Source organism: Acidovorax sp. BLS4 (assembly GCF_032929295.1).
GTDB lineage: Bacteria > Pseudomonadota > Gammaproteobacteria > Burkholderiales > Burkholderiaceae_C > Paracidovorax.
Genome location: NZ_CP136797.1, coordinates 57672 through 501876 on the forward strand (window position 1 = coordinate 57672; position 444205 = coordinate 501876).

430 protein-coding genes, 5 tRNA genes, 2 pseudogenes and 1 riboswitch (2 of these 438 only partly in view) are annotated in these 444205 nt (G+C 68.4%); of the genes and pseudogenes, 235 read left to right on the forward strand and 202 right to left on the reverse strand.

Features of this window, described 5'->3' with window-relative positions:
- From R1Z03_RS00245 to R1Z03_RS00255, 3 genes are all read left to right on the forward strand, one after another.
- Positions 1–237: the end of a trypsin-like peptidase domain-containing protein gene (locus R1Z03_RS00245; RefSeq protein WP_317356073.1), read on the forward strand. The gene continues 1680 nt to the left of window position 1, outside the view; the window shows 237 of its 1917 coding nt (coding positions 1681–1917); its start codon lies beyond the left edge, outside the window; it ends in the stop codon at positions 235–237.
- Between the two features lie 10 nt (positions 238–247).
- Positions 248–1321 carry a Holliday junction branch migration DNA helicase RuvB gene (gene ruvB / locus R1Z03_RS00250; protein WP_272567148.1) on the forward strand — a complete coding sequence of 358 codons (1074 nt, stop codon included), beginning with the start codon at positions 248–250 and terminating at the stop codon, positions 1319–1321.
- A gap of 235 nt (positions 1322–1556) precedes the next feature.
- Complete coding sequence (locus R1Z03_RS00255) at positions 1557–2189, forward strand: tail fiber protein (protein ID WP_317356074.1); 633 nt, start codon at positions 1557–1559, stop codon at positions 2187–2189.
- Positions 2190–2342: 153 nt separating this feature from the next.
- Here R1Z03_RS00255 and R1Z03_RS00260 read toward each other — a convergent pair whose 3' ends face one another.
- The 6 genes from R1Z03_RS00260 to R1Z03_RS00285 form a co-directional block, all read right to left on the reverse strand.
- Positions 2343–3512: a DSD1 family PLP-dependent enzyme gene (locus R1Z03_RS00260; protein WP_317356075.1), complete on the reverse strand. Its 1170-nt coding sequence runs from the start codon at positions 3510–3512 to the stop codon at positions 2343–2345.
- Positions 3496–4134: a histidine phosphatase family protein gene (locus tag R1Z03_RS00265; RefSeq protein WP_317356076.1), complete on the reverse strand. Its 639-nt coding sequence runs from the start codon at positions 4132–4134 to the stop codon at positions 3496–3498. Before R1Z03_RS00265 ends, R1Z03_RS00260 begins: the two co-directional genes overlap by 17 nt.
- 17 nt (positions 4135–4151) lie before the next feature.
- On the reverse strand, positions 4152–4781 hold the full coding sequence (locus tag R1Z03_RS00270) for a DUF4136 domain-containing protein (protein WP_284405243.1): 630 nt from the start codon (positions 4779–4781) through the stop codon (positions 4152–4154).
- 61 nt (positions 4782–4842) lie between these two features.
- Entirely contained in the window at positions 4843–5829 is a 987-nt protein-coding gene (gene ttcA, locus R1Z03_RS00275) for a tRNA 2-thiocytidine(32) synthetase TtcA (RefSeq protein ID WP_317356077.1), read from the reverse strand.
- Positions 5830–5834: 5 nt separating this feature from the next.
- A complete protein-coding gene (locus R1Z03_RS00280; RefSeq protein ID WP_284392946.1) occupies positions 5835–6206 on the reverse strand; it encodes a dihydroneopterin aldolase in 372 nt (123 codons plus the stop codon).
- Positions 6207–6248: 42 nt separating this feature from the next.
- Positions 6249–7052, reverse strand: a complete 804-nt coding sequence (locus tag R1Z03_RS00285; protein WP_317356078.1) for an SDR family oxidoreductase — start codon at positions 7050–7052, stop codon at positions 6249–6251.
- Positions 7053–7060: 8 nt separating this feature from the next.
- Here R1Z03_RS00285 and R1Z03_RS00290 point away from each other — a divergent pair, with 8 nt between their 5' ends.
- A complete protein-coding gene (locus tag R1Z03_RS00290) occupies positions 7061–8179 on the forward strand; it encodes an SAM-dependent methyltransferase (RefSeq protein ID WP_317360492.1) in 1119 nt (372 codons plus the stop codon).
- Between the two features lie 54 nt (positions 8180–8233).
- Here the strand turns inward: R1Z03_RS00290 and R1Z03_RS00295 are convergent, their stop codons facing one another.
- The 8 genes from R1Z03_RS00295 to R1Z03_RS00330 form a co-directional block, all read right to left on the reverse strand.
- Complete coding sequence (locus R1Z03_RS00295; protein WP_317356079.1) at positions 8234–9307, reverse strand: sn-glycerol-3-phosphate ABC transporter ATP-binding protein UgpC; 1074 nt, start codon at positions 9305–9307, stop codon at positions 8234–8236.
- A 1-nt stretch (position 9308) separates the two neighbouring features.
- Positions 9309–10202, reverse strand: a complete 894-nt coding sequence (locus tag R1Z03_RS00300; protein WP_317356080.1) for a carbohydrate ABC transporter permease — start codon at positions 10200–10202, stop codon at positions 9309–9311.
- A complete protein-coding gene (locus tag R1Z03_RS00305; protein WP_317356081.1) occupies positions 10189–11103 on the reverse strand; it encodes a sugar ABC transporter permease in 915 nt (304 codons plus the stop codon). The genes R1Z03_RS00300 and R1Z03_RS00305 overlap by 14 nt, the downstream gene beginning before the upstream one ends.
- A 7-nt stretch (positions 11104–11110) precedes the next feature.
- A complete protein-coding gene (locus tag R1Z03_RS00310) occupies positions 11111–12442 on the reverse strand; it encodes an extracellular solute-binding protein (protein WP_317356082.1) in 1332 nt (443 codons plus the stop codon).
- A gap of 18 nt (positions 12443–12460) precedes the next feature.
- Positions 12461–13417 (reverse strand): TauD/TfdA family dioxygenase, encoded by a 957-nt coding sequence (locus R1Z03_RS00315; protein WP_317356083.1) that lies wholly within the window; start codon positions 13415–13417, stop codon positions 12461–12463.
- A gap of 150 nt (positions 13418–13567) precedes the next feature.
- Entirely contained in the window at positions 13568–14398 is an 831-nt protein-coding gene (eutC, locus tag R1Z03_RS00320; RefSeq protein WP_317356084.1) for an ethanolamine ammonia-lyase subunit EutC, read from the reverse strand.
- The gene (locus R1Z03_RS00325) at positions 14398–15795 is read right to left on the reverse strand and encodes an ethanolamine ammonia-lyase subunit EutB (protein ID WP_317356085.1); all 1398 of its coding nucleotides are present in this window, start codon (positions 15793–15795) and stop codon (positions 14398–14400) included. Before R1Z03_RS00325 ends, eutC begins: the two co-directional genes overlap by 1 nt.
- 27 nt (positions 15796–15822) lie before the next feature.
- Entirely contained in the window at positions 15823–16599 is a 777-nt protein-coding gene (locus tag R1Z03_RS00330; protein ID WP_284405254.1) for a DeoR/GlpR family DNA-binding transcription regulator, read from the reverse strand.
- 410 nt (positions 16600–17009) lie between these two features.
- On the opposite strand from R1Z03_RS00330, the gene R1Z03_RS00335 reads away from it, so the two are divergent.
- The 10 genes from R1Z03_RS00335 (at position 17010) to R1Z03_RS00380 (ending at position 26147) form a co-directional block, all read left to right on the forward strand.
- Positions 17010–17942 (forward strand): TauD/TfdA family dioxygenase, encoded by a 933-nt coding sequence (locus R1Z03_RS00335; protein ID WP_317356086.1) that lies wholly within the window; start codon positions 17010–17012, stop codon positions 17940–17942.
- A 71-nt stretch (positions 17943–18013) separates the two neighbouring features.
- On the forward strand, positions 18014–19063 hold the full coding sequence (locus R1Z03_RS00340) for an ABC transporter substrate-binding protein (protein WP_372588222.1): 1050 nt from the start codon (positions 18014–18016) through the stop codon (positions 19061–19063).
- Positions 19064–19077: 14 nt separating this feature from the next.
- Entirely contained in the window at positions 19078–20058 is a 981-nt protein-coding gene (locus R1Z03_RS00345; RefSeq protein ID WP_317356088.1) for an ABC transporter ATP-binding protein, read from the forward strand.
- Complete coding sequence (locus R1Z03_RS00350; protein ID WP_317356089.1) at positions 20055–20963, forward strand: ABC transporter permease; 909 nt, start codon at positions 20055–20057, stop codon at positions 20961–20963. Before R1Z03_RS00345 ends, R1Z03_RS00350 begins: the two co-directional genes overlap by 4 nt.
- Positions 20964–21074: 111 nt before the next feature.
- A complete protein-coding gene (locus R1Z03_RS00355; RefSeq protein WP_272549218.1) occupies positions 21075–21269 on the forward strand; it encodes a DUF2905 domain-containing protein in 195 nt (64 codons plus the stop codon).
- Positions 21270–21363: 94 nt separating this feature from the next.
- Positions 21364–22266, forward strand: coding sequence for an amino acid ABC transporter substrate-binding protein (locus tag R1Z03_RS00360; protein WP_284405259.1), 903 nt, complete (start codon positions 21364–21366; stop codon positions 22264–22266).
- A 149-nt stretch (positions 22267–22415) separates the two neighbouring features.
- On the forward strand, positions 22416–23351 hold the full coding sequence (locus R1Z03_RS00365) for an ROK family protein (protein WP_317356090.1): 936 nt from the start codon (positions 22416–22418) through the stop codon (positions 23349–23351).
- 150 nt (positions 23352–23501) lie between these two features.
- Positions 23502–24380 (forward strand): diaminopimelate epimerase, encoded by an 879-nt coding sequence (gene dapF, locus R1Z03_RS00370; RefSeq protein ID WP_317356091.1) that lies wholly within the window; start codon positions 23502–23504, stop codon positions 24378–24380.
- Positions 24377–25072, forward strand: coding sequence for a DUF484 family protein (locus tag R1Z03_RS00375; protein ID WP_317356092.1), 696 nt, complete (start codon positions 24377–24379; stop codon positions 25070–25072). The genes dapF and R1Z03_RS00375 overlap by 4 nt, the downstream gene beginning before the upstream one ends.
- A 67-nt stretch (positions 25073–25139) precedes the next feature.
- Entirely contained in the window at positions 25140–26147 is a 1008-nt protein-coding gene (locus R1Z03_RS00380; RefSeq protein ID WP_284429482.1) for a tyrosine-type recombinase/integrase, read from the forward strand.
- 55 nt (positions 26148–26202) lie between these two features.
- Here the strand turns inward: R1Z03_RS00380 and R1Z03_RS00385 are convergent, their stop codons facing one another.
- Positions 26203–27807, reverse strand: coding sequence for a methyl-accepting chemotaxis protein (locus tag R1Z03_RS00385; protein ID WP_317356093.1), 1605 nt, complete (start codon positions 27805–27807; stop codon positions 26203–26205).
- A gap of 217 nt (positions 27808–28024) precedes the next feature.
- On the opposite strand from R1Z03_RS00385, the gene R1Z03_RS00390 reads away from it, so the two are divergent.
- The gene (locus tag R1Z03_RS00390) at positions 28025–29206 is read left to right on the forward strand and encodes a class I SAM-dependent rRNA methyltransferase (RefSeq protein WP_284429480.1); all 1182 of its coding nucleotides are present in this window, start codon (positions 28025–28027) and stop codon (positions 29204–29206) included.
- Positions 29207–29216: 10 nt separating this feature from the next.
- On the opposite strand, the gene R1Z03_RS00395 is transcribed toward R1Z03_RS00390, so the two are convergent.
- A complete protein-coding gene (locus R1Z03_RS00395; RefSeq protein WP_317356094.1) occupies positions 29217–30521 on the reverse strand; it encodes a diguanylate cyclase domain-containing protein in 1305 nt (434 codons plus the stop codon).
- Between the two features lie 208 nt (positions 30522–30729).
- On the opposite strand from R1Z03_RS00395, the gene R1Z03_RS00400 reads away from it, so the two are divergent.
- The 23 genes from R1Z03_RS00400 to thiC all read left to right on the forward strand — a co-directional run bounded on the left by R1Z03_RS00400 (position 30730) and on the right by thiC (position 58305).
- Positions 30730–31800, forward strand: a complete 1071-nt coding sequence (locus tag R1Z03_RS00400) for a GTP-binding protein (RefSeq protein ID WP_317356095.1) — start codon at positions 30730–30732, stop codon at positions 31798–31800.
- A gap of 175 nt (positions 31801–31975) precedes the next feature.
- Positions 31976–32713, forward strand: a complete 738-nt coding sequence (dksA, locus tag R1Z03_RS00405; protein ID WP_272567197.1) for an RNA polymerase-binding protein DksA — start codon at positions 31976–31978, stop codon at positions 32711–32713.
- Positions 32714–32768: 55 nt separating this feature from the next.
- Entirely contained in the window at positions 32769–34493 is a 1725-nt protein-coding gene (locus tag R1Z03_RS00410) for an STAS domain-containing protein (RefSeq protein WP_317356096.1), read from the forward strand.
- 110 nt (positions 34494–34603) lie between these two features.
- Entirely contained in the window at positions 34604–35149 is a 546-nt protein-coding gene (gene hslV, locus R1Z03_RS00415) for an ATP-dependent protease subunit HslV (protein WP_272567200.1), read from the forward strand.
- 82 nt (positions 35150–35231) lie between these two features.
- Positions 35232–36563, forward strand: coding sequence for an ATP-dependent protease ATPase subunit HslU (gene hslU / locus R1Z03_RS00420; protein ID WP_284429476.1), 1332 nt, complete (start codon positions 35232–35234; stop codon positions 36561–36563).
- Between the two features lie 298 nt (positions 36564–36861).
- Positions 36862–37290: a division/cell wall cluster transcriptional repressor MraZ gene (mraZ, locus tag R1Z03_RS00425; RefSeq protein WP_272569587.1), complete on the forward strand. Its 429-nt coding sequence runs from the start codon at positions 36862–36864 to the stop codon at positions 37288–37290.
- Between the two features lie 7 nt (positions 37291–37297).
- Positions 37298–38227, forward strand: a complete 930-nt coding sequence (gene rsmH / locus R1Z03_RS00430) for a 16S rRNA (cytosine(1402)-N(4))-methyltransferase RsmH (RefSeq protein WP_317360494.1) — start codon at positions 37298–37300, stop codon at positions 38225–38227.
- The gene (gene ftsL, locus R1Z03_RS00435) at positions 38224–38562 is read left to right on the forward strand and encodes a cell division protein FtsL (RefSeq protein ID WP_284393016.1); all 339 of its coding nucleotides are present in this window, start codon (positions 38224–38226) and stop codon (positions 38560–38562) included. Before rsmH ends, ftsL begins: the two co-directional genes overlap by 4 nt.
- Positions 38559–40304, forward strand: a complete 1746-nt coding sequence (locus R1Z03_RS00440; RefSeq protein WP_317356097.1) for a penicillin-binding protein 2 — start codon at positions 38559–38561, stop codon at positions 40302–40304. The genes ftsL and R1Z03_RS00440 overlap by 4 nt, the downstream gene beginning before the upstream one ends.
- Positions 40301–41806 (forward strand): UDP-N-acetylmuramoyl-L-alanyl-D-glutamate--2,6-diaminopimelate ligase, encoded by a 1506-nt coding sequence (locus tag R1Z03_RS00445; RefSeq protein WP_317356098.1) that lies wholly within the window; start codon positions 40301–40303, stop codon positions 41804–41806. The genes R1Z03_RS00440 and R1Z03_RS00445 overlap by 4 nt, the downstream gene beginning before the upstream one ends.
- Positions 41803–43215: a UDP-N-acetylmuramoyl-tripeptide--D-alanyl-D-alanine ligase gene (murF, locus tag R1Z03_RS00450; protein ID WP_317356099.1), complete on the forward strand. Its 1413-nt coding sequence runs from the start codon at positions 41803–41805 to the stop codon at positions 43213–43215. The genes R1Z03_RS00445 and murF overlap by 4 nt, the downstream gene beginning before the upstream one ends.
- Positions 43206–44384 (forward strand): phospho-N-acetylmuramoyl-pentapeptide-transferase, encoded by a 1179-nt coding sequence (gene mraY, locus R1Z03_RS00455; RefSeq protein WP_284393025.1) that lies wholly within the window; start codon positions 43206–43208, stop codon positions 44382–44384. The genes murF and mraY overlap by 10 nt, the downstream gene beginning before the upstream one ends.
- Positions 44381–46432 (forward strand): UDP-N-acetylmuramoyl-L-alanine--D-glutamate ligase, encoded by a 2052-nt coding sequence (murD, locus tag R1Z03_RS00460; RefSeq protein WP_372588223.1) that lies wholly within the window; start codon positions 44381–44383, stop codon positions 46430–46432. Before mraY ends, murD begins: the two co-directional genes overlap by 4 nt.
- A complete protein-coding gene (ftsW, locus tag R1Z03_RS00465; protein ID WP_284393027.1) occupies positions 46429–47715 on the forward strand; it encodes a putative lipid II flippase FtsW in 1287 nt (428 codons plus the stop codon). Before murD ends, ftsW begins: the two co-directional genes overlap by 4 nt.
- Positions 47716–47877: 162 nt before the next feature.
- Positions 47878–48942 carry an undecaprenyldiphospho-muramoylpentapeptide beta-N-acetylglucosaminyltransferase gene (murG, locus tag R1Z03_RS00470; protein ID WP_317356100.1) on the forward strand — a complete coding sequence of 355 codons (1065 nt, stop codon included), beginning with the start codon at positions 47878–47880 and terminating at the stop codon, positions 48940–48942.
- Positions 48939–50372 carry a UDP-N-acetylmuramate--L-alanine ligase gene (gene murC / locus R1Z03_RS00475; RefSeq protein WP_317356101.1) on the forward strand — a complete coding sequence of 478 codons (1434 nt, stop codon included), beginning with the start codon at positions 48939–48941 and terminating at the stop codon, positions 50370–50372. The genes murG and murC overlap by 4 nt, the downstream gene beginning before the upstream one ends.
- Positions 50369–51394 carry a D-alanine--D-alanine ligase gene (locus R1Z03_RS00480; RefSeq protein WP_317356102.1) on the forward strand — a complete coding sequence of 342 codons (1026 nt, stop codon included), beginning with the start codon at positions 50369–50371 and terminating at the stop codon, positions 51392–51394. The genes murC and R1Z03_RS00480 overlap by 4 nt, the downstream gene beginning before the upstream one ends.
- Positions 51391–52245 (forward strand): cell division protein FtsQ/DivIB, encoded by an 855-nt coding sequence (locus R1Z03_RS00485; protein ID WP_284429470.1) that lies wholly within the window; start codon positions 51391–51393, stop codon positions 52243–52245. The genes R1Z03_RS00480 and R1Z03_RS00485 overlap by 4 nt, the downstream gene beginning before the upstream one ends.
- 16 nt (positions 52246–52261) lie before the next feature.
- The gene (ftsA, locus tag R1Z03_RS00490) at positions 52262–53491 is read left to right on the forward strand and encodes a cell division protein FtsA (RefSeq protein WP_092741824.1); all 1230 of its coding nucleotides are present in this window, start codon (positions 52262–52264) and stop codon (positions 53489–53491) included.
- Positions 53492–53662: 171 nt separating this feature from the next.
- Complete coding sequence (gene ftsZ, locus R1Z03_RS00495; protein ID WP_272549194.1) at positions 53663–54889, forward strand: cell division protein FtsZ; 1227 nt, start codon at positions 53663–53665, stop codon at positions 54887–54889.
- A gap of 145 nt (positions 54890–55034) precedes the next feature.
- Positions 55035–55958 (forward strand): UDP-3-O-acyl-N-acetylglucosamine deacetylase, encoded by a 924-nt coding sequence (gene lpxC, locus R1Z03_RS00500; protein WP_272567220.1) that lies wholly within the window; start codon positions 55035–55037, stop codon positions 55956–55958.
- A gap of 22 nt (positions 55959–55980) precedes the next feature.
- Positions 55981–56157: a hypothetical protein gene (locus R1Z03_RS00505; protein WP_317356103.1), complete on the forward strand. Its 177-nt coding sequence runs from the start codon at positions 55981–55983 to the stop codon at positions 56155–56157.
- A gap of 45 nt (positions 56158–56202) precedes the next feature.
- Positions 56203–56326: riboswitch (TPP riboswitch) on the forward strand.
- Positions 56327–56442: 116 nt separating this feature from the next.
- The gene (gene thiC, locus R1Z03_RS00510; protein WP_272567223.1) at positions 56443–58305 is read left to right on the forward strand and encodes a phosphomethylpyrimidine synthase ThiC; all 1863 of its coding nucleotides are present in this window, start codon (positions 56443–56445) and stop codon (positions 58303–58305) included.
- Positions 58306–58365: 60 nt separating this feature from the next.
- Here thiC and R1Z03_RS00515 read toward each other — a convergent pair whose 3' ends face one another.
- Positions 58366–60072 carry a methyl-accepting chemotaxis protein gene (locus R1Z03_RS00515; RefSeq protein WP_317356104.1) on the reverse strand — a complete coding sequence of 569 codons (1707 nt, stop codon included), beginning with the start codon at positions 60070–60072 and terminating at the stop codon, positions 58366–58368.
- 274 nt (positions 60073–60346) lie between these two features.
- On the opposite strand from R1Z03_RS00515, the gene R1Z03_RS00520 reads away from it, so the two are divergent.
- The gene (locus R1Z03_RS00520; RefSeq protein WP_284405279.1) at positions 60347–62002 is read left to right on the forward strand and encodes a methyl-accepting chemotaxis protein; all 1656 of its coding nucleotides are present in this window, start codon (positions 60347–60349) and stop codon (positions 62000–62002) included.
- A gap of 221 nt (positions 62003–62223) precedes the next feature.
- The gene (locus R1Z03_RS00525) at positions 62224–62814 is read left to right on the forward strand and encodes an RcnB family protein (RefSeq protein ID WP_317356105.1); all 591 of its coding nucleotides are present in this window, start codon (positions 62224–62226) and stop codon (positions 62812–62814) included.
- Positions 62815–62859: 45 nt separating this feature from the next.
- On the opposite strand, the gene ruvC is transcribed toward R1Z03_RS00525, so the two are convergent.
- Genes ruvC through R1Z03_RS00540 form a run of 3 tightly spaced genes read right to left on the reverse strand, consistent with a single transcriptional unit; the run spans position 62860 to position 65292 of the window.
- Complete coding sequence (gene ruvC, locus R1Z03_RS00530) at positions 62860–63408, reverse strand: crossover junction endodeoxyribonuclease RuvC (protein WP_272567228.1); 549 nt, start codon at positions 63406–63408, stop codon at positions 62860–62862.
- Between the two features lie 59 nt (positions 63409–63467).
- Positions 63468–64472 (reverse strand): phosphatidate cytidylyltransferase, encoded by a 1005-nt coding sequence (locus R1Z03_RS00535; RefSeq protein ID WP_317356106.1) that lies wholly within the window; start codon positions 64470–64472, stop codon positions 63468–63470.
- Between the two features lies 1 nt (position 64473).
- Positions 64474–65292, reverse strand: coding sequence for a lysophospholipid acyltransferase family protein (locus tag R1Z03_RS00540; protein ID WP_317356107.1), 819 nt, complete (start codon positions 65290–65292; stop codon positions 64474–64476).
- A 211-nt stretch (positions 65293–65503) separates the two neighbouring features.
- Here R1Z03_RS00540 and R1Z03_RS00545 point away from each other — a divergent pair, with 211 nt between their 5' ends.
- From R1Z03_RS00545 to R1Z03_RS00560, 4 genes are all read left to right on the forward strand, one after another.
- The gene (locus tag R1Z03_RS00545; RefSeq protein ID WP_272567231.1) at positions 65504–66487 is read left to right on the forward strand and encodes a tripartite tricarboxylate transporter substrate binding protein; all 984 of its coding nucleotides are present in this window, start codon (positions 65504–65506) and stop codon (positions 66485–66487) included.
- Positions 66484–66843 (forward strand): cupin domain-containing protein, encoded by a 360-nt coding sequence (locus tag R1Z03_RS00550; protein ID WP_284429467.1) that lies wholly within the window; start codon positions 66484–66486, stop codon positions 66841–66843. Before R1Z03_RS00545 ends, R1Z03_RS00550 begins: the two co-directional genes overlap by 4 nt.
- Complete coding sequence (locus tag R1Z03_RS00555) at positions 66840–67634, forward strand: HpcH/HpaI aldolase/citrate lyase family protein (RefSeq protein WP_284405282.1); 795 nt, start codon at positions 66840–66842, stop codon at positions 67632–67634. Before R1Z03_RS00550 ends, R1Z03_RS00555 begins: the two co-directional genes overlap by 4 nt.
- A 73-nt stretch (positions 67635–67707) precedes the next feature.
- Positions 67708–68505: an IclR family transcriptional regulator C-terminal domain-containing protein gene (locus R1Z03_RS00560; RefSeq protein ID WP_272567234.1), complete on the forward strand. Its 798-nt coding sequence runs from the start codon at positions 67708–67710 to the stop codon at positions 68503–68505.
- A gap of 57 nt (positions 68506–68562) precedes the next feature.
- Here R1Z03_RS00560 and mtgA read toward each other — a convergent pair whose 3' ends face one another.
- The 4 genes from mtgA to R1Z03_RS00580 all read right to left on the reverse strand — a co-directional run bounded on the left by mtgA (position 68563) and on the right by R1Z03_RS00580 (position 73190).
- On the reverse strand, positions 68563–69294 hold the full coding sequence (gene mtgA / locus R1Z03_RS00565; RefSeq protein ID WP_284429465.1) for a monofunctional biosynthetic peptidoglycan transglycosylase: 732 nt from the start codon (positions 69292–69294) through the stop codon (positions 68563–68565).
- A gap of 25 nt (positions 69295–69319) precedes the next feature.
- Positions 69320–70171 carry a shikimate dehydrogenase gene (aroE, locus tag R1Z03_RS00570; protein ID WP_317356108.1) on the reverse strand — a complete coding sequence of 284 codons (852 nt, stop codon included), beginning with the start codon at positions 70169–70171 and terminating at the stop codon, positions 69320–69322.
- Positions 70172–70242: 71 nt separating this feature from the next.
- A complete protein-coding gene (locus tag R1Z03_RS00575; protein ID WP_317356109.1) occupies positions 70243–71103 on the reverse strand; it encodes a TonB family protein in 861 nt (286 codons plus the stop codon).
- Positions 71100–73190, reverse strand: a complete 2091-nt coding sequence (locus R1Z03_RS00580; RefSeq protein WP_317356110.1) for an RNB domain-containing ribonuclease — start codon at positions 73188–73190, stop codon at positions 71100–71102. Before R1Z03_RS00580 ends, R1Z03_RS00575 begins: the two co-directional genes overlap by 4 nt.
- Before the next feature lie 83 nt (positions 73191–73273).
- Here R1Z03_RS00580 and R1Z03_RS00585 point away from each other — a divergent pair, with 83 nt between their 5' ends.
- Positions 73274–74824, forward strand: coding sequence for a Wzy polymerase domain-containing protein (locus R1Z03_RS00585; protein ID WP_317356111.1), 1551 nt, complete (start codon positions 73274–73276; stop codon positions 74822–74824).
- Positions 74825–74839: 15 nt separating this feature from the next.
- Here R1Z03_RS00585 and R1Z03_RS00590 read toward each other — a convergent pair whose 3' ends face one another.
- Positions 74840–75424 (reverse strand): YqiA/YcfP family alpha/beta fold hydrolase, encoded by a 585-nt coding sequence (locus R1Z03_RS00590; RefSeq protein WP_317356112.1) that lies wholly within the window; start codon positions 75422–75424, stop codon positions 74840–74842.
- Between the two features lie 110 nt (positions 75425–75534).
- Here R1Z03_RS00590 and rodA point away from each other — a divergent pair, with 110 nt between their 5' ends.
- Positions 75535–76698 (forward strand): rod shape-determining protein RodA, encoded by a 1164-nt coding sequence (rodA, locus tag R1Z03_RS00595; protein ID WP_272567244.1) that lies wholly within the window; start codon positions 75535–75537, stop codon positions 76696–76698.
- Positions 76699–76740: 42 nt separating this feature from the next.
- On the opposite strand, the gene R1Z03_RS00600 is transcribed toward rodA, so the two are convergent.
- The 6 genes from R1Z03_RS00600 to R1Z03_RS00625 all read right to left on the reverse strand — a co-directional run bounded on the left by R1Z03_RS00600 (position 76741) and on the right by R1Z03_RS00625 (position 82635).
- Complete coding sequence (locus R1Z03_RS00600; RefSeq protein ID WP_284405288.1) at positions 76741–78051, reverse strand: MFS transporter; 1311 nt, start codon at positions 78049–78051, stop codon at positions 76741–76743.
- 71 nt (positions 78052–78122) lie between these two features.
- Positions 78123–78803 carry a DUF4286 family protein gene (locus R1Z03_RS00605; RefSeq protein ID WP_317356113.1) on the reverse strand — a complete coding sequence of 227 codons (681 nt, stop codon included), beginning with the start codon at positions 78801–78803 and terminating at the stop codon, positions 78123–78125.
- Between the two features lie 128 nt (positions 78804–78931).
- Entirely contained in the window at positions 78932–79864 is a 933-nt protein-coding gene (locus R1Z03_RS00610) for a LysR family transcriptional regulator (RefSeq protein WP_317356114.1), read from the reverse strand.
- A gap of 26 nt (positions 79865–79890) precedes the next feature.
- Positions 79891–81258: an amidase gene (locus R1Z03_RS00615; RefSeq protein WP_317356115.1), complete on the reverse strand. Its 1368-nt coding sequence runs from the start codon at positions 81256–81258 to the stop codon at positions 79891–79893.
- Positions 81255–81935 carry a DUF2848 domain-containing protein gene (locus R1Z03_RS00620; RefSeq protein WP_284429459.1) on the reverse strand — a complete coding sequence of 227 codons (681 nt, stop codon included), beginning with the start codon at positions 81933–81935 and terminating at the stop codon, positions 81255–81257. The genes R1Z03_RS00615 and R1Z03_RS00620 overlap by 4 nt, the downstream gene beginning before the upstream one ends.
- 25 nt (positions 81936–81960) lie before the next feature.
- The gene (locus R1Z03_RS00625; RefSeq protein WP_284429458.1) at positions 81961–82635 is read right to left on the reverse strand and encodes a GntR family transcriptional regulator; all 675 of its coding nucleotides are present in this window, start codon (positions 82633–82635) and stop codon (positions 81961–81963) included.
- Between the two features lie 160 nt (positions 82636–82795).
- On the opposite strand from R1Z03_RS00625, the gene tldD reads away from it, so the two are divergent.
- The 4 genes from tldD (at position 82796) to R1Z03_RS00645 (ending at position 86641) form a co-directional block, all read left to right on the forward strand.
- Entirely contained in the window at positions 82796–84256 is a 1461-nt protein-coding gene (gene tldD, locus R1Z03_RS00630; protein WP_284405293.1) for a metalloprotease TldD, read from the forward strand.
- 40 nt (positions 84257–84296) lie between these two features.
- On the forward strand, positions 84297–84842 hold the full coding sequence (locus tag R1Z03_RS00635) for a hypothetical protein (RefSeq protein WP_284429457.1): 546 nt from the start codon (positions 84297–84299) through the stop codon (positions 84840–84842).
- Between the two features lie 258 nt (positions 84843–85100).
- Positions 85101–86222 (forward strand): 3-deoxy-7-phosphoheptulonate synthase, encoded by a 1122-nt coding sequence (locus R1Z03_RS00640; RefSeq protein ID WP_272567259.1) that lies wholly within the window; start codon positions 85101–85103, stop codon positions 86220–86222.
- A gap of 107 nt (positions 86223–86329) precedes the next feature.
- Positions 86330–86641, forward strand: a complete 312-nt coding sequence (locus R1Z03_RS00645) for a hypothetical protein (RefSeq protein WP_284393083.1) — start codon at positions 86330–86332, stop codon at positions 86639–86641.
- 97 nt (positions 86642–86738) lie between these two features.
- Here the strand turns inward: R1Z03_RS00645 and mpl are convergent, their stop codons facing one another.
- Positions 86739–88148 carry a UDP-N-acetylmuramate:L-alanyl-gamma-D-glutamyl-meso-diaminopimelate ligase gene (gene mpl / locus R1Z03_RS00650; RefSeq protein ID WP_317356116.1) on the reverse strand — a complete coding sequence of 470 codons (1410 nt, stop codon included), beginning with the start codon at positions 88146–88148 and terminating at the stop codon, positions 86739–86741.
- A gap of 188 nt (positions 88149–88336) precedes the next feature.
- On the opposite strand from mpl, the gene R1Z03_RS00655 reads away from it, so the two are divergent.
- The 8 genes from R1Z03_RS00655 (at position 88337) to R1Z03_RS00690 (ending at position 95194) form a co-directional block, all read left to right on the forward strand.
- The gene (locus tag R1Z03_RS00655; protein ID WP_284429454.1) at positions 88337–88933 is read left to right on the forward strand and encodes a hypothetical protein; all 597 of its coding nucleotides are present in this window, start codon (positions 88337–88339) and stop codon (positions 88931–88933) included.
- Between the two features lie 32 nt (positions 88934–88965).
- Positions 88966–89550, forward strand: coding sequence for a TlpA disulfide reductase family protein (locus R1Z03_RS00660; RefSeq protein ID WP_317356117.1), 585 nt, complete (start codon positions 88966–88968; stop codon positions 89548–89550).
- Between the two features lie 108 nt (positions 89551–89658).
- Positions 89659–90108, forward strand: coding sequence for an acetyl-CoA carboxylase biotin carboxyl carrier protein (gene accB, locus R1Z03_RS00665; RefSeq protein ID WP_272567273.1), 450 nt, complete (start codon positions 89659–89661; stop codon positions 90106–90108).
- A 7-nt stretch (positions 90109–90115) separates the two neighbouring features.
- The gene (locus R1Z03_RS00670; protein ID WP_272567275.1) at positions 90116–90292 is read left to right on the forward strand and encodes a hypothetical protein; all 177 of its coding nucleotides are present in this window, start codon (positions 90116–90118) and stop codon (positions 90290–90292) included.
- The gene (gene accC / locus R1Z03_RS00675) at positions 90285–91634 is read left to right on the forward strand and encodes an acetyl-CoA carboxylase biotin carboxylase subunit (RefSeq protein ID WP_284393093.1); all 1350 of its coding nucleotides are present in this window, start codon (positions 90285–90287) and stop codon (positions 91632–91634) included. The genes R1Z03_RS00670 and accC overlap by 8 nt, the downstream gene beginning before the upstream one ends.
- A gap of 79 nt (positions 91635–91713) precedes the next feature.
- Positions 91714–92616, forward strand: a complete 903-nt coding sequence (prmA, locus tag R1Z03_RS00680; RefSeq protein WP_317356118.1) for a 50S ribosomal protein L11 methyltransferase — start codon at positions 91714–91716, stop codon at positions 92614–92616.
- A 58-nt stretch (positions 92617–92674) separates the two neighbouring features.
- The gene (locus R1Z03_RS00685) at positions 92675–94264 is read left to right on the forward strand and encodes a DUF3426 domain-containing protein (RefSeq protein ID WP_317356119.1); all 1590 of its coding nucleotides are present in this window, start codon (positions 92675–92677) and stop codon (positions 94262–94264) included.
- 33 nt (positions 94265–94297) lie between these two features.
- Positions 94298–95194: a carbohydrate kinase family protein gene (locus R1Z03_RS00690; RefSeq protein ID WP_284405300.1), complete on the forward strand. Its 897-nt coding sequence runs from the start codon at positions 94298–94300 to the stop codon at positions 95192–95194.
- A 101-nt stretch (positions 95195–95295) separates the two neighbouring features.
- Here R1Z03_RS00690 and R1Z03_RS00695 read toward each other — a convergent pair whose 3' ends face one another.
- The 8 genes from R1Z03_RS00695 to R1Z03_RS00730 form a co-directional block, all read right to left on the reverse strand.
- Positions 95296–95904 carry a histone gene (locus R1Z03_RS00695; protein WP_284393101.1) on the reverse strand — a complete coding sequence of 203 codons (609 nt, stop codon included), beginning with the start codon at positions 95902–95904 and terminating at the stop codon, positions 95296–95298.
- 182 nt (positions 95905–96086) lie between these two features.
- Positions 96087–97283 (reverse strand): ribonucleotide-diphosphate reductase subunit beta, encoded by a 1197-nt coding sequence (locus R1Z03_RS00700; protein WP_317356120.1) that lies wholly within the window; start codon positions 97281–97283, stop codon positions 96087–96089.
- A 137-nt stretch (positions 97284–97420) separates the two neighbouring features.
- Positions 97421–100363, reverse strand: a complete 2943-nt coding sequence (locus R1Z03_RS00705) for a ribonucleoside-diphosphate reductase subunit alpha (protein ID WP_317356121.1) — start codon at positions 100361–100363, stop codon at positions 97421–97423.
- Between the two features lie 384 nt (positions 100364–100747).
- A complete protein-coding gene (gene ampD / locus R1Z03_RS00710; RefSeq protein ID WP_317356122.1) occupies positions 100748–101389 on the reverse strand; it encodes a 1,6-anhydro-N-acetylmuramyl-L-alanine amidase AmpD in 642 nt (213 codons plus the stop codon).
- A complete protein-coding gene (locus R1Z03_RS00715) occupies positions 101373–102875 on the reverse strand; it encodes a sigma-54 dependent transcriptional regulator (RefSeq protein WP_317356123.1) in 1503 nt (500 codons plus the stop codon). Before R1Z03_RS00715 ends, ampD begins: the two co-directional genes overlap by 17 nt.
- A gap of 18 nt (positions 102876–102893) precedes the next feature.
- Positions 102894–104600, reverse strand: a complete 1707-nt coding sequence (locus tag R1Z03_RS00720) for an ATP-binding protein (protein ID WP_317356124.1) — start codon at positions 104598–104600, stop codon at positions 102894–102896.
- 13 nt (positions 104601–104613) lie between these two features.
- On the reverse strand, positions 104614–104835 hold the full coding sequence (locus R1Z03_RS00725) for a PP0621 family protein (RefSeq protein ID WP_284425824.1): 222 nt from the start codon (positions 104833–104835) through the stop codon (positions 104614–104616).
- Positions 104832–105629 (reverse strand): inner membrane protein YpjD, encoded by a 798-nt coding sequence (locus tag R1Z03_RS00730; protein WP_284429445.1) that lies wholly within the window; start codon positions 105627–105629, stop codon positions 104832–104834. Before R1Z03_RS00730 ends, R1Z03_RS00725 begins: the two co-directional genes overlap by 4 nt.
- An 89-nt stretch (positions 105630–105718) precedes the next feature.
- Here R1Z03_RS00730 and ffh point away from each other — a divergent pair, with 89 nt between their 5' ends.
- Positions 105719–107098 carry a signal recognition particle protein gene (ffh, locus tag R1Z03_RS00735; protein ID WP_272567296.1) on the forward strand — a complete coding sequence of 460 codons (1380 nt, stop codon included), beginning with the start codon at positions 105719–105721 and terminating at the stop codon, positions 107096–107098.
- A gap of 292 nt (positions 107099–107390) precedes the next feature.
- Here ffh and mdoH read toward each other — a convergent pair whose 3' ends face one another.
- The 6 genes from mdoH to R1Z03_RS00765 all read right to left on the reverse strand — a co-directional run bounded on the left by mdoH (position 107391) and on the right by R1Z03_RS00765 (position 115342).
- Positions 107391–109463: a glucans biosynthesis glucosyltransferase MdoH gene (gene mdoH, locus R1Z03_RS00740; RefSeq protein WP_284429444.1), complete on the reverse strand. Its 2073-nt coding sequence runs from the start codon at positions 109461–109463 to the stop codon at positions 107391–107393.
- 404 nt (positions 109464–109867) lie between these two features.
- The gene (locus R1Z03_RS00745) at positions 109868–111268 is read right to left on the reverse strand and encodes a sigma 54-interacting transcriptional regulator (RefSeq protein WP_317356125.1); all 1401 of its coding nucleotides are present in this window, start codon (positions 111266–111268) and stop codon (positions 109868–109870) included.
- A gap of 19 nt (positions 111269–111287) precedes the next feature.
- Positions 111288–111998 carry a hypothetical protein gene (locus R1Z03_RS00750; protein ID WP_317356126.1) on the reverse strand — a complete coding sequence of 237 codons (711 nt, stop codon included), beginning with the start codon at positions 111996–111998 and terminating at the stop codon, positions 111288–111290.
- Positions 111988–113448, reverse strand: coding sequence for a HAMP domain-containing sensor histidine kinase (locus R1Z03_RS00755; RefSeq protein ID WP_284429596.1), 1461 nt, complete (start codon positions 113446–113448; stop codon positions 111988–111990). The genes R1Z03_RS00750 and R1Z03_RS00755 overlap by 11 nt, the downstream gene beginning before the upstream one ends.
- An 11-nt stretch (positions 113449–113459) precedes the next feature.
- Positions 113460–114803, reverse strand: coding sequence for a tRNA (N6-isopentenyl adenosine(37)-C2)-methylthiotransferase MiaB (miaB, locus tag R1Z03_RS00760; protein WP_284429441.1), 1344 nt, complete (start codon positions 114801–114803; stop codon positions 113460–113462).
- A gap of 116 nt (positions 114804–114919) precedes the next feature.
- Positions 114920–115342 (reverse strand): hypothetical protein, encoded by a 423-nt coding sequence (locus R1Z03_RS00765; RefSeq protein ID WP_317356127.1) that lies wholly within the window; start codon positions 115340–115342, stop codon positions 114920–114922.
- A gap of 125 nt (positions 115343–115467) precedes the next feature.
- Here R1Z03_RS00765 and R1Z03_RS00770 point away from each other — a divergent pair.
- Positions 115468–115544, forward strand: a tRNA-Met gene (locus tag R1Z03_RS00770).
- A 136-nt stretch (positions 115545–115680) separates the two neighbouring features.
- On the opposite strand, the gene R1Z03_RS00775 is transcribed toward R1Z03_RS00770, so the two are convergent.
- On the reverse strand, positions 115681–116169 hold the full coding sequence (locus R1Z03_RS00775; protein ID WP_317356128.1) for a helix-turn-helix domain-containing protein: 489 nt from the start codon (positions 116167–116169) through the stop codon (positions 115681–115683).
- Between the two features lie 79 nt (positions 116170–116248).
- Between R1Z03_RS00775 and R1Z03_RS00780 the strand changes: the two genes are divergently transcribed.
- From R1Z03_RS00780 to R1Z03_RS00825, 10 genes are all read left to right on the forward strand, one after another.
- A complete protein-coding gene (locus R1Z03_RS00780) occupies positions 116249–117124 on the forward strand; it encodes an SDR family oxidoreductase (protein WP_317356129.1) in 876 nt (291 codons plus the stop codon).
- A 146-nt stretch (positions 117125–117270) separates the two neighbouring features.
- The gene (locus R1Z03_RS00785) at positions 117271–118260 is read left to right on the forward strand and encodes a LysR substrate-binding domain-containing protein (protein ID WP_317356130.1); all 990 of its coding nucleotides are present in this window, start codon (positions 117271–117273) and stop codon (positions 118258–118260) included.
- The gene (locus R1Z03_RS00790) at positions 118257–119810 is read left to right on the forward strand and encodes an NAD(P)/FAD-dependent oxidoreductase (protein ID WP_317356131.1); all 1554 of its coding nucleotides are present in this window, start codon (positions 118257–118259) and stop codon (positions 119808–119810) included. Before R1Z03_RS00785 ends, R1Z03_RS00790 begins: the two co-directional genes overlap by 4 nt.
- Positions 119811–119904: 94 nt before the next feature.
- A complete protein-coding gene (locus R1Z03_RS00795) occupies positions 119905–120879 on the forward strand; it encodes an ABC transporter permease (protein ID WP_284426666.1) in 975 nt (324 codons plus the stop codon).
- The gene (locus R1Z03_RS00800; protein ID WP_272567310.1) at positions 120876–121802 is read left to right on the forward strand and encodes an ABC transporter permease; all 927 of its coding nucleotides are present in this window, start codon (positions 120876–120878) and stop codon (positions 121800–121802) included. Before R1Z03_RS00795 ends, R1Z03_RS00800 begins: the two co-directional genes overlap by 4 nt.
- Entirely contained in the window at positions 121799–122842 is a 1044-nt protein-coding gene (locus R1Z03_RS00805) for an ABC transporter ATP-binding protein (RefSeq protein WP_317356132.1), read from the forward strand. The genes R1Z03_RS00800 and R1Z03_RS00805 overlap by 4 nt, the downstream gene beginning before the upstream one ends.
- A complete protein-coding gene (locus R1Z03_RS00810) occupies positions 122839–123903 on the forward strand; it encodes an ABC transporter ATP-binding protein (RefSeq protein ID WP_317356133.1) in 1065 nt (354 codons plus the stop codon). The genes R1Z03_RS00805 and R1Z03_RS00810 overlap by 4 nt, the downstream gene beginning before the upstream one ends.
- Before the next feature lie 65 nt (positions 123904–123968).
- Positions 123969–125558, forward strand: coding sequence for an ABC transporter substrate-binding protein (locus R1Z03_RS00815; RefSeq protein WP_317356134.1), 1590 nt, complete (start codon positions 123969–123971; stop codon positions 125556–125558).
- Between the two features lie 3 nt (positions 125559–125561).
- Positions 125562–126884: an acyl-CoA thioesterase/bile acid-CoA:amino acid N-acyltransferase family protein gene (locus R1Z03_RS00820; RefSeq protein WP_317356135.1), complete on the forward strand. Its 1323-nt coding sequence runs from the start codon at positions 125562–125564 to the stop codon at positions 126882–126884.
- A 48-nt stretch (positions 126885–126932) separates the two neighbouring features.
- A complete protein-coding gene (locus R1Z03_RS00825; RefSeq protein WP_317356136.1) occupies positions 126933–128108 on the forward strand; it encodes a peroxidase-related enzyme in 1176 nt (391 codons plus the stop codon).
- A 31-nt stretch (positions 128109–128139) separates the two neighbouring features.
- On the opposite strand, the gene R1Z03_RS00830 is transcribed toward R1Z03_RS00825, so the two are convergent.
- Together R1Z03_RS00830 and R1Z03_RS00835 are read right to left on the reverse strand one after the other, a co-directional pair.
- Positions 128140–128871 (reverse strand): DsbA family protein, encoded by a 732-nt coding sequence (locus tag R1Z03_RS00830; protein ID WP_317356137.1) that lies wholly within the window; start codon positions 128869–128871, stop codon positions 128140–128142.
- A pseudogene (locus tag R1Z03_RS00835) lies at positions 128865–129761 on the reverse strand (MBL fold metallo-hydrolase); the annotation flags it as partial. The pseudogene R1Z03_RS00835 and the gene R1Z03_RS00830, both read right to left, overlap by 7 nt.
- Before the next feature lie 123 nt (positions 129762–129884).
- Between R1Z03_RS00835 and R1Z03_RS00840 the strand changes: the two are divergent.
- Positions 129885–130835 (forward strand): LysR family transcriptional regulator, encoded by a 951-nt coding sequence (locus tag R1Z03_RS00840; protein ID WP_317356138.1) that lies wholly within the window; start codon positions 129885–129887, stop codon positions 130833–130835.
- 58 nt (positions 130836–130893) lie between these two features.
- On the opposite strand, the gene R1Z03_RS00845 is transcribed toward R1Z03_RS00840, so the two are convergent.
- The 4 genes from R1Z03_RS00845 to R1Z03_RS00860 all read right to left on the reverse strand — a co-directional run bounded on the left by R1Z03_RS00845 (position 130894) and on the right by R1Z03_RS00860 (position 135586).
- Entirely contained in the window at positions 130894–131673 is a 780-nt protein-coding gene (locus R1Z03_RS00845; RefSeq protein ID WP_284393162.1) for an enoyl-CoA hydratase, read from the reverse strand.
- Between the two features lie 73 nt (positions 131674–131746).
- Positions 131747–133537 (reverse strand): peptidase M61, encoded by a 1791-nt coding sequence (locus R1Z03_RS00850; protein WP_317356139.1) that lies wholly within the window; start codon positions 133535–133537, stop codon positions 131747–131749.
- A 111-nt stretch (positions 133538–133648) separates the two neighbouring features.
- Positions 133649–134368, reverse strand: a complete 720-nt coding sequence (locus R1Z03_RS00855) for a DsbC family protein (protein WP_284393166.1) — start codon at positions 134366–134368, stop codon at positions 133649–133651.
- Positions 134369–134455: 87 nt separating this feature from the next.
- Positions 134456–135586, reverse strand: coding sequence for an FAD-dependent monooxygenase (locus tag R1Z03_RS00860; RefSeq protein ID WP_317356140.1), 1131 nt, complete (start codon positions 135584–135586; stop codon positions 134456–134458).
- 96 nt (positions 135587–135682) lie between these two features.
- Here R1Z03_RS00860 and R1Z03_RS00865 point away from each other — a divergent pair, with 96 nt between their 5' ends.
- On the forward strand, positions 135683–136555 hold the full coding sequence (locus tag R1Z03_RS00865; protein ID WP_317356141.1) for an MOSC N-terminal beta barrel domain-containing protein: 873 nt from the start codon (positions 135683–135685) through the stop codon (positions 136553–136555).
- A gap of 101 nt (positions 136556–136656) precedes the next feature.
- The gene (gene ychF / locus R1Z03_RS00870) at positions 136657–137751 is read left to right on the forward strand and encodes a redox-regulated ATPase YchF (RefSeq protein ID WP_272567328.1); all 1095 of its coding nucleotides are present in this window, start codon (positions 136657–136659) and stop codon (positions 137749–137751) included.
- A gap of 420 nt (positions 137752–138171) precedes the next feature.
- Here the strand turns inward: ychF and R1Z03_RS00875 are convergent, their stop codons facing one another.
- Entirely contained in the window at positions 138172–139119 is a 948-nt protein-coding gene (locus tag R1Z03_RS00875) for a GlxA family transcriptional regulator (protein WP_317356142.1), read from the reverse strand.
- A 115-nt stretch (positions 139120–139234) separates the two neighbouring features.
- Here R1Z03_RS00875 and R1Z03_RS00880 point away from each other — a divergent pair, with 115 nt between their 5' ends.
- Genes R1Z03_RS00880 through R1Z03_RS00890 form a run of 3 tightly spaced genes read left to right on the forward strand, consistent with a single transcriptional unit; the run spans position 139235 to position 142184 of the window.
- Complete coding sequence (locus R1Z03_RS00880) at positions 139235–140035, forward strand: SDR family oxidoreductase (RefSeq protein WP_317356143.1); 801 nt, start codon at positions 139235–139237, stop codon at positions 140033–140035.
- Positions 140036–140065: 30 nt separating this feature from the next.
- Entirely contained in the window at positions 140066–140950 is an 885-nt protein-coding gene (locus tag R1Z03_RS00885; RefSeq protein ID WP_317356144.1) for an alpha/beta hydrolase, read from the forward strand.
- 49 nt (positions 140951–140999) lie between these two features.
- The gene (locus R1Z03_RS00890) at positions 141000–142184 is read left to right on the forward strand and encodes an acetyl-CoA C-acyltransferase (protein ID WP_317356145.1); all 1185 of its coding nucleotides are present in this window, start codon (positions 141000–141002) and stop codon (positions 142182–142184) included.
- A gap of 325 nt (positions 142185–142509) precedes the next feature.
- On the opposite strand, the gene R1Z03_RS00895 is transcribed toward R1Z03_RS00890, so the two are convergent.
- Positions 142510–143640 carry a kelch repeat-containing protein gene (locus R1Z03_RS00895; RefSeq protein ID WP_317356146.1) on the reverse strand — a complete coding sequence of 377 codons (1131 nt, stop codon included), beginning with the start codon at positions 143638–143640 and terminating at the stop codon, positions 142510–142512.
- Positions 143641–144014: 374 nt separating this feature from the next.
- Between R1Z03_RS00895 and R1Z03_RS00900 the strand changes: the two genes are divergently transcribed.
- The 6 genes from R1Z03_RS00900 (at position 144015) to R1Z03_RS00925 (ending at position 149479) form a co-directional block, all read left to right on the forward strand.
- Positions 144015–144980, forward strand: coding sequence for a YihY/virulence factor BrkB family protein (locus tag R1Z03_RS00900; RefSeq protein WP_317356147.1), 966 nt, complete (start codon positions 144015–144017; stop codon positions 144978–144980).
- A 339-nt stretch (positions 144981–145319) separates the two neighbouring features.
- Positions 145320–146114: a MipA/OmpV family protein gene (locus R1Z03_RS00905; RefSeq protein WP_317356148.1), complete on the forward strand. Its 795-nt coding sequence runs from the start codon at positions 145320–145322 to the stop codon at positions 146112–146114.
- Positions 146114–146359 (forward strand): hypothetical protein, encoded by a 246-nt coding sequence (locus R1Z03_RS00910; RefSeq protein WP_317356149.1) that lies wholly within the window; start codon positions 146114–146116, stop codon positions 146357–146359. Before R1Z03_RS00905 ends, R1Z03_RS00910 begins: the two co-directional genes overlap by 1 nt.
- Complete coding sequence (locus R1Z03_RS00915) at positions 146356–147327, forward strand: aspartyl/asparaginyl beta-hydroxylase domain-containing protein (protein WP_317356150.1); 972 nt, start codon at positions 146356–146358, stop codon at positions 147325–147327. Before R1Z03_RS00910 ends, R1Z03_RS00915 begins: the two co-directional genes overlap by 4 nt.
- A gap of 77 nt (positions 147328–147404) precedes the next feature.
- Positions 147405–148088, forward strand: coding sequence for a response regulator transcription factor (locus tag R1Z03_RS00920; RefSeq protein ID WP_372588260.1), 684 nt, complete (start codon positions 147405–147407; stop codon positions 148086–148088).
- A complete protein-coding gene (locus R1Z03_RS00925) occupies positions 148085–149479 on the forward strand; it encodes a HAMP domain-containing sensor histidine kinase (RefSeq protein ID WP_284408044.1) in 1395 nt (464 codons plus the stop codon). Before R1Z03_RS00920 ends, R1Z03_RS00925 begins: the two co-directional genes overlap by 4 nt.
- A 228-nt stretch (positions 149480–149707) precedes the next feature.
- Here R1Z03_RS00925 and R1Z03_RS00930 read toward each other — a convergent pair whose 3' ends face one another.
- On the reverse strand, positions 149708–150187 hold the full coding sequence (locus tag R1Z03_RS00930; protein ID WP_372588224.1) for a YqaA family protein: 480 nt from the start codon (positions 150185–150187) through the stop codon (positions 149708–149710).
- A gap of 135 nt (positions 150188–150322) precedes the next feature.
- On the opposite strand from R1Z03_RS00930, the gene R1Z03_RS00935 reads away from it, so the two are divergent.
- The 4 genes from R1Z03_RS00935 to purH all read left to right on the forward strand — a co-directional run bounded on the left by R1Z03_RS00935 (position 150323) and on the right by purH (position 154286).
- The gene (locus R1Z03_RS00935) at positions 150323–151174 is read left to right on the forward strand and encodes a cytochrome c (RefSeq protein ID WP_317356152.1); all 852 of its coding nucleotides are present in this window, start codon (positions 150323–150325) and stop codon (positions 151172–151174) included.
- Positions 151175–151297: 123 nt separating this feature from the next.
- Positions 151298–152347, forward strand: coding sequence for a tRNA dihydrouridine synthase DusB (dusB, locus tag R1Z03_RS00940; protein ID WP_317356153.1), 1050 nt, complete (start codon positions 151298–151300; stop codon positions 152345–152347).
- Positions 152344–152577: a Fis family transcriptional regulator gene (locus tag R1Z03_RS00945; RefSeq protein WP_005799570.1), complete on the forward strand. Its 234-nt coding sequence runs from the start codon at positions 152344–152346 to the stop codon at positions 152575–152577. The genes dusB and R1Z03_RS00945 overlap by 4 nt, the downstream gene beginning before the upstream one ends.
- A gap of 83 nt (positions 152578–152660) precedes the next feature.
- A complete protein-coding gene (gene purH / locus R1Z03_RS00950; RefSeq protein ID WP_317356154.1) occupies positions 152661–154286 on the forward strand; it encodes a bifunctional phosphoribosylaminoimidazolecarboxamide formyltransferase/IMP cyclohydrolase in 1626 nt (541 codons plus the stop codon).
- A gap of 106 nt (positions 154287–154392) precedes the next feature.
- Here the strand turns inward: purH and R1Z03_RS00955 are convergent, their stop codons facing one another.
- The 3 genes from R1Z03_RS00955 to R1Z03_RS00965 form a co-directional block, all read right to left on the reverse strand.
- Positions 154393–155655: a pectate lyase gene (locus tag R1Z03_RS00955; RefSeq protein ID WP_317356155.1), complete on the reverse strand. Its 1263-nt coding sequence runs from the start codon at positions 155653–155655 to the stop codon at positions 154393–154395.
- A gap of 174 nt (positions 155656–155829) precedes the next feature.
- Positions 155830–157143, reverse strand: a complete 1314-nt coding sequence (gene hemL, locus R1Z03_RS00960) for a glutamate-1-semialdehyde 2,1-aminomutase (RefSeq protein ID WP_317356156.1) — start codon at positions 157141–157143, stop codon at positions 155830–155832.
- The gene (locus R1Z03_RS00965; RefSeq protein ID WP_284429416.1) at positions 157127–158080 is read right to left on the reverse strand and encodes a bifunctional hydroxymethylpyrimidine kinase/phosphomethylpyrimidine kinase; all 954 of its coding nucleotides are present in this window, start codon (positions 158078–158080) and stop codon (positions 157127–157129) included. The genes hemL and R1Z03_RS00965 overlap by 17 nt, the downstream gene beginning before the upstream one ends.
- A 95-nt stretch (positions 158081–158175) precedes the next feature.
- Between R1Z03_RS00965 and R1Z03_RS00970 the strand changes: the two genes are divergently transcribed.
- From R1Z03_RS00970 to R1Z03_RS00995, 6 genes are read left to right on the forward strand one after another with little or no spacing between them, the layout of a single operon-like run.
- The gene (locus R1Z03_RS00970; protein WP_272567365.1) at positions 158176–158349 is read left to right on the forward strand and encodes a rubredoxin; all 174 of its coding nucleotides are present in this window, start codon (positions 158176–158178) and stop codon (positions 158347–158349) included.
- Positions 158350–158400: 51 nt separating this feature from the next.
- On the forward strand, positions 158401–158799 hold the full coding sequence (locus R1Z03_RS00975) for a PleD family two-component system response regulator (RefSeq protein ID WP_092741676.1): 399 nt from the start codon (positions 158401–158403) through the stop codon (positions 158797–158799).
- Positions 158799–159164, forward strand: a complete 366-nt coding sequence (locus R1Z03_RS00980) for a PleD family two-component system response regulator (protein ID WP_092741674.1) — start codon at positions 158799–158801, stop codon at positions 159162–159164. Before R1Z03_RS00975 ends, R1Z03_RS00980 begins: the two co-directional genes overlap by 1 nt.
- 17 nt (positions 159165–159181) lie before the next feature.
- Positions 159182–159709, forward strand: coding sequence for a chemotaxis protein CheW (locus R1Z03_RS00985; RefSeq protein ID WP_284429415.1), 528 nt, complete (start codon positions 159182–159184; stop codon positions 159707–159709).
- A gap of 21 nt (positions 159710–159730) precedes the next feature.
- Positions 159731–162010 (forward strand): methyl-accepting chemotaxis protein, encoded by a 2280-nt coding sequence (locus R1Z03_RS00990; RefSeq protein WP_284393221.1) that lies wholly within the window; start codon positions 159731–159733, stop codon positions 162008–162010.
- A 47-nt stretch (positions 162011–162057) separates the two neighbouring features.
- Complete coding sequence (locus tag R1Z03_RS00995; RefSeq protein WP_317356157.1) at positions 162058–168462, forward strand: Hpt domain-containing protein; 6405 nt, start codon at positions 162058–162060, stop codon at positions 168460–168462.
- Between the two features lie 153 nt (positions 168463–168615).
- On the opposite strand, the gene R1Z03_RS01000 is transcribed toward R1Z03_RS00995, so the two are convergent.
- Positions 168616–170088, reverse strand: a complete 1473-nt coding sequence (locus tag R1Z03_RS01000; RefSeq protein ID WP_317356158.1) for a deoxyribodipyrimidine photo-lyase — start codon at positions 170086–170088, stop codon at positions 168616–168618.
- Positions 170089–170109: 21 nt separating this feature from the next.
- Between R1Z03_RS01000 and R1Z03_RS01005 the strand changes: the two genes are divergently transcribed.
- From R1Z03_RS01005 to R1Z03_RS01030, 6 genes are all read left to right on the forward strand, one after another.
- On the forward strand, positions 170110–170709 hold the full coding sequence (locus tag R1Z03_RS01005) for a YqgE/AlgH family protein (RefSeq protein ID WP_272567371.1): 600 nt from the start codon (positions 170110–170112) through the stop codon (positions 170707–170709).
- Positions 170706–171140, forward strand: a complete 435-nt coding sequence (gene ruvX / locus R1Z03_RS01010; protein WP_284405335.1) for a Holliday junction resolvase RuvX — start codon at positions 170706–170708, stop codon at positions 171138–171140. Before R1Z03_RS01005 ends, ruvX begins: the two co-directional genes overlap by 4 nt.
- A complete protein-coding gene (pyrR, locus tag R1Z03_RS01015) occupies positions 171137–171679 on the forward strand; it encodes a bifunctional pyr operon transcriptional regulator/uracil phosphoribosyltransferase PyrR (RefSeq protein WP_272567373.1) in 543 nt (180 codons plus the stop codon). The genes ruvX and pyrR overlap by 4 nt, the downstream gene beginning before the upstream one ends.
- Positions 171583–172644, forward strand: coding sequence for an aspartate carbamoyltransferase catalytic subunit (locus R1Z03_RS01020; protein ID WP_372588261.1), 1062 nt, complete (start codon positions 171583–171585; stop codon positions 172642–172644). Before pyrR ends, R1Z03_RS01020 begins: the two co-directional genes overlap by 97 nt.
- A gap of 71 nt (positions 172645–172715) precedes the next feature.
- A complete protein-coding gene (locus tag R1Z03_RS01025; RefSeq protein WP_317356159.1) occupies positions 172716–174017 on the forward strand; it encodes a dihydroorotase in 1302 nt (433 codons plus the stop codon).
- 31 nt (positions 174018–174048) lie between these two features.
- Complete coding sequence (locus tag R1Z03_RS01030; RefSeq protein ID WP_317356160.1) at positions 174049–174789, forward strand: lysophospholipid acyltransferase family protein; 741 nt, start codon at positions 174049–174051, stop codon at positions 174787–174789.
- Between the two features lie 61 nt (positions 174790–174850).
- Here the strand turns inward: R1Z03_RS01030 and R1Z03_RS01035 are convergent, their stop codons facing one another.
- Entirely contained in the window at positions 174851–175303 is a 453-nt protein-coding gene (locus tag R1Z03_RS01035) for an Lrp/AsnC family transcriptional regulator (RefSeq protein WP_317356161.1), read from the reverse strand.
- 211 nt (positions 175304–175514) lie between these two features.
- Here R1Z03_RS01035 and R1Z03_RS01040 point away from each other — a divergent pair, with 211 nt between their 5' ends.
- Positions 175515–176387: a 2OG-Fe dioxygenase family protein gene (locus R1Z03_RS01040; protein WP_317356162.1), complete on the forward strand. Its 873-nt coding sequence runs from the start codon at positions 175515–175517 to the stop codon at positions 176385–176387.
- 111 nt (positions 176388–176498) lie between these two features.
- The gene (locus R1Z03_RS01045; protein WP_317356164.1) at positions 176499–177305 is read left to right on the forward strand and encodes a lysine exporter LysO family protein; all 807 of its coding nucleotides are present in this window, start codon (positions 176499–176501) and stop codon (positions 177303–177305) included.
- A 68-nt stretch (positions 177306–177373) separates the two neighbouring features.
- On the opposite strand, the gene R1Z03_RS01050 is transcribed toward R1Z03_RS01045, so the two are convergent.
- Positions 177374–178441: an ABC transporter ATP-binding protein gene (locus tag R1Z03_RS01050; RefSeq protein WP_284393251.1), complete on the reverse strand. Its 1068-nt coding sequence runs from the start codon at positions 178439–178441 to the stop codon at positions 177374–177376.
- Between the two features lie 147 nt (positions 178442–178588).
- On the opposite strand from R1Z03_RS01050, the gene R1Z03_RS01055 reads away from it, so the two are divergent.
- Positions 178589–180217: an iron ABC transporter permease gene (locus R1Z03_RS01055; protein ID WP_317356166.1), complete on the forward strand. Its 1629-nt coding sequence runs from the start codon at positions 178589–178591 to the stop codon at positions 180215–180217.
- Positions 180218–180307: 90 nt separating this feature from the next.
- Here the strand turns inward: R1Z03_RS01055 and R1Z03_RS01060 are convergent, their stop codons facing one another.
- Positions 180308–181297, reverse strand: coding sequence for a WYL domain-containing protein (locus R1Z03_RS01060; protein WP_317356168.1), 990 nt, complete (start codon positions 181295–181297; stop codon positions 180308–180310).
- A 134-nt stretch (positions 181298–181431) separates the two neighbouring features.
- Between R1Z03_RS01060 and R1Z03_RS01065 the strand changes: the two genes are divergently transcribed.
- Positions 181432–181929: an NIPSNAP family protein gene (locus R1Z03_RS01065; protein WP_317356169.1), complete on the forward strand. Its 498-nt coding sequence runs from the start codon at positions 181432–181434 to the stop codon at positions 181927–181929.
- Positions 181930–182203: 274 nt separating this feature from the next.
- On the opposite strand, the gene R1Z03_RS01070 is transcribed toward R1Z03_RS01065, so the two are convergent.
- From R1Z03_RS01070 to R1Z03_RS01145, 16 genes are all read right to left on the reverse strand, one after another.
- Entirely contained in the window at positions 182204–182452 is a 249-nt protein-coding gene (locus R1Z03_RS01070; protein WP_317356170.1) for a hypothetical protein, read from the reverse strand.
- Positions 182453–182542: 90 nt separating this feature from the next.
- Positions 182543–183301: a DNA adenine methylase gene (locus R1Z03_RS01075; protein ID WP_317360186.1), complete on the reverse strand. Its 759-nt coding sequence runs from the start codon at positions 183299–183301 to the stop codon at positions 182543–182545.
- A complete protein-coding gene (locus tag R1Z03_RS01080) occupies positions 183192–183518 on the reverse strand; it encodes a Com family DNA-binding transcriptional regulator (protein ID WP_317356172.1) in 327 nt (108 codons plus the stop codon). Before R1Z03_RS01080 ends, R1Z03_RS01075 begins: the two co-directional genes overlap by 110 nt.
- Before the next feature lie 131 nt (positions 183519–183649).
- Positions 183650–184153: a hypothetical protein gene (locus R1Z03_RS01085; protein ID WP_317356173.1), complete on the reverse strand. Its 504-nt coding sequence runs from the start codon at positions 184151–184153 to the stop codon at positions 183650–183652.
- 12 nt (positions 184154–184165) lie between these two features.
- Positions 184166–185545 carry a hypothetical protein gene (locus R1Z03_RS01090; RefSeq protein ID WP_317356174.1) on the reverse strand — a complete coding sequence of 460 codons (1380 nt, stop codon included), beginning with the start codon at positions 185543–185545 and terminating at the stop codon, positions 184166–184168.
- Positions 185542–186468 carry a hypothetical protein gene (locus tag R1Z03_RS01095; RefSeq protein ID WP_317356175.1) on the reverse strand — a complete coding sequence of 309 codons (927 nt, stop codon included), beginning with the start codon at positions 186466–186468 and terminating at the stop codon, positions 185542–185544. Before R1Z03_RS01095 ends, R1Z03_RS01090 begins: the two co-directional genes overlap by 4 nt.
- Complete coding sequence (locus R1Z03_RS01100; protein WP_317356177.1) at positions 186465–192413, reverse strand: hypothetical protein; 5949 nt, start codon at positions 192411–192413, stop codon at positions 186465–186467. The genes R1Z03_RS01095 and R1Z03_RS01100 overlap by 4 nt, the downstream gene beginning before the upstream one ends.
- 112 nt (positions 192414–192525) lie before the next feature.
- On the reverse strand, positions 192526–192840 hold the full coding sequence (locus R1Z03_RS01105) for a DUF1799 domain-containing protein (protein WP_317356178.1): 315 nt from the start codon (positions 192838–192840) through the stop codon (positions 192526–192528).
- A 29-nt stretch (positions 192841–192869) separates the two neighbouring features.
- On the reverse strand, positions 192870–193286 hold the full coding sequence (locus tag R1Z03_RS01110; protein WP_317356179.1) for a hypothetical protein: 417 nt from the start codon (positions 193284–193286) through the stop codon (positions 192870–192872).
- A gap of 68 nt (positions 193287–193354) precedes the next feature.
- On the reverse strand, positions 193355–194281 hold the full coding sequence (locus R1Z03_RS01115; RefSeq protein ID WP_317356180.1) for a hypothetical protein: 927 nt from the start codon (positions 194279–194281) through the stop codon (positions 193355–193357).
- A 34-nt stretch (positions 194282–194315) separates the two neighbouring features.
- Positions 194316–194513 (reverse strand): hypothetical protein, encoded by a 198-nt coding sequence (locus R1Z03_RS01120; protein ID WP_317356181.1) that lies wholly within the window; start codon positions 194511–194513, stop codon positions 194316–194318.
- Positions 194514–194641: 128 nt separating this feature from the next.
- Positions 194642–195124, reverse strand: a complete 483-nt coding sequence (locus tag R1Z03_RS01125; protein WP_317356182.1) for a hypothetical protein — start codon at positions 195122–195124, stop codon at positions 194642–194644.
- Entirely contained in the window at positions 195121–195621 is a 501-nt protein-coding gene (locus R1Z03_RS01130) for a hypothetical protein (RefSeq protein ID WP_317356183.1), read from the reverse strand. The genes R1Z03_RS01125 and R1Z03_RS01130 overlap by 4 nt, the downstream gene beginning before the upstream one ends.
- Entirely contained in the window at positions 195618–196292 is a 675-nt protein-coding gene (locus tag R1Z03_RS01135) for a hypothetical protein (protein ID WP_317356184.1), read from the reverse strand. The genes R1Z03_RS01130 and R1Z03_RS01135 overlap by 4 nt, the downstream gene beginning before the upstream one ends.
- A gap of 122 nt (positions 196293–196414) precedes the next feature.
- The gene (locus R1Z03_RS01140; RefSeq protein ID WP_317356185.1) at positions 196415–198775 is read right to left on the reverse strand and encodes a hypothetical protein; all 2361 of its coding nucleotides are present in this window, start codon (positions 198773–198775) and stop codon (positions 196415–196417) included.
- Positions 198776–198782: 7 nt separating this feature from the next.
- Positions 198783–199034: a hypothetical protein gene (locus R1Z03_RS01145; protein WP_317356187.1), complete on the reverse strand. Its 252-nt coding sequence runs from the start codon at positions 199032–199034 to the stop codon at positions 198783–198785.
- A 234-nt stretch (positions 199035–199268) separates the two neighbouring features.
- Between R1Z03_RS01145 and R1Z03_RS01150 the strand changes: the two genes are divergently transcribed.
- The 4 genes from R1Z03_RS01150 (at position 199269) to R1Z03_RS01165 (ending at position 201027) form a co-directional block, all read left to right on the forward strand.
- The gene (locus R1Z03_RS01150) at positions 199269–199526 is read left to right on the forward strand and encodes a hypothetical protein (RefSeq protein WP_317356188.1); all 258 of its coding nucleotides are present in this window, start codon (positions 199269–199271) and stop codon (positions 199524–199526) included.
- A 151-nt stretch (positions 199527–199677) separates the two neighbouring features.
- Entirely contained in the window at positions 199678–200556 is an 879-nt protein-coding gene (locus R1Z03_RS01155; RefSeq protein ID WP_317356190.1) for a tyrosine-type recombinase/integrase, read from the forward strand.
- Between the two features lie 10 nt (positions 200557–200566).
- A complete protein-coding gene (locus R1Z03_RS01160) occupies positions 200567–200812 on the forward strand; it encodes a hypothetical protein (RefSeq protein WP_317356191.1) in 246 nt (81 codons plus the stop codon).
- The gene (locus R1Z03_RS01165; RefSeq protein WP_317356192.1) at positions 200809–201027 is read left to right on the forward strand and encodes a hypothetical protein; all 219 of its coding nucleotides are present in this window, start codon (positions 200809–200811) and stop codon (positions 201025–201027) included. The genes R1Z03_RS01160 and R1Z03_RS01165 overlap by 4 nt, the downstream gene beginning before the upstream one ends.
- On the opposite strand, the gene R1Z03_RS01170 is transcribed toward R1Z03_RS01165, so the two are convergent.
- The 13 genes from R1Z03_RS01170 to R1Z03_RS01230 form a co-directional block, all read right to left on the reverse strand.
- Positions 201017–201508, reverse strand: coding sequence for a hypothetical protein (locus R1Z03_RS01170; protein ID WP_317356194.1), 492 nt, complete (start codon positions 201506–201508; stop codon positions 201017–201019). The genes R1Z03_RS01165 and R1Z03_RS01170 overlap by 11 nt on opposite strands.
- Before the next feature lie 18 nt (positions 201509–201526).
- Positions 201527–202468: a hypothetical protein gene (locus tag R1Z03_RS01175; protein ID WP_317356196.1), complete on the reverse strand. Its 942-nt coding sequence runs from the start codon at positions 202466–202468 to the stop codon at positions 201527–201529.
- Between the two features lie 199 nt (positions 202469–202667).
- On the reverse strand, positions 202668–203591 hold the full coding sequence (locus tag R1Z03_RS01180; protein WP_317356197.1) for a hypothetical protein: 924 nt from the start codon (positions 203589–203591) through the stop codon (positions 202668–202670).
- Positions 203588–205138 (reverse strand): hypothetical protein, encoded by a 1551-nt coding sequence (locus R1Z03_RS01185; protein WP_317356198.1) that lies wholly within the window; start codon positions 205136–205138, stop codon positions 203588–203590. Before R1Z03_RS01185 ends, R1Z03_RS01180 begins: the two co-directional genes overlap by 4 nt.
- Before the next feature lie 4 nt (positions 205139–205142).
- On the reverse strand, positions 205143–205322 hold the full coding sequence (locus R1Z03_RS01190) for a hypothetical protein (protein ID WP_317356200.1): 180 nt from the start codon (positions 205320–205322) through the stop codon (positions 205143–205145).
- Positions 205319–206968, reverse strand: a complete 1650-nt coding sequence (gene terL, locus R1Z03_RS01195; protein ID WP_317356201.1) for a phage terminase large subunit — start codon at positions 206966–206968, stop codon at positions 205319–205321. The genes R1Z03_RS01190 and terL overlap by 4 nt, the downstream gene beginning before the upstream one ends.
- Positions 206969–207016: 48 nt before the next feature.
- The gene (locus tag R1Z03_RS01200; protein ID WP_317356203.1) at positions 207017–207514 is read right to left on the reverse strand and encodes a DUF1804 family protein; all 498 of its coding nucleotides are present in this window, start codon (positions 207512–207514) and stop codon (positions 207017–207019) included.
- The gene (locus tag R1Z03_RS01205; protein ID WP_317356205.1) at positions 207514–207915 is read right to left on the reverse strand and encodes a hypothetical protein; all 402 of its coding nucleotides are present in this window, start codon (positions 207913–207915) and stop codon (positions 207514–207516) included. The genes R1Z03_RS01200 and R1Z03_RS01205 overlap by 1 nt, the downstream gene beginning before the upstream one ends.
- Positions 207912–208493, reverse strand: coding sequence for a hypothetical protein (locus R1Z03_RS01210; protein ID WP_317356206.1), 582 nt, complete (start codon positions 208491–208493; stop codon positions 207912–207914). Before R1Z03_RS01210 ends, R1Z03_RS01205 begins: the two co-directional genes overlap by 4 nt.
- A 108-nt stretch (positions 208494–208601) precedes the next feature.
- Positions 208602–209222, reverse strand: coding sequence for a glycoside hydrolase family protein (locus R1Z03_RS01215; protein ID WP_317356208.1), 621 nt, complete (start codon positions 209220–209222; stop codon positions 208602–208604).
- Positions 209223–209296: 74 nt separating this feature from the next.
- Positions 209297–209782: a thermonuclease family protein gene (locus R1Z03_RS01220; protein WP_317356210.1), complete on the reverse strand. Its 486-nt coding sequence runs from the start codon at positions 209780–209782 to the stop codon at positions 209297–209299.
- Positions 209779–210276 (reverse strand): hypothetical protein, encoded by a 498-nt coding sequence (locus R1Z03_RS01225; protein WP_317356212.1) that lies wholly within the window; start codon positions 210274–210276, stop codon positions 209779–209781. Before R1Z03_RS01225 ends, R1Z03_RS01220 begins: the two co-directional genes overlap by 4 nt.
- 8 nt (positions 210277–210284) lie before the next feature.
- Entirely contained in the window at positions 210285–210974 is a 690-nt protein-coding gene (locus tag R1Z03_RS01230; protein WP_317356215.1) for a S24 family peptidase, read from the reverse strand.
- Between the two features lie 86 nt (positions 210975–211060).
- On the opposite strand from R1Z03_RS01230, the gene R1Z03_RS01235 reads away from it, so the two are divergent.
- The 23 genes and pseudogenes from R1Z03_RS01235 (at position 211061) to R1Z03_RS01345 (ending at position 222419) form a co-directional block, all read left to right on the forward strand.
- Positions 211061–211294 carry a helix-turn-helix domain-containing protein gene (locus R1Z03_RS01235; RefSeq protein ID WP_317356217.1) on the forward strand — a complete coding sequence of 78 codons (234 nt, stop codon included), beginning with the start codon at positions 211061–211063 and terminating at the stop codon, positions 211292–211294.
- The gene (locus tag R1Z03_RS01240) at positions 211291–211596 is read left to right on the forward strand and encodes a hypothetical protein (RefSeq protein ID WP_317356218.1); all 306 of its coding nucleotides are present in this window, start codon (positions 211291–211293) and stop codon (positions 211594–211596) included. The genes R1Z03_RS01235 and R1Z03_RS01240 overlap by 4 nt, the downstream gene beginning before the upstream one ends.
- Positions 211593–213809 (forward strand): Mu transposase C-terminal domain-containing protein, encoded by a 2217-nt coding sequence (locus R1Z03_RS01245; RefSeq protein WP_317356219.1) that lies wholly within the window; start codon positions 211593–211595, stop codon positions 213807–213809. The genes R1Z03_RS01240 and R1Z03_RS01245 overlap by 4 nt, the downstream gene beginning before the upstream one ends.
- Before the next feature lie 72 nt (positions 213810–213881).
- Positions 213882–214625, forward strand: a complete 744-nt coding sequence (locus tag R1Z03_RS01250; RefSeq protein WP_317356220.1) for an AAA family ATPase — start codon at positions 213882–213884, stop codon at positions 214623–214625.
- Positions 214625–215266 carry a hypothetical protein gene (locus tag R1Z03_RS01255; protein WP_317356221.1) on the forward strand — a complete coding sequence of 214 codons (642 nt, stop codon included), beginning with the start codon at positions 214625–214627 and terminating at the stop codon, positions 215264–215266. Before R1Z03_RS01250 ends, R1Z03_RS01255 begins: the two co-directional genes overlap by 1 nt.
- Positions 215263–215709, forward strand: a complete 447-nt coding sequence (locus R1Z03_RS01260; protein ID WP_317356222.1) for a hypothetical protein — start codon at positions 215263–215265, stop codon at positions 215707–215709. The genes R1Z03_RS01255 and R1Z03_RS01260 overlap by 4 nt, the downstream gene beginning before the upstream one ends.
- A 31-nt stretch (positions 215710–215740) precedes the next feature.
- On the forward strand, positions 215741–215938 hold the full coding sequence (locus tag R1Z03_RS01265; protein WP_317356223.1) for a hypothetical protein: 198 nt from the start codon (positions 215741–215743) through the stop codon (positions 215936–215938).
- Positions 215935–216150: a hypothetical protein gene (locus R1Z03_RS01270; protein WP_317356224.1), complete on the forward strand. Its 216-nt coding sequence runs from the start codon at positions 215935–215937 to the stop codon at positions 216148–216150. Before R1Z03_RS01265 ends, R1Z03_RS01270 begins: the two co-directional genes overlap by 4 nt.
- Positions 216143–216439, forward strand: a complete 297-nt coding sequence (locus R1Z03_RS01275) for a hypothetical protein (RefSeq protein WP_317356225.1) — start codon at positions 216143–216145, stop codon at positions 216437–216439. The genes R1Z03_RS01270 and R1Z03_RS01275 overlap by 8 nt, the downstream gene beginning before the upstream one ends.
- Entirely contained in the window at positions 216429–216860 is a 432-nt protein-coding gene (locus R1Z03_RS01280; protein WP_317356226.1) for a hypothetical protein, read from the forward strand. Before R1Z03_RS01275 ends, R1Z03_RS01280 begins: the two co-directional genes overlap by 11 nt.
- Positions 216857–217099, forward strand: coding sequence for a hypothetical protein (locus tag R1Z03_RS01285; RefSeq protein ID WP_317356227.1), 243 nt, complete (start codon positions 216857–216859; stop codon positions 217097–217099). The genes R1Z03_RS01280 and R1Z03_RS01285 overlap by 4 nt, the downstream gene beginning before the upstream one ends.
- A 13-nt stretch (positions 217100–217112) precedes the next feature.
- On the forward strand, positions 217113–217733 hold the full coding sequence (locus R1Z03_RS01290; protein ID WP_317356228.1) for a DUF3164 family protein: 621 nt from the start codon (positions 217113–217115) through the stop codon (positions 217731–217733).
- Positions 217730–217927 (forward strand): hypothetical protein, encoded by a 198-nt coding sequence (locus tag R1Z03_RS01295; protein ID WP_317356229.1) that lies wholly within the window; start codon positions 217730–217732, stop codon positions 217925–217927. Before R1Z03_RS01290 ends, R1Z03_RS01295 begins: the two co-directional genes overlap by 4 nt.
- Positions 217924–218391 carry a hypothetical protein gene (locus tag R1Z03_RS01300; RefSeq protein ID WP_317356230.1) on the forward strand — a complete coding sequence of 156 codons (468 nt, stop codon included), beginning with the start codon at positions 217924–217926 and terminating at the stop codon, positions 218389–218391. Before R1Z03_RS01295 ends, R1Z03_RS01300 begins: the two co-directional genes overlap by 4 nt.
- On the forward strand, positions 218378–218830 hold the full coding sequence (locus tag R1Z03_RS01305) for a nicotinamide mononucleotide transporter (RefSeq protein ID WP_317356232.1): 453 nt from the start codon (positions 218378–218380) through the stop codon (positions 218828–218830). The genes R1Z03_RS01300 and R1Z03_RS01305 overlap by 14 nt, the downstream gene beginning before the upstream one ends.
- Positions 218824–219027, forward strand: coding sequence for a hypothetical protein (locus R1Z03_RS01310; RefSeq protein ID WP_317356233.1), 204 nt, complete (start codon positions 218824–218826; stop codon positions 219025–219027). The genes R1Z03_RS01305 and R1Z03_RS01310 overlap by 7 nt, the downstream gene beginning before the upstream one ends.
- Positions 219024–219296 carry a hypothetical protein gene (locus R1Z03_RS01315; protein WP_317356234.1) on the forward strand — a complete coding sequence of 91 codons (273 nt, stop codon included), beginning with the start codon at positions 219024–219026 and terminating at the stop codon, positions 219294–219296. Before R1Z03_RS01310 ends, R1Z03_RS01315 begins: the two co-directional genes overlap by 4 nt.
- Positions 219293–220246 carry a phage Gp37/Gp68 family protein gene (locus R1Z03_RS01320; RefSeq protein WP_317356235.1) on the forward strand — a complete coding sequence of 318 codons (954 nt, stop codon included), beginning with the start codon at positions 219293–219295 and terminating at the stop codon, positions 220244–220246. The genes R1Z03_RS01315 and R1Z03_RS01320 overlap by 4 nt, the downstream gene beginning before the upstream one ends.
- Complete coding sequence (locus R1Z03_RS01325; RefSeq protein WP_317356237.1) at positions 220243–220422, forward strand: hypothetical protein; 180 nt, start codon at positions 220243–220245, stop codon at positions 220420–220422. Before R1Z03_RS01320 ends, R1Z03_RS01325 begins: the two co-directional genes overlap by 4 nt.
- A 40-nt stretch (positions 220423–220462) precedes the next feature.
- Positions 220463–220939: pseudogene (locus R1Z03_RS01330) on the forward strand (DNA cytosine methyltransferase); the annotation flags it as partial.
- 49 nt (positions 220940–220988) lie between these two features.
- Complete coding sequence (locus R1Z03_RS01335) at positions 220989–221660, forward strand: hypothetical protein (RefSeq protein ID WP_317360498.1); 672 nt, start codon at positions 220989–220991, stop codon at positions 221658–221660.
- The gene (locus R1Z03_RS01340) at positions 221660–221941 is read left to right on the forward strand and encodes a hypothetical protein (RefSeq protein ID WP_317356239.1); all 282 of its coding nucleotides are present in this window, start codon (positions 221660–221662) and stop codon (positions 221939–221941) included. Before R1Z03_RS01335 ends, R1Z03_RS01340 begins: the two co-directional genes overlap by 1 nt.
- Positions 221942–221945: 4 nt before the next feature.
- Positions 221946–222419 carry a regulatory protein GemA gene (locus tag R1Z03_RS01345; RefSeq protein ID WP_317356240.1) on the forward strand — a complete coding sequence of 158 codons (474 nt, stop codon included), beginning with the start codon at positions 221946–221948 and terminating at the stop codon, positions 222417–222419.
- 17 nt (positions 222420–222436) lie between these two features.
- Here the strand turns inward: R1Z03_RS01345 and R1Z03_RS01350 are convergent, their stop codons facing one another.
- Entirely contained in the window at positions 222437–222706 is a 270-nt protein-coding gene (locus tag R1Z03_RS01350) for a hypothetical protein (RefSeq protein ID WP_317356242.1), read from the reverse strand.
- A 16-nt stretch (positions 222707–222722) separates the two neighbouring features.
- Between R1Z03_RS01350 and R1Z03_RS01355 the strand changes: the two genes are divergently transcribed.
- From R1Z03_RS01355 to R1Z03_RS01385, 7 genes are all read left to right on the forward strand, one after another.
- The gene (locus R1Z03_RS01355) at positions 222723–223142 is read left to right on the forward strand and encodes a Mor transcription activator family protein (protein WP_317356243.1); all 420 of its coding nucleotides are present in this window, start codon (positions 222723–222725) and stop codon (positions 223140–223142) included.
- A 441-nt stretch (positions 223143–223583) separates the two neighbouring features.
- On the forward strand, positions 223584–223853 hold the full coding sequence (locus R1Z03_RS01360) for a hypothetical protein (RefSeq protein WP_317356244.1): 270 nt from the start codon (positions 223584–223586) through the stop codon (positions 223851–223853).
- A complete protein-coding gene (locus tag R1Z03_RS01365; RefSeq protein ID WP_317356245.1) occupies positions 223850–224404 on the forward strand; it encodes a hypothetical protein in 555 nt (184 codons plus the stop codon). Before R1Z03_RS01360 ends, R1Z03_RS01365 begins: the two co-directional genes overlap by 4 nt.
- 88 nt (positions 224405–224492) lie before the next feature.
- A complete protein-coding gene (locus R1Z03_RS01370) occupies positions 224493–226022 on the forward strand; it encodes a DegQ family serine endoprotease (RefSeq protein WP_284429397.1) in 1530 nt (509 codons plus the stop codon).
- A 166-nt stretch (positions 226023–226188) separates the two neighbouring features.
- Positions 226189–226848: a response regulator transcription factor gene (locus R1Z03_RS01375; protein WP_272565085.1), complete on the forward strand. Its 660-nt coding sequence runs from the start codon at positions 226189–226191 to the stop codon at positions 226846–226848.
- Entirely contained in the window at positions 226845–228338 is a 1494-nt protein-coding gene (locus R1Z03_RS01380) for an ATP-binding protein (RefSeq protein ID WP_317356246.1), read from the forward strand. Before R1Z03_RS01375 ends, R1Z03_RS01380 begins: the two co-directional genes overlap by 4 nt.
- Positions 228335–229735, forward strand: a complete 1401-nt coding sequence (locus tag R1Z03_RS01385) for a phospholipase D-like domain-containing protein (protein WP_317356247.1) — start codon at positions 228335–228337, stop codon at positions 229733–229735. The genes R1Z03_RS01380 and R1Z03_RS01385 overlap by 4 nt, the downstream gene beginning before the upstream one ends.
- Before the next feature lie 151 nt (positions 229736–229886).
- Here R1Z03_RS01385 and R1Z03_RS01390 read toward each other — a convergent pair whose 3' ends face one another.
- The 3 genes from R1Z03_RS01390 to R1Z03_RS01400 all read right to left on the reverse strand — a co-directional run bounded on the left by R1Z03_RS01390 (position 229887) and on the right by R1Z03_RS01400 (position 234323).
- Positions 229887–231422 (reverse strand): PepSY domain-containing protein, encoded by a 1536-nt coding sequence (locus tag R1Z03_RS01390; RefSeq protein WP_317356248.1) that lies wholly within the window; start codon positions 231420–231422, stop codon positions 229887–229889.
- A gap of 20 nt (positions 231423–231442) precedes the next feature.
- Positions 231443–233752, reverse strand: a complete 2310-nt coding sequence (locus tag R1Z03_RS01395) for a TonB-dependent siderophore receptor (RefSeq protein ID WP_317356250.1) — start codon at positions 233750–233752, stop codon at positions 231443–231445.
- A gap of 187 nt (positions 233753–233939) precedes the next feature.
- Positions 233940–234323 (reverse strand): DUF2946 family protein, encoded by a 384-nt coding sequence (locus R1Z03_RS01400; protein WP_284429392.1) that lies wholly within the window; start codon positions 234321–234323, stop codon positions 233940–233942.
- A 206-nt stretch (positions 234324–234529) separates the two neighbouring features.
- On the opposite strand from R1Z03_RS01400, the gene R1Z03_RS01405 reads away from it, so the two are divergent.
- From R1Z03_RS01405 to R1Z03_RS01425, 5 genes are all read left to right on the forward strand, one after another.
- Positions 234530–235051 carry a DUF2127 domain-containing protein gene (locus R1Z03_RS01405; protein ID WP_317356252.1) on the forward strand — a complete coding sequence of 174 codons (522 nt, stop codon included), beginning with the start codon at positions 234530–234532 and terminating at the stop codon, positions 235049–235051.
- A gap of 218 nt (positions 235052–235269) precedes the next feature.
- Positions 235270–236784: a lyase family protein gene (locus R1Z03_RS01410; protein ID WP_317356254.1), complete on the forward strand. Its 1515-nt coding sequence runs from the start codon at positions 235270–235272 to the stop codon at positions 236782–236784.
- Between the two features lies 1 nt (position 236785).
- Positions 236786–237289, forward strand: a complete 504-nt coding sequence (locus tag R1Z03_RS01415; protein ID WP_317356255.1) for an META domain-containing protein — start codon at positions 236786–236788, stop codon at positions 237287–237289.
- A 125-nt stretch (positions 237290–237414) separates the two neighbouring features.
- A complete protein-coding gene (locus R1Z03_RS01420) occupies positions 237415–237675 on the forward strand; it encodes a hypothetical protein (RefSeq protein WP_272565077.1) in 261 nt (86 codons plus the stop codon).
- 362 nt (positions 237676–238037) lie between these two features.
- Entirely contained in the window at positions 238038–238766 is a 729-nt protein-coding gene (locus R1Z03_RS01425) for an IPTL-CTERM sorting domain-containing protein (protein ID WP_317356257.1), read from the forward strand.
- Between the two features lie 233 nt (positions 238767–238999).
- On the opposite strand, the gene R1Z03_RS01430 is transcribed toward R1Z03_RS01425, so the two are convergent.
- Positions 239000–239527: a hypothetical protein gene (locus R1Z03_RS01430; RefSeq protein WP_317356259.1), complete on the reverse strand. Its 528-nt coding sequence runs from the start codon at positions 239525–239527 to the stop codon at positions 239000–239002.
- 20 nt (positions 239528–239547) lie between these two features.
- Positions 239548–239622 (reverse strand) — tRNA-Arg (locus tag R1Z03_RS01435).
- 175 nt (positions 239623–239797) lie between these two features.
- On the opposite strand from R1Z03_RS01435, the gene R1Z03_RS01440 reads away from it, so the two are divergent.
- Positions 239798–240292, forward strand: a complete 495-nt coding sequence (locus R1Z03_RS01440) for a guanylate cyclase (protein WP_317356261.1) — start codon at positions 239798–239800, stop codon at positions 240290–240292.
- 9 nt (positions 240293–240301) lie between these two features.
- Here the strand turns inward: R1Z03_RS01440 and R1Z03_RS01445 are convergent, their stop codons facing one another.
- From R1Z03_RS01445 to R1Z03_RS01470, 6 genes are all read right to left on the reverse strand, one after another.
- Positions 240302–244489, reverse strand: coding sequence for a translocation/assembly module TamB domain-containing protein (locus R1Z03_RS01445; RefSeq protein ID WP_317356262.1), 4188 nt, complete (start codon positions 244487–244489; stop codon positions 240302–240304).
- Positions 244490–244507: 18 nt separating this feature from the next.
- Positions 244508–246349 carry a BamA/TamA family outer membrane protein gene (locus R1Z03_RS01450; RefSeq protein WP_317356264.1) on the reverse strand — a complete coding sequence of 614 codons (1842 nt, stop codon included), beginning with the start codon at positions 246347–246349 and terminating at the stop codon, positions 244508–244510.
- Between the two features lie 209 nt (positions 246350–246558).
- Positions 246559–247746, reverse strand: coding sequence for a VWA domain-containing protein (locus R1Z03_RS01455; protein ID WP_284429383.1), 1188 nt, complete (start codon positions 247744–247746; stop codon positions 246559–246561).
- 28 nt (positions 247747–247774) lie between these two features.
- On the reverse strand, positions 247775–248377 hold the full coding sequence (locus tag R1Z03_RS01460; RefSeq protein ID WP_272565070.1) for a GNAT family N-acetyltransferase: 603 nt from the start codon (positions 248375–248377) through the stop codon (positions 247775–247777).
- An 8-nt stretch (positions 248378–248385) separates the two neighbouring features.
- Positions 248386–248616, reverse strand: a complete 231-nt coding sequence (locus R1Z03_RS01465; RefSeq protein ID WP_284393299.1) for a hypothetical protein — start codon at positions 248614–248616, stop codon at positions 248386–248388.
- 10 nt (positions 248617–248626) lie between these two features.
- Positions 248627–249481 (reverse strand): MoxR family ATPase, encoded by an 855-nt coding sequence (locus R1Z03_RS01470; RefSeq protein ID WP_284393300.1) that lies wholly within the window; start codon positions 249479–249481, stop codon positions 248627–248629.
- Positions 249482–249585: 104 nt separating this feature from the next.
- Here R1Z03_RS01470 and R1Z03_RS01475 point away from each other — a divergent pair, with 104 nt between their 5' ends.
- Together R1Z03_RS01475 and R1Z03_RS01480 are read left to right on the forward strand one after the other, a co-directional pair.
- Positions 249586–250251 (forward strand): cytochrome c, encoded by a 666-nt coding sequence (locus R1Z03_RS01475; protein ID WP_272565067.1) that lies wholly within the window; start codon positions 249586–249588, stop codon positions 250249–250251.
- Positions 250252–250461: 210 nt separating this feature from the next.
- Positions 250462–251508, forward strand: a complete 1047-nt coding sequence (locus R1Z03_RS01480; RefSeq protein ID WP_317356266.1) for a hypothetical protein — start codon at positions 250462–250464, stop codon at positions 251506–251508.
- 37 nt (positions 251509–251545) lie between these two features.
- On the opposite strand, the gene R1Z03_RS01485 is transcribed toward R1Z03_RS01480, so the two are convergent.
- The 4 genes from R1Z03_RS01485 to R1Z03_RS01500 form a co-directional block, all read right to left on the reverse strand.
- Positions 251546–254065, reverse strand: a complete 2520-nt coding sequence (locus tag R1Z03_RS01485) for an EAL domain-containing protein (protein WP_317356267.1) — start codon at positions 254063–254065, stop codon at positions 251546–251548.
- A gap of 162 nt (positions 254066–254227) precedes the next feature.
- The gene (locus tag R1Z03_RS01490) at positions 254228–254662 is read right to left on the reverse strand and encodes a DUF1841 family protein (RefSeq protein WP_284393307.1); all 435 of its coding nucleotides are present in this window, start codon (positions 254660–254662) and stop codon (positions 254228–254230) included.
- Between the two features lie 122 nt (positions 254663–254784).
- Positions 254785–256614: a methyl-accepting chemotaxis protein gene (locus tag R1Z03_RS01495; protein WP_317356269.1), complete on the reverse strand. Its 1830-nt coding sequence runs from the start codon at positions 256612–256614 to the stop codon at positions 254785–254787.
- A 159-nt stretch (positions 256615–256773) separates the two neighbouring features.
- Positions 256774–257574 (reverse strand): IclR family transcriptional regulator C-terminal domain-containing protein, encoded by an 801-nt coding sequence (locus tag R1Z03_RS01500; RefSeq protein WP_317356270.1) that lies wholly within the window; start codon positions 257572–257574, stop codon positions 256774–256776.
- 109 nt (positions 257575–257683) lie between these two features.
- Here R1Z03_RS01500 and R1Z03_RS01505 point away from each other — a divergent pair, with 109 nt between their 5' ends.
- The 10 genes from R1Z03_RS01505 to R1Z03_RS01550 all read left to right on the forward strand — a co-directional run bounded on the left by R1Z03_RS01505 (position 257684) and on the right by R1Z03_RS01550 (position 266256).
- Positions 257684–258385: a 3-oxoacid CoA-transferase subunit A gene (locus R1Z03_RS01505; RefSeq protein WP_317356271.1), complete on the forward strand. Its 702-nt coding sequence runs from the start codon at positions 257684–257686 to the stop codon at positions 258383–258385.
- Positions 258386–258414: 29 nt separating this feature from the next.
- A complete protein-coding gene (locus R1Z03_RS01510) occupies positions 258415–259068 on the forward strand; it encodes a 3-oxoacid CoA-transferase subunit B (RefSeq protein WP_317356273.1) in 654 nt (217 codons plus the stop codon).
- 50 nt (positions 259069–259118) lie between these two features.
- On the forward strand, positions 259119–260321 hold the full coding sequence (gene pcaF, locus R1Z03_RS01515; RefSeq protein ID WP_272565059.1) for a 3-oxoadipyl-CoA thiolase: 1203 nt from the start codon (positions 259119–259121) through the stop codon (positions 260319–260321).
- 34 nt (positions 260322–260355) lie between these two features.
- Positions 260356–261150 carry a 3-oxoadipate enol-lactonase gene (gene pcaD, locus R1Z03_RS01520; protein WP_317356275.1) on the forward strand — a complete coding sequence of 265 codons (795 nt, stop codon included), beginning with the start codon at positions 260356–260358 and terminating at the stop codon, positions 261148–261150.
- 33 nt (positions 261151–261183) lie between these two features.
- Positions 261184–262251: a cyclase family protein gene (locus R1Z03_RS01525; protein WP_284405378.1), complete on the forward strand. Its 1068-nt coding sequence runs from the start codon at positions 261184–261186 to the stop codon at positions 262249–262251.
- A gap of 113 nt (positions 262252–262364) precedes the next feature.
- The gene (locus R1Z03_RS01530; protein WP_284393330.1) at positions 262365–262661 is read left to right on the forward strand and encodes a YciI family protein; all 297 of its coding nucleotides are present in this window, start codon (positions 262365–262367) and stop codon (positions 262659–262661) included.
- A 42-nt stretch (positions 262662–262703) separates the two neighbouring features.
- On the forward strand, positions 262704–263429 hold the full coding sequence (locus R1Z03_RS01535; protein ID WP_284393332.1) for an SDR family oxidoreductase: 726 nt from the start codon (positions 262704–262706) through the stop codon (positions 263427–263429).
- Between the two features lie 53 nt (positions 263430–263482).
- Entirely contained in the window at positions 263483–264817 is a 1335-nt protein-coding gene (locus R1Z03_RS01540) for a TIGR00366 family protein (protein ID WP_317356278.1), read from the forward strand.
- A 58-nt stretch (positions 264818–264875) separates the two neighbouring features.
- Positions 264876–265160, forward strand: a complete 285-nt coding sequence (gene catC, locus R1Z03_RS01545; protein WP_272565052.1) for a muconolactone Delta-isomerase — start codon at positions 264876–264878, stop codon at positions 265158–265160.
- A gap of 88 nt (positions 265161–265248) precedes the next feature.
- Positions 265249–266256, forward strand: a complete 1008-nt coding sequence (locus R1Z03_RS01550; protein WP_284429374.1) for a tripartite tricarboxylate transporter substrate binding protein — start codon at positions 265249–265251, stop codon at positions 266254–266256.
- Positions 266257–266356: 100 nt separating this feature from the next.
- Here the strand turns inward: R1Z03_RS01550 and R1Z03_RS01555 are convergent, their stop codons facing one another.
- The 9 genes from R1Z03_RS01555 to kefC form a co-directional block, all read right to left on the reverse strand.
- On the reverse strand, positions 266357–267637 hold the full coding sequence (locus R1Z03_RS01555; protein ID WP_317356281.1) for a type II toxin-antitoxin system HipA family toxin: 1281 nt from the start codon (positions 267635–267637) through the stop codon (positions 266357–266359).
- Positions 267634–268194, reverse strand: coding sequence for a helix-turn-helix transcriptional regulator (locus R1Z03_RS24915; protein ID WP_372588225.1), 561 nt, complete (start codon positions 268192–268194; stop codon positions 267634–267636). The genes R1Z03_RS01555 and R1Z03_RS24915 overlap by 4 nt, the downstream gene beginning before the upstream one ends.
- Positions 268195–268543: 349 nt before the next feature.
- Entirely contained in the window at positions 268544–270574 is a 2031-nt protein-coding gene (locus tag R1Z03_RS01565) for a TonB-dependent siderophore receptor (protein WP_317360187.1), read from the reverse strand.
- Positions 270575–270979: 405 nt separating this feature from the next.
- On the reverse strand, positions 270980–273127 hold the full coding sequence (locus R1Z03_RS01570; protein WP_317356282.1) for an SWIM zinc finger family protein: 2148 nt from the start codon (positions 273125–273127) through the stop codon (positions 270980–270982).
- On the reverse strand, positions 273124–274251 hold the full coding sequence (locus R1Z03_RS01575) for a VWA domain-containing protein (RefSeq protein ID WP_272549053.1): 1128 nt from the start codon (positions 274249–274251) through the stop codon (positions 273124–273126). Before R1Z03_RS01575 ends, R1Z03_RS01570 begins: the two co-directional genes overlap by 4 nt.
- The gene (locus R1Z03_RS01580) at positions 274248–276728 is read right to left on the reverse strand and encodes a DUF5682 family protein (RefSeq protein ID WP_317356283.1); all 2481 of its coding nucleotides are present in this window, start codon (positions 276726–276728) and stop codon (positions 274248–274250) included. The genes R1Z03_RS01575 and R1Z03_RS01580 overlap by 4 nt, the downstream gene beginning before the upstream one ends.
- Positions 276725–277870, reverse strand: a complete 1146-nt coding sequence (locus tag R1Z03_RS01585; protein ID WP_284393350.1) for an AAA family ATPase — start codon at positions 277868–277870, stop codon at positions 276725–276727. Before R1Z03_RS01585 ends, R1Z03_RS01580 begins: the two co-directional genes overlap by 4 nt.
- A gap of 52 nt (positions 277871–277922) precedes the next feature.
- A complete protein-coding gene (locus R1Z03_RS01590) occupies positions 277923–282107 on the reverse strand; it encodes a DUF4132 domain-containing protein (protein WP_317356284.1) in 4185 nt (1394 codons plus the stop codon).
- A gap of 80 nt (positions 282108–282187) precedes the next feature.
- Positions 282188–284083 carry a glutathione-regulated potassium-efflux system protein KefC gene (gene kefC, locus R1Z03_RS01595; RefSeq protein ID WP_317356287.1) on the reverse strand — a complete coding sequence of 632 codons (1896 nt, stop codon included), beginning with the start codon at positions 284081–284083 and terminating at the stop codon, positions 282188–282190.
- Between the two features lie 110 nt (positions 284084–284193).
- Between kefC and R1Z03_RS01600 the strand changes: the two genes are divergently transcribed.
- The 3 genes from R1Z03_RS01600 to R1Z03_RS01610 all read left to right on the forward strand — a co-directional run bounded on the left by R1Z03_RS01600 (position 284194) and on the right by R1Z03_RS01610 (position 286122).
- Positions 284194–284832 (forward strand): LysE family transporter, encoded by a 639-nt coding sequence (locus R1Z03_RS01600; RefSeq protein ID WP_284393355.1) that lies wholly within the window; start codon positions 284194–284196, stop codon positions 284830–284832.
- 142 nt (positions 284833–284974) lie between these two features.
- Positions 284975–285592: a ParA family protein gene (locus R1Z03_RS01605; RefSeq protein ID WP_317356288.1), complete on the forward strand. Its 618-nt coding sequence runs from the start codon at positions 284975–284977 to the stop codon at positions 285590–285592.
- 65 nt (positions 285593–285657) lie between these two features.
- Complete coding sequence (locus tag R1Z03_RS01610; RefSeq protein WP_284393360.1) at positions 285658–286122, forward strand: MaoC family dehydratase; 465 nt, start codon at positions 285658–285660, stop codon at positions 286120–286122.
- A 98-nt stretch (positions 286123–286220) separates the two neighbouring features.
- Here the strand turns inward: R1Z03_RS01610 and R1Z03_RS01615 are convergent, their stop codons facing one another.
- Positions 286221–286550, reverse strand: coding sequence for a DUF4148 domain-containing protein (locus R1Z03_RS01615; RefSeq protein ID WP_317356290.1), 330 nt, complete (start codon positions 286548–286550; stop codon positions 286221–286223).
- 194 nt (positions 286551–286744) lie between these two features.
- On the opposite strand from R1Z03_RS01615, the gene R1Z03_RS01620 reads away from it, so the two are divergent.
- Positions 286745–287710, forward strand: coding sequence for a LysR family transcriptional regulator (locus R1Z03_RS01620; protein ID WP_317356291.1), 966 nt, complete (start codon positions 286745–286747; stop codon positions 287708–287710).
- Between the two features lie 24 nt (positions 287711–287734).
- On the opposite strand, the gene trmL is transcribed toward R1Z03_RS01620, so the two are convergent.
- A complete protein-coding gene (trmL, locus tag R1Z03_RS01625; RefSeq protein WP_272565035.1) occupies positions 287735–288196 on the reverse strand; it encodes a tRNA (uridine(34)/cytosine(34)/5-carboxymethylaminomethyluridine(34)-2'-O)-methyltransferase TrmL in 462 nt (153 codons plus the stop codon).
- Positions 288197–288277: 81 nt separating this feature from the next.
- Positions 288278–289000, reverse strand: a complete 723-nt coding sequence (locus R1Z03_RS01630) for a ComF family protein (RefSeq protein WP_284408096.1) — start codon at positions 288998–289000, stop codon at positions 288278–288280.
- A gap of 37 nt (positions 289001–289037) precedes the next feature.
- On the opposite strand from R1Z03_RS01630, the gene R1Z03_RS01635 reads away from it, so the two are divergent.
- The 7 genes from R1Z03_RS01635 to R1Z03_RS01665 all read left to right on the forward strand — a co-directional run bounded on the left by R1Z03_RS01635 (position 289038) and on the right by R1Z03_RS01665 (position 295193).
- Positions 289038–289943: a methyltransferase domain-containing protein gene (locus R1Z03_RS01635; protein WP_284429363.1), complete on the forward strand. Its 906-nt coding sequence runs from the start codon at positions 289038–289040 to the stop codon at positions 289941–289943.
- A 489-nt stretch (positions 289944–290432) separates the two neighbouring features.
- Positions 290433–291602 carry a cytochrome c oxidase subunit II gene (gene coxB, locus R1Z03_RS01640; protein WP_272565032.1) on the forward strand — a complete coding sequence of 390 codons (1170 nt, stop codon included), beginning with the start codon at positions 290433–290435 and terminating at the stop codon, positions 291600–291602.
- Positions 291603–291635: 33 nt separating this feature from the next.
- Positions 291636–293276 carry a cytochrome c oxidase subunit I gene (gene ctaD, locus R1Z03_RS01645; RefSeq protein WP_272549039.1) on the forward strand — a complete coding sequence of 547 codons (1641 nt, stop codon included), beginning with the start codon at positions 291636–291638 and terminating at the stop codon, positions 293274–293276.
- Between the two features lie 13 nt (positions 293277–293289).
- Positions 293290–293400, forward strand: a complete 111-nt coding sequence (locus tag R1Z03_RS01650) for a cytochrome oxidase small assembly protein (RefSeq protein ID WP_272549038.1) — start codon at positions 293290–293292, stop codon at positions 293398–293400.
- A gap of 21 nt (positions 293401–293421) precedes the next feature.
- On the forward strand, positions 293422–294045 hold the full coding sequence (locus R1Z03_RS01655; RefSeq protein ID WP_372588226.1) for a cytochrome c oxidase assembly protein: 624 nt from the start codon (positions 293422–293424) through the stop codon (positions 294043–294045).
- Positions 294042–294260, forward strand: a complete 219-nt coding sequence (locus R1Z03_RS01660; protein ID WP_284429362.1) for a DUF2970 domain-containing protein — start codon at positions 294042–294044, stop codon at positions 294258–294260. Before R1Z03_RS01655 ends, R1Z03_RS01660 begins: the two co-directional genes overlap by 4 nt.
- Before the next feature lie 51 nt (positions 294261–294311).
- On the forward strand, positions 294312–295193 hold the full coding sequence (locus R1Z03_RS01665; RefSeq protein WP_272565029.1) for a cytochrome c oxidase subunit 3: 882 nt from the start codon (positions 294312–294314) through the stop codon (positions 295191–295193).
- A gap of 111 nt (positions 295194–295304) precedes the next feature.
- On the opposite strand, the gene R1Z03_RS01670 is transcribed toward R1Z03_RS01665, so the two are convergent.
- A complete protein-coding gene (locus R1Z03_RS01670) occupies positions 295305–295526 on the reverse strand; it encodes a twin transmembrane helix small protein (RefSeq protein ID WP_175537684.1) in 222 nt (73 codons plus the stop codon).
- A 15-nt stretch (positions 295527–295541) separates the two neighbouring features.
- Between R1Z03_RS01670 and R1Z03_RS01675 the strand changes: the two genes are divergently transcribed.
- The 5 genes from R1Z03_RS01675 to R1Z03_RS01695 are packed head-to-tail and all read left to right on the forward strand — an operon-like array spanning position 295542 to position 299730.
- Positions 295542–296312, forward strand: a complete 771-nt coding sequence (locus R1Z03_RS01675) for an SURF1 family protein (protein WP_317356293.1) — start codon at positions 295542–295544, stop codon at positions 296310–296312.
- Positions 296254–297003, forward strand: coding sequence for a hypothetical protein (locus R1Z03_RS01680; protein WP_317356294.1), 750 nt, complete (start codon positions 296254–296256; stop codon positions 297001–297003). Before R1Z03_RS01675 ends, R1Z03_RS01680 begins: the two co-directional genes overlap by 59 nt.
- A complete protein-coding gene (locus R1Z03_RS01685) occupies positions 297003–298208 on the forward strand; it encodes a COX15/CtaA family protein (protein ID WP_317360191.1) in 1206 nt (401 codons plus the stop codon). The genes R1Z03_RS01680 and R1Z03_RS01685 overlap by 1 nt, the downstream gene beginning before the upstream one ends.
- Positions 298205–299116, forward strand: a complete 912-nt coding sequence (cyoE, locus tag R1Z03_RS01690) for a heme o synthase (RefSeq protein ID WP_284408102.1) — start codon at positions 298205–298207, stop codon at positions 299114–299116. Before R1Z03_RS01685 ends, cyoE begins: the two co-directional genes overlap by 4 nt.
- A gap of 5 nt (positions 299117–299121) precedes the next feature.
- A complete protein-coding gene (locus R1Z03_RS01695; RefSeq protein WP_317356296.1) occupies positions 299122–299730 on the forward strand; it encodes an SCO family protein in 609 nt (202 codons plus the stop codon).
- Here the strand turns inward: R1Z03_RS01695 and R1Z03_RS01700 are convergent.
- From R1Z03_RS01700 to ftsY, 5 genes are all read right to left on the reverse strand, one after another.
- Positions 299670–300542 (reverse strand): Crp/Fnr family transcriptional regulator, encoded by an 873-nt coding sequence (locus tag R1Z03_RS01700; RefSeq protein ID WP_317356297.1) that lies wholly within the window; start codon positions 300540–300542, stop codon positions 299670–299672. The two genes, R1Z03_RS01695 and R1Z03_RS01700, sit on opposite strands and share 61 nt — an antisense overlap.
- 94 nt (positions 300543–300636) lie before the next feature.
- On the reverse strand, positions 300637–301017 hold the full coding sequence (locus tag R1Z03_RS01705; protein WP_284405410.1) for an oxidoreductase: 381 nt from the start codon (positions 301015–301017) through the stop codon (positions 300637–300639).
- Between the two features lie 109 nt (positions 301018–301126).
- Positions 301127–302143, reverse strand: a complete 1017-nt coding sequence (locus R1Z03_RS01710; protein ID WP_317356299.1) for a tripartite tricarboxylate transporter substrate-binding protein — start codon at positions 302141–302143, stop codon at positions 301127–301129.
- A gap of 132 nt (positions 302144–302275) precedes the next feature.
- The gene (gene rpoH / locus R1Z03_RS01715) at positions 302276–303217 is read right to left on the reverse strand and encodes an RNA polymerase sigma factor RpoH (protein WP_272565019.1); all 942 of its coding nucleotides are present in this window, start codon (positions 303215–303217) and stop codon (positions 302276–302278) included.
- A 282-nt stretch (positions 303218–303499) separates the two neighbouring features.
- Positions 303500–304942, reverse strand: coding sequence for a signal recognition particle-docking protein FtsY (gene ftsY / locus R1Z03_RS01720; protein WP_317356301.1), 1443 nt, complete (start codon positions 304940–304942; stop codon positions 303500–303502).
- Between the two features lie 29 nt (positions 304943–304971).
- On the opposite strand from ftsY, the gene R1Z03_RS01725 reads away from it, so the two are divergent.
- The 4 genes from R1Z03_RS01725 (at position 304972) to coaD (ending at position 309121) form a co-directional block, all read left to right on the forward strand.
- Positions 304972–306426, forward strand: a complete 1455-nt coding sequence (locus tag R1Z03_RS01725; RefSeq protein ID WP_317356303.1) for a pitrilysin family protein — start codon at positions 304972–304974, stop codon at positions 306424–306426.
- Between the two features lie 23 nt (positions 306427–306449).
- A complete protein-coding gene (locus tag R1Z03_RS01730) occupies positions 306450–307802 on the forward strand; it encodes a pitrilysin family protein (protein WP_372588227.1) in 1353 nt (450 codons plus the stop codon).
- Positions 307799–308443 (forward strand): 16S rRNA (guanine(966)-N(2))-methyltransferase RsmD, encoded by a 645-nt coding sequence (rsmD, locus tag R1Z03_RS01735; protein ID WP_317356305.1) that lies wholly within the window; start codon positions 307799–307801, stop codon positions 308441–308443. The genes R1Z03_RS01730 and rsmD overlap by 4 nt, the downstream gene beginning before the upstream one ends.
- Before the next feature lie 180 nt (positions 308444–308623).
- Entirely contained in the window at positions 308624–309121 is a 498-nt protein-coding gene (gene coaD / locus R1Z03_RS01740) for a pantetheine-phosphate adenylyltransferase (protein ID WP_284429351.1), read from the forward strand.
- A gap of 22 nt (positions 309122–309143) precedes the next feature.
- Here coaD and R1Z03_RS01745 read toward each other — a convergent pair whose 3' ends face one another.
- The 6 genes from R1Z03_RS01745 to R1Z03_RS01770 form a co-directional block, all read right to left on the reverse strand.
- Positions 309144–310268, reverse strand: coding sequence for a putative zinc-binding peptidase (locus tag R1Z03_RS01745; RefSeq protein WP_317356308.1), 1125 nt, complete (start codon positions 310266–310268; stop codon positions 309144–309146).
- Between the two features lie 142 nt (positions 310269–310410).
- Positions 310411–310725, reverse strand: a complete 315-nt coding sequence (locus tag R1Z03_RS01750) for a BON domain-containing protein (protein ID WP_092741513.1) — start codon at positions 310723–310725, stop codon at positions 310411–310413.
- Between the two features lie 113 nt (positions 310726–310838).
- On the reverse strand, positions 310839–311411 hold the full coding sequence (locus R1Z03_RS01755; RefSeq protein WP_317356312.1) for a ferritin-like domain-containing protein: 573 nt from the start codon (positions 311409–311411) through the stop codon (positions 310839–310841).
- Between the two features lie 50 nt (positions 311412–311461).
- Entirely contained in the window at positions 311462–311860 is a 399-nt protein-coding gene (locus R1Z03_RS01760; RefSeq protein ID WP_272565011.1) for a hypothetical protein, read from the reverse strand.
- Between the two features lie 60 nt (positions 311861–311920).
- Positions 311921–312085, reverse strand: coding sequence for a DUF1328 domain-containing protein (locus tag R1Z03_RS01765; protein WP_011796896.1), 165 nt, complete (start codon positions 312083–312085; stop codon positions 311921–311923).
- Between the two features lie 230 nt (positions 312086–312315).
- Positions 312316–313659, reverse strand: a complete 1344-nt coding sequence (locus R1Z03_RS01770; RefSeq protein ID WP_317356315.1) for a CHASE3 domain-containing protein — start codon at positions 313657–313659, stop codon at positions 312316–312318.
- A 140-nt stretch (positions 313660–313799) separates the two neighbouring features.
- On the opposite strand from R1Z03_RS01770, the gene R1Z03_RS01775 reads away from it, so the two are divergent.
- Positions 313800–314432 carry a response regulator transcription factor gene (locus tag R1Z03_RS01775; RefSeq protein WP_092741509.1) on the forward strand — a complete coding sequence of 211 codons (633 nt, stop codon included), beginning with the start codon at positions 313800–313802 and terminating at the stop codon, positions 314430–314432.
- Between the two features lie 128 nt (positions 314433–314560).
- Here the strand turns inward: R1Z03_RS01775 and R1Z03_RS01780 are convergent, their stop codons facing one another.
- The 4 genes from R1Z03_RS01780 to gpmA form a co-directional block, all read right to left on the reverse strand.
- Entirely contained in the window at positions 314561–314965 is a 405-nt protein-coding gene (locus tag R1Z03_RS01780) for a response regulator (protein ID WP_272565009.1), read from the reverse strand.
- A gap of 116 nt (positions 314966–315081) precedes the next feature.
- Positions 315082–315837, reverse strand: coding sequence for a molybdopterin-synthase adenylyltransferase MoeB (locus R1Z03_RS01785; RefSeq protein WP_284429347.1), 756 nt, complete (start codon positions 315835–315837; stop codon positions 315082–315084).
- A gap of 87 nt (positions 315838–315924) precedes the next feature.
- Positions 315925–317361 (reverse strand): S41 family peptidase, encoded by a 1437-nt coding sequence (locus R1Z03_RS01790; RefSeq protein WP_284427224.1) that lies wholly within the window; start codon positions 317359–317361, stop codon positions 315925–315927.
- A gap of 106 nt (positions 317362–317467) precedes the next feature.
- Positions 317468–318211, reverse strand: coding sequence for a 2,3-diphosphoglycerate-dependent phosphoglycerate mutase (gpmA, locus tag R1Z03_RS01795; protein ID WP_272565006.1), 744 nt, complete (start codon positions 318209–318211; stop codon positions 317468–317470).
- A 71-nt stretch (positions 318212–318282) separates the two neighbouring features.
- Here gpmA and R1Z03_RS01800 point away from each other — a divergent pair, with 71 nt between their 5' ends.
- From R1Z03_RS01800 to R1Z03_RS01815, 4 genes are all read left to right on the forward strand, one after another.
- Complete coding sequence (locus tag R1Z03_RS01800) at positions 318283–318690, forward strand: rhodanese-like domain-containing protein (RefSeq protein ID WP_284427225.1); 408 nt, start codon at positions 318283–318285, stop codon at positions 318688–318690.
- Positions 318691–318742: 52 nt separating this feature from the next.
- Positions 318743–319015, forward strand: coding sequence for a glutaredoxin 3 (gene grxC / locus R1Z03_RS01805; RefSeq protein ID WP_272565005.1), 273 nt, complete (start codon positions 318743–318745; stop codon positions 319013–319015).
- A 120-nt stretch (positions 319016–319135) separates the two neighbouring features.
- Entirely contained in the window at positions 319136–319597 is a 462-nt protein-coding gene (secB, locus tag R1Z03_RS01810; RefSeq protein ID WP_092741496.1) for a protein-export chaperone SecB, read from the forward strand.
- A 60-nt stretch (positions 319598–319657) separates the two neighbouring features.
- Complete coding sequence (locus tag R1Z03_RS01815) at positions 319658–320674, forward strand: NAD(P)H-dependent glycerol-3-phosphate dehydrogenase (RefSeq protein ID WP_317356321.1); 1017 nt, start codon at positions 319658–319660, stop codon at positions 320672–320674.
- 299 nt (positions 320675–320973) lie between these two features.
- Here the strand turns inward: R1Z03_RS01815 and panC are convergent, their stop codons facing one another.
- Positions 320974–321822, reverse strand: a complete 849-nt coding sequence (gene panC / locus R1Z03_RS01820; RefSeq protein ID WP_317356323.1) for a pantoate--beta-alanine ligase — start codon at positions 321820–321822, stop codon at positions 320974–320976.
- Positions 321823–321901: 79 nt separating this feature from the next.
- Positions 321902–322795, reverse strand: coding sequence for a 3-methyl-2-oxobutanoate hydroxymethyltransferase (panB, locus tag R1Z03_RS01825; protein ID WP_284429343.1), 894 nt, complete (start codon positions 322793–322795; stop codon positions 321902–321904).
- Between the two features lie 64 nt (positions 322796–322859).
- Between panB and nadC the strand changes: the two genes are divergently transcribed.
- The 3 genes from nadC to R1Z03_RS01840 all read left to right on the forward strand — a co-directional run bounded on the left by nadC (position 322860) and on the right by R1Z03_RS01840 (position 326789).
- On the forward strand, positions 322860–323726 hold the full coding sequence (nadC, locus tag R1Z03_RS01830; protein ID WP_317356326.1) for a carboxylating nicotinate-nucleotide diphosphorylase: 867 nt from the start codon (positions 322860–322862) through the stop codon (positions 323724–323726).
- 75 nt (positions 323727–323801) lie between these two features.
- Entirely contained in the window at positions 323802–324920 is a 1119-nt protein-coding gene (gene nadA, locus R1Z03_RS01835; RefSeq protein ID WP_317356328.1) for a quinolinate synthase NadA, read from the forward strand.
- 81 nt (positions 324921–325001) lie between these two features.
- A complete protein-coding gene (locus tag R1Z03_RS01840) occupies positions 325002–326789 on the forward strand; it encodes a chorismate-binding protein (RefSeq protein ID WP_317356330.1) in 1788 nt (595 codons plus the stop codon).
- Positions 326790–326881: 92 nt separating this feature from the next.
- On the opposite strand, the gene R1Z03_RS01845 is transcribed toward R1Z03_RS01840, so the two are convergent.
- The 10 genes from R1Z03_RS01845 to R1Z03_RS01890 form a co-directional block, all read right to left on the reverse strand.
- Positions 326882–327241: a 5-carboxymethyl-2-hydroxymuconate Delta-isomerase gene (locus R1Z03_RS01845; RefSeq protein ID WP_317356332.1), complete on the reverse strand. Its 360-nt coding sequence runs from the start codon at positions 327239–327241 to the stop codon at positions 326882–326884.
- A 51-nt stretch (positions 327242–327292) separates the two neighbouring features.
- Entirely contained in the window at positions 327293–327679 is a 387-nt protein-coding gene (locus R1Z03_RS01850; RefSeq protein WP_317356335.1) for a 6-carboxytetrahydropterin synthase, read from the reverse strand.
- A gap of 50 nt (positions 327680–327729) precedes the next feature.
- Positions 327730–328368, reverse strand: coding sequence for a 7-carboxy-7-deazaguanine synthase (gene queE, locus R1Z03_RS01855; protein ID WP_317356338.1), 639 nt, complete (start codon positions 328366–328368; stop codon positions 327730–327732).
- Entirely contained in the window at positions 328365–329588 is a 1224-nt protein-coding gene (bioF, locus tag R1Z03_RS01860; RefSeq protein ID WP_317356341.1) for an 8-amino-7-oxononanoate synthase, read from the reverse strand. Before bioF ends, queE begins: the two co-directional genes overlap by 4 nt.
- Positions 329585–330277 (reverse strand): dethiobiotin synthase, encoded by a 693-nt coding sequence (bioD, locus tag R1Z03_RS01865; RefSeq protein ID WP_284393457.1) that lies wholly within the window; start codon positions 330275–330277, stop codon positions 329585–329587. Before bioD ends, bioF begins: the two co-directional genes overlap by 4 nt.
- Positions 330274–331599, reverse strand: a complete 1326-nt coding sequence (gene bioA, locus R1Z03_RS01870; protein ID WP_317356346.1) for an adenosylmethionine--8-amino-7-oxononanoate transaminase — start codon at positions 331597–331599, stop codon at positions 330274–330276. The genes bioD and bioA overlap by 4 nt, the downstream gene beginning before the upstream one ends.
- A gap of 13 nt (positions 331600–331612) precedes the next feature.
- Entirely contained in the window at positions 331613–331993 is a 381-nt protein-coding gene (panD, locus tag R1Z03_RS01875) for an aspartate 1-decarboxylase (RefSeq protein ID WP_284393461.1), read from the reverse strand.
- 60 nt (positions 331994–332053) lie between these two features.
- A complete protein-coding gene (nadB, locus tag R1Z03_RS01880; RefSeq protein WP_317356349.1) occupies positions 332054–333643 on the reverse strand; it encodes an L-aspartate oxidase in 1590 nt (529 codons plus the stop codon).
- Positions 333644–333719: 76 nt separating this feature from the next.
- Positions 333720–334580, reverse strand: coding sequence for a ScpA family protein (locus R1Z03_RS01885; RefSeq protein ID WP_317356353.1), 861 nt, complete (start codon positions 334578–334580; stop codon positions 333720–333722).
- A 71-nt stretch (positions 334581–334651) separates the two neighbouring features.
- Complete coding sequence (locus R1Z03_RS01890) at positions 334652–334855, reverse strand: DUF3460 family protein (protein WP_272564986.1); 204 nt, start codon at positions 334853–334855, stop codon at positions 334652–334654.
- Positions 334856–334975: 120 nt separating this feature from the next.
- Between R1Z03_RS01890 and R1Z03_RS01895 the strand changes: the two genes are divergently transcribed.
- From R1Z03_RS01895 to R1Z03_RS01905, 3 genes are all read left to right on the forward strand, one after another.
- Positions 334976–335503, forward strand: a complete 528-nt coding sequence (locus R1Z03_RS01895) for an outer membrane protein assembly factor BamE (RefSeq protein WP_317356357.1) — start codon at positions 334976–334978, stop codon at positions 335501–335503.
- A gap of 92 nt (positions 335504–335595) precedes the next feature.
- On the forward strand, positions 335596–336270 hold the full coding sequence (locus R1Z03_RS01900; protein WP_372588228.1) for a YitT family protein: 675 nt from the start codon (positions 335596–335598) through the stop codon (positions 336268–336270).
- Positions 336271–336419: 149 nt separating this feature from the next.
- Entirely contained in the window at positions 336420–336578 is a 159-nt protein-coding gene (locus tag R1Z03_RS01905; protein ID WP_317356360.1) for a hypothetical protein, read from the forward strand.
- 218 nt (positions 336579–336796) lie between these two features.
- On the opposite strand, the gene metG is transcribed toward R1Z03_RS01905, so the two are convergent.
- From metG to R1Z03_RS01925, 4 genes are all read right to left on the reverse strand, one after another.
- Positions 336797–338866 carry a methionine--tRNA ligase gene (gene metG, locus R1Z03_RS01910; protein ID WP_317356363.1) on the reverse strand — a complete coding sequence of 690 codons (2070 nt, stop codon included), beginning with the start codon at positions 338864–338866 and terminating at the stop codon, positions 336797–336799.
- A gap of 99 nt (positions 338867–338965) precedes the next feature.
- The gene (locus R1Z03_RS01915) at positions 338966–340393 is read right to left on the reverse strand and encodes a hypothetical protein (protein ID WP_317356368.1); all 1428 of its coding nucleotides are present in this window, start codon (positions 340391–340393) and stop codon (positions 338966–338968) included.
- 46 nt (positions 340394–340439) lie between these two features.
- A complete protein-coding gene (locus R1Z03_RS01920) occupies positions 340440–341696 on the reverse strand; it encodes a patatin-like phospholipase family protein (protein ID WP_317356371.1) in 1257 nt (418 codons plus the stop codon).
- A gap of 40 nt (positions 341697–341736) precedes the next feature.
- Positions 341737–342318, reverse strand: coding sequence for a restriction endonuclease (locus tag R1Z03_RS01925; protein ID WP_317360207.1), 582 nt, complete (start codon positions 342316–342318; stop codon positions 341737–341739).
- A gap of 134 nt (positions 342319–342452) precedes the next feature.
- Between R1Z03_RS01925 and apbC the strand changes: the two genes are divergently transcribed.
- The 5 genes from apbC to fdhD all read left to right on the forward strand — a co-directional run bounded on the left by apbC (position 342453) and on the right by fdhD (position 350534).
- Positions 342453–343544 carry an iron-sulfur cluster carrier protein ApbC gene (gene apbC, locus R1Z03_RS01930; protein WP_317356374.1) on the forward strand — a complete coding sequence of 364 codons (1092 nt, stop codon included), beginning with the start codon at positions 342453–342455 and terminating at the stop codon, positions 343542–343544.
- A gap of 193 nt (positions 343545–343737) precedes the next feature.
- The gene (locus tag R1Z03_RS01935; RefSeq protein ID WP_272564975.1) at positions 343738–345378 is read left to right on the forward strand and encodes an OFA family MFS transporter; all 1641 of its coding nucleotides are present in this window, start codon (positions 343738–343740) and stop codon (positions 345376–345378) included.
- Between the two features lie 12 nt (positions 345379–345390).
- Positions 345391–346917 (forward strand): methyl-accepting chemotaxis protein, encoded by a 1527-nt coding sequence (locus R1Z03_RS01940; protein ID WP_317356379.1) that lies wholly within the window; start codon positions 345391–345393, stop codon positions 346915–346917.
- Positions 346918–347025: 108 nt separating this feature from the next.
- Entirely contained in the window at positions 347026–349371 is a 2346-nt protein-coding gene (locus R1Z03_RS01945; protein WP_317356382.1) for an FdhF/YdeP family oxidoreductase, read from the forward strand.
- A 266-nt stretch (positions 349372–349637) separates the two neighbouring features.
- On the forward strand, positions 349638–350534 hold the full coding sequence (fdhD, locus tag R1Z03_RS01950; RefSeq protein ID WP_372588262.1) for a formate dehydrogenase accessory sulfurtransferase FdhD: 897 nt from the start codon (positions 349638–349640) through the stop codon (positions 350532–350534).
- A gap of 12 nt (positions 350535–350546) precedes the next feature.
- Here fdhD and yjjJ read toward each other — a convergent pair whose 3' ends face one another.
- From yjjJ to R1Z03_RS01965, 3 genes are all read right to left on the reverse strand, one after another.
- The gene (gene yjjJ, locus R1Z03_RS01955; RefSeq protein WP_317356388.1) at positions 350547–351635 is read right to left on the reverse strand and encodes a type II toxin-antitoxin system HipA family toxin YjjJ; all 1089 of its coding nucleotides are present in this window, start codon (positions 351633–351635) and stop codon (positions 350547–350549) included.
- Positions 351636–351889: 254 nt separating this feature from the next.
- Entirely contained in the window at positions 351890–352255 is a 366-nt protein-coding gene (locus R1Z03_RS01960; RefSeq protein ID WP_317356392.1) for a hypothetical protein, read from the reverse strand.
- Position 352256: 1 nt separating this feature from the next.
- Positions 352257–353336, reverse strand: coding sequence for a DUF6402 family protein (locus R1Z03_RS01965; protein WP_317356393.1), 1080 nt, complete (start codon positions 353334–353336; stop codon positions 352257–352259).
- Here R1Z03_RS01965 and R1Z03_RS01970 point away from each other — a divergent pair.
- A complete protein-coding gene (locus R1Z03_RS01970) occupies positions 353335–355857 on the forward strand; it encodes an FtsX-like permease family protein (protein ID WP_317356396.1) in 2523 nt (840 codons plus the stop codon). The two genes, R1Z03_RS01965 and R1Z03_RS01970, sit on opposite strands and share 2 nt — an antisense overlap.
- A 37-nt stretch (positions 355858–355894) precedes the next feature.
- Here R1Z03_RS01970 and R1Z03_RS01975 read toward each other — a convergent pair whose 3' ends face one another.
- The 5 genes from R1Z03_RS01975 to R1Z03_RS01995 form a co-directional block, all read right to left on the reverse strand.
- Positions 355895–356638, reverse strand: a complete 744-nt coding sequence (locus R1Z03_RS01975) for an amino acid ABC transporter ATP-binding protein (protein WP_284429319.1) — start codon at positions 356636–356638, stop codon at positions 355895–355897.
- Positions 356635–357348: an amino acid ABC transporter permease gene (locus tag R1Z03_RS01980; RefSeq protein WP_317356401.1), complete on the reverse strand. Its 714-nt coding sequence runs from the start codon at positions 357346–357348 to the stop codon at positions 356635–356637. Before R1Z03_RS01980 ends, R1Z03_RS01975 begins: the two co-directional genes overlap by 4 nt.
- A 175-nt stretch (positions 357349–357523) precedes the next feature.
- Positions 357524–358225, reverse strand: a complete 702-nt coding sequence (locus tag R1Z03_RS01985; protein WP_317356404.1) for an amino acid ABC transporter permease — start codon at positions 358223–358225, stop codon at positions 357524–357526.
- A 153-nt stretch (positions 358226–358378) separates the two neighbouring features.
- Positions 358379–359206: an ABC transporter substrate-binding protein gene (locus R1Z03_RS01990; RefSeq protein WP_284429316.1), complete on the reverse strand. Its 828-nt coding sequence runs from the start codon at positions 359204–359206 to the stop codon at positions 358379–358381.
- A gap of 162 nt (positions 359207–359368) precedes the next feature.
- Positions 359369–360268 carry a LysR family transcriptional regulator gene (locus R1Z03_RS01995; protein WP_284393505.1) on the reverse strand — a complete coding sequence of 300 codons (900 nt, stop codon included), beginning with the start codon at positions 360266–360268 and terminating at the stop codon, positions 359369–359371.
- 169 nt (positions 360269–360437) lie between these two features.
- Here R1Z03_RS01995 and R1Z03_RS02000 point away from each other — a divergent pair, with 169 nt between their 5' ends.
- The 4 genes from R1Z03_RS02000 (at position 360438) to R1Z03_RS02015 (ending at position 365200) form a co-directional block, all read left to right on the forward strand.
- A complete protein-coding gene (locus tag R1Z03_RS02000) occupies positions 360438–361973 on the forward strand; it encodes an MFS transporter (RefSeq protein ID WP_317356410.1) in 1536 nt (511 codons plus the stop codon).
- Positions 361974–361996: 23 nt separating this feature from the next.
- Complete coding sequence (locus tag R1Z03_RS02005) at positions 361997–362413, forward strand: group II truncated hemoglobin (RefSeq protein WP_317356411.1); 417 nt, start codon at positions 361997–361999, stop codon at positions 362411–362413.
- Positions 362414–362532: 119 nt separating this feature from the next.
- Positions 362533–363006: a RidA family protein gene (locus tag R1Z03_RS02010; RefSeq protein WP_317356414.1), complete on the forward strand. Its 474-nt coding sequence runs from the start codon at positions 362533–362535 to the stop codon at positions 363004–363006.
- A gap of 127 nt (positions 363007–363133) precedes the next feature.
- On the forward strand, positions 363134–365200 hold the full coding sequence (locus R1Z03_RS02015) for a bifunctional 2',3'-cyclic-nucleotide 2'-phosphodiesterase/3'-nucleotidase (RefSeq protein ID WP_317356416.1): 2067 nt from the start codon (positions 363134–363136) through the stop codon (positions 365198–365200).
- 113 nt (positions 365201–365313) lie between these two features.
- Here the strand turns inward: R1Z03_RS02015 and R1Z03_RS02020 are convergent, their stop codons facing one another.
- On the reverse strand, positions 365314–365961 hold the full coding sequence (locus tag R1Z03_RS02020) for a PepSY domain-containing protein (protein ID WP_317356418.1): 648 nt from the start codon (positions 365959–365961) through the stop codon (positions 365314–365316).
- A gap of 123 nt (positions 365962–366084) precedes the next feature.
- Between R1Z03_RS02020 and R1Z03_RS02025 the strand changes: the two genes are divergently transcribed.
- The 3 genes from R1Z03_RS02025 to R1Z03_RS02035 are packed head-to-tail and all read left to right on the forward strand — an operon-like array spanning position 366085 to position 369019.
- Complete coding sequence (locus R1Z03_RS02025; RefSeq protein ID WP_317356421.1) at positions 366085–366816, forward strand: PepSY domain-containing protein; 732 nt, start codon at positions 366085–366087, stop codon at positions 366814–366816.
- On the forward strand, positions 366816–367490 hold the full coding sequence (locus R1Z03_RS02030) for a response regulator transcription factor (protein ID WP_317356424.1): 675 nt from the start codon (positions 366816–366818) through the stop codon (positions 367488–367490). The genes R1Z03_RS02025 and R1Z03_RS02030 overlap by 1 nt, the downstream gene beginning before the upstream one ends.
- Positions 367490–369019 (forward strand): sensor histidine kinase, encoded by a 1530-nt coding sequence (locus R1Z03_RS02035; RefSeq protein WP_317356427.1) that lies wholly within the window; start codon positions 367490–367492, stop codon positions 369017–369019. Before R1Z03_RS02030 ends, R1Z03_RS02035 begins: the two co-directional genes overlap by 1 nt.
- A 52-nt stretch (positions 369020–369071) precedes the next feature.
- Here R1Z03_RS02035 and R1Z03_RS02040 read toward each other — a convergent pair whose 3' ends face one another.
- From R1Z03_RS02040 to R1Z03_RS02055, 4 genes are all read right to left on the reverse strand, one after another.
- Positions 369072–369719, reverse strand: coding sequence for a Smr/MutS family protein (locus tag R1Z03_RS02040; RefSeq protein ID WP_284393529.1), 648 nt, complete (start codon positions 369717–369719; stop codon positions 369072–369074).
- A 99-nt stretch (positions 369720–369818) separates the two neighbouring features.
- Complete coding sequence (locus R1Z03_RS02045) at positions 369819–370220, reverse strand: cupin domain-containing protein (RefSeq protein ID WP_317356434.1); 402 nt, start codon at positions 370218–370220, stop codon at positions 369819–369821.
- Between the two features lie 43 nt (positions 370221–370263).
- The gene (locus R1Z03_RS02050; RefSeq protein WP_317356437.1) at positions 370264–371124 is read right to left on the reverse strand and encodes an AraC family transcriptional regulator; all 861 of its coding nucleotides are present in this window, start codon (positions 371122–371124) and stop codon (positions 370264–370266) included.
- Entirely contained in the window at positions 371121–372341 is a 1221-nt protein-coding gene (locus R1Z03_RS02055; protein ID WP_317356440.1) for an esterase-like activity of phytase family protein, read from the reverse strand. Before R1Z03_RS02055 ends, R1Z03_RS02050 begins: the two co-directional genes overlap by 4 nt.
- A gap of 190 nt (positions 372342–372531) precedes the next feature.
- Here R1Z03_RS02055 and R1Z03_RS02060 point away from each other — a divergent pair, with 190 nt between their 5' ends.
- A complete protein-coding gene (locus tag R1Z03_RS02060) occupies positions 372532–373038 on the forward strand; it encodes a hypothetical protein (RefSeq protein ID WP_317356442.1) in 507 nt (168 codons plus the stop codon).
- Between the two features lie 41 nt (positions 373039–373079).
- On the opposite strand, the gene R1Z03_RS02065 is transcribed toward R1Z03_RS02060, so the two are convergent.
- The 5 genes from R1Z03_RS02065 to radC all read right to left on the reverse strand — a co-directional run bounded on the left by R1Z03_RS02065 (position 373080) and on the right by radC (position 376711).
- Positions 373080–373640, reverse strand: a complete 561-nt coding sequence (locus tag R1Z03_RS02065; protein WP_317356444.1) for a hypothetical protein — start codon at positions 373638–373640, stop codon at positions 373080–373082.
- Positions 373641–373723: 83 nt separating this feature from the next.
- Positions 373724–374221: a hypothetical protein gene (locus R1Z03_RS02070; protein WP_317356446.1), complete on the reverse strand. Its 498-nt coding sequence runs from the start codon at positions 374219–374221 to the stop codon at positions 373724–373726.
- Positions 374222–374351: 130 nt separating this feature from the next.
- On the reverse strand, positions 374352–374849 hold the full coding sequence (locus tag R1Z03_RS02075; RefSeq protein ID WP_317356449.1) for a hypothetical protein: 498 nt from the start codon (positions 374847–374849) through the stop codon (positions 374352–374354).
- A gap of 28 nt (positions 374850–374877) precedes the next feature.
- On the reverse strand, positions 374878–375816 hold the full coding sequence (locus R1Z03_RS02080; protein WP_317356452.1) for a hypothetical protein: 939 nt from the start codon (positions 375814–375816) through the stop codon (positions 374878–374880).
- Between the two features lie 181 nt (positions 375817–375997).
- On the reverse strand, positions 375998–376711 hold the full coding sequence (gene radC, locus R1Z03_RS02085) for a DNA repair protein RadC (protein ID WP_317356454.1): 714 nt from the start codon (positions 376709–376711) through the stop codon (positions 375998–376000).
- Between the two features lie 93 nt (positions 376712–376804).
- On the opposite strand from radC, the gene R1Z03_RS02090 reads away from it, so the two are divergent.
- The 3 genes from R1Z03_RS02090 (at position 376805) to R1Z03_RS02100 (ending at position 379863) form a co-directional block, all read left to right on the forward strand.
- Positions 376805–377293: a peptidylprolyl isomerase gene (locus R1Z03_RS02090; protein WP_284408153.1), complete on the forward strand. Its 489-nt coding sequence runs from the start codon at positions 376805–376807 to the stop codon at positions 377291–377293.
- 4 nt (positions 377294–377297) lie between these two features.
- Complete coding sequence (ispH, locus tag R1Z03_RS02095; protein ID WP_284427615.1) at positions 377298–378293, forward strand: 4-hydroxy-3-methylbut-2-enyl diphosphate reductase; 996 nt, start codon at positions 377298–377300, stop codon at positions 378291–378293.
- 247 nt (positions 378294–378540) lie between these two features.
- The gene (locus R1Z03_RS02100) at positions 378541–379863 is read left to right on the forward strand and encodes a hemolysin family protein (protein WP_272567714.1); all 1323 of its coding nucleotides are present in this window, start codon (positions 378541–378543) and stop codon (positions 379861–379863) included.
- A gap of 156 nt (positions 379864–380019) precedes the next feature.
- Here the strand turns inward: R1Z03_RS02100 and R1Z03_RS02105 are convergent, their stop codons facing one another.
- Positions 380020–380694: an HPP family protein gene (locus R1Z03_RS02105; RefSeq protein WP_284429591.1), complete on the reverse strand. Its 675-nt coding sequence runs from the start codon at positions 380692–380694 to the stop codon at positions 380020–380022.
- Between the two features lie 286 nt (positions 380695–380980).
- On the opposite strand from R1Z03_RS02105, the gene R1Z03_RS02110 reads away from it, so the two are divergent.
- Complete coding sequence (locus tag R1Z03_RS02110) at positions 380981–381925, forward strand: threonine/serine dehydratase (RefSeq protein WP_317356461.1); 945 nt, start codon at positions 380981–380983, stop codon at positions 381923–381925.
- 30 nt (positions 381926–381955) lie between these two features.
- Here the strand turns inward: R1Z03_RS02110 and R1Z03_RS02115 are convergent, their stop codons facing one another.
- The gene (locus R1Z03_RS02115; RefSeq protein WP_284405457.1) at positions 381956–382384 is read right to left on the reverse strand and encodes a VOC family protein; all 429 of its coding nucleotides are present in this window, start codon (positions 382382–382384) and stop codon (positions 381956–381958) included.
- 88 nt (positions 382385–382472) lie between these two features.
- Between R1Z03_RS02115 and serS the strand changes: the two genes are divergently transcribed.
- The 5 genes from serS (at position 382473) to R1Z03_RS02140 (ending at position 386248) form a co-directional block, all read left to right on the forward strand.
- Complete coding sequence (gene serS, locus R1Z03_RS02120; RefSeq protein ID WP_317356466.1) at positions 382473–383783, forward strand: serine--tRNA ligase; 1311 nt, start codon at positions 382473–382475, stop codon at positions 383781–383783.
- A 57-nt stretch (positions 383784–383840) separates the two neighbouring features.
- Positions 383841–384401, forward strand: a complete 561-nt coding sequence (locus R1Z03_RS02125) for a methyltransferase domain-containing protein (RefSeq protein ID WP_317356468.1) — start codon at positions 383841–383843, stop codon at positions 384399–384401.
- Between the two features lie 122 nt (positions 384402–384523).
- A complete protein-coding gene (locus R1Z03_RS02130; RefSeq protein WP_317356471.1) occupies positions 384524–385036 on the forward strand; it encodes a DUF1993 domain-containing protein in 513 nt (170 codons plus the stop codon).
- A 50-nt stretch (positions 385037–385086) separates the two neighbouring features.
- A tRNA-Ser gene (locus R1Z03_RS02135) sits at positions 385087–385176 on the forward strand.
- Positions 385177–385534: 358 nt separating this feature from the next.
- Positions 385535–386248, forward strand: a complete 714-nt coding sequence (locus R1Z03_RS02140) for a DUF5343 domain-containing protein (RefSeq protein WP_317356474.1) — start codon at positions 385535–385537, stop codon at positions 386246–386248.
- A gap of 616 nt (positions 386249–386864) precedes the next feature.
- Here the strand turns inward: R1Z03_RS02140 and R1Z03_RS02145 are convergent.
- The 3 genes from R1Z03_RS02145 to R1Z03_RS02155 form a co-directional block, all read right to left on the reverse strand.
- Positions 386865–387410 carry an RNA 2'-phosphotransferase gene (locus R1Z03_RS02145; protein ID WP_317356477.1) on the reverse strand — a complete coding sequence of 182 codons (546 nt, stop codon included), beginning with the start codon at positions 387408–387410 and terminating at the stop codon, positions 386865–386867.
- 38 nt (positions 387411–387448) lie between these two features.
- The gene (locus R1Z03_RS02150; RefSeq protein ID WP_317356479.1) at positions 387449–388753 is read right to left on the reverse strand and encodes a tryptophan--tRNA ligase; all 1305 of its coding nucleotides are present in this window, start codon (positions 388751–388753) and stop codon (positions 387449–387451) included.
- 85 nt (positions 388754–388838) lie between these two features.
- Positions 388839–389507: a site-2 protease family protein gene (locus R1Z03_RS02155; RefSeq protein ID WP_272565547.1), complete on the reverse strand. Its 669-nt coding sequence runs from the start codon at positions 389505–389507 to the stop codon at positions 388839–388841.
- Between the two features lie 184 nt (positions 389508–389691).
- Between R1Z03_RS02155 and R1Z03_RS02160 the strand changes: the two genes are divergently transcribed.
- Both R1Z03_RS02160 and R1Z03_RS02165 read left to right on the forward strand, forming a co-directional pair.
- On the forward strand, positions 389692–390891 hold the full coding sequence (locus tag R1Z03_RS02160; protein WP_317356481.1) for a methyl-accepting chemotaxis protein: 1200 nt from the start codon (positions 389692–389694) through the stop codon (positions 390889–390891).
- A gap of 193 nt (positions 390892–391084) precedes the next feature.
- Positions 391085–392107 carry an N-acetylmuramoyl-L-alanine amidase gene (locus tag R1Z03_RS02165; RefSeq protein ID WP_372588229.1) on the forward strand — a complete coding sequence of 341 codons (1023 nt, stop codon included), beginning with the start codon at positions 391085–391087 and terminating at the stop codon, positions 392105–392107.
- A 22-nt stretch (positions 392108–392129) separates the two neighbouring features.
- Here the strand turns inward: R1Z03_RS02165 and R1Z03_RS02170 are convergent, their stop codons facing one another.
- Positions 392130–392765 carry an L-threonylcarbamoyladenylate synthase gene (locus R1Z03_RS02170; protein ID WP_317356483.1) on the reverse strand — a complete coding sequence of 212 codons (636 nt, stop codon included), beginning with the start codon at positions 392763–392765 and terminating at the stop codon, positions 392130–392132.
- Between the two features lie 11 nt (positions 392766–392776).
- Entirely contained in the window at positions 392777–393640 is an 864-nt protein-coding gene (locus R1Z03_RS02175; RefSeq protein WP_317356486.1) for a 3',5'-nucleoside bisphosphate phosphatase, read from the reverse strand.
- A 184-nt stretch (positions 393641–393824) separates the two neighbouring features.
- Here R1Z03_RS02175 and R1Z03_RS02180 point away from each other — a divergent pair, with 184 nt between their 5' ends.
- Complete coding sequence (locus tag R1Z03_RS02180) at positions 393825–395687, forward strand: methyl-accepting chemotaxis protein (protein ID WP_317356488.1); 1863 nt, start codon at positions 393825–393827, stop codon at positions 395685–395687.
- Between the two features lie 202 nt (positions 395688–395889).
- Here R1Z03_RS02180 and recJ read toward each other — a convergent pair whose 3' ends face one another.
- On the reverse strand, positions 395890–397605 hold the full coding sequence (gene recJ, locus R1Z03_RS02185; RefSeq protein ID WP_317356490.1) for a single-stranded-DNA-specific exonuclease RecJ: 1716 nt from the start codon (positions 397603–397605) through the stop codon (positions 395890–395892).
- Positions 397602–398573, reverse strand: coding sequence for a phosphoglycerate mutase (locus tag R1Z03_RS02190; RefSeq protein ID WP_317356493.1), 972 nt, complete (start codon positions 398571–398573; stop codon positions 397602–397604). Before R1Z03_RS02190 ends, recJ begins: the two co-directional genes overlap by 4 nt.
- Before the next feature lie 82 nt (positions 398574–398655).
- Between R1Z03_RS02190 and R1Z03_RS02195 the strand changes: the two genes are divergently transcribed.
- From R1Z03_RS02195 to pdxA, 3 genes are all read left to right on the forward strand, one after another.
- Positions 398656–399909: a lipoprotein-releasing ABC transporter permease subunit gene (locus R1Z03_RS02195; RefSeq protein ID WP_317356495.1), complete on the forward strand. Its 1254-nt coding sequence runs from the start codon at positions 398656–398658 to the stop codon at positions 399907–399909.
- Positions 399902–400630 (forward strand): lipoprotein-releasing ABC transporter ATP-binding protein LolD, encoded by a 729-nt coding sequence (lolD, locus tag R1Z03_RS02200; RefSeq protein ID WP_317356497.1) that lies wholly within the window; start codon positions 399902–399904, stop codon positions 400628–400630. Before R1Z03_RS02195 ends, lolD begins: the two co-directional genes overlap by 8 nt.
- An 81-nt stretch (positions 400631–400711) precedes the next feature.
- Positions 400712–401773, forward strand: a complete 1062-nt coding sequence (gene pdxA, locus R1Z03_RS02205; RefSeq protein ID WP_317356499.1) for a 4-hydroxythreonine-4-phosphate dehydrogenase PdxA — start codon at positions 400712–400714, stop codon at positions 401771–401773.
- A 46-nt stretch (positions 401774–401819) separates the two neighbouring features.
- Here the strand turns inward: pdxA and mscL are convergent, their stop codons facing one another.
- On the reverse strand, positions 401820–402248 hold the full coding sequence (mscL, locus tag R1Z03_RS02210) for a large conductance mechanosensitive channel protein MscL (protein WP_284393702.1): 429 nt from the start codon (positions 402246–402248) through the stop codon (positions 401820–401822).
- Positions 402249–402384: 136 nt separating this feature from the next.
- Here mscL and petA point away from each other — a divergent pair, with 136 nt between their 5' ends.
- The 6 genes from petA (at position 402385) to R1Z03_RS02240 (ending at position 406590) form a co-directional block, all read left to right on the forward strand.
- Positions 402385–402984 carry a ubiquinol-cytochrome c reductase iron-sulfur subunit gene (gene petA / locus R1Z03_RS02215; protein WP_272565535.1) on the forward strand — a complete coding sequence of 200 codons (600 nt, stop codon included), beginning with the start codon at positions 402385–402387 and terminating at the stop codon, positions 402982–402984.
- 11 nt (positions 402985–402995) lie between these two features.
- Entirely contained in the window at positions 402996–404411 is a 1416-nt protein-coding gene (locus tag R1Z03_RS02220; protein ID WP_284405471.1) for a cytochrome bc complex cytochrome b subunit, read from the forward strand.
- Between the two features lie 20 nt (positions 404412–404431).
- A complete protein-coding gene (locus R1Z03_RS02225) occupies positions 404432–405187 on the forward strand; it encodes a cytochrome c1 (protein WP_272565533.1) in 756 nt (251 codons plus the stop codon).
- Between the two features lie 99 nt (positions 405188–405286).
- Positions 405287–405898, forward strand: coding sequence for a glutathione S-transferase N-terminal domain-containing protein (locus R1Z03_RS02230; protein ID WP_272565532.1), 612 nt, complete (start codon positions 405287–405289; stop codon positions 405896–405898).
- A gap of 33 nt (positions 405899–405931) precedes the next feature.
- The gene (locus R1Z03_RS02235) at positions 405932–406465 is read left to right on the forward strand and encodes a ClpXP protease specificity-enhancing factor (protein ID WP_284409383.1); all 534 of its coding nucleotides are present in this window, start codon (positions 405932–405934) and stop codon (positions 406463–406465) included.
- A gap of 49 nt (positions 406466–406514) precedes the next feature.
- Positions 406515–406590: transfer RNA gene (locus R1Z03_RS02240), tRNA-Thr, on the forward strand.
- A gap of 49 nt (positions 406591–406639) precedes the next feature.
- On the opposite strand, the gene R1Z03_RS02245 is transcribed toward R1Z03_RS02240, so the two are convergent.
- Positions 406640–406939: a hypothetical protein gene (locus tag R1Z03_RS02245; RefSeq protein ID WP_272565530.1), complete on the reverse strand. Its 300-nt coding sequence runs from the start codon at positions 406937–406939 to the stop codon at positions 406640–406642.
- Positions 406940–406943: 4 nt separating this feature from the next.
- Between R1Z03_RS02245 and R1Z03_RS02250 the strand changes: the two genes are divergently transcribed.
- The 7 genes from R1Z03_RS02250 (at position 406944) to R1Z03_RS02280 (ending at position 416712) form a co-directional block, all read left to right on the forward strand.
- Positions 406944–407951 carry a M23 family metallopeptidase gene (locus R1Z03_RS02250; RefSeq protein ID WP_284405549.1) on the forward strand — a complete coding sequence of 336 codons (1008 nt, stop codon included), beginning with the start codon at positions 406944–406946 and terminating at the stop codon, positions 407949–407951.
- A 135-nt stretch (positions 407952–408086) separates the two neighbouring features.
- A complete protein-coding gene (gene secA, locus R1Z03_RS02255) occupies positions 408087–410843 on the forward strand; it encodes a preprotein translocase subunit SecA (protein ID WP_317356504.1) in 2757 nt (918 codons plus the stop codon).
- A 149-nt stretch (positions 410844–410992) separates the two neighbouring features.
- Entirely contained in the window at positions 410993–412720 is a 1728-nt protein-coding gene (locus R1Z03_RS02260; protein WP_317356507.1) for an ABC transporter permease subunit, read from the forward strand.
- A gap of 17 nt (positions 412721–412737) precedes the next feature.
- Entirely contained in the window at positions 412738–414075 is a 1338-nt protein-coding gene (locus R1Z03_RS02265) for a nitrate/sulfonate/bicarbonate ABC transporter ATP-binding protein (protein ID WP_317356509.1), read from the forward strand.
- Positions 414076–414139: 64 nt separating this feature from the next.
- Positions 414140–415369 carry a bifunctional glutamate N-acetyltransferase/amino-acid acetyltransferase ArgJ gene (gene argJ / locus R1Z03_RS02270; protein ID WP_317356511.1) on the forward strand — a complete coding sequence of 410 codons (1230 nt, stop codon included), beginning with the start codon at positions 414140–414142 and terminating at the stop codon, positions 415367–415369.
- Positions 415370–415391: 22 nt separating this feature from the next.
- Positions 415392–416264 carry an ATP-binding protein gene (locus R1Z03_RS02275; RefSeq protein WP_284408205.1) on the forward strand — a complete coding sequence of 291 codons (873 nt, stop codon included), beginning with the start codon at positions 415392–415394 and terminating at the stop codon, positions 416262–416264.
- Entirely contained in the window at positions 416257–416712 is a 456-nt protein-coding gene (locus tag R1Z03_RS02280; protein WP_317356515.1) for an NUDIX domain-containing protein, read from the forward strand. The genes R1Z03_RS02275 and R1Z03_RS02280 overlap by 8 nt, the downstream gene beginning before the upstream one ends.
- A gap of 40 nt (positions 416713–416752) precedes the next feature.
- Here R1Z03_RS02280 and R1Z03_RS02285 read toward each other — a convergent pair whose 3' ends face one another.
- The 8 genes from R1Z03_RS02285 to R1Z03_RS02320 form a co-directional block, all read right to left on the reverse strand.
- Positions 416753–417001 (reverse strand): DNA gyrase inhibitor YacG, encoded by a 249-nt coding sequence (locus tag R1Z03_RS02285; protein WP_317356518.1) that lies wholly within the window; start codon positions 416999–417001, stop codon positions 416753–416755.
- A 13-nt stretch (positions 417002–417014) separates the two neighbouring features.
- The gene (gene zapD, locus R1Z03_RS02290; RefSeq protein WP_272565520.1) at positions 417015–417770 is read right to left on the reverse strand and encodes a cell division protein ZapD; all 756 of its coding nucleotides are present in this window, start codon (positions 417768–417770) and stop codon (positions 417015–417017) included.
- 64 nt (positions 417771–417834) lie between these two features.
- Complete coding sequence (gene coaE, locus R1Z03_RS02295) at positions 417835–418455, reverse strand: dephospho-CoA kinase (RefSeq protein WP_317356523.1); 621 nt, start codon at positions 418453–418455, stop codon at positions 417835–417837.
- A 4-nt stretch (positions 418456–418459) separates the two neighbouring features.
- On the reverse strand, positions 418460–419344 hold the full coding sequence (locus R1Z03_RS02300; RefSeq protein WP_317356525.1) for an A24 family peptidase: 885 nt from the start codon (positions 419342–419344) through the stop codon (positions 418460–418462).
- Entirely contained in the window at positions 419344–420561 is a 1218-nt protein-coding gene (locus R1Z03_RS02305; protein WP_272565514.1) for a type II secretion system F family protein, read from the reverse strand. The genes R1Z03_RS02300 and R1Z03_RS02305 overlap by 1 nt, the downstream gene beginning before the upstream one ends.
- Before the next feature lie 20 nt (positions 420562–420581).
- Positions 420582–422312 carry a type IV-A pilus assembly ATPase PilB gene (pilB, locus tag R1Z03_RS02310; RefSeq protein ID WP_284405479.1) on the reverse strand — a complete coding sequence of 577 codons (1731 nt, stop codon included), beginning with the start codon at positions 422310–422312 and terminating at the stop codon, positions 420582–420584.
- 113 nt (positions 422313–422425) lie between these two features.
- Positions 422426–422502: transfer RNA gene (locus R1Z03_RS02315), tRNA-Pro, on the reverse strand.
- 20 nt (positions 422503–422522) lie between these two features.
- A complete protein-coding gene (locus R1Z03_RS02320) occupies positions 422523–423452 on the reverse strand; it encodes a polyprenyl synthetase family protein (protein WP_317360211.1) in 930 nt (309 codons plus the stop codon).
- A 256-nt stretch (positions 423453–423708) separates the two neighbouring features.
- Here R1Z03_RS02320 and rplU point away from each other — a divergent pair, with 256 nt between their 5' ends.
- From rplU to proB, 4 genes are all read left to right on the forward strand, one after another.
- Positions 423709–424020 carry a 50S ribosomal protein L21 gene (rplU, locus tag R1Z03_RS02325; RefSeq protein ID WP_317356529.1) on the forward strand — a complete coding sequence of 104 codons (312 nt, stop codon included), beginning with the start codon at positions 423709–423711 and terminating at the stop codon, positions 424018–424020.
- Between the two features lie 14 nt (positions 424021–424034).
- Positions 424035–424292 (forward strand): 50S ribosomal protein L27, encoded by a 258-nt coding sequence (gene rpmA / locus R1Z03_RS02330; protein WP_272548923.1) that lies wholly within the window; start codon positions 424035–424037, stop codon positions 424290–424292.
- Between the two features lie 123 nt (positions 424293–424415).
- Positions 424416–425486: an Obg family GTPase CgtA gene (cgtA, locus tag R1Z03_RS02335; protein ID WP_317356534.1), complete on the forward strand. Its 1071-nt coding sequence runs from the start codon at positions 424416–424418 to the stop codon at positions 425484–425486.
- A gap of 81 nt (positions 425487–425567) precedes the next feature.
- On the forward strand, positions 425568–426707 hold the full coding sequence (gene proB / locus R1Z03_RS02340) for a glutamate 5-kinase (RefSeq protein ID WP_284429253.1): 1140 nt from the start codon (positions 425568–425570) through the stop codon (positions 426705–426707).
- Between the two features lie 55 nt (positions 426708–426762).
- On the opposite strand, the gene R1Z03_RS02345 is transcribed toward proB, so the two are convergent.
- On the reverse strand, positions 426763–427470 hold the full coding sequence (locus tag R1Z03_RS02345; protein ID WP_272565507.1) for an RNA pyrophosphohydrolase: 708 nt from the start codon (positions 427468–427470) through the stop codon (positions 426763–426765).
- Positions 427471–427561: 91 nt separating this feature from the next.
- On the opposite strand from R1Z03_RS02345, the gene R1Z03_RS02350 reads away from it, so the two are divergent.
- On the forward strand, positions 427562–429304 hold the full coding sequence (locus R1Z03_RS02350) for a proline--tRNA ligase (RefSeq protein WP_317356539.1): 1743 nt from the start codon (positions 427562–427564) through the stop codon (positions 429302–429304).
- Positions 429301–429990, forward strand: coding sequence for a lytic transglycosylase domain-containing protein (locus R1Z03_RS02355; RefSeq protein ID WP_284408212.1), 690 nt, complete (start codon positions 429301–429303; stop codon positions 429988–429990). The genes R1Z03_RS02350 and R1Z03_RS02355 overlap by 4 nt, the downstream gene beginning before the upstream one ends.
- A gap of 33 nt (positions 429991–430023) precedes the next feature.
- Here the strand turns inward: R1Z03_RS02355 and R1Z03_RS02360 are convergent, their stop codons facing one another.
- The 6 genes from R1Z03_RS02360 to hemA all read right to left on the reverse strand — a co-directional run bounded on the left by R1Z03_RS02360 (position 430024) and on the right by hemA (position 436536).
- A complete protein-coding gene (locus R1Z03_RS02360; RefSeq protein ID WP_272565502.1) occupies positions 430024–431352 on the reverse strand; it encodes a hemolysin family protein in 1329 nt (442 codons plus the stop codon).
- A gap of 125 nt (positions 431353–431477) precedes the next feature.
- Positions 431478–432485, reverse strand: coding sequence for an AAA family ATPase (locus R1Z03_RS02365; protein ID WP_284429251.1), 1008 nt, complete (start codon positions 432483–432485; stop codon positions 431478–431480).
- Between the two features lie 157 nt (positions 432486–432642).
- Complete coding sequence (gene grxD / locus R1Z03_RS02370; protein ID WP_272565499.1) at positions 432643–432969, reverse strand: Grx4 family monothiol glutaredoxin; 327 nt, start codon at positions 432967–432969, stop codon at positions 432643–432645.
- 172 nt (positions 432970–433141) lie between these two features.
- Positions 433142–433990: a peptide chain release factor N(5)-glutamine methyltransferase gene (prmC, locus tag R1Z03_RS02375; RefSeq protein WP_317360214.1), complete on the reverse strand. Its 849-nt coding sequence runs from the start codon at positions 433988–433990 to the stop codon at positions 433142–433144.
- 62 nt (positions 433991–434052) lie between these two features.
- On the reverse strand, positions 434053–435135 hold the full coding sequence (gene prfA, locus R1Z03_RS02380) for a peptide chain release factor 1 (protein ID WP_284408214.1): 1083 nt from the start codon (positions 435133–435135) through the stop codon (positions 434053–434055).
- Between the two features lie 102 nt (positions 435136–435237).
- Positions 435238–436536, reverse strand: coding sequence for a glutamyl-tRNA reductase (gene hemA / locus R1Z03_RS02385; protein ID WP_272565496.1), 1299 nt, complete (start codon positions 436534–436536; stop codon positions 435238–435240).
- Between the two features lie 73 nt (positions 436537–436609).
- Here hemA and R1Z03_RS02390 point away from each other — a divergent pair, with 73 nt between their 5' ends.
- On the forward strand, positions 436610–436885 hold the full coding sequence (locus R1Z03_RS02390; protein WP_317356547.1) for a hypothetical protein: 276 nt from the start codon (positions 436610–436612) through the stop codon (positions 436883–436885).
- Between the two features lie 28 nt (positions 436886–436913).
- Here the strand turns inward: R1Z03_RS02390 and R1Z03_RS02395 are convergent, their stop codons facing one another.
- The gene (locus R1Z03_RS02395) at positions 436914–437552 is read right to left on the reverse strand and encodes a LysE family translocator (RefSeq protein ID WP_272565494.1); all 639 of its coding nucleotides are present in this window, start codon (positions 437550–437552) and stop codon (positions 436914–436916) included.
- A 158-nt stretch (positions 437553–437710) separates the two neighbouring features.
- Between R1Z03_RS02395 and R1Z03_RS02400 the strand changes: the two genes are divergently transcribed.
- Positions 437711–438676: a tripartite tricarboxylate transporter substrate binding protein gene (locus R1Z03_RS02400; RefSeq protein ID WP_272565493.1), complete on the forward strand. Its 966-nt coding sequence runs from the start codon at positions 437711–437713 to the stop codon at positions 438674–438676.
- A gap of 98 nt (positions 438677–438774) precedes the next feature.
- Here R1Z03_RS02400 and R1Z03_RS02405 read toward each other — a convergent pair whose 3' ends face one another.
- From R1Z03_RS02405 to ugpE, 5 genes are all read right to left on the reverse strand, one after another.
- Positions 438775–441219 (reverse strand): DUF3772 domain-containing protein, encoded by a 2445-nt coding sequence (locus tag R1Z03_RS02405; protein ID WP_317360216.1) that lies wholly within the window; start codon positions 441217–441219, stop codon positions 438775–438777.
- Positions 441220–441296: 77 nt separating this feature from the next.
- Positions 441297–442079, reverse strand: coding sequence for a glycerophosphodiester phosphodiesterase (ugpQ, locus tag R1Z03_RS02410; RefSeq protein ID WP_317356551.1), 783 nt, complete (start codon positions 442077–442079; stop codon positions 441297–441299).
- A gap of 117 nt (positions 442080–442196) precedes the next feature.
- The gene (locus R1Z03_RS02415; protein ID WP_317356554.1) at positions 442197–442559 is read right to left on the reverse strand and encodes a VOC family protein; all 363 of its coding nucleotides are present in this window, start codon (positions 442557–442559) and stop codon (positions 442197–442199) included.
- 8 nt (positions 442560–442567) lie between these two features.
- Positions 442568–443572 (reverse strand): sn-glycerol-3-phosphate import ATP-binding protein UgpC, encoded by a 1005-nt coding sequence (locus R1Z03_RS02420; protein ID WP_317356557.1) that lies wholly within the window; start codon positions 443570–443572, stop codon positions 442568–442570.
- A 42-nt stretch (positions 443573–443614) separates the two neighbouring features.
- Positions 443615–444205 carry the 3' portion of a sn-glycerol-3-phosphate ABC transporter permease UgpE gene (gene ugpE / locus R1Z03_RS02425; protein WP_284393761.1) on the reverse strand. It continues 261 nt past the right edge of the window, so the window shows 591 of its 852 coding nt (coding positions 262–852); the start codon falls outside the window, past its right edge; it ends in the stop codon at positions 443615–443617.

The following is a 444205-nucleotide window of genomic DNA, read 5'->3' on the forward strand; positions in this document are numbered from 1 at the left end:
GATGCGGGCGAACGGGACTTCGTGCGCGCCACCTACCCGTCGTTCGAGTACGAAGGCCCGATCTGGTATGCCCAGACCGGCGCCGGCAACGGCTCGACCGCGATGTACCGTTTCTTCAACAAGGGCAACGGCACGCACTTCTACACCATCAGCCAGGGAGAGCGCGACTTCGTTCAGGCCACCTATCCGGTGTACCAGTACGAAGGCCCCGTGTACTACGCCTGGACTTCCAACTGATCCGCAACGCATGAGCATCCAGACCGACGACTTCGCCCCCGCACCCGCCAAACGCGTGATCTCCGCCGCGCCGGCCTCCCCGCAGGAGGAAGCGCTGGAGCGGGCGCTGCGCCCCAAGCTGCTGCAGGAGTACGTCGGTCAGGCCAAGGCGCGCGAGCAGCTGGAGATCTTCATCGGTGCGGCGCGCAAGCGCGGCGAGGCGCTGGACCACGTGCTGCTGTTCGGGCCCCCGGGCCTGGGCAAGACCACGCTCAGCCACATCATTGCCGCCGAGCTGGGCGTGAACCTGCGCCAGACCTCCGGGCCCGTGCTGGAAAAGCCCAAGGACCTGGCCGCGCTGCTGACCAACCTGGAGCGCAACGACGTCCTGTTCATCGACGAGATCCACCGGCTCTCGCCCGTGGTGGAGGAAATCCTCTATCCCGCGCTGGAGGACTACCAGATCGACATCATGATCGGCGAGGGGCCCGCGGCGCGCAGCATCAAGCTGGACCTGCAGCCTTTCACCCTGGTGGGGGCGACCACCCGCGCCGGCATGCTCACCAACCCGCTGCGCGACCGCTTCGGCATCGTCGCGCGGCTGGAGTTCTACACCCCCGAGGAACTCTCGCGCATCGTCATGCGCAGCGCCGGGCTGCTCAACACGCCGATCCAGCCGGACGGGGGCTTCGAGATCGCGCGGCGATCGCGCGGCACGCCGCGCATCGCCAACCGGCTGCTGCGCCGGGTGCGCGACTACGCCGACGTGAAGGGCACGGGCCAGATCACGCTCGATATCGCCCAGCGCGCGCTCACCATGCTCGACGTGGACCCCCAGGGCTTCGACGTGATGGACCGCAAGCTGCTCGAGGCCGTGATCCACCGTTTCGACGGCGGTCCCGTGGGGCTGGACAACATCGCTGCGAGCATCGGCGAGGAGTCCGGCACCATCGAGGACGTGATCGAGCCCTACCTGATCCAGCAGGGCTACCTGCAGCGCACGCCGCGCGGGCGCGTGGCCACGCTGGCGGCCTATCGCCACCTGGGCGTGGCGCCGTCGCGCAACCCTGCCGACCTGTTCGGCGGGCCGCCTTCGGCGGCTTGACCCATCGCTTCCGGACCCCTTGTCCAACGCTCCTGCGGCTTCGTGGCAGCAGCCAGATTCGCGCAGGGGGATCGGCGCGCGTTGCATTCTCGACGCCCCGTGAATTCTCGCTTGTCGACCTTCGATTTCTGGTGTTTACTCCCTCTATCCGCCTTCGCTGCGAGATCGTCAAAAAGCATCGCTGCCAGGTGCGGATATTGATCGACAAACCTTTTTTTGGGAGAGGGATACTCACATGGATCCGATTCTGGGCCAGATCATTCTTTGGGCCGTGCCATGGGTTCCGCAGGGCTGGGCTCTGTGCGACGGCACACTGCTGTCAATCAATCAGAACCAGGCGCTCTACTCGCTGCTGGGCACCCGCTACGGTGGCGATGGCGTCAACACCTTCGGCTTGCCCGATCTGCGCAACCGGGTTCCGCTCGGTTCCCAGAACATGGTGACCATCGGCGGTACGAGCGGTGCCGCCACCGCGTCCACCAACGCCATCGGCGCTGCGATCCTGTCGCTCGCCAACCTGCCGGCCCACACCCATGGCGTGACGGTGGCCGCGGGCGGAACGGCCGCAGTGTCCATTCCCGCCGACGACACCACGGGCGACAACAACGTTCCAAGCAATACGTTGGTGATGGGCAAGGGCGCTGCTGGCACCACGCCCGCCAAGGTGTACAGCTCCAAGTCCGCCACCACGACGCTCAAGCCCTTCGATGCCCCCTTGACCCTGCCCGCCATCACCACGCAAGCAGCCGGCAGCGCCACGCCCACGCCGGTGCAGATGAACGTGCCCGTCACGGTCAGCACGCTGCAACCCGGCCTCACGCTGAACTTCATCATCGCCGTGAACGGCATCTATCCGTCGCGCCCCTGACCGCGGATGGGCATGCAGGCAGTGGCCTGCCTGCCGCCATGGCCACCTGGGCGCGACAAGCGCTTCGGTGGCGATGGCCGACGAGGCCGGGGCAACCCGGCCTTTTTCTTTCTTGTTGCAGACCGTCGCGCAGGCGCCTGCCAGTGCTTCAGGTCAGGTCAGCGCGCCCCGGGCATCCACCCGGATGATCCGCTCCACCACGCCGTGCGCCAGCCCGCCGCGCACACCGATCAGGAAGTCGTACAGATTCACCGTCGGGTCGCAATGGCCGGGAATGAGCCACAGCATGCGGCCCAGCGAGGGCAGCCGGGCCTTGTTGCCGTCGGCGTAGAGAATGCCGTGCTCGTCGCCGCCGTTGGCATAGCGCAGCGCCCGCTCGGGCGGCAGCATCGCCACGATCGGCAGGCCGGAGTCGATGGCATGGCTCTTGTGGCCGGCATCGCACACCGCATGCGTTTCCTGGCTGGAGATGACCTGGGTCTTGACGAACAGCGCATGCTCGAAGGCCGGCTGGGCCGGCTCGCGTTCGTTGCTGGCATAGTCCGCGTCCATGAACAGGAACGAGCCCGCCTGCAGTTCGCCGTAGACGCCGCTGGCGGCCTCATGCACCAGCGTGCCGGTGCCCGCGCCGGTCACCAGCGGCACCGGAAGGCCGGCGGCGGTGATGAGGTCGCGCGTGTGGCGCGCGGCCTCCACCACGGCGGCGATGGCCTCCCGCCGGGCCTGGGCGCCGCGCAGGTGCTGCGCGCGGCCATGGTAGGCATGCAGGCCCGCGAAACGCAGCCGGGCATGGCGCGCCACGGCCCGCGCCAGGGCCACGGCCGGCTCGCCGGGTGGCACGCCGCAGCGCCGCTGGCCCACGTCGATTTCCACGAACACATCGATGCCCGCATCGCTGGCGGTGACGGCCATGGCCTCGGCCAGGCGCTCGATGCCTTCCTCGCTGTCCACCGCCAGGGCCAGGCGCCCGCCGCGCAGGCCGAGCTGGTGCGCCAGGCGCGCCACGCGCAGCAGCTTGGCGGCGGCGATGACCTGGTTGCTGATGTACAGGTCGTTCACGCCGGCGGCGGCCAGCGCCTCGGCCTCGCTCACCTTCTGCACGCAGGCGCCCGTGGCACCGGCCTGCTGCAACAGCAGGGCGAGCTCGGCGCTCTTGTGCATCTTGGCATGGGGCCGCCAGCGCACCTGGTGCTTGCGCGCGAAGTCGGCCATGCGCTGGATGTTGCGCTCCATGGCGTCGAGATCGACGACGAGTGCGGGGGTGTCGATCAGGTCGACGCGCAGGCCGATGCTGGCGCGCAGGGATTCAGGAATGGGCTTCATCGCGCGTGGCGTCGTCCAGGTGCTGTGTGTCGGCCCAGCCGACCAGGGTGAGGCCGTCGCCGGTCCAGAGCAGGCGGTTGATGGCCGCGTTGGTGAGTTGCCAGGTGCGTGGGGCCTGCAGTTCCTGGCCGGTGGCGGCGCGGTACAGCACGTCCATCACGCCGCCGTGGGCGACCAGCACCACGAGTTCGCCGGGGTGGCGCTGCGCCAGCTGGTGGGTGGTGCCAAGGATGCGCTCGCGGAACACGATCAGCGACTCGCCCCCGTCGGGCACGAAGTGCGGATCGCGCTGGCGCCAGCGGCGGGCCTCCTCGGGCATTTCGGTCTCGATCTCGGCGAAGGTGCGGCCCTGCAGCTGGCCGAAGCTGCGCTCGCGCAGGCCGGGCTCGGCGACCAGCGGTGCGCCCGTGGTGTCGGCCACCGCCTGCGCGGTGGCATGGGCGCGCTGCAGGTCGCTGGCATAGATGGCGGCCACGGGCTCGCCGGACAGGGCCTCGCCCACGCGGCGTGCCTGCCACAGGCCGGTGTGGTTGAGCGGAATGTCCAGATGGCCCTGGATGCGCGTGTCCACGTTCCAGGCGGTTTCTCCGTGGCGGATGGCGATGATGCGGGTGGCGTGCATGGCGGCGAGTTCGTCGATCAGGGGGCGGGCGGCGCCAGGGTGGTGCGCACCTGTCGCGGGCCCGCGGGGGGCTGCGGGAAACCGGTCAGGGCGGCGTCGAACAGGATGCCGAAGATGGCCGGGTCGCTGGTCCAGACGTCCTCGTGCACGGCGGAGGTCTCGTACACGATCTGCTGCGTGGCGGCGTCGCGCAGCACCAGGCTGGCCTCGCGGCGGTAGAGCGTGGGGGGGCGGTCCATCATCCAGCTGCCGCCCATGCCCCAGCCCCAGCGGCCGCCATGGCCCCCGTAGCCGAGGCCCAGGCCCCAGCGGGGGTAGAACGGGTCGCCATAGTAGGGCCAGTAGGCCGGCGTGGCATAGCTTGCCTGCGCGCCGACCTGCAGCACGAGCCGGGCATTGGCGTCGTCGCGCTGCAGCCCCACGCGCGCCAGCGACTGCTGGGCCATGGCTTCGATGGGGGCGAACGATGCAGCCTGGGCCTGCTGCGAGGGCAGGCGCTCCAGTCGGTAGGTGGGCGGTGAGGGCAGGGCCGCCAGCGTCGAGTAGCTGTGCACCGCGCTGTCCACGGTGCGGGTGACGGCGCAGCCGCCGAGCATCAGGGCGGCCGTGGCCAGGGTGATGGAGAAAGCGCAGCGCAGGGTCTTCATGGGTGTCTCCGGAAAGGGGCCGTCATGGTGCGGTCAGCGCTGGGGCGAGGCGATGGGGCGTTCAGGACAGCTGGACCACCTGCACGCCGGGCAATCCGGGGGCGGCAGGGAAATCCTCGCGGTCGAACGCCTTGTCTCCGTCTTCGCTGGCGATGCCCGTCGCCTTCAGACCCTTGAAGTCGTGCAGTGTTCCATCGAGCAGGTGCGACGGCACGACGTTCTGCAGCGCGTTGAACATGTTTTCCACACGGCCGGGGAATTTCCGGTCCCATTCGCGCAGCATCTCGCCCACCTGCTTGCGCTGCATGTTCTCCTGGCTGCCGCACAGGTTGCAGGGAATGATGGGGAAGTCGCGGTGCGCGGCCCAGCGCGCGGTGTCCTTCTCGGCCACGTAGGCCAGCGGGCGGATCACCACGTGTTTGCCGTCGTCGCTCACCAGCTTCGGGGGCATGGACTTGAGCTTGCCGCCGAAGAACATGTTGAGCAGCAGCGTCTGCAAAATGTCATCGCGGTGGTGGCCCAGGGCGATCTTGGTGCAGCCCAGTTCGTCGGCCACGCGGTACAGGATGCCGCGGCGCAGCCGGCTGCACAGGCTGCAGGTGGTCTTGCCTTCGGGGATGAGGCGCTTGACGATGCTGTAGGTGTCTTCGTTCTCGATGTGGAACGGCACGCCCTGCGAGGCCAGGTACTCGGGCAGCACGTGCTCGGGAAACCCCGGCTGCTTCTGGTCGAGGTTCACCGCCACGAGGTCGAAGTGGATGGGCGCGCGCGCCTTGAGCTTGAGCAGGATGTCCAGCAGGGCGTAGCTGTCCTTGCCGCCGGACATGCACACCATGACCTTGTCGCCCTCCTCGATCATCTGGTAGTCCACGATGGCCTTGCCCACCTCGCGGCACAGGCGCTTTTCCAGCTTGTGGGTTTCGCGCTCGATCTTCAGGCGGGCCGGCGCCGCAGCGGCCTCGGCGCTTGCCGCTGCATCGGGCGTGCCGAGGGGCTCGGGGGCGTCGGCGGTCCAGCCGGGCGTGGGGTCGTTGAGGATGGCATTCATGGGGTTCACCACTGTCCTGTCTCGCTGCGGATGGCCACTTCGCAGTCGTCAAAAATTTCCAATTTGGCGATCTTCACGCGCACGCCCAGCACGCCGGGCAGCAGCATGAGCCGGGCGCTGAGCTTGCCGATCAGCGTCTCCAGCAGGTTCACGTGCTCGGCCGTGCACTCGTCGATGATGATCTGGCGCACCTTGCGGTAGTCCAGCACGTGCAGGATGTCGTCGTCGCTCGGGTGCAGGGGTTGCGTGCCCAGGTGCAGCTCGGCATCGACCTGGATGGGCTGCGGCGTGGTCATCTCGTGCGCGAGGATGCCCAGGTTGGCGTCGAAGCGCAAACCGGTGAGCGTGAGGATCTGGGTGCCTGCGGCGTTGTACATGGGGTATGGGAAGGAAAGGGGGAGGGCGGAGCCGGGCTGCGCTCACATCATCGAAAAGTCGCGCTCGAACCGCATCAGGTGCTGGCCGCCATCCACCAGCAGCGTGGTGCCGGTGATGGAGCGGTTTTCCAGCGCGAACTTCACGGTGGCGGCCACGTCGGCGGGCGTGGAAGACCGGCCCAGCGGGCTCAGCGCGTGCAGCTGGCGGAATTTCTCGCCTTCCAGCAGGTGGCTGGTGAGGGTGAGGCCCGGCGCCACCCCCACCACCCGCACCCGGGGCGCGAGGGCCAGCGACAGCATGGTGCCGGCCGCCTCCAGCGCCGCCTTGGAGAGGGTGTAGCTCAGAAAGTCGGGGTTCTGGTTCCAGAGCTTCTGGTCGAGCAGGTTGACCACGGCGCCGTGGATTTCGCCCTGGTCGCCCTCCTCGCCCGCAGCGGCTGCGGCCCGCTGTTCCAGATGCGCATGCAGGCCCTGGGCAAGCAGCACGGGCGCCGCGGTGTTGCTGCGCAGGTGCTGCTCCAGCGTGGTAAACCCGAAGCTCGCGGCATCGTCGTGCTCGAAAAGCGAGGCACTGTTGACCACCGCATCCACCGCGCCGAAATGCTGCACCACGCGGGGCAGCAGGCCGCGCACGGCGGCCTCGTCCTGGAAATCGGCATCGAAATGGGCGCTGGCACAAGAAAATCGCCGGCATTCTGCTACTGTTTCGATAGCATCCTGCTCGGAATGCCGATAGTGAACGGCCACCTGCCAGCCGCCGGCGGCCAGCGCGAGCGCGATGTCGCGGCCCAGGCGCTTGGCGGCGCCGGTCACCAGCACGGTGCGAGGACGGGAGGGGGAGGGCATCGGGGACAATCGGGACCGTGACGACGACAGAACCCCCAAGTTTAACGACCGCCCTGGCGGCCCACATTGGCCAGGCCATTGCGCAGGCTGGCGGCTGGATCGGTTTCGACCGCTTCATGGCCCTGGCCCTGTACACGCCCGGCCTGGGCTACTACGCCAACGACTCCACCAAGTTCGGCCTGTTGCCCGGATCGGGCAGCGACTTCGTGACCGCGCCCGAGCTGAGCCCCCTGTTCGGCCAGACCCTGGCCGTGCAGGTGGGCGAGGCCCTCGCACGGACCGGAACGCACGAGCTGTGGGAGTTCGGCGCGGGCTCCGGCGCCCTGGCGTTGCAGCTGCTCGATGCCCTGGGCGAACGGGTGCAGCGCTACACCATCGTCGATCTGTCCGGCAGCCTGCGCGTGCGCCAGCAGGCGCTGCTGTCCCCGCATGCGCACAAGGTGCGGTGGGTGGATGCGCTGCCCGACCGCTTTGCGGGCGTGGTGGTGGGCAACGAGGTGCTGGACGCCATGCCGGTGAAGCTGCTGGCCCGCCACGGCGGGCAGGCGGGCGGCGTGTGGCATGAACGCGGCGTGGTGCTGCAGGGCGATGCCTTCGCCTGGGCCGACCGGCCCACCGATCTGCGCCCGCCCGTCGAGGTGGAAGGCCCCCACGACTACCTGACCGAGATCCACCCGCAGGGCGAGGGCTTCATCCGCACCCTGGCCGACCGGCTGGAGCGCGGCGCAGCCTTCCTGCTGGACTATGGGTTCGGCGAGGCGGAGTACTACCACCCCCAGCGCCACATGGGCACGGCGATGTGCCACCAGGGGCACCTGGCCGACAGCGATCCGCTGGTGGCGGTGGGCCGCAAGGACATCACCGCGCACGTCAACTTCACGGCCATGGCATTGGCCGCGCAGGACGCCGGCCTGCAGGTGCTGGGCTACACCACGCAGGCGCACTTTCTCATCAACTGCGGATTGGCCCAGCGCATGGTGGAGCTGCCCCTGCTCGAACGCGCCACGGCCGCCAAGCTGGTCATGGAGCACGAGATGGGCGAGCTGTTCAAGGTGCTGGCCCTGGGCGCGGGCGAACCGTGGGAGCCCGTGGGCTTTTCGCAAGGGGACCGATCCCACCGGCTGTGATGCGCTGTGCCGCCCTGAGCCCTTCGGGTGGGCGCCACCGATGACAGGGTGGTGTCAATTCAGCCGCAGGCCGCTGGCCGCATCGAACAGGTGCGCCTGCGCCGCCACGGGCCGCAACTGAAGCGCGTCGCCCGGCCGCACGTCGATGCGGTCGCGGAACGCCGCCAGGATGTCGTGCCGGCCATCGAGCCGCAGCGCCACCTGGGTTTCCGAGCCCGTGGGCTCCACCACGACGACCTGGGCCGGCAGGCCCGCGCCGCTGGTGTCCAGCGCGAAGTGCTCGGGCCGGGCCCCGTACAGCACGCAGTCGCCATGGCGCCCGCGGGGCGGGCGGGCCAGGGGCAGGCGCAAGCCGTCGTCGGTGACCACGCTGGCGTCGCCGTCCAGATGCAACCGGCCGGGAATGAAATTCATGGCCGGCGAGCCGATGAACCCCGCCACGAAAGCATTGGCCGGCCGGTCGTACAGATCGAGGGGCGCACCCACCTGCTCGATCACCCCGTCCTTGAGCACCACGATGCGGTCGGCCAGGGTCATGGCCTCCACCTGGTCGTGCGTGACGTACACCGTGGTGGTGCCCAGGCGCTGGTGCAGCGCCTTGATTTCGGTGCGCACCTGCACGCGCAGCTTGGCATCGAGGTTGGACAGCGGCTCGTCGAACAGGAAGGCATCGGGCTGGCGCACGATGGCGCGGCCCATGGCCACGCGCTGGCGCTGGCCGCCCGAGAGCTGGCGCGGCGTGCGGTCCAGCAAGGCTTCCAGGCCCAGGACGGCGGCCACCTCGTCCACCCGGCGCCGGATGGCGGCCTGGCTCTCGCCCTGCAGCTTCAGCGAGAAGCCCAGGTTCTGCGCCACCGTCATGTGGGGGTAGAGCGCGTAGTTCTGGAACACCATGGCGATGTTGCGGTCCTTGGGCGCCACGTCGTTGATCACGCGCCCGCCCAGCCGGATCTCGCCGCTGGTGATGGTTTCGAGCCCCGCGATGGCGCGCAGCAGCGTGGACTTGCCGCAGCCCGAGGGCCCGACGAGCGCGACGAACTCGCCGTCGCGGATGTGGATGTCCACCCCGTGGATCACGGGTGTGCCGCCGTAGTGCTTGACGATCTGGTGAAGGGACAGTTCGGCCATGTCAGTCCTTGACGCCGCCGGCCGTGAGCCCGCGCACGAGGTAGGTGCGCACGAGCACCGTGAAGATCACCACCGGGAACATCACCAGCGTGCCGCTGGCGGCGATCTTGGTCCACTCCCAGCCTTCGTACTGCAGGAAGTTGACGATGGCCACCGGGGCGGTGACGGCATTCGTGCGCGTGAGGATCAGTGCGTAGAAGAAGTCGTTCCACGAGAAGATGAAGCACAGCACAGCGGTGGCCGCCAGCCCAGGCGCCGCCAGCGGCAGCGTGATGCGCCAGAAGGCCTGCCAGACGCCGCAGCCGTCGATGTAGGCCGCCTCTTCGAGCGCGGTGGGCACCACTTCGAAGAAGGTCTGCATCAGCCAGATCACGATCGCCAGATTGAAGGTGAGATAGACGATGGCCAGGCCCACGATGGTGTCCTGCAGGCCGAGCCAGCGGTAGGCCAGGAAGAACGGGATGGTGAAGGCGATGGGCGGCGCCATGCGCGTCACCAGGATCCACAGGGCCACCTGGCGCCGCCACCGGAACTGCCAGCGCGTGAGTGCATAGGCGGCCGGCACGCCGATCAGCAGCGACAGGCCGGTGGACAGGGTGCTGACCGCCAGGCTGTTCCAGAACGACTTGAGGAAGTTGCCCTGCAGCAGGCTGCGAAAGCCTTCCAGCGTGGGCGTGAAGAGCAGGCGGTCCTCGAAGATATCCGCGCCGGGCCGGAAGGCCAGCTGCACCAGCCACAGGAAGGGGAACATCACCACCAGCAGCAGAGCGACGGCCACGAGGCCGCGCGCGTGGCGGCGCAGCCATCCGGCACGCCGCGCATCTGGCAAGGGCAGCGCGGCAGGGGGCGGCGTGAAAGTGGAGGGCAGGGGCAGGGCGGCTTCAGCGTTTGTCATGGTCGTTCCATCCGAGTCGGCCCACCAGCCAGCTGAGCGCGAACACGCCCGCGAGAATCACCATCGCGATGGCGCTGGCATAGCCCCAGTAGGAGAAATTGAAGGCCTGGATGAAGCCGTAGTAGTTGGTCACCTCGGTCACCGTGCCCGGGCCGCCATCGGTCAGCACGTAGATCAGCGGAAAGGCCTTGAAGCTGTCGATCAGCCGGAACAGGCCGCACACCACCAGCACCGGCCGCAGGTAGGGCAGCACGATGTACCGGAACAGTTGCCAGCGGTTGGCGCCGTCCAGGCTCGCGGCCTCCAGCGGGTCGTCCGGCACCATCTGCAGCGTGGCCAGCACCATCAGCAGGGTGAACGGAAACCACTGCCAGGTGTCGGCGATGGAGATGGCCCACAGGGCCGTGTCGGGGTTGGCGATCAGCGAGCGCACCGGCAGGCCCACCGCCTCCAGCGCGCGGTGCAGCGGGCTCACGTCGGGCGTGTACAGGATCTTCCAGATCAGCGCCACCACGATGGGCGGCAGCACCATGGGAATCAGGAACGCCGTGCGCGTGGCGCCCAGCAGCTTGGAGCGCCCGTTGAGCAGCAGGGCCAGGCCCAGCCCCACGCCCAGTTGCAGCGCCACGCTGGAGACAGACAGCTGCAGCTGCGTGGCGATGGAGCGCAGAAAGCGCGCGTCCTCCAGCAGGTGGCGGTAGTTCACCAGCGGATCGTCGAAGCGGAAGGTGCCGGCCGCGTCGGTGAGGCTCAGGGGCGTGAAGCTCGTCACCAGCAGTGCCGTGGCCGGCGCCAGCGTGATGACCAGCAGCACGGCCAGCGAGGGCAGCAGGCCCCACAGGAAGGCGCGGCGGCGCGCCGCTTCCCAGCCGAGGCCGGGGCGCAGAGTCAAGTTGCTCACTGCCGGCTCACAGCTTCAGCCCGGCGCGCTGGAGCTCGGTGATCGACTGGGCCTGCGCCTGCTGCAGCGCCTGCCGGGCGCTGGCCTGGCCGGAAGCGATCAGCGCGATCGCCTTGTTGAGCTGCTGGTCCACCTGCGGGTAGACCGACACCGTGCGGTACTTCATGTGCCCGGTCTTGGAGGCCAGCTCGATCGAGTCCAGTGCCAGTTGCGCCAGGTCGTTGCCGTTGATGACCTGCCTGGCGCGGAACTCCCGGGAGTCGATGTCCGAACGGCGCGCCGGCGAGCCGTACCCGGCCAGCACCGCTTTGCGCGTGGTCTGCTTGGACAGCGCCCACTGGATGAAGGCCCACGCGGCGTCCTTGTTCTTCGACCCCGTCGGAATGCCCAGGCCATGCACGGCCGTGCCCGGAAAGCGCCCTGCAGGCCCCTTGGGCACCTGGCCGAACTGCAGTGTCTTCAAGGTCTTGCTGGAGGCCGGGTCTCCCAGTTGCGCGAGATGCAACTGCCCCGCATCGGTGAAATTGACGCGGCCGAGCTTGAGCGCCTGGGTCACCTGGTCGGGCGTGTAGGTGATGGCACCGTCGGGCCCGAACTCTCGCAGCAGGCTGGCGTAGTACTCGGCCGCTGCGATGGCTTCGGGCGTGTCCAGCGTGGGGTACAGGTCGTCCGGTGCCTTGCGGAACACGTCGCCACCGAAGGCATGCAGATAAGGCACGAAGGTCCAGCCATAGTGGCTGTCGGACACGAAGCCCGCCACGCGCTCCTTCTTGTTCACGGCGCGCAGCACCTTCACCAGGTCGTCCGTGGTGTCGGGGTAGGCCAGGCCGGCCTGCTGCACCAGATCGAAGCGCGAGGAGGCGGACAGCAGCGCCTCGGCCGTCCAGGGAATGCCGTAGAGCTTGCCGTCCTTGCCGGTCTCGGGTGCGCGCGCGCCGGGCAAAAAGTCGTTCACATCCCAGTCGGCGGGCGTGAGGTTGGGGTTCCTGATGAAATCGTCGAGCGGCGCGAGCCAGCCCGAGTGGATCCATCGGCTCGAGTAGATGAAGGTCACGTTGACCACGTCGTAGGCCGAGCCTTTGGTGGACAGCTCCAGGTCGGCACGCTGGTTGTAGACCGGAAACGAAGGCGTGTCGAAGTTCACCCTGGCGCCCGTGAGCGACTCGAACTCGGGCAGGTACTGCTGCAGCAGCTTGGGGTAGGCCGCGCTGAAGGTCGAGACATTCAGGGTCACGCCCTGGAACTTCTTCGCACCGCTCTGCGCCTTCGCAAAGCCGGGCAGCAGGGCGGTGGCGCCCAGGGCTGATGCGGCCTGGAGCCACTGGCGTCGTTGGGTCATGTCGATGGCTCCGTGGCGTCAGGCGGTCGCGGTAATGACGCTGTCGATCTGCGCGTCGTTGGTGGCTTCGGGCCGCACGCGGGTGCGGCTGCGGCGCCCGTCCACCGCCACGGCGGGCTCGCCGTGTACCGTGACGCGGCGCACCACGCGGGCCTGGGTGCCGTAGTCGTTGATCGCGAAGTGCTGCGTCGCCCGGTTGTCCCAGATCGCCACGTCGTCCTGCTCCCACTGCCAGCGCACGGTGTTCTCCAGGCGGACCACGCGGTTTTGCAGGATCTCGAAGAGGCGTGCCGATTCGGTGCTGGAAAAGCCCGCGATCTTCTTGACGAAGTGGCCCAGCAGCAGCGCGCGCTCGCCCGACACGGGGTGCACGTGCACCACGGGGTGCTCGGCTTCGAACACGGAGGACACGAACACCCTGCGGTGGTGGTTCAGCCGTTCCTCCTCGACCACCACGCGCTCGGCACCGTAGTCGTAGTCGTTGCTGTGCACGGCCCACAGGCCGTCCGCCAGGCGCTGGAGGTCTTCGGGCAGGCGGGCGTAGGCCGCCGCCGTGTTGGCCCACACCGTGTCGCCGCCGTAGGCCGGAATGGTCACGCCGCGCAGGATGCCGTACTTGGGGAACGCGTCGATGAAGGTCACGTCGGTGTGCCACGAATCGGCACGGCCACCGCCCTTGGAGGCGTCGAGTTCGAAGATGCGCGTGCCCGTGGGCGAGGGCACCGTGGGATGGGCCACGGTCTTGCCCAGGCGCGCGCCGAATGCCTGGTGCGCGGCATCGTCCAGGTGCGCCTGGCCGCGGAAGAACAGCACCTTGTGGCGCACCAGCGCGGCGGTGAGGTCGGCGATGGTCGCGTCGTCCAGCTCGCCCGACAGTTGAAGGCCGAGCACTTCACCGCCCAGGCTGCCCGCCACGCGGCGGATGCGCAGGTTTCCAAAGGACGTATCGAACCGGGATGGGGATGTTTCGCTCACGGGCAACTCCAGCGGGGAAGGGGTGATGGCCCGATTCTGGAGACCGCCATGGCGGACGCGAAGCGACCAAATCGGATATGCAAGCGACCCGAACATCGGGCCATATCCATAGGCCGAAAAGATGGAAGGGCGCTGCCGGCCCGTTACCCGTTACCCGTCGGTCAGCGTGCCCTTGGCCGGTGCGGCGTCCAGGGTGGCCGCATCGCTGCGGTCCTTGAGCCCGATGCCGGTGAGCTCCAGGCGCCGGGCCTCCTGGCACAGCCACCACAGGCGCGCTGCCGCCGCGGCCGGTGCCAGCCCTTCGTGCCGCACGTTGGAGATGCAGTTGCGCTGCGCATCGCTGCGGCCCACCTGCGGATGCCAGGTGAGGTAGATGCCCAGGCTGTCGGGCGAACTCAGGCCCGGGCGTTCGCCGATCAGCACCGCCACCAGGCGTGCGCCCAGCAGTGTGCCCATCTCGTCGCCCAGCGCCACGCGCGCCTGCGTGGCAATGACCAAAGGGCCGATGCGCCAGCCCTGCGGTGCCGTGCCCAGAATGGCTTGCACCAGCGGCGCGGCATGGCGTTCCACGGCCAGGGACGAGAGGCCATCGGCCACCACCAGCAGCAGGTCGCATCCCGCCTCCGGGGTGCCGCCATCGCCCTGGCGGCCCAGGCCTCGCAGGCGCTCGGCATCGGCATCGCCCAGGCGGCGGCCGAGGTCCGGGCGCAGCAGGTAGGTGGCACGGTCGGTGGCGGCGCTGGCCACCTGCAGCGGGGTGCCGCCTGCCGGGGCGAGCTGCGTGGCCAGGCCTTCGGCATCGAGTGGCCGGTGCACGGCATCGCGTGCCTGGGCGTGGGCCATGCCGAAGTCCAGCAGTTCGCGCGTGGGGATGGCGGTGCCTGCGCGCCCCAGCGCCAGCCGCGCCGCCGTGTGGGCGCGCAGGTCGTCCCAGGGATCGCGCGGGGGGCCGGCGTCCGGGGTGGCGGGCGTGTCGGTCATCAACCGGCCCCTCCGATGCGCCGCAACTGCGCCAGCGCGGGCCGCTGCTGCGCGGCGGGCAGCAGGCGGCCGGCCCCGTCGGTCAGCTGCATGCGCTGCAGCCAGGCCTCGAACTCGGGTGCGCGCCGCAGGCCCAGCACTTCGCGCAGGTACAGCGCGTCGTGGAACGAGGTGCTTTGGTAGTTGAGCATGATGTCGTCCGCACCCGGAACGCCCATGATGAAGGTCAGGCCCGCCACGCCCAGCAGCGTCATCAGCGTGTCCATGTCGTCCGAATCGGCCTCGGCATGGTTGGTGTAGCAGACATCGCAGCCCAGCGGCACGCCCAGCAGCTTGCCGCAGAAGTGGTCTTCCAGGCCCGCGCGGATGATCTGCTTGCCGTCGTACAGGTATTCCGGCCCGATGAAGCCGACCACGGTGTTGGTGAGCAGGGGCGAGAACGCGCGCGCCACGCCGTAGGCCCGTGCCTCGCAGGTCTGCTGGTCCACGCCGTGGTGGGCGTCGGCCGACAGGGCACTGCCCTGGCCGGTCTCGAAATACATGACGTTGTCGCCCAGCGTGCCGCGCCGGAGCGACAGGGCCGCCTCGCGCGCCTCATGCAGCAGGGCCAGGTTCACGCCGAAACCGGCGTTGGCCTTTTCGGTGCCGGCGATGGACTGGAACACCAGGTCCACCGGCGCGCCCTGCTCGATCATCTGGATGGTGTGGGTCACGTGCGTGAGCACGCAGGACTGCGTGGGGATCCGCAGCGTGGCAATCACCTCGTCAAGCCGGTGCACCAGGCCTGTCAGGGCCGCGATGCTGTCCGTGGCCGGGTTGATGCCGATCACCGCGTCGCCCGCGCCGTAGAGCAGGCCGTCGATCATCGAGGCGGCGATGCCACGCAGGTCGTCCGTGGGGTGATTGGGCTGCAGCCGCACGGCCAGGTGCCCGGGCAGGCCGAGGGTGTTGCGAAAGCGCGTGGTCACCCGGCACCGGCGCGCGACGGCCACCAGGTCCTGGTTGCGCATGAGCTTGCTCACGGCCGCCGCCATCTCGGGCGTGAGGCCCGGGGCTACCGCGGTCAGCAGGGCGCTGTCCGCGGCCAGCAGCCAGTCGCGCAGCCCCCCGACGGTGAGGTGGGCGATGGGCTCGAAGGCCGCGGCATCGTGCGTGTCGATGATGAGGCGGGTGACCTCGTCGTCCTCGTAGGGCACCAGCGCTTCGCTCAGGAAGCGGTCGAGCGGCACATCGGCCAGGCACATGCGCGCGGCCATGCGTTCCACCGCCGTGCCCGCCGCGATGCCCGCCAGCACGTCGCCCGACCGGGCCGGCGTGGCCTTGGCCATCACGTCGCCCAGGTCGCGGAACTGCCAGCGCTGTCCGCCGGCGGTGTGGTGGTAGGGGCTGGCGGGCATGGGGCGTCGGGGGCCTTTCGTGGACGGTCAGGCGACGATGACGTGGCTGCCGGCCGCCTGCAGCGCCGACAGGCCGGGCAGCGCGCGCGAGCCCGCATCGGTCACGATGGTATCGATCTCGGGCAGGCCTGCATACACCACGCGGCTGGCCTGGCCGATCTTGCTGTGGTCGGCCAGCACGATGAGCCGCTGCGCCTGCGCCGCCATGGCGCGGGCGATGGCCGCCTCGTGGTGGTCGAAGCTGGTGGCCCCGTGCAGGCAGTGGATGCCCACGGGCGAAAGCAGCGCCACGTCGGCGCGGTAGCGGTGGATCTCGGCCACCGTGATGTCGCCGTGCGTGGCCCGCACCCCGGGGTCGGTGCGGCCGCCCAGCAGGATGACGTCGTTGCGCGCCGGGCGGCCGGCGTCGGCCCCGGCCAGCTGGAGCGCGGCGTTCAGGCTGTTGGTCACCACCGTCATCCCCGACAGGGACGACAGCTCCGCCGCCAGGAGGGTGGTGGTGCTGCCGGCATCGAGGAACAGCGTCTGCCCGGGCTGCAGCTGCCGCAGCGCGGCGCGGGCGATGGCGCGCTTTTCGCGCTCGCGCACCGCCTGGCGCACGGCCAGCGGGGGTTCGGGCGCCGGGCCGGGCGCGACCACGCCGCCGTGCACACGGCGCAGCACGCCCTGCGCCTCCAGCTCGACGAGGTCGCGCCGCACGGTCTCGCGCGAAACGTCGAGGTCCTTCACGATGCGCTCGGTGCTCACGCGGGTGAGCGTGGCCAGCAGCGTGCGGATGCGGATGAATCGTTCTTCCTGCAGCATGTCCTGTGATCCTGTCGTGTCGGTTCGTTCGCGGGTGGGGATAGCGCAGGGGCCGTGCCCGCGGTCCGGTGGTGCCGGGTGGCTCCGTTCACCCGCAGGCGCCGGTGTCCTTGGAGCATCGCGAAAGAACGGGGGAGGGGGTGTGCGTGTTCCGTGCGGCCCCGGTCGATGCGATGGGGTGCATGGGTGCCCAGTGTTATCTTTTGCATGAAAGGGCACAAGCACCCAATATGCCAAGGTCAGGCGTCCGTTTCGTGACGGGTGCCAGTGCCGGGCAAGCAGTGGGGGCGCCGTGTCGATAGATGATTTTGTAGTTAGCAATGCATAAATCATTCGTTCCGGTTTGGAGGTGTGCTGAATAAAGTGGCAACCCAGAGGGCCCCGCCGGGCCCGTTCAAAGGTGGTTCACCATGTCGGCAATTCTGTCCCACGCCCCGGTTTCCGCGACGGCCATCGCCCTGGACGATGATGCCGCGCCGCAGCCCTTCGATATCCGCCCGGTGGCCGGCGCCGCAGGCCCGCTGGGCGCCGAGGTGGTGGGCCTCGATCTGTCGCGGCCCCTCGGCGCGCAGGACTTCGACCGCATCCACCGTGCCCACCTGGCGCACCACGTGTTGGTGTTCCGCGACCAGCGCATCACCCCGCGCCAGCACATTGATTTCAGCCGCCGCTTCGGCCCGCTGCAGATCCATGTGCTGAAGAACTTCCAGCTGGCCGATCACCCAGAGATCCTGATCGTCTCCAACATCAAGGACGCCGGCGGCCAGCCCATCGGGCTGGGCGATGCGGGCCATTACTGGCATTCCGACCTGTCGTACAAGGAAAAGCCCAGCCTGGGCTCGCTGCTGCACGCGCAGGAGTTGCCCTCAGAGGGTGGCGATACGCTGTTTGCCGACCAGCACGCGGCCTACGATGCCTTGCCCCAGGCGCTCAAGAACGCCATCGCCCCGCTGCAGGCCGAGCACAGCTACCTGGCCAAGTACGAGGAGCTGCGCGCCCGCAGCCCCTGGCGCCCGAAGCTCACGCAGGCACAGATCGACGAGGTGGCGCCCGCCGTGCACCCGGTGGTGCGCACCCACCCCGAAACCGGCCGCAAGGCGCTCTTCGTGAGCGAGCACTTCACCACGCGCCTCGTCGGCCTGCCCGACGATGAAAGCCGCGCGCTGCTGGACGAACTGTTCGCCGCCAGCGTGCGGCCCGAGTTCCTGTACCGGCACCGCTGGCTGCCGCACGACCTCGTGTTCTGGGACAACCGCTCGGTCATGCACCTGGCGGCCGGCACGCCCGACAGCGAGCGCCGCAAGCTCTATCGCACCACGGTCGAGGGTGACCTACCGTTCTGAACGGCCGCCGCCTTCGCCCCTGCGTTTCTCCCTTCCCCTTCTTCGTTGCTTCTCGCTTCTCGCGCCAGGAAATGCCCACCATGCACCAGCCTTCACGCCGCGGCGTCGCCCGCCGCACCCTTGCCGCCCTGGCCGCTGCCGGCCTCATCGCCTGCGGGGTGGGGCTGCCCGCCGCTTCACACGCGGCTGAAGGCCAGTTGCGCATCGCGCAGCAGTTCGGCGTGGTGTATCTGCTGTTGAATGTGGCGCAGGACCAGAAGCTCATCGAAAAGCACGGCAAGGCGGCGGGCATCGACATCCAGGTCGATTACCTCCAGCTGTCCGGCGGCTCTGCGGTCAACGATGCCCTGCTGTCGGGCAACATCGACATCGCAGGCGCTGGCGTGGGCCCGCTGTTCACGCTGTGGGACCGCACCAAGGGCCGCCAGAACGTGAAGGGCGTGGCCTCGCTGGGCAACTTTCCGTACTACCTGGTGAGCAACAACCCCAAGGTGAAGACGCTGGCCGACTTCACCGAGCAGGACCGCATCGCGCTGCCCGCCGTCGGCGTGTCGGTACAGTCGCGCGTGCTGCAGATGGCCTCGGCCAAGCTCTGGGGCGACAAGGAGTTCAACCGCCTGGACAAGATCCAGGTGGCCCTGCCGCACCCCGACGCCGCCGCCGCGATCATCAAGGGCGGCACCGAGATCACGGGCCACTTCGGCAACCCGCCGTTCCAGGAGCAGGAACTGGCCGGCAACCCGGCCGCGCGCATCGTGCTCAACTCCTACGACGTGCTGGGCGGGCCTTCGTCGGCCACGGTGCTGTACGCGACCGAGAAATTCCGCCGCGATAGCCCCAAGACCTACAAGGCGTTCCTGGATGGCCTGGACGAGGCCGCCAAGTTCATCACCGCCCACCCCGAGAAGGCGGCGGACATCTACCTGCGTGTGACCGGCGCCAAGACCGACCGGGACCTGCTGCTCAAGATCATCAAGAACCCGGAAGTCCAGTTCAAGGTGAAACCCGAGAACACGCTGGGCATGGGCCAGTTCCTGCACCGCGTGGGCGCCATCAAGAACGCGCCGACCACGCTCCAGGACTATTTCTTCGAAGACGCCCACACCGCGGGCGGCAACTGACGCGCGCCATGCGGATGGGACCCCTTTCCCCCGCGCTGATGGAGCGCCTGGAGCCCGAGACCGGCGGCGCCGGCGGTGGCGTGGCCCCGGCGGCCGGGCCGCTGCCCACCCGTGCGGTGGACCCATCGGCGCTGCTGCACGTGGAGGGCGTGAGCATCGACTACCGCACGCGCGACACCGTGGTGCGGGCCACGCACCGGGTGGATTTCCAGGTGCATGCGGCCGACCGCTTCGTGCTGCTGGGCGCTTCGGGCTGCGGCAAATCGACGCTGCTCAAGGCCATTGCAGGCTTCATCCCGCCGAGCGAAGGCCGCATCGTGCTCGGCGGCCAGCCCGTCACGCGGCCCGGGCCCGACCGCGTGGTGGTGTTCCAGGAGTTCGACCAGCTGCCGCCCTGGAAGACCGTGCGCGAGAACGTCATGTTCCCGCTGCTGGCCGCACGCCGCGCCAACCGCGCCGAAGCTGCGGAGCGCGCGGCGCTCTACCTCGACAAGGTGGGGCTGTCGCGGTTCGCCGATGCGCACCCGCACCAGCTGTCGGGCGGCATGAAGCAGCGCGTGGCCATCGCCCGCGCCCTGGCCATGCAGCCGAGGGTGCTGCTGATGGACGAACCCTTCGCCGCGCTCGATGCGCTCACGCGCCGCCGCATGCAGGAGGAACTGCTGGGGCTGTGGGACGAGTTCCGCTTCACGCTGATCTTCGTCACCCATTCCATCGAAGAAGCGCTGGTGGTGGGCAACCGCATCGCCATCCTGTCGCCGCACCCGGGGCGGCTGCGCGCCGAGGTCAACTGCCACCAGTTCGGGCTGCACAGCCTGGGCGGCACGGCGTTCCAGGCCACGGCCCAGCGCATCCACCGGCTGCTGTTCGACGAGCCGGCGCCCGGAGGCGGCGCGGCCGGGCCGGTGCAGGCCGAGGTGCAGGCGCACGAGCGGGCCGTGCCTTCCGCCGCGGCGCGGCCGATCGGCGCCCTGCCTTTCCAGATTTCCGTATGACCGCTGCCCTCACCCCTTCCGTGGACGCCGCGCCCCGTGCGCGGCCCGAGCCGCCCGTGCGGCCGGAGTTCGAAGGCCCGCTCGCGCCGCTCGAAGGCATTGCGCCCCAGCAGCCGCTGCCGCTGTTCGCCCGCGTTTGGCAGCAGCAGGCCGTGCGGCGGCTCGCCATCCTGGCGGTGCTGGCCGTGCTGTGGGAGCTGCTGGCGCGCTGGCAGGACAACGATCTGCTGCTGCCCACCTTCGTGCAGACCGCCCGGGCCCTGGCCGAAGGCCTGGCGTCGGGCGAGCTGCTGGCCAAGGCCGCGATCTCGCTGTCGGTGCTGCTCAAGGGCTACCTCGCCGGCATCGCGGGGGCCTTCGTGCTGACCACGCTGGCGGTCTCGACCCAGTTCGGGCGCGATCTGCTGTCCACGCTGACCGCCATGTTCAACCCGCTGCCCGCGATCGCGCTGCTGCCGCTGGCGCTGCTGTGGTTCGGCCTGGGGCAGGGCAGCCTGGTCTTCGTGCTGGTGCACTCGGTGCTGTGGCCGCTGTCGCTGGCCACCTACGCGGGCTTTCAGGGCGTGCCCGAGACCCTGCGCATGGCCGGGCGCAACTACGGCCTCACCGGCATCCGCTACGTGCTGCAGATCCTGGTGCCGGCGGCGCTGCCGTCCATCCTGTCGGGCCTGAAGATCGGCTGGGCCTTTGCCTGGCGCACGCTGATCGCCGCCGAGCTGGTCTTCGGCGCTTCGTCGGGCAAGGGGGGCCTGGGCTGGTACATCTTCCAGAACCGCAACGAGCTCTACACCGACAAGGTGTTTGCCGGTCTGGCGCTCGTGATCCTCATCGGGCTGCTGGTGGAGACGCTGGGCTTTCACACGCTGGAGCGACTGACGGTGCGCCGCTGGGGCGTGCAGCGCTGACTGAACGGCCCGCTGCACTGGGCGCGCGGGCCGGGGCCATGCCCCTGGGCTTTCAGGGCCCGGGCCGGCCGATCCGGGGCCGAAAAGCCGCAAGCCCTACACTTGCAGCCCATGTTTCGCTGGCTGATCGTCGTTTTTCTCGCGCTGGTGCTCATCAACGGCCTCACGCCGCTGCTGCAGCGCCTGGGGATGGGGCGTCTGCCGGGGGACTTCCGGTTCCGTCTGTTCGGCCGCGAGTGGTTCATTCCACTCACCAGCACGCTGCTGCTCAGCGCCTTGGCGAGCCTGATCGCCAAGTGGGTGTGAGGCCCGCGCGTCGCCTGTCACGGATTTTCCATCTGCCCTTGTCACACTGGGCGCGCCCGCTGTCCCGGCCGCCCCTTTGAAAGTCGTTTTTCCCATGTTCCGCTCCATTGCCCGGCTGCTGCCGCTGCTCGCCTGCGCCATCGCGCCGTTTTCCGCCATGGCCCAGGGCCCGGCCAACACCTTGCAACGCATCCAGGAAACCCATTCCATCACCCTGGGCGTGCGCGAAGCGGCCTGGCCGTTTTCGTTCCTGGACGACAAGAAGGCCCCCGCGGGCTACTCCGTGGACCTGTGCCTGGCCGCGGTCGATGAGATCAAGCGCACGCTCAAGCTCAAGGAGCTGGACGTGAAATACAAGGTGGTGAGCGGTACGGAGCGTATCCCCAAGCTGGAAGCCGGCGAGATCGATCTCGAATGCGGCTCCACCACCAACACCAAGGCGCGCCAGGATCGCGTGGCGTTCAGCAACACCGTCTTCGTGGCGGGCATCCGCGTTCTGGTGCCCAAGGGGGTCAAGATGGATGTGCTGCAGGACCTGGCCGGACTGCCGGTGGCAGTGAGCAAGGGCACGACGTCCGAAAAGCTCCTGACCCAGCTCGCCGTCAACGAGGTGAAGATGCAGCTCAAGGTGTTCGCCTCCGACACCGAGGCCTACAAGGCCTTGCAGGACGGCACCGTGCGCGCCTATGCCAACGACGATTCGCTGCTGCTCGGCATGGCCGCCAAGAACAAGGCCGCGGACAAGGTGGAGCTGAGCAAGTTCGTGCTGTCGGTGGAGCCCTACGCCATCATGATGCGCAAGGGCGATACCGAGCTGGGCGCCGTGGTGGACCGCACGCTGAACCGCCTGTTCTCGAGCCGCGACATCGACCCGCTGTACAAGAAATGGTTTGCCACCGAGCAATTCAACCTGCCCATGGCGCGCCTGAGCCGCGAGAGCTTCAGCCGCCCGAACAAGGAGCCGGGCGTGGCGATGGTCCTGGGCTACTCCATCTGAGGCCCCTGCCAGGCGCGCCGGCGGTCGGCCCTGGCCTACATGCCGCCGCCGCCGTCCCGCCGATACTGGCGGGCAACGCCTGCGTCCGTTGACCGCCGCCGCCCTTGCGGGCCGGCCGGGCCCAGGCCCTGCACGAACGCGAGGTGGTAATGAGAGCATGCATCGACATCGGCGGCACGAAGATCGCCGTCGCCCTGGCGCCCGCGGGCACCGGCCTGGCCAAACTGGTGGCGCGCCGCACCGAGCCCACCGCCAAGACCGGCGCACCCGACGCCCTGGCCCGGCAGGCCCTGCGCATGGTGGACGAGGCCTGCGCCGAAACGGGCATCACCCGCGCGCAATTGCAGGCCACCGGCGTCTCGGCCTGCGGCCCCTTCGCGCTGCGCGACGGCCAGGTGGAACTGGCCACCCCCAACATCTGCGGTGGCCTGGCCGGCCCCGGGCGCGACGCGCCGAACGACTGGATGCAGATCCCCCTGCAGGCGCCGCTGGCGGCCGCGCTGGGCACGGTCCATGCGCAGAACGATGCCGTCGCCGCGCTGCTCGCCGAGCGCCGCTGGGGCGCGCTGCAGGGCCTGGACCACTGCGCCTACGTGACCTGGAGCACCGGCGTGGGCGTGGGCCTGTGCGTGGACGGCCGGGTGCTGCGCGGCAAGAACGGCAACGCGGGCCATGCGGGCCACAGTTTTTCCAGCGACGGGCCGGGCGATGCCCTGTGCGGCTGCGGCAACGTGGGCGACGTGGAGTCGCTCGTGGCCGGCAGCTCGATGCCGCGCCGCTTCGGCCACGACGCCGAACAGCTGGTCGATGCGGCCAAGCGGGGCGATGCCGCCGCACACGCCGCGGTCGCGGGCATGTGCCGCGTGCTCGGCCGCATGCTCTACAACCTGGTGGCCACGCTGGACCTGCAGCGCATCAGCCTCGGGGGCAGCGTGTTCCTGCACCACCAGGACTACCTGCTGCCGCCGCTGCAGGCCGAGGTGTCGGCGCACCTGCCGGCGCTCACGGCCGGGGTGCGGCTGGTGCCGGCCGGCCTGGGCCTGCAGGTGGGCGACTATGCGGCGCTGGCGGTAGCAAGCGGCTGAGATGGATCGGCCTTCAACCGCCTCGCTCCGTTGGATCGCCTGGCCGTGCTCCCGCACTGTCCGCGGCTTCCCGCCGGGTGGTCCGGCGGAAGGCCAAACCGCATGAACCGTTACATGGCGGCCCGGTCGGGGGGACGATAATCCGGCCCCATGCACATCCGCTTCACCAAGATGCAGGGCGCGGGCAACGATTTCGTCGTGATCGATGAAACCCAGGGCCGCCTCGGCCTCACCGCCGCGCAGTACCGCTTCCTGGGCGACCGCCACTTCGGCGTGGGCGCCGACCAGATCCTCACCGTCCGTCCCTCGCCCGCCGAGGGCATCGACTTCGAATACGTCATCCACAACGCCGACGGCGGCGAGGTGGAGCAGTGCGGCAACGGCGCGCGCTGCTTCGCCCGCTTCGTGCGCGACAAGGGCCTGACCACCCGCGACCGCATCCGCGTGCGCACCCGCGCTGGCGACATTGCCCCCGAACTCACCCCCGACGGCCGCGTGACGGTGGACATGGGTCGCCCGGTGCTCGATCCCGCGCGCGTGCCGTTCGACACCACGGGCCTCACCCCCATCATGCAGGGTTTGGGGCAAAAATGGCCTCTGGCGCATGATTCACTAGGGCATGATGCTATTGTTTTTGTAGCAGTTGTTTCCATGGGCAATCCGCACGCGGTGCAGCTCGTGGACGACGTGGACACCGCGCCCGTCGCGCAGACCGGCCCGCTCATCGAGCGCCATGCGCGCTTTCCGCAGCGTGTGAACGCGGGCTACCTCCAGGTCGTGGACCGCACCCGGGTGCGCCTGCGCGTGTACGAGCGCGGCGCCGGCGAGACGCTGGCCTGCGGCACGGGCGCCTGCGCCGCCGTGGTGGCGGGCATCCGCCTGGGGCTGCTCGATGCGCGCGTGGACGTGCAGACGCGTGGCGGCCTCCTCACCATCGCCTGGAACGGCGGCGACACGGACCCGGTCTTCATGACCGGTCCCGCCACCACCGTCTTCGAAGGCCAGATCGACATTCCCGACACACCATGACCATTCCCCACAGCACCCAGGTTCCCCCCATCACCGAAGACGACATCGCCGAGTTCCTGGCGCAGACGCCGGGCTTTTTCGAGCGCCACGCCGAGGTGCTGGCCAGCGTGCAGATCACCAGCCCCCACGGCCAGCGGGCCGTGAGCCTGCAGGAGCGCCAGGCCGAGATGCTGCGCGAGAAGATCAAGGGCCTGGAGCAGCGCATCATGGAAATGGTGCGCCACAGCAACGAGAACGCCGCCATCGCCCACAAGATCCACCGCTGGACGCGCGAGCTGGCCGAGGCCCGCAACCCTTCCAGCCTGCCGCACGTGGTGGAGGAGGGCATCCGCCGCCTGTTCGACGTGCCCCAGGCCGCGCTGCGCCTGTGGGACGTGGCCCCCACCTATGCCGGTGCGGCCTATGCCCAGGGCGCGAGCGAGGATGCACGGGCCTTCGCTTCGTCGCTGACCATGCCGTTCTGCGGGCCCAACCTGGGGTTCGAGCCCACGGCGTGGCTGCCCGATGCATCGCAGGTGCAGTCGCTGGCCCTGCTGCCGCTGCGCGAAGGCGCGATCGACAGCACCGAGCCGGCCTTCGGTCTGCTGGTGCTGGGCTCGGCCGATCCGCACCGCTTCGATGCCGCCATGGGCACGGATTTTCTCGCCCGCATGGCGGAGCTGGCGAGCGGCGCGCTCTCGCGCCTGCGCTGAGCGGCGGCGCCGGCCCCTTGCCCGCCGGCGCCTTCTGCCCTTCATTTCCCCTGCATCGCCGCCTGCCATGACCGAACCGGTGCCCACCACCGATGCCGAGCCGGCACCGGCCGCCACCGCGCCCACCGATCCGGCGGTGCTGCGCTACCTGGAGCACGTGCGCGTGGAAAAGCGCCTGGCCGCCCGCACCCTGGCCCTGTACACGCTGGACCTGCAAAAGCTCGCCCGCTTCGCCGAAGGCGCGGGCGTGCCGCTGCTCGGGTTGACCACCGCGCACATCCGCCGCTTCGTCGCGCAGATGCACGGCGGCGGGCGCAGCGGGCGCGGCATCGCGCTCATCCTCTCGGGATGGCGCGGGTTCTTCACCTGGGCCGGGCAGCAGGGCCTGGTGCCGCACAACCCCGTGCAGGGCGTGCGGGCGCCGCGCGCGCCCAAGCCGCTGCCCAAGGCCCTGCCCGTGGACGACGCGGTGCGCCTGGCCGAGTTCGAGCACGCGGGCGGAGACCCCTGGCTGGAGGCGCGCGACGCCGCCATGGTGGAGCTGCTCTACGGCTGCGGACTGCGGGTGGGCGAGCTGGTGGGGCTGGATGCCGTGCCCGGCCCCGACACCCAGCGCCAGGGCCGCGGCTGGATCGACCTGGAGGCCGGCGAGGCGCATGTGTTCGGCAAGGGCTCCAAGCGCCGCAGCGTGCCGGTGGGTACGGCCGCCTTGGCCGCGCTGCAGGCCTGGCTGGCGCAGCGCCCGCAGCCCTTCGGCGGCGCGGCGTCGGCGCGGCTGGATGCAGCGCTGTTCGTGGGCCAGCGCGGCCAACGGCTCACGGCGCAGTCGATCTGGCTGCGCCTGCGCCAGCGCAGCCAGCAGGCGGGGCTGACCACGCCCGTGCATCCGCACATGCTGCGCCACTCGTTCGCCAGCCACCTGCTGCAGTCGAGCGGCGACCTGCGCGCGGTGCAGGAGCTGCTCGGCCACGCCAACATCACCACCACGCAGGTCTACACGCGGCTCGATTTCCAGCACCTGGCCAAGGTGTACGACGCGGCCCATCCACGGGCCCGAAAAAAGTCCAGCGACTGAGGGGCCGGCCGCTGGTGCCGGGCCTGGAGGCCGGCGGCCGGCCGCCAAGGCCGGATCAGCCGCGCACCAGGCGCCGCGGGATGCGCGGGGCCGCCAGGACCGGGCGCTGGGGCAGCTTGAAGGCCGCCACCGAGGCCAGAAGTTCGCGGGCCCGGCTGCTCAGGGCGGCGGCGGCCGCGGCCATTTCCTCGACCATGGCGGCGTTGTGCTGGGTGGTCTGGTCCATCTGCGTCACGGCGCCGTTGATCTGGTCCACGCCCTCGCTCTGCTCGCGGCTGGCGGCGGTGATCTCGCCGACCAGCCCGGTCAGGCCGCCGATGCTGCTCACCACGCTGCCCATGGTGTGGCCCGCGCGGTCCACCAGGGCCGTGCCCGCGTTCACACGCTCCACGCTGGCGGTGATGAGGCCCTTGATCTCACCGGCCGCCTGCGCCGCGCGCTGGGCCAGGTGCCGCACCTCGCCCGCCACCACGGCGAAGCCCCGGCCCTGATTGCCGGCGCGGGCCGCTTCCACGGCGGCGTTCAGCGCCAGGATGTTGGTCTGGAAGGCGATGGCATCGATCACACCGATGATGTCCGCGATCTGGCGGCTGCTGTCGTTGATGCCGCGCATGGTCTGGATCACGTCCGACACCACCGCGCCGCCCTCGCGGGCCACGGCGGACGCGGTCTGCGCCAGCTGGTCGGCCTGCCGCGCGCTGTCGGCGTTGTGGCGCACCGTGGCGCTCAGCTGCTCCATGGACGCCGCCGTCTGCTGCAGCGCGCCGGCCTGGCCCTCGGTGCGCGCCGACAGGTCGCCGTTGCCCTGGGCGATCTGCGCGGCAGCGGCCGAGACGCTCTCGGCGCCCTCGTGGATGGCGGTCACCACGGTGGCCAGGTGGTCGCGCATGTGGCGCAGCTGCGCCATCAGGCTGGTGTCGTCGCCGGGGGCGAGGGCGATGGCCACGGTGAGGTCGCCCTGGGCCACGCTGCGCGCCAGGGCGGCGGCGGTGGCGGGCTCGGCGCCCAGTTCGCGCAGGATGCTGCGCGCCACGAGGTAGCCGAAGCCGAGCGCGGCCAGCACGCCCGCCGCCACGGCCACCACGATCCCCAGGCGGGTGTCGGCAAAGGCCACCTCGGCGGCTTCGTAGTCGGCCTGCGCCGTGTCCAGCTGCACCTGCGTGAGGGACGACAGCACCGTCTGCAGCGGGTCGAGCGCCGGGTACATCTCGCGGGCGGCGAAGGCGGTCAGCCCCGGGATGTCGCCGGCGTGCAGCAGGCCTTCGAGCCGCGCCACCGCCGCATCGGCGGCCAGTTGCAGCGGGCGAAATTGCGCGACCAGCCGGCGCTCCTCGCCGATCAGCGGGGCGGACAGGTAGGCCGACCACTGGGCGTCGATGTCCTTGCGTGCGCTGGCGATCGAGTCGAGGCCCTGCCGGGGCGTCATGGCGCCGTCGCGCACTTTGTGCGCCGTGTCCACGACGTTCACGGCATAGGCGTCCGCCACGATCTTGATCTGCTTGAGCGGCACGACACGGTCGTGATAGACCGACACGAGTGCGGCATTGGAGCCCGCCATGCCCAGCAGGCCGGCGGCGCCGACGCCGGCGGCGAGCAGGCACAGGAGGGCCAGGAGCAGGGCCAGGCGGGTGGCGACTTTCAAAGGACCGAAGTGCAGCATGTGGTGTTTTCTCCCTGAAATTGTTGGAATGCTTGGTGTTTGGATGTGCGTCTCCTGCCAGGGGGCTGGAGATGGGGTGGATGGTAGGAATCTGTGAGCGGATGTTTCTCAACAATGCTCAAATGTTGCTTTGCATCCTCCCGGCGCGGCCTCGCGCCACCGGGCCCGCGCCATGGCTTTCGCCGGGGCGGCGCACGGGCATCGCACAATCGCGGGCATGAAAACCCTACGCCTTCGACCCGGCAAAGAGCGCTCCCTGCTGCGCCGCCATCCCTGGATCTTCGAATCGGCCATCGCCAAGGGCGGCGGCGACAGCGGCGAGACCGTGCGCGTGGAGTCGCACGAGGGCCAGTTCCTCGCCTGGGCCGCGTTCAGCCCGACCTCGCGCATCCGCGCACGCGTGTGGAGCTTCGACGAAGCCCAGCGCATCGACGCTTCTTTTTTCATAGCAGCATGCCGGCGTTCCATATGCGCCAGAGGCCGATTCGGCATTGAAAGCGATGGGGTGCGCCTGGTGCATGGCGAGTCCGACGGGCTGCCCGGCCTGATCGTGGACCGCTATGGCGACACCCTGGTGGCGCAGTTCACCAGCGCCGGCACCGAGCGCTGGAAGGCCGTGATCGCCGACGCGCTGCTGCAGGAAACCGGGCTTGCGCGCCTCTACGAACGCTCCGATGCCAGCGTGCGCGGGCTGGAAGGGCTGGAGCCCGCCACCGGCTGGCTGCGCGGCGAGGGCGAGACGGGCCTGTCGATCCGCGAGCACGGCTGGCGCCTGACGCTGGACATCGCCGAAGGCCACAAGACCGGCTTCTATCTGGACCAGCGCGACAGCCGCAAGCGCTTCGCCGACGCCACGCAGCGCCTGGGCTTTCAGCGCGTGCTCAACTGCTATTGCTACACGGGCGGTTTCACCGTCGCGGCGCTCTCGGGCGGGGCGGGGCACGTGACCTCGATCGATTCGTCCGGCCCGGCGCTGGAGCGCGCCCGGGCGCACGTGGCCCTGAACGGCTTCGAGGCCGGGCGTGCGGATTTCCTCGATGCCGACGTGAACGCCTCGCTGCGGCAGTTCCTCAAGGAGGGGCGCACCTTCGACGCCATCGTGCTGGACCCGCCGAAGTTCGCGCCCACCGCCGCGCACGCCGACCGGGCCGCGCGCGCCTACAAAGATATCAACCGCCTGGCGCTGCAGCTGCTGGAGCCGGGCGGCATGCTGTACACCTTCTCGTGCTCGGGCGGCATCAGCGCCGACCTGTTCCACAAAATCGTCGCCTCGGCCGGGGCCGATGCGGGGGTGGACGGCTTCATCCTGGAGCGCCTGGGCGGCGCGCCCGACCACCCCATGACGCTGGAGTTTCCCGAGGGCGAATACCTCAAGGGCCTGGCGGTGATGCGCAAATAGCCGGCCGCGCTCAGCCGCCCGCGCCGAACACCTCGACGCGCCCGCGGCCGTTGTGCTTGGCCCGGTAGCAGGCCACGTCGGCATCGTGCAGCACCACGTCGGGGCTGTCGCTGTGGCTGGAGAAGACGCGCACCCCCACGCTGGCGCCCACGCGGAAGCGGGCGCCTTCGGCAGCGAAGTCCTGCTGGTGGATGGCCTGGACGATCTTCGCCCCCACGGCCTGCGCCTGCTGCGTCTCGCAGGCCTGCAGCACCACGACGAACTCGTCGCCGCCGATGCGCACCAGCGTGTCGGCCATGCGCACCGACTGGCGCAGCAGCACCGCCACCTGACACAGCACCTGGTCGCCCGCGCCGTGGCCCGCCGCATCGTTCACTGCCTTGAAACCGTCCAGGTCGATGTACAGCAGGGCATGCGGCCCGGGCTGGCCGGACAGCGTCTGCACGATCGAGTGCAGCCCGCGCCGGTTCTGCAGGCCCGTGAGTGCATCGTGCAGGCTTTCCTCGCGCAACTGGTCCGTCAGCGCGCGCAGTTCGTCCTGGCGCCGCTTGTCGGTGCTGATGTCGGTGTGGAAGGCGCAGGTCTGCCCGTCGGCCATGCGGTTCATGGCCACCCGCACCCAGCGGCCGCCGGGGAGCGGCACCTCGAACGGCACCCCGGCGAAGTTCAGGCTGTCGTGCAGGGCGGCGACGATGTCTTCGGCGCGCGCCGCGTATTCGTCCGGGGCGCAGGCCGATGCCCAATGCTGGCGCACCACCTCGGCGTAGCTGCGCCCGAGCGCCGCCACCTTCGAGGGCAGGCCATACATGGCAAGGAAGTGGTCGCTCGCAAACACGATGCGCCCGTCGCCGCTTTGCACCGAGGCGCCGTCGCCCGCGTGTTCGAGCATCTGCAGCGCATCGCCGGCCGGCCGGTCGGCGGGAGGCGGTGCGGGCGCCTGGGTGGGCATGCGAAGGTTGGCCTCGGCCAGTTCCAGCCAGATGCGCACGCGGTGCCCGTCGCCCATGGAGGACGCCGCCACCCGCAGCCAGCGGCCCCGGTGCTGGAAGACGTAGGGGCGTGTCTGCTGCACGTGCCGCGCGATGCCGTCGGCCACATGGCGCTCCAGGTAGCGCAGGTCGTCCGGGGCCAGGCGCTGGCGGTAGAAGCGGCGCAGGTTGTCCGCGTACGGCTCGCCAGCGTGGACGTGACCGTCGTGCTCTGGAAAGAAGCGCAGGAAGCTCTGGTTCCACAGCACGGTGCGGTGCTGGTCGTCGAAGACGCACAGGGCGATGCCCAGTGAATCGAGCAGCGTGGCGGTCAGGCGGTAGTCCATGGCCAAAACGTATCAAAAAGCTTCTTCGATAGTCACTGTATAGCAGGCCGATGACGGTGTTGCGCTCAATGGGGGTGCTTGACAGCGCCGCTACACTGGATGATGGTCCTGCAGCCGCCTTCGCGGCCGCGCTGCAGAGGCCGGCGCGCCGTGCTTTTTCTTTCTTTCCGCGTTGCGGCACCCGCTGTTTCACCCAAGGCTTTTCTCCATGTCCCTCATTCCCGCCACCATCCTGACCGGCTTCCTGGGCTCGGGCAAGACCACGCTGCTCAAGCGCCTGCTGTCCGAGGCCCACGGCCAGAAGATCGCCGTGATCGAAAACGAATTCGGCGAAGAGAACATCGACAACGACATCCTGGTTACCGAGTCCAAGGAGCAGATCGTGCAGATGAGCAACGGCTGCATTTGCTGCACCATCCGCGAGGACCTGCGCGAGACGCTGCAGCTGCTGGCCGCCAAGAAGCGCAAGGGCCTGCTCGAGTTCGACCGCATCGTGATCGAGACCACGGGCCTGGCCGACCCCGGCCCCGTGGCCCAGACCTTCTTCATGGACGAGGAGATCGCCGAGACCTACCTCATCGACTCCATCATCACCCTGGTGGACGCCAAGCACGCGCCCCAGCAGCTCAACGACCGCCAGGAAGCGCGCCGCCAAGTGGGCTTCGCCGACCAGATCTTCCTGTCCAAGACCGACCTCGTGGGCAAGGAAGAGGCCGACGCCCTGATCCACCGCCTCAAGCACATGAACCCGCGCGCGCCGATCAAGGCGGTGCATTTCGGCGAGGTGCCGCTGGCCGAGGTGCTGGACCTGCGCGGCTTCAACCTGAACGCCAAGCTCGACATCGACCCGGATTTCCTCAAGGAAGACGACCACGACCACGGGCACGACCACCACGATCACGACCACGCGCATGGCGAGCATTGCGACCACCCCTCGCATCAGCACGGCCAGGGACATGGCCACCACCATCACCACGACGATGACGTCAAGAGCTTCGTCTACCGCGCCGAGCGCCCGTTCGACCCCGCCAAGCTGGAGGACTTCCTGGGCGCCATCGTCAACATCTACGGCCCGCGCATGCTGCGCTACAAGGGCGTGCTGAACATGAAGGGCACCGAGCGCAAGGTGATCTTCCAGGGCGTGCACCAGTTGATGGGCAGCGATCTGGGCCCGCAGTGGGCTGAGGGCGAGCAGCGCCTGAGCAAGATGGTCTTCATCGGCATCGACCTGCCCAAGGACATCTTTCTCCAAGGCCTGGGACAGTGCCTGGCCGAGTAGGACAGGACCCCGTTTGGGGCTTGCCGCACCGGCTTGTGTGATATCTGCCACTTTCCAGTTCGCGCCGGGCCTGGATCGATACAATCGCGCCCCGGTAAAACGCCGGAAGGCCTGCTACTGCCCCTGGAGCCGCGTCGCGTGCTCAGGGCCCGCCCCTACTGCGAGGAGACAGGAAGTGAAAGCCGAACCCAGCAAACCCGAGGCGGATGCCAAGGCACCCTCCAGCGGCACCGTCCGCGCGGCCGCCAAGGCGCCCGCCAAGTCCAAAGCCGCCGTGCCGGTGCCTGCCTCCGCGGGGCCGTCGAGCGAACCCGCGCGCAGTCCCCGGCCTTCTTCCCGTTTGGCCCAATTGACCGTACCATCCATGGCACCCGCGGTGGCCTCCACCGCCGCCAAAGCCAGCTATACACACACCATGCCTACGACCCTGCAACCGCAAAATTCCGTCGCGGCCGCCAAGAAAGATCCCAAGCTGGCCGGCAACTGGAAAACCAAGTCCGCCGAAGAGCTGAGCGACGCCGAAGTGCTCGCCATGCCGGACAGCGAGTACATGAACGAAAAGCAGCTGGCGTTCTTCCGCCACAAGCTGGTGCAGCTCAAGCAGGACATGCACAACAACGCCGGTGAAACCACCGAGCACCTGCGCGAAGACACCGTGGTCGTGCCCGATCCCGCCGACCGCGCCACCATCGAAGAAGAGCACGCCCTCGAACTGCGCACGCGCGACCGCGAACGCAAGCTGCTCAAGAAGATCGAGCAATCCATCGGCCGCATCGATGCGGGCGACTACGGCTACTGCGACGAGACGGGCGAGCCCATCGGCGTCGGCCGGCTGCTCGCGCGCCCCACGGCCACGCTGTCGCTGGAAGCGCAGCAGCGCCGCGAACTCAAGCAAAAGATGTTCGGGGACTGACCGGCCGATCCTGTCTCCCCTTTTTTTGCGCGGCGAGCGACCTGAACCACCATCCATGAGCAAGGAAGAGTCTTCCCCCGGCCTGTTGTCCAAGATGGTTCGGTTCGTCCGCAACCCCACGGTCAACTGGACCGATCTCGACTCCATCGACGCCGACCGCGAAAGCCAGTACAGCAAGCAGATGCTCAAGGAGATGATCGAGCGCAAGCGCCGCAACGATTTCGTGCGGCGCCGGGAGTTCGACCAGTTGCGCAAGCTGCGCAAGCGCGAGGCCCTGCAGGGCCAGCGCACCGAAGACCCGACCGCGCGGCCTTCGTTCTTCCAGAGCAGCATGGCATCACCCGATGACCGGGCCGTCACGCTCAAGAAGATCGACGAGATCGAAGCGCAGATGTCCCAGCAGTGGTGGAAGAGCAAGAACACCCCCACGCCCAGCGAACTGGGCGACACCGCCCTCACCGATTCCACCATTGCCGCGGCCCACGACCGGGCCTTCGCGCCCACGGCGCCCGCCAGCCTGCCTGGCGTGCTGTCGGCCCCGACCGCCGTGCAGCCGCTGTTTTCGGGTGAGAGCCTGCTGCCCTCCGGCGCCCCCGAGGGGGCCGGCGCGGCGCCATCGCCTTCGCAGGCGGTGCCGGCAGCCGCCGCACAGGCCCCGCCACCGGCGCCCGACGTGGCGCCCGCAGAACCGGAGGAATTCGTGCACGAACCCGACCTCGAGGAAGCCGCCATCCGTTTTGCCAATGGCGACCATGCCGGCGCGGAGTCCGGCCTGCTCGAAGTGCTGGCGCAGCACGAGCAGGACGATCCCCAGCAGCAGCTGGAGATCTGGATGACGCTGTTCGACCTGTACCGCGCCATCGGGGAGCACGAGCGCTTCGATGCGCTGGCGATCGACTATGCGGCCCGGTTCAGCCGCTCGGCGCCGCTGTGGTTTTCCATGCCCGAACTGCTGGGCCTGCAGGCGCAGCCCGCGCCGGCCGCCACGGGCTTCCCGCAGCGCGAGTTCAGCTGGAACTCGCCGATCACGCTGGCCGCGCAATCGGTGGTGGCGCTGCAGGCGTCGCTTGCCCGCGCCGCCCCGCCCTGGACGCTGACCTGGTCGCGCCTGGCCGCCATCGACGAGGCCGCCGTGCCGCTGCTGGCCAACCTGTTCACGCAGTGGGCGGAGCAGGAGGTGCAGCTGACGTTCTTCGGCGTGGAGGCGCTCAACACGGTGCTGGAAGCCCGCACCCAGTCTGGAGACCGGGACACGTCGCCCGAGTGGTGGCGCTTGCGCATGGCGGCGCTGCGCCTCATGGGCCGCCCCGACGAGTTCGAACTCGTGGCGCTCGACTACTGCGTGACCTACGAGGTCTCGCCGCCATCGTGGATCTCGCCGCGGTGCAGTTATTCCAGCGACGACAGCGGCGCCCCGGTGCCCGCAGATGCCACGCCCTCCGATTTGCATGCCTCGGGCTACGGCGAACCCTCGTCCATGCCGGCGGGCCTGGAGAGTGCCGAGCCTTCGGCCTCGCTGTCCGGCCACATCGAAGGCGACGCGGTGCCGTTGCTGGCGCCGTTCGAGGAGCAGGTGAAGCCCGGTGCGCCGCTGATCATCGCGTGCGACCGCCTGGTGCGGGTGGACTTCGCGGCGGCCGGCTCGGTGCTCAACTGGGCGGCCGAGCAGCAGGCCCAGGGCCACGCGGTCCACTTCGTCAACCTGCAGCGGCTGGTGGCGGTGTTCTTCAACGTGATCGGCGTGAACGAACACGCCTGGGTCGTTCCGCGCAAGAACTGACCCTCGGGCACAGGGCGCCGGCAGGGCGCGCTGGCCGCTCTTCATGCCCCGTGCAACGCCGTTCGCGGGGGGCGTTGCAAACCGTGCGGGCATCCCCACATGCCAACGCTATGGAACAGTTTCACGGCACCACCATCCTCAGCGTCCGCCGCCAGACGGCGGACGGCATCCAGGTCGCCATTGGCGGCGACGGCCAGGTCACCCTGGGCAACATCGTGGTCAAGGGCACCGCGCGCAAGGTGCGCAAGCTCTACCACGGCAAGGTCCTGGCGGGCTTCGCCGGGGCCACGGCCGATGCGTTCACGCTCTTCGAACGGTTCGAGGCCAAGCTGGAAAAGCACCAGGGCCACCTGACGCGCGCGGCCATCGAACTCACCAAGGACTGGCGCACCGACCGCGTCCTGCGCCGCCTGGAGGCCATGCTGGCGGTGGCCGACACCAGCGCCTCGCTCATCATCACTGGCAACGGCGACGTGCTGGAGCCCGAGCAGGGCATCGTGGCCATCGGATCGGGCGGCGCCTATGCGCACTCGGCGGCCAAGGCGCTACTGAACCACACCGAGCTCAGCGCGCAGGAAGTGGTCAAGAAGTCGCTGGAGATCGCCGGCGAACTGTGCATCTACACCAACATGAACCACACCATCGAGACGCTCTGAGCGCCCCGGTGGTTACTATTATTTTGATAGCTGTCTGCCCTAGAAAAATATGCGCTGACGGCTGATTTGATTGCAGGTCCCCATGTCGTCCATGACCCCCCAGGAAATCGTCTCCGAACTCGACCACCACATCGTCGGCCAGGCCAGCGCCAAGCGCGCCGTTGCCATCGCGCTGCGCAACCGCTGGCGCCGCCAGCAGGTGGAAGGCAGCCTGCGCCACGAGATCACCCCCAAGAACATCCTCATGATCGGCCCCACCGGCGTGGGCAAGACCGAGATCGCGCGCCGCCTGGCCCGGCTGGCCGATGCGCCCTTCATCAAGGTCGAGGCCACCAAGTTCACCGAGGTGGGCTATGTGGGCAAGGACGTGGACTCCATCGTCCGCGACCTGGTCGAGATGGCCGTCAAGCAGGCGCGCGAGAGCGACATGAAAAAGGGCCGCGCCCGCGCCGAAGACGCGGCCGAGGACCGCATCCTCGACGTGCTGGTGCCGCCCGCGCGGGGCCATGCGGCGGCCGAGGCTGCGCCGCCGGCCGACAGCACCGCCCGGCAGGTGTTCCGCAAGAAGCTGCGCGAGGGCCAGCTGGACGACAAGGAAATCGAGATCGACGTGGCCGACGCCCGGCCGCAGCTGGAGATCATGGGCCCGCAGGGCATGGAAGAGATGGCCGAGCAGCTGCGCGGCATGTTCAGCCAGATGGGCCAGGAAAAGCGCCGCACGCGCAAGCTCAAGATCGCCGAGGCGCTCAAGCTGCTCACCGACGAGGAGGCCGCCAAGCTCGTGAACGAGGACGAGGTGAAGACCCGCGCCGTGCAGAACGCCGAGCAGAACGGCATCGTCTTCATCGACGAGATCGACAAGGTGGCCACCCGCCAGGAATCGAGCGGCTCGGACATCTCGCGCCAGGGCGTGCAGCGCGACCTGCTGCCGCTGGTGGAGGGCACCACCGTGTCCACCAAGTACGGCATGGTCAAGACGGACCACATCCTGTTCATCGCCTCGGGCGCTTTCCACCTGAGCAAGCCGAGCGACCTGATCCCCGAGCTGCAGGGGCGCTTTCCGATCCGCGTCGAACTCGAATCGCTGTCCGTGCAGGATTTCGAAGCCATCCTCACGCAGACGCATGCCTCGCTGGTCAAGCAGTACCAGGCCCTGCTGGCCACCGAAGGCGTTACGCTCGAATTCGCGCCCGAGGGCATCACGCGCCTGGCGCACATCGCCTTCGAGGTGAACGAGCGCACCGAGAACATCGGCGCGCGCCGGCTGTCCACGGTGATGGAGCGGCTGCTGGACGAAGTGAGCTTCGATGCCGCCCGTTTGTCCGGCCAGACGGTGGTGGTGGATGCCGCGTACGTGAACGCGCGGCTCGAGTCCTTGAGCCAGGACGAGGATTTGTCGCGCTATATCTTGTAAAAGATTCCGGCGCGTTGCGGGCCCCTGGATTCTTGCCCGGATTCCAGGTTGCCCGATAGCCTTCAGGTATCACTTGCATAGCCTGGGCTAAGTGCTTATTCAGTAAAGCATTTTGGGCGTTCTCCACTGGCACTGTCGGTGCTAAGTCGTTGATTTCATTGCAAAACTTTGTTGCACCTGGCGGGGCTCGGTATTTTTTTCCTGCTACAGTGCAAAAAAGTGCAATTAAGTGGTGAAAAGTGCCCTCGTGCGTCCATTCCGGATGCGCAGGCGCGACAACGAGCTGGGGTTCGATTCCGTGTTTCAAGGGGCGTCATCGCTGAGTCTGGATGCGAAGGGAAGGCTTTCCGTGCCTACCCGGCATCGTGACGTCCTCGCGGCGACCGCCAACAGCCAGCTCACCATCACCAAGCATCCGCACGGCTGCCTCATGGTGTTTCCCCGCCCCGAATGGGAAAAATTCCGCGAACGCATTGCCGAGCTGCCCATGTCCGCCCAGTGGTGGAAGCGCATCTTCCTGGGCAACGCGATGGACGTGGACATGGATGGCACCGGCCGCGTGCTGGTCTCGCCCGAACTGCGGCAGGCCGCCGGCATCACCAAGGACACGATGCTGCTCGGCATGGGCAACCACTTCGAGCTGTGGGACAAGGCCACCTACGAGGCGCAGGAGGCTGTTGCCATGCAGGCCGAGATGCCGGCCGCTTTCCAGGATTTTTCTTTCTGAGGCCATGGTGAACGCACCGCTGCAACACACCACGGTCTTGCTGGGCGAGGCGGTCGACGCCTTGCTGGGCGCCGCCGGCCCCGCGCCCGCCGGCGTGTGGATCGATGCCACCTTCGGCCGTGGCGGGCACTCCCGCAAGATACTGGACCGGCTGGGGCCGGGCGGGGGCCTCGTGGCGTTCGACAAGGACCCCGAGGCCATCGCAGAAGCAGCGCGCATCACCGATGCGCGCTTTTCCATTCGGCATGAAGGATTCCGCCATCTGGCCGAACTGCCCGAGCGCAGCGCCGCGGGCATCCTCATGGACCTGGGCGTGAGCTCACCCCAGATCGACAGCCCCGGCCGGGGCTTCAGCTTTCGTTTCGACGGCCCGCTGGACATGCGCATGGACACCACGCGCGGCGAGAGCGTGGCCGATTGGCTGGCCACGGCCGAGGTCGGGCAGATTGCGGAGGTGATACGTGACTACGGCGAAGAACGGTTTGCTGGCCCCATTGCAAAGGCGATTGTTGCTCGTCGCGAGGAGCGGGGCCCTCTTGCCACCACCGCTGAACTGGCCCAACTCGTGGCTGGCTCGGTCAAGACCCGCGAAGCAGGCCAGAACCCTGCAACGCGCACATTTCAGGCTCTTCGGATTTTCATCAACGCCGAGCTTGAAGAGCTGCAACAGGCGCTAGAGGCCAGCCTGCGGGTGCTCGCACCCGGTGGCCGGCTGGTGGTGATCAGCTTCCATTCGCTGGAAGACCGCATCGTCAAGCAGTTCATCGCCCAGCATTCCAAGGAGGTCTTCGACCGCCGCGCGCCATTTGCGCAGCCGCAGCCCATGCGGCTCAAGGCGCTGGACCGCATCAAGCCCACCGCAGCCGAGATCGAGGCCAATCCCCGCTCCCGCAGCGCGGTGATGCGCGTGGCCGAGCGCACGGAGGTGCAGCCATGACGCGCCTGAGCCTGGTGCTGCTGCTGGGGGTGATGGTGAGCGCGCTGTACCTCGTGCACATGCAGTACGAGTCGCGGCGCCTGTTCACCGAGCTGGACCGCGCGGTGGCCGAGTCGCGCCGGCTGGAGACCGAACACCAGCGCCTGCAGGTCGAAAAGCGCGCCCAGGCGACGCCGCTGCGGGTGGAAAAGCTCGCCCGCGACCGCCTGCAGATGCGCACGGCCACGCCGGCCATCACGCAGTACGTCGCCGACGACGGCACGCCGGTGGTCACGGCCGCCACGGCAGCGCCCGTGCCGGCCACGCCGGGTGGCGGGGGGAGCGTGCGCCGATGAGCCGCAGCGTCAACTACACCTCCAGCCCGCTGCTGGCCAGCAAGACGCCGGTCTGGCGCAGCAAGTTCATCGTCGCCATGGTGGCGCTGGGCTTCGTGGGCCTGGGCGCCCGCGCGGCCTACGTGCAGGTGTTCGGCAATGCGTTCTTCCAGCGGCAGGGCGAGGTGCGCTTCGCCCGCACGCTGGAGCTGCCCGCCAACCGGGGCCGCATCCTGGATCGCAACGGGCTGATCCTGGCCTCCAGCGTGCCGGCGGCCAGCATCTGGGCGATTCCGGAAGACGTGGAGCAGGACAAGCCCGAGGTGCGCGAAAAGCTCCAGCAACTGGCCAAGCTGCTGGAGATGCCGCTGCCCGCGCTCAAGACCAAGCTCGCGGACGAGGACAAGACCTTCGTCTGGATCAAGCGCCAGCTCGACTGGGAGGTCGGCCAGCAGATCGCCGCCCTCGACATCAAGGGCATCTACCAGCGCAAGGAATACAAGCGCCAGTACCCCGAAGGCGAATCGGCCGCGCACGTGGTGGGCTTCACCAATGTGGAAGACCATGGCCAGGAAGGCATGGAGCTGGCCTTCGACCAGCAGCTGGCCGGCAAGGCCGGCTCGCGCCGCGTCATCAAGGACCGCCTGGGCCGCGTGGTGGAGGGTGTGGGCGCCGAGGTGCCGCCGGTGGACGGGCAGGACATGCAGCTGTCCATCGACAGCAAGGTGCAGTTCTTCGCCTACCAGAAGCTGCGCGACCAGGTGGCGCTGCACAAGGCCAAGGCTGGCAGCGTGGTGGTGATCGACGCGCACACGGGCGAACTGCTGGCGCTGGCCAACTACCCGAGCTACGTGCCCGACAAGCGCCAGAACCTCACCGGCGAGCAGCTGCGCAACCGCGCGCTCACCGACGTGTTCGAGCCCGGCTCCACCATGAAGCCGTTCACCATCGGCCTGGCGCTGGAGACCGGCCGCGTGCGCCCGGAAACCATCGTGGACACCAACCCCGGCCGCGTCACCATCACGGGCTCGACCATCTCCGACACGCACAACTACGGCGTGCTCACGGTCGAGGGTGTGATCCAGAAATCCAGCAACGTGGGCACCACCAAGATCGCCATGCAGATGCCGGCGCGCGAGATGTGGGAGACCTTCTCGGCGGCCGGTTTCGGGCAGAAGCCGCAGATCCACTTCCCCGGCGTGGTGAGCGGCCGCCTGCGGCCCTACAAGACCTGGCGCCCGGTGGAGCAGGCCACCATGTCCTACGGCTACGGCCTGTCGGCCAGCCTGCTGCAGATGGCGCGCTCGTACACGGTGTTCGCCAACGGCGGCCAGATCATTCCCGCCACCATGCTCAAGTCGAGCACGTCGGCGGTCGGCGTGCCCGTGTTCTCCGAGCGCACGGCCGACCAGGTGCGCAAGATGCTGCAGATGGCCGCGGGCCCCGGCGGCACGGGCCAGCAGGCGCAGACCGTGGGCTACTCGGTGGGCGGAAAATCCGGCACCGCGCGCAAGCAGGTGGGAAAGAGCTATGCCTCGGGCAAGTACCGGGCGTGGTTCACCGGCATGGCGCCGATCGACAAGCCGCGCATCATCGTCGCGGTGATGATCGACGAGCCCAGCAACGGCGTGTTCTACGGCGGTGCGGTGGCGGCGCCGGTGTTCAGCGCCGTGGTGCAGCAGACCCTTCGCATGATGGGCGTGCAGCCCGACATGGCCGTCAAGCCCCAGATCGTGGCCAACACCGTGGAGGAATCGCTATGACGACGACCCCGCTGCTCACCTCGGTGCACGACGCCGTGCAATGGCTGGCCGCCCGGGTGACCGGTACGCTGCAGACCGACAGCCGGCTCATCCAGCCCGGCGACGGCTTCATCGCCTGGCCGGGCGCCGCCACCGATGGCCGCGCCCATGTGGGCGATGCGCTGGCGCGTGGCGCCATGGCCTGCCTGGTCGAGCACGAAGGCATCGAGGCCTTCGATTTCGCCCATGCGCCGGTGGCCGCGCTGCGCGGGCTCAAGGCCATCACCGGAACGCTGGCGGCCGAGTGGTTCGGCCACCCCACGCAGTCGATCGACGTGCTGGCCGTCACCGGCACCAACGGCAAGACCAGCGTCAGCTGGTGGCTGGCCGATGCGCTCAACCTGCTGGCGCGCAACGAACTGGCGGCGCCCGGCGGCTGCGCGCTGATCGGCACGCTGGGCGCCGGCGTGCCGCCCGCGCTCGAGTCCACCGGCCTCACGACGCCGGACCCGGTGCGCCTGCAGCGCGCCTTCGCCCATTTCGCCAAAGAAGGCCATGTGGCCTGCGCGATCGAGGCTTCGTCCATCGGGCTGGCGGAGCACCGCCTGACCGGCACGCGGGTGCGGGCGGCCCTGTTCACCAATTTCACCCAGGACCACCTGGACTACCACCCGAGCATGGCGGCCTACTGGCAGGCCAAGAGCACCTTGTTCGACTGGCCCGGGCTGCAGATCGCCGTGGTCAACATCGACGACCGGCACGGCGCCGAACTGCACGAGACGCTGTCCCAGCAGCCGCTGGACCTGTGGAGCGTTTCCTTGCAGGGGCCCGCACGGCTCCAGGCCCGGGACATCGCCTGGGGCGATGGCGGCCTGTCGTTCACCGTGGCCGAGGGCGCGCAAAGCCATGTGCTGCAGACGCGGCTCATCGGCCAGTACAACGTAGGCAACCTGCTGCTCGTGATGGCCACGCTGCGGGCGCTGGGCGTGCCGCTGGAGCATGCGCTCTACGCCTGCGCGCAGCTGTCGCCGGTGCCGGGCCGCATGGAGCAGATCCATGTGCCGCACCAGCCCCTGGTCGCCGTGGACTACGCCCATACGCCCGATGCGCTCGACCAGGCGCTGCAGGCGCTGCGCCCCATCGCGGCGGAGCGCGGCGGGCGGCTGTGGTGCGTGTTCGGCTGCGGCGGCAGCCGCGACCGCACCAAGCGGCCCCTGATGGGCGCGGTCGCGCAGCAGCGGGCCGATGCGGTCATCGTCACCAGCGACAACCCGCGCGGCGAAGTGCCGGCGGACATCCTTCACGAAATCCTGCAGGGCACCGTGGCCGGGCGCACCGTGCGCGCCGAGGTGGACCGCGCCGCGGCGATCGCGCTGGCGCTGTCCGAGGCCGGGCCGCGCGACGTGGTGCTGATCGCCGGCAAGGGTCACGAGGACTACCAGGAGGTGGCGGGCGAGCGCCGGCCGTTCTCCGACATGGCCCACGCCCAGGCCGGCCTGGCCGCCCGGGGAGGCCGCGCATGATGACGCTGCAGCAGGCGCTGGGGTTCATCCAGGCGCGCGTGCCCACGGCCCGGCTGGTGGGCGAGGGCGCGCTGCCGCTGTCCCGCGTGCACACCGACACGCGCACGCTGCAGGCGGGCGATTTGTTCCTGGCGCTCAAGGGCGAGCGCTACGACGCCAATGCCTTTCTGGCCAATGCGCGCACGGCCGGCGCCGCTGCGGCCGTGGCCCACGGCGGCCTGGAGGCCGCCGGCCTGCCCGGCATCGAGGTGCCAGATACCCTCGCGGCGCTTGGCGCCCTGGCCGCTGGCTGGCGTGCCCAGTTCCGGCTGCCGCTGATCGGGGTGACCGGCAGCAACGGCAAGACCACCGTCACGCAGATGATCGCGGCGGTGCTGCAGGCCTGGAAGGGCTCGGCCGCCTTCGCGACGCAAGGCAATTTCAACAACGACATCGGCGTGCCGCTGATGCTGCTGCGGCTCAACGCGGCGCACGAGGCGGCCGTGATCGAGCTGGGCATGAACCATCCGGGCGAGATCGCGTACCTGGCCGACCTGGCCCGCCCCACGGTGGCCCTCGTCAACAACGCGCAGCGCGAGCACCTGGAGTTCATGCACACGGTCCAGGCCGTGGCCGAAGAGAACGGCTCCTGCCTTTCGGCCCTGCCCGCCGAGGGCGTGGCCGTGTTCCCGGCGGGCGATGCCTACACCGCGCTGTGGCGGCAACTGGCTGCGGGGCGCCGCTGCATCACCTTTGGCGCGGACGGGGCCGACGTGCGCTGCACCGCCGCGCGGTGGGAGGGCAGTGCCTGGCGCATCCGCATCGACACGCCGCAGGGCGGCTTCGATGCCACGCTGCGCATTGCCGGCATGCACAACGTGACCAACGCCCTGGCCGCCACTGCCTGCGCGTTGGCGGCCGGTGTGCCGCTCGACGCCGTGGCGCGCGGGCTCTCGGCCTTCATTCCGGTCAAGGGGCGCTCGCGCGCCTTCAGCGTGCCGCAGGAAGGACGCGTGGTCACGGCGGTGGACGACACCTACAACGCCAACCCCGACTCCATGCGCGCCGCCATCGACGTGCTGGCCGGCCTGCCCGGCCCGCAGCTGCTGGTGCTGGGCGACATGGGCGAGGTGGGCGAGCAAGGGCCGCAGTTCCACGCCGAGGCGGGCGCCCAGGCGCGCGCCAGCGGCATCGGCAGGCTGTTCGCGCTGGGCGCGCTCAGCACTCACGCCGCGCAGGCCTATGGGCCGGATGCGCGGCATTTCGACGACATGGCATCGCTGCTCGCAGCGGTGCAGCAAGCCCTGCCCCAGGTGGGCAGCGTGCTGGTGAAGGGATCTCGGTTCATGAAGATGGAGCAGGTGGTGCAGGTGCTGGAAGCCCGTGCGGACACGACGAAGAACGCACGCGGGGGCGCCACATGCTGCTGATACTGTCGCAATGGCTGCAGGGCCTGTCGCCGGAGTTCGGGTTCTTCCGCGTCTTCCAGTACCTCACGTTCCGTGCGGTCATGGCAGCGCTCACGGCGCTGGTGATCGGGCTGGCGGCGGGGCCGAAGGTGATCCGCATGCTCACCTCGCTCAAGATCGGCCAGCCCATCCGTGGTTACGCGATGGAATCGCACCTGTCCAAGAGCGGCACGCCGACCATGGGGGGCGTGCTGATCCTGGGCTCGATCGCGATCTCCACGCTGCTGTGGTTCGACCTGTCCAACCGTTTCGTGTGGATCGTGCTGGCCGTGACCCTGGGCTTCGGCGCCATCGGCTGGGTGGACGACTGGCGCAAGGTGGTGCGCAAGGACCCGGAAGGCATGCGCTCGCGCGAGAAGTATTTCTGGCAGTCCGTCATCGGCCTGCTGGCGGCGCTCTACCTGGTGTTCAGCATTTCCGAGAACTCCAATTCGCGCGTGTTCGAGCTGTTCATCACCTGGGTGCAGTCCGGCTTTTCGCTGGACCTGCCGCCGCAGGCCGGGCTGCTGGTGCCGTTCTTCAAGGAGGTGAGCTACCCGCTGGGTGTGCTGGGCTTCGTGATCCTGACCTACCTCGTGATCGTGGGATCGAGCAACGCGGTCAACCTGACCGACGGTCTCGATGGCCTGGCGATCATGCCGGTCGTCATGGTGGGATCGGCGCTGGGGCTGTTCGCCTACGTGGCTGGCAGCACGGTGTACTCCAAGTACCTGCTGTTCCCGCACATCGCCGGCGCGGGCGAATTGCTGATCTTCTGCTCGGCCATGGCCGGCGCGGGCCTGGCCTTCCTGTGGTTCAACACCCACCCGGCCCAGGTGTTCATGGGCGACGTGGGCGCGCTGGCGCTGGGCGGCGCTTTGGGCACCATTGCCGTCATCGTGCGCCAGGAGATCGTGCTGGCCATCATGGGCGGCATCTTCGTGGTCGAGGCGCTTTCGGTGATGCTGCAGGTCGCCTGGTTCAAGTACACCAAGAAGCGCTACGGCCAGGGCCGGCGGCTGCTCAAGATGGCGCCGCTGCACCACCATTTCGAGAAAAGCGGCTGGAAGGAGACGCAGGTGGTCGTGCGCTTCTGGATCATCACCATGCTGCTGTGCCTGATCGGCCTGACCACGCTGAAACTGCGATGAACCCGCACGACCCCCTTCTTCCTGGCGAGGCGCCAGGCCTGCCGCAGGGTGCCGATGGCCCCGGCGAAGGGGAGGTCGCGCCCATGGTTTCGCCGTCCGGGGTGGCGCCGGTGCAGGGCATGGACGCCATGCCGCCGCGCTCCGACGCATCCGGCGCTCCCGATTCGGCCGACGTGCCCTGCATGCCCGAAAGCGTGGCGCTGGCGCCGCAGGACGCATCCTCCGCACCGGCCCCGCAGGCACCACCCGCCCCCGCGAACGACGCGATGGCGCAGGCGCTCGCCGGCATGACCGCGCCCGCGGTCTCGGCCGCTGCGGCCGCTGCGGCGTTCGTGGCGCAGATCTTCGCGGACGTGGGCTCGCCCGAGTCCGCCACCGCGGCCGGTCCGCGCGATCCGGGCGCGGCGCCATCCTCCGATGACGCAGCCCCGGCCGACGGCGCCACCGGCCCGGTGGCCGGCCCCACGCCGGTGCCGGCCGGCTGGCCGGGCGAGGGCGCTGCGCTGCTGCAGGGCCAGGACATTCTCATTCTCGGCCTGGGCGCTTCCGGGCTGGCCATGGCCCGCTGGTGCGTGCGCTGCGGCGCGCAGGTGACCGTGGCCGACACGCGCGAGGCGCCTCCGCAGCGCGGCACGCTGCATGCCGAGTTGCCCCAGGTGCGCTTCGTGGCCGGTGCGTTCGACGCCTCCCTGCTCGAAGGGCGCATGCCACAGGCCATCTACCGCTCGCCCGGCCTGCGTCCCGACACGCTGGCCGCCCTGTCGTCCGAGGCCCGGGCGCGCGGCATCCGCATGGAGGGCGAACTCGCCCTGTACGCCATGGCGCTGCGCGAGCTGCGCGCCGCGCACGGCTACGCCCCGGCTGTGGTGGCCGTGAGCGGCACCAACGGCAAGACCACGGTGACTTCGCTCACCGGCCGGCTCGTGGACTGCGCCGGCAAGACCGTGGCCGTGGCCGGCAACATCGGCCCGACCCTGCTGGACACGCTGGGCCAGCACATCGATGCGGGCACCCTGCCCGAGGTCTGGGTGCTGGAGCTGTCCAGCTTCCAGCTCGACGGCGTGGCGGGCTTCGAGCCCACGGCCGCGGCCGTCCTCAACATCAGCCAGGACCACCTGGACTGGCACGGCAGCCTGGCCGCCTACGCGGCCGCCAAGGCGCGCATCTTCGGCGAGAGCGGCCTGATGGTGCTCAACCGCGAAGACCCCGAGGTCATGGGCATGCTGCCCGAGGCCGGGCCGGCGCGCAGCGCGGCCAGGCCGGCGGCCGGGCGCGCGAAGGCCCCGAAGGTGCAGGTGCGCCCCCATGTCACGTTCGGCGGCGACATGCCCCAGCGCCCGGGCGATTTCGGCCTGGAGATCGTCAACGGCATGGCCTGGCTCGTGCGGGCCCAGGAGGCCGACGAAACCGCCCGCCGTTCGCGTACGCAGGAAGAAGAGCTGCACATCCAGCGCCTGATGCCCGCCGATGCGCTGCGCATCCGCGGCCGCCACAACGCCGTGAACGCGCTCGCCGCGCTGGCGCTCGCGCAGGCCGCCGGCTGCGCGCTGGGTCCCATGCTGTACGGCCTGCGCGAGTACCGCGGCGAGCCGCACCGCGTGGAGCCCGTGGGGCTCATCGGCGATGTGGAGTATTTCGACGACAGCAAGGGCACGAACGTGGGCGCCACCGTGGCGGCGCTCACCGGCCTGGGCGCGGAGCGCCGGCTGGTGGTCATCCTGGGCGGCGACGGCAAGGGGCAGGACTTCTCGCCGCTGGCCGCACCCGTGTCGCGCTATGCCCGCGCCGTGGTGCTGATCGGCCGAGACGCGCCCCAGATCCGCGCCGCGCTCAAAGACGCGGGCGTGGCCCTGCTGGACGCACCGACGCTGCCGCAGGCGGTGGACCTGGCCACGCAGCGCGCCCATGCCGGCGATGCGGTGCTGATGTCGCCAGCCTGTGCCAGTTTCGATATGTTCAACGATTACGAGCACCGCGCCCGCGTGTTTTGCGAAGCGGTGCAAGCGCTTGCGAACGATCGCGGCCAGGACCTGGAGGGCTCCGCATGAGCACCGCACCCGCATCTCCCGGCCTGCTGCAGCGCCTGACCGGAAAGTTCGGCGGCTGGTTCGGCGGCCTGCCCGCCAAGCCCGCCGACGTGCTGCCGGTGCGCGTGGGCGGCACCGAATACCGCCAGACCACGACCACGCCGGCCAGCGTGCTCGGCTTCGACCAGGCCCTCCTGTGGGTCGTGGTGGCGCTGCTCGCCTGGGGACTGGTGATGGTGTATTCCGCGTCCATCGCCATGCCGGACAACCCGCGTTTCGGCAAGATCGCGCCCACCCATTTCCTGGTGCGCCACATCATGGCGCTGGTGATGGCCTTCGTCGCGGCCCTGCTGGCGTTCCAGATTCCCATGTCCACCTGGGAGCGCGTGGCGCCGTGGCTGTTCGTGCTGTCGATCGCTTTGCTCATCGCGGTGCTGATCCCGCACGTGGGCACGGTGGTCAACGGCGCGCGGCGCTGGCTCTCGCTGGGGGTCATGAACTTCCAGCCGTCGGAGCTGGCGAAGTTCGCCGTGCTCATCTACGCCTCGGACTACATGGTGCGCAAGATGGAGGTCAAGGAGCGCTTCTTCCGCGCCGTGCTGCCCATGGGCGCGGCCGTGGCCGTGGTGGGCGCGCTGCTGCTGGCCGAGCCCGACATGGGCGCCTTCATGGTGATCGCCGTGATCGCCATGGGCATCCTGTTCCTGGGCGGCGTGAACGCCCGCATGTTCTTCCTGATCGCCGCCGTGCTGGTGGGCGCCTTCGCGCTCATGGTGATGATGAGCGACTGGCGGCGCGAGCGCATCTTCGCGTACCTCGATCCCTGGAGCGAAAAGCACGCGCTGGGCAAGGGCTACCAGCTGTCGCACTCGCTGATCGCCATCGGCCGCGGCGAGATCTTCGGCGTCGGGCTGGGCGGCAGCGTGGAAAAGCTGCACTGGCTGCCCGAGGCGCACACCGACTTCCTGCTCGCGGTGATCGGCGAGGAGTTCGGCCTGGTCGGCGTGCTCATCCTCATCGTGCTCTTCCTGTGGATGACCCGCCGCATCATGCACATCGGCCGCCAGGCCATCGCGCTGGACCGCGTGTTCGCCGGCCTGGTGGCGCAGGGCGTGGCCATCTGGATGGGCTTTCAGGCCTTCATCAACATGGGCGTGAACCTGGGCGCGCTGCCGACCAAGGGGCTGACCCTGCCGCTGATGAGCTTCGGGGGCTCCGCCATCCTGATGAATCTGGTGGCCATCGCCGTGGTGCTTCGGGTTGACTATGAAAACAAGCACCTCATGCGCGGAGGCCGCGTATGAGGTGCTTGTTTCAACAAAACGGGCACCGCATGGCGTCAGCCATGCCGGGCGCGCAGCGCACGATGCGCGGAGGCCGCGTATGAGGTGCTTGTTTCAACAAAACGGGCACCGCATGGCGTCAGCCATGCCGGGCGCGCAGCGCACGGTGCGGGGTGGACGCGTATGAGCGCACCCAAAACCGCGCTCATCATGGCCGGCGGCACCGGCGGCCACATCTTCCCGGGCCTGGCCGTGGCCGAGGAGCTGCGCACGCGCGGCTGGCGCGTGCACTGGCTGGGCACGCCCGGCAGCATGGAGTCGCGCCTGGTGCCGCCGCGCGGGTTCGCGTTCGAGCCCATCGATTTTTCCGGCGTTCGCGGCAAGGGGCTGCTCACGCTGGTCTTGCTGCCACTGCGCCTGCTGCGCGCCTTCTGGCAGTCGCTGGCCGTGGTGCGCCGCGTGCGCCCCGACGTGGTCGTGGGCCTGGGCGGCTATGTGACGTTTCCGGGCGGGATGATGGCCGTGCTGTTGGGCAAGCCTTTGGTGCTGCACGAGCAGAACTCGGTGGCCGGCCTCGTGAACAAGGTGCTGGCCGGCGTGGCCGACCGCATCTTCACGGCCTTCCCCGGGGTGCTCAAGAAGGCCCAGTGGGTGGGCAACCCGCTGCGCACCGCCTTCACGCAGCAGCCCGCGCCGGCCGAGCGCTTCGCCGGCCGCACGGGGCCGCTGCGCCTCCTGGTCGTGGGCGGCAGCCTGGGCGCCCGCGCGCTCAACGAGATCGTTCCGCAGGCCCTGGCGCTGATTCCGGCGGACCACCGGCCCGTCGTCACCCACCAGAGCGGCGCAGCGCAGATCGATGCGCTGCGCGAGCACTACGCGAAGGCGGGCGTGCAGGCCACGCTCACGCCGTTCATCGACGACACCGCGGCGGCGTTCGCCGACGCGGACCTCATCGTCTGCCGTGCGGGCGCCAGCACCGTCACCGAGATCGCCGCCGTGGGCGCGGCGGCGGTGTTCGTGCCGTTCCCCCATGCGGTGGACGACCACCAGACCGCGAATGCCCGCTTCCTCGTGGACGCCGGTGGCGGGTGGCTCGTGCCGCAGCGCGACCTCACCCCCGAGTGGCTGGCAAAGTTGCTACAAAATTCAGAGCGCGATGCCCTAGTGGATATTGCGCAGAAGGCCAAAAACATGCAAAAGATCAACGCCACCCGCGAAGTGGCGACTGCCTGCGAGGAGCTGGCATGAAGCACGCCATTCGCCACATCCATTTCGTCGGCCTGGGCGGCGCCGGCATGTGCGGCATCGCCGAGGTGCTGTTTAACCTGGGCTACGGAATTTCGGGCTCGGACCTGTCCGACAGCGCCACCCTGCGCCGCCTGCAGGCGCTGGGCATCCGCACCTGCGTGGGCCATGCGGCCGCGCACATCGAAGGGGCGGATGCGGTGGTCACCTCCACGGCGGTGCAGGCCGACAATCCCGAGGTGCTGGCCGCCCGCGAAAAGAAGATTCCCGTGGTGCCGCGCGCGCTGATGCTGGCCGAGCTGATGCGCCTGAAGCGCGGCATCGCCATCGCCGGCACGCACGGCAAGACCACCACCACCAGCCTGGTGACCAGCGTGCTGGCCGAGGCCGGGCTCGACCCGACCTTCGTGATCGGCGGGCGGCTCAACAGCGCGGGCGCCAATGCCAAGCTGGGCAGCGGCGACTACATCGTGGTGGAGGCGGACGAGTCCGACGCCTCGTTCCTCAACCTGCTGCCCGTGATGGCCGTGGTGACGAACATCGACGCCGACCACATGGAAACGTACGGGCACGACTTCGGCCGCCTCAAGGGCGCGTTCGTCGAGTTCCTGCACCGCATGCCGTTCTACGGCACGGCGATCCTGTGCGTGGACAATCCGGCCATCCGCGACATCCTGGCCGACGTGACCTGCCCGGTGACGAGCTACGGCTTCTCCGAAGACGCCCAGGTGCGTGCGGTGGACGTGCGGGCCGATGCGGGCCAGATGCGTTTTCGCGTGCAGCGGCGCAACGGCGTCACGCTGCCCGACATCGACGTGGTGCTGAACCTGGCGGGCGAGCACAACGTGCTGAACGCCCTGTCGGCCATCGCGGTGGCGGTGGAGTTGAACATTCCCGACGACGCGCTGCTGCGCGCCCTGGCCCAGTTCAAGGGCGTGGGCCGGCGCTTTCAGCGCTACGGCGACATCGCCGCGCCGGGGGGGGGCGCTTTCGCGCTGATCGAGGACTACGGCCACCACCCGGTCGAGATGACGGCCACGCTGGCCGCGGCGCGCGGTGCCTTCCCGGGCCGGCGCCTGGTGCTGGCGTTCCAGCCGCACCGCTACAGCCGCACGCGCGACTGCTTCGAGGATTTCGTGAAGGTCATGGGCAGTGCGGACGCCGTGCTGCTGACCGAGGTGTATGCCGCCGGCGAGGCGCCCATCGTCGCCGCCGACGGCCGGTCGCTCACGCGCGCCCTGCGCGTGGCGGGCAAGGTCGAGCCGGTGTTCGTGGACGACGTGGCCCTGCTCGCGCAGGCGATCGTGGACAACGCCCGGGACGGCGACGTGGTGCTGTGCATGGGCGCGGGCTCCATCGGCGCCGTGCCGGCGAAGGTGGTGGAAATGCTGCAGAAAGAAGAAGCGCCAGCGTTGGCGGAGGTCGCGCGATGAGCCACGAAGACACCCCCGCCATCGACGTGCGCGCCCTGGGCAAGGTCGCGGTGCTGATGGGCGGCTCGTCCGCCGAGCGCGAGGTCTCGCTGATGTCCGGCGGCGGCGTGCTGCAGGCGCTGCGCGCCCGCGGCGTGGACGCGCATGCGTTCGACCCGTCCCAGACCGACCTGTCCGAGCTGCGGCACGGCGGCTATGCGCGCTGCTTCATCGCCCTGCACGGCCGCCATGGCGAGGACGGCACGGTGCAGGGCGCGCTCGAGCTGCTCGGCATTCCGTACACCGGCCCCGGCGTGATGGCGTCCAGCATCGCGATGGACAAGATCATGACCAAGCGCATCTGGCGCTTCGAGGGGCTGCCCACGCCGGACTGGCGCCTGGTGTCGAGCGCCGCCGAGACCGCGCAGGCGCTGCAGGCGCTGGGCGCGCCGATGATCGTCAAGCCCTCGCGCGAAGGCTCCACCATCGGCCTGACCAAAGTGACCTCGCCCGGGCAGTGCGAACAGGCCTACCTGCTGGCCTCCCGCTACGACCCGGAAGTGCTGTGCGAGGAATTCATCGAAGGCGACGAGACCACCTGCCCGGTGCTGGGCCAGGGGGCGGATGCGCATGCGCTGCCGGTGATCCGCATCGTGGCGCCGGCCGGCAACTACGACTACCAGAACAAGTATTTCACCGACGTCACGCAGTACCACTGCCCGAGCGGCCTGCCCGAGGCCGAGGAGCGCGAGATCCAGCGCCTGGTGGTCGAGGCCTTCCGCACGCTCCAGTGCCGGGGCTGGGCGCGCGCCGACATCATGATCCGCGCCAGCGACCGCAAGCCCTTCCTGCTGGAGATCAATACCTCGCCCGGCATGACCGGCCATTCGCTGGTGCCCATGTCGGCCCGCGCCAGCGGCGTGAGCTACGAGGCGCTGTGCCTGCGCATCCTGGCGAGCGCCTCGCTCGACGGGCTGCAGGGGCATGCCGGCGCCGGCGTCACCGTCCACGCCACCCCCACGGGAAGCCCGGGAGCCGCATGACCGCCTCGCTGCCCGCACCGCTTGACGTCAAGCTCATGAACCTGACCGCCACGGTCCTGTTCGTGGGCTGCGCCGCGTTCGTGCTGGTGGTGGGCGGCTCGTGGATGCTGCGCCATCCCGCGTTCGCGATCGGGCGCATCGTGGTGCAGGGCGAGCTGGTGCACAACAACGCCGTCACGCTGCGGGCCAACGTCGGGCCGCACCTGGTGGGCAATTTCTTCACCGTGGACCTGCGCGCCGTGCGCGAGGCGTTCGAGCAGGTGCCCTGGGTGCGCCACGCGATGGTGCGGCGCGAGTTTCCCAACAGCCTGCGCGTGGAGCTGCAGGAGCACGATGCCGCGGCCTACTGGGGCGCCGAAGAGGGCTCCACCCTGGTCAACAGCCAGGGCGAGGTGTTCGAGGCCAACGGCGACGACCTGGACGCGGACGAACTGCCCCGCCTGCAGGGCCCGCAGGGCCAGTCGCTGGAGGTGCTGCAGATGTACCACCGCCTGCAGCCGGTCTTCGAGCCGCTGGACACCAAGGTCGATGCGCTGGAGCTCACCGGCCGCGGCGGCTGGCGCGCCACGCTGGACAGCGGCGCCGTGGTGGAACTGGGCGGCGGCACGCCGCAGGACGTGGTGCAGCGCACGCAGCGCTTCGTGCGCACGCTGGCGCGCGTGGCGGGCCAGTACGGGCGGCGCGCGGACGCACTCGAATCGGCCGACCTGCGCCACGCCGACGGCTATGCGCTGCGGCTGCGCGGGGTGACCACGGTCAATGGCGACGCCCCCAAGGCGGCCGCCCGGGCGCCCGCGCGCACTGCGCCGCAGCGCGCGCGCCCCGCCAGAACAACAGGGCAGAACCACTGAGGGCAGGACACAGAATATGGCAAGAGAATACAAAGACGTGGTCGTGGGGCTGGACATCGGCACCGCCAAGGTGATGGCGGTGGTGGCCGAGGTGCTGCCCAATGGCGAACTCAAGCTGGCCGGGCTGGGCGTCGCACCCAGCAATGGCCTCAAGCGCGGCGTGGTGGTGAACATCGACGCCACGGTGCAGAGCATCCAGCAGGCGCTGAAAGAGGCCGAGCTGATGGCCGACTGCAAGATCCAGCGCGTGTACACCGGCATCACCGGCAGCCACATCCGCGGACTCAATTCGAGCGGCATGGTGGCGGTCAAGGACAAAGAAGTCACCCAGGCCGACGTGGCGCGCGTGGTGGAGACGGCCAAGGCCATCAACATCTCCAGCGACCAGCGCCTGCTGCTGGTGGAGCCGCAGGAATTCGTGATCGACGGGCAGGATGTGAAGGAGCCCATCGGCATGAGCGGCATCCGCTTGGAGGCCAAGATCCACATCGTGACCGGCGCGCAGAGCGCGGCCGAGAACATCATCAAGTGCGTGCGCCGCTGCGGGCTCGAGGTGGAGCAGCTCATGCTGAACCCGCTCGCCTCCAGCCAGGCCGTGCTGACCGACGACGAGCGCGAGCTGGGCGTGGCGGTGGTGGACATCGGTGCGGGCACGACCGACGTGGCGATCTTCACCGGCGGCGCGATCCGCCACACGGCCGTGATCCCGATCGCGGGCGACCTCATCACCAGCGACATCGCCATGGCGCTGCGCACGCCCACCAAGGATGCCGAGGACATCAAGGTCGAAAGCGGCTATGCCAAGCAGCTGCTGGCCGATCCCGAGGCGCAGGTGGAGGTGCCCGGCCTGGGCGACCGCAGCCCGCGCATGCTCAGCAAGCAGGCGCTGGCCGGCGTGATCGAGCCGCGCGTGGAGGAGATCTTCTCGCTGGTGCAGCAGGTCATCCGCGAGTCGGGCTATGAAGAGGTGCTGTCCTCGGGCATCGTGCTCACGGGCGGCAGCGCCATCATGCCTGGCATGGTCGAGCTGGGCGAGGACATCTTTCTGAAGCCCGTGCGCCGGGGCATTCCCAAGTATTCGAGCGCGCTGGCCGACATGATCGCCCAGCCGCGCGCCGCCACCGTCATGGGCCTGCTGGAAGAGGCGCGCCTGGCGCGCCTGCGCGGCTTCAAGGTAGCGCAAAAGAGCGGCTCGGTGAAGACCGCGTTCGGCCGCTTCAAAGATTTCATCGTGGGGAACTTCTGACATGTTGTCCCCTCAGCACTGGCTCGCTCGCGCCGGCCCCGATGCGCTGTTCTGGCAACGATGGCGGGGCACCGGCCCCCCTTTCGTGCCGCGGACCGCGCCCCACCCGATTCCAACCATCCAGCCGTTTTGGCCCCATGCAATTCACGTGAAAGACTAGGAGCACCCACCATGACCATCGAAATGATCGAAGCCGAAGAATTCAATCAGGGCACCCAGATCAAGGTGATCGGTGTCGGCGGCGGCGGCGGCAATGCCGTCGCCCACATGATCGCGCGCAATGTGCAGGGCGTGGAGTTCGTCTGCGCCAACACCGACGCGCAGGCCCTCACGCGCAGCCCCGCGCACCGCACCATCCAGCTGGGCGGCAGCGGCCTGGGCGCGGGCAGCAAGCCCGACAAGGGCCGCGATGCCGCCGAAGCGGCCGTGGAAGACATCCGCAGCGCCATCACCGGCGCGCACATGCTGTTCATCACCGCCGGCATGGGCGGCGGCACGGGCACCGGCGCGGCCCCCGTGATCGCGCGCGTGGCCAAGGAGATGGGCATCCTCACCGTGGGCGTGGTCACCAAGCCCTTCGACTGGGAAGGCGGCCGCCGCATGGCCAATGCCGACAACGGCCTGGCCGAGCTGGAAGCCAACGTCGATTCGCTGATCGTCGTGCTCAACGAGAAGCTGCTGGAAGTGCTGGGCGACGACATCACCCAGGACGAGGCCTTCGCGCATGCCAACGACGTGCTCAAGAACGCCGTGGGCGGCATCGCTGAAATCATCAACGAATACGGCCACGTCAACGTCGACTTCGAAGACGTGCGCACCGTGATGGGCGAGCCCGGCAAGGCCATGATGGGTACGGCCACGGCCGCCGGCCCCGACCGCGCCCGCATCGCCGCCGAGCAGGCCGTGGCCTGCCCGCTGCTGGAAGGCATCGACCTGTCGGGCGCCAAGGGCGTGCTGGTGCTGGTGACGGCCGCCAAGGGCAGCCTGAAGCTGTCCGAGTCGCGCCTGGCCATGAGCACCATCAACGCCTACGCCTCGCCGGACGCGCACGTGATCTACGGCGCCGCCTACGACGACAGCCTGGGCGAAGAGATCCGCGTGACCGTGGTGGCCACCGGCCTGTCGCGCCAGAACGCACGCCGCCAGCCCATCTCGGTGGTACAGGGCGGCCTGCGCACCGGCACGGACAACGTGGCTTACCAGATGCCCATGGCCGGCGCTACGCTGGGCGCGGGCCTGGTCGGTGGCGGCACCGCGCAGGCAGACTACGGCAACATGTCGGTGCCCAGCGTGTGGCGCACCAACCGCACGCAGGCGGCCGCCCGCGTGGACGCGCTGTCCTCGGGCGGCATGGACGACCTGGAAATCCCCGCGTTCCTGCGCAAGCAGGCCGACTGACGGGCAAGGCCCTGCGGGCCTTTCTTGTTCACAACACCGCCATGTTCCGCAAGGGGCTGGCGGTTTTTTCTTGCGCGCGTGGGCCTATTGCGCCCATAGCGGCAGCGATGCCCCATGATGGGGCCTCCCCCTCTAAAATCGACCGATGCTCCAGCAACGCACGATCAAGACCCTGACCCGCGCCGTCGGCGTGGGCCTGCACAGCGGCCAGCGGGTCGAATTGACGCTGCGCCCCGCCCAGCCCGACACGGGCATCGTGTTCCGCCGGGTGGACCTGCCCGAGCCGGTGGACATTCCCATCACCGCCATGGCCGTGGTGGACACGCGCATGGCCTCCACCATCGGCGTGGGCGGTGCGAAGGTGCACACGGTCGAGCACCTGATGTCGGCCTGCGCGGGCCTGGGGCTGGACAACCTGTACATCGACATCACGGCCGAAGAGGTGCCCATCCTCGACGGCTCCTCCGCCTCGTTCGTGTTCCTGCTGCAGAGCGCCGGCGTGGAGCTGCAGAAGGCGCCCAAGCGCTTCATCCGCGTGACGCGCCCGGTCGAGGTGCGCGAGGGCACGGGCCCGAGCACGAAGTGGGCACGGCTCGACCCGTACCACGGCTACAAGCTGCGCTTCGAGATCGACTTCGCCCACCCGGCGGTCGATTCCACCGGACAGAGCGTGGAGTTCGACCTCGGCTCCGGCAACTACACCCGCGACATCGCGCGCGCGCGCACCTTCGGCTTCACCAAGGACGTGGAGATGATGCGCGCCAGCGGCCTGGCGCTGGGCGGTGGCTTGGACAACGCCATCGTCATGGACGACTACAAGGTGCTCAACAGCGACGGCCTGCGCTACGACGACGAGTTCGTGAAGCACAAGATCCTCGATGCCATCGGCGACCTGTACCTCGTCGGCAAGCCACTGCTGGCGGCCTACAGCGCTTTCCGCTCGGGCCACGCGATGAACAACCTGCTGCTGCGCGAACTGCTCGCGCAGGAGGACGCCTGGGAAATCGCCACGTTCGACAATGAGCGCCAGGCGCCCGCCGGCTTCGCGCAGCCGGTGGCCGCGTGGTAGGGCGACGCCGGGGCCGCGCGGCATGCTGATCTTTCGCTGGATCGCCACCCTGCTGCTGCTCATGGCAGCGGTGTCGTTCGCGTTCTACGTGGGCACGGGGCAGGCGCGCTACAAGCGCTGGGGGCTCATCATCCTGAAGTGGACGGTGATCGCCGGCTTCGTGTTCTTCGCCGTGTTCATCCTGGGGCGCATCGCCTGACCGACACGGAGGGATGGCGGCGGGCGAGGGGGCTGGCCTATACTGGCGCCTGCTCCGGGGTGTGCTGATGCGCTGAGATGCGGGCGGCCTGACGAATGTCAGGCTGGCTTGCGAACCCGACGAACTTGATCCGGTTCATACCGGCGGAAGAAGAGCCGACCTCCCGTGACCGTGCCCGCACCCGCGTGGCACGCACCGCTTCACCAGGCGCCCTGCGCCTGCGTTCCAGGCACAGGTCCATTTCCGGAGCAGCCCCACCGCCCCCGGAAACAGGAGACCTGCCCCTTGAACGCACCCGAACCCCTCGCCCGCGAAAAATTCGCCGAACTGCTCGCGCTCACCCGCGCGCCCTTTCCCGCATCGCGCAAGGCCTACCTGCCCGGCCACACGCACGCGGACCTGCGCGTGCCGGTGCGCGACATCGCGCTCACCAACGGCGAGCAGGTCAGCGTGTACGACACCTCCGGCCCCTACACCGACCCCGAGGCCGTGATCGACGTGCGCCAGGGCCTGGCCAGCGTGCGCGGCGGCTGGATCACGGCGCGCGGCGACGTGGAACACTACGAGGGCCGCCCGCCCGTGGCGCTGGACGATGGCCAAAAGAGCGAGGACGCCGCCCGCCTGGCCCAGCTGCGGGCCGAGGCCGCCGCGCTGCAGCGCCAGCCGCTGCGCGCCAAGAGCGGCGCCAACGTGACGCAGATGCACTACGCGCGCCGCGGCATCGTCACGCCCGAGATGGAATACGTGGCCATCCGCGAGAACGGCCGCCGCGAATGGATGGCGCAGTACATGCAGGATGCGGGCCGCGAGCAGCGCCTGATGGGCAACCCCATGGGCGCGAGCATCCCGAAGATCATCACGCCCGAGTTCGTGCGCGATGAAGTGGCCCGCGGTCGCGCGATCATTCCCGCCAACATCAACCACCCCGAGGTGGAGCCGATGGCGATCGGGCGCAACTTCAAGGTCAAGATCAACGCCAACATCGGCAACTCGGCCGTCACCTCCAGCATCGAGGAAGAAGTGGAAAAGCTGGTGTGGGCCATCCGCTGGGGCGCCGACAACGTGATGGACCTGTCCACCGGCAAGGCCATCCACACCACGCGGGACTGGATCGTGCGCAACTCGCCGGTGCCGATCGGCACGGTGCCCATCTACCAGGCGCTGGAGAAGGTCGGCGGCGTGGCCGAAGACCTGACCTGGGCCATCTTCCGCGACACGCTCATCGAGCAGGCCGAGCAGGGCGTGGACTACTTCACCATCCACGCGGGCGTGCGGCTGGCCTACATCCACCTCACGGCCCAGCGCCGCACCGGCATCGTCTCGCGCGGCGGCTCCATCATGGCCAAGTGGTGCATGGCGCACCACAAGGAGAGCTTCCTGTACGAGCACTTCGAGGACATCTGCGACATCATGAAGGCGTACGACGTGTCGTTCAGCCTGGGCGATGGCCTGCGGCCCGGCTGCGCGTCCGATGCCAACGACGAGGCGCAGTTCGCCGAACTGCACACGCTGGGCGAACTCACCCAGACCGCCTGGAAGCACGATGTGCAGACCATGATCGAGGGCCCCGGCCACGTGCCCATGCACATGATCCAGGCCAACATGACCGAGCAGCTCAAGACCTGCCACGAAGCGCCGTTCTACACGCTGGGCCCGCTGACCATCGACATCGCCCCGGGCTACGACCACATCGCCAGCGCCATCGGCGCGGCCATGATCGGCTGGATGGGCACGGCCATGCTGTGCTACGTGACGCCCAAGGAGCACCTGGGCCTGCCCGACCGCGACGACGTCAAGCAGGGCATCATCGCCTACAAGATCGCCGCGCACGCCGCCGACGTGGCCAAGGGCCACCCCGGCGCCCGCGCGCGCGACGACGCGCTCTCCCAGGCGCGTTTCGATTTCCGCTGGCAGGACCAGTTCAACCTGGGCCTCGACCCCGAGACGGCCCAGGAATACCACGACGAAACGCTGCCGAAAGACAGCGCCAAGGTCGCCCACTTCTGCTCGATGTGCGGCCCCAAGTTCTGCTCGATGAAGATCACGCAGGAGGTGCGCGAGTTCGCCGCCAAGGGCCTGCAGGAAAAGGCGGTGGAGTTCCGCGGCACGGGCGGCGAGCTGTACGTGCCGATCCAGCCGGTGGGCTGATCGCCCTTCATGGGCGCAGGGCGCGCCGCCTGGCAAGGCGGCGGCGTGCCCTGGCGGACCTCAGGCGTGGCCCAGGCGCAGGGCCCGCACTGCAGGGACCGTTGCGGGCGAAGGCGCCGGCACGGGCGCGGAGAGGCGTTCCGCCGATTCGCTGGCCGCCGAGGAATGCGGCAGCGCGAAGCGGCTGATCACCGACGACAGGTCGTGCGCCTGCCCGCGCAGGCTTTCCGCCGCGGCGGCCGACTGCTCCACCAGCGCCGCGTTCTGCTGCGTCATCTCGTCCAGCCGCGACATGGCGGCGTGGATGGCCGCGATGTCCTGGTTCTGCGACCGGGTGTGGCTGCGGATCTCGCCCATGGTCTGCGCCGTGTGCTGGATGGTGGAGACCACGCGCTCCATCGTGCGGCCGGCGTGCCCGGCCAGGCTGGCGCCCGAGGCCACCTGCTGCACGGACTCGGCGATCAGCGCCTTGATCTCCTTGGCGGCCTCGGCCGAGCGGTTGGCCAGGCTGCGCACTTCGGACGCCACCACGGCGAATCCCCGGCCCTGGTCGCCGGCGCGTGCGGCCTCCACGGCGGCGTTCAGCGCCAGGATGTTCGTCTGGAAGGCGATGGAGTCGATCACGCCGGTGATGTCGGCGATGCGGCGCGAGCCCGTGGCGATGCGGTCCATGGTGTCCACGACCTGCGTGACCACGCCGCTGCCTTCCTGCGCCACGCTGGCGGCCTGCGAGGCCAGGGCTTCCGTGCGCTCGGCGGACGCCGCCGCATCCGCCACGCGGCGGATGACCTGCTCCAGCGAGGCCGCGGTTTCCTGCAGCCGCGCGGCGGCCTCCTCGGTGCGGTTGGACAGGTCGGCGTTGCCGCCCGCGATGTCGGTCGAGGCGGCGCTGATGCTCTGCCCCAGGGTCTGCACGCGGTGCACCAGGCTGCGCAGCGCGCCCTGCATCACCGACAGCGAGGTGAGCATGCGGCCGGTCTCGTCGCGTTCGTGGCCGGCGATGTCCTGGCGCAGGTCCAGCCCGGCCACGCGGTCCGCCGTGGCGCTGGCGATGGCGATCGGGCGGGTGATGCTGCGCACCAGCCACAGCGCCAGCAGGGTGCCCAGGGCCAGCGACAGCGCGCCGAAGGCCACCAGCGCCCAGCGCGCCATGCCGCTCAGGCGCGCGACCTGCGCCGCCGCTTCGTCGATGTCCTGCCGCTGCGACTGCGAGAGCGCTTCGAGCGCCTGGAGCAGCGCCGTGGCCGAGGGCAGGAAGCGTTCACCGTAGACCTTGCGGATGCGCTCGGTGAGGCCCGAATCGCGCGCGGCCACCAGCTCCGTCCGCGCGGCCAGGAAGGTGGCGCCCATGGTGCGCACCTGCGCCACCTGCTGCATGTTCTCGGTGCCTTCGAGCCGCCGGGCCAGTTGGGCGACCAGCGCGTCGTACTGCTGCTGGGTGCGCGCGATGTCGGCGCCGAGGATCTCGCCCACCTCGGGTTCGGAACTCAGGGCCACGGCCTTGTAGCGCTCGGCGTTGATGGCCTGCAGCCGGTACGCATCGGCCACCAGGCGCTCGGTCGCGACGCTGCGCTGCACCATGGCGTCCGTGGCGCGGCCGATGTGGTGCAGCGACCAGATGCCGATGGCCGAGCCCACCAGGCTCAGCGCCAGGACGGCGAGAAAGACAGTCAGCAGGCGCTGGCTCAGTGAGCCGGTGCCCGGCCGGGCGGCAGTGGGGGCAGGGGATTCGTGGGACGCGGGAGACGCAGTGAAGGGGTGTGCCATGTGGAGTCCGAAGGTGTGGCGGGCGCCATGGCGGGGCAGGAAGGCGCGCGCCGGCGCGGTCGCGATGGCAGTGACTTTGCCCTCCATTTGTGACAATTTGTTTTCCACTGCACGGTGTGAGGGCATGGCGCCGCGTGTTGGCCCCTCGGTGAATACCCCGTCGGCTATTGGCAGGGCGCCGCATATAGTGATCGCCGATGCGGCCCACGAGGCCGTGTTTTTTTGGTGGCGTGGTTATTGCTAACGCTCAAGTAACATTTTGTAGAGGAGAGCCATGAACGCTCTGGGCCGCCTGTCGATTCGCACCCGCCTGTATTTCGGGACGATCTTTTCCTTGGTGCTCCTCGTCGTCATCGGTGCCATGGGCTATCTCGCCCTGGACCGTACGCGGGACACGTTGCAGGTGCTGTTTTCGCAGCGCGTGCAGACCCTGACCGACATGGCCGAACTGCGCACCACACTGGGGAATCTGCGCCGGGCCGAGAAGGACATCATCATCAACTTCAACAACTCGGTCGAAGTGTCGGCCCTGCGCGACAGCTGGGGCAAGACGCTCGCCGCGCTGCGCAAGAGCCTGGCCGACGTGCGGCAGGCCCAGGCCGGGGATGCCGCCTTCGTCGAGGGCATCGACAAGTCGCTCGCCGAGATCAAGCAGTACGAAGCCGGCATCTCGCCCATCTTCGAGCAGATCGAGCGCGCGCAGATCGACGGGGCTGGGGGCGGCGCCTATGCCGACCGTCTCAAGCAGCACATGGAGGCCACCGACCAGCTGTTCGCCAGCCTGGCCACCACCGCGCGCCAGCAGATGGAGGAGGCGCGCCAGGGCGTGGAGGCGCGCACGGCCTTCATGTCGGCCGCGATCGGCGGCGGGCTCCTGCTGGGGCTGGCGGTGCTCATTCCGCTGACCTTCTTCAGCGTGCGCTCCATCACGCAATCGCTGGCGCAGGCGCGCGATCTGGCCGAGCGCATCGCCAGCGGCGATCTGTCGCACGAGGTGCATGCCACGCAGCAGGACGAGGTGGGCCAGTTGGTGACCGCCATGGGCCGCATGCAGGATTCGCTGCGCGGACTGGTGCGCCAGGTGCAGGAAGCGTCGGGCAGCATCTCCACGGCCAGCACCGAGATCGCCTCGGGCAACCACGACCTGAGCCAGCGCACCGAGCAGACGGCGGCCAACCTGGAAGAAACCGCGTCGTCCATGGAGCTGCTCACCAGCACCGTGCAGCAGAGCGCGCAGTCCGCGCGCCAGGCGAGCGAATTCGCCACCACCGCGGCCGAGGTGGCCGCGCGCGGCGGCGCCGTGGTGTCGCAGGTGGTCAGCACCATGGGGCAGATCACCGACAGCTCGCGCAAGATCGCCGACATCACCGGCGTGATCGATTCCATCGCCTTCCAGACCAACATCCTGGCGCTGAACGCCGCCGTGGAAGCCGCCCGCGCCGGCGAGCAGGGCCGGGGCTTCGCCGTGGTGGCCAGCGAGGTGCGCAGCCTGGCGCAGCGCAGCGCCGAGGCGGCCAAGGAGATCAAGGGCCTCATCGGCTCGTCGGTGGACCGCGTGGAAGACGGCTCGCGCCTGGTGAGCGAGGCCGGGGCGACCATGAACGAGATCGTGGGCAGCGTGCGCCGGGTGTCGGACATCATTTCCGAGATCACCGCCGCGTCGTCAGAGCAAAGCGACAACATCGGGCAGATCAGCCAGTCGGTGAGCCAGCTCGACCAGATGACGCAGCAGAACGCCGCGCTGGTGGAGCAATCTACCGCCGCATCGGAATCCTTGCGCGACCAGGCCAACCAGCTCACCCAGGCCGTGAGCCAGTTCAAGCTGAGCGATGCCGCCGAAGCCCCTGCGGGCCGGGTCGCCGCGCGTTCCCCTGCCGGCGTGCCGTCGCCCGCGGTGGCGCAGCAAGCCAAGGCGTTGCAGCTGCACTGAGCATCGTCGACGGGGGCGGTGCAGGGTGGGGCTCCCTGCGCTGCCCACCCATCCCTATCCCGCGCCTGGCCCCCGCTGATGCATTTCGTTGCCGGTGTGCAGCGCGTGCAAACCTGTGGCAACCGCGGGAAAACCTCCGGTAAAGCAGGGCCGTCCCGGGACCGGGCCCCGGCAAATTGCGGCACCATGCGGGCATGTTCAACCTTTTCGAAAGGCTGGAAATGTCGCGAGACGCTTCGACCCTGCATGCCTTCCCCGGCCGCGCCGCCGCCGTGGGAACCTTCTTCACCGCTTCGACCGCTCCCACCTCCCGCCGCCTGCAGGGCCTGGCCGCCGCGTGCGTGGCCGTCCTTCTGGGCGCCGCATCGCTGGGCGCCGAAGCCCAGCCGCGCGACGACCGGCACGAGCAGCGCCATGGCCAGCGCCACGGCGGCCGGCATGACGACCGGGGCCGCGACGACGGACGCCATGGCGACCGCCGGCACGACGACCGCCGTGGCCCACCGGCCTATCGCCACCCGGGCCCGCCGCCGCAGGCCTACCACGGCGGCCCGGCGTACCGGCCCGGACCGCCGATGGTGCACCCCGGCCATCCGCAGATGCACGGGCAGCGCGGCGTCGGCCCGCAGCACAACTGGTACCGCGGCAGCCGCGTGCCGCCCATGTACCGCTCGCACCATTACGTGGTGAACAACTGGCGCCACCACCACCTGGCGCCCCCGCCGCGCGGATACCACTGGGTGCAGAACGGGCCGGACTACCTGCTCATCGCCATCGGCACCGGGGTGATCGCGCAGATCGTCTTCCAGTAGGCCGCCGGCCGGCAACAGGGGACGACGGCCCGCGCACCCCGCCGGTCAGTAGCTGCGGCCGCCCTTGTACATGGCGTGCTGGCGCCGGTTGAGCGTGGCCGCCTCGCCCAGGCGCGCCATGGCCGCCCCCGCATGCGCGTGGGTGATGGCCATGCCCAGCGCATCGGCCGCGTCGGAGCCGGGCAGGCCCGGCAGGTGCAGCAGCCGCCGCACCATCTCCTGCACCTGGGTCTTGGCGGCCCGGCCGTGGCCGACCACGGCTTTCTTCATCTGCAGCGCGGTGTACTCGGCCACCGGCAGGTCGCTGGCCACCAGGGCGGTGATGCAGGCGCCCCGCGCCTGGCCCAGCAGCAGGGTGGACTGGGGGTTCACGTTCACGAAGACGATTTCCACCGTGGCCACGTCGGGCTGGTAGCGCGCCACCACCTCGGTGATGCCGTCGAACAGCACCTTGAGCCGGCCCGGCAGGTTGCCCAGCGCGAGCGCCGTGGTGCGGATCGTCCCGCTCGCGACGTAGCTCAGCGCGTGGCCGTCCACATCCACCACGCCGAAGCCGGTGGTCTGCAGGCCGGGGTCGATTCCCAGGATTCGCATGTGCTCACTTATTCATAGCATCAAGGGCAATAAGTTCTAGGGCATAAGGCCGATTTCGCCTACAAGCCGAAGTACCAGCGCACGGAGTGGAAGAACACCGGCGCCGCAAAGCACAGCGCGTCCACCCGGTCCAGCAGCCCGCCCGCGCCCGTGACCGACTGGCCCTGCATGCCCCAGCTGGTGATGCCACGGTCGCGCTTGAGCGCCTTCATCACCAGGTGGCCCAGGCTGCCCGCCAGGCACGCCAGCAGGGCCATGCCCAGCGCCTGCCCTGGCTTGAACGGCGTGATGAACGACAGCATGACCCCGGCCACGCCGCCCACCGCCACGCCGCTGGCCCAGCTCAGCCACTGGAAGCTCTGGCTCACCTGCGGCGCCACCGGCTTGTGGGGGAACCGGCGGCCCAGCAGGTGCTGGGCGATCACGCCGGCCTGCACCACCACGACCAGGAAGAACACCAGGAAGGCGCCCTTGCCCTCGTAGCCCGGAAAGTCGAGCAGCAGCAGCGCGGGCACATGGCTCATGCCGTACACGCACACCATGATCCCCCACTGCAGCTTGGCGTTGCGCTCCAGGAAGCGCTCGGGGTCGTTGGCGAGCGCGCTGGCCACCGGCAGCGCGAGAAAGACGTACACCGGGATGAACACCGTGAACAGGTCGAACTTGCGCGTGCCCACGAGGATGAACTGCAGCGGCAGCACCACGAAGAAGGCCAGCACCAGGCTGCGGTGGTCGCCCCGGCGCGTGGGCGAGAGGGTGATGAACTCGCGCAGCGCGAAGAACGCCACGATGGCGAAGAGCACCGTGGCCACGGTATCGCCCAGGGCCCAGCCCACCCAGAACACGGTGGCCATGAACCACGAGGTCTTGAGCAGGCTCCAGAAGCGCCGCCATTCCTGCTGGTGCGCCTCGTGCTCGGCCTGGTCCTGCACGCCGGTGCCGCTCGCCTCGCGCAGCGTCTGGAAGAAAGCGTAGAGGGTGACCAGCGAGAGCAGCCCGAACATCGCGACGAAGAGCGCGCCGATCTGCTGCGTGGTGGTGAGGTTGCGAAGGAAGTCGTTCATGTCAGACCTCCCGCAGCGCGATGACGGCGCGGCGCGCGCGGTCCAGGAACGGGCGGCGCTCCTCGCCGGGCTCGACCTGGATCGGGGCGCCGAAGGTCACCGAGCACAGGATGGGCACGGGCACCACTTCGCCCTTGGGCATGACGCGCTGCACGTTGTGGATCCAGGCCGGCACCAGCACCGCCTGCGGGAACATCAGCGCCAGCTTGTACAGGCCCGACTTGAAGGGCTGGGGCTCATCGCCGTGGCCGCGCGTGCCCTCGGGAAAGATCACGATCGAATCGCCGCTCTCCAGCGCCTGCACCAGCGGGGCCAGCGGGTCGTCGGGCGCGAGCGCGGCGCGCAGGGCCTCGGGTGTCGGCGGCGCGGATTCGGCGGCGGCTTCATGGGGCGCCGGAGCCAGGGTCTCCATCATCGATCCGCTCTGCGGAATGTCAGCTGCGTTCAGGGCGGTTGGGCCGTCCGCCGGGGCCGGCGGGGCAGGGTCCAGGGCGGCCGTTTCGGCGCCCGGCGCCGCCGGTGGCATCGCGGCAGGTGTGCCTGACTGGCGGTCCACGTACACGGCGTTGAAGACCGCCGAGGTGATCCAGTGCCGAAAGGGCGTCTTGGTCCAGTAGTCCTTGGCAGCGATGGGGCGGGTGATGCTGCGCAGCTCCTGGGGCAGCGCGGCCCAGATCATCACCAGGTCGGCGTGGCTCTGGTGGTTGGCGAAATAGATGCGTTGCTCGGCCTTGGGCGGGCAGCCGTACCAGCGGGCCTGGGAACCGGTGAGAAATCGCACCAGCCCGAGTAGGAAAAGGCTCATCAACTTGGAAAGCATGGCGGCGATGATACGGGGGCGTGGCAGGGAGCCCGCGCCGGCCTGCACCGTGGGCCGGCGAGCCCCCTGCCACGGGCCGGCCGCGCACCGGGAAGATCCGTTCTGCGAAGTGGAATTTTCCAAGTTCGCGCTTCCCTTTCGCGAGGCCACTTCTAGACTGTCCGTACCGCTTCACCGCGGCGATTCCGCTAAAAAAGCAGGGAGTTTCTCCATGAACGTTTCGACCACACGCCGCCAGGCCCTGGTTCTGGGTGCCTCGGGCGCCTTGCCCATGCTGGCGAGGGCGCAGGCCGGCGCCGACTTTCCCACCCACCCCGTGCGCCTGATCGTGCCGTTCGCGCCGGGCGGCTCGACCGACATCCTCGGCCGGCTGCTGTCCAAGCACCTGTTCCCCGCCAGCGGCCAGCCGATGGTGGTGGAAAACATGGCCGGCGCGGGCGGCAACCTGGGCGCCGCGCTGGTGGCCCGGTCCCCGGCCGACGGCTACACCCTCGAGATCGGCGCCATGTCCACGCATGCCATGAATGGCAGCCTGTACAAGCAGTTGGCGTTTGATCCGATGAACGATTTCGACACCGTGGCCATGCTGGCCTACGCGATCAATGTCATCGCCGTCTCGCCCAGCGTGCCGGCGCGCACCTTCCCCGAACTGCTGGCCTACATCCGCGCCAACCCGGGCAAGCTCAACTACGCCTCGGGCGGCATTGGCACCCACAACCACCTCACGCTCGCGCTGCTGGCCAAGACGGCACAGCTGGACATCGTGCACGTGCCCTACAAGGGCGGCGGCCCGGCCGTCGCCGCACTGCTGCAGGGCGAATGCCAGATGTTCGCAGGCGGCGCCTCGCTGCTGCTGCCGCATGCGCAGGCCGGCAAGGTGCGCCTGATCGCCGTCACCGAAAAGACCCGCTCCGACCTGCTGCCCGACGTGCCCAGCGCGGCCGAGACGCTCAAGGGCTTCGAGGTCACCAACTGGTACGGCGTGTTCGCGCCCAAGGGGCTGGACGTGGCGCGCCGCGCCCTCATCAACCACGAGATCAACCGGGTGACCGGCCTGCCCGAGGTCGCCGAGCGGCTCAAGGGCCTGGGCATGGTGCGGGCGCCCGTGGACCCGGTTCAATTGCGCGAGATCCTGCAGGCTGACTACCGGCTGTGGTCTTCCACCATCAAGTCGCTGGGAATTTCCTCCGAATGAACGCCCCACACCCCCTGCCCATGGCGCTGAACAGCGTCGATTGGAATGCAATGGAATGGAAGCCCGTGCGCCACGGCATCGAACGCAAGGCATTCGGCAGCGAGCACGTCACGCTCGCGCTGCACCGGCTGCTGCCGGGCCACGAGCCACGTCCGCATTCCCATCCCCATGAGCAGGTGGTGTACATCCTGGCGGGCCAGATCGACTTCTACGTGGAGGGCCAGGTGGTGCGCCTGGGCCCGGGAAGCCTGCTGGTGGTACCCCCCAACGCCATGCACCACGGCGTGGTGGTGGGGGACGAGCCGGTGCTCAATCTCGACGTCTTCACCCCCGCGCGCCCGGAATACCTGGCATGACGGCGGCCCGCCCCGGCGCCGCCGATGAGGCCCCGTCCCTGCGCGAGCGGCTGGTGGCGGGCGATTTTCTGTTCGCCACGTTCGTGAAGACCACCTCGCACCAGACGGTGGAGGTGCTCGCCGCCACGGGCCTGGACACCCTGGTGCTCGATGCCGAGCATGCGCCCTTCGGGCCGGAGAGCCTGGACCGCAGCCTGCTCGCGGCGCGCGCGTGCGCCCTGCCGGTGCTGGTGCGCGTGCCCTATCCGCGCGGCGCGGCCATCCAGCAGGCGCTGGACATGGGCGCGGCCGGGGTGATGGTGCCGCACGTGGACTCCGCCGCCATCGCGCTCGAAGTCGTGCGTGCGGCGCGCTACGGCGGCACCCGGGGCTATTCGGCCTCGCCGCGCGCCGGCGGCTACGGCCAGCGGAGCATGGCCGACCACCTGCGGCTGAGCGACGCGCACACCGCAGTGATCGTGCAGATCGAAAGCGGCGAGGCCGTGGCACAGGCGCGGGAGATCGCCGCCGTGCCGGGCGTGGACTGCCTGTTCGTCGGGCCGGCCGACCTGGCCGTGTCCCTGGGGGCCGACGGCCCGGGCGATCCGCGCGTGGCCGAGGCCATCGCCCGGGTGTGCGCCGCCGGGCGCGCCGCGCAATGCGCCGTGGGGTGCTTCGTGTCCGATGCCGCGCAGGTGGCCGGCCTGCGGGCGCTGGGCATCGCTTTCTTCGTCGTGGGCTCCGACCAGGCGCTGCTTCGCGCCGCGGCACGGCAGGCCATGGCGGGCGCGCTGGAATCCATCGCCGCCTGACCCCCTGGTACTACATATTGCGCGGGGTGTATGGCGTGCGCCATACTGCCCAACCCGAGACCGAGAGAGAAACATGAGTACCGAAGTCCGTTCCGTGCAGCGAGCGCTGCTCATCCTTCGCGTGATGAACGAGCGATCCACCTGGAGCCTGCAGGAGTTGCATCAGCGCACCGGCCTGGCCAAATCGACCCTGCACCGCCTGCTGAGCACGCTGGAGTCCGAGAAATACGTGCGCAGCGATCCGCACGCCTATGGGCAATACCAGCTCACGCTCGCCGTGGGCAACCTGAGCAGCGGCATCAACGAAAAGCTGCGCCTGGCCGAAGTGGCGGCGCCGCTGATGATCGCCACCACGCGCCAGATCAAGTGGCCGCTGTCCCTGGGGGTGATCGAAGGGCACCAGATCCGCGTGGTGTTCTGCACCATGCCCTACAGCCCGTACGCGATCCGGCCCTCCAGCCTGGGGCGCCGCTACGAGCTGATCCCGTCCGCGCTGGGCCGCACCTACCTGTCTTTCTGCAGCCGCGCCGAGCGCCGCATCCTGGTGGAGTCGGCCAACCTGAATGGCGACGAAAGCCAGAAGATCACCGACCTGTGGGCGATGCGCAAGATCGTGCAGCAGACGCGGCGCCAGGGCTACGCCATCCGCCACGCGCGCAGCAATGCCGAGAGCACGGCCTTCGCGGTGCCGGTGTTCGGCGGCGGGGTGTTGCGCGGTACGCTGGTGTATTCGACGTTCGCCAGCCAGATGGACGAGCGCATGCTCAAGCGTTTCCTGCCCCTGGTGCAGGCCACGGCGGACCGCATCGGGGAAGAGGCGGCCATCATGCCCGGCCAGCTGGGCGAGGCGCTGAACGGCCCGCACGTCTGACCTGGGCGCTTTGGCAGCGGCGCTACCGCCGCCGCCCCGCTCGTCCCCACGGCCATGTCAGGGCAATTCCGCCGAGCCCATGCGTCCCAGGATCACCCGCGTGCGGCCGGAGAGGTAGGCCGAGCCCGGCGCCTTCTCGAAGCGCTTGGGCTGCGGCAGCATCACCGCCAGCCGGGCGGCCTCGGCCGCGCTGAGCTTCGAGGCGCTCTTTCGAAAGTAGTGCTGCGCGGCGGCCTCGGCCCCGAACACGCCATCGCCCCATTCCACGCTGTTGAGGTAGATCTCCAGGATGCGCTGCTTGCTCAGCAACTGCTCCAGCGCCAGCGTGAGCACGAACTCCTGCCCCTTGCGCAGCAGCGTTCGTTCGCCCGACAGCAGCAGGTTCTTGGCCAGCTGCTGGGTGATGGTGGAGCCGCCGCGGATCTTGGGGTTGCGCACCGGCCGGTCGGGCTGCAGCTCCTGGCGCTTGGCGGCCTGGGCCTCGGCGCGGGCGTTGCGCTCCCAGGCCTTTTCGATCGCGTTCCAGTCCACGCCGTCGTGGTTGACGAAGCCGTCGTCCTCCGAGGCGATCACCGCGCGCTTGAGGGTGTCGGCGATCTGGCCGTAGGGCACCCACTGCTGGCGCCATTGCAGCGTGCCGTGGGCGGCCTGGCCCCAGGCCTCCGAGCGCTGGAAGGCGGTGGATTCGGGGTCGATCGCCACCATGGCCGCGATGCGGCCGACGAAGAACACCTGCAGCGCCACGAAGGCCAGCAGCACCAGCCCGATCCAACGCAGCAAGCCTTTCATGCCGTGGTCTCTCCCCGGGGGCGGGTCAGTGGCCGGCGGCCATGGCGGCGCGCAGCTCGGCCAGCACCTGGGCCGCGGGCGGGCGCACGCCGCGCCACAGGGCGAACGCCTCGGCCGCCTGCTCCACCAGCATGCCCAGCCCGTCGCGCGGCACCGCGCCGTGGCGGGCGGCCCAGTCCAGGAACCCCTGCGCCGCGGGGCCATACATCATGTCGTAGGCCAGGCTGCCGGCCCGCAGTACGTGGGCTGGCACCGGAATGCCGCCGCCGCCCAGGCTGCTGGCGGTGGCGTTGACGATCACATCGAAATCGGCCTCCAGCGCATGATCTTCTAGGGCGCTTAGCTCTGTTTTTTGTAGCAAAGCCAGATCGGCATGCGCCTGCACCAGCGCCTGGGCGCGGGCCGCGGTGCGGTTGACCACCACGATGCGGCGCGGCCGTTCGTGCAGCAACGGTCCCAGCGCCCCGGCCGCCGCGCCGCCCGCGCCCACCAGCAGCACGTCGCTGCCCTCCAGGGGCACGCCGGCGTTGCGCACGATGTCGGCCACCAGGCCCAGGCCGTCGGTGTTGTCGGCGGCGATGCGGCCGTCGTCGCCGAAGGTGAGGGTGTTGGCCGCGCCGGCCAGCCGCACCCGCTCGCTGCCCTGGGCGGCCAGCCGTGCGGCGTCGAGCTTGAAGGGCACGGTCACGTTGCAGCCGCGCCCGCCCGCCGCGGCGAAGTCGGCCAGTGCCTGCGCGAAGCCGTCCAGCGGCACCAGCCGGCGGGCATACGACAGGCGCACGCCGGTGAGTTCGGCGAAGCGCGCATGGATCCAGGGCGAGCGGCTGTGCTCGACCGGGTTGCCCATCACACAGTAGGAATCCACGGGCGAAGTCATCGGGGTGTCGTGCGGAAGAAAAGCGGCAGGGAAAGTACGGCGCAGGACGTACGGCGAAGGGGGGCGCGGCGTCAGCGCACGCTGGTTTCCAGGGTCTGGTCGCGCGTGAACTTGAAGCGCGAGACCACGGCGATCTGGTCGGCCTTGGCCCGCATGGCGGGGCCGAACACGCCGAACGGCCCGGCCGAGCGGGCGATGGCCTGGGCGCGGTTGTCGAGCAGGCGGTTGCCCGAGCCCTGCACGATCTCGGTCTCCAGCACCGTGCCGTCGTGGTTGACGGTCACGATCATCGTCAGCTCGCCGTAGAGCTTCTTGCCGGCCTGTTCGGGAAAGTTGTCGGTGCCCTTGTCCTCGATCTTGCGGCGCAGCCCGTCGTAGTAGATCGCGTAGACCTCCTCGCGCGTGGCGGGGCTGATGTAGCGCTTCTTGGGGCGGGCGTTCTCTTCGTTGATGCGCTTTTCGATCTCGGCCAGCAGCTTGATGAGCTGGCGGCGCTTTTCCTCCTGCGCCAGCGCGTCGGCGCTCTGGCTGGGCTGGCGCGGGTCGGGCACCGGCAGGGTGGCCAGCTGCTTGCGCAGCTGGGCCAGCAGCTGGCTTTGCTGCTCCTGCATGGCGTCGAGCTTGCGCTGGGCCTCCTCGAAATCGTCGCCCACCGCCGTCAGGGCCGAGTAGGGCAGGGGGCTGGTCGCGCGGCCCTTGGCGGCCTCGCCGCCGCCGGCCAGCGACGACTGCGCGATCGCCTGGGCCTTGTCCGGCCGCTCGCTGGACTTGGCGTTGACCAGGATCACTTCCAGCGGCGTGTCCTGGAAGACGCGGTTGAAGCTCTCGGGGTCGATGAACCGCACCGACAGCAGCACCGCATGCACGGCGATGGACACGCCGAGCGCCAGCTGCAGCGTGCTGAATCGTTGGAAGAAGGCGGGCAGTTTCACGGCGCCCGATTATCCGTGCTGGCGCTGGCGCCGGCCTCGGTTTCGTTCACGTCCACCGCGATGGCGATGGGGCCGGCCACGGCCTCTTCGTCGTCCTCGCCCGCCTCGTCGCCCTGCGGCGTGGCCTCGGCGCTGTCGGCGGGGCTGTCAAGGCGCTCCAGCACCGTGCCGTTCACGTCGAGCGTGATCTCGTCGATCTCACCGAGCTTGACGCGCACCCGCGCGCCGCGCGGCAGGTTCTGCGCGCCCAGCACGGGCAGCACCAGCGGCAGCGTGTCGGCCCGCACGAGGAAGCTCCCCCCGGGGCCTTCCTTGAACACGGTGGCCTCGATCTCCGTGATGCTGTTTTGCTGCAGGTACTGCAGCGTCCAGAAGCGCTCCATGCCGGCCTGGTAGCCGTTGTAGGCGCTGTAGGCCGCATCGAAGCTGCTGATGACGGAGAACAGGTCCGCGTCCTTGGGCTTGAACGGCGCGGCCAGCGCGGCGGTCTTGCCGTGGCGCACGCACGCGATGATCTGCCACTGGTTCACCAGGTCCACGTAGCGGCGCAGCGGCGAGGTCGCCCAGGCGTAGCTCTTGACGCCGATGCCCGCGTGCGGCAGCGCCTTGGTGCCCATGCGCACCTTCACGCCGGGCGCCAGGCTGGCCTGGCTGCGGTAGATGCCGGGCACGCCGTGGTCGGCCAGCAGGCCGCCCCAGGTGCTGTTGGCCACGATGGCGGCCTCGGCCACGATCAGGTCCAGCGGGGCGCCGCGCCGGCGCGTGGTGATCGAGACGGTCTCGCGGCCCTGCGGCTCGGCGCCGTCGTTGCCGGTGAGGCGGAAGTTGTAGTCCGGCCGGTTGAAGGTCTCGGGCTTGCCGCGCACCACCTCGCGCTGGGCCTTGAGGCTTTGGGCCAGGCGGTACAGAAACGATAGCTGCCCGCGCAGCTCCAGCAAGCGCTGGGGGGCTTCCGGGGCCTGCACCGTGGGGTCGGTCAGCCAGGCTTCGGTGACGATGTGGTCCAGCTGGTCGTGGCGCAGGTTGGCCGCCACGGGCACGCGTTCCAGCTTGGTTTCGGTGCCGGTGACTTCGAGCGTGGCCTCGTCGATGGTCACGTAGAGCGACACGGCCGGGTTGGCGCGGCCTTCGTCCAGGGTGTAGATCTTCACCACCTCGTCGGGCAGCATGGTGATCTTGTAGCCGGGCATGTACACCGTGGACAGGCGGTTGCGCCCCAGCTGGTCGAGCGGCGTGCCCGGCACGATGGCCAGGCCCGGCGCCGCGATGTGGATGCCCAGCACCACGGTGCCCGTACCCAGGCCCTGCACCGACAGCGCGTCGTCGATCTCGGTCGTCTGGGAGTCGTCGATGGAATACGCCTGCACGGGCGCCAGCGGCAGGTCCTCGGGCGGCTGCGGCGCGGTGATCGCCGCAAAGCCGGTGCCCTTGGGAAAGTTGTCGAACAGGAAGCGCTTCCAGTGGAACTGGTAGGCCGAGTCGATGGCGCCGGCCCGCTGCAGCAGATCGAGCGGCGGCAGGTGGGTGGCGCGGCTGGCCTCCACCACGGCCTTGTACTCGGGCGCGTTCTTGTCGGGGCGGAACAGGATCTTGTAGAGCTGCTCGCGGATCGGCTGCGGGCATTCGCCCCGGCCGAGCTGCTCGGCCCAGTCGGCGATCTGCTGCAGCACGAGCTTCTTTTTCTCGATGGCGGCCAGCGCCTGCTGCAGGATCTCGGCCGGCGCCTTCTTGAAGCGGCCCTTGCCCGCGCGCCGGAAGTAGTGCGGCGCCTCGTACAGCGCGAACAGCGCGCCGGCCTGCTGGACGAGGGTGGCGTTCTCGGAGAAATAGTCCCGCGCCAGGTCGGCGAAGCCGAATTCGTCCTCGGGGGCGAATTCCCAGGCCAGGTCGAGTTCGATCGACGCGGCCACGGCCTGCGCCTGGGCGAGCATCTCGGCCGGGGCGGGTTTTTCGAACCGGATCAGCAGGTGGGCGGCCTTGACCTTCACCCGTTTGCCCGAGTCGAGCTCGATCTGGGCGGAGCTTTCGGCCTCGGAAAGGATGCGTCCGGCGAGAAATTTGCCGGCTTCTTCAAACAATGCATGCATGGGCGGGATTGTCCCATGGGCGCCCGAGGGGCCGAACGGGCGGCCCTGCCTATGATCGGCCCTTTGCCTTGGCCAACCGCCCCATGCCTTTGTTCAACGCTTTCGCCGCCGCGCTGGCCACCGTGGCCGTGGCGCTGCCGTTTCTGTTCGCGCACACCCAGGCGCCGCTGTCCAATTTCTGGCCGCTGATGGTGTCGGGCGCGTGCGCCCTGGTGCTGGCGGGCCTGGCGATCGGCGCGGCCCGGGTGCCGCCGGCCCGGGGCGGGCTGCGCCGCGGGGCCGCCTGGGTGCTGGCGGGCGGGCTGGTGCTGGCCGCGGTGCTGGCCTCGGGGGTCGGGCTGGTGCAGTTTTTCTGGGGCGACGTGGGCGCGGCGCCGTGGATCTACCCCTCCACGCCGGGGCTGGCGCTGGGCAATCTGCGCCAGCGCAACCAGCAGGCCTCGCTGCTGGGCATGGGCGCCTGGGCCCTGGCCTGGATGGTGGGCCGCCTGCAGGCCGCGCTGCCCGACCACCGCCAGCCGTGGCGGCCTGTGGCCGCGGGCGTGCTGGCCGCCTGGGCGCTGATGCTCATCAGCACGGCGGATGCGGCCACCGCCTCGCGCACCGGCATCCTCGAATGGGGCGTGATGCTCGGGCTGCTGGTGCTCTGGCGCCGCTCCCTGGGCGGCCTGCCCCTGGCCTTCGCCGCCACGGGGGGGCTGCTGTACGCGCTGGCGGCCTGGGCGCTGCCCTGGATGCTGGAGCGCTGGGCGGGCGTGTCGATGGACGGGCTGTTCCAGCGGCTCGCGGACGAGGGCCAAGGCTGCGTCAGCCGCACCGTGCTGTGGTCCAACATGCTTCACCTGATCGCGCAAAAGCCCTGGACCGGCTGGGGCTGGGGCGAGATGGCCTATGCCCACTACAGCACGCTGTTCCCGGGCGAGCGCTTTTGCGTGCTGCTGGACAACGCCCACAACCTGCCGCTGCACCTGGCCGTCGAGCTGGGCTTGCCCGTGGCGGGCGGGCTGTGCCTGCTGGCGCTGTGGGGCGTGTGGCGCCTGGCCCCCTGGCGCGAGACCGATCCGGTGCGGCAGCTGGCCTGGGGCGTGCTGGCCATCGTGGGCGTGCACAGCCTGCTGGAGTTTCCGCTGTGGTACGGCCCGTTCCAGCTGGCCACGGGGTTCGCGTTGCTGCTGCTCGTGCGCCCGGCGCGGCCCTGGCGGCCCGGCCCGGCCTGGATCGCCGCCGCCGCGCTGGCCGGTGGCGCGGCGCTGGCTTTTGGGGGGCTGCTGGTGCGCGACTACGAACGGGTGAGCCAGCTCTACCGCGCCGTGCCCGACCGCGACCCGGCCTACCGCGAAGACACCGCCCGCAAGGTGCTGGGCGATATCGCCTTCTTCCGCGGCACGGCCGATTTCGCCACCGTGACGACGACGCCCGTGACCGCGCAGAACGCGGCCGACGTCCACACCCGGGCCACGCGGCTGCTGCATTACTCGCCCGAGCCCCGTGTCATCGAGGCGGTGCTGGCCAGCGCGGCATTGCTCGGGCGCACGGACGAGGTGGATTTCCACACGGTGCGCTACCGCATCGCCTATCCGCAGGAGTACGCGCGCTGGGCGGCCAGCCACCCGGCCGCCGCCCCGCTGCCTTGATGCCCTGACCGCGCCTCAGGCCAGGCCGCAGAAGCGCGCCACCGCGCCGATGTGCGCGGGAAAGTCGCTCAAGGCATGGTCGCCGCCCTCCAGCAGGACCACCTGCGCGGCGGCATAGCGGCCCGCCATCTCGCGCCAGTCCAGCAACTCGTCGCCCTTGGCGATGATGGCCAGTTCCGGGCCGGCCGGGGGGCGGCCCCGCACGTCCAGCGCGCGCAGCTCGGCGATGTATTCGGGGCGGAAGAAAAAGCGCTCGGCCGGGTCGTGCCATGCGGTCTGCTCACCGATGTAGCGTTCCAGGTCGCGCGCCGGGTCCACGGCGGGGTTCAGCAGCACGCTCGGGCAGCGGGCCTGCTGCGCCACCCAGCTCGCGTAGAACCCGCCGAGGGAGGAGCCCACCACCGCCATCGTCCCCTGCGGCCAGTCCGCGATGCCCTGCGCCACGAGGCCCATGGCCGCCCGGGGCGAGGGCGGCAACTGCGGGCACCAGAAATGCACGCCCGGATGGTGGGCGGCCACGTGCGCCGCCATCTGCCGGGCCTTGGCCGACTGGGGCGAGGAGCGAAAGCCGTGCAGGTAGAGCAGGTGGGTGGTGGGCATGGTGGGGCGCGCGGCGGCGTGGAGCGATGCAGGCAATGGTGCGGCAGTGCCGGGGGCCTTCGATTGTGCCGGGACGGCGGCGCCTTCGGCCGGCCGGATAATCGCGCCCCATGTCCGCCGTCTTCGACAAACCCTCCCTGCTGCAGCGCGTCCTGCCCTTGTTCCGTGGCTTCGACTGGCTGCTCATCCTGGTGCTGTTGATGCTGGCATCGACCGGGCTGGTGGCCATGTATTCCTCGGGCTACGACCACGGCACGCGCTTTTACGACCATGGCCGCAACATGCTGCTGGCCGCCGGCATCCTGTTCGTGGTGGCGCAGGTGCCGCCCCAGCGGCTGATGGCGATGGCCGTGCCGCTGTACACGGTGGGGGTGGCGCTGCTGGTGGCGGTGGCGCTGTTCGGCATCACCAAGAAGGGCGCGCAGCGCTGGATCAACCTGGGGCTGGTCATCCAGCCCAGCGAACTGCTCAAGATCGCCATGCCGCTCATGCTGGCCTGGTGGTTCCAGCGGCGCGAGGGCCAGTTGCGGCCGCTGGACTTCGTGGTGGCCGGCGCGCTGCTGGCGGTGCCTGTGGGGCTCATCATGAAGCAGCCCGACCTGGGCACCTCGCTGCTGGTGCTGGCGGCCGGGCTGTCGGTGATCTTCTTCGCCGGCCTGCCCTGGAAGCTGGTGCTGCCGCCCGTGCTGATCGGGGGCATCGGCATCGCCCTCATCGTGTGGTTCGAGCCCCAGCTGTGCGCCGACGGGGTGCGCTGGCCCGTGCTGCACGACTACCAGCAGCAGCGCATCTGCACCCTGCTGGACCCCACGCGCGATCCGCTGGGCAAGGGCTTTCACATCATCCAGGGCATGATCGCCATCGGCTCGGGGGGCTTCTGGGGCAAGGGTTTCATGGCTGGGACGCAGACGCACCTGGAGTTCATTCCCGAGCGCACGACCGACTTCATCTTCGCCGCGTTCTCCGAGGAGTTCGGGCTGGCCGGCAACCTGTTCCTGATCGTGTGCTTTCTGATGCTGGTGTGGCGGGGCCTGGCCATCGCGGTCGGGGCCACCACACTGTTCTCGCGCCTGATGGCAGGGGCGGTGTCGATGATCTTCTTCACCTACGCTTTCGTGAACATGGGCATGGTGAGCGGCATCCTGCCCGTGGTGGGCGTGCCGCTGCCCTTCGTGAGCTACGGCGGCACGGCCATGGTCACGCTGGGGCTGGCGCTGGGCGTGCTGATGTCCATCGCGCGGGCGCAGCGCATTCCGCTGAACGAGCGCACATGAAAAAGCCGGCCAGGCGGCCGGCTTCGGGAGGGGCCGGGCGGCTCAGGCCTGCAGCGGCTCGTGCGCGGTCTCGCGGGCGACCAGCAGGGCCACCAGCGTGAGGCCCAGCGCGGCCGTCACGTAGAGCGACACCGCCACGGTGGAGCCGTACGACTTGAACAGCGAGGCGATGATGAGCGGCGCGAAGCCGCCCCCCAGGATGCCCGCCAGCGTGTAGGCCAGCGAGGCGCCGGCATAGCGCACCCGGTTGGGAAACTGCTCGGTCACGAAGGCGGCCTGCGGGCCGTACATCATGGCGTGGATCAGCAGGCCGCCGACCACCGCCGCGCAGATGGCGAGCGGCTGCGCCCGGTCCATCAGCACGAAGAACACGAAGGCCCAGGCAATGCCCAGCAGCGCGCCGGCGATGTACACCGGGCGCCGGCCGATGCGGTCCGACAGCGCGCCGAACCATGGCACCGCGAGGGCGTTGCACGCCGCGCCGATCATGGTGGCGGTGAGCGCCAGCGGGCGCGACAGGTGCAGCACCGTGGTCACGTAGGTCAGGGTGAACACCACGACCAGCGCGTACAGCACGTCCGAGCCGATGCGCGAGCCGCCGGCCACCAGCAGGCGCCGCCAGTGCTGCGAGAACACCTCCTTGATGGGCGTCTTGGCCGTGGCCTGGTGGGCCTCCATTTCGCGGAACACCGGCGTCTCGTCGACGCCCCGGCGCAGCCACAGGCCGAACAGCACCAGCGCCACGCTGGAGACGAAGGGAATGCGCCAGCCCCAGGCCTGGAAGTCTTCGGGGCTCAGCCAGGCCGAGACCAGGGCGATGAAGCCGGTGCCGATCAGCGTGCCGCACGACGGGCCGACCTGCGTGAACGAGGCGTTGCGCCCGCGCTCGGTGGGCTTGCCGTGCTCCATCGACAGCAGCACCGCGCCGGCCCATTCTCCGCCGAGCGCCACGCCCTGCACGAAGCGCAGCGCCACCAGGGCGATGGGCGCCCAGATGCCCCAGGTGCCGTACGTGGGCAGCAGCCCCATCAGCCCGGTCGAGACGCCCATGATCACCAGCGTGGCCACCAGCACGAAGCGCCGGCCCAGCCGGTCGCCCAGGTGGCCGAACACCATGCCGCCCAGCGGCCGGGAGATGTAGCCCACGGCATAGGTGGAGAACGCGAGGATGGTGCCGGTGAGCGGGTCGAAGGACGGAAAGAAGATGGCGTTGAAGACCAGCGCCGCCATGATGTTGTAGACCGTGAAGTCGTACCACTCGAGCGTGGTGCCGACCGAGCTGGCCATGGCAAGTCGGCCCATCTTGGGGGAGGCGGGGGGAGCGTGGGCGACGCCCTGGGGAACTGCACGCATGGGATGATCTCCGGTGAAAGGCGATGAAGGAAAAATCGGGGGCGCAGGGGCCGGGGAAATGGAGGATCGGATCAGCCCAGGTCGGCCCGCGTGAGCTTCCAGCCCAGCGCGTACTGGGCCGCCGCCACGGCATCGGCTTGCAGCAGCGCACCAGCGCGCGCCAGGGCCTCGCGGTGCGCGTCGGCATGGCCGGTTTCCACCACCATGAGCGGCTGCAGCACGCGGCCCTCGGTGCGCTCCGTGGGCAGGGGCGTGCTCAGCACCGGGTCCGGCACCAGCAGGTACGACTGCACGAAGCCGGGCACCTGCGCGAGCTGGGTGCCGGCCTGCACGGCGCGCGCCACCAGTGCGGCGCGGTCATCGGCCGGCGGCAGGGCCAGCACGCTCAGGTGGCTGCCGGAGCCGAACCCGGTGACGGCCTCCACCGCGCACACGCGGCGCATCGGGTCCCGCATGCGGCCCAGGTTGGTGACCGACCAGGGCGTCTGCCGGCCGAACGCGGCGCGGTACGCATCGTACGTGAAGGCCGCGAGCGACTGCGTGCGGTACAGGCCCAGGTACTTTCGGCCACCCTGCCGTGACACGTAGCGGGCACCGGAGAGAAAACCGTCGATGCGCACGCGCTCTTCGACATGCTCGCGGTCATACCACTGGTTGAAGTCCGCCTCGTCGGCGGCATCGACATCGGCGGCCACGAAGAGCATGCCGTGCACGGTGCCGGGGGCGGCGGAGGGAAGGTTCTGGGAAGCCATGGGCACTTGCGATTCCTTGCAAAAAGACCAGGGAATCATCGGCCGCGCATCGGCGTGCCACAAACGGGTTTTTTTGCCCTGCGGCCATCAGAATTACTTGTCGGGTCGGATGCTTTTTCTGCACCAAATCAGGGTTCACCCTCTGTGCCCTGCGTCCGGAATGGTGCGGACAGCGAGGCAGCGAAGCGCTCGGATTCGCTGCACGCCAGCTCGGCCGCGCGGCGGATGGCGGCCGAGCCGCTGGCGTCCAGATGGCTCACCACGATGCGCTGTGGCGGCAGGGGCGTGTCGCACGCGATCACGCGCAGGTCGCCGCGCTCGATCTCCTCGCGCACGGGTGGCAGCGGGATCAGCGCGTTGCCGAACCCCGACTGCACCAGCCGCACGATCGCCGCCATCGAACTCACGCAATGCACCTTGCCCACGGGCATGCTGGCCTGCCGGTACAGCTGCTTGAGCGCCTGGTGGGGCTGCGATCCCGGGCTCATGGTCAGCACCGGCTGCAGCAGCAGGTGGGCGATGCGGCCTTCTTCGGGCTGGGGCGCGGAGGCGCCGGCGCCCACCCAGCCCATGGCCATCGGCGGGCAGGCCATGTTGACGATCTCGGCGCTGGCCATGGGGTCGGTCTGCAGCGCGATGTCGATCGCCCCGATCTGCAGGCGCTCGTGCAGGGCGAGGGTGGTTTCCGAGGTCAGTTGCACTTCGATGCCCGGGTGCAGGCGCTGCAGCGTGCCCAGGAAGTCCACCAGCCAGGTGTGCACCACGCTCTCGATCGCGCCGATGCGCACCAGGCCCAGAAGCTCCTGCTGCGGGTGCCCGAGCGCGATCATCTCGCGCTGCAGTTCCAGCATGCGCTCGCCATAGTCCAGCAGCCGCAGGCCCACGGGCGTGAGCCGCAGGTCGCGCGGGTCGCGCTCGAACACGCGGGCGCCGATCTCTTCCTCCAGCGAGGCGATGCGGTTGGAGATGGCCGCCTGCGTCACGTGCAGCCGCTCGGCCGCGGCGCGGAAGCTCCCGAGCCGCGCGATCCAGAGAAAGGCTTCGACGAAGCGGGTGTTCATCGCGCAGGGCCCTGGCCGCAAGCGTTTCAGCCCGCGCGCAGGCAGGCTTCGATGGCGCGGCCCACCTGCAGCACGCGCGCATCGGCGCCGTGCACGCCGCCCACGGACAGGCCCACGGGCAGTTCGCCCGGCGCCTGGCAAGGAAGGGAGAGCGCGCAGCCATCCAGGAAATTGAGCACCGTCGTGTTGCGCAGCACCAGCCCGTTCGTGGCGAAGAACCGGGCATCGTCGCCGGTGAGGTCCGCCAGGCGCGGCGCGCGCACGGCCACGGTGGGCATCAGCCAGGCGTCGAGGTCGCGCAGGCGCTCCCGGGCTGTGGCTTGCAGGCGCACCCGCGCGTCCTGCAGGTCGATGTAGTCGGCCGCGGAAATCGCGGCGCCGCGGCGGGTGCGCTGGGCGACGCGGTGGTCGTACTGCGCCTCTTGAGCCGGGTCTTCCAGCCGCGCGCGGTGCACCTGCCAGGCCTCGGCGGCGATCAGCCCGCCCGCGGCGTTGAGCGAGGGCAGCTGGTGCAGTTCGGTGAAGTTGAAGCGCACGATGCGTGCGCCGGCGGCGGACAGGCGCTGGAGCGCGCCGTCGAAGGCGGCCGCCACCTCGGGCTCGACGCCGTCCATGACGAAGTCGTCCGTCACCCCCAGGCGCAGACCGGCCAGCGGCGCGGCGCGGGTGTCCAGCGCCTCGCCGCTCAGGATGGCATCGACGACGGCGCAGCAGTCCACGCTGCGGGCCAGCGGGCCGGCCGAGTCCAGGCTGCGCGACAGCGGATAGGCCCCGGCCAGCGGCACCCGGCGGGCGGTGGGCTTGAAGCCCGCGAGCCCGCAGAACGCGGACGGAATGCGGATCGAGCCGCCCGTGTCGGTGCCCAGCGCCACGGTGGCCAGGTCGAGCGCCACGGTGGCGGCGCCGCCGGAGGTGGAGCCCCCGGTGATGCGGCTCGGGTCGTGCGGGTTGGCCGGCGTGCCGTAGTGGGGGTTGAGCCCCAGGCCCGAGAAGGCGAACTCGCTCAGGTTGGTGCGACCGAGCAGCACTGCACCCGCGGCGCGCAGTCGGGCCACCGCGACGGCGTCGGACGGGGCGGGCGCCCCGGCCATCACGGCCGATCCGGCACGGGTCACCTGGCCCTGCACGTCGAACAGGTCTTTGATGGAAACGGGCAGGCCCGCCAGCGGCGAGGGCACGTGCCCGCCCGCGCGGGCGGCGTCGCTGGCGCGGGCCGCCTGCAGCGCGGCTTCGGCATCGACCTCGCCCACATAGGCGTGCCCGCCCGCCGCGCGGTGCGTGGCGATGCGCGCGAGCGCCGCCTCGACCAGCGCCACGCTGGTGGTGTCGCCCCGGGCCAGGGCCTCGGCCTGTTCGCGGACGGTGGGGTGGCGGGTGGTGGCGAGGGCATTCATCGGGCGATCTCCAGGGCTTGGGTGGCGTAGTGGTGGTGCAGGCTGCGGTTCAGAACGGGGTCGTGCAATTCCAGCTCGAAGGCCTCGCCCCAGCCGAGTTCGCCGATCACCGCATGGGTACCGCAGAACATGGCCGTGTGGGCCGACAGGCCGCCTGCCGCATTCCATTTTTGCATCAGCTCGGCGGGGGGCAGCAGGCGGGCCAGGGCGCCTTCCTGGTACAGCGCGCGCACGCCGTCGCGGGTGCGCCAGCAGCGGGTGACCAGCTGGTCCCAGTGGCCCTGCACCTCCGACAGTTTCCAGAGGGTGCGGCCCACGGGCTTGGCGCACATCTGCTTGGACACCGTGACGTCGTAGGCCTCGACGGTGCGGTCCGTGTGGTCCGAGCCGATGCCCACGAGCACGCCGTGCGCCTCGCTGGCCAGCAGCACGCATTCCACCTCGCCGCTGGAGTCATGGCCCGGAACCTGCACCGCGCTGCCCGTGTCGAGCAGCTGGCTGGCCACGCGGTAGAAGGTGGGCACCGTGGAGGGCGGCTTGACGCCGATCGCGGCCAGTTCGGCGATGTGGTGGTCCACCGCCGCGCGGTCGCGGCCGGCCCAGCCGGCGATGACGAGGTGGCGGATGTCCAGGGTGACCGGCCCGTGGCCGGCGAGATCGAAGGTGTGCTGGGGCATGGTGGGAGGCGAAAAGGGCGGGGGATCAAAGTGCGCGGGTGATCGCGCGGCGGAAATCGTCGATGTGGCGCTGCATCGCGGCGGCGGCGGCATCGGGGTCGTGGCGCTCGAGCGCGGCCAGGATGTCCTGGTGCTCGTCGTGGATGCGCACGCTGTGCCCGGCCTCCGAGAGCGTCAGGAACCAAAAGCGCGCCTGCTGTTCGTGCAGCCGGCGCAGCAGGTCGGCCAGGACGGTGTTGCGGGCGGCGGCCGAGATCGCGCTGTGAAAGCGCAGGTCCAGCGCCATCAGCGCAGGCACGTCATGTGCGGCCAGGAGTGCCGGAGCCTCGCCCAGCAGGTGGCGCATGGCGGCCAGTTCAGCGGGCCGGACCCGCTCGGCCGCCAGGCGCACGCACAGGGTCTCGTTGCAGGCGCGCACCTCGATCATGTCCAGCACCTCGTCCAGCGACAGCGGCGCCACCACGATGCCCTTGCGCGGCAGGATGGTCACGAGTCCTTCCATCTCCAGCCGGTGCAGCGCCTGGTGGATGGGCGTGCGGCCCAGGCCGAGCAGCGTGCCCAGCGCGCCTTCGTTGATCTGCGCGCCGGGTGCCAGCTCGCAGGCAATGATGCGGCGCTTGATGTCGGCGTAGGCCTGCTCGCGCAACTGGGCGCCGCCGCCGGGTGCGGCAGGAAGGGAGGGCTGGGGCAGAACGGGCATCGGGGCGGGTGGGCGAGGTCGGTGAAACGCAATGATATATCAGTGAAATATCACAGAGTCTGCCTGGCCATGGCCGATTCGCGCCGGCATGGCCGCGCCGCCGGGTGGGATGCTCGCAAAGCGCCATGCCGGCGGGCACCAAGGCTTCTAGAATCCGCCCATGATCTCCCGCGAACCCACCATCGAACGCCTGTCCGTCGCCCGCCGCCTGCTCCTGGAGCCTTTCGGCCTCGACGAAACCCATCTGGCGCGCGCGCTCGCCGACATCCGGGCCCATCAGGTGGACGATGCCGACCTGTATTTCCAATACACGCGCAGCGAGGGCTGGAGCCTGGAAGAAGGCATCGTCAAGACCGGTTCGTTCAGCATCGACCAGGGCGTCGGGGTCCGGGCCGTGAGCGGCGAGAAGACGGCTTTCGCCTATTCCGACGACATCTCCGAGGCCTCCCTGCTCGATGCCGCCCGCACCGTCCGGGCGATTTCGGCGGCCTCGCAGGAAAAGCGGGCGAAGATCTCGCTCAAGAAGATCTCCGCCAGCCGCTCGCTCTATCCCGGCACCGATCCCATCGCTTCGCTGGACAGCACGGCCAAGGTGGCGCTGCTGGAAAAGGTGGAGCAGCAGGCCCGCGCCAAGGACCCGCGCGTGGCCCAGGTGATGGCGGGCCTGGCCAGCGAATACGACGTGGTCCTGGTGGCGCGCTCCGACGGCACGCTGGCCGCCGACGTGCGCCCGCTGGTGCGCCTGTCGGTCACCGTGATCGCCGAGCAGGCCGGCCGCCGCGAGGTGGGTTCGGCCGGCGGGGGTGGGCGCTTCGGTCTGGCCTATTTCGACGATGCGCAGATCACCCGGTACGTCGATGAGGCCGTGAACGCCGCCCTCGTCAATCTGGAGTCGCGCCCTGCGCCCGCGGGCGAGATGACCGTGGTGCTCGGCCCCGGGTGGCCTGGCGTGCTGCTGCACGAGGCCGTGGGCCACGGGCTGGAGGGTGATTTCAACCGCAAGGGCTCGAGCGCCTTCAGCGGCCGCATCGGCCAGCGCGTGGCGGCCAAGGGCGTGACGGTGCTGGACGACGGCACCCTGGCCGACCGCCGCGGCTCGCTCAACGTGGATGACGAAGGCCACGCCAGCCAGCGCAACGTGCTCATCGAGGATGGCATCCTCAAGGGCTACATCCAGGATTCGATGAACGCGCGCCTGTCGGGCGTGGCACCCACCGGCAACGGGCGGCGCGAGAGCTACGCGCACATTCCCATGCCGCGCATGACCAACACCTACATGCTGGGCGGCGACAAGGACCCGGCGGAGATCGTCGCGAGCATGAAGCGCGGCCTCTACGCCACCAACTTCGGCGGCGGCCAGGTGGACATCACCAGCGGCAAGTTCGTGTTCTCGGCCAGCGAGGCGTATTGGGTCGAGAATGGCAAGATCCTGTACCCGGTCAAAGGCGCGACCATCGTCGGCAGCGGTCCGGAATCCCTCAAGAAGGTGACCCTCATCGGCAACGACATGGCGCTCGACAGCGGCGTGGGCACCTGCGGCAAGGAAGGCCAGAGCGTGCCGGTCGGCGTGGGGCAGCCCACGCTGCGCATCGATGGCCTGACGGTCGGCGGCACCGCATAAGGCCCCGGGCGGCGACGGACCTTCCAGGCGTGCACCCACCATGCCTGACCCGTCGTCCAGCCAGTTGCTGAACACCGCACAGTCGTTCGGCGATGTGAGCCGGCTGCTGCGCGAAGGCGTGGCCGACGAGGAGTCCCGCCAGTTCCGCGATGCGCTGACGTCGCTGTCCGCGCTCATCGAAGATGCCGCGCACCTGCGCCGCGCTTGCGCCGATCCCTCCGCCATCTTCTGGAGCCTGGAGCACCTGAAGCGCGCCGCGCGCGAGCACCAGTTCTTTCTCACCGGGCTGGGCTCCGCCTGGCATGCGCTCTACGAGCTGGGGGCCTACCAGCAGGCACTGAAAGACCTGCGCGATGCCATCGAGATCTGGCACCAGGCACTGACCCGCCAAAGCCGCAGCGAGCCGGCCTGCTTCGATGCGTTCGAGCGCCTGGCCTGGCGCACCCTGGGCGAGGCAATGCTGGTCATCGACATGTACGAGCAGGGCGGGGCGATGCTCAGCGAGCCTTCTCCAGAGCCCGCCGCGGCCCGGCGGCGCCCGATGCTGGCGCGCCTGCGCCGCTGGTGGGCTGGGCGCGGGCGATGAAAGCGCGGCACCCCGCTTGTGGCAGCGCTGCAACGCGCCGGGGATGTTGCGGCGCAAAAATCGGTGTTACATTGCCACCGATGCAAGTGCGTAGCGCGTTTTATTTTTGGTTTTACTTCTCTGTCCCAGGCGGATGAGAGGTCAGCGCGCAACCACCCGAGCACCCCTCCTCTAGAAACCGCCGAAGCTGAAAAGCCCGGCGGTTTTTTGTTTTTCCGCTCCCCCTTTTTTTCCGATTCAACCCACGAGGACGCAACCATGACGGCCACTGCCAACCCCACCAGCGATGCCTGGTACCGCGACGTCGAGAAGACCAGCCAGACCGACGACGAACGTATCAAGGACATCACCGTGTTGCCCCCTCCAGAACATCTGATCCGCTTCTTCCCCATCCGGGGAACGGCGGTGGAATCCCTGATCACGCGCACGCGGCGCGGCATCCAGGACATCATGGCGGGCCGGGACGACCGGCTGCTGGTGGTGATCGGCCCCTGCTCCATCCACGACCCGGCCGCCGCGCTGGAATACGCGCGGCGCCTGAAGGCGGTGCGCGAGCAGTACGCCGACACGCTGGAGATCGTGATGCGTGTGTACTTCGAGAAGCCCCGCACCACGGTGGGCTGGAAGGGGCTGATCAACGATCCGTACCTGGACGAGAGCTACCGCATCGACGAAGGCCTGCGCATCGCGCGCCAGCTGCTCATCGACATCAACCGCATGGGCGTGCCGGCCGGCAGCGAGTTCCTGGACGTGATCTCGCCCCAGTACATCGGCGACCTCATCAGCTGGGGCGCCATCGGCGCGCGCACCACCGAAAGCCAGGTGCACCGCGAACTGGCCTCGGGCCTGTCGGCGCCCATCGGCTTCAAGAACGGCACGGACGGCAACATCCGCATCGCCACCGACGCGATCCAGTCCGCCAGCCGCGGCCACCACTTCCTGTCGGTGCACAAGAACGGGCAGGTGGCCATCGTCAACACGCAGGGCAATCCCGACTGCCACGTGATCCTGCGCGGCGGCAAAGCGCCCAACTACGACGCGGCCAGCGTCGCAGCGGCCTGCCAGGACCTGGAGGCCGCCAAGCTGCCCGCCACGCTGATGGTGGATTGCAGCCATGCCAACAGCAGCAAGCAGCACGAAAAGCAGCGCGACGTGGCGCGCGAGATCGGCGCGCAGATCGCGGGCGGCTCGCGCTGCGTGTTCGGCGTGATGATCGAGAGCCACCTGACCGCCGGTGCCCAGAAATTCACGCCGGGCAAGGACCAGCCGGGCGCCCTGGAGTACGGCAAGAGCATCACCGACGCCTGCCTGGGCTGGGACGATTCGCTGTCGGCGCTGGCCGACCTGTCGGCAGCCGTGGCCGCCCGCCGCGCCCGCTGAAAAACCAGGGGCCGGGGCAGCGGCGTGCGATGTAAGCTCGATGGCCCCGCCGCGGGCATCGGCTTGCGTGGCCGCCCTTGGCCCCACCTCAACCAGGAAAACAATCCATGCGCAGAGAAGTCTCGATCACCCTGGCGCCGGGCCAGGAATTCCGTTTCGACCTGGAAGGCTCGCAGCCTTTGAGCAATGAAGACGCCCGCCGCTGGCTGGACGAGGCGTTCATCAGCCTGGAGTGCGAGCCCCTGCGGGCCAGCGGCAAGGTGCTGCTGGCCGACAAGGTGCTCACGGTGGCACAGGCTGCCGGGGCCCCGCTGCTGGCCGACGCGCAATGGGGCCGGCAGTTCGCAGAAGCCGCCAGCGCCGCACTGGCCCGACCGATCGTGCGGGTGGATGTCCCGGCCATGGCCGTGACGTATTGAAGAGGAAACGGTGAGCGGCAGGGCTGCTCAGGGCCGCCCTCGCTGCGCCATCAGCTGAATTGGCCTCCAGCGCATATTCTTCTAGGGCATATAGCTATTATTTCGATAGCGAATCGATGAGCTTGCCATGGATGCCGCCGAAGCTGCCATTGCTCATGCACACGATGTGATCGCCCGGCCGGGCCGCCTGGGTGATCTGTCCGATCAGCGTGCCGATGTCCGCCGCCGTCCGGGCCTTGTCGCCCAGCGGCGCGAGCACCTGGGCCGCGTCCCAGTCCAGGCCGGCGGTGTGGCAGAACGCCAGGTCGGCCGGCTCCAGCGCCCAGGGCAGCTGCGATTTCATGGTGCCCAGCTTCATGGTGTTGCTGCGCGGCTCGAACGCCGCGAGGATGCGCGCCGCCGGGCCCACGCTGCGGCGCAGCCCGTCCAGCGTGGTGCGCAGGGCGGTCGGGTGGTGGGCGAAGTCGTCGTACACCGCAATGCCGCGCACGGTGCCGCGCAGTTCCATGCGCCGCTTCACGTTCTGGAACCGCGCCAGCGCACGGCCGGCCTCTGCCGGCGCCACGCCCACGTGGTGGGCGGCGGCGATGGCGGCCAGCGCATTCAACTGGTTGTGCACCCCGGTCAGCGCCCATTCCACGCGGGCCACGGTCCGGCCCTGGTGGAGCACATCGAAGGCGTGCGGCTCGCCTTGCGCCGTGAAGTCGCTCACCAGCGCGCCGAAGCTTGCCACCTCGCTCCAGCAGCCGGCATGCAGCACGCGGGCCAGGCTTTCCTCCAGCCCGTTGACCACCACGCGGCCCGATGGCGGCACGGTGCGCACCAGGTGGTGGAACTGCCGCTCGATGGCCGGCAGGTCGTCGAAGATGTCCGCGTGGTCGAATTCCAGGTTGTTCAGCACCGCGGTGCGGGGGCGGTAGTGCACGAACTTGCTGCGCTTGTCGAAGAACGCGGTGTCGTATTCGTCCGCCTCGATCACGAACACGGGCGCATCGCCCGCCACGCCCGGGCCGGCCACCGGACGGCGCGCGGCGCCCAGCCGGGCCGACACGCCGAAATCCAGCGGCACGCCGCCCACCAGGAAGCCGGGCTGCAGGCCCGCGCATTCCAGAACCCAGGCCAGCATCGACGTAGTGGTCGTCTTGCCGTGGGTGCCCGCCACGGCCAGCACGTGCCGGCCCTGCAGCACGTGCTCGGCAAGCCACTGGGGCCCGCTGGTGTAGGCGGCGCCGGCGTCGAGGATGGCCTCCATCAGGGGGAATTTCGGCGTGCCGTCGGGCAGGCGCGCCCGGCTGACCACGTTGCCGATCACGAACACATCGGGCGCCAGCGCCATCTGGTCCGCGCCATAGCCTTCGATCAGTTCGATCCCCAAGGCGCGCAGCTGGTCGCTCATCGGGGGGTACACGCCGGCGTCGCAGCCGGTGACCTTGTGGCCCGCTTCGCGCGCCAGTGCCGCCAGGCCCCCCATGAACGTGCCGCAGATGCCCAGAATGTGAATATGCATGGGCGCAGATTCTAAGGTTCCAGGTCTGCAGGGCTGCCCGCGCACATCCCTCTTGCCTCGATTGCTACATTTTCAATAGCAAGGTCCACAATGGGGCGCACCATGCCCCTGCCGGATGCGGGCGTTTTCCCGGGCCGCCTTCTTGCATTGAGGCCACAATGGACCTTTCCCCCCACCCGATCGCCGCCATGCCAAACGCCCTCGCCACCGAGATCGCCAACGCCGCGGCCCGCATGGTCGTCGAAGAAGGCCTGGAATGGGGCCCGGCCAAACGCCGGGCCGTTCGCCAACTGGGCCTGCCCAGCCGCACACCGCTGCCCGACAACGATCTGGTCGAGGATGCCGTGCGTGAGTACATCGGCCTGTTCTGTGCCGACACCCAGCCCCAGGAATTGCTCGCGCTGCGGCAGCTGGCGCTGATCTGGATGGAGCGCATGCAGGCGTTTCGTCCGCACCTGGGCGGAGCGGTGTGGCATGGCACGGCGACCCGGCTGTCCGACATTTATCTGCAGTTGTTCTGCGACGACTGCAAATCCGCCGAGATCGCGCTGATCGACCACCATGTGGACTACGAGCCGCGCACCGTCACCGGCTTCCATGGCGAGTCGGTCGAGGCGTTGAGCCTCTCCAGCCATTCGCCGGTGCTGGGCGAGATGATCGGCGTGCACCTTTTGATCTATGACCTGGATGACCTGCGCGGCGCATTGCGCCCCGATGCGCGGGGCCGGGCACCGCGCGGAGACATTCGCGCCGTGCGCAAGCTGTTGGAAAGCCCTCCCGAATGAATGTGTCACCGCCCTCCGATACGGGCACCCCTATGTCCCCACCCGCCCCCCGCCCGGCCCCCGCGGCCGGGTCCGATGCTGCGCCCCAGGCTTCGCGTCGCAGGCTGATGGCGTATGCCGGCGTGGCCGCCGCCGCCGGGCTGGGCGGCGCAGGGCTGGCGTGGTGGCGGTTCCAGCCGCACGCGGTGCTGTCCGGCGCCGAAGCCGCCCTGTGGGCGCAGCAGTTCGAGGCGCCCTCGGGCGGCGCGCCCGTGGCGATGGCTCGTTTTCGCGGCAAGCCGCTCTTGGTGAACTTCTGGGCCACGTGGTGCCCGCCCTGCGTGGACGAGCTGCCGCTTTTGAATGCCTTCTACCGGGAACACGCTGCCAAAGGCTGGCAAGTCGTGGGCCTGGCGATCGACCAGCCCTCGTCCGTACGGCAGTTCCTGGGGCGCCTGCCTCTGGATTTCCCGGTGGGACTGGCGGGGCTTTCGGGCACCGAACTGGGCCGTTCGCTGGGCAATCTCACCGGAGGCCTGCCTTTCAGCGTGGTAATGGGCGCAGATGGCAGCATCCTGCACCGTAAAATGGGCCAGGTCACCGCAGAAGACCTCACCCAATGGGCTTCCCTGGGATAGCGGTCTGCAATCCACCGCGAAGATCAATGAATTTGCGCCCAAATGCCGGCCATAGGTCGAATTTAGGGTAAATTCGCGCCCTATTTTGTTTTTGGCGTTGGAGTTCCCATGGATTTGCGAAAACTCAAGACCTTGATCGACCTCGTGTCCGAGTCGAATGTGTCAGAACTCGAGATCACCGAGGCAGAAGGCAAGGTCCGCATCGTCAAGAGCGGCGGTGCGGTGGTCCAGCAATATGTGGCCGCACCCGCCCAGCAGGCCCCGGCCCCCGCGGCGGCGGCTGCAGCCCCCGTGGCCGAGTTGCCTGCACCGGCCGCCCCGACCGGCCACATCGTGAAATCGCCCATGGTGGGCACGTTCTACCGCGCTTCCAGCCCGGGCGCCAAGTCGTTCGTCGAGGTGGGCAGCCAGGTCAAGGAAGGCGAGACGATCTGCATCATCGAAGCCATGAAGATCCTCAACGAGATCGAGGCCGACAAGTCCGGCACCGTCACCCGCATCCTGGGGGAGAACGGCCAAGCGGTGGAATACGGTCAGCCCCTGTTCGTGATCGAATAAATTGCGCATGTCTTCCTCGGTCCTTGTCGGGCGCGCCGGCCTCGTTGCCGGGCGCCAGGGAACGTCCATGTTTCAGAAAATCCTCGTCGCCGGTGCCGGCCGTCTTGCCCCGGGCAAGGCCACGCCAACCGCACTCGCATGCGCCCGCGCATGGGTGATGAGCCGCGAAGAAACCTATGTTTAAGAAAATCCTCGTTGCCAATCGCGGCGAAATCGCATTGCGCATCCAGCGCGCCTGCCGTGAACTCGGCGTCAAGGCCGTCATGGTGTATTCCGAGGCGGATCGCGATGCCAAGTACGTGAAGCTGGCCGAAGAGGCGGTGTGCATCGGCCCCGCGCCCTCGCCGCTGTCCTACCTCAACATGCCCGCCATCATTTCGGCCGCCGAGGTGACCGATGCGGAGGCCATCCACCCCGGCTACGGCTTCCTGTCCGAGAACGCCGACTTCGCCGAGCGGGTGGAAAAGAGCGGCTTCCAGTTCATCGGCCCCACGCCCGAGTCGATCCGCACCATGGGCGACAAGGTCTCGGCCAAGCAGGCCATGATCCGCGCGGGCGTGCCCTGCGTGCCCGGCTCCGAAGGCGAGCTGCCGGAAGACCCGGTGCAGATCCGCCGCATCGCCAAGGCGGTGGGCTATCCCGTCATCATCAAGGCCGCGGGCGGCGGCGGCGGGCGCGGCATGCGCGTGGTGCACACCGAGGCGGCGCTCGTCAACGCGGTGCAGATGACCAAGGCCGAGGCCGGCGCGGCGTTCGGCAATCCGGCCGTGTACATGGAGAAGTTCCTCCAGAACCCGCGCCACATCGAGATCCAGATCCTCGCGGACAAGCACCGCAATGCGGTCTATCTGGGCGAGCGCGACTGCTCCATGCAGCGCCGCCACCAGAAGGTGATCGAAGAGGCGCCGGCGCCCGGCATCCCGCGCAAGCTGATCGAGAAGATCGGCGAGCGTTGCGTGGCCGCCTGCAAGAAGATCGGCTACCGCGGTGCGGGCACGTTCGAGTTCCTGTATGAAAACGGCGAGTTCTACTTCATCGAGATGAACACCCGCGTGCAGGTGGAGCACCCGGTGACCGAATGGATCACGGGCGTGGACATCGTGAAGACGCAGATCATGGTCGCCGCCGGCGAGAAGCTGCCCTTCACCCAGCGCCAGATCGAGATCCGCGGCCACGCCATCGAATGCCGCGTGAACGCCGAGGACCCGTACAAGTTCATCCCCTCGCCAGGCCGCATCACCATGTGGCATGCGCCGGGCGGCCCGGGCGTGCGCGTGGATTCGCACGCCTACACCAACTATTACGTGCCGCCGAATTACGACTCGATGATCGGCAAGATCATCGTGCACGGCGACACGCGCGAGCAAGCGCTGGCCCGCATGCGCACGGCGCTGTCCGAAACCGTGATCGAGGGCATCAACACCAACGTGCCGCTGCACCGCGAGCTGATGGTGGACGCCAAGTTCGTGGCGGGCGGCACCAACATCCATTACCTGGAAGAGTGGCTGTCGCAGCACAAGCGCTGAGATCGCTGCGCGTGGTGGTTTTGCATGCTGGCACCTGGCAACGGGTGCCAGCATTTTCGTTTTCTCCCGGAGGTCTCCCATGTTTGAGCTGAGCCTGATGTGCCCCGAAGACCGGGTCGAGTCCCTGAGCGATGCGCTCGATGCGCTGCAGGCGCTGAGCGTGTCGGTCGAGGATGCCGACGCGCAGACCGATGCCGAGCAGGCGCTGTTCGGCGAGCCCGGCATGCCGCCGCCCAAGGACGGCTGGCAGCGCAGCCGGGTGGTGGCGCTGTTCCAGAACGAAGCCGAAGCGCAGGAGGCGCGGGCCCTGCTGGAGGTGCAGGATTTTTTCGAGGGCTGCCGCGTGCTGGGCGTGGCCACCGTGCCCGAGCAGGACTGGGTGCGCCTCACGCAATCGCAGTTCGCGCCGGTGGACATCACGCCGGATTTCTGGATCGTGCCCACTTGGCACGAGCTGCCGGCCCAGGCCACGCGCAGCATCCGGCTCGATCCCGGACTGGCATTCGGCACCGGCACGCACCCCACGACGCGCATGTGCCTGCGGTGGATCGCGGCGAACGGCGCTCCGCACGGCGCCAGCGGCAACCCGCTGGGCCGCGTGCTCGACTATGGCTGCGGCTCCGGCATCCTGGCCATCGGCGCCGCCAAGTTCGGTGCGACGGATGTCGATGCCGTGGACATCGATCCGGCGGCCGTGGAGTCCACGCGGCTGAACGCCGAGGCCAACGGCGTGGCGCTGAAGGCGGGCTTGCCCGACCAGGCCAGCGGCATCTACCAGACGGTGCTGGCCAACATCCTCGCCACGCCACTCAAGGTGCTGGCGCCGCTGCTGTGCGCGCATGTGGCGGCCGGCGGCCATCTGGTGCTGGCCGGCATCCTGGAGCGCCAGGCCGACGAGCTGAAAGAGGCCTATGCGCCGTGGCTGCCCCTGGAGGTGGCCGACACGCAGGAGGGCTGGATCCTGATGGTGGCCGCGCGGTGACGGGCAGGGCCGTGCCGCCCTTCGGGCGGGCATGGCGCCCACCTACAATCCCGAGCCGATGAGCCAGATCACACGCTGCCCCGCCTGCGGCACGACCTTCAAGGTCGTCGCGGACCAGTTGCGCATCTCCGATGGGTGGGTGCGGTGCGGACAGTGCAAGGAAGTCTTCGATGCGGCGGCCCATCTGGTGCGCTCGGCGTCGCAGGACCTGCTGCCGGAAATGGCCATTCCCGAAGCTCCGCGCGCGGCCGTGCGGCCGCCGGCGCCTGCCGAACGGGCCTGGGGGGCTGGAGCGGCGAGCGTGCCGCAACCCTCTCCAACAGCGCCCGCGCCTGGCGTGCCACGCGGGCCCACCGCCTCTGCGGCCCCGGCACCGCCACATTCTTCATTCCCCCCAACGCCAGCGCCGACCGCACCGCTGCCGATGGACGACCCCGCCCCGCCCGCGCCACTGGAGGTGCCGGAGCCGCCGCCGGTGCCGAGCTATCTCACGGCGCGGCCGCTGGCGTCGCCGGGCGTGGAGCCGCCCGCCGACTGGAGCCTGGAGCCTGCGTCTCCGCTGGTTTGGCGAACCCGCTCGAGCGCGACGGATTCCACTGCCGCGCCGGCCAAGCCCGTTCTACCTCCACTGCCATCGGGATGGGCCTTGCCGGGATCGGTGGCTGCCGCTGAACGGCCCATCGGTGCGGTGCCCGCCGCCCCGACCCCCCCGCAGGACGAAGCGGCAGTGGCAGGGCGCGCGCACAGCGCACCGCCACCGGAGCCAGCGGGCTATGAACTGCCCTTCGCCGAGTTGCGCGATTCCGAATGGCCCGACGATCTGGACGACGGGCCGCTGCTCGCCGCCGCCGATGTGCCGGATGGCCACGGGCGGCAGGCTTCGACCGACGATGCCATCGCCAAGGCGGTGGCCATGGACATGGCCCTGGAAGCCATCGATGCCGACACCGATCCGGTGGCCATTGCCACGCAGGCCGGTGGTGGGCTGGAGGGCGTGGTGGCGTTGCCGGCAGAAGCGGCCATCGCCTCCGCGGCCCTGGCCGGTGCGCAGCCTTCCGTTCACCGCCTGCCGCTGCACTCGCCGGCGAAAGACGATGACGAAGACGACGATGCGGTGCATGCCACGGCCGCCGATGAGCCGGGCTTCATGCGCGCCGCGCGCCGCAAGGCCTTCTGGGGCAAGCCGGCGGTGCGGGCCGGCCTGGCCGTGCTGCTGATGGCCCTGGCCGCAGGCCTTGGCCTGCAGATGGCAGTGCAGGAGCGCGACCGGCTGGCATCGCAGTACCCCGGTGCGCGGCCCATCCTCCAGGCGCTGTGCGTGCCGTTGCAATGCGCCATCGCCGCCCCGCGCCGCATCACCGAAGTGGTGATCGACAGCTCGTCCTTCAACAAGGGACGGGGCGACTCGTACCAGCTGGCCTTGTCCATCAAGAGCCGTGCCGGCTTTGCCGTGGCCATGCCGTCGGTGGAGCTGACGCTGACCGACACGCAGGACCGGCCGGTGCTGCGCCGCGTGCTGCAGCCCCAGGACCTGGGGGCTCCCGCGGAGATCGCGCCCGGCGGCGAATGGAGCGGCACCTTGCCCATGGTGGTGGCCACGGGCGGCGCGCGCGTCTCCGGCTACCGTGTTCTGGCTTTCTATCCCTGATCTTCGGATCTTTTCTTCTTCACCGGATTTGTTATGGCTGCCTTGATTTGCGGTTCCCTGGCGTTCGACACCATCATGACTTTCGAGGGCCGCTTCGCCGAGCAGATACTGCCGGACCAGTTGCACATCCTGAACGTCTCGTTCCTCGTGCCTTCCCTGCGCCGGGACTTCGGCGGCTGCGCCGGCAACATCGCCTACAGCCTGAAGCTGCTGGGCGGCGATCCGGTGCCCATGGCCATGCTGGGCAGCGACGGCGCCGGCTATCAGGAGCGCCTGCGCAGCCTGGCCATCGACACGCGCCACGTGGGGCAGGTGGATGACCTCTACACGGCCCAGGCGATGATCATGACCGACCGCGACAACAACCAGATCACGGCCTTCCACCCCGGTGCCATGATGCAGGCCCACCGCTCGCGCATCGTGGCCGAGCCTGACGTGCGCCTGGCCATCATCGCGCCCGATGGCCGCGACGCCATGCTGCAGCACGCCGCGCAACTGGTCGAGGCAGGGATTCCGTTCGTGTTCGATCCGGGCCAGGGCCTGCCCATGTTCAACGGCCAGGAACTGGCGCAGTTCATCGAGCAGGCCACGTGGATCACCGTGAACGACTACGAAGGCCGCATGCTGTGCGAGCGCACGGGCTGGAGTCTGCAGGACATCTCCCGCAAGGTGCGCGGCCTTGTCGTCACGCTGGGCGCCGAGGGCTGCGACGTCTGGGAGAACGGCGAGCGCACCAACGTGCCGGTCGCGGCGCCGGCCGAGGTGGTGGACCCCACCGGCTGCGGTGACGCCTGGCGGGGCGCGCTGCTCTTCGGCCTGGAGCGGGACTGGCCCCTGGTGCGCTGCGCCGCGCTGGGCAACCGCATGGGCGCGCTCAAGATCGCGCAGCGCGGGCCGCAGAACTACGTGCTCGACTTCCACCCCGAGTAAGCCGAGGGCACAGGCCTGCCGCGGCACGATGCGTGTGCAGCAGGCATAAAAAAACCCGGTGCAGGGCACCGGGTTGGCGGGACTTCCCGTGGACGTGGGCCTTACGGCTTGCCACCCGTGGGGAAGGGCCAGGCGGCCTGGGGGTTCAGCGTGGTCTGGGCTGCAGGCGCGGGCGCAGGGGCCTTGGCGGCTTTCTTGGGCGCGGCGGCCTTCTTGGCGGCCGGTGCTGCGGCAGGCTTCTTGGCAGCAGGTGCGGCCGAGGTCTTCTTCGCCGACGTCACGGCCTTCTTGGTCGCGGTCGCTGGCTTGGCGCTGGCCTTCTTGGCCGCCGGTGCTGCGGCCTTCTTGGCCGGTGCAGCCGACTTCTTCACGGCCGTTGCCTTCTTCGCTGGCGCTGCGGCTTTCTTGGCCGGAGCAGCGGCCTTCTTGGCCGGTGCTGCTGCCTTCTTCGCAGCCGTCACCTTCTTGGCGGGGGCGGCGGCCTTCTTGGCGGGCGCTGCCTTCTTCGCTGGAGCGGCGGCCTTCTTGGCCGGTGCTGCTGCCTTCTTCGCAGCCGTTACCTTCTTGGCGGGGGCGGCGGCCTTCTTGGCGGGCGCTGCCTTCTTCGCCGGAGCGGCGGCCTTCTTCGCTACCACAGCCTTCTTGGCGGGGGCGGCGGCTTTCTTCGCGGGTGCTGCCTTCTTGGCGGCGGTCTTTTTCGCAGTTGCCATCATTTTCTCCTTGGGTCAATTTGCAAAGAGCACTCCACGCCTGCATTGGACATGGAGCGATCCATGGCGATGGGACGAGTCCCATCGCCATGAACACGGGAACGCCCCGCACGGCAGGGCTTTGCAGCGCTGCCGGTCTGGGACGTGGAATGAAAATGCATGGCCTGGAATGTGTCGGGAGGCTAATCCCAGGACAGTGCACCGCCGGACTGGTACTCGATGACGCGGGTCTCGAAGAAGTTGCGCTCCTTCTTGAGGTCGATCATCTCGCTCATCCAGGGGAAGGGGTTTTCTTCGTTGGGGAACAGCGCCTCCAGGCCGATCTGCGTGGCGCGGCGGTTGGCGATGTAGCGCAGGTAGCCCTTGAACATGGAGGCGTTCATGCCCAGCACGCCGCGTGGCATGGTGTCTTCGGCGTACTGGTACTCGAGCTCGACGGCCTTCATGAACAGGCCATTGATCTCTTCCTTGAACTCCGCGGTCCACAGGTGCGGGTTCTCCAGCTTGAGCTGGTTGATCAGGTCGATGCCGAAGTTGCAGTGCATCGATTCGTCGCGCAGGATGTACTGGTACTGCTCGGCGGCACCGGTCATCTTGTTCTGGCGGCCGAGCGCGAGGATCTGCGTGAAGCCGACGTAGAAGAACAGGCCTTCCATCAGGCAGGCGAACACGATCAGCGACTTGAGCAGCGTCTGGTCGGTCTCGGGCGTGCCGGTCTTGAAGTTGGGGTCCATGATCGCCTCGATGAAGGGGATCAGGAACTCGTCCTTGTTGCGGATGGAGGCGACTTCGTTGTACGCGTTGAAGATCTCGCTCTCGTCGAGGCCGAGCGATTCGACGATGTACTGGTAGGCGTGCGTGTGGATCGCTTCCTCGAAGGCCTGGCGCAGCAGGAACTGGCGGCATTCGGGCGCGGTGATGTGGCGGTACGTGCCCAGCACGATGTTGTTGGCGGCCAGCGAATCGGCGGTCACGAAGAAGCCGAGGTTGCGCTTGATGATGCGGCGCTCGTCTTCGGTCAGGCCGTTCGGGTCTTTCCACAACGCGATGTCGCGCGTCATGTTCACCTCTTGCGGCATCCAGTGGTTGGCGCAGGTGGCGAGGTATTTTTCCCAGGCCCACTTGTACTTGAAGGGCACCAGTTGATTGACGTCGGTCTGGCCGTTGATGATGCGCTTGTCGGCGGCATTCACGCGGCGGTGCACGGTGTCGGCGGGCGGGGCAGAGGGGGTGGGCGTGCTGCCGGCGGGCAGGCTGTCGGCGGGTGCCGCAGCGGCGTGCGAAAGCGCGGACGGCGACTCCGCCGGGCGGTTGTTTTGCAGACCGCCGTCCAAGAGTTTCTGCGATGAGGGCTTGACTTCTTCGTCCCAGGTCAGCATAGGTTTTCCAATGGTCGGATTATGAAAGCAGCGCTGCAAAATTAAAAGCGCTGGAGCGTGATGCAGCCATGTTTTTGTTGCTTCACTGCACATGCGCGGCACCCTGATCGATCAGGGTGCCGCGCATGGCGTGCGCATCACTGGCAGGCTTCGCAGGTCGGGTCGTCGATCGCGCAGAACTTCACGTCGGTCGCGGGCAATGCCGCGGCCTGTGCCTGTGCTGCGGCCGCAGCGGCTTCGAGCGCGCTGGGCTTGGATGCGGCCTGCGCGCCGCCGCCGTCGGTGCCCGACGACACGGCGTTGAGCTGGCGCGTGTTCACGGTGCTCATCTCGACGTGCGTGGCGCTTTGCGTGCGCAGGTAATACGTGGTCTTGAGGCCGCGCACCCAGGCGAGCTTGTAGGTGTCGTCGAGCTTCTTGCCCGATGCGCCCGCCATGTAGATGTTCAGGCTCTGCGCCTGGTCGATCCACTTCTGGCGGCGCGATGCGGCCTCGACGAGCCACGACGGCTCGACTTCGAAGGCCGTGGAGTACAGCGCCTTGACGTCCTGCGGCACGCGGTCGATGGAGTGCAGCGAACCCTTGAAGTGCTTGAGGTCCATGACCATCACGTCGTCCCACAGGCCCAGGCGCTTGAGGTCTCGCACCAGGTAGCCGTTGATGACCGTGAACTCGCCCGACAGGTTCGATTTGACCGACAGGTTGCCGAACGAGGGCTCGATGGACGCATCGACACCGACGATGTTGGAGATGGTGGCGGTGGGCGCGATGGCCACGCAGTTGGAGTTGCGCATGCCGTCCTGCGCGATCTTCTTGCGCAGCGCATCCCAGTCCAGCGAGGACGAGCGGTCCACTTCCACGAAGCCGCCGCGGGCCTTCTCCAGCAGCTCGAGCGTGTCGAACGGCAGGATGCCGCGGTCCCACAGCGAGCCCTTGTAGCTTTCGTAGTGGCCGCGCTCCTTGGCCAGCTCGGTCGAAGCCCAGTAGGCGTAGTAGCAGATGGCTTCCATGGATCGATCGGCGAACTCGACCGCGGCCTGCGATGCGTAGGGAATGCGCAGTTCGTACAGGCTGTCCTGGAAGGCCATGATGCCCAGGCCCACAGGGCGGTGGCGCATGTTGGAGGCGCGGGCCTTTTCGACGGCGTAGTAGTTGATGTCGATCACGTTGTCGAGCATGCGCATGGCCGTGGAGATGGTCTTGCGCAGCTTGACGTGGTCGAGCTCGCGGCCGTTCGGGCCGTCCTTCAGATGGCGCAGCAGGTTGACCGAGCCGAGGTTGCAGACCGCGGTTTCGGTGTCGCTGGTGTTCAGCGTGATCTCGGTGCACAGGTTGGACGAGTGCACCACGCCGGCGTGCTGCTGGGGCGAGCGCACGTTGCAGGCATCCTTGAACGTGATCCAGGGGTGGCCGGTCTCGAACAGCATGGTGAGGATCTTGCGCCACAGGTCGGTCGCCTGCAGCGTGCGCGAGGGCTTGATCTCGCCGCGCGCGGCCTTTTCTTCATAGGCCACGTAGGCCTTTTCGAAGTCGGCGCCGAACAGGTCGTGCAGGTCGGGCACGTTGGAGGGTGAGAACAGGGTCCAGGTGCCCTTTTCCATGACGCGACGCATGAACAGGTCGGGAATCCAGTTGGCCGTGTTCATGTCGTGCGTGCGGCGGCGGTCGTCGCCGGTGTTCTTGCGCAACTCCAGGAACTCCTCGATGTCCAGGTGCCAGGTTTCGAGGTACGTGCAGACGGCGCCCTTGCGCTTGCCGCCCTGGTTCACGGCCACGGCGGTGTCGTTCACCACCTTGAGGAACGGCACCACGCCCTGCGATTCGCCGTTGGTGCCCTTGATGTGCGATCCCAGTGCGCGCACGCGGGTCCAGTCGTTGCCCAGGCCGCCGGCGAACTTGGACAGCAGCGCGTTTTCCTTGATCGACTCGTAGATGCCATCCAGGTCGTCGGGCACGGTGGTCAGGTAGCACGACGACAGCTGCGAGCGCAGCGTGCCGCTGTTGAACAGCGTGGGGGTGCTGGACATGAAGTCGAACGACGAGAGCACCTCATAGAACTCGATGGCGCGCGCTTCGCGGTTGTCTTCCTTGAGCGCCAGGCCCATGGCCACGCGCATGAAGAACGCCTGGGGCAGTTCGATGCGGCTCTTGCGCACGTGCAGGAAGTAGCGGTCGTACAGCGTCTGCAGGCCCAGGTAGTCGAACTGCTGGTCGCGCTCGAACTTCAGCGCGGCGCCGAGCTTTTGCAGGTCGTACTCGAGCAGGCGGGGGTCCAGCAGGTCGTTGTCCACGCCCTTCTGGATGAACACGGGGAAGTAGTTCGCGTAGGCGGCGCCCATTTCGCCGGGCGCCACGTCGCGGCCCAGCACCTCGCGCACGATGGTGTGCAGCAGCAGGCGGGCGGTGGCGTAGGTGTAGTCGGGGTCTTTCTCGATCAGGGTGCGGGCGGCCAGGATGGAGGCCTTGTACACCTCGTCCATGGGCACGCCGTCGTACAGGTTGCGCATGGTTTCGGCCACGATGGGTGCGGCCTGGATGTCGGCGCCCAGGTTGGAGCAGGCGGCCTGGATGAGGCTCAGCATGCGCGCTTCATCGAGGGGCACGCGCTGGCCATGGTCGATCACGTGCAGGGTGGGCACGGCGGGGGTGCGCTGCTCCTGCTGGTGGGCGCGCTCCTGCGAGCGGCGCTCACGGTACAGCACATAGGCGCGCGCGACCTCGTGGTGGCCGCCGCGCATCAGGCCCAGTTCGACCTGGTCCTGGACGTCCTCGATGTGGAACGTGCCGCCGCCCGGGCGTGAGCGCATGAGGGCGCGCACCACGTTCTGGGTCAGCGTGTCCACGACTTCGCGCACGCTGGCCGAAGCGGCACCCTGGGTGCCGTGCACGGCGAGAAACGCCTTCATCAGGGCCACTGCGATCTTCTGCGGTTCGAACGGCACCACTGCGCCGTTGCGGCGAATGATCTGGTAGTGCGTCAGCAGGTCGCTGCCGGGCTGCGTCGCCGGCGATTCGTCTGCGGCAGTGGGGGCTTGCCCGGTGGATTGGCTGGTGGATGAAGGGTTTAGCGCAGCTTGCATGAAAGGTCCTTTGGGAGCTGTCGGAAAAGGCGAAGTTGGCGGGCCAAAAGGGGACGCCAAAACGAGAAAATGAGTGGGAGTGGAGTGCTGCTTGACACGCTATATCTAGCGTGTGTCTTGGCGTTGGACACTACCGGTAGTGTACAGCGCACTTAAGCAGTTGAGGTGAAGTCTTGATGGTTCCATATCCCGGAAGCCATTGAAGCGCAGGCCTCAGAGAGGCAGCGCAGATGCGGTTTTTTCGGAAAAAACGTGCTCTGGCGCCGGGTGCCGAACATTTCCATTTCGGAAGCCGCGCAGATGCTGTCTCTTTGCCTTGGTGCCGGGGAATCCGAGTGTCGCGTTTTGATACCGATCGTGCCAAAGATTAGGGAAAACCCTCAATTATGGCGGTGGTCGGGTTGACTTCCGTGGAAACACGGCGGGTGGCCACGGCAGGTCCGCTCGAAGCCGTTGCCAGTCGAAGCCCGGCCCCGGGTCCTGCTTTCTGCCGGGAGCCACGTCTTCGTGGCCTGCCACGTGGGCGATGGGGTAGCGCAGCGGCAGGTCGGCGCAAAGCCGCGCCAGGGTGGCGTATTGGGCGGGCTCGAAGGTCTGGCCCTCCAGCCCTTCCAGTTCGATGCCGATCGAGTCATCGTTGCAGTTGGCGCGGCCCCGGTAGCTCGACGGCCCGGCATGCCAGGCCCGCAGATCGCAGTCCACGAACTGCCAGAGCCGGCCGTCGCGCTCGATGAAGAAGTGGGCCGACACCTGCAGCCCGCGGATGCCGGCGTAGTAGGGGTGCGCATCCCAGTCGAGGGTGTTGGTGAAAAGCCGGCGCACCTGCCCGCCGCCGTATTCGCCGGGGGGCAGGCTGATCGAATGCACGACGATGAGATCGATGACCGCCTGGGCCGGGCGGGGGCCGAAGTTGGGCGAGGGCTCGCGCGTGGCGTCCCGGTACCAGCCGCCGTCCCACACCGGCCTGTCCCCCGCCTCCGGGCAGGGCACTGGGCCGGGGTGCGGTGCCTCATTCGCTGTCGTCATTCGCGTCGCTGTCGTTGGGCGCGGCGATGTCCAGGCGGGCGATGCGGTAGCGGATCTGCCGCAGGCTGATGCCCAGCCGCGCCGCGGTGGCGGTGCGGTTGAAGCCGGTATCCCGCAGGGCCCGTACCAGAATCTCGCGCTCTTGCTGGTCCAGCCAGGCCTGCAGGTCGCTGGGCAAGGGCACGGAGGCGGCCGGGTTGGCGCTGCGCGGTGTGCCGTTGCCGGGCGGATCCCCCCCGGGGGCGGGCGATGCGCCCGCATCGGCGCGCGCGGCATCGGCGGCCGAGGCGTGCGGGGGCTCCACGTGCAGCTCTTCTCCATCGCTCAGGGCGACGGCGCGGTGCAGCAGGTTTTCCAGCTCGCGCACGTTGCCGGTGAGCGGGTGCATGGCGATGCGGTCGAGCGCGTTCTGCGTGAGGGGCGGCACCGGCGCGCCCGATTCCTGCGCGATGCGCGCCAGCAGCGTGGCGCACAGGGCAGGCAGGTCTTCGCGGCGTTCCCGCAGCGGCGGGATGACCACTTCGATCACGTTGAGGCGGTAGTACAGATCCTGGCGGAACCGGCCGGACTGCACATCGGCCGACAGGTCGCGGTGGGTGGCGCTGACGATGCGCACATCCACGGTCTCTTCCCCCGTGGAGCCCAGCGCCCGCACGCTGCGTTCCTGGATGGCACGCAGCAGCTTGGACTGCATCGCCAGCGGCAGGTCGCCGATCTCGTCCAGGAACAGCGTGCCCCCGCGTGCCGCCTGGAAGTAGCCGTCGCGGTCCTGCGTGGCGCCGGTGTACGAGCCCTTGCGCGCGCCGAAGAATTCGGCTTCGAGCAGGTTTTCCGGAATGGCGCCGCAGTTGACGGCGACCAGCGGTCCGTCCGCGCGCTGGCTGCTGGCATGCAGCGCGCGCGCCACCAGCTCCTTGCCGGTGCCGGATTCGCCGCGGATGAGCACGGGCGCCATGCTGCGCGCCACCTTGGCGATGCGCTGCTTGACGTTGCGCATGGCCTCGGACTCGCCCACCAGCCGGTCCAGCGACAGCGTGGTGCCGCCGGCCACGGCCTCTTGCGGGGCGCGCGGCGCGGTGCCGGGGCGGGCCGAGCGGGGCGGCGGCACGCCGCCCGTGCCCTGGACCGCCGATGCGACGACCGAGCGGAACTGCTTGAGGTCCACCGGCTTGGTGAGGTAGTCGAAGGCGCCCGAGCGCAGGGCCTCCACCGCGTTCTCGGCCGAGCCATAGGCCGTCATGACCACACAGCGCTCGCGCCGCTGCTGGTCGCGCAGCTCGTGCAGCAGCTCCATGCCGAAGCCGTCGGGCAGGCGCATGTCGGTGATCACGGCGTCGAACTTGCGGGCCTGCAGCTGCTGGCGGGCCTCCTGCAGGTTGCCTGCCGTCTCGACCCGGTAGCCTTCGCGCAGCAGCGTCAGTTCGTACAGGGTGCGCAGGTCGGGTTCGTCATCGACGACGAGGATCGTGGCGGCGTTGGCGTTCATGGACAGGTGCGGGCGGGGTCAGACGACGATTGTGTCAAACAGCGTGGTGTTCGGGTCCTGCGGCCGGGCGTTCTTGCGGAACACGACCGTGAACGCGTTGCCGCCGACCGCCCCGCGCGGCAGGTTGCGGGTGAGGCGCTGGTAGCCGATCGACGCGCCGTGCCGCTGGCAAAGCTCGCGGCAGATATAGAGGCCCAGCCCGCTGGAGCGGCTTTCCGAGGAAAAGAAGGGCTCGAACAGGTGGCGCTCCACGGTCTTGTCCAGCGGCGCCCCGTCGCTCCACACCTGCAGCCCCACGGCGCCAGCCGCGCTGACGTAGGTGGCCACGTAGAGCGAGTCCGGCTCGCCGCCCATGTAGCGCAGCGCGTTGTCGAGCAGGTTGACGAGCACGCGGCGCAGGTGTTCGGCGTCGAACTCCACGGGCGCGCGGCCCGCCTCCAGCGCGAGCTGGGCCCGGCGCTTGCCCGGGTCCTGCGCCTGCCAGTCGCCCCAGGCCTGCGCGACCGCATCGCACAGCACGACGGTGGAGGCGGGGGCATGGCTGATCTGGTGCTGGACCCGGGCGATGTCCAGCACCTCCTCCGCGATGCGGGCCAGCCGCTCGGCGTTCTGCTGCACCATGTGGGCCAGGCGCTTCTGGCCGGGCTCGTGCAGTTCTTCTTCCAGCAGGGCATTGGCCTGCATGATGGCCGCAAGGGGATTGCGGATCTCATGGGCCACGGCGGCCGACATGCGGCCCATCGAGGCGAGCTTTTCGGTGCGCAGGCGGGCCTCCATCTCGCGCAGGTCGTGCAGGAACATCACGCACAGGTGCTCGCCCCCGGTCTCGCGCGCGATCTCCTGCGACGACGTGAGCCAGGCCCGTACGTGCAGCGCCAGCGGGCTTTGCCCCGGGTGCAGCACGTCCACGTCGGCGCTTTGCGGCTGGCCTTTCTGGAAGGTCTGGCGCGCCATGGCCAGCAGCGGCTTCCAGGGCGAGGAATGGGCCATGGAGAACGGCAGGGCGTGGCGGGCGTTGGTGCCCAGCAGCCGCAGCGCCGCGGGGTTGGCGATGCGCACGGTGTCGCGCTGGTCGAGCACCAGCACGCCGTCCGACAGGTTGTGGATGACCAGGGCGCTCACCTGTTCCTGCACCTTGGCCGCCATCTGGCTGGCCTGGGCCAGCTGCTGCTCCCGGTTCAGGCGCGAGGCGAGCTGGTGCACCAGGTAGGCGACGATGAAGTAGCCCGTGCCGGTGAGGGCCGTCTGGAAATAGCGCTGCGTGGCGTCGGAGCCGCCGCTGCTGCCCAGCCACCAGGCCCATGCCAGCAGCAACAGTGTCACCGCCGCGGTCGTGCCCAGGGCCAGGGTCAGCGTGCCCAGCACGCCGGCCATCAGGATGGGCAGGCCGAACAGGGGCGTGAAGTTCATGGAGCCCACGTGCAGGATCTGCAGCGTGCTGATCAAGGCCAGGTCCACGCCGATCGAGCACATCCACTGCAGCCACGAATGGGGCCCGGGGGGCGCATTGCCGGCCAGCACCAGCAGCAGCACGGTGGCCACCAGGTAGCCGGCGCAGATGCCCAGCAGCAGGGGTTCGTAGGACTGGTTCAGCGCCACGCCCAGGCCTTGCAGCAGCAGCAGGGCGGCGGCCACCATGATGCGGCCCGACAGGAAGCTGCCCCACAGCCGGGCGAAGGGGGCGTCGGCGGACAGCAGGGCGCTGGCGCGTTTCAGGGCCGGCACGGGCGGAGGCCTTTCACGCCGGCCCTTGGCGCTGGTGCTCGGGAGTGCAGTAGCTCGCGCCGCCGTCGGTCAGCGCCTCGGAGCGGGGGATGTGCACGCCGCACCGGGCGCAGGACACCATGGCCTGCGGCAAGGCGGGGCGCGCCGCGGCGGGCGGTGGCATCTCCCGGCGCCGCTGGTTGCGCCACACCCCGAACGCGATGACCAGCACCGCCAGCAGGACGAGGTACTTCATGCGGCGCGTCCCAGGACCACTTCGAGCACGAAGCGCGAGCCCACGTAGGCCAGCAGCAGCAGGCCGGCGCCGGCATACAGCACGCGCACGGCGCTGCGCCCGCGCCAGCCGAAACGCGCGCGCCCGATCAGCAGCACCGCGAACGTGATCCATGACAGGACCGAGAACACCGTCTTGTGCTCCCACTTCCAGGCCCGGCCGTACAGCGTTTCGCCGAACAGCCAGCCGGCCACCAGCGTGGCGGTGAGGAGCACGAAGCCGGCCATCACGAAGCGGAACGTGAGGCGTTCCAGGGTGAGCAGGGGGATGCCGCTGTGCGGGTCCGCGGCCTGGCGGATCTTGCGCTCCGCGCGGGTCATGAGCCAGGCATGGACCACGGCGGCGGCGAACAGCCCGTAGGACGCGATGCCCAGCGCCAGGTGCAGCGGCAGCCAGGCGGATGCGTTCACGTGCAGGGGTTGCCCCGGAAACAGCAGCGCGAGCACCACCGCCACGGAGCCCAGGGCGCCCAGCAGCCAACGGGCCTGGAGTTCGGGAAACATCTGGCGTTCGACGGCATACACGGTGAGGACCAGCCATGCCGTCATGGAGAGGGCGGGCGCGAAACCGAAGTGCGGCGTGCCTCCGAGCAGGCTGTAGGCCAGCACCGCCGCGTGCAGGCCCCAGGCGACCCAGAGCGCGGTGCGGCCCGTTTTGCCGCCGAACCGCGCGGCGGCCGCGGCGGGGGCGGCGTAAGCCATCGCCGCGGACAAGGCCAGCAGCCAGCTGACGGGAGACGCACTGGGTAAAATCATGGACTCACAGTTTAGCCCTTCGCCCGCCCCCGGCGGACCTGCCTGCGGCACCAGCCGCCCAGGCACAGGGGCACTTCCGGAACACTCCTATGGCCTCCGCCCTTACCGAAAAACTCACGCGACTCGTCAAGGAGATGCGCGGCCAGGCCCGCATCACCGAATCCAACGTCCAGGACATGCTGCGCGAAGTGCGCATGGCGCTGCTGGAGGCCGACGTGGCCCTGCCGGTGGTGCGCGACTTCATCGCCCGCGTGAAGGAAAAGGCCCTGGGCCAGGAGGTGCTGGGCTCCCTCAAGCCGGGGCAGACGCTGGTGTCCATCGTGAACCGCGAGCTGGCCGCCACCATGGGCGAGGGCATCGCCGACATCAATCTGGCGGCCCAGCCGCCCGCGGTGATCCTCATGGCCGGCCTGCAGGGCGCGGGCAAGACCACCACCACCGCCAAGCTGGCCAAGCACCTGATCGAAAAGCGCAAGAAAAAGGTGCTCACCGTGTCGGGCGACGTGTACCGGCCCGCCGCCATCGAGCAGCTCAAGACCGTGACGGCGCAGGCCGGCGCCGAGTGGTTCCCGAGCACGGCCGACCAAAAGCCCCTGGACATCGCCCGCGCGGCCATCGACTACGCCAAGCGGCATTACTTCGACGTGCTGCTGGTGGACACGGCCGGGCGCCTGGCCATCGACGAAGCCTTGATGAACGAAATCAAGGAACTGCACGCTGCGCTGAACCCGGTCGAGACGCTGTTCGTCGTCGATGCCATGCAGGGGCAGGACGCCATCAACACCGCCCGCGCCTTCAAGGAGGCGCTGCCGCTCACCGGTATCGTGCTGACCAAGCTGGACGGCGACTCGCGCGGCGGCGCGGCGCTGTCGGTGCGCCAGGTGACCGGTGCGCCCATCAAGTTTGCCGGGGTGTCCGAGAAGATCGATGGCCTGGAAGTGTTCGATGCCGAGCGCCATGCCGGCCGCATCCTGGGCATGGGCGACATCGTCGCGCTGGTCGAGCAGGTGAGCGCGGGCGTGGACATGGAGGCGGCGCAGAAGCTCGCGGCCAAGGTCAAGAGCGGCGACGGCTTCGACCTGAACGACTTCCTGTCGCAGCTGCAGCAGATGAAGCAGATGGGCGGCCTGTCCAGCCTCATGGACAAGCTGCCGGCCCAGTTCTCCGCCAAGGCCGGCCAGGTGGACATGGACAAGGCGGAGAAGGACATCCGCCGCAAGGAAGGCATCATCCAGAGCATGACGCCCCTGGAGCGCCGCAAGCCCGAACTGATCAAGGCCACGCGCAAGAAGCGCATCGCCGCCGGCTCCGGTGTGCACGTGCAGGAGGTGAACCGCCTGCTGAACGAGTTCGATCAGATGCAGGGCATGATGAAGAAGATGAAGGGCGGCGGCCTCATGAAGATGATGAAGCGCATGGGTGGCATGAAGGGCCTGGGCGGCGGCGGGATGCCGAAGCTGCCGTTCTGACCCGAGCCCAGACGCCCGCCGTGCCGGTCGGATCGTAGACACCGGCGGTGGTGTTTTGCTATAAAAAATATAGCGATATGCCCTAGTGAATCATGCGCTGGAGCCCGAAAAGACTTTGATCTGTCGGCGCCTGCGCTTGGTGGATGGAGCCCGACCTCCGAGCTTGGCCGATCGCCACGCGCTCGCACCGGCCCGGTCACCATTCACCTTCCCATAGAAAAAGCCGACCCGAGGGTCGGCTTTTTCATTGAAGCGCCGCGGTGGGGGGCGCGCGTTGGCAGGTGGATGCCGTTCAGGCCGCCTTCAGCACCGGGGCTGCGGAACGCAGGGGGCGGTTCTTCAGCTGGGTGGCATGCATCCATGCGCGGCGCAGGACGGGCGGAGACCATGCCTCTTCGGGGATCAGCAGCAGGCGCTGGGCCCGCACGGCACGGCCCAGGGCGATCTGGCTGGAAACCACCACCAGCGGGATGGACAGGGCCAGCGGCAGGCCGACGGGCATGAGCCAGATCAGCGCGCTCGGGTCGATCAGCGCCACGCCCAGGCCCAGCAGGGCGATCACGCCGGTCATCGGGGCCAACTGGCGCACCGCATCGCTCCAGGGCACGGCGTTGGCTTCGCGGGGAGGCGATTTCCATTCCAGCTTCAGGCCGGTGAGGGCGATGATCACGAACAGCGAATGGGCCAGCATGCGGATCGGGGCCTGCAGGATGGCCAGCACGCTCTCCAGGCCGGCGCTCTTGATCAGGCTGGCGGTGCCGCCGTACTGCTTTTGCTCGCCCTTCATGAAGATCGCTGCCACGCCCAGGGCGCGGGGCAGGAACAGCATGCACAGCGTCCAGGCCCACAGCGCCATCAGTTCGCTGGGCAGGATGTTCCAGTCGGACACCAGGCGGGCGCCGGCCAGCCACAGGGCCGTGCCGAAGGTGATGAAGGCCAGCCACAGGGGCGCCGACAGGTAGGCCATCGCGCCGGTGACGAACATGGCGCGGTGCACGGGGTGGATGCCGGGCTCGGCCATCAGGCGGGCGTTCTGCAGGTTGCCCTGGCACCAGCGGCGGTCACGCTGCAGCTCGGACAGCAGGTCCGGCGGTTGTTGCTCGTAGCTGCCGACCAGGTCGGACACCAGCCACACATGGTAGCCGGCACGGCGCATCAGGGCCGCTTCCACGAAGTCGTGCGACATGATGCCGCCGCTCATGCCGCCGGTGCCCTTGATCGGGGCCAGCGCGCAGTGTTCCATGAAGGGCTGTACGCGGATGATCGCGTTGTGGCCCCAGTAGTGGGACTCGCCCAGTTGCCAGAACTGCATGCCCAGCGTGAACAGGCGGCCCGTCACGCGGGAGGCGAACTGCTGTGCACGGGCGTGCAGGGTGACGTGGCCGATGGCCTGGGTGGCGGTCTGGATGATGCCGGCGCGGGGATGCGCTTCCATCAGCTTGGCCATGGAGACGATGCAATCGCCGCTCATCACGCTGTCGGCGTCGAGCACGACCATGTAGCGGTAGTCCTTGCCCCAGCGGCGGCAGAAGTCGGCCACGTTGCCGGCCTTGCGGTGGCTGCGGCGGGTGCGCAGGCGGTAGTACACCTCGACCTGCGGCTGGTTGCCGTTGGCGGCCAGGGCGGCGCGCAGGTCTTCCCACGCGGCGCGCTCGGCGGCGGCGATTTGGGGGTCGTAGCTGTCGGACAGCACGAACACGTCAAAAGTCTTGGCATGCCCCGTGGCGGCCACGGATTCGCAGGTGGCGCGCAGGCCGGCGAACACGGTGGAGACGTCCTCGTTGCAGATCGGCATGATGATCGCCGTGCGTGCATCGGCGTTCAACGGGTTGTTGCGCACGCTGGCGGCGGACAGCGCGTGCGCGTCGCCCCGCAGCATGACCCAGAAGCCCATCACGCCGGTCAGGAAGCCGGTGACGACCCAGGTGGAGAGCAGGGCGAACAGGGCGAGTTGGCCGTATTCGAGCCAGGCGCTGTCGTAGCTGGGCTGCACGCCTGCGAACAGCGTGGTGGCGAGCGCGCTGCTGGCCACGGTCAGCAGCATGAACACCAGGCGGCGCTGCTGGGCGGCCTGTTGCCAGGTTTCGGTGATTTCGGAGCCTTCCGCGGGGCGGTTGCGCTGGCCGTTCAGGCGCATGAGCAAGGCGGTGCCGATGCTGTTCCAGAAGCCGCGCCATGGCAGGGGCGCCATGGAGCCACGGTGCACCGGCGGTGCGGTGAGCGAGTTGGGGTGGCGTTCTTCGCGCAGCGTGCTGCGGTCAGAGGCCACCGGCCGGGGGTACGTGGCGCCGCGCCGCGCCACCACGGCGGGGGCATGCGCAACAGCGCCGACACGTCCTGCACGGGAAGATTGATGTGGGTCCATGGTTCCCTCACTGCGAAGTTGGGTTGTCGTTGGGAAAGAAGCGGCCGTCCGGCTTTCGGCGACAAACGCGCCGAAGGCCGAGGACGGAGCCGGACGCGCAGAGGTTTCGCCCCGGGCCGCCTGCGCCGGTGGCTGTCCTGCAGCCACTGCTGCTGCAGGTGTCCGGTTCGCATCAGCGCGGTGCGCCGGGCGGGCGGTGGAGGAGGAAATTTCTTGCGTCATGCCGGTCTATAGGGCAAACCCTGTGCCAGCTTCTAAAAGTCTTTTTAAATCAAAGACTTGCGACGTTTTTGGCCTGTAAGTGGTTGTGCGGCGCAGCAAAACCACCTGAAAACGGCCGAATCTGTCGGGATTCAGCGACCCATCCCTCGGTCGGAAACCACATTTCCTTTTAAATCAACGACTTAGTCCTGTCGCTCATCGGCGACATCGTCTGCCGCACCCGCATCGGCCTTGAAATTGCCGGGGGTCAGCGCGTGCTTTTGCAGCAGCCGGTAGAACTCGGTGCGGTTGCGCTGCGCCAGGCGGGCGGCGTCGGCCACGTTGCCGTCCGTCATCTTGAGCAGGTCCACCAGATACTCCCGTTCGAATCGCTGGCGGGCCTCTGCGAAGCTGAGCACCTGGGCCGAGGGCGTGCGCAGGGCGCGCTGTACGAGGCCCAGCGACACCAGGGGCGTGGTGGACAGGGCGCAGACCTGTTCCACCACGTTGAAGAGCTGTCGCACGTTGCCGGGCCAGGCGGCCGTGGTCAGCGCCTTCAAGGCCTCCGGCGAGAAGCCGGACAGGCGCTTGTCGTACTTGCGGGCCAGGTTGTCCAGGAAGTGGTTGGCCAGCAGCGCGATGTCCTCGCGCCGGTCGCCCAGCGTGGGCAGGGTCAGCGTGACGACGTTCAGGCGGTAGTAGAGGTCTTCCCGGAACTGGGCGGCGGCCATGGCCGTCTCCAGGTCCCGGTGGGTGGCCGAGATGATGCGCACGTTCACCGGCGTCGCCTGGCTCGCGCCCACCGGGCGCACGGCACGCTCCTGCAGCACGCGCAGCAGCTTGACCTGCAGGGCAGGCGGCATATCCCCGATTTCGTCGAGCAGCAGCGTGCCGCCATCCGCCGCCTGGAACAGGCCCTTGTGGTTGGTCACCGCGTCGGTGAACGCACCCTTCATGTGGCCAAACAGCTCGGATTCGAGCAGCGCCTCGGGAATGGCGCCGCAGTTGACCGCCACGAAGGGCCGGTTGGCGCGCGGACTGGCGCGGTGGATGGCGCGTGCCAGCAGTTCCTTGCCGGTGCCGCTGTCGCCCAGCAGCAGCACGCTGGCATCGGACTGAGCCACCATGTGGGCTTCGGCCAGCAGGTCCGCCATGCGGTTGGAGCGGCTGATGATCTCGGCGCGCCAGGCGTCGTCGGCGCGGGTGGCCTGCGCCGTGGGCGTGCTGAACGCCAGGGCCTGGGCGATCTTGTCCAGCAGGTCCTTGGCGTCGTAGGGCTTGGTGAGGTAGGTGAAGACGCCGCGTGCCGTGGCCTCCACCGCATCGGGGATCGTGCCGTGCGCGGTCAGCAGGATGACCGGCAGCGAGGGGTGGCGCGAGCGCACCTCGTCGAACAGCGCCAGGCCGTCGCGCCCCGGCAGCCGGACGTCGCTCAGCACGAGCTGGGGACGGTCGATGTCCAGCTGCGCGAGCGCGGCCTCGGCGGACGTCACCGCCGTGACCTCGTATCCCGCGCCCTGCAGGCGCAGGGACAGCAGCCGCAGCATGTCGGCGTCGTCGTCCACCACAAGGATGCGTTGGCGGTGTCCGGAGGGAGCTTTCATGGTGGCGATCGGTTGGCGGTCAGCGTTGGGGTTCTGCGGCGGGAGGGGGCTGCGCGCCCTTGGCGGGGTCGTTGACGCCGCCGGGCCGCGCGTTCAGGCTGCGCTCGATGGCGCGCATGGCCTCCAGCCGATCGTTCAGCTGGTCGATCCGCCGCTGGGCATCGCGCAGTTGCTGGTTCTGCCGGTCCAGCTGGTCTTCCAGCCGGCGCTGCTGCAGCAGCCGTCCTTCCAGCAGGCGGGCCAGCGGGTGCAAGGCCGGTGCGGGCGCCGTGGTATCGGCCATCACGCGCTGCACCAACCCGAGGGCCCGGGCCGTGTCAGGCGGCTGGCGCGTGTGCATGAGCACGATGGCCAGCTGCAGCGGCTTTTCGGGCGACTGCTGCTGCGCATTGGACAACTGCGTGATCTCGGCGGCAAGCTCCGCCGTGCCCATGCTGCGCACCTTGTCCGCGTACTGCAGCATCTGCCGCGGAACGGAAGGGCGCTGGCTGCCGTTGTCCTTGCTGGCGGGTTCGGACACCGGTGCGGGGGGCTCGTCGGGCTCTTCCTTCGGCGGCGGGGCGGTGGGTGCAGGCACTTCCACGGGCGGGGGCGGAGGCGGCGGCGCCGGCGGTGGATTGGCGCAGCCCGTGCTCAGCAGGGCCACCGCCAGCAGCAGGCCGGCCGGCCCGGCGCTGCGCGCACCGAAGACCACTCGCGGAACGGAGTGCGACGGGAAATCAGGAGACATGGGGCAATTCAATGCGGAAGGGGGTGCGTTCGCCGTCTTCCACAAGGGTGACGTGGCCGCCGTGGGCGCTCACGTATTCCTGGACGATGGACAGGCCGATGCCCGTGCCGCGTGCGGCGTCCTCGGGTTGGCGCACACCCCGATAAAACGGTTCGAAGATGCGGGAGCGGTCATTCTCATGCACTCCGGGGCCGTCATCCGCGAAATCGATGCGAATCCGGTCGGGAAAACGTGACAAGGTGATCCGAATCGTTCCGCCGCGCGGCGAAAACCGGATGGCGTTCGACAGCAGGTTGCTGACCGCCGGGGCGATCTTCTCCGCGTCGATCTGCAGCGCCACCGGCGCGCCCTCCACCACCACGTCGAGCTTCTTGGCCTGCCAGTGCAGGCGCTGGGCCTCCACCTGGCTTTCGATGAGCGCGAGCAGGTCGGTCTCCGCGCGGCGCAACTGGCGCGCTTCGAACGCCGCCGCGTTGAAGCGCAGCAGCGCCTCGATCTCGCCCTGCAGCACCAGGGTGTTCTGGTGCAGGATGTCCACCACCTCGCGCTGGCCTTCGGTCAGCTCGCCCGTCACGCCGTCCTGCAGCAGCGCCACGCCTTCGCGCATTGAGGCCAGCGGCGTCTTGAGTTCATGGGAGACGTGACGCAGGAAGCGGGCCTTGTCGGCATCCAGCTCCAGCAGCCGCATGCGCAGCCATTCCAGTTGCTGGCCCACGCGGCGGATGTCCACCGGGCCGGAGAGGTCCACCGCCTGCGACAGGTCGTTCTCGCCCAGCAGGCGGATGGCGTGCTCCATGCGCTTGAACGGCCGGGCCAGCCAGATGCCGAAGGCCAGCGCCAGGGCGAGCGCCAGCACGATCACGCCCACCACCTGGTGCGTCACCTCGCGCCGGCTGGCCTCGATCTTTTCCAGCAGTTCGGTGCTGCGCTGCGCATTCATGTCCTGCACGGTCTGGGCGATGGTGCCGTTGAGCGCGTCCAGTTCGAGGAACAACGCCGCCACCACCCGCTCGTTTTCCAGCGACAGCGCCGCGGGGCCGTCCAGCAGCGACGTGACCTCGCCCAGGTGCTTGCGCCACTGGTTGGGCAGGTCCGGCGGCAGGCCCTTGGCCTCCAGCCGCTGCAGGATGTCGCGGGCCTCGCGCGAGACCTCGTCGAACCGCCGCCGCAGCGACTTGTCAGCCAGCACCAGGGACTGGCGCGCCGCGCGCTCCAGTGTCTGGCTGCGCCCGTTCAGGCTCTGCGCCGAAGCGTTGAGCTGGATCGCCTCGGCCGCGCCGTTGCGGCTCTGGCCCATCAGCTGCTCCAGCGTGAAGATCGCCCGCAGCGAACTGGCGCCCAGCAGCCCGGCGATCAGCAGGAAAGCCAGCAGCATCATCTGCTGGAACGACAGGCCACCGAGCGCAGCCACCCCTTGCTGCCGGCGCAGGAAGCGCATCGCGAATGCCATGCCCATGCGGCTCAGTGCGCCAGCGCCGGTTCGCGCACCACCACCTCGCCGCGCAGGGTGTAGGCCTTGGCCTCGGTGATGGCCACATCCACCATCTGCCCGACCAGCCGGGGCTGGCCGACGAAGTTGACGACGCGGTTGCATTCGGTGCGGCCCATCAGCTCGCTGGCGTCGCGCTTGGAGGCGCCTTCGACCAGGATGCGCTGCACCGTGCCCACGCGGCTTTCGCTGATCGACTTGATGTTGCCGTTGATCACGGCCTGCAGTTCCTGCAGGCGGCGCAGCTTCACCTCGTGCGGCGTGTCGTCGTGCAGGCTGGCGGCCGGCGTGCCCGGGCGCGGGCTGAAGATGAAGCTGAAGCTGTTGTCGAAGTGCACGTCGTCGATGAGCTTCATCATCTTGCGGAAGTCCTCCTCGGTCTCGCCTGGGAATCCCACGATGAAGTCGCTGCTCATGGCCAGGTCCGGCCGGATCGCGCGCAGCTTGCGCACGGTGCTCTTGTATTCCATGGCGGTGTAGCCCCGCTTCATGGCCATGAGGATGCGGTCGGCGCCGTGCTGGACCGGCAGGTGCAGGTGGCTGGCCAGCTTGGGGATGCGCGCATAGGCCTCGATCAGGCGCGGCGTGAATTCGTTGGGGTGGCTGGTGGTGTAGCGGATGCGTTCGATGCCTGGAATGTCGGCCACATATTCCAGCAGCAGCGCGAAGTCGGCGATTTCCGCCGTGTCGCCCATCTTGCCCAGGTAGGCGTTCACGTTCTGGCCCAGCAGCGTGATCTCTTTCACGCCCTGGTCGGCGAGCCCCGCGACCTCGACCAGCACGTCGTCGAACGGCCGGCTCACCTCCTCGCCGCGGGTGTAGGGCACCACGCAGTAGCTGCAGTATTTGCTGCAACCTTCCATGATGGAGACGAAGGCGCTGGCGCCTTCCACGCGCGCGGGGGGCAGGTGGTCGAACTTCTCGATCTCGGGAAAGCTGATGTCCACCTGCGGGCGGCGCTGCACCTCGCGCTGGGCCAGCAGCTCGGGCAGGCGGTGCAGCGTCTGCGGTCCGAACACCACGTCCACGTAGGGCGCGCGCTTGATGATCTCGGCGCCTTCCTGGCTGGCCACGCAGCCGCCCACACCGATCTTCACGCCCCGCTCTTTCAGGTGCTTGATGCGCCCGAGGTCGCTGAAGACCTTCTCCTGCGCCTTTTCGCGCACCGAGCAGGTGTTGAAGAGGATCAGGTCCGCCTCGTCCACGTTCTGCGTGGGCTCGTAGCCCTGGGCGGCATGCAGCACGTCGGCCATCTTGTCCGAGTCGTACTCGTTCATCTGGCAGCCGAAGGTTTTGATGAAGACTTTTTTGCTCATGGGGAATCTCTGGTGTCGGTAGCGCTGCCCGCGGCCAATGGCGGGCGGGGCCGGTCGTGCGGCTGGAAAGGGATGGCGCACCCAGCGGCCGCAGCGCTGGCGGCCCCCGGGCCTGCCTATCGCTTGGGAATCTCGGATTCGAAGATGAAATTGCGGTCCGTCGACGTCGCACCCTTGCGCGGCTGGGCCGCTTCATCCTTGCTGAGGATCCAGGCGGTCAGCAGCATGCCGGTGCTGGCCTCGACGACATAGTTCACCGTGAACTTCTGCCCGATCACCGAGTGGGCCATGACCAGCGTGTTCTGTGGGCTGAGCAGGCGCATGCCGGGGGCCATGCGGATGGCCTTGCCATCCAGTTGCGCATCGACGGTGCTGTTGATGGCCAGCGTACCGCGCAGGGCATTTTCAGGAAAGGTGCGCACGCCGCCCAGGGGGGCGACCACCTGGGCCGCGGCGGGCAGGACCGCGCCGCAGAGCAGGGCGCTGGCCAGCAAGGGCGCGAAGAGAAAGGAAAACGGGACAGTGGGGCAGCGGTTCATGGTTTACATCCAGGGGCTGGGCGCGCGATTTTACGTGCAGGCCCGAGGCGATCGCCGGCCGCGTTGGAGAGAGCGACAAGAAAAGTCTTGAACGCCAAAAAAGTCGCGCTATAATTGAGGGCTTAGGCGCTTTAGCTCAGTCGGTTAGAGCGATGGAATCATAATCCACAGGTCCGCGGTTCGAATCCGTGAAGCGCCACCAAACAAAAAAGGGGCTGCGTGCAAACGCAGCCCCTTTTGCTTTTTCTGCCCGCTGGCGGGCAAGGGATGGTGGGGATTCATGCTTCCCTTGTGCCCAATGGCCCGGGAGCCCGGCGGCCACGAAAGCCGCCGTCCAGTCACCCCATGGCGGCGGGTGCTACCGCCTCTGCCGGCCGTTGCACCGCCGCGCCATCGAACCGTTCCCGCGCACTGCGGATGTTCCGATGGTTCATTTCCGCCCACTGCAGCAACTGCGACAACGGCGCCAGCACCGACTGCCCCAAAGCCGACAGCCGGTACTCCACGCTGGGCGGCTTGGTCGGAAAGACGTGCCGGGTCAGCAGGCCGTCGCGCTCCAGGGACCGCAGGGTCTGGGCCAGCATGCGCTTGGAGATGTCGGGCACGGCCCGTTGCAGTGCGCCGAAGCGCAAGGGGGCCGGGGCGAGCGTCAGCAGGATCAGCGTGGTCCATTTGTCGCCGATGTGGTCCAGCACGTCGCGCACCGGGCACTGGCCGAGGTCCAGCCCGTCGGGCCGCTCGCGCATCCAGGCCTGGGTGGCGGCCAGGGCTTCGAGCGCCTCGGGGGCGGCCGGGGCAGGGGGGTGAGCGTCAGGTAACCAGGGCATGAAAAGTTGCCTTCTTGTGGAAGTTGGGGCGGTTCCTAATATAGACCTCCTCTCCAATCCATACCCAAAGGATCTTTGCATGTCCACTTCTTCCCCCCGCCTGCTCGTCACCGGCGCCAATGGCCAGCTCGGCCGCCTCGTCATCCAGCAGCTTCTCACGCGGGTGCCGGCCTCGCAGATCGTGGCCTCGGTGCGCAACGTGGAGAAAAGCGCGTCCGTGCTGCCCGCAGGCATCGAGCTGCGCCAAGCGGACTACGGCGATGCGGCCTCATGGGATGCCGCGCTGCAGGGCATCGACCGCGTGCTGCTCATCTCTTCCAGCGAGGTCGGCAGCCGGGTCGCGCAGCATGGCAACGTGATACGCGCGGCGGCGCGGGCCGGGGTGCAACTGATCGCCTACACCAGCCTGCTGCATGCGGACGAGTCCCCCTTGGGCTTGGCCCTGGAGCATCTGGCGACTGAAGGGCTGCTCAAGGAATCGGGTGTGCCCTTCGTGCTGCTACGCAACGGTTGGTACACCGAGAACAACCTGATGGGGATCGGCGATGCGCTGGGCCGCGGCGTGCTGGTGGGGGCTTCGGGCGAGGGGCGCTTTGCCTCCGCATCGCGGGCGGACTACGCCGCCGCCGCGGCAGCCGTGCTGGCCGCTGCGGACGGCACGGCCGGCAAGGTGTATGAACTGGCGGGCGACGGGGCCTACACGCGGGCCGAACTGGCCCAGGAAGTGGCGCGGCAGGCCGGCAAGCCGCTGGCCTACCAAGACATGCCCGAGGCGGCGTACCGCGATCTGCTGGTGAGCGTCGGCCTGCCCGCGCCGGTGGCCGAGATGCTGGCGGACAGCGACGCGGGTGCCGCGCGGGGTGGCTTGTTCGACGGCGGGCGGCAACTCAGCGCCTTGATCGGCCGGCCGACGACGCCCCTGGCCGCATCCGTCGCCGAGGCCTTGAAAGCCTGACGACCCCAAAACCCTTTCGACCGCAAGGCCGAAGGTGTGCGTCAAGCCCCCGCTTGCGCCCCTTCGGCATTTGCATATGTGGTCAAAGTATTTGTAATTCGCATGCAAGGGCCTCATGATTTCACAAAACGCATGAAATCAAGCCCATGGAATTGCGCCAGCTCGAAGCCTTCGCCGCGGTGATGTCCACCGGCAGCGTGACCGCGGCCGCGCGCCTGCTGGACCGCTCGCAGCCCTCCGTCAGCCGCTCGCTGCAGGAACTGGAGGCAGAGATCGGCTATGCGCTCTTCGCCCGCGGCGGCCCGCGCGTCACGCCGACCGAGCAGGGCTTTTTGCTGTACGAGGACGTGGAGCGCGCACTCGGCGGCCTGCGGCAGATCCGCGATCGCGCCGCCGAGATCGCGCGCGGCGAGGCCCGGCCCCTGCGCCTGGCCGCCACCTCGGCGCTGGCCGTGGGCCTGCTGCCCCAGGCGCTGCGGCTGGCCGAGCCGCACACCGGCAGCGCCGCCATCCAGTTGCGCAGCACCTCGCCCGAAGAGGTGGTGCATGCCGTGCTCACGGGCGCGGTGCAATTGGGGGCCACCAGCCTGCCGCTGGAGCACCGTGGGCTGCAGGTGCACTGGATCGCCCAGACCGCCTGCATGGCCGTGCTGCCGCAGGATGACCCGCTCGCCGCCCGGGCCGTGGTGCCGCTGGCGGCGCTGGCCGAACGCCGACTCATTACCTTGAGCAATCCGTTTCGCCTGCGCGGGCGCATCGACCGGGCGCTGGCCCAGGTCGGCCAGCCGGGACTGGCGCGCCGCGATGCGATCGAGACCAATTCGTCCGTCAACGCCCAGGCCGCCGTGCGCGCCGGGCTGGGCGTGGCCGTGCTGGAGCCGCTGACCGCGCTGGGCCTGCCCTGCGACGGCGTGGCCGTGCGGCCGCTGGACACCGACATTCCTTTTTTCTTCGGGGTCATCACGCCCCAGGCGCAGCCCGTCACGCCGCAGGTGCAGGCCGTGGCGGATGCACTGCTGCAGGCGGCCCGGCCGCTGCCGGGCTTCGTGCAACACGCCCCGCAAGCGCATGCCGCGCTGCTGCAGGCGCTCTACGGCGGCGATGCCGGCCCCACTGCTTTCGAGGTTTCCGAATGACGATTGCCACCCCCACCGATTCCACCCTTGCGCCCGCGCCCGCCGGGCTCGCCGCCCTGGAGGCGCGCCTGCGCCAGGACCTGCAATGGCTGGGCCTGCCCGCGCGGCGCTGGGTGCCGCCCCGGCTGACCGAGGCGGGCGAGCCGGTGCTGGACGTGGCCATCGTCGGCGGCGGCATGGCCGGGCTGGCGCTGGGCGCCTCGCTGGCGCACATGGGTGTGCAGGCACCGCTGTTCGATCGTGCGCCCGAGGGCTTCGAGGGCCCCTGGGCGACCACCGCGCGCATGGAGACCCTGCGCTCGCCCAAGGAGCTGACCGGGCCCGCACTGGGCCTGCCGGCGCTCACCTTCCGCGCTTGGTTCGAATCGCAGTTCGGCCTGCCGGCCTGGGCGGCGCTCGACAAGATCCCGCGCCTGCAGTGGATGGATTACCTGCGCTGGTACCGCCGCGTGCTGGGCCTGGACGTGCGCAACCGCCAGCGCGTGCTGGCCGTGCATCCGCGCGCCGACGGCCTGGTGCGGATCGACCTGGCCGACGATGCCAACGGCGGCGCGCCCCACCACGTGCTGGCCCGCCATGCGGTGCTGGCCACGGGCCGCGACGGCCTGGGCGGCCCCTGGGTGCCCGACTGGGCGCGGGCGCTGCCGGCGGGCCGCTGGGCGCACTCGGCCGATGTGTGGGACGGCGCCGCGCTGCGCGGCCTGCGCGTGGCGGTGGTGGGCGGCGGGGCCTCGGCCATGGATTCGGCCGCCACGGCGCTGGAGGCCGGCGCCGCGCGTGTGGACCTGCTGGTGCGCCGCGCCGAGCTGCCCCGCGTGAACAAGGGCAAGGGCGCGGGCAACCCAGGCATGGCCCATGGCTTCTGGGCCCTGCCGGACGAATGGAAGTGGCGCTTTCGCCATTACCTGAACGTGCAGCAGGTGCCGCCGCCGCACGGCAGCACGCTGCGCGTATCGCGCCACGCCAACGCGCACTTCCACCTGGGGGCTGGCGTGCACGGCGCGTCCGTGCGGCCCGATGGCGCGCTGCGCCTGGAGACCGCCAAGGGCCCGCTGGCCGCCGACTTCGTGATTTTCTGCACCGGCTTTCGTACCGACTGGGCGCTGCGCCCGGAGTTCGCCGCGTTCGCGCCGGCCGTGCGCCTGTGGCAGGACCGCTTCGCGCCGCCGGCCGGCGAGGACGATGCCGAGCTGGCCGCCTCGCCCGACCTGGGGCCGCTGTTCGAGTTCCAGGAGAAGGCGCCCGGCGCCTGCCCAGGCCTGGACCGCGTGCACTGCTTCAACTACGGCGGCGCGCTGTCGCAGGGCGCGGGCGCGGGCGACATCCCGCAGATCAGCGATGGCGCCCAGCGCCTGGCGCGGGGCCTGGCCGCCCGCCTGCTGGCCGACGACGCCGCGCTGCACTACGCGGCCATGCAGCGCTACGAAGAGCCCGAGCTGGACGGCGACGAATGGACGCCGGCGGCCTTCCCGGCCTATGGGCCCGAGGGCGCCGCGCCGGCCGCCAGCGCCCCGGCCCTCCCCGAAAGCGCCCCGGAGGTCACGCGATGATTGCTATGAAAATAATAGCTATATGCCCTAGTGGATATTGCACTGGAGGCCTTTTTGCCTTGAAGCGCTCGCGGCCGCCCGCGGCCCCGCGGCCATGACCGGCTGGCTGCTGCGCCGCCTGGGCCAGGCGCTGCTGGTGGTGCTGGCCATGACGGTGATCGTCTTCGTGGGCCTGCACGCCATCGGCAACCCGGTGGACATCCTGATCGGCGACGACATGAACCAGCAGGAGCGCCTGGCCGCCATCGCGCGGCTGGGGCTCGACCAGCCGCTGTGGCGCCAGTACCTGGCCTTCATCGACGGCGCGCTGCACGGCAGCCTGGGCAAGAGCTTCGTGTACCAGGAAGACGCCGTGCGCCTGATCCTGCAGCGCCTGCCCGCCACGCTGGAGCTGGCCCTGGCCGCGCTGGTGCTGGCGGTGGTGCTGGGCGTGCCGCTGGGGCTTTATGCCGGCATGCGGCCGGACAGCGCGGTGTCCAAGGCGCTCATGGCGGTCAGCATCGCGGGCTTTTCGCTGCCGGCGTTCTGGGTGGCGCTGATGCTCATCATGGTGTTCAGCGTGCAGCTGGGGTGGATGCCCGCCAGCGGCCGCGGCGCCACGCGCGAGCTGTTCGGCGTGCCGTGGTCGTTCCTCACGCTCGATGGCCTGCAGCACCTGGCGCTGCCGGCGTTCAACCTGGCGCTGTTCAAGATCTCGCTGGTGCTGCGGCTCACGCGGGCCGGCGTGCGCGAGGTGCTGCCGCAGGACTTCGTGAAGTTCGCGCGCGCCAAGGGCCTGTCGCCCGCGCGGGTGATGTGCATGCACGTGCTGCGCAACACGCTGATCCCGCTGGTCACGGTGCTGGGCCTGGAGCTGGGCTCGACCATCGCCTATGCGGTGGTGACGGAGAGCATCTTCGCGTGGCCCGGTGCGGGCAAGCTGATCCTGGACAGCATCAACAGCCTGGACCGCCCCGTGGTGGTGGCCTACCTGATGGTGGTGGTCGTGATCTTCGTCACGCTCAACCTGGTGGTGGACGTGCTCTACCGCCTGCTGGACCCGCGCGCCCGGGTGGAGGGCGCGGCATGACGCAGCCTGTGGTTTCGCCCGACGCTCCCGTGGCGCGGGGCTTCGACGACCGGTCGATCTGGTACCGCGTGGCGGCGGACTTTCTGCGCTCGCGCACCGCGGCCGCCGCGCTGGCCGTGCTGGCGCTGGTGGTGATCGCGGCGCTGGCCGCGCCCTGGATCACGCCGCAGAACCCCTACGACCTGATGCAGCTCGATGTGCTGGACGCGCGCCTGAAGCCCGGCGCGGCCAACGCCGAGGGCACGTTCACCTACTGGCTGGGCACGGACGGGCAGGGGCGCGACCTGTACTCGGCCATCGTGTACGGCCTGCGCATCAGCCTGCTGGTGGGCGTGGGCTCGGCCGTGGTGGCGGCGGTGATCGGCACGCTGGTGGGGCTGCTCGCGGCCTACGCGGGCGGCAAGGTCGATGCGCTGCTGATGCGCGTGGTGGACCTGCTGCTGTCGTTTCCGACCATCCTCATGGCGCTGATGATCCTGGCCTACGTGGGCAAGGGCGTGGGCAACGTGGTGCTCACGCTGGTGCTGCTGGAGTGGGCCTACTACGCCCGCACGGCGCGCGGCCAGGCGCTGGTGGAGGCGCGCCGCGAATACGTGGAGGCCGCGCGCGGCCAGGGCATTCCCGGCTGGCGCATCGTCACCGGGCACATCCTGCCCAACTGCCTGCCGCCGCTCTTGGTGATCGGCGCGCTGCAGGTGGCGCGCGCCATCACGCTGGAGGCCACGCTGTCGTTCCTGGGCCTGGGCGTGCCGATCACCGAGCCCTCGCTGGGCCTCCTGATCTCCAACGGCTACCAGTACTTGCTGTCCAACGAATACTGGATCAGCTTCTTTCCCGGCCTGGCGCTGCTGTTCACCATCGTCGCGATCAACCTCGTGGGCGACCAGTTGCGCGACGTGCTCAACCCGAGGCTGCAGAAATGATGGGCACCGCATCGTCTTCCCCGATCCCGGCGTCCGCCGCAGCCGTGCCCGCCGGCGTTCCCACGCTGGAGGTGCGCGATCTGCGCACGCGCTTTCACACCCGCGCCGGCGTGCTTCCGGTGGTGGACGGCGTGTCGTTCACGCTCGGGCGCGGCAAGGTGCTGGGGCTGGTGGGCGAGTCGGGCTCGGGCAAATCCGTCACCGGCTTTTCGATCATGGGGCTGGTCGATCCGCCCGGCCGCGTGGAGGGCGGGCAAGTGCTGTTCCAGGGCCGCGACCTCACCACGCTGCCGGCTGCCGAGCGGCGCGCGCTGCAGGGCAACCGCATCGCCATGATCTTCCAGGACCCGATGGCCACGCTCAACCCGGTGCTGCGCGTGGACACGCAGATGATCGAGGCCGTCAAGGCGCACCGCCGCGCCACCACCGCCGAGGCCCGCGCCCTGTCGCGCGACACGCTGGCGCTGATGGGCATTCCCAGCCCCGACGACCGGCTGCGCGCCTACCCGCACCAGCTGTCGGGCGGCATGCGCCAGCGCGTGGCGATCGCCATCGCGTTGCTGCACGGGCCCGACCTCGTCATCGCCGACGAGCCGACCACGGCGCTGGACGTGACCATCCAGGCGCAGATCCTGTCCGAGGTGCAAAAGCTGGTGCGCGAGCGCGGCACCTCGCTGATCTGGATCAGCCACGACCTGTCGGTGGTGGCCGGCCTGGCCGACGAGATCGCCGTGATGTATGCCGGGCGCATCGTGGAGCACGGCACGGTGGACGACGTGCTCGACCACCCGCAGCACCCCTACACCCAGGGCCTGATCGGCAGCCTGCCCAGCGCCAACCGGCGCGGCGAGCGGCTGCGGCAGATTCCCGGCATGGCGCCGTCGCTGCTGCACATGCCGCCGGGCTGCGCCTTCGCGCCGCGCTGCCCACGCGCCAGCGCCGCCTGCGGCGTATCACCGGCCATCACGCACCCGCGCGCCCAGGCCCCGGCGCACGCGGTGCGGTGCTTCCATCCCGGTGCTTCGGAGGGCGCGGCATGAGCGAGGTTCGCGACGTTCTTTCGCCGCCAGGCCCTGGCGGCGCCAACCCGGCCACGGCCGCCGCCCCGCCGCTGGTGGAGCTGCGCGGCGTGGCCAAGCGCTTCGGCCAGCAGCCGCCGCCGGGCCCCGTGGGCCGGGCGCTGCGGCGCCTGGACCTTTCCAAAGCGCCGGTCGTCACCCACGCGGTCGACGGCGTGGACCTGGCGGTGCACGCGGGCGAGGTCGTGGGCCTGGTGGGCGAGTCGGGCTGCGGCAAGTCCACGCTGGGCCGCATCGCCGCCGGGCTGCTGCCGGCCACCGAGGGCGAGGTGCGGGTGGACGGGCGCCCGCTCGAAGCATTGAACGGCCGCGACCGGCTGGCCGCGCGGCTGCGCACGCAGATGGTGTTCCAAGACCCGTTCGCCAGCCTGAACCCGCGCCTGCGTGTCTCGCGCATCGTGGGCGAGGCGGCGCTGCTGCACGGCCTGACCGATGCCGCCGGGCTCGATGACTACGTGAGCGCCCAGTTGCGCCGCGCGGGGCTGGACCCGGCGCTGCGCCACCGCTACCCGCACCAATTCAGCGGCGGCCAGCGCCAGCGCATCGGCATCGCCCGCGCGCTGGCGGTGCAGCCGGGCCTGCTGGTGTGCGACGAGGCCGTGGCGGCGCTGGACGTGTCGATCCAGGCGCAGATCCTCAACCTGTTCATGGACCTGCGCGACCAGCTGGGCCTGACCTACCTGTTCATCAGCCACGACCTGGGCGTGGTGGAACACGTGTGCGACCGCGTGGTGGTGATGTACCTGGGCCGCGTGGTCGAGAGCGCGCCCGTCGAGGAACTCTTCGCCCGGCCCAACCACCCCTACACGCAGGCGCTGCTGGCCGAGATCCCGAGCGTGGCCGCGCGGCGCACGCGCTTTTCGTCCATCCGCGGCGAGATCCCCAGCCCCATTTCGCCGCCCTCTGGCTGCCATTTCCATCCCCGGTGCCCGCACGCCATGCCGCGCTGCGCCACCGAGGTGCCGCGGCTGCGCGGCATCGCCGTGCGGCACGAGAGCGCCTGCCACCTCAACGACGGCTGAGCGCTCACCGTCCAACGCCCGTTGCCCCCGCCGTATCCCGTTCGTTTTTTCCTGAAAGGCCCGCCATGACTTCCTTCCGCCTCGCCACCCTGGCCGCCGCCGCGCTGCTCGCCGCTACCGGTGCCACCGGCGCGCTCGCGCAGAACGGCAACACGCTGTCCATCGGCTTCGCCGACCCGGTGTCGTCGGTCGATCCGCAGCTCAACAACCACGCGGGCGACCGCTCGCTGGCGCTGCATTTCTGGGACTCGCTGGTCAACTCGCGCGACGGCGGCAAGCTGGAGCCGGGCCTGGCCGCCAGCTGGAAGACGCTGGACGACAAGACCTGGGAGTTCAAGCTGCGCACCGACGTGAAGTGGCAGGACGGCACGCCCTTCACCGCCGACGACATCGTGTTCTCGTTCCAGCGCGCGCGCAACGTGCCCGGCAGCGTGGCGTCCTATGCGGGCGCGCTGCGCACGGTCGAATCGACCACGGCCAAGGACGCGCACACCGTCATCGTCAAGACCAACACGCCCAACCCCATGCTGCCGCTGGAGATCGCCTCGATCTACATCGTGAGCAAGCACGTGGGCGAAAAATCCAAGACCGAGGACTACAACGCCGGCCGCGCCGTCGTGGGCACGGGGCCGTACAAATTCATCTCCTACGTGCCGGGCGACCGCACGGTGTTCGAGCGCAGCGCGAGCTACTACGGCACCAAGCCGCTGTGGGAGAAGGTGAACTACCGCTACATCAACAACGGCGCGGCACGCACCGCCGCGCTGCTGGCGGGCGATGTGGACGTGATCGACAAGGTCGCCGTGACCGACGTGGAGAAGCTGCGCAAGACGCCCAGCGTGAGCGTGTACACCTACCCCGGCCTGCGCGCGCTGCTGCTGCAGCCCAGCTTCAAGGCCGGCGCCAACGAGTTCGTCACCGACAACGCGGGCAAGCCGCTCGCGCAGAATCCGTTGCGGGACGTGCGCGTGCGCCAGGCGCTGTCGCTGGCCATCAACCGCAAGGCCATCGTGGACCGCGTGCTGCAGGGCACGGTGACCGAAGCCAACCAGTGGATGCCCAAGGGCAGCTTCGGCTACAACCCCGAGGTCAAGGACATTCCCTACAACGTGGAGCAGGCCAAAAAGCTGCTGGCCGAGGCCGGCTTTCCGCAGGGCTTCCAGATCACCATCCACGTGCCCGGCGACCGCTACCCGCAGGCCCCCGAAACCGTGCAGGCCGTGGCCCAGTTCTGGAGCCGCGCGGGCGTGAAGACCAAGGTGGAGGTGCTGCCCTGGGCCTCGTACGCCAGCCGTGCCAACAAGAACGACTTCGCCGTCAGCGTGATCGCCTGGGGCAACGGCACGGGCGAGGCCGGCTACGGCCTGCTGCAGTCGCTCGCCACCACCGACGCCCAGCGCGGCCGGGGCGCCAACAACTGGGGCCGCTACAGCAACGAAGCGGTGGACAAGGCGCTCGACGCCGCCACGGTGGAGTTCGACGCGCGCCGCCGCGAGGCCGTGTTCCGCCATGCCGCCAAGCTGGTCACCGACGACGTGGGCCAGATCCCGCTGTTCCACTACCAGAACATCTGGGCGGCCAAGAAGGGGCTGAAGGTCGAGCCGATCCTGAGCGACCGCACCACCGCCCTGCAAGTCACCCGCGTGGGCAAGTAAGGCGTGGCCGCGCTCACCATCACCCCCGCCGACGCGCTGATCGACGTGCCGCGCCACATCGTGGCCAGCGGACTCGTGCCGGGCGAGACCGTCACGCTGCGCAGCCACACCCTGCGCGGCCCGGGCGTCGCCTGGCGCGCCGAGGCCGTCTTCGAGGCCGATGCCCAGGGCAGGGTGGACCTGTCGCGCGACGCGCCGCGGTCGGGCAGCTACGCCGGCGTGTCGCCCATGGGCCTGGTGTGGTCGCAGGTGCCCGACGGCGGGCAGGCGCCGCGCGCGCTGTTCGCCAGCACCCCGGCCGCGCCGCTGGCCACCGAGGTCACCCTGGAGCGTGGCGCGCCGGGCGGGGCGCCGCTCCCGGGCCGCTTCGTGCAGCACCTGGTCGGCCCCGGCGTGGTGCGGCGCGACGTGCGCGACGAGGGCCTGTCGGGCACGCTGTTCCTGCCGCCGGGCCCGGGACCGCACCCGGCGGTGCTGGTGCTCAACGGCTCGGGCGGGGGCATCAACGAGCCGCGCGCCGCGCTGTACGCCTCGCACGGCTACGCGGCGCTGGCGCTGGGCTACTTCCAGTCGCCGGGGCGGCCCGACCACATCTCGGACACGCACCTCGAATACTTCGAGACCGCGCTCGCCTGGCTGCACCGCACGGTGCGCCCGCGCGGCGGCTTCGTCGCGCTGAGTGGGCAGTCGCGCGGCGGCGAGCTGGTGCTGCTGCTGGGCACGCTGTTCCCTGAGCAGGTCTCGGCCGTCATCGGCTACGTGCCGGGCGCGGTGGTGCACAGCGCGCAGAACGCTTGCAACCCCGCCAACGGCCCCGACAGCCGCAACGGCCCGGCGTGGATCTTCCGCGGCCAGCCGCTGCCGCACCTGTGGGAGAACAACCGCACGGCCACCTGGGCGCCGTGGGACGAGGGACCCGAGCCGCGCCGCCATGCCAACGCGCTGCTCACCGCGCTGCAGGACGAGGAGGCCGTGGAGCGCGCCCGCATCCGCGTGGAGCGCATCCGCGGCCCGGTGCTGCTGCTGACCGCCGAGGACGACGGCTCCTGGCCCTCGTCGCGCTACGGCCGCATGGTCGTGGAGCGGCTGAAGGCCCATGCGCACCCGCACCCGGTGGCCCAGTACGACTACGCGGGCGCGGGGCATTCGATTTTGTTTCCCTACCTGCCCACCACGCAGACCGTGTACGCCCACCCGGTCTCGGGCCGGCTCAGCACCGGCGGCGGCGCGCCCGCGCCCAACGCCTGGGCCGACGAACACTCGTGGCGGCAGGTGCTATCGTTTTTGAAGCAAGCTGCCCTAGAAGAATCTGTGCTGCAGCCCTAAAACACTGATATTCCTGGCGGCCGACGGGCCGCCCCACCGGAGCCGACCATGACCGATGCATCCCTTTCCCCCGACCTGGTGGACACCCTGGTGCCGCTGACCGCAGGCGACCCCGTGCACGCCGTGCGCCACCAGCGCGACAAGGTGGTCGCCGCCACCCAGGGCAGCTACGACAGCCTGTTCGATCCCGCGCTGGAGGGCCTCTCCCTGGCCGAGCGCCTGCTGGCGGCGCGGGCCATCGCCACCCAGGCCGGCAGCGCACCGGTGGCGGCGCACTACACGGCGCGGCTGCAGGGCCTGGCCGACCTCACTCCCGCGCAGCGCGCGGCCCTGGACCCGGGCGATTCGCCAGTGCAGGACCCGCGCCTGCAGGCCATCCTGCGCTTTGCCGACCTGCTGGCCGCGCGGCCGGTGGAGGGCGACCGCGAGGCGCTGCTGCAGCTGCCCGCCGCCGGCCTGTCCACGCCCGCCGTGGTGGCGCTGGCGCAGCTCATCGCCTTCGTGGCCTACCAGGTGCGCGTGGTGGCGGGGCTGCAGGCCCTGGCGGCGCTCGGCACGCCGGCGGCTTCGCCCGCCGCCGCTGCTGGCGAGCCGGCCCCGGCCGCCGCGCCGTTCGTGCACCCGGCCAATCTCCCGAAGCCCGGCGAGCCCGTGCGCGTGAACGGCTACACCAGCGAGACGCTGGAGTGGAAAGCCTGGCTGCCCGTGCTGGACCTGGCGCAGGCCTCGCCCGCGCAACTGGCGGTGCTCGAGGCCAGCCACCCCAAGGCCAAGACCAGCGACTACTACCGCGTGCTGGTGCACCAGCCGCGCATCCTGGAGGAGCGGTCGATCGTGTTCAACGCGATCATGTACGCGCCCGGCGGCCTGTCGCGCGCCGAGCGCGAACTCGCCAGTGCCGTGGTCTCGCGCGTGAACGGCTGCGTGTACTGCGCCTCGGTGCATGCGCAGCGGTTCGAGCAGCTGGCCAAGCGCAACGACGTGATCGTGCAGGTGTTCACCGAGCCGCAGGGCGCGGGCACCACCGCGCGCGAGCAGGCCATCGTGCAGGCCAGCATCGACCTCACGCGCGCGCCCGGCGCGTTCGGTGCGGACCAGGTGCGGCCGCTGCGCGCGGCCGGCCTGTCGGACCTGGAAATCCTCGACGCCGTGCACGCCGTGGCGATCTTCGCCTGGGCCAACCGGCTGATGCTCAACCTGGGCGAACCGGTGTTCCCCGGCTGAAAAACGCAGGGCAGGGAATGCCCGCCCGCCATCAGATCGCGCAGCCGTCCGGGCCACAGGCCAGGGCACTGCCGGCCGGCGCGATGGCGGCCCGCCCGGCCTCCAAGTGCTGGCGCAGCACGGTCTTCCAGGCCTCGGGCTGGCCGAGCCAGGGGCCGATGTCCAGCGTCTGCAGCGGCGCGCCGGGCTGCTCCAGCGCCAGGGTGGGAAAACCCTGGCCGCCCGCGCGGGCCAGCCACTGGCGGCTTTCCGCGAAGTGTGCCTGCGTGGGTGCGCCTTGCCACTGCGCGAAGGCGGCGCGGAACGCCTCGGCGTCCAGGCCCAGTTCGGCCGCCAGATCCTGCAGCACCGCGGTGTCCGCCACGCGGCGGCCTTGCACATAGTGCGCCTGCTGGATGCGGTGCGCCATGTCCAGCCCGCGCTGGCCCAGGGCCTGGGCGGCCAGGATGGCGGTGGTCGGTGGTTCCGAATCCATCACCGCCGTCGGGTCGCGCAGCAGGCCTTCGAAGTACGCCTCGCCGAAGGGCTGGCCGGTGAGCTGGGCGATGCGCCGGTCGTGCGGCACCACGTGGTCGCGCCACCGGGGTGTGATGGCGATGCGGTTGGGGCCGGCCAGCATGCCGCCGTCGTGCAGCGCGATCGCCAGGCCCGGCACCTGCCGCGCGGCTTGCACCAGCGGCGCGGCGGCGTAGCACCAGCCGCACAGCGGGTCGAAGACGTAGTGCAGCACCGCAGACGGTGCGGCGGCGTTCACTGCGGCCATTTCATTTCGCCCTTGATGACCTTGGCGCCCAGCTCCAGCGACGACGATTCGCCCAGCTGCGGATAGCGCTTCTTCATGGCGGCGACCAGCGCGGCCGAGTCCTTGGCGCGGGCGGCTTCTTCCTCGAAGGCCTTCACGTAGCCGCGGGTGAATGCCACCGAGGCCGTGCTGCGCGGCTCCCGGCCGCTGGCGTCCGGCACGAAGTGGCCCGGTACCACGACCTCCGGCTGCAGCGCGTCGATCTGGTCGAGCGTGGCGAGCCAGTCGCGGCGCGATTCGGGCGTCTGCGTGTCGGCCATCCAGACGTGGATGTTGGCGGCCACCGGCACGCCGCCCACCACGGCCTTCAGCGAAGGAATCCACACCACCGTGCGGCCGGGCGTCGGGCCGTTCAGGCCGACCACCTGGATGGCCTGGCCTTCCAGCGTGATGGTGTCGCCCTGCAGCGGCTCGGGCACCACCAGGGCTTGGGGCGCGTTGCCCTTGAGGATGGGGCCCCAGTGGGCGAGCTTGCCATCCTTGGAGGCCTGGATGCCGGCCACCGTCTGCGGCGTGGCGACGATGCGGGCCGCGGGGAAGGCGGCTTGGATGACGTCCAGGCCGAAGTAGAAATCGGGGTCCTTGTGGCTGATGTACACCGTGGTCAGCTTCTTGCCGCTGGCGCGGATTTTCTCCACCAGCGCCTGGGCGTCGTCGCGCTGGAATTGCGCGTCGATCAGCACGGCTTCGGTCTCGCCCGTGATCAGCTCCGACGACACGGGGAACAGGCTCTTGGTGCCGGGGTTGTACACCTGCAGCTGCAGCGGGCCGGCGGCCAGCGCCACGGCGGCGAAGCCGAGGCTGGCGGCGCCGGCGATCAGGGTGCGAAGGAATCGGGGGGTGCGGGACATGGCGGGCTCCTGGTCAGCGAGGGTTTGGATAAAGGAAATAAGGAATGGGCTGGATCGTAGGTTGCCTGGATCGGCCGAAAAACCCCCTACCATGCAAAGCTTTGTTGCATCGATCGATCGAATATGGACCGCCTCACCGCCGCCGACGTCTTCGTGCGCATCGCCGAGCGCGGCAGCATGACCGCCGCCGCCGAATCGCTGGACATGTCGCGCGCCATGGTCACGCGCTACCTCGCGCAGATGGAGGCCTGGGCCGGCGCCCGCCTCCTGCACCGCACCACGCGCCGCCTGGGCCTCACGGCGGCCGGCGAGCAGGCCCTGGCGCGCTGCCGGCGCATGCTGGAGCTGGCCGCCGAGATGGCGGTGCCGGTGGGCGAGGGGGCCGAGGTGCCGCGCGGCCTGCTGCGCATCGCCAGTTCGCAGTCGCTCGCGCAGGAGGTGCTGTCGCCCGCGGTGGCCGAGTTCCTGCGCCGCCATCCGCTGGTGGCCATCGACCTGCACATCGATTCCCGGCCGGTCAACCTCGTGCAGGAGCGCATCGACCTGGCGGTGCGCATCAGCAACGACCTGGACCCCAACCTCATCGCCCGCACGCTGGGCGAATGCGCATCGGTGGTGTGCGCCGCGCCCGCCTACCTGGCCGCCCACGGCACGCCGCGCCGCGCGCAGGACCTGGCGACGCACAACTGCCTCACGTATTCGTACTTCGGGCGCAGCCTGTGGGAGTTCACGCACCGGGGCGAGCGCATCGCGGTGCCGGTGGGCGGCAACCTGAGCGCCAACGAATCGCAGGTGCTGCTGGCCGCCGCGCTGCACGGCGCGGGCGTGACGCTGCAGCCGGTCTACGCCGCCGCGCCGCTGATCGCGCAGGGGCGGCTCACGGCGCTGCTGCCGGCCCATGCGCCGCGCACGCTGGGAGTGCACGGCGTGTACGCCTCCCGCCGGCAGGTGCCGCCGGCGTTGCGCGCGCTGCTGGACTTCCTGGTGGAGCGCTTCGCCGATCCGGCGCACTGGCAGGCCGGGCTGCCGGTGCCGGCCGCCAAGGCGCCGGCGCGGGCGAAAAAAAGCCGCTGAAGGCAGCGGCGGGGGGCGGTGCCTCAGCCCCTTGGCAGGGGCCGCGCGGTATGGCGCCTCACTGGTGGGTGAAGGTCGCCTTGCGCTTGTTCACGAAGGCGTCCATGCCTTCCTTCTGGTCGCTGGTGGCGAACAGCGCGTGGAACAGGCGGCGCTCGAACATCACGCCGTCCGACAGCCCGCTCTCGAACGCGCGGTTGACCGACTCCTTGGCCGCCATCACGGCGATCTGCGAGAAGTCGCTGATCTGCAGCGCGGCGCCCAGGGCCTCGTCCATCAGCTGGGCGAAGGGCACGACGCGGCTGACCAGCCCGGCGCGCTCGGCCTCGGCGGCATCCATCATGCGGCCGGTGAGGGCCATGTCCATGGCCTTGGACTTGCCCACCGCGCGCGGCAGGCGCTGCGTGCCGCCGGCCCCGGGGATGACGCCCAGCTTGATCTCGGGCTGGCCGAACCTGGCGTTGTCGGCCGCGATGATGAAGTCGCACATCATGGCCAGCTCGCAGCCGCCGCCCAGGGCGAAGCCGCTCACCGCGGCGATCACCGGCTTGCGGATGGAGCGGATGCGCTCCCAGTTGCGCGTGATGTAGTCGCCCTTGTACGCATCGGCGAAGCTGTACTGCGCCATGGCGCCGATGTCCGCGCCCGCGGCGAAGGCCTTTTCGCTGCCGGTGACGATGACGCAGCCGATCTTCTCGTCGGCGTCGAAGGCCTGCAGCGCCTCGCCCAGCTCGTTCATGAGCTGGTCGTTCAGCGCGTTCAATTGCTTGGGCCGGTTCAGCGTGATGACGCCGACCTTGTCCGCCTCGATGCGGACCTCGATGACTTCGTAGGCCAAGGGGTATCTCCGTTGCTCGTTGTGATCGGCAGACTATACCCAAGGGGCTCCGGAAAGCCTCTGCAAGCTTTCTCTATTGGCCCGCGCCGCCGTCCAGCCAGCGGTTGGCCAGGGCCGCATCGGCCACCGACAGGCCGATGGTGTCGACCTCGGCCTCGGCGCCCGCATGGGCCGTCGAGGGCAGTTCCAGCGGCAGCTCCAGCAGCCGCCGGTCCCGCGCCACCAGCGCCGTCACGCGGGGCTCCACGCCAGCGTAGAGCGGCACGTCGTCCAGCCGCTGCACGCGCCAGGCCTCGCCCTGCACCTCGATCCCCAGCCATTCGTCGCCGGCCGCGAAGCCCGCCTGCTCTGCCAGGCCGCCGCGCAGCACCACCTTGATCTGCAGGCCCTGGCCCTCCGCCACCCGCACGCCCAGGCGCTGGGCCAGCTGCGCCGGCTCGCCCTGCAGCGTCACGCCGTTGGCCGCCAGCAGCTCGGCCAGGGGCAGGTCGTCGGTGCCGTGCACCCACTGCGCGATCTCGGTGGCGAACGAGCGGCCCGCCAGCGCCTGGATCGCGTCGAGCAGGTCGGATTCGGACATGGGGCCGGCGGCGCAGCGCTCCCACAGGGCTCGCATCACGTCGTCCAGCGTGGCCTGGCCTTCGCGGCGCAGCGCGAGGTCTAGGCACAGCGCCACCAGCGAGCCCTTGGTGTAGTAGCTCACCGTGCTGTTGGGCGTGTTCTCGTCCTGGCGGTAGTACTTGACCCAGGCGTCGAAGCTGGCCTGCGCCACCGACTGCACCTTGCGGCCGGGCGTCTGCAGCACCTGGTTGACGGTCTTGGCGAGCAGGCGCAGGTAGGTGGCGTTGTCGATCAGGCCCGCGCGGCGCAGCAGCAGGTCGTCGTAGTAGCTCGTGAAACCCTCGAAGAACCACAGCAGGCGCGTGTAGTTCTCCTGGGTGTAGTCGTACTGGGCGAACTCCGCCGGGCGCAGGCGCTTGACGTTCCAGGTGTGGAAGTGCTCGTGGCTCACCAGCCCGAGCAGCGTGTTGTAGCCCTCGGGCGCGCGTGCCTGGCCGATGCGCGGCAGGTCGCGCCGCCCGCAGATCAGCGCGGTGGAGTTGCGGTGCTCCAGGCCCCCGTAGCCGTCGTCCACCACGTTCAGCAGGAACAGGTAGTTCTGGTAGGGCGGCTTGCCGCTGCCGTGCCAGAAGCGGATGCCGGCCTCGCAGATGCGGCGCACGTCGGCCACGATGCGGTTGCCGTCGAACGAAGGCGCGGCGCCTGCGATCACCAGCCGGTGCGGCACGCCGCAGGCCGTGAAGCGGATGCTCCAGAACGGGCCCATCTCCACGGGGCAGTCCACCAGTTCGTCGTAGTGCTCGGCGCGGTAGGTGCCGAAGCCGGCGCGCGTGGTCTTCTCGGCGGCGAGCCCGGTGGCGACGGACCAGCGCGCCACGGCGGGCGTGCTCACGATTTCCAGGTCGTGTCGCGCGGCCTCCTGGCCGTGCACGCGCAGGCACAGGCTGGTGCCGTTGAAGAAGCCACGCGTGGCATCCAGAAAGGCGGTGCGCACCGAGGTGTCGTAGGCGCAGACTTCATACGTGAGCACCAGCGGGTGGTCGTTGCGGCACTGCACCTCCCAGCGGCACTTGTCCATCTGGGCGAGGGGCACGTCCTTGCCGTCCTGCTGCGCGCGCAGGTTCTGCAGGTTCTTGGCGAATTCGCGCACCAAGTAGCTGCCGGGAATCCAGACGGGCAGCGACAGCGCCTGCCGGGCCGCGGGCCTGGCCACCGTCAGCGTCACGCTGAACAGGTGGGCGTGCAGTTGCGCGGGCTCGACGCGGTAGTGGACGGCGGGGTGGGCGTGGCGAAGGGCGGACATGGTGCGTGCGGCGCTGAAGGGTCGGGGAAGGCCCGGGCCGGCGCAGGGAGTGGTCCGCGCCGCCCGGCGGTCAGGAGCGTGCGCCGCGGCAGCCGCCGCGCACGCCGGGGCTCAATTGCCGGAGCCGCCGGCGTCGGCCATGCGCTTTTCGACTTCCTGCGCGTTGATCGCACCCGGCACGCGGGAGCCGTCGGCGAAGATGATCGTCGGCGTGCCGGTGATCTTGTGCTTCTTGCCGAAGGCCAGGTTGCGCTGCACGGCCGCGGTGTCGCAGCTGGCGGCGGGTGCCGGCTTGTCGCGCACCATCTGGTCCTGCCAGGCCACCACGCGGTCCTTGGCGCACCAGATGTTGCGGGACTTCTCGGCCGAATCGGGGCTCAGGATGGGGTACAGGAACATGTACACCGTGACGTTGTCCACGTTCTGCAGGTCCTTCTCGAAGCGCTTGCAGTAGCCGCAGTTGGGGTCTTCGAACACCGCGATCTTGCGCTTGCCGTTGCCGCGCACGATGGTGAAGGCATCCTTGAAGGGCAGCGCGTCGAAGTCCACCGCGGTGAGCTTGTTGATGCGGTCTTCAGTCAGGTTGCGCCGGGCCTTGGTGTCGATCAGCTCGCCCTGGATCAGGTAGTTGCCCTTGGCATCGGTGTAGAACAGGTCGGTGCCGATGCGCACCTCGTACAGGCCCTGCATGGGCGTGCTGCGCACCTCGTCGATCTTCTCCAGCTGCGGAATGCGGTCGGACAGGGCCTTGCGAATGACCGTTTCCTGGGCGAACGCGCCGAGGGACAGGGTGAGCGCGGCGCCGGCCAGCAGGGAGGAGATCAGTTTCATGCGATTCTTTCGTTCTTCAACTCGTTGTTCATCAATGCGCCGCGGCGCTCGCCAGCGGCCCGCCTTGCGGCCCTTCGGTCCATCCCGTCAGCGCAGGCCCATGGCCTGGCGCGTCACCCAATCCTTGAGCGGGCCGCTGCGCTCGAAGCCCTTCATGCCCCAGTTGCGCAGCGCCATCAAAGGCCCCTCGCTGCGCGAGAAAAGCTGCTGCAGCCCGTCCATCGTCCAGCCCATCGGCAGCAGGGCCGCCTTGCGCTCGCGCTCGTACTGGCGCAGCAGCCGCAGGTCGCCCACGCCGCGCCAGTAATCGCGCCCGTTCAGCACGCGGGCCAGCGCCTGCGCATCGCCCAGCCCCAGGTTCAGGCCCTGGCCGGCCAGCGGATGCACGTTGTGCGCCGCATCGCCCGCCAGCGCCCAGCTGCGCGCGGCGCCTGGTTGGCCCGGCGCCGCCATGGGGCCGCACCAGCGGTCCGCGCGGGCCTGCTGCAGCGGCCAGGCCGTGCGGTCCGCGCTCAACTGCAGGGTGCCCAGCGTGTTCTGGCTGGCTTGCTGGATCTGTTGCTCGAATTCGGCGGGGTTCAGGGCCGCCAGGCGCTGCGCCCGGTCCTGCGAGACTGACCAGACGACCGCGACGGAGTTCCCCGCGGCGCCGTCCAGCGGCAGAAAGGCCAGGATGCCGTCGGGCAGGAACCACTGCCGCGCCACCTGGCCGTGGGGCCGCTCGCATTGCAGCCGGGTGGCGACCGCGTGCTGCCCATACGGCATGGTGGCGAAGTCCACGCCAAATTCCTCGCGCGTGCGGCTGGCGCGGCCCTCGCACACCACGGTGAGCGCGGCGGGCACCGGGGCGTCCACCCATTCGGCCTGGGGCTGGAACCGCAGGGCATCGGCCAGGCGGGCCTCCAGCGCGGGCACGTCCACGATCCAGGCCAGCGCTTCGGTGCCCTGGCGTTCGGCATCGAACGTCACCTCGCCGCCCTGGTCGCCATGCACCTGCATTTGCCGCACCGCGGTGGCGTGGGCGGCATCGGGCCACCCGCGCACCGATTCGAGCAGCCCGCGCGAGGCGGCGTTCAAGGCATAGGCGCGCACATCGGCCGCCGGAGGGGCGGGCGTGCCGACCAGGGCCACGCGGAGCCGTTCGCGGGCCAGCAACAGGGCCAGGGTGCGGCCCACGACGCCAGCGCCACGGATACATACATCAAAGGTTTGGGCCATGCCGGGCATTGTAGGAGCCGGCCAAGGCGGCACGGGCGGGCACAATCCCGCTTTCACCGATGGGTTTCGCGCCCGCGCCCCTGGAGCTTTTTCCCCGTGACTTTCCGCCCCGACCACGACCTTGCCGGCACCATCGCGCGCCTGTTCGTCCACCCCGTCAAATCCTGCGCCGGCATCGAAGTGCGGCAGGCGCTGCTCACCGACACCGGGCTGGACCTGGACCGCGCCTGGATGGTCGTGGACGCGGCCGGCCACTTCCTCACCCAGCGCACGCTGCCGCGCATGGCCCTGGTCCGGCCCCAGCTCAAGGTGCACGAAATGGTGCTGCGCGCCCCCGGCATGCTGGCGCTGCACGTGGCGATCGACCAGGTGGAAGGCCCGGCCACCGTGCGGCTGTGGGACGACACCGTGCCCGCCTGGGACATGGGCCCGCTGGCCGCCCAGTGGTTCACCGACTTCCTGGGCCAGCCCTGCCGCATGGTGCGGTTCGACCCCGAGCACCGCCGGCTGTCCAGCCCCAAGTGGACCGACGGCCTGGAGGTGCCCAACCTCTTTTCCGACGGCTTTCCGCTGCTGCTGGCCAGCCAGGCGTCGCTGGACGGGCTGAACGAGCGGCTGCGGGCCGCCGGCCACGCGGCCGTGGGCATGGAGCGCTTTCGCCCCAACATCGTGGTCGATGGACTCCACGCGCACGACGAGGACCGCATCGACCGGCTCTACATCGGCACCGGGGAGGGCGAGGAAGTGCACCTGCAGCCCACCAAGCCCTGCGCGCGCTGCCCCATCCCGGACATCGACCCGGCCACCGCCGCCAGCAGCCCCGAGGTGGGCGACATGATGCGCACCTACCGCCACGACCGCCGGCTGGGCGGCGCCGTCACCTTCGGCATGAACGCCATCGTGCGCGAAGGCGCGGGCCGCATGCTGCGCGTGGGCCAGCCCGTCGCGGCCGATCTGCGCTTCGACTGAATCGCCCGTTCGAAAAGGGTCGGGATCCGCCCGGCCGCCAGGGCCCCGGGCCCACCCCGTAAAATCGCGGGTTTGTCTCCCGAACACCTGAAAGCCCTGCCATGAGCCTGAAATGCGGCATCGTGGGCCTGCCCAATGTGGGCAAGTCCACCCTCTTCAACGCGCTGACCAAGGCCGGCATCGCCGCCGAGAACTATCCGTTCTGCACCATCGAGCCCAACACGGGCGTGGTGGAAGTGCCCGATCCCCGCCTGCAGCAACTCGCCGGCATCATCACGCCCGAGCGCATCGTGCCAGCCATCGTCGAGTTCGTAGACATCGCGGGCCTCGTGGCCGGCGCCAGCCAGGGCGAAGGCCTGGGCAACCAGTTCCTCGCGCACATCCGCGAGACCGACGCCATCGTGAACGTGGTGCGCTGCTTCGAGGACGACAACGTCATCCACGTGGCCGGCCGCGTGGACCCGATCTCCGACATCGAGGTCATCCAGACCGAACTGTGCCTGGCCGACCTCGCCACGGTGGAAAAGGCGCTCAACCGCTACAGCAAGGCCGCCAAGTCGGGCAACGACAAGGAAGCCGCCAAGCTGGTGTCCCTGCTCACGCCCATCCAGGCCGCGCTCGACCAGGGCAAGCCCGCGCGCACCGTGCCCTTGAGCAAGGAAGACGCCCCGCTGCTCAAGCCCTTCTGCCTCATCACCGCCAAGCCCGCCATGTTCGTGGGCAACGTGAGCGAAGACGGCTTCGAGAACAACCCGCTGCTGGAGCGCCTCAAGGAATACGCCGCCGCGCAGAACGCACCCGTCGTGGCCATCTGCGCCAAGATGGAAGCGGAAATGTCCGAGATGAGCGACGAGGACCGCGACATGTTCCTGGCCGAGATGGGCCAGGCCGAGCCCGGCCTGAACCGCCTGATCCGCGCCGGCTTCAACCTGCTGGGCCTGCAGACCTACTTCACGGCCGGCGTGAAGGAAGTGCGTGCCTGGACCATCCACGTGGGCGACACCGCCCCGCAGGCCGCGGGCGTGATCCACGGCGACTTCGAGCGCGGCTTCATCCGTGCCCAAACGATCGCCTTCGAGGACTTCATCGCCTTCAAGGGCGAGCAGGGCGCCAAGGACGCGGGCAAGATGCGCGCGGAAGGCAAGGAATACGTCGTCAAGGATGGCGACGTGATGAACTTCTTGTTCAACGTCTAAACAGGAAGCGCTTTTTTCAGGGTTCGCCCACGTTCACGGGCGTCGGCAAACCCTAAAAAAATGCACGCTGGTCTGGCGGTGTGCGGTCTATTGAGGACCAAGAGATGGCCCTGGCCTGCACTCTCTCGATACCTTGATCTCAAAAGCGGCGAAGCGGCGATTTTGGGATGGAGCCTGGCCGCAGATGCATTGCGCATATCCCAGCCATGCAGCTCGGCGGGCCCGTTGATCTGAAGCCCGCGAGGCAGGTTCTCTCAATCGGCGCCTCTCGGCCAGATCCATGCTTTTCGACTGAACGGCGGCTTTAGACTGATTGGCGCGAATGGCAACGCCAGCACTTTTGATGGACTGGCCCGTCTCGTGTGTCGAACGGTCCAAGATGGACCCATCCCAAGACTATCAAGGTCCTCTCGACAAGCTTCAGGACGCTAGGCGGGCGTCACGCCGGAGTGACTGAGGCGGTTTGCCGAATCCCCGCATGAACGCCTCGCGAAGATGGCGCCGATCGCGAAAACCCGTCTCGCGTGCAACCACCTCCAGCGGATGGCGGCTGCGCTCGATCATCAAGCGCGCGGCCTCCACGCGCAGGCGCTCTACCGCCCTGGCTGGCGACTGGCCGGTCTCGGCCGTGAAGACACGGCTGAACTGGCGTGGGCTGAGGTTTGCGGCCGCAGCGAGTTCTTCCACGCTCAGCGGCTGCGCCAAGTGGCTGCGGGCATGCTCCAGCGCCCGCGCGATACGGTCCGAGCGCGGTGTGAGGTTCAGGATCTCCGAATGCTGCGACTGGCCGCCCGAGCGGCGCTGGTGCATGACCAGCCGGTGCGCCACTGATCGCGCCACGTCGTCGCCCAGGTCCTTCTCGACGAGGCCGAGCGCCAGATCCAGTTCCGCCGTCATGCCGGCCGATGTCCAGATCGGGTCATCGGCAATGAAGATGCGGTCCGGTTCGACCTGAATATCGGGATGGCGCTGCTGCAGTGCGTCTGCATAAGCCCAGTGTGTCGTGGCGCGTCGCCCTGCCAGCAAGCCGGCCTCGGCCAGCACGAAGGCTCCGGTGCACAGGCCCACGGTCCGGCGCGCACGAGCGCTGCACTTTCGCAGCGCATGCAGCAGGTCGGACTGCGAGGGCGTGACCAACGGGTCGAGCACGCCGACCACCATCCAGGTATCGGCCGTGCTGCGTGCGGTGAAGGGATGCGTCTGCAGGGCCATGCCCAGCGATGCCTTCACGCTGCCGCCGGGCATCGAGTGACAAGCCACCTCGTAGAAGGGTTCGCCCGCCACAACGTTGGCGAACTCGAACACCGCCTGTGTGGCCAGAGCCATCACTTGAAAGCCGGCGGGCAGAACGTAGCCGATTCTGTGCATTTTTCACCTTCAATGGTCAATGGCATAAAACGTGACTATATGCGTCATTTGAGCCATTCGATAAACGAAGCAACATACGTTCCATCTCAACCGCAACCGCAACCGCAATACCACCATGACACAGACGAACCCTGGCACAGCCCTAATCACCGGAGCCTCCTCCGGCATCGGAGCCCTCTACGCCGACCGCCTGGCGCAGCGCGGCTACGACCTCATCCTCGTCGCCCGGAATCGGGAGCGCTTGAACCCATTGGCCAAGGACATCAGCAGCCGCCACGGCCGCGCGGTGGAGGTTTTTCCCGCCGATCTGAACAATGCAATGGAGTTGCGCAGCGTGGAAAACAAGCTCAAGCAGGATGCCAGCATCACTCTGCTGGTCAACAACGCCGGCATCGGCACGCATACGCCGCTTGTGGAGAGCGACGTGGAACAGATGGAGCGCATGATCGACCTCAACGTCACCGCGCTCACCCGGCTGAGTTACGCGGCGGTGCCCGGCTTCGTGGCACGCGGTAACGGTGCGTTGATCAACATCGCCTCCGTCGCGGCCATCTCGCCAGAAACCTTGAATGGCGTGTATGGCGGCAGCAAGGCTTTCGTGTTGGCCTTCAGCCAATCGCTGCAGCACGAGCTGGCCGGCAAGGGCGTGCGGGTGCAAGCTGTGCTGCCGGGTGCCACGGCCACCGATTTCTGGGCACGTGGCGGCCTTCCTGTGGAGCACTTGCCGGCGCAGATCGTGATGCGTGCCGAAGACCTGGTGGATGCTGCGTTGCGGGGGTTCGAGCGCGGTGAGTCGGTGACGCTTCCTGCGCTGCACGACGGCGCCCTCTGGGATACCTACGAAGGCGCGCGCAAGGCCATGGCGCCCCACCTGTCGAGCAACGAAGCGGCTGCGCGCTACCAGCCCTTGCGTTGAGCCTTCCCCGCACATTCAAGGAACCCCACTATGTCTCTGGCCAGTGACGATTCACTTTCTGCCATCAATATTCCCGGGACCGAGGAACACTTTCTCGATCCGCTCAGCCCAAAGAAGGGAGGCCTCGGGCGATTGCGCTATCTCTCCGGCGGAAAGGGGCCAGCCCTGGTTTTGCTGCACACCGTACGCACGCAGGCCGAGCACTTCCGCCACCTCATCCCGCTGGTCCGGGAGCGGTACACGGTGTATGCCCTCGATCTCCCTGGGATGGGCTACTCGGAGATCGTGCCGGGCGCTTCCTATGAAGAGCCCGCGATGCGCGAGGCGGTCAAGAGCCTCATCACCCGACTCGACCTGCGCGACGTGACGCTGCTCGGCGAGTCGATGGGCGCGACTCTCGCCCTCACCACCGCGGCCGATCTTCCCGAGCGGGTGCGGCGTGTCGTAGCGATCAATGCCTATGACTTTGAGGGCGGCATTGCGCGGTCCAGCCTGCTCGCCCGGTTTGTGGTGACCGGCGCGCTGGCGCCCGTGGTCGGCCCGACCGTCGCCGGAGTCCAACCCAAGCCGATCGTGCGTGCCGTGCTCCATGGGGGTCTCGGCGACACGGCCGCGCTGCGCGACGACTACCTTGATGAACTGTTGAAGGTCGGGCGTCGACCCGGCTATCCGGTCGTCGCACGTGCGGTCTACGGCAACCTGCCCAGCCTCATCGCGGCCCGCGCCCGTTACTCCGACGTCAAGGCCCCCATCCACCTCATCTACGGAGAGAAGGATTGGTCCAGACCCTCGGACCGACGAGCAAACAAGCAGCTTCTTCCCGCCGCCGAGTTTGTCCAGGTGCCTGGCGCCGGCCACTTCATTGTTCTTGAGCGGCCGGACGTGGCTGCCACGGTGCTGAACAACGCGCTGTGAGTTCAGAGCGTGATCTTTCGACTTCCCTGTAACGACCTGAGGTGCTCTCATGCCCAACCCTGACATCGTTCTCTGCTCGCCGGTCCGAACACCCATCGGAAGTTTTGGCGGCGCACTGAAGGAAATGCCGGCGTCCGCACTGGGTGCTGCCGTGGTTCGCGAGACCCTTCTGCGCTCAGGTCTGGCCGTCGAGGCTGTCGACACCGTGGTGATGGGACACGTGATCCAGGCCGGCGCTCGGATGAACCCGGCACGCCAGGCTGCCATCGGCGGCGGACTGCCTGTGCAGGTGCCCGCCCTGACGGTGAATCGTGTGTGCGGATCGGGTGCCCAAGCGATCGCAACAGCGGCACTCGAGATTGCGGCGGGATATGCCGCGGCTGCGGTTGCCGGCGGCATGGAGAACATGGACCAGGCACCCTATCTGGTGCCCGGCGCGCGCTGGGGACAGCGCATGGGGGATGCCCAGATGCTGGACAGCATGCTCCGAGACGGTCTGCATGATGCCTTCAGCGGTCAACACTCCGGCTGGCATACCGAGGATCTCGTCGCTCGGTACGGCGTCACGCGCGAGGACCAGGATCGCTGGGCCGCGCGTTCACAGCAACGGTTCAGTGCGGCTCAGGCGGCCGGCAAGTTCGAGCAAGAGATCGTCGCGATCGAACTTTCCGGCCGCAAGGGGTCGGTGAGTTTCTCCAGAGACGAAGCCCATCGGCCCGACACCACGGTCGAAGCACTGGCCAGGCTCAAGCCGGCGTTTCGAAAGGACGGAACGCTCACTGCCGGCAACGCGCCTGGGCTCAACAGCGGCGCAGCAGCGATGATCGTTGCCGAGCGGCGTTTTGCGGAGAAGCAGGGGCTCCAGCCCTGGGCGCGCCTGGTCTCGTATGGCATTGCGGCGGTTGAGCCGGGCATGTTCGGCATCGGGCCGGTGCCTGCGGTCCAACGGGCCCTGGAGCGCGCCCACTGGAAGCACACGGACATCCAGCGCATCGAGATCAACGAGGCGTTCGCAGCGATCACGCTGGCCTGCCTTCGTGAGCTGGACTTGCCGGAAGACATCGTCAACGTCGAGGGTGGCGCCATTGCCCACGGCCATGCCATCGGTGCAACCGGCGCGGTGCTGACCACGCGCTTGCTGCATTCGATGCGACGCGACGGCTTGCGGCGGGGCATCGTGACCTTGTGCATCGGTGGCGGTCAGGGCATCGCGCTGGCACTCGAAACGCTTTGATGGAAAGCATGGGGATGCTTCAATGACCGCTTGGAGCGGATGCACTGGGCAGCCGCTGATGGCCGGACAGCGGTCGTGTGGGGAGGACCCTGACCGTCCGAAAGCGCTGCATGGGCGACCTCCCAGTTGACTCGACCAATGCACCTTCTGGGTCGATTGCAGCGCCTGACTGTTCGTCGGTGTTCACCTTCATCCGTTGGATTTCCAGGGCCGGCCGGTGGCATCAAGCGTCAGAGCAAGACGACTACCCATCGAATCCTGTGCATGCCTGAGCGCCCAGACCAGCGCCCGAAGGCTGCCTGACGCAGCCCCCGGGCGCCCCCGGTCAGCGGGGCCGGAAGGCGTAGACGTCAGGATTCCACACCTGCCCGCCCTCATCGTTCTGGCACGAGAACCCAAAGCCCGAGAACACGTACATCACCCCGCCCACCGCGGCCGCGTTGGTGCGTTTGATCGCCGGGAAAGCGTCGCCACCCGGGGCCAGCAGGCGCCATGTGCGGTCGTGCAGGTTGAAGCGCCACAGTTCGGACGTGGCGTTCTGCGGGAACGCGGCGCCGCAGCCGGAACTGCCCCCCGGCAGGTCGCCCCCGGCCATCAGCAGCGCGTGGCCGATCTGCACGGTCGATCCCTGGTGGCGGGGAGCATCGACGTTGTCGGCTTCGGCGGGTGTGATGTTCTGCCACTGGTGGGTGGCGAGGTCGAAGCGCCAGGTGTCGTTCAACGAGACGAAGCCGTCGCTGTCGCTGAATTGCCCGCCGTACAGCGTCAATTGCCCGTCCCATGCGCGCCCGGCCGCCGCGGCCTCATGGCGCGAGGTCGGCGAGTTCGCGTCGCCATTGGCGATGATCTGGGTCCACAGGTTGGTGCGCAGGTCGAAGGCCCACAGGTCGTTCAGGGTGTGGAAGTCGGTCTGGATGCCGCCGAACACATAGACCTTTTCGCCATCCACCCACATGGCAGGGCGCGATCGGGCCGAAGGCCCCGGATTGCCGGGTTGCAACTGCGTCCAGCGGTTCACCAGGGCGCTGTAGGCCCACAGGTCGTCGAAGAACGTGAGCGAAGAGAGGTCGGCGCTGTAGTTGGCGCCGCCGAACACCAGCATCCAGTGCCGCGCCGGCACGGCGGCACTCGCGGCGAAGGCCCGGGCCGGCGGCTTGGCGCCGGAGGGCGACAGCGGCGTCCACCGTGCCAGGCGGGGGTCAAAGCGGTACAGGTCGTCGTAGAACGTGTTCTCGCCACTGGCGAAATCGTCCTTGACCCCGCCGAACAGGTAGATGGACCCGAGGACCGGCGCCACGGCGGGCGTCGAACGCACGGACGGCCCCTCGCCCGTGGTGACCAGCCGGGTCCAGCGGCCGTCTGCTTCTAATGCTTCTGCTACTGCGCTCCCATGCGCCTGCGCCCCGGGGGCGATCAGCGCCAGGGCCATCCCCAGGCCCCACAGAAATCGTTTCATGAAATTCCTCCGTTGTAATGATTGAAATGAACCCGGTCGTCCGGACTTCTCCGCGAACGACCGCGCGCAGTCTATCTTTCCGCTGTTCGGAATATTGGATCGGTCACCACTGGATGCATCTGTAACCTGTGCAGGCTTTCCAAGGGCTTGCGCGCTGCAGCCAGCGGCGCTGGCATCGTGGTGCGGCGGTCCCCCTTGGGCGGCTTCGGATGTTCTTCGAGTCCTACAGAGGGTCTGCGTGGCTTGGGCGACAGTCAGCGGGTGCGGCACCAAGCCCGCTGGGCCTCGCTGGCGCTTCGCGTGTCGATGGGTTGGTTTCACACAAGCGCCGGTCGATCGGCGGAACGAAGAAGGATGCAGAGTTGGACAAACGCATGGCACCGAAGACCATCCTGCACCGCGTGCGGCAAATCGCCTGGTCCGTGCCGGGGCTGCCCGTCATGGCCCTGGCGGTCCGCAACTACATCCTCCACCAGAGCGCCAACCAGGCCGGGAGCATGGCGTTCTCGTCGGTGCTGGCGATGTTCCCGCTGCTGATCCTGTTGTCGGCCACGGCGGCCTATGTGGGCGAGCCGGGGGACGCGGCGGCCCTGGCCCAGCGCGTGCTGGAATACGCGCCGCCGGTGGTGCGCGACGCGATGCAGCCGGTGATCCAGCAGGTGTTGGCGCAGCGCAACCAGGCGCTGCTGGCGATCGGCTTTCTGGTCACGCTGTGGACGGCGTCGTCGGGCATGCAGGCGGTGCGCACGGCGCTCAACCGCTCGTACGGCATCGAGCGCGGCCTGCCGTTCTGGAAGGCGCGCATCAAGGTGACGGTGTTCACGGTGGTGGTGGGCGGCGGCATCTTCGCGGCGTTCAGCTCGGTGATCGTCATGCCTTACGTGTGGCAACTGCTGGAGCGCAACGTGGGCGTGGGCCAGGAGACGCCCTGGCTGCGCAACAGCGTGCGCTACGGCTCGGCGTTTCTGGTGCTGACGGTGCTGTACGCGCTGCTCTACGGCTGGCTGCCGGATCTGCGGCAGCGGCTGCGCACCGTGGTGCCGGGCGCCATCGTGGGCGCGGCGATGTGGGTGGGGGCGGCCGCCACCCTGTCGTACACGCTGCGCAGCGCCGGCAAGCTCGCGTTGGTGTACGGCAGTTTCGCGGGCGTGGTGGCCACGCTGGTGTTCCTGTACATCAGCGCCACCACGTTGATCTTCGGCGCGGAGATCAACGGGGTGCTGCGCGACGGTGTCGAGCCGCTGGAGGCATCGCCCGAAGCGCTGACCGAACCCTCTGAATCCGAGCCGCAAGCGGTCCCGGCGACCGGCTCTCCTCCATCGCCGCAAAGCCAGGGGTGACTGGCGCGGGCTTCGCGCCGATGCCTGCTTCCCGCAGGTCCATCCCGGCCCGGACAAAGTGCGGTGCCTTGGCCGCTGACCGCTGACCGTTCTTCGCGGGCACTGCGCACCGGAGCCGCTGGGCCGCATCGTCCATCCTTCCCTTGAGCGCCGAAGTGCGCCCGGCCGCCGTGGCCGGGCCCGCATGCGCGTGGCACCGCGCAGTGCCGCGACATTCTTGCGACATGCCGTCCGTACGCTGCGATGGCTGCCCACCCGGGCGAACGATTCCGGTCGGTACCGGCCTCTCGTTCCCGGTGCGCGGCGCATCTTTGGAACCCTTCAGCACTTCTGGCGCTTATGAACACCTCTTGCTCCGTCCTGGCCTGCCTCCTCACCCTGCCCATGCTTGCCACGGCGCAGACCGCATCGCAATCCGAGTCGCCCTCGTCCCCGCGCTGGGGCCTGGGCCTGGGGCTCATGGTCAAGGACAGCCCCTATGCCGGCGAAGGCACCAAGACCACCGCGCTGCCGCTGATCCGCTATGAAGGCGAGCGGTTTTACTTTCGCGGGCTGACCGCCGGCGCGCATCTGATGCACAGCAAGGGCTTCAGCCTGGATGCCATCGCCTCGCTGCGCACCGACGGCATCTCGGCCAAGGACTTCGGCGTGCAGGAACTGGCGCGCAACGGCATCAACCGCAGCCTGCTGGAGGACCGGGATAACGGCCTGGACCTGGGCGTGGCCGCGTCCTGGCGCGGCGCGGCCGGCGAATTCGAGCTGACCGCCAAGGCCGACGTCACGGGCGCGAGCGAAGGGTTCGAGCTGAGTGCCAGGTACGGCCACGGCTTCCAGCTCGGCCGGGGGCGCCTCACCCCCAGCATCAGCGTGAGCCATCTGTCCAAGGACATGGCCAACTACTACTACGGCACCTTGAACGAAGAAGTGGCGCGGGGCGTGGTCGATTACAAGCCCGGTGCGGCGACGATCCCCAAGCTGGGCCTGACCTACGTGCACCCGATCGGCCAGCACTGGCAGTTCATGACGGCGCTGCAATACAAGGTGCTGCCCAAGAAGATCACGAACAGCCCGCTCCTGAAGGCCGGCACGAACGGCGAAGGGTCGGTGATGTTCGGCCTGTCCAGGAGCTTCTGATGCGCGGCGGTCCGGAACGACAGGCATCGGTGCCTTCCGTGGGGACGGGCGCGACCGTGGGCGGCGCCGCGAATGCGATCAGGCCGGCCTCCCCGGCCGGGAGCTGGCTGCTGGCCAAGGCCTACATGTCCGTGTACGGCCACGGCAGCCCGCGCACGGCGGGCCGTGGCGAGCAGGCACCGGACCCGCTGCCGCTGACAGGGGCGGCGGCCAGCGCCGATGGCGCCACCGGAGCGGCGCTGTGATCGCCGCCGTGCTGGCGGGCCTTGCCGGGGCCTGGCTGGTGGCCATGGCCTATGTGTACCGGTTCCGGGGCCGGGCGCGGTACGCCAGCGTGCAGCAGTATTGGCGCAAGAGCTGGCCGGTGTTCGCGCTGCCCAATGCCGTGCTGTATCTCTTCACCCGGCGCTGGGCCCGTGGCCCGTTCGTGCCGGTCGATCGCTGCGCCCCGCTTGCGCAGCTGGCGCAGCACTGGGAAACCCTGCGCGATGAAGCCCTGGCCATGCAGGCGCACGGGGGGTTCGACGAGGCGCGGCGCCAGGGCTCGCCCGCCTCGTTCGACGTGGGCTTTCGCACCTTCTACAAATACGGCTGGAGCCGCTATTACCTGCATTGGTATGGCTACACCTACCCATCGGCGATCGCCAGCTGCCCCCGAACCCTGGAGATCCTCTCGCGGTTTCCCGACATCCGGGCGGCCATGTTCGCCGTGCTGCCCCCGCGCTCGGGGCTCACGCCCCACGCCGATCCGCTGGGCTGCTCGCTGCGATACCACCTGGGGCTCGCAACGCCCAATGCGGCGCAGTGTTTCATCAACGTCGATGGCATCGAGCGGGCCTGGCGCGATGGCGAGGCCTTCGTGTTCGATGAGACCTACCTGCACTTCGTGACCAACGACACCGACGCGCCGAGGCTCATCCTGATGTGCGACGTGCGCAGGCCGATGGCGCTGCCCGGGCGCGTTTTCAATGCGGCGTATTCGCTGCTGGCCCGCGCGGTCCAGACGCCCAACGATGCCCGCGACCGGCGCGGCCTCGCCAGTGCCTTGTTCGCCGCGCTCGCCCCCGTGCGCGCCCGCGGAAAGCAGCTGCGCGAGCGCAATCGCCCTCTCTACAATGCCCTCAAGTGGGGCATCAACCTGGCTTTGCTGGGTGCGGTCTTCGGCATCGCCGCCGGCGCCCTGGTGTCGGTGCAGTGGCTTCTGCCGGCGTGACTGACCGTCGAGGCCTTCCATCCCCTTGCTGTGAAACTGCCTGTCCAGTGAACGCCAGCCTCGCCCATCCCGTCCCCCTGCAAGTCCTCATCATCGAGGACAACCGCGCGCTGGCCGCGAACATCTTCGACTACCTGGAGGCCTGCGGGCACGTGCCGGATGCGGCGCCCGATGGCAACTCGGGCCTGGATCTGGCCATCCGCCACCGGTACGACGCGATCGTCCTGGATTGGATGCTGCCCCGGATGGACGGCATGAGCGTTCTGTGCAAGCTGCGGCAGGAGCATGCCTGCTTGACCCCCATCATCATGCTCACCGCCAAGGACCAGCTGGAAGGCAAGCTGCTGGGCTTCGAGAACGGGGCGGACGACTACTTGGTCAAGCCGGTGGCCCTGCCCGAGCTCGAGATCCGCCTGCGGGTGATGGTCAGCCGTGCCCAGGCCCGGGCGGCGGCCGGGCGCACCTTGCGCGTGGGCGATCTGGCCTACCACCTGGACACGCTGGAAGTGACGCGGGGCACGCGCACCGTCGCGCTGTCGGGCACGTCCCGAAACATCCTGGAGCTGCTGATGCGCGAATCGCCGGGCACCGTGCGCCGCGACCGGCTGGAGCGCCTGATCTGGGGCCAGGACGTTCCCGACGCAGACCTGCTGCGATCCAGGATGCACCTGCTGCGGCGAGAGATCGACCAGCCCGGCGAAGCCCGGCTGCTGCACACCGTCACCGGGGCCGGCTACCGGCTGGGCGGGGCTTCGGCGTGAAGTGGCCATGGCGCGTGCAGAGCCTGCAGTGGCTGATCAACGCCACCTTGCTGATGTTCGGCGCCATGCTCGCCCTGGCGCTGCTGGTGCAGGGCAAGCTGAGCCAGGGCCTGGTCGAGCACCCCATCTGGCACCACCTGCTGGAGTCGGGCACGCGCAGCGTCCTGCAGTCGTCCCGGCCCGATCTGAGCGACACGCTGCCGACCCAGGGCACGGTCAAGGGCTGGCTGCTGCCAAGCGGCGCCACGGCAGCGCCCGGCATGCCGGCGTTCTTCGCCGCGCTGGCCCCGGGGTACTACACCGAAGGCCAGATCGAACAGATCGCCGATCCTTCGACGTTCGCGGTCGCGGTTTCGATTCTCACGCCCCGCAAGGCGCCATTCGCCAGCGCAGGCGATGCGGCGGACCGCGCCCGCAGCTACACGGTCATGGTCACGGCCGTGCCGCAGGGCCGGCTGATCATGTCCATCGATCTGACCGAACTGGAGGACGAGCAGAACCGCAGCGTCCAGCTCAGCGTGCTGTTCATGCTGTTCAACCTCCTGATGATCGGTGCGGTGATCTGGTGGCTTCAACTGAGCCTGACCCGGCCCGTGCAGGACCTGGCGCGGCGCATGCGCGAGCTCGATCCGCTGAAACCCTCGCAGCGCCTGCCCGTGCGCTACCGCAAGAGCGAACTCAACGTGATTGCGCAAGAGGCCAATGCGCACCTCGAACGGGTGGAACTGGCGGTGGAGCGCGAGCGCAGCCTGCTCGACCAGGCGAGCCATGAATTCCGCACGCCGCTGGCCATCATCTCCGGGGCGGCCGATGTGCTGCACCAGCAGGCCTTGCCCGAACGCGCCCAGCGGCCCCTGCACCGCATCGACGAGGCGGTGGAGAACCTGACCCAGATCATGGAGGCGCTGCTGTACCTGTCGCGCGAGCCCAGCCCCGAAGAGCGCCGGCAGGTCACGTTACTGCACGCGCTGGTTCCCGACCTGGTGCGCGACCACGCCTATCTGCTGTCCGGAAAGCCCGTGCGCTATGTGCTCGATGCGCTGGAGCCCACCACCTTGATGGCGCCCGAATCCATGGTGCGCATCGCAGCGGGCAACCTGTTGCGCAACGCCGCCGAGCACACGCACGAGGGCGAGATCCATGTCTCGATCACCGGCGCCACGCTGTGCATCCGCGACACCGGGTGCGGCTTCGACACGGCGCAGTCCGCCCACCGATTCACCGAGTCGTTGAAGCAATCGCGCAAGCGCGCCGGGGGCGCAGGCATGGGCCTGTTCCTGACCCAGCGCATCTGCGAGCGGTTCGGCTGGCGGCTGGTGCTGGAGTCGTCGGTCTCGGTGGGCACCTCGGCCATCCTCCACTTCGAGCCGGGGCCGGTCAGGCCGGGGTAGGGGACTTTCAGGGGCCTCACCGGCGGGTGCCTCCATCCCCACCGGCGGGTGCCTCAAGGGACGGCGGGCGAGAAGGCCTGCCTGCCCGCATGGACGGACCGCGGTGCTGGCGCATGCCGGGCGCAGGGGAGACTGCGGTGCAGGGTGTTCAAAGGACTTGGGGTCAAAAAGGCCGTCAGCGCATATTCCACTAGGGCGTTGCGCTATTGGATTAATAGCAAATGGAATTCAGCGCCCGGCCTCGGGCCAGAGGTACAGCAGCCCGGCCGTCATGGCCAGGTAGCGCCCGAACTTGCCCACCGCCATGTAGGCCACGCAGGGCCAGAAGGGCAGCTTGAGCCAACCGGCCACCGCGCACAGCGGGTCGCCCACGACGGGCAGCCAGCTCAGCAGGCAGGCCTTGGGGCCGAAGCGCTGCAGCCAGGCGAGGGCGCGGGGGTTGGAATGCTCGCCCCGGGCGCGGTCCACGGCCTTGTGCGCGCCCAGGCCCATCCACCAACTGAGGGCGCCGCCCAGCGTGTTGCCCGCGGTGGCCACCAGCACGGCGGGCCAGAAGAGTTCCGGGTTGAGCTTGATGAGGCCGAACACCGCGGGCTCGGAGCCCAGCGGCAGCAGCGTGGCGGAGATGAACGACACCATGAACACCGTGCTGAGGCCGTACTGGGGCAGCGCCAGCAGGTCCATGAGGTGGTTCATCCAGATTTCCATAAGTGGGGCGCAGTTTAGGGGACGCCGGCGCGCCTTCGCTGTCGGACAGGCGCTTGGGCTCCGCTACGATCCCGCCCCGGTGCGGCCCACCGGTGGGCCGCCGCCGCACACCCATACAAGAGGAGGTTCCCCACCATGCAATGGTTCGATGTTTCCGTCCCGGCCGTGCGCCGGGCCCTGGCCGTGGGCGCGCTCGGCCTGGCGTGCTGGCTGGCCGGTGCGGCGCAGGCCGCTGTCCTGCACCTGGAGGGGCCGGGCGGTGCCCGGCAGGTCGAGACCGAAACGCTGCTGCGTCACCCCGAGGCGCGCGACATCGACGTGCCGGCGGACGTGGCCTACCACCGGCCCATGCGCTACCGCGCCGTGCCCCTGGCCGCCGTGCTGAACGGCCTGGGCCTGGGCGCGGGCGACGTGCTGGAGGCGGTGGCGCTCGATGGCTTCGTCGCCCAGTTGCCCGGCGCGCTGGTGCTGCGCCCGGGCCGGGGCCAGGCCTGGCTGGCGGTCGAGCCGGCCGGTGCGCCCTGGCCTGTGCTGCCGGGCAAGGCGTCGGGCCCCGGGCCGTTCTACATCGTCTGGCCGGTGGCCGACGGCGTGCTCAGCGAGCAGTGGCCCTATGCCGTGGCCCGGCTGCACGTGCGCGAGGCACCGGAAAAGCGCTGGCCCCGGATCGGCGTCGCGCCCGAGGTGCCCGCGGGCGATGCGCGCCGGCGCGGCCAGGCGATCTTCGTGGCGCAGTGCTTCGTCTGCCACGCCATGAACGGCGGCGGCGAAGCGCGCCTGGGGCCCGACCTGAACCTGCCGATGAGCCCCGTGGAGTACTTCCAGCCGCAGGCGCTGCGCCAGCTGGTGCGCAACCCGGCCAGCGTGCGCCAGTGGCCCGGGCAGTCGATGCCCGGCTTCGCGCCGGACCGGCTCAGCGACAGCGATCTGGACGATCTGGTGAGCTACCTGCAGCACATGGCCCGCGAGCGCCGCGGGGCGCGCTGAACAACGGTGCGGCGGGCCGCCGATGGGGGGCCGTGGCCGCGCCGGACGCACTTTTCATTTGCTGAAATTTTGAGCAGCTACAATCCTGCCTCCTTTTTCAGCACGCGCTGCCTCCCCCCTCCCATGCACATCGGCCACATTCTTTTGGCGAACCGCCTGTTCGTCGCCCCGATGGCGGGCGTCACGGACCGGCCGTTCCGCCAGCTGTGCAAGGCGCTGGGGGCGGGCTACGCGGTGAGCGAGATGGTCACGTCGCGCAAGGACCTGTGGGACAGCCTCAAGACCTCGCGCCGGGCCAACCACGAGGGCGAGCCCGGCCCCATCGCCGTGCAGATCGCCGGCACCGACGCGCAGATGATGGCCGAGGCCGCGCTCTACAACGTGGACCGGGGCGCCGAGATCATCGACATCAACATGGGCTGCCCGGCCAAGAAGGTCTGCAACAAATGGGCGGGCTCCGCCCTGATGCAGAACGAGGCCCTGGCCCTGGAGATTGCCGAGGCCGTCGTCGGGGCCTGCGCCCCGCGCAACGTGCCCGTCACGCTCAAGATGCGCACCGGCTGGAGCCAGGAGCACAAGAACGCCGTGGCCCTGGCCCGGGCGTTCGAGGGCGTGGGCATCCAGATGCTGACGGTGCACGGCCGCACGCGAGAGCAGGGCTATCGTGGCCAGGCCGAGTACGACACCATCGCCGCCGTGAAGGCCGCGGTGCGCGTGCCGGTGGTGGCCAACGGCGACATCACCTCGCCCGAGAAGGCGCGCGAGGTGCTGGCCGCCACGGGCGCCGACGCGATCATGATCGGGCGCGCGGCGCAGGGCCGGCCGTGGATCTTCCGAGAGATCGGCCACTACCTCGCCACGGGCGAGCACCTGGCGCCGCCGCTGGTGGCCGAGGTGCGGCGCCTGCTGCTGGACCACCTGCAGGACCACTATCGCCTCTACGGCGAGTTCACCGGCATGCGCAGCGCGCGCAAGCACATCGCCTGGTACGTGCGGGCCTTGCCCGGCGGCGAGGCGTTCAGGCAACACATCAACACCATCGAGGACTGCTCCGAACAATGGCACGCGGTGGCCCAATATCTGGATGCGATCGGGCAACGGATGGACCGGCTGCCCCCCGCGCACACCGAGGACGCAGACCCCAGCGAAAAACAGGAAGACCTGGCGGCATGAGCAAGAAACACATCGAAGAGTGCGTGCGGGAGAGCCTGCAGGGCTACTTTCGCGACCTAGGGGGCGAGACGCCGGACGGCATGTACGACATGCTGGTGCGCGTGGTTGAAAAGCCCCTGCTGGAAGTGGTCATGAGCCACGCCGACAACAACCAGTCCCGCGCGGCCGAATGGCTGGGACTGAACCGCAACACCTTGCGCAAGAAGCTGGTGGAGCACAAGCTGCTGTAATTCAGTTGCTATAAATTCAATAGCGTAATGCCCTAGTGGATATTGCGCTGAAGCCCGATTTCAATCAAACCCCACCCCCTGCCATGAACGCACTTCTCTCCGTCTCCGACAAGACCGGCATCGTTGAATTCGCCCAGGCCCTGCACGCGCTGGGCATCCGGCTGCTGTCCACCGGCGGCACCGCCCAGCTGCTGGCCAAGGCCGGCCTGCCCGTGACCGAAGTGGCCGAGGTCACGCAGTTCCCCGAGATGCTGGACGGCCGCGTGAAGACGCTGCACCCCAAGGTGCACGGTGGCCTGCTGGCGCGCCGCGAGCTGCCCGAGCACATGGCCGCGCTGGCCGCGCACGGCATCGACACCATCGACCTGCTGGTGGTCAACCTCTATCCCTTCGAGGCCACGGTGGCCAAGGCCGGCTGCACGCTGGCCGACGCGATCGAGAACATCGACATCGGCGGACCCGCCATGGTGCGCAGCGCCGCCAAGAACTGGAAGGACGTGGGCGTGGTGACCGACGCCTCCCAATACGAGAGCGTGCTGGGCGAGCTGAAGGCGTCGGGCAAGCTGTCGGATGCATTGCGCTTCGGCCTGTCGGTCGCCGCGTTCAACCGCATCGCGCAGTACGACGCGGCCATCAGCGACTACCTCTCGTCCGTCACGTTCGAGGCCGAGAAGCTGGCCGAGGACTACGTGCCCGCCCGCACGGCCTTCCCCGGCCAGAGCAACGGCATTTTCACCAAGGTGCAGGACCTGCGCTACGGCGAGAACGGCCACCAGCAGGCCGCGCTGTACCGCGACCTGTACCCCGCGCCCGGCTCCATCGTCACCGGCGTGCAGCTGCAGGGCAAGGAGCTCTCGTACAACAACATCGCCGACGCCGACGCCGCCTGGGAATGCGTCAAGAGCTTCGACGTGCCGGCCTGCGTGATCGTCAAGCACGCCAACCCGTGCGGCGTGGCCGTCGGGCTCGACGCCCTGGGCGCCTACGGCAAGGCGTTCCAGACCGATCCCACCAGCGCGTTCGGCGGCATCATCGCCTTCAACCGCCCGGTGGACGGCGTGGCGGCGCAGCAGATCGCCAAGCAGTTCGTGGAGGTGCTGATGGCCCCCGACTTCACGGCCGAGGCGCTGGAGGTCTTCAAGGCCAAGGCCAACGTGCGGCTGCTCAAGATCGCGCTGCCCCCAGCGCTGGACGCGGCGCAATACGCGCTGGGCAGCAACACGCCCTGGCACCGCGGCCGCAATGCGGTGGACGCCAAGCGCATCGGCTCGGGCATGCTGCTGCAGTCGGCCGACAACCATGAGCTGTCGATGATCGACATCAAGGTCGTCACGAAAAAGCAGCCCACGCTGGAAGAGATGGAAGACCTGCTGTTCGCCTGGAAGGTCGCCAAGTACGTCAAGAGCAACGCCATCGTGTTCTGCAAGGGCGGCATGACGATGGGCGTGGGCGCCGGCCAGATGAGCCGCCTGGACTCGGCCCGCATCGCCAGCATCAAGGCGCAGCACGCCAACCTGTCGCTGGCCGGCACGGTGGTGGCGAGCGACGCGTTCTTCCCCTTCCGCGACGGCCTGGACGTGGTGGTGGACGCGGGCGCGACCTGCGTCATCCAGCCCGGCGGCAGCATGCGCGATCAGGAAGTGATCGACGCCGCCAACGAGCGCGGCGTGGCCATGGTGTTCAGCGGGGTGCGCCACTTCCGCCACTGAGCCGGTCGGCAGGAACCTCCTCCAAGCGCGAAGGCCCTGCCAGCGCGGGAAAGGCAGACCCTGCCTTCCTGCGCTGGCAGGGCCTTCGCCGTTGCGGCGTGTCAGGTCACCCGACCGTCTGCACGGACTGGCGCACGCTGCCGGCGCCCTGCACCTTGCTGGGGTCACCCGCCATCACGTTCACCGGCGTCTTGCCACCATCCACATCGGTGTTCGCGATGTTGACGGTGGAGTGCCTGGAGTCGAAGCGGAAGGTGAAGGCCTTGAGGTTCTGCAAGGTCGAATCGGAGATGTCCACGTTCGCCGTGATCGGGTAGCCGCCGCGCGTGACCGCCAGCTGGCCGATGTTGTCGGCGTAGATGCCCTGGAGCTTCAGGTTCACGTCGCCGTTGATCTGGATCGCCTTGTCGTGGCTGTTCTGGAACGACGAGTTCGTGATCTCCACCTGGGCCGGGCCGCTCGGAAGGTCCTTCGCCGAGATGCCGGCGCGCTGGGCGTCGACCGCCTTGTTCTCCGCGCCGTCCACGGTGACGAAATCGTCCCCGGTCTGCAGGCCGTGCACGTTGTCCAGCTTGGCATCGCCCAGCAGGTGGATGCCGTCCCCGCCCTTGAACTGCAGGTTCTTGATCGATGCGCCCGGCTCGAGGATGAACATCGGCAGTCGCGTCTCCGCGGTGCCGCCGCCGTTCAGCCCGGCGCCGGCGTTGAACAGCTTGCCCTCCCCGTCGTAGGTCGTGCCCGCCTTCACGATGATGGGCTTGTTCACCTCTTCCACGCCCGTGGGCTCGGCGACCTTCATGTTCGCCGGCGGCTTGGTGACGGCTGCATTCGTTGACGGGGATGGGGCTGCGGTGGGGGCTGACGACGGCGCGGTCGCCGGTGCCTTGCCGCCCGAACCCACCTCCGTGGGGGGCGGCGGCGCAGGCGTCGGCGATGGCTTGGGCGCGTTCGCGATCGTGGACGGGTCGGGGGTGGGCGTGGGCACCGCTGCCGTCGGCGCCGGGGCCGGGGCCGGCGTTGGCGTTGGCGTTGGCGTTGGCGTTGGCGTGGCCGCGCCGGGGGGCGGTGCCGGCGACGGTCCCGAAGAAGGCGCGGCGGCGGGCGAGGGCGATGCAGACGGGGCCGCAGATGGCGCCGGCGAAGGGGACGGCGACCCGCCGCCGGAGCCGCCGGATGAACCGGACCCCTGCTGGCCGGTCAATTCCTTGATCAGCTTTTCCAGGAACCCCTTGAGCAGGGACTCGATGGCTTTCTGCAGCGTCTGGCTGTCGGTGCCCGAGGCGGAGGACGGGGAATTTCCGGACTGGACCTGGGCCTTGCGGTGGGTGTTCCAGGCACTGAAGGAAGAAAGAAGGTCAATGGGGCTCATGGGTGCTCGCGATCCCGGCGGAACGGACCGTCGGTCAAAGTGCCACGCAACATGCGTGGCTTCGCGAACACTGTGCGCCGCGCGCCTGCTTTGCAGGGCCGCCGCGCGAAGCGGCGCCGCACCACCCGAAGCGCCGCGGGTGGGCGGTGATCGGCCCCGCGGGCGGCTCGATCCCTAGCGGGTGGCGAGCGTGCGGAACACGTCGCGCGCGATCGCCACGGTCTCGTCGATGTCCTGCGCGGTGTGCGCGCTGCTCACGAAGCCGGCTTCGTACAGTGCCGGGGCGATGTACACGCCGCGGTCCAGCAAACCATGGAACAGCGTGTTGAAGCGCGCGCCGTCCGTCGCCATCACCGTGGGGTAGTTCTGCGGCAGCTCGGGCAACAGGAAGAAGCCGAACATGCCGCCTTCGCTGTCGGCGCTGAACGGCACGCCTTCCGCCTGCGCGGCCTGCGCCAGGCCTTCGACCAGCGAGCGGGTGCGTGCGCCCAGGGCGTCGTAGAAGCCCGGCCGGGCGATCTCGCGCAGCGTGGCCAGGCCGCAGGCTGTCGCCACGGGGTTGCCCGACAGCGTGCCGGCCTGGTACACGGGCCCGAGCGGGGCCAGGTGCTCCATGATCGCGCGCGGCCCGCCGAACGCCGCCAGGGGCATGCCGCCGCCGATCACCTTGCCCAGCACCGTGAGGTCGGGCCGGAAGCCGGGGATGCTGCGGGCGTACAGGCTTTGGGCGCTGCCCAGCGCCACGCGGAAACCGGTCATGACCTCATCGAACACCAGCAGCGCGCCGTACTGCGTGCACAGCTCGCGGCAGCGCTGCATGAACGGCACGCTGGCGCGCACGAAGTTCATGTTGCCGGCGATCGGCTCGATCATCAGGCAGGCCAGATCCCGGCCATGCAGGGCGAAGGCCTCCTCCAGCTGCGCGATGTCGTTGTATTCGAGCACCAGGGTGTGCTGCACCACCTCGGGCGGCACGCCCGCGCTCGTGGCATGGCCGAACGTGGCCAGGCCCGAGCCGGCCTTCACCAGCAGGGCATCGGCATGGCCGTGGTAGCAGCCGTTGAACTTGATGATCTTGCTGCGGCCCGTGGCGCCGCGCGCCAGGCGGATGGCGCTCATGCCGGCCTCGGTGCCCGAGCTGACGAGTCGGATCATCTCCATCGAGGGCACGTGCGCGATGATGGCCTCGGCCAGTTCGACCTCGCGCTCGGTCGGGGCGCCGAAGCTGAAGCCCTCGACCGCCGCCTTCTGCACCGCCTCGAGCACGGCCGGGTGGCCGTGGCCCAGGATCATCGGCCCCCAGGAGCCGATGTAGTCGATGAAGCGCTGGCCGTTGGCGTCCCAGAAGTAGGCGCCTTGCGCACGCTGCACGAAGCGCGGCGTGCCGCCCACGGCCTTGAAGGCCCGCACGGGCGAATTGACGCCGCCGGGGATGAGCGCCTTGGCGCGTTCGAACAGGGAGAGATTGAGGTCAGTGCTGGGTGTCATGGGGTGGCATCACGAAGCCGTCGATGGCGGTGGGGTCGGGGGTGGGCTCGCCGTCTTCGTCATCCTCGTCGTCGTCGGGCTGCGCCCAGAACATGCGGTCGGGGATGATGTGGCCCATGCCCGGGCGAAAGCCGGCGTCCAGGCAGCGGTCCAGGTACGCGAGCGCCTCGCTGGTGGCCTCGCCCAGGTCGTTGCCACTGGCGACCAGCGCCGTCAGGGCGGCCGAGAGCGTGTCGCCGGCACCGGCGAAGGTGGCCTCGAACAGTTCGAACTTGCCGCTGCCCAGCACCGTCTGCGGCGAGGCGAGCACGTTCTCCACGAACTGCTCGGGCGCGGGAATGCCGGTCACCAGGACATAGGGCACGCCCAGTTCGGAGGCGGCCATGGCCAGGTCGCGCGCGGAGGGCTTCTTCTCGCTGGTCCAGTCCGGCAGCAGCCAGCGCCACAGGGTGCTGTGGTTTCCGACCAACAGCGAGACCTGCGGCAGCAGCAGTTCCTGAAAGGCGTCGAGGTACTGGTCGATGAGATCGTCCCGCCACCAGGACAGATTGGGCATGTAGGCGATCACGGGCACGTCGTCGTAGTCGGACGCGATGGACGCGATGGCGCTCAGGTTCTCGGGGCTGCCCGCGAAGCCCACCTTGATGGCCTGCACGGTGAGGTCTTCCAGCACGGTGCGGGCCTGCTCCGCCACCGCCTCGTCGTCGAAGGCGTAGTGGTCGAATATCTCGGCCGTGTCGCGGATGTAGGCGCCCGTGGCCACCGCGATCGGGTGGCCGCCCACGGAGGCGATGGTGGCGATGTCCGCCGTCAGCCCGCCGGCCCCGCTCGGGTCGTTGGCGTTGAACACCATCACGCAGGCGGGGGTGGCGCCGTCGTCGTCGGCTTCATCGGGGGATGGGGAGGGGTCTGGGGGGAGGGGGGAATCTGTGGTCATGGCGCCGCACCAGCGTAACGGTTGGCACGGAAACTGCCTTCCCGTTGAGATGCTTGGATACAATCGTTGCATTCTATGTGAAGGCCATTTAAGCTGTGACGGACCCTAAAACCTGGATGTGCTTGATTTGCGGTTGGATATATGACGAGGCAACAGGTTCTCCTGAGCACGGAATAGCGCCCAATACGCCGTGGGATCAGGTGCCCATGAATTGGACCTGTCCGGAGTGTGGCGCTCGCAAGGAAGACTTCGAAATGGTCCAGATCTGAGGCGCGGCTCCTGCCAGCGTTGTTATTCCCCCTTCAGGAGCGGTGACGAAATTGACTACAACAGGCGCATCCTTCAAGGTGCTCGTCGTGGATGACAGCAATACCATCCGCCGCAGCGCAGAAATCTTCCTCAAGCAGGGTGGCCACGAAGTGCTGCTCGCCGACGATGGCTTCGATGCCTTGGCCAAGGTCAACGACTACCAGCCCCAACTGATCTTCTGCGACATCCTGATGCCCAAGCTGGACGGCTATCAGACCTGCGCCATCATCAAGCGCAACGCGCGCTTTGCCGACACGCCCGTCGTGATGCTCTCCTCCAAGGATGGCGTTTTCGACAAGGCGCGTGGACGCATGGTGGGGTGCCAGGAATATCTCACCAAACCATTTACCAAAGACCAGCTGCTGAAAGCGGTTCAGCAGTTCGGTAATGCCCAACAAGGAGCGATGTAATGCCTATCCAGAAAGTACTGGTCGTTGACGACTCGAAGACCGAGTTGATGTTTCTGACCGACTTGCTGCAAAAAAAGGGCATGCAGGTCCGCACCGCGGAAAATGCCGAAGAAGCCTTCCGCCGCCTCGCGGAAGAAAAACCCGACCTGATCCTAATGGACGTCGTGATGCCGGGCCAGAACGGCTTCCAGCTCACGCGCGCCATCACCCGCGACCCGCAGTTCGCCGACGTGCCGATCATCATGTGCACCAGCAAGAACCAGGAGACCGACCGGGTGTGGGGCATGCGCCAGGGCGCTCGCGGCTACATCACCAAGCCGGTGGATCCTGCCGAGTTGCAAGCCAAGATCGACGCACTGAACTAAAAGCGCCCGGACCGTCCATGGCCAACCGTGAAGCGCTGAGAGAGCTCCAGACCCGCCTTGCAGCCCGCCTGCAGGCGGCGCGGGGCGAGGGTGTGTCTGTTTCGTCCTGGCTGGCCGTCGAGTCGGCGGGGCGCCGTTTCCTGCTGCCGCTGGGCCAGTCGGGAGAGATCTTTCCCTGGGCGGGCGTGCAGACCGTGCCCTATACCCATGCCTGGTTCCTCGGTGTGGCCAATTTGCGCGGCTCCCTGATCGGCGTGGTCGATCTGGCAGGTCTGCTCGGTTTGCCATCCAGCCGCACCGAGCAGGCGCTGGCCGATGCCAGCCTGCTGGCTTTCAATGCGGTGCTCGATGTGAACGCCGCGCTGCTGGTCGATCGCCTGGCCGGCCTGCGCGGCACGGAAGCCTTCGTTTCCTCCGAGCCCCCCGCCGAAGACGCGCCCCCGTTCTACGGCACCACGTATCTGGATTCCCAGGGAGTCCAATGGCAGGAGCTCAACCTGCAAGCCCTGTCCCAACACCCCGCTTTCCTCAGCATCAGTGCTTGAGTTTTTCTGTAAGGCCGCACCATGTCCGTCGTGAACCCATTTGCAAAAATGTTCAACCGCAAGCCCGCCGAGCCGGATGCCAACCCAGGGCTTTCGGGAGCGGATGCCGGGCTGGATCCGTTGACGTCCGACGCGTCCTCGCTGCGTGACTCCTACCAGGCGGACGCCATGAACAGCGTGCAGGGTGACCCTTCTGCGATCTCGCAGTTCGCAGAGGGCGAGGTCGCCGACGAAGACCTGATCTCGCTGCCCCTGCTGGGCCGGGCCACGGCCGCCAGCCACCAGCGGCGCCTGCTGATGCTGCTGGCCATCGGCGTGATCGTGCTGGCGGCCATCGCCGGCTGGGTGCTGCAGCAGGCCGACCGTTCCGCGCAGCAACTGGCCGCGACCGGCCAGTCGCTGATGCAGTCGCAACGCCTGGCCAAATCCGTTTCGCAGGCGCTGGTGGGCAGCCCGCAGGCCTTCCCGGACGTGATGGAGAGCTCGGGCTCGCTGGCACGCGACGTGCGCGCATTGAACAGCGGCGACAACGAACGCAACGTGCAGGCGCTGGGCGAGACGTTCAAGCCCGACCTGGAGGCCGTGACGCCGCTGATGGAGCGCGCCGAGCGCAACGCCAGCGTGGTGATGGGCCAGCAGAAGATCCTGACGCAGGTGGGCGACGCGCTTCGCACCATCAATCGCCAGTCGTCCGATCTGCTGGAAATCGCTGAAACGATCTCCTCGCTCAAGCTGCAGCAGAACGCCCCGGCCGCTGAAATCTCCGCCGCCGGCCAGCTGGTGATGCTGACCCAGCGCATCGGCAAGTCCGCCAACGAATTCCAGACCACCGAAGGCGTGAGCCCCGAGGCCGTGTTCCTGCTGGGCAAGGACTTGAACTCGTTCAAGGAAATCGCCCAGGGCATGCTGGACGGCAGCGCCGACCTGCGCCTGGCCGCCACCCGGGATGCTCAGACCCGCGAGCAACTGGAAAGCCTGATCAAGCTCTACGAACAGACGCGTTCGCAAGCCAGCGCCATTCTGGGCAACCTGCAAGGCCTGGTGTCCGCCCGTGAAGCGCAGTCCGCCATCATTGCCGACAGCGAACCCCTGCGCCGCCAGCTGGAAGGCCTGCAGACCAAGCTGTCGTCCCAGACGGGCCTGGGCGCCGGCCAGTTCGCCGCGCTGGCCATCGCCGGCCTGTTCGTGCTGCTGTGCGGTATCGGCATCTCGCGTGTCCAGCTGATGGACAGCCGCTCGCGCCAGGCCTCTGCCGAATCGCAGCAAAAGGACGCCCGCCGCCAGGAGCAGGAAGCCAAGCGCGTGAACGACGCCAACCAGGCCGCCATTTTGCGTTTGATGAACGAGCTGCAGTCGGTCGCCGAAGGCGATCTGACCCAGGAAGCCACCGTGACGGAAGACATCACCGGCGCCATTGCCGACTCGGTGAACTACACGGTGGAAGAGTTGCGCCAGCTGGTGGGCAGCGTGCAGAACACGGCCACCCGCGTGGCACAGACGACGTCCCAGGTGGACAGCACCTCGACCGAGCTGCTGGCCGCTTCGACCGAGCAGCTGCGCGAAATTCGCGAAACCGGCCGCTCGGTGCTCGACATGGCGAGCCGAATCAATGAAGTGTCCACGCAGGCGCAGGAATCCGCCTCGGTGGCGCGCCAGTCGCTGCAAGCGGCCGATTCCGGCCTGCAGGCCGTGCAGAACGCCATCGGCGGTATGAACTCCATCCGCGACCAGATCCAGGACACCTCCAAGCGCATCAAGCGCCTGGGCGAATCGTCGCAGGAGATCGGCGAAATCACCGAGCTGATTTCCGACATTACCGAGCAGACGAACGTGCTGGCACTGAACGCCGCCATCCAGGCCGCATCGGCCGGTGAAGCCGGTCGCGGCTTCTCGGTGGTGGCGGAAGAAGTGCAGCGGCTGGCCGAGCGTTCCGCCGATGCCACGCGCCAGATCTCGGCGCTGGTGAAGGCCATTCAGACCGACACGCAGGATGCCGTGGCCGCCATGGAGCGTTCCACGCAGGGTGTGGTGGAAGGGGCCCGACTGTCCGACAGCGCCGGTACGGCCCTGACCGAGATCGATCGCGTGTCGCGCCGCCTGGCCGACCTGATCGAGCAGATTTCGTCCTCCACGTCCCGCGAAGCCGAACTGGCCAACGAAGTGGCCGACAACATCCAGCACATTTTTGCGGTGACCGAACAGACCGGCGAAGGCACCCGCACGACGGCCCAGCAGGTGCGCGAGCTGTCGCACATGGCTGAAGAACTGCGCCAGTCGGTTGCACGTTTCAAGATCGCCTGACGCGCGGACCCATCAACGAACTGGCTCGCGGAGCCGGGGACGAATCCATGTCATCTACTGACGCCGCAAACGCACCCGCCGCAGACTGGACCCAGGGTGAGCAGGACCTGGGTCCTCTTGCTTGGGTGCTCGATGAGTTGCGCAAGTCCCTCGACGGCGCCGTCAAGGCCATGCGCCGATTCGTACGCGATGCCGAACTGGCGCGCGAATCCGATCTGGCGTCGCTCGACGCCGGCACGTTGCGCATCGCGCGGCAGCAATTGCACCAGGCCAGCGGCGCGCTGGAGATGGTGGGCATGGGCCCGCCTGCACTCGTGCTGCGTGCCATGGAAGCGGCGGTGCAGAAGTTCGTGCACCGGCCCGAACTGTGCAGCGACGAAGCCGCCGGCGTGATCGAGCGCGCGAGCTTCGCGCTGGTCGAATACCTGGAAAGCGTGCTGGCGGGCAAATCCGTCTCCCCGGTGGCGCTGTTTCCCCAATACCGCGATGCCCAGGCGCTGGCGGGCGCGGAACGTGTGCACCCGGCCGACCTGTGGCCGGTGGAGCGGCGCTTTCGCGAGCCCGACTTCGCCGTGTCCGTGCCGCCGCTCGACTACGGCCCCGAGGCGCGTGCGCGGCTCGACTCGGCCGTGCTGCGCATCGTCAAGACGGGCGACCTGACCGCGGCAGGCGATCTGCGCGACATCTGCCTGGCCTTCGTGGCATCGCAGTCGGACCGCCAGTCGCGCGCGTTCTGGAAGATCTGCGCGGGCTTCTTCGAGGCGCTGTCCCAGGGGCGGCTCAACCCCGATCTGTACGTGAAGCGCGTGGCCTCCCGCGTGCTCATGCAATATGCCACCCTGGCCAAGGGCGATCCGACCATTGCCGACCGGCTGGTGCAGGACCTGCTCTTTTTCTGCTCCCAGGCGCGGCCGCTGGCGGCCAACGAACCCGCGGGCGATGGATCGGCGCTGCAGGCCGTGCGCCAGGCGTTCGGCCTGGACCGATTCAAGGCCGTCGATTACGAAACCCCCCGGTTCGGGCTGTTCGATCCGGCGCTGCTGGCCCAGGCGCGCAAGCGCATGTCTGCCGCCACCGAAACCTGGTCGGCCCTCGCGGGGGGCGACCGCAACAAGCTCAAGCCGGCCACCGACCAGTTCAGCCTGGTGTGCGATTCTCTGTCCAAGCTGCATCCGGGCAGCGACAGCCTCGCCAAGGCGCTGACCCGCGCCGTGGAGGTGACCACCCGCTCCGGAGAGCCCCCGTCGCCGGCCCTGGCCATGGAAGTGGCGACGGCGGTGCTGTACCTGCAGGCCACGTTCGAAGAACTGGACTCCGCGCACGAATACATGACGGACCGCGCCGCGCGTCTGGCGGAGCGCCTGGACAACGTGACCGCGGGCGGCGAATCGGCCCCCCTCGAGCCCTGGATGGAAGAGCTGTACCGCCGCGTCAGCGACCACCAGACGATGGGCAGCGTGGTGGACGAGCTCCGGTCCACGCTCGGCGAGGCCGAAAAGGCCCTGGACCAGTATTTCCGCAACCCGGACGACCTGTCCACGCTGGCGCCCGTGCCGGGTCGCCTGGCGCAGATGCGCGGCGTGCTGTCGGTGCTGGGCCTGGACCAGGCATCTTTGGCAGTGCTGCGCATGCGCGACACCGTGGAGCGTCTGCTGATCGGTCAGGTTCCTGCAGCCGAGCGCCAGCAGGTGTTCGAGAAGCTGGGCAGCAGCCTGGGGGCCCTGGGTTTCCTGATCGACATGCTGAGCTACCAGCGCACCATGGCGCGCAAGCTGTTCGTCTATGACGAAGAGCTGGGCGAACTGCGCATTCTCATGGGCCGCGCCCGTGGCCGTGCCACCGATGCGCCCGAGGAAGTGAACGCCAAGGTCGAAGAGCGCGGCCCCGTGGTCGCGCCCGAAATCGTTCCCCGCGTGGAGCCCGCGCCCAAGGTGGTGCAGGAGTCGCTGGGTGAACTGGCCCCGACGCTGGAAGAAGTGCTGGAGTTGCCTTCCTCCGCAGCGGCGCTGGCCGAGGCCCCTCCGGCCGCCATCGAGCCCGTGGAGAGCCTTCCACCCGCGCCTGCGGCGCCCGCACCGGCCCCCGTGGCGGCTGCCGATGCCACGCAGGACGATGAGGAAGACGAACTGCTCGACATCTTCCTGGAAGAAGCGCGCGAAGTGGTGGCCAACGGCCTGGCCGCGGTCGACGCCCTGACGGCCAAGCCGGCCGACCTGAGCGAGCAGACCACGCTGCGGCGCGCGTTCCACACGCTCAAAGGCAGCTCGCGCATGGTCGGCCTGGATGCCTTCGGCGAAGCGGCCTGGTCGATGGAGCAGGTGCTCAACGCCTGGCTGGCGGAGCAAAAGCCCATGCCCCCGGCCCTGCTGCAGCTGTCCGGCGAGGCCTTGCGGGCCTTCGGCGCCTGGGCGGACGACATTGCCGCGGGCGATGCCTCGGCCTGGCACCCCCGGGCGTTCAACGCTTCGGCCGAAGCCATGCGCGACACCGGCACCTTCCTGCCGTTGGCCGTGCCCTCGGCCGGTGGCGCCGTGGCCGAAGCGGTGGCCGATCCGTCGGCGACCGTGGCCGAAAAGCTGCCGGAGCCCTTGCCCGAGATCGATCTGCCTGCCGAAACGCCGGAGTTGCAGGCCACCCCCGCTGCTGCCGAGACCATCGAGGCCGCCGAGGCCGTCGAACCCGCGATGGCATCCGTGCCGGCCCATGAGTTCGACCTGATCCTCGAAGACGAGCCGCCGATGCTCGACTTCGCAGACACCGAAATGCCGGAACTGGCCGGTGCCGAACCAGCGCCGCAAGAGCCTGCGCAAGCCGCCGCGCCCGAAATGGCCGAAGACATCGACTTTTCGGTGTTCGCCGAGGCCCTGGCGGAAGAATTGCCCCCGGTCGCCGAGGCCCCTGCGCAGGAGCCGGTGCAGGACATGCCGCTGCCTTCGCTCGACGATGTGCTGGTGGACGCGGCAGAACCGGCGGCGCTGTCCGAACTGTCGCAGGCCGAGCTGGCCGATCTGGCACTGGACCTGCCCGAAGACCTGGCGGCCGAGGCCTTGCCCGAGCTGGCCTTGGATGACTCTCTGCTGGAAATGCCCGAACTGGAGTCCGACGCGGCAGGTGTGCTGCTGGACGCCGCCGCCCACCAGGACGATCTGGCAACCGAGCCAGAACCACAGGCCGAGCCCGAGCCCGAAATGGCCTCCGTGCGGGACATGGTCGAGGTCGTGGAGGCCATGGAGGACGGGGTCGAGGACGTGCCGGCCAAACCGGTGGCCGACGCCGAAGCCGACGCCGAAGCGGCCGCGCAGGACGAGGCGGTGAAGGTCATCGAGACCTTGCGCATCGGCATCCCGCTGTACAACGTGTACCTCAACGAGGCCGACGAATGGTCGCGCCGCCTGGCCACCTGCCTGCAGGAATGGGCGTTGGAACTGCACGAACCGTTGCCCGACACGGCCGTGGCCCTGGCGCATTCGCTGGCCGGCAGCTCGGCCACCGTGGGCTTCCATGCCCTGTCGGAAATGGCGCGCGCCCTGGAGCATGCGCTGCAGCACGTGCAGCTGCGCGGGGAGGGCACGGCCGACCAGGCCCGTGTGTTCCTGGCGGCGGCCGACGACATCCGCCGCCTGCTGCACCAGTTTGCCGCAGGCTTCCTGAAAGAACCGAACCAGCAGGTGCTGGCCGAGCTGCGCGAGATCTTGCAGACCGACGTCGGCAGCGGCCTGGCTGCGCTGGAAAGCGAGAGCGAAGCCCTGGCCGACGAGCCTGCGCAGGCCTTGCAGGAACTGCCCCCGGCCGAAGCACTGGCTGCCGAACCCGTGCAGGTGCCGTCGGTCGAGGAGACCGCCGAAGCCGACGTGCCGGGCGAAGAGACTTCGCCGGAACCGGTGCAAGAGGCCCAGACGGATTCCGCAGAGGCCCCGTCCGAGCCCGAAGACGTGCCCGCACCGGTGGCCCGCGGCTACGTGGCGCCTGCGTTGTCGGTCGTGGTGTCCAACCCGTACGACGACGAGGTGGACGCGGCCATCGCCCATGCGGTGGCGCAGTCGTCCGATATCGACGACGACATCGACGCGCTGGACGTCATCGACCCGGACCTGTTCCCCATCTTCGAGGAAGAGGCGATCGAGTTGCTGCCGGTGCTGGGTGCCGCGCTGCGGCAGTGGGCCGCCCGTCCCGAGAACCTGGGCGCCCGCAGCGAACTGCTGCGCGCCCTGCACACCCTCAAGGGCAGCTCGCGGCTGGCCGGTGCCATGCGCCTGGGCGAGATGGCCCACCGCCTGGAGTCGGCCGTCGAGCAGATCGACGTCGAAGATCCCAAGGCGGAGCTGATCGAGCCCCTGCTGGCCAGTTTCGACGGCCTGCAGGCCAGCTTCGATGCGCTGCGCAAGATCGGCTCGCAAGGCTTGGCCGAGCCCGTGGCCGTGGCCCCGGTGCCCGCCTCCGAGCAGCAGGATTCGCCGCCATCGGTGCCGGCCTCGGCCGAGGCCCCCGAGGCACCGGTGCTGCAGAAGCTGCCCGCGGTGCGCCTGCCGGCGGCCTCGCAGCTCACGGCCGTGCGGCCCGTGTCGAGCCAGTCGGTGCGCGTGCGTGCCCAGCTGCTCGACCGGCTGGTCAACCAGGCGGGCGAGGTGATGATCGCCCGTTCGCGCCTGGATGTGCGCCTGGGGCAGATGAAGGGTTCGCTGGCCGATCTGTCGGGCAACCTGGATCGCCTGCGCCAGCAGCTTCGCGACATCGAGGTGCAGGCGGAGTCGCAGATGCAGTCGCGCCTGGCGCTGTCCAAGGATTCGGCCGCAGGCTTCGATCCGCTCGAGTTCGACCGCTTCACGCGGGTGCAGGAACTGACGCGCATGATGGCCGAGTCGGTGAACGACGTGGCCACGGTGCAGCGTAACCTGCAGCGCTCCATGGAAGGCGCGGAAGACGATCTGATCGCCCAGGGCCGCCAGGCCCGCGAGCTGCAGCGCGACCTGCTGCGCACCCGCATGGTGGAGTTCGAAGGCATTTCCGAGCGCCTGTACGCCGTGGTGCGCCAGGCGTCCAAGGAGACCGGCAAGCAGATCAAGCTGGACATCTCCGGCGGCTCCATCGAGATGGACCGGGGCGTGCTGGACCGCATGACGCCCGCCTTCGAACACCTGCTGCGCAATTGCGTGGCCCACGGCATCGAGGCCCCCGAGGTCCGGACGGCCGCGGGCAAGCCGGCGTCGGGCACCATCACGGTGGACCTGCACCAGGAAGGCAACGACGTCTCGGTCGAGTTCCGCGACGACGGCGCGGGCCTGAACATCGACCGCATCCGGGCCAAGGCCGTGGACCAGGGGCTGATCCCTGCGGACGCCGAGCTGAGCACGGCCGATGCCGCCAACCTGATTTTCACGCCGGGCTTCTCGACGGCGAACGAGATCACCGGCCTGTCCGGGCGGGGCATCGGCATGGACGTCGTCCGGGCCGAAGTCAACGCCCTGGGCGGCCGCATCGAGACCCACACCACGGCGGGGCAGGGCACCTCCTTCCGCATGGTGCTGCCGCTCACCACGGCCGTGACGCAGGTGGTGATGCTGCGCGCGGGCGACCTGACCATCGGCGTGCCGGCCAACCTGGTGGAGATCGTGCGCCGCACGACCGCCAGCGAGCTGGATGCCGCCTACCAGCAAGGCGCGTTCGAGGACGGCGTGGAGGCCTTGCCGTTCTTCTGGGCGGGTGCCTTGCTGCAGTCTTCGCAGCGCAGCAGCGAGACCTCGGGCAAGACCCGTCCGGTGGTGGTGCTGCGCAGCGCGTCGCAGCGCATCGCGGTGCACGTGGACGAAGTGCTGGGCAACCAGGAAGTGGTGGTGAAGAACCTCGGGCCGCAGCTGTCGCGCCTGCCAGGTCTGGCGGGCATGTCGGTGCTGGCCTCCGGTGCCGTCGTGCTGATCTACAACCCGGTGGCGTTGTCCACGGTGTACGGCGACCAGGTGCGGGCCCAGCTGGCAGCGCTGTCGGCGCCGGCCGGCGGTGCCGAAGCGCAAGGCGGCGGCGATGGCGAGCGCAAGGCGGCGGTGCCGGCCCTGTCGGCGGCCAGCCAGGTGCCCCTGGTGCTGGTGGTGGACGATTCGATCACGGTGCGCCGCGTCACGCAGCGCCTGCTGCAGCGCGAAGGCTACCGCGTCGTGCTGGCGGCCGATGGCCTGCAGGCCCTGGAGCGGCTGCAGGAAGAGCGCCCGACCGTCGTGCTGTCCGACATCGAAATGCCGCGCATGGATGGTTTCGACTTGGCCCGGAACATCCGTGCCGATGCGGTGCTGCGCGACCTGCCGATCATCATGATCACCTCGCGCATCGCGCAAAAGCACCGCGAGCATGCGGCCGAACTGGGGGTGAACCACTACCTGGGCAAGCCGTATTCGGACGAGGAGCTGCTGAGCCTGGTGCAGCACTACGCGCGGGCAGCCGCCGAAGCGGCCGTGGCCTGAGCCACCCTGCTGCCACCGCCATGAGGGCCGCTTCCGAGCGGCCCTTTTTCTTTTCATCCAGCGGGCCGGCCGCACCACCGTATCAAGGTGGCTGTCGGCATGGTTGCGCGCTGTCCCGCCAAGGCCATCGCGCCGCCAGTCACCGCCGCCGGGTCAGTCCTTTGCGGCCTTGACCACCCCGTACCGCGCGAGCGTGCGTTGCCGCGCCTCGTCATGGTCCACCACCGGGCGGGGGTAGTCCTTGCCCAGCACCACGCCCGCCGCCTGCAGCTCCAGGGGGGCCGCTGTCCAGGGCGCATGCAGCGCCTTGCCCTGCAGGCCCGCCAGTTGCGGCAGATAGCGGCGGATGAATTGGCCGTCCCGATCGAACTTCTCGCTCTGGCTCACGGGGTTGAAGATGCGAAAGTAGGGCTGCGCGTCGCAGCCGCTGGAGCTGGCCCATTGCCAGCCGCCGTTGTTGGCCGACAGGTCGAAGTCGTTCAGCTTCTCGGCAAAGTAGCGCTCGCCCCATCGCCAGTCGAGCCCCAGGTCCTTGGTGAGAAAGCTGGCCACCACCATGCGCAGGCGGTTGTGCATGTAGCCCGTCTGGTTGATCTGCGCCATGGCGGCATCGACCAGCGGGTAGCCCGTGCGGCCCTCGCACCACGCGGCGAACAGGGCTTTGGCGTGGGCGCCGCTTTCCCATTCGATCGCATCGTAGGCCGGCTTGAAGCTGGCGCCCGCCACGTGGGGGTGGTGGGCGAGGATCTGGAAATAGAAGTCGCGCCAGATCAGCTCGCTCAGCCAGGTGGCGGCCCCGGCGCTACCTTTGCGGCTGCGTTCGTGCGCCGCGCGTGCGGCCACCCGGGGCGACAGCGTGCCAAAGCGCAGGTGCACGCTCAGGTAGCTCGGGCCCTTCACCGCCGGGAAGTCGCGGGCCTCGCCGTAGTGGTCGATGCGGCCGAGGAAGTCCTCGAACAGGGCCTGCGCGCCCTGCATGCCCGTGGGCAGGTGCAGCGACTTCAGGCCGGTGGGCTCGAACCCCAGCGACTGCAGCGACGGCACCCCACGGCGCAGGCCCGCAGGCCTGGGGGCCAGCCGGGCGGCGTGGCGCTCGACGGGGTAGGAGCTCAGGTAGAAATCGTCGGCCTTGCGCAGCCAGGCATTCTTGTAGGGCGTGAACACGGTGTAGGGCGTGCCGGACTGGGTCAGCACCTCGGCGCGTTCGAAGATGCTGTGGTCCTTGAAGGTGAGCAGGCGCTTGCCCATGCCATCCAGGGCGCCGCGCACGCGTGCATCGCGTTCGAGCGCCAGCGGTTCGTCGTCGTGGTTGGCGAACACCGCCTGCACGTCCAGTGCCTGGGCGAGCGCGGGAATGTCCTGGTGGGCGATGGCGTGGCGCACGATCAGGCCGCCATGCGGGTCCTTGGAGAGCGTCCGCAGGGCCTCGTCCAGCTCCACCAGGGATTCGCGGATGAACTCCACGCGCCGGTCCGCGCGGGGCAGGGCGTCGAGGATCTCGCGGTCGAAAATGAACGCGCAATGCACCTGCGCGCACTGGCGCAGGGCGTGGTAGAGGGCGGCGTGGTCGTTGCTGCGCAGGTCGCGGCGGAACCAGACAAGGCCCGATGAAAAGGTGTGCTCCATGATCGTCGTTAAAATTGTCAAATGCCTGCCGATTCTGCGCCCATGAACCTGACGCACCATTTCTTGATCGCCATGCCGGGACTGGAAGACGCGTCGTTTGCCCGCAGCGTCGTGTACCTGTGCGAACACAGCGAGCGTGGTGCGCTCGGCCTCATCATCAACAAACCCTCCGACATCAGCCTCAAGGGGCTGTTCGACAAGGTCGATCTGTCGCTGCGTCGCGCCGACCTGTCCCAGGAGCCCGTCTTCCAGGGCGGCCCGGTCCAGACCGAGCGTGGCTTCGTGCTGCACGAACCCATGCTGACCGACAGCGTGGACACCGACGAATCGGCGTATGCCTCCACCATGACCATTCCAGGCGGGCTGGAGATGACCACCTCCAAGGATGTGCTCGAGGCCCTGTCCACCGGCGCTGGCCCGCGCCGGGTGCTGGTCACCCTGGGCTACTCGTCCTGGGGTGAGGGGCAGCTCGAATCCGAACTGGCCGAGAACAGCTGGCTGACCGTGGGCGCCGACCTGTCGGTGATCTTCGATACGCCGGTGGGCGAGCGCTACGACCGCGCCCTGGGCCTGCTGGGGCTGCAGTCCTGGATGCTCTCGCCCGACGCGGGGCATGCATGAGCGGCACGCCCGCCGCCGCTCCCTCCGCCCCGCTGGCCGTCCCCGCGCATTTCCAGAGCTTTCTGGCGCTTGACTTCGGTCTCAAGCGCACCGGGGTCGCCGTGGGTTCGCGCCTGCTGCGCACCGCCACCCCCCAGGCCACCATCCGCGCCGAAGGCGATGCCCGCTTCGCGCAGGTGGCCGAGCGCATCCGCGAATGGCAGCCCGATGCGCTGGTCATCGGCGTGCCCTACCACCCCGACGGCGCGAGCCACGAGAACACCGCGCGCGCCCTCAAGTTCGCACGCCAGCTGCGCGGGCGCTTCGGCCTGCAGGTGTTCGAGGTGGACGAGCGCTACAGCACCACCGAGGCGCATTCCACCGGCGCCCGCGATGCCGACGCCGCCTCCGCCTGCATCATCCTGGAGCAGTTTTTGAGGAATCTTCCATGAGTGCCACGCCTCCGACTTCACCCACGCCTTCACCGCCCACCCCGGGCACCCTCGCGCTCGACGCCGAAGCGCTGTACCGCGAGCTGCTGCGCGGCGTGCGCAGCCTGCGCACCGCCAACACCCAGCTGGCGGGCATCGCCTCGGGCGGTGCCTGGCTGGCCGAGCGGCTGCAAAAGGACCTGGGCCTGCCGGGCGAGGCGGGCGTGCTGTCGTCGGCCATGCACCGCGACGATTTCTCGCAGCGCGGCATGGCGGTGAGCGCGCAGACGGCGCTGCCCTTCGACGTGAACGGCGCCGACATCCTGCTGCTGGACGACGTGCTCTACACCGGCCGCACCATCCGCGCGGTGCTCAACGAACTGTTCGACTACGGCCGTCCCGCCAGCGTGCGGCTGGCCGTGCTGGTGGACCGGGGCGGGCGCGAACTGCCGGTGCAGGCCGAATTCGCCGCCGCCCGCGTAGCGCTGCCGGACACGCAATCGCTGGCGCTGGCCCGAACCGAGGCCGGCACCTTCCACTTCCAAGTCCAAGAGGCCTGACGGTGCTGTACAAGCGCAATCCCCAACTGAACGCCAACGGCGAGCTGATCCACCTGCTGTCCATCGAGGGCCTGCCCAAGAGCATCGTCACGCACATCCTCGACACCGCGGCCAACTTCGTGTCGGTGAACGACCGCGAGGTCAAGAAGGTGCCCCTGCTGCGCGGCAAGAGCGTGTTCAACCTGTTCTTCGAAAACAGCACGCGCACCCGCACCACCTTCGAGATCGCCGCCAAGCGCCTGTCGGCCGACGTGATCAACCTGGACATCGCGCGCAGTTCGGCCAGCAAGGGCGAGTCGCTGCTGGACACCATCGCCAACCTCTCGGCGATGGCCGCCGACCTGTTCGTGGTGCGGCACAGCGAATCGGGCGCGCCCTACCTCATCGCGCAGCACGTGGCGCCGCACGTGCACGTCATCAATGCGGGCGATGGCCGGCATGCCCACCCCACCCAGGGGCTGCTGGACATGTACACCATCCGCCACTACAAGAAGGATTTCAGCAACCTCACGGTGGCCATCGTGGGCGACGTGCTGCATTCGCGCGTGGCCCGCTCCGACATCCACGGCCTCACCACGCTCGGCTGCGCCGAGGTGCGCGTGGTGGGCCCGCGCACGCTGGTGCCGACCGACATGGCCCAGATGGGCGTGCGTGTGTGCCACACGCTGGAGGAGGGCATCAAGGACGCCGATGTGGTCATCATGCTGCGCCTGCAGAACGAGCGCATGAGCGGCGCGCTGCTGCCGTCCAGCCAGGAATACTTCAAGAGCTTCGGCCTCACGCCCGAGAAGCTGCAGCTGGCCAAGCCCGATGCCATCGTCATGCACCCGGGCCCCATCAACCGCGGCGTGGAGATCGACTCCGCCGTGGTGGACGGCAAGCAGAGCGTGATCCTGCCGCAGGTCACCTTCGGCATCGCGGTGCGCATGGCGGTGATGTCGATCGTCGCTGGCAACGAGGCGTGATCGTTTGCTATGAAATTTATAGCTATATGCCCTAGTGATATCTGCGCTGGCGGCCTTTTTTGCTTAAAACCATGAAGATACTGATCCAGAACGGCCGCGTGATCGACCCTGCCAGCGGCCTCGACCAGACCGGCGATATCGCGCTGGCCGCCGGGCGGGTCATCGCCGTGCAGCGGGTGCCCCGCGACTTCACGCCCAACCGCGTGATCGACGCCACCGGCTGCATCGTGCTGCCCGGGCTGGTGGACCTGGCGGCGCGGCTGCGCGAGCCGGGCCACGAGCACGAGGGCATGCTCGAATCCGAAATGGCGGCGGCCGTGGCCGGCGGCGTGACCAGCCTGGTGTGCCCGCCCGACACCGACCCCGTGCTGGACGAGCCCGGCCTGGTGGAGATGCTCAAGTTCCGCGCCGAGAAGCTGCACCAGGCGCGCCTGTTTCCCCTGGGCGCGCTCACCCGCGGCCTGGCCGGCGAGGTGCTGACCGAAATGGCCGAGCTGACCGAATCCGGCTGCGTGGGCTTCGGCCAGGCCGACGTGCCGCTGGCCAGCACCCAGGTCACGCAGCGCGCGTTGCAATACGCCGCTACGTTCGGCTACACGGTGTGGCTGCGCCCGCAGGAACTGCACCTGGGGCGCGGCGTGGCGGCCAGCGGGCCGCTGGCCACGCGCCTGGGCCTGTCGGGCGTGCCCGTGGCGGCCGAGACCATCGCGCTGCACACCATCTTCGAACTGCTCAAGACCACGGGCGCACGCGTGCACCTGTGCCGCATCAGCAGCGCCGCGGGCGTGGAACTGGTGCGCCGCGCCAAGGCCGAAGGCCTGAAGGTAACCTGCGACGTGAGCATCAACTCCCTGCTGCTCACCGACACCGACATCGGCTTTTTCGACAGCCGCGCCCGCCTGTCGCCGCCGCTGCGCCAGCAGCGCGACCGTGACGCCCTCCTGGCCGCGCTGGCCGACGGCACCATCGATGCACTGGTGTCCGACCACACCCCGGTGGACGAAGACGCCAAGACCCTGCCGTTCGCCGAGGCCGAGCCCGGTGCGACGGGGCTCGAACTGCTGCTGGGCATCGCCCTCAAGTGGTCCGCCGACCACGGTGTGCCGCTGGCGCGTGCGCTGGCCACCGTCACGTCGGAACCCGCACGCGTGCTGGGCAGCGCCCTGGGCACGCTGCAGGCCAGCGTGGGCCAGATCGTGGAAGGCGGCGTGGCCGACCTGTGCGTGGTCGATCCCGCCGCGGCCTGGACCGTGGAGGCCGGTGCGCTGCGCAGCCAGGGCAAGCACACGCCGTTCTCCGGCTACGAACTGCCCGGCCGCGTGCGCTGCACCCTGGTGGGCGGGCAGATCGCCTTCGAGCGCGGCATCGAGTGAGCGTGCGCACCGCCGCCACCGGGCCCGCGGCATGAAGCGCCAGGTCCGCGCCGCATGGCGCCTGGTGCGCGTGCTGGTGCATCTGGTGACCGGGCTGGGCACCGTGGCGCTGCGGTTTCCCCGCATGCCGGAAAGCGAGCAGCACGCGCGCGTGCAGGCCTGGTCGCGGCAAATGCTGGTGCACGCCGGCATCACCCTCGACGTGCGCGGCACGCCCGCGCCCCATGGCCCGGTGCTGCTGGTGGCCAACCACCTGTCCTGGCTCGACATCACCGTCATGCATGCCGCGCGGCATTGCCGGTTCATCTCCAAGTCGGACATCAAGGGCTGGCCGCTGGTGGGCACGCTCGCCACGGCGGCCGGCACGCTCTACCTGGAGCGCAGTTCGCGCCGCGATGCCGTGCGCATGGTCCGGCTGATGCAAGAAGCGCTGGCGCGCCGCGAGGTGCTGGCCGTGTTTCCCGAAGGCACCACGGCCGATGGCACCGCGCTGCTGCCTTTCCACGCCAACCTGCTGCAGGCCGCCGTGGCCGCTGACGCCCCCGTGCAGCCGGTGGGCCTGTGTTTCGTGGAGCGCGCCACCGGCGCGCCGACCACCGCGCCCAACTATGTGGGCGACGACACCCTGGTCGGCTCCCTGTGGCGCACCTTGACCGCAGACGCCTTGGTGGCGGTGGTGCACTACGGCCCGCTGCAGCAGGCGCAGGGCCGCGACCGCCGCGCCTGGGCCGACGATCTGCGCCACGCCGTGGACGCCCTGCGCCGCCCCTGAGCCACGTCCCCAGGCACGCCTGCCGGTATCGCAGCCATCGGCGGCTGCGCCAGTGTCGGTGTCAGTGGGTGCGGGCCGGGTCTTCCAGCGGCAGGAGCCGGTTGGCGATCTGCGTGGACTTCACGATGGACGTGCTCGTCGTGGCATACGGCGCGAGCTTGCCCAGGCAAGGGTCCAGCGCGTCGATGTCGCGCAAATAAAGCCGGCAGAAGAATGCGTCGTCGCCCGTGACCTTGTCGCATTGCACGACTTCGTCGATTTCACGAATCACCTGCTCGACCCGGGATAGCTCTCCGGGCAGCGGGCGCACCCGCACGATCGCTGCAATCGGAAACCCAATGGCCTTGGGCGATACCTGGATGGAAAATTTCTCGATCACTCCCTGGTCGATCAGTCGCTTGATCCGTTCGGCGCAACTGGGCTGGGACAGGCCGACCCGCTCGCTGAGCGCTTTCACGGTGGTCTTGGCGTCTTCGTGCAAGGCGCTCAACAGATTCCGATCAATTTTGTCCATATTATTCAAATGAGGTAACAGCTAAAAATATCTAATTTAATTAGGATGATTGGCATTTGAATCTCATTTTTTGCATTCCTCTCATTCACTCCCCCTTATTATAATGGGTGCCGTTTCAGCAGAGGGGCAATATAAGCGACCTGGGGCGAAATTGGAGGCGCGATTTTCTCCGGGCTTATGCGGATCGGGCATGGCTTATTGCGTGCCAGGAATGCTGCTGGACTTTCCATGTGGCGCGCTCCCGGCGGCCGGCTCGCGGCAAAGCGACATTTGCCGCCGCGAATCGACCGCGGTGCCGCCTTTTCAATGCAGAGATCAAATGATTCAACACCAGCTCAAGACACACGGTTATTGCCAATTCATCCCCGAGATCGAATGCGATCCCGGCGAACTGAAAATCCTGCACCAGGAGTTCGATGGCCTGGAGCACGACCCCTACGCGCCTGCGCAGGTCCAGCGGTTCCGGCGGTATGGCAACGGGATCATCCTTCCTTGGGACGACCAGGCCGACATCCATTGGATTCCGACGGTGCGGGACGACCAGGGCGCCCGCCTGTCTGGCTACGATCAGGGCGGCAACAACCCGGAGCACCCCGACATCCGGTACTTTCACGCCCTGAGCGAGGCCGCCAAAGCCACCGATTTCCTCTGCGATCTGGTGAAGAAGGATTTCTCGCACACCTTCTGGTCGGAGGCCGACCGCCGTGCCCCCATCTACTTCGGCGTGCATTTCGTGAAGCTCCGGTCCGGCTCATCGTCCGACCTGGGCATCAGCTCACCCGACTGCTTCCACCAGGACGGCGAGCCCTTCACGTTCGCCCACCTGATGCGCCGCACGAAAAGCACCGTGGGCGGCACCAATTACATCGGCACGGTGGAAGCGCGTGGCCTCGGGCTGCACGAGGTGCCCAAGGAGCAGGTCATCGCGGAATTCGAACTCTCGCAGTTTCTGGAGAGCTTCGTGGTGCATGATCCGCGCGTATCCCATTATGTGACGCCCATTCGTCGAAAAGAAAATGAAATGGGTGACGGAGAGCGCTGCGTTATACTCATCGACTTTTCCAGAATGAGGCAGAGCATTTAAACCATGGGTGTTTTTTATTCCTTGCTCCCGATCGTGCTGGCGCTGGTAGGCGGTTTCCTTGCCGGGAAAATCATTCCGCCCCGATTTTGCAAGCGGCTGATCGGTTGGATATTGCCCCTGGTCTGGCTGCTGCTTTTCCTGATCGGCGTGGAGTTTGGCGAGGTCATTCTTTCTGCGCAATCGGTCGGGCAGGTGGTCAAGACGGCCGTGATCTTCGCCCTGCTGACCACCCTGGTGCCCTGCGGCCTGATTTTTGCGGCCGGCATTCGCAGCAGCGGCACGGCGGGCGCCAAGGCCGGCAAACTGGGCTTTCACACCATCTGGCCGCCGCTGAAGGAGTGCTGCATCGCCCTGTCCATGGTGGCGCTGGGCAGTGCCCTGTTTTTCGTCAACCAGGCGTATCTGGCCGGTGCCCTCTGGCTGCCATCGAGCTCCGCCATCCTGCTGGCCTTGATCGTGTTGGTGGGCATCGACCTGGCCCACGTCAAGCTCAGTTCCCACTGGTTTTCATGGGCCGTGCTGTCGGTGCCGGTGCTGGTGGTGATCGGATCGTTCGTGGGTGCGGCCGCGGCCTCCTGGGCCACGGGCGAGGCCATGAGAACCTCGCTGGCGCTGTCGAGCGGCTTCGGCTGGTTCACCCTGTCGAGCGTCATGGTGGGGCACCACCTCGGGCAGACCTATGGGACCATGGCGCTGATGACCGACTTGTTCAGGGAGCTGATAGCGATCATCGCGCTCTACGCCATCGGTCGCTACCAGCCCGCGATCGGCATCGGCAGCGCAGGGGCCACGGCACTGGACTCCACGCTGCCGATCGTCAAGCAGGCCTGCCATCCGGATGCGGTTCCGCTGGCCCTGGTGAGCGGCTTCATCCTCACCATCCTGGCCCCCGTCTTCATCGCCTTCTTCCTGTCGTAGACGGCCGCTGTTCGCCTTGGATGGGGGCGAGGCAGGCCGTCGCTACCATCGACGCGCCCATCGCGGGATCAGGCCCGCGGAAACGCCACCACGTGGTCCACCTGCGGGCGAATGCCGATCCACTCTCCCACGGCGTGGTCGTGGTGGCTCGGCACGTGGGCCATCACCGTGAGGCCGTCCCGCAGTTGCAGGGTGTACAGGAACTCCGAGCCCCGGAACGACTTGCGGACGATGCGCGCCTGCACGGGCGAGGCGTCGTCGTGCACCACATCGTCGGCCCGCAGCAGCACGTCGCATTCCCCGCCGGGGTAGCCCGTGGGCAGGGGGCACTCGGCCGCATCGGTCAGGTCGCCCAGCGGCGTGCGGGCCACCACGTTGTCCCCGCGCTGCTCGAGCGTGGCCGGCGCGAACACCCCGTGGCCGATGAAGTCGGCCACGAAGCGCGTGGCCGGGCGGTGGTAGAGCGCATAGGCATCGTCCCACTGGTGCAACTGGCCGCTTTCCATCACGCCGATGCGGTCGCCGATGGCGAAGGCCTCCAGCTGGTCGTGCGTGACGAACAGCGCCGTGGCGCCGGCTGCTTTCAGAATGCCGCGCACCTCGTGCGCCAGGCGCTCGCGCAGGTCCACGTCCAGGTTGGAAAACGGTTCGTCCAGCAGCATCAGCTGCGGCCGGGGCGCCAGCGCGCGGGCCAGCGCCACGCGCTGCTGCTGCCCGCCGGAGAGCTCGTGCGGAAAGCGGGCGGCGCTGCCCTCCAGGCCCACGAGCCGCAGCACCTCGTCCACGCGCGCGGCCTGTTCGGCGCGCGGCAGGCGGTGGATGCCGAAGGCCACGTTGCGCCCCACGGACAGGTGGGGGAAGAGGGCGTAGTCCTGGAACACCATGCCGATGCGCCGCTGCTCCGGTGGCACGCTGCGGCCCGCGCCGCCGCTTACCACCGCGCCGCTGAGCCGGATCTCGCCGGCCGTCACGGGCTCCAGCCCGGCCACGGCGCGCAGCAGCGTGGTCTTGCCGCAGCCGGAGGGGCCGATGAGCACGCCGATCTCGCCCGCTGCGAGGCCCAGGGTGACGCCGCGCACGGCGGCTTGCGCGCGGCCGGCGTAGCGCACTTCCAGTTGGGAGACTTCAAGAAACATGGTCGCGATTCTAGAAGGCGCCAATGCGTAGAATTCGCATTTGCATCCAGACGGCCCTGCCGGCGTGCCCTTCAGCGCTCGACCGAAGCCATCTTCGACCGGAATGCCCCGTCCGATTCTCCCGACCCTTCCCTTCAGGGCCCGCCCTTGCCACGCCTTCTTTCCGCCCTGCGATCCATTCCCCTGCTGCTGCTCGCCGCCGCGCTGACCTTGCCGGTGCTGGCCGTGCTTGCGTCGTGGCTGCCGGGCAGTGCCGGTGGCGCCGAGGCCGGGGCCATCCTGCGCGAAATGGCCGCCACCGTGCTGCCCGGCTACTTCGCCACCACCGTGTGGCTGGGCCTGGCCGTGGCCATCGGCGCGGCGGTGGTGGGCACAGCGACGGCCGCCGCCGTCACCCTGTTCGACTTTCGCGGCCGCCGCACGCTGGAATGGCTGCTGCTGCTGCCGCTGGCCATGCCGGCCTATGTGACCGCCTACGCGTACACCGACTTCCTGCAGTTCAGCGGCCCGCTGCAGGTATGGCTGCGCGAGACCTATGGCCTGCAAGGCCGGCTGCTGCCCGAGGTGCGCAGCCTGGGCGGCGCGGTGTGGGTGTTCATCTTCTCGCTCTATCCCTATGTGTACCTGCTGGCCCGCACGGCACTGGGCGAGCGCGCCGCCCACCTCATGGAAGCCGCCCGCCTGCTGGGGGCGCCGCTGGCGCGGCGCGTGCGCACCGTCGCGCTGCCGCTGGCGCGCCCCGCGGTCGCGGCCGGCGTGGCGCTGGTCCTCATGGAAACACTGGCCGACTTTGGCGTGGTGAGCTACTTCGGCATCCAGACCTTCACCACCGGCATCTACAAGGCTTGGCTGTCGATGGACAACCGCCTGGCCGCGGCGCAGCTGGCCACCATCCTGCTCGTGCTCGTCATGCTGCTGCTGCAGCTGGAGCAGCGTGCGCAGCGGCGCATGCGCTTTGCCGCGGGCGGGGCGGGCCGTGCGGGCTCCGCCGAGGCCCAGCCGCAGCGGCTGCAGGGACTGCGCTGCGCCGCCGCCTGGGCGGTGTGCGTGCTGCCGGTGGTCTTCGGCTTCGTGGCCCCGGTGGCCTTCATGCTGCGGCCCCTGGCGGCCGACTGGTCCGTGCTGCCCTGGTCGCGCTTTCTGGAGTGGGCCGGCAACAGCGTGCGCCTGGGCAGCATCACCGCCGTGCTGGCCGTGGCCATCGCCCTGGTGCTGGCCTTCGCCGTGCGGCGGCGGGCCGGCGCGCTCACCCGCGGCGTGGCGCAACTGGCCAGCCTGGGGTATGCCGTGCCCGGCGCCGTGATCGTCGTGGGCCTGCTGCTGCCCGTGGGCTGGCTGCAGGCCGCCGCCCCCCAGTGGGCCCTGCCGTCGATCATCACCGCCACTGCGGTCGGCATCGTGTGGGCCTACCTCGTGCGGTTCTGCGCCGTGGCGTTGCAGTCGATGCAAAGCGGCTACGCGCGCATTCCCGCCAGCCTGGACGACTCCGCCCGCATGCTGGGCGCCGGCGGTGCCGGCCTGCTGGCCCGGGTGCACTGGCCCCTGCTCAAGCGCTCCACGGCCGCCGCGGCGCTGCTGGTGTTCGTCGACGTGATGAAGGAACTGCCCGCCACGATGGTGCTGCGGCCCTTCAACAGCGACACCCTGGCCGTGGTCGCCTACCAGTTGGCGCGCGACGAGCGGCTGGGCGAGGCGGCCTTGCCGTCGCTGGCGCTGGTGGCGGTGGGGCTGGTGCCGGTTGTGCTGTTGAGTCGGACGTTGCGGAGCCGGGGGTGACCGCCTGGCCTGAGCGCCATCGGGAGGCGGTTGCCGATGCGTGCTTTCCTGTCCCTGGGAGATGGCAACAGGGGCCAACCCTGTCGGCTATCAGCGTAGCCGATACAGCCGCGCCGTGGCTTCGATTCGCTCCACCAGGGCGCGCCGTAACGCCTTCGGGCGCAACACCTCGACCTCCGGCGATTGGCGCATGAGCTGGCCGCAGGCATGGTCTACCGACTCGATGGGAATCGTGACCGCCACGCGACCATCCTTGCGGTGCGACGGCCCAGCCGCCGCCACTGCCCGCGCCACCGCGGCGCTGAGCGCGCTCAGGCCTTTGAGTCCCGCTGGCGTGGCCAGTAGCTCGGCCTCACCCGTATAGAGGCTCGATTCGAAGCGGCGGATGGACTGTGCCCAGTAGGCTGGCAGATCGAACCGCGCCGGGCGTCGCACCGTGGTGCCGAGCGCCATGGCTGCACGAATGCTGGATACGCGGTAAGTGCGCGGTCCGCCGTCGTCCTTCGCACCACTGCCGATGGGCAAGGCCACCAGGTACCAGACCCCGGCCTTGAGCACCAGGCCCAGAGCGCCCACCGTTCGCTCCACCGTGTCGGCCCAGCTCTCATAATGCAAGGCCAACTGCTGGCCACTCCAGACAGCGGCCGCTACCGTGGCCAAGTGCGGCGTGGGCTCACTCTCGCGGTACCAATCCACTGGGTCCAGGTGCAGCCGTGCGCTCACGCGTTGCGCATCGTCGCGCCAGGGTGCAGGCAGCGCCGCCAGCAACTTGAGGCGTGCACCCGCGACATCCTCACTCAGACCCAGGGCTCCGGCCGGGCCGGGCAGCCCGCTCAGAAACACGGCCTGCGCCTCCGAAGGGGTCAGCCCCGTCAGCGTGGTCTTCCAACCCGGCAGCAGCGCAAACCCGCCATGGCGGCCACGCTCGGCATAGATGGGCACGCCAGCGGCGGTCAGTTGGTCCACATCGCGGTACAGCGTGCGCACCGAGATTTCGAGCGTCTCGGCCAGGGCCTGCGCACTCATGCGCCCCTGCGTTTCGAGCAGCATCTGGATGGAGAGCAGGCGGCTGGCGCGCATGGTGGTTGGGGTGCGGTTGAGAAATGTCGATGCCAAGGAAGTATGCAGTGAATACCTGCCATGCCTTGGCAGGTATGGCGCCGCAGACTGCAGTCTTTCCGTTGTGTGAACCCTTCTATCCAAAGGAACATCGCATGTCCAACGCTGCCGCTGCCGCGCCATCCCTCGCCGATTGCACCATCGTCGAATTCCGCCAATACACACTGCACCCTGGCCAGCGTGCAGTGCTCACCGACCTGTTCGACCGCGAGTTCATCGAAACGCAAGAGCGAGAAGGCATGCGCGTGATCGGTCAGTTCGTGGACCTGGACCGGCCCGATCTTTTTGTCTGGCTGCGTGGCTTTATCGACATGCCAGCGCGTCGGCGGGCGCTCACGGCCTTCTACGGCGGACCGGTCTGGGAGGCACACCGCAACGCGGCCAACGCCACCATGGTCGATTCGGGCAACGTGCTCCTGTTGCACCCTGCATGGCCGGGCGCCGCTGCGGATCTGCCGACGAGCCGCGCAGCCCCAGATGCCATCGACTTCGCCTCTGGTCTGGTCGATGCGACCGTTTTCTATCTGAAAGAGCCCGCCACGCTCTCGCTGCTGGACCACTTGTTGCGCGCCGCGCGCTTTGGCACTGATTAACGCTGCCTTTGGCGCTTTTTGCCGCAGCCTTTGGCGCCCTAGTTAAACGCCAGTCACGCTCGCGGTCGAAAAAAAGCCCCATCAAAGGGGCTGCTTAAATGTTCGAAGGGTCTTCACCCTACAGGATTTGCTCGTTTCGCGCCACTTGGCTGCTCGCGACAGCCGGGAGTTGTTCAGCGTGAAGAACCTGGGATTAATTCCAGGTTTATTGCCATGCGCGGGAGTTGTTCAGCGCAGCGCTGGTGGCCGTGCGCTGAACAACTCCCGCCGTTGGTCAAGCCTCCACGCCGGCCAGCGAGGCAACCATCTCTTCCAGCCGTCGCTGCGCGGTGGACAGGTCACCGGCGTAGCCGTAATCGCGAGGCTCAGCAGCCGCCCGCTTGGCGTGGGCATCAAGCCCGTCGATCAGCGCCGCCATCAGGATCGAAATGTTGGCCTGCCGGGCCTTGTACGCAGCGGCTGCGGAGCGCTCGGCATTGGCGTCGATCAGGTTCAGGCCGGTGGCGGATACGATGGTCTTCATGGGGTGCTTTCCAAAACGTGTTTCGATGCACCCAGTACCGCTCTCTTCGCCGCCGCCAGCAAGCAGTGCCAGACCACCGTGGTCTGACACTCAAGCCAGCTTGAAATTACTGATCAGCACCTCGGCCGCCTCCTGCTTGGAACTGCCGCTGATCGAGTAGCGCGTCTTGACCGCCTCGATCTGGAAGTCAGCGAAGGTCTCGCGCACGCCCGGCGTGTCATTGAGACTCAGGATGAACTTGCCCTTCAAGCCCCCCAGGAGGCCTGCCAGGCGCCCGAAATCGTCCCGGCTGAACAACCCCTCGCCATAGTCCTTCTCGCAGTCCCAGTAAGGCGGATCGACGTAGAAGAACGTGCCCGGTTTGTCGAAGCGCTGGATGACCTGGTCGTAGGGCCGGTTTTCGATGAACACCCGCGCCAGGCGCAGATGCGCCTCGCTCAAGTCCTCTTCGATCCGCAGCAGGTTGAGCCTGGGCGCACCTGTCGCAGAAATGCCATACGTCGGCCGCACGATCCGCGCCCCGAAGCTGCTCTTGGCCAGGTAGAAGAACCGGGCCGCGCGCTGGATGTCTGTGAGCGTGTCGCCCGGCGTCTTGAGGAAGCGGTCGAACTCGTCGCGCGACACCAGCATCCAGCGGAACTGCGCCACGAGTTCGGCCAAGTGGTGCTTGACGCACCGGTAGAGGTTGGTCAGGTCGGAGTTGATGTCGTTGATGATCTCGACCTTGCTTTCCGGTTTTTTAAAGAGCACCCAGGCCGCTCCTGCGAACACCTCGCAGTAGGTCTGGTGGTCCGGCATCTTTTGGATGATCCGGTCGGCCAGGCGGCTTTTGCCCCCCAGCCAGGCCAATGGGCTTTTTGCTTGCGTCATCGTTGTTTTCTCGGGTTGATGACGCTCGCGGCGTTCCGGGGTCGGGGCTCGGGCTGCTGCGATCAGCGGCGCTGGCCCTCCAGTGGTTGAGGCACCCGCAACGCGGGCACTTGATCTCTACGTTTCCATCTGCGCGGGCCAGCAGCTTGTGGCACTGGCCGCATCTCACATCCATCATCTCGGCATCGCCTATCATCGCCCCGCCTAGCTAGGTGGCAGGGTCTTCGGTCAATGCCGTGTGTACGCACGGCGGAGGCGCTTGCTTGGGGTGTTCCCGCACCCCTTGCATTCGCCCTGTCTTTTTTGTGTGTCAGTCCTCCACAGCGTTCACGCGTCCACCGCCTCGGGCCAGGCCAGGGGCGGCAGTTCCTCTTCCAGCGCCGCCCACGTGCTTGGCATGGGTCGCTCACCGGCCTGCACAGCGGTGAGAACCTCGTACAGCTTGGCCCACGTGGCATCCCGCAACTCGATCCCGCGCGCCGCCTCGGCCGCGAAGCGCGGCACGGCGCTATTGGCATAGGTTGCGAGGCTCAGGATGCCGTCATAGTTCCGGCTCCGCGCCCAGCCATCCAGGCGCGCCTGGGCGCGTGCAGTGGCTGCTGCCGTGATATGGCCCACATCGGCGGGCCGTACCCGCCACTGCTGGGTGAGCTGGCCGCCCACCATCGCGGGGGCCACCTCCTGCAACTGCTGGAAAAGGTCGTCGTGCGCCAGGGTGCTGGGTTCGTACCAGAGCCACTCATTGGCCCAGTCGGGCGATACACCACGCGATGCCATTGCGACTTCGGGGCTGTATCCGAACTTGCCTGAGGTCTTGTTGATGTAGGGCATGTCGTCTCTCCTTTAAACCGCTTGGCCGCCGCTGGCGACAGACCCCCCGGCCGAACCGGGCGTGTTTTCTCCGGCCGTGTAGACCACCGCGTTGGCCGACGCTGAGAACTTCGCCCCGGTGGCGGTGCCGACGTAGGTGTTGCCCACCATGATCAGCAGGCCCGTGTACGCCACCACCGCGTAAGTGGTGAAGGCGGGGTTCCCGGTGATGGTGATCGTTCGGCCGTTGATGACCACGGTAGCCATGTACACGCAGTAGATGTGGTACGTCGCAGCCCCCGTGATCGAGTAGTTGCCGGTGGCATTGATGGTGGACGAATACTGCGCATAGATGTGATAGCCGCAGGCACCGAAGGCGATGTTGGAGAACGACACGTAGGAGTTGGGATTGGTCAAGATGCCCACCCCGGCTCCGGCCACCGAAATGCCCACGTCCTGGATGTGCAGCCGTGCACGGAACGAGGTCGACACGACGACGCCGCCCGAAGGCGCCGTGAGGAACGTGGAGCCCGAGCCGTTGCCGGCGATGGTGACGCCCTGGCTCCCGTCGATCAGGGCCGGCACGGACAGCGCCTGGCTGAAGGTGCCCGCATACACGCGGATCGTGATGCCGAAGACTCCAGGGTCCAGCTTGCGGCATTCATCCAGCGCGCGCTGGATCGTGAGAAACGCGCCCACAGCAGTGTTCTCGAGACCCGTGTTGGCATCGTTGCCATCCTTGCGAACGTGGTACGTCCGATCCGCGACGAGGCGCTCGCGCACCGCCAGGTTGGCGCGCGCTGCATCGGCCGTGGCCGCTCCCGTGCCCCCTTCCGACAGGCCCACCAAGGTGGTGACGCCGTAGCCGGCCAGCGAGTTAGGCCGGCCGCCGAGGTCAGAGAACAAGGGCGCCACGTTGCCCGACTTGCCCGCCCAACTGCTGACGCCGGCGACGGAGGCGATGCCGGTGGTCCACTCCGTGCCGCTCCACACCATCACCTTGCTCGGCGCCACGCCCGTGTAGTAGCAAACCGCGCCGGACACCAGCGGCGCACCCTGGTTGTCGGCCACGGGCAGCACGGCCTTGGCGCCGAGATAGCGCTTGTCCACTTGCAACGCTGCTGCGCTGGCCGCGCTCGCGGCAGGGACTGCCACCACGGCGGCATCCGACGCCGTCTTGGCGAAACCCGCCGCGTCCAGCACGGCCTGCGCCACCTGGCTGGTCGCCTGCGTCATTTCTCCGAGCATCGTCACGCACCAATTGCGAAACGATGCGAGCCAGTTGCGGAAGCCGGCTTGCCACGTCAAGTAGGTGTCTGTCTTGACGTCGAATTGCTCTTGCGGGTCGAAGCGGCGCGAGGGCACCGCCACCGACTCGGCGGGTGCTGCGGGCGGTTGCGTGAAATTGGTCATAGGGTCTCCAGTCCATCAATGGTCATGCTGCAATCGGAAATGCCCTGGTTGTTCAGGACCAGCTCGAAGGCCGTGAGGAAGCCGTAGGTCATGAGGCTTGTATAGCCGCGTGCGCCGATCCAGACGACAGGCTTGTTGCGATAGGGGATCACCTGGGCACGCGTGCGATCGAACTGGGCGCCCTCGACCAGCACCTGCAGCTTCATCTTGTCGCTGTAGGCGGCCTCGGAGCCAATCTGCCAGCCGCCCCAGCGGTCCCGCGTCTTCTCGGTGAAGTCATCGAAGGTCAGCGATGGGCGCCACTGCGTATTGCCCAGCCAAAGGGCGCGACCGATCACCACTTCGGCGCAGCGGGCCTTGAGGCCCGGGTTCTTGATGCGGATCGTGATCGTCGCGCGGGCATAGGCCGGCAGGCCGCTGATCAAGACCCGGTCCTCTCGCTCGATGGGGTTGAAGAAGTAGCCCCAGTGGCTGTTGCCCGAAGGCCTGAGCATGATCACGTCATCGCTATCGAAAACCTGACCCTCCGTGGGATCGACCATCAGCACCTGCACCGCGTGCGTGGCAGCACCGAAGACCGCGACGTCCGTGACGACTCGGCCTGGTGTGACCACAATCTCGATCATGTCGTTGACCTCGACATACGAACCCAGCGAGGCGTCGAACAAGCGCATGCGTTCTTCCACGCCCCGCGCTTGCCAGGCCGTGGCGCTGATCGCCGGCACGTTCCCGGTGTTGCCGTCCTTGAGGCTGCGATAGATGATCCGGGTAGCGGCATCGATGACCTCCACGCCATTGGCATAGGCAGTGTTCTGAGCCCACGCGGGCAACGTGCTGGCTGGCACGTTGATCGTCATGTTGGCCGGCGAGATCGCGATGGGCGCGATCAGCCCCATGCCCCGCGTGTAAGTGCTGTCGCTCATGCGGTGGTCGCCTTTTCCTCGCGGAGCTTGATACCGATGGAATCGAGCTTGCGCAAGGTGGTGTTGGCCTCTTTCAGGGTGGCGAGCGTTTCCCGCCCGATGTTGTAGTGCTGAGTGGTCAGTCGTTGGATGGCGTCGGACAGTTGTGCATCGCTCGCGCCCCATGGCGATTGCGCGCCGGGGTTAAAGGGGTTGAAACGTGCAGGGATGACGGCTTCGTCCGCATGGATCTGAGCCTTCATGTCATAGGGGACGCGATTGATCCCGATATCGAACGAGGGCAGGTTGGAACCCACCATCGCCTGCACCTTGGCCCAGTCGGCCTCCCAATAGCCCGACAGGCGCGACATATCCCGCAGCGTGGCGCCCTTGGCTTCCATGGCCGCCATCAGCCCAGAAAGATCACCTGTGCCGTCGAACGAGTGATATGTGGGCGCCAGTGCATCCAGGCGAGCCGTGGTCGCGGCATCCGTGATCGGCGAGCGGCCGACGCCCGCCGTGGCGAGGTACATGAGGTCGAAATACTTGGCCGGTGCCGTGGTGGGCCGCGTGGACTGCACATCGCCGCCCGCCGTGCCACCGAATACCGCGCCGCCAGAACCAGTGCCGGAGCCGCTGCCAGGCAAGGCCGTTCCCGGCTTCTCGGCGATCAAGGCGGCGTGAAGGTTGCGCATCGCCGTCCCGATGTCCAGGATGCCCACGTACTGGCCGCGCGCGATGTCCAATGCATCCTTGTTGTCCTTGAGCATCTGTTCCAAGCGGTCGGCCTCGGCCTTGGCGGCGCGCAGCAGCAGTTCGTCGGTCGACAGTTGCGACTGGCCCAGGTCGCCGATCTCCTCGAGGCGGTTGGCGAGCATGAGCTGCGCGGCCTCGTAGTCCAGCCGGTTGCTGTACGCGCTCTCGGTGATTCCCGCGCGTGCAGCCGCCACGGCATCGGACAGGCCGCCGTCGTCCTCGTAGCGCTGGCCCGTGCGCAGCGCCGCCAGCGCCGCTTCGATGGCCGCATTGCCCTGCGCCGCAGCGAGGGCCGCCGTCTCGGCCACCTGGCCGCGCAGTTCGCGCGCCTGGGTACGGGCCAGCTCGACCAACGTCTTGCCCGATGCGACACGCGCATCGCGCAACTCGATCTCGGCCTGGATGGCCTCCTGCGCGGCACCGATGGATTTTTCGAAGACGGCATACGCCTTGTCCGTCGCCGTGGCCCGCGCGGCCTCGGCGGCCTGCCGGTCTTCCTCGGCCTGGCGCGCGGCGGTGGCTGCGTCCTCGGCCTTGTAGAGCTGGATCGCCATCTCGGCCAGGGCCGGGTTGAGGGCCAGCAAGCCGTAATACTCTTTCAAGCGACGAAGGTCCAGCGCCTCGCGCTCTTTGCCTTCGGCGATCAGGGTGCGTTGCTGCAAGTCCCACCGCTTGTCCTCGACGGTCTGGGCGCGCTGTAACTCGCGCGCGGCCAGCTCGTCGCCCGACACGGTCGCCGAGGCAAAGGCACCCTGCAGCGCTAGCAGCATGGCGATGTTCTTGCGGCCCGCTTCCGTCGTGTCGTCCTGCGCTTCGATGAGGCGGCGGTACTGGTCTCGCGCATCGTCGGCGTTGATGTCGGGCAGCTTCAGGTCCAGGGTCGCCAACTGGTCCTGCATCTGCTTTTGCAAGTTATTGCGGCGTTCCTCGGCGCTGAAGAAATTGCTGTAGTACCCGGTCAGATTGCCCTGCAGCGCTTCGAATCCGCCCGACAGCTCTGCCAGCCCCGCCGCCGCATCGAAGCTCATGCCCGCGAGTTTCTCCAGGCCCATCGTCTTCAAGGAGTCCTTGAACGCGGTCACGCCCGTGATCTGCACGTTGATGGCCGTGAGTAGTTCGTCGGCCGCGTCGGCGGTGAGTGCCTCGGCGTCTACGCCTTCGACCCTCTTCTTGATGGACGCGGGGATGTCGGAGACCTTCTGCAGCGCCTGGATGGCGGCCTGCTTGAGGTCGAGCGAGAAACCCTCGACGGCCGTCTTGTAGTCCGGGCTGCGTGTACTGAAGACTTCGTAAAGCGTGCCCGCGTAGTTGTCGCCTTCACCGGTTTCCCCGAACGTCTCGCCGTTGCTGAGACGACCGCCTGAAAACCAACCGCCCCGGTCCTTGGAGCTGGTCTCCAGCCCTGCAGAGAAGCTGGTCAGGCGCGCCTGGCTGCCCAGGGCCTTGAGCATGTCGTCGATGCTCTTGGCCGTGCCGGAGACCGCCTTGCGGATCGTGTCCTCGTTGGACAGCGGATCGCCCTCCAGGCGGTAGGCTTCGCCGTTGCTGAGGGCTACGCGCTCCCCGTTGGAGAAGTCACGGTCGTACTGCTGGCCCTGGTACGTGTACGTCTGGCCGCGACGGTGGTTCTCGACCTGGCCGTCGTAGGCCACGCCGAATTGCCCGCCGATGCGCGTCTCGCCCTTGGTGGCCTTGGCGAGGGCCGACAGCGCCCCGATGCCGAGCGCAATCGGCCCCAGCACCCCTGCGGCCATGCCGAACCCGGAGGCCAGCGAGCCGGCCCCGATCATGTTCATGCCACCGCCCAGCGCGGCCAGGCCGTTGCCCGCGAAGAGCGCGGAAGCACCGTAGCCCGCTGCCGTGCCGAACATGCCCAGGCTGGAGCCCAGGCTCGCGAGCGAAGAAATGTTGCTCAGCATGCCCAGCCCGCCGCCCGATCCGCCGCTTCCCGCGACGGTGCCCGCCAGACCCATGGCCGACATGGCGCCGCCCGTGATGCCATTGATCAGCAACGACACCGGCTGCACGATCGCGCTGATGACCGGCCGCAGCACCAAGGCCCGGAAGGTGTCTTCCAGGTAGTCGGCCGCGCTCTTGCCACCGCGCATCAGGTTGTCGGTCAGGGACTGAGCGAGCTGCTCGTTCTCACGCGCCACGGCTTCGGTGGCCTTCTCGTTGGCCTTCACCGCCGCCTCGGCCTGCTCCGCCGCCCAGTCCTTGGAGGCCTTGTCGGCCATCGCAGCGCGCAGGCGCTTGTGGGCCGCGATCTCGCGCTCGACTTGCTCGATATAGCCCGGGATGACGTTGTCGGTTGCCTCCAGGTCCAGGCGGCGTTTTTCGAGCTGGGCCAGGATGAGGTCCTGCAGCGCCGCAGCGCCCAGGCCATGCACGCGGTTCTGCGCCTCCAGGGCGGCGGCCTGTTCGTGGATCGCGTCCGTGCTTTGGCGCAGGGCATTGACCTGTTCGAGCTGCGGCTTGATGAGCAGCGTCTCCAGGTCGCGCGCGCCAGCGGCCTGGACGTTGAGGCGCTTTTGCTCCAGCTCGGCCAACTGGCCTTCCAGGTTCGCGCGTTCCTTGGCCGAATCCTTCTTGCCCTGCAGCAGGCGCAGCTCGACGCGCAGCGCTTCCTGCTGGGCGGCGATGTCCTGGGCCTGCAGCGCGGTCTTGCGCTGCACCGCCGTGTATTCGCTGATCTGGTCGCGCTGGCGCAGGGCATCGATGGCGTCCAGGCCATCGGCCGTCTTGGCCGCCAGCAGCTTGTAACCGTGCTGCACCGCCGCGATCTGCGCGTCGATGGAGTGGGCCGTCGCCGTGGCCGCACTGGCCCCCAGCTCCTTGATCTTCTTGTCGCGCTCGGCGGCGAGCGATGCTTCGACCTGGTCCTGCTCTTTCTGCCGCGCCTTGATGGTCTCGGGGCTGGCGTTGGAGGCTTCGAGGGCGGCGCGGAAGGTCTTCCAGGCATCGGTGGAGGCCCGCAGCTTGGTCTCGTATTCCTCTTGGATGGAGCTGGCGGTCTTGACGCCTTCGACGGACTTCTTCCAGGCTTGTTCTGCTCCGTTGACGGTGAGCGTGAGGTTGTCAGTACCTTTGTCGAGTTTTGTCTGCTCTTCACCCACTGAGCGGATGCGTCCGACCATTTCGCCGTATTGGCGCAGCAAGGTCTGCAGCAGTCCCACTCTCGCGGCTTCGGGTAACGCCGCACCACCAGTCGGTCCCTTTCCGTTCTGGAGGTTATCGATCTGGACTTGCAGCTCGCTAAGCTCCTCGACTTCGCGGCCTGACTGCTTGGCGAGGTCACCCAACCCTGCTGCCGCCAGCGCGTTACGCGCCTTGAGTTTTGCAATCTGTTTATCGAGGTCGTCGATGATCTCAGGCGTGCTGCGTGCGACTGCGCCCTGCACTTGGCGCTCCGCCTCACTCCCGCGATTACCCCATAGCGTCCAGGCGGTTACGCCCAAGGTGAGAGCGGTGGTGACTAGTCCAATCGGACCACCCAGGAAGCCGACGACACCAGACAAAGCACGCCCAGCCAACGAGGCCGCGCCCTGCGCTGCCGTCAGCGTGCCCGCTGCCGTGGCCGCCGCATTGGTCGCCGCCGTCTGCGCTGCCGTGGCCGCCGTGACCGCCGCCTGCACCCCTGCCTGCTGCTTGCCCAACGTCGCCAGCTCGGTCATCAGCAGCGCGTGGCGTGCCTGCGCTGCCGTCAGGTCGGCCGTGAGCACGATCTGCTGGGCCTGGGTGGCGTTGAGGGTGGCCGTGGCCTCGCGTGCGGCGGCCAGGGCGTAGCTCAGGGCCCCCGCACTGCGCGCGGCGGCGAGCTGGGCTTCGGCCTGCGCCATCGTGGTCCGCACGGACACGAGCTGGGCCTCGGTCTGCGCGATGGTCGAGCGCGTGGCGTCCATTTTGGACACCACCTCGGCGCGCGACAGCGCGATGGCTTCCTTGGTCGTCGCCAGCGTGGCGAGCTGGGCCGCCTGCGCGGCGGCCTCGGCCTGGGCGCCCGCCACCTTGGCCTGCAGCTCGGCGAGATACGCCGCGAGCTTGGCGCGGGACGTGACGGCCACCTCGGTGTTCGATGCGGCCTCTGCAGCAGCTTGCGCGGCCGCCAGGCGCGATGCCTGGACCATCTCCACCTTGGCCGCCGTGGCCGCGACCGTGTCGGCCACCAGATTGCCCAGCTTGACGCTCGCCCACACCGCGCCCAAGGCCATCGCCGCTTCGCGGTTGTCCCAGACGACGCCGGTCCACTCGCGCCCGGTCGCCATGGCCTGCGCCGCTGCCGTGGCGAATTCGCGGATGCCATCGACCAGCTCGCGGTTGAGCGTGACCTTGCCCCCCTCGCCGATGGTGACGAAGAGCTTGCTGACCTCGCCCAGCGCTTCCTTGGAGGCCAGCACCAGGGGCTCCAGGCCCTCGGCCGCCACGCGGGTGGCGCCTTCCCTGACTTGGTCCAGGCGCCCCTTCAAGGTCTGGTCGAACGCCTCGCTCGACATCTTGAAGCCCTGCAGCCGCTGCATCAGGAACGAGAACAATCCCTCGCTCGATGCCTTGGCCTTGGCGATGTCGGAGTCCTTGAGGCCCAGCGCACCTGCCAGCGTCGAGCTGGCCGGCGTGATCCCTCCCGCGACCAGGTCACGCAGCTCCTGCACCACCTGGCCGGCATCCAGCCCCATGCTCTTGACCGCATTGGTGCCGACCACCGTGAGCTGGCGAATCTCGTCCAGCGTCATACGCGCCGACAGCCCAGGGGCCAGCAGCGCCTGGAACACCGTCGTCAGTTCCTGGCTGGTGGCAGCGGTGCGCAGCGCGTCGTCGTTGAGCTTGCGGATGTACTCCGAGCTGATGCGCAGGGCGGTGTTGTAGTCGGTCTGCTGGCCGTTGATGGCCGTCATCGAACCCAAGATGCCGGCCATTCCGATCTGGCTGACTTCCAAGTTCTTCGAGTAATCGAACGCGGCGCGGGGCATCGCCGTGATCGCGTTGGCGATGGCGGTCAGCCCGCCGCTGACCAGGTGCAGGCCGGCCGCTCCGACCACCAGGTCGCGCACGGAGACGCCGATCTGGCCCAGGCTGCGCGTGGTGCGGGCGGCGGCTCCCTCGGCGGTGGTGCCGAGCTGGGTGAACTCACGCGCGGCACGCGGCACCTCGGTGGTCACCGACTGGGCGTCCACCACCATCCTGATGCCGATCTGACGTACCGCGCTTGCCATGTATTTTTGGAGAGTTAAAGAGAGATTGGTGGGGGTGCTATCGGTGCGGTGGGGGCCGGTGTCAGCCCCGAGAACCGAGGCCGGTCAATCCGGCGCTGTGCGTTGTCGGAGGTCAGCGGGCGTTGCGGATTTCGAGCGTGGCGCCTTCCAGAATTTGCAACTGCTCGAAGACCTCGTCCTGCTCGGACTCGGGCACCCGGTAGCGGCGCATCAGGATTTCCACGGCGGTGTAATCCAATCCCTCCCACAACCACACCAACGCACCCCCACCCATCGGACCGCCAGTCCACACCGGCTGCTTGCGCCACTGCGTGCGGCACAGCGTGTAGACCAGCCAGGCACGGGCATGCTCGGGCCACAGTTCGAAGTCCTGGGGGCGGTCCTGCTGCAGCGGCTGCGGGATGAGCTGGTCGACATCGAGCCCCAAGACCGCGCAGTCCGCCTGCAGCGCCTCGTCTACGACGTAGCGGTCTGCGTGGTCGGCGCCGAGGTAGTGAGCGACGGCGCCTTGGAGTTTTTTACGGCGGCTTCCCGCTGGTGAATGAACGCGTGGTCGTACCAGCTCACGACCATGGCGGACTCCACGCCCGAGTACTCGGCCTCGGCTTCCCTGCGTTCTTCGTGGCTGTACGGCACCGGCTGGCCGGCTTCGTCGTTGAAACCTCTCCAGCCCACCACGATCTCGTCCAGCAGCTCGGCGTTCTTGATTTCGCCCTTGAGATAGCGGTCGTTCAGCGCATCGCGTTCTCTGCCCGGCTGACGCTTGAAATGCACTTCGAAATCGACGCGTTCATGCGCGCCGCCGTCGCCCGGCAGGTACACGGCGGCGGGTGCCGTGAAGGTGGGCTTGAGGTGAGAAACTTTGACTGCCATGGTGGCTCCGTTGAAAGGTTTGAAGAAGGGTTGGCGGGGTGAAAGAAAGCGGTGTGCCGTGGGCGCGTTCAGATCTCGATGGCCCACTCGTCATTGCCCGCATCTGAGGGGATGAACGAAAGGGGAATCGTGATCATCTGGACGCCATCGCTGTCGCTGTAGGTCGGCTTGCCCAGTTGCGCGCGGGCCGACTTGAAGGTGGCCGTGTTCGTGGCGCCCTGGCCGTGCTTGAGGACCAGGGGCACCACCGCGCTGGCGCGGGCCATGGCGATCCAGTTCTTGACCGCGATGGCCGTGTTCTCGAACGTGACGGAGCCGGTGCTCTTGCGGTCCGTGATCTCGACGCTGTCGACGTTCATCAGGTCGCGCTTGACCACGGTGTTGCCGGCCTTGAAGGAGAAGGCGCTCGCGGCCACGGCCAGGCCGTCCAGCAGCAGCGTGGTGTTGGCTTTGTTGACCCCCAGCGGCGCCAGGAACGCGGTGTAGTTGACGGCCGGCAGCGGAGCATCCACGGCCGGCACGAAGGAGCCGGTGAAGTCGAATTTCCACTTCGGGATGCCCTTGGCGTCGGTGGTCAGTTCGACCTCGCCGCGCGCGCCGTGCATCTTGTGCAGGATGCCGTCCACGTTGCCGTAGATCGTGACCGACTCGATGCCGTCGGTCACGGGCGCGAACACGGTCTTGACGCCGGTCTGCACGGTGGCGCTCATGGCGCAGGCCCGCAGCAGATCGGTCACACCGGGCAGGTTGCCGGCCACCGCCACGCCGGTGAATTCCACCGAGAACGAGACCTTCTGGTATTCGGTCACCAGGGTGGAGCCGCTGGAGCCGAAGAAGGGCCGGATGTTGTTGCGCTCGGCCACGTCCCCTTCGATGGGCGTGAGCGTGGCATCGCTGACCAGCAGCGCGTTGGCCGCCACCGGCACGACGGGCGAGCCGACCACCGTTTCGACCAGGGCCAGGATGGCCATCTTGCGCATGAGTTTTGCGGGCATTTGTCAGTCCTTTGAAATCGGGGGAACCGCGGGCTCAGGCGGGGCCGGTCGCTGCAGCAGCGGCGGCTTCGTCAAGGGCCTTTTGGGCTTCGGGTTCGTCGGGGTGGTAGGTGCGGTGGACCTCGACCGGCGCGGCCTCGCCGTCCTGGCGCCAGAGACCGCCGCGCTTGGGGTTCTGGACAGGCGGGGGCGCGATGGCTTCGGCCGGCGCGGGCGCCGGGGCAGCAGCCACGGCAGGTCCAGCTCCAGCGGCAGGGAGAGCTGCTGCGGGACCGGCCGGCTGCGCGGGCGTTTGGTCGGGCGTGGCTTGCGCCGCTTTCGGGTTTGGATCGGTGGCATCGGATGCCTTTGGTTTGTTGCTCACAGATAGCTCCAGGTGGTGAGGGAAAGAACGACGCTGTGGCACAGCACCCCAGCGAAGTGCACGGGTCCGGCGTCGGTGACCTGAACGCCGTCCTCGGATTCGTCCAGCGGGCCGGGTTGCACCACGCCGCCCAGCGTTGGATCGGCGCGCACGACGGCGCGGAACTGCTCGACCAGGTCATCGAGCAGCAGCTCGCTGGCCTGGGCATCGGCGAATGCCAGATAGCCGCGCACGGTCCAGGTGTGCGCGTTGATCGACCGGGCCACGTTCGGGCTGTGTTCGCGGGTGGCGCTGCGGCGCAGCCACCAGCCGCGCAGATGGGCGGTGCCGCCTGTCGAGGTGGTCGGCGTGTAGAGGTACATGGCCCGGAAGGCGGCCTCGTTGCTGGCGTAGCGCTCGCGGTCATGCACGTGGCCGATGTCGGGGACCGAGGCCAGGGCGGCCACGATGGCGGCGCGGTGCTGCTGCAGCGTGCTCATGCCGTGCCCCCTGCCAGCAGCACCGCCACGCGGCCGGCAGCGTCCTCGAGCGCGCGCAATACCTGGCTCTCGGTGGCCGCGATCGCATCGGCGAAGTGAGGTTTGGCCTGGGTGCCCTTGCGGGCGATCTTGCGGGCGACCAGGAAGGCCACGCTGCGCTCCCGTTTGCGGTCCACGCCCAGCACAGCACGCACCCACGGAATGAGGGCCTCCACCGGTGGCATGTGGGGGCGCGTGCCCAGCTCCAGGAACGTGGCCGAGGGCTGCGAGCTGCCCACGGTGCCGATCACGCCCACGGGCGTGGCGAAGGCATCGCTGGCAACGCTGGCCGCCGTCATGCCGGTCACGCGCGGCAGGCGGTCCTTGACCTCGCGCTCGACCAGCAGCGTGGCCTCGGTCATGCCGGCCAGCAGCTCGCGCCGCGTGGCCTCGGGCGCTTGCTCAAATCCGCGCTGCAGGGCGTCCAGGCCCGCCAGCGTCAGGTGCAGATGGCTCACAGCACACCTCGCACCAGACGGTTGCGGCTGCGGCCAGGCCAGGTCACGAAGGCGCCTGCAGGGGCCTCGCCGCTGCCCGTGCTGGCGGCCGGCCTGGCGTAGGGGTCGGGCTGGTTGGTGCCCACGTAGTAGGCCGTGCGCAATTCCTTGGCCCGCGCCGCGTACTCGCGGGCACGCGTCTCGGTCTGGCTGGCGTCGGAGCCCATCGTCGTCTCGCGCTGGCCGCTGTAGTACGTGGCGAGCTGGTGGCACAGCAGGCTGGCCGCGAACTGGGCGACGGCCAGGCTGTGGCGCGCGGGGATGGTCTCCAGCGTGTGGTCGGCGGCATAGGACACGCGCACCTGGGCGCCGGCTGGCAGAGCCTGCACGGCCTCCAGGCCCCAGCCGTTGCCCGGCATCCGATAGGCCCCGAGGTGGGCCACGGAGGGCGGCTGCTGGCCGATGGGGTACTCGGCCCCGCGCAGCACGGCGCCATCGCTCCAGTCCGAGGGCACCGGACCGAACACGCCCAAGGCAGGCCAGGTGACGTCTTCGACCAGGTCGCGGGGGAAGTCGGCGCTGTAGCGCAGCAGCGCCGAGGCGATGGCGCGGTCGCGCGTCTCGGGCGAGAGGGTGCTACTCTGGTCGCGCACCAGGTCATCGACTTGCAGTGGGTAATCGGCGAAGGCCATGGGTATCCGTTAAAGGGTGGGGAGCGAAGGGGATCGGGTCGGTGGGGTCGACTGGGTCGGGCAAGGCGCCAGGGGCGGCGGCTTGACGGACCCACCCCTTGCGGGGCGGGCCGAAGGGTGGGTCAAGCGGGAACGACGGCCTTGGTGGTGGCCTTGAAACCGTCCACCAGGACGCTGCCGCCGTAGATGTGGCGAATCTTGTAGGTCAGCTTGTCGTTGCTGAACATGGAACCCACGGTGGGCGCGTCCTGCACGAACAGCTCGGGGTCTTCGCGGCCATCCAGGAAGCCGATTTCCAGGGCGGGCAACAGGGTCGGGCTGGCGGCGGTGACCCAGTCGTTGCCATCGGTCCAGTAGTTGACCGGCAGCACTTCTGGATTGATGGTCTGCACGAACGTCTTGTCCAGGTTCTGGTTGCGCACGAACAGGTTGTAGGCCGTCTCTTCCAGCTCGAAGGGCACCATCACGATGGCGGGGGCGGTCGCCAGGCGCTTGCCGCTGCCGGCGCGGGTCTGCTTGAGCATCGCCAGGCGGTGCAGGCCGAACTCGGCCGCGCTCAGGGGCGCGGTGAAGAGGTTGCCGTGGTCGACGTGGTACAGCGCCTTGCCGTCGTAGATCGCAGGGTTCGTGCGGAAGAAGTCGAAGACGAACTCGTACAGCGTGTTCTTGGCGGCCAGGGCCAGTTCGACGGGGATGCGGCGCAGGGCCTGTACGTCGTCGTTCTTGATGGCCTCCAAGGTCACGTCCTCGGTACCGCCGCGCTTGGTCACGGCATACGTCGCCTTGTCGTCGCCGGGCGATGCGAGCGGCACGTAGGGCGCACCCTGCGCCACGGCGGGCAGATTGCTGTAGCCGCCGATGCGAATGCGCTCGACCGAGCGGAAGTCGTTCACCGGGCCATAGGTCGCCACCTTCTTCCAGGCGTCGAGGTTGGCAAGTCCGGTGTACACGGCCTGCATGCGCCGCGTGATGCTGTCGCCCAGTGCGTCGGCCAGCGTGGTGGTGTCGATGGACTCGCGGAACGAGCCCAGGCTTTCAGCGAGGCGGCCCATGTCGCAGTTGCGCAGATCGCCGGTCACGCGGCGGTCGCCCGTGATCTCGATGTAGCACTCCTTGAACGACTGGACGCTGCGGTGGTCCTTGTGGGCGGGGTCCCAGAAGGCATCCAGCATGTCGCGCATGGTCACGCTGCGGTCGCCGACCGTGATCGCTCCGTCGCCGAACAGCGGCACGCGCACGGCGCCCGATTCGGTCATGCGGGCGATGTAGGCGCCCTCGGCCTTGATCACCTCGCCCACGGCGGCTTCGGTGAGGCGCTCGGGCGCCGAGGTGGCGTCGATCTGCGCCTGCAGGCGTTCCTTGGCGGCCTGGGGCAAGCGGGCTGCGGCGATGCGGGCATGGGCCGCCTGGCGCAGCGTGATCACCTGCAGGTCGGCGCGCGTGACGGGGGTGTTGTCGCCCTGCGCTTCGGTCACGCGCTGGGTGCCGAGCGCGGCGGGCTCGACGCACACGGCTTCGTGCAGGTTGACCAGCTCGTCGTCACCGATCTTGTCGGCGTCGATGGCGGCGAATTTAACGGGATCTTTGGCCTTGATGGCTTCCAGCAAGCGTTGCTTCCACAGCGGCATTGCATTTCCTTCGGGGGTGGTGGGTTGGTCGGCGGCGGCTTCGGTCAGACGATCCAGGCCGCCGCCAGCGCCCGGTTCGACAATCAGGTCCACGGAATGCACCTTGGTGAACTTCACGGCTTCGCGCAGCGTCTCGGCGCCGGCCTTGCGCGGCTTGGTGCGCGCATCGGCGTCGATGGACAGGCCCAGCAGGCCCTGCATGTCCCGCTTGACGGCCTCGGTCATCTTGATGACCACCGCGTCGGTCGGGTCCAGGGCCTTGAAGGTGCCGACCAGCGTGCCGGTGTCCGGGGTCTTGCCCTCGACGAAACGCACGCCGTAGATGCCGCCGATGAGGCTGCGCACGTCCTTGCCCTTGCCCGCCAGGTGGTCCGCGTCGGACTTGGCAAACACCCGAACGCCCTCGAACATGGGCGCCGCCTCGCGCAGAGCGGCATCCGGGTAGTAGTTGCGGTTGCCGCTGCGCCCGGCCTGGATCAGCCGCACGACGATGGAGCCGTCAGCGGCCTCGCGGAAGGGTTGGCCGAGGGCCTCGGTCACGCTGACGGTGACCGGCTGCGCAGCGGGTGCGGCCACCGGCTGGAAGTCGGCGACCACCTCGGTGGCCTCGCCCACGACCACGGCGTTGTCGGCCCCGATGGTGTAGCCGTAGCGGTACATGCGGCCCTTGAAGGCCACCACGACATGCTCGGCCCAGATGCCGCGCACGTCGACGTAGTAGTCGCCGTTGGCCGACAGGCGCAGCTTGTCACGCACGGCCTGGCGCACCAGCTCGATGAGCTGGCCGTATTCGCTGGTCACGGCCTCGGTGAGGCGGGCGTGGCCGGTGCCTGCGGGCAGGAGCTTGATCGTCATGACCGCTTTACTCGCTGCGGTCGGTGAATTTCTGGCCGTCGGTGGTGACCACGACCACATGCGTGCCATGGTCGGCCACCGCCAGCACCTCGGAGGCGCTCAGGGGCACCTGGCGAGGCTTGGGCACCTTGGCGGGCTTGCCATCGACGCGGCCATCGACCATCTCCACGACGGTGCGGCGCACGCGCTTGACGGCTTCTGCGGCCGTCATCTGCGGGGCCTCTTCGGCCGGGGTTTGGGTCTCGTCTTTGTCGGACATCTGTCGCTCCATCGGTGGCCGCAGCGCGGCGTTGTTGATGGAGTGACTGTGCCGGGGGAGGCACAAAAAACTAAGGCCGACATGTGTCGGCCTCAAATGCGGGAAGTGGCTTTTTCAGACTAGCACGGCGTGCGCAGCAGTGCAAAAAGAGTGGTTGTGCTGTAGCTCATATTGAGCTACATTGTCTTTACCGGCCTGGCGGGTTCCAGGGAAAAAGCAGATAGAGGCTTTCACATGCAAACACGCATTCTCAAGGGTCATTGGGTTTCCGAATCCGGCCAACTCCAGCAAGGCACGCTCGTGGTCGAAGTCTCCGGACTCGGCATTGCATACGACGCGGACCTGTGCGGCGGCGAGGAACTGACAGCACGCGTCGAGTCACAAGGCGGTGGTGTGGTGGCCGACGCCATCACCAACGGCTGCTGGAGCTTCCTGGCCGACGCTGGCGAGTGCGAGCGCGCCGGCATCGTGGTGCTGGGCGCCAACGACTGAGTCATCCGCCCAGGCGAATGCCGGGGCTACCACCGGCCGGGCGGGTTCCCGGCGCTTGAAATGGAGCACGTATGCATTCCCCTCTCATCGGCATGCCGATACTCTTGGTCGCCTGCGCGCCGGCAGGGATGACGATCACGGAGTTTTTCGCATGAGCCGGCGAATCACCATCGGCCGGCTGCTCTCCACCTACTTGCAAGACCGTAACGGCGTCGTGGTGCGGCTGGATCGGATACAGACCTCGATTGACCATCTTGAGCCGGTGTTTGGCAACATGAAGCTCTCGGAGTTGACGCGCTCTGCCGTACAGGGTTACACGGCTGCGCGCGTCAAGACCGGCGTGCAGCCACAGACGGCCCGCCGTGAGTTGGTGACGCTGCGTGCTGCGTTGCGCCTGGCATGGCGCGATGGCGTCATCGACCGGGTGCCCCCGATTCCCATGCCCTCCAAAGGACGGTGCCGCGAGCGCGTGCTGTCGGCGCAAGAGATCCGTGCGGTCCTGGCCGCAACTGCGGTGAGACCGCGCTGCCATGCCTTCCTGCGGCTGCTGATCGCCACCTGCGGACGGGCCGCCGCCGTCTGCGAACTGACCTGGGCACAAGTGGACCTCGAGCGGCGCACCATCGATCTGCGCTCCTCGTCGCCCATGGCGCCGCGCATGAAAGGCAGGGCAGTGGTGCCCATCACGGCCGAACTGGTGACCTTCCTGCGCGCCTACCGCAACGCGCCGGACCTCCAGACAGGGCGGGGCCGGCGCGCCGCGCCAGGCCAGCGCGTCGTGGGCCTGGCGGTCACCACCGTCCGGCAGCACTTGGCCGAGGCTGCAGCCATCGCGGGCGTTGCCGGTGTCACGCCCCATGTCATCCGCCACAGCGTTGCCACGCAGATGCTGCGGGCCGGCGTACCTCTGGCGATGGTCTCCAAAATGCTGGGCCATGCGTCCGTGGCCATCACGGCAGATGTCTACGGCCACCTGGACACACAGGACTTGATGCCCGCCGCGAGCATCCTCGACGCTTGGGCTCGTTAAACTCGCGCGCATGTACCGTGTCTATGTCATCAAACAGCGCACCGGAGGCAGTGAGGTGCTGCCCGATACCCGCACGCAGACTCCCTCTTTTGCAGCGGCGGCTGCGGCGTTCTGGGCGCTGTACGATCAGCCCTTCGATGGAGCGCACCTCTTGCTGATGTCGCGCGACAACAAGCAGATCAACGCGTACCGCTACGGCACCCAGCCGGGCGAACGCGACTACCTGGCGCCGGGCGGCGCCCTGGCGGAGCAATGACCGCAGACGATCTGCGCGCCTGGCAGGCCGCCATGGGCTACACGCAGCAGGAAGCGGCACAACAGTTGGGCATCTCCTGGGCGACGTACAAGCGCCACTTGGCGGGGGAGCCGACCCTGCAGATGGCCCTGGCCTGCGCCGCGCTGGCGGCCGGGTTGTCGCCTTGGTCGCAGCCGCCCCAACGATCCAAGCGCGCCAAGGCTGCTACGGCTTGACGTGCAGCGTTGACGCCTGCTCGTTCACCCACTCCAGGCTCTTGCCTTTGACGCACCAGGCTGGATCGCGCACCCAGTCCGTGAACCACATGGTGGGGTGGCCCTGAAGTTCTGAACACATTTCGTATCCGATGCTGGGCATGTAAAACCGCTGCGCGACGGACGTCAGGGGAATCAGCACCATCGCCGCGATGCCAGCAAAGGCCGCGATATTGAAGGCGCGCTCAAATCTCTTGACGAGGTCTTCGCGACAGGGAACGGCCCGCATTCCTCCCACCACGATGCTGAGCAAGCAAAAGACCACGACGAAAGGAGCTAGTTGCGCGGCAGGCGCGATCCTCACGGCCATGGCTTTAGAACCAATACCCTGAACCATTGGCACGAAGGCCGCAAAAAAGAGCCAAGCACACGTCGCGGCAATGCCCAAGCTCAGCGGGATACCCCACATCACTGTCCGGCGGATTTGCTGGAGATCGTGCATATTCTTCGGAGGCTGTGATTAGTAGCGAATGCAAGTGATACGGCATAGCCAATCTCTCAGACCTTGATCGATAGCTCTGCCCGCGTTTATTTTCTTTTGCTCGACAGTGTTGCGTAAATCCTCTTGCCAAGATTGAGCTTTGGTGTCGATGTAGTAGATGCCTTGGGCAGTGCTGTCGGGAAGCATTTTCAAAGCAGCTATGACTTTGCCCTTGATTCCATAGGTGCTGTCAGTAACGTTCAGTGCAATGCCGACTGCGAGCGCGACTGCTGCCATGAGTCCCAACGGCAAAATAGCAACGGTTGTGACGGCGGCACCGCCGACATACACCGCGAAGCCATAGGCAACCATCGCTCCCAATCCCCCTTTTACCGCCTCCACGCCGATCCCGCCCACCAGGTCGTACATGGTCTTTTCGTCGTTGAACATGAAGTCCATCAGTTCAATGCCCGTGGACACCACCACACCCAGCATGAAGCCGCCCTTGGCAATGCCCTGCAGACTCTTGAGGCCCAACCCCAACTGCAGCATCTTCGGATTGGTCGCCAGATACCGGGTGCCCTGCAGGGCACTGCTGCGCTTGGCCGAGTAGCCCTTGATGATGATGTACGTGCCTGTCGCCGTGGTCTTGATGTAGGTGCCGATCCCGGCCATGCCGATGGCGTTCAGCGTCTTGCCGATGGCGAGGACATCGTTGGCGCCCTGGGCCACCGGCCCGACCCACGGTTCACTGGCGTTGGGACTGAACTCTTTCTGCCAATACTGACCGAAGGTGGACTGGGACAGCATCTTGCGCAGGCTGAATGCCAGGGCGGCATTGTTCTTGGCCTTGTCCTGCAGGATGCTCATGTACTGGTTCTGTGTCAGCACCAGGACGTCCACCTGGTTCTTGTCCATGGACTGGGCCAAGGTCTGCCCGTAGCCGACGTTGAAGAACGTGGCCGCCAGTTCTGCGCTCATGCAATCCCCCCTTCAGGATTTCGATTTTGTTGGGGGCGGATGCTAACCGCTGCCGCAAGCGGCACGGGCGCCAGGATGCAACAAGGTGTTTAACCGGCCTTTAACCGGGCCAGCAGGGGGCCTCTCGGGAGATTTTCGGGGGGATGCCGCAGCGGACCCGGTTAAAGCCGCCGTCGCGGCCAGTCCTGCCGGGGCGTTTTCATTCCTTGCGCCGACCCGCTTTCTTGGCCGCTTGGTCGAGTGCAGCCTTGCGCCCATCCAGTTGCAGCTCGCGCTCCGTAAAGGGCTTGGCCCCCGGCGTCATCACCGTCCAGCCCTTGAGCCACGGCAGCGCCACACACCCGCACTGGATGACCTGCTCGGGCGGGGCCTTGGGATCGTGAGGGCACTGCATCAGGTCGAAGCCGCCGCCTGGGTTGGGCACCTTGAACGCCTGGCCCGCGTCCACGACCTGGCCGTCCATCAGGTCATGGTTCCAGCGGCTGTGAATCTTCCCGCTGCGGCGCCACTGCTTGCCCAGGCCCGGCACCAGGGGCGCGGCCTGCACCAGGCGTTCCTGGCCAGCCACCGCAAACGCCCGGCTGACCTCGGTGCGCACGATGGCGCTGGCCCGGCGCATCGACTCGCCGCCCAGCAGATCGTTGACGGCCTTCATGGCCGCGAAGGGCGTGATTCCGCCGAGGGTGACCAGGCCGAGCTGCTGGCCGATCTTGCCGGCCGCGTCGGCCGACACGGCCCGCAGGCGCTCGACCCCGAAGGTCCGCATGGCGGCCAGCACGCGGGCATCCAGTGCGCCCAGGCGCATCTCCACGCCCATGCCGGCAGCGGCCAGCGGCTTGTCCACGATGTCCTCGCCCTGCTGCCAGGCCGAGCGCAGCGCTTGGTCGACCGCGGCGCCGGCTTGCTGGCCCGTGGCCGTCAGGATGGTGTCGAGCTGGTCCCGGATGCGGTTGAGCTGCCACTGCTGCCAGTCGGCCGGCTGGCCGGCGAGCTGCTGCGAGATCTGGAGTTGGGCCGCCTGCAGCAGTGCGACCACTGCCTGGTTGGCAGCGAGCAGCGTCCTGGCCCGCTCGGCCAGGCGCACGCGCACCTCGGCCTCGAACCGCTTTTGCTCCGGGCTCACGCAGAGGCGCCTTCTGATGGCACCGCCGTGGCCACGCCGGTCGCCCCTGCATCTAGGGCCGCCTGCAGATCGCTGTCGTCGGTGCTGAAATTGTCCTCGGCCTGGCGGGCCTGCTTGCGCTTGGCGTGTTCCTTGCGTGCTGCCTCCAATTCCGCTTTGGCGTCGAAGTCCTGCCCGAACCGCTGCGCTACGTCGGCCACGATCTTGAGCGCCGTCTCCTCCGTCATGAGCCCCGCGTCGATCATCTGCGTCACGGCCTGGACGAGCTGGCCCAGGGCTGCGGCGAATTTGGTGACGTCCTTGTTGAGCAGCTCGGGGAAGACGGCGGTCACCTGCCAGCGGTCGTCGGACCAGTCGGGAGTCTTGCCCGCCGTCCTGGCGGCCTGCCACAGCACGTAGCGGCCGATCTCCTCGAGGGACAGCTTTAAAAAGCCCTGGCGCATGCTGTACATCTTGAAGGTGGGCTCGCCCATCTCCGAGGCCGCTGCCCGGTTGACATCGCCGCCACCACCGAACCAATGCTCGGGCGTGGTGCTGCCGCCCAGCACATGGTTTCGGATCAGCCGGGCGCTCTGGGTGGTGTCGGCCGCCTGCAGGTCGGGGCTCTTGGCTTCCAGCTTGATCGAGTCGTTGTGGACGAAGGCGGTGTTGGGCTGCGGCGGGACGAAGTCCTGCTCGAATTTATCGACCGTCGCCTGGTCGGCCCCGGTGAGGGTGACGTCCCAGACGAACGCGCGCAGGTAGCCGATGCGGTCCAGCTCGTCCAGCAGGAAGCCGTCGTAGGCATCCAGCCAGTCCATCTGGCCAAGCAGGTCGCTGCGGCCCCGGCTGCCGTTGGGAAACTTGTTGAGTTGGTACAGCAGGCAGTCACCGTCCGTGAAGTCCTCCTCGCGGATGCGGACGGTGTTGGCGCTGAACAGGTCCGCGTCCTCTCCCAGCACGATCACGCGGTACTTGTGAGTGCGCCCCCGGCCATCCCGCTTGGTGACCACACCGATGGGCTGCTCGGGGTTGTCCGGGTCATTGACCACGGTAGCGATCTGGCGCGGGTCCAGGTAGCCCAGGCGCACGAAGCCGTCGCCGTCGCGCACGGTGGCGATGTAGCACTGCTCCCCGAGCAGCCCGAGGGCGCGCACGCGGGGTGCGAGCTTGAGCGGCCAGTTGTTGATGGGGTCCGACCAGAACGCATTGAGCAGCTTTTGGTGTTCCTCGTCCTTGCACTGCAGCGTGACGCCTTCGGCGAGCAGATAGGCCAGCGGGAGTTCGACCAGGCGGTTGGCGAGCAGGTTGCTCTGCCACAGGTACTCGGCGAGCTTTTGCATGCGGTCCTGCGCCATGGGCGCGAGGTCGCGGTCGTTCATGGCTGACAGGCCGTCGCCCGAGAGCGGGCGCCAGCCCTTTTCGCTGCTGGTGCCGCCACTGCCTCCGCCCTGGGCAGCGGCGGCTTCGCGCACGGGGGTGGCCGGAGCCGGAGTTGGGGCGGGCGCGGCGACCGACGTTCCATCGTCCAGGCCGATCCACGATTTAAAGCGGTCGATGGCGCGCATGGGGTCAGTCCTCTGCCGCCAGCTCGGCGCCGACCAGGGCCAGAGCGAGCCGGCCGTGGTCGTTGTGGTGCAGCACCACCTCGCGCAGCTTGGCCGCCGCCTGGTCGATGCCCGCGCGGTCGGTGGGTGGCAGTCCGGCGATGGTGCCCCGGATCAGGAGCAAGGTGTGTTGGTCTTCGGTCATCGTTGCTTTCGGAACATGCGTACCGCCTTACGTGTATAGCGCTCACGCGCGGACTGGGGTTGCTGGGTGTTGCGGCCCTGGGCTGCTGCTGCCACGCCGCCAGTGACGCAGAGCATCCAGAGCATGCACATGGCATCGGGGCCGTCGTCATGGTCGGCTTCGGGGAAATGCTTGAACTGGGCGATCAACGTGGTCTGGTCGGGGTGCAGCCGAATCAATCCGTTGTGCATGTGCGGCTGGAGGGCCTCGATCCGCAGGTCTTTGTCTTCAATCGGTTGCAGCCCACGTGCCGGTACCGGCACGCCTGCCTGCGCACTGCGCTTGACCAACTCGGTACGCAAAAACTCTTGGAACTGGACGCTCTCGAAGCCCCAGACGATGCAGCAGTACTCGCGCTGCAAATCAATGGTGTCGCTGATGATCCGGTCAGGTGTGCGTCTTCGGATGGCTGCCTCCACGCAATCGAGAATGCCGGTCTCGCGGTTGTAGCCGCCCACCAGCAGCGCGCTTGGATCGCTCTTCTTGCCGCCTCTCTTGCCTTTTCTCCCCAAAGACGGATCGGCGGCGCCGTAGAAACGCCAATCTTTGAGCCGGTTCACCCAGAAATGGATGCTGTGGGCAAACGGGGCATCTTCCCCCGCGCTCGGGTTGTTCTGCTGCTCGCTGTCGAAGGCATCGTGGCCTTCGCGCGCGCGCTTGAGCATCAGCTTGTGCAATGGCCGCAGCGCGGGCCAGCTCACCACGGCGCCCTTGTCCATTTCAGCCTTGCGCTCGGTGTAGAACGCCATGGCTGTCGCCTCCCCCTGCTGGGGTGTGTCGGCGTTGAGCAGCAGCTCTTCGAACTGCTCCCACAGGTCCATGCGGTCGGGCCACTTCATGATGGCGCGGAACACCTTGCGATTCCACATCGGGTTCCGCAGGAAGCGCGAGAGCACCGAGTCATAGGCGAGGATGGTGCCAACCAGGATGGCATGCATCGAGTCATCTGGTGGCCCCAGGCTCAGCACACTCTTGGTGATGAACTTCTGCTTCTTGTCACGCTGCTCGGGGGTGGCGACGTTCTCATCGTTTTCGATGTCATCTATCACGGCCAGATCGGGACGGTGCGGGCCATGGCGTCGCCCGCGAGCCTTCTTGGTGCTACCGAAGGCTTCGATCTTTCGGTTGTTGCGCGTGACGATCACGTCGTTGCGCCACACACGGCCTTGGCCTGCGACGTCGGGGAAGTCGCCCGCAATGCGGGGGTTTGTGTCCAGCTCAGCCTTGATCGCTTCGAGCATCTCGGCGGCCTGCTCAAAGACATCCATGAAGATCACCGGGTACCAGACTCGCTCGGTCACCACGCACCACAGCACAAACGACATGCTGATCTTGGTGGACTTGGCTTCGCCCCGGGGCGCGGCGATGACGTCGCGCTGACCGCTTTTTGCGCGCAGTATTTCCGGCAGGCGCTGGTAGAGGTACCTATGCAGCTCACTGGGCTCTGCCGTACCGTAGTGCGGGAAGTAGTGCCGGTCCCAATACTCGAAGCCGCTCACCGGGTCGAACACTTTGGCCCGCCGTTCAGCGATGGCTTCGGGCGTGATGTCCCAACCGTCGAGGTTCGCATCGATCTGACGGCGCAGCGAGTCCGCCAGTTCGCTCATCCTCTCTGCGAACTGCTTTGTCTTCAGGGTGCTATTTCGCCCCATGGATCACCGCACCTTTGCCAACTCTTCGCCGAAAGGCTCCAGCATCTCGGCGAGGGCCTGCAGATGCTGCGGAAACTTGCCCTGCGCGAACGAGACGAAGCGTTGCAGCACGTCGAGCTGCACGGCTTGGCGGTCAAGGTCTGGCGACAGCCGCTTGAACGAGACCATCGTTTTGTTGAAGCTGTCGCTCATGCTGGCGAGCGTCTCGGCGCGGTCGCGCGCGCTCATGGTGGTGGCATCGCGCAACTGATCCATGGTGGCCTGGTGCTGCACCAGGTAGTCTTCCAGCAGCTTCTTGGACAACGTGTTGAAGTTGTCGTCGCCCAGGGCGACGGCGGCGCGCACGGTCTCCCAGTCGTCTCCCTTGTCGGCCGCTTCTTGTTTCCAGCGGTTGCCCGTGCTGCGGGGCACGCCGACTTTTTTGCAGGCGGTTTCCATCGGCAGGCGCTGGTACACGTACAGCCCGCGCAACTGGATGCGCTTTTCCGATGCGTGGGCCATTACTGTCCTGGGCCTCCACGGGCGAGCCATTGCTTGACGCCTTCGATGACCAGGGCAATGCCGATGGACACGGCCGAACCGCTGATGGCTCCGGCTACGGCGGCCTTCTGTTCGACCACGCGCAAGCGCGCATCGATGGCGTTGTGGCGTTCGTCCTGGCGCTCCTCCATGCGATCCGCCCGAGCTTCGTTGGCCTTGTGGCGTTCCTGCTGGCGCACCTCGGCCTGGTCCAGGCGCAGCTCGTTGGCCTTGTGGCGTTCGTCCTGGCGCTCTTCCATCTTGTCCATGCGCCGGTTCTGATTTTCGAGCGTGATCTGCATCGACTGGACCATGCCGTGGATCTGGCCGAGCAGCATCAGCTCCTGCCTTCGTTCGTCTTGCTTCGGGGTGGGGTCGCTCATTGGGGACTCGGGTTGAGGTAGTTGATCAAGGCGCGGTACCGCTGGCGGTCGTCGGCGCAGGCTTTGGCGTTGGCGCGGTGGTTGGCCCAGGCGTCTGCGATGTCGAGGCCCGAGTCCTCGGCACAAGCAGCGTCGGCGCCTTCGGTGGGACCAGCAGCGCCACAGGCACCGGCCGGGGCGTCGGCGCCGGTGAGGGCACCGTTCCACACGCGGACAGCAGCCAGGGTGAGGCCAGGCACAGGAGCGTCTGCGACAGAGTCCGTGACGCTCCCTTTCGCCGCTGGGGCTGCAGGGCCTGCAGCGGTTGCCGGCGCAGGCCGGTAAACGATGAGCGGAGCGCGTCGCAGCAACTGCGCATAGCGGGCATCCAGATCGGCATAGCGGTCTTCCTGGGCGAGGTGGTCGGAGAGGTAGTTGCCGACTGCTTTGTCGGCGCGGCGGGTCTCGGCGGCCAGGGCCTTGGCGGCGGCCTGGTCGGTCTTCGCCTGGCGCGCGGCCCAGGCGTTGTCGGTGGCGGTGTGGCCCCACCAGTAGCCGGCTGCTACGAGGCCCAGGGCGATGAGGAGTCGAGGGTCCATGGCATCAATGGGGCATCTGGCCCACGATCCACATGGCGGCCAGGCCCACGGCGATCACCAGCACCACCGCTGCCGCTGCCACGGCCTTTGCCGTGCGTTTGGCCCACTTCATGGCTGCATCTCCATGCAGGCTTGGTGGCGCTGTAACTGGCGCGTCCACACGCCGGCACAGCGCTTGTTGCCTGGGGTGCTGCAGTCGTAGCCTGCCGAGAATTTGTAGCGCAGCAAGGCATCGCACGCGGCCACGTAATTGCCGGCCAGCAACTCGCGCCGCATGCTGGACTGCTTCCATGCGCTGGAGCCGTACTGGTACAGCCAGTCCATGTACAGGTCGTACTCGCCCTGGTGCAGTGCCACGCCCGGCAGGCTGTCGCGGAACGCGGCCTCTTCGCGGCTGATGTGGGCCTGTGCCTTGATCAGGGCGCGCACGGGTGTCGTGGTGTCGCCCATGCGGACGGGCGTGCCGTTTTCGTGGAAGGTGCTACCAAAGCCCACGGTGGGCCGGTCGCCCTTCGTGGGCACCACGGCCTTGTCCGTGTAGTTTTCGTTCACGACGATGCCGACCAGCCCCGCTGCCGACAGCGTGAGGACCGCGACGGCTTGGCGTGGCGTGATGCCACCGAGCATGCGGCGGCGGGCGCCGGTGCGGCCTGCAGCGCGGCACAGCGCCATCAACCCTGCAGCGATCTGCCGGAAGAGCTTGACGGTGTAAGAGGTTGTTTTTGCCATGCCGCGACTGTGGCGGCAGGCCCCCAAAAAACTAAGGCCGACATATGTCGGCCCGTGATGTAGAGAGGTGCTTTTTAAGGTAGCACGGCCCCGGTCGGCTGGTCAATCGTGCGGCGCGGAATGTGCTGCTGCGCCGCCTTCTTGGACTTGCGCCAGTCCCATGGTGGGACCGGGTCGGCATCAGCCCAGAGGCCCTTGCGGGCGCCCTGCGCAGTGGCCTGCAGGCGGGCGATGCCGGGGTCGGTGAGATAGCGCGTGTAGGCCCATGCCAAGCCCGCTCGAGCCTGCTCTTCGCTGGCGTCTCGATCCTTGCAACTCACACGCGCCACCGTGCGCCCATAGCGGTCGGTGGTCTGAGGGCGGATCGTGGCCTGGGTTTGGAAACACAGATCAGCCAAGTGCTGGCGCGACACCGTGCCAAAGGGCTGGGCGCGCTCCGGTGCGTCGATCTCGGCCAGGCGCACCTTGACTTGCTCGTAGCGGCCGGGATCGCCGCAGCGCGCGGTGAGTGTGTCGCCATCGGAAATGGCGACGATCAAGCACAGCAGCGCGAAGCTCATAGAGACTTGCCCGGCGCAATCAATTGCTTGCCGTCCACCGTCAGCAACTTGATGTGCCCACTCTCTTCGTCAACCACGCAAAGTGCTGTTACAGCCACGTCCAGTCCGAGAGCATTTCGCACGCGCACCATCCTCGAGTCCTGGCTCCATAAGAAGCGCCAATCAGCACCTCCCTTCATCCATCCCACATCCGGAATCACAGCGGCTTCAGGATCACTGACAGCCTTCCTTAGCGCGCTCTGGCATGTGTACAAAGCAGTACCGTCGGACACCTTTGCATTGGGGTGTCCCATAGCAGCAAGCTTTTGCGTATTCAATTTTTCATCTGCATCCCGGCTCGCTTGTAGTCGTGCCTGAACCTTTTCCGGCGACTCATAACGCCACGCAATCCAACTAACCAGCACAGCCGAGGCCACAACAAAAACGACCCCAGCCATCTTCCATTCTGCGGTGCCGTAGCCAGCTATCTTTCTTTGTGACACTGTTTCCTCCATGTAACTTTCTAAAGCTCACCGCCATGCCATACCACCTTGCCGCAGATGCGTATGTTCTCCGCCTGTTCAGGTGATAGGTACTGGGGTTTGAAATCCTGGTTGTAGCTAATGATGTGGACGCCGCCCGTTGAAAAGTCCCGCTGCAGCAGCTTTACGTAGTCCTCGCCCTCAATCTCGATCACGTAGACACCGTCCTGTGCCATCGTATTCACGGATGTGTTGAGCAACAGGATGTCGCCATCGTTTATCCGATCAGCCATAGAACGGCCATGCGCCCTAACGATCTTCGCATTGCTGGCATGCAGTCCTTTGCTCCGTAACCAAGAACGGCGAAAAGCGAATCGCCCTATAACTTCTTGATCTCCATTGACTGATCCGCAGCCCGCACTCACTCGCGCTGCAAGCATGTCGATCAACTGGAAGTCAGTGTCTTGATCCAGGCTTGAAGCCGCAGACTTGTCATCTGATTCCGCTTCAGTTCTGGTTGAGCCATTGAAGTGCTCAACCGACAGGCCTGACGCCTGGGCCGCCGTAAGCAATTTCCGTACAGGCACAGCACCACGCTTGCGCCAGGTTCGAACCGTTTCAGGTTGAACCTCAAGAACCTCCATCCATTTATGACCTAGGGCATTCGATAGCCGACCTATCACCTCGTCTACGGAAGTGGAGGGAGCGCTGACTGGAGATGTTTTTTTCATGACGACTGTTGACTTTGGTTCGTTTTGAACCAAGAATACGGTTCAAGTTGAAACGTTTCCTTTTGAACCAGTAGCGTAGCACCGAAATGCACCCCGAACAAATCAAGGCCGAGATCCGCATGCGCGACACAACCCCTGCCGCGATTGCCGACTCTTTGCATCTATCAAGCATGACGGTCAGCAATGTGATTCATGGCAGGACGATCTCGCGACGTGTTGCCGCAGCGATCTCAAGCGTGATCAAGAAGCCAATCACACAAATCTGGCCGGGTCGTTACGAACCAAATAAGAAGAATGGTTTGAAACGGAGCGGGAAATGAGGAAGCCCCACCTCAAGCTGTTGTGCAGCGGCGAGTTGGTGGTCCTCAAGACAGGCATCAACCCGTGGAATCAAGACAGTGCCAGGACTTTTGTTCGGGAGCAGTACGGCTCACTCGCTGCATTTTCCAAGCGCTTCAATCTCCCTTACGGAGCGGTATGCGTCGCGCTGCGATCCATCAACGCGGATGAGATGGCTGGCTCAGTAGCCGCCGTGCGACAAGTTCTTGGTTTGACGTCCAGCCCTACCAAGATGGCAGTGATTGCCGCGCATGCGTTACAGCGCAGGAAAGGCGCCGTATGAATTGGCTAACTGCACGCGAACTGGCTGGCCTTCCTGGCATGCCCGCCTCCGAGCGAAGGACTAGAGACAAGCTGACGGCACTTCAAATTGCCAGCCGACCCCGTTCGGGACGCGAGGGCGGAGGCGGGCTCGAATACGACTGCTCGACCCTGCCCGCAGACACTCGCACTGCCATCACGGCCCGCACTGTTGCCCAGGCCACCACCACGGCTTTGTCCCAGGTCAATACAGCACCCGTGACAGCCTTTGTTCCTCCCGCGCCGCCACCGCCGCCCACGCCCGTGGCTCCCATGCCCGAGCCATCTCGCCGCCCGCCCAGCCTGACCGATACGGACACGGCAAACGCCCGCATGGTGTTGGTCAACATGGTGATGGAGCTAGAGCCTGTACATGGCATTAAAAGAGCCTGTGCCATCCTGGCCCTCCGGCTCGCCACTCGCCAAGCCAGCCCCGAGCTGCAAGCCACCGCACGTGCCGCCAACCAGCGCGCCCGCGCCGACCAGGTCAGCGCCCGCACCCTGGAGCGCTACATGGCCATCCACCGCGCGGACGGCTGGTATGGCCTGCTGCCGGCCGCTGCCCCCGCGCCGACCCTCCACGACATCGACCAGGACGTCGCCGCTGTCCTCGGTCTTTATCACAGCCGCGATGCCCGCTTCCGCAAGCTCACGGGCGCCGCCAAAGAGGTGACCCGCCAATTGGGCCGCGACTTCGACACCTGGCAGGCCCTGTACGGCCGGGCGCGCCGCGCCCTCGACAAGCTGGGCAAGTCGGCCCAAGCCAGCGTGGCACTCATCAAGGCACGCCATGCCCCCGGCGCCCAGCGCGATGCCAAGCTGCCCTACCAGCGGCGCGATACCTCCGACATTGATCCCAACGACGTCTGGCTGATCGACGGCCACACGGTCAAGGCCAAGGTGCGGCATCCCGATCACGGGGCACCCTTCGCGCCCGAGCTGACGGTCTGCATGGACCTCGCCTCAAAGCGGGTCACGGGCTGGTCGGTCAACCTGTCCGAGAACGTCCGCGCGGTCGGCGATGCCTTGCGCCACGGCGTGGGCCAGTGCGGCGTGCCCGCCATCCTCTACGGCGACAACGGCGCGGGTGAGACGGCCAAGCAGATGGACTGCCCCATCGACGGCTTCTGTGCCCGGCTGGGCATCGACCACCGCACGGGCATCCCTGGCAAGCCCCAGGGCCACGGCGCCATCGAGCGGATGTGGCAGACGCTCGCCATCAACCTGGCCCGCCAGTTCGGTTCGTACCAAGGGCGGGACGTGGACGGCGGCACCTTCCGCAAGGCTGCGGCCGAGATCGCCAAGGAGCAGCGGGCCGTCCGCCGAGCCGAGCAGACCGGCGAGGTGGTCGTCTTGAGCGCCAAGGTGCCGAGCTGGCAGCAGTTCGTGGAAGCGGTGGAACGCGCGGTCCATGAATACAACCACGAACACCGCCACCGCAGCCTGCCCAAGCGGCCCGATGGAAAGCACATGACGCCGGCCGAGGCTTGGGATGCCCGCATCAACCAGGCCGAGCAGATCACGCTCTCGCCCGCCGAGCTTCGCGAGATGTTCATGCCCGCCGTGTTGCGCACCGCCAAGCGGGGACAAGTCACGTTCTTTAACCAGACCTACGCATCGGACCAACTCATGCGCGGCGATGTGGATGGGCATGAGGTCAGCGTGCGCTACGACCTCCACGACCCGAGCTTCGTGCGGGTCTACACGCTGGACGGCGAATTCGTCTGCGATGCCAAGTTCAATGGGAACGCTGGTGCTTTCTACGCCAGGCCGGTCATTGACATCGCCAAAGAAAAGCGCGTGCGCGCCGCCGTCAAGCGCCGCACGCAGCAGATCGACACCGCACTGCGCGAGCTGGGCACCACCGTCCAAGCCGACACCGTTTTTTCCCTGCCGGAGCCCAGCACCCCCTTCGTGGTGGTGCCCTCCATCGTGGAGGTGGCAACTACCCCCTCCCTCCCTTTTGCTTCCACGGGCGGTGCGGCGCAAGCCGCATCGGGCAGGCCTTTCTTCGACGCGCTGAGCGACCGCTACGAGTGGCTCATGCAGCACCGCGATGCCTGGACCGCCGAGGACGGCGCCTGGCTGGGCAAGTACGTGCAGAGCGAGGACTACGAGGGGCTGGCCGGCTACTACGCATCGCGCGGCCTGGCCTGGGGGGATGTGGGCGACGAGCCCCTGAGAAGTGCTCAGTAAAGAGTGCCCTGTGGTGGTTGCAGCCACCACAGAGCGTGCCTGGATATGGACCGAAGCGGAAGGAAATGTACTGTGAAAAAAGGTTTTGTACCAACCGAGAACTTCAAGCGCCTGAAGGAGGCCGAGAAGCTGGTCGCAAAGCGTGGCGCCCTGGAAGCCGGGCTGGTGCTGGTGCGCGGCGTGTACGGCATCGGCAAGAGCATGCTCACCGAACGCTGGGCCACCGATAGCGGCTACGTGTTCGTGCGGGCCAAAGAGACGTGGACCAAGCACACGGTGCTGCGAGAGATCGCCACCAAGATGGGCCTGTCCACCCATGGGGCTGCGGCTGAGGTGCAGGACCGCATCATCGGCCAGCTCGCCGTGACGATGACCCCGCTCATCATCGACGAGGCCGACCACCTGGTGGACCGCCGCAGCGCGAGCATGCTGGAGGTGATCCGCGATATCACCGATATCACCGGGATCATGTGCTTCCTGGTGGGCATGGAGGGCTTCCCCGTGCTGGTGGCCCGCCACGCCCACATCGCCAGCCGCGTGGCGCGCATCGTGGAGCTGGAGCCCCTGTCGGTGCAGGACGTGCAGACGACGGTCACGGCCAAGGCCGAGGTGCCCATGAGCGCCGACGTAGTGGCGATCATCCACCAGCACGCCAAGGGCCGCATGCGCCTGGTCCTCAACGCCATCGCCAACATCGAGCAGTGGGCGCAGGCCAATAGCTGGGCCAATGTCGAGCTGGCACACATCAAGGGCCGCCCCCTGTGCCCCGAGTTCACCAGCCAGAGCGCGGCGGCCAGCGCAAAGGGAGCCCGCTGATGCAGCGCACGCAACCCTGGTTCATCGGTGCGGCGCTGCGCGCCCTGGCGCTCAACGTCACCAACACCCGGCGCATCTTCACCCGCTCCGACTTGGTCGCATGGGACCAGGCCCTGGCCGAGCGGCCGGGTCTCGCCAAGATGGCCCTGGATCGGATGGCCTATCACCAACTCGTCGAGCTGCTCCCGGATCGGCCGGTCGAGCAGGACCTGACGCGCATCGACCAGCGCTGGCGCCTCACCGACAAGGGCCTCGCCACCTGCCGGTCGGTGGCCCAGGCGCTGCCCGGCGCGCCGCCGCCCGATCCCGCTGCGCTCTCCACGCGCCTGTGGCAGCTGCTGCGCTCGCGCCGCACGCTCACGGCCGAGGAAGCGGCCAGCACGCTGATCGATGCTGGCGAGCGGGACTTTGCGCAGGCCCAGCACCAGCTCGGCGACTACCTGAGCATCTGGGCCAAGCTGGTGCCCAAGCATGTGCAAGTCAGCGCCAGACGCATCGGCAATGCCAAGCGCTACGTGATGGTCACCGACGGTGGCTTGTATCCGCCGCCCACCAAGGTCGGACGCATCCGGCCGGTGCCCGCGCCTGCCGTGCGTCCCGTGCCGCCCCTTGCCAAGCGGGCCAAGGCCACTGACGAATGAGCCCGCCATGCGACTACATGCAACAACCCTGGTTCATCTTGCTGCGCTCGCGCTGCGAGGGGGCCAAGCGCTCGGACGTGGCGCGGCAACTGGGCATCAGCGGGGCGGCGTTGAGCCAGGTGCTCAACGGCAGCGGCAAGTACGGCGAGGGCAAGGCCAGCACGGCGCACATCGCCAGCCGGGTGGAACACACCTTCGGCCGCTACGTGTGCCCACACCTGACCGAGGAGGCCGGGGGCGAGCCGCAGGCGGTCTCCGCCGAGCAGTGCCGGGCCTTCGCGCACCGGCCAGCGCCCACGGGTTCGCCCCGCGCCATGCAGCACTGGCAGGCCTGCCGCCAATGCCCGCACAAGGCCGCCAGCGCGCCGCCCCAGCCGCGCCCCGTCGTGCCCCGCAAAGTCATCCCCATCCACACCGCCCAGGAGGCCGCTGATGCCGTTTAAAGCCCATGATGCCGCGCATCGTCCCGCCCGCTTGCAAAGACTGCGGCAAGCCTGGATCGGCTGGCGCATCCGCCGCACCACGCTCTTTATGGAGCGCGAGCGGACCCTGCACCACATGCACATGGCCCAGTTGCGGGCCGAGCTGGACGCGTTGCATGCGCGCATGGCCGACGCGCTGCTGGACCAGATCAACGCCCGCATGGCGCAAGAGCAGCGGAGGCCCTCATGAGCCTGGGCATTCCCGTGACGATCCCGATGTCTGCCGCGCGCTATGACCGCCCGCCGCTCGGCTGGATCATCCGCCGCGCGCGCCGGCTGCAGCGCGCCTACGGCATCGACCGCAAGACGGCGGTGTTCGATGCGCGCCGCGACTACATGGACTTTGTCGGGCTGCACCACAAGCACCTGCTGCGCCTCATTCGCGGAGGCGTCCATGGGTAACGCGATCACCCCCGAAACGCGCGCCCTGTGGCTGTTCCTGCGCAACCTGGGTGACTGGCTGACAGCCGCGCAGATCGCCCACCACTGGCGTCCGACCTTCACGGTCGGAGAGGTCGACAACCACATGCGCGCGCTGCTGCATGGCCGCTTCGTGGCCCAGCGACCCGCCGAGGGCGATGCCCTGTGGGCCTATGCCGTCACCGCCGACTGCCTGCCGCTGCCGGGCCATGAGCGCGCAGCACCTACCACAACCACCAACCTGACCGAGGGAGCCAACCATGCCGATTGAAAAATTCAAGAACCTCAAGGGCGAGCTGCTCTCGCCCATCACCCAGGCCATCGTGCAGCACCTGGAGGCGAACGGGCCGAGCGATGCGATGGCGATCAACCAGACGCTGCTGCGCATCGACGGCTATAGCGACGATGCGGGCCTGGTAGCGCTGCGCAGCCGCCTGCGCAAGCTGTGCGCGCAGGACCAAATCCACCGCGCGATCCAGAACGGCAAGCTGCTGTACGTGGCAGGCCCCGATCCCCAGGCCGCCGATGTGGGAACAGTCCCCACAGCCCTCACGCCACCACCTCGGCACAACGTGATGCAAGGCCACTACGCGCCGAGCTGGACGGTGGCGCGGGCGGGCGCTCTGGACTACGCGAAGCACCCCAGCCTGCACATGGGACAGCGCCGGGAGTTTCGGAGCGAGGTCGTATGAGCGAGCGCTCGCAACACGAGATTGAACTGAACGCAGTCATTCGCGCCTTGCTGGAGACCGTGAAGGCAGCGTCCACAGAAGGCCTGGCGATGGACGCCCTGCTGAGTGCGTATCTCAACGTCGCGCAAGCCACAGGGCGCTTGCACGAAGTACACGGCGCCCTGATGGCCGTCGCCCAACATCCCGCCGTTGCCCAGGCCTGCGAGGCCACGGCGCCCACCCGCCCATCCATTCACTGAAAAGGACTTCCCCATGACCGAAGAAATCATCCTCCCGAAAGGCTATTGGCAGGACGCCAACGGCAACCTGATTCCCGTCAACAAGATCAAGGACATCGACAAGGACCGCCATCGCACGGTCACCGATCTGTGCGAAGCCGCCAAGCGGCAATCCGCCGAGCTGGCGTCGTTCAAGCAGGCCGCGATGCGCGAGGTGCTGGAGTTCGTGGAGCGGAGCCTGGCCGAGTACGACGTGAAAACGGGCGGCGCCAAGGGCAACGTCACGCTGGTGTCCTTCGATGGGCGCTACAAGATCATCCGTCAGATGCAGGAGACGCTGCAGTTCGATGAACGCCTGGTCGCGGCCAAGGCGCTCATTGACGAGTGCATCCAGGGCTGGAGCAAGGGCAGCAACAACAACATCAAGGTGTTGGTCAACGATGCCTTCCAGGTCGACAAGCAGGGCAAGATCAGCACGGGCCGCGTGCTGGGACTGCGCCGCGCCAAGATCGATGACGAGACCTGGAAGCGCGCGATGGACGCCATCAGCGACAGCATGCAGGTCGCAGGGTCCAAGTCGTACATCCGCTGCTACGAGCGCAACGCCACCACGGGCGGCTACGACCCCATCGTTCTGGATGTGGCGGCAGCATGAGCGCACCGACCAAGAAGCAACTCGCGGCGCGCCACTCGCGCCGCTTGAGAACCATCCGCGAAGCCGTCTTGCAGATGGCCGAGCAATGGGAAGACCACGATCAATTCTGCGTCAATGAACTCGGTGGCTTGGCTGAATCCATTGAAACCGTTGCCGTTTCGCTGAAGGATGACGCGACGGAGGTGTCGCCATGAGCATCGATACCACCCCTGTCAAATGCACGCGCTGCCGGCATGCCTGCACGCGCGGCGAATGGCTCGACGTGCCTTCGAAGCGCAAGTTTTTCATTGGCTGCACGGAAAAGGCATGCCCGCGCTGCGGCTGCAGGTGCTACTACGACTGCACGCCCCAGGTGGCATGGTGCTGGTCCTCTGGCTTGATCGAGGTCGGCGACGCGTTGCCTTCGGACAAGCCGGATGGAAGTGGCGCCATCGAGATCGCCAGCGGACCGATGTATGCGCTGCAGGGACATCTGTCCGCAGTCGCTCGGCATGGGAAGGGAGCAAGCGCCGGAAAGTTGCTGGTGCCCGGCGTGCCGGAAGCCGAAGACCAGGGCGCCAAGATCGAGGCGCTGGCTGCGTGGCTTGCCTGGTGCGGCAAGAGGAAGAACCGCAGCGGTGTGGTTTTCGGGAAGGAGCGTCGTGATGCAGCTCGCTGAAATCATGGGGGCCGCATTGGGCCTGGTCGGCACGGTGCTGCTCGCCACGCGTGGGCGTTGGGCCGGGTGGGGCTTCGCTATCTACCTCGCGAGCAATGCGGCCTGGCTGCTGTTCGCCTACGACCTGGCGCACTGGGGTCTGTTCGTGCAGCAGATCGGTTTCACGATCACGTCATTGATCGGTATCTGGACGTGGATCGTTCGGCCCGCCCTGCGGCGGCGCGAGAACGGGGCAGAGTGGCTGGCCGCGCGCAACAAGCGCGCTGCCGTGCTGGTCGACCACGAACTCTGGAAGGACGGCCGGGCGCTGGACCAGCGCAGCGGCGAAGCACCGCGCGACGTCAAGGTGGTCTCGCGCGAATGCCTGCGTTCGATCTACCTGCAGGGCGAGGAACAGGGCCGGGCGCTGGAGCGCGAAGGAAAGGGGACGCCATGCTGATTCGACTAAGCGACGTCCGATCCGTCGCGGCACGCACGATCAGCAGCATCGAAGTGCGCACAGATCACATTGCCGTGCAAACCGATGACGGAACGTGCTACCGCGTGGGTTGCGACTACGGAAAGAGCGCCAGCGCTACGCGCGACCGTCTGGAAGCCGTGATCAATGCCGCCCTGGCAGCGGGGGAAAAGCCATGACCCGCGCCCCCACCAAGAACGTGCAGATGGCCTGTCTCAAGATCGGCCACTACGACTACCTGATGCCCGCAGCGAAAGCGATCAAGGTCGCAGAACTGATGCAGGACGCATTCGATTGCGACCGCGACTACGGTGACTCGGACTTCCGCTACACCGTCAAAGCCACCCAACCCAACGTGTCGTTTTCGCTGGTGCGCGCCAACCAAGTGCGCATGCCCGAGGGCGAGCCTGTCCCGGCGCGCATCGCCAAGCCGAGGTTGCTCAAATGAGTGCCAACACGAATATCGAGTGGTGCGACCACACCTTCAATCCGTGGACTGGCTGCACCAAGGTGTCGCCCGGCTGCGACCACTGCTACGCCGAAGGCTGGGCCAAGCGCAGCGGCCAGGTGCAATGGGGGCCGCACGCGGCTCGCCGACGCACCAGCCCAGCGAATTGGAGCCTGCCGCGCCGCTGGAACGCCCAGGCCGAGGCGTTCGCGGCACAACACGGCCGGCGCCAGCGGGTGTTCTGCGCCAGCTTGGCCGACGTGTTCGACAACGCGGTCCCAATCGCCTGGTTTGCGGAGTTTCTGGACCTCTGCCGCCTGACGCCCAACCTGGACAAGCTGCTTCTCACCAAGCGCATCGGCAACGTGGAACGCCGGCTGGCCGAGGCCTCGGAGTACGCCGCCGAGGTGATGCGGAATCCACTGCTGGCCAACTGGATCGTGACCTGGCTGGACGGCGACGCGCCGCCAGACATCTGGCTCGGCACCACCATCGTGAATCAGCCCGAGGCCGACCGGGACATCATGAAGCTGCTGGCAGTGCCCGCTTCCGTGCGATTCCTGTCGATGGAGCCATTGCTGGGGCCGGTGATCGTCAAAGGGCTGTTTGCGCTGGACTGGGTGATCGTCGGTGGAGAAAGCGGGCCTGGCGCACGGCCCATGCATATCGATTGGGCCAGAGGGTTGCGCGATCAATGCGAAGCGGCTCGCGTTCCCTTCTTGTTCAAGCAGTGGGGGGAATGGGGCATGGCAGTGCCGCAGCCATCCGGCACGAAGGGCCGCTACCTGCTAATGGCGGACCATGGCTCCGTGATGGGGAGCGTCAACGTTCCGCTGGATGCCTATCCGAGGCAGTTCACCGCATTCGGCTCCACTGTGATGGAGCGGGTCGGCAAGAAGGCCGCAGGTCGCCTGCTGGATGGGCGGGAATGGAACGGGGTGCCCGCATGAAAAGCATCGTGCAAGCAGTTGGTTCCATCGCTCTGATCCTGTGGCTGCTGGGATGCGCCAAGTTGATCGACGTCCACGTTTGTATAGGTCCTGTGGGCTCATGCAAGGTGCGTTCGCTGCCTGCGGCCCGCACCGTCAACGCAGCTACCACGCCAATCTTGAACGAGGCGGTGTGATGTGGCTCTATGTTCCATCGAACTTTTTGCCGGCGTCGGAATGCTCGGAGAAGGAGTCCGCGCCGGATTCGAGCTACTCGGCATCGAGCACCGCACCGTTTGCTACGTGGAGCGGGAAGCTCCTGCAGCCGCGCAGCTTGCCCGCCTTATGGAAGCGGGAGCCCTCGATCCGGCGCCTGTCTGGTCTGACGTGCTCACCTTCGACGGCGCAGCGTGGCGCGGATGCGTGGATTTCATCGTTGCGGGCTTCCCGTGCCAGGACATCAGCATCGCAGGCCGCCGCGCTGGGCTGGATGGCAAGCGCTCCGGGCTCTTCTTCGACATCCTCGACATCGCGGACGCTTGCGACGCGTCAGGACTCGTTCTGGAGAACGTCAGCGCCATCGCTACTGCCACCGCCACCGCTGTGGACGAAGCCGAAGGCACGCTCGAAGAACGCGCCGCCGCCCGAGTCGTGGGAGAACTGGCCGACCGCGGGTGGAACTCGGAATGGATCACTCTTTCAGCGTCCGACGTGGGCGCCAGCCATGGGCGCGCAAGGTGGTTCTGCCTCGCATGGCGACTGGATGACTCCCACCGTGCCGAACGGTGGCCGCTGTCTGCCGCCCGAACTGGTGGCATCCAAAGGACGGGCGGCGAATGGGGGAAAGCGGACGGTGGGCCTGGAGTCACAAACCCGCTATTGGATGACGCCCAGCGTGTCGAACAGTCAGGGCAACGAATACACGCGCGATCAAGGCGTGCCGGGGCAGGAGCGGTTGACGTTGACGGGGCAGGCGCAGAGGTGGCCCACGCCAACGCTGTCGGACAGCGAGCAGGCCGGAGGAGCGATGTGCATAGCGAGGGGCAAGCGAGGCCACAGCCTGAACACCATGGCGGGCGAGTGGCCCACGCCAGCGAGCCGGGACTACCGCACGCCGAACAGCCAAGCCAGCCAAGCCAGCCAAGCCAGACGCAATCATCCGGGGGGAGAGCAACTGCCGAACTTCGTGGAACACCACTTTTTGCACCCGGTCCTATCGACCCTCGATGGCCGGCCATTGTCGCCAACCGGCCGGACCTTGCCCCGGCGGTTGAACCCGGCGTTCGCATGCTGGCTCATGGGATGGCCTATCTGGTGGACGAATCCCGCGCTCACCAGCTGCGCCAAGTCGGAAATGGCGTCGTATCGCTGCAGGCTGCAGTCGCACTTGTCGAACTTGTGCGGCGTGCCGCAGGTTGACGGGAGCAATGCCTGATGCCTTTCTATCGCCTCAAAACCGGCATCGTCCACATGCGCGGCACCAACCTACCCAAGCCCTGCGCCGCGCGCGTGCAGATCGATGGCAGCGAGCAGGTTTGCGGGGCCTGGAGCGCGTTCCTGTGCGACGGCCGAGCCGAGGGCCGCAGTACGTGCGATGCGCCCCTTTGCGAGGCCCACGCACGGCAGATCGGGCCCGACCGCCACCTCTGCCCTCCATGCCACCTCCAGCACCGCGATGCTGACCCGCAGCGCGGCCTGTTCACCTCTCTCGTTTAAAGCCATGGCAACAACGTCCCGACGCAACTTCACGGCCCACGTTTCACAGGCCAACGTGGCCGCCCAGCGCAAGCGCGAGCTGGGCCACATCCATCAGGGCCGCGCATTCCTGCAGTGGTCGGAGGAAGACTACCGGTATCACCTCCGCGAGATCACCGGCAAGTCGAGCGCGGCCGATCTGGACGCACCTGGCCGGGCGATGGTGCTGGCGCGCATGGCGGTTCTCGGCTTCAAGCCCAAGGCCACGTTCAAGCCGTTCGACCAGGCCGCCAAGATCAAGTGGCTGTGGCGCAAGCTGGCAGAGGCTGGCGGGGTAAGTGACCCCAGCGACAAGGCATTGATGGCGTTTGTTGTACGCACGGCCGGAATGGCCGTGGGCGACCTCAAGTTCCTGCCAGTCGCACAGGCGTCCACCGTCATCGAGGCTCTCAAGTCCTGGCTGGACCGAGCCAAGCGCGGGGGGCAGAACCATGGCTGAGTTCTTTCCCGCTCACATCATCGATCTGGCTCGTTCTTACGCAGTCCCTCGCAAAAGTCGCGCAGCACGATCAAGTGACGAACCGTCTCCGGAAACTCATCCGGATACTGGCCATGCAGCTCCTGGATCGCCTGATGCAGCCGCATCTCCAGCAGCCCCAGCGGCAGCGCCTTCGCCTCATGCAGGCACGCGGCAAGCACACGCACCTCGGCCTCCAGCGCCATGACGCGATCTTGCGTACTGCGCAGGCAATCCCTCAGATAGTCCAGTTCTTCTTCGACAGTCATCTCGCCATTTAAACGCATGCGTGCCCTGGCCCCCATCATCGACACCAAGTTGCTGCCTCCACTGCTGCAGGACTTCGTGCGCCTGATCGGGCTGCAGGCGACCATGGCGCTGGTCGAGCGGTCGGGGGGGCTGCGCTTGTACATTCCGACGCCTGATCGGGTCAACGATGCCCATCATCTCGCCCAGGTGGTGGGGCTGGACAACCTGCGCAAGCTCGCCGACGTGTATGGGGGCGAGGACCACTTCCAGCTACCCAAAGCCGAGCGGGCGCTGCTGGCCGTGCGCAATGCCCGCATCGCGGCCGAATATTCAACCCACAAGACCGCCCGGCAGCTCGCGGCCGAGTACCGGCTGACCGAGCGGCAGATAACTCGCATCCTGTCCGACCTCGGAGCGGTGGCGCCGCTGGATCGGCGCCAGGGGGCGCTGTTTTAACTGCGCGAGTTAAAGCGCCAGTTACGTCCGACCTCATGCAGGTCGGACGCTGTGGACAACTATTCCCACAAGCGGCTAAACCATTGTCGCCGTTATGTAATTTGAGGTCGGACGTGATTTTCTTGTCCGACCTTGCTATGTCCGACCTAGTAGTTGACCCAAAACAGAGCCCTCAAGAGGCCGTGCCAAAGCAGTTCCCCAATGAAAACGCTGCTGCAGGCCACAAATCACTTTCTGGCACCTTAAGCACACCCTGACCCGGAAAACGCCCGTTACGGCCGTTTTGCCCCTTTAGTCTGCCCATTTCGCGCCAAAGCGACCGTCAACGCTAATTTCCCCCAAATCGTCCGCTGACCCGCGCCAATACTAGCGATGGCCAAAGTTATCCACACCCCCTGCGAGTGCCAAAGCGATCAGTCCCCCACTCACTGCCGCCATCGCATGGACCCCGTGCTGCGCATGGGTGGCGCCCGCCAGACCGCGTGGTACGCCAGCGATACCAGCCCCAACACGTTCCCACACCTGCCTGTGCGCGAGGGCGAGCCGGTGCTGCTCGGTTTGGCGCTGTTCGACGACGCACAGGCATTCGATGCCTTTGCCAACAGTGAATCTTGGCAGCGCGAGGTAGCGCCCGGCCTCGCTCCTTGGCTGACGAAGGACCCCGAAACCCATCGACTCCAGCCAACGGCCCGCTCGGCCTTGCACGCATGAATCGCAACGCTACGGCGCAGACCATGGACACTCCCAACACGAAGGCACCCGTGGGCGATGCCGACGACTTCGACTTTCTGATGGGCCCCTGGCACATTCGCAACACCCGCCTTGTACAGCGGCTGGCGGGCTGCACCGAATGGGAGATCTTCACCGCGACCGGCACTGCATGCCTTTTGCCGGGCGGCATCGGCAACCGCGACGACTTCACTCCCGCCTCCTGGTGCGCAGGCTATGTCGGCATGGCGCTGCGCCTGTTCAATCCGCAAAGCCTGCGCTGGAGCATCTACTGGCTGGATAACGTGACGGGCGGGCTGGACCCTGCAACCGACCTGCTTCGGCCACCGGTGGTCGGGGGCTTTGCAGGCATGGACCGAGGCCTGTTCATCGGACAGGACACGTTCGAGGGCCGGCCTATCCATGTGCAATTCCGGTGGGCCAAAAACCTGGCTACCGGCAGGCCCTGCTGGGAGCAAGCCTTTTCGGACGACGAAGGGCGCACCTGGGAGACCAACTGGGTCATGGAGTTCTCGCGGCCTGATAGCCGATAGGAATCGGAAGCGTTCGCAGCCCCTAAGCCACACCTAAGTCTCGTTGCCCAAACTGCCCCCCATGCAACGACCCAACGAAAGGACTGCCATGAACTCCGTTCTATCGACCCCCCGCCGCCTGACCCTGGCCCTGCTCACTGCCGGCGCCATCGGGGCCACCGGCGCGGGGCTGGTGACCAACATGCATTCCAGCCGCGCCGCCATGCCGCCCGCCGCGGTGCAGCCGGCGGCCATGCCGTCCACGGGCGGCGTGACGGCGCCGGACTTTGCGCAGATCACCGCGCGCAACGGTCCGGCGGTGGTCAACATCAGCGTGAGCGGTACCACCAAGACGTCCATGACCGATTCGGACGACGACGATGACGAGACCGCTGCCCACCCGCGCAGCGGCGCGCAGGGCATCGACCCCAACGATCCGATGTTCGAGTTCTTCCGCCGTTTCGGCATGGTGCCGCCGGGCCTGCAGGCCCCCGGCCGCCAGCGCGAGGTGCCCACGCGGGGCGAGGGATCGGGCTTCATCGTGAGCGCCGATGGCGTGATCCTCACCAACGCCCACGTGGTCAAGGGCGCCAACATGGTCACCGTGAAGCTGACCGACCGGCGTGAGTTCCGGGCCAAGGTGCTGGGCTCCGACCCCAAGACCGACATCGCGGTGCTCAAGATCGACGCGAAGGACCTGCCCGTGGTGCAGCTGGGCAGCACGCGCAACCTCGCGGTGGGCGAGTGGGTGCTGGCCATCGGTTCGCCCTTCGGCTTCGAAAACAGCGTGACGGCCGGCGTGGTGAGCGCCAAGGGGCGCTCGCTGCCCGACGACAGCTACGTGCCCTTCATCCAGACCGACGTGGCGGTGAACCCCGGCAACTCGGGCGGCCCGCTGTTCAATGCGCGCGGCGAGGTGGTGGGCATCAATTCGCAGATCTACAGCCGCTCGGGCGGCTACCAGGGCGTGTCGTTCTCCATCCCGATCGAGGTGGCCGCCAAGGTCAAGGACCAGATCCTGGCCACGGGCAAGGCCAGCCACGCGCGCCTGGGCGTGTCGGTGCAGGAGGTGAACCAGGCCTTTGCCGATTCGTTCCAGCTCGACAAGCCCGAAGGGGCGCTGGTGGCCGGCGTGGAAGAGGGCGGCCCGGCCGACAAGGCGGGCCTGAAGTCGGGCGACGTGATCCGCAGCGTGAACGGGCAGCCCATCGTGGCCTCGGGCGACCTGCCGGCCATCGTGGGCCAGGCGGCGCCCGGCACGCAGGCGCGGCTGGAGGTGTGGCGCCATGGCAAGCGCGAGGAGTTCACCGCCACGCTGGGCGATGCGAGCGAGAAGGCCACCAAGATCGCCAGTTCGGAAAAGTCGAGCGGCAAGGGCCGGCTGGGCCTGGCGCTGCGGCCCCTGCAGCCGCAGGAGCGTCGCGATGCCGGCGTGGACGGCGGCCTGCTGGTGGAGGATGCCCGCGGCCCCGCCGCCCTGGCCGGCGTGCAGCCCGGCGACGTGCTGCTGGCCATCAACGGCACGCCGGCGCGGGGCGTGGAGCAGGTGCGCGAGGCGATGGCCAAGGCGGGCAAGTCGGTGGCCCTGCTGATCCAGCGCGACGGCGACAAGATCTTCGTGCCGGTGCCGCTGGGCTGAAGCCCCGTCCTGCGCGGCGGCATTGGGCCAGCCGCTATGCTTGGCGGTCATGGACGCCGCCGCCTGTTCGCAACCCCCACGCACCCGCGCCGCTGGCGCTGCGATTGCCGCAGCCGCCGCCGGCGCGGTGGCGTTTGAGACCTGAAAAGAAGAGGAGGGCCGCCCCATGCGCCTGCTGCTCGTGGAAGACGACACCATGATCGGAGAGGCCGTGCACGATCTGCTGCGCGCCGAGCATTACGCGGTGGACTGGGTGCGCGACGGCGAGATGGCCGACACCGCCCTGCGCACGCAGACCTACGACCTCGTGCTGCTGGACCTGGGCCTGCCCCGGCGCGACGGCCTGGCGGTGCTGCGCGACCTGCGCGCGCGCAAGGACCGCACCCCGGTGCTGGTGGCCACCGCGCGCGATGCGCTGGCCCAGCGCGTGGAGGGGCTGGACGCCGGCGCCGACGACTACGTGCTCAAGCCCTACGAACTCGATGAGCTGCTGGCCCGCATCCGCGCCCTCACGCGGCGCGCGGCCGGGCGGGCCGAGCCGGCCTACGAGCACAAGGGCGTGCGGATTTTGCCGGCCACGCGCGAAGTGACGGTGAACGGCGCGCCCGTGGTGCTGTCGGCGCGCGAATGGGCGGTGCTGGAGCCGCTGCTGGCGCGCCCGGGCATGGTGCTGTCGCGCACCCAGCTCGAAGAAAAGCTCTACGGCTGGAAGGACGAGATCAGCAGCAACGCCGTGGAGGTGTATGTGCACGGCCTGCGCAAGAAGCTGGGCGCCGAACTGGTGCTGAACGTGCGCGGCGTGGGCTACATGGTGCCCAAGGCATGACGCCGCCCGCCGCTCAGGACCCGCCCCACAGCCAGCCCCCGGGCCCCGGCGGGCCGGCGCCGCGCGCGGGCGCACCGGCGCATTCGCTGCGCGCGCGGCTGCTGTGGTTCCTGCTGGCGGCGATCGTGTGCACGGCGCTGCTGCAGATCCTCCTGTCGTACCGCTCGGCGCTGTCCGAGGCCGACGAGATCTTCGACTACCACATGGAGCAGATGGCGATGGCCCTGCGGCCCGGCCTGCCGGAGGTGCCGGCCAACGCGCCCGGACCGCTGGTGCACGACGACGAGAACTACGAGTTCGTCGTGCAGGTCTGGTCGGCCGAAGGATTGCGCGTGTTCGAGTCCGCCGTCGGCGCTGCCCTGCCGCAGCGCGCGGTGCTGGGCTTTTCCAAGGTGAAGGCGCACGGCACCACCTACCGCGTGTTTTCGGTGCAGACGCGCGCCCAGGTCATTCAGGTGGCGCAGGACATGGCCGTGCGCAAGGCGATGGCGCGCGACCTGGCCCTGCGCACGGCCGGGCCCATCGCGCTCATGGCGCCGCTGCTGGCGCTGGCCGTGTGGTGGGTGGTGAGCGGCTCGCTCGCGCCGGTGGAGCGCGTGCGCCGCGAGGTGGCGCAGCGCCAGGCGGACGACCTCTCGCCCGTCGACGGCGATGCGCTGCCCGCCGAGGTGCAGCCGCTGGTGGACGAGCTGAACCTGCTGTTCGCGCGGGTGCAGCGGGCTTTCGAGGCGCAGCAGCACTTCGTGGCCGATGCGGCGCACGAGCTGCGCTCGCCCCTGGCCGCGCTCAAGCTGCAGGCACAAGGGCTGCTGCGCGCACCCGATGCCGAGGCCCGCGGCGTGGCCGTGGCCCGCCTGTCGGCCGGCATCGACCGGGCCACGCGGCTGGTGGAGCAGCTGCTGGCCCTGGCGCGGCAGGAATCCAGCGTGGCCGCCGGGGCCCCCGCACAGCCCGTGGTGCTGGCCGACCTGGCGCTGCAGGCCGTGGCCGATGCGGCGCCCGCCGCCCAGCAGCGCGGCATCGACCTGGGCCTGGCCCGGGCGGATGCCACCCCCATTGCGGGCCATGCCGAGGCCCTGCGCATCCTGCTGCGCAACCTGGTGGACAACGCGGTCAAGTACACGCCCGACGGCGGCGTGGTGGACGTGCATGTGATCGCGGATGCGCCCGCGCATGGCGCGGAACCGGGCGGCGCCGTCACCCTGGTGGTGGACGACAGCGGTCCGGGCATCGGCGAAGGCGACCGCGAACGCGTGCTGGGCCGGTTCTACCGCGCGCCGCAGGCGGCCGAGGGCGGGGCGCAGGTGCCGGGCAGCGGGCTGGGCCTGGCGATCGTGCAGTCCATCGCGCGCATGCACCAGGCGCAGGTTGCCCTGGAGGGCTCGCCGCGCCTGGGGGGCTTGCGGGTGTCGGTGCGGTTCGATGCGCTGGCGGGGGCCGCACCCTCCGCGCCGGCCCCGCAGGCGCCACCGGCCGGGGACGGCGCTTGACCGGCTTCGCCATCCTCTCGGGCCTGGGCCACGCGGTGTTCGTGGCGGTGGGCCTGCTGATCTATGTGATGGGCACGCGCATCGGGCGCCAGCGGCGCCACCCCTCCGCCGCGGTGGCCTGGGTGCTGGCCATCGTGGCCTTTCCGTATGTGGCGGTGCCGCTGTTCGTGCTGTTCGGTGCCCGCAAGTTCGCGCGGCCCCTGCGCCGTCCGCGCAAGGCGCAGCAGGAGACCGCCGCGGCCGCCGCGCAGCCCGCCGGCCCGCCCTGGGCCGCGCGGCTGCTGGCCAGCATGGAGCTGGAGCCGGCGGTGCGCAACGCGCGCGTCGTGCTGCACGCCGACGGCACGCAGGCCCTGCGCACGCTGCTCGCGACCATCGCCTCGGCGGGGCACCAGCTGGACGTGTGCACCTTCGTCTTCGGCGACGACCCGGTGGGCCGGCAGGTTGCGCGGGCCCTGGGCGAATGCGCGCAGCGCGGCGTCGCCGTGCGGCTGCTGCTGGACGCGGTGGGCAGCCTGGCCACGCCCGGCGCGCTGGTGAAAACGCTGCAGGCGCAGGGCGTGCAGGTGCGCCGCTTCATGCCCATGCTGCACAACCCGATGCGCGGGCGCACCAATCTGCGCAATCACCGCAAGCTGGTGGTGGCCGACGGCGAGCGGCTGTGGAGCGGCGGGCGCAACCTGGCCTGCGAATACTTCCTCGACCAGCCCGGCCACCCGGCCTGGATCGACCTGAGCTACGAGGTGCACGGCCCCCTGGCCCTGCAGGCCGCCGCGCAGTTCGAGGCCGACTGGAGCACCGCCAGCGGCCGCCTGGTGCGCGCCGCGCTGCCCCAGCCGCTGCCGCCGGGCCCGCCCGATGGCCCGTTGGCCCAGTGGGTGCCCAGCGGACCGGACCACGCCGACGACACCGTGCATGCCCTGCTGCTGGCCGGCGCCTACCACGCGCAGGAGCGCATCGTGGCGGTGACACCGTATTTCGTGCCCGACGATGCGCTGCTGGACGCCTGGTGCATGGCCTGCCGCCGCGGCGTGCGCGTGAGCCTGCTGTTGCCCTGGCGGTCCAACCACCGCCTGGCCGACTGGGCCCGCGAGCGCGCCCTGCGCGAACTGGCCCAGGCCGGTGCCGAGGTGTGGCTCGCACCGGGCATGGTGCACGCCAAGGCCGTGCTGATCGACGACGACCTGGCCCTGTCCGGCTCGCTCAACCTCGACGCGCGCAGCCTGTTCCTCAACTACGAGGCGATGACGGCGTTCTACGGCCCGGCCGAGGTGCAGTGGCTCTCGGACTGGTGCGAGCGCCAGATCGCCCTGGCGCGGCCCTATGTGCCCCGGCGCCCGTCCTGGCCGCGCGACATCGGCGAGGGCGTGGTGCGGGCGGTGGGCTTTCAGCTGTAGGACGGCCGTTCGCCCGGCGCGGGGCTCCCGCGCAGCGGTGTTTTGCTATTGTTTTTATAGCTTCATCGGCAATGAGTACTAGGGCATGAGGCGGTTTTGGTATCGAAATCGCCCTCTGGGCGCGTGGGCGCCCGGGCCGGCCAGCCCACGCTCACGCCCGGCCCGCCTTGCGCCGCAGCCGCCGCCAGCCGATCACCATGCCCGTGGCGCTCAACGCCGCGCCCCCCAGGCCCAGCACCAGCATCACCGCGTCCCACAGCGGGCGCCGCTCCAGCAGCGGCACCCAGTCCCAGCTGTGCAGCATGGCGAAGAGCCAGCGGCTGGCGCGGCGGTGGCCGTCCAGGCGGCCCAGCACGGCGCCGGTGAGCGGGTCCACGTGCACCCAGGTGGCGTGTTCGTCGGCGAACACCGCGCGCAGCACCGGCAGGGGCTTGGCCGGCGCACCCGTCATGGTGTGGGGCGCGCGGGCGTAGTAGTACAGGTCGTAGTGCGCCAGCGTGTCCACGCGCACCAGGGGCGCCGCCACCAGGCGGGCGATGGCCTCGCGCAGCGCGGCGGTGTCGATGGCGGTGGGCGCGGCCGTGGCGGCATCGAGCACCTCGGGCGCACCCTGGGCGGGCTGCGCCAGCACCAGCGTGCGGCCCGTGGCGCGCACCCAGCGCAGTTCGCGCGTGGCGCCACCGGCCGGGGCGAGCAGGGCGGCCAGCGAGGCCGTGGGCGGGTGCGGGCCCTGCGGCGGGCCCATGGCCAGCGGCCCGCCCTGCAGCGCCGCCAGATTCAGCGGCGGCGCGCCGCTGTCGAACAGCTTCCACGGGTTCATCGACATGAAGCCGCTGAAGATCCACGCGATGGTCGCCGCCGAAAACACCAGTCCCAGCGCATGGTGCCAGCGCATCGCGGGCGTGGGGTAGGGCGTGCGCGCGCCGCTGCGGTAGCGCCCGCGAAAGCGCCAGCGCTGCAGGCCCACGACGGTGCCGGCCAGCGCCGCCAGCGTGCCGGCCACGGCGAGCGTATTCACCGTGGCGCTCCAGTAGGGCTGCAGCGCGTTGCCGCGCAACGGGTAGAGCCAGTGGATCCACGTGCCCACGTAGCCCCACAGGCGCTCGGTGCGCGGCGCATCGCGCACCACCTCGCCCGTGGTGCCGGACACGTAGAGCACGGTGCCGTCCGCATCGTGCAGCCGCACGCGGTGCAGCGGCCGGTGCATGTCCAGCCCGCGCGAATGGGTGAACGCATCTTCCTGCAGCGTGCCCTCGTAGTCCGCGGCCACGCCGGGGCCGGCCCAGGCCGCGGCGCTGGCCAGCGCGCGTGGCGCGTCCACCGCGCGCAGCACCTCGCCCGTCGCCGCGTCGATCACCGTGGCGGGCGAGCGGGGTGGCGCCCCTTCGGGCCGGACCAGGTACACCGCGCGCCCGCCGCTGGCCACCGCCAGGCGCAGCTCGGCCAGCGGCACCAGCGCCAGGCCGGCGGGCGCCAGCGCGGCGGCGGGCTCCCGCAGGCCCGCGCCGTCGCCCAGCGGCGGCAGGTGGGCGGTGCGCTCGGCCTCGGTGAGCTGGGGGTAGCCCACGTACATCATCACGATGCCGGAGACGAACCACATGGCGAAGAAGCCGCACAGCAGCACCCCCAGCCAGCGGTGGGTGAGAAACAGCCAGCGCTTGGCGCGCACAGGGCGGGTCCAGTCCATGGTGCGTTTCCCGTCGGCGTTCAGAACGCCACCTGCAGCGACACGTCCACCGTGCGCGGTGCGCCCAGGTACACCTGCGCGCTGCGCGCTTCGGCCGCGTAGATGCGGTCGGTGGCGTTGCGCAGGTGGCCCGAGAGCGTGGCGGTGGGCGAGAGCTTCCACGACAGCCCCAGGTCCAGCAGCGTGTACGAGGGCCAATACTGCGTGTTGGCCGCGTCCGCAGAGATGCGCCCCACGCGCCGCGCACCCGCCGTGGCCTGCAGCGCGGGCGTGACCGCATAGCCCAGCCACAGGTTGGCCACGCTCTCGGGCGTGTTGGTGGGCGTGCGGCCGGCCAGCGACACGCCGCTCTGCACGAACTGCTCGTAGCGGGCACGGGTGCGCATCGCGTTGGCCTGCAACTGCCATCGGTCGGTCAGGCGCAGGCCCACGGCGACCTCCGCGCCGCGCGACGACTGCTCGCCCACCAGCACGGTGAACGCGGGGTTGTTGGGGTCCTGCGAGGCGATGTTGCGCCGCGTGATCTGGAACGCCGCCACCGTGGCCGTGCCCCGTCCGCCCCAGAAGTCGAACTTGGCGCCCGCTTCCAGCTGCCGGCCCGTGGTGAGCGCGCTGTTGTTGGCCACGTCGGCGAACGAGGCCGTGGACAGCGAGCCCGACGGCGGGTCGCTCGCCGTGGCGTACTGGGCGTACACGTTGGCGCCGGGGGCCACGTCCCACACCACGCCCAGGCGGCCGGTGGTGGGCGTGTAGCTGCGCTCGAACGTGGCGGGGCTGGTGGCGGTGACGGCGCGGCGGTTGGTCAGGTCCAGCGCGATGCGCTCCTGCCGCAGCGCCGTCACCAGGTTCACGCCGGGCACCAGGGCCGTGCGGTTCTCCACGAACACCGCGGTGGTCTGCACGCGGTTGTCGCGGTCGGCGCGAAAGCCGGGGGCCATGCCGGGAATGTCGAAGAACCGCTCGGTCGTGAAGCGGTACGGGTCCACCGTGCTCACCGTGCCGGCCAGGCTGTTGGGAAAGCGCGTCTGCCGGTTCACGCTCACGTCCAGGCCGAAGGCCCAGTCGCTCGGCCGGCCGGCCAGCGTGCCGTGCCAGGTGGCCTCGGTGCGGTTGCCCACCAGCTGCTGGTCGTGCCGCTGCAGGAAGGCGCTGCCGCGCGAGACCAGGGTGTTGGCCGCGTTGAACTGGTAGGTCTCCACGTTGCGGTAGTCGCGCAGCGCGTCGTAGGCATAGAGCGTGTTGCGCCACTGCAGGGCGTCGGACACGCGCCACTGCGCCACCGAGCGCAGCCACTGCACGCGGTGGGCGTACATGCCGTCGCTGCTGTTGTAGTTGGCAAAGCGCGTCCCGGGATCGATGCGCAGCGCGCCCACGGCGGGGTTAAGCACCGGCGTGCCCCAGTAGGGGCGGTCCACCGCGTCCTTCTGGTACTCGTACGCCAGCAGGTGCGTGAAGCCGCTGCCCAGGTCGGACAGCAGCGATGCGGCCAGCTGCGTGGACCGGGTCTGCGTGCCCGCGGTCCAGCTGCCGGCGTCGCGGTGGTTCACGTCGATGCGCGCGAAGTGGCTCGGACCTGCGCCGCCGTCCTGCGGCCCCGCGATGCGGCGGTTGAGGCCCGCCGAGGCTTCCTTGAGCCCGTACGATCCCGCGCGCAGCCGGCCTTCCGCGAAGTCGCCGCTGCGGTCGGGCGTCTTGGTGATGTAGTTGAGCGAGCCGCCCACGGCCCCCGCGCCGTACAGGAAGCTCGACGCGCCGCCGACGGCCTCCACCCGGTCGTAGATCCAGCTGTCCACCGCGCGCGTGGCGCTGCCGTACTGCACCGTGATGCCGTTGTACAGCTGCGTGACCGAGTTGTTGCTGAAGCCCCGGTAGCTGGCCGCCATCGAGCCCGGCGCGTTGTGCGCGGTCACGCCGGGGATCGCCCGCAGGATCTCCTGCGTGTCCTGCGCGCCACGGGCTTCGATGGTGGCGCGGTCCACCACGGTGACCGAGGCGGGTGTCTCGCGCGGCGTGAGGCCCAGGCGGCTGCCGGTCTCGGCGGGGGTGTCCAGGTTCAGCCGGCCCAGGGGCTCGGCCGGCGTGCCCGAGACGGTCACCGGCGCCAGCGTGGGCACGGACGACAGGGGCGCGTCCTGCGCCGGGGCGGCGGCGGGCCCGAAGCCGGCCAGCACCGCCAGCACCGCGTGGGCCAGCGGCGAGCGTGCCTTGCGCGGCGGCCGGGCCGGGATCGGCTGCGGCTGCGGCTGCGGCGGTGGCGGTGGCGGTGGCGGTGGCGGTGGCGGTGGCGGTGGCACGGGCAGGGCGGAGGAAAAAAGGGAAGTCGTGGTCATGGCATCGATCAGCACGCGGATCGCCCGCACCCGGCGCGCGCCGCCCGCCGCGCGGTGGCGGCGGTACGGCAGTGCGCCCGGCAGGCCGGATCAGCAAAGGGGAGGGGAAATGCGTTCGCGCGGGGCGGCAGTCACCCGCTCACGGGCGGATGGCCGCGCTGCGGCGAACGCAGGGAGCCGGCGAGGCTCAGGTGTGCTGAAAGACCGGGGGCCCGCGCGCAGGCAATGGCGCGGCCGTGGCGGCTGCGATGCGCGCTGCCGCAATGGCCTGCATCGCATGCCCGAGCGGCAGCGGCTGCGGCAGGGTTTGCACCGCCACCACCGGGGGCGGTGCGCCGTGGGGAATGCACAGAGGACAGTCCATGGCCGTCTGCCCCATCTCCACCGGCCCGTCGTCGGTCTGCACATAGACCTTGACCATGCCGGACGTGGAGCAGACCCACTCCATCGCCCGCGCATGCACCAGCGGCGAGGCCGTGGCCACCGCCATCGCCGCCATGAAGCCCATCAACACCCAACGGCGCAGCGCACGCAGGGCGTGCAGCAGGGCGATGGAAGTCGGTTGCTTCATTTTTGATAGCAATATGCCGGGAGGTTGATTGCGCTGGAGGCCTTTTTGGCCCAAATCCGCGTTCGTGGAGCGGCGCCATCGGATCGTCGGGGCGGGCCGCCGGATTGTAGGCCGGGGCCCCGGCTGCGCGGTGGGGTCGGCGGCGCGCGTGCCGGCAGGGCCGACAATCGGCCTGGCGCCCGTCCGCCTTTCGTCACCCATTCACCATGCATCCATCCGCGCCGTTCGCGTGGGAGGCGTTTTCCATGAACCAGGCCGTCCGTCTCGTCGCGTTCCTCGAAGCTTTCAAGGGCCTGCTCGTCCTGGCCGCCGCCACCGGGCTGCTGTCGCTGGCGCACCGGGACATCTACGCCATCGCGGTGCGGCTCATCGAGCATGCGCACTTCAATCCCGCGGCCAGATACCCGCAGATTTTTCTGGACGCGGCCCGCAACGTGCAGGACTCCCGGCTCATGCTGCTGGCCCTGGGCGCTGCCGCGTATGCCGCGCTGCGGCTGGTGGAGGCATACGGCCTGTTCAAGGAACGCCCCTGGGCCGAGGTGCTGGCGGCGGGCAGCGGGGCGATCTACCTGCCGTTCGAGTTCATCGGCTTCCTGCACCACAGCAATGCGCTGCACGCGGGCATTTTCGTGGTCAACGCGCTGGTGGTGGGGGTGATGGTGCGGGCGCTGCTGCAGCGGCGCGCTGCGCGGCCGGGCAGTGCGCCGCAGGGCCTGCACGGCCGCTGACGCCGATGGCGGGTGGCGGCGTCGGGGCGGCTACCATGGCCTTTTCCCCCGCGGAGTTCCCATGCGCAAAGCAATGACCGTCCTCGCCGTCGTCGGCACCCTCGCCGCCCTGTACTTTGCGTACCGCTACGGCGTGTATTGAGCACGGACCCAGCGCGCCCATCATCGCCACGGCCGCCTGCGCCGGTGGAACAAACCCATTACAGAGACAACAGGCCATGCCCATGAAACCCACCCGACTCGCCATTGCCGCCGCCCTTTCCCTGGCGGCCCTCGTGCCCCACGCGGGCGCCCAGACCCCCGCCAAAAAGCACGACGATTTCTTCTGGCTCGGCGAGATCAACAAGGCCACCGCCGTCATCAACACCGACGAAGGCCTGCTCGACCCATCGCTGTCACCCCTCGTCTACAAAGGCATCACCCAGGTGCTGGCCAACGGCGACAAGCCGGGTGGCAAGCGGCCCTCATTGGTCATCACCTTCGAGCCGTTGCTGATCGAGGCCGCCGGACCCCAGATCACGCTGCTGCACGCCGGCCGATCGAGCCAGGACATGCTGGCCACCGCGCGGTCCGCCATCCTGCGCGATGAAATGCTGCACCTGGCCGAGGCGCTCAGCCAAACCACCGCCACCCTGATCGAACTCGCCGGCAAGCACCGGGCCACCGTGGTGCCCAACTACACCAACGGCGTGGCGGCCCAGCCCAACAGCTACGGCCACTATCTGCTGGGCATCGCCGCCGGGCTGGAGCGCGACGCCCAGCGCATCCGCGAAGCCTATGCCCGCATGGACCGCTCGCCCATGGGCACCACGGTGCTCAACGGCACCAGCTGGCCATTGAACCGCCAGCGCATGGCGGACTACCTGGGCTTTTCCGCCACGGTGGACAACGCGTACGACGCCGCGCAGATCTCCGCCGTGGACCAGCCCGTGGAGGCCGGCGCCATCGTCATGGCCATCGCCCTGCATGCCGGCAGCTTCATCGAAGACGTGATGACCCAATACGCCCAGCCGCGCCCCTGGATCCTGCTGCAGGAAGGCGGCGGCAACACGTATGTCTCCAGCGCCATGCCGCAAAAGCGCAATCCCGGCCTGCTCAACAGCACCCGCCGCGACGCGTCCACCGCGCTCAACCTGGGCATGGGCCCCGCATTGCAGGCGCACAACATCCCCCCCGGCATGAGCGACCCCAAGGAGGTCCGCACCAACGCCGCGATGGTGCAGGCGGCGGCCGGCGTACTGAACAACTGGACGCGCATCCTCAACAACCTGGTGATCGATCCCCAGCGTGCGCTGGAGGAGCTCAACAGCGACTGGACCGCCTCGCAGGAACTGGCCGACGTGCTGATGCGCCAATACAAGCTGCCCTTCCGCGTCGGCCACCATTTCGCCTCGGAGGTCGTGGAATACGCCAAGGCCAAGGACATCAAGCCCCTCGCGTTTCCGTATGCGCAGGCGCAACGCATCTACGCCGAGACGGTGAAGGGAACGGAGTTTGCACAGGTGCTGCCCCTGTCCGAGGCCGAGTTCCGTTCCACGCTCGACCCGGTGGCGATCGTCAGGAACCGCCAGACCGCCGGCGGCCCGCAGCCCGCCGAAATGGACCGCATGCTGCGCGAGGCCACCCAGCGCGTGGCCGAGCAGGACGGCTGGATCAAGGCCCGGCGCGCGCAGATCGCGGCGTCGCTGGCGCGGCTGGATGCGGATTTCGAGAAGTTGGGCGGGGCCCGCTAGGGTGCTCGCGTTCATCGCCGGTGCCGCGCTCGCTCTGATAGCGAGTGGCGCGATGGCCTCGCCACAGCAGCCCCCTCAGCGGGAGGCAGAGCCAGCGCGCGAAAACTTCTACCTCGGCACGCTGGATACCGCTGAATGGGGCCTGGTCTCGATCTTCGGCCCTGATGGCACAGAGCGGCACGATTGGCCAAGGACCGGCATGGGCAATTCCGGTCCATCGGTGCGGTTGAGCTTTCCAGGTGCCGGGCTTTTCAGCCTGCGCGTGTGCAACGGGTCGACATTCCGATACCGGTGGTGGGCCGAGGATGGCGGCATTCGTGCCGAGCCAGTTTTCCAGACGATGGCCGCGTGCGACGATCAGCCCCTGATGCAGATGGAGGCCTGGGCCCATCGGCAGTTGTCGCAAATTCGCCGATACAGCCTGTACACCGCAGCCGGTGGCACCTTGAGACTCAGGCTGTCTTTTGCCGATGGCAGCCGTTGGGAGCTGCAACGCTCGCCGTGACGCGGTTGGTGTCGCGCAGCTTCGACGCATTTCGAAACAGCCGAGGGCAAGGGCCGGGCTATGGTGCGACGGTCACAGGCAGGTTGTGGCCATCGTTCCATCCATGCACCAGGAGAAGAAAACCCATGGCACTCGTTCCATGCCCCGAATGCAACCGGCAGATTTCCGATCAGGCGACCGCTTGCCCCGGCTGCGGCCATCCCCAGGCGATGGCCATCAGCAGGCGTTCTGCCTTTGAATCCGGCACCCATGAGGGCCGCCACGCCGGTACCGTGAAAGCCGGCATTGCCGGGATGACCGCCGCCAGCCTGGGCGGCTGGGCCGCGCGGGCGGTGGCGGTGGTGGTGCTCGGCATCGTCGCGGTCGTCGCGATGCTCAGCCGCTGAGACGCGGTCTGCGGGCGCTGACCCCGCATGCCTTGGACCGACCGTCCCTGGAAACTCCGGCTCGCCGCCATGCGCTGCGTCCGCTCACTGGCGGCGGCCTGCCCCGGGTGATCGACGGCTGGCTGGCGCAAGCCCCTTAAAAAACGCGACTTTCCGCAGATCCAGGGCTGGAACGCTTGTAAGAAACCCGTCAGAAACGCATGATCCCGGGTCTTTTTCGACCTGCTGCCAGTTGATCCATGGTTTTTGCGTTCTCCCCGCCTGTTCCCCCCTTTCTGGATATTCGGAGATGGGCTGCCCGATGGGCCCTCTTCATTGCGCTCGCCGCCCTCTCGCAGGGCGCGTGGGCCATGCAGATCTTCGTGAAAACCGTCTCCGGGAGGACCATCGCGCTGGACGTGGAGCCCAGCGACTCGATTGAGAACGTGAAGGCCAAGATCCAGGACCAGGAAGGCATTGCGCCCGAGCAGCAGCGGCTGATCTTTGCGGGCAAGCAACTGGAAGACGGCCGAACCCTCTCGGACTACAACATCCAGAAGGAATCGACCCTGCATCTGGTGGTGCGCCTGCCGAGCGTCGAGGACTCGTTCACCGGCGCTTCGCCCGCCGGCAGTGGGCAGATCACCGCGTCGCTGACCGGCGTGAGCGGTTGCACGTTCGACACCGCGCAGACCGTGTTCGAGGTGCCATCCAGCCGCCCCGCGGGCGCGCAGTTTCCCCAAGGCGTCTTCCGCTTCGTGGCCACCACCTGCGCGGGCAAGGTCACCGTGACGTTGAAGTACCCGCAGGCGCTGGCAGCGGGCAGCCGCTTCATGAAGTACGGCCCGCGCACCGCGGGCGCGGCGCAGTCGGAGTGGTTTGAATGGCCGGGCGCCCAGATCAATGGGGACACGGTGACCTTCGACATCGAGGACAACGGCCCGGGGGACGCCGATCCGGCAGTGGGCACGATCTCCGATCCGGGCGGGCCGGCGGTGATTGCCGCGGCGCCGGCGAGTGCCGCCGCCATTCCCACGCTGTCGCACTTCGGCCTGGCGATGCTGACGGCCTTGCTGGGGCTGCTGGCATGGCATCGGCGGCGATCTGCCTGAGCGCAGCGCGTGTCGTGCCCTGAGGGAGGCCTCTCACGGGGGCTGTAGGGCACTGCGTGCTGGCAACGCAGCATCTGGCGCCATTGAAATGCCGGCGCACGGATGAGGTGAACAGCTTGCTCGAACCGGGCGCGTGCTCAACGAAAGGCTTGTGCAAAGGCTTCCCAGGATAGGCCGGTGCCTCTTGCGAGGTCGCTCGTCACGCCGTCAATTCGGCGATGGCGCACCCCGTCTCAGCAACGGAGCCTGTGCTGCTGATCCCTGGCATCCTTGCGCTCCCGCCTCACCCAGTCCAGGTCGTAGTACCGGCTGCCGGCCCGCCCCATGCTGTCCAGCATCCTGACCCGCTCTTCCAGCGCAGAGCATGTGCCGTTGTTGGCCTGGGAGGGCTGTGGTGCTGGCAGGGCGTGGCTTTGAATGGGCGCAGCTGCAGCTGCCTCGGCTTGCGCCTTCTGATGCCTGCCGGCCTCCACTTGGTCATTCCACGACACGTTGGCAGGCACCCGCTGAATCCGTTCGATGGTCCACCCTCTTTGTGCGCAGTGCTCGGCGGTCCAGTACAACCCGCCCTGGGGGGCGCGACAGAGGTAGATTTCCTTGGTTCGCGGGCCACTCGGATCGCTGATGATCGGCGAGGTGTCGATGACCTTCGCGCCTTTGCATGGCTCATCGGTGTACGTTTTTCCGCAGCGATACACCTCAGCCGACGCGGCAAGAGGCAGCGCACAGGCGGCGGCAGCAAGGACGAAGCGAAAAGCCATTGCGCTAAAGGAAGGAAATTTGGTCCCCTCGACAGGAATCGAACCTGTATCTAGCGCTTAGGAGGCACTCGTTCTATCCATTGAACTACGAGGAGGACGGGCGATTGTAAAGGCGTGGCCGTGGCAGCTTTTCCCCGCTGTGCTGAGACCTCAGCAAAAGAAGATCGCGCCCGGCGCGGGGCCAGAGGCCATGGGAGTGCCGCATTTCCGCAGCGGCAACCCGCCCCGGGCGGTGCGCCGCTCTAAAATGCCTCCGCAATGATTTCACTGATGACGCCTCCACAGTTCCACGCCCTGCTCCTGGCGGAGGGACTCTCTCCCGCCATGGAGGCCCTCAACCGCGGTGTGCCGCATCGGTACACCGGCATCTTCCAGGTGATCGAGTCGCAGCTCATCAACGTCTTCCTCTACGACAAGCAGCACCAGGTCCGGCCCGAGGCGCTGGCCGTGGTGGCGCTGGACAACAGCTTTTGCCAGTTCGTGCTGCGCGATGGCTCGCTGCTGGTGGACAACTCGATGCACGACGAGCGGCTGCTGGCCAGCTCGTTCCGCGGGGTGGTGGTGGCCTACCACGGCGTGCCGGTGACCGATCACCGCGGCGGCCTGTACGGCACGCTGTGCCATTTCGATCTGGTGGAGCAGGGGCTGGCGTCCGCCCAGTTCGAATTGCTGCAGGCCGCGGGGAGCCTGCTCTATCCCTATCTGCCGCACGGGGATGGCCGGGTGCAGAACGCGCCCCAGTTCGCCCGCGCCGCGGCGGGCTGATGGGCCCCGTCAGTCGTACCGCACCGTGTAGATCAGGTCCACCGCGCTTTGCGCGCCGGTCTGGCCGCGCAGCGTGAGGCTCTTGGTCAGGTCGTAGAAGATGTACAGCGTGCCCAGGGCGCCCGAGAGGCTGCGCTCGTAGGTCACGTACAGGTCCTTGGACAGGCGCTTGCCGAAGGTGAGCGCGGCGGCCGAGGCATCCTCGCCCGAGCCGGGGCCCTTGAACCCGATTTCGTCGAGCCCCACGCGCTTGGCGAAGTTGCCGGCACCGGCATTGCCGTTACCCCCGAGCAGTGCCAGCGCCGCCTGCTGCAGCAGCGCGGCCTCGGCGCCGCCGGCAGCGCCGCTGCGGCCCAGCACCACCCAGGAGAGCTTTTCGGCGTCGGGCAGATCGGGGTCGGAATAGAGCCGCACGCGCGGCGCCTTGGCCGAGCCGGTGACCTGCACGCCGGCGCGCACGCTGATGTTCGGCCGGATGGCAAGGATGTCCAGCGCGGGGTTGTCGTACGGGCCGTTGAAGCGTGCCAAGCCCGTCTCCACATCGAGCGACTGGCCCCAGGCGCGGTAGCGGCCTTCCACGGTGCGCACCTCGCCGGTGACGCGCGGCGGCGCCCCGGCGACGGTGGCGCCGCGGATTTCCAGCTCGCCCGCCAGGCGGGTGGTGATGCCGTGGCCCTGCAGCGCGAAGTCGTCGCCCAGGTTGAGGGTGACGGCGATGTCCGGCGGCTTGGCGGCTTCCACGCGGCCGGCGGCCTGGCCCGCGCGTTCGGCCTGCTTGACGGTTTCGCGGTCCTTGGCGGCGGAGCGCACGACCACGTCGGTGCCCAGGCTGGGTGCGCCGGCCTCGGGCAGGATGATGGTGGCGCGGTCGGTGGTGAGCTTGCCGCGCAGCGTGAACTGGCCCTGGCGCAGCCGCGCCTGCAGATTGCCGGACACGCTGACCTGGCGGTCGGCGCGCACCAGCACCTGCAGGGCGCGCGCCTCGGCGTCGAAGTCCATGGCGATGCCGGAGCCGGTGGCGCCGCTGCCGCCCGTGGCCCAAGACACGCTGCCTTGGCCGGTGAGCGTGCCGCCGTCGCGCGGGGCCGCGGTGCGGTTGCCGCTGAAGCCGGCGATGCGTGCGTTGCTGCCCTGGCCGCCGTTCACGCGAAATTCGGTGATGTCAAGCCGGTCGCCGTTCAGCGTGGCGCGCAGGCGCCCGTCCTGCAGGTCCACGCCGTCGATGAGCGAGCGCACCGACAGCTGGTCGGCGCCGAGCGTTCCGCTCCAGCGGGGGGCGGCGCGGTTGCCGGCGAGGGCGACATTGGCGTCCAGCGTGCCCTTCACGCGCCAGCCCGGCGGTGCCAGTGCGGACCACACGCCCACGTCCGGCAGCTGGGCGCGCACGGTGGCGGCCAGCGGGGCATCGGCAGGCCATTGCCAGCCTCCATCGGCACGGGCCAGGCGGGTGCTGCCCTCGGCCTGCACGCGGCCGGCGCGTTCGCTGTCCCACTGCACGCGGGCACGCACGGTGTCGCCCTCGGCCTGCAGCTGCACTTCGGCCTGCCGCACGCCCGCCGGCGTGCCGGGCCCTTCGCTCGTCTGCGCGCGGCCGGCGCCCTGGCCCTGGCCGCTGCTGTGCACCACCGTCGTGGCGGGCGCGGCGCTGCCGGCCAGCACGCGGATGTCGCCGCTGGCGCGCCGCACGCTGGCACTGGCGCGCAGGGTGTCGCCCGCATCCACGTCCCAGTCGCCGTCGAACACGAGGTTGCCCGCCAGGCCCAGCCGCTGCAGGGCTTCCTGGCCTTGCGGGCCGAACGCTTCGGTCCAGGCCATGGGCAACCCCTGCAGGCGGCCCTGCGTGCGCAAGGCGATGGCGCCATTGGCGGCCTGGGCAAAGCGGACGGGCTCCCAGTGCAGCGTGACTTGCCCCGGCGCCGGGCCGGAGACGGTGGCCTGGCCGCCCGAGGTCTCCACCTGCAGGCTGGGCGACTGGCGCAGAGCAACGGACAGCGGCTGGTTGAACTGCACCGTCCAGGGGCCGGGCAGTTGCTCGTCGCGGGCCTGCGCACGCAACTCGGTGATCTGCGCGTTCCATTGCCCGGGGGCGGCCGTGCCCGCGGTGCCGCGCAGGCGCAGGTCCAGTCGGCGCCGGTCCACGCGTGCCTCGCCGTCCAGCGACAGCGTGGACTGGGGCAATCCGCCGGCCAGTTCGGCGCGCACCGCCGTGAGCCGTACGGCCATGGGCGCGGCCGAGCCGCTGGCGGGCAGGGAGACGTCGAAGCGCGGCGCGGCCAGCCGGGCCTGCCATTCGAACCGCTCGCCGGCAGCGGCGCGGGCCGTGCCTGCGGCGGCCGGGGCCAGCAGGCCCGCCGCCTGCAATTGGCGCTGCAGGGTCTGCCAGCCGCCGTTCCAGCGGGTGGTGAACTGGGCGTCGCCCTGCATGGATGCGCCGCGCAGGGTGGTGGCCAGGCCGGGCAAGGACTCGATCCAGCGCTGCACGCGCTGCGCATCGGCCACCCGCAGCTCCAACTGGCCGTTGCCTGCCCGGGGAGCGATCTGGCCGTCCATCTGGGCCGTGGCACCCGGCACGGTGGCCTGCAACTGTCCTTTGACCGACAGGTCGGCCGTGCCGATCTGCAACTGGCGTGCATTCACCTGCGCCTGCAGGGCATCGAGCTGCAGGCGGGCGAGCGCCAGCCGGCTGCCTTGCCAGGTGCCTTCGGTGGCTAGGCGCTCGACGCGCAAGGCTGCCGGCGCGCCGGTGCGCCGGGGTGCCGCGGCACCGGTGGCGCGCAGGTCGGCGGAAAAGCGCACCAGCGGTTCGCCGTCGCCGCCTTCGCTGCGGGCCTGCGCCTGCCCGGCGACGGGGGTGGAGTCCAGGGTGCTGTAGAGGGCGTTGGGGCGCAGGCCTCGCACTTCGGCACGGCCTTCCATGGCGCGCGTGGCGGGGGTGAAGCGGCCCTGCAGCGCCACGCTGCCGTTGCCGATGCGCGCGGTGGCGTTGGGCACGGTCCACTGCGTGCCGTCGAAGGCGGCCTGGGCATCGATGCTTTCCAGGGGCAGCCGGCGCTGGTCCCACGGGCCCGGCACGGCGTTGCGCAACTGGGCACCGATGGCCCAGCCTGCGGCGGTGGCACCGGGTGCGGCAGCAGCGGCCGGGTCCACGCGCAACTGCCCGCTCAGCGAGGTCACGGGAGCTTGCGGCCACAGGGCGGCCAGATCCAGGGATTCGACGTCGGCGCGCGCCTGCAGCACCGGCTGCGCAGCCCAGGGTGCGATCTCGGCCTGCACGTCGGCACGCATCGGCTCGGCGGGTTTCGCGGGTCGGGCCGCTGGCTTGCCGGGTTTGGCGGAAGGGCCGGGGGCGGGACGCGAGGCTTGCGCTATCGGTGGAGCCGCTGTCAATGGCTCGGCGGCCTGTGCCTGCAATTGGGCGGTGATCTGCAGCCGTGCGGCTGCGGTGGCCAAGGTGCCTTTGGCCTCGGCATGGGCCTTGGCTTCGATGTCGTCGCCGCCGCCCGGCGATGCCGTGCGCACGGTGCCGTCGGCCTTCAGCTCCAGCGCCATCGGCGCCTGGGCCTGCACGGTGGCCTGGCCGGAATAGTGGCCCTGGGCGAAGGCCACGCTGTCCAGCGCCAGTCGGTGGTGGGTGCCGTCGTAGCGGTAGTGGCCTGCCAGCCCCTGCGCGGTGACCGGGCTGGGCGCGGCCCAGGTGATGGTGTCCACGCGGAACGGCAGGTCGATGCGCAGCGGCAGTTCCAGCGATTGCAGCGGCTGTGGCGGCGTGTCGGGTTCGGTGCGGGGCGGGCCCTGCGGGATGATCTTGACCTCGGCCACATGCACTTCGCCCAGCGTGAGCTGGCGCTGCAGCAAGGGCGCCAGCTGCCAGGCAATGCGTGCATCGTTGACTTCCACCGCCAGCGTGGGGCTGCTCCAGCGCAGCCAGCCGATGTGGCCGCCGGCGCGCAGCGAGCCGGTCACGTCGCGGGTTTCGAGTTGCTGGTCGGCGGGAAGGTAGCGTGCCGCGCGGTCCAGCGTGGTGGCCAGCGAGGCCTGGCCGCCGGCCCACCACCAGGCCGCACCGAGGACGAGGGCGACCAGGGCCAGCAGCGCGGCGAGGGTCCAGGCGGCGATGCGCCAGCCGCGCCGGCGCCGGGGTGCGGGAACGGGGGCCGCCGCGGCGGCGTAGGGGTTGCGGGGAGCGCGCGTTGCCATGGGTCTTTCAGATGGCGGTCAGAAGCTGAAGCCCAGCCGCAGGTGCAGCCGCAGTTGCTTGGCCTGCACGCCATAGGCCACGTCGGCCTGCAGCGGCCCCACGGGGCTGCGCCAGCGCAGGCCGGCGCCCACGCCCACGCGCGGGTCCAGGTCGCCCGCGCGGTCGGCCACGGCGCCGGCATCGATGAACATGGCGGTTTCGAAATCGGTGCGGTTGCCGCGGAACTCGATCGGCCGCTGCCATTCGGCGCTGGCCACGGTCAGGTAGCGGCCGCCATACAGCTGGCCGTTGGAGGTGCGCGCCCCGATCTCGCGGTAGCCGTAGCCGCGCACCGTGGTGTCGCCCCCGGTCAGGAACAGCGTGGTCACCGGGATCTCGGCCGCGCGGCGCGCAAGCACTGCGCCGCCTTCGGCGCGCAGGGCCAGCCGGCTGGTGCGGGTGACGCCTTCGCCCATGTCCACGCGGCCCATGGGGTAGAACGACTGCCACCGCAGGTAGGCCCGCACGAAGGGGTCGCGCTCGGGCCGCAGCGTGGTGCCCACGCCCAGCTCCGCGGCCAGGCCGAAGCCCCGCGTGGGATTGGTGGTGTTGTTGAAGTAGCGGCCCGTCCAGCCGTAGTTGGCGCTGATGGCCGCGCTGGAGGGCGGCGCGTCCGTGCCCTGGCTCTTGGCGGTGTCGTGCTGCAGGAAATAGCTGCGGTCGATGTGGTCGGTGCTCTTGCTGCGGCCGCCCCGCAGGCGGCTGCTGTTGACCTCGTAGTCGCCCGTGGTCTCGCGCTGCACCTGCGCGCCGGTGAACCAGCGCCAGCCGTCCTCGCCGGGCAGGTCGGTCCAGTCGGTGGACAGCAGCTTGTTCTTGCGGTCCACCGAGACCTTGCTGACGGCGCGCCAGCCGATGCCGGGCAACTGGTTGTGGATGTGGTCCACGCTCAGCCGCGGGCCGCTGTCGGTCGACAGGCCCACGCCGAACACCACCTTCTGAAGGGGTGCCTCGCGCACCTGGGCCACCACGGGCGCGGCCTGCGGGTCGGTGCCGTCGGTTTCCAGCGAGAGGAACACGGCGTCGTAGTAGCCGCTGCTGGCCAGCCGCATCTGCGCATCGAGCAACTGGGCTTCGCTGTAGTCGGCGCCCGTGGGCAGGCGGGCAATGCGGCGCGCACCGTCGGCGCTGTAGCGCTCGCCGCCCTGCACGCGCAGCGCGCCGAAGCGGTAGGGCGGTCCGGGGTCGTAGGTCACGCCCAGCTGGGCTTCGTTGCGGTCGGCGTCGATTTCCGCGCGGCTTTTGGCGATGCTGGCGGTGGGATAGCGGGTGGCCTGCAATTGGCGCAGGCCCTGGGATTTGGCGCCGTCCCAGGCGTCCTGCGTGAAGGGCTGGCCGGGCGCGAGCGACCAGCTGCGCTGCACGCGCGCGCGTCGGTTGGCGAACTGGGGCGAATCGGCCTCGGTGCCGGTGAAATCGATGTCGGCGCGGGCCACGCGGGTCTGCGGGCCGGGCTCCACCTCCACGGTGATGGTGCGCGGCGCGCCGGCGCTGCCGGGCGTCTCCTGCATCGTGATGGTGAGCGTGGGGCTGAAATAGCCCAGGGTGCCGAGCAACTCTCGCGCGTTGGACTCGGCCGCGCCCAGCAGGCGGGTGATCTCGCTCGACTGCAGGTCGGGCAGCTGGCGAAAGCGCTGCAGCTCCATGTGCCGAGTGAGGTATTCGCGCACGGCATCGGGTGCGCGCACTTCGAGCGAGAACGCATCGGGCCCGGTGCCGGCACCGGCATCGGACTGGATGGTGTTGTTGTCCACCGTGCCTTCCTTGGCGCCCGGCAGCAGGCTGCAGCCCTGCAGGGCCACCAGGCTCGAAAGCAGCAACGCCGGCCACAAGGCCGGCGTCGGAAATCGTCTCGAAGAATGCGTTGCGGGGAGGGACACGTAAAAGAGGGCTTGGTGGGGCTGGAAGGGGGGGCTGCCAGGCCGTCGCATCCGGGGTGCGCAACGGCAATTGGGGGCACTATGGCCTGAAAAACGCACCGCCGCTGTCAGACAGCGGCGCGCGCTGGGTGGTCCCGGCGGTCAGGCGGTCACTTGGACAGCAGCCGCATGGTTTCTTCCAGGCCCTTGAGCGACAGCGGATACATGCGCTGGCCCACGATCTGCTGGATGATGCCGATGCTCTGCCGGTACTGCCACACGCCCTGGGGCTCGGGGTTGATCCAGGCGAACCGGGGAAAGGCATGGATCAAACGCTGCAGCCACTCGGCGCCGGCCTCTTCGTTGTCGTATTCCACGCTGCCGCCGGGCTGCAGGATCTCGTAGGGGCTCATGGTGGCATCGCCCACGAAGATGAGCTTGTAGTCCTTGTTGTACTTGCGGATGATGTCCCAGGTCGGAAACTTCTCGGCGAAGCGGCGGCGGTTGTTCTTCCACATGAAGTCGTACACGCAGTTGTGGAAGTAATAGAACTCCAGGTGCTTGAACTCCGTCTTCACCGCGGAAAAGAGCTCTTCCACGCGCTGCACGTGCTCGTCCATGGTGCCGCCCACGTCCATGAGCAGCAGCACCTTCACGTTGTTGTGGCGCTCGGGAACCATCTTGATGTCCAGGTAGCCCGCGTTCGCCGCCGTGCTGCGGATGGTGTCCGGCAGATCCAGCTCCATCTCGTGCCCTTCGCGAGCGAACTTGCGCAGCCGCCGCAGCGCCACCTTGATGTTGCGCGTGCCCAGTTCCTGCGTGTCGTCGTAGTCCTTGTAGGCGCGCTGGTCCCACACCTTCACGGCGCTCTTGTTCTTGCCCGCGCCGCCAATGCGCACGCCCTGCGGGTTGTAGCCGCCGTGGCCGAACGGGCTGGTGCCGCCCGTGCCGATCCACTTGTTGCCGCCTTCGTGGCGTTCCTTCTGCTCTTCCAGGCGCTTCTTGAGCGTCTCCATCAGCTCGTCCCAGCCCATCTTCTCGATGGCGGCCTTCTGCTCGGGCGTGAGTTCGCGCTCCAGGATCTTGCGCAGCCAGTCGGCGGGGATGTCCTTGCGGAAGTCGGCCACCATCTCCACGCCCTGGAAGTAGGCGCCGAAGGCCCGGTCGAACTTGTCGAAGTGCTTCTCGTCCTTCACGAGCACGGTGCGCGCGAGGTGGTAGAAGTCGTCCAGGCTCCAGGCGTCCTCGGAGTTCGGGCCCACCACGCCGGCCTGCAAAGCCTCCAGCAGGGTGAGGTATTCCTTCACCGAGACCGGCAACTGGCCGGCGCGCAGGGTGTAGAAGAAGTCGATCAGCATGGGTTGAAGCCTTTTAGCCCTGTGGCGCTTATTCCACTAGGGCATGCTGCTGCAAAAGGTATAGCAACTGGGCTTTGGCTTCCGGCCATTCACCCGAGCGCATGCTGTACATCACCGTGTCGCGGATGGTGCCGTCGCGGCGCAGCGCGTGGCCGCGCAGCACGCCGTCTTTTTTTGCACCCAGGCGCTCGATGGCGCGCTGCGAGGCGAAGTTGTAGTTGTCGGTGCGCCAGCCCACCACGTGGCAGCCCAGCGTGTCGAAGGCGTGGCCCAGCAGCAGCAGCTTGCATGTGGTGTTGACGTGCGTGCGCTGCACGCTCTTGGCATACCAGGTGAAGCCGATCTCCACCCGCTTCACGGCCGGCACGATGTCGTGGTAGCTGCTGGTGCCCAGCACTTTGCCGGTGTCTTCCTGCACCACGGCGAAGGCGAAACGGTGGCCTTGCTCGCGGCCGGCCAGGGCGGTCTCGATGTAGGCGCGCACGTCCTGCGGCTCGGGGACGGAGGTGATGCGCAGCGTCCACAGCGCGCCATCGGTGGCCGCGGCGCGCAGGCCCTCTTCATGCGACAGCGCGAGGGGCTCCAGGCGGATGCCGCGATCGCGCAGGGTGACGGGTTCGACGAAAGCCATGGAAAGAATCACTCCTTGTCGCTGGGTGCGCGGCTGGCGCGCCAGCGCCGTGCCGCTTGCAGGCCGAAGCCGCCGCCCAGGCCCACGAGGGCGATGCCCGCCAGGCTGGACGGGCCGTAGCCCGAGGTGAAGATGTCAAAGCCCAGCAGGTGGCCGATCCAGTAGCCCGCGAGCGCGCCGCCCACGAAGCCCACGGCGTCGGACAGGCCTTCCATCAGCAGGCGGCGTGCGCTGCTCATCGCGGGCCCTTCATCGGTTGCGCTGGTTCATGAAGACCAGCTTTTCGAAAAGGCCCACGTCCTGTTCGTTCTTGAGCAGGGCACCCACCAGCGGCGGCACGGCGACCTTGTGGTCGGCGCTTTGCAGGGCTTCGAGCGGAATGTCTTCGGCCACGAGCAGCTTGAGCCAGTCGATGAGTTCGCTGGTGGACGGCTTCTTCTTCAGGCCCGGCAGGCCGCGCACGTCGTAGAAGGTCTTCATCGCCACGGCGAGCAGTTCGGCCTTGAGCGTGGGAAAGTGCACGTCGACGATCTTGCGCATCGTCTCGGCTTCGGGGAACTTGATGTAGTGGAAGAAGCAGCGGCGCAGGAACGCGTCGGGCAGCTCTTTTTCGTTGTTGGACGTGATGAAGACCAGCGGCCGGTGCTTGGCGCGGATGAGTTCGCGCGTCTCGTAGCAGTAGAACTCCATGCGATCGATCTCGCGCAGCAGATCGTTCGGGAATTCGATGTCGGCCTTGTCGATCTCGTCGATCAGCAGCGCCACGGGCTGGTCGGCGGTGAAGGCCTGCCACAGCACGCCCTGCACGATGTAGTTGCGGATGTCCTTCACGCGCTCGCTGCTGTCGGCATCGCCCAACTGGCTGTCGCGCAGGCGGCTCACGGCGTCGTATTCGTACAGCCCCTGCTGCGCCTTGGTGGTGGACTTGATGTGCCACTGCAGGAGCGGCATGCCCAGCTCGCGCGAGACCTCTTCGGCCAGCATGGTCTTGCCGGTGCCGGGCTCGCCCTTGACGAGCAGCGGGCGCTGCAAGGTGATGGCCGCATTCACTGCGAGCATCAGGTCCTGGGTGGCAACGTAACTCTGTGAGCCTTGGAATTTCATGGGCCGTAAATAGGGTAATCGTTGATAAAAGGCCTGGAAAGGCGCTGGCTATAATCGTTTTCTGCCCGAGCACCGACAAACTTCCACGAGATTGTGCGCGCAAAATGAACAAGAAGTTGACCACGATATTTGCCCTGGCTGTCGCTTGCGTGACCGCGGTTTCGCAGGCCCAGGAGACCAAGGGCGATGCCAAGGCGGGCCAGGGCAAGGTCGCCATGTGCATCGGTTGCCACGGCATTCCGGGCTACCAGGCCAGCTTTCCCGAAGTGCACAAGGTGCCCATGATTTCGGGGCAGGGCGAGCGCTACATCGCCTCGGCCCTGAACGCCTACAAGAAGGGCGACCGCAAGCATCCGACCATGCGCGGCATTGCCGACTCGCTCACCGACCAGGACATCGCCGATGTGTCCGCGTACTACGCGGCCCAGGTGCGCGAGGGCGCCAACCTGCCGGCCAAGCCCACCCGCGAGCCGAGCGTGCAGGTGGCGCAGCTGCTGCAAAAGGGCGCGTGCGTGTCCTGCCACGGCGATAACTTCGCCAAGCCCATCGATCCGTCGTATCCCAAGATTTCAGGCCAGCATGCGGACTATCTGTTCGTGGCGCTCAAGGCCTACAAGGCCGACCCGAACAACGCGCACCTGGGCCGCTCCAACGCCATCATGGCGGGCATTGCCAAGCAGTTCACGAATGCCGAGCTGAAGGCGCTGGCGGGCTACATCGGTTCGCTCGACGGCGAGCTGCAGGTGGTGCCTCAGTCGCGTTTTCGCTGACCGTCGCGCACCGGGGCCTCGCCCCGCGGCTGTTCGTCCCAGCCCGCCTTCTGGCGGGTTTTTCTTTGGCTGGAGGATGGCTCAGGCCATGCCATGGGACGGGTGCGCAGGAGGGCCGGTAGAGGGTTTGATCCGCGTGAAGGGGCGTTATATTTTGGTGATGCCTGCCTTTCGTTCCATCCCATCAACGCACCTTCACGAGGCCCACGCATGAGCATTTCCGTCGCCAATCGCCTGCTACAGAATTCCTCTGCCCTGTCGGAGTCGGGGCGGCTGGCCCTGGCCTTCGTGGATGGCGGGCTGCAATGGCTGGACTGGGCGATCACTTCGCTCGATGCGCGCTACCACTTTCCCGACGAGACTGCCCTGGTCGATCACATACAAAAGGGCCTGCACGGCTCCCCCTTGGCGCTGCTGCCCGCACTGGGGCTGCGGATCGGCCCCGTCAAACTGATGACGCTCGGGGTGGGTGACCTTCGCGCCCTGGCGCTCGCCGAACTCGGCGATGCCAGCCCTGCGGTGGACGCGCAGGTTCAGCGCGTCCTGCGCGACCACCGGCTTCTGGTGGCCGTGGATCTGCGCCGCGCGCAGGCGTTCCTGGCGTCGCTGGGAGTGGCAGAGGCCCCGGTGTTCCAAAGCCTTGAATTCACCGACTGGGTGGCGTTGTGCGAGTTACCCGACGGACCTTTTGGCGGCGCGGCGCCGTCGCAGGCACTGCTGGAGGAGGCCGCGCGCTTCAGTGTGACCCAGGCGCGCACGCCCAGTGCGTTCGCCGACTATTACCGCGCCTATCTGCACTTGGCCACCCAGTGGCCCGGTCTTGCACAGGCGTCCGCCGAGCAGCGCAGCGGGGCTGCGCAAGCGGCGCTGCAAGCCGTGTTGCCGCGGCTTCTCGGCGCGCTCGATGGTCCGACGCTGAGTTCGGTGCCCATGCCTGCGGTGGAGGTGCACATGGCGGTGCGCAACTGGTTGGCGATGGGGCGGCGCATCGGCTTTTCGAGCCTGTCCGAGGGCGTCCGCTGCATCGTCGAAAGCGGGCACTACCGCGGCGAGACCGGCGATGCAGCCGCGCGGAGCGTTGACGCGGCCCTCCAGCAGGCGATGGAGGTGCTGAACGCCAATGACCTGCGGTCGGCGCGGCTGGGCCAGGACGGGGCGACGATGACCGTCCCGGCCGGGTCCGAGAAAGCGCAGATTGAACTGCAGGTGTCCAGCGCAGGCCTTGTTTCTCTGAAGCGCCTGGGCGCCGCCGCATAGCCGGCGCTGCAGGCCCGTCCGGCGCCTGGCGGCCCCCTCACTCGCGCGGGGACAGGTCCAGAAGTTCCAGCGGTGCCGGCCGGCCGAAGTGGTAGCCCTGGGCCTGGGCGCAGCCCATGGCGCGCAATTGGCGGGCCTCGCCCTCGGTTTCCACGCCCTCGGCCACCACGGCCACGCCGAACCCCTTGGCGATGTGGAGCACGGCGGTCACGATGGCCGCGTCCTGGGGTGAATGCAGCAGGTTGCGCACGAAGCGCTGGTCGATCTTCAGGCAGTCGAACGGCAGCCGGCTCAGGTAGGCCAGCGAGGAATACCCCGTACCGAAATCGTCGATGGCGATCTTCACGCCCAGCGCGCGGATGGCGGCCAGGCGCGCCTGCGTCACGCCGTCGTCTTCGATCAGCACCGATTCGGTCAGCTCCAGCGTGAGGTGGTCCGGCGGAAGTCTGCTGTCGCGCAGCACCTGCTGCAGCGTGGCGGGAAAGTCCGACTGGATGAGCTGGCGCGCGGACACGTTCACATGGATGTCGAATCCCTCCGGCAGACGGGGCAACTGGTCCGCGATGGCCTGCGTGGCCGCGCGCAGCACCCAGTCGCCCAGGGCCAGGATGAGGTCGGATTCCTCGGCGATGGGAATGAACGTGCCGGGCGGCACCAGCCCGCGCGTGGGGCTGTTCCAGCGCACCAGGGCTTCCGCCCCTGTGACGCGCCCGCTGGCCAGGTCGATCACGGGCTGGTAGTGCACGAGGAACTGGCCTTTTTCCAGCGCCTGGCGCAGTTCGATGGCGAGCCGCGTGCGCTCCATCGACTGCTCGACCATGCAGGGCTCGAACACCACGCACTGGTTGCGGCCGCGCCGCTTGGCCTCGCCCAGCGCGATGCTGCCGTTGCGCAGCCATTCCGCCAGATGCTCGCCCGCCAGCGAGCCCGCGACCACGCCCACCGAGGCATTGAGCATGACCTCGTCCGCCCCCACGGAAAACGGGGTGGAGAACAGGCCCAGCACGGCCTTGCCGATGGTGTCTTCCGCCACCGCGTGCCCGTCCAGGTGCAGCAGCGCGAATTCGTCGCCGCCCAGCCGCGCTATCAGCACGGTGGCTGGCAGGTGCTGGCGCATGCGCTCCGCGATGGCCTGCATCAGCCGGTCGCCGGTGCCGAAGCCCACGCTGTCGTTGATGGCGCGAAACGCATCCAGCCCCACCAGGCTCAGCACGGCCCAGCGCGGGGATTTCCAGTCGGCTTTCTCCAGCAGGCCGCGCCGGGTGAGCAGGCGGGTGAGGGGGTCGCTCAGCAACTGCTCGCGCATCTGCTGGAAGGACTGGCGCAGCCGGTCGGCCATCTGGTTGAAGGCCTGGATGAGCGTCGTGGTCTCGCGCAGCGCGCTGGTGTGCGGCAGCAGGCCCGGTTCCCAGTCGCCGCGCGACAGGCGGTTGGCGGCGTCGGCCGTGAGCAGGATGGGACGCGCCACGCGCTGCACCGCCCATAGCCCCAGCAGCAGCCCGAGCAGGGCAATGCCGCTCGCCGCCAGAATGGAACGGCGGCTGATGACGCGCGTGTCGCCCAGCAGGTCGGACTCTGGGAGCAGCACGACGATGCGCCAGTCGATGCCGGGCTGCTGCGTGAACGGGGTCACGCGGGCGAAGTAGCGTTCGCCGTTGTGCGCGAACTGAAAGTCGATGCCCGCATCGGAGCGGGCGTGGGGCAGGGCGGCGGCGGCGGCGCGGATGGGCGCGCTGGCGCTCCGGCCGGCGGTGAGCCGCTCCCGCTCTCCGCCGCGCGGGGCGGGCTGCTCCGACAGCACCGAGCCGCCCTCGGACTGCGCCACCAGCCGCTGCTCCGTGTCCAGGATGAAGATGTGGCCGTTCCCGCGCAAGGGGTCGTCCCGCAGGAACTGGTTGAGCGTGTCCAGGCGCACATCGGCCTCCATCACGCCCACCATCTGGCCGCTGGCGATCACGGCGGAGGCGGCCGAGATGGTCACATCGGCGCGCTCTCCGGCCGTGGTGTAGATCGGCGACCAGCCCGCGCGCCCGGACCGGGCCACGGGCACATACCAGGGCCGGATGCGCGGGTCGTAGCCGCGGAACGAGGCCGACACCGCGTCGGGCGTGCCGCTCTGGTACACGTGCATCAGGCCCTCGGTGGAGCGGTCCTTGAGGATGAGCCGAAAGCCGTCCGCTTCGCGGCGCATGCCGGTGTATTCGCCGTCGCGGCTGCCGAAGCTCAGCAGGCTGATCTGCCGCTCGTCGCGGTACAGGGCGTCGAACACGGCGCGCAGGTGTTCGTGGATGGGCCGCATGTCGCCCGGCTGGTACAGGCCATGGCGGCCGATCGCATCGGCGATGTCGCGCTGGATCTCGAAGGGCCGGGAGAGAAAGCGCGACAGCCGGTCCCGGGCGGTGAGCGTCACGGCGTCCAGCAGCCGCACGCTTTCCTGGTCGATCAGGTGGCCGATCTGCCGCTGCTGCGTGAAGGCATGCAATGCCACGGTGGCCGCGAACAGCACGGCGAACGGGACGGCAATGGCGGTGCGCAGCGAAATCTGCCACCGGCGCATGTCAGGCCCCCTGGTCGGGTGCGAGGGCACCGCGGGTGCGTGGGCACCGTGCACGGTGCGGCCTTGCCCGAGGAGCTGCCGCGGCGGCGGGCGACGCTGCCAGCCGGTCAGCGATCTGGAGGGCGGTTTTGGACATGGCGGCGTGCGGCAGGCGGTGAGCCCTCAGTCCCGGGTGGCGCGCCGCTGCACGCAGGCGACATATGCATCGCCATCGGGCGGGCGGCCGGAACGCTGGCTTTCCCACAGCATCTGTCCCAGGCATTCCATGGCGGCATGGTGCGCATCGAGCAGCGAGTCCTTGCGGGCGGCCAGCAGTTCGACCGCCTGGCGGATGCCGCGGGGCTGGTCGATGCTGCACTGCTCGCTGATCGACAGGTGCATGGACAGATGCAGGAAGGGGTTGGTGCGGTCCGGCGTCTCGTCGTAGTTGCGGGCCAGGGCTGCATCGACATCGGCCAGATCGGCGTGGTATTCGGGGTGCTCTGCGATCCAAAGGCTGGCCAGGGTCTCGATGGCTTCCATGGGCTGGCCGGCCTGGGATTTGGCGTACACGGCGCAGAAAAAGCGCCGCACATCGGCTTGGGACGGATTGAACATGGCAGCCAGCGTAGCACGGGCAAAGCGGGTTTCAGGCAGGGGTTGCACGGGAGGAAACCGTGCATTCCGGCATGCGGTGCGCCGCTGCGCCCCGCATCGCCGGCGCGGCCGGCCGCAAGCTGTCAGAAGGTCTCCCAGTCGTCGGCGTTGTGCTTGCCGCCTGCTGCGGGCGCTGCTGCTGCGGCGGCGGGGGGCGCGGCGATGGCGCGGGGCTTCGGGGCGGGGGCCTTGGGGGCCGCGGGGGCCTTGCCCGCCGGCGCTTTGGCGGCGGGAGCCGACAGCTGGGAGGGCGCGGTCTTGGGCGTGGGCCGGGCTGCTGTGGCCGCCTGTGCGGGCAAGGCGGCCGTCGGGCGAACCGGCGCCGAGGCAGGCGGGGCCATTACCGCAGGGCGCGGCGCTGCCATGCCGCTGCCGGGGGCCAGCTTGAACACGGCCACGGCCTGCACCAGTTGGTCCGCCTGCACGCGCAGGCCCGAGGCTGCGGCCGCGCTTTGCTCGACCAGGGCGGCGTTCTGCTGGGTGGCCTGGTCCATCTGCACCACGGCTTCGCCGACCTGGGCGACGCCATCGCTCTGCTCGCGGCTGGCCGCGCTGATCTCGCCCACGATGGCGGTCACCCGGCGGATGGAGGTCACCACCTCCTGCATGGTGGCACCGGCCTGGTCGACCAGGGCCGTGCCCTGTTCCACGCGCTCCACGCTGGCGCTGATGAGGTTCTTGATTTCCTTGGCGGCATCGGCCGAGCGTCCGGCCAGGCTGCGCACCTCGCTGGCCACCACGGCGAAGCCGCGACCCTGCTCGCCCGCGCGGGCGGCTTCCACGGCGGCGTTGAGCGCCAGGATGTTGGTCTGGAAGGCAATGCTGTCGATCACGGAGATGATGTCCGAGATCTTGCGCGAGCTGTCGTTGATGCCCTTCATGGTGTCCACCACCTGGTTGACCACCTCGCCGCCCTTCACCGCGACGTCGCTTGCATCCTGCGCGAGTTGGTTGGCCTGGCGGGCGTTGTCGGCGTTCTGGCGCACGGTGCTGCCCAGTTCCTCCATGGACGCGGCCGTCTCTTCCAGGGCCGAGGCCTGCTGCTCGGTGCGCTGGCTCAGGTCATTGTTGCCCTGGGCGATCTCCGCGCTGGCGGTGGCCACGCTCTCGGCATTGCCGCGCACGGTGCCCACGGTCTGCACCAGGTTGCTCTGCATGCGCTGCAGGGCAGTCAGCAGGGCACCGGTTTCGTCCCTGGATTGGGAAACGATCGGCACGCTCAGGTTGCCGTCGGCCACGCGGTCGGCGGCGTCCACGGCGTCCTGCAAGGGGGCCGTGACGGAACGCGTGATGAAGAAAGCGCAGACCGCACCGATCAGCGCGGCGATGAGCGCCACCACCCAGACGATCGTGCGGGCGGTGAGGTAAGCGGCGTGGGCTGCGGCGCCGCCGTCCTGCATGTTCTTTTCCTGCAGGTCCACCATCTTCTTCAGGGTGGCCAGGAAGGTGCCCTGAATGGCGTAGCGGGGGCCGAACAGCAGTTGCTGGCCCTCCTCGTTCTTGTTCTGCACGCCGAGGGCGCCCACATCCTGGCTGAATGCGATGAAGGCTGCGCTCTGGGTCTTGATGTCCTGGATGAGCGCGCGTTCTTCTGCGGTGTCGGCCAGTTTTTCCAGCGTGCCGATGAGCGTGCCCATCGATGCGACGTTCTTGTCCAGCGCCGCCTTGTTGGGCACCATGGCTTTTTCATCGGCCAGGATGATGAGGTTGCGTACCACGCGTGCCGTGTCCATGGTGAGGTAGGACAGCTGCTGGCTGGCCGCGGCCTTGGGGTACAGGTCGGTGATGAGTTGCTGCGAGGCTTCGTCCTGGTCGGCGAGGCGGAACAGGCTCATGCCGGTGATGATTGCCATGAGCAGGAGCACCACGCCGAAGCCGAGGCCCAGGCGCACGCCCAGTTTGAGATTTTTCATGGAAGGGACTTCTGGAAATGACCGATTGGAGAGATGGCAACAGCAAGCTGCCTATTTGTCATTAATCGTAACCACTAATTGCCAGGGGCCCTGAGCGCCGCCTGTTTTTTGGCGGCTGCGCCGGCCGGCTGTGGGAAAAATTCCACAGCGGCCGGCGTGTCAGCGGCGGGTGCCCAGCGTGCGCGAAATGGCTTCGGCGGCCTTGAGCAGGGCCGGCAGCAACTCGGTCTGCATCATCTCGGCGCTGGTCCGGTTGGCCTGCCCGCTGATGTTGAGTGCCGCCACCGTTTCACCCGCCCGGTTGCGCAGCGGTGCGGCGACCGAGATCAGGCCCTCTTCCAGTTCCTGGTTGATCAGGCACCAGCCCTGCGCCCGGGCCTGGCGCACGGCGGCGAGCAGGGCGTCGTCGTCCAGCAGGGTGTGAGGCGTGAGCCGCTGGCGCGGCACCCTCGGCAGCAGGGCGGCCACGTCGGCATCGGGCTGGCCGGCCAGCAGCACGCGGCCCATCGACGTCCAGAAGGCGGGCAGGCGCGAGCCCACGCCCAGGTTGGTGCTCATGATCTTGTGGGTGTGCACGCGCAGCACGTAGACGATGTCGCTGCCGTCCAGCACGGCGGCCGAGCAGGATTCGTGCACCTGATCCACCAGCGCTTCCATCGTCGGCTCGGCCAGATCCCAGATCGGCATGGACGACAGGTAGGCAAAGCCCAGGTCCAGAATGCGCGGGGTCAGCCGGAACAGCCGCCCATCGCTTTCCACATACCCCAGCGTCTGCAAGGTGAGCAGGATGCGCCGCGCCCCGGCGCGCGTGAGGCCCGTGCGGGCGGCCACTTCGCTCAGCGTCTGCTGCGGCGCGGTGGCGCTGAACGAGCGGATCACCTCCAGCCCACGGGCGAACGACTGCACATAGCTGTCGCCCGGCCTAGGGTTATCACCAGTCTCCGCGGGGGTATCGCTCATAAGCATTTGGTCCTAAAATTCATTATACGAACATTTGTTCTATATGCGAACAAACATCCCGCCGCTGAGGCGGGACCCGAATTCTCACCTTTAGGCTTCTCCTTTCCCCATGATCAACAAGATTGCGGATTCCGTGGCCCAGGCCCTGTCGGGCATCCAGGATGGCGCCACCGTGCTGATCGGCGGCTTCGGCACCGCCGGCATTCCCGGCGAACTGATCGACGGGCTGATCGATCAGGGCGCGCGCGACCTCACCGTGGTGAACAACAACGCCGGCAACGCCGATGCGGGCCTGGCCGCGCTGCTCAAGGCTGGGCGGGTGCGCAAGATCATCTGCAGCTTTCCGCGCCAGGTGGACAGCCACGTGTTCGACGGCCTGTACCGGTCCGGCCAGCTGGAGCTGGAACTGGTGCCCCAGGGCAACCTGGCCGAGCGCCTGCGGGCGGCCGGGGCCGGCATCGGTGCCTTCTTCTGCCCCACGGGCTACGGCACGGAGCTGGCCAAGGGCAAGGAGACGCGCGAGATCGGCGGCAAGCAGTACGTGCTGGAGTACCCCATCCAGGGCGACGTGGCGCTGATCAAGGCCGAGCGGGGCGACCGCTGGGGCAACCTCACCTACCGCATGTCCGCCCGCAACTTCGGCCCCGTCATGGCCACCGCCGCGCGGCGCACCGTGGCCACGGTGCACGAGGTGGTGGAGCTGGGCGCGCTCGACCCCGAGTCCATCGTCACGCCCGGCATCTACGTGAGCCACGTGGTGAGGATCGACCGCGTGGCCACGCAGGCCGGCGGCTTCAAGAAGTCAGCATGAAAATGGCCCCCAGCGCAACAGGAGCTAGCGTGAGCAGCTATCAAAAAAGAAGCAAAGACGAACTGGCCGCCCGCGTGGCGCAGGACATCCACGACGGTGCCTACGTCAACCTGGGCATCGGCCAGCCCACGCTGGTGGCCAACCACATTCCGCCGGGCCGCGAAGTCATCCTGCAAAGCGAGAACGGCATCCTGGGCATGGGCCCGGCGCCGACCGCGGGCGACGAGGACTACGACCTCATCAACGCCGGCAAGCAGCCCGTGACGCTGCTGGCGGGCGGTGCGTACTTCCACCATGCCGACAGCTTCGCCATGATGCGCGGCGGCCACCTGGACATCTGCGTGCTGGGCGCCTTCCAGGTCAGCGCCACGGGCGACCTGGCCAACTGGAGCACGGGCGAGCCCGGCGCCATCCCCGCCGTGGGCGGCGCCATGGACCTGGCCATCGGTGCCAAGCAGACCTGGGTGATGATGGACCTGCTCACCAAGCAGGGTCAGTCCAAGGTCGTGCCGCAATGCACCTACCCGCTGACCGGCATCGGCTGCGTCAAGCGCATCTACAGCGACCTGGCCACGCTGGCCTGCACGCCCGAGGGCCTGGTGCTCATCGATGCCGTGCCGGGCCTCGACCATGCCGAACTCGAACGCCTCGTGGGCCTGCCCATCCGGCCATCGCACGCCTGACACCGGCCGCCGCGGCGCCTTTTCCGACCAACACCCTGGAGACAAAGACCATGACGCAAGCCTTCATCTGCGACGCCATCCGCACGCCCTTCGGCCGCTACGGCGGTGCCCTGTCCAGCGTGCGCACCGACGACCTGGGCGCCATCCCGCTCAAGGCGCTGATGGCCCGCAACCCGAACGTGGACTGGGCCGCCGTGGTGGACGTGCTCTACGGCTGCGCCAACCAGGCCGGCGAAGACAACCGCAACGTCGCCCGCATGTCCGCGCTGCTGGCCGGCCTGCCGATCGACGTGCCCGGCGCCACGATCAACCGCCTGTGCGGCTCGGGCCTGGACGCCGTGGGCACGGCCGCGCGCGCCATCAAGTCCGGCGAAGCGGGCCTGATGATCGCCGGCGGCGTGGAGAGCATGAGCCGCGCCCCCTTCGTGATGCCGAAGGCCGAAACCGCCTTCAGCCGCGCCAATGCGGTGTATGACACCACTATCGGCTGGCGCTTCGTCAACAAGCTCATGAAGGCGCAGTACGGTGTGGATTCGATGCCCGAGACGGCCGAGAACGTGGCCGACGACTACGGCATCGAGCGCGAAGCACAGGACCGCATGGCCCTCGCCAGCCAGCGCAAGGCCGTGGCCGCCCAGCAGGCCGGCCATCTGGCACGCGAGATCACGCCCGTGCAGGTGCCGCAGAAGAAGGGCGAGCCCGTCACCGTGGACCAGGACGAGCACCCGCGCGAGACCAGCCTGGAAGCGCTCGCCAAGCTCAAGCCCGTGGTGCGCGAAGGCGGCACGGTGACGGCCGGCAACGCCAGCGGCGTGAACGACGGCGCCTGCGCGCTGTTGCTGGCCGATGAGGCGAGCGCCGCCCGGCACGGCCTCACGCCGAAGGCCCGCGTGGTCGGCATGGCCACGGCCGGCGTGGCCCCGCGCGTGATGGGCATCGGCCCCGCTCCGGCCACGCAGAAGGTGTTGCAGCTGACGGGCCTCACGCTCGATCAGCTCGATGTGATCGAACTCAACGAGGCCTTCGCCGCGCAAGGCATCGCCGTGCTGCGCCAACTGGGCCTGCAGGACGACGACGCGCGCGTGAACGCCTGGGGCGGCGCCATCGCGCTGGGCCATCCGCTGGGCGCCAGTGGCGCGCGCCTGGCCACCACGGCCGTGAACCGCCTGCATGCCACGGGGGGGCGCTACGCGCTGGCCACCATGTGCATCGGCGTGGGGCAGGGCATCGCCGTGGTGCTTGAACGCGTCTGATCGGCCCGCTGCCAAACCCCAGGAAATCAAGCCCGTGTCCACCGCCACCCTCCATACCCCCGCCGGCGCCTTCCGCGTGCGCCTCGACGGTCCCGAAGGCGCACCCGTGCTGGTGCTGTCCAACTCCCTGGGCACCACCCTGGAGATGTGGGACGCGCAAGCCGCGCGCTTCGCCACGACGCACCGCGTGCTGCGCTACGACACGCGCGGCCACGGCGCGAGCGTGGCCTCGCCCGGCCCGTACACGGTCGACCAGCTGGGCAGCGACGTGCTGGCGCTGCTCGATGCGCTGGACATCGAGCGCGCCAGCTTCTGCGGCATCTCGATGGGCGGCCTCACCGGCCTGTGGCTGGGCGTGAATGCCCCCGCGCGGCTGAACCACCTGGTGGTGGCCAACAGCGCCGCGAAGATCGGCACGGCCGAGGGCTGGACATCGCGCGCCGCGCTGGTCCGCGAAAAGGGCACGGCGGCCATGGCCGAGCTGGCCGCATCGTCGCCCAGCCGCTGGTTCACCGATGCCTTCGTGGCTGCGCAGCCCGCCGTGGTGCCGCGCGCCCAGGGCTGGATCGCCGGCATTGCCCCCGAGGGCTATGCCGCCTGCTGCGAGGCCCTGGCCCAGGCCGACCTGCGCAGCGCCATCCGTGCCATCAGCGTGCCCACGCTGCTGATCGCCGGCAGCGCCGACCCGGTGACCACGCTGGCCGATGCGCAGGCCATGCAGGCCATCATCGCGGGCGCGCAGCTGGCGCAGGTGCCGGCCTCGCACCTGTCCAACCTGGAAGCGCCGGCCGCGTTCGACGCCGCGCTGGCCGCTTTCCTGGCGCGCTGAGCCGCGGGCACGAAGAGAAGAGACCGAGACCGCATGGACCCGCAGCCCACCAACCCCCGCTGGCAGCACCGGCCCGCCGGATCCACCTGGGGCGACTTCGGCCCCCATGACCAACTGGGCCGTCTGAACCTGCTCACGCCCGAAAAGGTGCGCCAGGGCGTGGCCGAAGTGCAAGAGGGCCTGGCCTTCGCGCTGAGCCTGCCGCTGGACTATCCCGGCGGCAATGCCCTCAACCCCAATCGCCAGCCGCCCGTGCTGCGGCCGCTGCTGCGCAAGGGGCTGGTCAACTTCAATTGCCTGCTGGGTGCGCTGGAGCCGGGCCGCACCGACGTGCTGTCGGACGACCTGGCCATCCTGCACCTGCAGTACTCCACGCAGTGGGATGGCCTGGCGCACGCGGGCTCGATGTTCGACGCCAATGGCGACGGCCTGCCCGAAGCGCTGTACTACAACGGCTATGCCGCCGGCCGCGACATTGTGGGCCCGGACGACGTGCGCGATGCCGGCGTGCCCGCCGCGCCGGGCGCGGCCACCAGCACCTCGGCCGCGCATGCGCTGGGCATCGAGGGCATGGCCCGCACGGGCGTGCAGGGCCGCGGCGTGATGATCGATCTGCGCGCGCACCTGGGCGATGCCCGCACCGTGGTCGGCTACGACACGCTGATGCGCGTGCTGGAGGCCGACGGCGTGGCGGTGGAGCCGGGCGACATCGTCTGCCTGCACACGGGTTTTGCCGACGTGGTGCTGGGCATGCGCAGGCACCCCGATCCGGCCGTGCTGGCGGATAGCTGCGCCGTGCTGGACGGGCGCGACGACAGGCTGCTGCAGTGGATCACCGACAGCCAGCTCGCCGCCATCGCCGCCGACAACTACGCCGTCGAGGCCTTCCCCGCCAAGGCGGGCCCGGCCTGCTGCGCCGCGCTGCCGCTGCACGAGCACTGCCTGTTCAAGCTGGGCGTGCACCTGGGCGAGCTGTGGCACCTGACGCCGCTGGCCGCGTGGCTGCGCGCGCGCCACCGCTCGCGATTCCTGCTGACGGCGCCGCCGTTGAATTTGCCCGGGGCCATCGCCTCGCCCGTGACGCCGGTCGCCACCGTCTGAAGCCCTGACCGTCACCCCGTTCCGCGCAGTGCGCACTGCGCGGAAATCCATCCCCTGAAGCCGGTTGACCGGCGTTTGCAATGTGCCGGACCGCCGTGCACACGGAGACTGTTGTGCCTTTCATCATCGAGACCTTCGACAAACCCGATCACCAGCACGTGCGCCAGGCCACGCGGGCCGCGCACCTGGCGTTCCTCGACCAGCACAAGGCCCTGCTGCTGGCCTGCGGCGCCAAGCTGGCCGACGACGGCAAGGATCTGGGGGGCGGCCTGTACGTGGTGGCGCTCGATTCGCGCGAAGAGGCGCAGCGCTTCATCGAATCCGACCCGTTCCACGCCGCGGGTCTGTTCGAGCGCGTCACGCTCACGCGCTGGCGCAAGGCCTACGTCGATGGACAGAGCTACCTGTAATCCCCACGCGCCCCTGCATTCCCTGAAGAAGAAAGACCTTCCATGACCACTGCACCCGCACGCGAGCGCGTTCTCATCACCGGCGGCGGCGCCGGCATCGGCGCGGCGACGGCCGAGCGCTGCCGCGCCGACGGCTACGAGCCCGTCATCATCGACCGCGCGATCGCCCACGTGCCCGGCGGCATCCAGGCCGACCTGTCCGACACCGCCGACACCGCGCGGGCACTGCAGCAAGCGCTGGCGGGCGGGCCCATCACGCGCCTGGTCAACAACGTGGGCATCGTGGTGCCTGCCGAAGCCGCGGATCAGACGCTGGAGCAATTCGACCTCGCCGTGGCGCTGAACCTGCGCTGCGCGCTGCAGTGCATGCAGGCGCTGCTGCCGGGCATGCAGGCGGCGGGCTTCGGGCGCATCGTGAACATGTCCTCGCGCGCCGCGTTGGGCAAGGAGCTGCGCACCGCGTATTCGGCCACCAAGGCCGGCTTGATCGGCATGACGCGCGTGTGGGCGCTGGAGCTGGGCCGCCACGGCGTGACGGCCAACGCCATCGGCCCCGGCCCCATCCGCACCGAGCTGTTCGACCGCGCCAACCCGCCCGATGCGCCGCGCACCAAGGCCATCATCGACTCGGTGCCCGTCAAGCGCGTGGGCACGCCGGACGACGTGGCGCATGCCGTGTCCTATCTGCTCGATGCGCGCAGCGGCTTCGTCACCGGCCAGGTCTTGTACGTCTGCGGTGGCATGACCGTGGGCGTGGCCGGGGTCTAGCGCTTCCTCCTCGCGTTTTCTCAAAACCTCACAACACCAAAGAGACAAATTCCATGTCGAAAATCACCGCCTTCTTCACCGAACTGATGCGGCGCTACCTGCCCGATCCGTTCGTCTTCGCGATCATGCTCACGCTGCTGACCATGGCGCTCGCCTTCGGGGTGGAAAACCGCCCCATCAATGCCGTGGTGCAGGACTGGGGCAAGGGTTTCTGGAGCCTGCTGGCCTTCACCACGCAGATGGCGGTGATCCTGGTGATGGGCTACGTGCTGGCGGCCGCGCCCATCGTGGACCGCTTTCTCGACCGCATCGCCTCGCACGTGCACACGCCGCGCCAGGCCATCATCGTCGCCACCATCGTGGGCTGCGTGGGCAGCTACCTCAACTGGGGCTTCGGCCTGGTGATCGGCGGCATCATGGCGCGCAAGCTGGCGCTCAAGGTCAAGGGCGTGCACTACCCGCTCATCATCGCGGCGGCATACACGGGCTTCACCATGTACAGCCTGGGTTTCTCGGCCACCATCCCCGTGCTCATCTCCACCAAGGGCCACGCGTTCGAAAGCACCATGGGGCTGATCCCGCTCACGCAGACGATCTTCTCCGCGCCCATCCTGCTGACCAGCCTGGCCGTGCTGATCGCGCTGCCGCTGCTCAACGCCACCATGCACCCCAAGAAGGGCGAGCCGGTCGTGGAACTGGACCCGGCCACCGTGGCCGACCCCAAGCCCGCCAGTGCCGAACACCTGCTGGGCGACGAGAAGACGCTGGCCTGGCGCCTGAACAACAGCCGCGTGCTGAGCCTGCTGATCGGCCTGTGCGGCATGGCGTACGTGGCCATGCACTTCATCCAGGGCGGCAATCTCGACCTGAACATGATCAACTTCTTCATCCTGTTCCTCGGGGTGCTGCTGCTGGGCACACCGATGAAGTACGTGGAGAAGGTCAATGAAGGCGTGAAGACCATCGGCGGGATCATCCTGCAGTTCCCGTTCTACGCCGGCATCATGGCCATCATGCATGGCTCGGGCCTGGTGGAGTCCATCGCGCACGTGTTCGTGAGCGTCTCCACCGCCGACACGCTGCCGCTGTGGGGCCTGGTGAGTTCGTTCGTCATCAACTTCTTCGCGCCTTCGGGCGGCGGGCACTGGGTGCTGCAGGGCCCGTTCATGATCAACGCGGCCACCACGCTGGGCGCCTCGCAGGCGCAGACCGCCATGTCGGTGATGCTGGGCAACGGCTGGAACGATCTGGTGCAGCCTTTCTGGATCCTGCCGGCGCTGGCGCTGTCCAAGCTCAAGCTGAAAGACATCATGGGCTACACGGTGGTCTCCATGCTGCTGGTGGGCGCGATCTACGCCGTGACCATGCTGGTCTGGCCGCACCTGTGACCGCAGGCGCCTCTCTTTTCTTCCCTTTCCATCCCTTTTCGTTTTCAAGGAGCAACCGATGCTGTTCATGGCTGAAATGACGGTGAACATCCCGTCCACGCTGGCCCCCGAAGTGGCCGACGAGATCAAGCGCAAGGAAAAGGAATATTCGCAGCAGCTGCAGCAGGGCGGGAAGTGGCGCCACCTGTGGCGCGTCGTCGGCGAATACGCCAACGTGAGCATCTTCGACGTCGCCAGCAACGACGAGCTGCACACGATCCTGAGCGGCCTGCCGCTGTTCCCCTACATGCAGATCAAGGTGACGCCGCTGGCCAACCACCCGTCGTCCATCGTGCAGGAATAACGGCGTTGGCCGCTGCGCCCCGCTGGCGGGCGCCGCACCCGCCACGCGCCCCGCTTTTCATCCCCATAAAGAGATCCGAGGAAACAACATGACTTCCGTCCGCCCAAGCCTTCGCTTCGCCGCCCATCGCCGCACCCTGCTGGCCGCCGCCCTGGCCGTGGCCGCCACCGCTGCGGTGCCCACCGCGTTCGCGCAGGCGTTCCCCAACAAGCCCATCACCATCATCGTGCCCTTCGCAGCCGGCGGCACCACCGACATCCTGGCGCGCGTGATCGGCCAGGGCCTGTCCGCGGAGCTGGGCCAGTCGGTGGTGGTGGACAACCGCGCCGGCGCCGGCGGCAACATCGGCGGCCAGATGGCCGCGCGCGCGCCGGCCGACGGCTACACGCTCTTCATGGGCACGGTGGGCACGCACGCCATCAACGCCGCGCTCTACAAGAAGATGCCGTTCGATCCGGTGAAGGACTTCGCGCCGCTCACGCGCGTGGCCAACGTGCCCAATCTGCTGGTGGCCAACCCCAACCAGCCCTACAAGACGGTGCAGGAGCTGATCGCCTATGCCAAGGCCAACCCCGGCAAGGTGAACTTCGGCTCGTCCGGCAGCGGCAGCTCCATCCACCTGTCGGGCGAGCTGTTCAAGAGCATGGCCAAGGTGGACATGCAGCACGTGCCGTACAAGGGCAGCGCACCGGCCGTGACCGACCTGCTGGGCAACCAGATCGGCATCATGTTCGACAACATGCCCTCGGCCATCCAGCACGTGCGCTCGGGCAAGCTGCGCCCCATCGCCGTGACCACGGCCAAGCGCTCGCCCGAGCTGCCCGACGTGCCCACCATCGCCGAAGCCGGCGTGCCCGGCTACGAGGCCACGTCGTGGTTTGGCATGTTCGCGCCCGCCGGCACGCCCGCGCCCATCGTGGCGCAATTGAACAAGGCCTTGGTCAAGGTGCTGTCGCAGCCCGAGACGAAGAAGAAGCTGGCCGACCAGGGCGCCGAGCCGGTGAGCGAGACGCCCGAGCAGTTCGCCGCCTTCATCCAGGCCGAAAGTGCCAAGTGGGGCAAGGTCGTGAAGGAGTCCGGCGCCAGCGTGGATTGATTTGCTATATTTTTAATAGCTACATGCCCTAGTGGAATTTGCGCTGGTGGCATTTTTCATGCCGGTGCCGGCCGCTTGAGTCGCAGGCGCCGGCGCCGACTCAGCAGAACGCCTGGCGCTGCGCCTTGAGCGCATCGCGGTCGATGCTGGCGTGCAGCAGTGCCATGTCGTTCGCGTCCACGCCGTGGCCGGCAAAGTGCTGCGGCCACTGGTCCACCGTGCGTGCCACGGCCTGGATGAGCTCGATGGCCCGGGCGCGCGGAATGCCGAACTCGCTCAGGTCCGTCAGCGCGTTCTCCAACGTGGATTCGGCGCCGTGCCGGCCGACCACCATGGCCTGGTAGCCCATGTTCTGCAGCGTGGGCACCACGTCGAACGCGGGCGACAGCTCGTAGTACCCGTCCCAGCCCAGCCGCAGGCAGTGGTTGCGTTCGTGGTCGTCCGTGTTGTCCATGAGGATGTTGAACACCATGCGCTGGAACAGCTCTTCGCGCTGGGCTTTCTGCCGGTCCGGATGGGCGTGGCGCCGCAGCACGGTGGCCAGCGCCCCGTAGCTTTCCGCAAGGCCCGCCGCCGCCAGCGCCGTCCGGGCCGAGAGGCAATGCACCCGCAGGGTCTGCCCGCCGATGTCGAGCCGGTCGAAGCGCTCGATGGTCAGCGCATGGCGCCGCTTGCCGTGCGCGTGCCGCGAGGGCAGGGGCAGCACGCCGGTGGTGGCCACGTGGATGCCGGCCTGCGCCGCCAGCGTCATGGTGGCGTGTTCGATCAGCGGCGTGTCCACGGCGTCGTCCCATTCGCTGAACTTGACCACGCAGGGGCCTTTGTCGGTCTGCAGCAGCGCCTTGGGCCGTGCGCCGCCCAGCGTGACGCCGGGCTGCACCAGGCGCTGGATGTCCGGCGTGATGGGTGCTTGCGTCTGCACGTCTTCCACGGCCTGCGCCAGCGAGGCCAGATCGCGCAGCTGCGGATAGGGCCCGATGCGCCGGGGCACGTAGCGCTCGGCGGAGGTGGAGATGCCCAAGGCACCGAAACGGTCGTCCCCGGCGAACAGCAGCATCTCCAAAATCGACAGGCGCGCGGGCCGGTCGATGTGGCGGATGATGCGTTCGCCCCACCGGTCGGGCCGCGCGTCGTCGATGGCGCCGGGGGCGGTGTCCTTGTGCCCTGCGCTGAAGGTCTGGCCCGCGATGAGCGGCAGGTCTTCGCTCAGCGCGAATTCCCACCAGTCCGCGGCGTAGGTGAAGGTGGCGCAGTTGGGCACCAGCGGCGACAGGGCCACGGAGCCTGTCAGCACGGGGGCGGCCGGGTTGACCAGGGTCCAGACGCAGAGCGTGTCCTGCGGCGCGTAGGTACGGGGCGTGACCCCTCTTGGCAGCGTCATGGCCGCTCTTTCTTGATGCCGGCGATCAGGGCGGCCAGGCCTGAAGCGGCATTGGGCAGAAATCGCTCAGCTCGCCGTTTTTCTTCAGCGAAATCCCGCAGGGCTTTTTCGATCTCCACTTTCCTGTCCGGCACAGGAACGCCGCGCAAGGCTTCTCTGGACGATGCGGATGGCCGGTTCGCCACCCTGGGGGGCGAATGGGGAGCCCCGCTGTCGGGCGCAGCGCCTGCCTTCAAGGTGGAGGGGGGGCGCTTTGCACGGCCTTGGGCCGCCGCTTTCCTGCCCCTGTCTTCTTGCTTGGCCGGAGACCGGGGTTTGGGGCGTGCCCTTGCCACTTCGCGCTCCAGCGAGGCGAGATCGTTCTGCGGGGCAACCAGATCGGCCAGCCCCTGCGCCTGGTTGATGAGCCACAGGCACATGACATACGACGCCATCGCCACAGAGGGATCGCCCCGCTCGATGCGGGCCATGGTCGGCTGCGACACACCCAGCCGCTGGGCCCACTGCGCCTGCGTTTCCCTGCGGCGCTTGCGGGCGATGACGATGTTCTGCGCCAATTGCTCGATCTGCTGCAGTACGGCCTGGGGATAGTCTGCGGGAGGGGTGTTCTGTCTCGGCATTCATAGATGTTAGTGAAAATGCCTAAAAATAGAAACCTATGAATCAATGGCTTGGCCGGGGATGAGGGAAAAATAGTCAAAAAATTTGCATAGATAGACGATTAATTCGAAAAAATAAATATCTATGAATAAATGGAGACAAGCAACGATTGGCCCATAGCGATGCCGGCCCACGAATGGAGCGCGAGCCGGCGGTTCGAGGGGCAGGGGCTGGGCACGGCGCGGGCGGCGGCCAGTTCCCATGCGGGCGGCGGGCAACAACGCCCTTCCGTCGGTCTCCAGGTCTTCAGAAGAAGTACGTCAGTCCCACACTGAAGCTGCGCGGCAGGGCGGGCGACACCACGTTGGCGTTGATCGCGCCGTCGTAGTAGGCCTTGTCGAACACGTTCTTCACGCCCGCGGTGATGCGGTAGTTGGAGCCGGCATAGCCGATCGACAGGTCCGCCACGGTGTAGGCGGGCAGGGTGAAGGGGTACGAGCCGACCTGCTCGCTCACGTAGCGGGCGCCGGCGCCCAGGGTGATCTGCGGCATCTGCGGCAGCTTGTAGGTGGCCCACAGGGCCAGCGTGTGGCGCGGCGTGAGGTTCAGCGGCAGGCCCACGATGGCGGCGTTGTTGTCGTGCGTGACCTTCGTGTCGGTATAGGTGTAGGCGCCCGTCAGCTTCAGGCTGCGCAGCAGTTCGGCGCCCACTTCCAGCTCCAGCCCGCGCGCGCGCTGCTCGCCGGTCTGCACGCTGAAGCCGGTGTTGGCCGGGTCGGCGGTGGTGACGTTGCGGCGCTTGAGGTCGAAGAGCGCCAGCGCCCCGGTGAGCCCGCCGCCGGGTGCCTCGTACTTCAGGCCCGCTTCCCATTGCTTGCCGGTCTCCGGCGCGAAGGGCGAGCCGCCGAAGCTGGTTCCCGACACGGGCAGGAACGATTCGCCGTAGCTGGCGTAGGCGGCCCATCCGGGCGTGAACTCGTACACCAGTCCGGCCGACAGGGTGGTGGCGGAGTCTTTCTGGCGCGTCTGCCGGTTGGCCAGGCGGTCGTCGATCTGGTTGTCCGACCAGTCGCGGCGCAGCCCGACCAGGGCCGTCCATTGCGGGTTGAACTTGATCTGGTCCTGCGCGTACAGGCCCATCACGCTGAGCTTTTCAGGTGCGTTGCTGGTGTAGGCGGCCGGGCAGGTGGTGGCCGCGCCGTACACCGGATTGAACAGGTCGAGCGCGCCGATGGTGCAGCGCCGCTGGCCTTGCCAGCTGTGGCTGGTGCGTGCGTCCAGCCCGGTCACCAGGCGGTGCTGCACGCCCAGGGCGGCAAACTGCGACAGCAGCGAGGTGTCGGTGGCCAGCATGTCGTCATCCAGGTACTGGCGCGTGGCCTGCCGGTTCTGCAGGCGCTGATTGGACTGCAGCGCCAGGTTGGAGACGAAGTTGCCATTGCCCTTCTCCGATTCGTAGCGCACGTTCTGGCGCAGCGTCATCTGCGGCGAGAAGCGGTGCTCCAGCGCGTAGCCGACCGAGGTGCTTTCGATGTCGTAGCCGCCGAAGCTCGGATCGCCCGTGTACAGCGTGGTCCGCACGGGGCCGTTGCGGTTGGGCAGCACCGTGCCGTAGGGCGTGATGCCCTGCTGGCGCATCCAGTTGCTCTGGCTGTAGGTGGCGAACAGCACCAGATCGGTCTGCGCGCCCAGGTCCAGCGACAGCGAAGGCGCGATCCAGCGGTCGCGCCGGTAGACGAAGTCGGTCGGATCGTCGCTGTTCGAGACCTGGGCGTTGATGCGGAACGCCGCCTTGCCCGACTCGTTCAGCGGGCGGTTGATGTCGGCCTGCAAGGTGCGCTGGCCGAAGCTGCCCACCTCCACGCCCACTTCGCTCAAAGCATCGCGCTTGGGCCGCTTGCTGATGGCGTTGACGATGCCGCCGGGCTGCACCTGCCCGTACAGCACCGAGGCCGCGCCCTTGAGCACCTCGAAGCGCTCGTAGCCGTAGGGCGTGAGGCGCGTCCACATGCCGGGGCTTTGCACCAGGCCGTCGATGAGGATGGATTCGGTGGAGCGAAAGCCCCGGATGTTGATGTCGTCGAAGCCGCGCCGTCCGAAGTTGACCGGGCTCACGCCGGCCACGGTCTGCAGCGCCTGCTGCAGGTTCGCGATCTGGCGCGACTCCATCTGCTCGCGCGTGACCACGCTCACCGACTGCGGGGTTTCCAGCCGGCGCATGGGTGCCTTGCCGGCCGTCTGGGCTTCCACCGGGGCGAAGCCCACGTCCTTTTCCGTGCTGGCATTGATGCGCACTTCCTGCAGTTGCGGCGTCGCGTCCGCGCTGGCCTGGGCCATGGCGGCCTGCGACAGGCACAGCGCCAGCGGCGTGAGTGCGCAGCGGCACAGGGTGCGTGCGGGGGAGCGGGCCAGCGAAGGGCTCAGGAAAGGGCGCAGGAAAGGAGTGGCGTGGGCAGGCGAGTGCGCCGCGTCGGAACGGGTGTGGACCATGGAAATGCGGGAGAGGAGGGGCGAGGAAGAGGCCGCCGGCCAGCCGGAAGGCCGCCGGACCAGGCGATGGAAAAGAAGCGGATCCATTTGATTAAGAATAATTATCATTCAAATTGATGTGAAACGGGCGAGTCGGACAGATGCGCCGGCCATCGGCGGGCTTTCTGCAGGTTTTCAGCCGGCATGCGGCGTGCGTGCGCGTGACGCGCCTGCACCCGCTGGCAGGGGTGCCCGCGCGGTCTTGCGGCCGCCTCAGCCGCCCTGGGCCTGCAACAGCAGTGCCAGTGTGGAGAGCGTTGCCAGCAGCGGTCCGCGGTCGGCCGACCGCAGGTGCCCGCCCAGGCTTTCGAGCAGCGCGGCGCCGCGGTCCAGGCCGCCTTGCCGCAGCTGCCGGGCCTGAGACTGCGCGCGCGCATCCAGCCCGCCTGGCTGGTGGCGCAGGCCCTGGCGCAGCCACTGGGCCAGCGATTGCAGGGTTTCGTCGAGCAGGGCCTGCACGGGTGTGGGCGCATCGGCGCAGGTGCGCAGCGCCAGCGGCTGGGTGGCTGGCGGCTCGATCTGCGGCACCACGGCGCGCTGCTGGGTGAGCAGGGCCAGCGGCTGCATGACCGCCTCGCCGCCGCGCAGCGCCACCGGCCCGGCCACCGCGCGCAGCGGCCCCCATTCGCCCGCCAGCGCGCGGGCCAGCGCGTCCACGGCGCCCGGCGCGGCCGCACGGTGCGGCAGCGCAAGGTGCAGTGCAGGCCCGGCGTCCTCGTGCTGCGCGTCCACGATGCGCGCATGCAGCACCTGCTCGGCCGCATCCCACTCGCAGTCCTGCACCTGCATGCCGCCTTCGAGCGCCACCACATGCAGCGCGCCCGATGCCCCGCTGGCCGCGCCGGTGGCGGCCTGGCGCGGCTGCACGAAATCGGGAAGCGCGGCGCGCAGGCGCTCGCGCAGCGCTTGCACGCTGGCTTGGCGCAAGGGCGGGGCCAGCTCGTCCCAGGCCGCGGGCGAGAGCGGCATCACGCCGGTCTGGCGTGCCCCGGCGGTGATGTCGATGAGGCCGTTGGCGCGGCGCGTGGCGGTCTTGGTGATGACCTGCCCCGTCGCGATCTGCCGCAGCGGAAACCCCGCCACGCGCCGTCCGGCGAGGGCCTGCGCGGGGCCGCCGGCGCCTTCGCTGCGCGGCCATTGGCGTTCCAGCACCGTCACGGTCTGCGTGTCCGGATCGGCGAAAAGCACGTTGGCGCCTTCGGCCGCCGCGTCGGACCAGAGCGCGGCGCCCAGCGAGACGAGCTTGATGTGGTCCAGCGCGACCTCGCCCTTCACGCCCGCGCCGAGGATCTGGCTGGCATGCAGCGCGGGGCGTGCGGCCCCCGTCCTGTCCGCGCCCGCGGCCTCGGCGTGGGCCGCGGCGCGCGGGCGCGCCCACAGCTCGGCCGCCACGGCCAGCAGGCGCAGCGGGTCGTGCCGGCTGCTGCGGGCCTGCAGGGATTGCAGCAGCAGCCACAGCTCCGCGATCCCGTCGTCAACCCAGCGCCAGCCCAGGGCCTGCGCCTGCGCGCGCAGCGCTTCGAAGCGCGCTGCCAGGGCCATCGTGGGCTGGGCCGATCCGTCGAGCCACAGCGACAGCAGCACCGCATCGAGCGCCTCGCGCAGGCGCAGCGCCTCGGGGGACTGCAGGTGCGCGGGTGCCGCCGCGGCGCCGCTGCCGCCATCGGTGCCGGCACCGGCCTGCCCGGGGCCCGCGCGCGGCGGCACTTCCACCATGGTTTCGTCGCCGCCCGCGGGCAGATCGCCCGCGGCGCGGAACGCCCACAGCGCCACCACGACATGCGCGCAGCCGCTGCCCTGCTGGCAGTCGCAGCGCGCATGCACGAGCGAGCTGCGCGAGAAGAACCGCACGGTGCACATCGGCAACCGGGCCGTGGGCGGCGAGGCGGGGCCCCGCCATGGCTGCACCGCCACCACGGGGCGCGAGGCCGCCAGCCGCGCGGCCTGCTCCAGCACCGAGGGCGCCACGCTGGCCGACACCGCCGCGTCGTCGAAATGCGCGGGGCTCCAGGCGCCCCCCGGTTCCGTGGGCGGCGCTGCGGCCGTGGACGCATCGACCGCAGGGGCGTTCGCCGTGCCGTGCCGTTGTTGATAGGCCAGCACCAGCATCACGCGGTGGCGGCACATGCCGCTCGCGGCGCAGGTGCATGCGGCATCGCGCAGCGTGCGGCCCGGCGGCAGCCGCGTGCGCGCGCCGTCGTCGAATTCCGCGCGCACGGTGCCGTCGGGTTCGGTCTCCAGCCGTGGCAGCACCTGGGCCGCCACGTCCTTTTGCGCGCGCTTGACGAAGCCCGCGTTGGCCAGCGCCGTCAGCGCCTCCGGGGTGAGTTCGAGTAGGTCGGCCCGCAGCGGCGCGTTCATGCCTGCACCTTCTCGGCCAGCCAGCCCGCGAGCTGGCCCGGGGTCATGGCGCCGACCTGCGCGCCTTCCTTCACGAGGCGCGCGGCCATCTCGCGGTCGTAGGCGGGCTCGGCCTGCGCGTCGAGCGCGGCCAGGCCCAGCACCTTCGCGCCCGCGCCGGTCAGCGCCTTCACGCGGCGAACGAGTTCTCCGGGGTCGCCGCCCTCGTAGAAATCGCTCACCAGCACGACGATGGTGCGGGCCGGGTTGGCGACGAGCGATTGCGCATAGGCCACGGCCCGGGCGATGTCGGTGCCGCCGCCCAGCTGCACTTTCATGAGCAGCTCCACCGGGTCGGACACATCGGCCGTGAGGTCCACCACCTGCGTGTCGAAGGCCACCAGCCGCGTGCGCATGCCCGGCAGCTGCCAAAGGCAGGCGGCCATCACCGCGCTGTGGATGACGGAGTCCACCATCGACCCGCTCTGGTCGATGAGCAGCACGATGTCCCACGGCTCGGCATGCCGCCGCGTGCGGCTGATGAAAATGGGCCGCTCCACGTAGAGCTTGCCGCGCGCCGCGTCCCAGCGCCGCAGGTTGGCCTGCAGGGTGCGCCGGAAGTCGAAGTTGCGCGCCACTTTCATGCGCGAGAGGCGGCGCCGGTCGCGGCTGCCGCTGAACGCCTGGCGCACTTCGGTGGCGAGTTTTTCCATGATGCGCCGCACCACCTCGGCCACGAGCCGGCGGGCGGCGGCCAGCACCTGCGGGTTCATGAGGTGCTTGGTATGCAGTACCGCGCGCAGCAGCGATTCGGACGGCTCGATGCGTTCCAGCACCTCCAGGTTGGTCACCACTTCGTCGATGCCGTAGCGCTCCACCGCATCGCGTTCCAGCCGCTCGATCACTTCCTTGGGAAAGAGCGTGTGGATGGTGTTGATCCAGTCCGGCGTGCTGAGCGCCGAGGGCCCCAGGCCCGCGCTGCGCTCGCCGCGCTCGGCGCGATCGCTGTCGCGGCCGTAGAGCCATTCGAGCGCCGCATCGGCCGCCTGCGCGGCATCGCCGAGCGCGCCGCACGCGGGTTCCGCCGGCTCGCCGAGCAACAGGCGCCAGCGCTGCAGGGGGTCAGGGATGGTCAGCGGTGTCATGCAGGGGCTCCGGTGCCGGCGTCGATGCCCCACGCGGCCAGCCGCGCCGCGGCCGCGGCTTCGCCGGCGCGGGCACGGGCCAGTGCTTCGGGGGGCAGGGCGCCCGGGGTCGCGGCCGTGAGGGTGCGGCGCGGCAGGTGCTGCGCGCCGTGCAGCGACAGCACCTGCCCGGCGAGTTGGCCCCGCTCGCGCGGTGGCAGCCAGGCGAAGGCGGCCCGCAGCGCCGGCAGGGCCTGCACGAAGTCTTCGTCGTCCAGCGCCCGGATGCGGCGGTCCATGCCGGCGGCGAAGGCCGTTTCGGTGGCGAGCGCCTCGCGCGCCAGCGCCAAAAGGCCGGCGAGGGCGTCGCCCAGCGTGGCGGCGGTCATGGCGGCGAGCAGGTCCATGGCTTCCTCCACGCCGGCTTCGGGGGTGGCGGCATCGCCGCCTTCCGAGCCACCGCCCAGGCGGCCCGACAGCGCCAGCACCGCGCCCAGCGCCGCGCCGCGGCTGACCGGTGCGGCCTGCGGGTCGGCCGCCTTGCGCTGCCATACCGCGAGGGCGCGCGCGGGTTCCAGCGCGAGCGGATGGGGCGTGCCGTCTTCCAGGTCGGCCAGTGTGTCGGCGACGATGCGCTGCAGCGCGCGGTGGCCGCGCAGATGGTCTTCGGTGTCGGCGGTGGCCACCGCGGCGGGGGCTTCGAGCAGCCAGAGCGCGCGGTCGAAGCCGGCCTCCACCGCGATGCGCAGCACGGGTGCGCCGGCCATGCCGAGCATCTGGCCGTGGCGCAGCAGCGTGTGCAGCAGCCCCAGCGCGGGGGCCAGCGCCTCGAAACGCGGCTCCTGCGCGATGGCGTCGCCGATGTCCCGCAGCAGCCCGTCGCTCAGGTCCGCAAGGCCGGCCCAGGCCGCGCTGTTCAGGCCTTCGGCCAGCGGCGCGATGCGCCCGCGTGCCTGGCGCAGCCGGTCTTCCAGGCGCGCCCGCGCGGCGTCTTCCAGCGTGGCGCCCCAGGCGCCCGCCTCGATGAGCGCGGCCTGCTGCTCCAGCGGTTCGCTGAGGCTCCAGGCCTCGCCGCGTTCGCCCGACAGCGCCATCGCCGGGCCGCGCGTGCGCACCACGCCCGGCAGCTGCAGCAGGGCCAGCCGGTGCAGCACGCGGCTGCGGGCGCGGTCGCCTTCCTGCAGCAGGTCGAGCGTGACGGTGCCACGCAGCGGCAGGCCCTGCTCGGCCAGCTCGGCCCGCACGGCCGCGACCAGCGGCGGCTGCGGCGTGCCCGGTGCGAGGCGGCCCGCCGTGTCGCCGGCCAGCACGTCCATCGCCTGCACCAGCACCGGGGCGGTGCCGGCACGCAGCGGGCCACGGTAGGTCCAGGGCAGGGGGGCGTCGAGCGCCTCCTTCACCAAGGCGCCCGCCAGGGCGTCGAGCCAGTCCGAGCGCAACGGCTGGCGGTGCCCCCGCAGCCGCGCCAGCCCCAGCGCGCGCGCATGCACGGCCATCAGGTCGGCGGTGGAGGCGCTCAGCTGGCGCTCGCGCAGGCGCTGCACCACGCCGCGCAGCAACTCGCGGGCCGCGCCCTCGGCCCCGTGCTCCCAGAGCCACTGGTAGTACTGCGGCGACGGCATGCCCGACGCATAGCCCGCGAAGGCATCGAGCCGCCGGAAGGTGTAGGGCACGATGTAAGAGCCAAATCGTGCCGATGCCTTAGTGGTAATTGGGTGGTTTGCTATATTTTTGATAGTGTCTTCGGGGTCTTCCGCAGGCTGCGGCGTTTCCGGCTCGCCGGTGGGCATGCCGCGCCAGAGCCGCGCGAGCGCGGGGGCGTGGTAGCCGCCGCACACCACCAGCACGGCGCCGCGGTCCTGCGCCATGGCCCAGGCGATCCAGCGCGCCATCATCTGTTCGCGCGCCTGGTTGCCGAGCGAGCCCGCCTCCCCCTCGCCGCGCAGGTGGCCGAAGTACGTGGACAGGCGCAGCGCCAGGCCATCGACGTCGTCCCATCCGGCCTGCGCATCCTCCGGCCCCGCGTCTTCGAAGAGGTGGTCCCAGAGCGCGTCGCGGCCCTGCACCGCGAGCTGGTCCGCCAGCGCGCGCTCGTAGGCCTCGGCCCGCGCCTGGTGCTCGGCATCGGCCGCATCGGCGTAGCGGTTCTCGAGATGGGCGAATGCGTCGTGCCAGGCGGGCAGGTCGATGAAGCGCACCTGCGCGCCGGTTTCCCGCCCGGCCTGCAGCGCCTGCCATTCGGGCGAGTGATCGGCGAAGGGCGTCCACGATCCGCGGTGCGTACCGCCGCGCGCCAGGTAGCTGTAGATCGCCACCGGCAGGCGGTGCGGCAGGTAGAGCTCGTCCAGCCGGTCGTTGAAATCCGCGGGCCCCTCGATCAGCACGAACGCGGGCCGCAGCGCCCGGATGCGCGCCGCCACCAGCCGCGCACAGGCGGGGCTGTGGTGGCGCACGCCGAGGATGACGGGGTCGGCGGGCGGCGCCGTGCCGGCCTTCACGGCAGCCGGTGGCGCGCTTCGTAGTAAGCGCGCCAATGCCCGCCCGTGCGCTTGGCCGCCTTTTGCTCGAAATAGCGGCGCAGCTTGGCGCGGTCGTCGGCGTTGTCCTTGACGATGGTGCCGGCGATGCAGTCCACCAGATCGGCGGGCGAGCCCTCGCGCCGCTCCAGGAACCAGGCGCGCACGCCCACCGCGTGGGCCACGTTCACGGCCTCGGCGGTGGACATCACGGCGCTCAGGCGGTCCATGGCCGCATCGGGCGGCGCGCCGCGCTGGCCGTCGGCCGGTGCACCGCGCAGGTCTCGGAAGGTGGACACGAGCAGCTCCAGCACCGGCGCCGGCACGGCGTGCGGGATGCCGCTTTGCGCGAGCAGCCGCGCGCTGGCGTCCTGCACGAGCGACAGCTCCCGGTCGAAGTCGAGGATCGGGAAGACGGTCTCGAAGTCGAAGCGGCGCTTGAGCGCGGCACTCATCTCGTTCACGCCGCGGTCCCGCGTGTTGGCCGTGGCGATGATGTTGAAGCCCTCGCGGGCGTAGAGCATGGCGTGTTCGCCCGCCAGCTCGGGCACCGCCATCACGCGGTCGGAGAGCATGCCCAGCAGGCAGTCCTGCACCTCCAGCGGCGCACGCGTGATCTCCTCGAACCGCACGATGCGTCCCTGCTGCATGCCCTGGTAGAGCGGTGCGGGCACGAGCGCGCGCGGGCTGGGGCCTTCGTTGATGAGCAGGGCGTAGTTCCAGCCGTACTTGATCTGGTCCTCGGTGGTCGAGGCGCCGCCCTGGATGGTCAGCGTGGAGACGCCCGAGACGGCCGCGGCGAGCAGCTCCGACAGCAGCGACTTGGCCGTGCCGGGCTCGCCCACGAGCATCAGCCCGCGGCCGGTGGCCAGCGTGACCAGCATGCGTTCGATGCTTGCCACGGGCGCGACGATCTTGGGGGCGATGCCCAGCGCCGCATCGCCCAGGATGAAGGCCCGTGCGGCGCGCAGGCCCAGCGACCAGCCGGGCGGGCGCGGGTCCGTGTCCTGTGCGCGCAGGCGCTCCAGTTCCGCGGCATGGAGGATTTCGGAAGGCGGCCGCTGCAGCGGGACTCCCGCGGTTGCGGCTTCGCCGGGAGGTGGTGTTTTGCGGGAGATGGCCATGGTGCGGTCGGTCAGGGATGGGAAATGCGAGGGGCAGCCATGCGATGGCCGGTCAGGCGCGAAGCCCCTCCAGGTCGCGGATCAGCTCGCTGGCGGAGATGGCGTCCAGACGGCCGATGGGCTCGGCATTCTGCAACTCGCCCCACGCGGAAGGCTTGCCCACCTGCACCTCGCCCAGTTCCTGCTCGGGGTACTCGTCCACCATGCCCACGATGATGCCGGGGTCCAGGTGCAACTCGATCACATGGGCGGCCCCCAGCGGCTTGGTGAAGTACCAGATGCCGCCGCCGTCCTGCGCCTGCCCGCGGCGCCAGCCCTTGTTGACCAGGCCCAGCACGCGGCCCGTGGGCACCTTGGCCTTGGTCCAGCGCGATAGCTTGATGTCGGCCTTCTCCGCCTCGGTCAGCGTGTAGGTGTCGCGGCCGATCTGCGGGAACGGCTGCAGCAGCTCGTAGTCCGCGAAGATCTGGCCGAAGGCTGCGGCGTCCTCGGGCGACAGTTCCAGCGCATGCGGAACGCCGATGCGCACCTGCGCGCCCTCCGGGATATCGAACGGGTCGTCCTCGGCCGTGGTGGTGCTGCCGTCTTCCGCCACGCGAAAGCAGGCCGCGAGCCGGCCGCCGTAGCTGCCGCCATCTGGCACCTCGTACACCCCCCACACCAGGCGCTGCACGATGTGGCGCACGAGCGGGTGGCCGGCGAGGAAGGTGCGGAATACCTCCGGCGTCCAGCGCCGGCGCGCGCACATGGCCACCTCCAGGCGCAGCAATTGCTGGCTGGCGATGGTGCGCGCATCCTTCTTGAGCAGCTTGAAGCGCTCCACGGCCTGTGCCGAGAGGTCGGGGTCGTCGGTCTTCTTCGGCTTGGGCAGGTCCGGCAGGCGCGCGCCGTCGCTGCCGTCCCCCGAGACCTCGCGCACATAGGGTTTGAGCGTCTCGTCGAAGCCCACTTTGAACGCCCTCGGACCGAAGTCGAGCCGCAGCGTACCCTGCGCGTCCAGACCCAGGTCGGGCGCGAGGCGGTCCTCCAGTTCCTCGGGGCTCAGGCCCCGCGCCTCGGCGATGGCGGCGATCTTCTCGCGGGCCTTGTCCTGCAGGCCCTTGAACTTGATCTTCTGTGCGATGCCGTTGAGCAGCATCAGCGCGACGTCGGTGCCGATCTGCGCGAGCACGTCCAGCCCCGTGACGGCGCGCGCATGGGCCGACTCCCCGGGCCAGGCGCGGATGAAGGGCGTGAGCCGGCGGGCGGAGTCGTCGGTGCCCAGCAGGCCCAGCGCGGTCAGCGCCCAGCCGTCCTTCGATGGGCCACCCGCTTCGAGCCAGGCGCCGAACGCATCCCATGCGAAGTCGGCCAGCGAATCGGGCGTGCAGGCCTCGCGCGCCACGGCGATGCCGGCATAAACCTCCTCGCTCGTGGGGAAGGTCAGCATCTGGCCGAGCGCGTCGAGCGCTTCGTCGGGCAGCGCCTTGCCGCGGCCCGGGCCGTCCTGCAGCACCGGGCGGCGCCAGCCGCGCGGCTGCCAGAATTCGGGCAATTTGGCGCGCTTGGTCGGGAAGCGGTCCAGCGGGCTTTCGTCGAGCACGGTGCGCAGCGCCTGCAGGACCGCATCGTCACCGTAGCGGCCGGCCACCTCCATCAGGAGGGCCCCGTGGCCTTGCGCATGCAGCAGCCGCAGGGCGGCGCCCGCGCAGTCGCGCGCCTCGCCCGCTTTGCCCAGGGCCGGCGCGATGAGCGCGCAGGCCGCGTGCTCGGGGTATTTCAGCAGCCAGGCGCGGCCGGTGTCGCGCGCGGTCTTGAGCTTGGCGAACGCGCGTGCGGCCGTGGGGGCGATCTCCACGGCACCGTAGTGCATCGCCCAGGCCAGGTTCTCGGCCGGCTTCGCGCGCACCATGGCGGTGAGCGCCGGCAGCGCGGGCAGGCCCAGCTTGGCGATCGCATGGCCCACGCTGTAGCCCTCGGCCTCGCCCGCCACGGCATTCCAGAACGGCACGGCAAGCGCTGGAGGCAGCGTGGCCGCGGCCACGCAGTCGAAGGAATACCAGTAGTAGCGCTCGCGCTTGCGCTCGGCCAGCATGGCGCGCCATGCCGCGATGAGTGCATCGGCGTTTCCCGCCCGGATGGCGCGCGCGGCGTCCTCGGCCAGGGGGGCGAGCTGCTTTTTCCTGTTCGTGTCGAAGCCCAGCAGATCCACCATCTCCAGCACGTCCTGCGCCGCTTTCGCAAAGCGGTTGAGATGCCACGAGTTGAGACGCTGCGCCTCTTCGCGTTCGCCCGGCGCCCATTCCTCGACGGGGGCCAGCGGCAGCAGCTCCAGCGCCAGCGCCGCCGCGGTCTTGCGCGCGGTCTTCGCAAGCCAGGGCGGATCGGCGAGCACGGCCGGCAATTCTTCGCGGGCGGCCACCTCGGCCGGGCCGGTGAGGAGGGCCAGCTGCCGGTCCACGGCGGCCTGCGCGGCGGCATCCAGCCAGGGGCGCAGCAGCGGCACGCTCTGACCGTGCGCACGCAGCAGGCGCGAGAGCATGGGCGTGAGCAGGCCCGCGTCCTTTCCGTCCGCGGCCACCAGCCGCGAGAGGGCCGCGATCGCCGCGAGCGGCCAGCGGTCCGCCGCCAGGGACAGGCGCGCCAGCGCGCCCTTGGAGCTGCTGGCGGCCTTGGCCAGCGCATGCACGGCCTCGGGGGTGCCGAGGGTGGCGAGCGCTTCCCCGGCGGCCTCCTCGGCGGCCCCGCGTTCCAGCACCGCCACCGCGCCGGTGCCGCGTTCGCGCACGGCCGTCGCCACCATGCGCCGGTTGCCCCAGAAGCCCTCGGAGTAGCCCAGCCGCGTCTTCGCGGCCAGCGCAATCGCGGCGGGGTCGGTGGCCGTGAGCATCAGCCAGTGCAGGGTGTCGGGCACCTCCTTCTCGGCGGCGAGCCGGTGCGCCAAGGCGTCGGAAACGGCCGGCCGGTCGGGCAGCAGCAGCGCCATCGCCGGCTGCCGGCTCGGGTGCAGGGAGGGCAGGTCGGCCTCGATGCGGTCCGCACAGGCTTCCCACTCGGCCTGTGGCGCGGCCGCGAGATGGCGGCGGAAGGCTTCCTCGCCCTGGCCCAACGGCCCGCGCCATCCGTTGCTCATCGCTCGGGTCACGGTGGTGGACAGGTGCGCGCGGCGCTTCTTGGTGGTCGAGTCGTAATCGTTGGTCGTCTCCAGGCGCTGAGATGCCATGAGGATGTCGACGGCCCCCGGCAGTCCGTACTGCGCCACGAGGTAGTCCACGATGGCGGCGGCCGGTTCGTTCTCGCCGTAGTAGCCCGAACTGGCCAGGGCCAGCGCGAGCAGTAAGGTGTCGGCCTCTGCGTCGGCCTCGGCTGTGTGCCGGCCGAGGCGGTCGATGGTCCGCTGCAGCGGATCGCGCAGGGGCGCATCGGTGGCTGGCAGGTTGAAATGGAAATCGCAGTGGCTGCGCACGCGCTGCCATGCCTGGGGCAGTGCGGCGGCTTTCGCTTCCTGGGGGAAACGGCGCGAGGCATAGGCCTCGCGCTCCATCTGGGACGGCAGGCGCACGGGGTCGCCCTGGGCCAGCCAGGGCGGCACCGCGCCGGGCCCGCCGTCACCGGCCGGAGCATCGGTGGGCGCTGCGGCCGGCGGGGTGGTCTCGGCCCCAGCCGCCGCTTCGGCGAGCAGGGCCTGGGCGAGGGCGGTCGCGCGCTTGCCGACCTGCGCGGTCGTGCCCCAGCCCGTCAGCAGGCCTTCGGATTTCAGGCGCTCGAACGCCATCGAGGCACCCTGGTCGCTCACGCCGTGCTGGCGCTTGAGCACCGCGGCCGAGAACACGTCTTCCACCTTCACCGCACCCTCGGCCAATTGCGTGCAGAAGGCGGTGAAGACGCGATCGCACTGCGCATCCAGGCTTTCCGCCGGGACGGGAGCCGATGCAGAAGCGCTGGCGGTGGCGGAGCGCCCGGCACCATCCGTGGCCGCCTGCCTGGAAGCGGCCTGGGGCGCGGGCGCCTTGGCGGGCGCTGGCGAGGCACCGATGGCAGCGCCCGGGGCCACGCCGACTTCGCTGTAGCCCTTGTTCGTTTTCTCGGTGACCAGCTTGGTCAGCGCCGCCGAGGCCTTCGCGGCGTCGGCGAACGATTTGGTCTGGCTCTGGCCGGCCGTGCCGATGCGGCCCCACCGGATGTTGAGGTCGGAGCCGGAGGGCTCGATCTCCCAGAATTTGCTGGAGTTTCCTTCGATCAGTTCGAAACGGCGCATGGGGTCGGGTGTCCTTTCGCAAACGGGTCTTGGGGGATGGCCGGCGGCCGCGGCCCGGGCCGCGGAGCCGGTCGAAAAAGTCAGGCGCTGCCCGGTGGCAGGCCGGTACGCTGCGCGGGCGGGGCATGGCCTGCGGCGTCCGCAGGGGGGCCCGCATCCGCCGCGGCGGATGCGGCTTCCTGCCGCTCCTTGGCCATCTGTTCCACCAGTTGCTGGCGGCCTTGCCGCGCCACGGCGATGAACTTCTCCTGGTTCTTGTGGTGCGGGTACATGCGGTTGGCCAGGTCGATGTTGTGTTGGCGAAACCGGTCCGCCACGCGCTGGGCCTCTTGCGCCGGCAGGCCCATGAGTTCCAGCACCGTGCGGGCGGTCTTCAGGCTCGACTCGAACAACTCGCGCTCGACGTGCTCCACGCCCAGATCGCGCAGCGCGTTCCAGTGGCTCATGTTGCGGGCGCGGGCCACGATTTTCAGCTGCGGAAAGTGAGCGCGCGCCAGTGCGGCGATCTTGACGGACTGGCCCGTGTCGTCCACCGCGATGACCAGGATGCGGGCCTGCGCGGCCCCTGCGATGCGCAGGAGCTCCAGCCGCGTGGCGTCGCCGTAGAACACGCGGTAGCCGAAGGTGTGGGCCACCTCGAGCATCTCCACGCTGTGGTCCAGCACGGTGGTCGGCACGGCTTGCAGCAGCATGGTGCGCGCGACGATCTGCCCGTAGCGCCCGAAGCCCGCGATGATGACCGGCGCCTCCTGCGGCTCGGAGATCTCGGCCGCGGCCGGCACATCGGTCTTGAGCCGCGCATAGCGGCGCAGCAGCACGCGGTCCAGCAGCACCAGCAGCAGCGGCGACAGCAGCATCGACAGCGCCACGGCGCCGATCAGCAGCGACGCGGTTTCGGCCGGCAGCGCGCCCGCCGTCGATGCCGCCTGGAACACGACGAACGCGAACTCGCCGCCCTGCGCCAGCAGCAGCGTCATCACGGGCCGCTCCTGGTACGGCGTGCCGGTCACGCGCGCCAGCGCGTAGATCACCACGCCCTTGATGACCAGAAAGCCGAGCAGCACCAGGGCCATCAACCCGGGCGAGCGCATCAGCACGCCGAAGTCGATGGACATGCCCACGGCCATGAAAAAGAGCCCGAGCAGCAGGCCCTTGAAGGGCTCGATATCGGCCTCCAGCTCGCGCCGGTATTCGCTGTCGGCCAGCAGCACGCCGGCGAGGAAGGCGCCCAGCGCCATCGACAGGCCCACGATGACCATCAGCCAGGCGATGCCCACCACCAGCAGCAGCGAGGCGGCGGTGAAGATCTCCGGCGTCCTGCTCTTGGCGATCCAGCGCAGCACCGGGCGCAGCAGCAGCCGTCCGCCCAGGACGATGCCGCCCACCACGCCCACGATCTTGGCCGCTTCCAGCAGCAGGTCGGGCGTGGCATGGGGTGCCGCGTCGGCCGCGGCGGCCGCACCCAGCAGCGGCAGCAGCGCCAGAATGGGAATGGCCGCCACGTCCTGGAACAGCAGGATCGAGAACGCCTTCTGCCCGCTGTCGGTGCGCATCAGGTTGCGCTCGCCCAGCGACTGCAGCGCGATGGCCGTGGACGACAGCGCCAGTCCCAGCGCACCCACCAGCCCCACGCGCCACGGCAGGCCGCAGGCCCACGCCGCCAGCCACAGCAGCGCCGCGCACCCCAGCACCTGCGCGCTGCCCAGCCCGAAGATCGGGCGCCGCAGGCTCCACAGCCGGCTGGGCTGCAGCTCCAGGCCGACGAGGAACAGCATCAGCACCACGCCGAACTCGGCGAAATGCAGGATGTCCTGCACGTTGCTCACCAGGCCCAGGCCCCAGGGGCCGATGGCGATGCCGGCCGCCAGGTAGCCGATGATCGCCCCCAGCCCCAGCGCCCGCGCGATGGGCACGGCGAGCACGGCCGCGCCCAGGTAGAGGAAGCCGTAGGTGAGCCAGGTGGGTGCGTGGGCCATGGAGAGGGGGTGGAGAAAGAGGCGGTGAAGGGGACCTCGGCAATTTTGCATCGGTAAGATCGGCGGCTCCCGATCCTTTCATCTTCTTTCCTTTCTTTTCCGGCGGACCCATGGACCTGCACACCTGGCTGGCATTTTTGGCGGCGGCTTGCCTCATCGCGATCTCGCCGGGCTCCGGCGCCGTGCTGTCCATGAGCCACGGCCTCACCTACGGCGTGCGAAAGACGGGCGCCACCATCCTGGGGCTGCAACTGGGGCTGCTGCTGATCCTGGTGATCGCCGGGGCGGGCGTGGGCTCGCTGCTGCTGGCCTCCGAGACGGCGTTCAGCGCGGTGAAGATCCTGGGCGCGTGCTACCTCATCTACATCGGCATCGCCCAATGGCGCTCGGGCGATGCGTCGTCCCTGCCGGGTGGGGAGGCCGCGCCGGCCGGCCCGTGGCAAAAGCGCTGCCTCACGGGCTTTCTGACCAACGCGACCAACCCCAAGGGCATCATCTTCATGGTGGCCGTGCTGCCCCAGTTCATGACCGACACGCGCCCGCTGTGGACGCAACTGCTCGCCATGGCGGCCACCATGGTGGCGGTGGACATGGCCGTCATGCACGGCTATGCCGCGGGCGCCAGCGCGCTGCGCCGCCTGCTGCGCAACGCCCGCGCGGTGCGCGCGCAGAACCGCGTGTTCGGCGGCCTGCTGATGGCCGTGGGCACGGGGCTCTTCTTCGTCAAGCGCGGGGCCCAGCACGGCTGAATTCGGTTGCTATTAAAAATATAGCAATATGCCCTAGTGGAATATGCGCTGGAGGGGTTTTTGACTCATACTCCCCAGTCTGGCCCCGGGCGGCGCTACCATCGCCCCCGCCAACCCAACTTTTGACACCCAGGAGGCGTGCATGCCAGTGATCGCAGTGGCCAATCCCAAGGGCGGCGTGGGCAAATCCACGCTCGCCACCAACATCGCCGGCTATTTCGCCAGCCAGGGCCACGCCGTGGTGCTGGGCGACGCCGACCCGCAGCAGTCGTCCCGGCTGTGGCGCGGGCTGCGGTCCCCGGCCGTGCGGCCCATCGGCGACTGGCCGGTGCAGCCCGACGCCATCGGCCGACCGCCCAAGGAGGCCACCCACGCGGTGCTGGACACGCCCGCGGGCCTGCACGGCGCACAGCTCAAGTCGGTGCTCCAGCTGGCCGACAAGGTGATCGTGCCGCTGCAGGCCAGTGTGTTCGACATCTTCGCCATCCGGGGCTTCCTGGACGAGCTGGCCGAAAGCCGCCATGCGGCGAACGTGCAGATCGGCATCGTCGGCATGCGGGTCGATGCCCGCACCATCGCGGCCGACAAGCTGGGCGAGTTCGTCGAAAGCCTGGGCCTGCCGGTGCTGGGCCGGCTGCGCGACACGCAGAACTACATCCATCTGGCCGCGCAGGGCCTGTCGGTCTTCGACGTCTCGGCCAGCCGCGTGGCGCGCGACCTGGAGCAGTGGCAGGGCATCTGCGACTGGCTGGACCAGTAGGCCGGCGCGCGCGGCTGTCGCGCGCCCGACAACGCGCACGGCCCGCCCCGGCCTAAAGTGCGCGCATGAAAACCTTCCAGACGTATTCCGAAGTGGCCGCCTGCGTGGGCAGCGAGGTGGCGGTGACCGACTGGATCACCATCACCCAGGCGCAGATCGACCAGTTCGCCGAGGCCACGGGCGACCACCAGTGGATCCATGTCGATCCCGAGCGCGCGGCCCAGGGCCCGTTCGGCGCGCCGATCGCCCACGGGTTTCTCACGCTGTCGCTGATTCCGCGGTTCTTCGAATCGGCGTTCGCCATCGCCGGCGCGCGGATGGGCGTGAACTACGGGCTCAACCGCGTGCGCTTCACCTCGCCCGTGCCCGTGGGCAGCCGCCTGCGCGCGCGGCTCACGCTGCAGGCCTGCGAGCCCGCCGCGCCGGACGGCATCCAGATGACCTGGCTGGTCACCATCGAGCGCGAAGGGTCCGACAAGCCCGCGTGCGTGGCCGAGTCCCTGGCGCGCAATTACGGCGCCGCGCCCTGAAGGCGCCCCATGAAAAAGGCCCGCAGGGCGAACCTGCGGGCCTTTTTTGGAGGAGGGGCTGGGCCGGCCGCAACCGGCCGGGCCGCCGTGCGATCAGATCAGTGGTCGCCGCTGACCGTGTTGCGCGACTTCGCGGCCGCCACGGTTTGCGCCTGCACTTCCTTGCGGGTGATGACCGTGGCGTTGCCGGAAACGGCCAGGGGCGCGGGCACGTCGTACCAGTCGCCGGCGCGGGGCAGGGTGCCGTTCTGGCGGGCGGCCACCAGGTCGGCCACGACGGCTTCACGGGTCAGTGCGCTGGAGGCGGCGACAGGGGCGGGATAGTCGGAGCCGTCGCCTTCCACCCCGGCGTGGGCGGCGAAGGCGCTCAGGGCGATGGCGGCAGCGGTGGCGAGAGTGCGGTAGTTGTTCATGATGGTGTCCTTCATTGGTTGGTGTTTCCGGGCAAGGCTGGTCTTGTCGGGGGCCGGTCTTGTCCTGCCTCGGTGGGTCCGCCTTCAGGCTTTCTCATCGATGGGTTGAACTGTACGCAGGGTTAACCCTTTGAAAAACAGCACTCTCGGCAATGAATAATTAACGAAATTGAAATAATCGCGGCCCTTGAAACGCCGTCATTCCTGCAATGGATAGATTGCTGACGATGCGCGTGTTCCAGTCCGTGGTGGACGAAGGCGGCTTCGCCGCGGCCGCGCGCGCGATGGACCTGTCGGCCGCGGCGGTCACCCGGCTGGTTGCCGACCTGGAGAGCCACATCGGCACCCGGCTGCTGCAGCGGACCACGCGCCGGGTCTCGCTCACCGATGCCGGCGAGGCCTACCTGGCCCGCGTGCGCACCATCCTGGCCGACGTGGAGGAGGCCTTCGCCGCGGCCCAGGCCCACACCTCGGAGATCGCCGGCGTGCTGCGGCTGCACGCGCCGCCGGTGCTCGCGGTCCACATCCTCGCGCCGCTGGTGGAGGGCTTTCACCGGGCGCATCCCCGGGTGGTGCTGGACATCCATGTGGATTCCTCGCTGGAGCCGCCCATCGGTGATTTCGACATCACGCTGCTGAGCGACGACGCGGTCTTCGGCGCCAACGTGATCACCCGGCCCATCGTGCGGTCCGACAGCGTGGTGTGCGCCTCGCCCGCCTACCTGCGGGACCACGGCATGCCGCAGGTGCCGCAGGACCTGGCCCGGCACCAGTGCCTGCTGCGCCGGCGCAGCGACACCAAACCGGGGGTGATGCGCCTGTTCGATCCCCTGCTGGGCCACCGGGCCATCGACATCGAGGTGCAGCCGGTCTGCGTGACCAACCACATCGAGACCCTGCTGCGTGCTGCGCTGGATGGCGCGGGGCTGACCTCGCTACCGGTCGATCTGGCCGCACCCTACCTGCGAAGCGGGCAACTGGTGCGGGTGCTGGCGCCCTGGACGGCGGGGCGCTTCACGCTGTACGCGGCCTTTCCGAGCCGCAAGTTCATGCCCGCACGCACGCGGGCCTTCCTGGATTTTCTGAGCGCCCGCACGCGCCAGTCCGTGGAGGAGGCGCTGCAGGCCCCTGGCGTCCTGGACCAAAACGCGGCCCCGCGCGCCCCGCAGGCCTGAGGGCCGGGCCAGGGCCTTGGCGCATCAGAGAAAGCTGTTTTGCCGCCAGGCTTCGTACACCGTGACCGCCACGGCGTTCGACAGGTTCAGGCTGCGCTGCCCCGGCACCATCGGCAGCCGCAGCTGCTGGGCGGGCGGGAATGATTCGCGCAGCTCGGGCGGCAGGCCGCGCGTCTCGGCGCCGAACACCAGCCAGTCGCCGGCGCGAAAGCTGGTCTCGTACACCGTGAGCGTGGCGTGCGTGGTCATGGCGAACATGCGGGTGGCGTCCGGCTCGGCATCGCGCAGGAAGGCGGTCCATCCCGCGTGGCGCTGCACCTCGGTGTACTCGTGGTAGTCGAGGCCCGCGCGCTTCATCAGGCGGTCTTCCATGGAAAAACCCAAGGGTTCGATCAGGTGCAGCCGGCACGCGGTGTTGGCGGCCAGCCGGATCACGTTGCCCGTGTTGGGCGGGATCTCGGGTTCGACAAGAACGATATGAAACATGGCGTCTATTGTCGGCATCTGCGCCGCACCCGGCGCGAAAGCTCGTAAACAAACGTATCCAGGCCCGGTGATCGGCCCGGGTCAGGGACTATCGGTGCGGGCGACCACCACCGCGGTGATGTGCGCGGCGCCGGCCTCGCGCAGCACCCGCGCCGCCGCGTGCAGCGTGGCGCCTGTGGTCATCACGTCGTCCACCAGAACCACCCGGCGGCCCGCGATGCGCGCGGCGCGCGCGGGCTCCAGCGCGAACGCGCCGCGCAGGTTGCGCAGCCGGTCCTTGCGCGGCAAGCCGCTCTGCGCCTCGGTGGCGCGGGTGCGCAGCAGGCTGGCGGCATCCGCCTTCGCCGGCGACAAGGCACGCGCCAGCAGCGCGGCCTGGTTGAAGCCGCGCTCTTTCATCCGCTCGCGCGACAGGGGAATGGGCAGCAGGCAGTCGGCCGCTTCCACGGCCGGTTCCACCCAGGGCGTGCTGCGAAGCAGGGTGGCCAGCGACGGCGCCCAGCCGGGGTCGGCCCGGAACTTGAAATCGGCCAGCGCCTGCGCCCAGGGGTAGCCGTAGTCCACCGCGGCAAGGCAGGCGTCCAGCGGCGGCGGGTCGGTAAGGCAGCGCCCGCAGCGCGCCACGCCCGCCGGCACGGGCAGGGCGCAGGTCGCGCAGCGCGGCTGCGGCTGTGCGAAGCGGGTGGCGCAGGCATCGCAGACGCGCCGCGCGGGCCAGGCATGGCAGACGGCGCATTGGCTGGGCACGGCACCCAGGGCCGCGCCCAGCCAGTGCGATATCCCTGCAAGCTGCCTGTGGAGCATCGACTCAATATACTCGCCGCGACCCCGTTCCCCCACGATGCCAGAGCACCTTCCCCCCACCATCGACCCGCCCGCCGCGGCCCGCTGGCATGCCGCCGCCCCCGCCAGCTCCCCCTGGCTGCACGAGGAGGTGGCCCGGCGCATGGACGACCGGCTCCAGTGGATCCGCCAGGCCCCGGCCGCCTGGTGTGACTGGGATCCGGTGCGCGGTGGCCTGCAGGCCCATGCCCTGGTGCGCCAGCGTTACCCCCAGGCCGCCTGCCAGGTGGCGGAAACCGCGGTGCGCCGCCAGCCGGTGGCCGAGCAGGCATTGGGCGCGGCATGGTGGAGCCCTTCGCGCTGGGGTGGGCGTGCTCCGAAGTTCGGCCTGCCGGCGGACGGCAGCGTCAACATGGTGTGGTCCAACATGGCGCTGCACACGGCCGCCGACCCGCAGCGGCTGATCGGCCAGTGGCACCGGGCACTCGCCGTGGACGGCTATCTCATGTTCTCCTGCCTGGGCCCCGACACCGTGCGCGAACTGCATGCCGTCTACGCCGAACTGGGCTGGCCGCCCGCCGGCCATGCCATGACGGACATGCACGACTGGGGCGACATGCTGGTGCAGGCCGGGTTCGCCGAACCGGTGATGGACATGGAACGCATCCGGCTGACCTTCGCCACCCCGGCCCGGCTGCTGCAGGAGTTGCGCGAACTGGGCTGCAACCTGCACCCGGCGCGCTTTCCCGCGCTGCGCGGGCGGCGCTGGCGCGAGCGCCTGGAACAGGCGCTGGCCGACCGCCTGGCCGACCCGAACGAGGGCGGCCAGCTGGCGCTGACCTTCGAGATCGTCTATGGCCACGCCTTCAAGCCGGCGCCACGGTTGCGGGTGAGCGAGAGCAGCGCCGTGTCGCTGCAGGACATGCGCGCCATGCTGCAGGGGGCGAGAAAGCCGGGCGCCTGAGGGTGTTTTCCCGGGGGCAGAGCCCCCATGATCCGTCGCAACAGCAGGCTACAATTCTTGGCGGTGCTGTTCCGGAACTTCTGCTGCGCGGTGCGATCCCTGCGGCCCCGCCGGGAGGCCGCCTGTCGGTGGCAGGCTCTGCGGTCGGCGCGAAACCTTCCAACCTTCTCATGGTTTGTACGGGGCTGTGCGGCGGATGTCGCCGCGGGCCTTGCAATCGGGCCACGGGAACGGCATGCTGCACGGTGCAGGGCACGCGCCAACCCGCGCGGGCCTTGAAGGTCAGGAGACAAAAAGCGAAGCACCGCCGGTGCTCCGCATCGATGAAACCGGGTTCATGTGGAACCCAGCCGCGCTGAAGGGCTCGGGCATTGCGCCCCAAGGCCCGGGCACGGTCTGGATGTTGGAATTCGCATGGCTTTGTGCGCCGCCCCGACCCCACGCGGGGGCGCCCAGGGATTGGTTAATTGAGGCTTAGAAGTGAGAACTATGAAGAGCATTTCCAACAAGCTGGCTTCTTTGCTGCTGATGGCGGGTGCATGGGTGGGCACCGCAGCCCACGCCGTGCAGGATCTTCCCGGTGGCCCGGCCGTCAACCAATTGAATCTGGCGCCTCCGGTCACCCGCATCGCCGAGGAGCAGCAGTTCCTGCACTGGATGATGCTCATCATCTGCACGGTGATCTTCATCGCCGTGTTCGCGGTGATGTTCTATTCGATCTGGAAGCACCGCAAGTCGCGCGGCGTCAAGCCGGCCAATTTTCATGAGTCCGTGACCGTCGAGGTTATCTGGACCATCGTGCCCTTCATCATCGTGATCCTCATGGCGCTGCCCGCCACCAAGGTGCTCGTGGCGCAAAAGGACACCACCAACGCCGACCTGACCATCAAGGTCACCGGCTACCAGTGGAAGTGGGGCTACGACTACATCACCGGCGAAGGCCAGGGCCTGGCCTACATCTCCACGCTCGACAGCAGCCACCGCCGCATGTCCGACAGCGGCAACGTGAGCAACGCGCCGGCCGACTACCTGCTCAAGGTGGACAACCCCCTGGTGGTGCCCGTGGGCAAGAAGGTGCGCGTGATCACCACCGCCAACGACGTGATCCACTCGTTCATGGTGCCGGCCTTCGGCATCAAGCAGGATGCGATCCCCGGCTTCGTGCGCGACACCTGGTTCCGCGCCGACAAGGTGGGCGACTACTACGGCCAGTGCGCCGAGCTGTGCGGCAAGGAGCACGCCTACATGCCCATCCACGTGAAGGTCGTCTCCGCTGCCGACTACACCCAGTGGGTGGCGGGCGAGAAGAAGAAGGCCGCGGCCAAGCTGGACGACCCGAGCAAGGTGTGGACGCTGCAGGACATCCTGCCGCGCGGCGAGAAGGTCTACGCCGCCAACTGCGCGGCCTGCCACCAGGCCAACGGCAAGGGCGCGGGCCCCATCAAGCCGCTGGACGGCTCCGCCATCGTCAAGAGCGACGACCACACCCAGCAGATCCACATCGTGCTCAAGGGCGCCGCCAACGGCGCAATGCCCTCCTGGGCGCAGTTGAGCGACACCGATCTGGCGGCCGTGGTGAGCTACACCAAGAACGCCTGGTCCAACAAGACGGGGCAGATCGTGCAGCCGTCCGAGATCCTGGCCCAGCGTGGCAAATAGCCACCCACGCCCCAACGCACTGAGGAATCCAAGATGAGCGCAGTTCTCGACAACCACGGTCACGCGGGCGGCCACGCACACGACAGCCACGGCGATCACCACCATCACGGCCCGACGGGCTGGCGGCGCTGGGTGTTCGCGACCAACCACAAGGACATCGGTACGCTGTACCTGCTGTTCTCGTTCACCATGCTGATGGTGGGCGGCATCCTGGCGCTGCTGATCCGCGCCGAGCTGTTCAAGCCCGGCCTGCAGCTGGTGAACCCCGAGCTGTTCAACCAGCTCACCACCATGCATGGCCTGATCATGGTGTTCGGCGCCATCATGCCGGCGTTCGTGGGCTTCGCGAACTGGATGATCCCGCTGCAGATCGGCGCATCCGACATGGCCTTCGCGCGCATGAACAACTTCAGCTTCTGGCTGATGATCCCGGCGGCCATCATGCTGGTGACCTCGTTCCTCATGCCTGGCGGCGCGCCGGCGGCGGGCTGGACGCTGTATGCGCCGCTCACGCTGCAGATGGGCCCGTCGATGGATGCCGGCATCTTCGCGATGCACATCCTGGGGGCCTCGTCCATCATGGGATCGATCAACATCATCGTGACCATCCTGAACATGCGCGCACCCGGCATGACGCTGATGAAGATGCCCATGTTCGCCTGGACCTGGCTCATCACTGCCTACCTGCTGATCGCCGTGATGCCCGTGCTGGCCGGCGCCATCACCATGACGCTGACCGACCGCCACTTCGGCACCAGCTTCTTCAACCCCGCCGGCGGCGGCGACCCGGTGATGTACCAGCACATCTTCTGGTTCTTCGGCCACCCCGAGGTGTACATCATGATCCTGCCGGCCTTCGGCATCATCAGCCAGATCGTGCCGGCGTTCTCGCGCAAGCGGCTGTTCGGCTATGCCTCCATGGTGTATGCCACCTCGTCCATCGCCATCCTGTCGTTCATCGTGTGGGCCCACCACATGTTCACGACCGGCATGCCCGTGACCGGCCAGCTGTTCTTCATGTACGCCACCATGCTGATCTCGGTGCCCACGGCCGTGAAGATCTTCAACTGGATCGCCACCATGTGGCGCGGCTCCATGACGTTCGAGACCCCGATGCTGTTCGCCGTGGGCTTCATCTTCGTGTTCACCATGGGCGGCTTCACCGGGCTGATTCTGTCGATGGCCCCCATCGACATCCAGCTGCAGGACACCTACTACGTGGTGGCCCACTTCCACTACGTGCTGGTGGCCGGCTCGCTGTTCTCCATGTTCGCCGCGTACTACTACTGGGCGCCGAAGTGGACCGGCGTGATGTACAGCGAAACCCGGGGCCGCATCCACTTCTGGGGCTCGCTCATCACGTTCAACGTGACGTTCTTCCCCATGCACTTCCTGGGCCTGGCCGGCATGCCGCGCCGCTATGCCGACTACCCCATGCAGTTCGCCGACTTCAACATGCTGGCCTCCATCGGCGCGTTCGGCTTCGGCCTGATGCAGGTGTACTTCTTCCTGTTCATCGTGGTGCCCGCGATGCGCGGCAAGGGCGAAGTGGCGCCGCAGCGCCCGTGGGAAGGGGCCGAGGGCCTCGAATGGGAAGTGCCTTCGCCGGCGCCTTTCCACACGTACGAGACGCCTCCGAAGCTGGACGCCTCGGCCACCCGCGTGATCGGCTGAGGAGGGCCTGGCAATGACCCCCGAGCAAAAGAAGTCCAACCGGCGCATGGCGCTGATCCTGGCCTCGGTGGCCGTGGCCTTCTTCGTCGGCTTCATGGTCAAGATGGCCTGGCTGGCCCGCTGAAAGCCTGGACGCGCCATGGGCATGTTCCGCACCGAAAACGCCAAGATGGTGGGCAAGCTGGCCGTGATCTCGGTCGGCATGTTCGCCTTCGGCTACGTGCTCATTCCCATCTACAAGCACATCTGCGAGATGACCGGCATCAACATCCTGTCGCTGTCCGAGCGGCAGGTGCCGGGCAACGGGGTGGCGGGCCGCGATGTGAAGGTGCCCGCGAACACGCAGGTGGACAAGAGCCGTACCATCACCGTGGAGTTCGATGCGAACGCGCGCGGCCCGTGGGACTTCAAGCCCGCGCAGCGCTCGCTGCAGGTGCACCCGGGCGAGCTGGCCACGGTGATGTACGAGTTCCAGAACGTGCAGAACCGCCGCATGGCCGCGCAGGCCATCCCGAGCTACGCACCGCGGCAGGCGGCCGCGCACTTCAACAAGCTCGAGTGCTTCTGCTTCAACCAGTACGTGCTGGAGCCGGGCGAAAAAAAGCAATGGCCCGTGGCGTTCGTGATCGACCCGCGCCTGTCCAAGGACGTGACCACCATCACCCTGTCCTATACCTTCTTCGAGGTGGGCGGCAAGACGCCGCCCGCGCCCACCGAGCCCACTGCCGCGCTGCCCGCCGGCGTGGTGCCGCAGGGGGCCGGATCGTGAGCCCGCGCACCCCCGGCGAATCGCCGGCGCGCCGCAAGGGCTCGCTGCTGCGCACCGTGCGGGCGGTGGCGTGGTCGTTCATCGGCCTGCGCAAGGGCTCGGAATACCAGCAGGACGTGGAGCGGCTGAACCCCATCCACATCATCGCCGTCGGCCTGGCCGCGGCGCTGCTGCTGGTGGTCGGGCTGATCGCGCTGGTCAACTGGGTCGTCTGATGGACGGCCGCAGCCCGACGGATAACAACGATTTGAGATTCAGGAGCTGACATGAGTGCATCTACCCCCGGCACGACCCCGTACTACTACGTGCCCGCCGAATCGCGCCATCCGGTGATGGCGGCGGCCGGCCTGTTCTTCGTGATCCTGGGCGCGGGCCAGTGGGTCAACGGCCACGACTGGGGCAAGTATTCGCTCGCCCTGGGCATGGTGTGGTGGCTGTTCGTGCTGTACCAGTGGTTCCGCGATGCCGTGCGCGAGAGCGAAGGCGGCCTGTACGGGCACAAGATCGATCTGTCCTACCGCTGGAGCATGAGCTGGTTCATCTTCTCGGAGGTGATGTTCTTCGGCGCCTTCTTCACCGCCCTGTGGTGGGCGCGCTCCCATTCGGTGCCGGCCCTGGGCAGCCTGGACAACGCGCTGCTGTGGCCCGATTTCAAGGCCGTGTGGCCCAGCATGGCGGCGGGCATGACCGCATCGCCCGCCGGCATCGTGGAGCCCTTCCAGACGGTCGGCCCGTTCTGGCTGCCCACGATCAACACGGCGCTGCTGCTGACCTCCGGCGTCACGCTGACCATCGCGCACCATGCGCTGCGCGAAAACCACCGCGGCAAGACCATCGCCTTCATGTGGGCCACCGTGCTGCTGGGCATCGTCTTCCTGTGCGTGCAGGGCTACGAGTACTACCACCTGTACACCGACCTGAACCTCAAGCTCAGCTCCGGGGTCTTCGGCTCCACCTTCTTCATGCTGACGGGCTTTCACGGCTTTCACGTGTTCGTGGGCATGCTGATGCTGCTGTTCATCACGCTGCGCCTGCAAAAGGGCCACTTCACGCCGGAAAAGCACTTCGGCTTCGAGGGCGCCGCCTGGTACTGGCACTTCGTGGACGTGGTGTGGCTGGGCCTGTACGTGCTGGTCTATTGGCTGTAATCCAGGCCCCTCGGCGGCCCGACGAAAAAAGCGCCGCAGGGCGCTTTTTTTGCGGCGGTGCTCCGGTGCCCGCCGCGGCCCGTGGGCCATGCCGGGCAGACCGAGTGGCGCTCAGCGCGTGGCCGGCAGTCCGGTGGGCTGGATGTAGCCCAGCTTCCAGGCGGCCAGCAGGCACAGGAAGAGCAGAATCGACAGCCCCACGCGGACGGCGAGCGCGCGGGCCATGCGGCCGCTGCGGGCTTTGTCGTTGCGGCCGTTGCGCATCATGAAGAACAGCGCGGAACCGAGGCTCGCCAGAATGGCCAGGAAGGCCAGCACCACCACGTATTTCATGGAGCGCATTATCCCGTGACATCTGCAAGACGCCGGCTTGGCCTGCAATTTTGGCTGATCAGCCTGGCCGCCGTGGTGGCCATGGCCGCGACCGCGTCGCTCGGGCGCTGGCAGCTGTCCCGCGCGGCGCAGAAGGAAGCCTTGCAAGCCGCCATCGACGCGCGTTCGGCCCGGCCACCATTGGAGGGCGCCACGCTCGCGGCGCTGCCTGCGGCCACGGGGCCGGACGACCCGCTGGTGCACCGCCGCATCGTGCTGCGCGGCCGCTGGCTGTCCGCCCACACCGTTTTCCTGGACAACCGGCAGATGCAGGGCCGGCCGGGGTTCTTCGTGCTCACGCCGCTGCAATTGCAGGACAGCGCCACCAGCGTGCTGGTGCAGCGCGGCTGGGTGCCGCGCAATTTCCAGGACCGCACCCAGTTGCCCCAGATCCCCACGCCGGCGGGCGACACCGAGGTGGAAGGCCGCATCGCGGCGGCGCCATCGCGGCTGTACGAAGTTGGCGCCACCGGCAGCGCCGAGGGGTCTTCCCGCATCCGGCAAAATCTCGACCTGGCAGCCTATCGCGGCGAGACCGGCCTGGCCCTGGCGCCACTCACCGTGCTGCAGACGGGGGGCGCGAGCGACGGGTTGCTGCGCGACTGGCCCGTCATCGACGCCGGGGTCGAAAAACACTACGGCTACGCCGTCCAATGGTTCGGGCTTTGCGGCCTGGTGGCAATCCTCTATGTCTGGTTCCAAATCGTCCGACGCTTCCTTCGCCCACGCCGCCAGCCTGCCGCCTGACGCGCCCCAGGGCGCCCACCCGCTGGGCCTCACGGTGCACAGCCTGCCGCCCGCGGGCGGGGCCATGGCGGCCGTGCAGCAGTCCCGCCAGGGGCGCTGGAAGATGCTGGGCATCCTGCTGGTGTGCGCGGCGCCCGTGGTGGCTTCTTACTTCACCTACTACGTGCTGCGGCCCGAAGGGCGGCGCAATTTCGGCGAACTCATCGCCCCCCAGCGCGCGATGCCGGCGGGCATGGCGACCATCGCTCTCGATGGCGCTCCCGGTCGGCTCGACCAGCTGCAGGGCCAGTGGCTGCTCGTGAGCGTGGCGCCCGGCGCCTGCGGCACCGCCTGCCAGAACCATCTGTACCTGCAGCGGCAGCTGCGCGAAAGCCTGGGCAAAGACAAGGACCGCATCGACTGGGTCTGGCTGGTGACCGATGGCGCCGCGCCGCCGCCCGAGATCCAGCCGGGCCTGCAAAAGGCCCAGGTGCTGCGGGTGGATGCGCAGGCGCTGTCCGCGTGGCTCGCGCCCGCCACCGGCCATGCGATCGAAGACCATCTCTACGTCGTCGATCCCATGGGCCACTGGATGATGCGTTTTCCGGCGGGCCTGGACGCCGCCGGGGCCGCCAAGGCCAAGCGCGACCTGGAGCGGCTGATGCGCGCCTCGGCCTCGTGGGACCAGCCCGGCCGCACCGGAGCGCCATGATGCAGGACGCCCAGCCGCTGTACGACCTGGCCCCGCTCGCCCGCATGGTGCTGCTGGGCGCGGTGATCGCGCTCGGGCCGCTGGCCTGGGTGTGGCTGCGCAACCGCGGCACCTCGCGAGTGCGGCGCCTGCAGGCGCTCACCGTGCTGACCCTGTTCCTCACCTTCGATCTGGTGCTGTTCGGCGCCTTCACCCGGCTCACCGATTCGGGCCTGGGCTGCCCCGACTGGCCGGGCTGCTACGGCAACGCCAGCCCGCTGGGCGCGCATGCCGAAATCTCCGCCGCCCAGCAGGCCATGCCCACCGGGCCGGTCACGCACGGCAAGGCCTGGGTGGAGATGATCCACCGCTATCTGGCCAGCGGCGTGGGCATGCTCATCATCGTGCTCACCGTCGGCGCATGGTGGCAGCGGTCTCGCGCGGCCAGGCGCCAGGGCCTGCCGCCCGCCCTGAGCCCCTGGTGGCCCACGGCGACGCTGGTGTGGGTGTGCCTGCAGGGCGCATTCGGTGCGCTCACGGTGACCATGAAGCTCTTTCCCGCCATCGTGACGCTGCACCTGATCGGCGGGTTGGTGCTGCTGGCGCTGCTGTGCGTGCAGGCGGTGCGCGAGACGCACGCCGCGCGCGGCGTCCCGCCCGTGGCGCTGGGCCGCGGCCTGCACCGCCTGCTGTTGGCGACCACCGTGCTGCTGGCGGTGCAGATCGTGCTCGGCGGCTGGGTGAGCACCAACTATGCGGTGCTGGCCTGCACCACGTTCCCCACATGCCAGGGCAGCTGGTGGCCCGACATGGCCTTCGGCCAGGGCTTCGAGATCTGGCGGCCGCTGGGCCTGCTGCAGGACGGCAGCCACATCACCTTCGCGGGCCTCACGGCCATCCACTATGCGCACCGGCTGGCGGCCTACGCCGTGCTGCTGGCCCTCGGGCTGCTGGCCTGGCGCCTGCACCGTGCCGCGCTGCTGCCGGCCCAGGCGCGCTGGATCGCGGGCCTGGCGCTGATGCAGTTCGCCACCGGCCTGTCCAACGTGGTGCTGGACTGGCCCCTCGTGGCTGCCGTGCTGCACACCGGCGGCGCCGCGGCCCTGGTCGTGGTCCTCACCTGGGCCCTGGCCGCAAGCCGCGCCGTGGGCGCCGCCCGCCCCCTGGCGGCGACCGTCAGCGCAACGACAACCGCGCCCACCGGCGCAACGAGAATCTCCGCATGAGCGCTGCTCCCGCCACCTCCCCTCCGATCGCCAGCATGCCGTCGCGCGCGGCGCAGTTCTATGCGCTGACCAAGCCGCGCGTGGTCCAACTGATCGTTTTCTGCGCCTTCATCGGCATGGTGCTGGCCGTGCCCGGCATGCCCAGCGGCGCGCAGTGGGCGCACATGGCCGTGGCCTGTGCGGGCATCTGGCTCGTGGCGGGTGCCGCCGCGGCATTCAACTGCATCGTGGAGCAGGGCATCGACGCGAAGATGAAACGCACCGCCTGGCGGCCCACCGCCAAGGGCGAGCTGTCCAACACGCAGACGCTGCTGTTCTCGGCGGCGCTGTGCGCGGCGGGTTCATTGGTGCTCTACCGGTGGGTCAACCCGCTCACCATGTGGCTCACCTTCGCCACCTTCGTCGGCTACGCGGTGGTGTACACGGTGATCCTCAAGCCGCTCACGCCGCAGAACATCGTGATCGGCGGCGCCTCGGGCGCCATGCCGCCGGTGCTGGGCTGGTCGGCCATGACGGGCGACGTGGCGCCCGAGGCGCTCATCCTGTTCCTCATCATCTTCCTGTGGACGCCGCCGCATTTCTGGGCCCTGGCGCTGTACCGCGTGGAGGACTACCGCAAGTCGGGCCTGCCCATGCTGCCCGTCACGCACGGCAACGAGTTCACGCGACTGCAGGTGTTCCTGTACACGCTGATCCTCTTCGCGGGCTGCCTCATGCCCTTCGTGTACGGCATGAGTTCCTGGATCTACCTGGCCGCCGCCGTGGTGCTCAGCCTGGGCTTTTGCGCCTATGGCTTTCGGCTGTGGCGCCGCTACTCGGATGCGCTCGCCCGCGAGACCTTCCGCTTTTCCCTCATCCACCTGAGCCTGCTGTTCGCCGCGCTGCTGGTGGACCACTACGTGCTGTGATCGCCATGAACAAACGCATTGCTCTTAAAAGAATCGCTGCCAGCGCTTTGCTGGTCAGCGCTGGTGGCCTGTTGGCGGCGTGCTCCAAGAAGGGCCCGGAGTTCAAGGGCGTGGACATCACCGGCGCCGACTACGCCAAGGACCTGCCCCTGCCCGACCACAACGGCCAGCCGCGCCACCTCAAGGACTTCGCGGGCAAGGTCGTGGTGGTGTTCTTCGGCTACACCCAGTGCCCCGACGTGTGCCCCACGTCCATGGTGGAACTGGCGGAGGTCAAGCGCTCGCTGGGCGCGGACGGCGACCGGCTCCAGGGCATCTTCGTCACAGTGGACCCGGAGCGCGACACGCCCGAGGTGCTCAAGGCCTACATGGCCAACTTCGACCCCACCTTCCTCGCGCTGCGTGGCAGCCCCGAGCAACTGGCCGCCGTGGCCAAGGACTTCAAGATCTACTACAAGAAGGTCGACGGCAAGACGCCCACCAGCTACACCATGGACCACTCGGCCGGCAGCTACGTGTACGACCCCGCCGGCCGCCTGCGCGTGTACAACCGCTACGGCAGCGGTGCGCAAGCGCTGGCCGCCGATGTGCGGGCCCTGCTGAACGAGGGCTGAGGCGGCGGCGCTGCCGCATCGGCGTGCTTCACCACCGCCGCTGCGCACCAGGCAGCACTGGCCACCGGGCCGGACACCGGTTCTGCCATGCCGCGGGCCAGGGCCGCGAGGCGGGGCCGCACGATGGCGCAGTGCCAGCGGTCATGCCGGACCAGACCGCCCGTCTGGGCGATGTGCGCGAGCCCCCGGGCCACCGTCTCGCGCGTGGTGGCCAGCAGCGCGGCCAGCATCGCCTGCGTGGGCAGCCGCACCAGCGTGCTGCGCTGCAGATCGGCCAGCAACAGCAGGGCGCTTGCCAGGCGCGCCGTGGCCCCGCGCATGCGCAGCAGCCCCGACCAGTCCGCAAGCTGTGCCTGCGCCCGCGCGTTCTCGCGCGACAGCGCCTCCAGCCAGCTCAGTGCCGCGGCGCCGTGGTGGACCGAGCGCAGCGCTTCTGCAGACACTTCGCACAGCCGGCCCTCGCCCAGGGCCGTGCCCGACAGCTCCGCAGGCGCCGCGAACAGCGCCGTCGTGCCCAGGGCATGGCCGCAGCCCGCCAGGCCCACGGGCCGGTCGATGCCTTCGGCGCCCCGGCGGTGCAGCAGCACCGTACCGACCTTGAGGATCTGCAGCACCGGCGCGGACTGGCCTTGGCGCACCAGCGTTTCGCCCTTGCGAAAGCGCCGCTCCACCACGCGGCCCGCCATCTGCACCTCGCGCGGGGCCCGGCCGAGCAGGCAGTGCGAGCGGCCGGCGCAGGTGTGGCACGGAGGCAGGGGCGCGCCCTCTTCGGTCGGCGTGGTGCCGTGGGGCCGGGTGCGCAGACTCAGCACGAAAACGGCCTCCAGGGCATGATTTCTCCCGGCATATCGCTATGAAAATAATAGCAATTGCTTGCGATGGTGACGGACGGAGCGAACCGGGTGCTCAGGCGTAGGCCAGTTCGCCGTGGCGGCTTTCGATGCGCTGGCCGGCCGACAGCGACATCAGCAAAAGCGCGATGGTCTCGTGCAGGATGACCGTCTGCTGGTTGCCCGTGTCCACCATGTGCCGGCGCAGCGCGTCACGCACCGCCGGCTGGCCCGTCACATCGATCACGATGTCCGCGGCGCTGCCGTGCGCCGCCAGCAATCCCATGAAATCGGAGGTCACGGGCACGCCGTGGCTGCGCGCCAGCTCGATGCTGGGCAGGGAGAGGTTCAGGTCCGCCACCCCGAGCACGGAGACGAACGGCGCTGCCAGCAATTGCTGCAACAGCGGGGTGCCGGTGTGGCCGGCACCGATGACGAGGATGCGAAAGGGCTGCATGGCGTGCCTTGGAAATCACGAAGGCGCCAGTCTGCCGGCCACGGGCCCCGCGGGGCATGATCTGCATCAACATCGGTGGAGGCGCAGCGCGCCCCACCGGGGCAGGGCGTCAGTCGGCCCGGATGCCCTGTGTGCGGATCACGCGGGCCATGAGCGCGGTGTCCGCCTGGATGCGGTTCGCCAGCCCCTGCGGCGAGGTCCCGGCCACCTGCCAGCCTTGCTGGAACAGCTTGGCCCGAACGTCGGGGCTGCGGGCGATGTCGGCGATCAGCGCCGACAGCCGCGCCTGCACCGCAGCGGGCATGGTGGCCGGCGCCGCGAATGCGTTCCAGATCTCCAGGTTCAGGTCCGGCACGCCGGCCTCCGCCAGGCTGGGCACGCCAGGCACGAGCGTGCTGCGACCGGCCGAGGTGACGCCGATGAGGCGCAGCTTGCCCGTGCGTTCCTGCGACAGGGCGAGCGCAGGCGGCAGCAGCGCCATCTGCAGCTGTCCGCCCAGCATGCCCGTGGCCACCTGCGGGTAGCCGGGGTAGGGCACGTGCACCGGCGCGATGCCGGCGCGGGCCTTGAGCAGTTCCGTGCCCAGGTGGCCCACCGTTCCCACGCCCGGCGTGCCGTAGCTCCAGCGGCTGCCGGCCTGCCGCGCCGCTGCGAGAAACGCGCGCGCATCGGCATGGGCCGGCCCGTCCGGCTGCGAGGCCGGGGCGGTCAGCACCAGCGGCGAAGTGCCCACCAGGCTCAGCGGCGCGAGGTCCTTCTGCGGATCGTAGGGCACGGCCGGGTTGAGCAGCTTGGCGATGGTCAGGTTGCCGTTGATGAACAGGCCGATGGTGTGGCCATCGGTCGCCTTGGCCACCGCATCGGCGCCGATGTTGCCGCCCGCGCCTACCTTGTTTTCCACGATCACCGGATGGCCCAACGCCTGCGCCAGCGGCTCGGAGAACGTGCGCGCCGTCAGGTCCGGCGACGATCCCGGCGGAAAGCCCACGATGATGCGCAGCGGCTTGCTCGGCCACCCCGGCGTCGCCAGTGCGCCGGGTGCCGATTGGGCCGTGGCCGTGCCCAGAGCGCCAGCGAGCGAAAGGGCCACCATCAGCGTGCGGCGTCGAACGGCAGGAAAAGTCATGGGGGTCGTGTCCTTGGAGATCGGGGGCACCGGCAGCCGACGCACCCATGAAAAAAGCGCGCAATCCGCAGGGGATTGCGCGCTCGGGATTATCGCCATGCCAGCCGCCTGCGAAGGCGGGTGGCCAGCCGGTCAAGCGTACTCGACCAGGGCCTTTTTCATCTTCTTCATCGCGGCCACTTCAATCTGGCGGATGCGTTCGGCGCTCACGCCGTACACGGCGGCCAGCTCGTGCAGCGTCATGCCGCCGGAGCCGTCGTCGTTCACCTTGAGCCAGCGCTCTTCCACGATGCGGCGGCTGCGATCGTCCAGGCCCGAGAGGGCGGCGGCGATGCCGTCGGTGGCCAGGGCATCGCGCTGGCGCGATTCGATCATGGCGGTGGGCTCATGGGCACCATCGGCCAGGTAGGCGATGGGGCCGTAGGCCTGTTCGCCGTCATCGGAGGGCGAGGGGTCCAGCATCACGTCGCCGCCCGACAGGCGGGTTTCCATCTCGATGACCTCTTCGCGCTTGACGTTCAAGTGCTGTGCCACTGCATCGATTTCGCGCTCGGAGAGCGTGTCGCGATGGGTGGCTGCATCGGCGGCGGCCGCATCGGCCTTGAAGCCCTGCTTCATCGAGCGCAGGTTGAAGAACAGCTTGCGCTGCGACTTCGTCGTGGCCACCTTGACCATGCGCCAGTTCTTCAGGATGTACTCGTGAATCTCCGCCTTGATCCAGTGCATGGCGTAGCTCACCAGGCGCACGTTCTGATCGGGGTCGAAACGCTTGACGGCCTTCATCAGGCCCACGTTGCCTTCCTGGATCAGGTCGCCGTGGGGCAGGCCGTAGCCGAGGTACTGGCGGGCGATGGAGACCACCAGACGCAGGTGCGACATCACCATGCGGCCAGCGGCATCCACGTCGTTGTTGTCCTTGAGCTGGCGCGCGTATGTGCGCTCTTCTTCCGCCGTGAGCAGCGGAAGGCGGTTCACCGCCGAGATGTAGGCGTCCAGATTGCCCAAGGGGGGGATGAGCGCCCAAGGATTGGCGGGAGCCAGAGCGGTGGCTGCGGTTCCAGATTGAAGCGTCATTCCAGAGATCCTTTCTTCCATGACATTCATGTTAGCACTCCATATGAGGGAGTGCTAAGGGACTAGTTCCCGCACCGGCGTAGGACGTGGGAGATGCGTTATTGTCGGGAAAAAGGGCGTCGGCGCAGCAATTCAAAGGGTATAGTGCTATTGAATTAGTAGCGAAAAAATCCAAAAACTTCGTTTTGTGAACAATCAATTCACCGGATGGCACCAATCCGTCCCGGTCGCCCAGCCCCCGGCACACGTGGCAAGGGGCTTCGGACTCCGTTCGCCGATCGGTCAAGTCAGCAAAGCTTGCGCGAATTCCTTGGCGTTGAAGGTTTCCAGGTCTTCCAGCTTCTCGCCCACGCCGATGAAGTACACCGGAATGGGGCGTTCCTGCGCGATGGCAGCCAGCACGCCGCCCTTGGCCGTGCCGTCGAGCTTGGTCACGATGAGGCCGGTCAGCTGCAGCGCATCGTCGAAGGAGCGCACCTGGGCCAGTGCGTTCTGTCCCGTGTTGCCATCGATCACCAGCAGCACCTCGTGCGGCGCCGTCGCATCCGCCTTGGTGACCACGCGCTTGATTTTCTGCAGCTCCTGCATCAGGTGCAGTTGCGTCGGCAGGCGCCCGGCGGTATCGACCAGCACCACGTCCTTGCCGCGCGCCTTGCCGGCGGTGACGGCATCGAAGCTCACCGCTGCGGGATCGCCGCCGTCCTGGCTCACGATCTCGACCGTGTTGCGGTCGGCCCAGACGCCGAGCTGCTCGCGCGCCGCCGCCCGGAAGGTGTCGGCCGCGGCCAGCAGAACCGCCGCGCCCTCGTTGGCCAGGTGCTTGGTCAGCTTGCCGATGGAGGTCGTCTTGCCCGCGCCGTTGACCCCCGCCACCATGATCACGGTGGGCGTGTAGCGGCCGATGACCAGCGATTTCTCCAGCGGCCGCAGCAGGTCGGCCAGGGCCTCGGCCAGCAGAGCCTTCACGGCGGCCGGATCGGTGGTCTTGGTGTCCTTGACGCGGCGCTTGAGGTCGTCCAGCAGGTGCTGCGTGGCCTTCACGCCGGTGTCGGCCATCAGCAGGGCCTCTTCCAGCTCTTCGTACAGCGCGTCGTTGATCTGGGTGCCGGTGAAGACCGTGGCGATGCTGCTGCCGGTCTTGCGCAGGCCGTTCTTCAGGCGGTCCATCCAGCCCTTGCGCTCGGCGGGCGCGGGCTGCAAGGGCGGTGCGGCCGGGGTGGGCATCGCCGGTGGTGGGACCGGCACGGCGGGCACCGCCGCCGGGGCATGCACGGGCGGCACGACGGGCGTGGAAACAGGCGCAGGAACACGCGCCACTGTGGGGGCCGCCGGGGCCGGCACCGGTGCCATCACAGGGGCAGCCACGGGGGGCGTGATGGGTGCGGGAGAGGGGGGTGTAACCGCAGCCGGCGCGGGTGCCGTGGGTGCCACGGGTGCCGCAGGCGCGATGGGCGCGGGCGCCGCGACCGGGGCTGGCGGCTGCACCGGGGCATGGACAACGGGCGGCGGCGCCACCGGCACCTCCACCGGCGCCTTGGCGAACGGTTTCTTCAGCCACCCGAAACCCCCGGAGGCCGCAGGGGCACTCGAAGGGGCTGCGGAGGGCGGCGAGAGCGCGTCGGCGGCGGGCGTTGCAGGCACGGAAACCGCTGGCGCAGCCTCCGCGGGATGGGGGGCTTGCGGCTCGGTGGGGGCGGCGGGCTTTTTCTTGAAAAAACTGAACATTGGAGGGTTCTTAGAATCGCATCCATTCTATGAAACGCGCTATCACCCTTCTGGGCCTGCTGGCCTGCGTGCATGCCGGGGCCCAAACCCCGCCATCCGCTCCCACCCCCCTTTCTCCCTCGGCCCAGGACACGCAGGCGCAGCGCCCGCCGTCCACGGGGGTTCGGCAATTCACCTTGAAGAACGGCATGCAGCTGCTCGTGCAGCCCGATCGCCGGGCGCCCACGGCGGTGCACATGGTCTGGTTGCGGGTCGGCGCGATGGACGAGGTGGATGGCACCTCCGGCGTGGCCCACGCGCTGGAGCACATGATGTTCAAGGGCTCCAAGACCGTGCCGCCGGGCGAGTTCTCGCGCCGCGTGGCTGCGCTGGGCGGGCAGGAAAACGCCTTCACCAGCCGCGATTACACCGGCTATTACCAGCAGATCCCCGCGAACCGGCTGGAAGACGTGATGAAGCTCGAAGCCGACCGCTTCGCCAACAACCAGTGGCCCGACGCCGAGTTCAAGCGCGAGATCGAGGTGGTCAAGGAAGAGCGCCGCATGCGCACCGAAGACCAGCCCCGGGCCGCGCTCATCGAGCAGCTCTACGCCGCCACGTTCATCGCCTCGCCCTACCGCCGGCCCGTCGTCGGCTGGATGAGCGATCTCGATGCCATGACCGCCGACGACGTGCGCGCCTTCCACCGCCAGTGGTACGTGCCGGCCAACGCGGTCGTCGTGGTGGCCGGCGACGTGGACCCCGACAAGGTCCGCGTGCTGGCGGAAAAGTACTACGGCCGCATTCCCGTGCGCGCCGTGCCGGCCCGCAAGCCGCGCGTGGAGCCCGTGCAGCAGGGCATCCGCCGCATCGCCTACAAGGCGCCGGCCGAGCAGGCCTATGTGGCCCTGGCGTTCCGCGCGCCGAGCATCACGCGCCTGGAGAACATGGCCGATAGCGACCGCGATGCGTTGTCGCTGCTGGTGCTGTCGGCCGTGCTCAGCGGCTACGACGGTGCGCGCCTGGAGCGCGCCTTGAGTCAGGGCCCCGACCGTGTGGCCGACAGTTCGGACAGCTCCGCCTCCGTCGTGGGCCGCGGCCCCAGCGTGTTCCTGCTGACCGGCGTGCCGGCCCCCGGCAAGACCCCGCAGCAGGTCGAGGACGCCCTGCGCGCCGAGGTCGCCCGCATCGCCCGCGAAGGCGTGAGCGAGGCCGAACTGGCCCGCGTGAAGACGCAGTGGGCGGCCTCCACCATCTACCAGCGCGATTCGCTGCAAAACCAGGCCAGCGACCTGGGCAGCAACTGGGTGCAGGGCCTGCCCCCCGACGCCGACGCGCGCCTGATCGCCCTGCTGCGCGCGGTGACGCCCGCCCAGGTGCAATCGGTGGCGGCCCGCTACTTCGGCGACGACCAGCTCACGGTGGGCACGCTGCTGCCGCAACCCATGGCCCCTGGCGCCAAGCGCGCCGCCCCCGCAGCCGGCGCCGACGGGCGGATGCATTGATGAGAACGCGCAGGACACCCCCCATGAAAACCTTCCAACGCATGGCCGCACGCGCGTGCCTCGCCTTTGCCGGGGCCTTGTGCCTGGCCCACCCCGCCTGGGCGCTGCTGCCCATCCAGCACTGGACGGAGCCGAGCGGCGCCCGCGTCTGGCTGGTGGAGAGCCCGGCCATTCCGATGGTCGACGTGCAGGTGGACTTCGATGCCGGCGCGCGCCGCGACCCGGCCGCGCAGGCGGGCCTGGCGAGTGCCGTGGCGGCCATGTCGTCCAAGGGCGTGCGCGCCCAGGGCGATGAGCCCGCCATGGACGAAAACGCGCTCGGCGAAGCCTGGGCCGATCTGGGCGCGAGCTTCGAGGCTGCGGCCGACCGCGACGGCCTGAGCTTTTCGCTGCGCTCGCTCACCGAGCCCGACCTGCTGGACCGCGCGGCGCGGCTCGCAGCCCGGCAACTGGCCCAGCCGAGCTTTCCGCAGGACATCTGGCAGCGCGAGCGTTCACGTTGGGCCGCCGCTTTGAAAGAGGCGGAAACCCGCCCCGGCACGGCCGCGGCCAAGGCCTTCGGCAGCGCGGTGTACGGCAGCCACCCCTACGGCCAGCGCACGACACCCGAAACCCTGGGCCGCATCGAGATCGCGGACATGCAGGCCTACCATGGGCGCTACGTCGAAACCTGCCGGGCCCGCGTGAGCATCGTCGGGGCCGTCACGCGCCCACAGGCGCAGGCGCTGGTGGCCACGCTGCTGTCGCAGATGCCCGCGCGCGATCCGGCCACCTGCCAGCCGCTGCCGCCCGTGCCCGAAGTGCAGGCGCTGGCCGCGCCGGTGCAGCAGGACATTCCCTTCGCTTCGGCGCAGGCGCATGTGCTGATCGGCCAGCCGGGCTTTGCGCGGCGCGACCCTGACTTTTTGGCCCTGCTGGTGGGCAACCACATCCTGGGCGGCGGCGGCTTCACCTCGCTGCTGACCAGCGAAGTGCGCGAAAAGCGCGGCCTGAGCTACAGCGTGTACAGCCAGTTCTCGCCGGGCCTGAACACCGGCGTCTTCCTGGTCGGGCTGCAGACCCGTCCCGACCAGGCCGCCGAGGCCGTGAAGGTGTCGCGCGACGTGCTCGCTCGCTTCGTGGCGCAGGGCCCGACCGAGGCCCAGCTCAAGGCCGCCAAGGACAACCTGATCGGCGGCTTCGCGCTGCGCATCGACAGCAACCGCAAGCTGCTGGCCAACGTCGTCAACATCGCGTGGAACGACCTGCCGCTGGACTACCTGGAGCACTGGACCGACCGCGTGCAGGCCCTGACGGCCGCCGATGTGCGCGCCGCCATGGCGCGCAAGCTGCAGCCCGACCGCATGGTGACCGTGGTGGTCGGGGGCCAGCCTTGAACCGGCCCGCACGCCGCGCCGCGCCGGCAGCGCCGGCTAGGTCAGGGGCCGCCGCGAAGAAGCCCGCGGCCAAGGCGCCCGCGGTGAAAGGCGCGGGCGAGGTCCGCATCATCGGCGGGCAGTGGAAGCGCACGCGCCTGCCCGTGGCGCAACGCCCCGGCCTGCGCCCCACGCCCGACCGGGTGCGCGAGACGCTCTTCAACTGGCTGGGTCAGGACCTGACCGGTTGGCGCTGCCTCGACGCCTTCGCGGGCACGGGCGCCCTGGGGTTCGAGGCCGCCTCGCGCGGCGCCACGGCCGTGCAGCTGGTCGAGAACGATCCGGCGCTGGTTGAGCAACTGCACTCGCTGCAGCAGCGCCTGCAGGCCATGGCGGTGCGGGTTCAGCGGGGCGACGGCGTGGCTGCGCTGCGGCACTGCGCGCCAGGCAGCCTGCATTTGGTGTTTCTGGACCCGCCGTTCGATGGCGCCCTGTTCGAGCCTGCGATCGCCGCGGCGGCCCAGGCGGTGGTGGCCCAGGGTTTCATCTACCTGGAAGCGCCGCAGGCCTGGGATGAGGCCGTGCTGGCAGAACTGGGGCTGGCGGTGCACCGCCATCTGAAGGCCGGCGCCGTGCACGCCCATCTCCTCCAAAAACAGTGATGCTATTGAATTTGTAGCGTAATGCCATAGTGGAATATGCGCTGGAGGCATTTTTTGCTTTGAATGCCCTCGGCCATCACTGCCGCAGAGGCGGCCTTTCCGCCCGCTGCATAATCCGCCCCTGCGCCCGCCCAACCGCGTGTGCCCCCTTCCGCCAGACCGAAAAGGAGCGACCACGCCATGGCCCAGAACGTCCTCGCCATCTATCCCGGCACCTTCGATCCCATCACGCTGGGCCATGAAGACGTGGTGCGCCGCGCCACGCAGCTCTTCGGACGGGTCATCGTGGCCGTGGCGGCAGGGCACCACAAGAAGACGCTGTTCAGCCTGGAAGAGCGCATCGAGATGGTCCGCGAAGCGGTGCGTGGCTATCCGCAGGTACAGGTCGAGACCTTCTCCGGCCTGCTGCGCGACTTCGTGGTCGAGCGCGGCGGCAAGGCCATGGTGCGCGGCCTGCGCGCCGTGACCGATTTCGACTACGAGTTCCAGCTGGCCGGCATGAACCGCAGCCTCATGCCCGAGGTGGAAACCGTCTTTCTCACGCCCAGCGACAAGTTCCAGTTCATCAGCAGCACTTTCGTGCGCGAGATCGCCCTCTTGGGTGGCGAGGTGGACAAGTTCGTTTCCCCGGAAGTGTCCGAACGCCTGGCCGTCAAGGTGCGCGCCCAGTCCGCCTGAGGCGAGTTCGCGGCCGGCGCCGTCAGGCTTGCCGTGCTTTCAGCGGCTCGGGCCGTGCGCGGTTGCGGGCGGACTGCACCAGTTCATGCACGAAGCGCAGCTTGGCGAGCGCCCCGGATGACAGGGCGAACGGATAGGCATCCTGCTGGCCCAGGCTGCGGTTCAGGCTGTTGAGCAGCAGCGTGAGCGGTACCCACTCGCTGACCATCGCATCGAAATCCGGGGATTGCGTGGCGAACGGGTCGTTCATCGTGAAGCGGCGCGGCGCGCCTGCCTTGGGCTTCGGGATCTGAAGCCCGGTGCGGTAGCTCGACGCCGTTTCCAGCAGATCCACCATGTGCAGGTAGTGCGCCCAGGTCTCGGCCCAGTCTTCCCAGGGGTGGGCCGTGGCGTACGCGCTCACATGGTGGTCGCCCCAGTCCCGCAGGTGCGGACTGCTGGCGTAGTAGGTCTGCAGCGCCGCGCCGTAGTCCTGGCGCTCGTCGCCGAACACGGCACGGAAGTGGTCCAGCTTGCCCTGGTCGCGCAGGAGCTGGTCCCAGTAGAAATGCCCGGATTCGTGCCGCAGGTGGCCGATCAGCGTGCGGTAGGGCTCGTGCAGCGCCAGCCGGCGGCGCGCACGTTCGTCATCGTCGGCTTCGGCGATGTTGAGGGTGATGGTGCCGCTCGAATGCCCGGTGATCACGGGGTACCCCGGCTGGTCGGCCAGAAATTCGAACGCCGGGCTTTCGCCGGGGGGCGCCGGCTCCAGGCCCAGCTTGGCCAGCGTGTAGTAAAGCTGCCGCTTGGCGTGTTCGATCTGTTTCCAGCGCCGCAGGTTGGCGGGCTCCGACAGGTCGGGGAGGATGCGCGTCTGCCGGCACGAGACGCACAGGGCCTGGGGGTCGTCGCCCTGCAGCGCGAAGTTGCAGGCGCGGTGCGCGGTGCGGTGGTGGCACAGCCGATACAGCGGCTGGGCACTGCCCCTGCCGGAGTCCGCGACCCGCTCCCACAGGTCCGAGTCGTCACGCAGGCCCGATACGGCTGGCACCAGCGCCGCCATCGTCAATTGGTCTGGCAGGAAGGCGAGCTTGGCGCCGCAATGCAGGCATTGGACGCTGTCGAAGAAAACGAGGTGACCGCATTGGTCGCAATTGAATACCTGCATGGTGCGAGCTTAGAGCCTGTGACGAATCTTGCATTGCACTTGCGGCAAGCCTGTGGCAACCCAAGGGGTTGGCGAAACAAAAACAGGCTCCGAAGAGCCTGTGTTTGCAAGGTCTCCGCAGGCCGCAGGGGCCTGCGTGGCCTCAAGGACGCACGACGATGCTGTTGCGCACGTCACGCACGTGCTTGGTGTTGCGTGCGATGGATTCGGCCGTGTTCTTTTCGGTCTGCGACTTCGCGAAGCCCGACAGCTGCACGGTGCCGTTCAGCGTTTCCACGCTGATGGACGTGGCGGACACGGACTTGTCTTCAGCCATCTTGGCCTTCACAGCGGTCGTGATGCCGGCATCGTCCACGTAGGAGCCGACGGTCTGCTGGTCGCGCGCCACCGAGCAACCGGCGGAGATGATGGTTGCGCCAGCGAGGGCTGCAAAAGCGAGGGCACGTGCGTATTTCATGGTTATTTCCTTGGTTTGGTTTGTTAACACGGGTGCTTTGGGATTCTGCAGCCCACCGACCTGTTGCACCCCCCGCGGTCGATGAACTGTTTCTTGGTTGGCGGCGTCGCCTTTCAGCGTTGCAGCCAGTCCTTGAGTTCGTCGGCATGCTCTTCTTCGTCGGCCAGGATGCCTTCCAGCATCCGGCGCGTCGTCGGGTCCTTGTCTCCGATCAAGGTGATCATCTGGCGGTAGGCCTCCACCGCGATGCGCTCGGCCACCAGGTTGGCTCGCACCATGGCCTTGAGGTCGGACGATTCGTCGTAGTCGGCGTGGCTGCGCTCTTGCAGCGAACTGGGGGAAAAGTCGGGCTCGCCGCCGAGTTGAACAATGCGCTGCGCGATCTTGTCCGCATGGGCGGATTCCTCGTTCGCATGCACCAGGAATTCGGCCGCGATGGCGGGCGACTCCAGTCCGTCCGCCGTGAAATGGTGCCGCTTGTAGCGCAGCACGCACACCAGTTCGGTGGCGAGCGCGTCGTTCAGCAGCTTCACGATGGCATCGCGGTGCGGACCGTAGGCGGGCGTGACAGCGCCTTCATCCAGATCCTGCGTTGCTGCGTAATGCAGCGCCTTTTCGTCGAGCACGAGGGCTTCGGACGGGGCCGCCGGATGGCTGGCTGTGTTGATGGTGGTGACAGGGGACATGGGGACGCTCGCTCTTTGTTATTGCCGTGTTTTAAGCAGTTGCCAGTGAATCAATATTCGTGGCGGCGGGGGCGGCGGCTCATCAGGCACAGCGTGGCCACTGCGGCGCCCGCGGCGGCAGCCAGCAACATCGATTTGCCAGGCTGCTCGACCACGTAGCGCGTCGTGACGTCGGCCGCCTGGTTGAGCTGGCGGCGGGCGCGTTCCGTGGTGTCTGCGCAGTAGGAGATGCCACGCGATGCCAGGTCTTGTGCACGGGCTGCGAGATCGTCGATCAGCGGGTTCACCTCACCATGCAGTTCGTCCACTTTGCGTGCGGCCTTGTCCAGGGTGTTGTTGGCAGCGTCGCGGGTGGATTGCACGGCGTCCTTGGCGGAGTCGAGCACGCTGTCTGCGGCGTTATGTGCGGAATCCACGGCTTTTTTCGCGGCGTTCTGGGTGTCGATCATGGTTGGGTTCCTTGGGGTTTTGGAGTGGTGAGCGCTTCGGTACGTGGTGCGTTCAGTGCGTTAACCGCGCTTGAGCAGGCTCAGCACGAAGGTGACCACGGCCATGATCACGAACACGAAGAACAGGATCTTCGCAATGCCAACGGCGCCGGCAGCGATACCGCCAAAGCCAAAAAGGGCGGCGATCAAAGCGATCACCAGGAAAACCACTGCGTAATGCAACATATCCATCTCCTCTTGCACCAGAAGTTCCGGCGGGTTGGTGGGGGGCGCATTGGTCAGCGCCTGGAATTGAATGTAGTTTTCGCAGTGCAGGGTGGCTGCCGGTCCCTGGCGCGCACCCATGTAGGACGCCGCCCATGAGGGAGGGCTGCTGAAAAATCAAGAGTGGCTGGAGGCGGCGGGTCCCGCCGAAACAGGGTGTGCGGGGCGCTGCGCCGGGCCCCACCGCGCTGTCAGTGCACGTGCGGCAGCACGGCGGATACGAGGGTGCCTTCGCCAGGTTCGGAGGTGACGGTCAAGCGACCGCCAGCCGCCTCGACCCGGTGGCGCATGCCCATCAAGCCATGGGCGGAAGGGTTGGCCTTGCCTGTGTCGAAACCGCTGCCGTTGTCGCGGATCTGTACCGCTACATGCGTGGGGTAGTTGTGCACGGCGACCAGCACCTTGCTGGCGTTGGCGTATTTGCCAATGTTGGTCAGCGATTCCTGGACCATGCGGTAGATGGTCAGCTGAACGGATTCGGGCAGTTCCACCGCTTCCAGATTCAGGTCCACCTCCACATTGCTGCGTTCTGCGAACTCGCGGCCCAGGATTTCAAGCGATGCCGTCAGTCCCAGGTTGAACAGCGATGAGGGCCGCAGGTCTTCGATGATGCGGCGCTTGAGCGCAATGCCGCTGTTGAGCGTGTCGGTCAGGTGCTTGAGGCGTTCGGCGATTTCGGGCACCTGGGAGTCCACCCTGGATTTGAGGCGCGCCACGTCGAGCTTGGCCGCGGTGAGCAGGGCGCCCAGTTCGTCATGCAGTTCGCGCGCCAGATGGCCGCGTTCGTCCTCGCGCACCTGCTGCAGGTGGTTCGCCAGCTCAGTGAGGGACGCGGTGCGCTCACGTACCAGCTGTTCGAGCCGGTCACGCTCGCGCTCCAAGGTTTCCTGCTCGCGCTGGTTGAACGACTGCAGTGCGCTCGCCTGCCGCAGGTACATGTAGAAAGCCAGCAGCCCGACGGCCGCCATGGTCGCGATGCCGATGCGCGACAGCATGAGGGAATGAAGGATCTCTTGCGTGCTGTGGTTGGTGCGTTCGGTGCTGCGTTCGATCAGCCGGCCCGACAGCGAACGGATGGCATCCATGTTCTCCTTGCCCACATCGGTGGAGAGCACGAACTTCCATGCGTCGTCGTTGTCCTGGCGCCGCAGCCGCAGGCTCAGATCGAGCTCGGACATCTTGCGGGATATCTGCCGCGAAAGCTGCGTGAAGTCTTCCTGGTCTTCGACCGAAGAGGCGGCGAAGATGGCGCGCAACTCGTCCAGATTGCTGTTGATGGTGGACGCGGCCTTCTCGTAGGGCTCGAGATAACGCTCATCACCGGTCAGCAGATAGCCCCGAAGACCGGTCTCCGCATCGAGCATGTTCTGCATCATGCGATCGAGCGCGGCGCGGGTGGTATAGGTGCGAGAGAGGGCGCTGACCGCATCGTGCGAGCGGTCATAACCGGCCTCGTTGATGCCAACCAGCGCCGATGCAGCCAGCAGTGCCAGGGGCAAGCTGACTGCCATCTTGCGAAAATTGGACCAACGCATAGGTTTCTCCGAAAGACAGGCGGGTGATTTCTGGATAATGTCACCAGCCAGCGGTGTTCCGCTGCAGGCACGCCCGCAACGGGTGAATTGGCTACCAGAACGATAACGGGCAGCTTGGCTGCCCCTTGAAAGAACGCTCAATGATCAAGATCGGCATTGTGGATGACCATGCGATTGTCCGCTCGGGATTGCGACAATTTTTGTCAGAACATGTAGACCTTCGGGTGGTGGGTGAGGCGTCCAACGGGCGCGAGGCGATCGATCTGGTTCGTGCACAGGAGATCGACGTGCTGCTCATGGACTTGTCGATGCCCGGCCAAAGCGGCCTCGATGCGCTGGCCATGCTGCGTGCGAAGGCGCCCGACATGGGCATCCTGATCCTCAGCGGCTATCCGGAGGAGCACTACGCCATCAACCTGATTCGCCAGGGTGCCAGCGGCTACCTCAACAAGGAATGCGACCCCAAGGAGATCGTCGAAGCCATTCGCACGATCTCGCTGGGCCGCCGCTACCTGACCCCTGCCGTGGCCGATCTGCTGGCCCAGCAGCTCAACCGCAAGGACGATGCGCCGCCGCACGAACAACTGTCGGAGCGCGAGTTCCAGGTGTTCCTCAAGCTGGCCAAGGGCGAAACCGCGGGCGACATCGCCAAGTCGTTGTCGCTCAGCGTGAAGACCGTGAGCACCTACCGCACGCGCCTGATGGAAAAGATGGCGCTGTCGTCCAACAGCGACCTGACCTACTACGCACTGAAGAACAAGCTGATCGATTGAACCAGCACCCAAGCAAAACGGCCACCGGGCAATCGGTGGCCGTTTTCAAATGGAATGGGTGGAAAAAGAGCCTGAGCCTGGTCCCATGACCGCGCCCTCGCGGCTTGGCATTGAATCCGGCTTCAGCGTCAGCCGGTGGCGGATTTTGGGTTGGCCTGGCGGGCCGTGCTGTGCTCTACACAGTATTCGACCAGTGCGTCGATCTCGTTGGATTTGTCGAACACTGCATCCACGCCCAATTGGGCGCAGCGCATGCGAACGTCCGGCGTTGCATAGTTGCTGAGCACCACCATCTTCTGGCCTGCGGTGCGATTGCGGCACGCTGCCAAGACCCCCAGACCGCTTCCCTGTCTCAGAAAAAGATCGACGATGGCCAGGTCCCACTGGCCTGCATTGTTGGCCAGCCACTCTTTGCCTTCGTCTTCGGTCTCCGCAATGCCTACGGCTTCCACCTCCGCCAGTTCCTCGAGCGTGCCGATCAGGTTTTCTCGGATGGTGGCGTTGTCTTCAACAATGTAGGTGCGCAGTTTCACTGTGGGGTCCAGTCCGGATCACGGAGGCAGAATGAGAATGTGATCACAGCTTCACTTTATGGGGAACCAATGTGTCATTCTGCCAGTAGCAACATGCTGAGCCGGTAGGATTCTTCCTACGGTGTGGCGTGACCACATACGCTGCAATGCCCATGGCGCGGAATTTTCATCACAGTCCATTCCATGGAACGCCCGTCGAGCATCGAAAGCCGTCCCGCCAGCGATTCGCCGAACCCCGCGATGAGCTTGAGAGCTTCCGCTGCCTGCATGGCGCCGATGATTCCGACCATCGGCGCGAACACGCCCAGGGTGGCGCACTGGGTTTCTTCGAATGCGGTGTCCGGCGGGAAGATGCAGGCGTAGCACGGCGATAGTGGATCGCGCGGGTCGATGACGGTGATCTGCCCGTCGAATCGGATGGCGGCGCCCGTGACCAGCGGCTTGCGGTGGGTCACGCAAGCGGCGTTCACGGCATGGCGCGTTGCATAGTTGTCGCTGCAGTCGAGCACCACGGTGGCCTGGCCCACCCAGTCATCGAGCCATTCCTTGTCGGCCCGGGCCTGGATGGCGTCCAACCGCACGCCCGGATTCAAAGCCTGCAGCGCTTGAGCGGCGGAATGCACCTTGGGCTCTCCGACACGCTCCGTGGTATGGGCGATCTGGCGCTGCAGGTTGGTCAGGTCCACCACATCGTCGTCCACCAGGGAGATGCGTCCCACGCCGGCAGAGGCCAGGAACAGGGCGGCGGGTGAACCCAGCCCACCCGCTCCGATCACGAGCGCGTGGGCGGCCAGGATGCGCTCCTGGCCCTCGATCCCGATCTCGTCGAGCATGATGTGGCGCGAATAGCGCAGTAGCTGATCGTCTGTCATGGGGGCTGGAAACGGGTGCGATAGCGAGGCCATGAAAAAGGCCGGGCGCCTGAAAGGCGCCCGGCCGTCGGTGAATCCAGAAGGGATTTAGTTTTCCTTCTTCTCTTCCTTGCGTTCAGTCTGCGTCTTGCTGACGAGTACGGTCTGGCCCTTCAATTGGTTGAGGGCCTGCGCCAGCTGAAAGTCCTTGTCCGAACCGAACTCCGGCATCTTGCGGTCGGCGATGGGCTTCTTGGCTTCTTCTTCAAGGCGCTTGCGCGCTTCCTCGCGGGCCTTCTCGCGTGCTTCGTCCTTCTTCTCTTCGCCCTGGCCGCTGGTCAGGTGCTTTTCGAGATCGGCCTCACGCATGCGCAGCGATGCATACACATCGCCTTCGGCGCTTTCATCCACCATCACGTCGGGCACGATGCCCTTGGCCTGGATGGACTTGCCGCTGGGGGTGTAGTAGCGCGCGGTGGTCAGCTTGATGCCGGTGTCCGGACCCAGGGGGCGCACCGTCTGCACCGACCCCTTGCCGAACGTCTGGCTGCCCATGATGGTGGCGCGCTTGTGGTCCTGCAAGGCGCCGGCCACGATTTCACTGGCAGAGGCCGAGCCTTCATTGACCAGCACCACCAGGGGCACGCTCTTGAGGGCGGCGGGCAATCGCTTGAGCGGGTCGCCATTGCCGCGGCGCTGGTAGAACTCCGGTGCCGCCTTGAACGTGGCCTTGCTTTCCGCCAGTTGTCCGTCGGTGGTCACCACGGTGACATTCTCGGGCAGGAAGGCGGCGGAGATGGCCACGGCTGCGTCCAGCAGGCCGCCCGGGTCATTGCGCAGGTCGAGCACCAGGCCCTTGAGGTTCGGCTCCTGGCGATAGACCTCTTCGATCTTGCGAACGAAGTCGTCCACCGTGCGTTCCTGGAACTGCGACAGGCGGATCCAGCCATAACCGGGCTCGATCACCTTGCCCTTCACGGACTGCGTCTTGATCTCTTCGCGCGTGATCGTCACCGGGAACGTGCGGCTCTCGTCCTTGCGGAAGATCGTCAGCGTGACCTGGGTGCTCGGCTCGCCGCGCATTCTCTTGACCGCGTCGTTGAGGGCCAGGCCCTTGACGGCGGTGTCGTCGATCTTGGTGATCAGGTCGTTCGTCTTGAGCCCGGCACGGAATGCCGGCGAGCCTTCGATGGGCGAGACGACCTTGATGAGCCCGTCTTCCTGCGTGATCTCGATCCCGACGCCCACGAAGCGGCCGGAAGTGCCTTCGCGGAATTCCTTGAAGGACTTCTTGTCGAAATACTGGGAGTGCGGATCGAGGCTGGACACCATGCCCGAGATCGCGTCGGTGATGAGCTTCTTGTCATCGACCGGCTCGACGTAATCGGTCTTCACCAGACCGAACACGGCGGACAGCTGCTGGATTTCCTCGAGCGGCAGCGGCGTCATCGCGCCGCGCGCCACCGTCTGCAGGGAGACGGTGGTCAGTGCCCCGGCAACGACGCCGATCGACACCCAACCTGCGATTTTCAGTTTGTGGCCCATTAAAAACACCTTTGCCGCTTCAATATACACCTTGGAAAGATTGCCACCAGTGCAGTTCCGCGCTGGAAGCGACTTTTGCGCTGTGCGGGCCGCCTTTACACGGACTTTACGCCTTGCCCTGCGATGCCACTGCGGCCGCGGCCTTGGCGGCGGCTTCGGCGTCGCCCAGGTAGTAGTGGCGCAGGGGTTTCAGGTCCGCATCGAGTTCATAGACCAGGGGGATGCCGTTCGGAATGTTCACGCCGACGATGTCGTCGTCCGAGATGCCGTCCAGGTACTTGATCAACGCGCGGATCGAGTTGCCGTGCGCCGCGACCACGATGCGCTTGCCGGCGCGGATGGCGGGCGCCATGGATTCGTTCCAGAACGGCAGCACGCGCGCGACGGTGTCCTTGAGGCACTCCGTCAGCGGGATCTGCTCGGGGGCCAGGCTGGCGTAGCGCAGGTCGCCCCGCTCGCTGCGAGGGTCGGCGGCTTCCAGCGCGGGCGGCGGCGTGTCGTAGCTGCGGCGCCACACCAGCACCTGCGCATCGCCGTATTGCTTGGCCATGTCGGCCTTGTTCAGGCCCTGCAGGGCGCCGTAGTGGCGCTCGTTCAGGCGCCAGCTGTGGTGCACCGGCAGCCAGGTGCGGTCCATCTCGTCGAGCGTGTGCCACAGCGTGCGCGTGGCGCGCTTGAGCATGCTGGTGTAGGCCAGGTCGAATTCGTAGCCCTCCGCCTTCAGCAGGCGGCCTGCGCTCTTGGCCTGTTCCACGCCCGTGGGCGTCAGATCGACGTCGGTCCAACCGGTGAAGCGGTTCTCGAGGTTCCAGGTGGATTCTCCGTGGCGGATCAGGACGAGTTGGTGCATGGTTTCCCTAGAGCAGGCGGGTCAAAATCCAGCATTCTAAAATTGAGCGGTTTGCCAACCCTAGGACTGACGTGAAATTCATCATCGACAACTGGTATTTGTTCTTTATCGCGCTGGCCTCCGGCGGCATGCTTTTGGTGCCGCTGCTCAAGGATGCCACCGGCGGCTCGCTGACGGCGGCACGCGCCGTGCAGCTCATCAACCGCGAGAAGGGCGTGGTGATCGACGTGTGCGAGCCCGAGGAATTCGCCGCGGGCCACGTAGGGGGCGCCAAGAACATTCCCCTGAACCAGCTGGAAGAGCGTCTGCCCCAGGTGGTCAAGAACAAGGCCCTGCCGATCGTGCTGGTTTGCGCCAAGGGCCCGCGGGCCCAGCGCGCCGTGGGCATCGCCAAAAAGCTGGGCTACGACAATGCCCAGGCGCTGGCGGGCGGGCTGAAGGCGTGGAAAGACGCCAGCATGCCGGTTGAAAAGGCCTGAGTTGGCCGCAATGTGTGTTGTGTAGCCATTTTTTGAGCAGGAAGGCCCTCCCATGCAAGCCGTGAAGATGTACACCACCGCCGTCTGCCCCTATTGCATTCGGGCCAAGCAGATCCTCAAGTCCAAGGGCGTGGAGGAGATCGAGGAAGTCCGCGTGGACCTCGACCCCGTGGCCCGCAGCCACATGATGGAAATCACCGGGCGCCGCACCGTGCCCCAGATCTTCATCGGCGATACGCACGTCGGCGGGCACGACGATCTGGTCGCGCTCGACGGCCGGGGCGGCCTGATGCCGCTGCTCGGCGGTGCCCAGGCCGATGCCTGAACTGCCGCTTTTCCGATTCTGCGGCGCTGCATAATGCAGCCCCAAGTGCCCGCTGCGGGGAGCGTTTTCCCCAGCGGGCTTTGTTTTGTCGAATAGTGTTCTGACTGAAAGACCGACACCATGGCTACCGAAGAAAATCCCGTGTTCCAGATCCAGCGCGTGTACCTGAAGGACTTGTCCCTGGAGCAGCCCAACTCGCCCGCGATCCTGTTGGAGCAGGAACAGCCCAGCGTGGACATCCAGCTGGGCGTGGAAGCCACGCCGGTGGCCGATGGCATTTTCGAGGTGGCCGTGACCGCCACCGTGCAGACCAAGATCAAGGACAAGACCGTGTTCCTGGTCGAGGCCAAGCAAGCCGGCATCTTCGAGATCCGCAACATTCCCGAAGACCAGATGGGCCCGATCATGGGCATCGCCTGCCCGCAGATCGTGTACCCCTACCTGCGCGGCAACGTGGCCGACACCATCACGCGCGCCGGCTTCCCGCCCGTGCACCTGGCCGAAATCAACTTCCAGGCCATGTACGAGCAGCAGCAGGCCCAGGTGGCCTCCGCAGCGCCGTCGCCCATCATCACGCAGTAAGCCGCGTGCAGCGCCGGGAGGCCTTTGCGCCTCCCGCGTGAACCTCGGGCACACGAACGAATGAACATCGTCGTCTTGGGGGCCGGGGCCTGGGGCACGGCCATGGCCGTCAGCGCGGCAGCGCACCCATCGGCGCATGCCGTGACCCTGTGGGCGCGCGACGCGCAGCAGGTGGCCGGCATGCAGGCCGCACGGCAGAACGCCCGGTATCTGCCGGACATCGAACTCCCTTCTTCCCTGGTGCTGAGCGCGGGCGACCCGTTGTCGCTGGCCTCCAGCGCCGATCTGGTCGTGGTCGCGACGCCCATGTCCGCGCTGCGCGGCATGCTCCAGGTGCTGAGCGCCGTGGACGTGCCGGTGGCCTGGCTGTGCAAAGGGTTTGAAGCCGCCCCATCGAGTGGCAGCGCCGTGGGCCTGATGGGGCACGAGGTGTGCGCGCAGGTCGCCCCCGGCTTGCGCAGCGGAGTGTTGAGCGGCCCCAGCTTTGCGCAGGAGGCCGCCCGTGGACAGCCGACGGCGCTGGTGGCGGCCAGCCCGCACGCCACCGTGCGCGATCTGCTGGTGGACGCGTTCCATGGCCCCACGCTGCGGGTGTACGCCAATGACGACATCGTCGGCGTCGAGGTGGGCGGTGCGGTGAAGAACGTGCTGGCCATCGCGACGGGGCTGTGCGACGGGCTCGACCTGGGGCTCAACGCCCGAGCCGCCCTCATCACGCGCGGCCTGGCAGAGATGACGCGGCTGGGGCTGGCGCTGGGTGCGCGGCCCGATACCTTCATGGGATTGTCAGGACTGGGCGACCTGGTGCTGACCGCGACCGGCGACCTGTCGCGCAACCGGCGTGTGGGCCAGGCCCTGGCACAGGGGTTGACGCTGGCCCAGGCGGTGGATTCGCTCGGCCATGTGGCCGAAGGCGTCTACAGCGCCCGGACGGTGCTGGCGCGTGCGCGCCATCTGCAGGTGGACATGCCGATCACCGAGGCGGTGGTGGCGTTGCTGGACGGGCAGAGAACGCCGCGCGATGCGGTGGCGCTGCTCATGGGCAGAAGCCCGGTGGCGGAACTCTCGCGGCCTTGAAGGGCCTTTGAAAGCGCTGCCACCGGGCTTCTTTGCCCGTTGCAGGGGTTGATGCTCAGAGCACGCCGAAGAGCATGAGCAGCAGCACGAGGGACAGTGGGACGCCGAGAAGCCAGAGGATGACAGGCATGGAAGTTCTCCTGAAGAGTGGTTGGTCGATGGATCAACCTTAAAGGCCACCCCTGGGCACCCCTGTGCGGCGTGGGCACCTGCGCGCGTAGTCCCGAGCCTACCGGCGGTGCAGGAGAGGCCGAGCCGCTCGCCCGCGCGGCTAGGCACCGCCCGGTGCGGTGCGCCCTTCAGAATTCCAGGTTGTCGATCAGGCGCGTGTTGCCCAGCCGCGCCGCGCCCAGGGCCACCAGCGTGCCCGCGCCGGCCGGGCCGCCGGCCTCGGGCGGCTGCAGGTCGTGGCGGCGCCGCACGGTGAGGTAGTCCGGTGCCCAGCCCTGGCGGCGCAGCGCTTCCAGGGCCTGGCGCTCCCGCTCGCCGGCATCGCCCCCGCCCGCGAGAAAGCCGTCCGCCAGCGCGCGCAGGGCCTGGGCCAGCTGCATGGCGCGCGACCGCTCCTGCGCCCCGAGATAGCCGTTGCGCGAGCTGAGGGCCAGGCCATCGTCCGCGCGCCGCGTTTCCCCCGCCACCACGTCCACCGGCAGCGCGAACTGCCGCACCATCTGCCGGATCACCATGAGCTGCTGGTAGTCCTTCTTGCCGAACACGGCCGTGCCGCCGCTCGCGCCCAGCACGCAGGCGAAGAGCTTCATCACCACCGTGCACACGCCGACGAAGAACCCGGGGCGAAAGTGCCCCTCCAGGATGTCGGCCAGCGCGGGGTCGGGATGCACCTTGAAGGTCTGCGGCTCGGGGTACAGGTCGGCCTCGCGCGGCGCGAAGAGCACGTCGCAGCCGGCCTCGCGCAGCTGGGCGCAGTCGGCGTCCCAGGTGCGCGGGTAGCTGTCGAAATCCTCGTGGGGCAGGAACTGCAGGCGGTTCACGAAGATGCTGGCCACGGTCACGTCGCCCAGCGGCCGGGCCTGCTCCACCAGTGAAATGTGGCCGGCGTGCAGGTTGCCCATGGTGGGGACGAAAGCGGGCCGGCCCCGGCCCGCGAGGGCCTGGCGCAGGTCAGCCACGGTGTGTGCGATGAGCATGGGTCATCCCGATCAGAAAAAAGAGGGCTGCAGGAAAAGGAAGGGACGGGCCGAAGGGGCGGCCCGGGCGCGGGCCGCCCTACCAGGCGTGCAGGGCGTCGTCCGGAAAGCGCCCGGCCTTGACGGCCTGCACATAGGCCTGCATCGCGCCGCGCACGCTGCCCGCCTCCTGCATGAAGTCGTGCACGAAGCGCGGCATCTTGGCCAGGTGGATGCCCAGCATGTCGTGCAGCACCAGCACCTGGCCGGCGGTGCCGCTGCCGGCCCCGATGCCGATGGTGTGGCAGTGGGGCAACTCGGCCGTGAGCTCGCGGGCCAGCGCGGCGGGCACCATCTCCAGCACCACCATGGTGGCGCCCGCGTTCTGCAGCTCGGACGCCTGCTGGCGCAGGGTGCGCGCGGCCAGGTCGCCCTTGCCCTGCACGCGGTACCCGCCCAGGGCGTGCACCGTCTGCGGCGTGAGGCCCAGGTGGGCGCACACGGGCACGCCGCGCTGCACCAGGAACTCCACCGTCGGCGCCGTCCAGCCGCCGCCTTCGAGCTTGACCATGTGCGCGCCGGCCTGCATCAGCGTGCAGGCGCTGCGCAGGGCCTGTTCGCGGCTTTCGGCGTAGGTGCCGAAGGGCAAATCGGCGATCAGCCACGCCGTGCCCTGCACGCGGTGCAGGCCGCGCGCCACGCTGGCCGTGTGGTAGGCCATGGTGTCCAGCGATACGCCCACGGTGCTGGGCAGGCCCTGGCAGACCATGCCGAGCGAGTCGCCGACCAGGATGCATTCCACGCCCGCCGCGTCCGCCATGGCGGCGAAGGTGGCGTCGTAGGCGGTCAGCATAGTGATCTTTTCGCCGGCCTCGCGCATCTGCTGCAGGCGCGGCAGGCTGACCGGCCGGCGCTCGGGCAGGGGGGAGGCGGGCGGCAGCGTGCCGTAGGGCGTCGCGGACGAGGCGGAGGCGTTGGGGATGGCAGTGGTCATGGGAATGGGCAGAGCCGGGCCGAAAGTGCGGCGAGTCTATGCGATGCCGCTATGCTTGCCGCCCATGACGAAATCCCCCCTTTCCCTGGACGGCGGCATCGCATCGCTGGCCCAGGACGACGTTGCCCGCGCGCTGCGCGAGGACGTGGGCGCCGGCGACCTCACTGCCGGCCTGATCGATCCGGCGCGCCGCGTGCGCGCCCGCGTGCTGGCCCGCGAAAGCGCGGTGATCTGCGGTGGCCCCTGGGCCGAGGCGGCCGTGCGGGCGCTGGACCCGGCCGCGCGCATCGTGTGGCACGTGCAGGAAGGCGAGCGCTGCGCGCCCGACCAGGTGGTGCTGGAGGTGGAGGGCCGTGCCCGCGCGCTGCTGAGCGCCGAGCGCACGGCGCTGAACTTCCTGCAGCTGCTGTCGGCCGTGGCGACCAAGACGGCGACCTACGTGGAGGCCGTGCGCGGCACGCGGGCGCAGATCGTCGATACGCGCAAGACCCTGCCCGGCCTGCGGCTGGCGCAGAAATACGCCGTGCGCACGGGCGGCGGCACCAACCACCGCATCGGCCTGCACGACGCGGTGCTCATCAAGGAAAACCACATCGCCGCCGCCGGTGGCGTGGCGGCCGTGCTGCGCGCCGCGCAGGCCGTGGCCGCGCAGGCGGCCTTCGTGGAGATCGAGGTCGAGACGCTGGAGCAGCTGCAGGAGGCGCTGGATGCCGGCGCGACGATGCTGCTGCTGGACAACATGCCGCTCCCGATGCTGCACGAGGCCGTGCGCCGGAACGCCGGCCGCGCCATCCTGGAGATTTCCGGCGGCGTGACGCTCGAATGCCTGCGCGCTCTGGCCGAGACCGGCGTGGACCGCATCTCCATCGGCACGCTGACCAAGGACGTGAAGGCCATCGATTTCTCCATGCGCATGCAGGACATTGCCTAGCACGCCGGCGGCCCACTTCAAGACCCTGAATACTGCCTTGGCGCCGCGCCTTTCGCGGCCGAAAGACCCCACCCCATGACGACCCCCACCGCCATCAAGGACGTGGAGTACGAGCAGCCCGAAGACGGCGCCGTCTGCTCCACGAAGTTCGCCTGGGCCCGCGTGCCTGCCGAGCCCTCGCCCACCGAACGCGCCGCGCTCAAGGACCGCATCCGGCGGCTGCTGCGCGAGAAGAACGCCGTCATGGTGTCGCACTACTACGTGCACCCGGACCTGCAGGACCTCGCCGAGGAAACCGGCGGGCTGGTCAGCGATTCGCTGGAGATGGCGCGCTTCGGCCGCGACCATGCCGCGCAGACGCTGGTGGTCTCGGGCGTGCGCTTCATGGGCGAGACGGCCAAGATCCTGTCGCCCGAGAAAAACGTGCTCATGCCCGACCTGGACGCCACCTGCTCGCTGGACCTGGGCTGCCCCACCGGTGCGTTCAGCGCGTTCTGCGATGTGCACCCGGACCGCACCGTGGTCGTCTACGCCAACACCAGCGCGGCGGTGAAGGCGCGCGCCGACTGGCTCGTCACCTCCAGCTGCGCGCTGGAGATCGTAGGCGCGCTCAAGGCGGCGGGCCACAAGATCCTGTGGGCGCCCGACCGGCACCTGGGTGCCTACATCCAGCAGCAGACCGGCGCGGACATGCTGTTCTGGAACGGCGCCTGCATCGTGCACGACGAGTTCAAGGCCGAGGAGCTGCAGGCGCTGAAGGCGGCGCACCCGCAGGCGAAGGTGCTGGTGCACCCCGAGAGCCCCGCCGACGTGGTGGCGCTGGCCGATGCCGTGGGCTCGACCTCCGCCATCCTGAAGGCCGCGCGCGAGATGGATGCGCGCGAATTCATCGTGGCGACCGACAACGGCATGATGCACAAGCTGCGCGCGCTCAACCCGGGCAAGACCTTCCACGAGGCCCCCACGGCCGGCAACAGCGCCACCTGCAAGAGCTGCGCGCACTGCCCCTGGATGGCCATGAACGGCCTGGCCGACGTGGCCCGCGTGCTGGAAACCGGCGCCAACGCCATCCACGTGGACCCGGCGCTCATCCCGCGCGCGCGCCAGCCCATCGACCGCATGCTGGCCTTCACCGCCGCGCTCAAGGGCGGGCAGCCCCTGGGCGCGCTGGTGCCCCACATCGGCGCGGCATGAAGCGCACCGGCATGGCATCGATTTGCTATTAATTGAATAGCTATCTAGGCATGATTTTCTAGGGCATGGGCCTGTTTTGACGTGAATTTCAGGATCGACTTCTCCGACCCGCGCCACCCGGCCGGGCCGCGCCTGCGCCATGCGTTCGCCGCGCCGCGCCGCACGCTGGTGGCCCAGGCGCCGCACGAGGTGCGCGCCGTGCTGGACGCGGCCGAGGCTGAGGCGCGCGCCGGGGCCTGGTGCCTGGGCTACCTGCGCTACGAGGCGGCCGGCGCGTTCGACGCCGCGCTGCGCACGCACCCGGCCGACGGGCCCCTGGCGTGGTTCGCCGTGTTCGACCGGGCCTTACCCTGGCCCGATCCGCCAGTTTCCCCCGGCGATGGCGATGGTGGCGGCGCGGGAGCGCCCACGGTGGACTGGCACACCCGCCCGCAGCGCGCCGCGTTCGATGCCGCCCTGGCGCACCTTCACCAGGCCATCGCGGCCGGCGAGTTCTACCAGGTCAACTACACCGCGCCGATCCGAGGCACCGTGTCGCCGGTGGGCGGGGCGCAGGCGGCGCTGCCGCTGTTCGCCGCGCTGCAGCGCGCCCAGCCGGGTGGTTATGCCGCGTGCATCGACGGCGGCGTGGAGCAGATCCTGTCCGTCTCGCCCGAGCTGTTCTTCGACTGGCGCGGGGGCTCGCTGCTGGCGCGGCCCATGAAAGGCACGGCGCCGCGCGGCGCCACGGCCGAGGACGATGCCGCGCAGGCCGCCGCGCTGCGCGCCTCGCCCAAGGAGCGCGCTGAGAACGTGATGATCGTGGACCTGCTGCGCAACGACCTCTCGCGTATCGCCGAGCCGCACAGCGTGCGCGTGCCCGCGCTGTTCCACACCGAGGCGCTGCCGGCCGTGTGGCAGATGACGTCCGACGTCGAGGCCCGCACCCGCGCCGGCACCACGCTGGCCGACGTGTTCGCCGCGCTGTTCCCGTGCGGATCCATCACCGGGGCGCCCAAGGTGCGAGCGATGCAGGCCATCCACGCGCTGGAGCCCGCGCCGCGCGGCGTGTACTGCGGCGCGGTGGGCATCGTGCGGCCGGACGGCGAGGGCGCCGTGGCCGCCACCTTCAACGTGCCCATCCGCACCGTGACGCTGCGCGGCCGCGACGCGCGGTGCGGCATCGGCAGCGGCATCACCTCCGGCGCCCAGGCCGCGGCGGAGTGGCGGGAGTGGCAGCACAAGAGCGCCTTCCTGCAGCGCGCCAGCGCCCCGTTCGACCTGCTGGAAACCCTGGCGCTGGAGGAGGGCGTGCTGCGCCACCGCGCCGACCACGTGGCGCGGCTGGCCGCCTCGGCCGCGCACTTCGGCCATGCCTTCGACGCGGCGCGCGTTCAGGCCTGCCTGGATGCGCTGGCCCAGGTCCACCCCACCGGGCTGTGGCGCGCGCGCCTGCTGCTCGATGCGGCGGGCCACCCGCGCGCCGAAGCCTGGGCGATGGCCCCCACCACCGTGCCGGTGCGCCTGCAACTGGCCACGCGCCCGCTGGAAGGCGCGCACGGCGAATTCGTGCGCCACAAGACCACGCGCCGGGCGCACTACGACGCCTTCACGCCCGAGGCCGAAGGCGTGTTCGACACGCTGCTGTGGAACGAGGCCGGCGAGATCACCGAATGCACGCGCGGCTGCATCGCGGCGCTGCGGGCCGACGGCCGGTGGGTCACGCCCCCGCTGTCCTGCGGCCTGCTGCCCGGCGTGGGCCGCGCGGTGGCCCTGCGCGAAGGCCGGGTGACCGAGGCCGTGCTGCGCGTGGAGGAGGTGCCACAGGTGCGGGCCTGGGCGTTCGTGAACAGCCTGCGGGGCTGGCTGGACGCCACGCTGCAGGCCTGAGTCGGCGGGGTCGAAGGCCCCTGGTTCTGGCTTCTGCTGCTGATTTTGTAGCAATATGCCTTAGTACTGATTGCGCTGGAGCCCTGTGGGGCTCAAAGCCGCTCTTTCACGTAGGACCCGCGGTCCATGTCCACGATCTCCACGCTGAGCTGCACCATCACGCCCCCGGGCCGGGGCGTGAGACGGCGCAGCACGTCGGCCACGCGGCCGGCGAGGTCCTGCTTGGTCTCGGGCGAGCGGCCGGACAGCAGGCGCAGCTGCGCATGTACGAACGCGCGGTCGGCGAGGGCGGTGCCGATCTCGAAGCGGTCGGTGCGCAGGAAGCGGGACTTGAGGTCCGCCTCGTTCTGGATCTCGGGGCTCGCGGTGAGGGACTGGTTCAGTTCCGCCAGCATCTGGGCTTCGGGCAGACCGGCCAGGTTCTGGCTGTATTCGATGACGAGGTGGGGCATGGCGGTTCTCCTGCGGGGTGGGATGAAAGAAGGGGAAGGGGGCGGATGGGCTCAGCCCGGCACCGGGCCGGGCGGCGCCAGGTCCAGCACGCAGCCGTCGCCCAGCGCCTCGCGCCACACGCGCACGCGGCTGGCGGGCGGCTGCATGCCATCGAGCGCCTGGGCGATGAAGTGGCACAGGTTTTCCAGCGTGGGCGTGCCCAGGCCGGGCACCTCGTCCAGCCAGTGGTGGTCGAGCTGCTCGCGCACGGCGGCCAGGCGCTGGCGCAGGTGGCCCAGGTCGATGACCATGCCGGTGGCGGGATCGCGCGGGCCGGTGACGGCCACCTCCGCGTGGTAGGTGTGGCCGTGGATGCGGCGGCTGCCCTCGGCCTCGATCTCGCGCTGCAAGGTGTGCGCGGCATCGAAGAAAAAGCGCTGGTGGACGGTGAACTGCATGGTCGGCGAACGGGCGGGAACGGGGCGAAAAAAACGGTACGGAACAGGGCTCAGCGGATGCCCGTGAGCTTGTGGGTCTGCAGGCTCAGGCGCCACGCGGGGCGCTCCAGGCAGGCGGCGATGCAGCGCCCGGTGTTGGCGGCCTGCTCCGGGCCGTCCATGGGCTGCAGGAAGCGGTGCGTGAACTGCGTCTGCGACTCCAGCGCGGCGAGGTCGAAGCCGGGCTGGGGCCACACCAGCTTGAGTTCCTGCCCGCTGCGCTGCACCCAGGGCGCGCCGGCCTTGGGGCTGATGCACAGCCAGTCGATGCCGGGCGGCGCGGCCACGGTGCCATTGCTCTCCACGGCGATGCGAAAGCGCCGCGCGTGCAGGGCGTCGATGAAGGCCGGGTCCACCTGCAGCAGCGGCTCGCCGCCCGTCAGCACGACCAGGCGGTGCGCGGCATCGTGCGCGGGCCACTGCGCGGCGATCACCTCGGCCAGCGCGTCTGCGGTGGCGAACTTGCCGCCCAGGGTGCCGTCGGTGCCCACGAAGTCGGTGTCGCAGAAGCGGCAGACGGCGCTGGCGCGGTCTTCCTCGCGGCCGCTCCAGAGGTTGCAGCCCGCGAAGCGGCAGAACACGGCGGGCGTACCGGCCTGGCCGCCCTCGCCCTGCAGGGTGTAGAAGATTTCCTTGACGCTGTAGGTCATGCCAGGGCCTCCACGGCGGCGGGCGCCAGCTCGGCCAGCGCCTGCAGCAAGCGGTCCACGTCGGCCTCGGTGTGCGCGGCCGACAGGGCGATGCGCAGGCGCGCCGTGCCCTCGGGCACGGTGGGCGGGCGGATGGCGGGCACCCACAGGCCGCGCTGGCGCAGGCCTTCCATGGCGGCCAGGGCTTCGTCGTTGGCGCCGATCACCACGGCCTGCACGGCGGTGCGCGAATCCCCCAGCTGCCAGTGCGTGCCCTGCAGCCGCGGCGCGAGGCCGTCCCGCAGGCGCTGGACGAGGCGCGCGAGGTGCTCGCGGCGCGAATCCTCCGCCTCGATGAGCGCCAGGCTGGCCTGCAGCGCGCGCGCCAGCAGCGGCGGCGCGGCGGTGGCGAAGATGTAGCTGCGCGTCTTTTGCAGCAGCCATTCGATCAAGGCGTCGTCGCCCGCGACGAAGGCACCGGCCACGCCCGCGGCCTTGCCCAGCGTGGCCATGTACAGCACGCGCCGCGAGGCCTGCGCGCCGACCAGGCCCGCCTCGGCCAGCGCGCCGCGCCCCTGCGGCCCGAGCACGCCGAAGCCGTGCGCGTCGTCCAGCAGCAGCAGCGCGTCGTGGCGCTCGCACAGCGCCAGCAGCGCGGGAATGTCGGCCACGTCGCCATCCATGCTGAACACGGCATCGGTGATGACCAGCTTGCGGCGCGCGGGGCTGCTGGCCAGCGCGGCCTCCAGCGCGGCCAGGTCGGCATGCGGGTAGCGGTGGATGCGGGCGCGCGACAGGCGGGCGCCGTCGATCAGGCAGGCGTGGTTGAGCGCATCGGAAAACAGCGCATCGCCCTCGCCCACGAGCGCGGGCACGATGCCGGCGTTGGTGGCGTAGCCCGCGTAGAAGTACAGCGCGCGCGGCAGGCCCACGAAGCGGGCGAGGTCGGCCTCCAGCGCCGCGTTGGCCGCGCTGTGGCCGCTCACCAGCGGCGAGCCGCCCGAGCCCACGCCGAACTCGCGCGCGCCCGCGCAGGCAGCCTCGGCCAGCGTGGGGTGGCCGGCCAGCCCCAGGTAATCGTTGCTGCAAAAGGCCAGCATGGGCGCACCATCGACCAGCAGGTGCGCGCCGCCGGCCGGCACCACGGCGCGGCGCCGGCGGCGCAGGTGGGCGGCGTCGAGCGCGGCGATGCGTGCCGGAAACTCGTCGATCCAGGAGGCGGCGTCGGGGCGGGGGCTCATCGGGTCGTCCATGCGGCGGGAAGGTCGAAGGGCAGCGCACGGGCGTCCGGCACGGCCTGGTAGGGAATGTCGGCCAGCAGCGGGGCGCCCAGGCGCTGCGCGAGCCAGTCGAGGTTTTCTTGCGGCGCCCGCATGTGCGGGTCGATGCGGCTGGCGATCCAGCCAGCCAGCGGCAGGCCGCGCGCGCGCACGGCATCGGCCGTGAGCGCGGCGTGGCTCAGGCAGCCCAGCCGCAGGCCCACCACCAGCACCACGGGCAGGCCCAGGGCCTGGGCGAGGTCGGCGCCGGTCTCGGTGTCCGACAGCGGCACGTGGAAACCGCCCGCGCCTTCGACGACGACCGCATCGGCCTGCGCCGCCAGCGCTTCGTAGCTACGCACGATGTGCGCGATGTCGATGCGCGTGCCCGCGCGCTCGGCGGCGATGTGGGGCGAGAGCGGGTCGGGCAGCAGCACGGGGTTGTCCAGCGCCGGGGGCACCGCGATGGTGGAGGCGGCGCGCAGGGCGAGGGCGTCTTCGTTGGCGAGCTGGCCATGGTGCCATTCGGCGCCCGCGGCGATGGGCTTCATGCCCACGACGCGCGTGTGGTGGCGCGCCAGCGCGTGCAGCAGGCCGGCCGAGGCCAGCGTCTTGCCCACGCCGGTGTCGGTGCCGGTGACGAAGCAGGCGAATGCCGGGGTCGGGTTCATGGGGCGGTCTCCTCGGCCAGCGTGGCCTGCAGTGCGGCGAAGGCGGCATCGCCCAGGTGCTGCACGGCCTCGTCGTCGAGCACGTAGGGCGGCATGGCGTAGAGCGTTTTGCCGATGGGGCGCAGCACCAGCCCGCGCGCCATGGCGTGGCGGTGGTAGCGGCGGGAAAAATCGGGCAGGGAGGTCTCCACGTCCCATGCCCACACCATGCCCAGCCGGCGCGCATGGCGAACGCGCGGGTGCTGCGTGATGGGCGCGCAGGCGGCGTCGATGCGCCCGGCCAGCGCCGCATTGGCCGCGAGCGGGTCGAGCTGGTCGAACAACTCCAGCGTGGCCAGCGCCGCGCGGCAGGCCAGCGGGTTGCCGGTGTAGGAGTGCGAATGCAGGAAGCCGCGGGCCACGTCGTCGTCGTAGAACGCGGCGTACACGGCCTCGGTGGTGAGCACGGCCGACAGCGGCAGCGTGCCGCCCGTGAGGCCCTTGGACAGGCAGATGAAATCGGGCCGGATGCCGGCCTGCTGGTGCGCGAACATCGTGCCGGTGCGGCCGAAGCCAGTGGCGATCTCGTCCACCACCAGGTGCACGCCGTAGCGGTCGCACAGCGCGCGCGCCTGGCGCAGGTATTCGGCATCGTGCATGGCCATGCCGGCGGCGCACTGCACCAGGGGCTCGACGATCAGCGCGGCGGTGCTCTCGTGGTGCTCGGCCAGCCAGACCTCCAGCGCCTGGGCGGCGCGCCGGGCCGCATCCAGCGCGCTCTCGCCGGGCTGCGCGCCGCGCGCATCGGGGCTGGGCACGGTGGCCGCCAGGCGCACCAGCGGGGCGTAGGCCTCGCGGAACAGGGCGATGTCGGTCACGGCCAGCGCGCCCACGGTCTCGCCGTGGTAGCCGCCGGCCAGGCCCACGAAGCGGCTCTTGCCCGGCCGCCCGGCGTTGCGCCAGCAGTGCGCGCTCATTTTGAGGGCGATCTCGGTGGCCGCGGCGCCGTCGCTGCCGTAGAAGGCGTGGCCCAGCCCGGTGAGCGCGCCCAGCCGCTCGGACAGCTCCACCACGGGGGCGTGCGTGAAGCCCGCGAGCATCACGTGGTCCAGCCGCGCGAGCTGGTCGGCCAGCGCGGCCTGGATGTGCGGGTGGCTGTGGCCGAAGAGGTTGACCCACCAAGAGCTGATGCCGTCCAGGTAGCGCCGGCCATCGGTGCCGTGCAGCCACGGGCCGCGGGCGCTGGCGATGGCCACGGGCGGGTCGGCCTCGTGGCGCTTCATCTGCGTGCACGGGTGCCAGACGCTGGCTAGGCTGCGGGCGACGAGGGTGTCCTGGTTCATCGTGGGTGGCCTTTCACAGGGCCTGCGTGGGCACGTGGTGGCGCAGTTCCACCTGGCGGTTGGCGGCGTCCACGAACACCAGCTGCGGCCGGTGCGCGGCCACCTCGGCCTCCTCGACCTGGGCGAAGGCGGCAATGATGAGCAGGTCGCCCACGGCAGCGCGGCGCGCCGCCGAGCCGTTGACCGACACCATGCCGCTGCCGCGCTGGCCCTTGATGGCATAGGTGACGAAGCGCTCGCCGTTGTCGATGTTCCAGATGTGCACCTGCTCGTTCTCCACGATGTTCGCGGCGTCGAGCAGGTCTTCGTCGATCGCGCAGGAGCCTTCGTAGTGCAGCTCGCAGTGCGTGGCGGTGGCGCGGTGGATCTTGGATTTCAGCAGGGTGCGTTGCATGGCGGGAGGGGCGAAGAAAACGGTTAGAGCTTGCGGTGGGGCGGTGGGGCGGTGGGGCGGTCAGCGGACCGGCGGGACCAGGATGGTGGGCGCGGCCGGGGCGGCCCGCTCGGGGTAGTCGCGGCTGTAGTGCAGGCCCCGACTCTCGCGGCGCATCTGGGCCGAGCGCACGATGAGTTCGGCCACCTGCACCAGGTTGCGCAGCTCCAGCAGGTCGCGCGTGACGTGGAAGTGCGCGTAGAACTCCTCGATCTCGGCCTGCAGCAGCGTGATGCGGTGCGCCGCGCGCTCCAGGCGCTTGTTGGTGCGCACGATGCCCACGTAGTCCCACATGAAGCGGCGCAGCTCGTCCCAGTTGTGGGAGATGACCACGCACTCGTCGGCATCGGTCACGCGGCTGTCGTCCCACGGCGGCACGTCCGGCACGGCTTCCGCGCTGGCGGCGGCGATCGCCTGGGCGGCCGCGCGCGCGAAGACCATGCACTCCACCAGCGAGTTGCTGGCCAGCCGGTTGGCGCCGTGCAGGCCGGTGCAGGCCGTCTCGCCGATGGCGAACAGGCCGGGCAGGTCGGTGCGGCCGGCCAGGTCGGTGAGCACGCCGCCGCAGGTGTAGTGTGCGGCGGGCACCACGGGGATGGGTTCCTTCGTGATGTCCAGCCCCAGCTCGGCGCAGCGCGCGAGGATGTTGGGAAAGTGCTCCTGGATGAACGCCGGGCTCTGGTGCGAAATGTCCAGGTGCACGCAGTCCAGGCCGTGGCGCTTCATCTCGTAGTCGATGGCGCGGGCCACCACGTCGCGCGGGGCCAGTTCGGCGCGCGGGTCGTGCTGCGGCATGAAGCGCGTGCCGCCGGCCGATGCGGGCAGCAAGAGCCGCCCGCCCTCGCCGCGCACCGCCTCGGTAATGAGGAACGACTTGGCGTGCGGGTGGTACAGGCAGGTGGGGTGGAACTGGATGAACTCCAGGTTGGACACGCGGCAGCCCGCGCGCCAGGCCGCGGCGATGCCGTCGCCCGTGGCCGTGTCGGGGTTGGTGGTGTACAGGTACACCTTGCCCGCGCCGCCCGTGGCCAGGATGGTCTGCGGCGCGCGGAAGGTGACGACCTCGTCGGTGCCTTCATCCAGCGCATACAGCCCCAGGCAGCGCTGCGGCCCGCCGCGGCGCAGCTTGTGCGGGGTGATGAGGTCCACCAGCGTGTGCTGCTCGAACAGCGTGATGCCGGGCGTGGCGCGCACGGTGTCGATCAGGGTGCGCTGCACGGCGGCGCCGGTGGCATCGGTGGCGTGCACGATGCGGCGAGCGCCGTGGCCGCCCTCGCGCGTGAGGTGCAGGGCGCCGTCCTCCTGCGAGAACGGCACGCCCAGGCCCTGCAGCCAGTGGATGGCCTCGGGCGCGTTCTCCACCACGAAGCGCGTGGCGGCCAGGTCGCACAGCCCCGCGCCCGCCACCAGGGTGTCCTGCACGTGGGCCTCGTAGGTGTCGCCCTCGGCCAGCACGGCGGCGATGCCGCCCTGCGCCCAGGCGCTGGCCCCGTCCTGCAGCGCGCGCTTGGTGATGACCGCCACGCGGTGCGTGGGTGCCAGGTGCAGCGCGGCCGACAGCCCGGCCAGCCCGCTGCCGATGATGAGAACGTCGAAATCGTGGGATGGCATGGTGGTTCGTGTGGGCGTATGGACGTGTGGGGCGTTCGGGCCGGGGCGCCCGGCCGTGGCGGTGAAGGGCGTCGGCTCAGACCGGCGTGTAGGCCAGCCGCACGTAGATGGGCGCGAACGCCTCGGCCTGGGTGATCTCGATCAGGGTTTCCTTGGCCAGTTCCAGCAGCGCGATGAAGGTCACCACCAGCACGGTGCTGCCTTTTTCGGGCTCGAACAGTTCCTCGAACTCCACGAAGCGCCGGCCCTGCAGGGCTTTCAGCACGGCGCTCATGTATTCGCGCACGCTCAGCTCCTCGCGCGTGATGCGGTGGTGCTGCACCAGCTTGGCGCGCCGCAGGATGTCGCGCCAGGCCTCCTGCAGGTCGGCCACGTGCACGTCGGGAAAGCGCGGCTGCAGGCTCTGCTCGATGTGCACCTGCGCCCGCAGGAAATCGCGTCCGTACTGCGGCATGCGCGACAGGCCGGCCGCGGCCAGCTTGATCTGCTCGTATTCGAGCAGGCGGCGCACGAGTTCGGCGCGCGGGTCCTCGGGCTCGGCGCTGCCTTCCTGCTTCTTGGGCGGCAGCAGCATGCGCGACTTGATCTCGATGAGCATGGCCGCCATCAGCAGGTATTCGGCCGCCAGCTCCAGGTTGCGGCTGCGGATCTCGTCCACGTACACCAGGTACTGGCGCGTGACGCCCACCATGGGGATGTCGAGGATGTTGAAGTTCTGCTTGCGGATGAGATACAGCAGCAGATCGAGCGGCCCCTCGAACGCTTCGAGGAACACCTCCAGCGCATCGGGCGGGATGTACAGGTCGGTCGGCAGCGCGAACAGCGGCTCGCCATACAGGCGCGCCAGCGCCACCGCATCCACGACCTGGGGGGAGGCGCCCTCGGCACCCCCAGCGGGCAGGGCGGGGGCGGAGGCCCTGTCCGCGGCGGTGCTCATCGCTTGCTATTAAAAATATAGCTACCAGCGTTAGTTGCTATTGCGCTGGATGGCATTTTGATGCCTGAGATTCAGCCCTGGGTCTGGTAGACGTAGGGCTTTTGCGGCACGCTGGCTTCGTCGTACTCGCCCCAGAGGCTGCGGTCCACGCGCTTGTCCCACAGCAGCGCACGGCCGGCCTGCTGCTGCGCGTCCAGTTCGGGCTTCTCGGTCTTGAGCTGGTTGATGAACTGGGTGGTGTCGGACTGGTAGTCGGGGCGGCGGAAGAAGGACATGGCGGTGGTGCAGTCACTGTAGGGAGGCGGCGATTTTAGCGGGCGCCGCCCTTGGCCGGGGCGCCGCCGCCTCGGCGCGCTACAGTGCGGACCCCGACACTGCCCCGGAAAGGACCCCCGATGAACACCCCCCGATGGAGCGCCCCGGCGGCCCGGGCGCTGCGCGCCACCGGCCTGGCCTGCGCGCTCGGCGTCCTGGCGGCCCTGCTCGCCGGCTGCGATCCGCAACGCATCAGCGAACTGGAGGAGGGCAGTTCCACCGAGGCCGACGTGCGCTCGCGCTTCGGCGAGCCCGAGCGCGTGTGGGACGAGCCCGGCGGTGCCCGCACCCTCGAATACAACCGCCAGCCGGCCGGCCACCAGAACTACATGATCACCATCGGCCCCGACGGCCGCATGAGCGCGCTGCGCCAGGTGCTGGCGCCGCACAACTTCGAGCAGATCGTGCCCGGCATGGCCATGGACGACGTGCGCCGGCGCCTGGGCAAGCCCATGAAGGCCATGACCTACGAGCGCAAGGGCGAAACCGCCTGGGACTGGCGCTGGAACGACGGCGGTAACCAGCCCATGATCTTCACCGTGTACTTCGACGGCCAGGGCCGGGTGCTGCGCAGCGGCAGCGCGCTGGAGATCCGCGAGGGGCGATAGCCCGGCGCCGGCACCACCGCCAGCGCGGGCTGGCGCGTTGTTTGCATGGCCTGCCGGTGTTGGAGTAGCCTGTGACAACCATCCGCCCCGCCATGCCCGAAGCCCCCTTGCCACCCCCTGCGCCCCCGGCCGAGGCCGCGCCGCCGCCTTCCGCGCCGCTGTACCCCATGGGGTCGCTGCGCCACGGGCATTACGAAGACGTGCAGGCGCTCTTCGCCGGCACGCTGTTCGTGGCCATGGCGCTCATGCTGTTCGGCCAGGCGGGGCTGCTCATCGGCAGCACGGCGGGCATCGCCTTCTTGCTGCACTACGTGACCGACATCTCGTTCGGCAAGCTGTTCTTTGCCATCAACCTGCCGTTCTACTGGTTCGCCTGGACGCGCATGGGGCGGGAGTTCACCGTCAAGACGTTCCTGTCGGTGGCGCTGCTGTCGGTGCTGACGGAGCTGTTTCCCCACGTCATGCACGTGGACTACCTGAACCCGCTGTTCGCCGCCGTGCTGGGCGGGCTGCTGCTGGGCACGGGCTGCCTGTTCCTCGCGCGCCACAAATCCAGCCTGGGCGGCGCCACCATCGTCTCGCTGTACCTGCAGCAGCGCTACGGGGTGCGCGCGGGCAAGGTGCAGATGGCGATCGACTGCACCGTGGTGCTGCTGGCGCTGGTGATCGTGCCGATCGAGCGCGTGGCGTACTCGGTGCTGGCGGTGGTGGTGATGAGCGGGTTTTTATGGATCAGCCACCGGCCGGGGCGGTACGTGGGGCATTGAGCCGGTCGGATCGCACCAATTTGTCCAGCATGCCGCCATTCGTGGCGTGTGGGTGGTGAACGCTGACATCTCAAACGTTTGTCGATGACTGGTATTTATTTTCCAATCCAATTTAGAAAATAAACGATATCGAAGAGATCATCAGGTTGATGAAGGTGATCATCATCAGGCGTGACCCTGGAATGCCTTCTTTCCACATTTTCACCAGCATTGAAAAAAGCGATTTTCCAGTCCTGAATTTTCCAAAATGGGGCGCGCATGCCACGAGAAAAATCAAACCCGATATAGAAAAGTACAGCAATTTATAAATCGTCATGGCTGTCTTTGGGATGGTTTGATTTCAGCAACTCAGAGGCGCATTTTCAGGTGAGCATGCGCAAAAGCGCCGGCATGCCGGCGCTTTTATTGCCTGTCGCGCTCTGTTTTTGATAGCAAATTGAAGCAGTCTTCGCCACCCGCTTCGCCAGCCCATGCATGGGTTGCAGGTGGTTTCGGCCCGCCTGACTTTCGTATTGCCTGGGCCCGCTCAGCGAACGCGCATACCCGGTGTGGCGCCAGGCCAGGGTTCCAGCACGTGGATGCCGGGGTGGGCCTTCTCATCGCCATGGCTGGCGGCCAGCACCATCCCCTCGCTGATGCCGAACTTCATCTTGCGCGGGGCGAGGTTGGCCACCATCACGGTGAGCTTGCCGATCAGGTCGGCGGGCTGGTATGCGCTGGCGATGCCGCTGAACACATTCCGGTGGCGGCCTTCGCCCACGTCGAGCGTCAGGCGCAGCAGCTTGGTCGAGCCTTCGACCGGCTCGCAGTTCACGATCTGCGCGATGCGCAGGTCGATCTTGGCGAAGTCGTCGATGGTGATGGCGGGCGCGATCTCCTCGCCGCCGGGCACGGTCTTTTCGGGCTCAGGCGCCGCGGGCGGCTCGAACAGGGCGTCGAGCTGCTTCACGTCCACGCGCTGCATCAGATGCTGGTAGGTGCCGATGGTGTGGCCGGCGCCCAGCAGCGTCTGCGCATCGGCAAAGGCGAGCGGCGCGACGTTCAGGAAGGCTTCGACCTGCGCGGCCAGGGCGGGCAGCACGGGCTTGAGGTAGATGGCGAGCACGCGGAAGGCCTCGATGCAGGTTGTGCACACGTCCTGCAGGCGCGCGTCCATGCCATCCTGCTTGGCCAGTTCCCAGGGCTTGTTGGCGTCCACGTACTCGTTCACGCGGTCGGCCAGCAGCATCACCTCGCGCAGGGCGCGGGCGGTGTCGCGCTTTTCGAGGGCCTCGGCGATGGTGCCGCCCTGGCCCGCCAGCGTGGCGAGCAGGGCCTGGCCGTCGCCGCTCATGGCGCCCAGCTGGCCGCCGAAACGCTTGGCGATGAAGCCGGCCGCGCGCGAGGCGATGTTGACGAACTTGCCGATCAGGTCGCTGTTGACCCGGGCCATGAAATCTTCGGGGTTGAAGTCGATGTCCTCGTTGCGGCCATTGAGCTTGGCGGCGATGTAGTAGCGCAGCCATTCGGGGTTCATCGACAGGCCCAGGTACTTGAGCGGGTCCAGGCCCGTGCCGCGGCTCTTGCTCATCTTCTCGCCGTTGTTCACGGTGAGAAAGCCGTGCACGCAGATCTTGTCGGGCGTCTTGCGGCCGCTGAACTTCAGCATGGCGGGCCAGAACAGGGTGTGGAAGGTGACGATGTCCTTGCCGATGAAGTGGTACTGCTCAAGCAGCGGGTCGGCCATGTAGGCCTCGTAGTCTTCGCCGCGCTTTTCCAGCAGGTTCTTGAGCGAGGCGAGGTAGCCCACGGGTGCATCGAGCCACACGTAGAAGTACTTGCCCGGCGCATCGGGGATCTCGATGCCGAAGTAGGGCGCGTCGCGGCTGATGTCCCAGTCGCCCAGGCCCTCGCTGGTGCTGCCGTCCGGGTTGGTGCGCACGGTGAACCATTCCTTGACCTTGTTGGCCACCTCGGGCTGCACGTGCACGCCGTTCTGCGTCCATTCCTGCAAAAAATCGACGCAGCGTGGGTCGGAGAGCTTGAAGAAGAAATGCTCCGAGCTCTTCAGCACCGGCTTGGCGCCCGACAGCGCCGAGAAGGGCTGGATGAGGTCGGTGGGTGCATAGACGGCGCCGCAGTTCTCGCAGTTGTCGCCGTACTGGTCCTTGGCGTGGCACCGGGGGCATTCGCCCTTGATGAAGCGGTCGGGCAGGAACATGTTCTTCTCGGGGTCGAAGAACTGCTCGATGGTGCGCGTCTCGATGAGGCCGTTGGCCTTGAGGTCGCGGTAGATCTGCTGGGCGAGCGCGTGGTTCTCGGGCGCGTCGGTGTTGTGCCAGTTGTCGAACGCGATGTGAAAACCGTCCAGGTAGGGCTTGCGGCCGGCGGCGATGTCGGCCACGAACTGCTGGGGCGTCTTGCCGGCCTTCTCGGCCGCGATCATGATCGGCGCGCCGTGGGCATCGTCCGCGCCCACGAAGTTCACCTGGGCGCCCTGCATTCTTTGATACCGCACCCAGATGTCGGCCTGGATGTATTCCATGATGTGGCCGATGTGGAAGTTGCCGTTGGCATACGGCAGGGCGGTGGTGACGAAGATCTTGCGTGCGGTCATCGGGTGCGGGCGTTCGGGGTGGGCCGCGAAAAACGCGGACAAGCCGCGGATTTTAGGCGCTCGCCCCGGCCCGCGCGGCCGGGGCTGCCCGCAGGGGCCTCATGGCCGCTCGCGCGGCGTCACCCGGGGCTCCAGCGGCTGCGGCCGGTACCCGGGCAGGAACCGGCACTCGCCGCCGAACGTCGCCTGCACGCCCGGGCATTGCGCGGCGATGCCTGCCGGCGTGGGGGCCGGGCCGCCGCGCACCCACTGGCCGAGCGCCGCCAGCAGCGTGGGATAGGCGGCATCGGTCAGGTAGCTGTGGGATTTGTCGGCCGTGAAGGTCTGCACCAGGTGGCCGGCCGTGCCGGCGCGCTCCATCGTGCGGCGAAAGCTGTCCTCCATCTCGACGAAGGCGGTGGGATCGTCCACGCCGTGCACGGTCAGCACCGGCACCGGGATGCGCCCGTCGGGGTCGGTGTCGCGCGCGAAGGTGGCCACGGCCTGCGGATCGGCGCGGTAGCGCTGCACGCTGCGGTTGAGCGCGGCATCGTCGCTCGAGCCGGTGTACACCGCGCCCCGGTTGCCGAAGGGGTTGGCGCCGCCGGTGCGCCGCTGCACGATGTCCTGGAAGTGCCAGGTGGCCCAGTTCAGGTGGCCGTGGATGGCGCTTTCGCGGATGCGCACGGTCTGCACGATGGTCTGCACGCGCGACTGCTGCGCGGCCGTGCGCTGCGCCGCGGGCCGTTCCAGGCCCAGGCAGCCGTCCACGCGGCGTTTCAGGTCGGCGGGTTTCAGCGTGGCATCGGGCAGCAGGCCCATCCACAGCGGGTACTGGGGTTCGGCGGGCAGCGGGTGGTTGGCGCACAGCACCTGGTAGATCACCCGCAGGTCGAGCCGGAAGTCGTACGCCCGGCTGCCGCCGGCCAGCACGCCGCTGGTGAGCAGCACGCCGTCGTAGGGGCGTTTGCCGTGGCCATCGTCGGTGAAGAGCGATGCGCCTACGGCGGCCACACTGGCGCCCCACGACTGGCCGTGCAGCAGCGTCATGCGCGGCGCGGCCACGTGCTGCACGAAGATGCGCCGCAGCCGCTCGGTGTCTTCGGCCGCGGCGTGTACCGCCACGCCGCCCTGGCGGTAGGTGGAGCCGGCCCAGGCGTAGCCGGCGCGCGGCACTATGGCCCAGCGCTCCAGGTCTTCCACCGTGCGCGACAGGCGTGGCGCGCCGAGCGTGGGGCCGCCGTGGGCGTGCAACACCAGCGTGCCGTTCCAGTCCGCGGGGATGGCGATCAGGTAGTGGGCGCCGGCCGAGTCCTGCCCGCTCAGGCAGCGCGTAGCGGCGGGCAGGCCTGTGGGGCATGGAGTGGGGGCGGGTGGGGCTTCGGCCGTGGCCGGCGGCGCCGCGGCGGGGGCGACAGCCGCCGCCTTCGGGCCGGCCGGTGGATGCGTGCAGCCGGCGGTCAGCGCGGCGATCGCGGCCGCCGCCAGGCCGGTGCGGGCCGTGCGGGCGATGGCCGATGGGAAGTGGGGGCGGGGCGCGAAGGGCATCGGTTGGCTCCGACAGGAGGGGTGACTCCGGGCCGGGTGTGCGGGCTCAAACGGCAGGCGCCCGCACCGCGTTGCCCGCGTCGGCCCAGCCGAAGAAGCGGCAGATCTCGCTGCGGCGCGCCAGGGCGTCCGCGCGGCCGAGGGCCATGAGTTCGCGCGTGTAGCCGGCCTCGAACAGCAGGTAGCTGGCCAGCGCGGCGCCGCGCACGTCCTGCATGTTGGAGGTCACGCCCAGGCCTCCCAGCAGCGTGCGGATGGGGCGGGGCAGCTCGCCCACGTAGCGGGCGGCCACCGCATCCAGGCGCTGCGAAGGCGCGATCACCAGCAGTTCCAGCGGGCGCAAGGGGCTGTGCGCGCGCACTTCGGGCGGGATGAGGGACAGCGTCTGGTTGATGCGCTGGGCGCGCTCCACATCCACCGACAGGGCGTCCAGGAAGATGTTGGACAGCGTGTGCCCGGCGATCTGCGCGAGTGACGGGTAGGCCGGCGCATCGCTGTGCAGCGCCTCGCCCGCCGGTTCGTGCATGCGGCCCGCGCCCACCACCAGGATGCGTTCGGCGCCCAGATGGATGGCCGGCGCGATCGGGGCGGACTGACGCATCGATCCGTCACCGAAGTATTCGGTGTGGCCGTCGATGCCCAGCGCCGTGGCGGGAAAGACGAACGGAATGGCCGACGACGCCAGCAGGTGGTCGTGCGTGATGCGGTCGCGCGTGGCCTTGCGCTGCGAGCGCACCCAGGGCTGCTGCGCCTGCGTGGCCTCGAAGAAGGTCACGTGCTCGCCCGAGCTGTAACTGGAGGCGGTGATGGCCAGCGCCTGCAGGTGCCCCTGGCGGATCAGCCGGGGCAGCCGCACCAGCGGCACCAGTTGCGTGAGTAGGCCGGTGAGCGGCGAGTTGTCCAGCAGCGAGCGCGGCCGCATGCGCCGCCAGCGCGCCAGCAGCCAGCCCAGCGACATCAGGGTGAGCCAGCCCGCGCCGCTGCGCATCACGCTCAGCGAGTCGGCCCGGTACACCTGTTGCGCGTGGAAATTGCGCCACACGCGGGCGATGCGGCGCACGGCCCGGTCGAACTGGTCCGCCCCGCAGGCGAGGGCGGCCGCGTTGATGGCGCCGGCCGAGGTGCCGGTGATGATCGGAAACGGGTTGGGTTCGCGCCCCGCGCCGCACGCCATGCGCAGGTCGGAGATCGCCTCCAGCACGCCCACCTGGTAGGCCGCGCGGGCCCCGCCGCCGGTCAGCACCAGGCCGATGGGGCGGGGCGAGACGGGTTTGGCGGCGGGGGCTGCGGCGGAAGGGGGCATGGCGGGCCTCGGCGGATCGGTGGTCGTACCCGGCGTCGGATCACCGGGCGGTTGCGGTGCGGGGCGCCTTCAGCAGCAGGGCGGCCAGGGCCTCCCCCTCCATCAGCGTGATGCCGTGCTCGCGGGCATAGCCGCGGGCGTTATCGCTCACTGTGCCCTGCATCGCGATGTAGGTGCTGGCCGGCACGTCCTGCGCCCGGGCGGCCGCCTGCAGGTCGCGCAGCGGCTCGATGCCATGGGTGGCGGCCTTCCAGCGGCGTGCGCTCACCAGGGCCGTCTGGCCCGCTTTCTCCAGGCGGAAATCGGCCTGCAGGCCGGTGAGGCGGCGCACCGCGTAGCCCTCGGCCTGCCAGGCGCGCTCCAGCGCGTCCGCAAAGGTGCGCCAGGGCATCTCCGCCGCCTGCCCCAGCACGGCCTGCACCCGCGCGCTGCTGGGCGCGCGCCATTGGCGCCAGGCGGCCAGGCAGCCCACGCCGAAGATCGGCAGGGCGCCCACCGCGGCGTACGGGGCGATGTGCGAGGGCAGCAGGGCGCCGCACACCAGCGCGATCAGACCGGCCACCGACCAACTGATCCACCAGGGCGAACGCAGCAGGATCGCGAACAGGGAGTTGGGGGCCATCTTGAATTTCACGGGAATCCTTGTACTGAACGGGTGGGCAGGCGTGGGCGAGCGCGGCAACGGTGCATTGTCCTCGGCCCTGCGGGGTTGGGAGATCAGGGAATAGACTACCGGCCCCTCAAGGAGTTATTGGCATGGCAGTCACAGAACAGGCGCTGTTGGCGGCGCTCGCGAGCGTAAGCGATCCGCACACCGGCAAGGATTTCGTCAGTGCGCGGGCGGTGCGCAACGTGCGCATCGCCGGTGGCGACGTGGCGTTCGACGTCGAGCTGGGCTACCCGGCCAAGAGCCTGGTGCCCGAACTGGAACGCCAGTTGACCGCCGCGGCCCAGGCCGTCGCTGGCGTGGAGCAGGTGGCGGTGCGCATCACCAGCCAAGTCGTCGCGCATGCGGTGCAGCGCGGCGTGCAGTTGCTGCCGCAGGTCAAGAACATCATCGCCGTGGCCTCCGGCAAGGGCGGCGTGGGCAAGAGCACCACCGCCGCCAACCTGGCCCTGGCGCTCGCGGCCGAGGGCGCCAGCGTCGGCGTGCTGGATGCCGACATCTACGGCCCCAGCCAGCCCATGATGCTCGGCATCGAGGGCAAGCCCGAAAGCGCCGACGGCAAGACCATGGAGCCGATGCGCAATCACGGCGTGCAGGTGATGTCGATCGGGTTCCTGATCGATGCCGACCAGGCCATGATCTGGCGTGGCCCCATGGCCACCCAGGCGCTGGAGCAGCTGCTGCGGCAAACCCACTGGAAGGACCTGGACTACCTCATCGTGGACATGCCGCCCGGCACCGGCGACATCCAGCTCACGCTGAGCCAGCGCGTGCCCATTACCGGCGCGGTGATCGTCACCACGCCGCAGGACATCGCATTGCTGGATGCCAAGAAGGGTATCAAGATGTTCGAGAAGGTGGGCGTGCCCATCCTCGGGATCGTCGAGAACATGGCGGTGCACGTGTGCAGCCAGTGCGGCCACGCCGAGCACATCTTCGGCGAGGGCGGCGGCCAGCGCATGGCGGCGGAATACGGCATGGCCTACCTGGGCGCGCTGCCGCTGGACATGCAGATCCGCCTGCAGGCCGACACCGGCACCCCCACCGTGGTGGCCGACCCCGATGGCGAGGTGGCCCGCATCTACAAGAAGATGGCGCGCGACGTGGCGGTCAAGGTGGCGCAGCAGGCCAAGGACTTCTCGTCGAAATTCCCCACCATCTCCATCAGCAAGACCACCTGAGGCGGCCGCGGCCGGACGACCGGCGGCTTCGCCTGCACTGCTGTCCTTTCTGCTTCCTGACAGCGCGGAAAAACATGTCGCGTTGTGTGCAATGTGTCTTGACGTAGCTCAAGCAATGCGCTGACACTGGATCGAGAACCCGTGCCAGGGTGGCGCGCGGACGTCGAAAAAGAGCACAGCAGAGAGGAGTGGCATGTCATCCACACAACCCGGTTTTCTGGACAAGGAACGCATCATTGCCGGTCCCGGCTTCAACCGGTGGCTCGTTCCTCCGGCGGCCTTGGCGATCCACCTTTGCATCGGCATGGCTTACGGGTTCTCCGTGTTCTGGCTGCCGCTGTCCAAGGCCCTCTCCACGGCCGGCACCGGCGCTGCCTGCCCCAAGGACATGAGCTTCTTCGCGGAGCTGTTCGCCTCCGGCTGCGACTGGCGCGTGGCCACGCTGGGCTGGATGTACACCCTGTTTTTCGTGTTCCTGGGCTGCTCTGCCGCCATCTGGGGCGGCTGGCTGGAGCGCGCCGGTCCGCGCAAGGCGGGTGTCGTGTCCGCGGTGTGCTGGTGCGGCGGCATGCTGCTGTCGGCGCTGGGCATCCACCTGCACCAGTTCTGGCTGATGATCCTCGGCTCGGGCGTCATCGGCGGGATCGGCCTGGGGCTGGGCTACATCTCGCCGGTGTCCACGCTCATCAAATGGTTTCCCGACCGGCGGGGCATGGCGACCGGCATGGCCATCATGGGCTTCGGCGGCGGCGCGATGATCGGCTCGCCCCTCGCGGTGGACCTGATGAAGCGGTTTTCCACTCCCACCGACGTGGGCGTGATGCAGACCTTCGTGGTCATGGCGCTCCTGTACTTCGTCTTCATGATGGCCGGCGCCCTGGGCTACCGCGTGCCCGCCACGGGCTGGAAGCCGGCCGGCTGGACCCCGCCGCCGCCCAGCGCCAACACCATGATCACGCAGCGCCACGTGCACGTGAAGCGCGTCTGGGGCATTCCGCAGTTCTGGCTGGTCTGGGTGGTACTGTGCATGAACGTGAGCGCGGGCATCGGCGTGATCGGCATGGCCTCGCCGATGCTGCAGGAGGTGTTCGGCGGCGCGCTCATCGGCGTGCCGCAGAAGTTCGGCGAACTCGACAAGGCGCAGCTGGCGGCCATCGCCGCCGTGGCCGGCGGCTTCACCGCGCTGCTGTCGCTGTTCAACATCGGCGGCCGGTTCTTCTGGGCCAGCCTGTCGGACAAGCTGGGCCGCAAGATGACCTACGTGGTGTTCTTCGTGCTGGGCGGCCTGCTGTACGCCAGCATCCCCAGCTCGGCCGGGGCCGGCAGCAAGCTGCTGTTCGTGGGCGCGTTCTGCATCATCCTGTCGATGTACGGCGGCGGTTTCGCCACGGTGCCGGCGTACCTGGCCGATCTGTTCGGCACGCAGTTCGTGGGCGCCATCCACGGCCGCCTGCTCACCGCCTGGGCCACCGCGGGCATTCTGGGCCCGGTGGTTGTCAACTACATGCGCGAATACCAGCTGGGCCTGGGCCTGCCGCGCGAGCAGGTCTACAACCAGACCATGTACATCCTGGTGGGCATGCTGGTCATCGGCCTGATCGCCAACCTGCTGGTGCGCCCGCTGGCCGACAAGTGGTTCATGACCGATGAAGAGCTGGCGCACGAGAAAAAGCTCGCGCACGAGAAATCGCTGGCGGCCGAAGTGGGCTCGGGCACCGGGGCCGGCAGCTCCACCAGCCCGGCACTGGTGGCGTTCGCCTGGGCTGCGGTGGGCATTCCCCTGGCCTGGGGCATCTACAAGACCCTGGTGAGCGCGGCCAAGTTCTTCCAGTAAGGGCCGGGCACCATGGTGCTGCCAGGCTCCCTTCACCGGCGGATCAACGCCGCCGCGGCACGGTTCGCCGCCGAGCACGCGGGCCGCTTCACGCTCGAGCCACCGCAGGGTGGCGCCGCTCAGGCGCCGCTGCTGCGTTGCGCCGGGCGCCTGCTGAACGGCGACTTCTCGGTGGCCGACCGCTTCACCGCGCAGACCGGCGTGCGCGCCACCGTGTTCGCCCGGCAGGGCAACGACTTCGTCCGCGTCGCCACCTCGGTGCGCAAGCAGGACGGCGAGCGCGCGGTGGGCACGTTGCTCGACCGCTCCCACCCGGCCTATGCCAACCTGCTGGCGGGGCGCGGCTATGCCGGCTACGCCACGGTGTTCGGCCGGCAGAACATGACCCGTTACGATCCGGTGCGCGATGCGTCCGGCCACGTGGTGGGCGTGCTCTACGTGGGCCTGGATGTCAGCGAGATTCCCGCTTTGAACCTGGCGGGCCGGCTGGCCCTGCTGGTGCTGGCGGTGCAGTACGCGCTGTGGGCGCTGGCCTGGCTGGTGCTGGCGCCACTGCCTGCCAGTTGGGTAGCGGTGGTGGCGGGCCTGCCGCTGCTGGCAGCGGCGGCGATCTACGGCATGGTGCAGCGCGGCATTGCCCGGCCGGTGGCGCAGGGCCGCGCAGCGGCGCAGCGCATCGCCGCCGGCGACCTCACCACCCAGATGCATGTGGCCCGGCGCGACGAGGTGGGGCAGATGCTGCAGGCCATCAACGGCATCGGCGTGGGGCTGGCCGGACTGGTGGGCAACGTGCGGCGGGGCGCGGACGGGCTGCGCCTGTCCACCAGCGAGATCGCGGCCGGCAACGGCGATCTGGCCACGCGCACCGAGCAGCAGGCCGGCGAAGTCAACAGCGCCGCCTCGGCGCTGGAGCAGCTCACGGCCACGGTGGGGCAGAACGCCGAGCACGCCCGGCGCGTCAACGGGCTCATGGGCGCGGTGTCGCAGGCGGCCGGGCAAAGCGGCGCTGCGGTGGAGCGGGTGGTCGCCACCATGGGCGACATCCGCGAGGGCGCACACCGCATCCGCGACATCATCGGCATCATCGACGGCATCGCCTTCCAGACCAACATCCTGGCGCTGAACGCTGCGGTCGAGGCCGCCCGTGCGGGCGAGCAGGGCCGGGGCTTTGCGGTGGTGGCGGGCGAGGTGCGGGCGCTGGCCCAGCGCTCGGGCGACGCCGCGCGGGAGATCCGCGGCCTCATCGCCGCATCGGTCGAGCGGGTAGACGCGGGGGGCGGCCTGGTGGACGATGCGCGCCAGTCCATGCAGGGCATTGCCCACTCGATCGCCGAGGTCACGCACCTGATCGAAGGCATTGCTGCAGCGAGCGGCCAGCAAAGCAGCGGCATCGACGGCATCCACCAGAGCGTCGCCCGGATCGAGCAGATGACCCAGCAGAATGCGGCGCTGGTGGAGGAGGCCGCGGCCGCCGCCCTGCGCATGCGCGAGCAGGCCGCGGCCCTGGCCGACGCTGCGGCCACCTTCAAAACGCCCTAGCATGGTGGCCGCTGCGGAACGCCGCGCGCGCGGCGGTGTCCAACCCGGTCGCTCCCTCGGGAGTCCACCCCTTTCGCCGTTCGTTTCGCCGATGAGCAGGAGACCACGATGACCGACAAGAAAATCGAGTTCTACAAAGGCCCGGCCGGCGGCTGGGGCGCGCTGCGCTCCGTCGGCCGCGCGCTGCAGTACCAGGACATTCCCCTCAAGGGGGCCAAGACCCTGTTGTCGGCCAACCAGCCCGACGGGTTCGACTGCCCCGGCTGCGCCTGGCCCGACCGCAACCATGCCTCCACCTTCGAGTTCTGCGAGAACGGCGCCAAGGCCGTGGCGGCCGAGGCCACCGCCCGCCGCGCGGGGCCGGAGCTTTTCGCCCGGCATTCGGTGGCCGCCCTGGCCGAGCAGAGCGACTTCTGGCTGGAAGACCAGGGCCGGCTCACCCACCCCATGGTGTACGACGCGGCCAGCGACCACTACGTGCCCATTGCCTGGGACGATGCCTTCGCGCTCATCGCCCGGCACCTGAACGCGCTGCCCAGCCCGAACGAGGCCATCTTCTACACCTCGGGCCGCGCCAGCAACGAGGCCGCCTTCCTGTACCAGCTGTTCGTGCGCGAATACGGCACCAACAATTTTCCCGACTGCTCCAACATGTGCCACGAGCCCAGCGGCAGCGCCATGCGCCCACAGATCGGCGTGGGCAAGGGCACGGTCACGCTGCAGGACTTCGAGGAGGCAGACGCCATCTTCATCTTCGGGCAGAACCCCGGCACCAACCACCCGCGCATGCTGGGCGAGCTGCGCGCGGCCCACAAGCGCGGCGCGCAGATCGTGAGCTTCAACCCGCTGCGCGAACGCGGCCTGGAGCGCTTTCAGGACCCGCAGAGCAAGATGGAAATGGCCACGCTGGGCTCGACACCCATCAGCACGCATTACTTCCAGCTGCGCGTGGGGGGCGATCTGGCCCTGGTCAAGGGGATGATGAAGCACCTGATCGAGATCGAGGACCGCGACGGCGGCGTGCTCGACCATGCCTTCATCGCCGAGCACACCACCGGCATCGACGGCCTGCTGGCCGACCTGCGCGCCGAATCGTGGCCTTTGCTCGAAGAGGAGTCCGGCCTGCCCGAGTCGCAGATCCGCGCCGCGGCCGAGGTGTACCGCAATGCCCGGAGCGTGATCGCCTGCTGGGGCATGGGCATCACCCAGCACATGCACTCGGTGGCCACCATCCAGATGATCGTCAACTGGCTGCTGCTGCGCGGCAACATCGGCCGGCCCGGCGCGGGCCCGTGCCCCGTGCGCGGCCACAGCAACGTGCAGGGCGACCGCACCATGGGCATCTGGGAAAAGCCCCCGGCCGCGCTGCTGGACAAGCTGCAGGAGGTGTTCGGCTTCGAGCCCCCGCGCGAGCCCGGCGTCGATACCGTGGAAGCCATCCAGGCCATGCTGGACGGCAAGGGGCGCGTGTTCTTCGCCCTGGGTGGCAACTTCGCCGCCGCCACGCCCGATACCTATGAGACCTGGAAGGCGCTGCGCCGCTGCGACCTGACGGTGCACGTGACCACCAAGCTCAACCGCAGCCACATCGTGCACGGGCGCGAGGCGCTCATCCTGCCGTGCCTGGGCCGCACCGAGATCGACATGCAGGCTGGCGGCTCGCAGGGCGTGACGGTGGAGGACTCGATGAGCATGGTGCACCTGTCCATGGGCATCAACCCGCCGGCCTCGGACCAGCTGCTGTCCGAGCCCGCCATCGTCGCGCGGCTGGCCGCGGCCACGATCGGCGGGCGCAGCCACACCCCGTGGCTGTGGCTCATCGAAGACTATGCCCGCATCCGCGACAAAATCGAAGCCGTGTTCGCCGACTTCAAGGACTTCAACCAGCGCGTGGCCGTGCCCGGGGGCTTTCGGCTGCGCAACACCGCCAGCGAGCGCGTCTGGGCCACGGCCGGCCGCAAGGCCAGCTTCGTCGCCCACCCCGTGCCGGTGGACACGCCCTCGCACCAGGCCCGCGCGCTGCGGCGCGACACCGTCGTGTTCACGCTGCTCACCACGCGCTCGCACGACCAGTACAACACCACCATCTACGGCCACGACGACCGCTACCGCGGCGTGTTCGGCCAGCGGCGCGTAGTGTTCATCCACGAGGAGGACATTCGGTCCCTCGGCCTGAAGGACGGCGACTGGGTGGACATCCAGACCGTGTGGAGCGACGGCCAGGAGCGCCGCGCCGACCGCTTCAAGCTCGTGGCCTACGACATTCCCCGCGGCAACCTCGCTGCCTATTACCCCGAGACCAATCCGCTCGTGCCCCTTTCGTCGGTGGCGCTGAACGCGGGCACACCGACCTCCAAGTCGATCCCCGTGGTGCTGGTGCCGCATGCGGCCGGGGCGGCAGATGCTGCAGACACGGCCGCCGCCGCGGAACCCGCGGCCGTGGCGGCCATTTGACGCCGCCCGTGCCGGTGGGCCATGACAGCGGGCTCTCACCGGCGCTGCTGTCGGCACTGGCCGAACTGGACGATCCGCAGGGCGTCTCCATGCCGCGCCTGGCCAAGCACCTGGGGTTGCCCGGCAGCGCCGTGCTGCGCGGCCTGCACCTGCTGAGCGGCGCGGCCGTGGGCGGCCAGCCGGGCCCCGGCTGGGTGCGCGTGGCGCAGGACGACAGCCGCTGGCTGGCCTGGCTGACCGATGCCGGGCGGCAGCAGCTGGCGGGCATGGGAGGGGCGCAAGAATCTGCCGGCCCCGAGGGCCTGGACGACGAAGGCCGCCCCCTGCCCACGCCGCTGGCCACCCGCAGCGTGCAGCGCCATCCCTGCCCGCCGGGTGCTGTGGCTGCCATGTGGGAGGACGACGCGGTGGCCGCCGAAGTACCGGTGGCCCTGGTGTTCAACGGCCTCTCGCACGCCGTGATGATGGCCACGCCCGCCGACCTGCATGCCTTCGCCCTCGGCTTCGCCCTGAGCGAGGGGATCATCGACCAGCCGGGCGACTGCCACGGCATCGAGGTGCATGGGCTGCAGGCGCCCGCCGGGGTCCCGGCCGGTACGGCCACCGCGTGCGAGGTGCGGGTGGACATCACGGCACGCTGCTTCGCGCGCCTGAAAGACAAGCGCCGCTCGCTCGCGGGCCGCACGGGTTGCGGCGTGTGCGGCATCGACAGCCTGCAGGCGCTGGATCTGGTGCCCGAACGCGTCACCGAACGCGCCTGGGCCGGTGCGCTGCCTGCCGACGCGATATTGCGCGCCGTGGCCGCCATGCCCGCCCGGCAGTCGCTCAATGCCGCGGCCGGCGCCGTCCATGCCGCCGGCTGGGCCACGCCAGGCGGCGAGCTGACCGACCTGCTCGAAGACGTGGGCCGCCACAACGCCCTCGACAAGCTCATCGGCCAGTTGGCCGCGCAGGGTCGGCTGGGGGAGGACGGCTTCGTCGTCATGTCCAGCCGCGCCAGCTACGAACTGGTGCGCAAGTGCGCCCGGCTCGACATTCCCCTGCTGGCCGCCGTGTCGGCCCCCACCTCGCTGGCCATCGACCTGGCGCAGCAGGCCGGCATCACGCTGTGGGGGCTGTGCCGCCCGCCGCGGGCGGTGCGGTACGGGGGCGCGGACGGATAGGACGAAAGAGGGTCATGGAGCCAGTCGACCGATCCGCTCGGCCGCCAGGGCGACATGCGATTGCAGGGCGGCAAGGCAAGGCCCGAATCCACCGCTGAGGCCTTCGGCCTTCTCCAGGCGCTGCACGAAGTCCTGGGCCAGAGGCAGGGCGTGGAGCCATGCCCGGGCAGGGACTTGATGACCCACGTTCAGCTCCAGCGTGCGCTGCGGAAGATCCCCGCCGGCCGTCGGTGCGAAGGCCATGGGCGTCATGTCGTAAGCGGGTGCCAGCTGGTAGGGGCGGCCCTGTTCCGACATGAACGAAAGATTTCTACTGTGCATGTCGGTATTGCCGATCAGGGTGCCGAAAGCCCAGAGCAGGCAGGCCCCCTCCAACGCTTCGGGCACGATGATCCGCGCGCGTGCCAATGCCTGCGCGATGTCTGGCCATCGGCCACCGTGGCCCATGAACTCGGCGTCGAGTGCCGCGAGAGAGTGCAGCGCGCGGCGACCCAGGGCCCCCACCCGGTCGAAACGCTGCACTTCGAGAAACCGCTGCGTGCCATGGTCGATGACACGGGTGAGCGATGCGGGGATGCCCGCGTCTCCCAGCACCTGCAGCGCGATGTGTTCCGCCAGCAGGAGGTCGCGCCAACGTTCGCTCACCAAGCTCGGCAGCGAGGCGGAGAACTTGACGATGGTGTGCACGGCCGGCCCCGTTTCCGGTTGCACATAGGCAGTGAATTTCGGTTGTTCACCCGCTGCGGACGACCCCTGCAATTCGCCGCGCGTTGCCGCTGCCGCAAGCTCCACGTAGGCCTGGGGTCTCCTGGCCGCTGGGATGGGCAACGGAGCTGGCGCATTGACGAACTGCTCGCGTGCCGCCGCACCCAAAAGAAGGTTGCCCGGCAGGTCGTCTCCCTGAAGCAGCAGGGCGCGCAGCGCATGGGTGTCTCCCCAGTCGTTCAGCCGTTCCGGTAACCCGAGACGCCCCCCGTGGCGCTGGTTGAAGGCACGCCCCAGATAACCCTGAGGGCGCATGTCGAAGATCCACCAGGGCAAGCCGTCGCTGTGAACGCGCTGACCATCGGCCTGCACCATCACGAAGCCTTCCGCAGCCACCGGAATCAGCGTGCCCAGTTCTTGGACCTTGCCCTCGGCAGAGACGCGGTAGGGCGCGCGACACCGTGGGTTGGCTGGTTCCCAAGAATTCCATGAGGGAATTCGCTGTCTTGGGCCCTTGGCGAAGCATCGTCTGGATTTTTGCGGAGTGATCCCCGGCTGCGGATGGCATGCTTCTCAGACTATCTGATTTGAATGATTTTATGAATAGATAAATGAGAATTTCAGATGCTGCAAGCGGGCATGCATCTGCTTCAACGCGGTACCACGAGTTTCACGCGATCTGTGTCGGTTCCCACAGTGACCGTGAGGCAATCGTTTGACCATTCCGGATCAAGATAAGCACCGTCCGAAAAGTCCGATCGACCGAACGCCTTGCCGTCTCTGTCCGTTAATTCGACATACCCCGCGCCGCCGCTGTATTTGTAGACACCCAGTCGATAGTTTCCATTGCCGCAGATATCGGTATGCACCAGCCTCGCCTTGTCGAAGGTTTCAGTCAACAGAAAAAGGGCTGCGACCATGGTGGCTGACAGGACACCGAAGAGGATGCCAAGACGGCGGCGCCAGCGTCGAGCCTTCTGACTGCGAGGTCCGTTGATGGGAGATAGGTCTTTCATCTCAGGGAACTTTGAAAAACCACGTGATTGGAGCACTCAACTTTTCCCAATGGACGTTTGAGAAAATCAGAAAATCGCCCCCGCGTTGATGGACCGCCCGCCACCGGCGAAAGCTTGCATTTTCTACCATCGCTAAGCGAGGCATGGGAGCCATTCCCACCTCGTCTGTGCTCCAGTTGCCAAGAGGTTGATCTTCTGTGAAGTCATAGCAGTCCCGGATGTAAAAGCCCAGACTATGAATGTCAATTTGGTGCGTGAATGGACCGAGTTGCTGGTGCAGTGGCGTCACGATCCCTTCTGCGGCAGCGTGCAAGGTGAACGCGCCCAGTGCGCAGTAAAGATCGTCAATCGGGTCCGTTAACTTCTCGAATCCATTGCTGCTGACGACGCGGGAGTTCAGGTGTGCAGTCTCATGCAAATCGACCGTCGGCAGGCCCGAGCCGAAAACCATGGGGTGTGTTCCCAGCTTGCCAGCCCGCTGCAATCTGCCAAAAAGTCTGTCTTGAGAAGCAACAAGGCTTTTTGCCAAGAGTTGTCCTTGGATGGCGCGCTTGAGTTCCTCCAACTTTTCATGAGTTCTTCCGAACGATAGGGCCCAGGACATGGGGACTGTCGTTGTGTCCAAATAGTGTGCGCTTACCGTCCGATGATCCAACTGGCTTTGTGAGGGGTCTTTCCATGCAGGGGGCATTGCAAATGCCGGGTGGGTGAACCATCGCTTCATCAGCGCTGCGCCGACGCGAAAACCGTTTCTCTCCATTGCATAGGGCAAATCGACCAACTGCAAATTCCGAAGGCACTGCGCCGCTGGGTAACTCGCGTCCAAAGCGATTCGGTCGCCAACGGCGCGGCTGAGGCTCAACGCGGTTTCATTCCAACCCATTGATAACTCCCTTTTTGATCTTGATTGGTTGCCAGAAGGTTGCGGATGAGTCACGTTCTGGCGGCGCGGATCATAAGGCGTCATCGGGGTCTTCTTCCCCATCCATCCACCCTGGGCGCTGCGAAATTCCAAATCCCCCTCGCCCTGAGCCCCTTCCCACCCGAAGCCCAACCCATTTGCGCTAACGTCGCTCCCCATGAATCTGTCCTTCTTCCGAATTGGCTGGCGCACGCTGTGGCGCGATCTGCGGGCTGGCGAATTGCGCCTTCTCATCGTGGCGGTCACGCTGGCCGTGGCGGCCCTCACTTCGGTGGGGTTCTTTGCCGATCGGTTGCAGGGCGGGTTGCAGCGCGATGCGCTGCAGCTGCTGGGCGGCGATGTGGTGGTGGCCAGCGACAACCCCACGCCGGCGGCGTTCGTCGAACGGGCGAAGGCCGCGGGCCTGTCCACGGTCACGACGCTGGGCTTTCCCACCATGGGCCGCGCGAGCGATGCGCAGGGCGGCGCCAGCCGGCTGGTGGCGCTCAAAAGCGTGGAGCCGGGCTACCCGCTGCGTGGCAGCCTGCAGGTGGCGGATGCGCCGGGTGCACCCGCGCGGGCCACGCGCGACATTCCGGCGCCCGGCGAAGTGTGGGTGGATGCGCCGGTGCTGGGCTCGCTGGGCCTGCAGATGGGCGATTCGCTGCTGCTGGGCGACGCGCAGTTGCGCATTGCCCGCATCATCGCCATCGAGCCCGACCGGGGCGCGGGCTTCATGAGCTTTGCGCCGCGCGTCATGGTCAATGCGCTGGACCTGCCCGCCACCGGGCTGGTGCAGCCGGCCAGCCGGCTCACCTACCGCTTTGCCGTGGCGGGCGAGGCGCGGGCGGTCCAGCAGTTCGGCGACTGGGCGGCTGAGGCGGTGAAGGCGCCCGAGGTGCACGGCGTGCGCGTGGAGTCGCTGGACAGCGGCCGCCCCGAGATGCGCCAGACGCTGGACCGGGCGCAGAAATTCCTCAACCTCGTGGCGCTGCTCGCGGCGCTGCTGTCGGCGGTGGCCGTGGCGCTGGCGGCGCGCGGCTTTGCCAACGAGCACCTCGATGCCGCCGCGCTGCTGCGCGTGCTAGGCCAGAGCCAGCGCACCATCGCGGGCGGTTACGTGGTCGAGTTCGCGCTGATCGGGCTGTTCGCCAGCGCACTGGGTGTGCTGCTGGGCTACGCGGTGCACCACGTGTTCGTGCTGTTGCTGGCGGGGCTGGTGGAAACGGCGCTGCCCGCGCCCAGCCTGTGGCCGGTGGCGTTCGGCCTCGGGATGGGCCTCACGCTGATGTTCGCCTTCGGGCTGCCGCCGGTGCTGCAACTGTCGCAGGTGCCGCCGTTGCGCGTGATCCGGCGCGACCTGGGCGGCCTGAAACCCGCCTCGCTGGCGGTGCTGGGCGTGGGCGTGGCCGGGTTCGCCGCGCTGCTGCTGGCGGTCAGCAGCGACCTGAAGCTGGGACTGATCGCCGTGGGCGGTTTCGCGGGGGCGGTGCTGCTGTTCGCCGGGCTGGCCTGGGGCGCGGTGAAGCTGCTGCGCCGCAGCGTGAACGAGGCCACGGCCCCGCGCTGGCTGGTGCTGGCCACGCGGCAGATCTCGGCCCGGCCGGTGTATGCGGTGGTGCAGGTCAGCAGCCTCGCGGTGGGGCTGCTGGCGCTGGTGCTGCTGGTGCTGCTGCGCACCGACCTTGTCGAAAGCTGGCAGCGCTCCACCCCGGCCGATGCGCCCAACCGCTTCGTGATCAACGTCATGCCCGACCAGTCGGAGGCTTTTCAGAAAGCGCTGCGCGACGGCGGCGTGTCGCAGTACGACTGGTACCCGATGATCCGCGGCCGGCTGGTGGCCATCAACGGGCGCGAGGTGGGCCCGGCCGACTACACCGACGACCGCGCCAAGCGCCTGGTCGACCGCGAGTTCAACCTGTCGAACGCCGAGCAGGCGCCCACCCACAACCCGGTGGTGGCCGGCCGTTGGACGCCGGGCGAGAAGGATGCGGTGAGCGTGGAGGACGGCATCGCCGAGACGCTGGGCCTGAAGCTCGGCGACACGCTGCGCTTTGACATCGGCGGGGTGGTCAGCGAGGCGCGCATCACCAGCCTGCGCAAGGTGGACTGGGGCTCGCTGCGCGCCAACTTCTTCGTGATGTACACGGTGGGCCAGCTGCCGCCCGAGCTGCCGGTGACCTATCTGGCGGCCTACCGCGCGCCGGCCACGCCGGGCTTCGACAACACGCTGGTGCGGGCGTTTCCCAACATCACCAACGTGGACATGAGCGCCACGCTGGCCCAGGTGCAGGGCGTGCTCGCGCAGGTGATCCGCGCGGTGGAGTTTCTCTTCGGCTTCACGCTGGCCGCAGGGCTGGTGGTGCTGTTCGCCGCCGTGACGGCCACGCGCGAGGAGCGGGCGCGCGAGTTCGCCATCATGCGGGCCGTGGGCGCGCGCGCCAGCCTGCTGCGCCAGGTGCAGCGGGCCGAACTGGCCGGCGTGGGGCTGCTGGCGGGCTTTCTCGCCAGCGGGGTGGCGGTGGCGGTGGGCTGGGCGCTGGCGCGCTACGTGTTCGACTTCGCCTGGACGGCCACGCCGTGGGTGCCGATCATCGGCGCACTGGCCGGGGCCGTGCTGGCGTTGGCCGCGGGATGGTGGGGCCTGCGCGATGTGCTGCGCCGCCCGGTGGTGGAGACGCTGCGCCGCGCGGCGGAGTAGCGCAAAAGAGCCTGAACAACGCAGCGCAGCGGCGCCGCTATGCCGCCCGCGCGAACGGCGTGCGGATGTCCGACAGGAACTGCTGCGCTCGCGGGTGCTGCGGGCGGCCGAAGAAGTCGGCCGGCGTGGCGCGCTCCAGCACGCGGCCTTCGTCCATGAAGAGCACGCGGTCGGCCACCTCGCGGGCAAAGCCCATCTCGTGCGTTACGCAGACCATGGTCATGCCGCCCTCGGCCAGGTCGCGCATGGCCACCAGCACCTCGCCCACCATCTCGGGGTCCAGCGCGCTGGTGGGCTCGTCGAACAGCATGAGCGGCGGCTCCATGGCCAGGGCGCGGGCGATGGCCACGCGCTGCTGCTGGCCGCCCGAGAGTTCGCTGGGCCAGGCCTGGGCCTTGTGCGCCAGGCCCACGCGGTCCAGCAGGGCCAGGGCCCGCTGCTCGGCCGCCTGGCGCGACAGGCCACGCAACTGGATGGGGGCCAGCGTGCAGTTGTGCAGCACCGACAGGTGCGGAAACAGGTTGAACTGCTGGAACACGAAGCCGATGCGCGAGCGCAGCGCGTTCACGTCCACGCCCGGCCCGTGGATGGGCTGCCCGTCGATCAGGATGCGCCCGCCCTGGATGGGTTCGAGCCGGTTGAGCGTGCGGATCAGCGTGGACTTGCCCGAGCCCGAAGGCCCGCACACCACGACCACCTCGCCCTGGGCGATGGTTTCGGTCACGTCCACCAGGGCGTGGTAGCTGCCGTACCACTTGTTCACGCCGTGCAGTTCGATCATGTCGTTCGGAGTCCGGAAGAAGAGGAGGGGGCCGCGCGCCGCGCCAGCCGGCGCTCCAGCGCGTACGCCAGGCGCGACAGGCCGAAGCACAGCACGAAGTAGGTCAGGCCCAGGATGCCGAACACTTCGGCCGGCCGGATGAAGACCTGGGTGTTGATCTGCGTGGCGATGAAGGCCACCTCCGTGAGCCCGATGATGTAGCCCAGCGAGGTCTCCTTGATGGTGACGACGAACTGGTTCACCAGCGAAGGCAGCATGTTGCGCAGCGCCTGCGGCAGCACCACCCGGCGCATGGCGCGGGGGTACGACAGGCCCAGGGCGCGGGCGCATTCCATCTGCCCGCGCGGCAGGCCCCGGATGCCGGCGCGCACGATCTCGGCCAGGTAGGCCGCGTTGAACACCACGAGCGCGACCAGCATGGTGGTGAACTGGTCGGTCTTCACCCCCGTCACGCTGGGCAGGAAGAAATAGGCCCAGAACACCACCATCAGCAGCGGCGTGCCGCGCACCACGAAGACGACGGCCGTGACCGGCCAGCGCACCGAGCGCCACGGGCTCACGCGCGCCAGGCCGAACAGCACGCCCAGCGGCAGCGCCAGCAACAGGGCGCCCGCCGCCAGCAGCAGCGTGAGCGCCAGGCCGCCCAGCGGGCCATTGGGGTACTGGCCGACCAGGAAGTACAGCCAGTAGGTATCGATCAGTTCCAGCATGTGTGCCTATCCGTTGTTCACTGCGCTGCGCATTACCTGCGGCGCATCAAACTGGCGCTGCCAAAGCCAGTGCCCCCGTGCAAGGGCCGCCCCGCCGCACTGGGGGCGTCCCCCTCCCGACTCGCGCAGCGAGAGGAGAGAGAGGGGGAAGGCGCGAAGCGACTCAGGGGGTGTTTCATCCAACCGTCCGCACGGGGTAGCGATGGTGGTACCAGCTCGCCAGGCCCGTGATGAGCAGCGACACCGTGAGGTAGGCGGCGCTCGCGAAGGCGAACGCCTCGATGCTGCGGAACGTGGCGCTTTCCACCTTGGCCGCTTGGTACATGAGTTCGCCCACGCCGATCACGGTGGCGATGGAGGTGTTTTTCCAGAGGTTCAGTGCCTGCGAGATGAGCGGCGGCACGGTCACGCGCAGCGCCTGCGGCAGCACCACGCGCCGCATGGCGGCAAGGAACCCCAGGCCCAGTGCGCGCCCCGCCTCCATCTGCACCGTGGGCACCGCGCGGATGCCGCTGCGGATGTCCTCGGCCATGAAAGCCGCGGTGTACAGCGACAGCGCGACGACGGCCGCGGCCGCCTCGGCATGGCCGCTGTCGTACAGCCACTGCTTCGCGGCCTCGGGCAGCAGCTCGGGCGCGCCGAAGTACCAGAACAGCAGGTGCGCCAGCAGCGGCACGTTGCGCATGCCCTCCACGAAGGCGAAGCCGGCCCAGCGCAGGGGCGCCACCGGCGCCAGGCGCAGGAGCGCCACGACCAGGGCCAGGGGCAGGGCCAGCACCAGCGAGACGGCCAGCAGCTGCAGCGACAGCAGCAGGCCGCCCACCATCATGAGGTGGTACTTGCCGCTCAGCAGCAAGGAGTAGTCAAACAAGGGCATGCACGCCAGTCATTCGGAAAACGCCGCACGCGGGGCATGCGGGCGCGGCGGCCTGCCACCAGGGTGCTGGCAGCGGCGCGGCCCGCATGCGCCAATGGCATGCCCGCCGCCCGTGCGCTGCCCCCGGCGGCCATGCCGCCATGGGTGCGTCCATCAGCCGTCGATCTTGTCCGATTCGAACTTGAAGGGGCGGGTGGTGAATTGGATCTTGGTGCCGGGGCCGTACCACTTGAAGAAGATCTTCTCGGCCTCGCCGGATTTCTCCAGCTCGCGCAGCGTGTCGTCCACAATGGATTTCACGGCGGTCTCGCCCTTCTTGATGCCCAGCGCCAGCGGCTCCACGCTCAGGTTGGTGGGCAGGATGGCGTAGTCCTTGTTGCGTGGGCCCAGCTTGCCGAAGTCGTCGATCAACGAGGATTCGTCGTTCACGTAGCCCACGCCCTTGCCCTGCTGCAGCGCGAGAAACGCCTGCTGCGTCGTCTCGAACGTCACCACCTCCACGGTGGGCACGGCCTTGCGCACGTTGGGCTCCTGCGTGCCGCCCTTGACCGTCACCACGCGCTTGCCGGCCAGGTCCGCCACGTCCTGGATGCCGCTGGCCTTCTTGACCAGCACCTTCTGGCCGGTGACGAAGGTGGTCAGCGAGAAATCGATCTGCGCCTCGCGCTCCTTGTTGTGGGTGAGCGATGCGGCCAGGATGTCCACGTGGCCCTGCTGCAGTTCGGGAATGCGTGCGGCCACGGCCAGTTGCTTGAACACGGGCTTGACGCCGATCTTCCTGGCGATCGCCTTGCCCAGGTCCACGTCGTAGCCGATCAGCTCGCGCGTCTTGGGGTCGATGAAGCTGTTGGGTTCGTCGGTGCCCAGCACGCCGACGACCAGCTCGCCCTTCTTTTTGATGTCGGCCAGCTGGTCGGCGTGGGCCACGCCCGATACGGCGAACGCGGCGGCGACCAGGGATGCGATGAAGCGGATGCGCATGGTGTTCTTTCTCTCTCTCCGGTGGATGAAGCCCGAAGGCTATGCCTGCCGCGGCCCGGGATGAACGTCGCTTTTTTCATAATCAAACTCGCCGAACGCGCTTGGCACGGCGGCGGTTTCCGTGCGGCAGCCCGGCGCGCCCGGGATGCCCGGCACCCGGGGTCAATCCGGCGTGGGTGCGGGCGCCGCCTGGAACAGCCGCTCGCCGATGAAGTCCACGAACGCCCGCACCTTGGGCGACAGCTGCCGGCTCGACGGCCACAGCGCCGAGAACTGCCCCGTGTGCACCAGGTGCGTGGCCAGCACCTGCCGCAGTTCGCCCCGCTCGATAGCGTCGCGCGCCAGGAAGTCCGGCATGTACGCCACGCCCATGCCGGCGATGGCCGCACCGCGCATGGCCTCCATGTTGTTGCACACCAGCTCGGTGGGCAGCGGCTGCGGCAGGCCGGGCAGCACCCAGTCGTGCAGCTTGCCGCCGCTGGGAAAGCGAAAGATCAGGCAGGCGTGCTGCGCCAGATCGGCCGGCACCTGGGGCGTGCCGCGCCGCGCCAGGTACTGCGGCGAGGCCACCAGCACGAAGCGGAACGGCCCCAGCCGGCGTGCGACGAGGCCCGAGTCGGGCAGATCGCCGCTGCGGATGACCACGTCCAGGCCTTCCTCCACCACATCCACCAGGCGGTCGTTGAAGTCCAGCTCCAGTTCCACGTCGGGGTAGAGGGCCTTGAACTCGGGCAGCACCGGCAGCAGAAAGCGGTAGCCGATGACCGGCAGGCTCACCCGCAGGCGCCCGCGCGGGGCCTGCACGGCCGCCTGCATCATCGCGCGGGCGTCCTGCAGCTCATCCAGGATGCGGCGGCAGCGCTCGTGAAAGAGCGCGCCCTCCTGCGTGAGGCGCACCTGGCGCGTGGTGCGCTGGAACAGCCGCAGGCCGAGCTGCTGCTCCAGCCGCGCGATGTTCTTGCCCACGGCCGAGGCCGAGATGCCGAGCGCGCGCCCGGCCTGCGCGAAGCTCGACAGATCGGCTGCGCGCACAAACGATTCGAGGCCGCTGAAGCTGTCCATGGTGGGGTGGGAGTGGGGTGAATGGGTTCGGATTGCCAACCCAAGGTTGTTTGTCTGGGGATGTGGGGGCCTATTTTCATCGCATTGCATCGCTTTTATCGTTCATGGGCGTTGGTGGCCTGGGGTCGCCGGCGCCCTTGTCCACTGCCTGAAAGCCGCTGTCCCCGCCATGTCCTCGACCCAACATCCTGCCCGCGCCCCGAAGCCGGCATTCCCCGTGTCCCTTCAACTCCTGGCCGTGTGCCTGGCCGCGCTGGCCATGCCCTTGAGCTTCACCGGCCCGGCCGTGGCCCTGCCCGCGTTGCGCGATGCACTGGGCGGCAGCCCCGTGCAACTGGCCTGGGTCACCAACGCCTTCATGCTGAGCTTCGGCGCCACGCTGATGGCCTGCGGCGCGCTGGCCGATGCCTTTGGGCGCAAGCGGGTCTTTCTGTGCGGCGTGGGCGTGGTGGCGCTCAGCGCGGTCGGGCTGGCGTGTGCCGGCGGCATCGTGGCCTTCAACCTGTGGCGGGCGCTGCAGGGCGTGGGCGCCGCAGCCGCGCTGGCCGGGGGCACGTCGGCCCTGGCGCAGGCGGTGCAGGGCCCGGCGCGCACGCGGGCCTTCAGCTGGGTGGGCACCGCCTTCGGCGTGGGGCTGGCCTTCGGACCGCTGCTGGCCGGGTGGCTGCTGGGGCACGGCGGCTGGCGGGCCGTGGCGCTCAGCGTGGCCGGGGTGGCGCTGGCCGCGGGCGCGGCCGGTGCGCGGTTCCTGCAGGATTCGCGCGACCCGGGCGCGGCCGGCGTGGACTGGCCGGGTGCGGTCCGCTTCACGGCGGCACTGGCCCTGCTGACGCTGGGCGTGCTGCAGGCCCCCGAGAGCGGCTGGGCCAGCCTGCCCGTGGTGGCGGCGCTGGCGGGCGCTGCGGCCATGGCGACGGCCTTCGTGCGCACCGAGCGCCGCGTTCGGCACCCCATGCTCGACCTGTCGCTGTTCCGCTACCCGCGCTTCGTGGGCGTGCAACTGCTGGCGGCGGCGCCGGCCTACGCCTATGTGGTGCTGCTGGTGCTGCTGCCGGTGCGTTTCATCGGCATCGAGGGCCTGAGCGCGATGGCGGCAGGGCAGCTGATGCTGGCCCTGTCGGCGGCCATGCTGTGCGTGCCGCTGATGGCGGGGTGGCTCGCGCGCTGGTGGTCGGCGGCGGCGTTGTCCTCCGGGGGCCTCGCCGTGTGCGCGGTGGGGTTGTGGTGGCTGAGCGATTGCGCGCCGGGCTCGCCGGCGGCGGTGCTGGCCGGGCCCCTGCTGCTGATCGGCGTGGGCATCGGCCTGCCGTGGGGGTTGATGGACGGGCTGGCCGTGAGCGTGGTGCCGCCCGAGCGCGCGGGCATGGCCACCGGCCTCTTCAACACCGTTCGCGTGGCGGGCGAGGGACTCGCGCTGGCCCTGGTAGGCGCCGGGCTGGTGGCGCTGCTGGCCCTGCAGTGGCCGCAGGTGCCGGTGGGCGATGCGGCGCGCGCCGCCCAATCCCTCGTGGCGGGGGACCTGTCCCGCGCCCGGGCGCTGCTGCCCCAGCTCTCGCAGGCCGAACTGCTGCAGGGCTACGGCCACGCCTTCGCCGCCTTGCTGCGCGTGCTGGCCGGCGTGACCGTGTTCACGGCGGTGGCGGTGTTCGCCTGCCTGCGGGTGGGCGGCGCACGCGGGACGGCGCTTTCTACAATCGAGGGCTAGTTGTCTTCCCCCCGCCCGCTTCCATGTCCACACCCGAATCCCCGCCCGCGCCTGCCCCGGCCACCACGCCTTTCGAATGGATCGGCGGCGAAGAGAAAGTCCGCATGCTGGTGGACCGCTTCTACGACCTCATGGACCTGGAGCCCGGCTACGCCGAGCTGCGCGCCGCGCACGGCAGCACCCTGGCGGATGCGCGCGACAAGCTGTTCTGGTTCCTGTGCGGCTGGCTCGGCGGGCCGGACCATTACCAGAGCCGCTTCGGCCACCCGCGCCTGCGCGCGCGGCACCTGCCGTTCTCGATCGGCATCAAGGAACGCGACCAGTGGGTCGCGTGCATGGACCAGGCCATGGGCGAGACCGGGGTGCCCGCTGAGCTGCGCACCCGGTTGCGCGAGAGCTTCATGGGCACGGCCGACTGGATGCGCAACCGCGGCGGATGACGCGGCGGCCCATGGATCGTTCGCTATTGATTTAATAGCAATATGCCCTAGTACCCATTGTGCTGGGGGCACTTTTTGTTTCAACTCCCTCCACCGTCCCACACCCGAGGAAAGATTCCATGTCCTGCGATGCACGGTTCGAACAACAGGCGCTGGCCCTGGGCCACCGCTTCGATGGCGAGATCAAGATCGGCGGCAACTACGTGCCGCTGGTGCGCGACGGCCGGCAGATCTACCTGAGCGGCCAGATCCCGCGCGTGGGCGACACCGTGGTGGTCACCGGCGCCGTGGGCGCGCAGGTGCCCCTGGAGCGCGCGCAGCATGCCGCCCAGGTGTGCGTGATGCGCGCCCTGGCGCTGCTGCAGCGCAGCCTGGGTACGCTGGATGCGGTGCGCGCCGTGCCGCGCATCACGGTGTACGTGCAGTCCGCGCCCGGCTTCACGCAGCAAAGCGAGGTGGCCGATGCGGCCTCGCAGGTGCTCTTTCATGTGCTGGGGCCGGTGGCCGGGGCGCACACGCGCACCTCGGTCGGCGTGCTGCAGCTGCCCAAGAACGCCTCGGTGGAGGTGGACCTGATCGCGTCGGCGGACTGAAGGCGCGCAGGCCGGCGAGGAGCAGGGCCCGGGCGGGTCGGTGACTGCGGGCGGGCCACGGCCGCGTCACGCCAGTGTCAAACGGGTTCGTGACACTCTCGCCTTTACCCACCACCCAGGCCATTGCATGCTGGACACCCTCCCACGCCAAGACCTCTCGCCGGCCACCCGCCGGACCGCCCTCACCGCATTCACCGTGATCGCTGCCGCCAGCCTGCTGGCCGCCTGCGGCGGCAGCGACAACGACGGCAACAACAACGCCGGCGCCACCGCCACGCTGGCCGTGCTGGAGACGACCGACCTGCACTTCAACGTGCGCAGCTACGACTACTTCAAGCTCGCCGAAGACAAGAGCTATGGCTTTGAGCGCACCGCCACGCTGGTGCGCCAGGCGCGCAAGGAGTTCGCCAACACGCTGCTGGTCGACAACGGCGACACCATCCAGGGCACGGCGCTGGCCGACTACGAGGCCGTGGTCAAGGCCATTCCCTGCACCCAGCAGCTGTCCATGTACAAGGCCATGGGCGCTTTGGGCTTCGATGCAGGCACGCTGGGCAACCACGAGTTCAACTACGGCCTGCCGTTCCTCAACCAGGTGCTGGGCGGCGGCATGGAGGTCGATGGCGTCGATGCCGCGCAAAAATGCGCCGGCGCCGGCTACCCCGCCGTGCTGGCCAACGTGTACAGCAGCAAGACGAAGAAGCCGCTGGTGCAGCCCTACACCATCCTGGAGCGCACGCTGGTCTCCAAGGGCGCGGACGGCAAGGAGGTCAAGCTGCCCATCAAGGTGGGCGTGATCGGCTTCACCACCCCCGGCATCATGAACTGGGACAAGCGCTACCTCGAAGGCAAGGTCTACACCGAAGGCGCGGTCGAAGCCGCGCAGAAATACGTGCCCGAGCTGCGCGCCAAGGGCGCCGACATCGTCGTGGCCCTGCTGCACGGCGGGCTCGATGCGGGCGCCTACTCGGCCACCATGGAGAACCCGGGCCTGTACCTGTCCAAGGTCGCCGGCATCGACGCCATGGTCATGGGCCACCAGCACAGCGTGTTCCCTGACACCGCCGCGACGCCGGCCTATTCGCAAGCCGGCGTGGACAACAAGGCCGGCACCATCAACGGCGTGCCCGCCGTGATGGCCAGTTCGTGGGGCAAGGCGCTGGGCGTGATCCAGCTGGCCCTGCAATGGGACGGCAAGGCCTGGACCGTGAACAAGACCGCCACCAAGAGCGAGCTGCGCAACATCCAGGGCAAGAACGCCGCGGGCGCCACGGTGTATGTCGATGCCGACCCCACCGTCGCCCCCCTGATCGAGACGCAGCACCAGGCCGCCATCGCCTACGTGAAGACGCCCATCGGCAGCACCGACTTCCGCATGAGCACGCTGTTCGCCGACGTGGGCGACCCCGGCGCGATCCAGATCGTGAACCAGGCCCAGCGCGATTACGTGGCCGCCTACGTGGCCGCCAACCTGCCGCAGTACGCGCAGCTGCCCGTGCTGTCGGTGAGTGCGCCGTTCAAGTCGGGCTTCCAGGGCGGGGCCGACTACACCGACGTGGCCACGGGGCCGCTGGCGATCTACAACGCCGCCGACCTGTACCTGTACCCCAACACCGTGTACGCGGTGAAGGTGAACGGCGCCGACATCCAGGGCTGGCTGGAGGCCGCGGCCAAGCGCTTCAACCAGATCGACCCGGCCAAGACCGCCGAGCAGCCGCTCATCAGCACCTTCCCCGGCTACAACTTCGACATGTTCACCACGGCCGACGTGCAGTACGAGATCGACGTGACGCAGCCCACCGGCCGCCGCATCAAGAACCTGACCTACAAGGGCCAGCCCATCAATGCGGCGCAGGAGTTCGTGATCGCCACCAACAACTACCGCGCCACCAGCGGCAAGAGCTTCATCGACAAGCTGGACGGCTCGGGCACGATCTGGGCCTCGCCGGACGCCAACCGCGACGTGGTGATCGACTATATCCGCAAGAACGCCAACGTGACCCGTGCCGCCAACGGCGCGGCCAAGAGCTGGCGCTTCACCAAGGTGGCCACGGCCGGCCCGGTGGTGTTCAGCTCCGGCGCCAATGCGCTGCCCGTGGCCCAGGCCGCGGGCCTGGCCAACGTCACGCTCATGGCGGCGGACGACGGCTCGGGCAAGGGCACGTCCAAGTACCGGCTGGACCTGTCGAAGTAACCGGCCGCGTGCCAGCGGCAAAGGCTGGCCAGTAACGCCCAACCAAACACCGGGCCCCGGCATGCACATGCATGCCGGGGCCCGGTGCTTTTTCCAGGGCCGTGCGGGCGCCTTTAGTCGTCCAGCCGTTCGCTGATCACCTTGCCGGTGGTGGGCTCCACGCGCAGTTCCATGTTCAGACCGGCCATGTTGGTGGCTTCGGCTTCCCAGTAGCCGTCTTCGTACTCGATGCCGCGCACGCGGGTGTAGCCGACCTGCTCCAGGGCCTGGCGCACCTGGTCGGCGCTCAGCACCGGCTGGTTGTTGACCGTGCCGCCGCTGCGGCCCACCTGGCTCAGCACCTCCAGCGTCACCGGGTGCAGCACGAACTCCACCTTCTCGCCCTGGTTGGCGGACTGGCGCGCCTTGGCTTCCCAGAAGCCATCGTCCAATTCCACGTCGTACACGAATTGGTAGCCCTTGGCGCGCAGCGCCTGCGATACCTGGTCCACACTGGGCAGCGTTTTGCCGATGTCGCTCTTGCGCACGGTGGTGAGGCTGCCGTCCGCGTCATTGACCAGCACGTCCACGCGCAGGCCGTCGAGGGCGACCGCGTCGGCAGACCAGTAGCCGTACCGCTTTTGCAGGTCTTGCGGCGCGACGTACTGGTGCTGGGTGATCACGTTGGCGGCTTCCTGGGCCGTCAGCGCCCAGGCCATGGAAGGCAGGGCGGATGCGGCGGCAGCGGCGGCGACGGCCAGGGTCAGAACGGTTTTTTTCATGGTGCTTTTCCTTTCGGTGTTGCAAGGTGGCGAGAACTGGGAGGCAGTGTGCGCAACCGCTGCTAAACCTTTCGTGAAGCGTCCGTTCACGTGCCGTTTAACGGCGCCGGCAATAATCCCGCGATGAAAAAATGGACCCGGAGCGTGCTTTTGCGTGCCGCCGTCGCGGCGGTGGCGCTCGCGTGCGTGCAGGCGCCCGCGGCCGAGCAGGACGCGGCGCGGCGCGGCGTGCTCAACGGCCAGCTCAAGCCCCTGAACAGCATCGTTGCGGACATCAGCCGCCAGTACGCGGGCCGCGTCATCGAGGTGGAAAGCAAGCGCGGGCGCAAGGGCGAGCCGCGCTACGAAATCACCCTCATCGACGCCCGGGGCAACAAGCAGGAAGTGCTGGTGGATGCCGCCACCGGCGCCGTGGTGGCGCAGGAGCGCGAGTGGCCCACGCAGCCCGTCCCGCTGGCGCAGATGGCCCGGTACGTCAAGCAGCTGGAGCAGCGGTACGGCGCGCGCGTCGTGAACGCCGAGTTCGAGCGCGATGCGCAGGGCAAGGCGGTCTACGAGGTCAAGCTGTCCGACAAGCCCGCCGTGGAGATGAAGCTGCTCATGGATGTGAACACGGGCGAGGTCCTGCATCGACCGGAGGCGGCCGCTGCACCGGCGCCCCTGAAATCCATGGACGTGGTGCTGGAGTCGCTGCGCCCGCGCTTCTCGGGCCTGGTGCTGGAGGTGGAGCTGGAGAGCGATCACCGCCACCGCGCGTACTACAGCGTCGAGCTGCAGCAGCCCAACGGCTTCAAGCTGGAGCTGGAGGTCGACGCCGTGACCCTGGAAGTGACGCGGCGAAAGGCGGGTGACTGATGCGCATCCTGGTCGTGGAAGACGACGCGGCGCTTGCCGCGCAACTGCGCGCCGCGCTGGAGGCCGCGGGCTTTGCCGTGGATGTGGAGCATGACGGCGAAGCCGCCTCCTTCGCCGGCAGCGCCGAGGCCTACAGCGCGGCCGTGCTGGACCTGGGCCTGCCTCGCAAGGATGGCCTGAGCGTGCTGCACGACTGGCGCGGCGCGGGCCGCAACTGGCCGGTGCTGGTGCTCACGGCCCGCAACCGCTGGAGCGACAAGGTCGCGGGATTCAACGCCGGAGCGGACGACTATCTCACCAAGCCGTTCCTGATGGACGAAGTGGTGCTGCGCCTGCGGGCCATGCTGCGCCGCACGGCCGGGTCGGCCGCCGCCGTGCTGCAGGCCGGGCCGCTGGAGTACGACGTGGTGCGGGGCCGCTTCTCGCTGCAGGGCCAGAGCCTGCAGCTCACCGCGCAGGAGCACAAGATCCTGGCCTACTTCATGCACCACCCGGGCAAGCTGCTCACGCGCAGCGACATCGGCGAACACGTGTACGCGCGTGACCTCGACCCGGACTCCAACACCATCGACGTGCTGATCGGCCGCATCCGCCGCAAGCTCGGCGGCGCGCCGCAACTGGTCACCGAACGCGGCCAGGGCTTTCGCCTGCTGCTGCCCGAGGTGCCGGGCTGATGGGCTCGCCAGGCCCGGCGATGGCGCCCGGCGGCATCGACCCGCTGCCTGCACCGGACACGCCGCCCGCGCCGGCCTCGCCGGCCCCGCCGGCGCGCGGTCTGTCCGCATGGGCGCTGGCGCTGGCCCAGTGGCCCATGGCCACGCGCATCGCGTTGCTCGCACTGGTCCCCATGCTGCTATTGGTGGTCTCCGGGGGCCTGTGGCTGCGCGGGCAGATGCACCAGAGCCTGCTGGGGGGCTTCGAGCAGGTGCTGCGCGAGAAGGCCCAGCGCGTGGGCGTGCGGCTGCAGCAGAGACCCAATGGCGAACTGCGCGAAGCCACCGGCGGGGCGGACGAATTCAGCGCCATCTACGCCGGGTGGTACTGGCGCGCCCAGGCGGGTGGCCAGGTGCTGCGTTCGCGCTCGCTGTGGGACATGGACCGCCTGCCCACCGCCCCCGAGCCTTTGCGGGGCTCGGCCCTGCTGCACCTGGCGACCGGGCCGCTGCAGGAGCCGCTGCTGTCGCTGACGCTGCCGATCCCCCTGGGCCAGCCGCCCACCCCGGTGGCGCTCACGGTCTACGGCCCCGCCGCCCAGTTGCAGACCAGCATGCGCCAGATCGACCACACCCTGGTGGTGGCCGGGCTGGTGCTGATGGTGCTCGCCGGGGGCCTGGCCTGGCTGCAGGTGCGGGTGGGGCTGGCGCCGCTTCGGCGCCTCGAAGCGCTGCTGGCCGCCCTGCGCGCGCCGCAGGGCGACGGGCCCGATGTGGCCGCGCACCTGGCCGCGCCCACGGGGCGCGACCTGCAGCCCCTTCAGAGCGAGCTGGCCGGCCTGCTGGCGCACAACGCGCATGTCGTGGCCCGCGCCCGCGCCCACGCGGTGGACCTCAACCACGCCCTCAAGAAACCCCTGGCCCTGCTCAGTGCCCAGGCCAGCGCGCACCCCCAGGTGCCCAGCGGCGAGGTGCGCCAGCAGGTCGAGGCGATGGCCCAGCTGGTGGACCGCTACCAGGCCCGCACCTTGAGCGATGCGCTGCACGCCCACCCCGGCGCCGCGGGGCAGGCGGTGGACGTGCGCGACTGCCTGTCGCAGGTCGTGCGGATGATGCAACGCCTGCATGCCGCGCAGGAACTGGACTGGGCGCTGGACGACCGCACCGCGGGCCGCCTGCTGTGGCGCGGCGAGCAGGCCGACCTGCAGGAGGTGCTGGGCAACCTGCTGGACAACGCAGGCAAGTGGGCCGCCTCGCGGGTGCGGCTGACCCTGTCGCGGCAGGAGGGCGCCGATCGCCCGGGCCTGCGCCTGGACATCGAAGACGATGGCCCCGGCATGACCGCCGAGCAATTGCAGGCCGCCGGGCAACGAGGCGTGCGGTTCGACGAATCCGTGCAGGGCAGCGGGCTGGGCCTGGCCATCGCGAGCCAGATCGCCCAGGCCTACGGCGGGCAGTTGCAGCTGGACAAAAGCGAGGCCCTTCGGGGCCTGCGCGTGCGGCTGGAGCTGCGGGGGCTGGTGCGGGCAGAGCACCGTCCGGCGGGTTGACGCGGCCGCTGCGGTGGCGGTGGCAGGCAGTGCACCGCCCGCCCTTCAAAACTCAATGCCGCTGCACCGGCTGCAGCAGCACCACGAGTGCCCCCGCGCCGCCCTCGGCCGGTCGGGCCTGCACGAAGGCCAGCACCTCTTTCTTTTGTACCAGCCAGCTTTGTACGCGGCCTTTCAGCACCGGCGTCTTGCCGGGCGAGCCCAGGCCCTTGCCGTGCACCACGCGCACGCAGCGCAGGCCGGTGCGGTGCGCCAGTCGGATGAACTCGCCCAACGCCTCGCGGGCCTCGTCGGTGCGCAGGCCGTGCAGGTCCAGCTGCCGCTGGATGCTCCAGTGGCCTGCGCGCAGGCGGCGCGTCACCTCGGGGCCGATGCCGCTGCGGCGGTAGCTCATCTGGTCATCCACGTCCAGCAAGGTCGTCACGTCGAACTCGTCGCTGATGGACTCCATCAGCACGCGTTCTTCGTCCAGCTCGCGCTGCACGGGCAGCGGCTCCACCGGCTCGGGCAGGTGCCAGCGCCGGTCGTGCTGCCCGCGCAGGGCCTGCACCGGGCCCACCGCGGTCTCGAACAGCATCAGCTCGGCGCGCGCACGGCGCGCGGCCTCCAGCCGCTCGCGCTGCAGCCGCGCCTCGCGCTCGGCCGCCTCCGCCAGGGCCTGGCGCAGTGGCTGGAGATCCTGGAAGGACTTCACTTTCATGCGCCGGTTGTACCCGAAGTGCGGCCGCCGCCCCGGCGTGGGCGGCAGTGCCCCGGGATCGCCGCGGGCCATGCCGCGACGGCGCCGGGGCCGGACCCGTTACACCCACCGATCGTTCGGTGCGGTGCGCTCGTCCCCGCTGTCGCCCGTGTTCACCACGCCGCGCGGCTCCACCAGCAGCAGCCAGACCTCGCCCAGCGCGCAGGGCAGGTGCTCGGTGTCCCGGGGCACGACGAACATCTCGCCGGCATTCAGCTCCACGTCGCCGTCGCGCAGCTCGATGCGCAGCCGCCCCTGCACCACGATGAACGCCTCGTCGGTGTCCGCGTGGCGGTGCCAGATGAACTCGCCGTCGATGCGCGCCAGCTTGAACTGGTAGCCGTTCATCTCGGCGACCACGCGGGGCTGCCACAGCGCATCGATCAGTGAGAACTTGTGCGCGAAATTGATCGGCGCATGGCCGGCGCGGGCCGGTGGCGTGGGGGTGTGGGCGTGTTGCATGCGGGGCGCTTTCTGTCAATGGAAAGCGCCCAGATTAGGCAACTCAGGCCCCCGTGTCTTGCACGATCGTGCACGCGACGGCCGGGCCGGCCTGCATGCGCAGCCAGCGGGCCGGCGGCAGCCCGAAGGCCTGGGTGAACCGCCGCGTCATGTGGCTCTGGTCGAAAAAGCCCGCCGCATCGGCCGCCTGCGCCGCGCCCAGGCCCTGGCGCATCAGCGTGCGCGCCAGGTCCAGGCGCCTCAGCGTCAGGTAGCGGTAGGGGCTGGTGCCGAACAGCGCCCGGAAGTCGCGCGACAGGCGCCAGCGGTCCTGGCCGCTGGCGCGCTCCAGGTCGGCCAGCGTCACCGGGCTCGCGGCGTGCAGGTGGTCGTGCAGGAACTGGCGCGCACGCTCGGCGGCGGCCCCATCGCACACCCGCCGGCCACCCGGCATGCCGGCCGCCGCGCACAGGCCCTGGGCCAGGTCGAACAGCGCGTCCTGCTCCTGCAGCGGGTCGAGCGGACCGTCCATGCGCTGCAGCAGCGTCTGGATGGGCGCCGCGAGCCGCGGGTCGTCGCTGATGCCGCCGGCCACGAAGGGCAGCGGCCGCCCGCCCAGCATGGGCTGCAGCAGCGCGGGCGGCAGGTACACCATGCGGTAGCGAAAGCCGTCGCCCGTGCCGGCATGGCCGTCGTGCAGCTCATCGGGGTGCAGCACGATGCTCTGCCCCGGCAGGCTGTGGCGGCCCGCGCGCTGGTAGCGAAAACTCTGCACGCCCGCCAGCGTGCGGCCGAGGGCATACGTGTCGTGCCGGTGCGGCGCATACCCGTGGCCCTGGAAGTACGCCTCGATGCAGGGCATGCGGTCCGCGTCGCCCGCCTGCACCACCCAATCCCGGCGCGTGGGCAGCCCGTTGGCGGTCATGGCGCTGGCATTGCCGATGGCACCGCCGCCGGGCCCCGGTATTCCGCCGCGATGAACTGCGTGGCCTGCGCGGGGTTGAAGTTGTCGTCGCTCACGAACACGATCACCCGCCCGCCCCCGGCCAGCGGCGGGCCCCAGGCCATGCCCTCCAGGTTGTCCAGCGGGCCCACGCCCAGGTGGTCCAGGTCGGCCACCAGCGTCTTCGGCACGGCGGTGTGGTTGCTGTGCGCGCCCTGGGTATCCAGCGCGTCCAGCGCGAGCGTGTCACTGCCCGCGCGCGTGTCGATGCGGTACAGCCGCGCGGAAAAGCCCGCCCCCGCGCTGTAGCTGCGCTCCAGCACCAGCAGGTGGTGCGGCCCGTCCGCGAGCACCTCGCTCACCCCGTTCAATTGCGGGCCCCACGGGATGCGCCGGGTGTGCGGCACCGCGTCCGGCACATAGGCGATCTGCCGCAACGGCCGGCCGGTGGCCACGTCCATCGCCGTGATGCGCAGCGGCCCGCCCGGGGCCTTGGGCGTGGGGCGCGGGCCGTCCTGGACCCAGGCCGTTTCCATGGCCAGCCAAGCCGTGCGGCCATCCGGCGACAGCGCCAGCCCTTCCAGCGTCGCGTTGGCGCGCGGCCCGCGCCGGAAGTCGGGCACACGCCCGAACGCCGCGGGCAAGGGCAGTTCGCGCACCCACGCGCCATCGGCCCGGTGTTCGCGCCACTGCGCGCCGAAGCCACGCGCGAAGTCGCCCTCGCTGGTCCACAAAAAAGTGTGCCCGCCCGGCAGCCAGCGCACCGCTTCGGCATCGGGCACGTCCACATCGGGCGCGGCGTGCCGCGGCGCAGGGTAGGGCGCGCCATTGGCCTGGCGCAGCGGTGCGGTGCCGGTGATCGCGGGGGTCTCCAGGTGCGTGGCGGTGTAGCGCAGCGTGGCGGTGTAGATGCGCGCGGGTTGCAGGGCCGAGCGGTCGTCGCTGATGAGCAGCCAGCGGTCGTGCGCCGGGTCGTAGTCGATGCCCGAGATGCCGCCGAAGGTCGTGCCCAGCACCTCGGTGCCGGGGGCGATGGCGGCGGTGCCGATCAGGCGCAGCGCGGCCGGCGCGGTGGCTTCCGGCTCAAGGCCCTGCCGCGCGCCCGTGCAGGCCACCACCAGCACGGCCGATCCCGCAAGGCCGGCAACCCACCCTCCCCAAGGGCGTTTTCTCGAAGGCTTCCGGCGGGTGTCTGGCATGGCGCGCAGTGTAGGTGCGCCGGGGGCAGGCCCGGCTGCGAGCCAATCCATCGCAGGCACTTGCCGGCAAAAAAGGGCGCCAAAAAACCACCATTTAAAACAGAACATGGTGGTACAGTTATGGCCGGCGTCTGGCTTTGGCTGGGCCCCAGCGAGCCTTTTCCTCCATCCCACAACCGACCCATTGGCCATGAACACCTCCCTTAAAACCTTGTCTCTCCTGTCCACCCTGCTGGCCGCCGCCGCGCTGTTGTCCGCGTGCGGCGGGGGCAGCGATTCCCTGGACGAACGCGCAGCGTCGCTCACCGTGACCAACGCCTCGGTCAGCGGCCTGGACGGCTCGTACGGCAACGGAAACATCAACGCCAGCGAGGTCACCAAAATTGCCGCCAACGGCACGGCCCCCGAGCTGTGCAGCTTCACCTTCGACGGCGCCGACCGGGTGGGCGGTGACGGCACGGCCTCCGGCACGGTGCGCTACGCCACCAATGCCGATGCGCTCTACCGGCTGGTCCTGAACGTGCGCGGGCGGGAGTTCGCCACCGCCAATGGCGATGGCGACGACACCGACGTGCACCACAGCCGCGACTACATCGAGATCGTCAACAAGCGGCTGACGGCCACGGACGGCACGAGCGACACGCTGCGCGTGACCGGGCTGCTCACCCTGCGTGGAAATCGGCCGGCGGGGTGCTGAGCGGATGCGGCGGTCGCTCGCCCGCAGGGTGCGTTCCTTGTCTACCTGGAAGCGCCGGGAGTGACGGCCGAGCGGGCCTGTTCCTTGACCCATTCGATGGTCTGGCCTTTGACGCACCACTGCGTGTCGAGCACCCAGTCGTTGGACCACTTGTTGGGGTTGCCCCGCAGGATGTTGCAGGGGTAGTAGCCCAGGCTCGGCATGAAGAAATGTTGGGCGATGCCCGTGATGGGAACCAGCCACATGCCAACGAATCCGCCCAGCATCACGATGATCATGGCTTGTTCGACCGGCTTGACGATGCGTTCATTCAAGGGAATGGCGCGCATGCCGCCCACGACCATCCCCAGAATCAATAACGCTGCCAAGAACGGGCTCACTAGCATGCCCGGTGTAACTTGCACTGCGGGCGCGCGGTATGCGATATCCAAGATGGTCGGCACCATGATTTCTGCCGTCATCCAGAAGCAGCCTGCAATCGCTGCCGAAAAAAGAGGAATGATCCAAAGCAACCCCTTGCGGAGTTTTTGAACGGCGAACATTGTTGGATCGATGGTGCGCACGTCGCGCGCACGCTTTCGGCGTGGTCGTATATCGGACATGAATCGGTCTTCAGCGCAATCAGTGTGCTGGCATAGCGCTATTTAATTAATAGCAAAAAGGCGGAATGTTGCAGCGATCGCCTCTATGGCTTGCCGGGATGACGGGCTATGCGCGCTTGCTCGTTCACCCACTCCAGGCTCTTGCCTTTGGCGCACCAAGCAGGGTCGCGCACCCAGTCCGTGAACCACATAGTGGGGTGGCCCTCTAGTTCCGAACACATCGAGTAACCGATGCCGGGCATGTAAAAGCGTTGGATGACCGAGGTGGCCGGGATTAGGAACATGGCCACGACTCCACCTAAGACTGCTGCCTGGAATGCGCGCTCGAAAGGCTTGATCGCGTGGTCACTCACGGGAACCGCTCGCAGGCATCCCACGATGATTCCCAGCAAGGAGAATGCCGCGCAAAACGGCGCAACCCAAACCCCGGGCGTGATTCGAACAGCGGAAGCGCGATTCACAACATTCACAATGGCCGTCACCAGGATGTCTGCTGTCATCCAAAGACAACCTGCCGCGAGCCCTAAAAAAAGCGGGATGCCCCAGATGAGCGCCCGGCGAATTTTTTTCACATCAAACATATTTTTGATTTTTAGGCGCGGCTGGAACCTCAGGAACTGAATCCGGAAAAATAAGCTGGTAGCGCAGTCAGTGCGCTGGCCTGTAGCTATTTAATTAATAGCAAGTGAACTGGTGTGGTAGCGGTCGCACCTATGGCGTGCCTGGGGGAGCGGTCGCGCCGGCCTGCTCGTTCACCCATTCCAGGCTCTTGCCTTTGACGCACCAGGCTGGATTACGCACCCAGTCTGTAAACCAAAACGTGGGGTTGTCTTTCAACTCGGCGCACATCGAGTACCCGTTGCGGGGCATATAGACGCGTTGGAGCACAGACGTCACGGGTATCAAGACCATTGCGACTACACACACCCCGACAGCGGCAATGAATGCACGTTCGAAGCGCTTGACGTTCCTGGCGTTCAAAGGAACGGCCCGGGTGCTTGCAACCAGAATCCCCAGGATGCAGGCGATGCCGACAAAAGGGATCAATTGGAGCGAAGGCGCAATACGGACCACCGGCGCTTTGGATGTGATTGCCTCTATGGTGGGCAGGATTTCGTGGACTGTCAGCAAGTAGGCGCCGGCAATTAACCCCAAATACAGCGGCACGCCCCATATCAGGCTCTTTCGGATTTGCTGAATGTCGTTCATTAGATCGTGTTCCGGTCAACAGGCATCGCTAGTATCTGCCGCAGGAGATTCGGCAAAGCCAGTCCCGCACGCTGCGGTCGATGGCACGCCCTGCCTCCACCTTTTTTTGCTCGATGGCATTGCGCAGATCGTCCTGCCAAGACTGGGTTTTAGTGTCTATGTAGTACATGCCCTGCGCCGTCTCTTCCGGGAGCATTTTGAGGGCAGTGATCACTTGGTCTTTGATGCTGTAGCGGCGGTCCAGTACATTCAGGCCGATGCCAGTGGCGAGTGCAACCACCGCCATAAAACCGAGAGGAACGACCGCAACCGCAGTCATCGAAGTGCCTACAAACGCAGCCGCGCCATAGGCCACCAGGGCGCCAAGCCCTCCCTTGACGGCTTCTACGCCGATGCCGCCCACCAGGTCGTACATGGTCTTCTCGTCGTTGAACATGAAGTCCATCACCTCAAGTCCTGTGGAGACCACCACGCCCAGAATAAAACCGCCCTTGGCAATCCCCTGCAAACTCTTCATCCCCAATCCGAGCTGCAGCATCTTCGGATTGGTCGCCAGATACCGCGTTCCCTGCAGGGCACTGCTGCGCTGGGCCGAGTACCCCTTGATGATGATGTACGTGCCCGTTGCCGTGGTCTTGATGTAGCTGCCGATGCCGGCCATGCCGATGGCGTTCAGCGTCTTTGTGATGGCAAGCATGTCATTGGCCCCCTGCGCTACGGGCCCGACCCACGGCTCGCTGGCATTCGGGCTGAATTCTTTCTGCCAGTACTGCCCGAACGTGGACTGCGACAGCATCTTGCGCAGGTTGAATTCCAGGGCGGCATTGCGCCTGGCCTTGTCCTGCAGGATGCTCATGTACTGGCCCTGCGTCAGCACCAGCACGTCCACCTGGTTCCTGTCCATGGACTGGGCCAGGGTCTGTCCGTAGCCGACGTTGAAGAACGTGGCCGCGAGTTCTGCGCTCATTCAATCCCCCCTTCGAGATCGCGTTTTTATTGGGGGCGAATGCTAATCGGAAAAAGCGAAAAAGTGACTTTCAGGCAATTGAATTGATTAACCAATTGTTAATCAATCGGCAATGCTGCGCGGCGAGGGGGCTGGAGTCGGCAGGCAGGCCGCCACCCCGGCAGCCCAGCCCGCGAGGGTCCTACAGCAGCCCGGATTCGGCCATCGACAGCGCGTTGCCAGGCGCCACGATCACGTGGTCGAGCACGCGCACGTCCACCAGCGCCAGGGCGTTCGTGAGGGTTTTGGTGAGGTTTTCATCCGCGCGGCTGGGCTCCACGCTGCCGCTGGGGTGGTTGTGGGCCAGCACCACTGCAGCGGCGTGGTGGTGCAGGGCGCGTGTGACGACCTCGCGGGGGTACACACTGGCATGGGTGAGCGTGCCGCGGAACATTTCGTCCAGGGCGATCATGCGGTTCTGGGCGTCCAGGAACATCACGGCAAAGACTTCGTAGCCTCGGCCGGCCAAGTGCAACTGCAGATAGTGCTTGACCTCTGTCGGCGAGCCGAATGTTTCGCGTTCAGGCAATTGCTCGCTCAACACACGGCGGGCCAGTTCCAGAACGGCGACAAGGACGGTGCGCTTTGCAGGGCCCAACCCCTTGATGCGCTTCAAGTCATCCACGCTGGCATGCAGCAGGCCACTGATGCTTCCAAAGCCTCCGGCGGGACGCCCTGAGGCTGCATCCACGGTGGTCGGCGCCAGCAGTTCGCACGCCATCTCCATCACCCCTTTGCCGGCGATGCCCGTGCGCAGCAAGATCGCCAGCAGTTCCGCATCCGACAGCGCGGCAGGGCCCCGCTGCAGCAGCCGTTCACGGGGCCGGGCGTCGGCAGGCATGGTTTTCATGAGCATGGTGCGGCAGGTCCGTTGGGGCGGCGGCATGGCCGCGCGCGGGGCAGGGAATGGGCGGGTTTCTACAATGGCGGCCAGTTTATCGGGACTCTCATGACCACCCTCGCCCCCACCTCCCTCGTTGCCTCTCCCGCCGCCGCTCCCACCGTGCAGGCCGGTTCCTTCCTGACCCTGCACTATCGTCTGGCCGGCCCGGCGGGCGACGTGATCAACACCTTCGGCGACAAGCCGGCCACCCTGTCGCTGGGCGCGGGCGAGTTGTCCCCCGCCATGGAGCAGTGCCTGATCGGCCTGCCCGAGGGCACCCGCACCACGTTCACCCTGCCCGCGGGCGAGGCCTTCGGCGACCGCAACCCCGACATGCAGCAGTGGGTGGCGCGCAAGCTGCTGGCCGAGCTGGGCGACCCCGACGAGCGCTACACGGTGGGCGACGTGGTGCAGTTCCCCACGCCGGACGGGCTGGGCAGCTACGCGGGCGTGGTGCTGGCGGTGCGCGAGGACGGCGCGGTGCGCTTCGACTTCAACCACCCGCTGGCGGGGCAGCCGGTCACCTTCGAGGTGCAGCTCATCGGGGTGCTCTGACGCCATGCAAAAACCCCAGGAAATCGTTCTGGCCGAGCCGCGCGGCTTTTGCGCGGGCGTGGACCGCGCGATCGAGATCGTCGAGCGCGCGCTGCAGAAGTTCGGCGCGCCCATCTACGTGCGCCACGAGATCGTGCACAACACCTACGTGGTGAACGACCTCAAGGCCAAGGGCGCGATCTTCATCGAGGACCTGGCCGATGTGCCGCCGGGCTCCACGCTGGTGTTCTCGGCCCACGGCGTGAGCAAGGCGGTGCAGACCGAGGCGGCCGAGCGCGGCTTCAGCGTGTTCGATGCGACCTGCCCGCTGGTGACCAAGGTGCACGTGGAGGTCGCCAAGCTGGCCAAGGAGGGCTACGAGTTCATCATGATCGGCCACAAGGGCCATCCCGAGGTGGAGGGCACCATGGGCCAGCTGGACCATGGCATCCACCTGGTGGAGGACGTGCAGGACGTGGCCCGCGTGCAGCCCGGGCAGACGGCCAAGCTGGCCGTGGTGACGCAGACCACGCTGTCGGTGGACGACGCGGCCGAGATCAGCGCGGCGGTGCGCGCGCGGTTCCCGAGCGTGCGCGAACCCAAGCAGCAGGACATCTGCTACGCCACGCAGAACCGGCAGGACGCGGTCAAGGTGCTGAGCCCGCAGGTGGACCTGGTGATCGTGGTGGGCAGCCCCACCAGCTCCAACAGCAACCGGCTGCGCGAGCTGGCGGCGCGCCTGGGCACCCGGGCCTACATGGTGGACAGCGCCGAGGAGCTGCGCGCCGAATGGTTCGAGGGCGTGGCCCGCGTGGGGCTGACGGCCGGCGCCTCGGCCCCCGAGATCCTGGTGCGCCAGGTGATCGACCGCATCAAGGCGCTGGGCGCCGTGTCGGTGCGCAAAATGGACGGCATCGAGGAGACGGTGAAATTCCCGCTGCCCAAGGGCCTGCGCATCGATGCGGCCACGGGGCTGGCGATCACCGAGCGCACGCCGGAGACGGGCCCCGCAGGGCATTGAAATCGATTGGTCATCGGTTTGCTATTAATTTAATAGCTATATGCCCTAGTACTTATTGCGCTGGAGGCCATTTCGATGCTTGGTCTCTGGCGCCTGCCACGGGCCCTGTTCCGGCAGGGACAGGGCGCAAATACCACGCTGGCGCCCCAATGTCCCTACGCGGGCGGCCCCTATGACCCCACGGCGGGTGTGACTTCTTACAATTTGCGGTTGATTCACTCTGAGGGAACCCATTCGTTCCCTGTCTATGGAAATAGCAATACTGTTCGCCCTCATCCTGCTCAATGGCCTGTTTGCCATGTCGGAACTGGCGCTGGTCACGGCGCGCAAGACCCGGCTCCAGAAGCTGATCGATGAGGGCGATAGCGGCGCGGTCGCTGCCGTCAAGCTGGGCGAAGACCCGACCCGATTCCTCTCCACCATCCAGATCGGCATCACCTCCATCGGTGTGCTGAACGGTATCGTCGGCGAAGCCGCGCTGGCCCAGCCATTGGGCGAATGGCTGCGCACGCTGGGGCTGGAGGCCAAATACGCCAGCTACCTGGCCACCGGCCTGGTGGTGATGCTCATCACCTACTTCTCCATCGTCGTGGGCGAACTCGTGCCCAAGCGCCTGGGCCAGAGCCATCCGGAAGTCATCGCCCGCCTGGTGGCCCGCCCGATCAACTGGCTGGCCATCGCCACCAAGCCGTTCGTGAAGCTGCTGTCGATGTCCACGCAGGGCCTTTTGCGCCTGCTGGGCGTGAAGGAGAACAACGCCAGCGCGGTGACCGAGGCCGAGATCCACGCGGTGCTGGCCGAAGGCACGAGCGCCGGCGTGATCGAGTCGCACGAGCACCAGATGGTGCGCAACGTGTTTCGCCTGGACGACCGCCAGATCGGTTCGCTGATGGTGCCGCGCGCCGATGTGGCGGTGCTGGACGTGGAGGACTCGTTCGAAGAGAACCTCAAATGCATCGAGGAGTCGGACCACGCGCGCTTTCCCGTGGTGCGTGGCGGCATGGAAAACGTGCTGGGCGTGCTGAACGCCCGCCAGTGGCTGTCGCGCTCGCTGCGCGAGCAGGCGCGCGACCTGGCCACGCAGCCGCTGCAGACGGCGCTGTACGTGCCCGAGACGATCACTGGCATGGAGCTGCTGGACAACTTCCGCCAGTCCGACCTGCACATGGCGTTCGTGATCGACGAATACGGCGAAGTGCAGGGCATCGTCACGCTGCAGGATTTGATCGAGGCCATCACGGGCGAATTCCACGCCCGCGACCCCGAAACCTCCTGGGCGGTGCAGCGCGAGGACGGCAGCTGGCTGCTGGACGGCCACATCCCCGTGCCCGAACTGAAAGACCGCCTGAACCTGGACGCCGTGCCCGAGGAAGACCGCGGCCGCTACCACACGCTCAGCGGCATGGTGATGCTGCTGACCGGCAAGCTGCCCCGCGTGACCGACACGGTGCAGTGGGAGGGCTGGCAGTTCGAGGTGGTGGACATGGACGGCAAGACCATCGACAAGGTGCTGGCGAGCCCGCTGCCCTCGGTGGAGATCGCCGAGCCCGAGGCGATTTCAGCCGAGTGATCCGCCGAGCGATTCGCCCATCGGGGGCGCGGCCCGTGGCGCCAGCTGCGGGCTGACTCGATTCATCAAGAACCCGCGTGGCTGCCAGGCCCCGCGGGTTTTTTCATGCGCGGTGGCGGTGCTGCGCCGCGGCAGCGGGCGGTGCCGCGGGCCGCTTCAGCTCCAGAGGTCCAGGGGCGGGTCGGCCGCGACGGCGCGAAGGATGTCGGTGCGCGAGATGAAGCCGGTCATGGTGCCGGCCTCGTCGGTCACCGGCAGGCCGGGCAGGCCGGTGTCGAGCAGCACGCCCGCCACCCGGCGCAGTTCGGTGTCGGCGGCCACGGTGGGCACGGGGCTCACCATGATCTCGGAGACGGGCCGGCGCGCCAGATCGATGGCCGCCTTCACGCTGCCGGGCTCGGGCAGCAGATCCAGCGGCGCCATGTCGGCGCGCAGCAGCAGCCCGACCACGTGGCCCGCGGCGTCGACCACGGGCGCCTGGGCGATGCGGTGCTCCGCCAGCGTGGCCCAGGCGTCGTTCACGCGGATGTCGGGCGGCACGGTGAGGGCGCCCACGGTCATCACGTCCTGCACGCGCGACAGCGGCTGGCGGGGCACCTGCGGGCCCTGCTCGGTCTGCGCGTAGGCGCTCACGGCCTCCTGCGCGCGCAGGTTCACCGGGGCGGGGTCGGGGGCCGGCGCGGGGACCGGGGGGAACGGATCCGCCTCGGGGTCGGCGGAGCGGGTGCGCAGTGCCTGGGGTCGCTGCACCCGCCGCACGGGCGCCACCTGCGCCAATTGCTCCGGCCCGCCGCGGTACATCTGGCCCGAAGGCCCGAACACATAGAACATCGCCATCTCCTGCCATGCCGCTGCACCGGCGTGCACACCGGCGTGCACGCCGCGATCGGCGGTCCATGGTATCGGCAGATGCTGGGGCCGCGGAAAGCCGGGGCATGGCGGGGAGGGCGGCGGGCTTCGATGGCTTCACGTGGCGGGTGTGTGGCGAGTGCGTGGCGGGCGCCTGGTGCGCTGCATACACTCGACGGTTTCGTGTGCCGCAAGCCCGTTGCCCGTCGTTCTTCGTGTGGGGCCGTGCGGGCACGGTCTTTCTTTTCGATTCGCCAAAGGCCCCCTCATGATCGATCGCTCCGCCATCTCCACTGCACACCAGCGCCTGGCCTCACAGGCCGGCTTTCTTCGTACCACCCCGCTGCTGCAGTTGAGCGGCAGCGCGCTGGGCGTGGACTGCGCGCAGGTGTGGCTCAAGCTGGAGCATCTGCAGGTGGGCGGCAGCTTCAAGGCCCGGGGCATGCTGTATCGCATGCTGGCCAACCCCGTGCCCGAGAGTGGCGTGATCATCGCCTCGGGCGGCAATGCGGGCATTGCCACGGCGGCCGCGGCGCGCGCGCTGGGCGTGCGCTGCGAGGTGTTCGTGCCCGAGATCTCGCCGGAGGCCAAGCGCGCCCGGCTGCGGGCCCTGGGCGCCGAAGTGGTGGTGACCGGCGCCGCGTATTCCGAAGCGCTGCAGGCCTGCCTGGCGCGCCAGCAGGCCACCGGCGCGCTGCTCAACCATGCGTACGACCAGCCCGAAGTCGTGGCCGGTGCCGGCACGCTGGCGCTGGAGATGGAAAGCCAGGCGGGCGACCGGTTGCCCGACAGCGTGCTGGTGAGCGTGGGTGGCGGCGGGCTGATCGCCGGCGTGGCTGCGTGGTGCAACGGCCGTGCGCACGTGGTGGCGCTGGAGCCCGAGCGCGCGCCCACGCTGCACAGCGCCCGCGCGGCGGGCCGGCCGGTGGATGTGGAGGTGGGTGGCGTCGCCGCCGATTCGCTGGGTGCCCGCCGCATCGGCGACATCGCCTGGGAGGTGTCGCAGCGCCATGTGCATGCCGCGCTGCTGCTGCCCGACGAGGCCATCCGCAGCGCGCAGCAATGGCTGTGGCGGGAGCTGAAGCTGGCGGTCGAGTCGGCGGCGGCGCTGGGCCTGGCCGCGCTGCAAAGCGGCGCCTACCGCCCGCGCGCCGACGAGACGGTCGGCCTGATCCTGTGCGGGGCCAATTTCGACCCCGCCACGCTGGCCTGAGCGGCGCCGTGCTGGGGCGCGCCTTGGCCTTCAGGCGGGCGGCTGCGCCCCGTCGCAGTTGACCATCCAGCCCACGCCGAACTTGTCCACCAGCGTGCCGAAGTGCGCGCCCCAGAACGTGACGGTGAAGGGCATGCCCACGTGCCCACCCACGGCCAGGCTGTGGAAGATGCGCTCGCCGCGTTCGGCGCTGCCGGGGCAGTTGACCGACATCGAAAAGCCCGCGTGGCCTGCGAACGGCTGGCCCGGCATACGGTCGCTGGCCATGAACCGGTGGCCGCCAGGCACTTCCAGGGTGGCATGCATGATCTTGTTGCGCCAGTGCGCGGGAAGCTGCTTTTCCAGCGGCGAGCCCTCGTAGCGGTGCACGGCGGTGAGGCGCCCTTCCAGGCACTGGGCGTAGAAATCCAGCGCTTGCTCGCAGTTGCCGTCGAAGAAAAGGTACGGTTCGATGTGCATGGAGTCCTCCCTGGGGCAGTGCGGTCCATCCTAAAACGGAAACTCCGGCGCGCCAACCCGGTAAGACGCCCTACTAAAATCGCGGCCTATGCTAGACATCCTCCTCCTTCGAAAAGACCTCGACTCCGCCATCGCCCGGCTGGAGACCCGCAAGAAACCCCAGGCCTTCCTGGATGTCGAGGCCTTTCAGTCCCTGGAGTCCGAGCGCAAGACCTTGCAGACCCGCACCGAGGAACTGCAGGCGCGCCGCAACACGCTGTCCAAGCAGATCGGCCAGCTCAAGGCCAAGGGCGAGAGTGCCGATGCGGTCATGGCCGAAGTGGGCTCGCTCAAGTCGGAACTCGAAACCTCGGCCGCCCGGCTGGAGCAGTTGCAGGGCGAACTGCACGCGCTGCTGCTGGCCGTGCCCAACCTGCCGCACGAGAGCGTGCCCGTGGGCGCGGACGAAGCCGCCAACGTCGAGGTGCGCCGCTGGGGCACGCCGCGCGCCTTCGACTTCGCGGCCAAGGACCACGTGGACGTGGGCACGCCGCTGGGGCTGGACTTCGACATGGGCGTCAAGCTGTCGGGCTCGCGCTTCACCGTGATGAAGGGCCCCATCGCCCGCCTGCACCGTGCGCTGTCGCAGTTCATGCTCGACGTGCAGACCCAGGAGCACGGCTACACCGAGTGCTACGTGCCTTACGCCGTCAATGCCGATTCGCTGCGCGGCACCGGGCAGCTGCCGAAGTTCGAGGGCGACCTCTTCGCGGCCAAGAAGGGCGGACAGGACGGCGAGCCCGTGCCCGACCATGCGGCCCTGTACCTCATTCCCACCAGCGAAGTGCCGCTGACCAACTTCGTGCGCGACGTGGTCGTGCCCGAGTCGGACCTGCCCATCCGGCTCACGGCGCACACGCCGTGCTTTCGCTCCGAGGCCGGCAGCTACGGCCGCGACACGCGCGGCATGATCCGCCAGCACCAGTTCGACAAGGTCGAGATGGTGCAGATCGTGCACCCCGACAAGAGCTACGAGGCGCTGGAGGCCATGACGGGCCATGCCGAAGCCGTGCTGCAGAAGCTGGGGCTGCCTTACCGCGTGATGAGCCTGTGCACGGGCGACATGGGCTTCAGCGCCGCCAAGACCTACGACCTGGAAGTGTGGCTGCCTGCGCAGAACACCTACCGCGAGATCAGCTCGGTGAGCAACTGCGAGGCGTTCCAGTCCCGCCGCCTGCAGGCCCGCTTCAAGAACGCGCAAGGCAAGAACGAGCTGCTGCACACGCTCAATGGCTCGGGCCTGGCCGTGGGTCGCACCCTGGTGGCCGTGCTGGAGAACTACCAGCAGGCCGATGGCAGCGTGGAGATTCCGCCAGCGTTGCGCCCCTACCTGGGCGGGCTCGCTTCCCTGGCCGCATAGGCCGCAGGCAGCGCCGCGCAGAATGGCTTTTTTGCACAATGGATGGATGAGAGGGCCATGAAGCTCAACGTCGGCTGCGGTCGCAATACCCTCGCAGGGTGGCTGAACCTGGACAGCCAGGCGTTGCCCGGCGTGGACATCGTCGCGGACCTGGACGCCTGCGCGGCCACGCCCTTGCCGCTGGCGGACGGGAGCGTGGAGGAGTTTCTGCTGTCGCATGTCCTGGAGCACATCCCGAAGGTGCTGCCCATGATGCAGGAACTGCACCGCGTGGCCCGGCACGACGCGCGCATGGTCATCCGTGTGCCCCATGGCGCCAGCGACGATGCCTTCGAGGACCCGACCCATGTGCGCCAGCTGTTCCATGGGTCCTTCGGGTATTTCTCCCAGCCCTATTACTGGCGGGCGGATTACGGATACCGCGGCGACTGGATCACCGACCGCATCGAGCTGACGGTGGCGCAGCGCCTGCGCGGATTGACCCACGAGCAGATCTGGGAATGCATCCAGAGCCAGCGCAACGTGGTCGTCGAGATGGTGGCCCATCTGCGTGCGGTGAAGCCGGCTCGCATGCCGTTGCGCGACTTGCAGAACGTGCCGCAGATCGTCCTGGTCTGAAACACCATCGGACTGGGTGTTTCAGGGGTTTTGCCGCTCCGATCGTGCACCAGCAGCCCATTGCTGGTGTACTTGCGATCCGTCGGCGTTCTGCCGGCCCTCTTTTCAAGGATCGACCCGCGATGACCTCTTTCATGTACAGCGCCAGCGTGCCCGTTTTCAAGCAGATGCTTGGCTCGCTGGGGGATGTAGTCTCCAAGACCGAAGCCCACGCGACCGCACGCAAGATCGACCCGGACGCTTTGCTGCAGGCCCGGCTGTTTCCCGACATGTTCCCGATGGCGCGGCAGGTGCTGGTCGCGTGCGATTTCGCCAAGGGCATCGCCGCAAGGCTGGCCGGCGTGGACGTGCCATCGCTGCCCGATGCAGAACGGCCGGGTTTTGCTGACCTGCGCACCCGGATCGACACCGTGCTGGCGTTCATCGAAGGCCTGCCCACCGAGGCTTTCGAAGAGGCCGCTGCCCGCCAGATCATCCTGCAGCCCGGCACGCCGCGCGAAAAGCAGTTTGCCGGCCAGCACTACCTGCTGCACTACGGCCTGCCACAGTTCTTCTTCCACGTGAATGCCACGTATGCGATTGCACGGCACAACGGGGTGGAACTGGGCAAACGCGACTACATGGGAAAGTATTGAGTCGGTCGGAAGGCTGAAACTTCCTGCTAGAATCCCGGCTTCGACACACAGGAGAGGTGGCAGAGTGGTCGAATGTACCTGACTCGAAATCAGGCGTAGTGGCAACACTACCGTGGGTTCGAATCCCACCCTCTCCGCCAGTAAGTAAGCAGAAACGGGCCCTCGCGGCCCGTTTTTCATTTCTACCCATCAAACTACCCAGCGCCCAGAGTCGTTCGCGGCCTTTCACAACGAACGCCCCAAGCTTCAGTATGGTCTCGTGCCCGCAAAGGGGCTGATAGGGGTCTTTCGTCTTTGCCGGATGCTGGCTTGAGATCTCTTGCTGATATAGAAGTACGTTGCGCACCTTCTTGGCGCAGTGTTTTTACGTGCAGACGGTCGGAGCCAATGCGTGCCAACAAGGCGCGCCAGGTGTTTGCCGTAAAATTTACGTAGATTCATGTTGCCATCCGGCAAATCAGTGATTACACTTTGCTTCGTCTGGCAACAGGAGATTGTGTGGCTACCGAAAAAATTGCAGCACCCCCGTATGTTTCGTTCAAGTCGTTCATCAATTTTATGAACGCTCGGCGAGAGGACGGGCACACCACCACCGTTGTGGACAAGTCCTTGATGAGCAATCTCTCGGGATCAACCGCCAATGAGCTTCTTCAGGCAATCAAGTATCTGAGGCTCGTAAAAGAGAGCGGAGAGGCCAATGCTTCATACGAGTTGTTTGTGAGGGCAACTGACGAAGAGCGTGGAGTGATGATGAGTGATTTGATCCGAGAGGCGTATCCGTACATCTGGAGTACGCCTGGATTTGACCTTGAACGTGCCACGAGCGCGCAAATGGCGGACGTGTTTCGTGGACAAAATGTCAATGGCAGCACTCTCTCTCGCGCTGTGGCTTTTTTCCTAGCGGCAGCGCAGCTTGCTGGCATAAAGGTCTCTCCCAGTATCAAAGCGCAACCGCGCCCTAAAACACCATCAAGCAAAACCAAAAAGGACAAAGAGGCACCTGCGACTCAGCCCCTTCCTACGGTTCGGCAGGAAGACGGTCACCCTGCATTGGGCATGCAGTCGTTTGAGATTCCGATTCCAATCAATCGGAAAGTGAAGATACACATACCAGCTGAGTGGTCGGCAGCCGACTGGGACCTGTTCCAACAGATGCTCGGTGCATACATAGCTGGTTGGAAGGCGATGATGCCAGAGCAAAAAGAAAGCTGATGCGACTTTCTCTAGGTGCAATGCTCCGACGTTACCGAGCTTTGCAGTATGCAGTTCTTTATGAAAGGGGGAGGCTCTTTTTGCCTGCCGTAGAACGAGAGAAGCCGCTAGGTATGAGCTAGCGGCTTCTTCGGGGTCAGGGCGCGAGTCCCATCACCAGTCTTGGCGGACACCGGAATTGTACGTGGTTCCGGGGTGGAGGACAAATGCGTGCCCTACTTGTCTAGCACTCGTGAGGAATCATCATGCGCATTTGTGCATATCCCAAGAGTGTGCATGTTCGTTCGTATGTTCGCCTCCGGTTTGGCCGGTTAGAACATGTGTGTGAGCATTGCCGCTCGTTTCCTGGGCAGATGACGTTGTTCGACTGATGTTGATTGGGCTCTGGCTTGGGTGCCAGGGCCCTCTTTGTTGGGACCCATTGAAAACGTGTGAATCCACACCCCATGACACGACACGATAGGCATTATTGGTAATCACCCTCTCCGCCAGCAAGTAAAAAATAGCGCCCTCCGGGGCGCTTTTTTGTTGCCTGTTCATAAACGGTCAACGCTAGCAATGGGCCTAAAAATTGAGATGAACGGTGTTTTCTGTGGCGTTCCCCACCACCGCCTACTCAAAAGCCAATGAAGCAGGTCGGCACGCCCTCTGTGAGCCAGACGCCATTCTCGGCTTGGTAGAACCGTTGCCCTTGGCCGTGCATGGCGGCTGCTGCGATGGACAGCACCACGGGCTGCCCGTATCGCTGCCCCACGCTGGCCGCCGTCTGCGCATCCTCTGAAAGATGCACGTGGTGCCGCGAACCCGGCAGCAATCCTTGCTGGCGGATCGACTCCAGAAACCGGGTCGCAGTGCCGTGGTACAGAACAGCGGGCGGCGTCTTTTCCTCCATGCGGATCGACACGGTGGGGGTGGAGTGCCCTTGCACCGCGCGGATGCTGGAGCCATCTTCCGAAATCGAAAACCGCTTTTTGTCGCTGGTCACGACGACCTGCTCTATCAATGCACGGTCCAGCGCACGACCGTGCTGGGCCGCCGCCGCGATCAATGTGTCGATGGGGGCCCAGCCCTCGCGATCCAGGGTCAGCCCGATGGATTGGGGCTCATGGCGCAGAACGTAGCTGAGAAACTTGCTGGTTTCGGCGAGTGGCTGGGTGCTCATGGAAAACGCTTGGGCTGCTTATCCGGCCTGGCGGCCCGTCACTCTGCCGCTGCGGCGATCAATGCCTGCAGGGCCTCGTCCACTTCGCGGTTCTCGACCCCCTGCTGCGGCACCAGGCAGGCTGTCAGCGCCTGCAGTGCTCCCGCTTCCTTCTGCAGCCGTGCAATGGCCTGCCCCGCATCGCGCGGCGCATCAAAGCCGGTGCTTTGCAAAAGCACCCGGCCATCCGCCGCGACCAGCTTGAAGTAGAACTTGCCGTCCGCTTCGCGGTACTGCTTGAACGACGGCAGCGCCGCCTTGGCGGGCTTGGCCTGTGCGGGCGCCGCCAACGCGGCGGTGCGCAGGCTGCGCAGCCCCACGGCCCCGCGCAGGTCGCGCATGAACGGCGTGGCGATGGCGCGTGCGCGTTCGGCGCCGGCCAGCAGGGTGTCCTCGATCTGCGAGGGGTCGGCCATCAGTGCTTCGTAGCGCGCGCGCATGGGGGCGATGACCTGGTCCACGCGTTCGAACAGCACCTGCTTGGCGTCGCCCCAGGCGATGCCTTCGGCGTATTGCCGGTGCAGCGCGGCGGTTTCCGCTTCGGTGGCGAAGGCTTGGTAGATCTGGAACAGGGCCGAGCCCTCGGTGTCCTTGGGTTCGCCGGGCGCGCGCGAGTCGGTGAGGATGCCGCCGATGAGCTTGCGCAGCTGTTCGCGTGACGAGAACAGCGGGATGGTGTTGTCGTAGCTCTTGCTCATCTTGCGGCCATCGAGGCCGGGCAGGGTGGCCACATGCTCGTCGATGGCGGCCTCGGGCAGCACGAAGCGCTCGCCGTACAGGTGGTTGAAGCTGGCCGCCATGTCGCGCGCCATCTCGATGTGCTGCACCTGGTCGCGGCCCACGGGCACCTTGTGGGCCTTGAACAGCAGAATGTCGGCGCCCATGAGCACGGGGTACATGAACAGGCCGGCGGTCACGCCGTCATCGGCCTCGCGGCCGGCCGCGGTGTTCTTGTCCTGCGACGCCTTGTAGGCATGGGCACGGTTGAGCACGCCCTTGCCGGTCACGCAGCTCAGCAGCCAGTTGAGTTCGGGGATTTCCGGAATGTCGGACTGGCGGTAGAAGGTGACGTGCTCGGGGTTCAGCCCGGCGGCGAGCCAGCTGGCCGCGATCTCCAGCGTGGACCGCTGGATGCGCACCGGGTCTTCGCACTTGATGAGCGCGTGGTAGTCGGCCAGAAAATAAAAGCTCTGCACGCCGGGCTGCAGGCTGGCCGCGACGGAGGGGCGGATGGACCCGACGAAGTTGCCCAGGTGCGGCGTGCCCGTGGTGGTGATGCCGGTGAGAAAGCGCGTGGTGGTCATGAAAGCAAGATCCGCAGAAAACAAAGAAAAAGAGAACCGCAGCCGCGGGCCTGTCGGCACCGCGACCTTCAGTTGCGGGTGCCGATCAGCGCAGCATCGCCATCAGGGGCGTCAGCAGCAGGTTGATGGCCGAGTAGCCCAGCGACATGAGCGGGCGCAGCCAGACCGCACCCACCACGCCGGCCACGACCAGGGCCAGCACGATGAAGAACCCGTAGGGCTCGATGCGCGACACCATTTGCGCCTGCTTCCAGGGCAGTAGGCCGACCAGGATGCGCCCACCGTCCAGCGGCGGCAGCGGAAACAGGTTGAAGGCCCACATGACGAGGTTGACCAGCATGCCGGCGCGCGCCATCTCCAGGAAAAAGCGCTCCTGCACGCCGAAGCCGACCAGCGCGATGAGGAACACCGCCCACAGGATGGCCTGGAAGAAATTGGAGGCCGGCCCCGCCAGCGCGACCCAGATCATGTCGCGCTTGGGGTTGCGCAGGTTGCCGAAATTCACCGGCACCGGCTTGGCGTAGCCGAACAGAAATGCCCCCGACGTGGCGAAGTACAGCAGCAGCGGCATGAGGATGGTGCCGACCGGGTCGATGTGCTTGAGCGGGTTGAGCGTGATGCGGCCCATCATGAACGCGGTCTGGTCGCCGAAGTGGCGCGCGGCGTAGCCGTGGGCGGCTTCGTGCACCGTGATGGCGAAGAGCACCGGCAGTGCGTAGATGAGAACGGTTTGGATGAGGTTGGAGAAGTCCACCGGGCGATTGTCTCAGACACCGGCGAGGGGCCTTTCCCGCGGCATAAGCGCAACTACGGAGGGCGCCCGGCGCGATCGTTGATAGCATGGCACGGCATGTTGCAAAACGTAGCCTGTGCACACTGCCGGGCGCCGGTGGCTGCCTGCGATAACGACATACAACAGGCATAGGAGACAGTCGATCATGGGCTTGGACAGGCTGAAGATTGGTACGCGGCTGGTGCTGGCGTTCGGGGCGCTCGCGGCGCTGATGGCACTGCTGGTGGTCGTGGGGCTCACCGACATCGGGCGGGCGCAGGCGTCGCACCGCGCGGCGTTGCAGTTGGCGGGCGGCCTGGCCGACGCGCAGCGAATGCCGCTGGTGCAGGCCGTTCAGGCGGCGCAGGGGCAACTGGACGACGTGCGGGTGTGGCTGCTGGTGCTGGGCGGGCTGGTGTTCGCGGTGGCCATTGCCGCGTTCCTGCTGCTGCGCCAGGGCATCGTGAGCCCCCTGGCCCAGGCCATCGTCATCGCCGAAACCGTGGCGGCGGGCGACCTGAGCAAGGAGTTCAGCTCCGACCTGCAGGGCGATTTCGGGCGGCTGCTCGGGGCGTTGGGCACGATGGAAGACACCTTGACCGAGCTGGTCTCGCGCATCAAGCAGTCCACCGATGCGATCACGCTGTGCGCGGGCGACATCGATTCGGGCAATTCCGATCTGTCGCGCCGCACGCAGGAGCAGGTGTCCTCCCTGACCGAGACGGCCGCGAGCATGGCGCAGCTCACCTCCACCGTGCGCCAGAACGCCGACCGGGCGCGCTCCGCCAGCGGCCTGGCCGTGGCCGCGTCCGCCACGGCCGAGCGCGGCGGGGCGGTGGTGGGCGAGGTGGTGCAGACCATGCAGGCCATCAGTGGCAGCTCGCACAAGATCGTGGACATCATCCAGGTGATCGAGGGCATCGCGTTCCAGACCAACATCCTGGCGCTCAACGCCGCCGTGGAGGCCGCCCGCGCGGGCGAGCAGGGCCGGGGCTTCGCGGTGGTGGCCTCCGAAGTGCGCAGCCTGGCCCAGCGCAGCGCCGTGGCGGCGCGCGAGATCCGCACACTGATCCAGGAGTCTGTGCAGCAGGTGCAGAACGGCACCGGTCTGGTCGGCCAGGCGGGCAAGACGATGCAGGAGATCGTGCACGACGTGGGGCAGGTCACTGCCCTGCTGGGGGAGATTTCGCACGCCCTGCACGAGCAGAGCGACGGCATCGCCCATGTGAACCAGGCGGTCGCGCACATGGATGGCGCCACGCAGCAGAACGCAGCGATGGTGGAGGTGGCGGCGCGGGCCGCGTCGGTGCTGTCGGAACGCGCGAACAACCTGCAGCGTGCCGTGGGTGCTTTCAAGCTGGATTGACGGAGCTGCGCGATCAAAAATAAGTTTTGACACACAAGCCCACCGCGGTGAGCGTTGCTCTGCCATAAACTGCGCGCCACGATGTTCGGCTGCGCATGGACAAGGGGGGGCCGGGGTTGCTCTTGTGTGTGGAAATCCGCACGTGCACCGGTGGTCGGTGCCGCCTTCCTGTCCATCAAAACGAAGGTGGTTCATGATTCAGGCAGCAAACTCGACCCTCGTCACACACGACGCAAAGGGACCTCCATCACGAAGGCTATTTCTGGCGCAGGCATCGCGCCTACCTGCCCTTGCCATCATGGCGGGCGCGGGGTCGGGGGCCGCATGCGCGCAGACTGACACGGGGCGGGGCTACGAGGTGGACTCTCAGTTCTCTTCGCCCAACCAGGATTCCAGGGTGCGTACGCTGGTACTGCACTACACGGTGGTTGGATTCGACAGCTCGCTGAGCAAGCTGACGGACAGTGCCGCGCAGGTCAGTGCTCATTACCTCGTGCCCGATGGCGATGCAGTATCCACCGTGTACCAGTTGGTGCCGGAAGATCGTCGGGCCTGGCACGCGGGGAGGAGCTATTGGCAGGGTGACCGCATGCTCAACGCCTGCTCCGTAGGAATAGAGATCGTGAACTCCGGCTTTCCTGAGGCGGACCAGTCGCTGCCTCCGATGCAGCGCCGTTGGGCTCCCTATGGAGAGGCGCAGTTGGTGGCAGTGGGCCGATTGGCCGCCGACATCGTCGCGCGCCATCAAATCCGGCCGCACAAGATCGTGGGCCACTCTGATGTGTCGCCGGGACGAAAACTCGATCCGGGGCCGCTGTTTCCTTGGGAGCGGCTCTATTGCGAGTACCAAATCGGCGCATGGCCGGAGGCAGAGGCCGTGGCGTATTACCTGGGTACCCGGGCTTTCGATGGCGATGTGGCTTCCCTGCAATCCCGGCTGCTGGCCTACGGCTATGACACACCCCAGACTGGCACGATGGATGCGCAGACTGCGAATGTGGTCTCCGCTTTCCAGATGCATTTCCGACCGCGTAACTATGACGGAGTGCCGGACGCTGAAACCGTGGCGATCCTTGATGCGCTTCTAGAGAAATACTTTAACGTTGGCCGGACAACAGGGGCCGCGAAATCCGCGCCATCCTCTGCGCTGGAACAGCCGGGCCACGATATCGGTGAAAAGGGCTTTGACGTATGGCCTATGCCTGACTCCCGATAAGCTGCGCCACCAGAACGCCCCGTCAGAGCCCGAGCGCTACCAAGTTGCCCCGCCCTTCACGCACCACGCGGGGCTCACCGCCGTCGTACATGTCGGTCAGGTCCACCACGGTGGTGGGCTCCAGCGGGCAGGCGCCCGCATCGACGACGGCGTCGATCTGGTGCTCGTAGCGCTCGCGGATCTCGCGCGGGTCGTTCAACGGCAGGGTTTCGCCGGGCGCGATGAAGGTGGTGGCCAGGAGCGGCGCGCCGTGCAGTTCCAGCAGCAGTTGCAGGCCCTTGCGGTCCGGCACGCGCAGGCCGATGGTCTTGCGCTGCGGATGGCTCACGCGGCGGGGCACTTCCTTGGTGGCGTCCAGGATGAAGGTGTAGGGCCCGGGCGTCGCCAGCTTGAGCAGGCGGTACTGCCGGTTGTCCACGCGGGCGTAGTTGGCCAGCTCCGACAGGTCGCGGCACAGCAGGGTGAGGTGGTGCTTTTCGTCCACCCGCCGGATGCGGCGCAGGCGGTCCACAGCCGCCTTGTCGTCCAGCTGGCACACGAGGGCGTAGCTGGAGTCGGTGGGCACGGCCAGCACCGCGCCTTGCTTGAGCAGCGCGGCGCCCTGCTTGAGCAGCCGGGGCTGTGGGTTGTCGGGGTGGACTTCGAAATACTGGGCCAAGGGGAAGGTCCTCAGGCGGCGGTGTGGATGCGGTCTGCCAGCAGGTCCCACACGGGGGTCAATGCGCCGGGCAGCGGGGGCAGGGCGCCCAGGTCGGTGTGCGATTCGTCCGGACTGTGGAAGTCGCTGCCGCGCGACGCGGCGAGGTTCAATTCGGTGGCCATGGCGGCATACACGCCGTACTCGGCCACGGAATGGCTGCCGGTCACCACTTCCACCCCCCGGCCGCCATGCTGGATGAATTCGGTGAAGAGCGCGTACTCGGCGTTCGCGCTGAACTTGTAGCGGGCCGGATGCGCGATGACGGCGATGCCGCCGGCCTCGTGGATCCAGCGCACCGCGTTGCCGAGCGTGGCCCAGCGGTGGGGAACGTAGCCGGGCTTGCCTTCGGTGAGGTATTTGCGGAACACCTCGGAGGTGTCGCGGCACACGCCCGTTTCCACCAGAAAGCGCGCGAAATGGGTGCGGGAGATGAGCTCCGGATTGCCCACATAGCGCAGGGCGCCCTCGTAGGCACCGCGGATGCCCACCTGGGTCAACTGGCGGGACATTTCCATCGCGCGCTCGCCGCGCCCCCCACGGGTGGCGGCCAGGCCCTGGCTGAGCTGTCGGTCGTCCGGATCGAATCCCAGGCCGACGATGTGCACCGTGGTGTCGGCGAAGGTGACCGAGATCTCCACGCCGGTGAGGTAGGGCAGGCCGTGCGATGCGGCGGCGGCCATGGCGCGGTGCTGGCCACCGATCTCGTCGTGGTCCGTCAGGGCCCACAGCTGCACGCCGTTGGCATGCGCCCGGGCGGCCAGTTCCTCGGGCGTGAGCGTGCCGTCGGAAACCACGGAGTGGCAGTGCAGGTCGGCGTTGAGAAGGATGGACACGGATCGATTCTAGGGCGCTGGCCCTCCCGTGTGTCGCAATCTCGCACCAGGTATGGAAAACCCCGCTGACGCCCATCGGCACAACCACTGAAAATGTAAGCAAAAGTGCACGCCGGTAACGCTCCACGCGTTGCATCGTCTGCCGTGCGCTTTTTTGCGCTTCTTCACCTTCGCCCATTTCCCGATGAACTTCCAGAACCTTTCCGTTGGCCGCAAGCTGTGGCTCATCATCCTCGGCCTCATGGGCAGCATGCTGCTGCTGGTCTATGCCCTCGTGGCCTACACGGCCCGCGTGGATGCCGACACCACCGCCATGGTCCAGGCCAATGAAGACCGCATCTCGCTGGCCTTGCGCTGGAAGGGCATGACACAGTTGGCCGTGGAGCGCGTGGTGGTCAGCGCGGTCACCACCGACGAGGTGCTGAGCACCCGCATGAAGGCGCTGGTCAAGAACGACATCGCCGCCATCACCGAGATCCAGAAGAAGATCATCGCGCAGGCCGTGGCGCCCGAGGAAAAGGCCCAGCTCGAACGCGTCTCCGCCGAGCGCACCGCCGTGCTCAAGATCACCGCCCAGGCCCAGGAAGGCCGTGGGGACATCGACGCCACCCGCAAGCTCGTGGACGACACTTTGCTGCCTGCCGTCACCAAGTACATCCAGACCCAGGAGACCTTCGTCGAGCAGCAGGAGGGCCAGCGCGAAGCGGCCAAGGCCGAGGGCCGGCGCCAGCGGGAAAAGGCGCACTGGATCGGCGCGGCGATTGCTGCCCTGGTGGTGTTGCTGGGCGTGTTCCTGGCGTACCTTACGGTGCATTCGATCACCCAGCCGCTGGACCGCGCCGTGGGCCTGGCCGACGCCATCGCCGAGGGCGATCTGACCGTCGACGTGCAGGACGCGCGCAAGGATGAGCTGGGCCACCTGCTTCGCTCGCTGTCCGCCATGGCGGCGCGCCTGCGCGGGGTGGTGGCCGAGGTGCGCTCGGGCGTGGAGTCGGTGTCCTCCGCCTCCACCGAGATCGCCACCGGCAACCAGGACCTGTCCGCCCGCACCGAACAGACCGCCGCCAACCTCGAGGAGACGGCGGCCAGCATGGAAGAGCTGACCGCCACCGTCACCCAGTCCGCCGACACGGCGCGCCAGGCCAACCAGCTCGCGTCCACGGCGGCGCAGGTGGCCGGGCGGGGCGGCGAAGTGGTGGGCCAGGTGGTGACCAGCATGCAGCAGATCACCGACAGCTCACGCAAGATCAGCGACATCATCGGCGTGATCGACGGCATCGCCTTCCAGACCAACATCCTGGCCTTGAACGCCGCAGTGGAAGCCGCCCGCGCGGGCGAGCAGGGCCGGGGCTTCGCCGTGGTGGCGTCGGAGGTGCGCAGCCTGGCGCAGCGTTCGGCCGAGGCGGCCAAGGAGATCAAGCTGCTGATCGACACCTCCGTGCGCAACGTGGAGTCGGGTTCGCAGCAGGTGGCGCAGGCCGGCCAGACCATGGAGGAGATCGTCGGCAGCGTGCAGCGCGTGTCCGACCTGATCGGCGAGATCACCGCATCGTCCACCGAGCAGCGCGACGGCATCGCCCAGGTCAACCAGGCCGTGAGCAACCTGGACCAGATGACCCAGCAGAACGCCGCGCTGGTGGAGCAGTCCAGCGCCGCCGCCACGGCGATGCGCGACCAGGCGCAGCGGCTGTCGCAGGTGGTATCGGTGTTCAACGTGGGGGCGGTGGCCGTGGCGAGGGCGCCGATCCCGGTCCCCGCAAGGCCTGCCGCGCCGCGCCCGGCGCCCGCCGTGGCGCTGAACCGCTCGGCCGCAGCGCCGGCACGCGTCCCGGCAGCCGCTGCTCCGGCAGCGCTCGCCGCGCCAGCCACCCGGACCAGCGCGGCGGCGCCCGCCAAACCTGCCAAACCCGCTGCGGTGGCCGCGCCCCGGGCGCCTTCGGCCAAGGCACCCGCAGCCGCGCCCCGCGGCACCAGCGCCGCCGCAGCGCCGCGCCCGGCCGCGGCGCGGTCGGCGTCTGGCTCCGAGGACGACTGGGAAACGTTCTGAAAAGCCGGAAGGCCGGGTGCGCGCCAAGCCAGGCGCAGGCCCCGGCGCCCGGCACCCGGCCGCTCAACGCGGCAGGGGCTGTTTGCTACAAAATTTATAGCTAATCAGGCAATCGATCCGCCGGCGTGAGGCCTGTTTCCCCATGAATGGGCCCCGGCAGCGCCCGTGCCCGCCGGGCCGCACGATGGCCCGGCGCGGCCCCTCAAAGCTGCGCGCCTTCCACCAGAAACTGCACCCGCCGCTCGCCCTTCCACTCGTTCACGTCCAGCCGGAACGCCAGCAGCACGCGCGAAGGCAGCTGCTCGGTGTGGCCGAACCAGATGCCGTCCACCGGCTGGCCCTGGTGCAGCAGTTTGAGCGACAGGTGGTGCTTGTTCTCGCCCACCAGGCGCTGCGACAGCACCTCCACCTCTTCGCTGAAGGTGGGCGGCGCGAAGCCCTGGCCCCAGACCTCGCGGTGCAGGGTGTCCACCATGTCCGCGCGGCAGTATTCGGGGGCCAGGGGCCCGTCGGTGTCGAGCCGGCGGGTGAGCGTGGCGGCGTCCAGCCACTCCTGGGCGACCTGGGCGAAGGCGCGCTCGAAGGTGGCGAAGTGTTCCTCGGCCACCGTGCAGCCGGCCGCCATGGCGTGGCCGCCGAACTTGAGCAGCGTGCCCGGGTGGCGCTTGGCCACGAGGTCGAGCGCATCGCGCAGGTGAAAGCCCGGAATGGACCGCCCCGAGCCCTTGAGTTCGTGCCCCTTGCCCGGCGCGGCGCTGGCGGCGAAGACGAAGGTCGGGCGGTGCAGCTTGTCCTTGATGCGCGAGGCGACGATGCCCACCACGCCTTCGTGGAAGTCGGGGTCGAACACGCTGATGGCCGGCGGGGGCTCGGTGCCTTCCTCGAACAGGCTCTCGGCCATGAGCAGCGCCTGCTCGCGCATGCCGCCCTCGATCTCGCGGCGCTCGCGGTTGATGGCATCGAGCGTGCGGGCGAGTTCCGCGGCGCGGCCGGGGTCGTCCGTCAGCAGGCATTCGATGCCCAGCGTCATGTCCGCCAGGCGCCCCGCGGCGTTGATGCGCGGCCCCAGGGCGAAGCCGAAGTCGAACGTGGTCGCCACGGGCGCCTTGCGGCCCGCGGCGTCGAACAGCGCGGCGATGCCCGCCGGCATGGCGCCCGCGCGGATGCGGCGCAGGCCCTGCGCCACCAGGCGGCGGTTGTTGCTGTCGAGGCGCACCACGTCGGCCACGGTGCCCAGCGCGACCAGCGGCAGCAGCGGCTCCAGCTTGGGCTGGCTGGCCTTGTCGAACACGCCGCGTTCGCGCAGCTCGGCGCGCAGCGCCATCAGCACGTAGAACATGACGCCCACGCCGGCGATGGATTTGCTTTCGAAGCTGCAGCCGGGCTGGTTGGGGTTGACCATGGCATCGGCCAGCGGCAGCGCGGGGCCGGGCAGGTGGTGGTCGGTGACGAGCACCTGCAGGCCCAGTGCCTTGGCCTCGGCCACGCCGTCCACGCTGGCGATGCCGTTGTCCACGGTGATGAGCATGTCGGCGCCGCGATCGTGCACGCGGCGCGCGATGCTGGGGGTGAGGCCGTAGCCGTCCGCCACGCGGTCGGGCACCAGGTAGTCCACCTGCCGCGCGCCCAGCAGGCGCAGGCCGCGCACGGCCACGGCGCAGGCGGTGGCGCCGTCGCAGTCGTAGTCGGCCACCACGACGAGGCGGCGATCCTGCGCGATGGCGTCGGCCAGCAGCATGGCGGCCTCGCGCGTGCCGCGCAGCGTGTCGGGAGGCAGTAGCCGGGCCAGGCCGTCGTCCAGTTCGTCCTTGCCGCACACGCCGCGGGCGGCGTACAGCCGTGCCAGCAGGGGGTGCACGCCGGCCTGCTCCAGCGCCCAGGCGGCGCGCGGCGGAATGTCTCTTGCTACTATTTTCATAGCAATGTGCCGTAGTCTTTCATGCGCTGGGGCCGAAAAAGGCTTTGAATCCTTTGCACGAATCCGCGCGGCCCCGTCTGCCAGGTGAGCGCGCTGCGCTCGCCGCACAGCGTGAGCCGCGCCGCGCCGCCGGCGGCCACGCGGTCGGCCAGCCGGGCGACCGCGCCGCTGTCCAGCGCCTGCCAGGCGGCGCGCCAGGTGCGCCAATCCTCGGCCAGGGCGGCATCGCGCAGGGCCATGGGCATTTCGGGCGGCGGGGCCGCCGGTGCCACGCCCGCGGCGGCGGGCGGCAGCGACCCGGTGCCGTGCACCCAGAAGGAGTTGACCGGCCCCAGGCCCTGCGCCGCACGCGCGTCGTTGAAGGCATGGGTGTAGAGCAGCATCTGCATTTCGCTTTGCAGGCGGTGCAGCAGGCGGGCCTTTAGCGCATCGGGCATCCAGGCGCGCACGTCGCGCTGGATCACGCGGTCCAGCGAGGCGGTGGCGAGCCCTTCGAACACGGCGCCGCGCGCCAGCCAGCGCGTGGGCTGCTCATAGGCGAGCACGATGCCGTCCTCGGCGAACCAGGGCGCCACGATGGCCAGCAGCGCGCGCGATGCGGCCTCGTCCAGGCGCAGCGCGGCCGGATCGCCGACGGTGACGTGCTCGGTGGTCACGCGCCATTCGCAGGGCGTGACGAAGGCCCAGGCCGTGCCGCCATCGCCATCGGCGCCAGTGACGCCGGTCTGGCGCTGGTGCCAGGCGGCCCAGGGCGCCTGGCGGCGGGTGGCCGGCAAACCCAGGTGGCGGGCCAGGGCGCGCTCGTGGGGGGGGATGAAATCGGTCTCGTCTCCGGGGTCGGTGGCGGGGGCCGGCAGGCGGGCGAGCAGCCGGTCGAGGTGGGGCAGGGCGAGGTCCTGCAAGGCCTGCTGGCATCCGTCCGAGGGGCTGGCCGCGAACGGAATGAGCAAATGGGGGGTGTCCGACATGGGCGTATTGTCCGGGATGCCACAATCGGCGCCGCCCGGTGGCCGACATTTCCAGAGCGGCGGCGGGCCTTCCATCACACCCATGCAAATTCCCTACGAGCTGGCCCTGGGCTGGCGCTACACCCGGGCCGGGCGCGCCACGCGGCGCAACGGCTTCATCTCGTTCATCTCGGGCGTCTCCATGCTGGGCATCGCGCTCGGCGTGGCGGCGCTCATCATCGTGCTCAGCGTGATGAACGGCTTTCAGAAAGAGGTGCGCGACCGCATGCTGAGCGTGGTCTCGCACATAGAGATCTTCGCCCCCCACGGCGCGGCGCTGCCGGACATGCCGCGCACGCTGGCCCAGGCGCGGGCCAACCCCGAGGTCGTGGGCGCGGCGCCGTTCGTGTCCGCGCAGGCGCTGCTGGCGCGCGGCGAGGACATGAAGGGCACGCTGGTGCGCGGCATCGACCCGCTGCGCGAAGGCGAGGTGACCGACCTGGCCGCCGCCAACGTCGACGCCCTCAAGGCCCTGGTGCCGGGCGAGTTCCGCGTGGTGCTGGGCAGCGAACTGGCCCGCGCCCTGGGCGTGCGCCTGGGCGACGCGGTCACGCTGATCGCGCCGGGCGGGCAGGTGACGCCCGCGGGCGTGGTGCCCCGCCTCAAGCAGATGACGGTGGCGGGCACGTTCAACTCGGGGCATTACGAATACGACTCGGCGCTGGTGCTGCTGCACCACGAGGACGCCGAACGCATCTTCCGCCTGGAGGGCCCGACCGGCATCCGCCTCAAGCTCAAGGACCTGCACCGCGCGCCCCAGGTGGCGCAGGAGCTGGCGCACTCGCTCACCGGCGACCTGCTGATCCGCGACTGGACGCAGCAGAACCGCACCTGGTTCGCCGCCGTGCAGCTGGAAAAACGCATGATGTTCATCATCCTCACGCTCATCGTGGCGGTGGCGGCGTTCAACCTCGTGTCCACGCTGGTGATGACCGTGACCGACAAGCGCGCGGACATCGCCATCCTGCGCACCCTCGGCGCGAGCCCGGGCAGCATCATGGGCATCTTCGTGGTGCAGGGCGCGATGGTGGGCGTCATCGGCACGCTGGCCGGCCTGCTGCTGGGCCTGGGGATCGCGGTGAACATCGACGTGATCGTGCCGGCCATCGAGCACGCGCTGAACGCGAGCTTCCTGCCCAAGGACATCTACCTCATCAGCAAGATGCCGAGCGAGCCGCAAAGCAGCGACATCGTGCCCATCGGCATCATTTCCCTGGTGCTGGCCTTCGTGGCCACGCTCTATCCCAGCTGGCGCGCGAGCCGCGTGAACCCCGCGGAGGCCCTGCGCTATGAATGACCTGTCCACGCCCGGCGCCGCCGCGCCCCATGCCGCTCCCGCCGCCCGCGGGCCGGTGGTCCTGCAGGCCCGGGGCCTGACCAAGCGCTTCACCGAAGGCCGCCTGGACGTCACCGTGCTGCAAGGGGTGGACCTGGACGTGCATGCCGGCGAGACGCTCGCCATCGTCGGCGCTTCGGGCTCCGGAAAGAGCACGCTGCTGCATCTGCTGGGCGGGCTGGATGCGCCCACCGCCGGCAGCGTGCAGCTGCAGGGCAAGGCCTTCGACACGTTGTCGGCCGACCGGCAGGGCCAGCTGCGCAACCAGCACCTCGGGTTCATCTACCAGTTCCACCACCTGCTGCCGGAGTTCAGCGCGCAGGACAACGTGGCCATGCCGCTGCGCATCCGCCGCATGCCGTATGCCGACTGCGTGGCGCAGGCGGTCGACATGCTCACCGCCGTGGGGCTGGGCGGCCGGGTGCAGCACCGGCCGGCCGAGCTGTCCGGCGGCGAGCGCCAGCGCGTGGCGATCGCGCGGGCCCTGGTCACCCGGCCCGCCTGCGTGCTGGCCGACGAGCCCACGGGCAACCTGGACCGGGCCACCGCCGACGGGGTGTTCCAACTGATGCTGCAGCTCGCGCGCGACAAGGGCACGGCGTTCGTGATGGTCACCCACGACGAGTCGCTCGCCGCGCGCTGCGACCGCGTGGTGCGGCTGACCTCGGGCGTGCTGGCGTGAGCCCTGGGCCGTCAATGGGTTTTTAATGCTATTAAATTAATAGCGAAATGCCCTAGAAAAATATGCGCTAGAGCCCGATTCATGCCTTCATCCGACTCTTCCCTCGCCCTGCCGCCCCTGGCCATCACCCAGGGCGATCCGGCCGGCATCGGCCCTGAAATCGTGGCCAAGGCGTTCCGCGATGCGCCGGACGACCTGCGCGGCTGCTTCGCCGTGGGCGATCTGGCCACGCTGCGCCGGGCCGCCCAGTGCATCCAGCGGCCCGGCGAGCCGTCGCTGCCCGTGGCCACCCTGGATGCGCCGGCCGACGTGGCCGGCGTGCCGCCGCGCTGCCTGCCGGTGTGGCCCCTGCCCGGTTTGCCGGGGCCGGTGCCCTTCGGGCAGGTGAGCGCGCAGGCCGGCCGGGCGGCGGCCGACTGCGTGGTCTGGGCCGCGCGGGCCGCCCTGCGCGGCGAGATTGCCGCCCTGGTCACCGCGCCGCTGCACAAGGAGGCGTTGAGCGCCGCGGGCGTGGATTTTCCCGGCCACACCGAACTGCTGCAGGCCGAGGCGGCACGCCATGCCGGCGTGCCGCTGGCCGGCATGCCCGTGCGCATGATGCTGGCGAGCGACGAGCTGCGCACCGTGCTGGTGAGCATCCATGTCTCGCTGCGCGATGCGATCGCGGCCGTCACGCGCGAGAACGTGCTGGACTCGCTGCGCATCACCCACGAAGCGCTCTCGCGCAGCCTGGGCCGCGCGCCGCGCATCGGCGTGGCGGGGCTCAATCCGCACGCGGGCGAGGGCGGCCTGTTCGGCCCTGAAGAGTTGGAAGTGATCGCCCCGGCCGTCGAGGCCGCGCGCCGCCTGGGCGTGGACGCGCACGGCCCCTACGCCCCCGACACCATCTTCATGCGGGCACGCCACACGCCGCAGCGCGCGGGCGAGTTCGATGCCGTGCTGGCGATGTACCACGACCAGGGACTGATACCGGTCAAGTACCTGGGCGTGGACAAGGGCGTGAACGTGACGCTCGGCCTGCCGCTGGTGCGCACCAGCCCCGACCACGGCACGGCATTCGACATCGCCGGCCAGGGCATCGCGGATGCCTCCAGCCTGATCGAGGCCGTGCGCATGGCGCGGCGGCTGGCCTCGGCCGCCTGAGCGGCCGGAAGGCCGCCTGCGCCGGGTGCTCCGGGCGCCCGGCCTTTCAGCGCTTGAGGCTGTCCCGGATCTCGCGCAGCAGCACGATGTCTTCCGGCGTCGCCACCGGGGCCGGCGCGGGTGCCGGCGCCTGGCGCTTGAGGCGGTTGATCTGCTTGACCATCATGAAGATGATGAAAGCCAGGATCAGGAAGTTGACCGCCACGGTGATGAAGTTGCCGTAGGCCAGCACCGGAACGCCGGCCTTCTTGAGCGCGTCCAGCGTCTGCGGCACGCCGGGCGGCACGGTGCCCAGCACCACGAACAGGTTGGAGAAATCCAGCCGGCCGAAGACCAGCCCCACCACCGGCATGATCAGGTCGCCGACCACCGAATCGACGATCTTGCCGAAGGCGCCGCCGATGATCACGCCGACCGCAAGGTCTACCACATTACCTTTGATCGCGAACTCTTTGAATTCCTTTGCGATGCTCATTTCGCCCCTCCTTGATATAGCTGAAAACCCTCGCAGTATTGCGCAGGTTGAGGGGTGTTAACGCCTAGGAATACCCATTTTCACTCCGCTACAATTCCGCGATTGCCCCACCCAGCGAAGTACAACGAGGACACCCATGAGTGAAACTCCTATCGACTCCAGCAAGCGGACGTGGCTCATCGCCTCTGGCTGCGCTGGTGCCGTGGGCGGCGTAGCAACCGCCGTACCGTTCGTGAGCACGTTCCAGCCTTCCGAGAAGGCCAAGGCGGCAGGCGCCGCGGTCGAAGTCGATATTTCCGATCTCAAGCCGGGCGAGAAAATCACGGTCGAATGGCGCGGCAAGCCCGTGTGGATCATCAAGCGCACGCCCGACCAGCTCGCCGCGCTGCCCTCGCTGGATGCGCAGCTGGCCGACCCGAAGTCGGAGCGCAAGCCGAGCGAACTCACCCCCGAATACGCCCGCAACGAAGCGCGTTCCATCAAGCCTGAAATCCTCGTGGCCGTGGGCATCTGCACCCACCTGGGCTGCTCGCCTTCGGACAAGTTCGTGCCCGGTGCGCAGCCCTCGCTGCCCGACGACTGGAAGGGCGGCTTCCTGTGCCCCTGCCACGGTTCCACGTTCGACATGGCCGGCCGCGTGTTCAAGAACAAGCCGGCGCCGGACAACCTGGAAGTGCCTCCCCACATGTACCTGTCGGAGACCAAGCTCCTGATCGGTGAAGACAAGAAGGCATGAGGGAACACGACATGGCCCACGAATTCAAGGACATCTCCCCCAACGCCTCCACCGGCGCCAAAGTCACCAACTGGTTCGAGAACCGGTTCCCGACCGCGTTCGACGCCTACCGCGTCCACATGTCGGAGTACTACGCGCCGAAGAACTTCAACTTCTGGTACATCTTCGGCTCGCTGGCCCTGCTGGTGCTGGTGATCCAGATCGTCACCGGCATCTTCCTGGTGATGCACTACAAGCCCGACGCGGCGAAGGCCTTCGAGTCGGTCGAGTACATCATGCGCGACGTGCCGTGGGGTTGGCTCATCCGCTACATGCACTCCACGGGCGCCTCGGCGTTCTTCGTGGTGGTGTACCTGCACATGTTCCGCGGGCTGCTCTACGGCTCGTACCGCAAGCCACGCGAACTGGTCTGGATCTTCGGTTGCGCCATCTTCCTGGCGCTGATGGCCGAGGCGTTCATGGGCTACCTGCTGCCCTGGGGCCAGATGTCGTACTGGGGCGCCCAGGTGATCGTGAACCTGTTCGCGGCCATCCCCTTCATCGGCCCCGACCTCGCGCTGCTGATCCGCGGCGACTACGTGGTGGGCGATGCCACGCTGAACCGCTTCTTCAGCTTCCACGTGATCGCCGTGCCGCTGGTGCTGCTGGGCCTGGTGGTGGCGCATCTGCTGGCGCTGCACGACGTGGGCTCCAACAACCCCGACGGCGTGGAGATCAAGGGCCCCAACGCCCCCCGCGACGACAAGGGCCACCCGCTGGATGGCATCCCGTTCCACCCCTACTACACGGTGCATGACATCTTCGGGGTCTGCGTGTTCCTGTTCATCTTCTCGGCCGTGGTGTTCTTCGCGCCCGAGTTCGGTGGCTACTTCCTCGAGTACAACAACTTCATCCCGGCCGATCCGCTCAAGACGCCTGCGCACATCGCGCCCGTCTGGTACTTCACGCCGTTCTATTCCATGCTGCGCGCCATCACCAGCGAGATGATGTATGCCCTCATCGCGTGCGTGGTGCTGGCCGCCGGCTTCGGCGTGGTCAAGGGCCGCCTGCCGGTTTTCATCAAGGTGGCGATCGTGGCCATCGCGGCAGCGGCCATCGCCCTCATGCTGTCGATCGACGCCAAGTTCTGGGGCGTGGTCGTGATGGGCGGCGCCGTCATCATCCTGTTCTTCCTGCCCTGGCTGGACATGAGCCCGGTCAAGTCGATCCGCTACCGTCCGGGCTGGCACAAGTACCTGTACGGCATCTTCGTGATCAACTTCGTCGCACTGGCCTATCTGGGCGTGCAGCCACCGTCGCCGCTGGGCGAGCGTGTCTCGCAGGTCGGCACCCTGTTCTATTTCGGTTTCTTCCTGCTCATGCCCTGGTGGAGCCGGCTCGGCGAGCCCAAGCCCGTGCCGGACCGCGTGATCTTCAAGGCGCATTGAGCAGGCAGGAGACCCATCCCATGAAAAAAATCATCCTCACGCTGATCGCGGCCCTGGGCATCGCCACGGGCGCGCAGGCTGCCGAAGGCGGCATCGCCTGGGACAAAGCCCCGGTCCAGACCAACGACACGGCCTCGCTGCAAAACGGCGCCAAACTGTTCGTCAACTACTGCCTGAGCTGCCACTCGGCCGCGTTCATGCGGTTCAACCGCCTGAAGGACATCGGCCTCACCGACCAGCAGATCAAGGACAACCTGCTGTTCACCACCGAAAAGGTGGGCGAGACCATGAAGTCCACCATCGATCCGCGCCAGGCCAAGGACTGGTTCGGCGCCAATCCGCCCGACCTCACGGTGATCGCCCGCTCGCGCGCCGGCCATGGCGGAACGGGGGCGGATTACCTCTATACCTTCCTGCGCACTTTCTACCGCGACGAGACCAAGGCCACGGGATGGAATAATCTCGCCTTCCCGAGTGTCGGCATGCCTCACGTGCTCTGGCAATTGCAGGGCGACCGTCGCCCCGTGTTCGAACAGCAGGAGAGCCATGGCCACAAGACGGAAGTCTTCAAGGGCTGGACGCAGGTGAGTCCGGGCACAATGAGCCCCCTCCAATACGACCAGGCCGTGGGTGATCTCGTCAATTACCTGCAATGGATGGGCGAGCCAGCGCAAAATACCCGGTTGCGCGTCGGCGTCTGGGTTTTGATTTTCCTCGGTGTGTTCACGGTGATTGCCTGGAGGCTCAACGCAGCTTTCTGGAAAGACATCAAGTAACCGCACCAACCGCCTGCGGCGCCAGACCTGGCGCTGCCCAGGTTTTCAGAGTGGACGCATCCTGCGCCCACTCTTTTTGATTTTTAGGAGCCTCTCACCATGATGGTGCTTTATTCGGGTACGACCTGTCCCTTCTCCCATCGCTGCCGTTTCGTTCTGTTCGAGAAGGGAATGGACTTCGAGATCCGCGATGTGGACCTGTACAACAAGCCCGAAGACATCAGCGTGATGAACCCCTACGGACAGGTGCCGATCCTGGTCGAGCGCGACCTGATCCTGTACGAGTCGAACATCATCAACGAATACATCGACGAGCGCTTCCCGCATCCGCAACTGATGCCCGGCGACCCGGTGGACCGCGCCCGCGTGCGCCTGTTCCTGCTGAACTTCGAGAAGGAACTGTTCGTTCACGTGAACATCCTCGAATCGCGTGCCACCAAGGGCAACGAGAAGGCGCTGGAAAAAGCCCGCGCCCACATCCGCGACCGCCTCACGCAACTGGCGCCCGTGTTTCTCAAGAACAAGTACATGCTGGGCGAGAATTTCTCGATGCTGGACGTGGCCATCGCGCCGCTGCTCTGGCGCCTGGACTACTACGGCATCGACCTGAGCAAGAACGCCGCGCCGCTGCTCAAGTATGCTGAGCGCATCTTCTCGCGTCCTGCGTACATCGAAGCGCTGACGCCTTCCGAAAAAGTCATGCGCAAGTGATTGCGCGATCCTTCCTTCCCGCACGCCACCATGATGAACGCCCAGGATTCCACCTCCACTCGCCCCTATCTCATCCGGGCCTTGTATGAGTGGTGCACCGACAACGGGCTCACGCCCTACGTTGCCGTGCGGGTGGACGACTCGGTGCAGGTGCCGCGCGAGTATGTGAAGGATGGCGAGATCGTGCTCAACATCAGCTACGACGCGACCAGTGCGCTGCAGCTGGGCAACGATTTCATCGAGTTCAAGGCGCGCTTCGGCGGCAAGCCGCGCGACATCATGGTCCCCGTGGGCCGCGTGATCGCCATCTACGCGCGCGAGAATGGCCAGGGCATGGCCTTTCCGCCGCCGGTGGACGTGCTGGAGCCGAGCGAAGGCGGCGTGCTGTCTTCCTCGGTCCTCAGCACGGCCACCTCCGCGCCCGCGGAGTCCGAGTCTTCGACGGGCGCGGACGATCGTGTGGTGCAGCTGGTGTCCACCGATTCGCCTCCGGACGACGGTGGTGCGCCGCCCCGGCCGACGTCGCCGGGCGCCGGTGGCCGGCCCTCGCTTAAGCGCGTCAAATAGCGTTGCCATGCGGCTGCGGCGCAGTTCGCGCGGCTAGAATGCAGCCTTCGCCGATTTAGCTCAGTTGGTAGAGCACCCGCCTTGTAAGCGGTAGGTCGTCAGTTCGATTCCGACAATCGGCACCATCTTTCCCTCTTTTCGTCTCCCCCTTTGCCATGCCTTCCCTTGCGGGCTTCAGGTTTGGATTTTGAGGCGAATGGAGTTAACCTCCCACCCCCGAGTGCGCAAATGCGCCTGCAAGGCAGGCAGCAGCTGACGCACCTTGGCCGCCGCTGCGTTGCTGCGCACCAGCAGGCACCATGTCGGGCCTTCGATCGGCCCTGCCTGAATGGCGGGCCGCAAAGTGGGTGGAATCAATGGCTCGATGGCCTTGAGCCGCTCCGTGGATTCGCGCGTCAGTGCCGCCAGCTTGGCCAATGTGGGGGATTCCTCCGTGGCTTGAAGCAGGGTGACGGCTTGGTGACGGCGGTTCATGGCAATGCGCCGCGCGGCGCGGAGAAATGTAGTGCACTTGATTATCACGGACGCCCGGCTGGCGCGAAGCCGGGCCATACACCTGACAGGGACACGGCTCATGGCGGCGGGCTTGCTGGTCTCGTTCACCATCATGCTGGTCGCGGCCATGCTCTACCACTGGGTCTTTCTCAAGGGCGCGCGCGAAGGCTGGCCCATCGTCGGGTCGCTGGTCAAGCTGGTGGCCAAGGACGAAATGGAAGAGCGCGACCGCTTCATGCGCGCCAACCTCGACGCCATGGCGCGCAAGGTCGGCGAGATGCAGGCGCGCGTCATGCAGCTGGAATCGCTGGGCGAGCGGGTGCTGGGGCTGGCGGGCATGCCGGCGTCGGAGCTGTCGCGGCCGCCGGGGCAGGGCGGCGCGCTGGTGTCGGGCCACCCCATGGACATGCAGGAGCTGGAGCGCACGCTGGACGACCTGGCCCAGCTCACGGACCGCCGGGTGGACCTGATGACGGTGGTGGAATCGCGGCTGTTCGACCAGCACATCCGAAAGCACATGGTGCCGACGCAGGCGCCGGTGCTGGGCAAGCTCCCCGGCTCGGCATTCGGCTGGCGCATCGACCCCATCACGGGCCACTCCGCCCTGCACACGGGATTGGACTTCCAGGCGGACACGGGCACGCCCATCCTCGCGGCGGCCGGGGGCGTGGTGGTCGCGCAGGAGTACCACCCCGCCTACGGCAACATGATCGAGGTGGACCACGGCAATCAGCTGGTCACCCGGTATGCGCATGCCTCCAAAACGATGGTCAAGCGCGGCGACCTCGTGCGCCGCGGGCAGAAGATCGCCGAGGTCGGCACGACCGGCCGCTCCACCGGCCCCCATCTGCATTTCGAGGTGCTGGTGCAGGGCGTTCCGCAGGATCCGCAAAAATTCCTGATGGCCGGAGCCCAGGCGCCCTCCACCCGCGTGGCCAGTGCCGGACCGGCCCAAAAGGCCGATGGCCAGCCCGTCACCCCGCGCAGGTAAAATCTGCGGTCCGGACCTGCCGACCCGGGTTGCGCAACTTGCAACCCGAGAACGCAGCCCCACCTGAACTCACTTCTTCTTTAGGGATTCTGGTCGCGCCGTACGCCCTCGGGCACGCGGCGCGGTCCTGCTCGCATGGCCACCAATTTCCTCACCAAATTATTCGGCAGCCGCAATGACCGGCTCCTCAAGCAATACCGCAAGACGGTGGCCCGCATCAATGCGATGGAGCCCGACTACGAAAAGCTGAGTGACGAGGCGCTGCGCGCCAAGACCGCCGAGTTCAAGGAACGCGTCTCCAAAGGCGAATCGCTGGACGATCTGCTGCCAGAGGCTTTCGCCGTGGTGCGTGAAGGCTCCAAGCGCATCATGAAAATGCGCCACTTCGATGTCCAGCTGCTGGGCGGCATGGCGCTGCATTACGGCAAGATTTCGGAAATGCGCACCGGCGAAGGCAAGACGCTGACCGCCACGCTGCCGGTCTACCTGAATGCGCTGTCCGGCGACGGCGTGCACGTGGTGACGGTCAACGACTACCTCGCCAACCGCGATGCCCAGTGGATGGGGCGCCTGTACAACTTCCTGGGCCTGACCGTCGGCATCAACCTGCCGCAGGCCCCGCGCGAGGAAAAGCAGGCCGCCTACCAGGCCGACATCACCTACGGCACGAACAACGAGTACGGCTTCGACTACCTGCGCGACAACATGGTGTACGAGTCGCGCGACCGGGTGCAGCGCGGGCTGAACTTCGCCATCGTCGATGAGGTGGATTCGATCCTGATCGACGAGGCGCGCACGCCGCTCATCATCAGCGGCCAGGCCGAAGACCACACGGCGATGTACATCGCCATGAACGAGGTCGTGCCGCTGCTGGTGCGCCAAGAGGGCGAGGCCGATCCGCGCACCGGCGAGGGCGTCACCAAGCCGGGCGATTTCACGCTCGACGAGAAGACGCACCAGGTGTTCCTGACCGAGCAGGGCCATGAAACCGCCGAGCGCGTTCTTGCCAGCCGCGGCTTGATCGCCGAAGGCGCATCGCTCTACGACCCGGCCAACATCACGCTCATGCACCACCTGTATGCGGCGCTGCGGGCCAACCACCTCTACCACCGCGACCAGCACTACGTGGTGCAGGAAGGCGAGATCGTCATCGTGGACGAATTCACCGGCCGCCTCATGTCGGGCCGCCGCTGGAGCGAAGGCCTGCACCAGGCCGTCGAGGCCAAGGAAGGCGTGGGCATCCAGGCCGAGAACCAGACGCTGGCATCCATCACGTTCCAGAACTACTTCCGCCTGTACAAGAAGCTGGCGGGCATGACCGGAACGGCCGACACCGAGGCCTATGAATTCCAGGAAATCTACGGCCTGGAAACCGTGGTGATTCCTCCGAACCGCCCGAGCAAGCGCAACGACCAGCTGGACCGCGTGTACAAGACCACGCGCGAAAAGTACGAGGCGGCGATCAAGGACATCCGCGAGTGCCATGAGCGCGGCCAGCCCGTGCTGGTGGGCACCACGTCGATCGAGAACTCCGAAATCATCGACCAGCTGCTGCAAAAGGAAAACCTGCCGCACCAGGTGCTGAACGCCAAGCAGCATGCCCGCGAGGCCGACATCGTGGCCCAGGCCGGCCGTGCCGGCATGATCACGATCGCGACCAACATGGCGGGCCGCGGCACCGACATCGTGCTGGGCGGCAACATCGAGAAGGCGCTGGCCGCCATCGAGAGCGACGAGTCGCTCGACGAGGCGACCAAGGAAAGCCGTGTGGCCGAGGTGCGCGCGCAGTGGACGCGCGATCACGAGAAGATCAAGGAGCTGGGTGGCCTGCGCATCATTGCGACCGAGCGCCACGAGTCCCGCCGCATCGACAACCAGTTGCGGGGCCGCTCGGGCCGCCAGGGCGACCCTGGCTCTTCGCGGTTCTACCTGAGCCTGGACGATTCGCTGATGCGCATCTTCGCCGGCGACCGCGTGAAGGCGATCATGGACCGCCTCAAGATGCCCGATGGCGAGGCCATCGAAGCGGGCATCGTCACGCGCAGCATCGAGTCGGCGCAGCGCAAGGTCGAGGCGCGCAACTTCGATGTCCGCAAGCAGCTGCTGGAGTACGACGACGTTTCCAACGACCAGCGCAAGGTGATCTACCAGCAGCGCAACGAGATCCTGGACGCGACCGACCTGTCCGGCCTGATCGCCAACATGCAGGAAGACTGTCTGACCGATCTGGTGCGCCAGTACGTGCCGGCCGAATCGGTCGAGGAGCAGTGGGACCTGCAGGCGCTCGAGAAGGCACTGGCCGAGGATTGGCAGATCCAGTTGCCGCTCAAGCAGGAAGTGGACAGCGCGCACGCCATCACCGACGACGAGATCCTGGAAAAGGTGCTCACCGCAGGCAAGGCCGCCTTCCAGGCCAAGCTGGAGCTGGTGGGCCAGGAGAATTTCAACCAGTTCGAACGCGCGGTGCTGCTGCAGAGCTTCGACTCCAACTGGCGCGACCACCTGGCGGCCCTCGATTACCTGCGCCAGGGCATCCACCTGCGCGGCTACGCGCAAAAGCAGCCCAAGCAGGAATACAAGCGCGAGGCGTTCGAGCTGTTCCGCCAACTCATCGACCAGGTCAAGAACGAAGTGACCAAGATCCTGATGACGGTGCAGGTGCAGTCGCCTGCGCAGCTGGACGAGGCCGCCGAGGCCCTGGAGAGCCGTGCCGAGAAGATCGCCAACGTGACCTACACCGCCCCCACCGAGACCGGTGAGGTGGAGGTCCGCTCCGAGGCCGCCATGGCGGCCGGTGCGCTCGCGGGCGAAGTGCCCCGTGTCGGCCGCAACGACCCATGCCCTTGCGGCAGCGGCAAGAAGTACAAGAGCTGCCACGGCCGTCTGGACTGACCATGCGCCGCCCTGATCGCAGGGCGGGATGCCTGTGCCCCGGGCGCGCAGGGATGGGGCGCGGCGGGCCGCAGCAGTGGTGGCTTCGTCTTCGGCTTGTCACGGGCCGCTGCTAGGCTGTTTCGCGTCACAGGGAGAAGGGCGCAAGGATGATCGACAAGCGGTTTTTCCCGCGGCAGGTGGTGCAGGCCACCGGTAACCGATGGGATTGGGCCCTGCTACCCCTTGTGCTGGCCGTGCTCTTCGCGCTGGCCTGGGGCGGCTCGCAGATGGCACGGCCCTACCAGGTGGGCGACGTGCTGCCGCTGTCGCTCGATCCGTGGATGCTGCCGTACTATCTGCTGCGCACCACGCTGCGCATGTTCATCGCACTGGGCGCATCGCTGGTGTTTGCCTGCGTCTTCGCGGCGCTGGCGGCCAAGTACCGCACGGCGGAGCGGGTGATGGTGCCGCTCTTGGACATCCTGCAGTCCATCCCGATCCTGGGCTTCCTGTCGATCACCGTGACGGGGTTCATTGCGCTGTTCCCTGGCAACCTCTTCGGCGTCGAGTGCGCGGCGATCTTCGCCATCTTCACCTCGCAGGCCTGGAACATGGCCTTCAGCCTGTACCAGTCCATGCGCACGGTGCCGGCCGAACTGCGCGAAGCCGCTGCGGTGTTCCAGCTCTCGGGCTGGCAGCGCTTCTGGCGGCTGGAGCTGCCCTTCGCCATGCCAGGGCTGCTGTGGAACATGATGATGTCCATGTCCGGCGGCTGGTTCTTCGTGGTGGCGTCGGAGGCGATTTCGGTATCGCACCAGGACATCAAGCTGCCGGGTGTGGGCTCGTACATCGCCCTGGCCATCGAGGCGCGCGACCTGGGCGCGATCGGCTGGGCGATCGTGGGCATGCTGGTCGGCATCGTGCTGTACGACCAGCTGTTCTTTCGCCCGCTCATCGCCTGGGCCGACAAGTTCCGGTTCGAGGAGGGCGGCAGCGAAGCCCAGCCGACCTCCTGGCTGCTGTCCTGGATGCGCCGCACGTCGCAGCTCAAGCGGGTGGTGGCGCTGTTCGTGGTGCCGCTGGAGTGGTCGCTCACGCGGCTGCGCCGTCGTCATGACGGCACCTCGATCCGTGCACGCCCCTCCGTGCCCCATCCCGCCCTGACGCGCGCGGGCGATGCCTTGCTGGCGGCGGCGGTGATGTTGGCGGTGATCTGGCTCGTGCGCTTCATCCACAGCGAGGTGGGCTGGCACGAGGTAGGCCATGTCTTCGTGCTCGGCACGTACACGCTGGTGCGCGTGGTCGTGCTGATCCTGCTGGCGGCGGTGGTCTGGGTGCCGGTGGGCGTCTGGATCGGCATGAATCCGCGCTGGGCGGGCCGGTTGCAGGCCGTGGCGCAGTTTCTGGCGGCCTTTCCGGCCAACCTGATGTTCCCGCTGGCCGTGGTGCTGATCGTGCGCTGGCACCTCGATCCGAACCTCTGGCTGGCGCCGTTGATGGTGCTCGGCACGCAGTGGTATCTGCTCTTCAACGTGATCGCCGGGGCTTCCAGCGTGCCGTCGGAGTTGCGTTATGCCGCACAGAATCTGGGGCTGTCGGGCTGGCTGCGCTGGAAGCGCTACCTGCTGCCGGCGGTGTTTCCCAGCTTCGTCACCGGTGCGATCACGGCCAGCGGCGGCTCGTGGAATGCGAGCATCGTGGCCGAGTACGTGACCTGGGGCGACACCACGTTGCAGGCCGATGGCCTGGGCAGCTACATCGCCCACATGACGGCGATCGGCGACTTTCCCCGCATCGCGCTGGGCATCGGCGTGATGTGCGTCTTCGTCATGGGCATGAACCATTTCGTGTGGCGGCGCCTCTACGCGATGGCCGAAAACCGCATGCACTCCTGACGCCTGGAACCGAACCCATGGAAACCTCTCCCATGTCCCCCATCGCCGAGCTGGCCCAGGTGGGCAAGTCTTTTCGCTCCAGCGACGGCACCGCGCGTTCGGTGCTGGAGGGGGTCGATCTCGTGCTGCAGGAGGGCGAGATCGTGGCGCTGCTCGGGCAGTCGGGGTCGGGCAAGTCCACGCTACTGCGCATCCTGGCGGGCCTGGTTCCGGTGGATGCCGGCGATGTTCGCTACCGGGGCCAGCCGCTGTACGGCCCGGCGCGCGGCATCGCCATGGTGTTCCAGTCGTTCGCGCTCTTTCCGTGGCTCACGGTGCAGCAGAACGTGGAGCTGGGCCTGGAAGCCCGGGGGGTGGCCCCCGCCGAACGATCACGGCGGGCCGCCGCCGCCATCGAGCTGATCGGGCTGTCCGGGTTCGAGGGCGCGTTGCCGCGCGAGCTGTCGGGCGGCATGCGCCAGCGCGTGGGCATCGCGCGCGCCCTGGTGGTGGAGCCCGAAGTGCTGCTGATGGACGAGGCCTTTTCGGCCCTCGATGTGCTCACGGGCGAACGGCTGCGCGACGACATTCTGGAGCTGTGGGGCAGCGGCAGCATGCCCACGCGCGCCATGCTCATCGTTTCGCACAACATCGAGGAGGCCGTGCTCATGGCCGACCGGGTGCTGATTTTCGCCAGCAACCCGGGCCGCGTTCGGGCCGAGCTGCCGATCCAGCTGCCTCGCCCGCGCCACCCCGACAGCCCTGAGGTGCGGGCCCTCATCGACGAGGTCTACGGGCTCATGACGGCGCGCCAGCCGGGCGCGGGTCGCCCGGCCGCCGAGCCGTCCCGCAGGCCCCTGGCCGACCAGTTGCCGGCTGCCGATGTCGGGCGGATGGAAGGGCTGCTCGAGCGGCTGTCCGAGGCGCCCTTCGACGGCCGGGCCGACCTGCCGCGCATGGCCGAAGACGCGGAACTGGCCGATGACGAACTGCTGGTTCTGGCCCAGGCGCTGGCCCTGCTGGGGTTTGCGCAGCTGGCCGACGGTGACCTGCACCTGACCGCGCTGGGCCAGCGCTACGTGCAGGCGCCCAACACCGTGCGGCAGACCCTGTTCGGCCAGCAACTGCTCGCGCATGTTCCGCTGGCGGCCCACATGCGCCACAGCCTGGAGCAAGACCCTGCGGGCGAGCTGCCGGAAAAGCCGTTCCTGCGCCTGCTGCACGAAAGCCTGGACGAGGCCCAGGCCGAACAGGTGCTGCGCACGGTCATCGAATGGGGCCGCTATGGCGAAGTGTTCGAATACGATTTCCACACCGGACTGATCCACCTGCCCGATGGCGATGCCAGCCAGGCCGCGCCAAAAGCCACGCCCTAGAATCGGCAGCTTTCGCCGTTGACCTTCCTTCTTCTTTCTCCCTTACCCGCCGAGACCCACTGCCATGCCCGTGAACCTGATTGCGCCGAATCCCGCTGACCTGCATCCCGTGCCCGGCGTGCGCCTGGGCGTGGCCATGGCCGGGGTGCGCAAGGCCAATCGCCGCGACCTCACGGTGCTGCTGATCGACGAAGGCGCGACCGTGGCCGGCGTGTTCACGCAGAACCGCTTCTGCGCGGCCCCCGTGCAGGTCTGCCGCGAGCATCTGGCGGGTGGCCAGGCCATCCGCGCCATCGTGGTCAATACCGGCAATGCCAATGCGGGCACGGGCGCCGAGGGCCTGGCGCGCGCACGGTCCACCTGCCAGGCTGCGGCCGGCTTGCTGGGCCTGTCGCCTTCGCAGGTGCTGCCGTTTTCCACGGGGGTGATCATGGAGCCGCTGCCCGTCGACCGCATCGAAGCCGGCCTGCCCGCTGCCATCGCGGACGCGCAGCCCGGCCATTGGGCGCAGGCGGCCGAAGGCATCATGACCACCGATACGCTGCCCAAGGCCTTCAGCCGGCAGGTGCAGATCGGCGGCGCCACCGTGACGGTGACGGGCATCAGCAAGGGCGCGGGCATGATCCGCCCCAATATGGCCACCATGCTGGGCTTTCTGGCCACGGATGCGCGCATCGAACCCGCACTGCTGCAGCCGCTGCTGCGCGAACTGGCCGACCGTTCGTTCAACCGGGTGACGATCGACGGCGACACCTCCACCAACGATTCGTTCGTGGCCATCGCCACCCAGCAGGCCGCGCATGCGCCCATCGTGTCGCTGGACAGCGCCGAGGGCCAGGCGCTCAAGGCCGCGATGCTGGACGTCGCGCAGAAGCTGGCACAGGCCATCGTTCGCGACGGCGAGGGCGCCACGAAGTTCATCACCGTCCGCGTCGAGGGCGGCAAGACGGCGGAAGAATGCCAGCTGGTGGCGTACGCCATCGCGCATTCGCCGCTCGTCAAGACGGCCTTCTTCGCCAGCGACCCCAACCTGGGCCGCATCCTGGCGGCGGTGGGCTATGCCGGCGTCGCCGATCTCGACCAGACCCTCATCGAGCTGCACCTGGACGATGTGCATGTGGTGACGAAGGGCGGGCGCAACCCCAGCTACCGCGAGGAAGACGGCCAGCGCGTGATGAAGCAAAGCGAGATCACCGTGCGCGTGGGCCTGGGCCGTGGCGATGCCGCGGAAACAGTGTGGACCTGCGATTTCAGCCACGAGTACGTGACGATCAACGCCGACTACCGTTCCTGAATCCGGGCCCCCTGCAGCGCTTATGACCGCCACCTTCGAACACCTGATGCTCCGTGCGGAGCAATTGATCTCCCGCATCGAATCGGTACTGCCCCAGGCCCTGACCGCACCGGATTGGTCCCGTGCCATCGCGTGGCGCTATCGCAAGCGCAGCGGCGGCCACGGTGCGCTGGAGCCCGTGCGCCACGTGGGGGGCATGCGTCTGGACGATCTGAAGGAAATCGACGCCCAGAAAGAAAAGATCCAGCGCAACACCCAGCAGTTCGTGGAAGGCCGGCCGGCCAACAACGTGCTGCTGACGGGCGCCCGCGGGACGGGCAAGTCCTCACTCATCAAGGCGTGTCTCAATACCTATGCGCCTCAGGGGCTGCGCCTGATCGAGGTGGACAAGGCCGATCTGACGGACCTGCCCGACATCGTGGAGATCGTGGCGGATCGGCCCGAGAAATTCATCGTCTACTGCGATGACCTGAGCTTTGAAGAGGGCGAGCCGGGGTACAAGGCGCTGAAGTCGATCCTCGACGGATCGGTGGCGGCTTCCACGCCCAACGTGCTGGTGTATGCCACCAGCAACCGCCGCCACCTGCTGCCCGAGTACCACAAGGAAAACCTGTCCTATACCCACACGGAAGATGGCGAGGTGCACCCGGGCGAGGTGGTGGAAGAAAAGATCTCGCTGTCCGAACGGTTCGGCCTGTGGGTCAGCTTCTACCCTTTCAGCCAGGACGAATACCTGGCCATCGTGGCGCAGTGGCTTTCCTTCCTGGGCGTCGCGGATGCGGAGATTGCCGCAGCGCGCCCCCAGGCGCTGGTCTGGGCACTGGAGCGCGGATCGCGCAGCGGCCGGGTCGCCTACCAGTTCGCGCGGGACTATGCGGGGCGCCAGCATGGCTGATTCCGTCGCCCCTGTCGACGCCAGAACGCACACCGACGTGGCGGTCGGCATCCTGCTGCGTGCGGATGGCGCCATGCTGCTGTCCACACGGCCCGCGGGCAAGCCTTACGCCGGGTACTGGGAGTTCCCTGGCGGCAAGCTGGAGGCCGGGGAGACCGTGGAAGAGGCCTTGCGGCGCGAGTTGATCGAGGAGCTAGGCGTCACCATCGGTGCGGCATCCGTCTGGAAGGTGACGGAGCACGACTATCCCCACGCGCTGGTTCGCTTGCACTGGTGCAAGGTCTGGGAATGGCAGGGCGACTTCGAAATGCGCGAGGGCCAGACCATGGCCTGGCAGCAGTGGCCCCTGCAGGTCTCGCCCGTACTGCCGGGCGCTTATCCCGTACTGGAGTGGCTGGCCCAGGAGCGGGGAGCTACCTTTGACCCTTCCACGATCAATCAGCTATAAAAATAATAGCTAAACACCTTAGAAAAATATGCCCTGGGGGCTATTTTTCCCAGGCGCCCGGTGCAATGTGCGGAAGCCCGTCGCCCAGGTCGGGGTCTTGGGTCGGCGGTTCGGTAGGCACGCGGAATTCTTCGCTCGCCCAGGCCCCCAGGTCGATCTGCTTGCAGCGTTCGCTGCAAAACGGTCGGAACGGATTGCTGGGGCCGTAGAGGCTCTCGCCACGGCAGGCCGGGCACGTCACGTACTTGGCGTTGGAGGGGGCCGGCGAACGCGGCTGAGAACGGCTCATGGTCAACGGGCGCTCAGGCGCACAAGGTCAGTTCGAACGCGGCATCTTCGTTGGCGGCATGCAGCTTGCCGTCGTCATGCTGGCGCATCAGCCGCACGGAGACGATCAGGCGGTTGCCGCTGATTTCCGGGATCAGGTCGAGGGAAGGATCGATGCGAAGGCGCAGCAGTTGGAAGGTGCGGCCCTGGGGCAGGGTCTGCTGGAACTGCCCATGGTCCGCGGCCACCTTCTGGGGCACGCCCGAATCACGCAGCAGCTTCAGCAGGACATACAACGACTCCGCCAGGGGGGCGAGGGTGGTCGCCCAGGCTTCCAGATCCTGCTGGCGCTGCTGGGGGGCATGGTGCTGCCAGGCGTAGTAGGCCGGCAGATCGAAGCCGCAGGTTCCCCCGGGAATGCCCACCCGGCTGCGGATGCTCATCAGCCAGTCGTTTTCCGCCAGGGCCTGCCCTGCCTTGCCCGTCTGCGCATTCAACCCGGCAAAGCACCGATCGAGCTGCGCGATGATGCCGTCCAGAACCGCTTCGGAAATCGAAGGGTTGCCCCGGTAGCCATCCAGCTGGTGCTTCTGCTTTTCCAGATCCTTGAGCACATCCGACTTGAGATCGGCGCGTGCCGCGACATCCATGATTTCGAAGACCGTCACCAGTGCGTAGTGGTGATCCAGAGGATGCTGGCGCGGAATCAACTCACCCAGGCGGCGAAACAGCTGCTCCAGCCGCAGGTAGGTTCTCAGTCGTTCGTTGAAGGGATATTCGTAAAGGATCACGCTGCAGGGTTCCTGGGGGCACACGGCTGGCGCTGCCAGCTTCGCGCGTCCGATATGCCGGGCATCATAGCCCGAACCGCTGGGCGATCTGAAGGACGTCAGCTCGCAACCCTTGCAGCGAGATTCCGTCGTTGTAGACCACCATGTCCGCTGCCGCCCGCCGGATCGCCCGGGGGGCTTGGGACGCCATGATGCCTTCGATCGTCTCGCGCGTCAGGGCGCTGCGCTGCTGCACCCGGAGGATCTGGGTTTCTGGGGTGCAGTCCACCACGAGAATTTGGTCCAGCTGCTGCGCCCAGCGGGCAGACTCGACCAGCAGCGGGATGTCGAAGACGATCAGGGCCGCACCGCTTTGCACGGCGCGCGAAGCGGCTTCCTGCGTTGCCAGGGCCACCAGCGGGTGGACGATGCGCTCCAGGCGCTGACGCGCCGCCGGGTCTGTGAACACGCGTTCCCGCATGCGGTCGCGGTCCATCGCGCCGTGCGCATCGATCAAGGCGTCGCCGAACGCGTCGCGGATGGGGCCGATGGCGGCCCCCCCTGGGGCCGTCACCTGGCGCGAAAGCCGATCGGCGTCGATGAGTGCGGCGCCGTGTTCCGCCAGCATTTGGCCCACCGTGCTTTTCCCGCTGCCGATGCCGCCGGTCAAACCCAGGCGCAGAGCGGGCCGCGATTCGGTCGCCATGGGCTCAAAGCCCCAGGCTGCTCAGTAGCCCTTGCAGGATCGTTTCCGGCCCGAACACCATGGCTGCGAGTCCCGAGCCGACCAGGAACGGACCGAAAGGAACGTATCCGCCTTCGCGCAACTGGCTGGCGAATTTCATGCCGATGCCAATGAACGCTCCGATGACGGACGCAATGAGAATGATCGGCACCAGCGCCGGCCAGCCGAACCAGGCCCCGAGCGCTGCAAAGAGCTTGAAGTCGCCATGGCCCATGCCTTCCTTGCCTGTCGCGAGCTTGAAGGCCCAATACACCGTCCACAGGGACAGGTAGCCTCCCACGGCCCCCAAAACCGCGCTGAACAGCGGAACGCTGGTCCACTGCAGCGCAGAGACGATGAGGCCCGCCCAGAGCAAGGGCAACGTGATGTCGTCGGGCAGCAGCGTGGTGTCCCAGTCGATGAACGCCAGAGCGATCAGCGCGGCGGCGAATCCGCACCAGGCCACTGCGGTGAGCGTCGTGCCCCAATGCCAGCCGCAAAAGAAGAAAAGGCCGCCCGTGGCCAGTTCGACCAAGGGATATCGGGGGCTGATCCGCACTTTGCAGGCGGAGCATCGTCCGCGAAGCCACAGATAGCTCAGGACCGGGATGTTTTCATACCACTGCACCGCATGCCCGCAGGCAGGGCACCGCGACGCCGGCGTCCAGAGATTGAAGGGTTCCACCGGCGCCACTTCGGCCTGCGTGGACGCCGCATCCTTGTTCGCCATGGCGGCAAAGTCAGCGCATTCTGCGGCCCATTGCCGCTCCATCATCTTCGGCAAGCGATGGATCACGACATTCAGGAAGCTACCGATCAGCAGACCCAAAATGCCGAGTACCGAAGCGTCTCCCCAAGGTCCCAGTTCCATCAGACGACTTGACCCAGTTTGAAGATCGGCAGATACATCGAAACCACGATGCCCCCAATGATGGTGCCCAGGAACACGATGATGATGGGCTCCATCAGGCTGGACAGCCCCGCGACCATTTCATCCACTTCCGCCTCGTAGAAGTCGGCGGCTTTGCCCAGCATGTGGTCGATGGAGCCGGATTCTTCGCCAATGGCGCACATCTGGATCACCATGGACGGGAACACGTTGGCGTTGCCCATGGCAGCCGTCAAGCTCGTCCCGGTCGAGACTTCCTGCTGGATTCTTTCCGTCGCGAGGGCATACACGGAATTGCCGGAGGCGCCGCCCACCGAATCCAAGGCTTCAACCAGAGGAACCCCTGCGGCGAACATGGTGGACAGCGTCCGGGTCCAGCGAGCAACACATGATTTATCGATCAAGGACCCGAACACCGGAAGCCGCAGCAACAGACGGTCCATGAACATCTGTACTTTTTCGCTGCGGCGCCAGGCCTGCATGAAGAAATAAAATCCGCCCCCCAATACGCCAAAAATCAGCCACCACCATTTGACGAAGACCTCGCTCATGGCCATCACGAGGAGCGTAGGTGCCGGCAGTTCAGCGCCAAAGGAGGTGAATACTTCCTTGAATGCGGGGATCACAAAGATCATGATCACCGTGACCACGACGAATGCAACGATCACCACCGAAATGGGGTACATCAATGCCGATTTGATCTTCGATTTGATGGCCTCGGTCTTTTCCATGTACATGGCAAGCCGGTCCAGCAGCGCCTCCAAGATACCCGCGGCCTCGCCGGCTTCGACGAGGTTGCAATAAAGGCTGTCGAAGTACATGGGGTACTTGCGGAAGGCCGCATTCAGCGACGTCCCGGTTTCCACGTCACTTCGAATGTCGTTGAGCAATTTCGTGACGCTGGCATTGGTATTGCCCCGGCCCACAATATCGAAGGATTGCAAGAGTGGCACGCCAGCCTTCATCATGGTGGCCATCTGGCGCGTGAACAATGCGATGTCCTTGGGCTTGATCTTCTTGCCCGAACGCATGCGCCGCTTCTTGATCTTGGTAGGCAGCACACCTTGTCTGCGCAAGGTCGCCTGGACCTGGTTTTCACCTACGGCGCGCACTTCCCCGCGGACAATCTTTCCACTGCGATCCTTGCCCTCCCATTCAAAGACGAAGTCCTTGATATCCCTCGATGCGGCGGTTGCCATAATGATCCTCGCGATTGGCGCTATTCGTTGGTGACAGCCAGCACCTCTTCGAGAGAGGTCAGCCCCATCTTGGCTTTATGAAGGCCTGCTTCGCGCAAGGAGCGAACCCCCTCGGCCTTGGCCTGCTTGGCGATTTCCAAGGCGCTTCCATCGCGCAAAATAATGCGTTGAATTTCTTCGGAAATCGGCATGACCTGGTAAATGCCCAGCCGCCCCTTGTAGCCATTGTTGCAAGCGGAACAACCGACCGGACGATAGGTCACCCAGGTGCCATCGATTTCATCCTCTTTATAGCCTGCCTCGAGCAGGGTTTCATGTGGAATATCGGCGGGTGCTTTGCAGACCGGGCACAAACGGCGAGCCAGGCGCTGGGCTGTTATCAGAATGACGCTGGACGCAATGTTGAATGGCGCAATTCCCATATTGCGCATCCGGGTGAGCGTGGTCGGAGCATCGTTGGTGTGGAGGGTGGACAGCACCAAGTGGCCCGTCTGTGCCGCCTTGATGGAAATATCCGCCGTTTCAAGATCGCGAATTTCGCCGACCATGATGATGTCGGGATCCTGGCGCAGAAACGACTTGAGTGCGGTGGCGAACGTCAGCCCCGCTTTTTCATTGACGTTCACCTGATTGACACCAGGCAAATTGATTTCCGAGGGGTCCTCCGCGGTCGCGATGTTGACGCCTGCCTTGTTCAGCAAGTTCAGGCAGGTATACAAGGAGACGGTTTTCCCTGAACCCGTTGGCCCGGTCACCAAAATCATGCCGTAAGGCCGGCCGATGGCATGCATCAGCCGTTCCTTTTCTTCCGGCTCATAACCCAGCGCATCGATGCCAAGCTTGGCGCTGCTGGGATCCAAAATCCGGATCACGATCTTTTCGCCAAAGAGCGTAGGCAGCGTGCTCACCCGAAAGTCGATGACCCGGTCCGGGCCGACTTTGAGCTTCATGCGGCCATCTTGTGGGACACGCTTTTCCGAAATGTCCAGTCTGGAAATGACCTTGATTCGGGACGCCAGCTTGTCCTTGATGGCAATGGGGGGCGAAGCAATTTCGCGCAATTCGCCATCGATGCGAAAACGCACCCGGTACTGGTGCTCGTAAGGTTCGAAATGCAAATCGGAAGCGCGCATGTTGAACGCGTCCAAAAGCATTTTGTGAAGGAACTTGACGATCGGCGCGTCTTCAACGTCGTTGGCGCTGTCGGAGTTTTCGGGAGCTTCTTCGACCTTGACATCGTCGAACTCGAAATCTCCCCCGCCCGACAGGCTTTCCATCGACTCGCTGACCGACTTGGTATTGGCCTCGATCAGCTTGATGAGCTTGTCGTATTCCGCAATGATCCAGTCCACCCCCATCTGGGTGGTGAATTTGATCTTTTCCGCTGCCTCCTGGTCGGTGGGGTCTGCGGTGGCCACGATCAGCCGGTTGTTGCGCTTGCTCAGTGCCACGACACGATAGGCGAGGCAGATCTTCGGATCCAGAAGATCTTTGGGAATCCGAAGGGGATCGATGGCTTCCAGATCCAGCAAGGGCGCACCGAATACGGCAGAAACCGTGTGCGCCAGATCGGCAGAGGAAACAGCCCCCGACCCGGTCAACTCGGCAATGAAGCTTGTTTTGCCAACCTGTGACTTGCGAAAGATATCTTCGGCTGATTTTTGACTCAGCTTGCCGGCTGACATCAATGCCCGGCCTAGACCTGGCAGGGCAATTGCGGCGCCTTCTTTGGGTGCGGTATCAACGGCCATGTAACCAGCAGAATCAATGTGGATGGAAAGGAAACCATCCTAACATCGTGCGGATGTTCGGGCCATGGGATCAACGGGATAGAGTGCGGCGAAACCACGAAGGTCTAACAACGTGGTCGGGGTGAGAGGATTCGAACCTCCGGCCTCTACGTCCCGAACGTAGCGCTCTACCAGGCTAAGCTACACCCCGATGTGTTGTTTTCAAGGCAATTACAGACGCCGCTCCAGCAATTGCGAGGCCAATTCTAGCAAACCTTCCGTGTAGCGATTGGAGGGCAATTGCCTTGCAGCATCGATTGCCTGCTGTGCTTGGGCCGCAGCGGCAAGTCGGGTTGCTTCCAGGGCCCCGGTGCTTTTCACAATTTGCACGATGGCTGGAAGTTCTTCCACCGCGCCCGTCTGTATGGCGTTTTCTATCAGGCGCCGCTGCTCCTGGGTGCCGCGCTGCATGGCAATGATCAAAGGCAGAGTGACTTTGCCTTCTCGAAGATCATCTCCCAGGTTTTTACCCATCTCCGAAGAGTCGCCGTCGTAGTCGAGCACATCGTCAATGACCTGGAATGCGGTTCCGAGCGCTTGACCGTAATCTGCGCAAGCTTTCTCCAGATCAGGAGAGCTGCGAGCCAGAATCGCTGCCAGCCGGGCACTGGCTTCGAAGAGTTTGGCCGTCTTCGACCGGATGACCTCCAGATAGCCTTGCTCGTCCAGCGATGCGTCATGGGTGTTCATGAGCTGCTGCACTTCCCCTTCGGCAATGACATTGGTGGCCTCTGAAAGAATCTGCATCACGCGCATGTCATCTGCATCAACCATCATCTGGAAAGCGCGCGAGTGCAGAAAATCACCGACCAGCACGCTTGCCGGATTGCCGAAGTTCTCATTGGCAGTCGGGCGCCCTCGCCGCAGGGTGGATTCATCCACCACATCGTCATGCAGCAAGGTCGCGGTATGGATGAACTCCACCACCGCGGCCAGATTGAAACGCTGAAGTCCTTTGTAGCCGAGCGCGCCGCACATCAGCAAAAGCAAGGCTGGACGCAGGCGCTTGCCACCTGCGGAAATGATGTAGCGGGCAATGTCTCCCACAAGAGAGACTGACGAATTCAGCCGGGCGGCAATGACTTTGTCCACCTCGTGCATGTCGTCGGCGATCAAGGCGAGGGTTGCTGAGGTGCTGGAGGTGGTGGTGGACAAGATGAGCGTGTGCAGCGACGAAAAATGGATTATAGGAATCGCTTCGTACCGACTCGGGCGCTCCTGGCTTGCCCACCGCAAAAGACGACTTTTCCGGTTGCCGCCTGGTCGGATGCGGTTGGCTGGCTAAAAAATTTGCCTCGTGCTATATTCGCCGGCTCTGCGGAAATTCGTCCGCAGAACTCCATTCAAAGAGGTTCACATGTACGCGGTCATAAAAACCGGCGGCAAGCAGTATCGCGTTGCTTCCGGCGAAAAAATTAAAGTAGAACAGATTGCTGCGGACGTAGGCCAGGAAATTGTGATCGACCAGGTTCTGGCCGTCGGAAACGGCGCTGAAATCAAGGTTGGCACGCCCCTGGTGTCCGGCGCAACCATCACGGCAACCGTCGTGGCGCACGGCAAGCACGACAAAGTGCACATCTTCAAGATGCGCCGTCGCAAGCACTATCAGAAACGCCAAGGCCATCGCCAGCAGTTCACCGAACTGCAAATCGGTGCGATCGCCGGTTAAAAGGAGCTGATGTCATGGCACAGAAAAAAGGCGGCGGCTCTACGCGAAACGGGCGCGATTCCAAGCCCAAGATGCTCGGTGTGAAGGCTTTCGGCGGCGAATTGATCAGCGCGGGCTCGATCATCGTTCGCCAACGCGGTACGCGTTTCCACCCCGGCACGAACGTCGGTGTGGGCAAGGACCACACGCTGTTCGCACTGGTTGATGGCCACGTGTCCTTCGGCACCAAGGGCGCACTGTCCAAGCACACCGTCAATGTGACGCCGGCCTGACGCCTGCCACTTGATGCTTTCGAAGCCCCGACCTGTCGGGGCTTTGTCGTTTTGGAAGTGTTGGCTGCCGGATAAATCGGCACGGCGTCGCTTTCCGAGCCCTGTTTTGTAAACTGGATCCCCATGAAGTTCGTCGACGAAGCCTTTATCGACATTGCTGCCGGCGACGGCGGCAATGGTTGTGTGTCGTTCCGGCACGAGAAGTACAAGGAGTTCGGCGGTCCCAATGGGGGCGACGGCGGCCGGGGCGGGCATGTCTTTGCCGTGGCTGATCCGAATCTGAATACGCTGGTGGATTTCCGCTATTCCCGCCGCCACGAGGCCAAGCGCGGCGAGCACGGCATGGGCTCCGACATGTTCGGTGCCGCTGGCGATGACATCACGTTGAAGATGCCGGTAGGCACCATCATCACCGATGCCGAGACGGGCGAAGTGCTGTATGAACTGTTGGTGCCGGGCGAGGTGGTCACCATCGCCAAGGGCGGCGACGGCGGCTTTGGCAACATGCGGTTCAAAAGCGCCATCAACCGCGCGCCGCGCCAGAAAACACCAGGATGGCCTGGCGAGAAGAAAAATCTCAAGCTGGAGTTGAAGGTGCTTGCCGATGTCGGCCTGCTGGGCATGCCCAACGCCGGCAAATCCACCTTGATCGCTGCCATTTCCAATGCGCGGCCCAAGATCGCCGACTACCCCTTCACGACGCTGCACCCCAATCTGGGCGTGGTTCGGGTGGGGCCGGAGCAGAGCTTCGTCGTCGCCGACATTCCTGGGTTGATCGAAGGTGCTTCCGAAGGGGCGGGGCTGGGGCATCAGTTCTTGCGCCACCTCCAGCGCACGCGTTTGCTGTTGCACGTGATCGATCTGGCGCCTTTCGATGACGCTGTCGATCCTGTCGCGCAAGCCAAGGCCATCGTGGGCGAGCTCAAGAAGTACGACGCGGGTCTCTATGACAAGCCGCGCTGGCTGGTGCTCAACAAGCTGGACATGGTTCCCAAGGAAGAGCGTGAAGCGCGCGTTCGGGATTTCGTAAAACGGTTCAAGTGGAAGGGCCCCGTTTTCGAGATTTCGGCTTTGACGCGCGAGGGTTGCGAGCCATTGATCCATGCCATTTACCGGCATGTGCAGGTTCAGCAAAAGGCCGAACAGACGCCGGAAGAGGTGGATCCACGTTTCGTGGGCGATCGACCCGAGTGATCCGTCTGCTTCGCTACTCCTGCTACTTATTCAATAGCGTTCATCGCTTGTCCATCCAGCGCTGACGCCAATACTGTCCATATGGTTTCCAGCATATTGCGCGACGCGCGCCGCATTGTCGTCAAAGTAGGGTCGAGTCTCGTGACCAACGAGGGCCGTGGCCTGGATGAGGCTGCCATCGGTGAATGGAGTCGCCAACTGGCGGCGCTGGCGCGCGGTGAATCGGGTGGGCGGCGCGAGGTGGTCATGGTGTCCAGCGGCGCGATTGCGGAGGGCATGAAGCGCCTGGGTTGGGCGACGCGTCCGCATGAGATCCATGAACTCCAGGCGGCTGCAGCAGTGGGCCAGATGGGCCTGGCGCAAATGTACGAGACCAAGCTGAGGGAACAAGGGCTGGGCAGCGCGCAAGTGCTTCTCACGCATGCCGATCTGGCGGATCGGGAGCGATATTTGAATGCCCGGTCCACGCTGCTCACCCTGCTGCGCCTGGGGGTGGTGCCTGTGATCAACGAGAACGATACCGTGGTCACGGATGAGATCAAGTTCGGCGACAACGATACGCTCGGTGCGTTGGTGGCCAATCTGGTGGAGGCTGATGCCTTGATCATCCTGACGGATCAAAAAGGGCTTTACACGGCAGATCCAAGGCGCAATCCGGACGCACAGTTCGTGCACGAAGCCCAGGCGGGCGATCTCGCCCTGGAGGCGATGGCGGGGGGCGTGGGCTCCAGCATCGGCCGGGGCGGCATGATCACGAAGATCATTGCCGCCAAGCGGGCCGCGGGCTCAGGTGCCTCCACTGTGATCGCTTGGGGCCGTGAGACCGATGTGCTCGTGCGCCTGACCCGGGGCGAAGCCATCGGAACGTTGCTGGTCGCGCAAACGCAGAAAAAGCAGGCACGTAAGCAGTGGATGGCGGACCATTTGCAGCTCCGTGGCGCCGTGACCGTGGACATGGGGGCGGCGGTCAAGCTGCGAACCGAGGGAAAAAGCCTTCTGCCGATTGGTATGACCGCCGTGGAGGGGGATTTTTCTCGTGGTGACGTCATCGCCGTGCGTGACGAAGCCGGTGTGGAAGTGGCCCGGGGGCTTGCCAACTACGCCAGTGCGGAGGCCCGTCTGCTGTGCCGCAAGCCGTCGGCGGAATTCGAACGGCTCTTGGGGTATGTCGCCGAGCCGGAAATGGTGCACCGCGACAACATGGTGCTGGCAAACGCCTGACTCAAAGGCATGGGCTTGCGGGCTGCCTTTTCCTTGCGGCAAAGGCAGCGGCGCGTCAAACCAATTTAGGCAGGAACTGCGAAGGCGACAGTGGAATGCCCGCGCCCTGTTCCGAAGGGGGCGAGGTGGCTTTGCTCTTTTGGGGGTCGGGGTCGAAGCTGGCCCCCGGGGGCATTTCCATGCCAGGACTGACCAGCAGGGAGCCTGCCCGGTGCATGGGCATGCCGCTGGGCAAGCCTTCGCCTTCACGGGAGCGCATGCCGCTGCGCAGATAGCGATTGCGTTGCTCGTGGCGCGGCAGAAAGCGCGCCAGCTCGGTCAGCGCCATTTCATACACGCCGCGCTTGAACTCCACCACCACATCGAGCGGCACCCAGTAATCGTTCCAACGCCAGGCGTCGAACTCGGGGTGGTTGGTGGCGCGCAGATTCAGGTCCCAGTCATGGCCCAGCAACTGCAGCAGATACCAGATTTGCTTCTGGCCCTTGTAGTGTCCGCGCGCATCGCGGCGGATGTACCGGTCAGGCACCTCATAGCGCAACCAGTCCCTGGTGCGGGCAACCACGCGCACATGGCCCGGCTGCAATCCCACTTCTTCGTGCAGTTCGCGGTACATTGCCTGTTCGGGAGTTTCCCCCCTGTCGATGCCGCCCTGCGGGAACTGCCAGCTGTGGGTGCGGATCCGCTTGCCCCAGAACACCTGGTTTTTCTGGTTGAGCAGGATGATGCCGACGTTCGGCCGAAAGCCGTCCCGGTCAAGCATAATCTAACCCCAATTTTTTAAACTGTGACCATTATGCACGGCGCCTTGTGCGCAGCAAGCAGACCGGGCGCAATTGCATGAAATCCCCCCAATGAAAGCGTCCCAATTCTTCGTCTCCACCCTCAAGGAAGCCCCGGCCGATGCGGAAGTGGTCAGCCACAAGCTCATGACGCGGGCGGGCCTCATCAAGAAGCTGGGGGCGGGCATCTACAACTACATGCCCATGGGACTGCGCGTCATCCGCAAGGTGGAGGCCATCGTGCGGGAAGAAATGAACCGGGCCGGCGCCGTCGAGGTCGCCATGCCCGTGGTGCAGCCGGCGGAGTTCTGGCAGGAAACCGGCCGCTTCGACAAGATGGGCCCGGAACTGCTGCGCATCCAGGACCGGCACGGGCGCGATTTCGTGATCCAGCCCACGAGCGAAGAAGTGGTCACTGACATCGCCCGCCAGGAACTGCGCAGCTACAAGCAACTGCCCAAGAACCTGTACCAGATCCAGACCAAGTTCCGCGACGAGCGTCGCCCGCGTTTCGGGCTGATGCGGGGCCGCGAGTTCATCATGAAGGACGCCTACTCCTTCGACCGCGACCAGGAGGCCGCCAAGGCCAGCTATCAGGTGATGGCCCAGGCCTACCGCCGCATTTTCGACCGCTTCGGCCTGACCTACCGGGCCGTGGCCGCGGACAGCGGCGCGATCGGCGGCGACCTGAGCGAGGAATTCCAGGTGATTGCTGCCACGGGCGAGGACGCGATCGTCTACTGCCCCCAGAGCGATTACGCCGCAAACATGGAAAAGGCCGAGGCGCTGGCTCCGGCAGGCCCGCGTCCTGCGGCAGCCCATGCCCTGGCCAGGACGCCCACGCCGGGCAAGAGCACCTGCGCGGATGTGGCGCAACTGCTGGGCGTGGCGTTGCAGACCACCGTGAAGTCCCTGGTGCTCGCCACCGACGAGACCAACGAGGCCGGTGAGATCGTCAAGACGCAGGTCTGGCTGCTGCTGCTGCGCGGTGACCACGACATGAACGAGATCAAGGTGTCCAAGGTGCCGGGCCTGGCGGGTTTCCGTTTTGCCACCGTGGGCGAGATCGAAGACCACTTCGGCTGCAAGCCGGGCTACCTGGGCCCGCTGCAGTTGCAAAAGCCGGTGAAGCTGGTGGTGGACCGCGAAGTGGCCGTGATGGCCGACTGGATCTGCGGCGCCAACGCGATCGACTTCCACATGACGGGCGTGAACTGGGGTCGCGATCTGCCGGAGCCCGAGGTGGTGGCCGACCTGCGCAACGTCGTGGCGGGCGACCGCTCGCCTGACGGCCAGGGTGAACTCGCCATCGAGCGCGGTATCGAAGTCGGCCATGTGTTCTACCTCGGGACCAAGTACAGCAAAGCCATGAACGCCACCTTCCTGGGTGAGGATGGCAAGCCCGCATTTTTCGAGATGGGTTGCTACGGCATCGGCATCACCCGCCTGCCGGCCGCCGCCATCGAACAGAACCACGACGACCGCGGCATCATCTGGCCCGACGCCATCGCCCCCTTCACGGTGGTGGTGTGCCCGATCGGCATGGACCGCAGCGCGGAGGTCAAGGCCGCGGCCGAACAGCTCTACGGTGATCTGCTGGCGGCCGGCGTGGACGTGCTGCTGGACGACCGCGGCGAGCGCCCGGGCGCGATGTTCGCCGACTGGGAGCTGATCGGCGTGCCGCACCGCGTGGTGATCTCCGACCGTGGGCTCAAGGAAGGCCAGCTGGAATACCAGCACCGCCGCGATACCACCGCGACCAAGGTCGCCACGGCCGACATCCTGGCGCACATCAAGGGCCGGCTGACACCATGAGCGCGATGAAAGGCGAGGCCGGGGCGGTTTCGCGCCGGGCCTGTCTGGTGTCCTTGTCCGCCGGGCCGGCGGCCTGGCTGGCGGCCCCCCAGGCCGCCCATGCCGGGGGGCAACTGGAAGAACCCCTGATCGACTCCGTGCGCACTGCCTTGAGTTCCGCAGTGCTCAATCAGGCGCCGCCCGAGCCCCAGTTCGGCACGACGGAAGCGCGGCTGCACTACCTGCGCTGGCTGGGAACCATGAGCGACCGGCTGCGCCGCCGCAAGCCGGATTGGGAGGTGCGCCGGGATTTCCTGCAGACCGTCTGGTACGAGTCCAAGCGGGCAGGGCTCGATGTGTCGCTGGTGCTCGGCCTGGTGCAGGTCGAAAGCGCATTCCGCAAGTTCGCCGTGTCCAGCGTGGGCGCGCGGGGCTACATGCAGGTGATGCCTTTCTGGACGCGGGTGATCGGCGACGGCGATCCGGGCAAGCTTTTTCACATGCAGACCAACCTGCGCTTCGGCTGCGTGATCCTGCGCCACTACCTGGACCGGGAGCGTGGCGATCTGTTCATGACGCTGGGCCGCTACAACGGCAGCCGCGGCCGGCCGCAGTACCCCGACGCGGTGTTCGCTGCGCAGCGCAACTGGGTGTTCCAGGACCGCATCACCACCGCAGCCGAGGGCCTCGCACCGGCCGGTGGATAGCCCGGTCGGGCCTCCTGGGTGCCGCCGCCGCCCTCAGATGGCGCTGGCCGCGGCGATGGGCACGCCGTTCGCATCCTGCAGCCGCGACACCATGATCTGGTCGATGCGGTAGCTGTCCACGTCCAGCACCTCGAACTTGTAGCCGCCCCAGTTCACGCTGTCGGTGCGCCGGGGCACGCGGCGCAGCATCACCATGAGGAAGCCGGCCAGCGTTTCGTACTCTTCGGCGTGGGGCAGTTCGTCCAGGTTCAGTGCGCGCAGCACGTCTTCGACCGGGGTGACGCCGTCGATGAGCCAGGAGTTCTCGTCGCGGCGCACGATCTGCTCCTCGTCCGCCGGGCCCATGACGAGATCACCCATCACGGTGCTCATCACGTCGTTCAGGGTGACGACACCCACCACCAGGCTGTATTCGTTCACGATGACCGCAAAGTCTTCGTGCACCTGGCGAAACTGCTCCAGCACTTCGGACAGGGACAGCCGGTCCGGCACGATGAGCACCTTGCGCACCAGGCCTTCGTCGGCCAGCGAGATGGGCTGGTTGTTCAGCACGCGCTGGAAGAGGTCCTTGGCGTCCACGTAGCCGACCACGTGGTCGATGTCGCCGTCGCACACGGGATAGGTCGAGAAGGGCTCTTCCGCGATGCGCGCTCGGATCACGGTATCGGGATCGTCGCGCAGGAAGTACGCGATGCGGTCGCGCTGCGACATGGCGCTGCCGACAGTGCGCGTGTCCAGCTCGAACACGTTCTCGATCACCTGCTGCTCCCGCGCGGCCAGCACGCCGGCGCGGGCACCGGCCTCCATCATGGCCAGGATGTCGTCGGAGGTGACCCGGTCGTCCCGCAGCGACGACAGCCCCAGCATGCGGAACAGCAGGTCCGCGCTGCGGCTGTAGAGCCAGACCACGGGCCGCAGCACGGTCATCAGCAGCTTCATCGGCGCTGACACGCGCAGGGCCAGGCGTTCGGGATTGGCCATGCCCAGCCGCTTGGGAAACAGGTCGGCCAGCAGGATGAACAGCGAGGTGATGATGGTGAACGACGCCAGGAAGCCCGCGGTCTCCGCGCGTGCGTTGCTCAGCCAGTAGGCGAACAGTTCGGTGAAATGGGGGCTGAGCGCGCCTTCGCCCACGATGCCGCCCAGGATGGCGACGGCGTTCTGGCCGACCTGCACCACGGTGAAATAGTCGCCGGGCTGCTCCTGCATGCGCATGACGCGGTCGGCGCGGGTGTCGCCTTCGTCGGCCATCTGGCGCAGGCGCAGGCGGCGCGAAGCCGCCAGGGAGATTTCCGCGATGGAGAAGAACGCGCTGGCCACGATGAGGAGGCCGATAACGAAGAGACTTTGGGACAGGGTCATGGGACGGCAGGCGCCGCCATGATCGTGCTGTGCGCCAGCGTGCCGAGTGTAGCCGCCCTGCCGCGCGCCTTCGCGCGCCCGCACGCAGGGGATGCGAGCGGGCGGCGAGGGCGGCGGGGGCTACTTCACTGCAGGAAGCCGATGCGCGATTTGCCGCCTGCGCTGCGCGGCAGGTCGCCCACTTCGACCGCGCTGCGGTGCTGCAGGCGCGCGTTGCCGAAGCCCGTCATCAGGGCGCGGCGCATTTCGCGCGGGGGCATCTGCGCGAGCACGTCCAGCACGTCGGACTGCGGCTCGGGGTCGAGCATGCGGCCCCAGTCGTGGCCGTTGCGGATGCCCTGGTAGAGGTTGCGCGCGATGGCGCGGGCCTGCTCCGGCGTGGGCGCCTGCACCTCGAACACGTTCATGCGGTTGAGGATGGGGTCGGGGATGCCGCGCTCGTCGTTGGCGGTGGTGATCCAGATGACCTGGCTCGCGTCGATGGCGACCTCGGCGAACTCGTCGGTGAAGCTCTGCGCCGTGTCGTGCTCCAGCAGGCCATACAGCGCGCCCAGCGGGTCGTACTGCGCGTCGCTTGCGGCCTTGTCGATCTCGTCCACGACGATGACGGGGTTGGCGTATTCGCCTTCCACCAGCGCCTCGAACACCTTGCCGGGCCGCGCGCCCTTCCACTGCGAGGACGAGCCCGACAGCAGCCAGCCAGCGGTCATCGAACTCATGGGCACGAGGTTCATGCCGGTGCCGAGCAGCTCGGCCAGGTGCCGCGCGAAGTGGGTCTTGCCGATACCGGGCGGGCCCAGCAGCAGCATGGGCGTGACTTCTAGCCCGTCGCGGCTGTCCTGCGCCAGGGCCACGTGGCGCTTCACATCGTCGAGGACGTCGGTGAAGTTGGGCAACTGGTCATAGAGATGGGCCATGTCCGGCACGCCGGAAGGCTTGACCTGGAAGCGTTCGGGCCCGCGTTCCAGCATGCGTTCATACACCGCGCGCAGATTTTCGTATTCGCGCTGGCTGCCGCCGTCCTGCAGCCGCGTGAGCTTGCGCTCGACGTCGCAGGGGTGGAACACGTTGCGCAACTGGGCCACCGGCAGGCTCAGGGCCGGCGTTTGCGGAACAAGGCTTTGTGTCGTCATGGCGCGCTCCTGTGTGAGGAAGTCACGCACCCATTCAAGCACACAACATGCCCGGTCTCAATGGCGGAAAAACCCCGTCAACCCGCCCCTGTTGTTCCCATGCAAAAGGCCGCCCGGGGGCGGCCTTCGGTCGATGCAGCCGCCGGGGCTGCCGGCGTCATTCGCCCTGCGTGCCCAGCACCTGCTTGAGCTCGCCCGACTCGTACATCTCCATCATGATGTCCGAGCCGCCGATGAATTCGCCCTTCACGTAGAGCTGCGGGATGGTGGGCCAGCTGCTGTATTCCTTGATGCCCTGGCGGATCTCCGGGTCGTCCAGCACGTTCACCGTGGCCACGCTCTTGGGGTCCACGCCGCAGGCCTTCAGGAGCTGGATCGCGCGGCCCGAGAAGCCGCACATCGGAAAACTCGCGCTGCCCTTCATGAACAGCAGGATGTCGTTGGATTTGACGAGGGCGTCGATGCGTTGCTGGGTGTCGCTCATGGGTTGCTCCTGAAAGTGGCCGTGGATCGGCGGCAAGGCGTGATTATTTCACTGTCGGCGAAGGCCGGTGGGCGCCGCGGTGATCCGGGGCATGCCCTGGCGGCGGTGCGCAGGCTCCATATGGGGGCGCCGCGGGCGCTTTCCAGTGCCGGCGACCGGGGGATGGATCGCATCACGGCGCGGGCGGGCGGCGGCCGCCGGTGCAGCGCGCATGCCCGGCCAGATCGGTGCGGCTTTGCACCTCGGTGAAGCCGGCCTGGCGCAGCAGCGCCTGCACGGCCTCGGCCTGGTCCCAACCGTGCTCCAGCAGCAGCCAGCCGCCGGGCACCAGATGGGCCGGCGCCTGCACCGAAATGGTGCGGATGTCGTCCAGGCCGTCCGCGCCGCTGGCCAGTGCGTTCAAGGGCTCATGGACGAGCGCCGCCAGGTGCGGGTCGTCCGCTGCGATGTAGGGAGGGTTGGAGACGATGGCATCGAATCCCGCGCTGCCGCTCAGGCCCGCGAGCCAGTCGCCTTCGGCAAAGCGCACCGGCAGGCCCAGCCGCTCTGCATTGGCCCGGGCGACCTGCAAGGCCTGGGCGCTGGCATCGACCGCCAGCACCTGCGCGTCGGGCCGCTGGTGCTGCAAGGCAAGGGCGATGGCGCCGCTGCCGGTGCCCAGGTCGGCCACGCGCGGGGCGGCGATGGGCTGGAGCACCTGCAGCGCCCAGTCCACCAGGGTTTCGGTGTCCGGTCGCGGGTCCAGCACGCGGGCATCGACCTGCAGCGCCAGGCCGTAGAACGCCTTGCGGCCCGTCAGGTAGGCCACCGGTTCGCCGGCCGCGCGGCGCCGGCACAGCGCCAGGAAGGCGTCCATCGCCGGCGGGGGCACGGCGTCGGTGTCGTGCGCCAGCAGCCAGGCGCGGCCGGCCTCGGGGCGGCCGAGCGTGTGCAGCAGCAGCAGCTGGGCGTCGATGCGTGCCAGCCCCAGGGTGTGGGCCTGGCCCAGCGCCTGGGCCAGGGTCGGCGAGGCATTTGCTATTGAATTGGTAGCATCCAAGGCAATGAATCCTTCGGCATCGGGGTGGTTGGGCTGGAAACCGATCAGGCCGTGGTTTCCAGCTCGGCCAGTTGCTCGGCCTCGCGCGCGTGGCGCAGGGCGTCCAGCACGTCGGCAAGGTCGCCTTCCATGATGGCCAGCAGCTTGTAGAGCGTGAGGTTGATGCGGTGGTCGGTCAGGCGCCCCTGCGGGAAGTTGTAGGTGCGGATGCGGTCGCTGCGGTCGCCCGAGCCGATCAGGCCCTTGCGCAGGGCAGCCTCCTTGGCGGCGCGCTCGCTGCGCTCCTTTTCCTGGATGCGCGCCTGCAGCACCTGCAGGGCCTTGGCCTTGTTGCTGTGCTGGCTGCGCCCGTCCTGGCATTCGGCCACGATGCCGGTGGGCAGGTGGACCACGCGCACGGCCGAGTCGGTCTTGTTGATGTGCTGGCCGCCGGCGCCGCTGGCGCGGAAGGTGTCGATGCGCAGGTCGGCGGGGTTCAGGGTGATGGCCTGGTGCTCGTCGGGCTCGGGCATCACGGCCACGGTGCAGGCGCTGGTGTGGATGCGGCCCTGCGTTTCGGTGGCGGGCACGCGCTGCACGCGGTGGCCGCCGGATTCGAAGCGCAGCGCGCCGTAGGCGCCGTCGGCCTCCACGCGCAGCACCACTTCCTTGTAGCCGCCGATCTCGTTCTCGTTGGCGCTCAGGATCTCGATCTTCCAGCCCACGTTGGCGGCATAGCGGGTGTACATGCGCGCCAGGTCGCCCGCGAACAGGGCCGACTCGTCGCCGCCCGTGCCCGCGCGGATTTCGAGGAAGGCATTGCGGGCGTCGTCGGGGTCCTTGGGCAGCAGCAGGCGCTGCAGCTCTTCTTCCAGCTGCGCCAGCTCGGCCTCGGCGGCGGCGATCTCCTCCTGCGCCATCTCGGCCATGTCGGGGTCGGCGAGCATCTCGCGGGCGCCGGCCAGGTCGGCCTCGCGCTGCTGGTGGCGCGCGTAGCGGCCGGCGATCTGCGTGACCTCGGCGTGCTCGCGGGAGATGGTGCGGTACTGCGCCATGTCGGACATGATGTCCTCGCGCGAGAGCAGGAAGTCGAGCTCTTCAAGGCGCTGCGCATAGCGCTCGAGCTGGGTTCTGAGAAAGGGCTTCATCGTCGGGGGAAAGAAATTGCTACGGGTTTTGTAGCTGATAGCGCTAGTGGAATCTGCGCTGGAGGCGTTTTTGGCCTGGTGGCAGGCCGCGCAGCCGCGTCGCTACAGGCCGGTCTTGCTTTGCGAGCGCAGGAACAGTCGCGAGACGGTCTGGGCCGTCTGGGCGCGGGTCTCGGCGTCGCCGGCCCGCAGTTCGGCCAGGGTGCCGTGCAGCATCTTCTGCGTGAGGCCGCGCGACAGGGCCTCCAGCACCGCGTCCATGTCCTCGCCCTTGGCCAGGAGCTTCTTGGCGCGGGCGATCTCCAGCGCGCGCCACTCGTCGGTCTGGGCGTTGAGCTGCTGGATCAGCGGCACCACGCCGCCGGTGGGGCTGCGCTGGTCCATCCAGTGCATGAAGCTCTGCACGCCCGCGTCGATGATGGCCTCGGCCTGGGCCACGGCGGCCTGGCGGTGGGCCTGGGCGGTCTGCACCACGCCGGCCAGGTCGTCCACGGTGTAGAGGTAGATGTCCTCCAGCGCCTTGACCTCGGGCTCGATGTCGCGCGGGACCGCCAGGTCGACCATGAACATGGGGCGGTGGCGCCGCTTTTTCAGGGCGCGCTCCACGGCGCCCAGGCCGATGATGGGCAGGCTGCTGGCGGTGCAGCTCACCACGGCGTCGAACTCGTGCAGGCGGTCGGGCAGGTCGGCCAGGCGCATGACCTCGCCGCCGAAGCGCGTGGCGAGCTTTTCACCGCGCTCCAGCGTGCGGTTGGCCACGGCGATGGCCTTGGGGTTCTTGGCCGCGAAGTGGGTGGCGGCCAGCTCGATCATCTCGCCCGCGCCGACGAACAGCACGCGGATCTCGGACAGGTCCTCGAACAGCTGGCCGGCCAGCCGCACGGCTGCGGCCGCCATGCTGATGCTGTGGGCGCCGATCTCGGTGCTGGTGCGCACTTCCTTGGCGACGGCGAAGCTGCGCTGAAAGAGCTGGTTGAGCGTGGTGCCCAGCGCGCCGGCGGTTTCGGCGGCGCGCACGGCGTCCTTCATCTGGCCGAGGATCTGCGCCTCGCCCAGCACCATGGAATCGAGCCCGCTGGCCACGCGGAAGGCATGGCGGGCCACCAGGCCGTCTTCCAGCGCGTAGGAGTGCGAGCGCAGCAGCGCGGGGCTGACGCCGCCGCTCTGGGCGAGCCAGCCCAGCGTGTGGTCCAGCGCGGATTCATTGCCGGCGCAGTAGATTTCGGTGCGGTTGCAGGTGGAGATGATGGCCGTCTCGACGCTGGGATGGCGGCTGGCGCCGCCCAGGGACTGGCGCAAACCCTGCAGCGTGGGCGCGATCTGATCGAGCGCGAACGCAAAACGACCGCGCAGATCGAGCGGCGCGGTCGTGTGGTTGATGCCAAGGGCCCAGACTGCCATAAGCGGCGATTATAAAATTGCCGGCCCGATGCAGGGGGCTATGCCTGTAATAGTCTTGATCTGGGTCATGTCCATGGATGCTTTGTCCGCCGTCAACCATCTGCTGAATTTCGTGCTGCCCGCGTTCGCCGTGGCGCTGCTGCTGGTCGCCGGCTGCAAGGTCTTCCTGCGAAAGCGGGCGGCCATGCGTGGAACGCTGGCCCAGCTGGGCGTGCTGTTCGGGGTGGGCTGCCTCGTCCTCGCGGCCGGTCTGGCGTGGTGGGGACGCGACGGAAAGATGCTCACCTACGCGGCGCTGGCGGTGGGCTGCGCGACCGCGCAGTGGGTGCTGCTGCGCGGCTGGCGCTGAGAAAGACGCGCCCGGAAGGCCCGGGCCCTCAGCCCAGCTTGTGCCGGGTCTGCAGCAGGCCCACGCCCAGCGCCATGAAGGTGCCGCCCACGATGCGGTTGAACAGCTTGGCGCGCGCCACCACGTGGCCCTTCACCAGCGAGATCAGCACCACGTAGAAGGCGTGCGAGATCAACGCGCAGACGGCGAATGTCGTGGTCAGCAGCAGATACTGCGTGAACAGCGGCTCGCCGGGCACGATGAACTGCGGGAACAGGGCCGAGAAGAACAGGATGGCCTTGGGGTTGGTCAGCGACACGCCCAGCCCCTGCGCCACCAGCTGCCAGTTCTTGCGCTCGCGCCGCTGGGCGGGCGCCAGGCCGGCATCGCTGGCGATCAGCGCGTCCTGGCTGCGCCAGCGCTTGATGCCCAGCCAGATCAGGTACAGCGCGCCGACGACCTTCATCACCAGGAACGCGTTCGCCGACAGGCTGAGGATGGTGCCCATGCCGACCATCGCGAGGCCCGAGACGGCGAAGATGCCGGCCGAGCTGCCGAGCGAGCTGAACGCCGTGCGCCGCGCCCCGACATCCACCGAGTTCGACACCGCCAGCAGCACGGCCGGGCCGGGGGTGAAGCACATCAGCAGCGAAACGCCGCAGAAAACGAGCCAGTGGGCGAGGGTCATGGTGAGGGGCTTTCAGAGGCGGCGGACAAGCGGGTATTTTCGCCGGGCAGGGCCTGCCGTGAAGGGGGCTTTTGCGGGTAAGACCCCGTGCCGGGCGAGGCAGGCCGGCCCTAAGCTGCGGCTGATCCCATCCAGACACAAAAGAAGGAGACTTTCGCATGCGCCTGCGCACCTGTCTGGCGGCCGCCACCCTGGCCTGCCTGTCCGTGGCCGCCCTGGCCCAGGGCTTTCCCTCCCGGCCCATCCGCATCGTGATCGGCTTTCCAGCGGGCGGGCCGCTGGACCAGCATGCCCGCCTGCTCACCGACAAGCTGCAGGCCGTGCTCGGCCAGCCCGTGGTGGTGGACTACAAGTCGGGCGCGGGCGGCACCGTCGGCGCGCAGGACGTGATGAAGGCACCGCCCGACGGCCACACGCTGATGCTGGCCAACACCGGCGTGATGGTGATCAACCCGGCGCTCTACAGCCGGCTGCCCTACCAGACGCTCAAGGATTTCACGCCCGTCGCGCGCACCGCCATGCAGCCGCTCGCGCTGCTGGTCAACCCGAAGCTGCCGGCGAAGACGCTGCCCGAATTCATCCAGTACGCGCGGGCCAAGCCGGGCCAGGTCAACTTCGGCTCGGCGGGCAACGGTGGCATCAGCCACCTGGTGCCGGAGATGTTCAAGACGGCCACGGGCCTGTTCATGGTGCACATCCCGTACCGCGGCAGCGCCCCGGCCTTCACCGACCTGATGGCCGGCCAGGTGCAGTTCATGGCCGAGAGCATTCCGCAGGCGGCCGCGTACCACAAGCAGGGCAAGGTGCGCGCCCTGGCCGTGACCAGCCGGCAGCGCAACCCGGCGCTGCCGGACGTGCCCACGGCGATCGAGAGCGGGCTCAAGGGCTTCGAGGTGGTGGGCTTCTACGGCTTTCTCGCGCCGGCCGGCACGCCCAAGGACGTGGTCGCCAAGCTGAGCGATGCGTTCGGCCAGGTGCTGCAGTCGCCCGAGGTGCGCGAGCGCATGGTGTCGCAGGGCGCCGATCCGGCCTTCCTGGGGGCCGACGCCTTCGCGGCCTTCCTCGCGACCGAGATGCCGCGCTGGGCCACCGCCGTGGCGCAGTCGGGCGCGAAGCTGGATTGAGGATTTCGAGCCAAATCGGCCTCCGGCGCATATTCCACTAGGGCATTATGCTATTGAATTTATAGCGAATGGCTGCGGCCGGGGTGGCCGCGCCCCGGTCAGACCACCGTCGTGCCCTGCGGCTGCGGCACCGCCACGGTCGGCGAGGTCGGCGTGGGGTGGGTGAGCGACGTGGTCGCCGGCGGCGACAGCGCCAGGCCCGCGCCGCGCAGGTTGTCCAGGATGGTGAACAGCAGGTCACTGCGCACCCCGCCCGAGTTGCGCGGATTGCTCACGTAGCCGATGGCCAGGAAGGTGAGCGTGCCGTTCAGGATGCCTTCGAGCTGCACGATGGGTTCGGGGTCTTCCATGATCCCTTCGTGGGCGTGGAAGGCCTGCAGGATCACCTCGCGCATGCGCTGCGCGTCGGTGTCCAGCGGCGCGGGCAGGCGCAGCAGCACGCGGCCGGGCGCGCCGGTCAGCGTCATGTTGCGCACGGTCTTGGTGATGAACTCCGAGTTGGGCACGATCACGGTGGACCGGTCGCCCAGCTGGATCTCGGTGGCGCGCACGTTCACGCGGCGCACGTCGCCCTCGGTGTCGCCCAGCACCACCCAGTCGCCCACCTTCACCGGCCGCTCGGCCAGCAGGATCAGGCCCGAGATGAAGTTCTGCACGATGGCCTGCAGCCCGAAGCCGATCCCCACCGACAGCGCGCTGGCCACCCAGGCGATGCGCTCCACGCTGATGCCCAGCGCCGCCAGCGCCGCGGCCACCACCAGCACGCCGCCCACGTAGCCCAGCAGCGAGACGATGGAGCTGCGCATGCCGGGCTCGAGCGACGTGTTGGGAAAGTAGCGGTCGCTCAGCCAGCGCTTGAGCACGCGGATGGCCACGAACCCCGCCGCCACCACGGCCAGCGCGGTGAGCAGGGCCTGGGGCGCGAGCGCGAAATTGCCCACCTGCAGGCCGTTGTTGAGGCTGCTGCCGCGCCGGAAGACCTCGTCCGGCCCGGTGCCGAACGGCGCCATCAGCGCGATCACCATGTAGAAGAACAGCACCACGCGCAGCACGCCCGAGCCCAGCACGGCCGCCTGGTCGAGCAGGCCCGCGTCGATGCCCATGCCGGAATGCAGCCGGCGCCCGAAGCTGCCCTTGGACGACAGCACGGCCTCGCACACGTCGTCGGCCAGCTGGTAGAGCAGGTAGGCGGTGGCGAAGACGATGGCGCTCCACACCATCTGCCGCGCCAGCGTGCTGGCCAGGGCGACGAAGCCCAGCGCCACCAGCACCAGGGTCGCCACCGAGGCGAAGCCCGCGCAGGCCACGAGCAGGCCCACCCACAGCGGGCGCGGGGGCGCGGCAGCGGCCTCGGCAGCCTCGCTGCCGCCCTCGGCCGCGCCGTCCTTGGCCGTGGTGCGCGGGGTGTGCAGATGGCGCAGGCAGGCGATGGCGATGAGCGCGACCAGCAGCGCTGTCACCGCCTGCGTCGTCACCTCGGCTGCGAGGCTGGCGCCCACGGCGGTGTTGATTTCGGTGATGAGTCCGCTGGTGATGGCGACCAGGGCGATCCACCAGGGGTAGGGGCTCAGCCGCCGCGCCAGGTCGTCCGACAGCGAAGGCAGCCGCCAGGAGCTGCGCCGGCGCGACAGCAGCGCGTGCCCCAGGCCGATGGCGAACGAGGCGAAGATGGCCAGGCGCACCGCCGTGCTGCCCAGGCCGTGCAGCCGGTCGCCGAGGTTGTCGCCCACGTCGACGCCGCTGAGCGCCAGTTGCGCCGCCAGCCCGATCAGCAGCACATGCACCACGACCGACACCGCCGCGAGCAGCGAGCGCCGCAGGCGCCCGGACGGCAGCCGCGTGGGGGCCACGCGCACCAGCACGCGCTTGGCCAGCCAGTTGCCCAGCACGGCCAGCAGCAGCGCGCCGGCCAGGCTGCCGAGGAAGGTGGCGCGCCGGGCGGGCTCCATCGCCCGCTCCAGGGCCTGGCGGATCTCGACCGCCAGCATCGACAGGCGGGCGGTGTCGGAGGGCCAGGCGTTGCGCAGCGCGCGCCAGTAGGTGGGGCCCAGCGGCGAGTCGATGCGGGCGGTCAGCGCATCCTGGAACTGCTGGCGGCGCTGGCGCACGAGGTCGGCGCTGCGCTGGTCGGCATCGACCACGATGAGGCGGGCGAGCTTGAGGTCGGCGTCCACGACGGCGCGCTGCTTGGCCAGTCCGGCCCGCTGCTGCGCCACGTCGGGGGAGTCGGCGGGCGCGCCTTTCTCGGGCGAGGGGCCGAGCCCGGCCAGGCGCGTGTCCAGGTCGGCCAGCTCTTCGGTGCGCTGTGCGACGAGTTGCTCGGCGGCCGTGCCGATGGCATAGACCTCGTTGACGAGCTTGCGGCCGTCGTCGTCCGGATCGAGCTTTTTCGGGACGGCGTCGAGCTGCTTGCGCAGGTCGTCCACCGAACGAGGGGCCGGATCGCCGGCCCGGGGGGCCGTGGCGCTGGCGGCCGGGGCCGGGGCGGATGCCGCCGCGGTCCGGTCCTGCGCCGCCGCGGGGTGGGACAGGGCCAGGCCCATGAGCAGGCCGGCCAGCAGGGTTCTGAAAAAGGAGGGAAGCAAGGGCGAGTCCGTGCGTACAAGGACCCGAAAGCGTATCACTGCCCCGGGCTGAACAGGTCCACCCGGTCGGTGATGATGCCGTCGGTGCCCAGGTCGATCAGGCGCTGCGCGGCCCACTCGTCGTTCACCGTGTAGCTCAAGGCGCGCAGCCCGGCGCCTTTCACCTGGGCCACGGTCTCGGCGGTCCACAGCGCGTGGTTGCAGACGACGGCCACGCAGCCGAGCTGCTGCGCGGTGTCCAGCCAGCCGGCGCCCAGCGTGTCCAGCAGCAGGCCGCGCGGCAGCAGTGGCGCCGCGTCGCGCGCACCGGACAGCGCGCGCACCTGGAACGAGGTGAGCAGCGGCGGCACCGCGGCGCCCTGCCACAGGCGCGCGGCGTGCGCGGCGACCACGCGACCGGTTTCTTCCTCGGTGCCGGGCGTGGGCTTGATCTCGATGTTCAGCAGGTGGCCGTTGGCCCGGCAAAAGCGCGCCACCGCGTCCAGCGTGGGCAGCGGCTCGCCGGCGTGGGCGCGCGAATGCCAGGCACCGGCGTCCAGGCGCGACAGGTCGCTCCAGGCCTGTTCGCCCGCCGTGCCCCGGCCGCAGGTGGTGCGTTCCAGCGTGGCGTCGTGCAGCAAAAAGGGCACGCCGTCGCTGCTGAGCTTGGCGTCGCATTCGAACATGCGGTAGCCGTGGTGCGCGCCCAGGCGGAAGGCCGCCAGCGTGTTCTCGGGCGCGAGCTTGCCGGCGCCGCGGTGGGCGATCCAGCGGGGATAGGGCCAGTCGGACGCGGAAATGGCGGACGCAACGGCAGCAGCAGCGGAAGGGGCGGTCATGTCAGTGAACGAGGGTGGGGAATGCTGTCGCGGCGTTCGAAACCGGCGCGGCCCGTGCCGTCCGATGGCCGCGGAGCAGGCCGCGCCCGCAGGCGCCGGTGGCGACTGCGGGGGGCTTCATAGGCTTTCGCCGAACTTGAGCAGGTTGCCGTGCGGGTCGATCACGTACAGCTCGCGCATGCCCCAGGGCTGCTCGCGTGGGGGATCGACGGCCAGGCCGCGCGCGGCGAAGTCGGCATGCAGCGCGCGCGTGTCGCCCCGCACGTAGCAGGAGGTGTTCTCGGCGATGTGGCGCTCGGTGCAGAGCCAGAAATGCAGCTCGCAGCCGTCGCGCTCGGCGATGAGGTAGTCGTCCGTGCGCAGCCGGGGCACGAATCCCAGCCGGTCGGCGCAGAAGGCCGCGCTCTCGTCCAGGTCGAGCGAGGCCAGCACGGGAACGGTCGCGTGCACGAGCCGGGCCGGCGCGGGTGGGCGGCTCACGGGGTCGCTCACATCCGCTTGCCGGTGGCGGCGTCGAACCAGTGCAGGCGCGACGGGCGCGGCGCGACGTGGATGGTGTCGCCGGGCTGGGGCGAGTGCGTGCCTTCTTCCACGCGCACGATGAGGGATTCGCCGTTCATGCGGGCGTACACCAGGCGTTCGGCGCCCAGCAGCTCGACGGTCTCGACCTGCACGGCCCAGCCGGTGGCGCCGATGTCCAGGTGCTCGGGGCGGATGCCGAGGATCGCGCCCTGCTTGCCACCTTCCGCGTTCTTGAGCAGGTTCATGGGCGGCGAGCCGATGAAGCTGGCCACGAAGGTCGAAGCCGGCGAGTGGTAGACCTCCTCGGGCGTGCCGAACTGCTCCATCACGCCGCCGTTCATGACGATCATGCGCTGCGCGAGCGTCATGGCCTCGACCTGGTCGTGGGTGACGAACAGGCTGGTGATGCCCAGTTCGCGGTGCAGCTTCTGGATCTCCAGGCGGGTCTGCGCGCGCAGCTTGGCATCCAGGTTGGACAGCGGCTCGTCAAACAGGAACACCTGCGGCTGGCGCACGATGGCGCGCCCCATGGCCACGCGCTGGCGCTGGCCGCCGGACAGCTCGCGCGGCTTGCGCTCCAGCAGGTGGCCCAGCTCCAGGATCTTGGCGGCCTTGTCCACGCGCCGCTTGATCTCGTCCTTGGGCACCTTGGCGATCTTCAGGCCGTAGGCCATGTTGTCGAAGTTCGTCATGTGCGGGTAGAGCGCGTAGTTCTGGAACACCATGGCGATGTCCCGCTCGGCGGGCTCGAGGTTGTTCACCACGCGCGGGCCGATGGCGATCTCGCCGCCGCTGATCTCTTCCAGGCCCGCGACCATGCGCAGCAGGGTGGATTTGCCGCAGCCCGACGGGCCGACGATCACGATGAATTCGCCATCCTGGATTTCGGCGCTGACGCCGTGGATGACCGGGTTGGCCTTGGAGCCGGCGCCGTAGCGCTTGATGACGTTGCGAAGCGAGAGGGATGCCATATCTTTGGGATTCTTGTCAGATCGATCGGTGGTCGTTGACCGTTATTTCTCGGTGTCCACGAGGCCCTTGACGAACCACTTCTGCATGAGCATCACCACCACGGCCGGCGGCAGCATGGCCAGGATGGCCGTCGCCATGACGATGTTCCATTCGTTCTGGCCGTCTCCGCCGGCGATCATGCGCTTGATGCCGATCACCACCGGGTACATGTCTTCGCTCGTGGTGGCCAGCAGCGGCCACAGGTACTGGTTCCAGCCGTAGATGAACTGGATCACGAACAGGGCGGCGATCGAGGTCTTGGACAGCGGGATCAGGATATCCTTGAAGAACCGCATCGGGCCCGCGCCGTCCATGCGCGCGGCCTCGACCAGCTCGTCGGGCACGGTCAGGAAGAACTGGCGGAACAGGAACGTGGCCGTGGCCGATGCGATCAGCGGCACGGTCAGGCCCGCGTAGCTGTTGAGCATGCCGAGGTCGGACACCACCTGGTACGTCGGGCCGATGCGCACTTCCACGGGCAGCATCAGCGTGATGAAGATCAGCCAGAAGCACAGTCCCTTGAAGGGAAAGCGGAAGTACACGATGGCGAAGGCCGACAGCAGCGAGATGGCGATCTTGCCGAAGGTGATGAC

What these genes read in the sequence shown, in the direction of transcription:
- R1Z03_RS01395 (WP_317356250.1), bottom strand. Translation starts at nt 233,752, where the DNA reads ATGACCACGACTTCCCTTTTTTCCTCCGCCCTGCCCGTGCCACCGCCA.
- R1Z03_RS01990 (WP_284429316.1), bottom strand. Translation starts at nt 359,206, where the DNA reads ATGCGCATCCGCTTCATCGCATCCCTGGTCGCCGCCGCGTTCGCCGTA.
- R1Z03_RS02360 (WP_272565502.1), bottom strand. Translation starts at nt 431,352, where the DNA reads ATGACCCTGTCCCAAAGTCTCTTCGTTATCGGCCTCCTCATCGTGGCC.
- R1Z03_RS00810 (WP_317356133.1), top strand. Translation starts at nt 122,839, where the DNA reads ATGAGCGAGGTTCGCGACGTTCTTTCGCCGCCAGGCCCTGGCGGCGCC.
- R1Z03_RS01340 (WP_317356239.1), top strand. Translation starts at nt 221,660, where the DNA reads ATGCCTTTCTATCGCCTCAAAACCGGCATCGTCCACATGCGCGGCACC.
- R1Z03_RS01400 (WP_284429392.1), bottom strand. Translation starts at nt 234,323, where the DNA reads ATGAAGCAACCGACTTCCATCGCCCTGCTGCACGCCCTGCGTGCGCTG.
- R1Z03_RS01915 (WP_317356368.1), bottom strand. Translation starts at nt 340,393, where the DNA reads ATGCCCTTCGCGCCCCGCCCCCACTTCCCATCGGCCATCGCCCGCACG.
- R1Z03_RS00645 (WP_284393083.1), top strand. Translation starts at nt 86,330, where the DNA reads ATGCGCAGAGAAGTCTCGATCACCCTGGCGCCGGGCCAGGAATTCCGT.
- argJ (WP_317356511.1), top strand. Translation starts at nt 414,140, where the DNA reads ATGCCCGTGAACCTGATTGCGCCGAATCCCGCTGACCTGCATCCCGTG.
- rplU (WP_317356529.1), top strand. Translation starts at nt 423,709, where the DNA reads ATGTACGCGGTCATAAAAACCGGCGGCAAGCAGTATCGCGTTGCTTCC.
- R1Z03_RS02145 (WP_317356477.1), bottom strand. Translation starts at nt 387,410, where the DNA reads ATGAGCACCCAGCCACTCGCCGAAACCAGCAAGTTTCTCAGCTACGTT.
- R1Z03_RS02250 (WP_284405549.1), top strand. Translation starts at nt 406,944, where the DNA reads ATGCGCCGCGCGGCGCGGAGAAATGTAGTGCACTTGATTATCACGGAC.
- R1Z03_RS02285 (WP_317356518.1), bottom strand. Translation starts at nt 417,001, where the DNA reads ATGAGCCGTTCTCAGCCGCGTTCGCCGGCCCCCTCCAACGCCAAGTAC.
- R1Z03_RS01360 (WP_317356244.1), top strand. Translation starts at nt 223,584, where the DNA reads ATGGACCCCGTGCTGCGCATGGGTGGCGCCCGCCAGACCGCGTGGTAC.
- R1Z03_RS01150 (WP_317356188.1), top strand. Translation starts at nt 199,269, where the DNA reads ATGCAAACACGCATTCTCAAGGGTCATTGGGTTTCCGAATCCGGCCAA.
- R1Z03_RS02030 (WP_317356424.1), top strand. Translation starts at nt 366,816, where the DNA reads ATGCGCATCCTGGTCGTGGAAGACGACGCGGCGCTTGCCGCGCAACTG.
- R1Z03_RS00655 (WP_284429454.1), top strand. Translation starts at nt 88,337, where the DNA reads ATGCCAAACGCCCTCGCCACCGAGATCGCCAACGCCGCGGCCCGCATG.
- ftsZ (WP_272549194.1), top strand. Translation starts at nt 53,663, where the DNA reads ATGACCATCGAAATGATCGAAGCCGAAGAATTCAATCAGGGCACCCAG.
- mpl (WP_317356116.1), bottom strand. Translation starts at nt 88,148, where the DNA reads ATGCATATTCACATTCTGGGCATCTGCGGCACGTTCATGGGGGGCCTG.
- R1Z03_RS01565 (WP_317360187.1), bottom strand. Translation starts at nt 270,574, where the DNA reads ATGGCCCAGGCCAGCGCGGACGCGACGCCGCAACTGCAGGAAGTGCGC.
- R1Z03_RS01405 (WP_317356252.1), top strand. Translation starts at nt 234,530, where the DNA reads ATGCATCCATCCGCGCCGTTCGCGTGGGAGGCGTTTTCCATGAACCAG.
- R1Z03_RS01430 (WP_317356259.1), bottom strand. Translation starts at nt 239,527, where the DNA reads ATGGCTTTTCGCTTCGTCCTTGCTGCCGCCGCCTGTGCGCTGCCTCTT.
- R1Z03_RS01035 (WP_317356161.1), bottom strand. Translation starts at nt 175,303, where the DNA reads ATGGACAAAATTGATCGGAATCTGTTGAGCGCCTTGCACGAAGACGCC.
- R1Z03_RS00390 (WP_284429480.1), top strand. Translation starts at nt 28,025, where the DNA reads ATGAAAACCCTACGCCTTCGACCCGGCAAAGAGCGCTCCCTGCTGCGC.
- R1Z03_RS00900 (WP_317356147.1), top strand. Translation starts at nt 144,015, where the DNA reads ATGGCACCGAAGACCATCCTGCACCGCGTGCGGCAAATCGCCTGGTCC.
- murG (WP_317356100.1), top strand. Translation starts at nt 47,878, where the DNA reads ATGAGCGCACCCAAAACCGCGCTCATCATGGCCGGCGGCACCGGCGGC.
- R1Z03_RS01030 (WP_317356160.1), top strand. Translation starts at nt 174,049, where the DNA reads ATGAAGCGCCAGGTCCGCGCCGCATGGCGCCTGGTGCGCGTGCTGGTG.
- R1Z03_RS01615 (WP_317356290.1), bottom strand. Translation starts at nt 286,550, where the DNA reads ATGAAGGACACCATCATGAACAACTACCGCACTCTCGCCACCGCTGCC.
- petA (WP_272565535.1), top strand. Translation starts at nt 402,385, where the DNA reads ATGAGTGAAACTCCTATCGACTCCAGCAAGCGGACGTGGCTCATCGCC.
- R1Z03_RS01375 (WP_272565085.1), top strand. Translation starts at nt 226,189, where the DNA reads ATGCGCCTGCTGCTCGTGGAAGACGACACCATGATCGGAGAGGCCGTG.
- R1Z03_RS00875 (WP_317356142.1), bottom strand. Translation starts at nt 139,119, where the DNA reads ATGCACAGAATCGGCTACGTTCTGCCCGCCGGCTTTCAAGTGATGGCT.
- R1Z03_RS00620 (WP_284429459.1), bottom strand. Translation starts at nt 81,935, where the DNA reads ATGCCCCAGCACACCTTCGATCTCGCCGGCCACGGGCCGGTCACCCTG.
- recJ (WP_317356490.1), bottom strand. Translation starts at nt 397,605, where the DNA reads ATGAAAATAGTAGCAAGAGACATTCCGCCGCGCGCCGCCTGGGCGCTG.
- R1Z03_RS00545 (WP_272567231.1), top strand. Translation starts at nt 65,504, where the DNA reads ATGAACGTTTCGACCACACGCCGCCAGGCCCTGGTTCTGGGTGCCTCG.
- R1Z03_RS01295 (WP_317356229.1), top strand. Translation starts at nt 217,730, where the DNA reads ATGAGCGCACCGACCAAGAAGCAACTCGCGGCGCGCCACTCGCGCCGC.
- R1Z03_RS02000 (WP_317356410.1), top strand. Translation starts at nt 360,438, where the DNA reads ATGTCCTCGACCCAACATCCTGCCCGCGCCCCGAAGCCGGCATTCCCC.
- mdoH (WP_284429444.1), bottom strand. Translation starts at nt 109,463, where the DNA reads ATGGACCCACATCAATCTTCCCGTGCAGGACGTGTCGGCGCTGTTGCG.
- R1Z03_RS00955 (WP_317356155.1), bottom strand. Translation starts at nt 155,655, where the DNA reads ATGAGCCCCATTGACCTTCTTTCTTCCTTCAGTGCCTGGAACACCCAC.
- pdxA (WP_317356499.1), top strand. Translation starts at nt 400,712, where the DNA reads ATGCCTTCATCCGACTCTTCCCTCGCCCTGCCGCCCCTGGCCATCACC.
- R1Z03_RS01655 (WP_372588226.1), top strand. Translation starts at nt 293,422, where the DNA reads ATGTTCCGCACCGAAAACGCCAAGATGGTGGGCAAGCTGGCCGTGATC.
- R1Z03_RS01040 (WP_317356162.1), top strand. Translation starts at nt 175,515, where the DNA reads ATGCTGCTGGACTTTCCATGTGGCGCGCTCCCGGCGGCCGGCTCGCGG.
- R1Z03_RS01745 (WP_317356308.1), bottom strand. Translation starts at nt 310,268, where the DNA reads ATGCAGGTATTCAATTGCGACCAATGCGGTCACCTCGTTTTCTTCGAC.
- R1Z03_RS02165 (WP_372588229.1), top strand. Translation starts at nt 391,085, where the DNA reads ATGATTCAGGCAGCAAACTCGACCCTCGTCACACACGACGCAAAGGGA.
- murD (WP_372588223.1), top strand. Translation starts at nt 44,381, where the DNA reads ATGAACCCGCACGACCCCCTTCTTCCTGGCGAGGCGCCAGGCCTGCCG.
- R1Z03_RS01665 (WP_272565029.1), top strand. Translation starts at nt 294,312, where the DNA reads ATGAGTGCATCTACCCCCGGCACGACCCCGTACTACTACGTGCCCGCC.
- R1Z03_RS01060 (WP_317356168.1), bottom strand. Translation starts at nt 181,297, where the DNA reads ATGCGCGCCAGCCGCCTGCTCTCCATCCAGATGCTGCTCGAAACGCAG.
- bioF (WP_317356341.1), bottom strand. Translation starts at nt 329,588, where the DNA reads ATGAGCCCCCGCCCCGACGCCGCCTCCTGGATCGACGAGTTTCCGGCA.
- R1Z03_RS00750 (WP_317356126.1), bottom strand. Translation starts at nt 111,998, where the DNA reads ATGTCTCCTGATTTCCCGTCGCACTCCGTTCCGCGAGTGGTCTTCGGT.
- R1Z03_RS01185 (WP_317356198.1), bottom strand. Translation starts at nt 205,138, where the DNA reads ATGCGCGCCATCGACCGCTTTAAATCGTGGATCGGCCTGGACGATGGA.
- R1Z03_RS00385 (WP_317356093.1), bottom strand. Translation starts at nt 27,807, where the DNA reads ATGCTGCACTTCGGTCCTTTGAAAGTCGCCACCCGCCTGGCCCTGCTC.
- R1Z03_RS01555 (WP_317356281.1), bottom strand. Translation starts at nt 267,637, where the DNA reads ATGACGCTGCCAAGAGGGGTCACGCCCCGTACCTACGCGCCGCAGGAC.
- rpoH (WP_272565019.1), bottom strand. Translation starts at nt 303,217, where the DNA reads ATGACGCTTCAATCTGGAACCGCAGCCACCGCTCTGGCTCCCGCCAAT.
- R1Z03_RS01370 (WP_284429397.1), top strand. Translation starts at nt 224,493, where the DNA reads ATGAACTCCGTTCTATCGACCCCCCGCCGCCTGACCCTGGCCCTGCTC.
- R1Z03_RS00625 (WP_284429458.1), bottom strand. Translation starts at nt 82,635, where the DNA reads ATGCCCGTTCTGCCCCAGCCCTCCCTTCCTGCCGCACCCGGCGGCGGC.
- R1Z03_RS01925 (WP_317360207.1), bottom strand. Translation starts at nt 342,318, where the DNA reads ATGGCCCCCAACTCCCTGTTCGCGATCCTGCTGCGTTCGCCCTGGTGG.
- R1Z03_RS01140 (WP_317356185.1), bottom strand. Translation starts at nt 198,775, where the DNA reads ATGACGATCAAGCTCCTGCCCGCAGGCACCGGCCACGCCCGCCTCACC.
- coaD (WP_284429351.1), top strand. Translation starts at nt 308,624, where the DNA reads ATGGCCCAGAACGTCCTCGCCATCTATCCCGGCACCTTCGATCCCATC.
- R1Z03_RS00905 (WP_317356148.1), top strand. Translation starts at nt 145,320, where the DNA reads ATGAACACCTCTTGCTCCGTCCTGGCCTGCCTCCTCACCCTGCCCATG.
- R1Z03_RS00525 (WP_317356105.1), top strand. Translation starts at nt 62,224, where the DNA reads ATGTCGCGAGACGCTTCGACCCTGCATGCCTTCCCCGGCCGCGCCGCC.
- R1Z03_RS00400 (WP_317356095.1), top strand. Translation starts at nt 30,730, where the DNA reads ATGTCCCTCATTCCCGCCACCATCCTGACCGGCTTCCTGGGCTCGGGC.
- R1Z03_RS00335 (WP_317356086.1), top strand. Translation starts at nt 17,010, where the DNA reads ATGTCGGCAATTCTGTCCCACGCCCCGGTTTCCGCGACGGCCATCGCC.
- R1Z03_RS02150 (WP_317356479.1), bottom strand. Translation starts at nt 388,753, where the DNA reads ATGACCACCACGCGCTTTCTCACCGGCATCACCACCACGGGCACGCCG.
- cyoE (WP_284408102.1), top strand. Translation starts at nt 298,205, where the DNA reads ATGAGCGCTGCTCCCGCCACCTCCCCTCCGATCGCCAGCATGCCGTCG.
- R1Z03_RS02020 (WP_317356418.1), bottom strand. Translation starts at nt 365,961, where the DNA reads ATGAAAAAAACCGTTCTGACCCTGGCCGTCGCCGCCGCTGCCGCCGCA.
- accC (WP_284393093.1), top strand. Translation starts at nt 90,285, where the DNA reads ATGTTTAAGAAAATCCTCGTTGCCAATCGCGGCGAAATCGCATTGCGC.
- R1Z03_RS01570 (WP_317356282.1), bottom strand. Translation starts at nt 273,127, where the DNA reads ATGAACGCGCCGCTGCGGGCCGACCTACTCGAACTCACCCCGGAGGCG.
- R1Z03_RS02230 (WP_272565532.1), top strand. Translation starts at nt 405,287, where the DNA reads ATGATGGTGCTTTATTCGGGTACGACCTGTCCCTTCTCCCATCGCTGC.
- R1Z03_RS00840 (WP_317356138.1), top strand. Translation starts at nt 129,885, where the DNA reads ATGGACCGCCTCACCGCCGCCGACGTCTTCGTGCGCATCGCCGAGCGC.
- R1Z03_RS02025 (WP_317356421.1), top strand. Translation starts at nt 366,085, where the DNA reads ATGAAAAAATGGACCCGGAGCGTGCTTTTGCGTGCCGCCGTCGCGGCG.
- R1Z03_RS02280 (WP_317356515.1), top strand. Translation starts at nt 416,257, where the DNA reads ATGGCTGATTCCGTCGCCCCTGTCGACGCCAGAACGCACACCGACGTG.
- R1Z03_RS01275 (WP_317356225.1), top strand. Translation starts at nt 216,143, where the DNA reads ATGGGTAACGCGATCACCCCCGAAACGCGCGCCCTGTGGCTGTTCCTG.
- nadC (WP_317356326.1), top strand. Translation starts at nt 322,860, where the DNA reads ATGACGAAATCCCCCCTTTCCCTGGACGGCGGCATCGCATCGCTGGCC.
- R1Z03_RS01585 (WP_284393350.1), bottom strand. Translation starts at nt 277,870, where the DNA reads ATGGCCATCTCCCGCAAAACACCACCTCCCGGCGAAGCCGCAACCGCG.
- R1Z03_RS02110 (WP_317356461.1), top strand. Translation starts at nt 380,981, where the DNA reads ATGATCGATCGCTCCGCCATCTCCACTGCACACCAGCGCCTGGCCTCA.
- R1Z03_RS00980 (WP_092741674.1), top strand. Translation starts at nt 158,799, where the DNA reads ATGCCTATCCAGAAAGTACTGGTCGTTGACGACTCGAAGACCGAGTTG.
- R1Z03_RS00540 (WP_317356107.1), bottom strand. Translation starts at nt 65,292, where the DNA reads ATGCTTTCCAAGTTGATGAGCCTTTTCCTACTCGGGCTGGTGCGATTT.
- R1Z03_RS01290 (WP_317356228.1), top strand. Translation starts at nt 217,113, where the DNA reads ATGACCGAAGAAATCATCCTCCCGAAAGGCTATTGGCAGGACGCCAAC.
- R1Z03_RS01345 (WP_317356240.1), top strand. Translation starts at nt 221,946, where the DNA reads ATGGCAACAACGTCCCGACGCAACTTCACGGCCCACGTTTCACAGGCC.
- R1Z03_RS00520 (WP_284405279.1), top strand. Translation starts at nt 60,347, where the DNA reads ATGAACGCTCTGGGCCGCCTGTCGATTCGCACCCGCCTGTATTTCGGG.
- R1Z03_RS01470 (WP_284393300.1), bottom strand. Translation starts at nt 249,481, where the DNA reads ATGAAATTCCAAGGCTCACAGAGTTACGTTGCCACCCAGGACCTGATG.
- R1Z03_RS01980 (WP_317356401.1), bottom strand. Translation starts at nt 357,348, where the DNA reads ATGCTGGAACTGATCGATACCTACTGGCTGTACTTCCTGGTCGGCCAG.
- hslV (WP_272567200.1), top strand. Translation starts at nt 34,604, where the DNA reads ATGGAACAGTTTCACGGCACCACCATCCTCAGCGTCCGCCGCCAGACG.
- R1Z03_RS00725 (WP_284425824.1), bottom strand. Translation starts at nt 104,835, where the DNA reads ATGAAGTACCTCGTCCTGCTGGCGGTGCTGGTCATCGCGTTCGGGGTG.
- R1Z03_RS00580 (WP_317356110.1), bottom strand. Translation starts at nt 73,190, where the DNA reads ATGCATGCATTGTTTGAAGAAGCCGGCAAATTTCTCGCCGGACGCATC.
- R1Z03_RS00560 (WP_272567234.1), top strand. Translation starts at nt 67,708, where the DNA reads ATGAGTACCGAAGTCCGTTCCGTGCAGCGAGCGCTGCTCATCCTTCGC.
- R1Z03_RS00590 (WP_317356112.1), bottom strand. Translation starts at nt 75,424, where the DNA reads ATGCCCACCACCCACCTGCTCTACCTGCACGGCTTTCGCTCCTCGCCC.
- R1Z03_RS00260 (WP_317356075.1), bottom strand. Translation starts at nt 3,512, where the DNA reads ATGAAGCCCATTCCTGAATCCCTGCGCGCCAGCATCGGCCTGCGCGTC.
- ruvC (WP_272567228.1), bottom strand. Translation starts at nt 63,408, where the DNA reads ATGCGAATCCTGGGAATCGACCCCGGCCTGCAGACCACCGGCTTCGGC.
- R1Z03_RS01505 (WP_317356271.1), top strand. Translation starts at nt 257,684, where the DNA reads ATGATCAACAAGATTGCGGATTCCGTGGCCCAGGCCCTGTCGGGCATC.
- R1Z03_RS02420 (WP_317356557.1), bottom strand. Translation starts at nt 443,572, where the DNA reads ATGGCATCCCTCTCGCTTCGCAACGTCATCAAGCGCTACGGCGCCGGC.
- R1Z03_RS02035 (WP_317356427.1), top strand. Translation starts at nt 367,490, where the DNA reads ATGGGCTCGCCAGGCCCGGCGATGGCGCCCGGCGGCATCGACCCGCTG.
- R1Z03_RS00850 (WP_317356139.1), bottom strand. Translation starts at nt 133,537, where the DNA reads ATGTCCGCCCTTCGCCACGCCCACCCCGCCGTCCACTACCGCGTCGAG.
- R1Z03_RS00550 (WP_284429467.1), top strand. Translation starts at nt 66,484, where the DNA reads ATGAACGCCCCACACCCCCTGCCCATGGCGCTGAACAGCGTCGATTGG.
- R1Z03_RS01255 (WP_317356221.1), top strand. Translation starts at nt 214,625, where the DNA reads ATGCAGCGCACGCAACCCTGGTTCATCGGTGCGGCGCTGCGCGCCCTG.
- R1Z03_RS01210 (WP_317356206.1), bottom strand. Translation starts at nt 208,493, where the DNA reads ATGGACCCTCGACTCCTCATCGCCCTGGGCCTCGTAGCAGCCGGCTAC.
- R1Z03_RS01410 (WP_317356254.1), top strand. Translation starts at nt 235,270, where the DNA reads ATGCCCATGAAACCCACCCGACTCGCCATTGCCGCCGCCCTTTCCCTG.
- R1Z03_RS00830 (WP_317356137.1), bottom strand. Translation starts at nt 128,871, where the DNA reads ATGGCCGCAGTGAACGCCGCCGCACCGTCTGCGGTGCTGCACTACGTC.
- R1Z03_RS00790 (WP_317356131.1), top strand. Translation starts at nt 118,257, where the DNA reads ATGACGATTGCCACCCCCACCGATTCCACCCTTGCGCCCGCGCCCGCC.
- R1Z03_RS00285 (WP_317356078.1), bottom strand. Translation starts at nt 7,052, where the DNA reads ATGCCCTCCCCCTCCCGTCCTCGCACCGTGCTGGTGACCGGCGCCGCC.
- R1Z03_RS01670 (WP_175537684.1), bottom strand. Translation starts at nt 295,526, where the DNA reads ATGAAATACGTGGTGGTGCTGGCCTTCCTGGCCATTCTGGCGAGCCTC.
- R1Z03_RS00685 (WP_317356119.1), top strand. Translation starts at nt 92,675, where the DNA reads ATGAGCCAGATCACACGCTGCCCCGCCTGCGGCACGACCTTCAAGGTC.
- R1Z03_RS00995 (WP_317356157.1), top strand. Translation starts at nt 162,058, where the DNA reads ATGTCATCTACTGACGCCGCAAACGCACCCGCCGCAGACTGGACCCAG.
- catC (WP_272565052.1), top strand. Translation starts at nt 264,876, where the DNA reads ATGCTGTTCATGGCTGAAATGACGGTGAACATCCCGTCCACGCTGGCC.
- R1Z03_RS01230 (WP_317356215.1), bottom strand. Translation starts at nt 210,974, where the DNA reads ATGAAAAAAACATCTCCAGTCAGCGCTCCCTCCACTTCCGTAGACGAG.
- R1Z03_RS01495 (WP_317356269.1), bottom strand. Translation starts at nt 256,614, where the DNA reads ATGAAAAATCTCAAACTGGGCGTGCGCCTGGGCCTCGGCTTCGGCGTG.
- R1Z03_RS01755 (WP_317356312.1), bottom strand. Translation starts at nt 311,411, where the DNA reads ATGTCCCCTGTCACCACCATCAACACAGCCAGCCATCCGGCGGCCCCG.
- R1Z03_RS00535 (WP_317356106.1), bottom strand. Translation starts at nt 64,472, where the DNA reads ATGAACGACTTCCTTCGCAACCTCACCACCACGCAGCAGATCGGCGCG.
- ffh (WP_272567296.1), top strand. Translation starts at nt 105,719, where the DNA reads ATGGCCTCCGCCCTTACCGAAAAACTCACGCGACTCGTCAAGGAGATG.
- R1Z03_RS01310 (WP_317356233.1), top strand. Translation starts at nt 218,824, where the DNA reads ATGCTGATTCGACTAAGCGACGTCCGATCCGTCGCGGCACGCACGATC.
- R1Z03_RS01935 (WP_272564975.1), top strand. Translation starts at nt 343,738, where the DNA reads ATGTCATCCACACAACCCGGTTTTCTGGACAAGGAACGCATCATTGCC.
- rodA (WP_272567244.1), top strand. Translation starts at nt 75,535, where the DNA reads ATGTCCGCCGTCTTCGACAAACCCTCCCTGCTGCAGCGCGTCCTGCCC.
- R1Z03_RS00815 (WP_317356134.1), top strand. Translation starts at nt 123,969, where the DNA reads ATGACTTCCTTCCGCCTCGCCACCCTGGCCGCCGCCGCGCTGCTCGCC.
- rpmA (WP_272548923.1), top strand. Translation starts at nt 424,035, where the DNA reads ATGGCACAGAAAAAAGGCGGCGGCTCTACGCGAAACGGGCGCGATTCC.
- R1Z03_RS00695 (WP_284393101.1), bottom strand. Translation starts at nt 95,904, where the DNA reads ATGGCAACTGCGAAAAAGACCGCCGCCAAGAAGGCAGCACCCGCGAAG.
- R1Z03_RS02060 (WP_317356442.1), top strand. Translation starts at nt 372,532, where the DNA reads ATGAACACCTCCCTTAAAACCTTGTCTCTCCTGTCCACCCTGCTGGCC.
- R1Z03_RS01090 (WP_317356174.1), bottom strand. Translation starts at nt 185,545, where the DNA reads ATGACCAATTTCACGCAACCGCCCGCAGCACCCGCCGAGTCGGTGGCG.
- R1Z03_RS02400 (WP_272565493.1), top strand. Translation starts at nt 437,711, where the DNA reads ATGCGCCTGCGCACCTGTCTGGCGGCCGCCACCCTGGCCTGCCTGTCC.
- R1Z03_RS02080 (WP_317356452.1), bottom strand. Translation starts at nt 375,816, where the DNA reads ATGAGCGCAGAACTCGCGGCCACGTTCTTCAACGTCGGCTACGGACAG.
- R1Z03_RS00800 (WP_272567310.1), top strand. Translation starts at nt 120,876, where the DNA reads ATGACGCAGCCTGTGGTTTCGCCCGACGCTCCCGTGGCGCGGGGCTTC.
- R1Z03_RS01920 (WP_317356371.1), bottom strand. Translation starts at nt 341,696, where the DNA reads ATGCCCCCTTCCGCCGCAGCCCCCGCCGCCAAACCCGTCTCGCCCCGC.
- R1Z03_RS01110 (WP_317356179.1), bottom strand. Translation starts at nt 193,286, where the DNA reads ATGGCAGTCAAAGTTTCTCACCTCAAGCCCACCTTCACGGCACCCGCC.
- R1Z03_RS01285 (WP_317356227.1), top strand. Translation starts at nt 216,857, where the DNA reads ATGAGCGAGCGCTCGCAACACGAGATTGAACTGAACGCAGTCATTCGC.
- murF (WP_317356099.1), top strand. Translation starts at nt 41,803, where the DNA reads ATGATGACGCTGCAGCAGGCGCTGGGGTTCATCCAGGCGCGCGTGCCC.
- R1Z03_RS00340 (WP_372588222.1), top strand. Translation starts at nt 18,014, where the DNA reads ATGCCCACCATGCACCAGCCTTCACGCCGCGGCGTCGCCCGCCGCACC.
- R1Z03_RS02055 (WP_317356440.1), bottom strand. Translation starts at nt 372,341, where the DNA reads ATGCCAGACACCCGCCGGAAGCCTTCGAGAAAACGCCCTTGGGGAGGG.
- R1Z03_RS00730 (WP_284429445.1), bottom strand. Translation starts at nt 105,629, where the DNA reads ATGATTTTACCCAGTGCGTCTCCCGTCAGCTGGCTGCTGGCCTTGTCC.
- grxC (WP_272565005.1), top strand. Translation starts at nt 318,743, where the DNA reads ATGCAAGCCGTGAAGATGTACACCACCGCCGTCTGCCCCTATTGCATT.
- R1Z03_RS02345 (WP_272565507.1), bottom strand. Translation starts at nt 427,470, where the DNA reads ATGCTTGACCGGGACGGCTTTCGGCCGAACGTCGGCATCATCCTGCTC.
- R1Z03_RS00745 (WP_317356125.1), bottom strand. Translation starts at nt 111,268, where the DNA reads ATGAAAGCTCCCTCCGGACACCGCCAACGCATCCTTGTGGTGGACGAC.
- R1Z03_RS01095 (WP_317356175.1), bottom strand. Translation starts at nt 186,468, where the DNA reads ATGAGCGACAGCACTTACACGCGGGGCATGGGGCTGATCGCGCCCATC.
- hemL (WP_317356156.1), bottom strand. Translation starts at nt 157,143, where the DNA reads ATGACACCCAGCACTGACCTCAATCTCTCCCTGTTCGAACGCGCCAAG.
- R1Z03_RS00705 (WP_317356121.1), bottom strand. Translation starts at nt 100,363, where the DNA reads ATGCAAGCTGCGCTAAACCCTTCATCCACCAGCCAATCCACCGGGCAA.
- R1Z03_RS01480 (WP_317356266.1), top strand. Translation starts at nt 250,462, where the DNA reads ATGAGCATTTCCGTCGCCAATCGCCTGCTACAGAATTCCTCTGCCCTG.
- R1Z03_RS01440 (WP_317356261.1), top strand. Translation starts at nt 239,798, where the DNA reads ATGACGCCTCCACAGTTCCACGCCCTGCTCCTGGCGGAGGGACTCTCT.
- miaB (WP_284429441.1), bottom strand. Translation starts at nt 114,803, where the DNA reads ATGAGCAAAAAAGTCTTCATCAAAACCTTCGGCTGCCAGATGAACGAG.
- ftsY (WP_317356301.1), bottom strand. Translation starts at nt 304,942, where the DNA reads ATGTTCAGTTTTTTCAAGAAAAAGCCCGCCGCCCCCACCGAGCCGCAA.
- R1Z03_RS01245 (WP_317356219.1), top strand. Translation starts at nt 211,593, where the DNA reads ATGAATTGGCTAACTGCACGCGAACTGGCTGGCCTTCCTGGCATGCCC.
- R1Z03_RS01905 (WP_317356360.1), top strand. Translation starts at nt 336,420, where the DNA reads ATGAAGGTGATCATCATCAGGCGTGACCCTGGAATGCCTTCTTTCCAC.
- R1Z03_RS02355 (WP_284408212.1), top strand. Translation starts at nt 429,301, where the DNA reads ATGAGCGCGATGAAAGGCGAGGCCGGGGCGGTTTCGCGCCGGGCCTGT.
- R1Z03_RS00295 (WP_317356079.1), bottom strand. Translation starts at nt 9,307, where the DNA reads ATGGCCGAACTGTCCCTTCACCAGATCGTCAAGCACTACGGCGGCACA.
- ruvB (WP_272567148.1), top strand. Translation starts at nt 248, where the DNA reads ATGAGCATCCAGACCGACGACTTCGCCCCCGCACCCGCCAAACGCGTG.
- ychF (WP_272567328.1), top strand. Translation starts at nt 136,657, where the DNA reads ATGAGCCTGAAATGCGGCATCGTGGGCCTGCCCAATGTGGGCAAGTCC.
- R1Z03_RS01005 (WP_272567371.1), top strand. Translation starts at nt 170,110, where the DNA reads ATGCCTGCCGATTCTGCGCCCATGAACCTGACGCACCATTTCTTGATC.
- R1Z03_RS01600 (WP_284393355.1), top strand. Translation starts at nt 284,194, where the DNA reads ATGGACCTGCACACCTGGCTGGCATTTTTGGCGGCGGCTTGCCTCATC.
- R1Z03_RS00965 (WP_284429416.1), bottom strand. Translation starts at nt 158,080, where the DNA reads ATGACCACAGATTCCCCCCTCCCCCCAGACCCCTCCCCATCCCCCGAT.
- ruvX (WP_284405335.1), top strand. Translation starts at nt 170,706, where the DNA reads ATGAGCGGCACGCCCGCCGCCGCTCCCTCCGCCCCGCTGGCCGTCCCC.
- R1Z03_RS00345 (WP_317356088.1), top strand. Translation starts at nt 19,078, where the DNA reads ATGGGACCCCTTTCCCCCGCGCTGATGGAGCGCCTGGAGCCCGAGACC.
- R1Z03_RS01225 (WP_317356212.1), bottom strand. Translation starts at nt 210,276, where the DNA reads ATGGAGGAAACAGTGTCACAAAGAAAGATAGCTGGCTACGGCACCGCA.
- pcaF (WP_272565059.1), top strand. Translation starts at nt 259,119, where the DNA reads ATGACGCAAGCCTTCATCTGCGACGCCATCCGCACGCCCTTCGGCCGC.
- R1Z03_RS00410 (WP_317356096.1), top strand. Translation starts at nt 32,769, where the DNA reads ATGAGCAAGGAAGAGTCTTCCCCCGGCCTGTTGTCCAAGATGGTTCGG.
- R1Z03_RS00300 (WP_317356080.1), bottom strand. Translation starts at nt 10,202, where the DNA reads ATGACAAACGCTGAAGCCGCCCTGCCCCTGCCCTCCACTTTCACGCCG.
- lpxC (WP_272567220.1), top strand. Translation starts at nt 55,035, where the DNA reads ATGCTCCAGCAACGCACGATCAAGACCCTGACCCGCGCCGTCGGCGTG.
- R1Z03_RS00605 (WP_317356113.1), bottom strand. Translation starts at nt 78,803, where the DNA reads ATGGCTTCCCAGAACCTTCCCTCCGCCGCCCCCGGCACCGTGCACGGC.
- R1Z03_RS00885 (WP_317356144.1), top strand. Translation starts at nt 140,066, where the DNA reads ATGTCTCTGGCCAGTGACGATTCACTTTCTGCCATCAATATTCCCGGG.
- R1Z03_RS00935 (WP_317356152.1), top strand. Translation starts at nt 150,323, where the DNA reads ATGCAATGGTTCGATGTTTCCGTCCCGGCCGTGCGCCGGGCCCTGGCC.
- R1Z03_RS01535 (WP_284393332.1), top strand. Translation starts at nt 262,704, where the DNA reads ATGACCACTGCACCCGCACGCGAGCGCGTTCTCATCACCGGCGGCGGC.
- R1Z03_RS00355 (WP_272549218.1), top strand. Translation starts at nt 21,075, where the DNA reads ATGTTTCGCTGGCTGATCGTCGTTTTTCTCGCGCTGGTGCTCATCAAC.
- R1Z03_RS01730 (WP_372588227.1), top strand. Translation starts at nt 306,450, where the DNA reads ATGAAAACCTTCCAACGCATGGCCGCACGCGCGTGCCTCGCCTTTGCC.
- R1Z03_RS01725 (WP_317356303.1), top strand. Translation starts at nt 304,972, where the DNA reads ATGAAACGCGCTATCACCCTTCTGGGCCTGCTGGCCTGCGTGCATGCC.
- R1Z03_RS01500 (WP_317356270.1), bottom strand. Translation starts at nt 257,574, where the DNA reads ATGAGCGATACCCCCGCGGAGACTGGTGATAACCCTAGGCCGGGCGAC.
- R1Z03_RS01540 (WP_317356278.1), top strand. Translation starts at nt 263,483, where the DNA reads ATGTCGAAAATCACCGCCTTCTTCACCGAACTGATGCGGCGCTACCTG.
- R1Z03_RS01215 (WP_317356208.1), bottom strand. Translation starts at nt 209,222, where the DNA reads ATGGCAAAAACAACCTCTTACACCGTCAAGCTCTTCCGGCAGATCGCT.
- mraY (WP_284393025.1), top strand. Translation starts at nt 43,206, where the DNA reads ATGCTGCTGATACTGTCGCAATGGCTGCAGGGCCTGTCGCCGGAGTTC.
- R1Z03_RS01115 (WP_317356180.1), bottom strand. Translation starts at nt 194,281, where the DNA reads ATGCCCGCAAAACTCATGCGCAAGATGGCCATCCTGGCCCTGGTCGAA.
- R1Z03_RS01890 (WP_272564986.1), bottom strand. Translation starts at nt 334,855, where the DNA reads ATGTCCTTCTTCCGCCGCCCCGACTACCAGTCCGACACCACCCAGTTC.
- murC (WP_317356101.1), top strand. Translation starts at nt 48,939, where the DNA reads ATGAAGCACGCCATTCGCCACATCCATTTCGTCGGCCTGGGCGGCGCC.
- R1Z03_RS01630 (WP_284408096.1), bottom strand. Translation starts at nt 289,000, where the DNA reads ATGCTCCACAGGCAGCTTGCAGGGATATCGCACTGGCTGGGCGCGGCC.
- R1Z03_RS00610 (WP_317356114.1), bottom strand. Translation starts at nt 79,864, where the DNA reads ATGAACACCCGCTTCGTCGAAGCCTTTCTCTGGATCGCGCGGCTCGGG.
- grxD (WP_272565499.1), bottom strand. Translation starts at nt 432,969, where the DNA reads ATGAGCGACACCCAGCAACGCATCGACGCCCTCGTCAAATCCAACGAC.
- R1Z03_RS00615 (WP_317356115.1), bottom strand. Translation starts at nt 81,258, where the DNA reads ATGAATGCCCTCGCCACCACCCGCCACCCCACCGTCCGCGAACAGGCC.
- metG (WP_317356363.1), bottom strand. Translation starts at nt 338,866, where the DNA reads ATGACCGCACGCAAGATCTTCGTCACCACCGCCCTGCCGTATGCCAAC.
- R1Z03_RS01895 (WP_317356357.1), top strand. Translation starts at nt 334,976, where the DNA reads ATGAACACCCCCCGATGGAGCGCCCCGGCGGCCCGGGCGCTGCGCGCC.
- R1Z03_RS01680 (WP_317356294.1), top strand. Translation starts at nt 296,254, where the DNA reads ATGTCTGGTTCCAAATCGTCCGACGCTTCCTTCGCCCACGCCGCCAGC.
- R1Z03_RS00795 (WP_284426666.1), top strand. Translation starts at nt 119,905, where the DNA reads ATGACCGGCTGGCTGCTGCGCCGCCTGGGCCAGGCGCTGCTGGTGGTG.
- R1Z03_RS01790 (WP_284427224.1), bottom strand. Translation starts at nt 317,361, where the DNA reads ATGGGCCACAAACTGAAAATCGCAGGTTGGGTGTCGATCGGCGTCGTT.
- R1Z03_RS01605 (WP_317356288.1), top strand. Translation starts at nt 284,975, where the DNA reads ATGCCAGTGATCGCAGTGGCCAATCCCAAGGGCGGCGTGGGCAAATCC.
- R1Z03_RS02390 (WP_317356547.1), top strand. Translation starts at nt 436,610, where the DNA reads ATGGATGCTTTGTCCGCCGTCAACCATCTGCTGAATTTCGTGCTGCCC.
- R1Z03_RS00330 (WP_284405254.1), bottom strand. Translation starts at nt 16,599, where the DNA reads ATGCTGCAGGAAGAACGATTCATCCGCATCCGCACGCTGCTGGCCACG.
- ctaD (WP_272549039.1), top strand. Translation starts at nt 291,636, where the DNA reads ATGAGCGCAGTTCTCGACAACCACGGTCACGCGGGCGGCCACGCACAC.
- prmA (WP_317356118.1), top strand. Translation starts at nt 91,714, where the DNA reads ATGTTTGAGCTGAGCCTGATGTGCCCCGAAGACCGGGTCGAGTCCCTG.
- R1Z03_RS02075 (WP_317356449.1), bottom strand. Translation starts at nt 374,849, where the DNA reads ATGAACGACATTCAGCAAATCCGAAAGAGCCTGATATGGGGCGTGCCG.
- R1Z03_RS01695 (WP_317356296.1), top strand. Translation starts at nt 299,122, where the DNA reads ATGAACAAACGCATTGCTCTTAAAAGAATCGCTGCCAGCGCTTTGCTG.
- R1Z03_RS02260 (WP_317356507.1), top strand. Translation starts at nt 410,993, where the DNA reads ATGATCGACAAGCGGTTTTTCCCGCGGCAGGTGGTGCAGGCCACCGGT.
- R1Z03_RS00515 (WP_317356104.1), bottom strand. Translation starts at nt 60,072, where the DNA reads ATGGCACACCCCTTCACTGCGTCTCCCGCGTCCCACGAATCCCCTGCC.
- bioA (WP_317356346.1), bottom strand. Translation starts at nt 331,599, where the DNA reads ATGAACCAGGACACCCTCGTCGCCCGCAGCCTAGCCAGCGTCTGGCAC.
- lolD (WP_317356497.1), top strand. Translation starts at nt 399,902, where the DNA reads ATGAATGACCTGTCCACGCCCGGCGCCGCCGCGCCCCATGCCGCTCCC.
- R1Z03_RS00265 (WP_317356076.1), bottom strand. Translation starts at nt 4,134, where the DNA reads ATGCACGCCACCCGCATCATCGCCATCCGCCACGGAGAAACCGCCTGG.
- R1Z03_RS00775 (WP_317356128.1), bottom strand. Translation starts at nt 116,169, where the DNA reads ATGCCCTGGTTACCTGACGCTCACCCCCCTGCCCCGGCCGCCCCCGAG.
- ttcA (WP_317356077.1), bottom strand. Translation starts at nt 5,829, where the DNA reads ATGAATGCCATCCTCAACGACCCCACGCCCGGCTGGACCGCCGACGCC.
- R1Z03_RS01135 (WP_317356184.1), bottom strand. Translation starts at nt 196,292, where the DNA reads ATGGCCTTCGCCGATTACCCACTGCAAGTCGATGACCTGGTGCGCGAC.
- R1Z03_RS00805 (WP_317356132.1), top strand. Translation starts at nt 121,799, where the DNA reads ATGATGGGCACCGCATCGTCTTCCCCGATCCCGGCGTCCGCCGCAGCC.
- R1Z03_RS01355 (WP_317356243.1), top strand. Translation starts at nt 222,723, where the DNA reads ATGCGTGCCCTGGCCCCCATCATCGACACCAAGTTGCTGCCTCCACTG.
- panD (WP_284393461.1), bottom strand. Translation starts at nt 331,993, where the DNA reads ATGCAACGCACCCTGCTGAAATCCAAGATCCACCGCGCCACCGCCACG.
- R1Z03_RS01475 (WP_272565067.1), top strand. Translation starts at nt 249,586, where the DNA reads ATGAACAAGAAGTTGACCACGATATTTGCCCTGGCTGTCGCTTGCGTG.
- R1Z03_RS00690 (WP_284405300.1), top strand. Translation starts at nt 94,298, where the DNA reads ATGGCTGCCTTGATTTGCGGTTCCCTGGCGTTCGACACCATCATGACT.
- hemA (WP_272565496.1), bottom strand. Translation starts at nt 436,536, where the DNA reads ATGGCAGTCTGGGCCCTTGGCATCAACCACACGACCGCGCCGCTCGAT.
- R1Z03_RS02125 (WP_317356468.1), top strand. Translation starts at nt 383,841, where the DNA reads ATGAAGCTCAACGTCGGCTGCGGTCGCAATACCCTCGCAGGGTGGCTG.
- mtgA (WP_284429465.1), bottom strand. Translation starts at nt 69,294, where the DNA reads ATGAAAGGCTTGCTGCGTTGGATCGGGCTGGTGCTGCTGGCCTTCGTG.
- R1Z03_RS02235 (WP_284409383.1), top strand. Translation starts at nt 405,932, where the DNA reads ATGAACGCCCAGGATTCCACCTCCACTCGCCCCTATCTCATCCGGGCC.
- secB (WP_092741496.1), top strand. Translation starts at nt 319,136, where the DNA reads ATGGCTACCGAAGAAAATCCCGTGTTCCAGATCCAGCGCGTGTACCTG.
- R1Z03_RS01635 (WP_284429363.1), top strand. Translation starts at nt 289,038, where the DNA reads ATGCCAGAGCACCTTCCCCCCACCATCGACCCGCCCGCCGCGGCCCGC.
- R1Z03_RS00480 (WP_317356102.1), top strand. Translation starts at nt 50,369, where the DNA reads ATGAGCCACGAAGACACCCCCGCCATCGACGTGCGCGCCCTGGGCAAG.
- R1Z03_RS01025 (WP_317356159.1), top strand. Translation starts at nt 172,716, where the DNA reads ATGAAGATACTGATCCAGAACGGCCGCGTGATCGACCCTGCCAGCGGC.
- R1Z03_RS01085 (WP_317356173.1), bottom strand. Translation starts at nt 184,153, where the DNA reads ATGCCCTACATCAACAAGACCTCAGGCAAGTTCGGATACAGCCCCGAA.
- aroE (WP_317356108.1), bottom strand. Translation starts at nt 70,171, where the DNA reads ATGACTTCGCCCGTGGATTCCTACTGTGTGATGGGCAACCCGGTCGAG.
- R1Z03_RS01550 (WP_284429374.1), top strand. Translation starts at nt 265,249, where the DNA reads ATGACTTCCGTCCGCCCAAGCCTTCGCTTCGCCGCCCATCGCCGCACC.
- cgtA (WP_317356534.1), top strand. Translation starts at nt 424,416, where the DNA reads ATGAAGTTCGTCGACGAAGCCTTTATCGACATTGCTGCCGGCGACGGC.
- R1Z03_RS01175 (WP_317356196.1), bottom strand. Translation starts at nt 202,468, where the DNA reads ATGAGCGCAGAACTGGCGGCCACGTTCTTCAACGTCGGCTACGGGCAG.
- R1Z03_RS01000 (WP_317356158.1), bottom strand. Translation starts at nt 170,088, where the DNA reads ATGGAGCACACCTTTTCATCGGGCCTTGTCTGGTTCCGCCGCGACCTG.
- R1Z03_RS01590 (WP_317356284.1), bottom strand. Translation starts at nt 282,107, where the DNA reads ATGCGCCGTTTCGAACTGATCGAAGGAAACTCCAGCAAATTCTGGGAG.
- trmL (WP_272565035.1), bottom strand. Translation starts at nt 288,196, where the DNA reads ATGTTTCATATCGTTCTTGTCGAACCCGAGATCCCGCCCAACACGGGC.
- R1Z03_RS01145 (WP_317356187.1), bottom strand. Translation starts at nt 199,034, where the DNA reads ATGTCCGACAAAGACGAGACCCAAACCCCGGCCGAAGAGGCCCCGCAG.
- R1Z03_RS00375 (WP_317356092.1), top strand. Translation starts at nt 24,377, where the DNA reads ATGACCATTCCCCACAGCACCCAGGTTCCCCCCATCACCGAAGACGAC.
- prfA (WP_284408214.1), bottom strand. Translation starts at nt 435,135, where the DNA reads ATGAAGCCCTTTCTCAGAACCCAGCTCGAGCGCTATGCGCAGCGCCTT.
- R1Z03_RS01650 (WP_272549038.1), top strand. Translation starts at nt 293,290, where the DNA reads ATGACCCCCGAGCAAAAGAAGTCCAACCGGCGCATGGCGCTGATCCTG.
- R1Z03_RS01100 (WP_317356177.1), bottom strand. Translation starts at nt 192,413, where the DNA reads ATGGCAAGCGCGGTACGTCAGATCGGCATCAGGATGGTGGTGGACGCC.
- R1Z03_RS00860 (WP_317356140.1), bottom strand. Translation starts at nt 135,586, where the DNA reads ATGGCCCAAACCTTTGATGTATGTATCCGTGGCGCTGGCGTCGTGGGC.
- R1Z03_RS01460 (WP_272565070.1), bottom strand. Translation starts at nt 248,377, where the DNA reads ATGGCTTTCGTCGAACCCGTCACCCTGCGCGATCGCGGCATCCGCCTG.
- R1Z03_RS02015 (WP_317356416.1), top strand. Translation starts at nt 363,134, where the DNA reads ATGCTGGACACCCTCCCACGCCAAGACCTCTCGCCGGCCACCCGCCGG.
- accB (WP_272567273.1), top strand. Translation starts at nt 89,659, where the DNA reads ATGGATTTGCGAAAACTCAAGACCTTGATCGACCTCGTGTCCGAGTCG.
- R1Z03_RS01365 (WP_317356245.1), top strand. Translation starts at nt 223,850, where the DNA reads ATGAATCGCAACGCTACGGCGCAGACCATGGACACTCCCAACACGAAG.
- bioD (WP_284393457.1), bottom strand. Translation starts at nt 330,277, where the DNA reads ATGAACCCGACCCCGGCATTCGCCTGCTTCGTCACCGGCACCGACACC.
- R1Z03_RS00990 (WP_284393221.1), top strand. Translation starts at nt 159,731, where the DNA reads ATGTCCGTCGTGAACCCATTTGCAAAAATGTTCAACCGCAAGCCCGCC.
- R1Z03_RS02115 (WP_284405457.1), bottom strand. Translation starts at nt 382,384, where the DNA reads ATGCACATCGAACCGTACCTTTTCTTCGACGGCAACTGCGAGCAAGCG.
- R1Z03_RS01455 (WP_284429383.1), bottom strand. Translation starts at nt 247,746, where the DNA reads ATGCTGATCGACTTCTTCTACACCCTGCGCGCCGGCCAGTTGCCGGTC.
- panB (WP_284429343.1), bottom strand. Translation starts at nt 322,795, where the DNA reads ATGACCACTGCCATCCCCAACGCCTCCGCCTCGTCCGCGACGCCCTAC.
- R1Z03_RS01975 (WP_284429319.1), bottom strand. Translation starts at nt 356,638, where the DNA reads ATGATCGAACTGCACGGCGTGAACAAGTGGTACGGCAGCTACCACGCC.
- R1Z03_RS02245 (WP_272565530.1), bottom strand. Translation starts at nt 406,939, where the DNA reads ATGAACCGCCGTCACCAAGCCGTCACCCTGCTTCAAGCCACGGAGGAA.
- R1Z03_RS02395 (WP_272565494.1), bottom strand. Translation starts at nt 437,552, where the DNA reads ATGACCCTCGCCCACTGGCTCGTTTTCTGCGGCGTTTCGCTGCTGATG.
- R1Z03_RS01335 (WP_317360498.1), top strand. Translation starts at nt 220,989, where the DNA reads ATGACTCCCACCGTGCCGAACGGTGGCCGCTGTCTGCCGCCCGAACTG.
- mscL (WP_284393702.1), bottom strand. Translation starts at nt 402,248, where the DNA reads ATGAGCATCGCAAAGGAATTCAAAGAGTTCGCGATCAAAGGTAATGTG.
- R1Z03_RS00255 (WP_317356074.1), top strand. Translation starts at nt 1,557, where the DNA reads ATGGATCCGATTCTGGGCCAGATCATTCTTTGGGCCGTGCCATGGGTT.
- R1Z03_RS02405 (WP_317360216.1), bottom strand. Translation starts at nt 441,219, where the DNA reads ATGGGCCTGGCCCTGTCCCACCCCGCGGCGGCGCAGGACCGGACCGCG.
- R1Z03_RS00945 (WP_005799570.1), top strand. Translation starts at nt 152,344, where the DNA reads ATGAGCAAGAAACACATCGAAGAGTGCGTGCGGGAGAGCCTGCAGGGC.
- R1Z03_RS01065 (WP_317356169.1), top strand. Translation starts at nt 181,432, where the DNA reads ATGTCCAACGCTGCCGCTGCCGCGCCATCCCTCGCCGATTGCACCATC.
- gpmA (WP_272565006.1), bottom strand. Translation starts at nt 318,211, where the DNA reads ATGCACCAACTCGTCCTGATCCGCCACGGAGAATCCACCTGGAACCTC.
- nadB (WP_317356349.1), bottom strand. Translation starts at nt 333,643, where the DNA reads ATGCCATCCCACGATTTCGACGTTCTCATCATCGGCAGCGGGCTGGCC.
- R1Z03_RS02220 (WP_284405471.1), top strand. Translation starts at nt 402,996, where the DNA reads ATGGCCCACGAATTCAAGGACATCTCCCCCAACGCCTCCACCGGCGCC.
- R1Z03_RS01235 (WP_317356217.1), top strand. Translation starts at nt 211,061, where the DNA reads ATGCACCCCGAACAAATCAAGGCCGAGATCCGCATGCGCGACACAACC.
- R1Z03_RS00670 (WP_272567275.1), top strand. Translation starts at nt 90,116, where the DNA reads ATGTCTTCCTCGGTCCTTGTCGGGCGCGCCGGCCTCGTTGCCGGGCGC.
- R1Z03_RS00380 (WP_284429482.1), top strand. Translation starts at nt 25,140, where the DNA reads ATGACCGAACCGGTGCCCACCACCGATGCCGAGCCGGCACCGGCCGCC.
- R1Z03_RS01845 (WP_317356332.1), bottom strand. Translation starts at nt 327,241, where the DNA reads ATGCCCCACCTCGTCATCGAATACAGCCAGAACCTGGCCGGTCTGCCC.
- R1Z03_RS02040 (WP_284393529.1), bottom strand. Translation starts at nt 369,719, where the DNA reads ATGAAAGTGAAGTCCTTCCAGGATCTCCAGCCACTGCGCCAGGCCCTG.
- R1Z03_RS00880 (WP_317356143.1), top strand. Translation starts at nt 139,235, where the DNA reads ATGACACAGACGAACCCTGGCACAGCCCTAATCACCGGAGCCTCCTCC.
- R1Z03_RS02010 (WP_317356414.1), top strand. Translation starts at nt 362,533, where the DNA reads ATGTCCTGCGATGCACGGTTCGAACAACAGGCGCTGGCCCTGGGCCAC.
- R1Z03_RS00270 (WP_284405243.1), bottom strand. Translation starts at nt 4,781, where the DNA reads ATGAAGACCCTGCGCTGCGCTTTCTCCATCACCCTGGCCACGGCCGCC.
- R1Z03_RS02160 (WP_317356481.1), top strand. Translation starts at nt 389,692, where the DNA reads ATGGGCTTGGACAGGCTGAAGATTGGTACGCGGCTGGTGCTGGCGTTC.
- R1Z03_RS02090 (WP_284408153.1), top strand. Translation starts at nt 376,805, where the DNA reads ATGACCACCCTCGCCCCCACCTCCCTCGTTGCCTCTCCCGCCGCCGCT.
- R1Z03_RS01270 (WP_317356224.1), top strand. Translation starts at nt 215,935, where the DNA reads ATGAGCCTGGGCATTCCCGTGACGATCCCGATGTCTGCCGCGCGCTAT.
- queE (WP_317356338.1), bottom strand. Translation starts at nt 328,368, where the DNA reads ATGACCTACAGCGTCAAGGAAATCTTCTACACCCTGCAGGGCGAGGGC.
- R1Z03_RS00280 (WP_284392946.1), bottom strand. Translation starts at nt 6,206, where the DNA reads ATGTACAACGCCGCAGGCACCCAGATCCTCACGCTCACCGGTTTGCGC.
- R1Z03_RS02105 (WP_284429591.1), bottom strand. Translation starts at nt 380,694, where the DNA reads ATGTTCTATGTGTTCGGGCCTTCGGGCCAGATGTACCGCGGCGGGCCG.
- R1Z03_RS02365 (WP_284429251.1), bottom strand. Translation starts at nt 432,485, where the DNA reads ATGACGACACAAAGCCTTGTTCCGCAAACGCCGGCCCTGAGCCTGCCG.
- fdhD (WP_372588262.1), top strand. Translation starts at nt 349,638, where the DNA reads ATGGGAGGGGCGCAAGAATCTGCCGGCCCCGAGGGCCTGGACGACGAA.
- R1Z03_RS01165 (WP_317356192.1), top strand. Translation starts at nt 200,809, where the DNA reads ATGACCGCAGACGATCTGCGCGCCTGGCAGGCCGCCATGGGCTACACG.
- R1Z03_RS01575 (WP_272549053.1), bottom strand. Translation starts at nt 274,251, where the DNA reads ATGACACCGCTGACCATCCCTGACCCCCTGCAGCGCTGGCGCCTGTTG.
- R1Z03_RS01995 (WP_284393505.1), bottom strand. Translation starts at nt 360,268, where the DNA reads ATGGACAGCTTCAGCGGCCTCGAATCGTTTGTGCGCGCAGCCGATCTG.
- R1Z03_RS01620 (WP_317356291.1), top strand. Translation starts at nt 286,745, where the DNA reads ATGGATAGATTGCTGACGATGCGCGTGTTCCAGTCCGTGGTGGACGAA.
- ispH (WP_284427615.1), top strand. Translation starts at nt 377,298, where the DNA reads ATGCAAAAACCCCAGGAAATCGTTCTGGCCGAGCCGCGCGGCTTTTGC.
- R1Z03_RS02190 (WP_317356493.1), bottom strand. Translation starts at nt 398,573, where the DNA reads ATGTCGGACACCCCCCATTTGCTCATTCCGTTCGCGGCCAGCCCCTCG.
- R1Z03_RS02070 (WP_317356446.1), bottom strand. Translation starts at nt 374,221, where the DNA reads ATGTTTGATGTGAAAAAAATTCGCCGGGCGCTCATCTGGGGCATCCCG.
- R1Z03_RS00785 (WP_317356130.1), top strand. Translation starts at nt 117,271, where the DNA reads ATGGAATTGCGCCAGCTCGAAGCCTTCGCCGCGGTGATGTCCACCGGC.
- R1Z03_RS01945 (WP_317356382.1), top strand. Translation starts at nt 347,026, where the DNA reads ATGACCGACAAGAAAATCGAGTTCTACAAAGGCCCGGCCGGCGGCTGG.
- coxB (WP_272565032.1), top strand. Translation starts at nt 290,433, where the DNA reads ATGAAGAGCATTTCCAACAAGCTGGCTTCTTTGCTGCTGATGGCGGGT.
- R1Z03_RS00350 (WP_317356089.1), top strand. Translation starts at nt 20,055, where the DNA reads ATGACCGCTGCCCTCACCCCTTCCGTGGACGCCGCGCCCCGTGCGCGG.
- R1Z03_RS01445 (WP_317356262.1), bottom strand. Translation starts at nt 244,489, where the DNA reads ATGGCAACGCGCGCTCCCCGCAACCCCTACGCCGCCGCGGCGGCCCCC.
- R1Z03_RS01325 (WP_317356237.1), top strand. Translation starts at nt 220,243, where the DNA reads ATGAAAAGCATCGTGCAAGCAGTTGGTTCCATCGCTCTGATCCTGTGG.
- R1Z03_RS01205 (WP_317356205.1), bottom strand. Translation starts at nt 207,915, where the DNA reads ATGAGCGACCCCACCCCGAAGCAAGACGAACGAAGGCAGGAGCTGATG.
- R1Z03_RS02005 (WP_317356411.1), top strand. Translation starts at nt 361,997, where the DNA reads ATGTCCACACCCGAATCCCCGCCCGCGCCTGCCCCGGCCACCACGCCT.
- kefC (WP_317356287.1), bottom strand. Translation starts at nt 284,083, where the DNA reads ATGGCCCACGCACCCACCTGGCTCACCTACGGCTTCCTCTACCTGGGC.
- R1Z03_RS01765 (WP_011796896.1), bottom strand. Translation starts at nt 312,085, where the DNA reads ATGTTGCATTACGCAGTGGTTTTCCTGGTGATCGCTTTGATCGCCGCC.
- R1Z03_RS01465 (WP_284393299.1), bottom strand. Translation starts at nt 248,616, where the DNA reads ATGAGCAGCGCACGCCGCCTGCTGATGGAAGGCCTGTCCGACGCCGTG.
- R1Z03_RS02225 (WP_272565533.1), top strand. Translation starts at nt 404,432, where the DNA reads ATGAAAAAAATCATCCTCACGCTGATCGCGGCCCTGGGCATCGCCACG.
- R1Z03_RS01970 (WP_317356396.1), top strand. Translation starts at nt 353,335, where the DNA reads ATGAATCTGTCCTTCTTCCGAATTGGCTGGCGCACGCTGTGGCGCGAT.
- R1Z03_RS01125 (WP_317356182.1), bottom strand. Translation starts at nt 195,124, where the DNA reads ATGAGCACGCTGCAGCAGCACCGCGCCGCCATCGTGGCCGCCCTGGCC.
- R1Z03_RS00910 (WP_317356149.1), top strand. Translation starts at nt 146,114, where the DNA reads ATGCGCGGCGGTCCGGAACGACAGGCATCGGTGCCTTCCGTGGGGACG.
- R1Z03_RS00765 (WP_317356127.1), bottom strand. Translation starts at nt 115,342, where the DNA reads ATGAACCGCTGCCCCACTGTCCCGTTTTCCTTTCTCTTCGCGCCCTTG.
- R1Z03_RS02305 (WP_272565514.1), bottom strand. Translation starts at nt 420,561, where the DNA reads ATGGCAACCGCCGCATCGAGGGATATCAAGGACTTCGTCTTTGAATGG.
- R1Z03_RS01775 (WP_092741509.1), top strand. Translation starts at nt 313,800, where the DNA reads ATGATCAAGATCGGCATTGTGGATGACCATGCGATTGTCCGCTCGGGA.
- secA (WP_317356504.1), top strand. Translation starts at nt 408,087, where the DNA reads ATGGCCACCAATTTCCTCACCAAATTATTCGGCAGCCGCAATGACCGG.
- R1Z03_RS01350 (WP_317356242.1), bottom strand. Translation starts at nt 222,706, where the DNA reads ATGACTGTCGAAGAAGAACTGGACTATCTGAGGGATTGCCTGCGCAGT.
- R1Z03_RS00635 (WP_284429457.1), top strand. Translation starts at nt 84,297, where the DNA reads ATGCCTGACCCGTCGTCCAGCCAGTTGCTGAACACCGCACAGTCGTTC.
- nadA (WP_317356328.1), top strand. Translation starts at nt 323,802, where the DNA reads ATGACGACCCCCACCGCCATCAAGGACGTGGAGTACGAGCAGCCCGAA.
- R1Z03_RS02350 (WP_317356539.1), top strand. Translation starts at nt 427,562, where the DNA reads ATGAAAGCGTCCCAATTCTTCGTCTCCACCCTCAAGGAAGCCCCGGCC.
- R1Z03_RS01315 (WP_317356234.1), top strand. Translation starts at nt 219,024, where the DNA reads ATGACCCGCGCCCCCACCAAGAACGTGCAGATGGCCTGTCTCAAGATC.
- R1Z03_RS02180 (WP_317356488.1), top strand. Translation starts at nt 393,825, where the DNA reads ATGAACTTCCAGAACCTTTCCGTTGGCCGCAAGCTGTGGCTCATCATC.
- R1Z03_RS01705 (WP_284405410.1), bottom strand. Translation starts at nt 301,017, where the DNA reads ATGCAGCCCTTTCGCATCCTCGTCATCGGTGCCGGCCACACCGGCACC.
- dapF (WP_317356091.1), top strand. Translation starts at nt 23,502, where the DNA reads ATGCACATCCGCTTCACCAAGATGCAGGGCGCGGGCAACGATTTCGTC.
- serS (WP_317356466.1), top strand. Translation starts at nt 382,473, where the DNA reads ATGCTAGACATCCTCCTCCTTCGAAAAGACCTCGACTCCGCCATCGCC.
- tldD (WP_284405293.1), top strand. Translation starts at nt 82,796, where the DNA reads ATGATCTCCCGCGAACCCACCATCGAACGCCTGTCCGTCGCCCGCCGC.
- R1Z03_RS01900 (WP_372588228.1), top strand. Translation starts at nt 335,596, where the DNA reads ATGCCCGAAGCCCCCTTGCCACCCCCTGCGCCCCCGGCCGAGGCCGCG.
- R1Z03_RS01170 (WP_317356194.1), bottom strand. Translation starts at nt 201,508, where the DNA reads ATGCACGATCTCCAGCAAATCCGCCGGACAGTGATGTGGGGTATCCCG.
- R1Z03_RS01490 (WP_284393307.1), bottom strand. Translation starts at nt 254,662, where the DNA reads ATGTTCAATCCGTCCCAAGCCGATGTGCGGCGCTTTTTCTGCGCCGTG.
- R1Z03_RS01050 (WP_284393251.1), bottom strand. Translation starts at nt 178,441, where the DNA reads ATGTTTCTTGAAGTCTCCCAACTGGAAGTGCGCTACGCCGGCCGCGCG.
- R1Z03_RS01750 (WP_092741513.1), bottom strand. Translation starts at nt 310,725, where the DNA reads ATGAAATACGCACGTGCCCTCGCTTTTGCAGCCCTCGCTGGCGCAACC.
- R1Z03_RS02195 (WP_317356495.1), top strand. Translation starts at nt 398,656, where the DNA reads ATGCAAATTCCCTACGAGCTGGCCCTGGGCTGGCGCTACACCCGGGCC.
- R1Z03_RS02045 (WP_317356434.1), bottom strand. Translation starts at nt 370,220, where the DNA reads ATGCAACACGCCCACACCCCCACGCCACCGGCCCGCGCCGGCCATGCG.
- R1Z03_RS02265 (WP_317356509.1), top strand. Translation starts at nt 412,738, where the DNA reads ATGGAAACCTCTCCCATGTCCCCCATCGCCGAGCTGGCCCAGGTGGGC.
- R1Z03_RS02130 (WP_317356471.1), top strand. Translation starts at nt 384,524, where the DNA reads ATGACCTCTTTCATGTACAGCGCCAGCGTGCCCGTTTTCAAGCAGATG.
- R1Z03_RS00825 (WP_317356136.1), top strand. Translation starts at nt 126,933, where the DNA reads ATGACCGATGCATCCCTTTCCCCCGACCTGGTGGACACCCTGGTGCCG.
- ampD (WP_317356122.1), bottom strand. Translation starts at nt 101,389, where the DNA reads ATGACGACAGCGAATGAGGCACCGCACCCCGGCCCAGTGCCCTGCCCG.
- R1Z03_RS00755 (WP_284429596.1), bottom strand. Translation starts at nt 113,448, where the DNA reads ATGGCATTCGCGATGCGCTTCCTGCGCCGGCAGCAAGGGGTGGCTGCG.
- R1Z03_RS01320 (WP_317356235.1), top strand. Translation starts at nt 219,293, where the DNA reads ATGAGTGCCAACACGAATATCGAGTGGTGCGACCACACCTTCAATCCG.
- R1Z03_RS01610 (WP_284393360.1), top strand. Translation starts at nt 285,658, where the DNA reads ATGAAAACCTTCCAGACGTATTCCGAAGTGGCCGCCTGCGTGGGCAGC.
- R1Z03_RS01380 (WP_317356246.1), top strand. Translation starts at nt 226,845, where the DNA reads ATGACGCCGCCCGCCGCTCAGGACCCGCCCCACAGCCAGCCCCCGGGC.
- R1Z03_RS00855 (WP_284393166.1), bottom strand. Translation starts at nt 134,368, where the DNA reads ATGAAACTGATCTCCTCCCTGCTGGCCGGCGCCGCGCTCACCCTGTCC.
- R1Z03_RS01160 (WP_317356191.1), top strand. Translation starts at nt 200,567, where the DNA reads ATGTACCGTGTCTATGTCATCAAACAGCGCACCGGAGGCAGTGAGGTG.
- R1Z03_RS02050 (WP_317356437.1), bottom strand. Translation starts at nt 371,124, where the DNA reads ATGACCGCCAACGGGCTGCCCACGCGCCGGGATTGGGTGGTGCAGGCG.
- R1Z03_RS01155 (WP_317356190.1), top strand. Translation starts at nt 199,678, where the DNA reads ATGAGCCGGCGAATCACCATCGGCCGGCTGCTCTCCACCTACTTGCAA.
- R1Z03_RS02100 (WP_272567714.1), top strand. Translation starts at nt 378,541, where the DNA reads ATGGAAATAGCAATACTGTTCGCCCTCATCCTGCTCAATGGCCTGTTT.
- R1Z03_RS01770 (WP_317356315.1), bottom strand. Translation starts at nt 313,659, where the DNA reads ATGCGTTGGTCCAATTTTCGCAAGATGGCAGTCAGCTTGCCCCTGGCA.
- R1Z03_RS00640 (WP_272567259.1), top strand. Translation starts at nt 85,101, where the DNA reads ATGACGGCCACTGCCAACCCCACCAGCGATGCCTGGTACCGCGACGTC.
- R1Z03_RS00445 (WP_317356098.1), top strand. Translation starts at nt 40,301, where the DNA reads ATGACGACGACCCCGCTGCTCACCTCGGTGCACGACGCCGTGCAATGG.
- R1Z03_RS01885 (WP_317356353.1), bottom strand. Translation starts at nt 334,580, where the DNA reads ATGAGCACCGCCGCGGACAGGGCCTCCGCCCCCGCCCTGCCCGCTGGG.
- R1Z03_RS01190 (WP_317356200.1), bottom strand. Translation starts at nt 205,322, where the DNA reads ATGACCGAAGACCAACACACCTTGCTCCTGATCCGGGGCACCATCGCC.
- purH (WP_317356154.1), top strand. Translation starts at nt 152,661, where the DNA reads ATGAACGCACTTCTCTCCGTCTCCGACAAGACCGGCATCGTTGAATTC.
- panC (WP_317356323.1), bottom strand. Translation starts at nt 321,822, where the DNA reads ATGCTCATCGCACACACCGTGGCTGACCTGCGCCAGGCCCTCGCGGGC.
- eutC (WP_317356084.1), bottom strand. Translation starts at nt 14,398, where the DNA reads ATGACCGACACGCCCGCCACCCCGGACGCCGGCCCCCCGCGCGATCCC.
- R1Z03_RS01485 (WP_317356267.1), bottom strand. Translation starts at nt 254,065, where the DNA reads ATGCGCCGGTGGCAGATTTCGCTGCGCACCGCCATTGCCGTCCCGTTC.
- R1Z03_RS00715 (WP_317356123.1), bottom strand. Translation starts at nt 102,875, where the DNA reads ATGAACGCCAACGCCGCCACGATCCTCGTCGTCGATGACGAACCCGAC.
- dusB (WP_317356153.1), top strand. Translation starts at nt 151,298, where the DNA reads ATGCACATCGGCCACATTCTTTTGGCGAACCGCCTGTTCGTCGCCCCG.
- R1Z03_RS01785 (WP_284429347.1), bottom strand. Translation starts at nt 315,837, where the DNA reads ATGACAGACGATCAGCTACTGCGCTATTCGCGCCACATCATGCTCGAC.
- R1Z03_RS01220 (WP_317356210.1), bottom strand. Translation starts at nt 209,782, where the DNA reads ATGAGCTTCGCGCTGCTGTGCTTGATCGTCGCCATTTCCGATGGCGAC.
- proB (WP_284429253.1), top strand. Translation starts at nt 425,568, where the DNA reads ATGGTTTCCAGCATATTGCGCGACGCGCGCCGCATTGTCGTCAAAGTA.
- ftsL (WP_284393016.1), top strand. Translation starts at nt 38,224, where the DNA reads ATGACGCGCCTGAGCCTGGTGCTGCTGCTGGGGGTGATGGTGAGCGCG.
- R1Z03_RS01420 (WP_272565077.1), top strand. Translation starts at nt 237,415, where the DNA reads ATGGCACTCGTTCCATGCCCCGAATGCAACCGGCAGATTTCCGATCAG.
- R1Z03_RS00505 (WP_317356103.1), top strand. Translation starts at nt 55,981, where the DNA reads ATGCTGATCTTTCGCTGGATCGCCACCCTGCTGCTGCTCATGGCAGCG.
- R1Z03_RS01965 (WP_317356393.1), bottom strand. Translation starts at nt 353,336, where the DNA reads ATGGGGAGCGACGTTAGCGCAAATGGGTTGGGCTTCGGGTGGGAAGGG.
- R1Z03_RS02275 (WP_284408205.1), top strand. Translation starts at nt 415,392, where the DNA reads ATGACCGCCACCTTCGAACACCTGATGCTCCGTGCGGAGCAATTGATC.
- R1Z03_RS01300 (WP_317356230.1), top strand. Translation starts at nt 217,924, where the DNA reads ATGAGCATCGATACCACCCCTGTCAAATGCACGCGCTGCCGGCATGCC.
- R1Z03_RS00360 (WP_284405259.1), top strand. Translation starts at nt 21,364, where the DNA reads ATGTTCCGCTCCATTGCCCGGCTGCTGCCGCTGCTCGCCTGCGCCATC.
- R1Z03_RS01940 (WP_317356379.1), top strand. Translation starts at nt 345,391, where the DNA reads ATGGTGCTGCCAGGCTCCCTTCACCGGCGGATCAACGCCGCCGCGGCA.
- R1Z03_RS01240 (WP_317356218.1), top strand. Translation starts at nt 211,291, where the DNA reads ATGAGGAAGCCCCACCTCAAGCTGTTGTGCAGCGGCGAGTTGGTGGTC.
- R1Z03_RS01305 (WP_317356232.1), top strand. Translation starts at nt 218,378, where the DNA reads ATGCAGCTCGCTGAAATCATGGGGGCCGCATTGGGCCTGGTCGGCACG.
- R1Z03_RS00365 (WP_317356090.1), top strand. Translation starts at nt 22,416, where the DNA reads ATGAGAGCATGCATCGACATCGGCGGCACGAAGATCGCCGTCGCCCTG.
- ftsW (WP_284393027.1), top strand. Translation starts at nt 46,429, where the DNA reads ATGAGCACCGCACCCGCATCTCCCGGCCTGCTGCAGCGCCTGACCGGA.
- R1Z03_RS01390 (WP_317356248.1), bottom strand. Translation starts at nt 231,422, where the DNA reads ATGGACTGGACCCGCCCTGTGCGCGCCAAGCGCTGGCTGTTTCTCACC.
- R1Z03_RS00325 (WP_317356085.1), bottom strand. Translation starts at nt 15,795, where the DNA reads ATGCCCGCCAGCCCCTACCACCACACCGCCGGCGGACAGCGCTGGCAG.
- R1Z03_RS00485 (WP_284429470.1), top strand. Translation starts at nt 51,391, where the DNA reads ATGACCGCCTCGCTGCCCGCACCGCTTGACGTCAAGCTCATGAACCTG.
- ftsA (WP_092741824.1), top strand. Translation starts at nt 52,262, where the DNA reads ATGGCAAGAGAATACAAAGACGTGGTCGTGGGGCTGGACATCGGCACC.
- R1Z03_RS00555 (WP_284405282.1), top strand. Translation starts at nt 66,840, where the DNA reads ATGACGGCGGCCCGCCCCGGCGCCGCCGATGAGGCCCCGTCCCTGCGC.
- R1Z03_RS00310 (WP_317356082.1), bottom strand. Translation starts at nt 12,442, where the DNA reads ATGACCCAACGACGCCAGTGGCTCCAGGCCGCATCAGCCCTGGGCGCC.
- R1Z03_RS00600 (WP_284405288.1), bottom strand. Translation starts at nt 78,051, where the DNA reads ATGCGTGCAGTTCCCCAGGGCGTCGCCCACGCTCCCCCCGCCTCCCCC.
- R1Z03_RS01685 (WP_317360191.1), top strand. Translation starts at nt 297,003, where the DNA reads ATGCAGGACGCCCAGCCGCTGTACGACCTGGCCCCGCTCGCCCGCATG.
- R1Z03_RS01070 (WP_317356170.1), bottom strand. Translation starts at nt 182,452, where the DNA reads ATGAAGACCATCGTATCCGCCACCGGCCTGAACCTGATCGACGCCAAT.
- R1Z03_RS00890 (WP_317356145.1), top strand. Translation starts at nt 141,000, where the DNA reads ATGCCCAACCCTGACATCGTTCTCTGCTCGCCGGTCCGAACACCCATC.
- R1Z03_RS00895 (WP_317356146.1), bottom strand. Translation starts at nt 143,640, where the DNA reads ATGAAACGATTTCTGTGGGGCCTGGGGATGGCCCTGGCGCTGATCGCC.
- radC (WP_317356454.1), bottom strand. Translation starts at nt 376,711, where the DNA reads ATGCTCATGAAAACCATGCCTGCCGACGCCCGGCCCCGTGAACGGCTG.
- R1Z03_RS01850 (WP_317356335.1), bottom strand. Translation starts at nt 327,679, where the DNA reads ATGCAGTTCACCGTCCACCAGCGCTTTTTCTTCGATGCCGCGCACACC.
- R1Z03_RS02320 (WP_317360211.1), bottom strand. Translation starts at nt 423,452, where the DNA reads ATGCACGAGGTGGACAAAGTCATTGCCGCCCGGCTGAATTCGTCAGTC.
- coaE (WP_317356523.1), bottom strand. Translation starts at nt 418,455, where the DNA reads ATGGCGACCGAATCGCGGCCCGCTCTGCGCCTGGGTTTGACCGGCGGC.
- R1Z03_RS00930 (WP_372588224.1), bottom strand. Translation starts at nt 150,187, where the DNA reads ATGGAAATCTGGATGAACCACCTCATGGACCTGCTGGCGCTGCCCCAG.
- R1Z03_RS01815 (WP_317356321.1), top strand. Translation starts at nt 319,658, where the DNA reads ATGAACATCGTCGTCTTGGGGGCCGGGGCCTGGGGCACGGCCATGGCC.
- R1Z03_RS02300 (WP_317356525.1), bottom strand. Translation starts at nt 419,344, where the DNA reads ATGGAACTGGGACCTTGGGGAGACGCTTCGGTACTCGGCATTTTGGGT.
- R1Z03_RS00660 (WP_317356117.1), top strand. Translation starts at nt 88,966, where the DNA reads ATGTCCCCACCCGCCCCCCGCCCGGCCCCCGCGGCCGGGTCCGATGCT.
- R1Z03_RS00585 (WP_317356111.1), top strand. Translation starts at nt 73,274, where the DNA reads ATGCCTTTGTTCAACGCTTTCGCCGCCGCGCTGGCCACCGTGGCCGTG.
- R1Z03_RS01525 (WP_284405378.1), top strand. Translation starts at nt 261,184, where the DNA reads ATGGACCCGCAGCCCACCAACCCCCGCTGGCAGCACCGGCCCGCCGGA.
- R1Z03_RS01260 (WP_317356222.1), top strand. Translation starts at nt 215,263, where the DNA reads ATGAGCCCGCCATGCGACTACATGCAACAACCCTGGTTCATCTTGCTG.
- R1Z03_RS02065 (WP_317356444.1), bottom strand. Translation starts at nt 373,640, where the DNA reads ATGTCCGATATACGACCACGCCGAAAGCGTGCGCGCGACGTGCGCACC.
- R1Z03_RS01080 (WP_317356172.1), bottom strand. Translation starts at nt 183,518, where the DNA reads ATGATAGGCGATGCCGAGATGATGGATGTGAGATGCGGCCAGTGCCAC.
- R1Z03_RS01985 (WP_317356404.1), bottom strand. Translation starts at nt 358,225, where the DNA reads ATGCCCTTGTTTGACTACTCCTTGCTGCTGAGCGGCAAGTACCACCTC.
- apbC (WP_317356374.1), top strand. Translation starts at nt 342,453, where the DNA reads ATGGCAGTCACAGAACAGGCGCTGTTGGCGGCGCTCGCGAGCGTAAGC.
- pilB (WP_284405479.1), bottom strand. Translation starts at nt 422,312, where the DNA reads ATGGCCGTTGATACCGCACCCAAAGAAGGCGCCGCAATTGCCCTGCCA.
- hslU (WP_284429476.1), top strand. Translation starts at nt 35,232, where the DNA reads ATGTCGTCCATGACCCCCCAGGAAATCGTCTCCGAACTCGACCACCAC.
- R1Z03_RS00985 (WP_284429415.1), top strand. Translation starts at nt 159,182, where the DNA reads ATGGCCAACCGTGAAGCGCTGAGAGAGCTCCAGACCCGCCTTGCAGCC.
- pyrR (WP_272567373.1), top strand. Translation starts at nt 171,137, where the DNA reads ATGAGTGCCACGCCTCCGACTTCACCCACGCCTTCACCGCCCACCCCG.
- ugpQ (WP_317356551.1), bottom strand. Translation starts at nt 442,079, where the DNA reads ATGACCGCCCCTTCCGCTGCTGCTGCCGTTGCGTCCGCCATTTCCGCG.
- R1Z03_RS01200 (WP_317356203.1), bottom strand. Translation starts at nt 207,514, where the DNA reads ATGGCCCACGCATCGGAAAAGCGCATCCAGTTGCGCGGGCTGTACGTG.
- R1Z03_RS00440 (WP_317356097.1), top strand. Translation starts at nt 38,559, where the DNA reads ATGAGCCGCAGCGTCAACTACACCTCCAGCCCGCTGCTGGCCAGCAAG.
- R1Z03_RS01760 (WP_272565011.1), bottom strand. Translation starts at nt 311,860, where the DNA reads ATGATCGACACCCAGAACGCCGCGAAAAAAGCCGTGGATTCCGCACAT.
- R1Z03_RS01280 (WP_317356226.1), top strand. Translation starts at nt 216,429, where the DNA reads ATGCCGATTGAAAAATTCAAGAACCTCAAGGGCGAGCTGCTCTCGCCC.
- terL (WP_317356201.1), bottom strand. Translation starts at nt 206,968, where the DNA reads ATGAGCGAACTGGCGGACTCGCTGCGCCGTCAGATCGATGCGAACCTC.
- R1Z03_RS00700 (WP_317356120.1), bottom strand. Translation starts at nt 97,283, where the DNA reads ATGCTGACCTGGGACGAAGAAGTCAAGCCCTCATCGCAGAAACTCTTG.
- R1Z03_RS01960 (WP_317356392.1), bottom strand. Translation starts at nt 352,255, where the DNA reads ATGAAAGACCTATCTCCCATCAACGGACCTCGCAGTCAGAAGGCTCGA.
- R1Z03_RS01710 (WP_317356299.1), bottom strand. Translation starts at nt 302,143, where the DNA reads ATGACTTTTCCTGCCGTTCGACGCCGCACGCTGATGGTGGCCCTTTCG.
- R1Z03_RS00780 (WP_317356129.1), top strand. Translation starts at nt 116,249, where the DNA reads ATGTCCACTTCTTCCCCCCGCCTGCTCGTCACCGGCGCCAATGGCCAG.
- R1Z03_RS00395 (WP_317356094.1), bottom strand. Translation starts at nt 30,521, where the DNA reads ATGGACTACCGCCTGACCGCCACGCTGCTCGATTCACTGGGCATCGCC.